Source organism: Halomonas halodenitrificans DSM 735 (assembly GCF_000620045.1).
GTDB lineage: Bacteria > Pseudomonadota > Gammaproteobacteria > Pseudomonadales > Halomonadaceae > Halomonas > Halomonas halodenitrificans.
This window is the reverse complement of sequence record NZ_JHVH01000002.1, coordinates 1-371,015: the sequence shown is the minus strand read 5'-3', so window position 1 is coordinate 371,015 and position 371,015 is coordinate 1. Positions and strand designations below refer to the sequence as shown.

The following is a 371,015-nucleotide window of genomic DNA, read 5'->3' as shown; positions in this document are numbered from 1 at the left end:
CCGAAGCATCGAGAGGTTCGCCTGACGCCTCAATGAGGCCTCGTCACGAGTGGCGCACATTCTACCGAATCTGCCGCGACTGTCAACCGGTGATTTTCGAAGACTTCCGAAAAACCCATTGCAGAACAGTCACTTCTGCCACATTCACCGCCTGCAACGTTTGCCCGTTGCCGGCAGCGGATGCGTACTTTACGGCTTTCCCCTCGGGCCTGCAAGCCCTCGGCGTAAAAAAGTTTCAGGGCCACGGCCGGCCGCCGAATCCAAGGCGCTAGCGTCGGGTCTCGAGCCGTACCGTGCCACTTCCCTGCCCCCAGGCAGAGACGCTGACATCGTAGCGGCCGGGCTCGAGCCGCTGCGTGATACGTGAGCCGTAGTCCAGGCCGTCTGCATCATCGTTTTCCACATCGACCCCGTTTCCGCTCAGGCCTAGCATCGTGTCGATCGTGGGTGACGTCGCCTCGACGGTAACGACCGCTGCCTCATCAACCACCAGTTCGTAGTGCAGCGGACTACCCGACTGCATGCTGCCGATCACTGCTTCGCCGACACGGAGCTCTCCGTCATTGCGCAACTCTCCCTCAAAGGCCTCACCCATGACCGCCAGGTCATAGACCCCATTACCCGAGTAGCTCTGAGCCTCCAGGGTATAGTCGCCGGGTTCGAGCACGGCCGACAACAACGCATTGAGATCTCCGCCACTGTCATCATCGCTGATATCGATACCGTTGCCATGCAGGCGAAGCACCGCGTCGAAGTTGGAGGAATCAACCGCCACACTGATGTCGGTGGTTTCTTCGAGACTCAGGCGATAGCGGTTGCTCCCGCTGCCGCTCAGCACGCCTCTCAGCGCGTCACCCAGGGCGAGTTCGCCTTCATTGACAAGCTCGTCATCAAAGGCGGCCTGACGAACATCGAGGTGATAGTCACCCTCACCGGCACCATAGCCGGCGACTTCGACGCGATAGCTGCCCGGCATCAGGACTGTCTCCAGCAATGAGTCGGTGCCGTTGCCACCATCATCATTGCTCACGTTCATCCCCGCGCCACTAATGCTCAACACCGTATCGAACTGCCCCGAACGCAGCGCGATGGAAATATTGGCCGGCTCATCGAGCTCCAGGCTATAGCGATTGCTGGCACCGCTCTCGAGAACGCCGGTGATGCTGTCCCCTCCTCTCAGCGGGCCTTCATTGCGCATCCCGGTCGACAGATCCTGGGCATTGGCTACCAGTTGATAGGCCTCACCCAGCACCAGGGTGCTGCCTGCGCACATGTCGGACCCAGGCACCACGCGACCAGCGGTCGAGGCCAGCTCGACCCGATAATCCCCCGGCTCCAGAAATGCCTGAAGATGTTGCTCACCGTCGACACAGGCATCGGCACGCTCTTCACGCCCCTCGCCACGCAGGACGAGAGATAACCCACCGCGACTTATCAGATTCAGCTCGATCCGGCCGGCCTGCTCGAGGCTCAGAGAGTGACTCGCCTTGCCATCCTTATCCAGCAGCCCGGTCAGGGGCGCATCGAGCGATAGCGGCTCACTTGCTGCAGAAGGACGAGCCATCAGGCGATACGGCCCAAAGGCCTTGGCGCTGCTTCCGTTGACCACGACCAGCGAACAGTCCTCCCGACCGGCCCCGACGAGCAACGACAGCGGGGCACCCTCCTCATTAGCCACGGAACCGAGAAACCGCCCCTCGTCGTCATAGGCCGACAATACGGCATCGAAGGGAGCATCCAGCATGTAGGTTGTTACGCCATCATCGGCCGTAGCGGGACAGAGCCAGTGGGAGGAGTTGCGGGCACCGTTATTGAAGTTGACCGGGCTGGTCGAGGTCAGCTCCCCACTCAGCACATCACCCACCACCGCCTCGGGGGCTCGAACAAAACGCTCACCCCCCTGCGCCAGCAGATGGTCGCCGTATCCTGCCAGCAGGACCAGACCTGCAACCATAACGACGCCCCTTCCCCGGCGACGAGGTCCAGCCACCTTGCGGCTATATAGTCTATTCGGCACGCGCTCACTCCTTTGAGATTGGAAGGCTCGAGGAAAACTCCTCGCAGGCGGTCGAGTATAAACAATGCTCCAGGATTACGCTTCAGGGCGCGTGTCGTGACTATCGGCCGCCGTGGCGTGGCGCACGATCACCACCAGTTCGCGGGGCCCATGCACTCCGTAGGCCAGCGTCTGCTCGATATCCGCCGTCTTGCTGGGTCCGGAGATCAGCAGGGCATTGGTGGGCATGCCGTCGGCCCATTCGTGGCGCTCCATCACATCGAAGAAGGTGTCTTCGAGCGTGGCCGCATCCAGCACGGCAATATGCAGCGGCGGCACCAGGCTCATCAGCCTGGGCTCATCCGGCGTCGGCCACAGCCACAGGCTTCCCGTCTCGGCGATCGCGCCACGCGTCGATGTCAGCCCGGCATCGACATTCTCGAACTGCTCTCGCTGCCACTGTTCGATATCGCGGTCGACATCGACCAGTGCGACTCCCGCGTCGGCCAGGGCAAGGCGCGCCTCGGCGGCGACGGGATGCCGCTTACCCAGCGCCAGTCGGCGAACCCCCTTGTCGACGAGCAGCGTCGTCAGCGCTCCCGTCCAGTCGTCCTCGGCCACATGGATCACCTCGCCATGCACCGAACCGATCCAATGCTCGAACCGGGCCAGCCGCTCTTGCGGACTCCAGCCACGACCGGTCATCACGGAGAAGTCGCTTTCGGGGGCGCTGAGCGCCCCATCGGCCCGCTCCCGCAGCCGCTTGAGAATCGTCTCACGAGCACTCATCGGCACTCCTCCTTGTCGGTCCTGGCCGCCTGGTGTTGCTTGACCAGCGCATGCAGGGTGGTACTCGCCGGCTTGGGAGCCGTGCGGTGCCGGGTCCAGGCCCCCAGTTTCGCGGGGGTCAGCCCTCTCAGCTTGCCAGCCATCGAGGTGCCGGCACGCCAGGCGGAAGGGTGTGTGGCCAACCACTGAAATCCCTTCCAGGCGGCAAGCTCCTTGCGGCTTCGCTTGACCCCGGCGCCGGCTACATTGCCCCGCCCCTCGCCGACCGACTCTTGGCGCAAGCGTACCAGCAGGTCGGGAATCGGAATCTTCACCGGACAGACCTCCCCGCAAGCGCCGCAAAGGCTCGAGGCGGTGGGCAGGTCCCGGGTCTCCTCCAGCCCCATCAAATGCGGCGAGAGGATACTGCCGATAGGGCCGGGATAGGTCGTGCCATAGGTATGACCGCCCACACGCGTATAGACGGGGCAGTGATTCATGCACGCGCCGCAGCGAATGCAGCGCAAGGTATCCAGCAGTTCGTCGTCCTGATAGATATCGGAGCGCCCGCCGTCCACCAACACCAGGTGCACCTCCTTCGGCCCATCACGCTCACCCTCCTTGCGGGGCGAGCCGATCATGTTGAAGTAGGTGGTGACATGTTGGCCGGTGGCCGAGCGGGTCAGCAATGAATAGAGAGGCGGAACATCGCGCAGATGCTCGACCACTTTCTCGATGCCCGTCACCGCCACATGCACCGGCGGCACCGTGGTGGTCATGCGGCCGTTGCCTTCGTTTTCCACCAGGCAGAGGGTGCCGGTCTCGGCGACCGCAAAATTGACTCCCGAGACCCCCACCCCCGCCGCCATGAAGCGTTCACGCAGCTGCTGCCGTGCCGCCGCCGTCATGGCGTCGACATCCCGGGTACGCTCGATTCCGGTCTTGTCGTGCATGATCCGGGAGATCTCATCGGTATTGAGATGGATCGCCGGCATGATGATATGCGAGGGAGTCTGCTGGTTGAGCTGCACCAGGTATTCGCCGAGATCCGACTCCAACGCCTCGATGCCCGCCTCTTCCAGGTGGTCATTGAGGTGCATTTCCTCGGTGACCATCGACTTGCCCTTGATCACCGAGGTCGCGCCATGACTCTCGCAGATCTCGCGGACAATTCGGCAAGCCTCATCACCATCCTCCGCCCAGTGCACACGAACGCCGTTGGCCTCGCAGTTGGCCTCCAGCTGCTCCAGCAGGTCGGGGAGCCTGGCAAGTGCACGCAGGCGAATATTGGCACCCAGCTCACGCAGGGCCTCCAGATCCCAGTCATCGAAGCTGTCGCACCGCTTGGCCATCAGCCCATCCATCGCCTTGCGAAAGTTGGCACGAATCTGCGGATTATCCAGGGCCTCGTGTGCCTGACGATGAAACTCACGCGGATGGTAGGTATGAACACCGGGTGCCTGTTCGCTCATGAGGTCCTCCGCCACAGGTAGCTGGCGATATGCTCGCCCTTGATCGACTTTCCCTGCTGCTCGAAGCGGCCACCGATATTCATCATGCAGCCACAGTCAGAGGTCACGAAGCACTGCGCCCCGGCGGCTTCGATGGCCTGAGTCTTGTCCTCCACCATGGCGGCGGAGATCTCGGGATGGCGCACGGCAAAGGTGCCTCCGAAACCGCAGCACTCGCTGGCACGCGCCTGCTCCACCAACTCTACCTGGCCCAGCCCTGCCAGCAGCGCCGGCCCCGTCTCGGCAAGCCCCATTTCACGACGGGCGCTGCAGGAGGTGTGCATGGCGACCCGCTCGGGCTCGCCGTGGTCCTCGAGATCGAGGTGGCAGACATGGACCAGAAACTCGGTCAGCTCGAAGATGCGCCCGGCCACGTCATTGGCCTGGGTCTCGAGGTCGGTACCGGCAAACAGCCCCGGATAATGCTTGCGCATCATGCCGCCACAGGAACCGGAGGGCACGATGATCGGCCAAGGCTCGGGGAAGAGGTCGAGCTGAGCCGCCGCCACGGCGCGTGCCTCCCGCTGGTAGCCGGAGGTATAGGCCGGCTGGCCACAGCAGGTCTGATCCTGGGGGTACAGCACCTCGATGCCTTCACGCTCCAGCAGGCGAAGGGCGTCCATTCCGGCCTCGGGATAGAGAAGGTCGATCAGACAGGTGCCGAAAAGATAGACCTTGTCCGGCCTCGGCGGATAGAGCTTGACTGCGGTCATCGACGACTCCTTCAACGGCTGGCTGCGCAGGCATTCTGGTTAAATGGTAAAACCAATTTATCAAAGCGAACTGACGAACCTTAAGAAGGCTCACGCCATAGTGTCAAACGAGATACGGTGTTTTTTCTGCTCCAAGGCACTGAACTTTGGTCTATACCTTGTTTGACGACGTCAAGCTTTTGAAATAACACGATTATCTTTTTGGTATCGAACATGCCCAAACAGGATATTGGTATTACCAATATCCTGACGTAAGATACCGCCATGCCCTTTTTGAATTTCTCGACGACCGCCGGAGCCTCGCGATGGCCTATCCGCCCCTGCGCCAGCCACGACTGGCAGATGTGATTACCGAACGCCTCGAAGCGATGATTCTCGAAGGCAGCCTCCAGCCCGGCCAGAAGCTGCCACCCGAGCGCGAACTGGCCGAACGCTTCAGCGTATCGCGCCCTTCGCTACGCGAGGCCATCCAGAAGCTCTCCGCCCGCGGCCTGCTTATCAGCCGCCAGGGCGGGGGCACCTTCGTCAGCGAAGAGCTCAATAGCGGCTATAGCGACCCGTTGCTGGAGATGCTGTCGCGCCACGGTGAATTTCATCTGGATCTGCTGGAGTTCCGGGATGCCATGGAGGGAATCTCCGCTTACTACGCCGCACTGCGCTCGACACCCACCGACAAGGCGCTGTTGATCCGCCGCTTCGAGGAACTCGAGGCCTGCTTCCATAGGCATGCTCCCGCGGAGGAGGCCAAGGCCGACGCCGCCTTCCATCTGGCCATCGCCGAGGCCGCACACAATGTATTGCTGCTGCACACCATTCGCGGCATCTTTCATCTGCTGGAACGCAGCATCGTGGATAATCTCGTTCACCTGTTCGAGAAGCCCGGGGCTCGTCCCCGGCTGATGGCTCAGCACCGCGCCCTGCTCGATGCCATCCTCGAGGGACGCGCCGAAGACGCCAGGGCCCGCGCTCACGAGCACCTGGTATTCGTCGAAGAGGGGCTACTCGAGGCCGAGCGGGCCGAGACCCGAGCGCAACGCGCCCTGCGTCGCGCCCAGGCCATACCCTCGCCACGCCATGAAGGGACTTCATGACGGCGATGAAACACGCATCGCAGGAATCCCGGCGATGGCGGCGATGGCTGTGGTTGCTCGCCCCCCTGGGTCTCGCCCTGGTGACTTGGCAGGCCGCCGAGGTGGCGCGTCAGCAGGCGCTTCAGGAGCTCCGCCAGGATGCCGATAACGAGCTGCGCCTCTCGGCCGCTGGGCTGACCGGGCACCTCTCTCGCCACGACTATCTGCCCCGGCTGCTGGCCTCCCGGGAGGCGGTACGCCGCTTTCTTTCCTTCCCGGATAATCAGGACTCCATGCCGCTGAACCACCTGCTCGACCACTTCCGGGCGGCCACCGGGGTATCCGACATTTACCTGCTCGATCGCCACGCCAACACCCTGGCGGCCAGCAACTGGCACCGCCCCAACACCTTTATCGGCCAGAACTACGCCTTCCGCAGCTACTACCGTGACGCCATCGCCGGCCGGCCAGGGCGCTTCTACGGCCTCGGCGTCCAGTCACTGGAGCGTGGCTACTACTTTTCCGCTCCGGTCTGGCTGGACAACACATCTCCCGATGCCACCCCGGACGGCGTCATGGTGGTTAAGGTGCTGCTCGACGCCATAGAGGCGAGCTGGGCCGACCAGGAGGCCGAGCTGCTGGTCGCCGACGCCGACAACGTCATCTTCATGGCCAGTCGACCCGAGCTGCGCATGGCCTCTCTGGCACCGCTCTCCGCAGACGAGAGAAAGGCACTGCTGGCAACCCGCCGCTACGCCGACGAACCCCTCGACCACTCCGGCCTCGAGATCCTCGAGCCGATGGGCGAGCGCACTCATCTGGTCGGCTTCAGTGCGGGACCTCTGAGCGGCGAGCACTTCCTCGGTCTGGAGCGAGCGCTGCCCGAGCTCGGCTGGAAGATGCTGATTCTCAAGCCGCTGGACTCGGTGGTCCAGGCACAGTGGGTTTCCGCCCTGCTCGGCGGCGGGCTCTACGGCATCGTGCTGCTGGGCGGCGGCTTCGGCTGGCAGCGCCTGCGGCTGCGCCGTGAGCGCGAACTGTTCGCCGAACGCGAACGCCGCACCCTGGCCCGCGCCCGAGACGAGCTGGAACGCAACGTGGCCAGCCGCACCCGCGACCTGGTCGCGACCAACCGCCGCCTCTCCGGCGAGGTCGAGGAGCGCAAGCGCGCCGAAGCGGACCTGCGCCGCACCCGCGATGAACTGGTCCAGGCCGCCAAGCTGGCCGTGCTCGGCCAGTTGGCAGCCGGCATCAACCACGAGCTCAATCAACCGCTGGCCGCCATCCGCGCCTACGCCGAGAACGCCCGCGCCTTCCTCGCGCGCGAGCGGCGAGAGAGCGTCGATCGCAACCTGTCCGAAATCGTCGAGTTAACCGGTCGCATGGCCGAGATCAGCGCCCAGCTGCGCCAGTTCTCGCGCAAGGGCGACGAGCGGCGTAGCGCGGTATCGGTCACCGACTGCTTCGAGTATGCCCTGCGCCTCTTCCAGACGCGGCTACAGGAAGCCGGCGTCCGGGTGGAGCGGCGCTTCCCCGCGTCGCCGGCATGGGTGAACGCCGACCCGGTGCGCCTGGAGCAGGTGCTGGTCAATTTGATCGGCAATGCCCTCCAGGCCATGACCGGGCGTGACGCCCAGCAGCTGACGCTTCGGATAGAGGCGGACGATGCCTGGATGTGGCTGATGGTCGAGGACAACGGGCCCGGCATCCCCCCGGAGCAGCTGACGCGGATCTTCGAGCCCTTCTTCACCAGCAAGTCTCCGGGCAACGGCCTGGGGCTTGGGCTCTCCATCTCGTCGCGTATCATCGATGACCTGGGCGGCCGCCTCGGTGCCGAGAACCTTCCCGCCGGCGGCGCCCGCTTCACCATTCATCTGCCCAAGGAACACCTCACCCCCGCCCCACCTTGCCCCGATCATGAGAGCCTGCCCCATGCATGAAGCGGTCGACATTCCGGTGATGGTCGTCGATGACGAGCCTCACCTGCGTATCAGCGCCAGCCAGACCCTGGAGCTGGCCGGCTATGCGCCGGCGCCCTACGCCGGCGCCGAGGCCACCCTGGACGCCCTCGAGAGCGACTTCCCCGGCGTCATCGTCAGCGATATCCGCATGCCCGGCATGGATGGCATGGCGCTGCTGCGCGAGGTGCGCCGGCGCGACCCGGACCTGCCGGTGATCCTGATCACCGGACATGGCGACATTTCCACCGCCGTGGAAGCCATGCGCGAGGGCGCCTGGGACTTCCTGGAGAAGCCCTTCGCCGCCGAGCGACTGGTGGAGGTGGTACGCCGCGGTGTGGAGAAGCGTCGCCTGAGCCTCGAGAACCGTCGGCTGCGTGCCGAACTCGAAGCCCAGCAGGCGGCCCCCGGTCCTCGATTGGTGGGGCGCACCCCGGCCATCCAGCGCCTGGCAAGCATGGTTCAGCGCATTAGTCAGGTGGAGACGGACGTGCTGCTGTTCGGCGAGACCGGTGCCGGCAAGGACCTGGTGGCCCGCGCCATCCATGAGCGCAGCCCCCGGGCCGGCCATCCCTTCGTGGCCATCAACTGCGGCGCGATACCGGAGAGCATCATCGAGTCGGAATTGTTCGGCCACGAGAAGGGCTCCTTCACCGGCGCCGTGGAGCGGCGTATCGGCAAGTTCGAGCACGCCAACGGCGGCACGGTGTTCCTCGATGAGATCGAGTCGATGCCGTTGGCCCTTCAGGTCAAGCTGCTGCGGGTGCTGCAGGAGCGCAGCGTCGAGCGCCTGGGCGCCAACGTGCCAGTGCCGCTGGATATCCGCGTGATCGCCGCCACCAAGGTCGACCTCAAGGCCGCCGCCGAGGCCGGAGTGTTCCGCGAGGACCTCTACTATCGCCTCGATGTGGTCACCCTGCCGATCCCACCGCTACGCGAGCGGCGCGAAGACATCCCACTGCTGTTCCAGCACTTCGCGGTAGTGGCCGCCAATCGCAGCGGCCTGGAAGCACCGTCTCTGGATGCCACCGGCATCGCCGCGCTGCTCGCCCATGACTGGCCGGGCAACGTGCGCGAGCTGCGTAACCTCGCCGAGCGCTATGTGCTGCTGGGAGCCGCCTTCGACTACCGCCTGGAGGCCCTTCTGGCCGGCGCCGAAAGCGGGGCAGGCGAACTCCCGCTACCCCAGCAGGTGGAGCTGTTCGAGAAGAGCCTGCTCGACCAGGCACTCGCCCGCCACCACGGCCGGGTCAGTGAGATCAGCGAGCGGCTCGGCCTGCCGCGCAAGACGCTCTACGACAAGCTCAGGAAGTATGACCTGCGCGCCGAAGATTATCGCCACAGCGACGCCCCCTGATCGAACAGGCCGACCAGCACGCTCCACGCCGGCAACCAGGGCAGCAGATTGGCACCGATGGCAAGCATCACCAGGGAGTTACCGGGCGAGCGCCAGTCCAGCGGTTTGAACGCGGTGCCAAAGGAGCGCTTGATGCGCGCTCCGGTGAGGTCAACGCTGTAGAGCTCATCGAGCAGCAAGTGAAGCATGAAACCCAGCGCCAGTGCCAAGCCATGGCTCCATGCCAGGGTATCGGGCTGGGCCAGTAACCGATAGCTGATCGCCGTGGTCGCCAGGCCGCAGAAGAGCGCCGCCAACAGCGAGTGCCAGATACCACGGTGTACGGTGAGGCGAGCGAACAGTGCGCCGGCCAGGTGGCGCACTCCCAGATAGAAGGCACCGCAGACCATCAGCAGCCCTGGCTTGGAGAGACGCCCCTGGAACATCAGGGCGCCAACCACGACCGAGAGTACCGCCAGCAGGTTGAACACCAGGCGTATCGCCCGGGATCTGTCGGCGTCGATGTCGGGCAGGATGCCGCCAAGCGTCACTAACGCCAGCATGGGCAACGCCTGCCAGGCCTCCCACAGCCCCGCCTGCCAGCCACCGTGGGCAACCACGGCGCCGCCGACGGCGGCCACGCCAAGGTGGGTGCGGAAATTGGCCATGCTGGAGCGGCCCTCGGCAAGCTGGATAAATCAACAGATTATCCCCCGCTCGAGCATGGAAAAACAATATGTTAGTAAATTATTCCTCGGTCGACGCCAGATAGTCGTCCTTGAGGCTGACCAGGTACTCGTCCTTGAGACTTACATAGTTGCCGGCCGTGTAGGGAAAGAACTCACGCTCCTTCTCCTTCAGCGGTCGCAGCGCCTTGGCCGGATTGCCGGCGTAGACATGCCCGCTCTCGAGTCGCTTGCCAGGGGTCACAACGGCCCCCGCTGCAATGATGACCTCGTCCTCTACCACGGCACCATCCATGACGATGGCCCCCATGCCGACCAGGATACGGCTGCCCAGCGTAGCCCCGTGAAGAATCGCCTTGTGGCCGATGGTCACATCTTCGCCGATGGTCAGCGGAAAACCGCCCGGATTGAAGTCGCTGGCGTGGGTGATATGCAGCACACTGCCGTCCTGCACACTGGTGCGTGCACCGATCCGAATGCGATGCATGTCGCCACGGATCACCGCCATGGGCCATACCGAGCAATCATCACCCAGCACGACATCGCCCAACACGAGGCTTGCCGGATCAATATAGACACGCTCCCCCAGGCTGGGACTCTGGCCTTTCCAGGAACGAATGGTCATTGCATTGCTCATCGTCATCTCCTCGTCGTCGATCGGGTCGGCGCTCAGATCAGCCCGGCCACCAATACTACCAGCGTCAGCGGAATGGCAATCCAGCGGGTCACCGCTCGCCACAGCGCGAAGCCGCCATTGTTCACGCCCAGGGCGCGTCGCGCCATGGCCTCCGGCAACACCCAGGCGGCGAAGATGGCAATCAACATCCCGCCCAGCGGCAAGAAGACCTCCGGCGGAATGGTGCTGACCAGCTCGAAGCCGTTCATGCCAAACAGCGGTCGCCACTCGGCGAGGCTCGAGAACGAGAACACCGTCAATAGCCCCAACAGCCACACGGCCAGGCCCACCAGGGCAGCGGCGATGGCACGCGGCAGCCCCAGCCCCTGCAGGGTAGAGACCATGGGCTCGGCCAGGTTGATCGAGGATGTCCAGGTCGCCAACAGCAGCAGCAGGAAGAACATGCTCAACCAGAGGGCGCCCCCGGGCAGCTCGGCGAAGGCGATGGGCAGCGTGACGAACATCAGCCCGGGGCCTTCGCTGGGGTCCATGCCCTGGGAGAACACCACCGAGAAGATCGCGATGCCGGCCAGCAAGGCCACGGCGACATCGAGTATCGCCACCGCCCCGACGGCACGCGGCAGGCTCTGCTGCTCCGGCATGTAGGCGCCGTAGGCCATCAGGGCACAGGCCCCCACCGCCAGGGTAAAGAAGGCATGCCCCATGGCGTGCATCACCACCAGCGGGGTCACCGCCGAAAAGTCGGGCTTGAACAGCCACGCAAGCGCGGTACCGAAGCCGCTGGTGGTGGCGGCATAGCCCGCCAGCATCACCAGCAGCAGGTAGAGCAGCGGCATCAGCACATTGTTAAGGCGCTCGAGCCCCTTGGCCACCCCGACGGCCACAACCGATATGGTCATCAGCAAAAACAGGGTGTGATTGAAGATCATGCGCCCCGGGTCGGCCAGGAAGGCATCGAAGCCGGCACCGATCTCGGCGGGTGTGACGCCACGGAAATCACCGTTGATGGACGCCACCAGGAACTCGATGGACCAGCCGGATACCACCGAATAGAAGGAGAGTATGCAGAACACGGTGAAGGCACCGAACAGCCCCAGGAGCCGCCAATGACGGCTGGCGCCTGCCGCCACGGCCAGGTGCCCAAGCGAGGCCACCGGGCTACGCCGCCCGGCACGCCCCACCATGATCTCGGCCATCATGACCGGCAAGCCCAACAGCAGCACGAAGGCGACATAAAGCACCAGAAACACCGCGCCGCCGTTCTCGCCGGTGATATAGGGGAAACGCCAGATATTGCCCAGCCCCACCGCCGCCCCGGTAACCGCCAGAATAAAGGCGCGCCGCGTGCTCCAGCGCTCCAGCGTCTCACTCATGATTGATTCTCCCGAAACACGGCGTGCGCCGCCCGCACGCTTGAAAGCCAGCAAGCCTAGCAGCCCGGCCCACGACGGCAAACCCTGGACCACATTGAAACCCGCCGCCTCCGCCCGCATCTTAGAGAGCGACCCCATTTTCTTCTCGAGGTATGCATGTCCCGCAACCCCCTGCTCGAAACCCATGAGCTTCCCCCCTTCGAGGTCATCCGCCCCGAACACGCGGTGCCGGCCATCGACGAGCTGCTCACCGAGAATCGTCACGCCATCGAGACCCTCGTCGAGCAGGCCGAGCGGGAGTCACCCAGTTGGCAGAGCCTGGCCGCCCCCCTGGAAGCCTTGAATGACCGCCTGTCGCGCGCCTGGTCGCCGGTTTCTCACCTCAACGGCACCATGAACAACCCGGCGCTGCGCGAGGCTTACCAGGCCTGCCTGGGCAAGCTTTCCGACTACAGCACCTGGCAAAGTCAGCACGAGGGTCTGTTCCGCGCCTGGCTGGCCCTCAAGGAAGGCAGCGCCTGGGAATCGCTCGATGCCGCCCAGCGGCGCACCGTCGACAATACCCTGCGTGACTTCCGCCTCGCCGGCGTCGACCTGCCCGCCGAGAAGAAGCACCGCTACGGCGAGATCAAGGCGCGCCTCTCCGAGCTTTCCAACACCTTCTCCAATCAGCTGCTGGACGCCACCCAGGCCTGGCACCTGAGCCTCGGCGACGAGACGCGCCTGACCGGCCTGCCGGAGAGTGCCCTGGCCACCCTGCGGGCCAACGCCGAGGCCAAGGGGGAGGCCGGTTACCGCATTACCCTGGATTTTCCCAGCTTCTTTCCGGTGGTGACCTACGCCGACGACCGCGAGCTGCGCCGCGAGGTCTACACCGCCTTCGTGACTCGCGCCTCGGACCAGGGGCCTTACGCCGGCCAGTATGACAACGCCCCGTTGATGGAGGAAATACTCGCCCTGCGTCATGAGCTGGCCCGGCTGCTGGGCTTTGCCACCTACGCCGACTACTCGCTGGAAACCAAGATGGCCGATTCGCCGGCCGACGCGCTGGGCTTCCTCGAAGACCTGGCAGCACGCGCGGTCCCCCAGGCCCGCCAGGAGTTCGCCGAACTCGCAGCCTTCGCCGACGAGACACTGGGCATGACCGACCTCGAGCCCTGGGACATCGGCTACGTCAGCGAGAAGCTGCGCGAAGCCCGCCACGCCATCAACGAAGAGCAGCTGCGCCCCTACTTTCCCGCCCCGCGGGTGGTCGAGGGCCTGTTCCGGGTCGTCGAGCGCCTGTTCGGCGTTACCTTCCGCGAAGATGAGCAGGCGCCGCGCTATCATCCCGACGTCCGCTTCTTTCGCATCCTCGAAAATGGCGAGCCCATCGCCGGCTTCTATCTGGACCTCTATGCACGTGAAGGCAAGCGCGGCGGCGCCTGGATGGATGAATGCCGGGTGCGTCGCCACGAAGGGGATACCCTGCAACTCCCGGTGGCCTACCTGACCTGCAACTTTACCCGTCCGGTGGGAGAGCGCCCGGCACTGCTGACCCACGACGAAGTAACCACCCTGTTCCACGAGTTCGGTCACGGCCTGCATCATATGCTGACCCGGCAGACCATCGCCGACATCTCCGGCATCAACGGCGTGGCCTGGGACGCGGTAGAGCTGCCCAGCCAGTTCATGGAGAACTACTGCTGGGAGCGTGAGGGACTCGACCTGATCGCCGGTCATGTCGACAGCGGTGAGCCACTGCCCGACGAGCTACTCGAGAAGCTCCAGGCGGCCAGAAACTTCCAGTCCGCCATGGGCATGGTGCGCCAGCTGGAATTCTCGCTGTTCGACCTGCGCCTGCATCATGAGCTCGAGGCCCCTTCCGCGGCCGAGATCCAGGCGCTGCTCGATGCGGTACGCGAGGATGTCTCGGTGGTGCCCCGCACCGCCTTCAACCGCTTCCAGAACGGTTTCGGGCATATCTTCGCCGGTGGCTATGCGGCGGGCTATTACAGTTACAAGTGGGCCGAAGTCCTCTCCGCGGACGCCTGGAGCGCCTTCGAGGAAGCGGGTATCTTCGACCCCGAGACCGGCCATCGCTTCCGCACCGAGATCCTCGAGCCGGGCGGCGCCCGCGACGCCGCCGAACTGTTCCAGGCCTTCCGCGGCCGCGCGCCCAGCGTTGAGCCGCTACTGCGTCACAGCGGCATCACCGCCGGCTGATCATTCGCCATATCCGCCTCGGCCCTGGGGGCCGAGGCTCACAGGAGTCTCCCATGGCCACCCAGAAACGCTTTATCGCCGGCGCCATCTGCCCGCTCTGCGCCGATGTGAACGAGCATCGTATCCGCGACGGGATCTCCGCCTTTCAGTACCGGTAACAACAGGAGCCCATTATGGCCACCCAGAAACGCTTTATCGCCGGTGCCATCTGCCCGCGCTGCGCCGAGATGGACCGCATCCGCAGCTGGGAACAGAACGGCATCCGCTACCGTGAATGCGTCAGCTGCGACTTCTTCGAGCAGCTTCCCATCGAAGAGCAGGCCTCCCCCGAGCTTGCCACCCGCGTCAGCCACAGCCGTCAGGAGGAAGCGGCCACCGAGGATTTCCAGACGGTGAAGATCATCGATCCCAAGCGGTAGCCAACCCTCTAACCGCGGTCGGCTCGATAACACGACAGGCGTCCATCAGTATTTTACGGTTGATATAAGTCAATTCTTCTCGTATCACGCAGCTTGACCCTTGCCCCGGCATGGGTCGAGCGCTATACGTTGAATTTGACACTGCAGATGGCAACCACAGACTCGCCAGAAGCTGCCAGAATAACAGGCCGCTTCCTGGGTGCTTGGCGCCCAGTCGCTCACCGCTAAATACCGAATCATGGAGCCCTACCATGCGCCTTCTCTCCACCAAGCTGCTCGCCGGCACCGTCGCCGGCACTCTGCTGGTTGCCGCCTCGGCCGCCGCCCAGGATCGCAGCGACTGGCCCGACAACTTCACCGTGGGCACCGCCAGCCAGGGCGGCACCTACTTCGTCTACGGTTCCGGCTGGGCCAACCTGATTGCCGACGAGCTGGGCCTCTCCGGGGGTGGCGAGGTCACCGGTGGTCCGAATCAGAACCTCGCCCTGGTACACACCGGTGATATCGCCCTGGGCCTGACCACCATGGGCCCGGCCGCCGAGGCGCTGGCCGGCGAGAGCCCTCTCGCGCCCGGCGTGCCCATGGATAATGTCTGCGCCCTCTTCCCGATGTACGAGACGCCATTCTCCGTCACCACCCTGAGCGATAGCGGCATCGAGTCGATCGCCGACATTCCGGATGGCGCCAGCATCGGCTTCGGCCCGGCGGCCTCCACCTCCGACACCTACTTCCCGGCTATCCTCGAAGAGCTCGGCGTCGACTTCGACCGCCGCAACGGCGGCTGGAACGACCTGGGCGGCCAGCTCCAGGATGGCCTGATCGACGTCATCGCCTTCGCCGCCGGCATCCCGATCCCCGCCGTCAGCCAGCTCGAGGTGCAGACCGACATCAATATCGTCGAGTTTACCGAAGAGGAGCAGGCCCAGGTGCTCGAGGCGTTCCCGGTATCGCCCTTCATGATCCCGGCCAGCACCTACCAGACCCTGGAAGAGGATGCTCGCGCCGTTTCCATGTGGAACTTCACCATCGCCGGCTGTGACCTGCCCGAAGACCTGGTCTACGAGATCACCAAGCTGAGCCTGGAGAACAACGACAAGATGATGGACATCCACCGCAGTGCCGCTACCAGCGTGCCGGAGAATGTCCAGTACAACACCGTGCTGCCCTTCCATCCGGGCGCGGTCCGCTGGTACGAGGAGAATGGCTACGAGATTCCCGACGACCTGAAGCTGTAAACTCGCTTATCCCCTGACGCCGCCCTGGGTCGCCAAGCGATCCGGGGCAGCATGCCTGCCGTCCGCTTCACACCCAAGGGTGTTTTACATGTCACGACATCCCGAATCTCTCGACGACACCGGCCCCGACGATGTCGTCGAAACCGTCAATGCCGAAGGCGTCGACGAGGCCGCCGTCGAATCCAACCGACGCCTGTATACCGGCTGGCAGTGGCTGCTGTTCGGCGCACTGGCCATCGCCTACTCGCTGTTTCACCTGATCTCGCTGAACGTATACCCCCTGGAGACCTGGTCGTTTCGCATCCTGCATATCGCCGGGGCACTGATACTCGGCTACGGCCTGTATGCCGGTGCTAGCTTCGCCGATCATGGCCGCGAACGCTCTCCCGGCTGGATGCGCTGGCTAAGCTATGCCCTGCTGATCCCGGCCCTGTATGCCCTGGTGCGCGTGGTCATGATGTATCAGGCGATGAATGATGGTGCCCTGCGCATCGCACCGGAGATCGAGGCCTGGCACTTCGGCTATCCGCTGATTCTGGCTACCGCCACCGGCATCCTGCTGTCATGGGCCTATCGCCAGGTACGCGGTGCCCTTTCGCCCGCCGACCTGGTGCTGATGGCCTGTTCCCTGGCGGTGGCGGGCTATCTGCTGGTGATGTTCAACAGCCCGCTGCGCGCCTCCACCGGCACCTCTTTCGCGCCCATGGGAATCTCGTATGCCGCCATTGCCGGCTCGCTGCTGATCCTCGAGCTGACCCGCCGGGTGGCCGGCCTGGCGTTGGTGATCATCTCGGTGATCTTTTTGCTCTATGTGTTCGTCGGCCCCTATCTACCGGGCTTCCTTGGCTACCCGGGACTCTCCGTGGGACGCTTCTTCAGCCAGGTATACACCGATGCCGGCATCCTCGGACCGACCACCGCGGTCTCTTCCACCTATATCATCCTGTTCATCATCTTCGCCGCCTTCCTGCAGGCATCGAAGGTCGGAGACTACTTCGTCAACTTCGCCTTCGCCGCCGCCGGTCGTGCCCGTGGCGGCCCGGCCAAGGTATCGATCTTCGCCTCGGGGCTGATGGGCATGATCAACGGCACCTCGGCCGGCAACGTGGTCTCTACCGGCTCGCTGACCATTCCCCTGATGAAGAAGGTGGGCTATCCGTCACGCAGCGCCGGCGCCATCGAGGCCGCCGCCTCGACCGGCGGACAGATCATGCCGCCGATCATGGGCGCCGGCGCCTTTATCATGGCCGAGGTCACCGGCATCCCGTACACCGAGATCGCCGTGGCGGCCGTGATCCCGGCCATCCTCTACTTCCTGTCGATCTACTGCATGGTCGACTTCGAGGCCGCACGCAAGGGCATGCGCGGCATGCGCAAGGAGGAGATTCCCCAGTTCCGCCGCCTGGTCAAGCAGGTCTACCTGTTCACGCCGATCATCATCCTGATCGTCGCCCTGTTCATGGGTTACTCGGTGATTCGCGCGGGCACGCTGGCCACCGCCTCGGCCGCCGTGGTCAGCTGGCTGACGCCCTACAGGATGGGCATCCGTTCGGTTCTCAGGGCGCTGCAGCTGGCCGGCGGCATGTCGATCCAGATCATCGCCGTGTGCGCCTGTGCCGGCCTGATCGTCGGGGTTATCGCCCTGACCGGGGTCGGCGCACGCTTCTCCTCGTTGCTGCTGGGTCTGGCCGGCGTCAGCCAGCTGCTGGCGCTGTTCTTCGCCATGTGCATCTCGATACTGCTCGGCATGGGCATGCCCACCACCGCCGCCTATGCGGTGGCCGCCTCGGTAGTCGCCCCGGGTCTGATCAGCATCGGTATCGAACCGCTGGTCGCGCACTTCTTCGTGTTCTACTTCGCGGTGGTATCGGCGATCACCCCGCCGGTGGCACTGGCCTCCTATGCGGCGGCGGGCATCTCCGGCGACAACGCCATGGGCACCTCGGTGGCCTCGTTCAAGATTGGCCTGGCCGCCTTTATCGTGCCCTTCATGTTCTTCTACAGTCCCGCCATGCTGATGGAAGGCTCCTGGCCCCAGATCCTGCGGGTCGGCGTCACCGCCACCCTCGGCATCATCCTGCTGGCCGCGGTGGTCCAGGCCTGGTTCTTCGGCCCGACGAAGGCCTGGCAGCGCGTGGTGATGCTGATCGCCGCCCTGTTCATGATCTATGGCGGCATCGTCACGGATATTGCCGGCCTGGCGGTCGGTATCGGCATGGTCCTGATGCAGCGCAAGCTGCACGGCAAGGGCGGCGGCGGTTCAACGGCCACCACCTGAATGGCCGGTCCCGCCAGACAGGCGGGCTCCTCGCTCGACACGATAGCCAACGACACGGCCCCGCCAATTGCGGGGCCGTGTCGTTGTATGGCCGGGAATCCAGGACAGGCCCCAGGCCGAACAAGGCAAAGACACATCCGGCGGTACGCATCGGGGGCATGTTCGGGTTCGCTTACCCGACCCGAGACTCCCCCGGCGCCACTCAGGCGGAGATGTTGTCGAGCACCTTGAGGCTCGGCTTGGCCTGATTGAGCGTATAGAAATGCAGGCCGGGAGCGCCGCCATCCAGCAGACGCTGGCACAGCCGCGAGATGACCTCTTCACCGAAGGCCGCGATGGACTCGCTGTCATCGCCGTAGGCCTCCAGCTGCTTGCGAATCCAGCGTGGAATCTCGGCGCCACAGGCATCGGAAAACCGAGCCAGCTTGGCGTAGTTGGTGATCGGCATGATGCCCGGCACGATGGGCGCCTCGACGCCCAGCGCCCTGGCTCGCTCCACGAAATGGAAGTAGGCATCGGCATTGAAGAAGTACTGGGTCACGGCGAGGTTGGCGCCGGCCTTCATCTTGCGAGCGAAGTTCTCGACGTCACGTTCCAGGCTGGGCGCCTGGGGATGCGACTCGGGATAGGCGGCCACGGCGATCTCGAAGTCATCACCGGTTTCCTCGCGAATAAAGGTCACGAGCTCGTTGGCATAGCGGAACTCACCGATACTACCCATGCCCGACGGAAGGTCGCCGCGCAGCGCCACCAGACTCTCGATGCCTTCTTCACGATAGCGGGCCAGCAAGTCGCGCAGTTGCCCCTTCTCGCTGCCGATACAGGAGAGATGTGGCGCGGTGGTGATGCCCGCCCCACGCACCTGGCGCACGGTATTGAGGGTTCGGTCCTGGGTGGAGCCCCCGGCACCGTAGGTCACCGAGAAGAAGCGTGGCCCACGCTCTGCCAGAGCGTCGCGCACCCCGATCAGCTTCTCACGACCGGCTTCGGTATTCGGCGGGAAGAATTCGAAGCTGATGCCCAGCGGGTGTTGCTGCGTGCTCATTGGGTATCCTCATGAAACGTCTGCATAATGATGCCATTGTGACGAGCCACTGGCCTCTTAACCAATGAAAGATCCGCGCCGCGATATCGATTTCATTCACGTTGGCGTACCGACACCACCACGGGCACCGCAAGCCCCGAGACCTCGAAACAGGGACACTTCATGCACGCCATCGACCCCGGCGCCCTGATGGGCCCGCTGTGGACACTCCTGAGCTATGTCGCCCTGGGCTGGTTGGCCGCACGCCGCCTGGCGGTGGACCCGCGTCCCATCGCCACCCTGCTTATCTACCTGGTGGCGCCGCTGACCTTCTTCCGTGGACTGATACAGGGCGGCCCCACTCCCGGTTATCTGCTGCTGACCCTGGCCGCCTTCGTCGCCGCCAGCCTGCTCGCCCTGCTGGTGCACCGCCTGACCCGGCACGGCTTTGCGCCCCAGGAGAGCGCCCTGCTGGCCTTCTCGGCCGGCACCGGCAATACCGGCTATTTCGGCCTGCCGGTGGCGCTGGTATTACTGCCACCGGAGGGCGTGACTCTCTACCTGTTCTGCGTGCTGGGCATCACCCTCTATGAATTCACGGTGGGCTTCTACCTCAGCGCCCGGGGGCAGTTCTCGGTGGCCGAGAGTCTGACGAAGATCGTGCGACTGCCGCTGGTCTATGCCTTCCTGGCGGCGCTGGTGGTCAGCGGCATGGGCCTGACGCTACCGGTGGCCATCATGGAGGGACTGGCCGTGTTCCCGGCCACCTACACCCTGCTGGGCATGATGATCATCGGCATGACATTGGGGCGAGTCAGCCTCCGCGAGGTGGACGGCCGCTTTATCGGCGCCTGCGTGGCGATACGCTGCGTTCTCTGGCCGCTCTTGGCGCTGGGCGCCGTGCTCATGCTGCAGGCCATCGCCCCGCTCTCACGCGAGCTGGCCATGGCCATCCTCTTGCTGGGCATCGTGCCCATGGCCGCCAATGTCGTGGTAGTGGCCATGGAGCTGGGCATCGCCCCGGCCAAGGGCGCCCAGGCGGTGCTGGTCACCACCCTGGCCGCCCCGCTGCTGATACCCCTCTACCTGGCGCTGACGCTACCGCTGGTGGCCGGCTAGGCACCGGGCCGGCTCAATAACGCGGGCCGATTTAATAACGATAGTCGTCGGGCTTGTAGGGCCCATCCGCCGGCAGGCCGGTGTACTCGACCTGGGCCTCGGTCATGCGGGTGACCACCCCGCCGAAGCCCTCCACCATATAGCGCGCCACCTCCTCGTCGAGGTGGCGGGGCAGCACGCTCACCGTCAGCGCCGCGGCCCGCTCGGCCTCGGGCAGCTCGGCGAAGCGCCCCCGATAGAGATGCATCTGGGCCAGCACCTGGTTGGCGAAGGAGCCATCCATCACCCGGGAGGGGTGGCCGGTGGCGTTGCCCAGGTTCACCAGGCGCCCCTCGGAGAGCAGGATCAGATAATCGCGGCTGGCGGGGTCGAATTCACCGGGCTTGCTGTCACGATAGACCTTGTGCACCTGGGGCTTCACCTCCTCCCAGTGCCAGTGGCGACGCATGTAACCGGTATCGATCTCGCTGTCGAAGTGGCCGATATTGCATACCACCGCGCCGGGCTTGAGGGCCTGCAGCATGGCGGCATCGCAGGCGGCGATATTGCCGGTGCAGGTCACCACCAGGTCGACCCGGCCCAGCAGCTCGCCATCGATGCTCTCCATGCCGCGGTTGACCCCGCCGGCGTAGGGAGAGACCACCTCGAAGCCGTCCATGCAGGCCTGCATCGCGCACAGCGGGTCGATCTCCGCGATCTTGACGATCATACCCTCCTGACGCAGCGATGCCGCCGAGCCCTTGCCGACATCGCCGTAGCCCACCACCAACGCCTGCTTGCCGGCCAGCAGATGGTCGGTGGCACGTTTGATGGCATCGCTGAGCGAGTGGCGACAGCCATACTTGTTGTCGTTCTTCGACTTGGTCACCGCGTCGTTGACGTTGATGGCCGGCACCCCCAGGGTGGCATCACGCAACATCTCCTGAAGCCGGTGCACGCCCGTGGTGGTTTCCTCGCTGATGCCGTGGATGGCGTCCAGAAGCGCCGGACGCTTCTCGTGCAGCAGCAGGGTCAGGTCGCCGCCGTCGTCGAGCACCAGGTTCGGGGCCCAGCCGTCGGGGCCTGTGACCGTCTGCTCGATGCACCACCAGAATTCCTCCTCGGTCTCGCCCTTCCAGGCGAATACCGGAATGCCGGCGGCGGCGATGGCCGCCGCGGCGTGGTCCTGGGTGGAGAAGATGTTGCAGGAAGACCAGCGCACGCTGGCCCCGAGGTCGATCAGGGTTTCGATCAGCACTGCCGTCTGGATGGTCATGTGAATGCAGCCGGCGATGCGCGCCCCGGCCAGGGGCCGGGCGTCGCGGTACTGCTCACGAATCGTCATCAGCGCCGGCATCTCGGTCTCGGCGATGCGTATCTCGCGACGCCCCCAGTCGGCCAGGGCGAGGTCGGCGACCCTGAAGTCCTGCTGGGCGGGCGTGGTCACGGCGGGCTGGTTCATGGGCACACCTCGTCACGTCCTGAAAGCGTGACCTTCACTATAGGCAGGGATCCCGGCTATCGACAATCAACGCCCGAACCCGACGACGCCCAGTCCGGCGAGCCGCTCGGCCAGGCGTCGCACCTCCGGATGGGCGAAGAACGCGACCAGCCCCGCGGCGCGCCCCGGCCCGATGCCGGGCATGGCGACCCAGTCATCGTGGTCATGACTCACCAGGGTATGCCAGTCGCTCGGCAGGGCGGCCCGGATCCCCGGGGGCACACCCAGCGCCTGCAGCCAGCGCGCGAAGGGGGCGTCTCTTGCCCCCGCCAGGGTCATCCGCAGAGAGCCCGCCCGGATGTCGCCGATACCGCGCGCACGCTGCAGTGCCCGTCGATCCAGGCCGACCCAGTCGAGCATTCCCTCGATCAGCCCCGCCTCGATCAGTGCCTCCCAGGTGCCCGGGCCGACGCCTTCGAGATCCAGGGCCTCGGGGCCCGAGAGCCAGGCCAGTCGCTCGAGAAACTGCTTCTCGCAGCCCGGCGTCGGGCGCAAGCAACTCAGGGCGTGGTAACGCGCAGGGCTCGGCACCGCCAGGGGCCGACGCTGGGCGGCATGCCAGGCTACGCCCTCCAGGCGCGGAATGGTCAGCCCGGCCAGGGCAATCGTCACCTGGTCTCCGGGTCGAATATCCAGCGCTTGCCAGCGGGAGAGCGATCCCACGCTGACTCGGCGAATGGTGCGCCCCTCGAGTACCACCGGGTGCAGGTGGAGCAGCGGCGTGATGCGCCCGGTGCGGCCGATGCGAAATGCCACCCCGCGCACCCCGGCAAGCGCCTCCCGAGGCGGATGCTTCCAGGCCACCGCCCAGTCGGGCGGCTCGGCTTCCCAGACGCGACCGGGCGGGCGCGAGGCCTGGCGCAACACGACGCCGTCGGTGGCGAAGGACAGCGGCCCCTGGAACCAGTCGCGGCGCCACCGCGTGACCGCGGCAAGGTCGGCCACCGGATGCGTAAAGCGCGCCGTGTCCACGAACCCCAGCGCGGTAAGCCTCGTCAGCCGCTCCATCATCTCGGCCGGGCCATCGGGCCAGTCCCAGACGAAGAGGCCAATCCGCGCCGCCTCGGCGTCATCCAGGCCACCCCGGGCCATCAGTCCGCTTAGTTCGGCACGCGCCCCGGCAGCGCCCTGCTCGGCCTGCACGTGTGCCGTCAAACGCAGATAGAGCTCGCCCTGGAGCACGCCATCGAGCGGTTCCGGCAAGCGGTTCGGCACGGCCGGCAGGCGCCGCGCACGCTCGGTCCAGTCCTGCCCCGTCTCGCCATCGCCGCGACTGACGGCGGCCGCCAGCCGGCCATCGCGATAGGCCAGGGTCACCGCCACTCCGTCTACCTTGGGCTGAATCCAGGCGTCGGGGCGGCGCTCCAGCCAGCGCGCCACGGCATCGGCGTCGGCGAGCTTGGCAAGGCCGGTCTGGACCACGGGGTGAACGCTTTCGCCCGGAGGATAGCTCGGCGGCGTCAGCGCGGACACCCGGTCGGGAAAGCAGCGCCGCCACGCCTCGAGTCGGCCCCGGGCCTGGTCGTAGATGGCATCGCTTACCGGCGACTCACCGCGCCGATAATAGGCGTCGTCCCACTCGGCCAGGCGTGCCAGCAGGGTCGCGAGCACGCCCGATGACGGCGGCGCCGGGCAGGGGGCGGAGGCGGCCGGCGCGGCCAGTAGCAGAGGCGCCGACAGGACCAGAAGCAGCACCAGCAGACAGGCCGGATAACGCCAACGCGAAGGACGCAGCAGGGGCATGGGACACCCCGGTGTGAAGGGGCCTGCCTTCATACTAGCAACGGGCCCCGCGCGGCGCTGCCGGCGGGGCCCGTTTTCTCGTGTAGACGCAGGCCTACGGCGTCATCCCTGCCTGGAGGCTAGAGACCGGCGGCCTGACGCAGGGCATGGGCACGATCGGTCTTCTCCCAGGGGAAGGCCGTGAAGGTCTCGGTGTGCGCCTCGCCCTGGGTGTCGATCCAGGTATAGGACGTCTCGAAGGGATCGCGGCCGAAGTGGCCGTAGGCTGCGGTCAACCGATACATGGGATGCAGCAGGTCGAGCATGCGGGTGATGGCATTGGGGCGCAGGTCAAAGTGCTCGCGCACCAGCTCGATGATCCGCGCATCGTCCACCCTGCCGGTGCCGAAGGTATTGACGGAGACCGAGGTGGGCTCGGCCACGCCGATGGCGTAGGAGACCTGAATCTCGCACTTGTCGGCGAGTCCCGCGGCGACGATATTCTTGGCCACGTAGCGCCCGGCGTAGGCGGCGCTACGGTCGACCTTGGAGGGGTCCTTGCCGGAGAAGGCCCCACCCCCATGACGCGCCGTGCCCCCATAGGTATCGACGATGATCTTGCGGCCGGTCAGCCCGCAGTCACCCACCGGGCCACCGATCACGAACTTGCCGGTCGGATTGATATGGTACTTGGTCTGCTCGGAGAGCCATTCGGCGGGCACCACCTGCTCGATGATCTCGCGCTTGACCATCTCGCGCAGCTCCTGCTGGTCGATGCCCGGATCATGCTGGGTGGAGAGCACGATGGCGTCCACCGCGCAGGGTTTGCCCTCGGCATCATAGCGGAAGGTGAGCTGGCTCTTGGCATCCGGACGCAGCCAGGGCAGCAGGCCCTGCTGGCGCAGCTCCGCCTGTCGCTCCACCAGGCGGTGGGCATAGTGGATCGGCGCCGGCATGAAGGAGTCCGTCTCGTTGGTGGCATAGCCGAACATCAGCCCCTGGTCGCCGGCGCCCTGGTCCTCGGGCTTGCGACGATCGACGCCCTGGGCGATATCCACGCTCTGCTTGCCGATCAGGTTGAGCACGCCGCAGGTCTGGCCGTCGAAGCCCACATCCGAGGAGGTGTAACCGATGCCGATGATCACTTCGCGCACGATCGCCTCGAGGTCGACCCAGGCGGAGGTGCTGATCTCGCCGGCAACGATCGCCACGCCGGTCTTGACCAGGGTTTCACAGGCCACACGTGCCTGCTTGTCGCGGGCAATGATGGCATCGAGCACCGCATCGGAGATCTGATCGGCGATCTTGTCCGGGTGCCCCTCGGAAACGGATTCGGAGGTAAACAGGGAGTATTCGCTCATGGCGTCCTCGACCGTGAAATCACAACGGGCCGCGACGGGCCGCATATTCGGGGCAAGAGTCTACACGCTGGCGGGTGACGAGGCATCCACGATTTGAAGCACGCCGTCAAGTCGGCGACAATACGCCACCGACTTCGACCGCGCCGCGCATCCCTGTGCGGTGTCCGACCCAGACAGCCCGTCCCCGCCACCCCACGGCGTGGGTCGCAGGCGAGGAGCTCCCCCATGCCGTCACGTTTCGAACTGGCCAACGCCATTCGCGCCCTCTCCATGGATGCCGTACAGAAGGCCAACTCCGGTCACCCCGGCGCCCCCATGGGCATGGCCGACATCGCCGAGGTACTGTGGAACGACTACCTCAGGCACAACCCGGCCGACCCGACATGGCCCGACCGCGACCGCTTCGTGCTCTCCAACGGTCACGGCTCCATGCTGCTTTACTCCCTGCTCCACCTCACCGGCTACGAGCTCGGCCTCGAGGAGCTGCAGAACTTCCGTCAGCTCCACGCCAAGACCGCCGGCCACCCCGAGTACGGCTATGCGCCGGGCGTCGAGACCACCACGGGCCCGCTGGGTCAGGGCCTGGCCAACGCCGTGGGCATGGCCCTGGCCGAGAAGACCCTGGCGGCCCAGTTCAACCGCCCCGGTCACGACATCGTCGACCATTACACCTATGCCTTCGTCGGCGACGGCTGTCTAATGGAGGGCGTCTCCCACGAGGTCTCCTCCCTGGCCGGCACCCAGCGGCTCGGCAAGCTGATCGCCTTCTACGACGACAACGGCATCTCCATCGACGGCGAGGTCGAGACCTGGTTTACCGAGGACACCGCCAAGCGCTTCGAGGCCTACGGCTGGCACGTGGTGCCCAACGTCGACGGCCACAAGCCCGAGGAGATTCAGGCGGCCATCGAGATGGCGCGCAGCCAGGATGACAAGCCCAGCCTGATCATCTGCAAGACCATCATCGGCTTCGGCGCCCCCGACAAGCAGGGTACCGCCGCGACCCATGGCGCCCCCCTGGGTGCGGACGAAGTCGCCGCCGCCCGCCAGGAGCTCGGCTGGCCCCACGCTCCCTTCCACGTGCCCGAAGACATTTATCGCGGCTGGGATGCCAACGAGGCCGGCCAGACCCGGTACGACAAGTGGCAGGCCCGCTTCGAGCGCTACGCCGAGGCCCATCCGGAACTGGCCCGCGAATTTTCACGCCGCATGGCGTGCAAGCTGCCTACCGAGCTGACCAGCGAGGCCATGGTGCAGCGCGCCCAGGAGCAGGGTGAGTCCATCGCCTCGCGCAAGGCCTCGCTGAACTGCCTCAACGAGCTGGGCCCGCAACTGCCCGAGCTCCTCGGCGGCAGCGCCGACCTGGCACCCTCCAACCTGACCCTCTGGGAAGGAGCGAAGGCGATCACCCCGCAGACGCCGGACGGCAACTACCTCCACTACGGGGTGCGCGAATTCGGCATGGGCGCCATCATGAACGGTATCGTCCTGCACGGCGGCTTTATCCCCTACGGCGCCACCTTCCTGATCTTCATGGAATACATGCGCAACGCCGTGCGCATGGCGGCCCTGATGGGCAAGCGCGCCATCTATGTCTTCACCCATGACTCCATCGGCCTGGGCGAGGATGGCCCCACCCACCAGCCGGTGGAGCAGCTCACCAACCTGCGCACCACCCCCAACCTGGCCACCTGGCGTCCCTGCGATACCACCGAGACGGCCGCCGCCTGGAGCGCCGCGCTCAAGCGCAACTCCGGCCCCTCGGCGCTGGTGTTCTCGCGTCAGGGTCTCCCCCACCAGTCGCGCTCCAAGCAGCAGCTGGCCGACATCCAGCGCGGTGGCTATGTGCTGAAGGAGAGCCAGGGCGAGGCGAGCACGCCCGACCTGATCCTGATCGCCACCGGTTCCGAGGTCGGCCTGGCCATGGAGGCCGCTGCCGAGCTGGAGAAGGCCGGCCATGGCGTTCGCGTGGTCTCCATGCCGTCTACCGACCACTTCGACGACCAGGAAGCCGAATACCGCGAAAGCGTGCTGCCCAGGGCCGTGACCCGGCGCCTCGCCATCGAGGCAGGCCACACCGACTTCTGGTACAAGTATGTGGGTCTCGAGGGCCGGGTGGTCGGCATGCGCAGCTTCGGCGAATCCGCCCCGGCGGGCGATCTGTTCAAGCATTTCGGCTTCACCGTGGAGAACCTGGTCAAGCAGGCCAGCGAGCTGCTCGAGGGCTGAGGCCCCGAACGACCACCGTTCGGCGAACGGTGTAGTGTAAAGGGGGGCGCGACCACGGTCGCGCCCCCCTTTGACGTTATTCTTGCCCCTTCTCGAAAAAGGAACGATATGTCGGCACTGCGTGGCTTTCTCTGGTTGATCGGTTTTCTGCTGGCCGGTGAGGTCCTGGTCACCCTGACCGGGTTGCCGGTTTCTGCCGGCGTGATCGGCATGCTGCTGCTTACCGCCTGGCTCGTCCTCCACGGTGGCGGCTTCGACGATATCGCCGCCTCGGCCCGGCCGCTGATCGCCATGCTGGGGCTGTTGATAATGCCCGGCGTAGTCGGCATCTTCTTTATTCTCGACGAGCTTGCCGGCCAGCTCACCGCCATCCTCGTCGCCCTGCTCTTGGGCACGCTGCTCAGCGTCTTTACCACTCTCTGGCTGATGCGTCGCCTGGTGGGCGGCCACGACACGAATGCCCGGGGTATCGGCCATGAGTGAGATGATCGAGCAGCTGATGGCCACCCCCCTCGCCGCCGTGGCCCTCACCCTCGCCGCCTACTTCGCCGGCGACCGGCTGTTTCGCGCCATTCATGCCCCCGCCTGGTGCCCTCCCCTCCTCGTGGCCGCCCTGCTGCTGGCCGCGACACTGTGGCTGCTCGGCATCGACTTCGCCGACTACCGCTCGGGAGCCGGCTGGCTGATGCTGCTGCTCGGCCCGGCCACGGTGGCCCTGGGCCTTCCGCTCCATCAGCAGATGAGCCACATTCGCGAGCTATGGCGCCCGCTGCTGGTCTGTTTACCCATCACCGCCGGCATGGCCGCCCTCTACGCCGTTGGCATCGCCTGGCTGCTGGGCGCTTCGCCAGAGACCCTCGCCTCGCTGGCGCCCAAGTCGGTCACCGCCCCCATTGCCATCGGCATCACCGAACGCCTCGGCGGTTCCGTGGCCCTGCTGATGGGAGGCCTGCTGGTCACCGGCGTGGCGGCGATCGGCTGCGTGAGCCTCATGGCACGCTGGCTCGATATCCATGATGAACGGCTAATCGGCCTGGCGCTGGGCATCAACGGCCATGCCCTGGGCACGGTGCGTGCCTTCGAGATCGGCCCGACCGCCGGCGCCTTCGCCTCGTTGGGCATGAGTCTCACCGGCATTCTCACCGCCCTGCTGCTGCCGCTGGCCTGGCACCTGCCGGGACTCATCGGCTGAAATACGCTAGACTCGGTGGTCTTTACCACCTGCAGGAGAGACGCTGGACGCCATGGCCTATCGCATCGCCATCAACGGTTACGGTCGCATCGGCCAGTGCGTGCTGCGCGCCCTCGTCGAGCGCGCCGAGCCCCGGCTCGAGGTGGTGGCCATCAACGAGCTGTCGGGCCTCGACACCATCGCTTACCTGACTCGCTATGACACGACCCATGGTGGTTTTCCGGCCCGGGTCGAGGTGAATGGCGACCAGCTGATGATCGACGACCGGGCCATCCGCGTGCTTTCCGAGCCCGACCCGAGCCGCCTGCCCTGGCGGGAACTCGGCATCGACCTGGTGCTGGAGTGTTCCGGCAGCTTCAAGGACCGCCCCACCGCCCAGCGCCATCTGGATGCCGGTGCCGACCGCCTGCTCTTCTCACAACCGGCGGAGGCCGACGTCGATGCCACCATCGTCAGCGGCATCAACGACCACGCGCTGGCCCCGACCCAGCGTATCGTCTCGGCCGCCTCCTGCACCACCAACTGCCTGGTGCCGGTGCTCACCGTGCTCGACGAGGCACTCGGCATCGAGCATGGCGTCACCACCACCATCCACTCGGCGATGAACGACCAGCCGGTGATCGACGCCTACCACCAGACCGACCTGCGCCTGACCCGCTCGGCGATGCACTCCATCGTGCCGGTGGACACCGGCCTGGCCCGCGGCATCAACCGCCTGATGCCGCACCTGGCCGACCGCTTCGAGTGCCTGCACGTGCGGGTGCCGACGATCAACGTCTCGGCCATGGACCTGGCCATCACGGTGCGCCAGGACACCAGCGCCAGCGAGGTCAACGCCCTGCTCGCCGAGGCCAGTCGCGGACGCCTGGCCGGCCTGCTGGGCTACACCGAGGAACCCATGGCCTCGGTCGACTTCAACCACGACCCACGCTCCGGTATCGTGGATGCCACCCAGACTCGGGTGGCCGGCGGCCGCCTGATCAAGCTGCTGTGCTGGTTCGACAACGAGTGGGGCTTCGCCAATCGCATGCTCGACGTCACCCGGCGCCTGGCCGCCATGCCCCTCGATTCACCCTGACCCCCTTCGGTTTCCCCAAGACGAGGAACACCCCCCGATGAACGTGCGCAAGATGACCGATCTCGACCTCAGCGGAAAACGTGTGCTGATCCGCGAGGACCTCAACGTGCCCATCAAGCACGGCAAGGTAACCAGCGATGCTCGCCTGCGTGCCGCCCTGCCCTCCATCCAGGCCGCCCTGGATGGCGGCGCCCGAGTGCTGCTGATGAGCCACCTGGGGCGTCCTGCCGAGGGCGAGCCCGCCGAGGAATTCTCCCTGGCTCCGGTGGCCGACCACCTGGGGGAGCTGCTGGGTCGCCCGGTGCGGCTGGTCAGCGAGTACCTGAACGGTGGGGTCGAGGTGGCCGACGGCGAGGTGGTACTGCTCGAGAACGTGCGCTTCAACCCGGGGGAAAAGAAGGATAACGAGGCCCTCGCCCAGCAGTACGCCACGCTCTGCGATGTCTATGTGATGGATGCCTTCGGCACCGCCCACCGCGCCCAGGCCTCCACTCACGGCGTGGCGCGCCTGGCTCCCGTTGCCTGTGCCGGCCCGCTGCTGGCCACCGAACTCGATGCCCTGGAGAAGGCCCTCGCCACACCGGCTCGCCCCATGGCGGCCATCGTCGGCGGCTCAAAGGTCTCCACCAAGCTGGAGGTGCTGACGGCGCTCTCCGAGAAGTGTGACCAGCTGATTGTCGGCGGGGGCATCGCCAACACCTTCATCGCGGCCGCCGGCCATAACGTCGGCAAGTCACTGCACGAGGCCGACCTCATTGGCCAGGCCAAGGCGCTGATGGAGAAGGTACAGATCCCGCTGCCCACCGATGTGGTAGTGGCCACCGAGTTCTCCGACGCCGCCGAGGCCATCGTCAAGCCAGTGGACCAGGTCGCCGACAACGAGATGATCCTCGACATCGGCCCGGAGAGCGCCGCATGCCTGGCCGACACGCTCAAGGATGCCGGCACCATCCTCTGGAACGGCCCGGTCGGCGTATTCGAGATCGACCAGTTCGGCAAGGGCACTGAGGTGATCTCCAAGGCCATCGCCGACAGCCCGGCCTTTTCCATTGCCGGCGGCGGCGATACCCTGGCGGCCATCGACAAGTACGATATCGCCGACCGGGTCTCCTATATCTCCACCGGCGGTGGCGCCTTCCTCGAATACGTCGAAGGCAAGCCCCTGCCGGCGGTCGTCGCCCTGGAAGCCGCCGCTGCCCAGGCCTGATAGACTAGCCGGATTTCGATCGCGACGCTCCACGCGGCGGCTGCCCCAGGCGCCGCCACCACCCCGAACAACAGGTGAGAATATGGCACTGATCAGCATGCGCCAGCTACTGGACCACGCCGCCGAACATGGCTACGGCGTGCCGGCCTTCAACGTCAACAACCTCGAGCAGATGCGCGCCATCATGGAGGCCGCCGACCGCACCGACTCTCCGGTGATCGTCCAGGCCTCTGCCGGTGCCCGCAAGTACGCCGGCGCCCCCTTCCTGCGTCACCTGATCCTGGCCGCGGTGGAAGAGTTTCCGCATATCCCGGTCGTCATGCACCAGGATCACGGCACCAGCCCCGGCGTGTGCCAGCGCTCCATCCAGCTGGGCTTCTCCTCGGTGATGATGGACGGCTCCCTGGGCGAGGATGGCAAGACCCCGGCCAGCTACGAGTACAACGTCGACGTCACCCGTCGCACCGTGGAAATGGCCCATGCCTGCGGCGTTTCCGTGGAGGGCGAGCTGGGGTGTCTGGGCAGCCTGGAAACCGGCATGGCCGGTGAGGAAGACGGCATCGGCGCCGAGGGCAAGCTGGATATGGAACAGCTGCTTACCGACCCGGAAGAGGCCGCCGACTTCGTCAAGGCCACCGGCGTGGACGCCCTGGCCATCGCCATCGGCACCAGCCACGGCGCCTACAAGTTCACCCGGCCACCCACCGGCGACACCCTCTCCATCCAGCGCATCAAGGAGATCCACGCCCGCATCCCCGATACCCATCTGGTGATGCACGGCTCCTCCTCGGTTCCCCAGGATTGGCTCGAGATCATCAACGCCCACGGCGGCGAGATCCCCGAGACCTACGGCGTCCCCGTCGAGGAGATCATCGAGGGCATCAAGCACGGGGTGCGCAAGGTCAATATCGACACCGACCTGCGCCTGGCCTCCACCGGCGCGGTGCGTCGCTTCCTGGCCGAGAACCCCAGCGAGTTCGACCCCCGCAAGTTCCTCAAGCAGACCGTCTCCGCCATGCGCGACCTCTGCATCGAGCGCTACGAGGCCTTCGGCACCGCCGGCAATGCCTCCAGGATCAAGCCGATCAACCTGGAAGCGATGTTCGAGCGCTACGCCAGCGGCGAGCTCGACCCCAAGGTGCGCTAAGCACTCCTCGCATGATCAACGGGCGGCCCTGGGGCCGCCCGTTTTATTTCGGCTTGCCGCCAGGCGCATTGCCTCGAACGAGATGCCGGGGCGACGGTCATCGAGCCCAGCTCTGAAGACAGCGACTATCAAGGTAGCCTGGGCGAACGGGAATTCCCTGCGGAGTGAGGAGAGTCTCATGCAAAAGCGTATCCTGGCCTACGGTCGCCTGAGCGAGGCCCAACTGGCCCAGCTGGACCGCGACTTCGAGGTACAAACCTTCCCGGGCCTCGAGTCGGCCGACGACCCGGCCTTCCTGGCCGCCCTGCCCAAGGCCCACGGCCTGGTCGGCAGCGGGCTGCCGATCACCCTCGAGCTGCTCGATAGCGCGCCGAACCTCGAGGCGATCGCCACCATCTCGGTGGGCTACGACGGCATGCCGGTGGACGAGCTGACGCGGCGCGGTATCCTGCTCTGCAACACGCCCGATGTGCTCACCGAAACCACCGCCGACACCGGCTTCGCGCTGATCCTGGCGGCATCCCGCCGCGTCGTCGAGCTGGCCGACTTCGTCAGGCGCGGCGACTGGCAAGCCAGCATCGGCGAGGCACAATTCGGTAGCGACGTACACGGCAAGACCCTGGGCATGATCGGCTTTGGCCGCATCGGCGCCGCCGTCGCGCGCCGTGGCGCCCTGGGCTTCGGCATGCGCGTGCTCTACTCCAACGCCTCCCCGAAGCCGGCCCTGGAACAGGAACTGGGTGCCGAACGCCGCACACACGACTCCCTGCTCGCCGAGGCAGACATCATCTGTGTGACCGTTCCCCTGACCGCCGAGACCGAGCACTTGATCGGCGCGCACGAGTTCGGCCTGATGAAGCCTTCGGCGATCTTCGTCAATATCGCCCGCGGCCGAGTGGTACGGGAAGCAGACCTGATCGCGGCACTGGAGAAGGGCCAGGTGCGTGCCGCCGGGCTCGACGTCTTCGAGCAGGAGCCGCTCTCCCCTGAGTCTCCCCTGCCCCATATGCCCAGCGTGGTTGCCCTGCCGCATGCCGGCTCCGCTACCTACGAGACCCGGGATGCCATGGCGCAGCGTGCCGTGGACAACATCAGCCGGGCGCTACAGGGGCAACGTCCCATCAGCCTGGTCAACGAGGCGGCCTGGAGGCCCTGAGCTGCCTAGAAGCAGGTCGCCACGGACTCCGTGACCGTCAACGCCTCATCCACCAGCAGCAGGTGACGCCACTTGTCGAAGGTCAGACAGGGATGGGAGGTGCCGAAGGCGATCGCGTCACCGACCGCCAGCTCGGCCTCCTCGGGTATCTCCAGGAAGAGATGCTGGTCCATGATATGCGTGGTGCGCCAGCTACCGGGAGCGACCGCCGCCCCGCCCACCGTTGCGAGCGTGTCGCGGGGATAGTGCCGCAACGGCAGCGGCATATCCGGCTCGTGACCGATATCGCGCTTGCCCAGGGCAACGATGGCTAACCCGGGCTCGGGCAACGACTGCACATGGGCGAACACTTCCAACGCCGGTTGAAGCTCGCCCTGGAGGTGCGGGTCTCGCGCCTTTACCTCGGCCATGGCGTCGGCATAGAGCCTGTGGTCATGCACCACATAGCACCCGGGGCGCAACACCGGCGTGTAGCGCTCATGCAGCTCTGCCTCGTCGAAGGCCTGGGCAATCAGGTCAAACCACCGGGAGCCCGCCGCGGTGACGATGGGCGCCGCGCTGGCCAGCACGCCGCTGCCGTGCAGCAGCTTGACGGTTTCGACCAGCCGATCTCCATAGGCACGCACCGCCGCGACCTCGTCGCCGCCGGCGATCATCCCCTCATAACCCTCTATGCCGACCAGCCGCAGGGCCGGTTGATCGGCGATCGCCGCCGCCAGCGCCTCGACCTGAGCGATGTTGCGGCAACCACAGCGCCCACCGGGGACACCGAGCTCGATCAACACGTTGAGGCGCAACCCCCGATCGGCGAAGAAATGCCCCAGCTGGTCCACGTTGTCCTTGCCATCCACCACGCAGTAGAACTCCGCCCCGGCCTGGATCAGCTTTGCCACCATGGCCATGTTGGCCTCGCCCACCAGCTGGTTGGCCATCAGCAGCCGCGTCACTCCATGCGCAAAGGCGGCGCGACACTGGGGGGCCGTTGCCAGGGTAATGCCCCAGGCACCGGCATCGAGCTGGCGCCGAAACAGCGCCGGACTCATGGTGGTCTTGCCGTGGGGCGCCAGCCGGGCCCCGTGGGCCTCGGCGAAGCGCTGCATCCAGGCCAGGTTATGGGCCAGGGGCGCCTCATGAATCACCGCCGCCGGGAGGCTGACGCCTGTAAGCAGCGTCGAGCCGGTCTCGACGAGCCCCTTGTCGCAGTACGGCTCCACCTCTCTCATGACTGACTCTCACTTCGTATCGGGGTGGCGATAGCCACACGATCCATGACCAATAGCGTCAGCGGTCCCACCGATGGTTCGGGGGCCGCCGTCTTGTATTATCCTCGAGCCCTGCGAGCCATGCTACCGCTTCAGCCGGGGCAGCACTCCCCTCCTCTTGCCGACACGAGGCGCCCTGTGCATGACCTCGCGACCGGCGCGCCTGCCCACCACCCGGGCCACTCCCACCAGCACGCCGGTCGATGCCCCCCACAGAAGTGCCTGACGCCACTCTACATCGGGCTCGTCGGGATCTTCCGGTGGGGTCTCGCCCACCTCGTGCCGATAGGCCTTGTCTGCCGCCTTGCGGGCCATCATGCTCGCCGCCACTGCCGCGGCGGACCCCACTAGCGACCACAGGGTATCCTGCTTCATGCTGTACCTCGCCTGCTGGGTGTGAATCGGAAGAATCATCGATCTGATACAGACCGCTCCGGCCCTCGCTTCATGCTAGTCGACCCTGGTCGGGAAAACGCGTTTCATGCCATCATGATTTTGAAAAACAGTGTTCACAAAATAGGGAAACTGGGCTTTAATATGGGGCAGGCAAGCGCGATATCTGTAACAATGAGTTTATAACGCCCTGATTTTTCGTGAGGCCCGGTGATGGCACATCCCCTCTGCCTGCTTTTCGACTGCGACGGCACCCTGGTTGACAGCGAGCCTCTGCTCGCCGACGAGATGGCCACGGCGCTGAATGCCGTGGGCCTGCCGTTTCAGGCCACCGACTATATCGGCGAGTTTCGCGGGGCGCGCTTTCGACGCATCGTCGCCGAGCTGGAAAGCCGCCATGGCAGCGTCGATCCCGACGTGCTCGAACCGCTCGAGATCAACATGCGAGCCAATCTCGACCGGCGCCTGGCGACAGAGCTCACCCCCATCGATGGCGCCACCGAGGCGCTTGCGGCCCTGTCCGATTTTCCCATGGGCGTGGTCTCCAACGGACCCGAGCGAAAGATCCGCACCTCCCTGGTCGCTACCGGCATGGATGCCCTGTTCGGCGATCGTCTATACAGCGCCTATACCGCCAACTGCTGGAAGCCGGACCCTTGTCTCTATCTCCACGCGGCACACGAGATGGGCTATCCCGCGGCGCACTGCCTCGCCATCGAGGATTCGGTGGTCGGCGTACAGGCGGCCCTCGACGCCGGCATGGGGGTGGTCCACCTCAACCGCTTCCCCGAGGCGGAAATCACCCCCCAGGGCGCCATCATGATCACCGACATGCTCCAGCTTCCCTCGGTAGTGACCCGCCTCGCGCGCGAGCAGGCCACGCGCGCCGCCGCACGCTAAGGACCATGCAGGCTGCCGCCACAGCCGCTATCATCCGGGCCTGAGAAGTCATCCACCCGGGAGTCACCCCATGTCATCACTCCAGGACCAGCTGCGCGGCCTCGTCTACTCCACCGAGCACGGCGAGACCTGTCCCGACTGCCGACAGCCTGCGGCCCAGTGCCAATGTGCCGAGCAGGCAGAGCAGGCGCGCCTCGCCGAGCTCGACGGCATCGTACGCATCCGTCGCGAGACCAGCGGTCGCAAGGGCAAGGGCGTCACCACCATCGGCGGCGTAGCGCTGCCCGAGACCGAGCTCAAGACCCTGGCCAAGGCGCTCAAGAAGCGCTGCGGCACCGGCGGTGCCGTCAAGGAGGGAGTGATCGAGATCCAGGGCGACCACCGCGAGACTCTCAAGGCAGAGCTCGAGGCCCGCGGTTACACGGTCAAGCTGGCCGGCGGCTGAAACCATCCGGGGCAAGGCGGGGCTCCAGCCGCCGTATCAGCGCCCCCAGCGAGGCCTCTACCGAAGCCTCTACCTTCAGGGTATAGAGGTCATCGGCACGGGTGTGCCCTCGATTCAGGCAGGCGATGGGCTTGCCTTGCCGGGCCGCGGCTCGTGCAAACCGAAAGCCCGAATAGACCATCAACGAGGAGCCCACGACCAGCAGGGCGTCGCACGCCTCGATCAGGGCGAAGGCGCGTTCGACCACGCCCCGCGGCACGCTATCGCCGAAGAAGACCACATCGGGCTTCCAGATGCCGTCACCGCAGCGCGAGCACTCGGGCACCCTGAAGGCGGAGAAGTCCGCCTCCAGGTCGGCATCGCCGTCCGGGGCCGCGGCGGCGCCGGTGGTCGCCCAGTGGGGGTTGAGGCCCTCGAGTTCGGTGTGCAGGGCATGGCGCATGCGGCTGGCACCACACCCCATGCAGCGCACCCGGTCGGCGCGGCCATGCAGGTCGATCACCCGCCGCGAGCCCGCGCGTTGATGCAGGCCATCCACATTCTGGGTGATCAGCCCCGACACATGACCCAGCCTCTCGAGTTGCGCCAGGGACCGATGGGCCGCGTTGGGCCTGGCATCATCCAGGGTACGAAAGCCTACCAGGGCCCGGGCCCAGTAGCGCTGCCGGGCGGCATGGCTGCCCATGAACTGGCGATGCTGCATGGGCGGTGAGCGTTTCCACGCACCGGCGGCGTCACGATAGTCGGGGATGCCACTGGCGGTACTGATGCCGGCCCCTCCGAGCACCGCCAGACGCGGGTGACGCTCGACAAATTCGACAAGCGCCTCCAGGTCTGCCTCGATTGTGTTCGCTTCCACTCGTGCCGTCGTCATTTGCTGCCTCGCTGCCTGCGCCAAACAGAGCATGGCCCCGGGCAGGGCAGGTTGTCTAGAATGGACCATCTCTCGATGCTCCCGCCCTAGCAAGGAATCCCGATGGCCTGGCTGGAATACCTGCTCCCCCTGATCTTCCTGTTTCCCCTGGCCGCCATGGCGGGAATCGTCGTGGCGCTACGCAACCTCCACGATGCACGCGTCCACTCACCCTTCGATGCCCAGCCACTGCGTGAACCCGGCCAGCACCTGCGCAACCGTCTCGACGACGCCTTCGCCGGGCTCTACCTGAGCGGCGCCCTGGGGCCCATCATCACGCTTGCCCCGCTGGTCTACGGCATGGGTCGCATGCTCTTTGCCACGCAACCGATCTGGGTGGAGTGGGCCCTCTACGGCGCGCTCAGCACCCTGCTGGTGCTGACGTTCAGTTTTCGCCTGATGCGTGACTTTCAGCGCATCCGCCGCCTCAAGCTGGGGCTGGCCTGTGAACTGGCGGTAGGCCAGGAACTCGAGCGGCTGGTGCGCCCCCAGGCCCACCCGTTCTATGTCTTCCACGATGTGCCGGCCGCCGGCAACCGCATCGACCACGTGGTGGTCACGCCCTGTGGTGTCTTCGTGGTGGAGACCCGTGCCCGCCCCCGCCCGGTCACGCCTTCCGGGGAAAGACAGCACCGGCTCGTGGTCGAGCGCTCGCGGCTGCGCTTCCCGGGCTGGAGCGAGCGCAAGCCGCTGAACAGGACCCGCGAACTGGCACACTGGATGGCCGAATGGCTGAGCGCGCGTACCGGCCACACGGTGCCGGTAATGGGCGTGTTGACCCTGCCCGGCTGGCAGGTGGACGCCTCTCGGGGGCCGGATGATCTGCTGGTGGTCAGCGGCGAGCACCTGGCCGACCGCCTGGCCGACCTGTGTCCCGGTGAATTCAATGCCGCTACCCACGACGCGGTCATCGCCACCCTGCTCGAGCATGCCGGTGCCAGCCAGGCACCGGGGGAGTAGCCGGGAGGGGTTGGCCCGGGCTCAGTCGCCGCGCAGCCGTCCCCCCATCTCCTGGGCCAGATCCACGGCATAGTGGTCGGTCATGCCGCCGATAAAGTCGAGCATGCGCCGATAGCTGTCGTAGAGGCTCCAGGAGGGCCTCGGGGTGTTCTCGCCGATCAGCGCCAGCACACGCTCGTGCTTGAAGGTCGAGTGCCCGGTGTAGTGCAGTTCATGGGCCGCGCCGATAAAGGCCTCGAGCAGAATCCCCAGGGTGGTATAGGCGCCGATCTCGAGCTTTGCCTTGCGCTCGTTCTGGAAGATGCGCTTGCGGGCCAGCTGCTTGGCCGCCTTCACGCCCCAGTCCAGGTCCGGGTGACATAACTCCAGCAGATCCGACTGCAGGCGCCCAGCCAGGAGCTCTGCCTCATGCTCCACGAATACCGCCCCCACGTCGTTGACCGCACGCTCCATGGCCGCCCCGCGCAGCGCCGCGATCCGCCGACGCTGGGAGACCCCTTGTCGCTGCATGGCGGTATAGTCGCCGGGGGCTCCCCCGGCTATCTGGATCAGGATCTCGGCGACCTCGTCGTAGCGCAGGATGCCCATTTCCAGGCCGTCTTCCAGGTCGAGCAGGGCATAGCAGATGTCATCGGCGGCCTCGACGAGCCAGGCCAGGGGATGACGACACCAGCGCCCCTCTCCCCTGGGCAACAGGCCGAGCCGCTCGACCACTTCCACCAGCAGTTCACGCTCGCTCTGGTAACAGCCGAACTTGCCCGCCTTCCCGGCATGTTCCACCGTCCAGGGATACTTGAGCAGGGTGCCCAGTGTCGCCGTGGTCAGACGCATGCCGCCACGGAACTGGTTGTACTCGATCTGGGTGATCACCCGAAAGCCCTGGGCATTGCCTTCATAGGTCAGCAGGTCCTGGCGCTCGAGGGGCGACAGGCCATCGAGCAGCCCCTTGCCGTCGGTCGCGGCGCGCTTGAACCAGTCGCGTATGGCGTACTCGCCGGCGTGCCCGAAGGGCGGGTTGCCGATATCGTGGCCCAGGCAGGCGGCCTGGACGATCACCCCCAGGTCCGCCGGGGTGATCCAGGCCGGCAGCCGACCGCTCAGCCGCTCGCCGACGATCATGCCCAGCGAGCGCCCCACGCAGCCGACCTCCAGGGAATGGGTCAGGCGCGTATGGATATGGTCATTGTCGGTCAGCGGGTGCACCTGGGTCTTGCGCCCCAGGCGGCGGAAGGAGCCGGCGAAGACGATGCGATCGTGGTCCTTGTGGAAGGGACTGCGACCGATCTCGCGGCGGCCATTACCGGGGCGTTCGCCACGCCGGTCGTGCAAGCGGCTCGGATCCAGCAGCCGCTCCCAGTTCATCTGCGTCATGGGCAATCTCTCCTTGAGGGCCCATTCTGGCACCGGCGGGTGCGACCTGGCCATCGCGATGCATTCCCGAACGCCTCGCAGCATTTCGCCCGCTAATAAATTTCCATAGAATCGTCTGCACAAACCGCGCCATCCAGCAAAAACACCAGGCAAGCATGGAGCCGAACCACAGGCTCGCCTGGTGGTATGCCGCTCGACGCACCCCCGACGCTACCCTCACCCTACAAGGCAGACGCTTCATGTCCTCGACTCCCGATGCTCCCGCCGCGCCGTCCCGAGGAGACCGCGGCTTCTTCGGCCACCCCCGACCCCTCGGGTCGCTGTTCTTCACCGAGATGTGGGAGCGCTTCTCCTACTACGGCATCCGCCCGCTGCTGGTGCTGTTCATGGCCGCCGGCCTCGCCGAAGGCGGCCTGGGCTTCAGCCGCGAGGATGCCGCGGCCATCGTCGGCATCTATGCCGGGGCCATCTACCTCTCCGCCCTGCCCGGCGGCTGGCTGGCCGACAACTGGCTCGGCCAGCGCCGCGCCGTCTGGTACGGCTCGATCCTGATCGCCCTGGGCCACCTGGCCATCGCCCTCTCGGCGCTGTGGGGCGCCACCGCCTTCTTCATTGGCCTGCTGCTGATCGTGCTCGGCTCGGGGCTCTTCAAGACCTGCATCACCGTGATGGTGGGCAGTCTCTACGATGAGAACGACGCGCGTCGCGATGGCGGCTTCGCGATCTTCTACATGGGCATCAACCTCGGCGCCCTGCTGGCCCCGCTGATGAGCGGCCTGCTGATCGAGAACGGTGGCTGGCACTGGGGCTTCGGCATCGGCGGCCTGGGCATGCTCGCCGCGCTGCTGATCTTCCGGCTATGGGCGATTCCCGCCATGCGCCGCGCCGACGCCGAACGCGGCCGCGACGCCAGCTGGGACGCCCCGGCCGTCAAGCGCCGCGGCGTGGGGCTGGTGGTCTCGGGGCTAACGATCCTCGCGGCCGCCCTGGTCGGCCTCACCGCCATCGGCGTGATCCACTTGCAGCCGGTGGCGATCGCCGAGGCGATGACCAGCGTGATCATCGTCTGCGCCCTGGGCTTCTTCGTCTATCTGATGGCCTTCGCCGGCCTCGACGCCCGCGAGCGCTCCCGGGTGGTGGTGGCCTTTTTGCTGATCGTCGCCTCGGCCTTCTTCTGGGCCTCCTTCGAGCAGCAACCCACCTCCTACAATCTCTTCGCCAACGACTACACCGACCGCGCGCTGTTCGGTGGCTGGGAGATCCCCACGGTCTGGTTCCAGTCACTCAACGCCATCTTCATCATCCTGCTCGGCCCGCTGTTCGGCTGGCTGTGGCCGGCCCTGGGCCGCCGCGGCCTGGAGCCGGGCAGCGCCACCAAGTTCGTGATGGGGCTGTTGTTCGCCGCCGCCGGCTTCGGCCTGATGATGCTCGCCGCGCGTCAGGTACTGGTCGGCGACGGCCTGGTCTCGCCGCTGTGGATCGCCTCCAGCCTGCTGCTGCTGACCCTGGGCGAGATGTGCCTGAGCCCGGTGGGCCTCTCCACCATGAGCACCCTGGCGCCCCAGCGCATCCGCGGCCAGCTGATGGGACTGTGGTTCACCTCCCTGGCGCTGGGCAACCTGGTGGCGGGCCTGATCGGCGGCAACGTCAGCGCCGACAAGCTCACCGAACTGCCGGCGCTGTTCGGCCGCTCGGCCGTGGCACTGGTACTCTGTGCCCTGATCCTGGCGCTGCTGACGCCGTTGATCGGCCGCATGCTCAAGGGTGGTCACCACACCGCCGCCGCCCCATCTTCCTCGACTCCTGGAGCCTGACATGAACCACACCCCCTCGACGCCCGCGGAACGACTCGCCGCCCTGCGCGCCGCCATGCGTGAACACGCCATCGATGCCTGGTGGCTGCCCTCTTCCGACCCTCACAACTCCGAGTACCTGCCCGAGCACTGGGCCGGCCGCGCCTGGCTCTCCGGCTTCGATGGCTCCGTGGGCACCCTGGTGGTGACCCAGGAGGCCGCCGGCATGTGGGTCGACAGCCGCTACTTCGTGCAGGCCGAGGCTCAGCTGGAAGGCACCGGCATCGAGATGATGAAGCTCGTCCAGGGCCAGGCGGCCGCGCCCATGACCTGGCTGGCCGAACAGCTGCCCGCCGGCGCCACCCTCGGCTACGACGCCCAGGTGGTCGCGCTGGCCCACGCCCGTCAGATGAAGGAGATCCTCGGCCCGGCCGGCATCGCCCAACGCGGCGATCTGGACCTGCTCGACGCCATCTGGCCGACCCGCCCGACGCTGCCCGCCCGGCCGCTCCAGGCTCAGCCGGCCGCCTTCCGAGACGAGACGCGCCCCGAGCGCCTGGCCCGGGTACGCGCGGCCATGGCCGAGCACGGCGCCGACTGGCACCCGATCTCGACCCTGGATGACATCGCCTGGCTGACCCAGCTGCGCGGCGATGATGTCGCCTATAACCCGGTGTTCCTCGCCCACCTGCTGGTCGGCCGCGACACGGCCACCCTGTTCGTCGCCCCCGACACCGTCGAGGCCGACCTCGAGGCGGCGCTGGCCGCCGACGGCATCGCCACCGCTCCCTATGGCGCCTGGCGCGCTCACCTCGCCACCCTGCCCGCCGAGGCGTGCGTCCTGCTCGACCCGGCCAAACTGACCCTGGGCACCCGCCAGGCGCTGCCCGCCGAGATGACGGTGGTCGAGGCCTTCCAGCCCAGCACCCTGGACAAGGGCATCAAGACCGACATCGAACTGGCCCACGTGCGCCGCACCATGGAGGCCGACGGCGCCGCCCTGTGCCGCTTCTTCGCCTGGCTGGAGCAGGCGCTGACCCGCGGCGAGCGGGTCACCGAGCTGGACGTGGAGACGCGGCTGCGCGAGGAGCGTGCCCGGGACCCGCACTTCGTCAGCGAGAGCTTCAACACCATCGCCGCCTTCAACGCCAACGGCGCCCTGCCCCATTACCGGGCCACGCCCGAGGCCCACGCGGTGATCGAGGGCGACGGCCTGCTGCTGCTCGACTCCGGCGGCCAGTACCACGGCGGCACCACCGACATCACCCGCATGGTGCCGGTCGGCGAGGTCTCGGCGGCCCAGCGCGAGGACTGCAGCCTGGTGCTCAAGGGCACCATCGCCCTGTCCCGGGCACGTTTCCCCAAGGGCATCGCCGCCCCCAGGCTGGACGCCATCGCCCGGGCACCGCTGTGGGCCACCGGCCGCGACTACGGCCACGGTACCGGCCACGGCGTCGGCTACTTCCTCAACGTTCACGAGGGGCCCCAGGTGATCAGCGCCGGCGCGCCGGTGGCGCCCCACACCGCCATGCGCTCGGGGATGATCACCTCCATCGAACCCGGGGTATATCGCCCGGGTGAGTGGGGCGTGCGCATCGAGAACCTGGTCGCCAACCGGCCCGCCGAGGCGAGCGACTTCGGCGATTTCCTGGATTTCGAGACGCTGACCCTGTGTCCGATCGACACCCGCTGCCTCGACGTCGCGCTGCTCGACGCCGCCGAGGCCGACTGGCTCGACGCCTACCACGCCGAGGTCCACGAGCGGCTCGCGCCCCACCTCGAGGGCGACGCCCTGGCCTGGCTGGAGGCACGCACCCGCCCCCTCCCGCGGGGCTAGGCGAGCGTCGCCCTCGGAAGGCAACGCCCGACACGACAAGGGGCGCCGGCATTGGCCGGCGCCCCTTGTCGTTGATGCCTCGGTGGCAGGCATAGCCGCCTGTCGGTTCCGTCTTGGCGGCCTCGCGTTTGCCACTGGCGCTGGTCTATCCCCCTCGCTTCATCAGCCAGTGGAACAGTAGCCCACCCAGCAGCAGGACGATGGCAAACAGGTAGATGCCTACCGAGATGCCGCTGTTCCAGATGATGTTCCAGTCGCCTCCCGAGATCGACATGGCGCGGCGCAGGTTGTATTCCATCTGCCCACCCAACAGCAGTCCCAGCACCACCGGCACCGTGGGAATCTCCAGCTTGCGTAGCACATACCCCAGCACACCGAAGGCCAGCATCAGGTAGAGGTCGAAGGCGCTGTTACTCAGCGAATAGACCCCGACAAAGGCGACCATGATCACCATGGGCATCAGGAACCAGCCTGGCGCGCGCAACACCCTGGCGAAGAGTCCTACCAAAGGGATATTCAACGCCAGCAGCATTAAGTTGCCGATAAATAGTGCCGCTACCAGCCCCCACACTAGCTCGGGCTGATTCTCGAACAGCAGAGGCCCCGGCGTGATGTTCATCGACAGCAGCAATGCCAGCAGAATGGCCGTCGTACCGCTGCCGGGAATGCCCAGTGACAGCATGGGAATCAGTGCCCCGCCGGCCGCGGCGTTATTGCCGGCCTCGGGAGCCGCCACCCCGTGAGGGTCACCCGTGCCGAAGTGACCGCGCGCGCCCTGCCAGCGACGCTCCAGGGTATAGGAGAGGAAGCTACCCAGCGCCGCCCCCGCCCCCGGCAGCACGCCCGCGATGAATCCCAGCAGGGAGCTGCGGCCGATGCTCCCGCGGCACTGCCAGGCGGTACGCACGCCCGGCATGGCCGACCCCAGGGTCATGGTGGGCTTGCGCCCCTGATGGCTGTCCTCCAGAAACACCAGGCATTCGGAGATGGCGAACAGCCCCACCAGCGCCACGATAAAGTCGATGCCGTCGTAGAGTTCATACCAGCCGAAGGTAAAGCGCGGCACGCTGCTGACCGCGTCGATGCCGACGGTGCCCAGTAACAGACCCAGGCAGGCGGCCAGAAAGCTCTTGGCCAAGTGCCCTCCCGTCACCCCACCGATGGTGGCGAAGGCCAACACAAACAACGCAAAGTACTCGGCCGGGCCGAAGCGAATGGCGAAGTTCACCAGCACCGGGGCGAACAACACCAACCCGATCGTTGCCACCAGGGCACCCACGAAGGAGGCGACACCCGTCAGCCCCAGCGCCTCGCCACCGCGCCCCTGCTGCGCCATGGGAAAACCGTCCAGGGTGGTCATCATGGCCGGTTCATCGCCGGGAATATTGAGCAGAATGGAGCTGATGCGCCCGCCGTACATGCAGCCATAATAGAGGCTGACCAATAGAATCAGCGCCGCCGTGGCCGTGAGATTGAAGTTGAAGGTGAGCGGGATCATCAACGCCACCCCATTGACCGGCCCCAGGCCGGGCAAGGCTCCGATCAGCGTGCCCAGGGCGCAGCCTGCCAGTGCCAGAAACAGGTGCTGGGGCTCGAGCGCCACGGCGAGGCCCTGGGCGAGAAAACCAAGAAGTTCCATGACGTGACTATCCGTTCAGGCCCGGCATGTCAGGCAGCGGCATGCCGAGGGCGAATTCAAAGAGAAGGTACAACCCCAGGGTCAACAACAGGCCGAACGGCAGCGCCTGTCGCCAACTGGCCCCGAACAGCCGAATCATCAGGGTCACGGTAAGCAGGGCGGTGGGCAGAAAACCCAGTGGCTGGATCAGCCCCGCATAGACCATCAGCAGCACCAACAGGCAGAGCTGACGGACCAGCGCCGCCCGCTCGGGCCAGCGCTGGTTCACCCCCGGGCGGGCAATCAAGTAAATCGATAACAACCCCAGAGGCACGCTGACCAGGCGCGGAAAGGCGCCTGGCCCCACGGTCTGCCCGAAGCCGCTGGTGTAGTCATACGACAGCCACCAGGCGGCAACGGCTACCAGCAACAACAGCACACCGGCGATGCGATCACCGACCGCGCGTGCCTGCTCGCTCACTCAATCACTCCGATCTCGCGGGAAATGGTCTCCACCTGATCGATGGAATCCAGCACAAACTCATTGAACTCATCGCCGCCGCGCCACAGCGGTACCAGACCATTCTGCTCGGCCACCGTCTTCCACTCATCACTGTCATAAAGGGCCTTCAGGTCGTCGACCATGGCCGAGTAGTCGTCATCGGAGACGTCGCCGCCAGTATAAAAACCACGCCAGTTGTAGCCGGTGACGTCATAGCCCTGGGAGGCGGCGGTGGGCAGATCATCGAAGGGGGCGGGCAGCGACTCCTCGGAAAGCACCCCCAGCACGCGCACGTCCCCAGACTCGATGAAACCGGCGATCTCGCCCAGGTCGGTGGAAACCACATCGACATGGCCCCCCATCATCTGGGTCACGGCGGGGCCACCGCCATCGAACTGCACCCAGCGCAGGCTGCCGATTTGGTCATCCGGCATGCCCGCCTCCTTGGCCAGCATCAGGGCCCGAATATGATCCCAGCCACCGGCTCCGCTGGAACCGGCAACGGCCAGGGCACCGGGATCATCGACAATGGTGTCCATCAGCTGCTCGAGGCTCTCGAACTCGCTATCGTCATCCACCAGGATGACGCCTACATCGGTACCCAGCATGGCCAGCCAGCGCATGGTGTCGGCGCCGCCGGGATACTTGCCCTGGGCGATCTGGGTCACCCCCACCGTACTGGTGGCAACCATCAGGTCGCTGTCATCGGCACGACTGCTCTCGACGTTGGCGAAGGCCACGGCGCCTACCCCGCCGGGCATGTTGGTGATCTGGACCGGATTTTCCACGAGATCCAGCTCCAGCAGGAGCTTGCCGACCGAGCGACAGGTGAAGTCCCAGCCACCACCGGGGTCTGCCGGGGCAAGACACTCGCCGATCGGCAAGGCCTGGGCCGGCGCGCTAACGGCGATCCCGGCGCCCATCAGGGTGGCAGCAACGAGGCCGAAGCCTCCTCTTGTAGCGGTACGCATTGGCGTGATCCTCTTGCTTGTTGTTATGGCAGGCATAGCCGCCTGTCGGGGCTCGTCCACCTCCAGGGCGGATGGAGTACAGCCCTGTGGATACTTATGCCTCTTTGAAGGTAGCGGGTTATCGGTCTCTTGTTATGCCGGCTCCTGGCGCAATCAGATCACGCGGCGCTTTCGCAGCGCCGCCAGTTCATCATCCTCGATACCCAGCTCGGTCAACAATTCATCGGTATGCTCGCCGAGCCGCGGCACCGGGTAATAGAGGCTCGCAGGGGCTTCGCGCAGCTTTACCGGGAAGCCGGTGACGGGCACTCGGCCGGAGGCCTGCTGCAGCTCGAGCCGCATCTCCTGAGCCTGCACCTGAGGGTCGGCAAAGGTCTCGCGCAGGTCCTGCACGCGTCCACAGGGGACTCCCGCATGGTTGAAGTGCTCGATCCATTCATCGACGCCGCGGGTCTCAATGGCGGCATTGAGAATCTCGCGTAACGGCTCACGATGGGTCATCCGCCGCCGGTTATCGGCGAAGCGCTCGTCATCGAGCAGGTACAGCATGTCCAGGGCGCCCAGGAAACGCTCGACCATGGTGTCGTTGCTCGGCGCAATCGCCACCTCGCCATCCCGGGCGGTAAACAGCCCGTAGGGATAGAGCATGGGATGATCGTTGCCGGTGCGCGCCGGCACCCGGTCGGTGGCAAAGTATTCCGCCGCCAGGTAGCCCATCATGGCGATCAGGCCATTGGTCAGGGCCGTTTCGACGATATCGCCATGTCCCGTCGTGGCCCGACGCACCAGGGCGGCACAGACACCGAAGGCCAGGTTCTGGCTGGCCACCATGTCGCTGATCGGCGGCGCCGCACGCATCGGCTCGCCATCGGCGGAACCGTTGACGCCCATGAAGCCGCTCATGGCCTGGGCGATGAAGTCATAGGCCGGCCGGTCGCGATAGGGCCCGCTGGACCCGAAGCCATTGATGCGGCCTATCACGAGCCGGGGATAGCGCTGGCGCAGGGTATCGTCATCGAGCCCCATCTTGCCCAGCACCCCGGGACGAAAGTTTTCCACCAGCACGTCGGCATCCTCGAGCAGGCGGTACAGGATCTGCTGGCCTTCATCGCTGCGCAGGTCGAGGGTGATCGAGCGCTTGTTGCGATTGAACTGGGCAAAGTACCAGCTCTCGCCACCGACCATATTGCCCTGCTGGCGCACCACATCGCCCTTGCCCGGTGGTTCGATCTTGATCACATCGGCACCGTGATCGCCGAGGATCTGGGTGCAGAACGGTCCCGAGATCACCCGGGTCAGGTCGATGACGCGAATGCCCGCAAGCGAGCCGCTTGAACTGGAAGCGTTAGGAATCATGTTCGTCATCGTCCTCGTGCGGTGGATACGGCGCTGCCATCGCTCAGCGCCAGGCGTGGGCCTGCCTGTGAGACCTGGGCCGGCAGACGGCGGCCCATCAGCTCGCCGGCGCGGCCAGCCGCGACGATCAGGCCCTCGAGGTCGAGGCCGGTGTCGAGGCCCATTTCCTCGAGAAGATAGGCCAGGTCTTCGGTAGCGATATTACCCGAGGCCCCGGGCGCAAAGGGACAGCCGCCCAGCCCGCCGATGGAGCTCTCGTAACGGTCCACCCCGAGTGCCAGCCCCTGCATGACGTTGGCCAGGCCGATGCCCCGCGTATTGTGGAAGTGCAGCGTCAGCGGAAGATTCGGTGCGACCTCTCGCAACCTTGTGACACGGTCGGTGACCAGCGGTGGCGTGGCCATGCCGGTAGTATCGCCGAGTGACAGGTGCGTCGCCCCCAGATCGACGAATCGCCGGGCGATGTCGGTCACCGACTCGACCGGCACATTGCCCGCAAAGGGACAGCCGAAGGCGGTGGCGACGGCTCCCCTCAGGGCCACATCGCTCCCCTCGAGCAGGCGCGCCACCCGCTCGAACCCTTCCAGCGACACCGCCACGCTGCGATTGACGTTCTTGGCGTTGTGGCGCTCCGAGGCGGAGACGAACAGCACCACCGAGTCGACGCCCGCCTCCAGTGCCCGCTCGGCGCCGTGCAGGTTGGGCACCAGGGCCGACAGATGAAGGCCCGCCACATCACGCAGCGCCGCCACCACCTCGGCGGCATCGGCCAGCGCCGGCACCGCTTTCGGGCTGACGAAGGAGCTGATTTCGAACTCGCGCACGCCGGCGTCCACCAGCGGTCGAACCAGCGACAGCTTCTGTTCGGTGTTCAGCACCACCGACTCGTTCTGGAGGCCGTCGCGCAACCCCACCTCGGTAATGTGGACCTGCTGAGGCGGTGTGCTAAGAGCGGACATGGGTAGCCTACTGAATCAATGCAATCTTATGGACGCTAAGCCAGGGAGTCACTTCCTCACAATGCCCCTTTCGTCCCATGCCGATGGCCACAGGCTAACGCCCTTGGCCTTCTCGTTACCCGGCGATTGGTTGGCGTGCCTCCACGGGCCCCGCTTGGCCACTCACTCGCCCTTTGCCATGTCCGGCAACAGGGTCTTGAGCTTGCGCGTCAGCGTATTGCGGCCCCAGCCCAGCAGCGCCGCGGCCTCACCCTTGCGCCCGCCGGTGTGGCGCAGCGCGGTCTCGATCAGGATGCGCTCGAAATCGGGAACGGCCTCCTCCAGGAGGTGGGTATGGCCGGCGGCCAGGGCCTGGTCGGCCCAACCTCGAAAGGCCACCCGCCAGTCGCTATCGGCGCTCACCGCCTCGTCACTTGCCTGGCGCAGCTCCGGCGGAAAATCATCACAGAGGATCTCCCGCCCCGAGGCCATCACCGTCAGCCAGCGGCAAGCATTCTCGAGCTGGCGCACATTGCCAGGCCAGGCCAGGCCGGTCAGATACCGCTCGGCCTCGGGCGTGAGTACCTTGACATCGGTATCGAGCTCCCTGGCCGCCTCGGCCAGGAAGTGGCTCGCCAGCTGGGGAATGTCTTCGCGACGCTCGGCCAACCGCGGCAGATGCAGGCGAATCACATTGAGGCGATGGAAGAGGTCCTCACGAAAACGCCCCTCCGCCACCAGCTGTTCCAGGTCTCGATGCGTGGCGGCGATGATGCGCACATCCACCCTCACCGACGTATGGCCGCCCACCCGATAAAACTCGCCGTCGGCCAGCACACGCAGCAGGCGGGTCTGGGCCTCGGCGGGCATATCGCCGATCTCGTCGAGGAAGAGGGTGCCGCCATTGGCCTGCTCGAAGCGGCCCTGGCGACTGGCGGAGGCCCCGGTAAAGGCCCCCTTCTCGTGGCCGAACAGCTCGGATTCGATCAGATCGTGCGGGATCGCCGCCATATTCAGCGCGATAAACGGCTTGTCCGTCCGTGGGCTATGCTGGTGAAGGGCCCGCGCGACACGTTCCTTGCCGGTGCCCGATGCACCATCGATCAGCACCGTGATGGGCGAGTGCGAGAGCCGGCCGATGGCGCGAAACACCTCTTGCATGGCCGGCGCCTCACCGATGATCTCCACATCCAGCCCCTCCGGCACGCTGACCGGCCGGCGTCGTTCCCGGGCATGGGCCACCGCACGGCGCACCAGCGCCAGGGCCTCGTCCACATCGAAGGGCTTGGGCAGATACTCGAAGGCCCCGCCCTGGTAGGAGGCCACGGCGCTGTCCAGATCGGAGTGGGCGGTCATCACGATGACCGGCAACTCCGGGTGCGCCTCGCGCACCCTGGCCATCAGGTCGAGGCCATCGATACCCGGCATGCGAATATCGGTGACCAACACATCCGGCGGGTCGGCCAGCACACGCTCGAGAGCATGGTCGGCACGCTCGAGGCATGCCACCTCGAGATCCGGCTGGGCCAGGGCGCGCTCCAGCACCCAGCGAATGGAGCGGTCATCGTCGACGATCATCACCCGTGCAACATCAGTCATGGCGCGTCTCCAGAGGGATAAGCAATCGAAACTCGGTATGGCCCGGCACGGACTCGCACTCGATCAACCCCTGATGCTGATGCAGGATACCCTGAGCAATGGAGAGCCCCAGGCCGCTGCCGTCGGCACGCCCCGAGATCATGGGATAGAAGAGCGTCGCCTGCAGCGCCTCGGGGATACCCGGCCCGTTATCGAGGATCGCCACCTCGGATACCAGGCGGTGGCGCCTGGCCCCCAGGGTAAACTGACGCCGCGCCCGGGTACGCAGCAGGAGTCGCGGCGCGACCGTGGCCCCCTCGTGCATCGCCTCCACGGCGTTACGCGCCACATTGAGTACCGCCTGAATCATCTGGGCTTCGTCACCGGCGAGGTCGGGAAGGCTTGGGTCATAGTCACGCTCGACGCACACCCCGGGCGACTCGGCGAGCACCAGCGAACGCACCCGCTCGAGCACCCTGTGAATATTGAGAGGCTGGGGGCGCATCACCCGATTGGGCCCAAGCATGGAATCCACCAGGTCACGCAGGCGATCCGCTTCCTCGATAATGATGCGGGTAAAGTCGTGCTGCGCCGGGTCCTCGAGGTCTCGATCCAACAGCTGGGCCGCGCCACGAATGCCCCCCAGCGGATTCTTGACCTCATGAGCCAGACCCCGGGTCAACACCTTAAGGATCTCCTGGCGGGTTATCAGCGCTTCTTCCCGAGAGATGCGGATGAGCCGGTCGCGAGGCTCCACTTCCAGCAGGAGCTCAGTGTGGGAAAGCGGCGTGGCGGTAAAATCCACGGTCAAGGGCTCGCCGCCCATCAGCACCAGACGCGCCTCTCGGCGGGTGAATGGGTGGCAGTCCTCCAGCGCCTTGGCGAGCACCGCCGCCATCCCATCATCCTTCTCCATCAGCGGGCATAACTCTCGCTCCTGCACGCGACTCAGGCTCAACGAGAGCAGCGCCTCGGCGGCGGGGTTCATCCATGTCACCCTGAGACCACCATCCAGCAGCAGCACTGCGGTGGAGAGGTGTTCCATCAAACGCTGGTACATCGAAGCGGCCATATCGGCTCCTGATGGATTGCACCAATATAGTGCATTAGCGGCGAACTGGTACCATGTCGAGCAAACAGGCATGGGACACGAGCACGACGAGGAGAGTGGCGATGAACAGCTGGCAGGCGGTATTGGCACTGACACTGATGGCCGGCATGGCAATGCCGCTCGGCGCCTGGGCGGCCTGGAAGGAGAACATCGAGATCCCCTGGCTCGAGAGCGAGTTGCGCCACGCCATCATCGCCTTCGGCGGCGGTGCCCTGCTCTCGGCGGTGGCCCTGGTACTGGTGCCCAACAGCCTGTCGGACCTCGCCATCGGCAGCGCGGCCGCCTGGTTTCTAAGTGGCGGCGTTGCCTTCATGGCGCTGGACGTGGCACTGGCACGCAGCGGCTCTTCCGCCAGCCAGCTCGCCGCCATGCTCGCCGACTTCGTGCCCGAGGCGCTGGCATTGGGAGCCGCCTTCGCCTATGGCAGCAGCGGTGGCATGCTACTGGCCGGCCTCATGGCACTACAGAACCTGCCGGAAGGCTTCAACGCCTATCACGAGCTCCGACAAAGCACCGGTTACTCATCCCTGCGCCTGGTCGGGCTGTTCTTTACCATGGCCTGGCTGGGCCCGCTGGCCGGGCTCGGTGGCTTCTGGTGGCTGGCCCACTACCCCGCGGCGGTCGCCGCCATCATGCTGTTTGCCGCCGGCGGCATTCTCTATTCGGTATTCCAGGACCTGGCGCCCCAGGCCAAGCTCGAAAGCCACTGGGGCCCGCCGTTAGGCGCGGTCGCCGGCTTCGCCCTGGGGATCGTCGGCCATATGCTGACCCAGTGAGCCCGCCAGCACACAAGCGCCACGCCCCTGGCCTGGGATCACCGCTTCTCACGAAGCGGCCCGGGCTAATGATCCTGGCTGATGGCTCTGGCCAATGACCCGGGCCACCGATCCTCAGCAGCTGTAGTACATATCGAACTCGATAGGGTGCGTTGCCATGCGCAGACGGTTCACATCCTCCATCTTGAGCTCGATATACGCATCGATCATGTCGTCGGTGAACACGCCACCCTCGGTCAGGAAGGCACGATCCTGCTCCAGCGCTTCCAGCGCCTGGTCGAGGCTATGTGCCACGGTCGGCACCTTCTTGCCTTCTTCCGGTGGCAGGTCATAGAGGTTCTTGTCCATGGCATCGCCGGGGTGGATCTTGTTCTTGATCCCGTCGATACCCGCCATCAGCATCGCTGCGAAGCACAGGTAGGGATTGGCCGTGGGATCCGGGAAACGCAGCTCGACACGCTTGCCCTTGGGGCTGGCGGTGTAGGGGATACGAATGGAGGCCGAGCGGTTACGGGCGCTGTAGGCCAGCATGACCGGCGCCTCGAAGCCCGGCACCAGGCGCTTGTAGGAGTTGGTAGCGGCATTGGTGAAGGCGTTCAGGGCGCGGGCATGCTTGATGATGCCGCCAATATAATAGAGCGCCATCTCGGAGAGGCCGGCGTACTCGTCGCCCGCGAACTGATTGACCCCTTCCTTCCAGAAAGACTGGTGCACATGCATGCCGCTACCGTTGTCGTCCACCACCGGCTTGGGCATGAAGGTCACGGTCTTGCCGTAGGCGTGAGCCACATTGTGGATCACGTACTTCATCTCCTGGACCTCGTCGGCCTTCTTGACCAGGGTATTGAACCTGACCCCGATCTCGTTCTGGCCGGCATTGGCCACCTCGTGATGGTGTACCTCGACGCTCTGACCGATCGCCTCCAGGGTGTTACACATGGCACCGCGGATATCGTGGAAGCTGTCCACCGGCGGTACCGGGAAGTAACCGCCCTTGACCCGCGGCCGGTGGGCCAGGTTGCCCCCTTCGACCTGGCGGTCGGTGGACCAGGCACCCTCTTCGGAGGTAATCCTGTACATGGCGCCTTCGGGGTCGGTCTTCCAGTGCACCTCGTCGAAGATAAAGAACTCGGGCTCGGGGCCGAAGAATGCCGTGTCACCCATGCCGGTCGACTGCAGGTAGGCCTCGGCACGCTTGGCGATGGAGCGCGGGTCGCGGTCATAGCCCTGCATGGTGGCCGGCTCGATAACATCGCAACGCAACACCAGGGTGGCGTCTTCGGTGAAGGGGTCCAGGTAGGCGGTGCCATCCTCCGGCCGCAGGATCATGTCGGACTCGTTGATGCCCTTCCAGCCAGACATGGAAGAGCCATCGAACATCTGGCCGTCCTCGAAGAACTCCTCGTCCACCACCCGAGCGGGGATGGTGACGTGTTGCTCCTTGCCGATGGTATCGGTGAAACGCAGGTCGACCCACTTCACGTCATGTTCTTCGATCAGGGCGAGCGTCTTGGCAGACATGATGTTCTCCACTGTGAACTAGTCTCGAAAGATTGGGCTGAGGTAATGCCATGGCGCTGGCGATTCCAGCACGTGTTGTAGCATGCCGCGGCGGCACTGCCCACGACCGCCCGGGATTCCCGGGTACTGGAGCATATCATTGCAGGCGGCGTGCCAACCTTATCGCTTCCCCGAAAAAAATTCTTAATAGCTTGAATCCTCGAATTTTTATCGAAGTCAGCGGCGCCCGCCGGGAAGCCGTCAGGCCCAGTGGCGCCTCAAAAAGCGCACCAACATGGTGCATGTGATAAAAAATCATGCACTTCGAGACAACATTCCCGGCTACACTTGATACACTCACTAACCTTGAACTACACTTTATTACAATGGTTTCGGCGACCGGGCCTCGGCCGATCCGGAGCCTCTCTTGCACATTCCGGAACTCGTCATGGCTCCTCCTACCGGCGCTCTACTTATCGATGCACGCAGCGCCGGCGCCAGGCTACCCAGGGAGCTGGCACTGGTAGCCCCTCTCGCCGCCGAGCAGGCCTTCGAGCTGACCGTGATCGACGATACCCAGGACTCCCGAGTCGCCGACATCTCCCGCCGCCATGGGGCACGCCATGTGCCCATGCCTCACGCCCCGCTTGGCAAGCGGCTCGGCATCGCCATACCCAACACGACCGGTTCGGTGCTGGTGTTTCCCGCCCTGGGCTGCCTCACCTCGACTCGCACTCTGCTGGAGCTGGCCCGTCGCGTCAGTAACAGGGAGGTCGACGCCCTGGCCCTTTCCGGCGATCCCCCCGGCCTGCTGGCCCGAGTACTGGGCCGCAAGAAGCCGGACACCGCGGCCGGCATCTGCCTGGCACGCCACTGGTATGAACGCCTCGGCGGCTGCGACCCGCTTCTCGATCGCGACGCCCTCGACGACCTGATCGGTCGGCTGCGCCTCTGTGGGGCCCGCCTGGAGCATATCACCGCGCATTGCCAGACACGCTGACCCCCGGTCATCACGACAGTGCTCCAGGCCATGGCGGCAAACTTGCTACTCCTGAGCGTCTCTAGTCTGTACAATGCGCGTCCCACATCCCTGCCCCGCGCCTAGGGTACTGACCAAAACGTGTACATAGGTGCGTACATATCAGCGAGACACACCTCATGAGCACGACCGTAACTCATTCTGATGTAAGCAATCTTCGCAATATCGCCATTATTGCTCACGTTGACCACGGCAAGACCACCCTGGTCGACAAGCTGCTCAGCCAGTCCGGCACCCTGGACCGCAAGGCCGAGAGCCAGGAACGCGTCATGGACTCCAGCGACCAGGAGAGGGAGCGCGGTATTACCATCCTGGCCAAGAACACGGCCATCCGCTGGCAGGCACCGGACGACCAGGAATACCACATCAATATCGTCGACACGCCTGGGCACGCCGACTTCGGCGGCGAAGTCGAGCGCGTCATGTCCATGGTCGACTCGGTGCTGTTGCTGGTCGACGCCGTCGACGGCCCCATGCCGCAGACCCGTTTCGTTACCCAGAAGGCCTTCGACCAGGGCCTGAGGCCGATCGTGGTCGTCAACAAGATCGACCGGCCCGGTGCTCGCCCCGACTGGGTGATCGACCAGATCTTCGACCTGTTCGACAACCTCGGCGCCTCCGACGAGCAGCTCGACTTCCCGATCATCTACTGTTCGGCGCTCAACGGCATTGCCGGTCCGGAACCCGAGGACCTGGCCGAGGACATGACGCCCATGTTCCAGTCCATCGTCGATATCGTCGAGCCGCCCAAGGTCGAGCTCAACGGCCCCTTCCAGATGCAGGTGTCGGCGCTGGACTACAATAGCTATGTCGGCGTCATCGGCCTGGGCCGCATCAGCCGCGGCTCCGTGAAGCCCAACCAGCAGGTCACCGTCATCACCAAGGAAGGCGAGTCCCGCAAGGGCAAGATCGGCCAGGTCATGACTCACCTCGGCCTGGAACGTGTCCAGACCGATGAGGCCACCGCCGGGGATATCGTCTGCATCACCGGCATCGAGAATCTGGCGATCTCCGACACCCTGTGCGACCCGGCCGCCGCCGAGGCGCTGCCGCCCCTCTCGGTGGACGAGCCCACTGTCTCCATGACCTTCCAGGTCAACGACTCGCCGTTTGCCGGCAAGGACGGCAAGTTCGTCACCAGCCGCAACATCAAGGATCGTCTCGAACAGGAGCTGATCCACAACGTGGCCCTGCGTGTCGAGCAGGGCGACACCCCGGAGAAGTTCAAGGTATCCGGCCGCGGCGAACTGCACCTCTCGGTGCTGATCGAAACCATGCGCCGCGAGGGCTTCGAGCTCGCCGTGGGTCGCCCCGAGGTGATCATCCGTGAGATCGACGGCGAGCGGCAGGAGCCGTACGAGGAAGTCATCATCGACTGCGAGGAGCAGCACCAGGGTTCCATCATGGAGGAGCTGGGCTATCGCAAGGGCGAGATGACCAACATGAACCCCGACGGCAAGGGGCGCGTGCGGGTGGACTTCATCATCCCGGCTCGCGGGCTGATCGGCTTCCGCGGCCAGTTCATGACCCTGACCTCGGGCACCGGCATTCTCACCAGCCGCTTCGACCACTATGGCCCGCTCAAGCCCGATGCGGCCATCGAGCGCCGCAACGGTGTGCTGATTTCCATGGTCACCGGCAAGGCGCTGGCCTATGCCCTGTTCGCCCTACAGGACCGCGGCAAGCTCATCGTCGAGCACGGTACCGAGGTCTACGAAGGCATGCTCGTGGGCATCAACAATCGCGCCGACGACATGACCGTCAATCCCACCAAGGCCAAGAAGCTCGACAACATGCGGGCCTCGGGCAACGACGAGAACCTGGTGCTGACACCGCCGGTGAGGTTCACCCTGGAGCAGGCCATCGAGTTCCTCGATGACGACGAGCTGGTCGAGATCACTCCCAACCATATTCGCCTGCGCAAGAAACACCTCAGCGAGAACGAGCGCAAACGCGCCGCCAAGAAGTAAGCGCCTCTTTATCGCTCTTCCAAGCCCGCCATCCGGCGGGCTTTTTCATGCACGCTCGTCCGCAGAGCCTTCCCCTGAGCCGAGCGAACCCTCTATGCTGGAACCACACTCGACGGGCGCGCCCTGCGGCCGCCCTCAAGCAGGAGAGCCGAGATGCACAAGCATGTGGAGTGGGACGCCCCCGGCGCCGATAGCGTGTTACGCCATTTTCAGCAGGATGACAGCGGCTATTCCGACCCTGGCCCCGGCGACATCCTGTCGGCACGCCACGAGGGCGCCGTGGTGCGAGTGAAGGTCGAGGCCTATGTGGACGGCACCAGCATCGGCAAGGTGGCGGCGATCATCGCCATGGACAACGGCCGACGGCTCGAGTCACACGGCAGGCTCGCCCTGGGCGATACCGTCCGCCTGCCCGATGACTGTCGCGCCCTGGAGCCGACTCCGAACACTCCCGACGACAGGTACGCTGACGACTAGTCGAGTTTCACATTCTCCCGAGCGTTAACGCGGCGTAAATGCACCGCACTAGCTTCCCAACGGGGTTTTGTCGCAAAGTGGCGAAGTGGGCCAACGGCCTACGCACACAGCTTCGGAGCCCCAATGAGCACGCATAACGTCTGGACCCACAAGGGCACCTTTTTGCTGGCCGCGGTCGGCTCGGCGGTCGGCCTCGGGAACCTGTGGCGCTTTCCCTACCTGGCCGGCGAGAACGGCGGCGGCGCCTTTATCCTGGTCTATGCCCTGACCATCTTCGCCGTGGGCATTCCGATCCTGATCGCCGAGATTCTCCTGGGCCGCAACAGCCGGCGCAGCCCCATCATGGGCATGCGCTTCCTCACCCGCACCCACAGCGCCTCCCGCCGCTGGGAAGTCATCGGCTGGCTGGGCGGCATCTCGGCCTTCCTGATCCTGAGCTTCTATTCGGTGATCGCCGGCTGGGCCATCCACTACACCTGGAAGATGCTGACCGGCTCACTCACCGGGGCCAGCGCCGAGACCATCTCCGCCGGCTTCGATGCCCTGCTCGCCTCTCCCGCGCGGCTCACGCTCTACCACACCCTGTTTATCATCGCCTCGGGATTGATCGTCGGCCTTGGCGTCCACCAGGGCATCGAACGCGGGCTAAGGGTGATCATGCCGGCGCTCTTCGTCATCCTGCTGGTGGTGCTCGCCTACGGCGTGGCCAACGGCGACTTCCCCGCCGCCGCCGACTTCCTGCTCACGTTCAATATCGCCGACCTCAGCCTGGAAGGCTGGCTCGAGGCCATGGGCCAGTCGTTCTTCACCCTGAGCCTCGGCATGGGCGCCATCATGGCCTATGGCGCCTACATGTCCGGCGAGGTGTCACTGACCCGCACCGCCATTGCCATCGCCGTGGTGGACACCGCCGTGGCCATCGTCGCCGGACTGGCGATCTTCTCGCTGGTATTCGGCGCCGGGCTCGACGCCGCCCAGGGGCCCGGGCTGATGTTCGTCACCCTGCCGCTGGCCTTCGCCGAGATGCCCGCCGGCGGCCTGATCGGCGGTATCTTCTTCATTCTCGTGCTGGGCGCGGCCATCAGCTCCTCCATCTCGCTGATCGAGCCGGTGGCCGCCTATCTGGTCGAACGCTTCGACCTCACCCGCCCCCAGGCCGTATTTGCCATGGCGATGGCCACCTGGGCGCTGGGCCTGCTGACCGTCATCAGCTTCAATCTCTGGTCCGAAGAGAGCGTCTTCCACGGCCTGTTCGGGCGCAGCGCCTTCGATCTCTTCGAGCTGCTGACCAATATCTTCATGCCGCTGGGCGGCATGTTGATCGCCCTGTTCGCCGGCTGGGCCCTCACCCCATCCGAGGTGGTGAAGGAGATGGGCACCAACGGAGGCTGGTTCACCACCTGGCGCTTCCTGGTGCGCTTCATCGCACCGGCGGCGGTCGCCTTCGTCTTCCTGCGTGCCATTCCCCAGGTAGGGGGCTACCTGCTTCCGGCCATCGGCGCCGTGGTCATCGTCGGCGCCTTCGCCGCCCACCGCACCCTGCTGACGGAGGCCGGCCAGACGCACTGATCCCTCCGTCGCTCAAGGGAGAACGGCGGCGCCACGGGATAATGAAACAAGCAAATACAACAACGACGAGAATTGCGCATGGTACCCATGATCGACGTGCAACACGTCAACAAGGCCTTCGGCGGTCTTCAGGTGATCAACGACTGTTCGCTCTCGGTAAGGGCGGGCTCGATAACCGGGCTGATCGGCCCCAATGGCGCCGGCAAGTCGACCCTGTTCAACATCATCGCGGGGGCCTTGCCGCTGGACAGCGGACGCGTGCTCCTGAACGGCGAGGAGATCACCAACCGCCCCGCCAACGAGCTGTTCCACAAGGGGCTGCTGCGCACCTTTCAGATCGCCCACGAGTTCTCTCACATGACCGCGCTGGAGAACCTGATGATGGTGCCGCCGGCCCAGGCCGGCGAGGGCCTGTTCAGCGCCTGGCTCAAGCCCGGCCTGGTGCGCTCCCAGGAAGCCGAGGTGCGCCGCCGGGCGCTTGAGGTCATCGACTTCATCGGCCTGCATCATGTGCGTAACGAGCTGGCCGGCAACCTCTCCGGCGGCCAGAAGAAGCTTCTCGAACTCGGCCGCACCATGATGACCGATGCCCGCGTCGTGCTGCTCGACGAGATCGCCGCCGGGGTCAACCGCACCCTGCTCGGTGACCTGGTGGAGAACATCGAACGCCTCAACCGCGAGATGGGCTACACCTTCCTGGTCATCGAGCACGACATGGAAATGATCGCGCGTCTCTGCGACCCGGTGATCGTGCTCGCCCAGGGCAGCGTGATGGTCGAAGGCTCCATCGAGGAGATCCAGAACAACCCCGAGGTCATCGAGGCCTATTTCGGAGCACCCCAAGATGCCACTACTTGAAGCCCGTGACGTCTATGGCGGCTACGGCGGCATGAACATCCTCAACGGGGTGAACATGACCCTCGAGGCCGACGAGATCGGCGTCATCGTCGGCCCCAACGGGGCCGGCAAGTCCACCATGCTCAAGGCCATCTTCGGCCTGCTGATCGTCACCCAGGGCGAGATCCTGCTGCGCGGCGAGCCCATTCACAATCTGGCGCCCCATCGCCTGGTGCACCAGGGCATGGGCTTCGTGCCCCAGGAGCACAACGTCTTTCCGAGCCTGACGGTGAAGGAGAACCTCCAGATGGGGGCCTTCCTCAAGCCCGGCAACGTCAAGCGCATGCTCAAGCAGATCTACGACTTCTTTCCGCCGCTCTACGACAAGCGCCACCAGCCGGCCGGAGAACTCTCCGGCGGACAACGCCAGATGGTCGCCATGGGGCGTGCGCTGATGGCCGAGCCCAGCGTGCTGCTGCTCGACGAGCCCACCGCCGGCCTCTCGCCGCTGTTCATGAACGAGATCTTCGCTCAGGTGAAGCAGGTCAACGCCGCCGGCGTCGGCATCCTGATGGTGGAGCAGAATGCCAAGCAGGCACTCGCCATCGCCGACAAGGGCTTCGTGCTGGCCGCCGGTCAGAACCGTTTCACCGATACCGGTGCCGCCCTGCTGGCGGACCCGGAGGTGGCCAGGAGCTTCCTGGGCGGCTGAGCGGCCCGGGGAACAAGGAGAACCAACCTCGTGAACGAACTCGTCTTCTTTATCAACAACGTGATCGTCGCCGGCAGCGTGACCGGCTCGATCTACGCCATCGGCGCGGTAGGCGTGACCCTGGTGTTCAGCATCATGCGCTTCGCCCACTTCGCCCACGCCGACATGATGACCTTCGGCGCCTTCATGGTGCTGCTGCTCACCCTGGCCTTTCCGGGGGCCGGTGCCTTCCTGGGACTGCCCACCGCCGTGGTGATGCTGCCACTGGCCATGGTCCTGACCGCCGGCCTGGCGGTGGGCATCGACAAGGTGTTCTACAAGCCGCTGCGCGCCCACGGCGTGAAGCCCATCGTCATGGTGATCGCCTCGCTGGGCGTGACCCTGATGCTGCAGGGGCTGATCCGGGTCTTCGCCGGCACCAGCGGCGAGAACCTCTATGTCGACGACCGCAAGGAGATCTTCCGCCTCGCCCTCCCCTTCGAGAGCGTACGGGCACCGATCGTGGTGACCGAGCCGCAGATCATCCTGTTCGTGCTGACCATCATCTGCATCGTGGGGCTGCACCTCTTCCTGTCGCGCTCGCGGCTGGGCAAGGCGATGCGGGCGATGTCCGACAACCCCGACCTGGCCCGGGCCTCGGGCATCAACAACAACCTGATCGTGGCGGTGACCTGGGTGATCGTCGGGGGGCTGGCGGCCATCGCCGGCACCCTGCTGTCGCTGGACGTCACCTTCAAGCCGGACCTCAGCTTCTTCCTGTTGCTGCCGATCTTCGCCGCGGCCATCGTCGGCGGCGTGGGCCACCCCTACGGCGCCATCGCCGGCGGCTTCCTGGTGGGCTTCGCCGAGACGCTGGCGGTGTTCAACTGGGGCGTACTGCTGCGCCCCTTCCGCGACAGCCTGCCGGAGTGGCTGGCCAACGCCGGCAACCTGGCCTTCGTCGGCTCCGAGTACAAGATCGTGGTGCCCTTCTTCATCCTCGTCGCCATCCTGGTGTGGCGCCCCACCGGCATCTTCAAGGGTAAGGTGATCTGATGAGCACACAGCAAACGCACCGAGAGGATCTGGTCGCCTCACCGTCACGCTTTCCGCTGCGCGAGGCGGTGTTGTTCACCATCCTGCTGGCCGCCATTGTCGGCGTCTATACCGCGATGGGGGCCGCCTACAGCACCCGCATGCTGGTGGAGGCCTCCTGCTACGCCATCCTGGCCCTGGGCCTGACCATCCAGTGGGGCTATGCCGGCCAGTTCAACGCCGGCGTGATGGGCTTCGTGGCGCTCGGCGGCTACTGCGCCATGGCCTTCAGCATGCCGGTCAACGGCGAGTTCTGGGCAAGCCCCCTCTCCGGTGAGCTGGGCATGGTGGCACTGATGGCCCTGGGTGGCGTGCTGGTGGTGGTCGGCGCCAGCAAACTGCACCGCCTGGGCGTTCCCAGGCCCCTGCGCACCGGCCTGGCGGTGGCCCTGGCACTGCTCTTCTACCTGCTGGTCTCGGCTCGCCTGGGCGTGGTCACCGAGCAGATCGAAGCACAATACGACTACATCGGCGGCCTGGGTCTCCCGCCCTGGTTGGGCTGGATCGTCGGCGGGGCGGTAGCTGGCCTGGTAGGCTACTTCATCGGCAAGGTCTGCCTGGGGCTGCGCAGCGACTACCTGGCCATCGCCACCCTGGGCATCGCCGAGATCATCAAGGCCGTGCTCAAGAATGCCGACTGGCTCACCCGTGGCACGGCCACCGTGTCGCCGCTGCCCTGGCCGGTACCGGGCCCGGCCGAGGTGGGCTTTACCCTGGCGCGGGTCTTCTACTTCTCGATTACCGCGGTGATGATCGTGGCGATCTTCCTGCTGCTCAGCCGCGCCTATCACGCCCCCTGGGGACGCATGATCCGCGCCATCCGCGACAACGAGGTCTCCGCCGCGGCCATGGGCAAGGACATCAACCACCGGCGCCTCGAGATCTTCGTGCTGGGCTGCATCCTGATGGGCATCGGTGGCGCCGCCCTGGGCAGTTTCAACAGCCTCTTCGACCCCCAGGGCTACCTGCCCCTCAACCACACCTTCCTGGTGCTGGTGATGGTGATCCTGGGCGGCCCGGGCAATAACCTGGGCACCATCTTCGGCGCCTTCGCGGTGTATATCATCTGGGTGATGTCCGAGCCCCTGGCGCTGGCCGTGCTCGACCTGGCGATCGCATTCGGCGAGGGCAGTTTCGGCTGGGAAACCTCCGCCACCCTCGACAGCCGCGCCCTGCAGGCCAGGGTATTCGTGATCGGCCTGCTGATCTCGCTGGTATTACGCTTCGCCCCCAAGGGGCTATTGCCCGAGAAGGTCAAGCACCACGGCTGAGCGAGCGAGAAGGGACTGTCCCCGGCAGTGACGCCGATGCAGGCGACGAGCATAAATACCGACCTGATGGCTTAGCCGGGGACAGTCCCGAATGGCACTACTCCTCATCCTTATGCAATCGGCCCCAGCGGTTTCCCGCCGGGGCCGATCACTTTCAGGGCCGGTTAACCGGACTATTTGTCCAAAAAGCCCTTGCTGACGAATTCGCCGCCCTCGACCGCCATCTCCTCGACGATGCCCGGCACGTCGCCCTTCTCATCGAACTCATGGCTGCCCGAGGCGCCCTCGTAGTTGATCTCCTCGCCGGCGGCGATCAGCTCCCGGGCCTTCTCCCACTCGCCGGGCAGCACCACCTCGCCCGGGGCGGAAGAGACGCTACGCAGCGCCTCGGAGAGGCCCTCGCGCTCGGCACTGCCGTTCTGCTCGATAGCCAGCGCCAGCAGGAAGGCGGCGTCATACCCCTGGCCGGCGAACACCGCCTCGTGGGAAATTTCCCCCGCCTCGGCCAGCTCAACGAAGCGCTGGGTACCGGGGCTATCCGGGTTGCCCGGGCGCGTGGCGATAAAGCTGTCGTTCAACACCTCTTCGCCCACGCCGTCGAGCAGCCCCGAGATCACCATCCCGTCGGCCCCGATATAGCGGGTGAACATGCCACTCTCATAGGCCTGGCGCACCACGGTCTGACCGGAGGTGTCGCCGTAGGCCAGCACCACCAGCTCCGGCACGCCGGTCGCCGAGAGCGTGCCCAGCTCGGAACGGTAGTCGGCGCGGTTATCCTCGTGGGCCAGGCTCTCCGCCACGGTGCCGCCCTCGGCCTCGTAGGTCGCCACGAAGGAGTCGGCCAGGCCGCGGCCGTAGTCGTTGTTCACATAGGTAACCGCCACCTCTTCGATGCCCTTGTCCAGCAGCATCCTGGCCAGCGCCTCGCCCTGGAAGGCATCGGACGGCACGGTGCGGAACACCAGGTCGTTGTCGTCCAGATCACTCACCGCCGGTGCGGTGGAGGCCGGCGAGACCATGACCACGTCACCGGGAATGGCGGCATTGTTGGCCGCGGCAATCGTGCCGCCGGTACAGAGTGCGCCCACGATCGCCGTGACCTTCTCGCTGTTCACCAGGCGGTCGGCCGCGTTGGACGCCGCCGACGCATCGGAACAGGTGGTGTCCCCACTGGGCATGGCGATCTGCTCGCCGTCCAGCACGCCCCCCTGCTCGTTGACATGCTGAACAGCCAGCTGCGCCGCATCGTAGACCGGCGGGGTCAGGGTCTCGATCGGTCCGGTGAAGCCACCCAGAAAGCCAATCTTCACCTCGGCCTGGGCCGCCCCCATGGCCAGCGTGGAAGCCGCCACCGCCATCGCTACTAGACTCTTCTGAACCGGGCTCTTGTTCATATTGTTCGTCTCGCTTGGTTTACAGGACTGGTTTGCAGAAATGACACAACCCTAAATCTGGAAGGGCAGAGGGAAAAACTCAAGCCTGCCTTACCAACGCTTGGTCCCAGGGGGCGCCTTCACCACCATGTCTGATCGATCAGGCCGGGGTTGACGCGCCGCGCGCATAGAGCCGAGCCTCCGGGGCCGGTGCGCTACCGACCCCGTACTGAACGCATGCTAGAGTGATCCGACATGTCCGCGTGCGGAGATCACCATGCAGCTTACCCATCTTCGCGGCAGTCGCCGCGATATCGGCCTGGCGCACGGCCGTGCCCATGCGCCGCTGATCCACACCAGCATCGGCGTCTACGACCGCCTCTTTCAGGACTTCGTGGGGCTCGACTGGGAACAGGCGCGCCGAGAGGCCGAACGCTTCGGCGCCATGATCGAAAAGCGCTTCCCTGCCATTCTCGAGGAGATGGCCGGCATCGCCGAGGGTGCCGGGCTGGCGTTCGCCGATATCCTGACCCTCAACTGTCGCAGCGAGATCTCGCTGACCCAGGCCAGCGGCGGCTGCTCGGCCTTCGCCCTCGAGCGCGGCGGCAATCAGTGGCTGGCCCAGAACTGGGACTGGCGCGCCGACCAGCTCGACAACGTGGTGGCACTGCATATCGAGGGCGACGATGCCGTCCCGCTGGTCAGCATCGGCGAGGCCGGTATGGTGGCCAAGATCGGCATGAACGCCCACGGCATCGGCGTCTGCCTTAACGCCATTCGTTCCCGAACCTGTGGTGAGGGGCTGCCCATTCATGTGGCGCTGCGCAAGATTCTCGAGAGCCCCGACCCGGCCAGCGCCCGGGCCGTGGCCACCGACAGCCGGGTCTGCTCGCCGGCCCATTTCCTGGTGGCAAGCGCCGACGGCCAGGCGGCAGGCCTGGAGGTGCATCCCGGCGAACCCGGCGTGCTTGGTCCCCGCGACGGGGCCGTCACCCATACCAACCACCTCTACGACGCCGCCGTTACCTGCCAGATAGAGGACTTCCCGCGCCCCGACTCACGCCCGCGCCTGGAGCGCCTGGACGCGCTGCTGAGTGGCCTGGGGGAATCGGCCCCGGCGAGCGAGGCGGCCCTGTTCGAGATCCTCGCCGACCACGACAATCATCCCCAGTCGATCTGTCGGCACTTCAATCCCGACCAGCCCGCCGATGAACGCATGGAGACGCTGTTCGCCGTGGTCATGAACCTCACCGAGCGGCGCCTGACGCTGCGTCACGGCAAGCCCTGCGAGGCCACGGAGGGCCTCACGCTGACACTGCCATTCAGGCAGGCCTAATGAGGCAAGGAATAACAAACGACTCTCATAAACAAAACGTAATGGTTGTCATTAACCAAGAGAGGGGCTAGGATTATCCAGGTAAACGATTCTCATCAACAGAGAGGTCTCCCATGAAGAAGTTACTGTTCACCGCCATGTGCTTCGGCCTGCTGGGCACCGCCGCCAGCGCCGACGACCAGGAGCGTGCCGAGCACTTCGAGGGCGAGAGCGCCGAGTCTCTCGAGCAGGCGGTCACCAACTTCACCGAGACCAATCACCAGCTGGCCGAGCTGCTGTCCCAGGACGAGCTCAGCAATGCCGACCTCGGCACCATCCACGAGCTTTCCTACACTCTCGAGAACGCCCTGGCGAAGATCAACGATGAGCTCGACACCATGGCGGTGGACCTCGAAGAGCTACACCTGGGTTCCGAGACCCTCGAGCAGGAGCGCGTACGCAGCCATGGTAGCGCCTACCTCGAAGCCGCCCAGATCCTGACCGAGTAACACCACGCCGGGCCGCCGCGGCCCCTTTCTCGTCTCGAACGCACGACGGCCGAGCCCTCTCGCAGGGCTCGGCCGTCGTCGTCATGCCAGGCCTTGCGGCAGGCCATGTATTGCCTTATCCCGCCAGCGCTTCTTCCACCAGCGACCGCGCCGCGTCGGTCATCGGCAACGCCAGCGCCAGCTCATGGGCCCGCGGCGACATCTTCTTCCAGGTCATCTGCACGATGCGAATCAGATGGTCATGGTCGATTTGCCGGGAGAAGTCGGCGAAGTAGCCCTCCAGAAACACCAGGCAGGCGCAGTCCTCCACCGCCTGGGAACCCGCCTCTCGTCCCAGCCCCTGCTTGCGGATCATGCGTGCCACCGCCTCGGCATCCGCCTCGTCATAGCCCGCCTCGCGCATCAGTGCCGCGGTGGTCGCACCGGCCCGCTGGCCCTGATCGCGCCGCCAGGTCAGGTAGCCCACGCGGCCTTCGGGGTATTCGCTGCGCGGCACCTCCCAGCGCTGCAGGTGCTGCCCGCGTACGGCCAGCCGCATCCGCTCATCGGGATGCTCATGCAGCTTCTCCAGCCAGACACTCATGCGCCCGGCATGCCAAAGCTCCTTGGGCACGCTCTCGCCCTCCACACTGACATGGCGGGGATCCCGGGCGTGCAGCGCATCCAGCGCGGCCATGACCTGGTCGAAGGGGGTAAGAGGCATCACGCAAGACTCCTTTCTGATAGATAGAACGGCCCAGCGGCATCATGCCGCCGGACCGGGATAGATCAACCTTCCGAGTCGCTCTCATGCTCGGCGGTGGCTGCTCCCCAACCGCTCGGGATCTCGGCGTCTTCGAGCCCCTCGAAGCGATCGGTCACATAGGCGCTGTGACACGCCACGCAGGTCTCGGTCATGCGGCCATATACTGCCACCTGACGCGCCGTGTCCCGGGCCCGGCCGGCCTCGGCCAGAGACGCCGAGAGCTCGTGAAAATAGCCATCCATCTGCAGGAATTCCTGGGGCACGGCAGCCTTCAGATCCTGACGATCCTGATCGGTCAACGACTGCTCGAGGATAAAGCTGTCGTGAATCGACTGCCCCTTCTCGGCCACCACGTCATGTTTGCCCTGAAGCATGGCGGTGTAGACCTCCTGCATGGCCAGCTCTATCTGAATCATCTCTTTCTTCAGCAGCCCTTGCAGCTTAGGCGTCAGATCGGGTCTCACGGGTTCTGCCGCGACGCTTGCGGCACTCAGCCCGAGCCCCATCAGCGCCCCGGCGATCATCGCCGCGATACGCCCTCTGCTACAAGAGCGCCTCGGCGGATGTGTCGATATGGCGATAAACATGGCCTGTCTCCTGTCGTTACGTCCCTCGTTAAACCCATGGTTGAGTGCATGGCTGTTGGCATCGCCGAATGCACTCCGGGCATTCGCCCCTACCCTACTCAGGGTAGCCGTGGATAATCGAGGACACAGGCACCGACTCGCTTGACGCCCTTCCTTCTCCCAGCTTTATGGAAGCTAACCGCCGACAGGCTAGCCCTGGCTGCCGCACAGCAGGCCGCTGGCGCGAATATCGTTCAGGCGTCCCTCGCCGATGCCGCTCACCCGCGCCAGCTCGCTCGGCGTCTGCCAGGGCCGCCCGGAGATGATCGCCTGGGCGCGGGCCGGCCCCACATGGGGCAGCTCGGCCAGGCGGTCGAGGCCGCTGGCGTTGAGGTCGATGCAGCTCGACCCCTGCTGGCTGGCCAGCAGCTCACCCCCATCGGCGGCGCGGCGCTCCAGCGTCGCGCCGTTCAGCGCCACATACACCGGCACGTGGTCGGACACGCGGTCGCGGGCCTCCTGATGAGGAAACGGCAGCAGTTCGGGGAAGCGCAGCACGCCCTTGTCATCCGGCGCCAGGCGCCCGGCGTCGTACCACAGATTGTCGTAGAGGTTGGCGTACTGGCCCGCCGTGGTCGCAAGCGTGGAGGCGCCCTCGACCACCGCCGGCACCGCGCCCTGCTCACGCAGCGGCGCCCAGGCGTCATGCTCCGGCGACAGGTTGAAGTCCCCCATCAGCAGCCGCGGCGTATCGGGATGCGCCTCGCCCAGCCACTGCCAGTAGTCGGCCAGCGCCTCGATCTCCGGCAGCCGGTCGCTGACGCTATCGCCATAGACCACATGCACCGTGGCGGCGGCAAAGCGTTCGTCGGTCTCCACATCGCGGAAGCGCGCCGAATAGGGCTCGCGGCTGAACACATCGCCATGGTCGATAAACACCACCGCGCCGTCCTCGTAGGCCACCTCGCTCTCGCGCCACAGGAAGCCATAGTGCTCTTCATAGCTGCTGCGACCCAGGGCATGGCTCGCCATGGAGGACCAGGCCTCGCCGGACAGCGCCTCCAGCTCGTCTTCCAGCGCCGCAAGCGCCGCCGGGTCCATCAACTCCTGTATCGCCAGCAGGTCGAAGTGGTTGGCCACATGTGCCACCTGCCCCACCGCCTTGTCGTTGTTCCAACCCAGATGCTTGATGTTCCAGCTGCCCAAGACGACATCTCCCTGGGCCGCCAGGGGAGCGAGGGCCAGTAGCCCGGCCAGCAAATAGCGGCGCATGAATCCTCCACGCAAAAGGCCGTTATGCTGCCGGCCCCGCGCAGAAACATCAATGTCTTAACAAGAGAAAGCCGTGTCAGCCCTTCAGGGTCAGCCCTTCAGATAGATAAACAGCGCCATGCCTGCCATCGCCAGCAAAAAGAGCGCCAGGCCGATGCGTCGTGTCGGGATGCGCGACGGGCCGAACTGGGCCAGGCGAGGATCCTCCGGGTCGTAGCGCACCTCCAGCGAGCCGCCGACGGGATAGTCTTCCAGCCAGGCCTCGGCGGCGTGCCGCTCGGGGAAGGAAGGCGCCGCATCGAAGCGACGGTTATCGGTGACAATCGCCCGCCCCGCCACCGCGAAGCGTACTTCCACCCTGGGCAGATAGCGCGCCTGCTGCTCGAGGTGCTCGCGCCGCCGGGAATGCTGGCGATGCTCGACGATATCCACCGCCACCACCTCCGCCGTGGCCGTGGGCCAGCGGCTGACTCCACGACGGCGCCATATGCCGCGGGCAGTGAGCGCCGCCCCGACCAGGGCGGCGAGAGCAATCAGCAGGGGTAATTCTGACATCATGGAGCATCCTTACCAGTAGCCAAGCAGTTTCCACCATAGGCCGCCCACTACAACCCAGACCAGCAGGTTGACCACGCTCATCACGAAGCCGGCGCGCCACCACTCGCCCAGCAGCACATAGCCGGAACCAAAGATCACCGGTGAAGTACCCGTGGCATAGTGGGTCAGGGTCATCATGATCGACGAGGCCGCCGCCATCATCAGTACAAACGGCATCGCCGGCGCCCCCATGGCGAGGCCAACTGTCAGGAAGGCCCCCATCATTGCCGTGATATGTGCAGTGGTACTGGCGAAGAAATAGTGGCTATAGAGGAACACCACTACCAGCATCGCACTAGCTCCAGCCCAGCCCACACCCGCCTGGGTAATCAGACCTTGAATGGTGGCAGAGAACCAGTCGATGACACCGAGCTGATTCAGCTGTGAGGCCATCATGACCAGGGCTCCGAACCACAGCAGCGTGTCCCAGGCGCTCTTCTCGCTGAGCACATCCTGCCAGGTCAGCACACCAGTCAGCAGCAGGATGGAGAGACCAATAAAGGCGGTGGTGGTAGCGTTGAGCTGAAAACCCTCACCGAAAAGCCACATGGGTACATCAGCCCACAGCAACAAAAGGACCAGGAAAACGCCCAGCATGATCTTCTCGTCTCGCGTCACTCGACCCAGCTCGACCAGCTTCTGACGGGCGAAGCTCGCCGCATCCTCGGTCTTCTTGATCTCGGGCGGATAAAGAATATAGAGCACCAGCGGCATCAAAGTGATCGCCACCAGCCCCGGCAACAGCATGGCCAATGCCCAGGTGGTCCAGCTCAGGTTGATCGCAGCACCGGTGGCCTCGGCAATCAGCTTGACGGTCAGCGGGTTAGGCGCCGTGGCGGTGATGAACATCGCCGAGGTGATGGGGTTGCTGTGATAGTTGACCAGCGCCAGATACTTGCCGATCTTGCCGGTATTACCGTTCTTGGGAGTCGAACCGAAGCTGTGAGCGATCGACAGCATGATGGGGTGGATGATGCCACCCCCGCGAGCGGTATTACTGGGGGTTACAGGGGCGATGGTCAGCTCAGAGAACGCCAGCGCATAGCCAATGCCCAGTGTGCGCCTACCGAATACCGAGATGAAATAGTAGCCAATGCGCGCTCCCAAGCCAGTCTTGATCAGACCGCGGGAGATCATGATAGCAATAGCGATAAGCCAGATCAGCGGGCTGGTAAAACTGCCCAGCGCATCACTGATGGCTCCGCCAGGATTATCGCTGGTCACCCCCGTGGCGGCCACCATCGCAATGGCGACGATCGAGATGGCACCAATCGGCATCGCCTTGCCGATGATCGCGGCAATGGTGCCGATGAACATGGCCAGCATCAGCCACCCTTGGTCGGACACATCAGCCGGCTGGGGCAGCAACCACACCACCAAGCCGACCACCACCGCCACTAACGCCGGCACCAGCCGCAGATCCGAGGCGCCTTGTTGAAGTTGGGACATGAACGCTTTCCCTGATAAGTATTGAGAGGAGTAGCTAAAACGAGGGGCTCCTAGACGCCGACTCCATCGCAAAGCCACGCGCCAACGCTAACAGCATTAAACTAAAGTTTTATTGACCTGGACGGGTTTCGATAAGCTAACGCTTTCTCATACACCCCGAATTCCATTCGGCATCGGCCATGAGCCCACCATCAGGAGAGTCAACGTGAAATACATCTTCGAAGTGAAGATCCGCGACGGCCACACCGCGGAGGAGTACGCCGACGCCTGGGTGCGCGCCAGCGAACTGATCCAGCAGGCCCCCGGCGCCCGCGGCACCGAACTGCACCGCAAGGTCGACGATCCCAGGACCCTGATCGCCATCGCCCACTGGGACAGCAAGGCCAGCCGCGACGCCATGGAAGCCCAGCCCGCCCCTCGGATCAAGGCGATCATCCAGAGCGCCGCACCCTGCTGCGAGATCCATGTCATCGGCGAATTTGAAGAACCGGAGTGGGTGGTGATGCCATCACGTAACTAGCCCTGATGAAGACTGAGCCTATAGCCCGACAGCGGTATCTTGTACTGCTGTCGAATGTGGCAGCGAAGAACTACTGGAATGCTCAAAACTCGGTGGCCAAAAATACTTGATCACTACAGGTCGGGGTGCCTGACCTCACTTCGAGGGCTAGAGTGGAGGCATGACCTCCTCAAGTGAAAAACGCTCTCGTCGGCAGACCCTCTGGGCACTGGGCGGCGATGTTTCCGGCGCCTTCGGCGATCTGGGCACCCTGCTGCCCTATGTCATCGCCGCGACGACCCTAGGCGTGCTGGCGCCACGCCCGGTGTTTATCGGCTTTGCCGTCGGCTATCTGCTGGTGGCCCTGCTCTATCGCGCGCCCATTGCCGTGCAGCCGATGAAGGCGCTGGGCGCGATGATGCTCGTGGGTGGCCTCACCGCCGGCGAAACGGCCCTGGTCGGCACCACGCTGGGCCTGATACTGCTGGCATTGGCCGCCACCCCTTATCTGGGCCGTGCGGCCCGGGCCCTGCCTCAGTCCGTGACGGTGGGCCTGCAGGCCGGGCTCGGGCTGATGCTGGTGGCATTGGCGCTCAAGATGATGGCAACGGGATGGTGGCTGGCGCTACCGGCCATGGCGGCGCTGGGCCTGTCCTGGCTCTGGCCACGTGGACCCTGGGCGCTGCTGGTGGTCGTCGCCGCCCTTTGGCTGGCGCCGGGCGACACTCTGCCGGCGGCCATGAACGCGACGCCGGTCGGCGATGGCATCTCACCGACCTCGGTGGCCGGCGGGGTACTGGCCCAGCTGCCGCTGACGCTGCTCAATGCCGTGGTGGTGGCCGCGGCCGTGTCGCACTCACTGTTTCCCGGCGCCGCGGCGCGCGTCAGCGAACGGCGCCTGGCGGCTTCCAGCGGGCTGCTCAACCTGGTGCTGACACCCCTGGGGGCCATGCCCATGTGCCACGGCGCCGGCGGCATGGCCGCCCATTATCGCTTCGGCGCTCGCAGCCTGATCGCCCCGCTGACCATGGCCGCGGCCTGTGCCCTGGCCGCGCTGCAGGGCGATGCCATTGTCGCCTGGCTGGTGGCGATTCCCACGCCGGTGGTGGGTGCCCTGCTGGCCTTTGCCGGGATCGAGCTTACGCTGAGCAAGCGGCTATTCGATGCGCGCCCCGATTGCCGGCCGGTGATCGGCGCCACCGCCGTGGCCACACTAATCGGCGGGGCGTTGGTCGGCCTGGTGGCGGGCCTTGCCAGCGAGCGACTTCGCCGGCATCTTGTGCATAGGCGCGCCACCGGCGTGCCGCCCCGCCGGGGCTAAGTCTTTCAATCGCCACACCTCAGGAGACAAGATGAAGATCAGCGCACGCAACGTGATCAAGGGCACCGTCCAGGAAGTGAAGGAAGGTCCGGTGAACAGCCAGGTACGCGTCGATATCGGCGGCGGCAACACCATCAAGTCGATGGTCACCAGCGACGCCATCGAGGAGCTCGGCATCACCGTGGGCAGCGAGATTCAGGTGGTGATCAAGGCCTCTGACGTGATGCTCGGCATCGACTGAGGCGCCGGTATTCGAGGTGAGCCTGCGCGACATCCGCCGGGCACGACGGCCGCCGAGACGAACAAAGCGTTGACACGACACGAGGGTGGGCATCGATCCTGTGACACAATGGCGCGATGTTCTGCCAAAGTGGCGCCTTACGCTGATGTCCTATCTCGAATTTCTTGCAACCTATAGCGATCGCTTCATCGATGGCACCCTGGTCACCCTGGGCCAATTCGGGCTGGCGGTTCTGGTGGCCACTGCCGCCGCGCTTGTCTCGGGCCTGATGAAGATGGCGCACTCGAAACTCGTGCGCGCCATCGCCGTTGGCTATATCGAAATCTTCCGCGGCACCTCCCTGCTCGTGCAACTCTACTGGTTCTACTTCGTGCTGCCGCTATTCGGCTTCAGCATGGAGAAGTTCACGGCGGGGTTTGTCACCGTCGGCCTTTGCTATGGGGCCTATGGCGCCGAGCTGGTGCGCGGCTCGATTCAATCCGTTCCCCGCGGGCAATGGGAGGCCGCCCTGGCGCTGAACATGACACCCGCCCAGCGCATGCGGCGGGTCATTCTTCCTCAGGCCCTGGTCACCATACTGCCTCCCTGGGGCAATCTGATGGTCGAGATTCTCAAGGGTACCGCCCTGGTGGCCCTGATCTCGGTGGCGGACCTGATGTTTGAAACCCGCCAGATCAACAACAATACCTACCTGTCCGCTCAGGCGTTCGGTACGGCGCTCATCATCTACTACATTTTTGCGCGCTTCATGGTAACGCCCACCATGCGCTGGCTGGAAAGAGTCATGGCCCGCAAAATCGGACGGTCTTGAATCATGCTCGACTGGAAACTGGACTTTACCTGGGAAATCCTGCCCCGGCTGATAGCCGCCGCGGGCAACACCCTGATTGCCGCCGGTGGCGGCTATGTCGTGGCGGTGATACTGGGGCTGGTGTTCGTGCTCGCCCAGCGCACTCCCTTCCGCGTGCTGACCTTTATCGTGCGCGAGCTGGTGGAGTTCATTCGCTCAACACCCCTGCTGCTGCAGATCTTCTTCATCTATTACGTGGGCCCCCAGATCGGCCTGCGCCTGTCGCCCTGGACGGCCGGCCTGATTGCCATCGGCCTGCACTACGCCGCCTACCTTTCCGAAGTGTATCGTGGCGGCATCGAGAACGTGCCCAAGGGGCAGTGGGAGGCGGCGCGGGCCATCAACCTGTCGACGGTTCAGACCTATCGCCGCATCATCATTCCCCAGGCACTTCCCCCGGCACTGGCGGGAATGGGCAACTACCTGGTCGGCATCTTCAAGGATACGCCGATGCTGTCCGTCATCGGGGTGGCGGAGCTGATGCACACCGCCAATTCCATCGGTGCCGATAACTACCGTTATCTGGAGCCCTACACCATCGTCGGGCTTATCTTCCTGGCCATCTCCTTGCCGACAGCCTGGCTTATCCGCCGGTTCGAATCAGCAGTACGCCGTAAAATGGGACTGACCCGATGAAAGATGACATGAGCCAATACCCGCTGAGGCTGGAAGGCGATAGCGTGCCCATGGTGCGATTCCAGAATGTGACCAAGAGGTACGGCCAGCTGACCGTACTCGACGGCCTGAACCTGGATGTCGCCGAGGGCGAGATGGTCACCATCATCGGCCCTTCCGGCTCGGGCAAGACAACCGTGCTGCGCATGCTGATGACGCTGGAGGAGATCGACGAAGGCGTGATCTATGTCGACGGCGACCCCCTGACCCATATGGAGAAGAACGGCCGCCTGGTGCGTGCCAATGCCGCTCATATGCGCCGGATGCGGGCCAAGATCGGCATGTGCTTCCAGCACTTCAACCTGTTCCCGCATATGACCGCACTGGGCAACTGCATGGAAGGGCCGGTACACGTGCTGGGCATGCCGAAGAAAGAGGCCGAGGAACGCGCCCTCGAACTCCTGGACATGGTGGGCATGGCGCACAAGAGCGACCAGCACCCTTCGCGGCTCTCCGGCGGACAGCAGCAACGGGTCGCCATCGCCCGTGCCCTGGCCATGCGCCCCAAGGTCATGCTGTTTGACGAGGTGACCTCGGCGCTGGACCCGGAGGTCATCAGCGAGGTCACCGGCGTCATCCGCAGCCTGGTCGACCAGCACAGCCTGACCATGCTGATGGTGACCCACCAGATCGGCTTTGCTCGGGATATCTCGGACCGGGTGTGCTTCTTCTATGGGGGCCGGATCGAGGAACAGGGGGCGCCAGGCATACTGCTGGACAGCCCACAAAAAGACCGCACCCGGCAGTTCCTGAGTGCGGTCCTGGAAGCCAACTGACAGGCCGGCCGCCTGGTCGCCAAGACTTAGATGGTCAGGACTAAGCCGGTCAGGGCCAAGCCGGCCAGGGCTCAGTTGGCCCGGCAGGCGGCTTCGGTGGTCAGCTCGCCAGGCAGGAAGGCTTCAAGATAGTTATCCGGGGTGACGGTTGCCATCATTTCATCGGAGCCCATGTAGTCCGCAAGGGCGTCGTTGAAGGCCTCCCGGAACGAGGCGTCTTCGGAGCGAAAGCCGATGCCGACGACCTGCTTTTCGCGACCCACAAACAGGTCCGGGTCGGAAATATCGAAGCTCTCGTCCATATCGGCGGCGTGCTTGGCTTCCAGCACGTTGATGGCGACCGCATCCGTACGCCCCGTACGCAATGCCGCCAGGGCCTGGGTAGTGCCCGGCACTTCCGTGACGCTGCTCTCGGGAACGCCGGCATCCTCGGCATCGGCCAGGGTGTTGTAGCCCGAGGGTGCCACCATGGTCAGGTCCTGGTCGATCAGGTCCTGATAGGTCTCAAGATTCTTGGGGTTGCCCGCCGGCACGACGAAGGTGTCGCCGAAGGCACCGATAGGATCGGAGAAATCCATGTTCTCGCAGCGCGCCTGGACGATATACATCCCGCCGGTCACCATGTCGACACGACCGGCCTTCAGGCTGGGAATCAGGCTGGCCCAGTCGGTCAACACGGGCTCGATGTTGCTGTGGCCCATGCGCTCCAGCACATCAACGGCAATCCCGTTGACGAACCCCTGGGGGGAGCCATCGTCACCGGCATAGGCCCAGGGCGGTGCCGCGGCAAAGCCGAGGCGAATCGTCTCGCCCTCATCGAGCCGCTCCTCCAGCATGCCGGCCTGGGCGGAGGTCGTCGCGACCACGGCACCCAACGCCAGCATTTTCATCCAGCTACTCTTCGACAAGCTCATCCTCACCTCGCTTCCATTAGTCAGTAACACCCACGCAGTATGGCATAGGCTCGGGCGGTGTCTTTCACGCTAGGCCATCGCCTTGGCCTCATCGTCCAGCCGTTGGGCAGTACGATCGACCCGGCGCAACCGGATCAGCAGCAATACGCCCAGCGCCACAAAACCACCCGCCAGCCAGAGCCCGATATCGTAATGGCCGGTGGCCTCGGCCAGCATCCCGGTCAGCGCCGGGGCGACGATCTGGGCGGCGCCGTAGGCCAGCGTCATGCGGCCCATCATGCGCGCCGGGCTCTGCGGATAGAGCCGGCCGGCCATGGTCAGCACCAGGCTGACACAGCCCAGGAAGGTGCCGCCGTAGAGCACCGCACTGGCCAGTACTCCCACCAGGTTGTCGGTGAGCGCCGGCAGCACGATCCCCACCACCTGCAGGCCCATGGCCACGATCAGTGCACCGAGATAACCGATCCAGCGGGCGATCAGATCCCACAGCATCACCGCGGGTGCCGCCGCCAGTCCTACCAGGGCGAAGGTCCAGTTGCCTGTCCCGGCCAGCAGCGGCTCGCGCTCGACGATAGCCACGATAAAGGTGGCACTGATCACATAGCCGTAGCCGGCACAGAAGTAGGCGGCCAGCATCAGTCGCATGAAGGTACGACTGGGGGGCCGAGCCTGGCGGTGCTCACTCCCGTTTCCCGCCACGGGTTTCGCGGGGCGTGGCAGCCAGCACCAGGCGGGAATCAACAGCACCACGGCCAGGCCAGCAAAGCCCCACCACTGGGCCTGCCAGTCGAGGGAGAGGCGCAGCATCCACTCCACCGCCAGGGCCGCCAGCAGCATGCCCAGGCCGACTCCGGCGAAGTGAATGCCGAGTTCGCCACGCTGCCGGTGGCTGATCAGCCAGTGCAGGATCAACCCCGAGGCGAGCAGCATGGCGCCGCTGCTGGAGAAGCCGGCCACCAGCCGCATCGTTGCCCATAGCCAGAAGTCGTCGGCCAGGGCCATGCCGGCGGTGGAGAGCAGCGCCAGCACCAGGGTAAGGCGGTAGAGCGTGTCCTTGAGCCGGATGCTGGTGATGGAAGCAGCCGTCAGCGCGCCGAACATATAGCCGGCGTAGTTGAGGGCGGCCAGCCAGCCCCCCTGGGCGTCACTCAGCCAGGTCTGCTGCTGCATCACCGGCAGCAGCGGGGTATAGGCGAAACGCGCCACCCCCACACACAGCAACTGACTGAAAAGCCCGGCCAGCAACACGCGGTAGCGCGGTGAAAGAAGAAAGGGTGTGGCCATGCCTGGCGCTCCGTGATCCTGGGTGAAGTGGTGTCGCAGGCGTGGCTCCTGGGGTCCCGCGACCCTAGAAGGTATAAACCACGCCGGCGGTGACCATGTCCAGGGCATCAATCCCGTCGGTATCGAGGTATTCGTACTCCAGCCGGCCGCTCAGGCCGAACAGGCCGGCACGCACGCCCAGGCCGTAGATCGGGTCGGTGCCCGAGTGATCCCGGCTCACGCCGCGACCGCGCTGCTCGGCGTCCCAGTCGGCCATGCCGGTCTTGGCGTAGAAGCCCAGCGGACCGAAGCTTGCCCCGGCCACCGCCATCGCCTGGAAGCTCTCCACCTCGAGGGTCGCTGAGTGGTCGCCGACCCGACCGTCTATCTTGCCGCCGTTAACGTAGGCCAGCTCGGCGCCCAGGTCGAGGAGCGGCAGCCAACCGACGTTGTAGCCGGCGACAAGTTTCCAGTGCTCGGCGTCGTCGTCGAAGGCCCCGCCGCCACTCATCTGGCCGAGGCCGCCGCCGATATAGGCGCCCGTGCTGCCGGTAGCCGCGGCGGTACCGGCAGCCATCGTCAGGCCGGCTGCCAGGCCAGCGGTGAGCAGAGCGCGGGAAAGGACCATGCGTGTCATGAGATGCTACCTGTGATCGAAAAAAGGGTGAGCAGTCTACCTGAGCCCTGGGCCGAGCCCCAGTCATCCCACTCAATGACGCCTCGGCCTCGGTGCGAAGCGGCCGCCGGCATCGACACAACCTGATATTCTCGGCGCCCCACGCCATCGAACGTGAAAGGAGATCGCATGAACCCTCTGCTCGCTCGCCTCAAGGCAACCGGCTCTCCCGCCGTCGGCCTGGGCTGCATGAACCTGTCCCACGGCTACGGCCATTCGGTCACCGAGGCCGAGGGGCGGCGCGCCCTGGAAGAGGCCTTCGAGATGGGCTATCGCCACTTCGATACCGCCACCCTCTATGGCGCCACCGCCAACGAGCGCCTGGTGGGCAAGGCGCTCGCCGGCAGGCGCGACGCGATACTGCTGGCCAGCAAGTGCGGCATGGCCATTGACCCGGAACTCGGCAGGAAGGTGATCGACGGCCGCCCGGCCACGTTGCGCCGCCAGTGCGAGGCGAGCCTCGAACGCCTGCAGGTCGACCATATCGATCTCTACTACCTGCATCGCTGGGACAAGGGGGTGCCCATCGAGGAGAGCGTGGGCGAGCTGGCCCGGCTGGTGGAGGAAGGCAAGATCGGCGCCATCGGCCTCTCCGAAGTATCGGCGGCCACGCTGCGCCGGGCACGCGACGAGCACCCCATCGCCGCGGTGCAGTCGGAATACTCGCTGTGGACCCGCAACCCCGAGATCGCGGTGCTCGAGGCCTGCCGCGAGGCCGACACCCTGTTCGTGGCCTTCAGCCCACTGGGGCGTGGCTTCCTCGCCGGTGCGGTCCGTGAGAGCGAAAGCCTGATAGAGGGCGACGTGCGCCGCGGCATGCCCCGCTTCAGCACCGAGAACCTCACGCGCAACCTGGCGCTGCTGGCCGAACTCGAGGCGGGGGCCCGCGAGCTCGACGTAACCAGCGGTCAGCTGGCGCTGGCCTGGCTACGTGCCAGGGGCGACGACATCCTGCCCATCCCCGGCACCCGCCGCGTGGCCCATATGCGCGAGAACCTCGCCGCCGCGGAGCTGGGCCTGAACGCCGACACGGTAGCCCGCCTGGATACACTGTTTACGCCTCACCGTATCGCCGGCGCACGCTATGCCGAAGCACCCCAGGCCGAAGTCGATACCGAGCAGTTCACCGAATAGCCGTATCAGCGCATGAAAAAGGCCGCACCCGGAGGTGCGGCCTTCTTAATGACTCGCGCCATCAGGATGCGCGATTAGTCATCGAGTGTTGCCGTGTAGGCGTCGGACGAGTCGCGCTCGACCCACAGCGGGTTACTCCAGGCGGTGTCACCATCCTGGTCGTCAACCTCGAGGGCAACCCAGCCCTCCACGCCGTCACCCAGCTCCAGCGCCAGCTCCGCCTGGCGGCCGTCCAGGGATACGCGCTGCAGGACCTCGCCACCGTTGCCCATCAGGCGCGCCTCGGCCAGGCCGTCAACGGCCTCGACGTCCAGCGTCCAGGTGTAGGCCTCGTCCTCGGTCAGACGCAGCGTATCGCCGAATAGTCCATTATGCGGATACAGCAGCGGCCCCTCGGTGGCATAACCATGGCCATTCTTGAGGGCCCGGGCGAAGACCCGCGGCGTCAGCTCGCCGGGCACCCTGGCCATCATGCGAATACGGCCGGTGAGATCGTTCCAGACATCGTGGGTGTCGGTGCCGGCGGTGAAGTAGACGCGCGTGCCCGCATCCCAGAGCCGGTGGGCAGTGTCCAGCGTCGGCGCATTGTCGACCTCGGCGTTGAGCTCCAGCAGGTCGAAACCGGTGGCGAAGCCGCCAGGTACACTATCGCCGGCCAGGTTACGCAGGTAGCCGTAGTCGTTGAAGGGGTGGTTCAGCGGCACCACTTCGGCGCCGAGGCGCCGGGCCTCGGCGAAGACGTCCTGCACGCTGTCGGTGCCCGGGTCCACCTCAAGTTCGCCACCCAGCTCAATGGGGAAGGGATTCTGGTGGCCCCAGGAGGGCGAGACCTCGATGGACGGGATGAAGGGCACTCCCCGCTGCTCGGAGAGCGACTGAAACTCCGCATGGTTACGCGTGGAGTCGTGGTCGCTGACGAAGGTCAGGTCGAGGTCATTGGCCAGCTGGGCGCGAACCACCATCTCCGGCGGCGTGGTGCCCTCCAGCACGTTGGCGTGGTGGTGCAGGTCGCCACCGAACCAGTCTCGCTCGTTGGGCTCGGCGAGCCGCTCGATGGCGAAGGTCTCATTCACCGTCTCGCCGGAGGCCAGGCTCACCTCGAGCTCCTGGGCCTCGGCGGTGAAGCCGGCGCCGGCATTCACGCCGAGTCGATAGTCGCCGGGCGCCAGCGCGAGCTCGGCGTGACCCACCGGCTCCAGCTCGGTGAAGAAGGTCTGTTTGCCGAGGAATTCCACCGGCGGCTGTTGGCCCTCGAGGATCGTCAGCCGGGCATCGCGCGGCACTTCGGAGCCGGCCTCATGTATCTCGAGGCTGAGCGTCCCGGGGCCCTGCAGGCCATCGACATCGAGTGTCTCTTCCTCGCCGGCCGCGATGCTCAGCAACACGGGCTCGCTGCTGGCATGCCCGAGCCCCGTGGCATAGGCCGAGTAATCGCCCTCGGGCAGATCGATGGCGAACTCGCCGCCTTCGGCCAGGGTCCAGGCGAAGGGGTGGCCGTCCTTCTCGACCATCACCAGTCCGTCCGGCGGCGTCTCGCCCTGATCATTGCGCAGGCGGCCACTCAGGTTCCCGGTGGACTCGCCGCGACGCTCGGCGGCGGCGGCGACGACCGGCGCCAGATCGCCGTCCGGCACGACCTGCAGCCAGCCTTCGAAACGGCGCGACTCGCCGGGAGCCAGATCATGTTCTCGATACATGTCCTGGCCCTGATAATTGACGCGGTCGAAATAGGGCGCATGAAGCGCGAAGGCCCAATCACGATCGTAGGCCACCATGCGGTCACTCAAGGCGTTTTCCGCAGTGGTCTCCTTGGCGTCTCCCAGGCCGGGCACGCCAAACAGGTAGCCGGTATCCGGCCACAGGGTGAAGCCCGAACGAATGGCCTCGAGCGGCTCTTCGCCGGCGTTTTCCAGCTCGGTCTGCAGGTGGATGCGGTCGCTGCCGGCTTCCAGGGTATAGGTGGTTGTCACCCAGGCGTCGGCCCAGTTGCGGCGGATGCGCACAACGGCGCGCTCGGGGGTATCCTCGACGATCTCCACCGTCTTGCCGTCGTTGGGCCAGGCGGACCAGTTGTCGGGGATGAAGTCGGCGAAGGCGATGCGATCGAGGTCGATCTCGCCCTCCTTGACCGCGGCCAGATCCACCAGGGTACCGCGCGGTACGCCCCAGGGAGGCCGCGACTCCACGGCGATGGAGAAGGCCAGCTTGTCGTTGCCGACGGTCAGGTCCGCGTCGGCCAGGGCCTCGCCGTCGGGGATGGCGGTGGCGCCGCGGGTGATGCTCACATCGGCATGTGCACCGGAAGCACCGGCGAGAAGGCCGGCCAGCACCAAGCCACTGAGTCGATGATTCATCGGGGACTCCTTTGCTATTTGTCTTATAAGGAAAGCGTTGCCTATTCAGCTTGATTTATTTTGAATGAACATTCAAACAACTATTTCATGGGCATGCGCATCCCATGGCGTCGCCGAACGCGTTATGCTGCCAGCCCCGTACAGCAATCTAGCAAGGCACCTGGCGAGGAGAGAGGCATGAACGACACCCTGGACGTGATCGTGGTGGGCGGTGGCATGGTCGGGGCCGCCGTGGCGGCGGCACTGGGCCAGGCGGGCATGCGCGTGGCCCTGGTAGAGGGCGGCGATCCACCGGCGGCAATCGCCGACGATGCCCCCTTCGACCTGCGCGTGTCGTCGCTCAACCTCGCCTCCCAGCGGCTGCTGGAGGACGTCGGTGCCTGGCCGCTCATCCCCGAGGCCCGGCGTTGCCCCTTCCGCCATATCGAGGCCAGCGACGCCGCCGAGCAGCGCCATATCCGCTTCAGCGCCGCCGACCTCGAGCTGCCCGATTTTGGCTACTTCGTCGAGAACCGGGTGATTCGTCGCGCCCTGTGGCAGCGCCTGGCCGAGCTGCCTAACGTCACGACGCTCTGCCACACCGGGCCGGTGGCCTGGGTTACCGGCGGTCACCACGGCCTGCTGGAACTCGACGACGGCCGCCTGCTGGCGACGCGCCTGGTGGTAGGCGCCGACGGTGCCGGCTCCCGCACCCGAGAACTGGCCGGCATTGCTACCCGCGACGAGGACTACGGCCAGCGCGCCCTGATCACCAACGTGCGGACCCGCCTGCCCCAGCAGGACGTCAGCTGGCAGCGCTTCGCCCCCAATGGGCCCCAGGCGATGCTGCCGCTACCCGGTCATTTCGCCTCGCTGATCTGGTACGACACCGCCGAGGCCAGCCTGGCCCGGGAGGCGCTGGATGGCGAGGCGTTGCGCCGGGCCATCGAGGACGCGTTTCCCGCCCGGCTGGGCGGCGTGGAGTCGGTGCTGGGCCGCGCCAGCTTTCCCATTCGGCGGCGCCACGCCGAGCGCTATGTGCGTCCACGCCTGGCACTGGTGGGCGATGCCGCCCATGTGATCCATCCCCTGGCCGGCCAGGGGCTCAACCTGGGCATGCAGGATGCCGAGGCGCTGAGCCGGCGGGTGACCGCCGCCTTTCGAGCGAACCAGGACCCCGGCGGCCGGGCGCCACTCGCCGGCTATGCCCGCGAGCGGCGCCCCCGCACACTGGCCATGATCGCCGCCATGGAGACCTTCCACCATACCTTCACCGGCGCCACCCCACTGCGCTATGCCGGTGCCGCCGGGATGGCCGTGGCCGAGCGCCTGGAGGGCGCCAAGCGCGCGGTAATGCGCCACGCCCTGGGGCTATAGAGCCCAGACCTTCGAAGCGCCGCCATAGGCTGGGAACCCCTATCAGTCGGTCAGTGAGATAGCAAAGTCGACCGGGTTGCGCATGGTGTTGGCCACGGGGGAGTAAAAGTTGGCGTGCTGGACAATCTCGTCCAGCGTTTCACGGGTGGCATCGCCTTCGATCAGCACTTTGACACGAATGGCCTGGAAGCCCATCTCCGGCGGCAGATTCTCGGCGCCACCCGCGCCCCAGGCCGCGGAGTTGCCAATATCGCCTTCCAGAAAAAGCTCAAGCTTGGAGAGCTTGACCTGCTTCCAGGTCGCCACAGCGGTGATGCCCACTGCCAGGCAACCGCCAAGCCCCGAAAGCACGATCTCCCCCGGTGCCGGTGCGGTGTCCTGCCCAAACAGATGCAGTGGCTCATCCACGACGACTTCATGGCCATTCACATGGCTGATGGTGCGGTACTGTCCTTCGGTAACGGTATGCACCTTGTTGGTGCCGCGCATGCCAGGATTGTTGCGGCCTTTTTCGGCAAAACCTAACAGGCCTTCGCGATCGATGGGTCGCAGGGTGGTGGTGATGGTCTGAGGGGCTTGAGTATCAGTGCTCATGGAAACTCCTTATGCACGGTTGGTTAAAGAATGACGTTGGGAAAGCGAAAAGGGTGAATCACTGGCGGATATTTCAGGCGCCTCTCTGCCAACCAAAGTGGCGTATCAGCGCCATGAGGATGGCATCCAGGGTGTAGCCGATAATTCCGATCAGCAGTACCAGCGCCGCCAACATGTCATAGGCCAGGATGTCGCGGGCATCGTTGATGGCGTATCCCAGCCCGCTGGTCACGCCAAGGTATTCGGCGGGAACCAGCACGATCCAGGCCACACCCAGTGACAGCCGCAGACCGGCCAGAATATCCGGCGTAATGGCGGGCAACACCAGACGCTTCAGGTTGGCCCACGGCGAGGCGCCGAGATTACGTGCCACCTTGAAATACACCGGGTCGATACGCTGTACGGCAAACGCCGTGGAGAAAAGAATCGGCCATACCGCAGCCATAAAGATCAAAAAGATGATGGCCCCATCCCAGGTCGAGAAAGCCAGCACGGCGACCGGCATCCATGCCAGCGGGCTGACCATGCGCAGAAGCTGGAATGAAAAACCGGTGATCTGGCGCAGTACGGAAGAGACACCCACCAGGATACCCACCGGAACCGCCACCAGGGCCGCCCAGAGCAGCCCGAAAAAGATGCGCTCGAGGCTGGGTAGCGCGGAATCGATCAGTACACCGGTAACGATCAGCCGCCACGCCTCGGGCAGCGCTGCAGAGGGCGCAAACCCGGCAAACGCCTGGGTCGTGGGCTCATTGGCGATCAGATAGCCCCCAAGCCACCACACGCTCAACAGCAGGCCTAGCCCCAGCAGGGTGTAGCCCAGGTCGCGCAGCCTGGAGAGCAGCCAGGGTGGAACGGTTGGTGTACTGACTGGCTGAAGATTCATAGGCTGATCACCTCCTCCCGGTTCCAGCGCTGAGAAGCAGGGGTTCCGGGGAGGTGAGCCTGCGGATAGCGCTCCATGGCGCGATGAACAAAACGATAATCGACCAGGTCTTGCGCCACCCAGTCAGGATCAAGATTCTTGAGAAAGGTGGTGTTACCACTGACCTTGGTGTGATTCATGGCGCGTACCAGCTCAACGGTCGCCGAAGGAAATGGATAGGGGGCGAAGTCGATACGCCCGGTTTGCCAGTTCGCATGGCGAATCGCGGGCGGATCGGTATAGTCCTCGGCGGCGTAATGGGTCATGGCGTCAGTCACGACCTCAGCCGGCATGGGCAGGTAGCCCTTGCCGTCCCGAGATAGCAGCCTGGCCACCTCCGCCTTATGTTGCTGGGCATAGGCCGAGGCCCGAACCAGGGCATTGGTTACCTTTTGTGTCCACTCTGGACGCGTGTCGCAGTCGCGTTGGTGCATGCACACGACGCAGCACGGGTGGTTCTTCCAGATATCACCGGTAAAACGCAGCACCGTGCCCTCGGCCAATAGCTCTCCGGCGGCGTTAAAAGGCTCAGCGACGGTGTAGGCATCGATACGCCCTGCCGCTAACGCCGGGGGCATTTCCGGCGGCGGCAGGATCAGCAGATTGACCTGGTTCGGCGCTAGAGGCAGAGACTGATCCTGGATCACTGCCTCAAGTCCTGCCTGACGCAGCGCCATCTGCAGCAGCGTGTTGTGAACCGAATACCAGTGGGGAACCGCGATCTGCATCCCGCCCAGGTCGGAAAATTCGCGTGCCTGGCGGTGCTTGCCAATCACCAGGCCAGAGCCGTTGACATGCGCCCAGGCCACGACCTTCACGGGAAAGTCGTTGTTGTAGCGCAGCCACACGGGAATCGGGTTGAGCAGATGCACCAGGTTGAAGCGATGACGAACAAATCCCTCGACCAGCGGTGCCCAGCCACGAATCAGTTCGGGCTCCTCCACGGCAAGGCCCTCATCTTCAAAATAACCCAGGGCATGGGCCAGCAGCAGCGGCGTTGCATCGGTAATCGGCAGGTAGCCGATACGCACGGTCATATCGGTGCTGGGTGGCGTAGCGTCGGCCATGGCACTGGGCAGCACTCCCGGCAGACTCAGTGCCGTTCCAAGCCCGCCGATAGCCGCCAGGCCATCGAGTACAAAGCGTCGACGCCCATTGTCCAGGCGATACTCCTCTAGCGTGCCGGCGCCATGACAGCCGCAGCCGGGTGCATGATGAGGAGGAGCGTGATAAGGAGGCGTGTGAGACATGAACCCTGACTCTCCTGTTGATCGCCTGAGCAGCAAACGAGATAAACAATCGACGTGCCGGACCTACCGGCTGGAGACAACGACCCGATCAGGCGCTACTCACCACGCACGAGCCGTCATCGGCTGATACACCACAGGCGGTGACCGCCGAGTTCAGTGACACTGAATCGTGGAAACGAGACATCAACTCATCGCGCAGCGCCTTGAAGGCCGGCTCCTTCGGGTCACGCGGATAGGCCAGCGATACGTCAAGCAGGCTGCGCAGGGTGCCTGGGTTCCGCCCCATGACAGCCACCTGATCCGCCATGATCAGCGCCTCGTCGATATCGTGAGTGACCAGCACCAGAGTAATGCCGTGATCATGAGCGATCTGGGTCACTTCCCGCTGCAGGGCGCGGCGAGTAAATGCATCCAGTGCGGAGAACGGCTCATCCAGCAGAATCACCTCGGGAGACACTGCCAGCGAGCGCGCCAGAGCGACTCGCTGCTGCTGACCGCCGGACAGGTCGTGGGGCCTGGCTCGGCCACGCTCTGCCAGCCCCACCAACTCGAGCATTTCCGCAACCCTGGCCTTTAGGCCTCGGGTCTGGCCGGTAAACTCCAGCCCCAGCGCAACGTTCTGCTCGACGCTAAGCCAGGGGTAGAGCGCCGGGCTCTGAAACATCATGTTCCACTCAGGGTGCGGCCGAGACACTCGTTTGTCCTGGATACGAACGCAGCCCCCACTGGGCTGCGTCAGGCCAGCCAGCATGTGCAGCAGGGTCGACTTGCCGCAGCCGCTCTCACCGATGATCGCCAGGCTTTGACCCGCAGAGATCTCCAGCGAGAAATCACGGATGACCGGGGTTGCATGCTTGTGAAAGCGATGCGTCAGTTTGTCGATCTGGATGCTGGCACCCATGGTAACGCTCCATCCTGTAGGCCATGCATGAGGGGCTAGAGCCAGGCAGAGTAGCCCGCCGGCAGAGAGGAGATAAAAGACTCTTTCCTCACCCTTATATAACTATTAAGAATGAATAGATTGAGAATATATTCTTCTATCGCATATTCCATATGGCGATGGGTGTAGGGGGAATGGTTATTTTCCAATGCTTATAGTTTTTTATAAGCTAAAAAACACTTTTTTATTCCAAAAGCAGCTTCTCCGCCGCTGCTTCTGTCACTGCCAGAGGGCCAGAGGGAGGTTTTCATGGGTGCCACCGCCGATATCACCGTAACAGCGCCCGACGCCTACTCGTCTCCACCGGCGACAGCTAGGACAGCTGACCTTCAGCAGCTGATTGCCCAGGGGCTTGCGCCTCACACCCAAACGATCGATCGCCAAGGCTACTATCCCAGCTCCTTTATGCACTCACTGGGACAGCTTGGCGGCTACTCTCGGCATCTCGCCAGCAACGGCCACGCCTTTTACGCTGCGGTTGACACCATGGCTCAGGTATCACGGGAGTGCATGTCCACCGGTTTTTGTGTGTGGTGTCAGGACGCGCTGGGCTGGTATCTGGACAACAGCGATGAGAGTGCGGTGCGGGAACGCTGGCTCCCGCAGTTTGCTTCAGGTGCCAGGCTCGGCGGTACGGGGCTCTCGAATGCGATGAAGCACCTGGCTGGTATTGAACCTCTGAAGGTACGGTTGACGCGAGTCGCTGGCGGCTACATCGCCAACGGTACCTTGCCGTGGGTCTCCAATCTGGGGCCAGAGCATGTGTTTGCGGCCGTGTTTGAATTAGAAGGAAGCGAACGCCGCGTCATGGCTCTGACCGAGTGCCATCAGCCCGGCTTCACACTCAGGGCCTGCCCCGAGTTCATTGCGCTGGAGGGGAGCGGCACCTATGCCTGCCATTTCCGCGACAGTTTCATCCCCGATGCTAACGTGATCAGCCACGATGTCGCCCAGCTGATCCCACGCATTCGCAGCGGCTTTGTCCTGCTGCAGATGGGCATGGGGCTGGGGGTCGTGCAGGCCTGCATCAATATCATGTACGCCACACGCGAGACCCACCATCACGTCAATGGCTTTCTCGATGAGCAGCCCGAGGCACTGGAAGAGGAGCTCAATGACGCCCGCAGGGCCACCAGACTGCTGGGCAGTGAGGTAGCCGGTGATCACTCCGATACGCTTTTTGCCGATGTGCTACAGCTACGCGAGGGCAGTTCGCACCTCGCCTTGCGCGCCGCTCAGGGCGCCATGCTGCACGCTGGCGCCCGCGGTTACCTTGCCGATGCACCGGCCCAGCGCAAGCTGCGAGAGGCCTATTTCGTCGCCATCGTGACACCCGCCATCAAGCATATTCGCAAGGAGTTGGCGCGCCTCGAGGCCGCCTGATCGCCATGAGCCAAGCTGCCCTTCCCTTCCGCCGTTACCTCTGTGTCGTCTGCGGTCTCATCTATGACGAGGCAGAGGGTGACCCTGATGGAGGTCTGCCACCCGGCACCCGCTACGACGATATACCGGACGACTGGGTGTGCCCCGACTGTGGTGTCGGCAAGGCCGATTTCGTGCTGCTGGAGGCCGCTCAGGAGCAAGGTCCAATGCCTGGCCGCCCAACTGCTTCCACGGCGCCCCGTGGGCTGCCGCAGTCACCCGAGCAAGTCACTATTCTGGGCGGTGGCATGGCAGGCTGGGCAACCGCCGAAGCGCTGCGCAAGCGTGACCCTGACTGCCCCATCGTGCTGGTGACACACTGTGGCGCAGACGTCTATCCAAAGCCCCAGCTCTCCAGTGCCGCCGCACGGGGCAGGACACCCGAGGCGCTGATTACCGCGACGGGTGCTCAACAGGCCGCACGCTGGAACATCACTCTACTCTCGCACACGCGAGTCCTGGAGATCGATCGACGGCATCAGCGTCTTATTACGCCGCGCGGCAGCCTGCCATACGGACGGCTGGTCCTGGCACTGGGAGGCCATCAGCCACGCCCTGCTCTGGCAGGCAGTGCGGCGGACAGCGTTCTGCAGATCAATCACCTGACCGACTATCGGCGCCTGCGGGAGCGGATCGACGCCCTGAGCCCGGCCCGTGTCTTGATTCTCGGTGCGGGCCTGATCGGCTGCGAGTTTGCCGACGACCTGAGCGCGGCAGGGCATCGCATCACCCTGGCCGACCAGGCGGCCCAGCCGCTCTCCAGGCTACTGCCACCACCGCTTGCCACTCGCCTGGCTGAGGCCCTGCGACATCGCCGGGTAGCCTTGCACACCGGCAGTACGCTTAGCGAACTGCACCATATGGACCATGTCGGCAGTGTGGAGGGCGCAAACGAGACACTACGGGCCACGCTCAGCAGCGGTGAAGAGGTTACCGCCGATGTCGTGATCAGCGCTCTGGGGCTCAAGGCCAATACACATCTGGCCAGGCAAGCGGGATTAAACATCGGCAGCGGCATCCAGGTCGACGATCAGCTCAGAACATCGGATCCCGCTATATTTGCGTTAGGTGACTGCATGGAACATCGTGGCAAGCTAACACCCTATGTGCAGCCACTGCGTGCCCAAGCAGAGGTCATCGGGTCTGTTCTGGCCGGACAGGAGGCGTGCTATTCAGGCCATGACTCGGCCATCGTGATCAAGACGCCATGCCTGCCGCTCGCCGTTTATCCGCCGCAGACACCCGGTGAATGGGTGGCTCAGGGCGACGATAACGATACTTACATCCACTATAGCGGTGACGATATCACTGGCTTTTCTCTAGCGGGCACTGCCACTTCAAGAGTTTTCAGCCTTGAAGCCCGGCTGACCCAGAAGAGTTGATCCAAGCCTCCAGGCCCAGCGGGCCTGCCGACTCAACAAGGGCCTCATCGAGAAATGCCAGCAGCTCGGGGAGCTCGGCCTGGATATGCTGGCTGAGGTCGTGATCACCGGGCAGCAGATGCAATCGAGTCGGTGTTTCGCCACGGCTGGCATAGAGCCGTTCGGCATCGCTGGGTGGAATCACGTGGTCATCACGGCCATGCACCAGCAGCACCGGGCAGTGCACTTGCGGCAGGGTGTTCAGTGGCGCGATGACATCGAAGCAATGACCGACCACCCGCTCCACATAGCGCAGCACGTACCAACCCAGGGGCAGGAAGGGCAGCCCCTTCTCCGCCAGCCATCGGCGCATCATGCCATCCGGGTGAGCGAAGGCGGAGAGACTGACCACGGCACCGATATCGTTACGCTGCGAGGCGACCAATAGCACCGCCGCCGCCCCCACCGAATGCCCGAGCAGCGCCACCGGGATATCAGCCATGCCGGGGCGGGCGCTCAACCAGGCCAGCGCTGCCTCGGTATCCTCGGCGAAGCGTGGCATGGAGGAGAAGGTGTCGGGATCGCTATCACCATGGTTACGAGCATCGAACAGCAGTACATTCCATCCCGCCGCCTGCAGCGGCCTGGCCAGGGGCAAGAGCAGTTCACGATTGGCTCCCCAGCCGTGGGTGACTACCACCGTGCCCCGCGAACCTCCAGGCAGCCACCAGCCCACCAGCTGCCTTCCTCTTCGCGAGGCAATGGTCACCGTCTCACCCGTTACTCCATGAGCCGCAAGCGTATGTGTTACCGGTACCCGCGGCGCCGCCAGGCTGACCCTCAGGCGTCGATGGAAGAGATGCAGCAGCCCGCCGCCCACACTCACCATGCCCAGAGGCAGGGCCCACCACCACGCTGCTTCCATTCCTCTCTCCCTGTTCGCTGCGTTCGTGCCCATTCTCCGCGATGGCTGTCACGGCGTCAGCCACCAAAATGTCGCGGCGAACGCTCTTGTATGCTGGTCATCCGACATTTTGTTATGTTATAACCTTTCCGCTTTCCGCCGCACACCGCCCAGAGGCCCCCATGGCACACCGCAGACACCGGCATCGCCCGGAAGGACCCTGCCACTTCTCGCTGATGTCGCTTTCGGCGACCCGTCGCCTGCTACTGGCGGCGCTGCCGCTGGCGGCCCTGTGGCTGGCGGTGGCCTGGGCCGCGGGCTGGGGGGGATGATGTCGCGCCTGCAGCTGGAGAACCTGACCCTCGCCCGTGGCGGCCGCACCGTGCTGGAGCACCTGGAAGGCCGCTTCGGTGACGGCGCCATCACCGCCCTGGTAGGCACCAACGGGGCCGGCAAGAGCACCCTGATCAGCGCCATCATGGGCATACTGCGCCCCATCTCGGGCCGCGTCGCCTGCCAGGTGCCCAAGGAGCGCCGCGCCTGGCTGCCTCAGCAGCTGGCCCTGGACCTCACCTTCCCGATGAGCGTGGAAGAGCTGATCATGACCGGCAGTTGGCCCAGCCACGGCGCCCTCAAGGGTTACTGTGCGGCCCATTATCGCCGCGGCCGCGAGATCATGTCCCGCCTTGGCATCTCGCACCTGGCACATCGGCAGCTGGGCGAGCTCTCCGGCGGTCAGCGCCAGCGCGCATTGATCGGCCGCACCCTGATGCAGGAGGCCGAGCTGCTGCTGCTCGACGAGCCCTTCGCCAACGTCGATGTCGAAACGGTCGATGTGCTGATGGACGTGCTTAGGGACATGGCCCGGGATGGCGCCACCATCGTGGTGGTGCTCCACGACCTCGAGCAGCTCTCGCGCCTGGCCGACGACGTGCTGATACTGGCTGGCGGCCATGGCCGCTGGGCGACCCCGGCCTCGCTGCTGGAGCACTACGCCGGCCAGCCGCCCCGCGCGCCACGCCTGCCCCTCACCTTCCCGGATACCTTCGATGCTGGAACTGCTTGACGCCTGGCTGCTCGCCCCCCTCGACTACGGTTTCATGCAGCGCGCCCTGGTGGCCGGCCTGGCGCTGTCACTGGCCGCCCCGCCGTTGGGGGTGTTTCTGATGCTGCGTGGCATGAGTCTGATCGGCGACGCCATGGCCCATGCCATCCTGCCCGGCGTGGCACTGGGCTTTCTGGCCGCCGGCTTCTCGCTCCCGATCATGAGCCTCGGCGGCATCCTGTCGGGTCTCTTGGTGGCGATGCTGGCCGGCAGCGTGTCGCAGATGACGGGCCATCGCGAGGATTCGGCCATGGCCAGCTTCTTCCTGATCTCGCTGGCCGCCGGCGTCATGCTGGTCTCCATGGGCGGCAGCAGCGTCGACCTCACCCATGTGCTGTTCGGCTCGATACTCGCCGTCGACACCACCGCCCTGCTGCTGATCGCCGCCATCAGCAGCCTGATCGTGGTGGCGCTGGCGGTGATCTTCCGCGCCCTGGTGGTGGAATGCCTGGATCCCCTCTTCCTGCGCGGCCAGGGCAGCCCGGTGAGCCTGGTGCATGGCCTCTTCCTGGGCCTGGTGGTGCTCAACCTTACCGCCGGCTTCCAGACCCTGGGCACGCTCATGGCGGTAGGCCTGATGATGCTGCCGGCGACCACTGCCCGCTTCTGGAGCCAGCGTCTCGAGGGCCTGATCGGCATCGCCATCCTGGTTGCCCTGGTCGCCAGTAGCGGCGGGCTGCTGCTCTCCTATCACCTCAACCTGCCTTCGGGACCGGCGATCATCCTGCTGGCGGGGAGTGCCTATCTGCTCTCGGCCCTGGTGGGTCGCCACCACAGCCTGCTTGCCCGACTGCGCCGCCGCGCGACCCCGTTAGGCGCCCCTGAATCCGACTGACCCTACCGAGACCCGTTGCCATGCGCTCGCCGATTCCTGCCATTCATGCCCTGGGGCTGGCCGCCCTGCTGGCCCTGCCCACCGCCCACGCCGCGGAGCGCGTGCAGGTGCTGACCAGTTTCAGCATCCTCGCCGACATGGTCGACAACATCGGCGGCGAACACGTCGAGGTCTCGGCCCTGGTCGGCCCCAACAGCGATGCCCACATGTACTCACCACGCCCCACCGACGCCCGGGCCCTGGCCGAGGCGGACCTCGTGGTCTTCAACGGCCTGCAGTTCGAAGGCTGGATGGAGCGCCTGGTGGCTGCCAGCGACTACGCCGGCCCCCTGGTGGTCACTACCGAGGGTATCGAAGCGCCGGCCAATGCGGACCATCAGGATCACACCGGCCCTGACGAACACGACCGCGCCAGCCATGATGCGCATGACCATGGCGACCTGGATCCCCATGCCTGGCAGGACCTCGCCGCCGGCAAGCACTACGTGGCCAATATTCGCGAGGGCCTGATCGAGGCCGACCCGAATAACGCCGACGCCTATCGCGCCAACGCCCAGCGCTATCTCAACGAGATCGAGACACTCGATGACGAGATCCGCACCCTGATCGGCGAGATTCCTGCCTCCACCAGCGTCATCACCGGCCACGCCTCCTTCGGCCACTTCGCCCACGCCTATGGGTTGCGTTTCCTGTCGCTCCAGGGGCTCTCCACCAACGCCGAGCCCAGTGCCGCCGACATGGCCGGCCTGATCGAGGTGATCCGCTCCCAGGACGTGCGCGCCCTGTTCCACGAGAACATGACCGGTCCCGCCCTGATCGAGCAGCTAGCCGAGGAAACCGGCCTGCCCGTCGCCGGCACCCTCTACGCCGACGCCCTCGCCAGCGAAGGCGAGGCCAACACCTGGCTGGGCATGCTGCGCCACAACGCCCACACCCTGCACGATGCGCTGGCCGAGCCGGGCCATAAGGATCAAGACCACGATCACGACCACTGAGCAACCGTGTTCAACCCGCCAGCAGGGGCGCCTTCGGGCGCCCCTTTGCGTTGGAGAAAACCCGCTGATGGAGGGCATCTGAAATATCATCCGGGCCTTCGCTGCCTGTGGCCGGCGCGCATTCTGTGCCACCATCCCTGGCGGAACCACATCCGCTTATTCCAGCTCCAGGGAGGTCGCCATGCTCGAGTTTCGCCAGGTATCCAAGGCCTATACCACGCCCCAGGGCCCCCTCGAGGTGCTTTGCGGAATCGACCTGACCCTGGCGGCGGGTCAGAGCCTGGCGCTGATGGGCGAATCGGGTAGCGGCAAGTCCACCCTGCTGCACCTGGCCGCGGGCCTCGACCTGCCGGATGCCGGCGAGGTACGCCTGGGAGGGCGGACCATCTCCCTTCTCGGTGAGCCCGAGCGGGCCAGGCTGCGCCGGGAGACCCTGGGGCTGGTGTTCCAGCAGTTTCATCTGGTGCCCAGCCTGAGCGTCGCCGATAATCTGCGCCTGCAGGCGCGCCTGGCCGGCGTGGAAGACGGTGCCTGGTCGGCCGAGCTGGTCGAGCGGCTGGGCCTGGCCGGGCTGGAAGGCCGCTATCCCGAACAGCTCTCCGGCGGCCAGCAGCAACGCCTGGCCATCGGCCGCGCCCTGGCGCCACGCCCGGCCCTGCTGCTCGCCGATGAGCCCACCGGCAACCTCGATGAAGGCAGCGCCGACGACGTTCTGGCGCTGCTGATGGCGCTGGTACGCGACACCGGCTGTGCGCTGCTGATGGTGACGCACAGCCTCCGGGTGGCCGCGCCGCTGGACCGGCGCCTGCAGCTATCGCACGGCCAGCTCGGCTGATCGAACGCCCAAGGACCCCGTAACGTGACTCTCTCCTCCGTCTGGATCTTCAGGGCCGGCCTCGTGCTGACCGTCGCGGTGATCATGGGCGGCATCTGGTGGCTGCTCCACGAGCTAGGCCTGCCCATGACCCTCTCCGCCTCCGGCATCGCCGACTGGTTCAGCGGCCAGGGCAGCCTGGGCCCCCTGCTGCTACTGCTGTTGATGATGCTGGCGGTGGTGGTGGGCCCGATTCCCACCCTGCCGGTGTCCGCCGCCGCCGGGCTGGCCTTCGGCCTGTTCCCCGGGGCGCTGCTGTCGGTCATCGGCGCCATGGCCGGGGCCATGATGGCCTTCACCCTGGCCAGGCTGCTGGGGCGCGAGGCGCTGCGTGCCCGGCTGCCGAGCAACCCGCTGTTCGGCACTCACGGCTCACAGCGCCTGCTGCTGCTCACGGTATTGATCACTCGCCTGGTCCCTATCTTCTCGTTTGCACTGGTCAGCTACGCCGCCGGGGTCACCGCCATCACGACGCCACGCTTTGCCCTGGGCACGCTGGTCGGCATGCTGCCCATGACCCTGGTATTCGCCGGCCTCGGCCAGGCCTTCGAGCTACACCCACTGTTCTCGATCACCGCCGCCATCGTCATTCTCATCGTGATGACCCTGCTGCCCTGGTACCTGAGCCGGCAGCGACACTCCCGGCTGGCCCGCTGGCTGCGCCTGTATGACGAGACGCCCCGGGAATAGCCGGGGCCAGCGGTCCAGCTAGCTCGGCCGAGCTCATCGGGCAGGGGCATCCGCCCTCCTCGCCCTGTCGTATCTATGCGACGATGTCGACATCAGGGCCCCAGCGGCCCCAGGCCTCCGAGTCGACGTGCCCCATGCTCACTACCCTGGCTACCCTGCTCTCCCACTACCGCCGCCACCCGGGCCAGCTGGCCATGCTGCTGCTGGGTCTCTGGGTGGCCAGCGCCCTGTGGAGCGGGGTCCAGGCGATCAATGCCTCGGCCAAGGAGAGCTACGCCCGGGCCGAGGCGCTGTTCACCACCGACCTCGACCGCCTGGAGCGCCTCGATGGCACGCCCCTCACCCGCGACGACTTTCTCCAACTGCGCCGTCAGGGCATACCGGTCTCGCCGTTGCTGGAGGGCGAGCTCACCGCCCCCGATGGCACCCGGCTGACGCTGATCGGCATCGACCCCCTGACACTGCCCGGGGACGGCGCCTTCGCCACCGCCGGCAGTGCCGCGGCATCGAGCCCGGGCGGGTCTACCGGCTTTCTGGCGCCGCCCTGGCAGACCCGAATCGCCCCGGACACCCTGCCCGCCCTGAACCTGGCACTCGAGGCGGCTCCCGGGGCGACGCCGGCCCTGGATGCGGGCCGGCTGCCTCCCTTGGTCCTGGCCCCTTCGCTGCCGCCCCACACACTGGTCATGGATATCGCCGCCGCGGCCGAGCTACTCGACCGCGGCGCGTCCCTGAGTCGACTGGTCACCGCCCCGGGGGCCCTGGAGTCGGCGCCGGCGGGCCTGACCCTGACCCGAGCGACCCGCCTGGTATCGCCGGGCCAGCTGACCCAGAGCTTCCACCTCAACCTCACCGCCCTGGCCCTGCTGGCGCTGATCGTGGGGCTATTTATCGTTCAGGCGGCCCTGGGCCTGGCCCTGGAGCAACGCCTGGAGATGCTGCGCACCCTGCGCGCCCTGGGGGTCTCGGGGCGCGCTTTGGTGGCGGGGCTGACCCTGGAACTGCTGCTGTTCGGCGTTATCGGCGCCCTGGCCGGCATCGCCGGCGGGGTATGGCTGGCCCGGGCATTGCTGCCCGATGTGGCGGCCACCCTGGGCAGCCTCTACGGCGCCGGCGTGGGCGTGGAGCTGCGCCTGCCCTGGCATTACTGGCTCGGCGGCCTGGCGGTCACCCTGGGGGGCCTGTTGCTGGCCGGCACCGGCGTGCTATGGCGGGCCGCCCGCCTGTCGATACTCGACCTGGGGCGCGCCCAGGCATGGCGCATCGGCTACCAGCGCCAGCTGCGGCGCATGATCCTGGCCGGCGGAACGGTCGCGCTCGCCGGCCTGGCGCTGTGGGTCTGGCTCTCGCGACAGCCCCCCGGCGAGGGCTTGACGGCGGGGTTCGCGCTGATGGCCTGCCTGCTGCTGGTGGGCGCCTCCTGGCTGCCGCCGCTGTTGGCCGCGACCCTTTCGGGCCTCGCGCGCCTGGCCCGCCGGCGTCCGCTGGCCCAGTGGGCCCTGGCCGACCTGCAGCTGCAGCTGCCGCGGCTATCGCTGTCGCTGATGGCCCTACTGATCGCCCTCTCGGCGAGCCTGGGGGTCAACAGCATGGTGGGCGGCTTTCGCCTGACCTTCCTGGAGTGGCTCGACCAGCGGCTAGTGGCCGACCTTTATCTGGACCCACCGGCGGAGCACTTCGATGCGGTGCATGTCTGGCTGGGCGAGCGCCCGGACGTCGACCAGCGTCTGGCCACTCGCCACGGCGACAGCACCCTGCTGGCGGTAGCCGGCCCAGGCGACGAGCGCACGCTGGAGCGCCCGGTGTCGCTATTCGGCCTGACCCCGGAGGCGCGCCTGACACAGACCTGGCCGCTGCTGGAGACCCGCCGGGGCGTGGCGGCGGCCTGGGCATCGCTGCGGGAAGGGGCCGCCTTTATCAACGAACAGCTGGCCATCGCCGAGGGTCTCTCGCCCGGGGACCACCTGACCCTGGCCGCTCCCGGCGGCCAACAGACGCTGAACGTGGCGGCGATCTATCCCGACTACGGCAACCCCAGCGGCGAGGTGCTGATGACCGCCGACCGGCTGGGCGAGCGCTTCGCCGCCCCGCCGGATTCCATCGGCATCGTGCTCTCTCCCGGCGCCGACGCCGAGGCCCTCGCCACGGCCCTCGGCGACGAATTCCCCCTGGGCCGTGACGCCCTGCGCGACCAGGGCGCGGTCAAGCGCACCGCCACCGGCATCTTCGAGCGCACCTTCACCATTACCCGCGCCCTGAATACCCTGACCCTGGCGGTGGCGGCCCTGGCGCTGCTGGCCAGCCTGCTGGCCCAGGCCCGGGAACGCCGCCGACGACTGGCACCGATGTGGGCCCTGGGCGTCCCGCGAGGCCAACTGCTGCGGGTCCAGCTCGTTCAGCTGGGCGGGGCCGCCCTGGCGGTAGGCCTGGTCGCGGTGCCGCTGGGCATCGCCATCACCTGGGGCCTGGTGGCGGTCATCAACGTTGCCGCCTTCGGCTGGCGGTTGCCGCTGCACCTCTTCCCGGGGGAGATCGCCTTGACCCTGGCCACCGCCGTGGCGGTAGCGCTGCTGGCCGCGGCACTGCCGGCGCTGCGCCTGTGGCGCACGCCACCCCGGGCGCTGCTGGCCGAGGAGGCGAGATGATGCCGCGATCACACCCGGACAGGGCGCTCTTCATGCGAAAGCCACTGCTGCCGGCCGCGCTGCTGAGTCTGTCGATCGCCCTCGCCGGCTGCGAGGAGCCGCCCCCCGAACGCTCGAGCGCCGGCTTCGCCGGGTTGGGCGAAGACAGTGCCGGCTTCATCCAGGCCAGCCCCGACACGCCCCTACGCTTTCCCGCGGATCACGGCCCTCATCCGGACTACCGCATCGAATGGTGGTACCTCACCGCCAACCTGGAGGACCGGCAGGGCGAGTCGCTGGGGCTGCAGTGGACCCTGTTCCGCCAGGCGCTACCCCCAGCAGAAGCAGCAACGGAGCAGGACCACTCCGAACCGGGCCCCTGGGTGGCCGACCAGCTATGGATGGCGCATATGGCGGTCTCCCGGGGCGAGCAGCACGCCGTCAGCGAGCGCTTCGCCCGCAGCCACTCCATGGCGCCGGTCCCACCCGCGACCCGCCAGGCCGGCGCGATTGCCCAGCCCTTCCGCGCCTGGATCGACGACTGGGCCCTGGTCAGCGACGTCGACGACCCCGGGGCCGATACCTTCCAGCGGCTGACGCTTGTCGCCTTCGACGAAGAAGACGACAGGCGCTTCGGCTATCGCCTCGAGTTGACCGCCGATGGCCCCCTGGTACGCCACGGCAACGACGGTTTCAGCCAGAAGTCTGCCGACGGCCAGGGCTCTCACTATTACAGTCAGCCCTTCTGGCGCATCGAGGGCGAGGTCATCCTGGCCGGCGAAACGCACGAGGTCAGCGGCCGGGGCTGGCTCGACCGGGAATGGAGCAGCCAACTGCTGAGCCCCGACCAGACGGGCTGGGACTGGTTCTCGCTGCACCTCGATGATGGCAGCCGGTTGATGGCCTTTCGCCTGCGCGGCGGTGGCGAGGACGGCGGCGACTACTTGTCGGGCAGCTGGATCCGGCCGGACGGCTCCACGACCGACCTCGGCGCCGGCGAGATGACGCTGACGCCGCTGGCCTACTCGGCCGTGGCCGGCCGCGAGATCCCCACCCGCTGGCGGCTGAGAGTGCCCGAACACGATCTCGACCTGATCGTCGAGGCGCCTCACGGCGAGCGCTGGATGGATACCACGGTGCCCTACTGGGAGGGCGAGGTCATCGCCCGGGACCGGGATGGCGGCAAGCGCCGGGGAGCGGGCTATCTGGAAATGACCGGCTATTAAACGCCTATCGTCATTTGGCGCGAAGCCGCTAGGCGCTGTCGGGACGCTCCAAAGCATCAAGGCCGCCCGAGGGCGGCCTTGATGCGTCAACATGGGCGCGAAGGCGCCGATGGATCAGGCGTCGGGAATCTCCAGCGCCTCCTGCACCACGGGCCAGGCGTCTTCGCTGCCGTCGCGGGTCGTCACGCCGTCCAGGAAGGCCTCAACCCGCTCCGGGTTGTCGCGCATCCATTCCAGGGCAACCGCTTCGGGCTCACGCTCTTCAAAGCTGAAGCCGTAGATCATGGCGCTCTGGTCGTCGGCGCTGAACACCAGCTGATCGAGCAACCGGACAGCATTGGGGTTGGCGTCGGCAAAGCGGCTGGTGAGCAGCGTCTTGACATCGCTGCGCCCGCCATCCGGCCCCCAGGCATCGTCCGGATCCTCGAGGAAGCGAATATCATACTCGATGCTCATCCAGTGTGGCGTCCAGGCGTAGAAGACGATCCAGTCGTCGCTGGCCATGGCCGCTCGCGCCTGGCTGAGCATGCCGGGCGTCGAGGTCTCCGACAGACTCCACTCATCCAGGCAGTAGGTGCCGCTGTCCTGCATCTCGGCCAGCATATCGCTGGTGCCCGAGCCCACCTCGATGGAGTAAAGGGTGCCGCCGGCCTTGTCGCGCAGGGTCTCGCTGCACAGATCCTCGGCCGACGTAAAGCCCGCCTCGTGCACATAGGTCGGAACCGCAAAGCCGAGTCGCGCGCCGTCGACGTTGTTGCCCAGATCCACCAGCGGGTTGTCGCTCTGCATGGCGGTGTCATACATGCCCTGCTGGGCGGGCAGCCAGCCGCCCATGAAGGCGTCGAGCTCACCCTGGGTCAAGGCCTCGAAGGTAATGGTGGAGCCAAGCTCCTGCTGGCGCACCTGATAGTCCAGAGCCTCCAGCAGCTGGGCGGCAATGTCGGTCTTGACGGTTACGCCCGGCCAGGGCGGAACGGAGAAGCGTACCTCAGCGGGTTCATCGGCCTGGGCGGTCAACGCCAGCGGCGAGGCCAGCAGGGCGCCGGCCAGCGCCAGGGTGATGGGACGACGGGGCAGATTCATCGAAACTTCTTGGCAGCTCATGCCATGGTGGAAGATGGCATGACCTTATCCACCCCGTCGCACCCCGGCAACACGACTTTACGATAGCTCGTCGCTCGCCAGGGTCGATGTTACGCCGGGCTTCAGTCGCCCTTGTCGGCCATCTTCGTGGCCTCGACTACCTCGATCCAGTAGCCGTCGGCGTCCTTCACGAAGGTCACATCCTTCATCTTGCCCTGGTCGGAACGCTTGATGAACTCGACATCGTTGGCATCGAACCAGGCCTCGGCGGCGCCGAGGTCCGGCACGCTGAAGCAGATATGGCCGAAGCCCTGAGGCTCGGCGTTGCCGTCATGATAGGTGAAGCCTTCCTGCTCCTCGGTCCCCCAGTTGTGGGTCAGCTCCAGCAGGCCCTTCTGGCTGAAGGTCCAGGCGGTTCTCTCTTCCTTGTTGTCCGGCACGGCATCGCCTTGCTCCAGCCGAGCCAGGAAGTAGAGCGAGAACTGCATCTCCTCGAAATCGAGGCGCCGCACTACCGACATGCCGAAGACACGCGAGTAGAAGGCCAGCGCGCGCTCGGGGTCCTTGACCCGCAGCATGGTGTGATTGAGGCGAAAGCCCTCGGTATCGGCCGTGGGGACCTGTGTCCCGGGATGCTGCTCACCCTGAAAACTCATGGTGACTCCTTGTGATGAGTGGAATGTGGGTTCGAATATGGGGACGATGGTGGTACTTTTCCACCAGCGGCCGTCAGGCCTACTGTAAAGGGATACCCACTAGCAAGGAGCGATTCGCATGCCGATTCGTGATCAGTGGCGAGTGTGGCTGCTAATGCTCGCTCTCGCCCTGCTCGCCGGCTGTGCCGGCAAGCAGCTGGCGGTGGAGGACCCACCGCCCCATGAGGGTCTCTCCATGGATCGGGTGTTGATTCTGGCGGCGGCCGAACGCGCCCTGGGCACGCCCTATCGCTTCGGCGGGGATACGCCCTCCGGCGTCGACTGCTCGGGGCTGGTGCAACTGGCCTACCAGGCCGCCGGCATTCCTGTTCCGCGCACCGCCGACGACCAGTTTCATCGTCTGCCGGAAGTAGATCGCGCCCGCCCCGGCGACCTGCTGTTCTTCGATACCAGCGGAGGCGGCAAGGCCAGTCATGTCGGCATCTATCGTGGTAATGGCCAGATGATCCATGCCCCCGGCCGTGGCCGTCGGGTGGAGACTTCACCGGTGGAGCTCGCTTACTGGCAGGAGCGCTTCCTGGGAGCTGCTGCCCCGGCACCCTGAGACCAACCTCAGCTGCCAGTACTCAAGGAGACAAGCCCCGATGCGCATCCTGCTGGTCGAGGATGACCCGAGCCTGGCGGCGGGTATCCGCCTGGCCCTTAGACCCGAACACTACACCCTGGATCACCTGGCGGATGGCGACGCGGCACTCGCCGCCCTGCAGGATAACGAGCCCTTCAACGCGGTGATTCTCGACCTCGGCCTGCCCGGGGCCGATGGCATGCGGGTACTGGAGGCCATACGCCATCAGGGCAACCGGGTACCGGTACTGGTGCTGACCGCTCGCGACGGCATCGATGACCGTATCGCCGGCCTGGATGCCGGCGCCGATGACTACATGATCAAGCCCTTCGAGGTTGCCGAGCTCAAGGCACGCCTGCGCGCTCTCCTGCGTCGCAGCCAGGGTCAGGCTACGCCGCTGCTGGAGTGCCGCGGCATACGGCTCGATCCCTCCCATCGCCAGGTCACCTTTCAGGGTCATGCGATCACCCTGTCGCGCCGTGAGTTCACCCTGCTTCAGGAATTCATGAGCCACCCGGGGCGGGTCTATACCCGTGACACCCTGATCCGCCTGGTCTACGGCTGGGAAGAAGAGGTGGAGAGCAACGCCATCGAGGTGCATATTCACCACCTGCGCCGCAAGTTGGCCCCCGGGCTGATACGCACGGTACGCGGCATCGGCTACGTGATGGATCGCGCCCCCCAGGGGGCCGACACGTGACCTCCATCCGTCGCCGCACCCTGGGCCTGGTGCTGCTGGTATTCGGCATCAGCATACTGGTCATCGGACTGGCCAGCTATCGCTACGCAGCCCATGAAATAGAAGAGCTCCATGATGTCAGCCTGGCCCAGAATGCCCGTCTGCTGGAGGGCCTGATCCAGGCGCCGCTGCCGGATGACCAGCGCCAGGCACTTCTGTCCAGTCTCGAGAACGCCCTGCTGGGAGCAGAGCCGTCGGACAAGCGCCTGGCCGGCAACCGTTACGCCAGCAAGCTGGCCTTTCAGCTATGGGAACGGGGACGGCTGGTACTACGCTCCACCAGCGCCCCGTCCGAGCCGTTCACCGATGCACCACCCGGCTATGCCAGCGGCCATGTCTCGGGCCACGACTGGCGAGTCTATGTCCTCGACCTGCCCGAGACATCGCGGCAGTTGATGGTCGCCGAGCGAGATGACATGCGCGGCGAGCTGACTCGCACCGTAGCCCTGCGGACCCTGCTGCCGGACGTGATCGGCCTGCCGCTGCTGGCGCTGCTGCTGTGGTGGGCCATCGGCCGAGGCTTGCAGCCACTGTCACGACTGGCCACGGCGATCCGTCAACGTGACCCTCACAACCTGCAGCCGCTGGTAATGCGCCCCCTGCCCCGGGAACTGGACACCATCCTCGGTGCCCTGAACCGGCTGCTGGAACGCCTTAGCCGTCTGCGGGTACGCGAAAAGCGCTTTATCGCCGATGCCGCCCACGAGCTGCGTACGCCACTGGCGGTGCTCGACCTCCACGCCCAGAACGCCCTGGCCGCCGAGAACCCCACCGATCGACACGAGTCGCTTCTGGAACTGCGCGGCGGCGTGGCCCGAGCCACTCGGCTGGTCGCCCAACTGCTGATCCTGGCACGCCTGGAGCCCGAGGAAGAGTCGCAGGCGACGGCACCGGATGTCATGGGCAACCTGCTGGTCGAGGTGCGCGAATCACTGGCCGAGCTCTCGCCGCTGGCCATCGAGCGCCGCCAGACCCTGGACCTTGTCGCCGATGAGTCGGAAGACTGGTGGTTGGCCGTCGAGCCGGGCGCCATCGGCATCCTGGTGCAGAACCTGGTCGGCAACGCCCTGCGCTACAGCCCGGACGCCGGCCGTGTGAGCGTGACGCTTGCCGCCGATGTGAACCGGCTGCACCTGTGCGTGGATGACCAGGGCCCCGGCATCCCCGAGGCCGAGCGCAACCGCGTCACCGAGCGCTTCCATCGCGCCGGTCCCGGGGCCGGCGCCGGCCTGGGGCTCTCCATTGTCGAACGCCTGCTGGCCCGCCATGGCGGTACGCTCGAGCTCCAAGAGGCTCCCGGCGGCGGGCTGCGTGCCGTGGCAGTGCTACCGCGGACAGTCTGAACCCTTGTGCTTCGCACCGGCACAACATTGGCCGTATCCATCGCGACACGGCCTGTGCCGGGCTTATCGCCTCACAGGTCATACCCCATCATCATCCTGCAGGTATCGGCAAAGCTATGTGCCAGCGCGACCTCCGGGGTCCCCTGTTCGACCCGCCCGACGGCCCGCCGAATATCAGCCGCCGAGACCAGGCCGCGAATGCACAGGCCGCCCTGCGGGTCGCGTTCGGTGACCAGCAAATGCTGGTCGGTCATCGATTCCAGTGACAACAACAGATCGCCAATGGTCAGCGAGGTCAGCTGTTCCAGCGGCATGGTCGAGAGCTTCTGCCAGGGTGTCATGATCATGCCCACGGTCACCTCCTCGCTCGAGAGGCCGTGCTGTTGCTGGGCAAGCGTGATACGACGACCGCCAATGACCTCGCGGGCTGCCAGCACGCCGATGCAACACTGCTGATCATCGGTGACCAACAGCAGGCGAAACCCGCCATGGCGCATCATCAGGTGGGCCTCATTGACATCGACATCGGCCCGGATCGTGCGGGGAGCCACCCGCGAGAAATCCGTGAGCATCTCGAGAGCAGGATTCGATACGCTGAATCCATCCCGGGCCGGTATGGCCAACCGTGGGGCTGCCTCGAGCCGATTGAGAGGCATGAAGGAAGCGTGTAACTGATTCATGGGGTTACTCCTGCGCGGGGTAAGTGGGTACCACCAGCATTTTTTCCACACTCCCAGAGCTCTCTTAAGACAGTCTTAAGGCGACGGAACCTACACTCCTATACTCAGATTCCCTCTTCCTCGACGACTCACTAACACCATGACATCTCTTATACCCTCCCTCCGCCAGGCGCCTCTCCGCCTTGGCGCTCTGCTGTTGCTCGGCTTGTGCTGTCTGGCCCTGCCCTCGGCCGCCATGGCCAGCGCCGGCACACTCGACCTCACCGGTTCCGGAGTCGGCGCGGTCTCGGTGGCACTCTTCGTGCTCGCCTATGCCCTGGTCATGGGCGAAGAACTGCTGCACATGCGCAAGTCGAAGCCGGTACTGATCGCCGCCGGCCTGATCTGGGCGCTGGTCGCCTGGGCTTACACCAGCGCCGGGCTGGCCGAGCAAGCCGAAACGGCCTTTCGCGAGACGCTGCTCGAATACACCGAACTACTGCTCTTCCTGCTGGTCGCGATGACCTATATCAACGCCCTGGAGGAGCGCCGAGTCTTCGATGCCCTGCGCGCCTGGCTCGTACGCAAGGGGTTCAGCTACCGCAGCCTGTTCTGGATCACCGGCTGCCTCGCCTTCTGGATCTCGGCAATCGCCAATAACATGACCACCGCCATGTTGATGTGTGCCGTGGTGCTCAAGGTGGCCGAGGGCGACGACCGCTTCATCCGGTTGTGCTGCATCAATGTGGTGGTGGCCTCCAACGCCGGGGGTGCCTTCAGCCCGTTCGGTGACATCACCACGCTGATGGTATGGCAGTCCGGCCAGCTGCCCTTCGGAGCGTTCTTCCAACTGCTGGCACCGGCGCTTGTCAATTTCCTGGTGCCGGCACTGGTGATGAACTTCTTCATCCACAACCGCAAGCCTCCGACCCTCACCGAAGAGGTGTGGCTCAAGCGCGGTGCTCGTCGCATCATCCTGCTCTTCCTGCTCACCGTGGCCATCTCGGTGCTGTGCCATTCGGTACTCGGCCTGCCACCGGCCATGGGCATGATGTTCGGCCTGGGTCTGTTGCAGTTCTTTGGCTACTTCCTGCGGCGCAGCCTGCCGCGCTCGCTGGACAGGAAGCGCACCCGTTATGCCCAGCGGGGTGACTGGAAAAAGCTCGAGCAGCTCGGCAGCGTAGTGCCCTTCGATATCTTCTCCCGCATCGCCCGAGCCGAGTGGGACACCCTGCTGTTCTTCTATGGCGTGGTGATGTGCGTGGGTGGGCTCGGCTTCATGGGCTATCTGACGCTGCTCTCGGAGACACTCTACGGCGGTTGGAACCCGCTCTGGGCCAATATCGTGCTGGGCATCGTCTCGGCGGTGGTCGATAACATTCCGGTGATGTTCGCCGTGCTCTCCATGGCACCGGACATGAGCGAAGGTCATTGGCTGCTGATCACCCTGACCGCCGGCGTCGGCGGCAGCCTGCTCTCCATGGGCTCGGCCGCCGGTGTGGCGCTGATGGGCCAGGCCCGCGGCATCTACACCTTCGCCGGTCACCTGCGCTGGGCCCCTGCCATCGCCCTGGGCTATGCGGCCAGCGTAGCGACGCACCTGATGGTCAACCACGCCCTTTTCTAGGGGCGGCGCACGGGCTTTACAGGCTTACCCGGGGCGGGGATAGTAGGGCCTGACGACAGGGGCGTCGCGGCAATGGCCGTGGCTGAGATGCACCCTTGGAACCTGAACCGGACCATGCCGGCGTAGGGAGTCGTGCCGGCCACCCCGCCGGCACCTCCCGCGCCCGGGAGGAACGATGACCACCGCCATTCGCGGCACAATCGACCCCGCCGCCCACCTGGCTCGCCTGCGCGAGCGAGCCCCGCTGATTCACAACATCACCAACCTGGTCGCCATGAATCCCATGGCCAACGTGCTGCTGGCGCTGGGCGCCTCCCCGGCCATGGCCCATGCACGCGAAGAGGCCGCCGAATTTGCGGCGTTGGCCGACGCCCTGACGGTCAACATTGGCACCCTCTCGCCCCACTGGGTCGCCGCCATGGAGGAAGCCGCCGAGGCCGCGCGGCGCACGGGCAAGCCCTGGGTGCTGGACCCGGTGGCGGTGGGCGCCACCCGCTACCGGCGAGAGGCGGGCCGGCGCCTGCTGAAACACCGGCCCACGGTGATCCGCGGCAATGCCTCGGAGATTCTCGCCCTGGAGCAGCAGGGTAGCGGCGGTCGCGGTGTCGACAGCAGCGACAGCATCGAGACCGCCGAACAGGCGGCGACCTCCCTGGCGCGGCGCAGTGCGGCGGTGGTGGCGGTGACCGGCGAGGTCGACCTGGTCACCGATGGGCAGCGGCTGACCCGGGTACCGGGTGGCCATGCACTGATGCCCCGAGTGACCACCCTGGGGTGTGCCCTCACCGGGGTCGTCGCCGCCTTCCTGGTGGACGCCGAGGATTCCTTTACCGCCACCGCGGCGGCACTGACCTGCTACGGCGAGGCGGGACGCCGCGCCGGCGAGGTGGCCGCCGGCCCCGGCAGCTTTGCGGTGGCCTTCCTCGATGCGCTCTATGCACTCGACCACGACCAACTTGCCATCCTGACCGCCCTGGAGGTGACCGATGCGCCTTGACCTTTCCCTGTACCTCGTCACCGACCCGGGCCTCTGTGCCGACCACGGCCTGGTAGAGACCGCCGTGGCGGCGGTGCGCGGTGGTGCCACGGTGATTCAGCTACGCGACAAGCACGCCGATGACGGCGAGATGATCGACCAGGCGCGGCGGCTGAAGGACGCCCTCGCCGGCAGTGGCGTGCCATTGATCATCAACGACCGCCTGACCGTGGCGGTGGAAAGCGGTGCCGACGGCCTGCATATCGGCCAGGACGACGGCGGCGTGGTCGCCGCCCGGGCGGCACTGGGGGATCAGGCGATCCTGGGACTCTCGGTGCAGACCCTGGAACAGATGACTCGCCTCGATGTCGAGCGCCTCGACTACCTGGGGCTCGGCCCGGTGTTCGCCACGCCCAGCAAGCAGGACCATGCCGCACCGCTGGGCTTCGAGGGGCTGGCGACCCTGGTGGCGGCCAGCCCCCTGCCTGGCGTCGCCATCGGTGGGCTCAAGGCGGAGCACGTCGCGGCGACGCGCCAGGCCGGCGCCCAGGGGCTGGCGGTGATCTCGGCGATCTGTGGCATGCCGGATCCGGAAGCCGCGGCACGCGCCTTCTATCCCGACTGAATCATGCCCCGCCTGAATCATGCCCCGCCTGATGCCTGGGTCAGGCGGTCGGGCGCCGCGCGAGCGAGGTGCGCCGCTCGTGGTAGGCGATCGCCAGGCCGCTGGCGATGATCAAGCTGCCGCCGACGAAGACCCAGATATCCGGCACCTCGCCCCAGAACCACCAGCCCAGCAGCACCGCCCATAGCAGCGCGGTGTAGTCGAAGGGGGCGGCCAGTGCGGCCGGCGCATAGCGAAAGGCCAGGGTCAGGCCGGTCATGGCGCCCACGCCAAGAAAACCCGCCGCCAGGAAGGCCGGCCAGTGCAGCGGCGCCGGCATCTGCCACACCCAGGGGAGTGTCGCGGCGGACACCAGCAGCGGCACCAGGGTGCTGTAGAACACCAGTGCCCAGAGATGCTCCCGGGCGCCATAGCGTCGTGCGGTAATCATCAGCAGCGCATAGAACACCGCCGCTCCCACCACCACGAGGGCCCCCAGCTGGAAGCTTTCGCCGCCGGGGCGCACCACCACCAGCACGCCGACAAAACCCAGCGTCGTGGCCATCAGGGTCGGCCGGTCGACCCCCTCACCCAGCAACGGCACCGAGAGCAGGGTGACGAACAGCGGTGCGGCGAAGGCGATGGCTGTCGTCTCGGCCAGTGGCAGCAGGGTCAGCCCCCACATGAAGCAGATCATGGTGCCGGTGAAGATCAGGCCGCGCAGCAGGTGTACGCCGGGGCGTCGGGTCGACAGAGTGCGCAGGCCACCGCTGAAACGCGCAATCAGCGCGATCAGCGGCAACGACACCAGGGTGCGAAAGAAGATGATCTGCAGCGGCGAGTGCACCTCGCCCAGCCATTTGGTGATGGCATCACCCAGTGCCAGGCAGAGCACGCCCAGGCACATGAGACCGATTCCCTTGAGCGACTCAGACATCGCGGCTCACCTTCCCGATTACTCGCATAACAAAAGCACCACCCCGACGACCGAGGTCAACGGGGTGGCTATCGAGGCGTCAGGCTAGAAGGTTCGCAGACGAGCGGCAAGGCCTAGAGGCGAGAGTTGACCACCATGCAGTCGATGCCATCTCGAACCAGGCTGCGGCAGGCCCGATAGGCCTGATTCTCGTCGAGGTTGACCAGACGGGCCCGGAACAGCGACTGAGGCCCCGGCGCCTCGTGAATATCCACGCGGGCATTGGTCAGGTCGCTGGCCAGGCGGTCGGCGGCGCGGCCAGCCAGATTGCGGGCGTTGTCGGGGTTGCTGAAGGCGCCGACCTGAACGCCCCAACCACCACTACGCCCCAGCGGCTCGAGGCGCTGACGGGTCCGGCTAGCAGGCTTATCCGCCTGGCTTATCAGCTCATGGATCGGGTCACGAGCCGAGCCCTGGGCGGTCTCGGGAAGCGGTGGTGTCGCGGGGGGCAGAGGCTCGGGAGCCTCCAGGCTGGCCACCTGAACCGCTGGCGCCGGCGGCGGCTCGGGCTCCATGCGCTTGCTGACACGAGGCGCCGGTTCGGCCGCCTGGCGACTCGCCACCTGCACGGCCGGCTGAGTCGATGGCACCACCTCACGCGACGTGGGCACTGTCCGGGGTAGATTCATGCGCTCACCGGAGAAATCCGCCTGGGCGACCCAGTCGCCACGCCCGTACAACGAGGCACGCACGAAGCCACGGTTCAGCAGATCCGTCATATGCGCATCGCGAGAGGCAGCGGTGAAGCCACCCATGACGACCGATACCAACCGACGCCCGTTGCGCACCGCCGACGTCGCCACGTTGAACCCCGAGGCGCGAATGAACCCTGTCTTCAAGCCATCGGCACCGGCGTAGTTATCGAGCAGGCGATTGTGCCCGGTGATGGTCTTGCCCTTCCAGTTAAAACGAGTGTTCGAAAAGTAGTGATAATACTGGGGGAAGTCCTGCATCAGTCGCAATGAGAGGGTCGCCATGTCGCGAGCGGTGGTGGTCTGGCCGGCGTCGGGAAGGCCGTTGGCATTGCGGAAGGTGGTATGAGTCATACCCAGGTCCCGCGCCTTGTCGGTCATCATGCGTGCGAAATGCTCCTCGCTGCCGCCAATTGTCTCGGCTACCACCACTGCCACGTCATTGGCCGACTTGATGACCAGCGCCTCGATGGCCTTCTCTACCGGAATCGTCGATCCGGCCTTTACATAGAGCTTGGAGGCCGGCTTCGATGCCGCATAGGAAGAGACCGGCATTGCGTGACGGAGACTCAGGCTACGCTCCTCGAGCGCTTCAAAGAGCATGTAGAGGGTCATCATCTTGGTCAATGACGCCGGATAGCGGGTCTCCTCGGCGTTGGCAGCATGCAGTATCTCACCACTTTCCACGTCAACGACGATGGCAGCATAGCGAGGATTGGCGGCCTGGGTTTCTCCAGCCAGCAGTATCGCCAGGCCCATCAATAGCCCGTACGCCAACAGCCTTGAACGGCTCATGGCCATGGTCGCGGTCACCATAGTCTTCTCCCTCGAATGTCCCGAAACTCTTTGGTTGAGGTTTCTAAGGTCATTATGGCCAGCATGGCGTCAGTTTACAGTGCCGTTCGTCAAAAAAAGAGGGGTTTCCAGTAACGTCACCCCGCCAGCCGGGATACCCCCAACCAGATCAGTCGCAATGCCAGCAGCGTCAAGGCCCACCTGAACAGCGTGTCGAAGCGATGCTCGGAGAGACGCCTGAGCAGGCGAAGGCCCAGCCAGGTACCAAGAAACCCCGAGGCGACCATGGCCAACATCAGTCCCAGCCAGTCACGAAACACGAAGCCGGCCATGCCGAACACGAAGGCCTTGGTCAGGTGCTGCGCGCTCATGCAGGCCGAGAAGGTGGCTACCTTGCCCAGGCGACCGACCTGCCCCTGCTTGATAAAGGCCGCCACCATCGGCCCGCTGGCCCCCACCAGGCTGGAGAGCAGTGTGGTCAGGGCCCCGGCCAGCAGCACCCCGGCACGCCCCAGGGCCCGCTTGGGCAGGCCTGGCCCCCAGCAGCTGTAGAGCACGAAAGCGGCAATGCACAGCTCCAATAGCCCGGCAGGCAGGCGCACCAGCAACCAGGCGGCGGCGAGGGCGCCCAGTACCACGCCGGGCAGGAAGGCGGCTATCACCGAGCGGTCGGCGTGTCGCCAGGTCAGCGCCAGTCGGCCGACGTTGGAGCCGGTCTGGACCATGCCGTGCACGGGAATCAAGGCCGCCGCCGGCATCACCTGGGCCAGCGCCATGATCAGCAGCAGGCCCCCTCCCACGCCTACCGCCGCGGTGAAGGCGGAGGTGAGCACGGAAATCACGATCAACAGCAGGTTGATGCCGGCGGAGAGCGGCGACAGCAGGTCGAGCAGCAGCATTGGGGCTCCCGGGGAGGATTTATTGCGGCGTCCAAGGGTAGCGAGAAAGCGCTCCGCAGGCCCTTATTTATTGACCATGTTCCGCGCCAGCCCCCACAACCGTCGTGTTTAATCAATCAAATGTCGCTTAACGCCAACAATGTGTATCGATGGCTGGCCACACTATGCGAGTCAAATCCTTCAACACAGGGAGCGGAGCATGAACCGCAACGTTATTCTGACCTGCGCCGTCACCGGTGCCGGCGACACCACCGGCAAGAACCCCAATGTGCCGGTCACCCCGCAACAGATCGCCGATAACTGCATCGAGGCCGCTCGCGCCGGCGCCAGCATTGCGCATATCCACGTGCGCGACCCGGAGACCGGCGGCATCAGCCACTCCCTGGACCACTTCCGTGAAGTAATGGAGCGCGTTCGCGAGGCGGACGTCGACATCGTCATGAACATCACCGCCGGCGGCGGTGGCGACTGGATCCCCGATGTCGAGGACCCGACCCGCGGCGGCCCGGGCACCGATATCCAGACGCCCGCCCAGCGCCACGAGCCGGTGGGCGAACTGCTGCCCGAGCTGTGCACCCTGGACTGCGGCAGCCTCAACTTCGGCGACATGGTCTATATCAACACCGCCGACTGGCTGCGCGAGCACGCCCGCCTGGTGCAGGCCGCCGGCGTCAAGCCGGAGCTGGAGTGCTTCGACCTGGGCCACGTCTGGTTCGCCCGCCAGCTGCAGCAGGAGGGGCTGATCGACGGGGACCCGCTCTACCAGCTGTGTCTGGGCATCCCCTGGGGCGCCGAGGCCGACCCGGAAACCATGCTGGCCATGCGCAACAAGCTGCCCCAGAACGCCAACTGGGCGGCCTTCGGCATCGGTCGTCACCAGATGCCGATGGTGGCCCAGGCGATGATGCTGGGTGGCCACGCCAGGGTCGGCCTGGAAGACAACCTCTACCTCGAGAAGGGCGTGCTGGCCACCAACGGCGGCCTGGTCGAGAAGGCCGGCAACCTTATCGAGACCCTGGGCGGGCGTGTCATGACCCCGGCCGAGACCCGCGCGCATCTCAAGCTGCGCGACCCGAGCACCGGCAAGATCGTGGGAGGTGAAGCATGAGCCAGCAACTGAGCGTCATCGGCACCGGCGTCATCGGTAACGGCTGGATCGCCCGGGCCCTGGCCCAGGGCTGGGATGTCGTCGCCTTCGACCCGGCGCCCGAAGCCGAAGCCCGCACCCGCGCCTTCGTCGACAACGCCTGGAGCTCCCTCGAGAAGCTCGGGCTGGCCGACGGCGCGAGCCCCGAGCGGCTGCGCTTCGTCGCAAGCCTGGAAGAAGCCGTCGAAGGCGCCGACCTGATCCAGGAAAACGTCCCCGAGCGCCTCGAGCTGAAGCGCGAGATCCTCGCGGCCCTGGATGCCGCGGCGGCGACGGAGACCATCATTGGCTCGTCGACCTCCGGCTTCAAGCCCAGCGATCTTCAGCAGGATTGCGCCAAGGCGCCCGGCCGGGTGATCGTCGCCCACCCCTTCAACCCGGTCTACCTGCTGCCGCTGGTGGAGCTGGTCGGCGGCGAGGCTACCGAGACCGCCCAGATCGATGCGGCCCAGGCCCTCTACCGGGATCTGGCCATGCGCCCGCTGGTGGTGCGTCGCGAGATCGAGGGGCATATCGCCGATCGCCTGATGGAGGCGTTGTGGCGCGAGGCGCTGCACCTGGTCAACGATGGCGTGGCCACCACCGAGGAGATCGACGCCGCCGTGGTCTACGGCTGCGGCCTGCGCTGGTCACTGATGGGCACATTCCTGACCTTCCATCTGGCCGGTGGCGAGCAGGGCATGCGGCATATGCTCGAACAGTTCGGCCCGGCGCTGAAGCTGCCGTGGACCAAGCTGGAAGCCCCCGAGCTCACCGATGAACTGATCGACAAGGTGGTCGAAGGCTGCGAGCATCAGGCCGCCGGCCGGCCGGTTGCCGAGCTCGATCGCCGTCGCGATGACTTCCTGGTCGAGCTGCTCGACCTGGTGCAGAAGTACTGGCCCGAGGCCGAAGGCCTCGAGGGACGCATCTGATGGTGATCCTGGAAAGCCGTGTCGCAGCGGAGTGGGTCGACTACAACGGCCACATGAACGACGCCGAGTATGCCCGGGTGTTCTCCCTGGCGCTGGAGGCGCTGATGGATCGTATCGGCCTGGACGCCGCGGGACGCGAGCGCCATGGCTATACGATCTACACCCTGGAGACACACCTCTGCTATCGTCGCGAGGCCCACGAGGGGCAGCCACTGAGCGTCGCCGTAACCCTGCTGGATCGTGACGCCAAGCGTCTGCATGTCTTCCTGGAGCTGCACGATGAGGAGGGCAACCTGCTGGCCACCAGCGAGCAGATGCTGATGGGCATGAACCAGGCGAGCGGCCGACCGTCGCCCTTCCCGCCGGAGGTCGTGGAGGCCATCACCACCCTGCCCCAGGCAGACGCCTCGGCCTGGCCGGCCCTGGCAGGTCGTACCATCGGCATTCGGCGCTAACGCTTGCTGTTGATCGACGACGGTGCCGCCCTCGGGCGGCACTCCGGGATCGCCGGCCCGTTGCCCGGTTAAAGAGGACAAGTCCATCGCTAATCACACACCCCCCATTCGTCCCTCATCCCCACCCAAGGATGATTCCCCCTATGTCGAGCTCGACACCGACTACATGGTCACCGAGCTGGCCCAGGGTGGATTCTTCCAGGGCATGCACCGCGGCATGACCCTTACCTCCGCGCTGCTGGTGCTGTTATTTGTGGCTTTCACCGGCTTCGGCTCGGAGACCGCAAGCACTCTGTTCGGCGCCACCCGCACCTGGATCGAAAGCACCTTCAGCGGCTACTACCTGATCACGGTGATGCTGCTGTTGACGGTCTGTGCGTTCATCGTCCTCAGCCGTTACGGCAGCGTGCGTCTGGGCCCCGATGACAGTCGCCCGGAATTCAGCAACTTCGCCTGGTTCTCGATGCTTCTTTCCGCCGGTATCGGCATCGGCATCCTGTTCTTCGGCGTCGCCGAACCTATCTTCTATCTCGACGATACCGGCGGCTTCGGCTACCCCAACAACCCCCACGCCGACATGGCCGGGGCCACCGCCATCGGCTATGAGCGGGCCATCGACGCGCTGCGAGTCACCGTCTTCCACTGGGGGCTGCACGGCTGGGCCATCTACGTGATCGTCGGCATGTCGCTGGCCTACTTCGCCTATCGCAAGGGGTTACCCCTGGCGCTACGCTCGGCACTCTACCCCTTTATCGGTGAGCGGATCTTCGGCCCACTGGGGCATCTGTTCGATATCCTCGGCGTGCTGGGCTGCGTATTCGGCGTCGCGACCTCCCTGGGCCTGGGCGTCAGCCAGATGGCCGTGGGCCTGGAGCGCCTGGTGGGTATCGGCTCGGGCCTGCCGACGCAGCTGATCCTGATCGCCCTTATCTCGGTGATCTCGATCCTCTCCGCCGTTACCGGGGTACGCCGCGGCATCCGCATCATCTCGGAGATGAACATCTGGACCTCGCTGTTCGTGGTCGGTGTCTTCCTGATCGGTGGACCCACCCTGTGGCTGATCACCGCCTTCGGCGAGACCCTGCTCGACTATGCGATCAACTTCATTCCCATGGGACTGTGGTTCGCGGACGAGCCGGCAACGGAGACGTGGCAGCAGGGCTGGACCATCTTCTACTGGGGCTGGTGGCTGGCCTGGGCGCCCTTCGTCGGGCTGTTCATCGCACGTATCTCCAAGGGCCGCACCCTGCGCGAGTTCGTGCTGGGTGTCCTGCTGGTCCCCACCCTGATCATCTTCGTCTGGCTGATCATCTTCGGCGGCAACGCCATGTATCAGGAGCTCAATGCCAGCGGCGGCCCCGGTAGCGCCGGCATCATCGAGCTGGTCAACGCCTGGCAGCTCCCCGCCGCGCTGTTTGCTACGGCCGATGGCATCGTGGGTACCGGCGTGTTCGGCTGGATACTGTCGGCGCTGATGGTCTTCCTGTTGATGAGCTGGTTCGTCACCTCCTCCGACTCCGGCACCCTGGTGTTGACCACCATCCTGTCGCTGGGTGACGACGAGCCGCCGGCACGCTTCCGGGTGTTCTGGGGTATCGTCATCGGCCTGGTGGCCGCGGTGCTGCTGGTGGCCGGCGGCCTGACGGCGCTGCAGACGGCGCTGATCGCCGCCGCCCTGCCGCTGAGTGCCGTCATTCTGGTGATGACCGTGGGGGTGCTGGTCTCGCTGCTGCGCGAGACGCGCCGAGCCAGGCAGGCCATCAAGCAGAGCTGACCCCTCGGGGCACAAGACACCCTGCCCCAATGACAAGGCCCGCCCCGGAACGTTCGGGGCGGGCCTTGTCTTTGACGGCCCGACGGCTTGCCGGGGCCCGCCTCTCGGCTCAGTAGCGGCCGAGTGTCGCTTCCAGCTTGAACAGCCGTGCAGAGAGCTCACCGGGGGTCATCACCGGGGTCTCCGGGGCCACCGCGGACGGCCATGCCTCGAGAGTCGACTCATAGGCCGCGAGCAGCTCATCATAGGTAGCCTCCTCATAGAGACCGGCCTGCTTCTCGAGCAGCGATCTGGCCGTCAGCACGAAGCCACGGCTGTCCTGATACTCGACGACGTTGACGAAGCGGCCATCATCCACCGCTTCCTCGTACTCGTGCAGTGCCTGGCGCAGCAGCGCCAGCTGGGCGCGACTCTGGAAGGCCACATCGTCGCGCAGCTCGCCATCCACGTCATGCATGGCGTCATCGATCGCCTCGAGCGCAGTCGTGTAGGCATCGGCCTTGCTCTCCCACTCGCCGCCGCCACGCATCGTCTCGACCAGCGCTTTCAGATTCGACTCCATGCCCTTCACGCCGTGCGCCTCAAGGGCCGGCTCCAGCATCTCGTAGTGCTCATGGATGGGGTGGCCGAAGTGTGGCTGGGCGGCGGCCTGCTCACCGGCCTGGTAGAGCTCGCGGGCCACGGCAAGATGGCCTTTCATCATCGCCAGGTTGGTGTAATACACGCCGGGGTTGCTGACGTCGATGGCATAGCCGCCCTCGCCGCCTTCGCCGCCCTCGCCGCCTTCGCCGCCTTCGCCGCCTTCACCGCCTTCGCCTCCGGCGGACGCGTTCAGATAGTCAAAGGCCGCATAGGGGTTGGCGCCACCGCCTTCGCCACCTTCACCACCTTCACCACCTTCACCACCTTCACCACCTTCACCACCTTGATGGTGATGGCTAGCTTCTCCGCCTTCGCCGCCTTCTCCACCGTGGTCGGCATGGGCCAGCAGCGGGCTATCACCACCCTGGGTATAGTCGGCCGAGGGCTCGGCCTCTGCCCAGCCGGCGGTGCTGGTCCCCAACAAAACGCTGGCGCCAACGCCGACCCAGAGCTTCGTGCGAGAGCTATGTGACATATAAGCCTCCTTTTGTGCGTGCAACTGACAAGGGGATAGCCGTACAGGCTAATGAATCCACGGTCGTAGGGTGCCGACTTAAGAGGCCTAATACAAACGATTCCCAGTTGTTTATAATCGGGGCTCATTTCTCGACCGACTGGAGCATCGCCCGTGATTCTCTGCATCGACCAGGCCATCTCCCCCGAGCTTCTCTCCCGCATCCGGACCACCCTGAACGATGCCGCCTTTCGCGACGGGCGCGAGACCGCCGGTTGGCACGCCCGCACGGTCAAGCACAATCAGCAGGCCGACGGACGCCACCCGGAGATCGCCGAGCTACACACGGCTGTCGCCAAGGACCTGCAAGCCGACCCGCTATTCCAGATGGCGGCACGCCCCAGGCGCATGAAGCCGATGATGTTCAGCCGCTACCGGGAAGGCATGAGCTACGGCAATCATGTGGACGATGCGATCATGGGCACTCCCCAGGGAGTCATGCGCACCGACCTGTCGTTCACGCTGTTTCTCAACGACCCCAACGACTATGATGGCGGCGAGCTGCTCATCGACTCCAGCGCCGGCGAACAGACCTACAAGCTGCCCGCCGGGGCCCTGATTCTCTATCCGTCCTCGACCCTGCACCGAGTCGTGCCGGTTAACCGGGGTGAGCGCCTGGCCGTCGTAGGCTGGGCACAGAGCCAGGTGCGTGACCCCCAGCAGCGCGAGATCCTGTTCGACCTGGATACCACCCGGCGCCAGGAGTTCGAGGCCAACGGCAAGACCCGCACCTTCGACATGCTGTCGAAGAGCCTGGCGAATCTGCTGCGGATGTGGGCCGATATTTAATTGCCGGTATCCTGAATCGGTCTCCTGACCATGAGAATCCAGCCCCCCGATACCCGCCCAGAACGCATCGGCTTCCTGCTATTACCGCGATTCGCCATGGTGGCCTTCTTCTCGGCGATCGAGCCGCTGCGCATCGCCAACCGCATCAGCGGGGAGATGCTGTTCGCGTGGGACCTGATCAGCCGTGATGGTGAGCCGGTGGCCGCCTCCAACGGCATGACCCTGAACGTCAGCTATTCGCTTTACGAGACACCGATGCTGCCCAGCCTGACGGTATGCGCCAGTTTCGAGCCACAGAGCACCATCGATGACGCGCTGATTGCCTGGCTTCATGAGCGCGCAGCGACAGGCTGTGTGCTGGGGGGCATGGATACCGGTTGCTATATCCTGGCCGCCGCCGGCCTGCTCGATGATCAGACGGTGACCCTGCACTGGGAGTGCTTGCCCGACTTCCGCTCTCGCTTTCCCCGGGTCGATGCGGTCGAGTCGATCTACGAGGTGACCACCGCGGGCTTCTCGTGCGCCGGCGGCAGCGCCGCAATCGACATGAGCCTCGACCTGATCCGCCGTCGGCATGGCAAGGACCTGGCTACCCGGGTGCGTGACCAGCTGGTCCACGACCAGGGTCGTCGGCCCGCCAGCCGTCAGCGCGATCCCGTGATTCCTCGGGAGCCACTGCTGCAGCGCGCCATCGCGCTGATGGAGGCTAACCTCGAAACACCCTTGGGCATCGGCGAGCTGGCCGACGAACTCGATATCTCCTGGCGCCGCCTCGACCGGCTGTTCGCGCGCCACCTGGATACCTCCCCCCAGCAAGCCTATCTGGCCCGGCGCCTGGACCATGCTCACCGCCTGCTGCGCGTGACGCCCCACAGCATCATGCAGATCGCCCTGGCCTGCGGATTCGCCTCGCCCTCGAACTTCTCTCGCGCCTTCAGGCGACGACATGGCCTCACGCCAAGCGAGTTGCGCCGGCAGGAACTGTCGAATCGTGCATAGTCGATGTCGAACTTCGCCAGGCGTCACGCCTCCTCCACTGGCACTCTAGGCGGTGTTGCGAATCCCCCGAAGGAGGCCAAGATGACCATCGCTCTTCCAGTGACACCCGATTACGACGCCTGGCCCATCGAGGCGCACCTCGAGACAGTATCCTTCTCGCCACGCCTGGTGACCGTGCGCTGGAGCGATGGTCGCGAAAGCCGCTATCACAGCATCTGGTTGCGTGAGAATGCCGCCGACGACTCCACCATCAACCCGGCCACCCGGGAGCGCATCCTCGACCTCTCCGCCCTGCCCGGATGGCCGGAGATCGCCGGCGCCGAGATCGATGCCGTCGGCGCACTATGTGTGGACTTTGCCCCGGAGCAACGGCGCCTGCGCTTTCACCCCGGCTGGCTGCGTGCCCACGATTACGACAATGCCGAGGATCCCGAGGCGCCGCTGGTAGCGGTACAGCTCTGGCATGGCGGCCCCGAGGCGGCCCCGGAGAGTCTCGACGCCGGCGGCCTGCTCGACACCACGCCTGACAGCGAAGCCGAGGAGACGATTCTGGCCCCCGCCCTGGAAAGCGTGCTGGGTCAGGGGATGGTGCGCCTGCGCGGCCTGCCCACCGAACCCGGCTCGCTGGAGGCCATCGCCCGGCGCATCGGCCCGGTACGCCCTACCAACTTCGGCCTGTTGTTCGACGTCAAGGCCAAACCGGATCCGGACTCCAACGCCTATACCTCGATCGCCCTGCCACCGCATACCGATCTGCCGACGCGCGAGTATCATCCCGGCCTGCAGATGCTGCATTGCCTGGAGAACAGCGTCGCCGGTGGCCAGGCGGTAATGCTCGACGGCTTCGCCGTGGCCGAAGCGCTGCGTCAACGCAATCCCGAGGCCTTCGAGACCCTGACCCGGGTTCACTGGTGCTTCGCCAACACCGCTCGGACCACCGACTACGTCTGGTACTCGCCGATGATTCGCCTGGATGATCGCGGTGAACTGCTCGAGGTACGCATCGCGGACTTCCTGCGCGGCCCGCTCCAGACGAGCTTCGATGAGGTGGAATCGGCCTATGAGGCGCTGATGACCCTGCAGGCGATGCTGCGCGAGCCCGAGTTCGCCATCCGCTTCACCTATGCGCCCGGCGACCTGGTGATCTTCGACAACCGTCGCCTGTTACACGCCCGCGACGCCTTCGAGGGCTCAAGCGGCCACCGCTGGCTGCAGGGCTGCTATATGGAACGTGACGAGGTACGCTCACGCTACCGCATGGTGCAGCGTCGTCGCCGTGAGCGTCGCGTAGCGGATCAGGGGCAAGCAGACGCGTGATGATAAGTCGATGTTGACGACCAGTGACTTCATCGCTCGTTTCGAGGCAGGGCTGGCCAGCATGACCGGTCAACCCTGGCCCGAGGCGCGAGAACGCTACGATGCGTTATGCCGGACGTTCGCCCCATCCGACCCGCCGGGCATGCAAATCATCGACGAGCGATGCCGCGGCGTTGACGTCCGCCGCTTCCTGCCCGCAGGGGCTTTCTCCGGCAAGGTACTGTTTGTTCACGGCGGGGGCTTTACCATCGGTTCGGTACGCAGCCATCACGGCGCTGCCGCCAGCCTCGCCGCGTGCCTTGGGCGCGAAGTGGTCAGCATCGACTATTGCCTGGCCCCGGAAGCTTGCTATGCCGAGATGCTGGCCGACTGCCTTGCCGTGGTCGACGCCTGCGAGCCACTCGCCCTGGTGGGAGACAGCGCCGGTGGTCGACTGGTGATGGATCTGGCCGTCAAGTTACCCACAGCGCCGCCATTGGGATTGATCTACCCGCCTGTGGATGGAATCGATGAGTCGACCCTGGGCGCTTCCGCACCCTTGCTCTCTCGTGATGATGTGTTCGGTATCGCCCAACTCTGCCCCGAGGCACTCCCCTCCTACACGAAGACCGCTCCTCCCGCGAGACAGATGGAGATTCTGGCGGTCACGCATGACCCACTCACTCGTCCTCTGGCGGCCGCCGTCACGCGCTGGCGCCATGCCGGTGCCAGCATCGGCTACCGCTGCGCCGCCGGCATGGTTCACGGTGCATTGCATGCCCATGCACGACTCCCCGAAATGCGCAGCGCCTGGCAGGAATTCTGCCAGGCGCTGAAGGGGCGACTCGAGGAATAACACCGAGAGCTTACAAGTACAGGTCGCGCACCGCCTCGATGGCGGGTGTGCCGTCACGTGCCTCGACGCCTTCCAGCCAGCCGGCCACGGTATCGAGGTTTTCGCCGATCCAATCGTTGGCGACCTCGTCCGCCGGCCGATCCTCATGACTATAACCGTGGACCCAGGCGTTCTGATCCTCGATCTTCACCACATACTGTGACAGGAAGCGGTGCAGCTGAGGATCCTCTTCCGCCAGACTCGCCGGCACCACCGTCCACACCGTGCTGTCGATATCGGCAACACCCGCGCCGTCGGCGTCCTCCAGGTAGGCCAGATCAAAGCTGACGTTCATCCAGTGCGGTTCCCAGCCAACGAAGGTGATCCACTCGCCGTCGGCCATCTTGCGTTCGGCCTGGGCCAGCATGGCCGCCGTGGAACTCTCGCGCAGGTTCCAGTCGCCGAGACCCGCAAGGTCGTTATCGATAGCCGCGAGAATAGCGGTATTGATGCCGGTACCCGCCTCGATACCCTGGATCCCGCCCTCAAAGCGCTCGCGATGAGCGTCGAGATCGGCCACCGAGGTCACGCCGGCATCATGGACGTATTGTGGCACCACCAGGCCCGAGGTGGCGCCCCGGATATTGGAGACCAGCTTCTCGACCTCGCCCTCAGCCACCAAGGGTTCAACCATCTCCGTCTGCACCGGGTACCAGCCTCCCAGGTAGACATCCAGATCGTTACGGGTCAGCCCTTCGAGGATGACGCTTACCGCCAGATCGTTCTGACGTGTCTCGTAGCCCATGGCCTCGACCAGCTGGACCGCCACCTCGGACTTCACCGTGACGCCCGGCCAGGCCGGTACGCCGAAACGCACCTCGTCAAGCTCGGCCATTGCCGGTCCCGCCAGCAACATCGGTGCCAACGCGGCGGTGTATCTCAAATTCCGGGAAAAAGCACGCATCTGACGCCTCCTGTGGATAATATCTCCACAGTCTACGCCAGTGACCCGGCCAGACTGCACGCAAAGCGAACAAATATTTGCACAAAGCGAACATTTCTCGCATCAATCATGGATTCATGGGTCCTTGCCTCCCGGCCCCAATCCCATATCGCCATTCACAGCAAGTAATAGCCGCCATTGAGGGCATCGATCAGCAGGTCGAGTTCGTCATGCCGGGCATGGCGGGCCGTGATGCGCCATAGGGGCTTGCGAACGGCCTGACAACGCACCAACTCGAGCCCCGACGCGCTTCGGCGCTTCAATCGGTGGCGACGCACCTGCATCACATGCTGGCGTGCCTTGCGCTCGAGCGGAGACGTGTCGAGCTCGGGGGGTGGCAGCGTGGCGGCATCCAGGGGGGGGCCGAACTCGACGCCCTCCAGCGTCGTGCTGACCCCCTGGCAACGATCGACCAGGCAACTCATCAACTCCTGACGATCCATGCCCCAGCGGCGAGTGTTCCAGCGATAGAGGCAAAGCAGATAGGGAAAGCCAATCGGTTCGACCGCATCGACCGTCAGCTCGGGATCGATATCGGCGACACGCCGTTCGAGACCGTCGAGGGGAAGCCTGGCCTTGAGCCAGGCTTCCTGACCATCGGCGATGCCCTGGGCGGGGCTCCCCGATGGTGCGATCACGTCGTGCGCTCACGGAGCTTGAGCGTCAGCGCCTCATGTGCCATCTCGAAGCTTTGCTGCGCCTTCAGTGGCCTCGGCAGGGGGCGCAGTTCGGCGGTCTCCTCCATCGCCTGCAGGATATGCTCGGGAACGGGATGGCTGGTTTGCGTCAGCAGGCTGGCGACGACCATCGCCAGGCTGGAGAGCACCACACCGGCCAGCATGGGATGCAGGCCGGTCACCCCGTCCAGCGCCAGATACTGCCAGAAGAACGCCACCAGGCTACCGACAATCATCGAAGCCAGGGCGCCCGGGGTATTGGCCTTGCGCCACCAGACCGCCGCTACATAGGCGGGCAGGAAGGCACTACCCAGCACCGAGGTCGTGAAGACGACGATGGAGAAGATCGCCGGCGGCTCGAAGAGGGCCACGATGCCACAGACGGTTCCCAGCAGCAGCACGATCAGCTGAGACACCCTCACCATCTGTTTCTCCTCCATGTTGGGATTGATAAACCGTTCATAGAGGTCTCGAGCCGCGATGCTTCCCGTCTGCAGCAGGATCGAATCGGCGGTGGACATGATCGCCGCCATGATGGCCGCCATCACGATACCTACCACGGCGGCAGGCAGCAGATTCTGCGCCAGGGCGAAGATGGCCTGCTCGGGATCATCGAGGTCGGGCAGCACCAGGATGGCCAGGGTACCGAGAATATAGGGGGCGCTGACGAACACCAGGTTCCACAGGGTGGAATAGACGCCGGCGCGACGCGCATGGAAGGGATTGCGCATCGCCATGTGGCGAGTCACGACGTGTGGCCACCCCATATAGCCAATGGAGAAGATCAACAGGGCGCCCAGCACGATTCCCCACTGCCCTTCGTGGACGAGGTCCTTGCCCCAGACGCTGAGCAGGGTCGGGTCAATCGCCGCAATGGCCTCGTTGGCAGCCGTCAGGCCACCCACCTCCTGAAGCGTGGCGATCAGGATCCAGACGATGCCGATGAGCATCACGAAGCTCTGCAGCAGATCCGTATAGGCCACCGCGCCATAGCCGCCCATCAGGGTGTAGGCAATGATGACGCCCACGGCTATTGCGAGAGCCACTTCGTAGGGCAATCCTGTGACCAGCTCCAGGCCCTTGCCACCGGCGATGAATTGCGCCAGCACATAGGCCCCCAGCAGCGAGACCGACAGCATCGCCGCGATCAGGCGGACCCATTTGCTGGGATAGCGTTTCTCGAGATACTCGATGGAGGTCAGTGCCCCCATGATCTGGGAGAGCTTTCGCATCCGCCGGCCGAGAACCGAGAGGTTCACCACCCCGCCACCGATATCACCCGCGGCATACCAGAATCCATAATACCCCTGGGTGTAGCCGAGAGACCCGGCCCCCAGGAACATGTAGCCACTCATTGACGTCGACTGCATCGTCATGGCGGTCACCAGAGGCCCCACATTGCGGCCGCTGAGGTAGTAGCCCTCCATACTGTTCGAGCCGCCTCGGCGCATAGAGATGACGCCTACGGCCAGCATGCCGATGAAGTACAAGGCAAGAAACAGCAATACCGTCGAATTCATATTCTTTTTCCTGTTACGCGATTCTTTTTATCATGACCAGCCGCCTCGACTCAGCGACTCGACTCCGAGTCCTTGAGCCCCGGCCAGCCTCGCGTTACCCAGAGGAAGCCCAGCGTATAAAGCACCCAGAACATCGGGACACCGATGACCAGCCAGGTGGTGGATACGGGTAATCCGAACATCGTTATCTCCACGATTTATTATTGAAATTTTAAGCACTTAAATCTTCAATGACCCCGCCTAAGCGGGGTCACAACATCTCATCAAGACTCACTGATATCAGGAGGGGAAGGAGAACTGCGCTCCTTCGCGTACGCCGGCGGAGGGCCAACGCTGAGTCACCGTCTTGCGACGCGTATAGAAGCGCACCGCATCGGGACCATAGGCGGAAAGGTCACCGAACAGCGAACGCTTCCAGCCACCGAAGCTGTGGTAGGACACAGGCACCGGCAGCGGCACGTTGACCCCCACCATGCCGACCAGAATATGATCGCTGAAGTAGCGTGCCGCCTCACCGTCGCGGGTATAGATGCAGGTACCGTTGCCGTATTCATGCTCGTCGATCAGCCGCATGGCCTCTTCCATGCTGTCGACACGCATCACCAACAACACGGGGCCGAAGATCTCTTCCCGGTAACAGGTCATTTCAGGCGTTACATTATCGATCAGGGTGCCGCCGACATAGAAGCCTCTCTCGTAGCCCTCCACCTGGATATCACGCCCATCGACCAGGAGGGTCGCGCCCTGCTCCTCGGCACTGGCGATATAGCCGCAGACCTTTTCCCGATGCGCCTGGGTGATCACCGGGCCGAAGTCATTGCTCTTGTCGGAGAAGGGGCCCACCTTGAGAGACGTCATCGACTCCTGCATCTTGGCGACCAGGTTGTCGGCCGCTTCATCACCCACCGCCACCGCCACCGACAGCGCCATGCAGCGCTCGCCGGATGAACCGAAGGCGGCGCCGGTCAGCGAATTGACCACGTTTTCCATATCGGCATCGGGCATGACGATGGCATGGTTCTTGGCGCCACCCAGTGCCTGGCAACGCTTGCCGTTGGCACTGGCACGCGAGTAGATATATTCGGCGATCGGCGTGGAGCCGACGAAGCTGACGGCCTGAATGCGGTCATCATCGAGCAGGGTATCCACGGCTTCCTTGTCGCCATTGACCACATTGAGCACGCCCGCGGGCAGGCCTGCCTCAAGTGCCAGCTCGGCGATAAAGAGCGCCGAGGTCGGATCACGCTCGGAAGGCTTGAGCACGAAGGTATTACCGCAGGCGATGGCCATGGGATACATCCACAGCGGTACCATCGCGGGGAAATTGAACGGGGTGATACCCGCCACCACGCCCAGGGGCTGATGCTCGCTCCAGGAATCGATGCCCGGTCCGGTATTCTTGCTGTGCTCTCCCTTGAGCAACTCGGGTGCCCCGCAGGCGTACTCGATGTTCTCGATGCCGCGGGCCAGTTCCCCTCCGGCATCATGGGAAATCTTGCCATGCTCTTCACCGATCAGGCGCACGATCTCATCGGTGTGCTCCTCGAGCAGCTGCTTGAAGCGGAACATGACGCGAGCCCGCTTGGCCGGCGGCGTGTTGCGCCAGGCCGGGAAGGCCGCCTGGGCCGCGGCGATGGCCTCTTCCACGGTGGCCTTGGCAGCCAGGCTGACCTGCCCCTTCACTTCACCGGTGGAAGGGTTGTACAGATCCTGGGTGCGCCCTTCGCGGTCGACGCGTGCGCCGTTGATCAGATGGCCGAGTGCTGTCATGGGTTACCTCTTGCAGTTGCGTTGCTGTGGGGGAAGATACTGTTACGAAAAAGGCTCAATCCAGCTCGCCGATGACCTCGCCAAGGACATTGACGACCCGATCGATCTCCTCTTTCTCGACGATAAAGGGCAGGCCCAGCTGGATGGTGTCCGCGCCATAACGCACGTAGAAGCCCTTTTCCCAGCACTTCATGGCGATTTCATAGGGCCGACGGGCGGGCTCACCGGGATAGTGCTCGATCTGCAGGGCACCGGCGAGGCCGTAGTTGCGGATATCGCTGATGTAGCGAGTCCCCTTGAGGCTGTGCAGTGCGTCCTCGAAGACCGGGCTCATCTGGCGCACGCGCTCGACGAGACCCTCCTGCTCGAGGATATCCAGCGAGGCCATGGCCGCGGCACAGGCCACTGGATGGCCGGAGTAGGTATAGCCATGGGGCAGCTCGAGCATATAGTCGGGTCCACCCTGCTCCATGAAGGTGGTGTAGATCTCGCCGGTGACCATCACGCCACCCATGGGCACCGCCCCATTGGTGAGCTGCTTGGCGAAGTTCATCATGTCGGGGATCACACCGAAGGCATCGGCACCGGTCATGGCACCCATGCGTCCGAAGCCGGTGATCACCTCGTCGAAGATCAACAGGATGTCATGGGCATCGCAGATTTCACGCAGGCGCTGGAGGTAGCCCTTGGGGGGCGGAATCACGCCAGCCGAGCCGGCCAGCGGCTCGACGATGACCGCGGCGATATTGGAGGCATCATGCAGGGCGATCAGCTCCAGCAGATCCTCGGCCTTCTCGGCGCCGCGCTCGGGCATGCCCCGGGTAAAGGCGTTCTCGGCCATCAGGGTATGGGGCAGATGATCCGCGTCCACGCCCTGGCCGAACAGCGCGCGGTTGGCTCCGATGCCACCCAGGCTGATGCCACCGAAGTTGACCCCGTGATAGCCCTTGCTCCGGCCGATCAACTTGGTCTTGGTGGGCTTGCCCTTCTTGCGCCAGTAGGCACGGGCGATCTTCAACGAGGTATCGGCGCTCTCGGAGCCGGAACCGGTAAAGAAGGCATGATCCAGCCCCTCCGGCGTCAGCTCACGCAGCCGGTGGGCCAGCTCGAAGGCCTTGGGGTGACCAAACTGGAAGGCCGGGGCATAGTCCAGCTCGCGTAGCTGCCGGCTGACGGCATCGGCAATTTCGGGGCGAGAGTGACCGGCACCACAGGTCCAGAGCCCGGAAAGCCCATCGAAGACACGGCGACCCTCGGCATCGATCAGGTAGCTGCCCTCGGCGCCGGTAATGATCCGCGGGTCGCGCTTGAACTGGCGGTTGCCGGTGTAGGGCATCCAATAGGCATCCAGCTGCTCGGCGCTCAAGCCGGCGGCGTGGCGAAACTGCTGTGCGGTCATGACGTTGACCTCCCCTGTTTGTAACAATCTGCCGTAATAATCTGCCGTGGCGGTCTGCCGTGGCGGTCTCTTGTTGCTATCGGTTGCTGGTATCGATGTGCATTGCCACCCTCAAGCTAGCCCCTGGCTTGCATCAATTAAACCCTAAGTTGTTTAATCTCATGCAAGCGATTACTTAACTTATTGGACACCAGAGCATTCGCCGCTCAGCGCCCACAGCCACTCCATGACGGCGAGAAAATAAAGAGGAAGCCAGACATATGACCCAGCGCAGGAGTTCGCCCATGGGGCAGCCCGGGGACGCCGATCTACGACTCTTGCGGATCTACCGCAAGGTAGTGGAGTGCGGGGGATTTTCTGCCGCCGAGGTGGCACTTGGCATCAGCCGAGCCGCCATCAGCATGGCCATGAACGACCTGGAGACGCGGCTCGGCCTGCGCCTCTGTCAGCGCGGGCGCAGCGGCTTCGCCCTGACCGACGAGGGTGCCGAGGTCTACGAATCGACCCTGCGGCTGCTCGCCGCGGTGGAGGGATTTCGCACCCGTGTCAACGGCCTGCATGCCCAGCTGAAGGGCGAGCTCAATATCGGCATCACCGACAACCTGGTGACGATGCCCGAGATGCATATCACCGATGCCCTCAGCGCGCTCAAGGAACGCGGCCCCGAGGTGCGCATCAATATTCGCATGATCCCTCCCAGCGACATCGAGATGGCGGTACTCGATGGTCGACTCCACACCGGGGTGATTCCCGATATCAAGGTGCTGCCGGGACTGCATTACCTGTCGCTCTACGCCGAGGAATCGCGCCTCTACTGCTCCAGCGAGCATGCGCTGTTCGATGTAGAGAGCCTCGACGAGGCGACCCTGACCGACCATGATGCCGTGGTGCCCGCCTACGCCCAGACGCCCGAGATCAAGGAACTTCATGAACCGCTGAAGGAGGTCGCCTCGGCCAGCGACCGTGAAGGCATCGCCTTTTTGATCCTGTCCGGACGCTTTATCGGCTATCTGCCGACCCACTACGCCGAAGGCTGGGTTCGTGAAGGGCGCATGCGCGCCCTATGCCCCGAGCGCTGGCGCTACTGCACCCGCTACAGCGCCATCACACGCAAGGGCGCCCCGCCCAACTTGGTACTGGAGAGCTATCTCGAGGAGCTGACCCGGCTGGTGCAGGAATAGTCGGAGGACGCCACCTTCGCTTATAGCGATTCACTGGTTATCGTAGGTCAATACACCCTCCGCGAGATAGACACCATGACTCAACCATCCCTGATGTCCCCCGATGAGATCCGTCACCGTTTCGCCGCCGCCATGTCGGCCATGTACCAGAGCGAGGTGCCGCAGTACACCACCCTGCTGGAGCTGGTGGAGCAGGTGAACCGCGAGACGCTGGAGGCGAACCCGGCGCTGGCCGAACGACTGACCGAGGCCGATGAGCTGACGCGGCTCGATGTCGAGCGTCACGGCGCCATCCGTGTCGGCAGCGCCGAGGAGCTTGGCATGCTGCGCCGCCTGTTCGCGGTGATGGGCATGCATCCGGTGGGCTACTACGACCTCTCCGAGGCCGGCGTGCCGGTGCACTCCACCGCCTTCCGTCCGGTCGACGACGCGGCCCTGGCCCGCAACCCGTTTCGCATCTTCACCTCGCTGCTGCGCCTGGAGCTGGTCGAGAGTGAAACGCTACGCGAGCGCGCGGCGACGATCCTGGCCGCGCGCGATATCTTCACCCCGGGCGTGCGGGAGCTGATCACGCTAGCCGAGCAGCAGGGCGGGCTCGGCGACACCGAGGCCAATCGCTTCGTCGCCGAGGCGCTGGAGACCTTCCGCTGGCATCGCGACGCCACCGTGGACCTGGACACCTACGAGGCGCTGCATGCCGAGCATCGCCTGATCGCCGACGTAGTCTGTTTCCGCGGTCCGCATATCAACCACCTGACGCCGCGCACCCTGGATATCGACGAGGCCCAACGGCGCATGCCGGCGGCCGGCATGAATCCCAAGGCCGTGATCGAAGGCCCACCGCGTCGGGACTGCCCGATCCTGCTACGCCAGACCAGCTTCAAGGCACTGGAGGAACCGACTCGTTTCCAGGGCGAGCGCCAGGGCACCCATACCGCCCGTTTCGGCGAGATCGAACAGCGCGGCGTGGCCCTGACCGCCAAGGGACGCGGCCTCTACGATCGCCTGCTGGCGGCGTCTCGCAAGCAGACCCAAGGCCTCGACAACACGGCGCATCAGCGGGTGCTGGCAGAGGTCTTCGCCGACTTCCCCGACAGCGAAGACGCACTGCGTCAGCAGGAACTGGCGTTCTTCGAGTATCGCCTGACCGCCGCCGGTCGAGCCGCGGGCAGGATCACCGAGTCGGATCTCGAAACGCTGATCGAACAGGGGCTGGTGATGGCATATCCCATTACCTACGAAGACTTCCTGCCGGTCAGCGCGGCGGGCATCTTCCAGTCCAACCTGGGCGGTGGAGATAACGAGGCCTACGCCGGCAACGCCAACCGCGAGGCCTTCGAGGCGGCACTGGGCGCCCCGGTGGCCGACGAGCTGGCGCTCTACGCCGAGCGGGAACGGGCCAGTCACGATGCCGTGCGCCAGGCCCTGGCCTCCTGATCCTGGCCTATCGCCCGGTGGTTCCCAGGCTCAGCACTCGATGGCGTTGAGGGCGAGGCCGCCGGTCGAAGTTTCCTTGTACTTGGCCTGCATGTCCGCACCGGTGTCGCGCATGGTGCGAATCACCTTGTCCAGGGAGATAAAGTGCTGGCCATCGCCGCGCAGCGCCATCTGGGCGGCGTTGATCGCCTTCACCGAGGCGATGGCATTGCGCTCGATGCAGGGCACCTGTACCAGGCCGCCCACCGGGTCGCAGGTCAGTCCCAGGTTGTGCTCCAGGCCGATCTCGGCGGCGTTCTCCACCTGGTCGACGCTGCCGCCCATCAATTCGGTGAGGCCGGCGGCGGCCATGGCGCAGGCCGAGCCCACCTCGCCCTGGCAGCCCACCTCGGCCCCGGAGATGGAGGCGTTCTTCTTGCACAGGATGCCCACGGCGGCGGCGGCGAGCAGGAAGTCCACCACGTCGCGCTCGCAGGCGCCCTGGCGGAACTGCATATAGTACTGGAGCACCGCCGGGATAATCCCCGCCGCACCGTTGGTGGGCGCGGTGACCATGCGGCCTCCGGCGGCGTTCTCCTCGTTGACCGCCAGCGCATAGAGGTTGACCCAGTCCATGGCCGACATGGTGGAGGCGATCAACGAGTGGTCGTCCTTGCTGGCCAGCATGCGCTGGTGCAGGTTCCTGGCGCGACGCTTGACGTTGAGCCCGCCGGGCAGCACGCCCTCGGCTTCCATGCCCTTCTCGATGCACGCCTGCATCGCCTTCCAGATGGTCAGCAGACCCTCACGGATCTCCGCCTCGCTGCGCCACGCCTTCTCGTTTTCAAGCATCAGCTCGCTGATGCGCAGGCCGCTGTCGCGACACATGCGCAGCAGCTCGTCACCGGTCTGGAAGTCGAAGGGGATCTCGGTATGGTCAGTATCGAGCTGCCCCTCCTCCGCCTGGGCCTCGTCGATGACGAAGCCCCCACCCACCGAGTAGTAGGTATTGCGGTAGAGCTCGCCCTCGTCGCCATGGGCGAGCAGCCGCATGGCGTTGGGGTGCTGGGGCAGGCTCTCCTCGAGCAGCCGCATGTCGCGCTGCCAGTCGAAGGCAACAGCGTGGCGGCTGGCCAGCTGCAGGGTACCCGAGGACTTCAGGGCATCGATCCGCGGGGCGATGACATCCGGGTCGATCTGGTCGGGCCGCTCGCCCATCAGGCCCATGATCACTGCATGATCGGTGCCATGACCGATGCCGGTGGCGGAGAGCGAGCCATAGAGCTCGACCTCGAGGCGCCTGGTGTGCTCAACCAGCTCCCTGGCCTCGAGGTCGGCGACAAAGTTGCAGGCGGCCAGCATCGGGCCCACGGTGTGCGAGCTGGACGGCCCGACGCCGACCTTGAAAAGATCGAAGACACTGATTGGCATGGCTGTTGTCCTTGCAGAGTAATCGTTGTACGTCAGGGCTCATCGCCTCGGGGCAGCACCGGTCGTGACGGTTCCACGTCGTGCTGCCCCCGGCGCCCTTGCTATGAAGGCCTGCAGTAAACTGACCGGTGACTGACCGTGTCGTTAGCGGCCGAAGACCACGGTGCGCCTGGCGTGCAGGAAAGCGCGACGCTCCACGTGCAGGGCCACGGCACGGGCCAGGGTGAGACATTCCACGTCACGCCCCTTGGCCACCAGGTCTTCGGGATAGTCGGCATGGCTGACCGGCTCCACGCCCTGGGTGATGATCGGGCCTTCGTCGAGGTCATCGTTGATATAGTGGGCGGTGGCGCCGACCAGCTTGACGCCCTTCTCATAGGCCTGGTGATAGGGCCTGGCGCCCTTGAAGCCCGGCAGCAACGAGTGATGGATGTTGATGGCGCGGCCACTGAGCTTCTCGCACATCTCACTCGAGAGCACCTGCATGTAACGAGCGAGGATCACCAGCTCCGCCCCCGTCTCCTCGACCACCTGCCACACCTGGGCCTCCTGTTCGGGCTTGGTGTCCGGCGTGATCGGGAAGTGGTGATAGGGAAGCCCGTGCCACTCCGCCAGACTGGCCAGGTCCGGATGGTTGGAGACGATGGCACGAATATCGATGGGCAACTGGCCGATACGATAGCGGTAGAGCAGATCATTCAGGCAGTGATCGGCCTTGGATACCATGATCACCACCGGCATCCGCCGGTCCGGCGGTGTCAGCTCGAACGTCATGCCAAACTCGGCGGCACGCTCGGCAAAGCCGGTCTCGAAGCTTGCGGCCTCAAACCCTTCTGCCTCCGGCCTGAACTCCGTGCGGATAAAGAAGCGTCCGCTTAGCCGATCATCGAAGGAGTGCTGCTCGGTAATGTAACAAGCATTCTCCTTGAGAAAGCGGGTGACCACGTCCACGGTGCCGAGCCGGCTCGGGCACTGCGCGGTCATGATCCAGTTATCTGAATGACGCCCCATGCGCCTGACTCCTGTGATAGCGAAAAGCCGGGAGGGAAAAACATCCCGCCCCCCGGCCTAACCCTGCAGAGTAATAAAGCGGCTGACATCAACCGCCAACACACCGCCCTATCAACGCAATGCGAAAGATTGATTCAGGCAAAAACAAAATACTTGCGTACCGTTTCAACCACTTCCCAGGTGCCTTTGAACCCTGGCTCGACGATAAAGATGTCACCCGCCTTCAGGTGAATCGGCTCGCCATTTTCCGGGGTCAGAATGCAGTACCCTTCACGGAAGTCACAGTATTCCCACTTGTCGTAGTTCACTGCCCACTTGCCCGGGGTACAGATCCAGGTGCCCATGGTCTTGGTCCCGTCCTCCGACGCATAGGCGTTGAGGTTGACGGTATGAGGATCGCCAGAGAGTTTTTCCCAGGAGCTGGCATCCAGCAGCACGTCCGGCTGTGCGTCACGCAGTACCTTGATCTTGTCGGTCATTGTTCTTCCTTATAACGATATTGTTGATCTTGTTGCACATCATGGAGACATGCCCCTATGCCGCTCCTCGGCTCGTGATGCCGCATGCTCGCAGCGGCAGGCCTGCCTGCCCTCCTGCAGAACAGGCCTGCCTGCACAATACACAGAGAAGCGGTCTTGCTCACCGCAAGACGCCTAACGCTGCACACCGATGCCATATTCGGCGCCGGCATCCAGGATCCAACGGTAGAGGTAGTCGGCGAAGCTTCTGCGCAGCACCAGCTCGTAGCGATCCTCGGCGGGACGACGCAGGATCAGGCTGGACTTGGCGAACACCACGCTGACCGCCTTGCCCACCGGGAAGTTGCTCGGGTGGACGTCGTAGCTGGTCGACTTCATCAGCAGCTCGCGGGCCTTTTCCCCCTCCAGCGAGACCAGGGTCTGGCCGCCGCTGGCATCGACGATGGCGTAGTGGGCATCGCCCAAGGCGTCACGCAGGCGCTGCTCGACCTCGAACTCCTCGCCACCGGGCACGATCACCAGCCATTCATCCGGCGATAGCCACTGCACGCTGCGCTCGCCGCTTTCGTCCAGAGCCAGCCCCAGGGGCAGGCTGATACCCAGCACCTTACGCACGGCCTCATCGAGGACGATGGCGCCGCCGCGCAGGATCAGATGGCCCAGGAAGGCCTTTTCCTCGAGCCGAACCCCGCTGGCGTGATTCACGGCCGGGGCCGGCGTGGAAACGCTGATCTGGTTGAATGCCACGGACAGCGGCGATTCCGAGGGAATCGCGGCCTCCGGATGCGTGTTGAAGGTCGCGACCTGGCCGTAAGTGATATCAGACATGTTGACGCTCTCCCTTGGGATCGATGAATACGGGGCTGACGACCTCGACCTCATGGGCCTGACCGTCCGGCATCGGCACATGGAGCTTCTCGCCCATGCGGTCCCGACCGCCCTTGATCACTGCCAGAGCAAAACCGCTCTCCAGGTTCGGGCTGTAATAGCTCGAGGTCACATGACCCAGCATATCCATGGGAATGGGCTGGTCCTTGTCGACGACGATATGGGCGCCCTCTTCCAGCACCACCTTCGGGTCGACGGGCTTGAGCCCCACGAACTGCTTGCGGTCCTTGCGCGCCGTATCCGGACGCGTCAGGGCGCGCTTGCCGATCCAGGAGAAGGGCTTGTCATAGCCGATCGCCCAGAACATGCCCAGATCCTCGGGGGTCACCGAGCCATCGGTATCCTGACCGGCGATGATCAGCCCCTTCTCGGCACGCAGCACGTGCATGGTCTCGGTGCCGTAGGGCGTCAGGTCGTACTTCTTGCCGTGCTCGAACAGGGTCTTCCAGACGTGCATGGCGTAGTTGGCCTGGACGTTGATCTCGTAGGCCAGCTCCCCGGTGAAGGAGATGCGGAACACCCGCGCCGGGACATCGGCCACCTTGCCGTTGCGCCAGTCCATGAACTTGAACTGCTCGCGGTCGAGATCGATATCGGTGATCTCGGACAGCAGCTTGCGTGCATCCGGGCCGGTCACGGTCATGGTCGCCCAGTGATCGGTAACCGAGGTGAAGGTGACCTGCAGCTCCGGCCACTCGGTCTGGTGCCACAGCTCCAGCCACTCCATCACGCCGGCGGCGCCGCCGGTGGTGGTGGTCATCAGGAAGTGGTTCTCGCCCAGGCAGCTGGTGGTACCGTCGTCCATCAGCATGCCGTCGTCCTTGCACATCAGGCCGTAGCGCACCCGGCCAGGCGCCAGCTTGGCCCACTTGTTGGTATAGACGCGACCGAGGAACTCCCGTGCATCCGGCCCCTGGATATCGATCTTGCCCAGGGTGGAAGCATCGAGGATGCCGACGCCGGACCGTACCGCCAGGCTCTCGCGTGCCACGGCTTCATCCATGGTCTCGAGCTTGCCGTTGACCTTACGCGGGAAGTACCAGGGGCGCTTCCACTGGCCGACGTCCTCGAACTCGGCACCATTCTCCACATGCCACTGATGCAGGGCGGTGTAGCGCTCGGGGTCGAACAGCTCACGGCAATGACGTCCGACGATGGCGCCGAAGGTGACCGGTGTGTAGTTGGGCCGGAACACCGTGGTGCCCACTTCGGGAATCGACCTGCCGAGACAGCGCGCGGCGATGGCCATGCCGTTGATGTTGCCCAGCTTGCCCTGGTCGGTGCCGAAGCCCATGGCGGTGTAGCGCTTGACGTGCTCGATGGACTCGAAGCCCTCGCGGGTAGCCAGCTCGATGGCCGCCGCGGTGACGTCGTTCTGCATGTCGACGAACTGCTTGGGCGCACGCAGGGTCGGCTTCTCGTGGGGCACCTGATAGAGAGCACAGGCCTCGCCTTCGCGAATGGTCTCGGCTCGGGGCGGCTCGATGGCGCTGGCAGACTTGCCCAGCGCGGCAAGCGCCTCACTCGCCTTGGCCGCACCATCGGCCAGGCCCTCGGCCAGGTCATGCACGCCGCGGGCGCTGCCGGCGGCGTGCACCCCCCTCACCAGGCTGGGCACGAAACCGAGGATCTCTTCGTCCCAGGTGGGCCGCGCACCGGTATGAGAGGCCAGGTGGATCACCGGGCTGTAGCCGCCGGAGCTGGCGATGGTGTCGCACTCCAAAAGCTCGGCCTGACCGGTGACCTTGAAGGCCGCGGCATCGATGGTCGCCACACGGGCGCCGCTGACGCGCTTGTCCCCCTTGGCCTCGAGCACCGCCGAGCCTTCGATGATGCGGATGCCACGGGCCCGGGCCTGCTCGACCAGCTCACCATCCGGATGACGGCGCGCATCGACGATCGCCACCACCTCACGGCCGGCTTCATCCCAGTCCAGGGCGGCGCGATAGGCATGGTCGTTGCTGACGGACAGCACCAGCTTGTTACCCGGCACCACGCCGTAGCGGCGGATATAGGTGGAGACCGCGCCGGCCACCAGGTTACCCGGCACATCATTGTTGCCGTAGACCAGCGGACGCTCATGGGCCCCCGTGGCCAGCAGCACTTGCCCCGCCCGCACCCGGTGCATGCGTGAGCGCGAAGACCGATGGCCGTCGACCCGCGGGGCGGTTTCCCCGAGATGCTCGGTGCGCCGCTCGTGCAGGGTCACGAAATGATGATCGTGATAGCCATTGGCCGTGGTGCGCGGCAACAGGGTGACCTTGTCGTTCTCGGCCAGCTCGTCGATCACCCGCTCGGCCCACTCGGCGGCGGGCTGGTCATCGAGCCGCTCACGGCTGGCAAGCAGCGAGCCGCCCATCTCCTCCTGCTCGTCGCAGAGGATCACCCGCGCACCGGCCCGTGCGGCGGTAAGTGCGGCGGCTAGGCCGGCGGGGCCGGCACCCACCACCAGCAGATCGCAATGCTGGTTGAGGTGGTCGTAGCTGTCGGGGTCATTCTCCATCGGGCTGCGACCCAGGCCCGCGCCCTTGCGGATGACCTTCTCATAGGTCATCCACATGGAGGCCGGGGCCATGAAGGTCTTGTAGTAGAAACCCGGCGGCATGAAGCGCCCGCCCAGCTTGCCGACCAGGCTCATGACATCGCGCTGCACATTGGGCCAGCCGTTGGTGCTCTGTGCCGTGAGGCCCTCGAACAGCGCCTGCTGGGTGGCACGCACGTTGGGCACCTGGGCCGCCTCGGTGCTGCCCAGCTGGACCAGCGCATTGGGCTCTTCGGCACCGGCGGCGACGATGCCGCGCGGACGCGAATACTTGAAGCTGCGATTGACGACATCCACCCCGTTGGCCAGCAGTGCCGAGGCCAGGGTGTCGCCGGCATGGCCCTGATAGCGCTTGCCGTTGAAGGTGAAACCCAGGGTCCGGGCGCGATCGATGCGTCCACCCTGGCGAAGACGATTCGGCTGATTCGACTGGCTCATGCCCTGACTCCTTCCTGATCCGCGACCCTTCCCGCCTCATCGGCGACGTTTACGGCGGCCCCATGCTCGGCTGACTCACCCTGGGGATGCTCGGCGCTGAAGCGCGGCCGCTCACCCATTCGGTAGGTCTCGAGGATCTCGTAGCTCGCCGAGTTGCGTGTGATGTTGAAGAATTTACGGCAGCCGATCGCATGCACCCACAGCTCGTGGTGTATGCCGCGCGGATTGTCACGGAAAAACAGGTAGTCGCCCCACTCCTCGTCGCTGCAGGTCTCGGGGTCCTCGGGGCGGGCGATATGCGCCTGTCCCTTGGGGTGGAACTCCTCTTCATCGCGGTACTCGTCGCAATAAGGGCAATGGATATAGAACATCGTGTGTCTCCTTAATGCGCGACGCCGGCGGCGCCATGTTCGTCGACCAGGGCACCGGTGTTGAAGCGGTCGATGGAAAACGGTGCGGCGATGGGATGCATCTCGCCCTTGGCGAGGCTCGCGGCAAACACATGCCCGGAACCCGGGGTCGCCTTGAAGCCACCGGTGCCCCAGCCACAGTTGAAGAACAGCCCCTTGACCTGGGTCTTGGAGAGGATCGGACAGGCATCGGCACAGGTATCGACGATGCCGCCCCACTGACGATTCATGCGCACCCGCGAAAAGATCGGGAACATTTCGACGATGGCCTGCAGGGTATGCTCCACGGTGGCGTAGCTGCCGCGCTGCCCGTAGCCCAGGTAGCCGTCGATGCCGGCGCCAATCACCAGGTCACCCTTGTCGGTCTGGCTGATATAGCCATGCACGTGATTGGACATCACCACGGTATCGAGCACCGGCTTGAGCGGCTCGGATACCAGCGCCTGCAGCGGATGCGATTCCAGCGGCAACTTGAGACCGGCCATCTTGGCCACCACGCCGGAGTTGCCCGCCGTGACACAGCCGATGGTCTTGGACTCGATATCCCCGCGATTGGTATGCACGCCATACACCTGGCCATCACGAATCTTGAAGCCGGTGACCTCGGTGTTCTGCAGAATATCCACCCCCAGGGCATCCGCCGCGCGGGCGAAGCCCCAGGCCACCGCGTCGTGACGCGCGACGCCGGCGGTCTTCTGCCAGGAGGCACCGAGGATCGGATAGCGAGCGTTCTTGGAGGTGTCGATGATCGGCACGATCTCCTTGATCTGATCGGCCAGTATCACTTCGCTATCAACGCCGTTGAGCCGGTTGGCATGCACCCGACGCTGGATGTCGCGCATATCCTGCAGGGTGTGCCCCAGGTTCATGACGCCACGCTGGGAAAACATCACGTTGTAGTTGAGGTCCTGGGACAACCCCTTCCACAGGTCCAGCGAGTGGTCATAGAGACGCGCCGACTCATCCCACAGATAATTGGAGCGCACGATGGTGGTATTACGCGCGGTATTGCCGCCTCCCAGCCAGCCCTTCTCCAGCACCGCCACGTTGGTGATGCCGTGGTTCTTGGCCAGATAATAGGCGGTGGCCAGGCCATGGCCGCCGCCGCCAATGACGATGACGTCATAGCGCTTCTTGGGGGTGGGGTTGCGCCACTGGCGCTGCCAATTCTCGTGGTGGCTGAGCGCGTGCTTGGCCAACCCGAAGCCTGAATAGCGTTGCATGTCTCTCTCCTGGAATCGCTGCTGACGCGTAAGGGCGATCAGACCGCTGACGCGGCGTCGGCCTGGGCGGAGGTCTGGTGACCCGTGGCGGCAGAGTCGTCATAGACCGGGTGGCGTCCGCAGAGCTTGGCCACCTTCTCGCGCACCTGGGTCTCCACGGACTCCGTCGCCTCCTGGTCGGCCAGCACGTCGAGGATGTCGCAGATCCAGCCCGCCAGTTCGGCGCACTCGGCCTCGTCGAAGCCACGACTGGTCACCGCCGGAGTGCCGATGCGCAGGCCAGAGGTAACGAAGGGACTCTGGGGGTCATTGGGCACGGCGTTCTTGTTGACGGTGATATGGGCTCGACCGAGCGCCGCATCGGCGTCCTTGCCGGTCACGCCCTGCTTGATCAGCGAGACCAGGAAGAGGTGGTCATCGGTGCCGCCGGAAACGACGTCATAGCCGCGCTCCAGGAACACGCCGGCCATGGCGCGGGCGTTGTCGATGACACTTTGCTGGTACTGCACGAAATCCTGGCTCATGGCCTCCCTGAAGGCCACCGCCTTGGCGGCGATGACATGCATCAGCGGGCCGCCCTGCTGGCCCGGGAAGACCGCGCCATTGAGCTTCTTGTAGAGATCCGCATCGCCGGCGGCGGAGAGGATCAGGCCACCCCGCGGGCCGCGCAGGGTCTTGTGGGTCGTGGTGGTGACCACATGGGCGTGGGGCACCGGACTCGGGTAATGACCCGCGGCAATCAGGCCGGCCACGTGGGCCATGTCGACCATGAACCAGGCGCCCACCTCGTCGGCGATGGCGCGGAAGCGACGCCAGTCGACGACACGCGCATAGGCGGAGAAGCCGGCGATGATCAGCTTGGGCTTGTGACTGCGCGCCAGACGCTCGACTTCCTCGTAGTCGATCTCGCCGGTCTCCGGGTTCAGGCCATACTGCACGGCATGGTAGTGCTTGCCCGAGAAGTTGGGCGCCGCCCCGTGAGTCAGGTGGCCGCCGTGGGCCAGGCTCATGCCGAGGATGGTATCGCCCGGCTTGACCATCGCCATGAACGCCGCGGCATTGGCCTGGGCGCCGGAATGCGGCTGCACGTTGGCGTAATCGGCACCGAACAGGTCACAGGCCCGGTCGATGGCCAGCTGTTCGACCACATCGACGTGCTCGCAGCCACCATAGTAGCGCTTGCCGGGATAGCCTTCGGCATACTTGTTGGTCAGCTGGGTGCCCTGGGCCTCCATCACGGCGCGGCTGGCATAGTTCTCGGAGGCGATCAGTTCGACATGGGCCTCCTGGCGAGACACCTCGTCGGCGATGGCGGCGGCGATCTGGGAATCGAAGTTGGCGAGACCTACCTGGTTCATGACTGGCTCCTGTTGTTATCGATGTCGGGCAGGATGTACCTCGAATCTATCGCCTACCCATCAAAAGGAAAAATTTGAAATCCTTATGCGTGGATAACCACCACGCAGCGCGTCCGGCATAGGACTTGATTAAAGACGACGGCGACGGGGATGGATTGAACAGATGCGACAGGATTCCTGAACGCCGGGGCCTGCCGGAGGCCATTCCAGCGCCGGGTAAACCGCCGGCTGCTGTGTGCCTTCGGCAAGCGGGAAAAGGCGTGAAGCCTGGGGCATGGCCGCGGATTCAGGGGCTGGGCGGGCCGCCGATATGCAGGAAGAAGGGGTCGACCCGGTCACCGCCTGGTTTTCCGGCACGTTTGCGCATCTCCGACGGCGTCGCGTCGAAGGCCCTGCGGAAGTGACGCGAGAAGTGAGCGGTATCGGCAAAGCCGCAGCGCTCACCGATCTCGGTGATGCTCTTGCCAGTGTAGTGCAGCAGCCAGAGGCCGTAGCGCAGACGCAGGTCTCGAGAGAACTTGAGGGGGCTGATGCCGAGCGTATCGCGGAATCGCCGCTCCAGGTTGCGGCGCGAGGTGCCGACACGCTCGGCCAGCGCCTCCATCCCCAGCGCCTCCCCCAGGTGCTGTTCGAGCACCGCAATGGCGCGACGAACCAGCCGGTCCTCGACCCTGCCGAATACCACCGGCTGAGGCTGGGGATGGGTGCCGACCCGAGCCTCGTCGAGGAGCATGATGTTCAGGCTCTTCATGGCCCAGGCCTTGCCCTGGTGACGCTCAATCAGGTAAGCCGCCAGATCGGCCGCCGCGGCACCGCCGGCACAGGTCAGCCGATCACCGTCGTCGATGAACAGCCGGTCGGCCACCGGTTCGATGGCCGGAAAGCGCTGGGCCAGCTCACGGTGGTGATACCAGCTGACGCAGCAGCGCCGCCCCTTCATGAGACCCGCCTGGATCAGCGCGAACACCCCGGTACACAGCCCCACTAGCGGAACCCTGGCACCGGCCGCCTCACGCAGGTAGGTCAGGGCAGCACTATCCTGCCGGTCGCCCTCCGCCTGGACGCCCCCCACGACCACGATATAGTCGAACTCTCTCGGGTCGCTGAAAGGCTCACAGGGCGAAATGGCCGCACCGCTGCTGGAGAGCACCGCCTCGCCGTTACTGGCCATGAAGGTCCAGCGACACCGCAGCTGCCGGCTACGGTCGCCCTCATCGGCCGCCAGGCGAAGGCAGTCGACGAAGGCGGCGAATGGCATCAGGGTGAAACGGTGCAGCAGGACGAAGCCGATGGTGAGGGGAACACCTTGAGTTGCGGGGTTGAGGGTCATGTCTGGCGACACCGTGCGATAGCCCGAGAATTCGATTCCTGCTTGTCAGCATACCCCAGCGAAGCCCGGGCCTCGCCACCAAGGAAAACAGAAAGCGAGCCCGGAAAGGACTCGCGGAAACGCTAACACCGCGCCTTCCTTGCCACGAACACCCACGTCCAACCCACTATTATATTTATCTGGACATCTGTCCTGACCGGATCAAACCAACAATAAATTCCTTTCGAATTCGCCAATATGAATCATCGAAAAGGCTATCCAAGCCTTGGTAATTTCAAAAATTGATTGATACAAAACCATCTAAAAATTAGGGAATATTTCCTAAAAATCCACCACCACATCGCCCTTGGGTTTGCTGCAGCACGACAGGATATAGCCTTCTTCAATATCCTCGTCGGTGATGCCGCCATTATGCTCCATCTCTACCTCACCGGACGCGAGCTTGACCTGGCAGGTGCCGCAAATGCCCATTCCGCATGCCTTGGGAATGTGCAGACCGAGCTTGGAGGCCGCGGCATGAACGGTTTCATCGGGAAGGATGCGTACACTCTTGCCCGAGCTCCCAAATTCGATATTGAACATTTCCGCGTAATCGAGCTGTTCCGCGTCGGCTTCGGCTTGCTCGGCGAGTTCCAGCACGTCTTCCTTGACATCGACCGGTATGGCACCAAAAGACTCCTCATGATAGTGCTTCATATCGAAACCACTATCATGAAGAATACGTTTAACTGCATTCATGTACGGCGTAGGGCCACAGCAGAAAATCTCTCGCTCTCTATAATCCGGTGCCATCAGTTCCAGCATTGCCTGGGACAAGTAGCCACGATACCCGTCCCACGCCTCGCCGATATCACTCTTGTTTTCACACACGACATGCAACTTGAACTCGGGTATTCGCGAGAACATATGCATCAGTTCACGATGATATATCACATCGCGTGGGGCACGAGCACTATGAATGAACTCGAGATCGACATCGGCATTGGTATCGAAGAGCCAGCGGGTCATCGACATCAATGGCGTGACTCCTACGCCCCCGGAAAGGAAAAGCACCTTCTCGGCGGGATAGTCGATGATATTGAAATTACCCACGGGGCCGTGCACCGCCAGTTTTTCGCCGGCCTTGAGGTTTTCATGCAGCCAGTTGGACACCTTGCCGCCTGGCAATCGCTTGACCGTGATGGAGAAGCTGTAAGGAACCGACGGGGAACTGGAGATGGTATAGGAGCGCATGACCTGCTCACCCTCGATCTCCAGCTCCAGCGTGACAAACTGCCCCGGCTTGAAGAAGAACATCACCGGCTGCTCGGCCATGAAGCAGAAAGTGCTCGCATCCTGTGTCTCGCGGATCACCTTGACGCATCGCACCAGGTGCCTGCCGTTAGTCCAGGTTTGCGTCGTAATCGGGTTATAGAAGCTCATTGACATTATCGTTTCTACCTGGCAGTACCGCGGCTAGGCCTCGCTGGGCCATAGCGACCGCTACGGCTCAACCCCATCACACCAACATTCTGACCATGCGCCAGGAGACCGACTTATCTGGCAGCGACATGAACATGCCTTGCGCAACATCCAAAGAAGATATTTCCACCCAGTGCGTCGCTGGAGCGCCACTCGGTGTCGCGGGTAGATAACCGAGCCTTCGTCACAAACCTCACACTCAAAATTAATAATAAATTCACAGTAACCTGGCGTCGATCTCGTAGAGAGACGGTGATTTCGAGGACCTTCGGCATGAACCTGATTGCAAGCTCCCACCATGATGACCACCTGACCAGTGCTCGGGAGGCGACCACGGCTCTACTCAGCAATCGAGCCCCCGGCTTTTCGCTGCCTCAACCTTTTTATAACGATGCCCAGCTTTTCTCTCTCGATATGCAGGAAATCTTCGAGAAGGAATGGCTTTTCGCCGGCATGACCTGCGAGATCCCCGCCAAGGGCAACTACATGACCCTGGATATCGGCGACAATCCGGTGATTATCGTGCGTGGTGCCGAAAATCGCATCCACGCCTTTCATAATGTCTGCCGGCATCGTGGCTCACGGTTGTGTATAGAAGAGAAAGGCAAGGTGGCCAAGCTCGTCTGCGGCTACCACCAGTGGACCTACGAACTCGACGGCCGCCTGCTGTTCGCCGGCAGCGATATGGGTGAGGATTTTGATCTCACCAGCTATGGCCTCAAGCCGGTCAGCGTCAAGAATGGCGGCGGCTTCCTCTTCATCAATCTGAGCGATGACCCGCCGGCCATCGATAGTCTTCTGGAGACACTCGATCATTACCTGGAGCCCCACCAGATGGAAAACGCGAAGGTTGCCGTTCAGTCCAGCATTGTTGAACAGGCCAACTGGAAACTGGTGGTCGAGAATAATCGTGAATGCTACCACTGCAACGGCGCCCACCCGGAGCTGCTCAACTCGCTGCAGGAGTTCGACGATAGTGATGACCCTCGCGCAACCCCGGCTTACAAGGCGCTGGTTGCACGCAAACAGGTCGATTGGGACAGCGAAAACATCCCCTGGCAGCTCCAGCGCACGGGCAAGCGTAACCGCCTGACCCGCACGCCGCTGCTGGAAGGCACGGTATCGATGACCATGGACGGCAAGCAAGGTTGCAAGAAGTTGATGGGCCGGTTTACTCACCCGGATATGGGCTCGCTACGCATCCTGAACCTGCCCAACTCGTGGAGCCATTTCCTGGGCGATCACGCCGTGGTGTTTCGTGTCCTGCCGCTAGGACCACAGAAGACCGTGGTGACGACCCAGTGGTTAGTCCACAAAGACGCCGTTGAGGGCGTCGACTATGACCCGGAACAGCTGCGTAGGGTCTGGGATGCAACCAACGCCCAGGACCGCCACCTGGCCGAACAAAACCAGCGCGGCATCAACTCCAAGGCCTACCAGCCAGGCCCCTACTCCAAGACCTTCGAGTTTGGCGTCATCGACTTCGTCGACTGGTACAGCGAACGGATGCTGAGCCATCTCGATGCTTCCGCTCGTTGACTGCTCATAAGCGCCGAACCTCGGTAACCAACTGGCCCGCGTTAACGCGGGCCAGTTCATATATATCGCTCAAGTGCTTATGCATCATTAATCACGCACTCCGCGCCATCGCCACTGAAGTAGGCAATGCACCTCTGCTCTATTTCAGCAGTGCCAGGATCTGTTCTGCCGCTTCGGCGGACGATGCCGGGTTCTGGCCGGTCACCAGCTTGCCGTCCCGCAACACAAAGCTAGCACAGTCGGCGCCCTTCTCGTAGCGTCCGCCAGCGGCTTTCAGCATGTCTTCGACGAGGAAGGGCACAATCTGGGTAAGACCGACGGCCTCTTCTTCGGTGTTGGTAAAGCCCGTCACCAGACGACCCGAGACCAGCGGCTTGCCGTCGGCACCAACGGTATGACGGAACACGGCAGGCGCGTGACAGACGGCACCGACCGGACGATCGGCGGCGGCAAATGCCTCGATCAAGCGCTTGCTATCCGCATCTTCGACTAAGTCCCACAGGGGCCCGTGGCCACCGGGATAGAAGATTGCATCGAACCCGGCTTCTGTTATGTCAGACAGCTTCAGCGTAGTCGCAAGCTGCTTTTGCGTCTCGGCATCGCCCTTGAAACGACGGGTGTCGTCGGTCTGTGCGTCCGCGCCATCGCTGGTTGGATCAATAGGGGGGTGTCCGCCATTGGGCGAGGCCAGGATGACCTCAGCGCCCGCATCCTTGAACACATAGTAGGGCGCGGCAAACTCTTCCAGCCAGAAGCCGGTCTTGTTGCCGGTGTCACCCAGTTGGTCGTGAGATGTCAGAACCATTAGAATTTTCATGATTATTCCTTTCCTTGCTGGCCAACGCAGATCCCGCGTTTTCCGAAGTTTTCGCCGTTGAGAAGGCCGATAAAGGCGGCAGGAGTATAATTCTGCCAACCATTGACGCTGAGCACCCAGCCGCCTGGCGCATAGCCATCGATGCTCGGTAGCTCCTACAGCGCCGCTTCGAGAATGCGGCGGGCATCCTCGGGGCCAATGGCCTGATGTTCACCAAGTGCCGTCATGCCGTGATCCTGCAAGGCAGCAACGATATGGTCGATCCCGGACGCGGAAATATCATAGTCGCCTAACCGCGTCTTGATGCCCATCTGCTCAAAGAAGCCACGTGTCGCCTCGATTACCGCATCGATCCGCGCATCGTCAGATCCTTCACGGATATCCCAGACGTTACCGGCATACTGCAGCAGCTTCTCACGCTTAGGACCGCGTTGATCGTTCATCAGTGATGGCAGCACGATCGCCAGCGTGCGGGCGTGGTCGGTATCATTCAGTGCGGTAATCTCATGCCCGATCATATGGCTGGCCCAATCCTGGGGCACACCGGCACCAATCAGGCCATTCAGAGCCATCGTTGCCGTCCACATCAGATTGGCACGGATATCGTAATCTTCAGGCGTCTCAAGCGCCTTGGGACCAAGTTCGATCAATGTGCGCAACAGGGTCTCGGCGAAGCCGTCCTGAACCCGCGCAGCAGACGGATAGGTCAAATACTGTTCGATCGTATGGATAAAGGCATCCACCACACCATTGGCAATCTGGCGAGGCGGCAGAGTGTAGGTGGTCTCCGGATCCAGCACCGAGAAAACCGGGTAGCAATGAAGGCTACTAAACGGCAGCTTTGCACCCTTCTCAAGGTTGGTGATCACCCCGCCAGAGTTCATCTCCGATCCAGTGGCGGGCAAGGTCAATACTGAGCCGAACGGCAGCGCCTGGCTAATGACTGACCCGCGCGATGTCAGAATGTCCCAGGCATCGCCATCATACTTTGCCGCCGCCGCAATAAATTTAGTGGCGTCGATGACCGACCCGCCGCCAACGGCAAGCAGGAAAGTGATGTTGTTTTCGCGAATCATCTCAACGGCTTTCAGCGCCGTGGCATAGCGTGGGTTAGGCTCAATGCCACCAAACTCAAGCACTGTCCGCCCGGCAAGCGCCTCGCGCACCTGGCCCAGAACACCGGTACGCTCGGCACTGCCGCCTCCATAGAGGGCCAAAACCTTTGCCTCTGCAGGAATCTGATCCTTCAGCTCTGCGATGGTGTCTTTGCCAAACAAAATGCGGGTAGGGTTGTGAAAATTGAAATTTTTCATATCAGTTTCCTTTGATTTAAGCATGCAGGCGGAGATCAACACTTCCGCGGATAATGTTGGAGTATGGGCAAATGAACCGAAAATCGATCATCAGCTTAGGGCTGAGCTTTCCGAGCGTCCGTCCGTTGTCGTCGCAGCGTTTTATGAAAGCCTTTCATGGCATACCTCACGCAAACAGACCGGTCGTCTATAAACTAGTCAAAAAAATTCGATCACCCAGGAGGTATAAGTCTCTTTGTCGCTTTCATGGCGGACCTCAGCGGCGCGTCATCATGCGAAAGGCTGGCAACAAGACTGGCTCCCAGCCATTGGTGATAGATCATCTCCGCCATAGCAGCGGGATCATCGATTGAATCAATCGAACCTTCTGCAATGCCCTGCTCCAGGGTTTTCGTCAGGTGCGCGACAACTTCGGCAACGCCTAGCTGTAAAATCTTGCTCATATCCGCCGACAGGTCGGCCACTTCTGCTGACAGCCTGACCACGAGACAACGGTCTTCAGGGTTGGGACTGATCTGTTTCTGGTGCCAGTCCTCAAAATAGGCGAGAAACCGTGTGCGCGCATCCAGTGCCGAATGTGTGAGCAAACTACCAAGCCGCTCTCGATACTCCTGGACAAAATCTTCCAGCAGGGCGCACCCATAGGCCTCCTTCGAGGCGAAATAATGATAGAACGAGCCTTTTGGAACGCTCGCTTCTTTTAGCAGTATGCCAAGGCCCAGCCCTATATAGCCATGTTTGGCTGTCAGGCGGCGTCCTGTAGTCAGGATCTGGGAGCGGGTATCTTGATTGCGCATGTTCATGGCAAGCCATTATAAAGCCACTAGACCGATTGTCTAGCGGCCCATTGAAACTTGCACAATTCCCCGGTTCTCGACAATTCCTCCAACCGTCTCCAACGCCTCCGAAAGGCCATCCTCAGGAAGGCGTCGGTCATCGAGGCGCCGCCCTCCGCCAACCCATGACGGGGCGACGCCCTACCCCGAGAAGCACAACGCCGCTTTATCGATCAGGCAGCACGTGCGGCGAGGCTACCATGAGGGTCGATGACAAACTTCTTGGCGACGCCACCATCAAAGTCGGCGTAGCCCTGGGGGGCCTCGTCCAGTGAAATAATCTGCACATTGACCGCCTTGGCAACCTGTACCCGCTCGAAGAGGATCGCCTGCATCAACTGGCGGTGATACTTCATCACCGGGCACTGGCCGGTATGCAAGGAGTGGGACTTGGCCCAGCCTTGGCCGAGACGCAAGGACAGGTTGCCGCTCTTGGCCTCATCGCTTGCGGCTCCCGGGTCCTCGGTGACGTAAAGCCCCGGAATGCCAATCTGACCGCCGGCACGGGTGATATCCATGCAGGCGTTCAACACCGTGGCAGGCTGCTCGTGAGAGTGGTCATGTCCATGGCAGCGTGCCTCGAAGCCGACGGCATCCACGGCACAATCCACCTCCCTCTCACCGAGAAGCGGCTCGAGCATTTCCGCCATGGGGGTATCCTGACGCAGGTCCAGGGTCTCACAACCGAAGCTTCTGGCTTGCTCGAGACGCTGCGGGTTCATGTCACCGACGATGACGCAGGCCGCTCCCAACAACTGGGCGGACACCGCTGCCGCCAGGCCTACCGGACCGGCACCGGCGATGTAAACGGTACTGCCCGGCCCCACCCCGGCGGTCACGCAACCATGGAAGCCGGTCGGGAAGATATCCGACAGAAGCGTGAGATCCTGCATCTTGTCCATGGCGATATCCCGGTCGCGGAACTTCAGCAGGTTGAAGTCCGCATAGGGCACCATGACGTACTCGGTCTGGCCGCCGACCCACCCGCCCATGTCCACGTAGCCGTAGGCGGCGCCCGGACGAGCCGGGTTGACGTTGAGACAGATGCCGGTTTTACCCTCTTTACAGTTGCGGCAGCGCCCACAGGCGATATTGAAGGGCACGGAGACAATATCGCCGGCCTTGATAAACTCCACATCGCGCCCGCACTCGATGACCTCTCCGGTAATCTCATGCCCCAGGACCATGCCCGCCGGGGCCGTGGTGCGACCGCGCACCATATGCTGGTCGCTGCCACAGATGTTGGTCGCGACCACCTTCAGAATGACGCCGTGCTCACACTTGCGATTGCCCAGCGCCAGCTCGGGAAACGGAATCGACTGAATGTCGACGCTACCGGGTCCTGTGTAGATGACCCCACGGTTGACTGCCGTCATGGTTGCTCTCCTTCGGTTTTTTGTTTTCAGCGGAAGCTCCGCACCTCGACCATAGCGCCTGTACACGCCGGGACTGTTCTCCATGAGGCATTGCCATATCTAATCGAGACATCGAGGCAGCAAGCCAAACTCCCGATACGGATGCCACACACGCGCTAGCGCAGCACCTTTTCGTCTCTAAGCAGCGTAACGATCGCCTCGGCGCCCTGTTCCGGCGTCATGTCGGTCAGCACCTGCCCACCGGCCGAGGCCTTGGCGGTGGCGGCCTTCATCCGCTCGGCACCGGTCTTGGCCTTGATCACCTTGAGCCGTTTCGGCCTGGGCCGCGCGGGCTGCAGTCGTGCCTCCTCCAGCAGCATGTCCTCCACCACCGCCACATCCTGCGGCCGTAACTGACCGCGCCGAGCGGGGCCAAAGGCGCTTTGCCTGGCCTCAGGCGCCGCATTATCGACACTGGCCACAAAGGGCAGACGCACCTGCAGGCGGCGACGCTGACCCCGGGGCAGGGCCTGCAGGACCTGAGCCACGCCTTCCGTCACGCTTTCCACCTCGACCAGCCCCACCACCAGCGGCCAGTCGAGCTGTTCGGCCAGCAGATAGGGCAGCATCCCGGAGCCTTCCCCGACTTCCGCCTGGCTGCCGGTCAGGACCAGTTGGGCACCGGCATCCCGCAGATAATCGCCCAGCGCCGGCACTACATCGGCCCGGGGAGGCTGTTGCAGCACCGTCATCTCCGCCAGCCCCATGCCCAGATAGGCACGCAGCGCCTCCACCTGAGGATCACCGGCGTGCAATAGTTGAAGCTCCTTGCCCGCCAGGCGCAGGCCCAACTCTACGGCCCGGGCGTCCTGCTCGGCACGTCGGGCACGCCCCGTGACCGGATGCGCACCGACGGACACCAGGGTGATGACGTTCAACAGATTATGCGGCATCGCGTATTCCTCCCTGGCGGAGCGCATCGACACGATCGATCAGCGCCTGGAGAATCGCCGTCGAGTCACCGATCACGGCAAGGTCGGCGCGCTTGACCATGTCGCAGCCGGCATCCTGATTGATGGCCACCACCTTGTCGCACGTGGCGATGCCTTGCAGGTGCTGAACGGCCCCGGAAATCCCCACCGCCAGGTAGACCCGCGCGGTGACCCAGGTGCCGGTCGCACCGACCTGACGATCGCGGGGCATGAACCCATCATCGACCGCCACCCGCGACGCCCCTTCGGTGGCGCCGAGTTCGCGCGCGGCCTGATGGAACAGATCCCAATCCCGAACACCGTTGCCACCGGAGAGAATGAACTCGGCTTCGGCCATGGGCGTCAGCGCCGGATCAACGGCGACGGCACCGCGGTTATCGAGGCGCGCCGCGCCATGAACGAGCACGTCTTCCAGTTCGATGGCGCGAACTTCGTGACGCGTATCGCCCACCGGGTCGGCACACTCCGCCGCGGCCAGTATCAATCGCGGTGCGCGACGCACCAGGTCCTGCTGCCCTCCACCGGCCCGGCCGACACACTGGCCGTCGGCCATCTGCCAGACGCGGGTGGCCGGACGCTCGCCGAGTTTGGCCGCCAGCCGGCGACCCAGCTCACCACCACCGGTGCGGCTGTCCGGTATCAACCAGTGGCGCGGGGCCAGCTGGGCATCCACCGCCCGGAGCATCATGACTCGCTGCTCCGGTGAATAGCCCGCGACGGCCTCGCTCGAGATATGCAGCAGACGGTCGATACCGGCGGTGTCGAAGGCACTCTCCTTGTGCTCCCCGAAGACCACCGCGACCACCGCGCCCTCACTGCCGGCAAGCGTGTTGGCCAGGCCGAACAGGTCCTTGTCGTGACTGCTCAGACGGCCACCGATCATGTCCGGCACCACCACGATATGAAAGGCAGGCTGCTCGATGATGTGCAGCGGCAGCTGTACCGCCGCATCGACGCGGGCACGCTGGCGGCTGCCACCCTGCTGGGCACCGCTACGGTCGATACGCTTGAGCCCATTGGGGCCAGCGAAGCCTAGCGCATGGGGGTTCTTGCGGATCAGGCCGCTGAGCCCCACCCAGCTAGCCTCGAGCGGCTGCATCGAGGCATGCAGCGGATGCAGGCGGTTACGGGCGATCCACTCGCTACGCGGGTCGCGGCGAAGACTATCGGTCATCAGTGCACCTCCAGGACGTCGGGGCGGGCCACCGGCTTTTGCGTCGCCGGCGCGGGCGCGTCAACCAGTGCGTCTGCGACCAGCTCGGCGATATCCTTGACGTGTGGCCGAGGCTCGACCACGCCTTCGAACATCGCGGTACACTGCGGGCAGCCCACGGCCACCAGCTCGGCACCGGTTTCCTTGATGTCGTTCATGCGCATATCGGGGATTCGCTGCTTACCGGGAATATCGGTGATCGGTGCACCGCCGCCGCCGCCACAGCAACGCGAGCGGAAACCGGATCGCTCCATCTCCTTGACCTCAATGCCGATGGCCTTGAGCACGCTACGCGGGGCCTCGTATTCGCCGTTGTAGCGACCGAGGTAGCAGGGGTCGTGATAGGTGACGCTGCCTCCCTTGTGCTGGCCGAGGGTGAGTCGCTTGTCGGCGATCAATTCATCCATGTAAGTACTGTGGTGCAGCACCTGATAATTGCCGCCCAGTGCACCGTATTCATTTTTCAGCACATGGAAGCTGTGCGGGTCACAGGTCACAATCCTGTCGAAGCGGTATTGCGCCAGGCTGGCAATGTTGCGCCGGGCCAGGCGCTGAAAGGTTGCCTCATCACCCAGGCGTCGCGCCACATCGCCACTATCGCGCTCTTCCTGCCCCAGCACGGCGAAGTCGACACCCGCCGCCTTGAGCACCTTGACGAAGGCCCGCAAGGTACGCTGGTTACGCATGTCGAAGGCCCCATCGCCGACCCAGAACAGAACGTCCGCCTGCTTCTTCTCGCTCATCAACGGCAAATTGAGATCGGCGGCCCAGTTCAGGCGCCCTCCGGGATTGAAACCGCCGGGATTGTCGGTGGCGATCAGGTTGTCGAGAACCTCAGCACCCTTGTTTGGCGTGGCGCCCTGCTCCAGGGTCAGATGGCGACGCATGTCGACGATGGCGTCGACGTGCTCGATCATCATCGGGCACTCCTCGACACAGGCGCGACAGGTGGTGCAGGACCATAAGGTATCGGCATCGACCAACCCCTTGCCCTGCAGATTGACGATGGGCTGGTGCGGGCCGCCACTGTGCTCCCCCAGCGGAACGCCCGGATAGGGGCTGCCGGCAAAATCGGCATCGTTGCCACCGGCCAGGCCGATGACCATGTCTTGTATCAATTTTTTCGGATTCAGCGGCTGGCCGGCGGCGAAGGCCGGGCACGCCGCTTCGCACTTGCCGCACTGCACGCAGGCATCGAAGCCGAGCAGCTGATTCCAGGTAAAGTCAGTGGGCTTTTCCACGCCCAGCGGGGCATCCGGCGCCTCCAGGTCCAACGCCTTGAGGCCGGTCGAGCGACCGCCCCCAAAGCGTTCGGCACGACGATGCCAGGCCAGATGCAGGGCGCCCGCGAAGGCGTGCTTCATGGGCCCGCCCCAGGTCATGCCGAAAAACATCTCGGCAATGCCCCAGGCCACGCCAGCCGACAGGAGCAACGCGAGGCCCCATCCCCCCACATCGCCCGGTAGAATGCCGGCCACCGGCAGGGTCACGACAAAGAAGCTCACCGAGAACATCAGCAGGCTTTTGGGTAATCGGTCCCAGGGCCCCTTGGACAGGCGCGCCGGCGGGTTGCGACGACGCTTGGCGACGAACAAGGCGCCACAGAACATCAGCACGGTGGCACCCAGCAGGGCGAAGCCCAAGAGGCGATGATGCAGGCCGAAACCGTGCACGATGATCGCCAGCAACGCCGCCAGCACGAAGCCTCCCGCAGTGGCGACGTGGGTCCGGGACATGTAGGTGTCGCGCTCCACCACCCGGTGCAGGTCGACCAGGTAGCGGCGCGGCATGGCCGCCAGCCCCCGCATCAATGACACCGGCGACGGGCGTCCCTGGCGCCACAAGCTCACGCGCCGCCAGGCACCCAGCAGCATCAGGGCCAAGGCACAGAACATCAGTATGGGCAGGAGGGTATCGAGCATTCGGGCTCACCTCGCAAACTTGGAGTTATTAGGCGACCCGGCTGCCACGCACGGGCCGCTGAAAGCGTCATGGGCGAGCGCCATAAACGTATGCCTAGAAGTCCTTGCAAAGGCGCAGGGCATCGTAAATCGCCGCATGGGTGTTGCGCGGTGCGGTACAGTCCCCCAGACGGAACAGCAGGAAGCCATCCCCCTCCTCCGCCAGACAGGGTTGTGGCTGAATGGCGTAGAGCGCCTCCAGGTCCACCTGCCCCTTGTTACGCGACTGCTCCTTGAGGCCGTAATAGAGCACTTCATCCGGCCGGATGCCGTTCTCCACCACCACCTGATCGACCACTCGCTCCTCCTGGGTACCGCTGTACTCGTTTTCGAGCACTGCCACCAGAGCGTCACCCTCACGATAGACCCGGCGCAGCATCAGGTCGGAGGTCATGATCACCTCCTTCTCGTAAAGGCTGCGGTAGTAGGTCGGGAAGGTGGTGCCCCCCGCGGCACAGCCAGGCTTGATGTCATCGGTGACGATCTCGACCTTGGCCCCCTTGTCGGCCAGAAAGTCCGCGGCGGACACCCCGGCAAACTCACAGATGGAATCGAAGATCAGCACGTTCTTGCCCGGCTCGACATGACCACTAAGGACATCCCAGGTACTGACCACCAGGCTCTCGTCAGAATTCTCGGCGTAGCCCCACTCCGCGTGCTGATCGAGGAAGGGGCGGCCACCGGTGGCCAGCACCACAATATCCGGGGCTAGATCCTTGATCGCTGCTTCATCGGCACGGGTGGCCAGGCGCAGATCGATACCGAGGCGCGTCAACTCGAGCTGATACCAGCGGGTAATACCCGCGATCTGGTCACGCTGCGGCGCCTTGGCGGCGATGGTAATCTGCCCGCCCAGGGCATCGCTTGTCTCGAACAGGGTCACGTCGTGGCCACGCTCGGCTGCCACACGCGCCGCTTCCATCCCGCCCGGACCACCGCCGACCACCACCACCTTGCGCCTGGTGCCGGAGGTCTTCTCGATGATGTGCGGCAATCCCATGTATTCGCGGGTGGTCGCGGCATTCTGGATGCACAGTACATCCACCCCCTGGTACTGGCGGTCGATGCAGTAATTCGCCCCGACGCACTGCTTGATCCGGTCGACCTGGTCCATCTTGATCTTGGCGATCAGGTGAGGGTCGGCGATGAGGCCACGGGTCATGCCGACCATGTCGACGTAACCGCCTTCGAGAATACGCGTGGCCTGGTTCGGGTCCTTGATGTTCTGCGCGTGCAACACCGGGGCCTTGACCACCGCCTTGATCCCCGCGGCCAGATGCAGGAAGGGCTCCGGCGGGAAACTCATGTTGGGAATGGCATTGGCCAGGGTGTTGTGGGTGTCGGCGCCCGAACCGACCACGCCGATGAAGTCGAGCATGCCGGTGTCATCGTAGTACTTGGCAATCTGCTTCATGTCCTCGTGGGACAGGCCATCGGCATGGAATTCATCGCCGGACAGCCGCATGCCCACGCAGAAGTCGTCACCGACCTCGGCGCGCACCGCCTTGAGTACCTCCAGGCCGAACTTCATGCGGCCCTCGAAGGTACCGCCCCACTCATCGGTACGCTTGTTGACCCGCGGGCTCCAGAACTGGTCGATCATGTGCTGGTGCACGGCGGACAGCTCGACGCCATCCAGCCCACCGGCCTTGGCCCGACCCGCCGCCTTGGCGAAGTCACCGATGATGCGCCAGATCTCTTCCGGTTCGATGGTCTTGCAGGACGCACGGTGGATCGGCTCACGGATGCCGGACGGCGACAGCAGCGTCGGCCAATCATTACCATGCCAGCTCGTGCGGCGCCCCATGTGGGTAATCTGGATCATGATCTTGGCGCCATGCTTGTGCATCGCATCCGCCAGGTTCTGAAAGTGTGGAATGATTCGGTCGGTGGAAAGGTTCACCGAGCTCCACCACTCATGCGGGCTGTCGATGGAGACCACCGAAGAGCCGCCACAGATGGCCAGGCCCACGCCACCCTTGGCCTTCTCTTCGTAATACTTGACGTAACGCTCGGTGGTCATGCCGCCGTCGGTGGCGATGACCTCAGCATGGGCCGTCGAAATCACACGGTTGCGGATGGTCAGTTTGCCGAGTTGAATCGGCTGGAACATTGCTTCGAAGGCCATAAGAGATTCCTCGACTTAGAGCGGCTTGACGATGAAGAGACCGTGATCGTGACCTTCCTGTGACGCCCCGTATACCTGTTCGGCACGCGTGCGAATGCTGCTGCCCTGGGCCTCAAGGATCTGGTCCATGGCTCCGGCGAACCAGCCGGTGAACATATAGTCGACCTTGCGCCCACATTGACCGTAGACATAGACGAAGGCGGAGTGGTCGAGGCGAACCTCACAGGTCCCCTTATCGAGATCGATCGATAGCGTCTCGAACAGACCCCAGCCACGCTGCGAGAGGCGTTTCATATAGTGCTCAAACACGGCCACGCCAGACAGGCCATGGCACTCGGCCTCCTTCTCGCACCAGTGCCAAGCCGACTTGTAACCCGCCTTATAAAGAATCTCGGCATAGGCCTCGGCGCCCAGCACCTCTTCGATCCCCCTATGGTTATTCACAAAGAAATGACGCGGCACATAGAGCATCGGCAGGGCATCGGTCGTCCAGACACCGGTTTCGCTATCAACTTCTATGGGCATCTCGGGGGCATGTGTCGCCATGTGTATAAACTCCCAGAATCGATTGATTATCTTGACCGACCAGCCCACTCGCGTGATGAGTAACCTGCGCGTGGCGCCGGAAAAGAGGCGAGTTATGCGCCCCAGACGTCCTTGAGCACGCGGGTCCAGTTTTCGCCCATTACCTTGCGTACCACAGACTCGGACATGCCTCGCCTCAGCAGGGTCTCGGTGAGATTGGGAAATTCCCCGACGGTGCGAATGCCTTGCGGATTGATGATCTCGCCGAAGCGAGTCAGGCGACGAGCGTAACCCTTATCGTGAGTCAGCCACTCGAAGAACTCCTGGCCATGGCCCTGGGTAAAATCGGTACCGATGCCAATAGCATCCTCGCCCACGATATTCATGATGTATTCGATCGCCTCGGCATAATCGTCGATGGTCGAGTCGATACCCTTGGCGAGGAAGGGAGTGAACATGGTCACACCGACAAAGCCACCATGGTCGGCGATAAACTTCAGCTCTGCGTCGGATTTGTTGCGGGGGTGTTCTTTCAGGCCGGAGGGTAGGCAGTGTGAATAGCACACCGGCTTGGAGGACTCGAGGATCACCTCCTCACTGGTCTTGCTGCCGACATGGGATAGATCGCACATGATGCCAACACGATTCATCTCGGTAACGATCTCGCGGCCGAAATCGGACAGGCCGCCGTCACGCTCGTAGCAGCCGGTACCGACCAGGTTCTGGGTGTTGTAGCACAGCTGTACAATGCCCACGCCAAGCTGCTTGAACACCTCGACGTAGCCAATCTGGTCCTCGAAGGCATGGGCATTCTGGAAACCGAAGATGATGCCTGTCTTGCCCTGAGTCTTGGCCGCATAAATATCCTCGGTAGTGCGCACCGGGATCACCAGGTCGGAGTTGTCGCGAATCAGCTTCTGGTTGGCGACAATGTTGTTAACCGTGGCCTGGAACCCCTCCCAGACAGAGACGGTACAGTTGGCCGCGGTCAGGCCGCCTTTGCGCATGTCTTCGAACAGTTCGCGGTTCCACTTGGCGATGATCAGACCATCGATAACAATGGCATCGTCGTGCAGGTCGGCTGGGGTCATGGGTGGCTCCATCATTGTTATGTAAAACTGCCACCAGCATAGCCCTCCGCCTTGGCGCCTCAGCGCCTGGAAACGACCGCAGAAATTCCAAAAACGTCATGCATGTCGAAAACGCGACACGCCCAGGGCTCCGGCGAAGATCGCGCTTGCGTGTCTATCGCTCTCTCACGAATCGAGCCGTACGCTGCCATACGTGGGCTCACCCTGCGCCTGACTCAAGGCACTCGTGGCGGCAGAGGCTGGCTCTTCCACCACGGGTACGAAAGTAGAGCCCTTTAATGCCGCCGTGACTCCCTCCTCCACTTTCACCGGCCCCCTGCCCAGCGAATGCCACCGGCGCTCATTCCTGGGCGGTATGCCGAAGTATTCGCGATAACACTTGGAGAAGTGCGGTGTGGAGACGAAGCCGCATACCATGGCCACCTCGATAATCGATATCGAACTTTGCCTGAGCAACTGCCGAGCCCGGGTCAAGCGCAATCTCAGATAGTAGCGTGACGGTGTACAGCTCAGATTATTCTGGAACAACCGCTCCAGTTGACGACGCGACACCCGCACATAGCTCGCCAGCTCATCGAGGCTGATGGGCTCCTCGAGATTAGCCTCCATCAAGGCGACAGCCTCCAACAGCTTGGGCTGCGTGGTTCCCAGCACATGCTTCAACGGTATGCGTTGCTGATCCTGTTCGCCGCGCATCCGCTCATAAATAAACATCTCAGAGATAGCCGCCGACAGTTCACGGCCATGATCGCGACCGATCAGCGTCAGCATCATGTCCAATGGGGAAGTTCCCCCCGAAGAAGTAACACGATCGCGGTCGATGGAGAACAGACGGTGAGTCAGCAACACTTTCGAAAAGGCCTCCTGCATAGCGGTTAGGCACTCCCAGTGAGTACTGACCTCGTAGCCGTCCAACAAGCCCGCCTGAGCCAACGCCCAGCTCCCGGTACAGATCGCACCCAAACGCCGTGACCGTCTCGCCTGAGACTGAAGCCAGGTAATATGCTCAGGCTTGACGCTACGCTGATGCGCTACACCACCGCAGACAATCACCGTATCCAGCGTAGGGGCTGTCGAGGTAGCCAGGTCTGGCGTAATCTGAAGGCCATCGCTGGCGTGAACCGGCGCACCATCCAGACTCAAGGTATACCAGCGGTAGAGCTTACGTCCCGTCAGCTGGTTGGCCATGCGTAGTGGACCAATCGCCGATGCCAGTGAAATCAGCGTAAAGTTGTCCATTAGCAAAAAGCCTAGAGTCTGCGGAGTAGCAGCGCTATTCACCACCTCAGGAGCCTCTTTCATGGGTACCTCCTACTTTCAGCCTACCCAACCCTAAACTAACAAGGGTAATGGGAGGTCAGTTGCATAAATTATATTTATTCAAATCATGCCCGGGACAACGAGACACCCGACGCGATTCAAGCTTTATCAAGGCGATATATACGGCTGTCGCCGAGGCATCAGGCGTTCGTTGCCCGGCTCTCTGGCCAGCCTGTTCGACTCGATTGGGCCTCAACGGCGTGCGTCGGTCAAGCCACCGCAGGCGTGGGCCACTGTCGCTGTGAAGGCCCGGGGAGGGATTCGATCATCCCTGTTGGCATCGGATAGTCGCGCGCCATGCCTGGTGCAACAAAAAGGCGCCGAGGATCCTCATCCTCGGCGCCTTGCGTCTGCCTAACGACTCCTTATCATTCCCTCCCAGGAGGTCTTGGCAGATAACACTATTGCGATGTTTTCTGGAAAGCGTTTCGCCTAGTCACCAGCGATACCCCAACATAGCAGACCGAGGACACGGCACAGCCCGTCAACGGCCCGATCAACCAGCCCACGTCGGCGAACAGCATCATGTAGCCGCTGACGGTAAAGCCGGACAGCATGGCGACCAGCGCCCCCCAGGCCGAGCCCTGCCAGAAGGTGGAGATAAACACCGGCCCGATCATGCTGGCCAGCAGGGTACCGGTGCCGAGAATCCCCAGCCAGGAGAGCATGAAGGGCGGCGCATAGAGCATCATCAACAGCGCGACGATACCCAGGGCCACGACGGCCAGGCGATTGATCCACAGCACCAGCCGCTGGCTATGGAGCAGATTGTTGAACAGGGCGAGGCGCAGGTCATGGGAGGTCGCCGAGGCAACGGTGTGCAGCAGCGAGTTCGCGGTGGACTTCATGGCGAACAGGATGAATAGGGTGATAAAGCCCTGCAGTGCTGGGTGCATGAAGTGCTCGAGATAGGCCGGCATGGCGTTGTCCGGGTCGGCCAGGTCGGGCATCTGGGCCCTCATATAGAGGCCAACGAGCGGCACCAGGCTCAACAATGCCCCGATGATCGCCACATACACGCCCGCCTTGTGCAGCTTGACGTCCGGCTTGAAGGCCAGAAAGCGGATCGCCATGAACGGCAAGACGGCGGCGAACAGGAAGGCATAGGGCAGCACCAGGAACACCGTCGCCGGGCTGTCGCCATAATGCGCCCCGGTGGTGGGATTCAGGAGTTCGGGGTCAATGGCATTGAGCGACGCCTCCCAGGTGCCGAGATCTATCGACGTGAAGATCTGCACCATGATGATGACGGCGGCGACCGACATGCCGCAGACCATCACGGTATCGGTCCAGGCGACAGCGGCCAGGCCGCCCAGCATGGTGTAGAGGATGATGACGCCGACCATCAGCAGGGCGCTCTGGGTCAGCTCGATACCCAGCCAGCTCGCCCCCAGCAGGCCGACGGCCTTGATCTGGCTAGTTAAAAACACCAGCAGCAAGAGGATGGTGATAAGCGCCGCCACTCCCTGGACGAGCCGACCCATGTTGCCGCCGCCATGAATCTGGGCGATATACTCAGGAATAGTGTTGCTGCCCATGTCGATGGCCTTGCGCTGCAGGAAGCTCGCGAAGTACAACACGGCGATCATCATCGCCGGGGCGAAGAAGAAATTGCCCAGCACCTCGATGGCGCCGAACTGGTAGGTCACGCCCGGTGACCCCATGAACCCCCAGCCGCTGAAGCCGGTGGCGACGATGGTACTGGCACCGACGAAGGCCCCCAGCGAACGCCCGGCGACAAGAAAGCCTCCTTCATCACTTTTCTGCATCATCCGGGACGAAAGGAAGCCCAGGTAGATCATCAGGCCGAAGGTGAGAAACAGAAGCCCCCAGTTGAACAGCTTGTAAGAATCCATGATTACCGCCTCGCCGACTCATTGGTGGACTTTCGTTTCAGCTCTCTGCGCAAATAGGCGGAGCCGGCATGGACCAGCATGTAGATTGTCAGTATGAGAAAGGTGGTCAGCACCCAGGAGTTCATCGTCATTTCCTCTTGTTATTGATCGACAGTAAGGCGTCTAGCCGCACATTGCCTAGCCCGGCACTTTCAAGGTATTTTAGAGCTCCTCCGGCATCCAATTTGTAACGCAAATCCTCCTATAAAGCACAAAAATGGCGCTCCAATGAAGAACATACCGACGGACCTCCTGCGTACCTTCGTCACCATCAAGGACCTGGGAGGTTTTACCAGCGCCGGCGAGCTCCTGGGCCGGTCACAGCCCGCCATCAGCCTGCAGATAAAAAAACTCGAAGCCCTCCTTGAAACACAGATATTTCTTAGGGGCGCGAGCCTTGATTTGACTGAAGATGGCGAGTATCTCTACCAGGCGGCAAGGCAGATGCTTGAAATAAATGACCGCACCGTGGCCCGGCTGAAAGGGGAAAACATATCCGGCAGGGTTCGCCTGGGCATTCCCAACGACTTCGAGCTCGCCTTTCTCCCGAAGGCATTGAGAAGTCTTGCCCGTATCTATCCTAATATTATGGTCGAGGTCGACTGCGCTATCAGCAAGGTGATCTACCAGCGTTTTCAGAAGCATCATTATGATATCTGTCTGGTCATGGAGCCGGAGAGAGAGAAGGAAGATCGAGACGATCGCGACTATCGAACCGACCGGCTGACCTGGGTAGTCAACCAGGGTCATCTTGCCGACTCGGATATCGTGCCATTGGTGACTTACCCCCAGGGCTGTGTCTATCGATCCATGCTGGAAGGATGCATGGCCAAGGGGGAAAGACCCTATCGCATCGTCTATACCAGCCCTAGCCTGCTGGGGATCATGTCGGCCGTTGAAGAAGGGCTGGGGCTGACCGCCATGGCCGCTTCGGTGGTGCCCCACCACCTCACCAAGCTGTCGGAGGCGGAGGGGCTGCCAGAGCTGGGGTCGGTCAGCACCGGCCTCTATTACCGCGAAGAGGAGCTGAGCGTGGCCAGCCGTCACGTTCTCGACTTCCTGCGTGCCGGACTGGCCAATCTAGTGCCTCACCCGATCCTTGGCGAGCACTGAGGCGGCTCAACGAATGATGTTGTGCTCCGGGCCGTACGGGAAGCCGGTGATATTGTCGGCGCCATGCTCGTTGACCACCAGGATATCGTGCTCGCGATAACCGCCGGCACCGGGTTGGCCCTCCGGTACGGTGATCATGGGCTCCATGGAGACCACCATGTTGGGCTCGATCACTGTCTCGATGTCCTCACGCAGCTCCAGACCCGCCTCGCGGCCGTAGTAGTGGCTCAGGGTGCCGAAGGAGTGGCCGTAACCGAAGGTGCGGTACTTGAGCAGGTCGTGCTTGGCGAAGATTTCGTTGAGCTCATGGGCGATGTCACAGCAACGCACGCCGGGCTTGATCAGCTCCTGACCACGGCGGTGCACCTCGCAGTTCACCTCCCACAGACGCAGGTGCTCATCCGAGGCATGGCCGAGGAACAGCGTGCGCTCCAGAGCGGTGTAGTAGCCGGAGATCATCGGGAAGGTGTTCAGGCTGAGGATATCGCCGGGCTGCACACGGCGGCTGGTCACCGGGTTATGGGCACCGTCGGTGTTGATACCGGACTGGAACCACACCCAGGTATCCATCAGCTCGCTGTTGGGGTAGGTCTTGGCGATCTCACGCACCATGGCGGCCTGACCGGCCAGCGACACCTCATATTCCGGCACACCGGCGTAGATGGCATCGCGCACGGCCACGCCGCCCACATCGGCGACACGGGCGCCCTGGCGAATCAACGCGATTTCCTCGTCGGACTTGACCATGCGCATCTGCATGGTGGGTACGCCGGCGTCCACCAGCTCGACGTTACCCAGCGCATCGAGGAGCTTCTGCTGGTTCTGCAGCGTCATGTGGTCGTACTCGACGCCGACGCGACGCTTGCCCTCGCAGAGCTGCTTGACGGCCTTGAAGAAGTTGTCCTTCTGCCAGTCGGTGTAGACGATGTTGTCGCCCAGACGGTTGCGGCGATAGGGCTGCCCCCCGTCGATATTGGCGGTCACGGTGGTGAAGCTGTCCTGGGTCACCACCAGGCCGTAGTCGCGGCCGAACTTGCAGTAGACGAAGTCACTGAAGTAGTTGATGTTGTGGTAAGAGGTCAGCACGACGGCGTCGACCCCGCTCTTCGCCATGTAGTCGCGCAGGCGAGCGAGACGCCCCTGCATCTCGTTATCGGAGAATGTCGGCACGACCTTCTCACCATTGGGAATCTCGATCAGTGACGGCAGTTGCATGTTGTTCTCTCCTCTTGTGTCAACGGAATCGTCATACCAGCCAGGCGCTTCCGGCCTTCAGTGCCGGTACCGAGACGCCCCTCGCTTGCCATGCTGTACGGGTTACTGCTGGTAGGAATGACTATGGCCAGACACCTGCCGTTGCACCAATGACTAGTGCAAATGCCCCCATTGGCGAGCGCAATATGCTTGATATGATAGCCGACAGTCGTCGTCAGGAAGCGTTGTGGCGCCCCTGCCGGCGAGCCTCCCGTGGGGCCTGGCCATGGCGTTCGCCGAAGGCCCGCGAAAAGCTGGACGCGGAGGAGAAGCCACAGGCCAGGCCGATGGCGAGCACGTCCATGTCGGTTTCGACCAGCAGGTAGTGGGCGCGTTCCAGGCGCAGGCCGAGGTACCAGCGCCGCGGGGTGGTGGCGAGATGGCATTCGAAGAGGCGCTGCAATTGGCGTAAGGAGACGCCGCAACGGTGGGCAATATCCGCTATCGACAAGGGCGCTTCCAAGTGACGCTCCATCAGCGCTACCGCCTCCACCAGGCGGCGATTATGGGTCCCCAGGCGTCGCGCCAGGGTCATTCGCTGCTGGTCCCCGCGGCTGCGCAGCCGCTCGTGGATCAGCTGCTCGGAGACATCGATGGCCAGCCGGGTACCGTGGCGCCGAGCGATCACCGCCAGGGCCATGTCCATGGCCGCGGCCCCTCCAGCGCAGGAGAAGCGCCGCTCGCCGAGCTCGAACAGCTCATCGGAGGTGGGAATGGCGGGGAAACGTTCATGGAAGGCGGGCAGGCTCTCCCAGTGCAGGGTGACCCGCTCGCCCTTCAGCAGGCCGGCGGCGGCCAGCAGGAAGCAGCCGGTATCCAGCCCTCCGAGGGCGCTCCCGGCCTGGTCGAGGCGGTGCAGCCAGGCCATCAGCGGGCGTTCGAGGTAGGCCTCGGGCTCGAAGCCGCTGCACACCGCCAGCGAGGGAAGATGGCGCACCTTGTCGATGGCGCAGTCGACGAGCAGGGTCATGTCGTTGCTGGCGGTGACCGGCTCGCCATCGACGCTGACCAGGGTCCAGTCGAACAGCGGCCGACCGCTGATGCGATTGGCGATACGCAGCGGCTCCACCGCGGCGAAGAACGCCATCATCGAGAACCGCGGCAGTAGTAGAAACCCCACCTGTTCGGGCAACGGGCCCGTATACTCCAGTCGCACGCTCTCCCCTTTTCATCGGCTGTGGCTTCTTTCACCCGCCACTCGTCACCAGGCCTTGCCACCCTACTGGCTTGGGCCCGGCTTACGCTTGGCTTGCGCCTCAGTCGTCGGTCATCATCAGGTCGCGCAGCTTCTGCTCGTCGAGCACGGTGAGTCGCTGGCGGTCGATATTGATGGCGCCGCTGTCGCGCAGCTTGGCCAGCAGCCGGGAGAGGGTCTCCGGCGTCACCGCCAGCTGGGCGGCGAGCCAGCGCTTGGGGATGGTCAGGCGAACCACCCGGGGTTCCTTGCCACGCCCCGACGGCAACTGGCGCAGGATATAGCTGACCAGTCGCGACATGGCATCCCCCTGGGTCAGCAGCGCCATGTCCTCGAGGCGGTCGGTGAGTTCAAGCGCCAGGCGACTCATGAACTCCGCACGGCATTCGGGGTGACGGTCCATGGCCTCGCGACAGCGCTCGGCGGGAATCGACAGGACATGGGTGCGACGCAGCGCCTCACAGGAGTAGAGGTACACGCCCTCCCGGGACACCATGCTCAGCTCACCCAGGGTGCCGCCGCGCTCCACGCAGCGGATGGTGGCCAGCCGGCCGTCGCCGGCGCTACGCACCAGGCGCATCGCCCCGCTGATCACGATATGCAACCACTCGGCGGGGGTGTCCTGGCGAAACAGCCATTCCCGGCTGGCCAGGGTGCGGGGCTCACAATCCTCGAGCAATGCCTCGACCTCTTCATCGGAGAGTGCGCCCAGCCACGGCACGCCGCGCACCAGATCACGCAACTGGCGCGGCTTGAACAGCAGGTCAGCGGCCGAACTGGGCGGCTGGGCATTATCCATCGGCATGTTGTTCCTCCACATCGGTATCGGCGTCGACCAGCGAGGGCTCGGCAGGACGACGGGCGCTGTCCCCGGCCGGTCGACGCAGGGGCACAGAGGCCCCTCTTCGCCCACCAATACGCCGCTTACTAGTTGCTACAGACTACCAGATTGGCCCCGCCACGGCCCTGGCCAAGGGCCCGATGCGGGTCAATCGGGGCGTCATGAGTATCAAATGGATCGCGACGTCCGGGGACGGCGCCTCCCCACGGACACGACCTAGGCGTCGGCCTCGGCGGGGACGGGCGCGTCCTCCCACAGCGGCTCGGCCTGGCGGGTGACACAGCCCGAGTCATGGGGCAGCACCATGGCCACGAAGTTGCAGGGCCGGGTGCGGGCATCGAGCTGTTCCACCAGGATACCGTCCCAGGCGGTGGCGCAGGCCTTGGGCGAGCCGGGCATGGCAAACACCAGGGTGCGGTCGATCACGCCGGCCACGGCACGGGACTGAACGGTGGAAGTGCCGATGTCGGCCAGCGACAGATGACGAAACAGCTCGCCATAGCCATCGATGGCCTTGTCGAACAGCGGGGCCAGCGCCTCCGGCGTCGTGTCCCGGGCCGTGAAGCCGGTGCCGCCGTTGACCAGTACCACCTGGATGTCGTCGCGTACCACCCACTTGGAGACCACCGCACGGATGCGATAGATATCGTCGGGCACGATGTGTCGCTCCACCAGCATATGGCCGGCATCGGTCAGGCGGGCGGAGAGCAGGTCACCGCTGCCGTCCTCGTCGAAGCCGCGGGTATCGGAGACGGTGAGCACGGCGATGCCGAGGGGAGCGAAGGGAGTCCGGGCGTGGACATGGGCCATGGGGTCCTCCTCGCCGCCCCGTCCGGGGCGGCGTGATCTGGCTGCTGGGGATCGTCGACTCGGGGTCTGACCCCGAGTCGACCTCGCGGCGCGGGAACCTTCCCGCGCCGGCGGGACTACTGCATCAGGGCGCTGCCGCTTTCGTCGTCGAGGCTGATCCCCTCGACGCCGATCTCGGACTGCAGCGCCATCAGGTAGTGGCGCAGGGCGCGGCGGGTGGACTGCTCGCGAAGGCTGTGGCGGACATGCTCGGCGACCTCTTCATAGGGGCGCTCACGTCCCTCCTGCCGGGCGTCGATGCTGATCACGTGCCAGCCGTAGCGCGAGGCGAGCGGGCGGTCGTGGAGGCCCTCGTTCAAGTGCTGCAGGGCACCGTCGAGCTCGGCCACGGTCTGTCCCGGGGCCAGCCAGCCCAGCTCGCCGCCCTCCTCCTTGGAGGGACAGGCGGAGTGGCGCTGGGCAAACTCGGTAAAGCGCTCGGGGTGCTCGACCAGCTGCTTGACGAGTTTCTCGCCCAGGCGATAGCCGGCATCCCGGGCCTCGGCGTCGTCCGGCGCCGCGGCCAGCAGGATGTGACGAACCCGCAGCCGCGTCGGCTCGCTGAAGCGCTCGGCGTGGGTGGCGTGGAAGCGCCGACAGTCCTCCTCCGAGGGCTCGGGCACGTTCAATTCCTGCTCCAGCAGGACGGCGATGACGGCGTCGTCCTCGTCGAGGTCTGCTCCGCTGGCCTCGGCCAGGCCCAGGTCGGCGGCGCGCTGGCGGAGCAGTTCCCGCACGACCAGGGCCCGGGCCGCCTTGAGCTGGGCGGTTCCGGCGCTGTCTGCCGGGTGGTACTGCATCTCCTGGGCGATGTCGGCCTCCGCAATGATGGCCTCGCCGACCCGGATGGGTGGGGGGCTCGCGCCCCCGGGAATCATCTCGATATCGATCTTTTGCATGACTAAAATCCTAGGAACTTTTTTCAAGCGGCCTGGACAAAGGGGCTTTTCCGGCGGCAGGCCTCCTCTTCGACCTGCCCCCGGCGCCCCTGCCAGAAACGTGGGCAAGACCTGTGCTCAGCCCCGCTTGCGAACCAGCTGGTAACGACGGGTCACGTAGCCGAAGGGCACGCTCCACACGTGCACCAGGCGTGAGAACGGGAACAGCAGAATGATGGTCATTCCCAGGAAGATATGCAGCTTGTAGATCCAGGAGACCTCGGCCATGAAATCGGCCGCCCCACCACTGAAGAAGATGATCGACTGCGCCCAGCTGGAGAGCGTCAGCATCATCGCCCCATCCAGGTGACCCAGCGAGAAGATGACGGTGATCAGACCCAGGAACGCCTGGAAGACGATCAGGCCAAGAATCACGGTATCCATCCGACTGGAGGAGGCACGCACGCGGGGGTTGGTGATCCGGCGATGCAGCAGCATGGCACCGCCCACGAGGCAGGCAATGCCTGCCGCTCCACCGACGATGATGGCGATCAACTGCTTGGTGCCGGCGTGCAGGAAGGGAGCATAGACCCAGTGCGGGGTCAGCATGCCGAACAGGTGGCCGAAGAAGATCACGATGATGCCGACATGGAAGAGATTGCTGGCCAGACGCATGTTCTTCGAGGTGAGCATCTGGCTCGAGCCGGTCTTCCAGGTGTATTGCCCATGGTCGTATCGCAGCAGGCTGCCGACCAGGAACACCGTACCGGCCAGATACGGATAGTAGCCGTAGATCAGGTGTTGCAGATATTCGGAAAACATGGTGATTCTCCTTAACGGTCGGTAGCGCCGCGGTCGGCGGCGCTACTTGCGGCGCTACCGGGCAGGATTCGAACGGGGTCGCTGGGCACGGTCTTCTTGCGCTCGGCCAGTCGCCGACCCTCGGCGGACTGCAGGGCACAGTCCTCGTCGGAGTTGGCGGTGAAACGCACCGCTTCCTCTTCCCAGACCTCGTCCAGTGCCTCGGCGGTGTAATCCGGCGCCTCTTCCTGCGCCGCCTGACGATGGGCGGCGACGTCGTCATCGGCACCGATCAGCGCCAGCAGCGCCAGGGGCACCAGGGCCTGGTCGGCCTCACGCTCCTCGAGACGCGCGGTCAGCAGCGCCAGGATATGACGAATCTCGCCCAGCCAGCGGCCGATCTCGGCCTCGGAGCGGGTGGAGAGATACTCGAGAAACAGCGGCAGATAGTCCGGCAGTTCATGGGCATCGAGCTCGAAGCCCGCCGCGCTGTACTCGTTCATCAGATCGACCATGGCCTGGCCGCGGTCGCGGGACTCCCCGTGCACATGCTCGAAGAGCAGCAGCGAGGTATTGCGACCCCGGTCGAACAGCGCCACGTACTCCGCCTGGAGGTCCATGATATCGGCGTCCATGAGGCGTTGGCACCAGTCCATCAGGGCGGTGCGTCGCGCCGCCGACAGGCGGCGCTCGGCGTCGAGGATCTCGATCATCTCCGGGGCGGCGGCCTGAAGCTCCTCGGTGGGGTAGTCCAGCAGCCGGGCCAGCACGCGCAGGCTCAGCATGTCGTCCACCGGCTCCCTCTGTTGTACGGCTTCAGCCATGACGGGCCTCCTCGGTTGTCTTGTCGCGCTGACCCTCGCTCTGGGCCTGCGGGTCGAAGGTTTCCACCGGTTTCACCAGGGTGGCGGTGGTCTTGCGACCGCCGAACAGACTCTCGCTGCTGTCACCGTGGCAGCCGTCGCCGAAGCTGAAGCCACAACCGCCGCGTTCGGGGAACGCCTCGGTGGCGATTTCGCGGTGACTGGTGGGGATCACGAAGCGATCCTCGTAGTTGGCGATGGCCAGATACCGATACATGTCTTCCACCTGCTGCTCGGTCAGGCCGACGTCTTCCAGCACCTCGGTATTGGCCTGGCCATCCACGTGCTTGCCGCGCATATAGAGGCGCATGGCCATCAGGCGCTTGAGCGCCAGCACCACGGGCGCTTCCTCACCGGCGGTCAGCATGTTGGCCAGGTACTTCACCGGAATGCGCAGCGACTCGATCTTGGGCATCACGCCGTCGAACTCGACCTTGCCGGCCTCGGCGGCGGACTGGATCGGCGACAGCGGCGGCACGTACCAGACCATGGGCAGGGTGCGATACTCGGGGTGCAGCGGCAGCGCCAGCCCCCAGTCCATGGCCATCTTGTAGACCGGCGAGGCCTGGGCGGCCTTGATCACGTTGTCGGTGATGCCGTCTTTCTTCGCCTGGGCGATCACCTCCGGGTCGTTGGGATCCAGGAAGATCTCACACTGGCGATGATAGAGGTCGCGCTCATCCGGGGAGCTGGCCACTTCCTCGATGCGGTCGGCATCGTAGAGCAGCACGCCGAGATAGCGAATGCGGCCCACGCAGGTCTCGGAGCAGACCGTCGGCTGGCCGGCCTCGATGCGCGGGTAGCAGAAGATGCACTTCTCGGACTTCCCGGTCTTCCAGTTGTAGTAGATCTTCTTGTAGGGGCAGCCGGAGATGCACATCCGCCAGCCGCGGCACTTGTCCTGGTCGATCAGGACGATGCCGTCTTCTTCCCGCTTGTAGATGGCGCCGCTCGGGCACGAGGCCACGCAGGTCGGGTTCAGGCAATGCTCACACAGGCGCGGCAGATACATCATGAAGGTGTTTTCGAACTGGCCGTAGATATCGGCCTGCACCTTCTCGAAATTCATGTCCTTGCGCCGCTTGGCGAACTCGGTGCCGAGTATCTCCTCCCAGTTCGGGCCCCACTCGATCTTCTTCATCCGCTGGCCGGAGATCAGCGAGCGCGGACGCGCGGTGGGCTGGTGCTCCCCCTGCTTGGCGTTGTGCAGGTGCTCGTAGTCGAAGGTGAACGGCTCGTAGTAGTCGTCGATCTCCGGCAGATCGGGGTTGGCGAAGATGTTCGCCAGCACCCGCCACTTGCCGCCGATGCGCGGCTCGATCTTGCCGTCGCGGCGGCGCATCCAGCCGCCCTTCCACTTGTCCTGGTTCTCCCACTCCTTGGGATAACCGATGCCGGGCTTGGTCTCGACGTTGTTGAACCAGGCGTACTCGACGCCTTCGCGACTGGTCCAGACGTTCTTGCAGGTCACCGAACAGGTGTGGCAACCGATGCACTTGTCGAGGTTGAGGACCATGCCTACCTGGGAACGAATCTTCATTTCACGGCCTCCTGCGCGTAGTCGTTGCCTTCGCCATCCAGCCAGTCGATCTTCTTCATCTTGCGCACGATGACGAACTCATCGCGGTTGGAGCCGACGGTGCCGTAGTAGTTGAAGCTGTAGGCCAGATGGGCATAGCCGCCGATCATATGCGTCGGCTTGGGGCAGATGCGGGTGACCGAGTTATGGATGCCGCCACGGGTGCCGGTGATCTCGGAGCCGGGGATGTTCACGATCCGCTCCTGGGCGTGATACATCATCGTCATGCCGTTCTTGACCCGCTGACTGACCACCGCCCGGGCGGCGATGGCGCCGTTGGCGTTGTAGACCTCGATCCAGTCGTTGTCCTCGACGCCGATGGATTGCGCATCGTCCTCGGACATCCAGACGATCGGCCCACCCCGGGACAGGGTCTGCATCAGCAGGTTGTCGCTGTAGGTGGAGTGGATACCCCACTTCTGGTGCGGCGTCAGGAAGTTCAGGGCGATTTCCGGGTTGCCGTTGCTGGTCGGCTCGGACACGCTCGCCGCCGCCTTGGTGTCGATGGGCGGACGATAGACCAGCAGGCTCTCGCCGAAGGCGCGCATCCAGGGGTGGTCCTGATAGAACTGCTGGCGCCCACTCACCGTGCGCCACGGGATCAGCTCATGCACGTTGGTGTAACCGGCGTTGTAGGAGACGTGCTCGTCCTCGAGGCCGGACCAGGTCGGGCTGGAGATGATCTTGCGCGGCTGGGCGACGATGTCGCGGAAGCGGATCTTCTCCTCCTCCTTGGGACGCGCCAGGTGGGTATGGTCGCGCCCGGTGATCCTGGAGAGCGCGCCCCAGGCCTTCACCGCTACCTGGCCGTTGGTCTCCGGCGCCAGGGTCAGGATCATCTCGGCGGCATCGACGGCGCTGTCGAGGCGCGGACGGCCCTTGTGCGGCCCCTCGGTCTTGCGGTGGTTGAGCTTGCCGAGCAGGTCCACCTCGGGCTCGGTCTTCCAGCTGATGCCCTTGCCCCCGTTGCCGATGCTCTCGAGCAGCGGGCCGATGGAGGTGAAGCGCTCATAGGTCTCGGGGTAGTTGCGCTTGACCTCGATCAGCGCTGGCATGGTCTTGCCGGGGATCGGCTCACACTCGCCCTTCTTCCAGTCCTTGACGTCGATCTGGGCCAGCTCGCCCGGAGAATCGTGCTGGTGCGGCAGGGTGACCAGGTCGGTCTCCTCGCCCAGGTGGCCCTCGGCGGCCTCGGAGAAGGACTTGGCGATGCCCTTGAAGATCTCCCAGTCGCTGCGCGACTCCCACGCCGGGTCGGTGGCGGCGGTCAGCGGGTGGATGAAGGGGTGCATGTCGGACGTGTTGAGGTCGTCCTTCTCGTACCAGGTCGCCGTGGGCAGCACGACATCCGAGTAGAGGCAGGTGGTGGACATGCGGAAATCCAGGGTCACCAGCAGGTCGACCTTGCCCTCGGGGGCATCGTCATGCCACTTGACCTCTTCCGGCTTCTGGCCGCCGAAGTCACCCAGGTCCTTGCCCTGGATGCCGTGACGGGTGCCCAGCAGGTACTTGAGCATGTACTCATGGCCCTTGCCGGAGCTGCCCAGCAGGTTGGAACGCCAGATGAACAGGTTGCGCGGGAAGTTCTGGGGGTTGTCCGGATCCTCCGCGGCGAAGGCGAGCTTGCCCTCCTTGAGCTGCTGGACGGCGTAGTCCTGGGTGGACATGCCGGCGACCTCGGCGGCCTTGGCCAGGCGCAACGGGTTGGTATTCAGCTGGGGCGCGGAGGGCAGCCAGCCCATGCGCTCGGCGCGGACGTTGAAGTCGATCAGGCTGCCGGGGTAGTCCTCGGCCTTGGCCAGCGGCGACAGAATCTCCTTGATCTCCAGCTTCTCGTAACGCCACTGGGAGGAGTGGTTGTAGAAGAAGGAGGTGCCGTTCATGTGACGCGGCGGACGCTGCCAGTCGAGGCCGAAGGCCAGTGGGGTCCAGCCGGTCTGGGGGCGCAGCTTCTCCTGACCCACGTAGTGGGACCAGCCGCCACCGCTCTGGCCGATGCAGCCACACATGACCAGCATGTTGATCAGGCCACGATAGTTCATGTCCATGTGGTACCAGTGGTTCATGCCGGCACCCACGATGATCATGCTGCGACCCCGGGTCTTGTCGGCATTCTCGGCGAACTCACGGGCGATGCGAATGGCTTGCTCGGCGGACACGCCGGTGATCTTCTCCTGCCAGGCCGGGGTGTAGGGCTTCACCTCGTCCAGGGAGGTGGCACCGTCATCCTCGCCAAACCCGCGGTCGATGCCGTAGTTGGCGCACATCAGATCGAACACCGTGACCGCCAGGGCATCGGAGCCATCGGCCTTCTTCAGGCGCTTGACGGGCAGGCTGTGGAACAACAGCTCGTCGCTGGCGCCGCCGCTCTTGACGTGATCGAAGTGCTCGTGGGCGATGCCACCGAAGTAGGGGAAGGCAACCCGGGCGACGTCATCGTGCTTGTCGGCCAGGGTCAGCAGCGGCTTGATCTCGGTGCCTTCGGCATCCAGCGATTCGAGGTTCCACTTGCCCACCTCGTCGCCGGTCTCGCCCCAGCGGAAACCGATGGAGCCCCGCGGCACCACCAGCTGGTCCCGGGCCTCGTCCCACGCCACGGTCTTCCATTCGGGATTGTTGCCCTGGCCCAGACTCGCCTCGAAGTCACTGGCACGCATCTGGCGACCCGGCGCATAGCTGCCGTCCTCACGCAGCTCCAGCTCGACCAGAAACGGCATGTCGGTATAGCGCCGCACATAGTCGGTGAAGTAACTGCTGCTCTTCTCGAGGTGGAATTCCTTGAGGATCACATGCCCCATGGCCATGGCCAGGGCGGCATCGGTGCCCTGCTTGGCGCTCATCCACTCATCGGTAAGCTTGGAGACCTCGGCGTAGTCCGGGGTGACCGAGACGGTCTTGGTGCCCTTGTAGCGCACCTCGGTGAAGAAGTGGGCGTCCGGGGTACGCGTCTGGGGCACGTTGGAGCCCCAGGCGATGATATAGCCGGAGTTGTACCAGTCGGCGGACTCGGGCACGTCGGTCTGCTCGCCCCAGGTCTGGGGACTGGCCGGCGGCAGGTCGCAGTACCAGTCGTAGAACGACAGGCAGACGCCGCCGATCAGCGACAGATAGCGAGCGCCGGAGGCATAGCTGATCATGGACATGGCGGGGATCGGCGAGAAGCCGATGACGCGGTCCGGCCCGTACTGCTTGGCGGTATAGACGTTGGAGGCACCGACCAGCGCATTGACCTCATTCCAGTCGGCACGCACGAAGCCGCCCATGCCCCGGGCCCGCTTGTACTGCTTGGCCTTGGCCGGGTCCTCGACGATGGAGGCCCACGCCTCGACCGGGTCCTTCTTCTCGTCCAGTGCCTCTCGCCACAGCTTGAGCAGCGGCTTGCGGATCAGCGGGTACTTGAGGCGGTTGGCGCTGTACATGTACCAGGAGTAGCTGGCGCCACGCGGACAGCCTCGCGGCTCGTGGTTGGGAAGATCGGGCCGGGTGCGCGGATAGTCGGTCTGCTGGGTCTCCCAGGTGACCAGGCCATTCTTGACGTAGATCTTCCAGCTGCACGAACCGGTGCAGTTCACCCCGTGGGTGGAGCGCACGATCTTGTCGTGCTGCCAGCGCTGCCGGTAGCCGTTCTCCCAGTCCCGAGACTCGTCGCGAAGTTCGCCGTGGTCGTTGGCGAAGGGCTCGCGGGCCTTGCGGAAGAAGTTCAGCCGATCGATGAAGTGACTCATGGTCGCTCTCCAGGCTCCTGAAAAGATGCGTGGCCGCGCCTGGGCCACTCGGTCAGCCTCGGTCGAGTGCGCACCAGGCGCGGACCAGGCCGGTTTCATGCAGGCAATTCTGGGCGATAGACGCCCCGATTACTGCCCGGTTACCTCCATATACCCCTCGCCTACCTCCAAGGAGATAGGGCCCGACAATGCCCGAGGTATGGCAGATATCAGGGCCTCGTCTGCCCTGCCTGGCTGGCGTGGTCCCACACCATCACCAGCATGCACAGCACCAGCGAGGCATAGAGGAACATGAACCCTGCGGTGCGGATGCCCACCCAGTGGTTGCCCAGGGCGAACATCACCGGCAGCAGGGCGCCAAACAGCCCGCCCAGGGTCAGCGCCAGCCCACCCACCAGGGCCAGCTGCTGGCCGTGATCACGATGGATCATGCGCATCAGGCTGCCCTGCCCGACCCCCATGACCAGACCCATGGCGACCAGCAGCGTCAGAAAGCCCCACAGCGGCGCGGAATAACGCAGCATCAGCATCCCCTCCACGCCCTCGACCCGCATGTCGAAGGGGGGATAAGAGAGCAGAAACAGGCAGACCAGCACCCAGGCGCTGACCCACCAGCGCAAGGCACGAAAGTCGTGCACATCGCCCCAGACGCCGCCGGCCACCTGCCCCAAGCCCACCGCCAGCGGAAAGGGCAGCGCCAGCAGGGCGGCGTAGCGGATGCCCAGGTCGTACTGGGCCTCGAGGTAGGCCGGCAGCCATAGCGACAGCGCCACGAAGGCGCCATAGAAGAAGCTGTAGACCACGGCCAGGCGCCAGGGGCGCCAGTGTCGCAAGGCCCTCAGCCACCCCGAGAGGCGCGGCCGGGTACCGGCGGCGACGCCGGCGAGGCCAGAGTCGACGGAGAGGTCCGGGTCATCGGCAAACAGCCACAACAGCGTCGCGACCGTCAGCACCGGCAGCAGATAGAGCAGGGGGGCGCTGCGCCAGCCATAGGCCTGGCTGACCAGGGGCAGCAGCAGATAGCTCAGTCCGGCCCCCATCATGCCGGCCCCGTAGAGGCCCAGGGCGAGGCCAACATGCCGCCGGGGCGAGAGCTCGCCGACATAGACCAGCCCCGCCGCCAGAGACCCGGCCCCCAGCCCCAGGCCGGCGCCGGACAGCAGGAAGTGTGAATAGCTGCTGGAGCGGGCGATCGCCCACAGGAAGGGACAGATCAGCAACAGGCAGGCGATCATCACGCGGCGCCCGCCATGACGCCGGGCCAGTGCCGCCATGGGTAGCGCCGCCAGGGCCCCGGTGAGCATGGGCGTGGCCAGCATGAAGGCGAAGCCGAGTTCATCCAGACCCAGCGGCTCGCGCAGCTCCAGCCCCAGCACCGCGAAGATGGTCCAGCTGGCGAACACCAGCGCAAAGACCAGCGGCGACAGCAATACCACCACCAGCGGGCGGTAGCCGACGACGACAGGATCGCGGCGGTCGGGGAGGTGTGGCATCGCGGGGCCAGGAAATGGTGGAGTGTGGTCAGAGTCTCAGTAGGCCCCGCCCCGAGGTCAAAGGGGCAGTGGGGGTATCTGCCCTACCCCCTTGGGTGTAGTAGACTCCGGGAAGCACCATGCCTAGTGCCATTCCCCCGACGGCCGGCCGATACTATGAAACTGCTTCAACACTCCCTGGTGGCGCGCATCGTCGCCTCGCTGCTCGCCATCAGCGCCATGGCCCTGGTCAGCATCGCCGTCACCATGACGGTGGCCAATGACAGCCGCGGCGATGCCGCGGCCATCAACATGGCCGGCTCGCTGCGCATGAACACCCATCAGATCCTGACCGCCCTGCTGCGCTACGACCTGCACCCGGACGCCGCCCACGACGATGGAGTGGCGGCACTGGTGGAGCGCTTCGAGACGCGCCTGGCCAGTCCCGAGCTGACCGACGCCCTGCCCGATGCCGCCGACCATGCGCTGCGCCGGCAGCATCGCGAGCTGCTCTCGCGCTGGACACACGACATCCTCCCCGCGATCAACCGAGCACGGGCGGCCGACGACCGGCAGGGGCCCGACCCGGCACCGGCCTTCGAGGCCCTGGTCGGCGATATCGACGCCCTGGTCACCCTGCTCGAGAGGAACAGCGAATCCAAGATCCAGCTGCTGATTATCCTGCAGTTCCTGTTCCTGGCGCTGACCGTGGTGGTGGTGGCCATCGCCCTCTACGATATTCGTCATAACCTGGTGACGCCGCTGCGCCACCTGCTGGTACTGGCCCGCGAGGCGGCCCGCCGCAACTTCGGTTACCGCACGCACTTCCGGGGCAACGACGAGCTCGCCCTTCTCGGACGCACCTTCGACAACATGGCCGAGGAGCTTGCCACCAGCTATGCCGAGCTGGAGGCCCACGCCTCGCTCAAGCAGGCGGAGCTCGAGAGAAGCAACCGGGCCATGCAGGTCATGCACGATGGCAGCCGCGCCCTCTACGGCGGCGGCAACGATCTCTGTGCCAGCGCCGCCCCCATGCTGCGCCAACTGGAACAGCTGCTCGACGTGGGCCCGATCCGGCTATCGCTGAACGATCCCCACGACGACCGCCAGATTCCCATCCTCGCGACCCACTCGCCGCACCGCCCGGAATACTGCCGCGACCACGAGTGCCACGCCTGCCTGATCGATCCCCAGCCGCTCAAGCTGGAGCAGGCCCAGCAGGGCGAATGCCTGTTGCTGCCGGTGAGCGTCGGCGAGCTGATGCTCGGCACCCTGGAGGTGTGGCACTCCAGGAGCCAGCCGCTCTCCGATAGCGTACGCCGCCTGCTCAACGCCCTGGCCGACCAGCTGGCCACCGCGGTCTATCTGCAGCGGCGCATCGAGGAGCAACAGCAGGTAACGCTGATGAACGAGCGCACCATCATCGCCCGGGAGCTGCATGACTCCCTGGCCCAATCGCTCTCCTACCTCAAGATGCAGGTCGCCAGGCTCGAGCGCATGCAGCAGAAGGAGGCCCCGCGGGAGCGCCAGGCGGCGGTGTTCGACGAGCTGCGCACCGGGCTCGACAGCGCCTATCGCCAGCTTCGCGAACTCCTCACCACCTTCCGCCTCAAGTTGGAGGGGCCGGGCCTGGCCAGCGCCCTGCACCAGACGGCCCGGGAGTTCGGCAAGCGCCTGGGATACCCGGTCATCCTCGAGGTCGATGTGCCGCCCCACCTGCTCAATCCCAACGAGGAAATTCACGTGCTGCAGGTGGTACGCGAGGCCCTGGCCAATGTGCTCAAGCATGCCAACGCCCACTGGGCCGCCATTACCATCAACTTCCAGGAGGCCCGGCTGCATGTCGTCATCGAGGATGACGGCATCGGCCTGGATGACGACAGCTCGCCGCCCATGCATTACGGGCTGGTGATCATGCGCGACCGTGCCGACACCCTGGGCGGCGAGATGACGCTCCATAACCGACCCGGCGGCGGCACCCGACTCGCGCTGGTCTTCACGCCCCAGACCGCCCGCCTGATTCATCAACAGGTGGCGCCGCGCCAGGACGCTACCGGCGCCTCAGCCGCTGAGACAGCCGACTCTTTCCACGACGACAGGACCCCAGGATGACCGATACCACGACCGACCACCCCGCCACCATCCTGCTTATCGACGACCATCCGCTGTTGCGTCGCGGCGTGTCCCAGCTGCTGGAGCTGGAGGATGACCTGCTGCTCGCCGGCGAGACCGGCGAGCCCGAGGACGGCATCCGGCTGGCCCGGGAACTGGACCCCGACATGGTGCTGCTCGACCTCAACATGCCGGGGATGGACGGCATCGAGACGCTAAAGCGGCTGCGCAGCGGTGGCTTCGCCGGCCGGGTGGTGATGTTCACGGTCTCCGACCATGAGGAAGACGTGGTCAACGCCCTGCAGTCGGGTGCCGACGGCTACCTGCTCAAGGACATGGACCCCGACGAGATGGTGCGCCAGCTGCGTCAGGCCTCGCTGGGACGCATGGTGATCAGCGAGAGCCTCACCGCACTGCTCGCCGAGGCACTGCGCAGCCACCGCAACCAACCCGCGGCGCCGGATATCCACAGCCTGACTCAGCGGGAACGCGAGATCCTGCGCGAGCTGGCCGCGGGGCTCTCCAACAAGATGATCGCCCGCAAGCTGGAGATCACCGAGGGCACCGTGAAGGTCCACGTCAAGCACCTGCTCAAGAAGCTCAACCTGCGCTCGCGGGTCGAGGCGGCGGTGTGGGCCGTGCAGGAAGGCATCGAGCGCTAGCCGAAGGCGGGTTCTGTGTGGATACCTCCAAATACCCTCGGCCCCTCGACGCCCCCCTTCCACCCTCGGTTGTTATAAAAAAAATTCATGTAAAACAACATATTACCGACAACCAACCCATACCCCCCTGGAGGTATACCCCCCCGACGGGGAGGCGCACACCACGTTTCCCGACGTCGCCCCGCGGCGTATCTTTCCCCCATCTTCGCGCGCCTTGATATCGATCAATCCGTCTTGGCAGATGCGAGCACCGCTAGACCTCAAGGGGGAAATGTCATGACCAGGAAGAATGCCGACATCGAAAGGTGGGATGTCGAGAACGAGGAGTTCTGGGAATCGGAGGGCAAGCGAGTCGCCAACCGCAACCTCTGGATCTCCATTCCCAGCCTCCTGCTGGGCTTCGCCGTCTGGCTGATGTGGGGCATGATCACCACCCAGATGCAGAACCTGGGCTTCCCGTTCTCGGTGGATCAGCTGTTCACACTGACCGCGATCGCCGGCCTCGCCGGCGCCACCCTGCGTATCCCCGCATCGTTCATGATCCGCATCGCCGGCGGTCGCAACACCATCTTCCTGACGACCGCCCTGCTGATGGTCCCTGCCCTGGGGACCGGCATCGCGCTGATGACCCCCCAGACGCCCTTCTGGGTGTTCCAGGTGCTGGCACTGCTCTCGGGCATCGGCGGCGGCAACTTCGCCAACTCGATGAGCAATATCTCCAACTTCTTCCCCAAGAAGCAGCAGGGCTATGCCCTGGGCATGAATGCCGGGCTGGGCAACTTCGGCGTCACCACCATGCAGATCCTGATTCCCCTGGTGATGACCGTGGGCCTGTTCGGTGCCTTCGGCGGCGATGCCATGGAGCTTGAGAAGGCCAGCGGCACGCTGATCGGTCGCATCGAGGCGGGCACCGACACCTGGATCCAGAACGCCGGTCTCGTGTGGATGCTGCTATTGATCCCGCTGGCCTTCGCCGGCTGGTTCGGCATGAACAACCTGCGCACCATCACGCCCAACTCCGGCTCGCCCCTGCAGGCCTTCGGCAAGATTCTCGGCCTCTACGGGGTCGGCGTCGTGACCTCCATCGTCGGCGTGGTAGCGCTGGGCTATCTCAACATGTGGGTCGCCCTGCCGCTGACCATCGTGCTGACCGTGGTGCTGCTGCGCCTGATCCCCGGGGATATCAAGCCCGCCATCAAGAAGCAGTTCGAGATCTTCTCCAACAAGCACACCTGGTCGATGACGGTGCTCTATATCGCCACCTTCGGCTCCTTTATCGGCTTCTCCGCGGCCCTGCCCCTCTCCATCTCCGTGATCTTCGGCAACATGATGGAAGTGGCCGCCGATGGCAGCATGGTCCGGGTCGCCAACCCCGACGCCCCCAGCGCCCTGACCTGGGCCTGGATGGGCCCCTTCGTGGGCGCCCTGATCCGCCCGGTGGGCGGCTGGATCTCCGATAAGCTGGGTGGCTCCATCGTGACCCAGGTCATCACCGCCATCATGGTGGTGGGCTCCGTGGCCGCCGGCTACGTCATGATGCTGGCCTACAACTCCACCGACCCCAACCAGTATTTCTGGATGTTTCTGCTGCTGTTCATCCTGTTGTTCGCCGCCAGCGGGATCGGCAACGGCTCCACCTTCCGCAGCATCGGCTTCATCTTCGACCCACAGCAGAAGGGCCCGGCGCTGGGCTGGACCTCTGCCGTGGCCGCCTATGGCTCCTTTATCGCCCCCCGGGTCATGGGCGAGCAGATCAAGGCCGGCACGCCGGAACTCGCCATGTACGGCTTCGCGGTTTTCTATGCCGTCTGCCTGCTCGTCAACTGGTGGTTCTACCTGCGCCCCGGCGCCTATGTGAAGAACCCCTGACCCCGTGCCGGACCCCATGCCGGGCGCCATCGACGCCCGGCCGGGTCACCGCCTGATCGGTCGCCTTCAGGCCAAGACCAAGAGGTAACGCCATGCAACATCTCGAAGGAGTCACCCGGCCCCAGCAGTACCGGGCCCTGGGCCTCAGCACTCTCGCCTTCACCACCTGCTTCGCGGTGTGGACGATCTTTTCCATTATCGGCATCCAGATCAAGCAGGACCTGGGGCTCAACGAGACCCAGTTCGGCATCCTGGTCGCCACGCCGATTCTGACCGGCTCGATCAGCCGGATCTTCCTGGGCATCTGGACCGAGCAGTTCGGGGGCCATCGCGTGTTCAGCGTGTTGATGCTGCTCACCGCGGCCTGCGTCTTCCTGCTCTCCTACGTCGAAAGCTATGCCATGTTCCTGGTGGCCGCGCTCGGTATCGGCCTGGCCGGGGGGGCCTTCATCGTCGGCATCGCCTACACCTCCTACTGGTTCGAGAAGGACAAGCAGGGCACCGCGCTGGGCATCTTCGGTGCCGGCAACGCCGGCGCCGCGGTGACCAACTTCGGCGCCCCCTTCCTGCTGCTGGCCCTGGGCTGGGAGCGCACCGCCGTGGTCTACGCCGTGGTGCTGGCCGCCGTGGCCGTCGGCTTCTGGGTGTTCGCCACGGAGGACCCCCTGACCCGGGCGCGGCGTCGCGGCCAGGGAGCCCAGGCCACCTCCGCCCGGGCCCAGCTCGAGCCGCTTCGCCACCTGCGCGTGTGGCGCTTCGCGCTCTACTATTTCTTCGTGTTCGGTGCCTTCGTGGCCCTGGCCTCCTACCTGCCGCGCTACTACGTGGGCGCCTACGGCGTCAGCATCGCCGTGGCCGGCTCGCTAGCGGCCCTCTATACCCTGCCCGCCAGCGTCTTCCGGGCCCTGGGCGGCTGGATGGCGGATCGCTACGGGGCGCGGGCCGTAATGTACCTGACCTTTATCGCCTCGCTGGTCTGCCTCTTCCTGCTCGCTTACCCCGAGACCCGCTACGTGGTCCAGGGCAAGGAGGGCGAGATCGCCTTCACCCTGGCCATGCCGCTGTGGGGCGTGGTGGTGTTGACCGTGCTGCTGGGCTTCTTCATGTCACTGGGCAAGGCCGCGGTCTTCAAGCACATCCCGGTCTACTACCCGGAGAACGTCGGCTCGGTGGGCGGGCTGGTCGGCATGATCGGCGGCCTGGGAGGCTTCTTCCTGCCGATCCTGTTCGGCATCGTGCTCGACCTCACCGGCATCTGGACCAGCTCCTACATGGTCATCTTCATGCTGGTGGCGGTCTCGCTGATCTGGATGCACACGGCCATCCGCCGCATGGAACGCAAGAACGTGCCGGAGCTCGGCGAGGAGCGCTATCGCTACCTGCCCGAGATCCAGGAACCGGCCGAAGAGCATGCCAGGCGTCACGGCCCGCGGCCTTGAGGCAGGCGACGCTGAGCATCATCGAGAGGCCGCCCACGGGTGGCCTCTCGCGTTGCGGGAGGACGGGTCACCTTGACGCAGGCCAGGATTTCGGTGGGCGATATCGCTTATACTGGCATTCAGGATGCATGATTAACCGTTACGGCGCGGTCGCCATCCCCGACGGCGCCCGGAGATCGCAGGAGACTCCCCCATGTGCCACGCTTTGACCGACGGCAACCCGAAGCGCCTCGAGGGGGAAAACCCCGAGAAGCAGGCCCGCGGCCGCGGTGCCGCCATCATCGTCTACATGCTGTTCCTGGGGAGCGTGCTGGCGGTGGTCACCGCGCCTATCGGCGTACTCATTGCCCACGTCAAGCGGCGAAGCGCCAAGGCCTGGGTTCAGAGCCACCTGCAGTTCCAGATTCGCACCTTCTGGCTGGGGTTGCTCGGCGGCGCGATATTCATCGCCGCCTGGCAGCTGCTCGGGCTGGTCGGCACTCCCTCCATGGCACCATGGGCCCTGGGCTACCTCTACTTCACTGCCTGCCTGGTCTGGATGGTCGGCCGCTGTGCCGTGGGCATCGCCCGGTTGACGGCCAACCGCCCGGTGGATAACCCGCGCAGCCTGGCCTTCGGCGGCGCCCGAGTCAGCCTGAGTGACGCATGAAGGAACACGAGCTTCCCAATCCCGGCTGGGGTCCCCTCTCCGCGCTGCCCGGCAACCCGCTGATGTGGGTGCTGATCCTGAGTGAGATGCTGGTGTTCATGGCATTCTTCGCCCTCTTCTCCTCCGAACGCGCCGCCCAGGTAGCGCTGTTCGACGCCTCCCAGCAGCGGCTCGACCCCTTGATGGGCGGACTCAACACCCTGGTGCTGTTGACCAGCGGGCTCTGTGTGGCACTGGCGGTGGAGGCCACCGCCGGCCAGCGAATCCGTCGCGCCCGGCAGTGGCTCGCCGCCGCCATGGGGCTTGGCGTCCTGTTCGGGGTGATCAAGATCATCGAGTATTCCAGCAAGTTCGCCATCGGCATCACCCCGGATACCAACACCTTCTTCGGCTTCTACTACGGGCTGACCGCCTTCCACTTCGCCCATGTGCTGTTCGGCCTGGCGCTGCTGGGGCTGGTCAGCTGGCGAACCAGCCTGGAGAACGTGGAGACCGCCGCCGCCTTCTGGCATATGGTCGACCTGATCTGGATCCTGCTCTATCCGCTGCTTTATCTCTTGCGCTGAGGGCTCTCTTCTACACAGGCCCGAAGCACAATCGCAGTTGGCTCTGTCTTGATAGCGAAAGGCGCCGGGGACAGGTCGAAGAGGGGGTCCTACGCCAGGGGTGAGAAGCACTGCTTCGAACGGGCTGGCCATGGAGGGCCAGCACCGGTCCTGCAAGCGGAGCAGGATGCGAGAGCGAAGCAGGGCGTCGGTAGCGCCCAGGGAAGGGTTCACAGCGCCCCCTCGCAGGCCTGTCGCCGGAACAGCCTTGAGCGGTGATTCCATCTGCGAAAACCTCACACTGCCCCGGAGGCTTTATGACATCCCTGCCCGGCACTCGCCGCCTGCTGACCACCTGGGCCCTGCTGATGGGCCTGACAGTCGTCTCGATGGGCTCGGCGCTGCTCGACGCCGATGACTGGCAGACGCTGCCGCTGTGGTCGGCGGGCCTGGTCATCCTGGCCACCGGTTTCAAGGCCCAGCGCCTGCTGATGGTCTACCTCAACCTGCGCAAGGCCACGCCGGCCTGGAAGGGGGCCTTCGTGGGCCTGGTGATCCTCACCCTGGCGCTGATCGGCGCCGGCTATCTGGTAGGCCGGATGGCCTGAGGCCTGAACAGCCCCAAGCAAGGGGCCAGCAGGTATTGAGCTATTACAGCAACGAAGCACGAGGGCGCTGGGGGATAAGCCGACGAGGAGGTCCTATGCCAAGGATGGCATCGGTAGCGCCCAGGGAGGGGTTCACAGCGCCTCCTCAAAGGCTTACCCCCAGATCAGCCCCGAGCGATCAGAGCTATGATGTTCACTCTAGCGGCGCTGAGGATGCTTCGGCGGCGCACTCGCCCGGGCCCAACCCTCCAGGGCGCGACCCAGGCGCATCAGGCCATAGACCACCAGCGGCGCCAGCAACATCAGGCCCACGCCCCAGTCGCGGTTATTGATCAGCCACACCAGCGGCAGCACCAGCGCCACGGCCACCAGGCACCAGGCCGCTACGGCGAGGATCAATCGGTTTCGAGAGGTCATGGGCGCATCTCCTCGGCGATGGTTTAGATGACAGCGGCTCAGGTGGCGATGATCTGGCGATAGATGCTCGGCAATGCCAGCGCGAGGTGCTCGGGGCGCTGCACGATGGCATAGCCGCCACGCCCGAACAGATGGGGAATATACTGTCCCGCTTCCCGATCGATGGTCACGCCGAACACCTTCACCTCCTGGCGACGCGCCTCGAGGACCGCCTTGCGGGTATCCTCGATGCCGTAGCGACCCTCGTAGTAATCGTTATCGTTGGGCTTGCCGTCGGTCAGCATTAGCAGCAGCCGATGACGGTTGGGGCGCTCGCTGAGCTGCTGGGACAGATGGCGAATCGCCGGCCCCATGCGCGTATAGCTGCCGGGGCGAAGCGCCGAGATACGCCGTGTCACCCGGTCGCCCATGGGCTCGTCGAACGACTTGAGGGTATTGACCCACACCTTGTGGCGGCGCTGGGAGGTAAAGCTGTGAATCGAATAGTCGTCACCGCAGCCGTCCAGGCCATGCCCCAGCACCAGCAGGGCCTCCTTGGCCACATCGAGCACACGGCGATCCTGCAGCCACGCCTCGGTGGAGAGTGACACATCCACCAGGATCGACACCGCCAGATCCCGGGCCTGGGTGCGGCTAGCCAGATAGAGGCGATCACTGGCCTCGCCGGTGGCGGCCAGGTCACAGCGCGAGCGGATCACCGCGTCCATGTCGAGCTCGCTGCCATCCAGCTGGCCGCGCAGGATCTCGCGCCGCGGGCGTAGCGCCTCGAACTCGCGCCGCACGCGACGGATGCGCCGACGAGTCGCCTCATCGGGTGCCCAATCCTCTCCCTCCTCGCTCTGCATATCGCTGAGCACCAGACAGTGATCGGGCATATAGGCCTGCTTGCGATGGTTCCACTCGGGGTAGGGATGCTTGCCCTTGAGGCGGCCGCCGACGGCGTCGTCGGGAGCCAGGTCGAGATCGAGCTTGAGCTTGGAAGCGGCCTTCTTGCGGTTGGAACTCAGCACGATCTCGTCCATCTGGTCCGCCGCCTGGCGGGCGTCTTCCTCCTCCTCGTCTTCCACATGCCGATTGAGGTTCACCATCTCGGCCCAGGAGAGCATCTTCTCCATGTTGTTGAGCATCAGCGGGTCGTCGCGGTCGGCCTGGTCCTGCTCACGGCGATCGGCCTGGCGCTTGCCCTGGTCGTCATCGGCCGAGGCGGCGGCGTCGGGCAGCTCCTCGTCATCCGCGCTCTCCTCCCGGGCATCGGTGCTGGTTCCCAGGGTCACGGCCTGTCCCCAGAGTGGCACCGGAAGCGGCGGACGATAGCCGCGGGGGGCACGAAATTCCTCGAGGGGAAAATCCTCCTCGCGGATGGCACGCTGCATGGCCACCGACCAGGCCTCATCGGGGTCGGGCGCGCCCAGTTCGGCGCATAGCGCGGCCTCAAGGGCTCGCTCCATGACGGGCAGGCGCCTGCGCTGCGGGCGAATGGCGAGCAGCTCGCCGCAGAGTCGCACGTAGCGTTGGGTTAACCCGGGGAAGCGCGCCAGAGCGGCTCGGGTGGTACGACGCGCCTCACGCAGCCGCATCAGGTCGGCCTGCAGGGGGTCCTCGGGACAGGTCAGCGGCCGCGCCTCGGCCAGATAGGCGGTCAGCCATAGATAGAGGTCGCGGTTGAGGGAGGCCTCGGGGAACAGCGCCAGGCGCGGCGGCAACAGCAGATGTTCCTCGTCGCGGCGGGCCTGGTCCAGGGCCTCCTCGTCGAGGCCCAGGCGCTGGCGCAGGCTCAGCCGGTGGGCCGAGGCCCGCCGGGCAATGGCGGACACCTCGATGCCCTGCTCGCCTCCGCCGGCACGGAAGAAGACGCCGAGCATGGGACGCAGGCTATCGAGGCTGACCGCCGCCTCGGGGTGGTCGGGGTAGCTCGCGGCCCCGGAGGCCCAGCGATGCCAGAAGCGGCCGACGGTCTCCTCGACCTCAAGAAAGTCCAGCATAGGTGTTCTCCTTGAAGGAAGCGCTGACACATGTCACGAGCGACGAGAGGCTGGCTGCCGCCGGAGTGCAGCTACCTTGGGGTCAGACCCCGGCCAAGTCCGCCGGGGTCTGACCCCATACGGCAATGTGTCAACCAAACGTGGCCTGGACGGCCTCCATCAGGCCCTCCTGGACGTCGGCGTCATCGGAGAGCGGCTCCACCAGCGTGGCACGCGCGGCATCACGGATCGGCATGCCGGCCTGGATCAGGGTCGCGCAATAGACCAGCAGGCGGGTGGAAATACCTTCTTCCAGGTCCTGGCCCTTCATGGCCCTCAGGCTGGCCGCCAGGTTGACCAGCGCCGCACAACGTTCCGACTCCAGCCCACTCTCGCGGGCGACGATATCGCGCTCGACCTTCGGTGGGGGGAAGTCGAAGGTCATCGCCACAAAGCGCTGGCGCGTGCTGGGCTTGAGTGACTTGAGGATATGCTGATAGCCGGGGTTGTAGGAGGCCACCAGCATGAAATCATCCGGCGCCTCGAGCAGCTCGCCGGTACGCTCCAGCGGCAGCAGGCGGCGGTCGTCGGTCAGCGGGTGCAGTACGACAGTCACGTCCTTGCGGGCCTCGACCACTTCGTCGAGGTAACAGATACCGCCCTCGCGCACGGCACGGGTCAGCGGCCCGTCGACCCAGCGCGTCTCGCCGCCCTGCAGCAGGTAACGCCCGGTCAGGTCGGCGGCGGTCAGGTCATCGTGGCAGGACACGGTAAACAGCGGCTTGCCCAGCTTGGCCGCCATATGGCTGACGAAGCGGGTCTTGCCACAGCCGGTGGGGCCCTTGAGCAGCAGCGGCAGTCGCTGGGCATAGGCATGCTCGAACATCGCACATTCGTTGCCCACGCTGTCGTAATAGGGAATCTCCTGGTCGGCAGACTGCGCCGCCACGGTGGAGAGGGTCATGGCGTAACTCCATCAGGTTCAATCGAAGAGGGCCCCTCGCGGGGCCCTCGGTAGGTCAGGCGCGATTGGTGCCTGAAGTCAGCTGGGTTCCGCCGGCGGGGACCTGCTCACGGGCAGGGCCGAAGAAGGCGTAGAGCAGCAGGCAGGCACCGATGCCCACGGCGACGCCGGAGGCCAGACGCATGCCGTAGAACAGCACCAGCTGATCCTGCACTTCCATGAAGTTCATGCCCAGAACACGCTGCAGGTGGGTCTGCACGACCCCCGCAAAGGTCAGCGTGAAGGTCATGAAGGCCATGGCGCCGGTCATGATCCAGAAGCCCCACATGTTGATCACCTGGTTGTAGGGCTGAACGCGGCGCAGCTGGGGCATGGCGAAGCTGATGATGCCCAGCAACAGCATCACGTAGGCACCATAGAAGGCCAGATGGCCGTGGGCCGCAGTGACCTGGGTGCCGTGGCTGTAGTAGTTGACCCAGTGAAGGGTGTGCATGAAGCCCCACACGCCGGCGCCGAAGAAGGCCATGGTCGGGCAGCCGAGCGCCCACAGCATGGCGGCCTTGTTCGGGTGATTACGGCTGCCCTTCCAGAACATGGTGAAGGCAAAGATCACCATGGCGAAGAAGGGGAGCACCTCCAGGGTGGAGAAGATGCTGCCGATGGGCTGCCAGTAGCTCGGCGCACCGATCCAGTAGTAGTGGTGACCGGTCCCCAGCAGGCCGGAGAACAGCGCCAGGCCAACGATGACATAGAGCCACTTCTCGATCACCTCGCGGTCCACGCCGGTCATCTTGATCAACAGGTAACCGAGCAGGGAGGCCATGATCAGCTCCCAGACGCCCTCGACCCAGAGGTGCACCACCCACCACCAGTAGAGCTTGTCCACGGCGAGGTTGCTGGGGTTATAGAAGGCGAACAACCAGAATACCGCGGCCAGCCACAGGCCCAGCATCAGCACCATGTTGATGGCGGTCTTGCGGCCCTTGAGCAGGGTCATGCTGGTATTGAACAAAAACATCAAAAAGGAAATCGTGATCAGCAGCTTGACCCAGAACGGCTGCTCGAGGAATTCCCGCCCTTCGTGAATCCCGAACTGGTAACCGACCAGCGCCGCGGCACCGGCAAAGGCAAAGATCGCCAGCTGGATATAGGCGATGGTCGGGCTATGGATCTCGCGTTCCGCCTCTTCCGGCATCAGGTAATAGGTGGAGCCCATGAAGCCGATCAGCAGCCACACGATCAGCAGGTTGGTGTGGCTGGCCCGCATGATGTTGAAGGGCATCGCTTCGGCCATGAAGTTCGGCCAGACATAGACGGCGGCGGCCAGCAGCCCGAAGACGATCTGCAGGGCAAAGAGCGCCATGGCCACCATGAAGAATGGCAATGCCACCTTCTGGGTTTCGTATTTCATCGGTGTCGTTCTCCTTGATTCATCCGCTATCCGGCGGATCGGCGTTCAGGTGGCTTAGCCGGCGGGGTGCGGCGGCCAGTCCTGGTCGTCGATACCATCGGTCCACTCGAGGAAGTCGATCAGCGAACTCATCTCTTCGTCGGTGAAGTCGTAGGCCGGCATCTGACGGCGACCCTGGGTACCCAGCGGCTGGGCGCGAATCCACGCGGCCAGGCCGGCACGCGCCGCCTCGGGATTCTGGTGACCACCATAACGTTCCCAGACGTTACTCAGCTCCGGTGCGAAGTAGGCCCCCTCGCCCATGATGCTGTGGCAGTTGATGCACATGTTCTTTTCCCAGATGTGCTTGCCTGCCACGACCGACTCGGTGAGCCCCTCATTGTCGGTGGACTTGTTGACCATGTACCAGTGGCTGTGCGCCGTCAGGGCGGCAAACAGCAAAAAGAAGAACAACGACCCGCCATAGAAGATATTGCGGGCCGCCGACTTGGTGAGACCGTCGGCCATGAGCCTTTCCCCCTTGCTCGTCCGGCAGGCGCGTCGCGTGAGTTGCTGTTGGCGCCTGATGATTTATTAACATGCATCGCTGATACATGTTAATCCTAACAGAAGAAAGAGGCTAGAGGCTTTGACGCCGGTCAAATAGTTCAGGAGGGAACCGGCTTATCGACAAGCCTAGCACAGCCTCGCCTGTTCAGTGCCCGAGAATCTGACTGAGAAACAGCTGAGTGCGCTCGGACTGCGGATGGTTGAAGAAGCGTTCGGGAGGCGCCTGCTCGATGATCTGCCCCTGGTCCATGAAGATCACCCGGTCGGCGACGGTCTTGGCGAATCCCATCTCGTGGGTCACACACAGCATGGTCATGCCTTCTCGGGCCAGCTCAACCATCACGTCGAGCACCTCCTTGATCATCTCGGGATCGAGGGCCGAGGTCGGCTCATCGAAGAGCATGACCTCGGGCTGCATGCAGAGCGCCCGGGCGATGGCGACCCGCTGCTGCTGGCCGCCGGACAGCTGCCCCGGATACTTGTGGGCCTGATCGGCGATCTGTACGCGCTCGAGAATCTCCTTCGCCGTACGCTGGGCGTCGGCGCGGGGTTTCTTCTGTACCCAGGTCTGGGAGATGCAGCAGTTGTCCAGCACGCTCAGATGGGGAAAGAGATTGAAGTGCTGGAACACCATTCCCACGTGGCGGCGAATCTGCTCGATCCGCTTCACGTCCCGGGTCATGGGAACGCCATTGACCACGATACGCCCCTCCTGGTGCTCCTCCAGGTGGTTGATGCAGCGAATCAGGGTCGACTTACCCGAGCCCGAGGGCCCACAGATGACGATACGCTCGCCGCTGGCCACCGTCAGGTCGATGTCGCGCAGCACATGAAAGTCGCCGTACCACTTGTTGAGCCCGGCGATCTCGATCATCGGTGAGTCGGCCTGGGCGGCATTTGCCTGGTTCATGACGGGTCGATTCCTTGTGGTCAGTTACGGTGGCCGGTATGCAGGCGCCGTTCGATATACTGGCTGTAGCGCGACATGCTGAAGCAGAACACCCAGAACATCAGGGCGGCGAAGACATAGCCCTCGGAGGCGAAGCCCAGCCATTCGCTGTCGGTCAACCCCGCTCGGATGATCGCCAGGAGGTCGAAGAGGCCGATGATCAGCACCAGCGAGGTGTCCTTGAACAGGGCGATGAAGGTGTTGACGATGCCGGGAATGACCAGCTTGAGCGCCTGGGGCAGCACGATCAGTGCCGTGCGCTGCCAGTAGCCCATGCCCAGCGCCTTGGCGGCCTCCTCCTGGCCGCGAGGAATCGCCTGCAGGCCACCGCGCACGACCTCGGCCATGTAGGCGCTCCAGAACAGCATGATGCCCACCAGGGCACGCAGCAGCTTGTCGAACTCCACCTGGGTAGGCACGAACAACGGCAGCATCACCGAGGCCATGAACAGCACGGTGATCAGGGGCACACCGCGCCAGAACTCGATGAACACCACGCTGAAGCCGCGCACCAGCGGCATCTTCGAACGCCTTCCCAGTGCCAGCACCACCCCGATGGGCAATGAGCCGACGATGCCCACGGTCGCGATGGTCAGGGTCAGCATCACCCCGCCCCAGCTGCGGGTCGGCACATGCTCGAGGCCGAAACTGCCCCCTACCAGCAGGATGAAGGCGATGGCCGGGAAGCCCACCAGGGCAAACAGCCCCACCCAGCGCTTGGCGGGCAGCCGGGGAATGGCCAGCCAGGCGACCAGCGCCGCCATCAGCAGGAACACCAGGTCCACCCGCCAGCGTTCGCTCTCGGGATAGAAGCCGTAGATGATGGTCTCGAAGCGTGCGCTGATAAAGACCCAGCAGGCCCCCTCGCCGCTACACGCCTCACGGGAATTGCCCAGCCAGTCGGCCTGGATCACGGCCCACTGCAGCGCCGGCCACAGCAGCCAGGCCAGCAGCGCCACGGTCACCAGCGTCACCGCACCGTTGAGTGGCGTATTGAAGAGATTGGCACGCAGCCAGCCCACGGCGCCGCGGCTCATGTCGGGCGCACGCCGCTCGGGAATCATCTCGGTTCGCGTCGAGGTCGGTTGCATGTCACCGCTCCTTGAGCAGGGTACGGGCGTTGTAGAGGTTCATCAGCGCGGACACCACGAGGTTGATCAGCAGATAAACGGCCATGGTCATGGCGACGATTTCGATGGCCTGACCGGTCTGGTTCAGCGCGGTGCCGGAAAATACGGCGACCAGATCGGGATAGCCGATCGCCGTGGCCAGCGATGAGTTCTTGATCAGGTTGAGGTGCTGGCTGGTGAGCTGCGGAATGATCACCCGCATCGCCTGGGGGATCACCACCTTGCGCAGGATGATGCCGCCCGGCAGGCTCAGCGCCTTGGCCGCCTCCACCTGCCCCTGGGGCACCGACTGGATACCCGAACGCACGATCTCGGCAATGAAGGAGGCGGTATAGATGGAGAGCGCCAGCCACAGCGCCATCAGCTCGGGCAGCACCGTCACGCCACCCTGGAAGTTGAAGCCCTTGAGCGCGGGAATCGACCACTCCAGCGGCATGCCGGTGACCAGAAACGTGACCAGCGGCAGGCCGATCAGCAGCAAGGCCCCCAGCTTGAATACCGGCAGCGGCCGGCCGGTGCCGGCCTGGCGGCGCCGGGAGAAACGCACCAGCCACCAGGTGATGAGCACCGCAAGCAGCAACGCCCAGGGCGTGGCGGCGAAGCCTTCCAGGGGCTGCGGGTCGGGCAACACCACGCCGCGCACGTTGAGAAAGACGGTCTCGAACAGGGAATGACTGTTGCGTGGGCTGGGCAGGGCCTGCAGCACGGCGAAGTACCAGAAAAGAATCTGCACCAGCAGCGGAATATTGCGGAATATCTCCACGTAGGCGGCGGCCAGTCGGGCCAGCAGCCAGTTGGGCGACAACCGGGCAATGCCCACCAGGAAGCCGATCAGGGTGGCCGCCACGACGCCCAGGGCGGAGACCAGCAGGGTATTGAGCAGCCCGACCACGAAGGTGCGCGCGTAGGTGCTGTCGCCGGAATAGTCGATCAGGGTCTGGGGAATGGTGAAGCCGGCCCGATCCTGGAGGAAGCCGAAGCCGGTAGTGATCCCGCGGGCCTCGAGGTTGGCCATGGTGTTGGACACCACCACGACAATCAACACCCCCAACGCCAGCAGCAAGAGGCCCTGCACCAGCAGGGCGCGGAAGGTGGGGTCACGCCATAGCGGCCCCCGCTCCCGAGAGGAAGATCGCAGCATATCAAGCCTCGCAGACGTACCCGAAACGGCACCACGCCTGTTGCCATGCGTGGTGCCCGGTCATTGGACGTTCAGGGTGGGTCAGCGGACCGGCGGTGCGTAGAGGATCCCGCCCTCGTTCCACAGCGCGTTCATGCCGCGACTGATCTGCATGGGGGAATCCTCGCCCACGGTGCTGGCGAACACCTCACCATAGTTGCCGACATGCTTGACGATATTGTAGGCCCAGTCATCGCTGATGCCGAGCTGTTCGCCATAGTCGCCATCGACGCCCAGCAGGCGTGCCACCTGGGGGTTGGGCGGGTCGGACTGCATGTCGTCGACATTCTCCGAGGTCACCCCGAGCTCCTCGGCATTGACCATGGCGAAGATCGACCACTGGACGATATCCAGCCACTGATCATCCCCCTGGCGTACCACGGGGCCGAGCGGCTCCTTGGAGATCAACGTTTCGAGAATCTCGACGCTATCCGGCTCGGGCAGCTGCAGGCGCAGCGCACTGAGCTGGGAAGTATCGGAGGTCAGGATATCGCAGCGGCCGCTGGAAAAGCCCTGGGCGGTCTGGTCGGGGGTGTCGAAGGTGACGGTCTGGATCTCGATATCGCGGGAGGGGAAGTAATCCGCCAGGTTGAGCTCATGGGTGGTGCCGGACTGGATGCACATGGAGGCACCGTCGAATTCCTCGAGGCTCTCGATCCCCAGGTCCTTGGCCACCATGAAGCCCTGGCCGTCATAGAAGGTAGTGGCGGTGAAGTTGAGACCCAGGGAGTTATCCCGGGTCGCGGTCCAGGTGGTGTTACGCGAGAGCACATCGATCTCGCCGGACTGCAGGGCGGTGAAGCGTTCCTTGGCGGTCAACGGGGTAAAGGAGACCGCCTCCGAGTCACCCAGTACCGCCGCGGCGATACCGCGGCAGGTCTCGACATCGAGCCCCTGCCAGGTGCCGTCTTCGTCGGGGGAAGAGAAGCCCGAGAGGCCGACGTTGACCCCACAGCGCAGCTCGCCCCGCTCCTGCACCTCGTCCAGGGTGGCGGCCGAGGCGTTGGCGGCGAGCCCCATGCCGAGCGCCACCGCCGGCAGGGATAAGAGCATCTTGTTGTTGTAGCGCATAAAAAGACTCCAGAGTCTGTTATGTCGAGCGTTGCGGATACAGCAGACTCGAAACTAGCAGACCCTGGAGACTCGTCGCCATTCGGTGATTAAACGCTTTTCGCCGTGGCCTCACGCCGGCGGCTATCGATCAGGACTCGGTAATATCCTCGATCCAGGTGAGGGCGGCGACGCCACGAGGAAGACCCAGTGTGGGGATCGACAGCATGGCCACCTGCTTGAGAGCGTCGTGGGTTTCGCCTTCCTCCAGGGCTCGGCGAGCATGGGAATGCACGGCTCCTTCGGAGCGCGCCCCCACGGCCAGGGCCAGCTTGACCAGTCGGCGCGTGCGGGCATCCAGGGGGCCGCTCTCGGCACAGGCCTTGCCCAGCTCGGCGTAGGCATCCCACACCTCGGGGAACTGTTCGGCCACCTGGCCGGCACCGGAGGGAAGATTCTGTTTCGACATTCCAGGCTCCTTACCGCGAATGAATATGACGAATGTGGCGTCAGTATAGGTCAATCGATCGCCCTGACGTCACGTCGGGCCAGGGGAATTACGCCAGCCAGGAGAGGGCGCTGTGGCGGATGGCCGCCCCCACCATGTACAGGAAGACGAGCACCGCCGCCACGGCGGCCGTACCGCGAACGGCCGTGCTTCGCCCACGCTTGATGGCCAGCGTTCCCAGGCCGATATAGGCCAGCAGGGCAATAAGCTTGGCGGCGAGCCAGGGATGCTGATGGGGCCACAGCGAGAGCATCACCATCAGCACCACACCCAGTGTCAGCAGCAGGGTATCGATGACGTGGGGGGCGATCCTGACCCAGCGAGCCTGGAGCACCGGAGCCTCGCGCACCGACCAGAAGGCCCTCAGCATGAAGAAGAGGATGCTCAGGGTAGCGGCGGTGATATGCAGGTGCTTGATCGCCAGATAGTACTCCATCACGAGGGGTTCCTTGTCTCGGGTTAGCCGTCCTTGCCATCGGCACGCGGCGACAGCAGCGGCCCCGTATAGTGAAACAGGAAGACACCGTAGGCCAGACACCAGAAGATAATTCCCAGGTTATAGGTCCAGTGAGTAATCTGCGGAAACATCACCAGCACCGGTGAGCGCAGCAGCGCGGCGGCGACCATCAGCCCCAGGGCCACACCGATGCCGGGCAGGGTGCGAATGGGGCGTGCCGTATGCCCCAGCGACACCCGCGCCATCATCGACAGCATCATGGTGCCCATGCCACCGATGGTCAGGGCGTGCAGCGCGGCATCGGCGCGGCTGCCGGCGAGCAGCGCCAGGGCCCACATGGCGAGCCCCAGCGGAATGCAGGCATAGCTCAGATGCAGCCCCCAGAGCAGCGGCTCGCGCCAGCTGTGCTGGCCACCCCAGCGCGACAGGCGCACGGCGTTGGCCAGGGCCGAAAGCCCCATCAGCCCCGCCAGCAGCCATGTCGGCAGCGGGGCTCCCAGGACAATAAGCAGCTGGCTCGCCACCACCGCCATTACGCTGCCCAGACTCAGCGTCTCGAGTATCGGAATCGGGGCCTTGCGCGTCAGCCCCAGCCGGTTGGCGGTGAACATGGCGATCACCCGACCGCCCACCACCACCATCAGCAGCGTGATCAGCAATACCGCCAGATGGGCGGCCGGCCGGATAAGCTCCGCCTTGCCGACCAGCACCCCCAGATGCATCAGCAGGTTGGCCAGGGTCAGAAGCCCCAGGGCCGGCAGGAAGACCAGGTTTCGCCAACGCCGGGCGCGAATCACCAGGCTCGCCATCACCGCCGCCACCAGCGGCACAAAGGCGAGGTCCACCGCCGCCACCAGCCACCCCGGCAAGCCAAGGGGGAAGGCCATCAGGACACGCCCCGCAAGCCACAGGGCGACCAGCCCCAGCAGCGGGCCGCCCTTCAGGCTGGGCAGCCCCGTCCAGTTCTGTACCGCGGTCAGCAGAAATCCGGTCACCACGGCGGCGGCAAAGCCGAACAGCATCTCGTGCTGGTGCCAGAACATCAGCCCCCCCTGGGGTCGCAGCAGGATATCGCCGTGCCAGAAGGCGAACCACACCACCAGAGAGAGAATGCTGAACAGCGCGGCGAGCAGGAAGAAGGGGCGAAAGGCCAGGCGCGCCACGGGCAGCGATGTCGGCGCGGCGGCGATCTGGCTAGTGCGGGAGAAGGTCATGTCACGATACCCCGGTCAAGACGCTTGGATAGAACCATTGTGCGCCGACGAGCTCGCGACTTCCATGACAGGTATCAAAAATACTTCTTATGAGAAAGGCCGTTCATTCCTATCGCGAGCGAAGAGAGGCTGACCGCCGGCGGCCAGGATATCAAGCGCAGCAAGGAATGACGGCTTTTCTACTCAGTGGCTGGTGCCCTCTTCATAGCGGGTCTTGTTCCAGACGTTGTACTTGCCCGAGGGCTTGCTCATGGGGATGCGCTTCTCCTCCTCGAGGCTCTCGGCGTCATAGACGATGACCGCGCCATCATCTTCCCACAGGCTGAGCAGCAGTTTCTCGCCGTAGCGGTCGAACTCCACGTGGGCGGCGGTCTTGCCGGGTTCGGGGATCAGGGTTTCGACGATTTCGAGGCTCGCCTTGTCGATGACATGGACCCGGTCACGATGAGGGCCGAAGAAGACATCCGCCCAGACATAGGGCGAGTTGGCATGGCTGCGCATGAAGAAGCCGGGACCGTCGGTTTCCAGGGTCTTGATCACCTCCCAGGTGGTCATGTCGATGATCGATACCGCCGCCCGGGTGAGATGAGGCGTCGCCATGACCCGGCGCCCCTCGTGCTCCCAGGTGATACCCGAGCCGAGATGCGGCATCCCCTCCAGGGGCAGGTCGGCCACCTTCTCGCCGCTGTCCAGGTTGACCACCATGCCGCCCTGGCCGTCACTCTCTCCTCCCCGGGAGGCACCGATGACGTGGGCGTAGTCGAGGTCGAAGAAGAAGTCGTCGAGGTAGTCCGGTACCGGGATGCGCCGCACCCGGAAATTGGGCGTGTCGTGGTGGCGCTGCGGCGCCAGCGGGGTCGCCATATGGCCGGTGGAGACCACCGGTTCGGTGGGCAGTGGCCAGGGAATTTCCCACACCTCCTCGATATCCTTCAGCGCGGCAATAAAGCTGCCCCGTGGCGGGGCGGCATAGACGGCGCTGACCCGTGAGCTCTCACCGCTCTCGCCCTGCGCCGGATAGACCTTCATCAGGTCGAGGTTGTGAGCGTCGAACAGCACCAGGCTGTGGGGAAGGTAGTTGGCGGCCATCACGTAGCGGCCATCGCCGGACACGGCGATATTGCGCATGTTGATGCCGGCACGCACCTCGGCCACCACCTCCATGTTGTAGATATCGTACTTGGTGATCCAGCCGTCCCGGGAGCCGAAGAAGACATGGCGGCCGTCGGGGGTGTACTTGGGCCCGCCGTGCAGGGCATAGCGGGTCTCGAAACGATGAATCGGCTCGAAGGTATCGCCGTCGAGCAGGGTGGCGTGATGGTCGCCGGTCTCCACCACGATAAAGAGATTGAGCGGGTCGGCGTCGAAACGCGGCGTGTCCGGCAGGCTGCCATCGCGGTGATGCACCACCTGGCTGGCCAGGATCTCGTCGCGCCCCCAGATGGGTTCCTCGTCCGGCGCGCGATAGAGCCACTCGGCCAGGTCGGAGACCTGCTCCTCGTCCAGCTGGTCCGCGAAACCGGGCATCTGGCTGGCGGCACGGCCGTCGCGAATGACTCCCTCGGCGGCCGCCGGCTCGAGGCGCGAGAGGTTGCCGGGCAGCAGTGCCGGCCCGATCCCCCCCAGACGGCTCTCTCCATGGCAGGACGCACAGTGGGTCTGATAGAGCGTCTCGGCCGGCGGTGCCGGCTCGGCCGACGCGGCCGAGGGGAGCAGCATCAGGCCCGCCGCCAGCCCCGCCGCCAACAGGAGCAGGAGCCTCGATGACATGGCGAATCGTGTATCAGGCATCACAGGGCCACCCGCTCCAGGACGACATCCTCGATAAAGGCGGCCTCCTCCGGCGCAGGCTGAGCCAGGGTTCCGGCCAGGCGCACCACATCTCCCACCACGATCAGGGTGGGTGGCTTCAGGGCTTCCCGCTCGATGGTCTCGACCAGCTCCCCCAGGCAGGTGATCACCTGGCGCTGCTCCGGAGTGGTACCGCGCTCCACCAGGGCCACCGGATGCCCGGCCGGCAGGCCATGGCGCTGCAGTTCGGTACGGATCCGCTCGGCGTTGGCCAGCCCCATGTAAAATACCGTCGTCTGGTGCGGAGCGGCCAGGGAGGCCCAGTTCAGGGCCAGGTCGCCATCTCCCTTGCAGTGGCCGGTGACGAAGGTGACGCTCTGGGCATGATCGCGATGCGTCAGCGGGAAACCGCCATAGGCGGCACATCCCTGGGCGGAGGTAATGCCCGGCACGACGCGGAAGCTCACGCCGTGGTCGATCAGCACTTCGGCTTCCTCACCGCCGCGGCCGAAGATATAGGGATCACCGCCCTTGAGGCGCACCACCCGCCGGCCCTCGCGGGACAGACGCACCAGCAGGGCGTTGGTCTCATCCTGAGTCAAGGCATGACAGCGCGACGCCTTGCCTACATAGAAGCGCCGGGCCCTCGGGCTCGCCAGGGCGAGCACCTCGCGGGAGACCAGTCGGTCGTAGACCAGACAATCGGCCTGCTCGATCAGCGACAGGGCCCGCAGGGTCAGCAGTCCGGGATCACCGGGGCCGGCGCCGATGATGGTCACTTCGCCGGGCGCCAACGGCGCCTCGGCCAGGTCATAGGAAACACGGTGTGACGGCATGGCGATACTCCTCTCAGGCCTCAACTGATCTCGACGGCCTGGATGGCCTCATAGGGCGCCGCCACCCGGCGTTCACCCTCCTCGGCAACGCCGATCTCGGCGTTGGTCAGATAGCAACCAGGATCCTCTTCCCAGGGATCACCGGTGACCTTCCAGGCGCGCACCCGCGTATTGCCGTTGCAGATCGACAGGTAGTGGCACTCGGCGCAGCGGCCCTTGAGCGGTCGCGGACGCTGACGGAAGCCGACCATCAGGGGATCCTGGGTGTCACGCCAGATCGCGGAGAAGGGGCGCTCCCGGACGCTGCCCAGATCGTGGTCCCACCAGAAGGTGTCGGGGTGCACATGACCCAGATTGTCGATATTGGCGATGCGCTCACCGGAGGCGTTGCCTCCCCAGTCGAGCAGTCGCTGCTCCAGGCCCGCGGCCTGTTCGGGGAAGTGTTCACGGGCCCACATCAACAGGAAGGGACCGTCGGCATCGTTGTTGCCGGTCACGTATTCGCGCTCGACGCCACGTTCGAGCTCATCGCGACAGTGGTCGAACAGCCGCGTCATGGCGTCGCGAGTCATGCGATGCCAGGCATCCTGCTTGCTGTGACGCCGACCACGACCGCCGTAGTTGAGATGCGAGAGGTAGAACTTGTCGACGTCGTGCTCATCAAGCAGCGCCAATATATCGCCGAGCTGCTCGTAATTTTCACGAGTCAGGGTAAAGCGCAGCCCTACCTTGATGCCACGCTCCTTGCACAGCTTGACCGCATGCATGGATTCACGAAAGGCGCCCTGGCGCTGGCGGATGATGTCGTGGGTCTCCTCGAGGCCGTCGATGCTGATGCCCACATAGTCATAGCCCACGTCGGCAATGGCGTCGATATTATCCTCGGTGATCAGGGTCCCGTTGGTCGAGAGCCCGGTGTAGATCCCCAGTTCCCGGGAACGATGTGATAGCTCGAAGATATCCGGGCGCATCAGTGGCTCGCCGCCGGAGAGAATCAGTGCCGGCACCCGAAAGGCGCTCAGGTCGTCGAGCACCGCATGGGCCTCGGCGTTGGAGAGCTCACCGGCGAAGTCGATATCGGCCGAGGTGGTATAGCAGTGCTTGCAGGTCAGGTTACAGCGCCGGATCAGGTTCCAGATTACCACCGGGCCAGGCGGCTGGCGCGCCGACTCTCTAGCGGCATGACCCTGGGGGCCCGGCTCCATCAGGCTCTTGATATAGCGGGTGACGCGAAACATGGCGTTCTCCTGCTGAGAAATACTGTGCTGAGTCGCAGTGGCAAGCGCGGCTCAGCCTCGACGACCGGAATCCGTGGGGGTATCACCCGGCCGACTGCCGGTCAGGCGTAGTCCGGTCTTCTTGAGGATGCGCGAACTGTAGAGAATACGATGGCCTCGACAGGCTCCCCCCAGGCGCTCGCGAAGCACCTCGGCCTGGCGCTCGACCTCTTCCCGGCTGCGCCCATGCAGCATCGCGAACAGGTTGTAGGGCCAGCTCGGCAGGTGCCGCGGGCGACGGTAGCAATGGCTGACGCCCTCGATGGCGGCCACCTCCCGGCCCAGGCGCTCGACCTCGGCGTCATCGACGTCCCACACCGTCATGCCGTTGGCCACATAGCCGAGCCGGTAGTGATTGGGCACCGCCGCGACCCGGCGGATCACCCCGCTTGCCTGCATGGCCCGCATGCGCTCGAGCACCTCCGTCCCGCTCAGGCCCACCTCGCGACCCACGGCGCCCCAGGGGTCGGGAACCAGGGGCAACCCGGACTGGGTGGCCAGCACGATGGCGCGATCGGCGGCGTCGAGCCCTTCCTCGACCGAGGTTGAACTAGACGGGCAGGTGGAGACGGACATGGAACTCCTCCTCCTTGGGCATGTTGAAGACCGGCAGGCCGGTGGCCGCCTCGATGCCGGCGATGGTCTCGGCGATGCGCTGCGGCGTCTCGGTGGCCAGCACGAACCACATGTTGAGTTCATGTTCACGGCGGTAATTGTGGGCTACCTCGGGAAAGGCGTTGACCGTCTCGACGACCTCGTCATAGCGAGGCTCGGGCACCGCCAGCGCGGCCAGGGTCAGGCCGCCGCCCAGGCGCTCGGCGTGATACATGGGCCCGAATCGACTCAGCACGCCGGCTTCCCGCAGCCGTTCCAGCCGGTAGAGGAGATCACCCTCGGCAATGCCCAGCTCCTCGGCCACCGTTGCGTAGGGGCGTGCCACCAGTGGCAGGCCATCCTGAAGACGGTTGATCAACAGGCGGTCGACGGCATCCAGGTCATCGAGCGTCATGCCACCCCCTCGCCCACATAGCGGCCACCGCACTGGCGATAGGCCTGGGTGCTGAACAGCATGCGGTGCTCCAGGTCCTCGAGACCCTGTCGCTCGATCATGGCGGCAAGTTCCGCCTCGACCCGCTCGCGGCGGGTGCCATGGATCATGCTGAACAGGTTATAGGGCCAGTCCGGCAGGCGTCGGGGGCGGCGGTAGCAGAGCGTGACGGCGGTCTCGTGGGCCAGGCGTCGGCCCACCTCGGCGACTCGCGCATCGGGTACGTTCCAGACCACCATGGCGTTGGCCTGGATGCCCAGGCGGCGGTGCTTTACCACCAGCCCCAGGCGCTTGATCATGCCATCGGCCTGCCAGCGGCGTACGCAGGCCATCACCTGCTCCTCGCTCATGCCGGCCTGCTCGGCCAGGGCCTGCCAGGGGCGCGATGCCAGCGGCAGGCCCTTCTCGAGCAGGCCGCGCAGACGGCGTTCGGCGTCTCTCGAGGACACGGAAAGAGCAGCGCCGGGGTTGGCGTGGCCCGGGTCGTCGGTCGTCTTCATGCGCGCTCCAGCTCGGCCCAGGGAATGGGAAATGACAGATCGATATGGTAGCCCTCCAGCATCGGCAGACGCAGGATGGGCACACCCAGGCGCGCTTCGAGGTCATCGAGGCGCGCCTCCAGTTCGGCTTCATCCGGTGCGGTCATCACGAACCAGAGGTTGAAGTCATGCTCCCGGGCATAGTTGTGATTGACGCCGGGAGCGGCGTTGATGAGCTCTGCGAAGGCATCGCGTTCGGCATCGGGCACGGCCACGGCGGCGAGCAGGCTGGCACCGGCTCGGGCATGATCGAACACCGGGCCCACTCGACTCAGCACGCCCATAGCCTGGAGGCGCTCGAGGCGAGCAAGGACGTCATCCTCATTGCAACCCAGGCGTTCGGCGATGCTGTGGAAGGGGCGAATGCAGACCGGCAGACCCCGCTGATAGCTGTCGATCAGGCGGCGATCCAGCGTATCGAGGTCCTGGGCGAGACAATACGGAACTTGGCAATGCATCGGCACAGCTCACTTGCGGTGGGTGGCGGCGGGCATGGCCCGCCGCCGTTTCCCGATCAGTAGATGTCTTTCTGAGTGTTGATCACGTTGAACTTGCCGGTCGGTGTGACCAGACGCTCGTCCTTGATCACGTGCTTCAGCTCACGAGTCTCGTCGTCGACCACCACGATCGCGGAGGTGTCTTCCATGGTGTTCCACACGGAGAACCACACCTCGTCGCCGGCCTGGTTGTACTCGGGCTGGACCACACGCTTGGGACCCTCACCGACATCGGCCCACTCGGCGATCGGCAGGACCTCGAAGCCTGATTCCAGATCGTTGATGTCGTAGACCGCCACGCTCTGGCTGATGGCCTCGTTGGGGTTGAGCGCGGTATCGACGTAGAGATTGTCGGATTCCGGGTGGGTCTTGATGAACAGCGAGCCGCCGCCCTGACCTTCCAGGGTACGCACCACCTGCCAGGCGCTGTCCGGATGCCCTTCGGGGTCGGTACCGATCATCTGGATGGTGGCATCGCCCAGGTGGCTGGTGGCCCAGACCGGACCGTGCTCGGGATCCTCGAAGTTGGCGCCACGCCCCGGGTGCGGGATCTTGCCTACATCGACGATGGCCTCGAGGTCGCGATCCTGAGCATCGATGACCACCACCTGGTTGGACTCGTTGGCCGCCGTCAGGAAATAACGGCCCGAGGCGTCCCAGCCACCATCGTGCAGGAAGCGAGAGGTGTCGATCTCGACGGTGGACAGCGCATCCAGGTTCTCGTAGTTCACCAGGCGGACCTTGCCGGTCTCCTTGATGTTGACGATGAACTCGGGGTGCTGGTGGGAGCCCACGATGGCCGCCACACGGGGCTCCGGATGGTACTCCTGCTCGCCGACGGTCATCCCGCGGGTTGCCACGATCTTCTTGGGCTCCAGGGTGTGGCCGTCCATGATCACGTACTGGGGTGGCCAGTAGGCACCGGCGATCGCCAGGTCGTCCTCGTAGCCCTCGAACTTGGAGGTCTCGACGGAGCGCGCCTCCATGCCGATCTTGATGGTGGCCACGATGCTCGGCTCTTCCATCCAGAGATCGACCATATCGATCTTGGCGTCGCGGCCGATCACGAAGATATAGCGACCGGAGGCCGACATGCGTGAAATATGCACCGCATAGCCGGTGTCGAGGATCTTGACGATCTCCTTGGATTCGCCGTCGATCAGGGCGATCTGGCCAGCGTCACGCAGGGTGACCGAGAACAGGTTCTCGATATCCAGGTCGTTCATCTGCTCGGTGGGGCGATCCTCGGGGGCGACCAGCACTTCCCAGGTATCCTTCATGTCGGCCATGCCGAATTCGGGGGGCTGCGGCGGCTCGTGCATGATGTACTTGGCCATCAGCTCCACTTCGTCCTCGGTCAAGTCACCCGAGGTACCCCAGTTGGGCATGCCGGCCGGGGAGCCGTAGTGGATAAACGTCTTGAGGTACTCGAGGCCCCGCTCCTGGGTGATATCGGTGGTCAGCGGCTTGCCGGTGGCGCCCTTGCGCAGCACCCCATGACAGCCGGCGCAGCGCTGGAAGTAGATCTCCTTGGCCTGCTCGAACTCCGTATCGGTCAGATCCGGTGCACCGGGGGTGCGAACCACCTTGGCGGAGCCCGGATCCACGGCCGACTCGGTGCCCTGATAGGCCGCCTGGGTCTCGTCGAGTTCCTGCTTGTCATCCTGGGCATAAGCCGCGGTGATGCCCAGGGCGACGGTCGTGACCGCCACTGCCAAGGGCTTGAGATACCAGTCTTTCTTCATCATCATTCCACCTCTGTCATGATCCTTGAATGCGCTGTCGCCAGGACATGGGCGAGTCATTGTTGTCATTTGCCGGATGGCCAGCCGGCATCGCTTGGCCGATGACCTTCCTGCGAAGAGAGTGGCCCAATAACGCGCATAATTCATGCTTCTTTAATGCTTCCTCCTCCAATTTCCGGGAAGACTTTGATCTGCATCAAAGCACACGAAGGCTACTCATAAAGAGAAATTGAGGCGTCCAGGTTTTACTGATAAGCACTGTGATAGGTGACATTCGTTGACGTCAATCAATGCACCACAACGCCCGAGCGGGGACACTCTTGTCAGCCCTCACCTCAGGAGTCGCCATATTGCTGCCACTTACCCTTCGCTTCTCGCTGCTGGCCCTGAGCTGCATGCTGCCGCTCGCCGCCCTGGCCGAGACACCGCTCTCCACCGAGCGTGTGACCGAACTCGAGACACTGCTCTATCAGGACTGCGGCTCCTGCCACGGCATGACGCTACGCGGTGGCCTGGGACCGGCGCTGCCCGAATCGCGCATGAATGCCTATAGCCGCGACGGCCTGGCAGCGCTGATCCTCGACGGCGTCAAGGGTACCGCCATGCCCGGCTGGGACGGCCTGCTGACCGAGCAGGAAGCCCGGTGGATCGCCGATCACCTGCAGAACGACAACCCCCTGGATGAGTGACTCTTTCATGCCCATGATGCCCCCAGCTCTTCGCAAGCCCCTCGCTGCCGTCTCGCTGCTCGTCCTTCTGGCCGGCTGTCAGGCCACCCCCACCGCCGAGCTGCGTGGTACCGGTGACCTCGGCGTGATCGTGGAGCGCGCGACCGGCAGCCTGGCGGTGGTAGACACCAGCGAACGCCGCATCCTCGAGCGTGTCGAGGGTCTCGGGGATCTCTCTCACGCCTCGGTGAAGTTCTCCCGCGACGCGCGTCATGCCTTCGTGTTCGGTCGTGACGGCGGCCTGAGCCGCGTCGACCTGCTCACCGGCGAGATCACCCACCGGGTGATCCAGTCGGGCAACAGCATCGGCGGCGCCGTCTCTCAAGACGGCTCCCTGGTGGCGGTAGCCAACTACGAGCCGGGCGGCGTGAAGATCTTCGACAGCGAGAGCCTGGAGGAAGTCGCCGATATCCCGGCGACCTGGGTCGATGACAGCGGCGAACAGCAGCGCTCCAAGGTGGTAGGCCTGGTGGATGCTCCCGGCAATCGCTTCGTCTACAGCCTGTTCGAGGCCGGCGAGATCCACCTGGTCGACATGCATGACGACACGCCCGAGGTAACGCGCTTCCCCGCTATCGGCAAGAAGCCCTACGATGCGCTGATCGGCCCGAATGGACGCTACTATATCGCCGGACTGTTCGGCGAAGACGGCCTGGCACTGCTCGATCTCTGGCACCCGGAAGACGGTGTTCGCCGCATCCTGCCCGACTACGGCCGTGGCGAGGAGCGTCTCCCGGTCTACAAGATGCCTCATCTGGAAGGCTGGACCCTGGCCGGCGACGAGGCCTGGCTACCGGCGGTGGGACGTCACGAGGTGCTGATCGCCGACAGCGACGACTGGACGCTGGTCGACCGGGTCCCGGTACATGGTCAGCCGATCTTCGTGATGCGTCGTCCCGACGAGCGCCAGGTCTGGGTGAACTTCGCCCACCCCGACAATGACGTGGTGCAGGTCATCGATACCGAAACCCACGAGGTCATCGCCACCCTGGAACCGGGCGAGGCGGTGCTGCACATGGAGTTCACCCCCAAGGGTGAGCAGGCCTGGGTCTCGGCCCGGGACAATGACCGGGTGGTCATCTACGACACCCACACCCTAGAAGAAGTCACGCGCCTCGACAGCGAGTCACCCAGTGGCATCTTCTTTACCGACCGGGCGCATCGCATTGGCCTGTAACCCGCCCTCGCGGATATGAGCCCCTGGCGGCTAGCGGCGCACGTGCAGGGGCACCTCGGAGTAGCCGCCGGCGGGATAGAGGGCGCGCACCGCGGGGCGGCCCGGCAGCGGGCCGATATCGACCGTGGCGTCGAGCAGCGCGTTCATGAAGTCCTCGAGCTCCATTCGCGCCAGCGGCGCGCCGGGGCAAACGTGGATTCCCGCCCCGTAGAGCAGGTTGTCTCCCGAATCGCGATCCAGGCGTACCTCGTCGGGCGCCTCGAACACCGACTCGTCGCGGTTGACCGAGCCCCACAGGATCGTCAGGCGCTCACCGGCCTCGAGGCGCCGGCCACCGATCTCCACCGCCCGGGTGGCGATGCGGCGGTTGGACATCAGCGGTGCATCGATGCGCAGGATCTCGTCGATGGCCCTCGACACCAGGCCACGATCGGCACGCAGCCGGCCCTGGAGCTCGGGATCCGCCGCCAGGTAACGCATCAGGATACCGATGCTCGCCGAGATGGTGCCGAGTTCGCCCACCGTCCAGTTGCGCAGGATGCTGACGATTTCTTCATCGGTCAGCGCACGCCCCTCCACGGTCTCGTTCATGATGCGGGTGGTGACGTCATCCGGAGCATCATCGCCGGCCGCACGCCGGCTGGTCAGCTGTTCGCGGATCACGCCATCGAACTCCAGCGCCAGCACCCCCAGCGCCTCGCGATCCTGGGCCAGGGTGGCCGCCTGCTGACGCTTCACCCAGGCCCGCAGCGGTTCGTGCAGCGTGGCCGGCCAGCCCATGAAGGCACACTGGATCTCCAGGGCGAAGTCCTGGCCCATCTCGGCCATGGCCTCCACCTCATCGTCGTGGGGAAGGCGGTCCACTAGCCCCTCGGCGATGGCCCGACAGCGTGGGGCGAACTCGGCCATGGCCGCGGGGCCGAAATAGGGCTCGATAATGCGTCGAAAGTGCGTGTGTGATGGCGGATCCATGGCATTGGGCACCGAAAGATGACGGCTGGCCGCATTGCTGAAGGTGTCGTGATCCTCGAGCACCCGCATCACGTCGGCATGGCGAAACAGCGACCACTGCAGGTAGTCGCTGAAGGCCATTGGGCAGCGACCCCGCATATCGTCATAGGCGGTGATCTGATCCTTCAGCACGCTCGCGGCGCGCGGGTCCCAGTCTTGATGGCGCGTATCACTCATGTCGTCTCCTCGCATGGGGTGAGAAACGCAATCAGGAGACCAGAAGTCGCCCCGATGCGCATTGACTCAGGTCAGCCGGTCCCCTCCCGGTTCAAGACGGTTCGACCCAGCCCGGCAGATGAAACTCTTCCTGGAGGTGGCGCAGCTCCGGTTGATGCAGCTCGGCGATTCGACCGGCCAGCTCGGCGCCTCGAGGCGACAGATGGACCTCGATGCGCCGACGGTCGCCGCGGCTCGCGCGGCGCACCACCAGGCCCAGCTGCTCGCAGCGATCGACCAGCGCCACCGTGCCGTGGTGCTTGGCCTGCAGCCGTTCCGCCAGCTCGCCGATGGATGCCCATTCACGCCGCTCGAATCCCAACAGATGAAGCAGCAGCTGGTACTGCAGCGACGTCAGGCCGTGTTCACGACAGATATCCTCGCTCTGGCGCAGGAAGCAGCGCAGCTGATAACGAAAATGAGACAGGCGCTGAAAATCCTGCTTGGTAAGGGCGTCATCGCTCATGAAGGGTATCCTGCGTATACATGGACAATCTCTTTACCGCTTGACAGCAGAGGGGTTGCTGCCTAAAGGTTAAGCAATAATATCACAAAGTGATACTTTTCTACCCACGAGGATACCGCCATGAACCCGCTGACCGTGATTCAACTGCCCTTCACCCGCCAGGCGGGCTGGAAGACGCTGCAAGGTCGCAAGCCGTCGATTCCGACCCTGGCCTGGTGCCTGGTGCTGCCCATGTCGCTGCTGCCACCGGTGCTGCTCTACTACGCCGGTACCCACTACGGCGATGGCTTCGTCATGGGCTTCGCCGATAGAGAGTGGCGCTTTATCACCACCATCCTGTTCCTGGCCGAGCTGTTGACGTTCTTCGTGATGGGCTGGCTGATCCAGGCCGTCGTCAACGGTACCCGCGAGCTCTCCATCGATTATCACGATGCCTACCTGCTGGCGGCCCTGGCCCCGCTGCCGCTGTGGTCATCGGCCATCGTGCTGCTGATTCCCAGCCTGCTGCTCAATGCCCTGGCGGTGCTGGTGGCCCTGGGCATCTCCTGCAGCCTCGTCTATCACGGCCTCCAGGCGCTGTGCGAACGCAGCGATAACGACATCAATACCATGTCGGCCGCCTACACCATCATGGCCGCCGGCGTGCTGGCCTGGGGCCTGTTGATGGCCATCGTCTGGGCCTACTGAGCCCGGAGCCTGGCTGCGACCCAGCGTCGCAGGATAGCTTCACGGGGAAATAAGATGTATTTTAGATGCTCTTTAAAGTCTCCCTTCCCCGATACGGAGCCCCTCGATGCTGAGCCAGGAACAGGAACACCTGATCGCCACCACCGCTCCGGTGGTGGCCGAGCACCTCGACGCCATCACCCAACGCTTCTACCCGCTGCTGTTCCAGCGCTATCCACAGGTGAAACCGCTGTTCAACCAGGCCCACCAGGTCGATGGCGGCCAGCCGCGGGCACTGGCCGCCGCCGTGCTGGCCTATGTGCAGCTGCGTCATGATCGGAACAAGGTACGCGAGACGCTGGCCGGGGTAGTCGACAAGCATATCTCCCTGGACATCCGCCCCGAACACTACCCCCTGGTGGGCGAATGCCTCATGGCCGCTATCGGTGAGGTGCTGGGCGATGCCGTGACGCCGGAGATCGCCGCCGCCTGGCAGAACGTCTACGAGGAACTGGCCGGCCTGCTCATCGAGCAGGAGGAGTATCGCTACCGGGAGTTCGAGCAGTACCCCGGCGGCTGGCGAGGGCCCCGCGAATTCCGCATCGCCGCCATTCGCCAGGAGAGTGCGGTGATTCGCTCCTTCGTGCTCGAGCCGGTAGACGGCGGGCCGGTGGCCGAGCATCTGCCGGGCCAGTACATCGGCGTGAAGCTGACCCTGGGCGATGAGCCGGTCTACCGGCACTACAGCCTGTCGGCCCTGCCCAACGGCCAGAGCTACCAGATCTCGGTCAAACGCGAGTCCCGGGGCCGTGTCAGCCGCCACCTGCATGACGCCATGAGCGTGGGTGACACCCTGGCGCTACTGCCGCCGGCCGGTGGGCTGACCCTGATCGAGGGCAACGAGCCCCTGCTGCTGGCCAGTGGTGGCGTCGGACAGACCCCGCTCCTGCCCATGGCCTGCCATGCCCTTCGCCAGGGCCGGCGGGTGGTCTACCTGCACGCCGCCCTGGATGCCGAGCACCATGCCTTCCGTGACCAGGTGGCGGCCCTGACCGCGGAGCACCCCGAGCGGCTGCATGCCGTCAGCATCCATGAGTCGGGCAATGCCGGCGACCACATCGGCCGCATCGATCGCGACCTGCTGGCCAGCTACCTACCCGAGGGCGGCCGTTGTTACTTCGTCGGTCCCCAGGGCTTCATGACCGCCATCGACGGGGCGCTGGCCGAGCTCGGGGTCCCCGACGAGCGGCGTCACTACGAACACTTCGGCCCCTCACGGCCGCTTGGCGTGGCCTGAGGCCAGCGCGACCACCTGACAGCGACACGACGACGCCCCGGCCTGGCCGGGGCGTCGTCGTTATCATCGAAGTTCCGCGTCAGTATATGTCGAGGCGGGCCAGGTCCCGGGTCTGCAGCCTGGCCTCGGCCTCCTGTGCCTCGGCCAGCTGGTGAAACAGCTCGGCCTCCTCGGGGATCGACGCCAGCTCGCTGCGTAGCCGATACATGTCCTTCAGCGTCTGGTGGGCGCTCATCACGTTAGCCAGGATATCCTGGACATCATGGCAGCCGAGACAGGGCGGGATTCGTCTCAATACGCTGGGATGCCCGAATTCCTGGCTGTCGATCAGCCAGGTGGTCAGGAGTGCATCGTCGGCATCTTCCAGATAGGCCGCCATGCCGTCGCGCAGGCGACTCTCGCGATCGGCCAGGAACACCAGCGCCATCTGCATGCGCTCATCCGGGGCCGTCTCGGCCAGCCGGGTGTACTGGTCGCCCAGTTGCCGGTGGAAATCATGAATCCACTCCAGCAGGTCCTTCACCTGACGAAACGCCATGGCCTCGCCTCCGTCCACGGATGGGTTGTCAGCAGCCTCGCTTCAGCAGCATCGCCTTGATCTGGCCGATGGCGCGCATCGGATTGAGCCCCTTGGGGCATACCCAGGTGCAGTTGGCGATCTGCCGACAGCGGAAGACGCTGAAGGGATCATCGAGTTCGGCCAGCCGCTCATCGGTGGCGGTATCACGGCTGTCGATCAAGAAGCGATAGGCCTGAATCAGGCCGGCGGGGCCGATGTACTTGTCCGGGTTCCACCACCAGGAGGGACAGGCCGAGCTGCAGCAGGCACACAGGATGCATTCGTAGAGGCCGTCGAGCTTCTCGCGCTCTTCGGGGCTCTGCAAACGCTCCCGAGCGGTCGGCGCCGAATCATTGATCAGCCAGGGCCGGATCTTCTCGAACTGGCGGAAGAACAGCGTCTGGTCGACGACCAGGTCGCGGATGACCGGCATGCCGGGCAGCGGGCGCAGGGTCAGGGTGTTGTCACCGCCCAGCACCTCCTCCACCGAGGTGACGCAGGCCAGGCCGTTCTTGCCGTTAATGCTCATGCCGTCGGAGCCGCATACCCCCTCGCGGCAGGAGCGCCGGTAGGTCAGGGTCGCGTCCTGCTGTTTCAGGTGCTCGAGCACGTCGAGCACCATGGCCTTGCGAAAGCGCGCCTCCACCTCGTAGGTTTCCATCTGCGGTAACGCATCTTCTTCGGGGTGGTAGCGATAGAGCCGCACCTTAATCATGGGAATCTCCTGTCGCCTCGTCGCTGACGGGGCCAGCCGGGGCGGCTACTCGTCTCGCCAGTAATCGTTGGCCGCGGCGACGGTCTGAAAGTGAGTGGCGATAACGTGGGAGACGGCAATCAGGCTGTCCGGGTCCTCGGCATACTCGGGCCGCTGCTCCTTGCGCACCTCGGCATCGGGTTGAGTGGTCGCCACGCCCTTCTGGGACAGCGTCACCGCCAGCGCAAAGCCTTCCTGGGGCGTCTCGGTGATCAGGCTGGGCAGCCAGGTAGCGTCGTTCGACGTCGCCTCGTGACTATCCGCTGCGGCAGTGCCGACCACCACCACCAACGTCGCTAGCAAGAGGCCAGCGACAAAGCGGATTCCGGGCGGGTGTGACTGATGGAAAGCAAGCATGCCGCCTCCTGTTTGGTCTCTGGTGCTGGCTCGTTGGCCAGCAAAAAGATGCTATGAAGATACACATTTAAAGCTAGTCGAGGATGCGCAGGCGTCAAGGGGAAGTGCCCGGATACGGATTAAGAGCGCCAGCCACGAAAGCGACGGTTACTGGCGCCGGCTACATGGCTCGGCACCACCGATGACATTCCCATTGAGGCTACTCTCGCACCGTCCAGTAGTGAAGTTGTCGACGTGCTGGACAAGATTGTCGGGGATGGCGCGGAACCGCGCCGACTGACCGAGAGTGGCGCACGACCCTCGGTCTTCGGCAAGCGGAGCATGGCGACCAGCGTCATGGCAACGCTGAATGAGGTGATCGCGCCGCTGGACATGGATGTGGCAACGCTCGAGGCCCGGGGCGCTATCGTGAGGACGTTCATTGAATCTCGCCTGTGTATCCCTTCAAAGACGGATCAGAAGCCAGCATTCGACTCCTTAATAAAGCCAAATACATACTTATTATAAATCATGAAAACAATAGCCATTGCTTGATATAAATCAAAAAGATCCAAAGCAAACATGTCAATCTAGACTGGCGTTGCATGAAGAAAGGCAAGCTTCCGGACAAACTCGAAAGTTCCGAAATTTTCTAATCCTTGCGTTGAATATTTGGCTAAGGGTAGGGGAGGTATCATGACTGATGATGCAGATGATAAAAAACACTCGGCAGTTTCGGAAAACGCTCTTGCTTCGCGATTTCCTACTGCTTACACCATCCTCTTTATCCTTATCATACTGGTCGCGGCTCTGACCTGGATAATCCCGGCGGGTCAATACGATCGCGCCATGAACGAAGAGGTCGGGCGAGAGGTAGCCGTACCCGGCACCTATCAAATGGTCGACTCCAATCCGCAGGGCTTTGTCGATATCATGCTGGCGCCTACCACGGGTTTCTACGACCCGAACAGCTATATCGCCAACGCCATCGATGTCGCCCTGTTTGTTCTGTTCCTGGGGGGCTTTCTAGGAGTGATGAACGCTACCGGCGCCATCGATACCGGCATACGCAGCGCCATGCGCCATCTGGAGGGCCACGAGATCTGGATGATCCCGATCCTGATGACGCTGTTTGCCGTGGGCGGCACGACCTATGGCATGGCCGAGGAAACGCTGGCCTTCTACGCGATCTTGATTCCCGTAATGATGGCGGCCGGTTACGACAGTATTACCGGGGTCGCCATTATTCTGATCGGCGCCGGCATCGGGGTACTTGGCTCCACCATTAATCCTTTCGCCACCGTCATCGCCTCGAACGCCGCCGATATTCCGTTTACCGACGGCATCGTGCTGCGCTTCATCCTGCTGATTGGCGGCCTGTTGATTTGCTCAGCCTACGTCATGCACTACGCCAAGCGGGTCAAGGCAGATCCGTCGCGCTCTGTCGTGGCCAAGCAACGGAAGGCCCAGCGCCGGTTCTTCCTGGGTGACAGGGAAGAAGGGGTTCATGATGCGACCCTCAACAAGACCCAGATCGTCGCCCTGGTAATTTTCGCTTTGGTTTTCGTCGTCATGATCTGGGGCGTTTCCTCCCAGGACTGGTGGATGGCTCGCATGGGCGCGCTATTCATGGGTGCCGCCATTGTGATCGGCATCATTGCCCGCCTGGGTGAGAAGAAGCTCACCGGCAGCTTTGTCGATGGCGCCCGCGACCTGCTGGGCGTGGCACTGGTCGTCGGCCTGGCCCGAGGCATCGTGGTAATCATGGACCAGGGCATGATTGCCGACACCATCCTGCATAGCGCCGAGATGTCATTGAGTGGCCTTCCAGAAGTCGGTTTTATCAATCTAATGTTCTGGATCGAAGTGGGGATGAGCTTCTTTGTACCGTCATCCTCTGGCCTTGCGGTACTGTCCATGCCAATTCTCGCGCCACTGGCAGACTTCGCCAATGTCGGGCGTGACCTGGTCGTCACGGCCTACCAGTCCGCCAATGGCCTGGTCAATCTGATCAATCCCACCTTTGCGGTCGTGGTCGGCGGGCTGGCGATTGGCCGCATATCCTATGACCGCTGGATCGCGTTTATCTGGCCGTTGCTGCTGATTCTTACCGTTTTCATTACAGCCGCCATCAGCGTAGCCACGCTTATCTGATGCAGCCCATCATGAGGAGATAAAGCATGTCTGAACAAACACTGGGCGTACATTCCGAAACCGGAGTTCTCCGCCAGGTTATCGTATGCCGCCCGGGGCTGGCCCATAAGCGACTCACTCCGTCCAACTGCGATGCGCTACTGTTTGATGACGTATTCTGGGTCAAGCAGGCTCAGGAAGATCACGATATCTTTTCCAGGCTGATGCGCGCTCAGGGCGTCGAAGTACTGGACATGAATGAGCTGCTGGCGGAGACGCTGGACATTGCCGAGGCTCGCAAATGGATCCTGGATCATCGGATTACCTGGAACGAAATCGGCGTCGGCATGATTTCCGACCTGCGCGCCTGGATGGACGAGCTTCCCGGGGAAAGGCTGGCGGAATACCTCATCGGTGGACTCGTAGTGGCCGACCTGCCATTTGACCCGACCGGGCTTTTCGGCAATCACCTGGGACACTACGGTTTTGTACTGCCGCCGTTGCCCAACTATCTCTTCACCCGAGATAACAGCGCCTGGATCTACGACGGCGTGACCCTTAACCCCATGTACTGGGCAGCCCGAAAACCCGAGACGCTGCTGATGGCAGCTGTTTACCGATTCCATCCGACATTTGCCGGCAAGGTCGACGTTGTGTGGGGCGACCCGCTCCAGGATCATGGCCTGGCCACCCTGGAAGGCGGCGATATCATGCCGGTGGGCAACGGCCTGGTGCTGGTGGGCATGGGGGAACGCTCGTCGCCACAGGCTGTTGGGCAACTGGCCAACGCCCTGTTTGAAAAGGGCACGGCGGAACGCGTCATCGCCTGCCAGATCCCGAAATCTCGGGCGGCCATGCATCTGGATACCATCTTCACCTTCTGTGGCGACAACGTTGTCACCGCCTTCAAGGAGGTGGCGGATGAAATGGTCTGCTATGACCTGCGCCCCGGCGAAGGCAAGCAGCATCTGACCTTCCGCCAGGATCCGCGGCCGATGTTCGATGTAGTGGCAGAGGCTCTTGGCTATAAGGCACTGGAGGTCGTGCCGACCGGTGGCGAGAATCCGGCAGACCGGGAGCGCGAACAGTGGAACGACGGCAACAACGTGCTGACGCTGAGCCCTGGCGTGGTGATTGGCTACGACCGCAACGTTGATACCAATGCGGCCCTGGAAGCGGCGGGCGTCGAGGTGCTGGCCATTCCCGGAGCCGAGCTGGGCCGGGGCCGCGGCGGCGGACGCTGCATGAGCTGCCCTACCATGCGTGATCCGGCCTGACGAAAAGGAAAAGAATCATGGCATTCAACCTCAAGAATCGTCATTTTCTGACCCTGCGCGACTTCTCGCCGCGCGAGATCAGTTTCCTGCTGAAACTGGCGAAGGATCTGAAAACTGCCAAGTATGCCGGTAACGAGGTACCACAGCTTAGCGGCAAGAAAATTGCGCTGATCTTCGAGAAGGATTCTACCCGTACCCGGGTCGGCTTCGAGGTAGCCGCCTACGATCAGGATGCCAGGGTCACCTACCTTGGGCCTTCAGGCACTCACCTTGGCCACAAGGAGTCGGTGAAGGATACCGCTCGAGTACTGGGCCGGATATATGACGCCATCGAGTATCGCGGCTTCGGCCAGACGGTTGTCGAAGAGCTGGCTACCCATGCCGGAGTGCCGATCTATAACGGCTTGACCGATGAATTTCACCCGACCCAGATTCTCGCCGACTTTCTTACCATGCAGGAACATGTTGAAAAGCCGTTGCATGAGGTCGCCTATGCCTTTCTCGGCGATGCCGCCAACAATATGGGCGACAGCCTGCTGATCGGTGGATCCAAGATGGGCATGGACGTGCGTCTGTGTGCTCCCCGCGCGCTCTGGCCCAGCAAGGCGATACAAGATGAGGCTCAGGCCACTGCCCGGGAAACCGGTGCCCGCATTACCATTACCGACGATGTGGAGGCGGCCGTCGCCGGGGTTGACTTCATCTACACCGATGTCTGGGTATCCATGGGCGAATCCAGGGAGCAATGGGCCGAGCGAATCAAGCTGCTGATGCCTTATCAGGTGACGGCGAAGGTCATGGAAAAAACGGGCAACCCCCGAGCCCGCTTCATGCATTGTCTGCCGGCCTTTCACAATGCGGAGACAACCCTGGGCAAGGAAATTCAGGCCGAATTCGGCATCGATGCCATGGAGGTGACCGAGGAAGTGTTCGAGAGCCCGGCATCAATTGTCTTCGATCAGGCGGAGAATCGCCTGCATACCATCAAGGCAGTGCTGGTAGCGACGCTGGGTGCCTGACCCTGACGCTGACCGTCGATAAAGGACGTACACTATGCTGATCGTTGTAGCGCTGGGCGGCAACGCCCTATTGAAACGCGGCGAACCGCTGACGGCTGATACCCAGCGCAACAATATCCGGGTCGCGGCGAAGTCGCTGGCAGAACTCGTGCGTGCCGGACATCAACTGGTCGTCACCCATGGCAATGGCCCCCAGGTGGGCTTGCTGGCGCTGCAGGGCGCGGCCTACAAGCCGGAAGAGGCCTATCCACTGGATGTTCTGGGCGCGGAAACCGGAGGCATGATCGGTTACCTGATCGAACAGGAACTGGAGAATGCCCTCGACCATGACTACCCAGTGGCGACACTACTCACCCAGATCGTTGTCGATCGGAACGACCCGGCGTTTGCCAACCCGACCAAGTTTATCGGCCCGGTCTATGACAAGGCAGAAGCCCAGTCTCGCGCCGCCGCAGACGGCTGGAAGATTGCCGCAGACGGTGACAAGTGGCGCCGGGTGGTTCCATCACCGGCTCCCCGGGAAATTCCCGACTTGCGCGTGCTGAAGCTGCTGCTGGACCAGGGGGTAATTGTCATCTGCACCGGCGGTGGCGGTATTCCAGTCCTGCGCCGCCACGACGGCAGCATGACCGGGGTAGAAGCGGTAATCGACAAGGACGCCGCCAGCGCCCTACTGGCGCGCCAACTTGACGCCGATGCGTTGTTGCTGCTGACCGATGTGGATGCGGTGTACCACGACTTTGGTACGGATACGGCCGCACCGATTCAGACGCTGACGGTTGCCGAAGCCCGCGAACTGGACATGCCCCCCGGCTCCATGGGCCCTAAGCTCGCGGCCGCCAGTGACTTCGCCAAAACGGGGGGAGTCAGCGGCATTGGCCGGCTGGTCGATACGCTTGACATCCTCGAGGGAAGAGCGGGCACACGCGTGTTCGCTAAAGCCTAGCCCGCCAACATTATGTCGCATAAATCTCATGCTCCGCATGCCCGTGCATGCCCGTATCAAGGCCGCTCATATACGGCCGACAAGATGATTCTGGAGCATACCGGGCGGGGAGTAACGCCATATCCACTGCATAGTGCATGGGCGACACCGACCGGTCATGAGGAGCGCTATCGTGAGGACGTTCATTGACCACTCCTGTTTGACACTCTAGCGAGCCGAGGGGCATGCTCGTGTGTAATATCACAAGATAATCGTGATCCAAGCACCGCGCCTTCCCCTCGACGAATTTTGCGTTGTCCCCGGCAGCGTCATGTGAGTCGCGCCGTGACAACTCCTTCCCCGGTGTGGAGGCAGCGACTCGGCATGCCACAATCCCTCAGTCACTATCGCAACATCCTCAGCATCGTCGGCGGCATCGTCCGTGTGCGTATCCCCCACGGTGAGGGAAATCAAGCCTCGCCGGCACGTTTCCGCGACCTCGCCAGCCTGAGCAAGGCCGATGGCGAGACGGTGCTAGCCCAGGTGATCCGCATCGATGACGACGTGGTCTCGCTGCAGGTCTTCGGCGGCACCGCCGGGTTGACCACCCGGGCGTCGATCCGTTTCCTCGGCCACCCCATGCAGGTCACCTGTTCCCAGAACGTGCTGGGGCGCGCCTTCAACAGCCTGGGCGAGCCCATGGACCGTGGCCCGTCCCTGGATGAAGATCGCCGTGTGGAGATCGGCGGGCCCTCGGTGAACCCCATGCGCCGAGTGATGCCCAGCCGCATGATCCGCACCGACGTGCCGATGATCGACGTCTTCAACACCCTGGTGGAAAGCCAGAAGATCCCCATCTTCTCGGTGGCCGGCGAGCCCTACAACGCCCTCTTGGCACGCATCGCCATCCACGCCGATGCCGACGTGGTGGTGTTTGGCGGCATGGGGCTGATCTTCGATGATTACCACTACTTCCGGCAACGCTTCCTCGACGCCGGGGTATTCGCCCATACGGTGATGTTCACCAATCTGGCCTCGGACTCGGTAGTGGAGCGCCTGCTGGTACCGGACATGGCCCTGGCGGTAGCAGAGCGCTTCGCCGTGGAGGAAGGCAAGCGGGTGCTGGTGCTGCTCACCGACATGACCGCCTACGCCGACGCCCTGAAGGAGGTGGGCATCAGCATGGAGCGGGTGCCGTCCAATCGCGGCCACATGGGAGATCTCTACTCCCAGCTGGCACGGCGCTACGAGAAGGCCTGCGACTTCCACGGCGCCGGCTCGGTGACGGTGCTCAGCGTTACCACCATGCCCGGTGATGACATCACCCATCCGGTGCCGGACAACACCGGCTACATTACCGAAGGCCAGTTCTATCTGCGCGACGACCGGATCGACCCCTTCGGCTCCCTGTCGCGGCTCAAGCAGCACGTGATCGGCGCGAGCACCCGGGAGGACCACGGTGCGCTGATGAACACCATGATCCGCCTCTATGCCGGTGCCCAGGACGCCCAGCAGAAACGCGCCATGGCCTTCGAACTCTCCGCCTTCGACGAGCGGCTGCTGCGCTTCGGTGAACTGTTCGAGACGCGCTTCATGGATGTGGCCGTCTCCCTGCCCCTGGAACGCGCCCTGGACCTCGCCTGGGAGACCCTGGCCGAGTGCTTCGAACCCCGGGAGCTGATCATGAAACAACACCTGATCGACAAGTACTTTCCCGCCAAGAAGCAGGAGCCCGCCGGGGACACCCGGGCTGCCTCGCAAGCCGATGGTGTGAATGCTGACTGAAGCGCCGATCGAAGATCAGAACGCCGCAGGATAGGGCAATCAGGGGGTAAGGAACCAAGGTGGCACGACTCTCACTCAACAAGACGGCCCTGCACCGGGAGCAGTCTCGACTCAAGCAGTTTCGGCGGCTGCTGCCGTCCCTGGACCTCAAGCGCCGCCAGCTGATCAGCGAGCGTTTGCATGCCCGGGAAACACTGTATGCAAGCGAGGCCGAGCTGGACGCCCTGGTGGTCGGGGTGCGCGACCGGTTGCCCATGGCCGGTGATGATACCCTGGAGTTTCACGATCTGGCCCGAGTGACCCGGGTACAGTTACGCGAACATAACCTGCTCGGCGTGCACCTGCCGATCCTCGAGAACGTCGATATCGACGTCGCCGAGTATTCGACGCTGACCACGCCCCACTGGCTGGATCGCTATCGCGAGGCCCTGCGCGACGCCCTGGCGTTAACGGTGCGTCTGCAGGTGGAGCGGGAACGGCTGCGGCGCCTGGAGCGAGCGGTCAAGCGAGTCACCCAGCGGGTCAACCTGTTCGACAAGGTATTGATTCCGCGCACCCGGGAAAATATTCGCCGCATCCGTATTCATCTCGCCGACGGCGAACGCTCCGCGGTGGTACGTGCCAAGCTCGCCAAGCGCAAGCAGACTCAGGGAGCGAGTCCATGAGTATCGTGGCACTGCGCCGGGTGACGCTGCTGGGCCGTCGCGGCGGCAAGCAGGACACGCTGCGCGATCTGCAGCGACTCGGCGTCATGCACCTGATCGACCTGAGGTCGAAAAAGCCGGATGCCCCCGCCGGAGGGGTGGCCAGCGACACCCGCAAGGCGCTGGCATACCTGCTCGACTGTCCCGTCAAGCGCCATCAGGTGCCCAGCGACCCCGACTTCGACCATCAGGCCATCGTCATGCGCGCCCTGGAGAACCAGCGCCGAACCCGGGATCTGGAGGACAGCATCGACTTTACCCGACGGCGTCTCGAGGATCTCGAGCCCTGGGGTGATTTCGAGTTCCCGCCTCTGGAGAGCCTGGCCGACCATCGGCTATGGTTCTACGAGGTGCCCCACTACAAGGCGCGCCAGCTTGGGGATGTCGCCCTGCCCTGGCAGGAGGTGCATCGCGACAACCGCAACCGCTACATCGCGGTGATCGCTCGGGAGGAACCCGCGGTGAACACCCTGCCGGTGCCGCGCACCCATACCGGCAGCGTGCCGCGCCGGCGCCTGCGCGAGGAGCTACAGCGCCTGGTGGTGCGCCTCGACGAGCGGGTCGCCGAGCGCGAGGCACTGACCCGCTGGATTCATCTGTTGCATCGCCATCAGGCCCGGGCGGAGGATGCGGCGAGCCTGGATCAGGCGCAGTGCCTCACCCGCGACAGCGAGGCGATCTTCGCCGTGCAGGGCTGGGTGCCCGAAAGGGCGATCGAGGACGCTCGACGCCTCGCCGAGCGGCGAGGGCTCGCCCTGCTCGACGAGCCGGTGGCTCCCGAGGACCAGCCGCCGACACTGCTCGACAACGATGAGCGCACCGCCGGCGGCGCGGAGATAGTGCACTTCTACCAGATGCCCGGCTACCGCAACTGGGATCCGTCCCGGGTGATCTTCTTCTCCTTTGCGGTATTCTTCGCCATGATCCTCGCCGACGCCGGCTATGCGCTGCTGCTGCTCGGCGCGGTGCTGTTCTTCTCAAAGCGTCTTGCGCGCAGCCGCGCTGGCACGCGCGTGCGCAACCTGGGCTTCGCCCTGGTGGGCTGTGCCTTCGCCTACGGCGTGCTCGCCGGCGGCTATTTCGGCTGGAACCCGCCACCGGACGCCTGGCTCGCGCGGCTCAAGCTGTTCGACGTCAACGACTTCGACCAGATGATGCGCTTGGCAATAGGCATCGGCCTGGCGCATCTGGTCGTCGCCAATGCCACCGTCGCCTGGCATCGGCGCGGGCGGACCGCGATGCTGGCGCCGCTGGGCTGGATTGTCGCCCTGCTGGCCGGCGTGATGCTCTATTACGGCATCACCGGCGGCGGAGCCGCCCTCGCCCTGGGGCTGGCGGGCGTCGCCGCCTTCTCCGACACCCGTCCGGTGCGCGGGCCGCTGGATCTGCTCAAGCGCGCCGGCGGCGGCCTCTATGCCCTCACCGACGTGACCCGCGCCTTCGGCGACGTCCTGAGCTATCTGCGCCTGTTCGCCTTGGGGCTCGCCAGCGCGTCGCTGGCGGTCACCTTCAACCAGCTCGCCGCGGACGCGGCGGCGGCCTTTCCGAGCCTGGGCATCCTGCTCTACGCCTTGATCCTGATCGCCGGCCACGCGCTGAACTTCGTGCTGGCGGTGGTCAGCGGCGTGGTGCACGGACTGCGGCTCAATCTCATCGAGTTCTATCACTGGGGTATCTCGGACGAGGGGTACCCCTTCACGGCATTCGCGACAACGGAGACCACGCCATGGAGCAACTGATCATCGCCCTGGGTTGGGCAGGCCTGTACGGGCCCATGGCCCTGGGCGCCATCGGCAGCATCATCGGCTGCGCCATCGCCGGCCAGGCGGCCATCGGCGCCCTGCTCGAGACCGAGACCGGTCACGGACGCTTCATCGGGCTCTCGGCAATGCCCTCCTCCCAGAGCATCTACGGCATCGTGGTGATGTTCAGCCTGCAACGCCCGGTCACCGAGGCCACCTCGGCGGGGCTGTTTTCCGTGGGCCTCCTGGCCGGAGTGGCGCTGCTCTTGAGCGCGGTCTACCAGGGCAGTTGCTGCGCCTCGGCGATCAACAGCGCGAAGAGCAAGCCGGAAATCTTCGGGCTCTCCATCGCGCCGGCAGCCATCGTCGAGGGTTTCGGGGTGTTCGCCTTCATCTTCGCCCTGGTGATCAGTGGCGACATCCCCATGCAGTAACGCGGAGACAAGATGATGAACGATCAGGAAACACCTCTCCAGGGCGCCTCCTTCGGCGTCGAGACGCTGATCGAACGACTACGCGGCGAAGGTGTGGAGCGGGGTCGGGAAGAGGCCAAACGCATCGTCGCCGATGCGGAGCGGCGCGCCACCTGGATGATCGAACAGGCCGAGCGAGACGCCCAGGAATGGCGCGAGCAGGCTCGGGAAGAGGCCGCACGCCTGGAATCATCCGCCAAGGAGGCGTTGCGGGTTGCCGCCCGGGACAGCGTACTGGAGATGCAGGCCACCCTGACCCACCGCTTTCGTGACCACCTGCGCCGGCTGGTCGGCCAGACCCTGACCCGGGAAGATCTGCTGCAGCGTCTGATTCTCGAACTCGCCGCCCGCACCCGCAGCGAAACACCGCTGGAAGCGGAAAACGAGGTGGAAGTGATGTTGCCGCGAGACGTCCTGGGGCTGGAGGAGCTGCGTCGCCGCCCCGAGGAGCTCAAGGAGGGCACGCTTGCCCACTTCGTGGTCGCCCAGGCCCGCGAGGTGCTGCGCGAGGGGGTGTGTTTCACCACAGGCGACCACGCCAGCGGCCTGCGTATCCGCCTGCACGAGCACCAGATGGAGCTCGACATCAGTGACGAGGCGGTGGCAGAGCTTCTCTTGCAACATCTGCAGCCGCGCTTTCGCGCCATGCTCGAAGGCATCGTCAAGTAGCCATGTCAAAACGCCATCAGTACGTCGACCTGCTCGCCAGCCTGCCGGCCCTGCCCGCCACGCCTTTCGAGCGCGAACCCCTGCCGATCTCGGCGATCCGCCTGGCACACCGTCTCGAGATCCTGAGCGACGCCCATCGCGACAGCCTGCAGGCGCTGGAAATCCTGCTCGACTGGCGGCACCTGGGCATGGATGTCTCTACCGAAGTCCATGTCCGGCGCTATCGACTGACGGCCCCGCAACTGGTGGAGCATGGCGTGGGGGATCTGGTTGAGACCCTGCTCGAACGTCACACCCTGATGACGGCCCTGCGCCGGCGACGCCTTGGCCATCCCGCGCCGCTCCCGGGCGAGGCCTGGGGCTTCGGTCCGCGCCTGGCACATATCGGCACCCACTGGCAGGCATCACTGTTCGGCGTGGGGCCGGTCTTTCCCTGGCTCGCCGAGGCCCGCGAGCATCTGGAGCACGACCGCCCCCGGGAGCTGGAACGGCAGCTGTTCGAGGAGAGCTGGCGTTGGCTCGGTCGGGCGCAGCGCCATGATCGTTTCGACTTTCGCGAGGTCGTCATCTACTGGCTGCGCTGGCGCCTTGTCGCCGCCTGGCAACGCTACAACGCCGAGGCGGCAGAACGTCGCCTGCGAGCGGATATCGAGCGGGGGCTTGGCAATGACGGAATACCTTTTTCGGGAGATGGTAGCTGATGAATGCCTGTCACGACCCCAGCGATAGAATGGGCTCCGGGAGTTTGAAATGAGTATACAGCGAACAACCCAGCGAAATTGCCGGGTGGTCAGTGTCCAGGACGATATCGTGATTATCGAGACCCTCGAACGCTCGAAGGGGTTGATGAAGAACGAGGTGGTCTATATCCGCCCCGCCCAGGCGGAGGAAACCCGCGATATTCGCCTCAAGGGCGAGGTGCTGCGGGTGCAAGGCATGCGGGCGGACGTCCAGGTCTTCGAGGATACCGGCGGCATCAAGGTAGGCGACGCCGTGGAGCAGACCGGCGAGATGCTCTCGGTCACCCTCGGCCCCGGCCTGCTGGGGCAGATCTACGACGGCCTGCAGAACCCCCTGGAACAGATCGCCCTGCAGTCCGGCTTCTTCCTTCCCCGGGGCCTGCACCTGGCGGCGCTGGACACGACCATCAAGTGGTCCTTCTCGCCCCGGGTACGCATGGGCGCCAAGCTGCATGCCGGCGATACCCTCGGCACCGTGCAGGAGGGGCGCTTTACCCATCGCATCATGGTGCCCTTCGACGCCCGAGGCGAGCAGGAGGTCAACTGGATTCAAGAGGGCAGCTTCGCCGTGGACGTGCCGGTGGCCCGCCTCGTCGACGCGGCGGGCGTCGAGCGCCGGGTTACCCTGGCCCAGCGCTGGCCGGTGCGTACACCGCTGCCGCAGCGCCTGCTCGACAGCCACGCCAGCGAGCGGCTCTACCCCAGCCGCCCCCTGGATACCAGCATCCGCGTGATCGATACCTTCTTTCCCATCGCCACCGGTGGTACCGCCTGCATTCCCGGCCCCTTCGGCGCCGGCAAGACGGTGCTGCAGAATCTCATCGCCCGCCACTCCACCGTGGATATCGTGATCATCGTCGCCTGCGGCGAGCGGGCCGGGGAAGTGGTGGAGACCATCACCGAGTTTCCACGCCTCCAGGATCCGACCACCGGCGGCTCGCTGATGGACCGCACGGTAATCGTCTGCAACACCTCCTCGATGCCGGTGGCCGCCCGGGAAGCCTCCATCTACACCGGCATCACCCTCGGCGAATACTACCGCCAGATGGGGCTTAACGTGCTGCTGATCGCCGACTCCACCTCGCGCTGGGCCCAGGCGATGCGCGAGACCTCCGGACGCATGGAGGAGATCCCCGGCGAAGAGGCCTATCCCGCCTACCTGGACTCGGCGGTACGCAGCGTCTACGAGCGTGCCGGGGTGATCCGTAACGGCGCCGGCGACAGCGGCAGCCTGACCCTGATCGGCACCGTCTCTCCCTCCGGCGGCAACTTCGAGGAGCCGGTGACCCAGGCGACCCTGAGCACCGTCAAGGCGTTCCTCGGCCTGTCATCCGAGCGCGCCTACAAGCGCTTCTATCCGGCGGTGGATCCCCTGCTCTCCTGGTCGCGCTATCGGGCCGAGCTCGAACCCGCCATCGCCGAGCGTCTCGGCAAGGAATGGCCGGGACGCATCGACGAACTACTGCAACTGCTGCACGACGGGGAAGACGTCAACCAGATGATGCAGGTCACCGGCGATGAAGGCATCACACTCGAGGACTTTCTCACCTACCACAAGGCCGCCTTCCTCGATCTGGTCTATCTGCAGCAGGATGCCTTCGATGCAGTGGATGGCAGTACCTCCCCTGAGCGCCAACGGCGCAGCCTGGCCCTGATCCACCCGCTGGTGAGTGCGGAGTACGCCTTCGACGACAAGGACGCGATCCGGGAGTACTTCACCGCCTTGTCCAGCGCAATGAAGAACCTCAACTATGCGCCGCTAGACTCAGGCGAGTATCGGCGCCACTACGCCGAGATTGAAACACTGGCCCGGAGCTCGGGACTCGATATCAATACTCCTGCCCAAGGTTCGAGTTGATCCGCCCCGCTCTCGGAAATAGCCGATCACCTCACCCACCGACCCGAGTCGCGTGTCGGCCATGAGCTGCTTCAGGTTGACTCAGGCCTCGCTGGGCCCGAAGAAACGTTCGCTGAACTTCACGTACCAGGCCGCGGACTGCACCTGAATGATATAAGCAACGGCGACCAACAGCGCCGCATCGGCGCCGGCCTCGCCGAAGGCGTTCATGGCCAACGCCAGGGCAATCGACAGATTGCGCATCACCGTGCCATAGACCAGTGCGATGGCATCGCCCCGGGGCAGCAGCCGCCGCGCCACCAGGGTGCTGAGCATGAAATTGACGCTATAGAGCACCAGCAGCGGCACGAGAATATCGAGCAACATTGCCGGCTCGGCCACCAGCGCCGAGCCTTTCAGGGCGATGGCCACGAACACGATGCCCAGCACGCCCAGGGTCGACAGCGGCGGAAACTTCGGCGCCCAGTCCCTCTGGTAGCCCTGCTGGCCGTGACGATGAATCAGGTAGGCCTGGGTGAGCTGGCCCACCAGCATGGGCAGAAATACCACCAGGACGATCTGCAGGAAGACGGCGACCAGGTCCACTGTTACCGCCGTCCCCATCAGCCACTGCACGTAGAAAGGCGTCGCCAAGGAGCCGAGAATCAACCCCGCCACGGTCATCTTGACCGCGGCGGCCAGGTTGCCCTTGGCAAATCCGGTCCAGGCGATGGTCATGCCGCTGGTCGGCAGCAGCGCGGCCAGCAACAGCCCCAACGCTAGATAGGGTTGCTCCGGGAACCACAGTCGCCCAAGGCCGAAGGCGATGAAGGGAATGATCGCGAAGTTGATCCCCTGGGCCAGTAGCTGTGCCTTGATATCGCCGCCCTCGAACAGCTTGCTCAGCTTGAGATTGACCATCATCGGATAGACCATCAGCAGCGTCAGCGGCACGATCAGCGTGCGCAACCAGTCGCTCGGGGCCACCAGGCCGTACGCCAGACCCAGCAGCATCGTCACCGGAATCGCCAGCGTCAGATTGCGCGTCATGCGGGAAAGAAGACTCATCATCACCTCGGAAACGGAGAATCATGCGGCCAATCAGTTTGTGTTTTAATATAATATGTTTTATACAACTGTTAAAGACATCGAAAGACCATGCAAAAAGACACCGCATTGAAAATCACCCGGCTTCGCGAGAGCGCCGACGAGGCGGGACGACTGCTCAAGACGCTGGCCAACACGGATCGTCTGCTACTGCTGTGTCAACTGTCGCAGGGTGAGTTGAACGTCGGCGAGCTGCAGCAGCAGCTGGGCATCGAACAACCTACCCTGTCACAGCAGCTGGCGGTGCTGCGGCGCGATAACCTGGTGGTGACACGCCGTGATGGCAAGCAGATCTACTATCGCATCAGCAGTGAACAGGCCATGGCGGTGATTCTGACGCTCTACGAACAGTACTGCGCCTGACCGACACTGGCATCACACGTCATGGGCAAACCGCAATACATAAGAAACATACGAAGCTTGAGCAACACAAAACAAGCCGTTACGAAGCTGGAGAGTGGCAAGAAGTGACTGTTCGATAAGTAAAACTTCGCAGGAGGGGCATCATGACGGGATATTCATCGGCTCGATACGCAGCACTTGCCGCCAGGGCCTTCATCCTGGCATCGCTTGTCACACTGCTTCTTGCCATGCTTCTGGCGATCAATGCAGCACCGGCAGCCGCCGCCCTGGACCGTCAGGCTCCCTCGACGGCGGATCATGAGCACTTCGAGGAGCTGCAGGGCCCCTTCGCCTCGGGTCCCGAAGTCACCGAGGCATGCCTTGGCTGTCACACCGAAGCGGCCAAGCAGCTCCAGGCCACCACCCACTGGACCTGGGAGTATATGCACCCGGAGACCCGGCAGCTGCTGGGCAAGCGCCACGTGGTCAACAGCTTCTGCGGTTCGGTGACCTCCAACGAGCCGTTCTGCACCAGCTGCCACACCGGCTACGGCTGGGATGATATGCGCCAGGAACCGCCCACCGCAGATAATCGTGTCGACTGCCTGGTCTGTCACGACACCACCGGCAGCTACTGGAAGTCCCCCACCGGCGCCGGGCATCCCGCCTACGAGCTCCCCGATCCCAGCGACGAAGACGCCAGACAGCCGCCCGACCTGGCACAGGTCGCCCAGCACATCGGTCCGACCAGCAAGCAGAACTGCGGCAGCTGCCACTTCTATGGCGGCGGCGGCGACGGCGTCAAGCACGGCGACCTGGATTCATCGCTGATCAATGCCCCCCTGTCGCTGGACGTGCACATGTCGGCAGACGGCGCCGACTTCGCCTGCGCCGACTGCCACACCACCTCGGCTCACAGCGTCAGCGGCAGCCGCTATCTGACCACGGCCCGGGATACTCAAGGGATCGATGTCCCGGGACACACCGATTTTTCGCGGGCCTCCTGCGAGTCCTGCCACGGCGATGCCCCGCACCAGAAGACCAAGCTCAATGATCATGTCGATCAGGTCGCCTGCCAGAGCTGCCATATCCCCGAATTTGCCCGCGGCGGCGTGGCCACCAAGACCTGGTGGGATTGGTCCACCGCCGGCCGGCTCGGTGAGGATGGCGAGCCGCTCAGGATTCGTGACGACGACGGCCACCTCGAGTACCTGAGCACCAAGGGCAACTTCCGCTATGGCGAGAACGTGGTGCCCGAGTATCGCTGGTTCGACGGTGAAGTTCGCTACACCCTGCGCAGCGACTCGCTGGACGACAGCCAGCAGCCCATCGAGATCAACAGCGTCAAGGGCAGCCATGCCGATTCGACGTCACGCATCTGGCCGTTCAAGGTCATGCAGGGCAAGCAACCTTACGATCCGGTCAATCAGCACCTGCTGGTCAATCATGTCTACAGCGCCGACGACGACACCGCCCTGTGGTCGAACTTCGACTGGGCCAAGGCGCTCCGGGCCGGCACCGAATATGCCGACCAGCCCTACAGCGGTGAGTTCGACTTCGTGGAAACGCGCATGCACTGGCCAATCACCCACATGGTGGCGCCCAGCAAGGACGCCCTGGCGTGCAGCGAATGCCACTCGCGCAACGGACGGCTGGCGGCGCTGACCGACTTCTACCTTCCCGCCCGGGACCGCAGCGTCTGGCTGGATAGGGCAGGCTGGAGCGCCGCCCTGCTGGTGCTGGTCGGCAGCCTGGCCCACGCCGGTGGGCGAATCATGACTCGGCGTCGGAGGAAACGCTCATGAAACGCGAAATGATCTACAAACGCTTCGAACGCTTCTGGCACTGGAGTCAGGCGGTGCTGATCTTCTTTCTGATGTTCACCGGCTTCGAGATCCACGGCAGCTACCAGGCGCTTGGCTTCGGCCCCGCCGCCCGGCTGCACGGCCTGGCGGCCTACGCGCTGATCGGCCTGTGGATCCTGGCGATCTTCTGGCACCTCACTACCGGCGAGTGGCGCCAGTACCTTCCCACCACCGACAGGCTGGGCGCGGTGGTCCACTACTACCTGATCGGCACCTTCACCGGCGCCGAGCATCCCTTCCGCCAGACCACCCAGGCCAAGCACAATCCGCTGCAGCGCCTTGCCTACCTGAGTTTCAAGCTGTTGATCTCGCCGGCTATCTGGATCTCGGGGCTGCTGTATCTGTTCTACAACCAGTGGCCCGTCTGGCTGCAAGACAGCATCAGCCTGGGCAGCGTGGCCCTGGTACATACCGCCGCGGCCTTCGCCATGCTGATCTTCGTGATTGCCCACGTCTACATGGCCACCATGGGCAAGACGCTCTTCAGCCTGGTCAAGCCCATGATCACCGGCTATGAGGAGACTCAGGAAAAGAGAGCGTTCGAGAATCACCCGCCCAGCCGGTGAGCTCGTGAGGTCTAGACAAATCGACGCAGTGGCAGCGTTGCTCCCGAAGGGAGCAACAACACGAGGGGCGTGTTCTACCTTCTGTTGGCCATCCCTACGCTGCTGCCCCTCCAGGTGATGCCGCTGCTGTACTACCTGCTGGCGGATGTCCCACGAGTCCAGCCCCGGTCGTCAAACAGCACATAGAGTGCCGGAATCACCAGCAGCACCAGCAGGGTCGCGCTGAGCAGGCCGAACACCACGGCGATCACCAGTGGCTTGATGGCATCTGCCTGGGTGCTGGTCTCGGCCAGTAGCGGTGCCAGGCCGGCGATGGTGGTCGTGGAGGAGATCAGGATGGCCCGCAGCCGATCGCGACTGGCCTGACCGGCGGCGGCGGCCGCGTCCAGACCCTGCTCGCGGTGCGCCTTGATAAAGTGAATCAACAGGATGGCATTGTTGACCACGATACCGGCCAGCGAGGCGGCCCCGATCAACGAGGGCATGGAGAGATAGTAGCCCATCAGCACATGCCCCCAGATGGCCCCGATAAAGGCCATTGGAATGGAGAGCATGACGATCAGCGGCTCCATGTAGCTGCGGAACTGGAAGGATAGGATCACGAAGATGCCCACCAGGCCGATCAACAGGCCACGCGCGATGGAGCCGCCGGTCTCCGCGGAGCTGGCCACCTGCCCCTCGAAGGTGACGGCCACCTCGGGGTGGCGCTTTTCGAAGTCCGCCACCCAACCGCTATCCACCAGGTCGTTGACGACGGCCTGAGCGCTGGCCCGGCGGGCATCGACGTTGGCCTCCACGGTGACCGTTCGCCGACCATCGATGCGGGTAATGCGCGCCCACTCGCGGCGCTCGGCCACGTCGGTCACCACCGAAAGCGGCACCTGGTTGCCGTCGGGCAGCATCAGGGTCTGGTCGACCAGGTCATCGAGGCCATCGCGGTCGGCCTCGGCCTGGCGCACCAGCACCTCAATGTCCTGCTCGCCGATACGCTGGGTATCGGCAATCTCGCCGAGCATGGCCGCGCGCAGCTGGCCGGCCACCTCTTCGGCGCTCAACCCGAGTCCATGAGCCCCCGAGGCCATGGAGTAAGCGCGCTGAGGCTTGCCCAGGCGCTGGTCATCCATGACGTTATAGACTGCCGAATAGCCCTCGAGATATGTGGCCATCTCCAGTGCCGCCGCCTTCATGGCATCGAGTCTCTCGCCGGTCAGGCGCACCTCTATCGGCACCCCGGCGGGGCCGAAACCCGGCTCCTGGATGATCAGGCGCTGCATCCCCGCGATCTCGCCGATCGCCTCGTGCCAGGCGGCAGTCAGCGCATCCAGGGTCAGAGTACGCCTCTCGGCGGTCAGCAGATCGACACTGACCGTCGCCACATGGGGTCCTGCCTCACGCGCGCTGAGGTTATGGTTGAAGCGCACCTGCATCGCCTCGACCAGCGCCGCGCCTTCGGGCTGTTCGGGCGAATAGCGGGCATCGAGCTCATTCATGGCCGATGCCACTCGCTCGGCCACCGCCTCGGTGCGCTCGAGCGGCGTACCCTGGGGCATCAGAATGCGCGCCTCCAGCACGTCGCCGTCGATATCGGGCATCGCCTCGCTGCCAAGATGACCTCCGGCCATGAAGCCGACCGACCCCAGCATCACAGCAAGCATCGCGCCGAGCACCCCATGGCGGAAACGGATCGCCCGGTCGGCCAGCCTTCCCACGCCCTCGCGAAAGCGCTCGAAGCCGCGATCGAAGGCGCCGCGCAGGCGGGAATCATGGCCCTGCTGCAGATGCTTCACGCTCCCCTCGAGATGATGAGGCAGAATCCAGAACGCCTCGACCAGGCTCGCCGCCAGGGCGGCGATCAACACCACCGGCAGAACCTCGAGCACCGCGCCCATCTCGCCGGCCAGGAAGGAGAGCGGGACGAAGACCGAGGCGGTGGTCAGAAACGACGACAGCACCCCGGGCAGCACCTGACGGGTCCCGGAGACTACTGCTGCCAGCGGCGAGGCACTCTCCCCCGCGTGGGCGGCGATGCTGTCGGTGATGACGATGGCGTCGTCCATGACGATGCCGATGGCCATCAGCAGCCCCACCAGGGTGATCATGTTCAGGGTGAGCCCGCTGAGTCCCATCACCAGGAAGGCGCCCATGAAGGCGGCAGGCAACCCCAGCACCGCCCACAGTGCCAGGCGTGGCCGAAAGAACAGGCTCATCACCAGCACCACCAGCGCAAGCCCCATCAGGCCGTTGGCCACCAGCATCTGCAGACGGTCGCGGACGATGCCGGTCATGTCCTGGGTCAGGGTCAGCGTTACGCCACCCTCGAAGCGGCGACGCTCCGCTTCGATCAGCGCCTCAAGCTCCTCCTTTACCGTCAGGGCGTCATCGCGCAGGCTCTTGCTTACCTCCAGCACCAGCGACGGCTCGCCGTTGAAGACAATCTTCTCCTCATCGCGCTCACCGGCTTCGGCGAGGGTGGCGATATCGCCCAGCGTCAGCTCACCGCCGGCCGGGTCGGAGACCACCACCAGGCTCTCCAGCTCACGCAGCGAGCGGCGCTGGTCGGTAAAGCGCAGCAGGATATCGCGCCCGGGGGTCTCCAGGGTGCCCAGCGGCAGATCCAGGCTCTGCGCGGAGACCCGACGCGCCAGGTCGCGGGCCGAGAGTCCGTGCTGACCCAGCACCTCGCCGGGCACCTCCACCTGCCACTGGCGCTGAGACGTGCCGTGAATCGCCACATTGGCCACTCCGGGCAAGGCCATGATGCGCTCCTCCAGGCGCAGGGCGTACTCCTCGAGCTGCGAGGTAGGCATATCGGAAGAGACCGCGACTGCCGCCACCAGGTCGCTGCGATGCAGTTCGCGCACCACCGGCGGGTCTGCCCGGGCCGGAAACTCGCTGATGGCAGCGACCTCGGTATCGATCTCGCTGAGAAAACGCAGGGAATCGCCGCCGGCCTGCATGGTGGCGGTGGCACTGGCCAGATTGTCCTGGGCCACGCAGACAAACTCGTCGAGGTACTCCACCCCCTTGACCGCCTCATGCAGGCGCCGGCACACGGCATCCTCCACGTCGGCCGCGCTGGCTCCGCGGTAGACCACCTCGACGCCGACCTCCGTCGGGCGATAATCGGGGAATGTCTCGCGCTTGAGCGTTGGGGCCGCAAAGAGCCCGGCGGCGAGCAGCAGCACCAGCAGCAGATTGGCGGCGGTGGGGTGAGCGGCAAACCAGCGGATCATGGCTGCGCTTCCTCGTGTTCCTCACCCAGCGCCTGGCCGGCAATCTGCGCCTCCAGGTTCCGGTCACGCTGCCCGGCGACGGCCATCCCGGCAATTACCGTGGACAGGTCATCGACCACCACCCTCTCGCCGGGGGCCAGGCCGGCCGAGATCACCGCCAGGTCCCCCTGCTCGAAGGCCACGCTCACCGCCCGCCGTTCGAGGCGTTGATCATCACCCACCAGCCAGGCCTCGCCCTGATGCACCGCACCGGCCGGTATCGCCAGCCGGGGTGCCCGGCTCCATGCCGAGAGGCGCACTCGTATGTACATGTCGCGCTGCAGCGGTGGGCGATTCGGTGGCCCGGCATCACGGTAAGGTTGATCGACTCGCACCACGGCCCGAACCGTTCGGGTGGCCGGATCCAGCCCGCTGGCCACTCGTATCAACTCACCCGACCAGCCGACACCCTCGGCACCGACCAGAAGCAAATCGGCATCAACCGCCGAGAAGTCCAGTCGTTCGTTCAAATCATCCAGCCCCTGACCGAAGGGCTTCTCGGGCAGGATCGCGCCCAGCAGACGACGCATCATGCCGATGGGAATATGCGCCTCCACTTCGGCAGCGGCCAGGCTCTCGGCCTGGAACAGTCTCTGCCCGCTGCCCACGAACTGATGCAACTCTATGTCAACATCGCTCAGACGCAGATCATAGGGCGCCTCGAAGCGGGTATCCGTCAGGTCCTTCCGGGCCTGAGTCAGGCGCACCTCGGCCCGTTCACGCCGGGCCTGGAGCACCTCGCGCCGCGCGGGCATCAACGCCAGGGTGTTCTCAAGAGAGGCCACCGCCCGACGCTGCCCCACGGCGCTGCGCCGCTGCTCGTCGCGCCGTGAGGTGGAGACCGAACCGCTGGCGGCCAGGCGCTCGATACGCGACAGCTCCTGCTCGGTCAGGGCAAGGGCCTGCTGTTCCAGTGCCAGCAGGCGGTCGGTGTTCTTCTCCTCGGCCTCGAGCTGCGACAGCTCGCCATCCAGGCTTGAAAGCTCCGCCTCCGCCTCGACGATGGCCAGCTCATAGCGGCTGGGATCCAGCGCCACCAGCAACGTGCCCTTGGGCAGCAGGGTACCGCTCTCCAGCTCAGGGTGGCGCTCCACCACGCGCCCCGCCACGTTGGCAACCGCCTGCCAGGTCTCGGCGGGGCGCGCCACGCCGTGGCCACGCGCCTCCAGACGAAAATCCAGGGGCTGGACCGCAACGGTCCTGACCGGGGTGGCGGATACCGCCGCCTCCTGGCGCTCGGGAGCCTGGCGATTGGCCACGAAGAACATCAGCAACGCCACCCCCGCAACGAAGCCAACCAGCACCGCCAACCCACTGCTCAATTGCCGTATCCAGGGCCTCATGCACCACCTCCCGCCTCGCTGCCTTGCGCCTGTAGCCAACCAACACGGCGTCTGGACTCTGAAACAATCATATAAACTGCCCCCTCGGCTAGCCAGCCACGGCCTGACTGTCTGCCGAGCGCGCCATCAAGGCCTGGCAATGGGCCACCACGCGAATCGATGCCTGGCGCCCCGGCTCGAATCAGGCCGCCCCCTGCACCTGCCGGTAGAGCAGGTCGATGGCTTCCTCCAGCCCGGGGGCTCGACGCTCGCGGGGGTGCACGAGATAGACAGGGTAGGAAAACTCCGGCATCTCCGGCACTCGCTCGAGCAGCCCCTGCCGGAGATAGGGCTGGACGACGCTCAGGCGGAAGTACCCCATTCCCGAATGATTGAGCAGGTAATGCAGGGCCAGCGGCCCCAGGTTCACCGCGATGACAGGGCTGGCATACTGAGGCAGGGCCGCATCGTGCTCGCGGCGAAATACCTCGCCCCAGTCCACGTAGAGGTAGGGGGCCGACGAGCCCGATCCTCGCGTACGTACCATCACCAGCCGCTCCTCGCGCAACAGCTCGACCTGCAGGCTGGGCCAGTAGTCCGCCTGGTGCACCAGGGCGGCATCGAGTCCGCCATGGGTGAGGCGCTCGTGCAGTGCCTCGCGCTCTCCCACCTCGATACGCACCGCCAGTGACGGCAGGGTGTCGCGCAGCGTGTGCAGCCAGCGGGTCAGCAGCGGCTCCCATAGGCTAAGTTCGCCGCCCAGCGTAAGCACCCGTCGTATTCCCCGCGGCAGCGGCAGCTCTCGTTGTGCGCTTTCCCACAACTGCACCAGCTGCAGGGCATGCTCGGCGAAGCGCTCACCGTCCGCGGTCATGGTCACACCACCGCGGCTGCGCGCCAGCAGGCGGCAGCCCAGTCGCTCCTCCAGCTTGCGCATGCGCATGGTGACCGTGGTCTGGGTCACATGCAGCGACTCGGCCGCCGCGCTGAAGCTTCTGCAGCGCAGGATTTCCAGGAAGGTTCTCGCCAGCTCGATATCCATGCGCCCTCTGAATCAATTATTTTGATGCAACCTCGGTTTAATTTTCATTATACATTAACCATTTGTCTGCCTAGATTGAGGGTGAACTCCATCGTATCGCGCCGTCCGCGTCGCACCGACTCCAATGCGCCGGTGTGGCCATCGATCCTTGATGATGACCCGGGACGCGCGGATACCGAGCCGAAGGCACCTCATGACTCCAACCATTGCGATCCTGCTTATCATCACCTTCGTGGTGTCGGCGGTGGGCCTGCTGCTGCTGATCTGGTCCATTGCCACCAACCAGTTCGGTCACGGCTCCCTCGCCGCCCGCACCATCTTCCTCGAGGGCGAGGAGGGGCACAGCGAGGACCCCGCTCGCACCGTGACGCCCGAAACGACCGACGACAACATCGACGCCGACGAGCTCAGGGCCCGGGGGCAGGCCGATCTTTCCTCGCGTCGGGCAACCATGGCCTGGCTAGGCTCGGCGGTGTTCTGGCTGCTGGTGGGCTCCGGCTATGGCCTGCTGACCTCCGCCAAGTTTCACTGGCCCGAGCTGCTGGCCGACAGCGAGTGGCTCACCTTCGGCCGCGTACGCCCCATGCACCTCAACGCCGTGGCCTATGGCTGGGCCTCCATGGCCGGCGTCGGGACCGCCATCTTCCTGATTCCTCGCCTGTTCAAGACGGCGCTGGTCGGCGGCAGATACGCCCTGACGGGGGCGGGCATCTGGAACCTGGGCATGCTGCTGGGCCTGGTATCGATCAACCTGGGACTCTCCGACGGCGAAGAATGGCTCGAGTTTCCCTGGCAGGTCGATATCCTCTTCGTGATCGGCGGCGCCCTGTGCGCCATCCCGCTGGTGCTCACGGCGGCCAACCGGCGTGTCGCCCATCTCTATGTCACCAGCTGGTACCTGCTGGCCGCCCTGGTATGGTTTCCCATTCTCTTTTTGCTGGCCAACCTGCCCGGCCTCTTCCCCGGTGCGTCCGGCGCCACCGTCAACTGGTGGTTCGCCCATAACGTGCTGGGGCTCTGGGTAACCCCCATCGGGGTCGGCATCGCCTACTACATGATTCCCAAGATCCTGGGCAGGCCGATCATCTCCTATCAGCTGTCGCTGATCGGCTTCTGGTCGCTGGCGCTGTTCTACAGCCAGGTGGGCATCCACCACCTGGTGGGCGGGCCGGTGCCGACCTGGCTGGTCACGCTCTCCATCGTCCACAGCGTGATGATGTCGATCCCGGTGATCACCGTCGCCATCAACCACCACGGCACCATGTGGGGCCACTTCGGCATGCTGCGGCGCTCGCCTACCCTGCGCTTCGTCTGGATCGGTGCGCTGATGTACACCGTCTCGTCGCTGCAGGGCTCCATGGAGGCGCTGCGCAGCGTCAACGTCATCACCCACTTCACCCACTACACCGTGGGTCACGCCCATCTGGGGATGTACGCCTTCCTCAGCATGATCCTGTTCGGCGCCATCTACTTCATCATGCCACGCCTGCTGAACTGGGAGTGGCCCTGGCGGCCCCTCATCACCCTGCACTTCTGGCTGGTCTCGATCGGCATCCTGATCTACGTCGTGGCACTCTCGGTGGGCGGTTGGCTGCAGGGCCTGTCCCTGCTCGACGCCGACACGCCGTTCATGGACATCGTGCGCCTCACCCTGCCCTACCTGGAAGCCCGCACCCTGGGCGGTGCCCTGATGACCCTGGGGCACCTGGTCTTCGCCGTACACTTCGTGGCCATGCTGACCCGTCGCGGCAAGGACCGGCGCCAGCCGACGCTGTTCCGCGCCGGTGAACGCCAGCACAAGCACAGCAGCGTGGAGGTCCAGCAATGAAGCGTGCCTTAGCGATCATGGTCGGGGCGGCACTCATCCTGCTGCTGGCCATGCTCACCCTGGTGGCCATGCCCTATGTGCAGCTGTCTTCCGAGGCCGTCCCCGAACAGCTCGAGCCCTACACCACCGCACAGCAGCGCGGCCGGGACCTCTACATCGCCAATGGCTGCGTCTACTGCCACAGCCAGCAGCCCCGCGACCCCGGCTTTTCCAACGCCGACAGCGAACGCGGCTGGGGGCGGCCCTCGGTCCCCGGCGACTACACCTTCGACCAGCCGCACCTGATGGGGACCATGCGTACCGGACCCGACCTGTTCAATATCGGGGCGCGTCAACCCAGCGTGGACTGGCAACTGCTGCACCTCTACAACCCGCGCGCGGTGGTCGAAGACAGCATCATGCCCGCCTATCGTTTCCTGTTCCGCGTGGTCGATACGCCCGCCGAGGGCGACCATGTGGTCAAGATACCCGATCCCTACGGTCCCGAGTCGGGCACCGTGGTCGCGACTCGCGAGGCGCTGGAGCTGACCTCCTATCTGCTGGCCCTGGACCACACCTATCCCGCCTCGACTCTGCCCCAGGCGGAGGCGAGCCAGGCGCAAGGAGAAGGCCGATGAGTTCCCGTGATACCCAGCGCGCCCAGCGGCGCGAAAATCCCGAACCCAGCGAGGGGCAGCGGCCGGTACCGCGCCTGGTGATACTCTGGATTGGCGTACTGCTGGTGTGGGGGGTCGGCTACTACGCCTGGCACATCGGTGCCCCGCTGACCGGCGGCGACAGCCGTACCGCCGTGGTGCAGGAACCGGCCGGCAGTGGGGTGAACGGCGAGAAGCTCTTCACCGCCCAGTGCGCCGCCTGCCATCAGCCGACCGGCCAGGGCGTGGCGGGCACCTTTCCCCCGCTGGTCGGCAGCCGCTGGCTGCTGAACGACCCCGCCCTGCCGGTCGCCATCGTCAACGATGGCCTGAGCGGCCCCATCACGGTGGGTGGCGACGACTACCAGGGCAACATGCCCGCCTTCGGCGACAAGCTCTCCGCCGAGGAGCTGGCCGCGGTCCTCAGCTATGTCCGCGGCGCCTGGGACAACGACGCCCCGGCGATCGAACCGGCGCGGGTGCAGGAACACCGCGAGCGCCACGGCGACCACGACGCCTGGAGCGTGGAGGCGCTCGGCGACAGCTTCACCCTTCCCGAGTGACCATCGCCGTATCGAGCCCCACCGGCGGGGCCCAGGCGGCGCCCCCCGCCGACATCGAGCGGGTGCTGGCGGTCGAGGGCATGCACTGCGCCGGCTGCGCCGCCGCGGTGGAGGCGCGACTCCGACGCCAGCCCGGCGTGATCGAGGCCGCCGTCAACTTTACCGCCGACTCTGCCGTGCTGCGTTGGGAGGCCTCCTCGACCTCCTTCGCCCGACTGCAACGCGTCGTGGCCAGGCTCGGCTATCGACTACGCGACCCCGACGCGGCGGAAGACGCGGACGCCGAGATCGACCCCGTGCGGCGCTCGCTGCAGTGGCGCCTGGCGGTCGCCGTCTTCTTCGGCATGTGGAGCATGATGCCGTCCCTGCTGATCTATCTGGCGCCCCTGGGTCTGGTGGAACCCGGCGTCACCCGGCCCCTGGCCGTTGCCGCCGGGGTGATGGCCGCGCCGGTGCTTCTCTACTCGGGCACCCACTTCTACCGCATCGGCTGGCGCACCCTGCGGGCCGGCGTCCCCGGACTCGACACCCTGATCGGCACGGCGGTGATGGCGGCGAGCCTGGTCTCGATATGGCACCTGGTCCATGGCTCGTCCGCCGTCTACTTCGACGCCGCGGTGATGCTGATCACCTTCCAGTTGCTGGCCCGCCTGATCGACAGCGGCGTGCGCCGCCGCGCCTCGGCGATCATTCGCGGCTATCTGAGCCTGACGCCCGAGGAGGTGCGGATATGGCAGCACGGCGCCTGGCGCCCCACGGCGACCCGGGCGGTCGTCCCGGGACAGCGCCTGCGCCTGCAGGCCGGCGAGGAGCTGGCGCTGGACGGGCGCGTGGTGGCCGGCACCGGCGAGATGGACGTCTCGTCGCTCAGCGGCGAGACCGCACCGCGTCCCGTCGGTCTTGACGCACGGCTGGAGGCCGGCTGTCGCCTGGTCAACGGCGAGCTCGAGCTGTGCGTGACCGCCGGCGTCGGCGAGCGTCGCCTGGACGCCATCGCCCGCTCGGTGCGCGCCCTGCTCAGCCGCAAGAGTGCCATGCAGCGACTCGCCGACCGCCTCGCCCGCTGGCTGCTGCCCCTGATCCTGGCGGCCGCGGCCCTGACCGTGGGGCTGGGCATCGCCCAGGGACGGGCGCCGGACCGGCTCGTCATCGACGGTCTGGCGGTGCTGATCATCGCCTGCCCCTGTGCGCTGAGCCTGGCGATTCCCCTGGTGGTGGTGCTGGGCCACGCCCGCCTCGTGGCGCTGGGCATCCTGTTTCGCGATCCCGCCGCCCTGGAGGCCGCCGCGGCGACCGAGGTCGTCGTCTTCGACAAGACCGGCACCCTGACCACCGGCACCCCTTCGCTGGCCTCGATGGAGCCGAGCGAGGCGATATCCGCGGCGGCACTGAGGCAGCTGGCGGCCGACGCCCTGTACGGCGTCGCCCATCCGATCGCCGCGGGGCTCATGGCCGCCACGACCGTCTCGCCGCTCGCCGCCGAGGGCCGGCGCGATATCCGCCCCGGCGGCGGCATTGCCTGGTACCGAGAAGCGACGCTGACGCTGGCGGGGCGCCACGCCTGGCTGCGCGAGCACGGCATCGCGGTGCCTGCCTGTGAAGACGACGGCATGGTGCTTCACCTGGCGCAAGACGGCCGCTACCTGGGGCGGCTGCTGTTCCGGGAAACGCTGCGACCCGACGCCCGGGCCACGATAGCGCGCCTCCAGGCGGCGGGCTATCCCCTCTATCTGCTCAGCGGTGACACCCCGCGAGCCTGCGGCGAGATCGCCCATGCCCTGGGTATTCCGGTGGAGCACGTCCTGGCGGGGCGCTCGCCCGAGCAGAAGTCGCGCTTCGTGGCCTCCCTGGAGCGCCACCGGGGCGTCGCCTTCGTCGGCGACGGCGTCAACGACGGCCTGGCCCTGGCCGGCGCGCGCCTGGGCATCGCCGCGGGCGAGGCCAGCGTCACGGCGAGCCAGGCTGCCGCGGTGACGCTGCCGGACGGCCTGGCCCGCATTCCCGACACCCTGCACCTGGCCCGGCGCGCGCGCCGACTGATGCGCGGCAACCTGGTCTGGGCGGTCGGCTACAACACCCTGGCGATTCCGCTGGCCATGGCCGGCTGGATCGCCCCGGTCATCGCCGCCGTGGCGATGACGCTCAGCAGCCTGTGTGTCCTGGCCAACAGCCTGCGCATCCGACACGGGCGAGGCGGCGTCGACGCGCCGTGACCGCCCCACCATCCACGCCTCTCGAAGGGTCCCGTCATGTCCCATACTCCGACGCCTCGCCTCGGCCCCGCCACCCGGGCCATTCACGGCCAGCGGCAGCGCGATGCCTTCGGCAGCCCGCACATGCCGATCTACGACACCACCACCTTCGCCTATCCGGACAGCGCGGCGCTGCGCGAGGTGGCGGAGGGGCGTCGACGCGGGCCCCTCTACTCGCGCTACGGTCAGAACCCCACCCTCTTCGCCCTGGAGGAGACCCTGGCCGCCCTGGAACAGGCCGAAACAGCCTGGGCCTTTTCCTCCGGCATGGCGGCCATCAGCGCACTTTTACTCACCCATGGCCGCCACGGCATCGTCTGCCTCGGCGAGGCCTACGGCGGCACCATGGCCCTGCTCGAGCGGCAGTTGCCGTCCCTCGGCATCACGACCCACTGCCTGGTCGACGGCCATGACCCCGAGGCCCTCGAGGCGCTTCTCGCCTCGGGCATCAAGCTGGTCTATCTGGAGACACCCACCAACCCGACGCTGCGGCTGATCGATATCGCCGCGGTCGCCGAGCAGGCCCATCGTCACGGCGCCCTCGTAGCGGTAGACGGCACCTTCGCCACGCCCATGCTGCAGCGGCCGCTGGCACTGGGCGCCGACCTGGTGGTGCACAGCGCCACCAAGTACCTGGGCGGCCACAGCGACCTGACCGCCGGGGCGATCATGGGCGACGCCGAGCTCCTCGAGCCCATCTGGCCATGGCGGCAGAATCTGGGCACGGCGCTGTCGCCGCAGGCGGCGTCGCTGCTGTCACGCAGCCTGCGCACCCTGGCCCTGCGGGTCGAGCGCCACAGCGCCTCCGCCCTGACGATCGCCGAGGCCCTGGCGGACCATCCCGCCATCGAGCGGGTGTTCTATCCCGGCCTGGCGACCCACCCCGGACACGACCTGGCCTGCCGTCAGATGTCGGGGTTCGGCGGCATGCTCGGCATCGAGCTCAAGGGCGGCGGGGAGGCCGCCGCCCGCGTCGCCGACCGGCTGGCGCTGTTCGCCCTGGCGCCCAGCCTGGGCGGCGCCGAGAGCCTGGTGACCCAGCCCTGCACCACCTCCCATGCCGACCTGTCGCCACAGGCCCGCGCCCGGCGCGGCATCGGCGACGGCCTGCTGCGGCTGTCGGTCGGCCTGGAGGAGGCCGAGGACCTGCTCACCGACCTGGGCCAGGCGCTGGATGCGGAGGCGACGGCCTGATGGCGGCGCTGATTCGGCGCGGCGCGGTGCTGGTCGACCGCGCCGCGGCCGGGCTCTTCCCGGGCTATTTCGCGGTGATCATGGCCACCGGCGCCACCTCCATCGCCTGTCGGCTACTGGGCCTGACGGCGCTGTCCTGGGTGCTGCTGGGTGCCAACCTGCTTGCCTATGCGACGCTGTGGGGGCTGACGCTGATTCGCCTGGTGCGCTATCCCCGACGCCTGGCCGGCGATGTGGTCGATCACGCCCGCGGCCCGGGCTTCTTCACCATCGTTGCCGGCACCTGCATCCTCGGCACCCAGGTCCACCTGGTGACGGGACGCGATGACATCGCCACCGTGTTCTGGTGGCTGGGCCTGACGCTGTGGGGCCTGATCATGTACCTCTTCTTCATCGCCGTGACCACCCGGGAAGAGAAGCCCAATCTCGCCAGCGGCATCAACGGCGCCTGGCTGCTGGCGGCGGTCAGCACCCACTCGGTATCGATCCTCACCGCGCTTCTGCCCTGGAGCGGGCCGACCGACCTGCGTCTCTTCTTCGCCCTGTGCATGTTCCTGATCGGCTGCATGCTCTACCTGGCGATCATCACCCTGATCTTCTACCGCCTGACCTTCCTGGAGGTGACGGTCAAGAGCCTGACGCCGCCCTACTGGATCAACATGGGGGCGGTCGCCATCGCCACCCTGGCCGGCTCCACGCTGATCCTGCGCGCCGCCGAGGGCGGCGTGATCGCCGACTTCAAGCCGTTCCTGCTGGGGTTCACGGTGTTCTTCTGGGCCACCGCCAGCTGGTGGTTTCCGTTGCTGGTCGGGCTGATGCTGTGGCGCCACCTGATCCGTCGCCATCGCCTCGTCTACGAGCCGCAGCTATGGAGCATGGTCTTCCCCCTGGCCATGTACACCACCGGCACCCTGCGCCTCTCGACGGCCCTCGAGGCGCCGTTTCTGATGCGCATCCCGGAACCGATGATCTGGCTGGTGCTGCTGGCCTGGACCGCCACCAGCGTCGGCATGTTCTACCATCTATGGCAGCTGGCGCGGTCCGTGGCTACTTGACCCCCAGTCGACGGGCCAGCTTGTGCAGCCTGTGCAAAGTGCCGGGATCTATCTTTCGGACAGCGCCGGCATGTTCTGCCATCCCTCCATGCATGGCGGCTGGCGCGATCGGTGGCTACTTGACCCCCAGTCGACGGGCCAGCTTGTGCAGCCTGTGCAAAGTGCCGGGATCTATCTTTCGGACAGCGCCGGCATGTTCTGCCATCCCTCCATGCATGGCGGCTGGCGCGATCGGTGGCTACTTGACCCCCAGCCGACGGGCCAGCTTGTGCAAATTGCTGGGATCTATCTCGAGCCGCCGGGCGGCCGCCGCCCAGCGCCCGTCACAGGCCGCGAGGGCCTCACGGATCGCCGTCCGCTGAGCCTGGTCAACGCGCTCGCGCAGCGCCAGTGGCACCGGCGCGGCCGCCTCTTCGCGTGCCCTCTCAGCCCATGCCTTCTCCTGACGAGCGGCCTCGGCGGGAGCGGCCTCCGGCGCCGGCAGATCGAGCCACTCGGGCACCAGGGTAATGATATCGTCGCGCCGCGCGCCGTGGCTCAAGGCCTTGATCGCCGCGCGGCTGATCACATGCTCCAGCTCACGCACATTACCCGGCCAGTCATAGGACAGCAGCCGCGCCTCCGCCTCCGGAGAGAGGCGCAGGCTGCGCATCCCGAGCCGGGTGCGATTGATCTCCAGGAAGTGGCCGGCGAGTACCAGCACATCGCTCCCTCGATCACGCAGCGGCGGAATGGCCACCGGATAGACCGACAGGCGATGGTAGAGATCAGCACGAAAGCTGCCGGCACGCACCGCCTCGGCCAGTTGACGATTGGTGGCGGCGATGATGCGTACATCCACGCGGCGCGGCATATCCTCGCCCAGGCGCTGTACCTCGCCCTCCTGAATCGCGCGCAGCAGCTTGGCCTGCACCGACAGCGCCAGCTCGCCCACCTCGTCGAGGAACAGGGTGCCGCCATCGGCGGCCTCGAAGCGTCCGGCACGCGCCGCGGTGGCGCCGGAGAAGGCCCCCCTCACATGGCCGAACAGCTCGCTCTCGGCCAGCGTCTCGGGCAACGCCGCACAGTTCACCTGCACCAGCGGCGCGGCGTGTCGCGCCGAGCGGCGATGCAGGCGGCGGGCAAAGAGCTCCTTGCCGACGCCGGTCTCGCCACTGAGCAGTACCGACAGGTCCGCTCCCGCCACGACGTCGAGTTCGCGCAGCAGCCGCTGCAGCTCCCCGCTATGACCGAGGATATCGCGGGCCGCGGGGGCGGCCAGCGGCAGGCCGCTATCCTGCCTGGCCATGCGCAGGGCGCGCAGATCACGCTCCAGGCGACTGACCCTTACCGCGGATTCGACCAGCAACGCATAACGCTCCAGGGCGGCACAGGCGGCGTCATCGAAGGTTCCCGCCTCCAGTGCATCCAGGGTCAACACCCCCCAGGGCTCGCCCTCCACGTACAGGCCGATGCCCATGCAGTCATGGACATCAAGGGGCTGACCGGGCTGCTGCTCCACCAGGCCATCATAGGGGTCCGGAAGGCTGGCATCCGGGGCGAAGAGGGTGGCGCGGCGACTGGCGAAGATGGTGGCCAGGCGTGGATGCTGGACCAACTCGAAGCGACGCCCCAGCGCCTCTCGCACCAGGCCATCCAGGGCCAGCGGCACCAGGGAGCCCTCCTCCAGGCGCAGCAGGCAGACGGCACCGCACCGGAAGGCTTCGCGCAGGGTGCGTACCAGGCGCTGCAGGCGCACCGCGCTGGGCAGGTCGACCACCAGGTCTGCCAGCAGGCTGTCGTCAAGCATGGTGAGAATCACCTTGAAGGGTTTTATTCACCCTAAATCGTCCGGGTATTTTTCACCACTCTCGCCGCGCACAGAGTCCATCGTCGATGGCCTCATCGATGATTCGACGGCTGGGCCGTTCGGGGTCGGCGACAGGCCCGGAGCGCCGTCCCTTCTTCACGATGCCGGCAACGGCGCCTCCTGGCAGTCCTCTTCCATTGTCACGGATTGCCGGGAATTGGCACGCCACTTGCTTGGTAAGGGGTACCACTCGGACCGTCTTTATCCTCTGCCCCCCGGGAGCCTCTACCATGAACCTGATCGAACAGAACGTCGGCCGCATCGCCCTGACCCTGCCCGGCGCTACCCGAATCTTTCGCGACCACAACATCGACTTCTGCTGCGGCGGGCGCATCACCCTTCGCGAGGCCGCCGAGCGCATCGGCCTGGCCCCCGAGGCGCTGGCGACCGAACTCGAGACACTACCGGCCGGCGACAGTGATGCGCGCGACTGGCAATCGGCCAGCAACGACGAGCTGATCGAGCATATCCTGACCCGCTATCACGAGGTCCACCGCCAGCAGTTGCCCGAACTGGTGCGCATGGCCCGCCGCGTCGAACAGGTCCACGGCGAGCGGGACACCTGCCCCAACGGCCTCGCCGACCTCCTCACCACCCTCTATCAGACGATGGAGAGTCATATGCAGAAGGAGGAACAGGTTCTCTTCCCGATGCTGCGCCGGGGCGGTGCCGCCCAGGCCCAGGGCCCCATCGCCGTGATGCGCCACGAGCACGACGACCACGGTGAACACCTGGAGCAGCTGGCGGCACTGACCGACGATATCACCCCGCCCAAGGGGGCCTGCACCACCTGGCGCGCGCTCTACACAGGACTGGGAGAGTTCCGCGATGACCTGATGCAGCACATTCACCTGGAGAACAACCTGCTCTTCGAACGCGCCGGCTAAGCCGGCCACATAGATGACGGGGCATCGCCGCAAGCCTCGGCAATGCCCCCGGGAGGCCACATGAAAACCCTTGTTTTCGAACGCCTGCATGCCGACCATCACCGCTATGCGGCGCTGCTCTGCATCCTCGACCGCCAACTGCATATCGCCACCTGCGACGAGATTCCCGATTACTGCCTGCTGGCCAGGCTCTGCCACTACCTGACCCACCAACCCGAGGAGTGGCACTATCCGGTGGAGGACGTCCTCTTCGCCCGCCTGGCCGACTGCGATACACAGAGCGCCGACCTGCTCGCCGTGCTCACCGAGGAACACCGGCGGATCACCCGCGATGGCAAGGCGCTCGAAGCGACCTTCCACCGCTGGGCCGAGGACTCGCCACAGGCCGAGCTCGACCTGAACCGACTCAACCTTGCCCGGTCCTTCAGCGAGCTCTATCACCATCACCTGCACAGCGAGAACCGGCACGTCTATCCGCTGCTCGAGCGCTGCATCGATGCCGATCAACTGAACCAGCTGGCGCCTCGACTCTCCCTGGCGAGCCCCGCGGAAGGCAGCCCCGGCTTTCAGCGGCTCTACCGGCAGGTCGCCGACCACCACACCGGCCTGCGCCTGGGCCACGGCGAGCAGGCCGACTTCTGTCCCTTGTGCGACGCGCGACCCGACCACGCCTGACCCGCCACCCGCTGCTGCCCATCCGCGCCTCGCCTGATGCCACCCGACTCCCCCATGGGCGCTGCCCATGGGGGACTTCCCATCGAGGGCTGCCCATCGGGGTCATGAGGAGTGCCGCCTGCCGATTCTCCGATACTGCCGCGAGACTGATCTGGGTCAGGTTTCTACCCGGCTCTAAGGACTATCCTGCACGAACACAATATATGGTATTAAAAAACACAACCCACACCATATATGGACACATGCAGCGAAAAGGAGCCCCCCATGGCAAGTCCGCAGCCCGGCGCCGTCGATGTCGCCTCGACGGTCAACGAGTACCTCCAGCGCACCGACTGGCGTGTCAATGCCAACGCCAACCAGGGCTATTCCCTGGGCGGGCTGATCCTCAACGCCTCCGGCAAGCTGGTGGCCAATTACTGGCTGAACGAGGTCTATCCCGCCGCGGTGAGCGAGGCCCACCGGGAGGCCGACCTGCATATCCACGACCTGGACATGCTCGGCGGCTACTGCGCCGGCTGGTCGCTGCGCACGCTGCTGACCGAGGGCTTCAACGGGGTGCCGGGCCGGGCGGAGAGTGCCCCGCCCCGCCACCTCTCCAGCGCCCTGGGGCAGATGGTCAACTTCCTCGGCACCCTGCAGAACGAGTGGGCCGGTGCCCAGGCATTCAGCTCCTTCGATACCTACCTGGCGCCCTTCGTGCGTCTCGATGGCCTCGATTATCCAGCGGTGAAGCAGGCGGTGCAGGAATTCATCTACAACCTCAACGTGCCATCGCGCTGGGGCAGCCAGACACCGTTCACCAATCTGACCTTCGACTGGGTGTGCCCAGAGGATCTGCGCGACCGGGTGCCGGTCATCGGCGGCGAGGAGCAGCCCTTCACCTATGGCGAACTGCAGGCCGAGATGGACCTGCTCAACCGCGCCTACCTGGAGGTGATGGAGGAAGGCGACTCACAGGGGCGGGTGTTCACCTTCCCGATCCCCACCTACAACATAACCCACGACTTCGACTGGCAGTGCGACAACGCCGAGCGGCTCTTCGCCCTGACCGCCAAGTACGGGCTGCCCTACTTCCAGAACTTCCTCAACTCGGAGCTGGAGCCGCACATGGTGCGTTCCATGTGCTGCCGCCTGCAGCTCGACCTGACCGAGCTGCTCAAGCGCGGCAACGGGCTGTTCGGCAGTGCCGAGCAGACCGGCTCGCTGGGTGTGGTGACCATCAACTGTGCGCGCCTGGGCCACCGTTTCGCCGGCGACCGGGCGGGACTCTTCCAGGAGCTGGACCGGCTGCTCGAACTCGGCCGCGACAGCCTGGAGATCAAGCGCCAGTGCATCCAGGGCTGGATGGACGACGGCCTCTATCCCTACAGCCGCCGCTACCTGGGCACCTTGCGTAACCACTTCGCCACCCTGGGGGTAAACGGCCTCAACGAGATGGTGCGCAACTTTTCCGACGACCATTTCGATATCGCCGACCCCGAAGGCCAACAGCAGGCCCTGGAGCTGCTGGATCACGTCCGCGAACGCATGCGGGAATTCCAGGCGTCGACCGGCCACCTCTACAATCTGGAGGCGACCCCGGCCGAGGGCACCACCTACCGCTTCGCCAAGGAGGACCGCCGACGCTTCCCCGGCATCCTGCAGGCGGGCACGGCACAGTCGCCCTATTACACCAACTCCAGCCAGTTACCGGTGGGCCACACCGATGACCCCTTCGAGGCCCTGTTGCACCAGGACCCGCTGCAGACCCGCTACACCGGCGGCACCGTGCTGCATCTCTACATGCGCGAGCGGCTCTCGTCGGTCGAGGCCTGCAAGACCCTGGTGCACACCGCCCTCTCCCGCTTCCGCCTGCCCTATCTCACCGTGACGCCGACCTTCTCGATCTGCCCGGTGCACGGCTACCTGGCCGGAGAACATGAGTTCTGCCCGAAGTGCGACGAGGCACTCCTGGCGACACGTGCCCGGGCCGATGCCACGGCCTGAGGCCTTTCCTGCAAGACAACCAAGGTAAAAAGGAGCATCACATGCGCCATAGCGTCGAAAACCTGCCCACCGAAGAACGCCAGCGCTGCGAGGTCTGGACCCGGGTGATGGGCTATCACCGCCCGGTCGCCCAGTTCAACCACGGCAAACAGGCCGAGCATCGTGAGCGTGAGCACTTCAACGAGTCAGCTATCCGCACATGACTCTCCCATCCACCCAGGCACCCCGGCGACACCGGGGTGTCCGCCTGGAAGGCATCCATGTCAGATTTCGCCCCCCATCGGCCGTGTCTCCCCGTGGCCGGCCTGACCCCCATGACCACCCTGGACTATCCCGGCCACCTGGCGAGTGTCGTCTTCCTCCAGGGCTGCCCACTGCGCTGCGGCTACTGCCATAACCCCCAGATGCTCACCCCCAGGAAGGCCGAGCCCGACGAGTGGGCGGGGGTCGAGGCCTTCCTCGAAACGCGCCGGGGCCTGCTGGAGAGCGTGGTGTTCAGCGGCGGCGAGCCCACCCTGCACGCCGATCTGCCGCTGGCCGCCGCGCGGGTCCGCGCCCTGGGTTTCAAGGTCGGGTTGCACACCGCCGGCGTCTATCCCCGGCGCCTGGCGGCGCTGCTGCCCCATCTCGACTGGGTGGGGCTCGACGTGAAGGGGCCGGATGCACAGTTCGACGCCATCGTCGGCCGGACCGGCATGGCCGCCGCCCATCGCGAGAGCCTGGCCCGGTTGCTGGCCAGCGATATCGACGTCGAGTGCCGCACCACGGTCCACTGGCGCGACTTCGACCTGGAAGGGCTGCGGCGCCTGGCCCTGGACCTGGCCGCACAGGGCGTGGAGCACTATGCCATCCAGGTGGCGCGCGCCGAGCAGTGCCTGGATGCACGCTATGCGATATCACCGCCGGATGCCCCCTCTTCCACGGCCGTCGAGTCGCTGGCGGCCAACCTGCGCGACGCCTTCCTCCGGCTCGAGCTGCGTCACTGAGGCGCGTGCTCGGCAGACCGCCTCCGCCATGACCCGAGTCAATAGTCCGCGGGGAATAGTCGACTAGCATGGTCGGGATTCCCACGACAGGAGGCTCACCATGGAGCTCGTCTGCCCCGCCGGCAACTTGCCCGCCCTTAAGCGCGCCGTGGATGAAGGGGCCGATGCCGTCTATTTCGGCTTTCAGAACACCACCAATGCCCGCCAGTTCGCCGGCCTCAACTTCACCGACAAGCGTGCCAGGGAGGGCATCGACTATGCCCATGCCCGGGGCAAGCGGGTCTTCTGCGCCATCAACACCTACCCACAGCCGGATGGCTGGGCGATGTGGACCCGCGCCGTGGATCAGGCCGCGGATCTCGGCGTCGACGCCCTGATCATGGCCGACATGGGGCTGCTCGACTACGCCGCCCGCCGCCACCCGGACCTCGCCCGTCACCTCTCGGTGCAGGGCTCGGCCACCAGCCACGAGGCGCTGCGCTTCTATCACGACCAGTTCGGCATCAAGCGCGCCGTGCTGCCGCGGGTGCTCTCCATGACCCAGGTACGCGACCTGGCGAAGCAGAGCCCGGTGGAACTCGAGGTCTTCGCCTTCGGCAGCCTCTGCATCATGGCCGAGGGTCGCTGCTACCTCTCCTCCTACCTGACCGGCGAATCGCCCAACACCCGCGGCGTCTGCTCCCCGGCGGCCCATGTGCGCTGGGAGGAGACTCCCAGGGGTCTCGAGTCACGCCTCAACGGGGTGCTGATCGACCGCTACGGCGAGGGCGAGAACGCCGGCTATCCGACGCTGTGCAAGGGACGTTTCGAGGTGGGCGGCGAGACCTATCACGCCATCGAGGAGCCCACCAGCCTCAACACCCTGGAGCTGCTGCCGGAACTCGAGGAACTCGGTATCGCGGCAGTCAAGATCGAGGGCCGCCAGCGCAGCCCGGCCTATGTATCCAAGGTGGCCGGCATCTGGCGTCAGGCCCTGGACCGGCTGGCGCAGGCCCCGGGCCGCTTCCACACCGAGCCCGCCTGGATGACCGGCCTGGGCGAGGTCTCCGAAGGCACCACCACCACCCTGGGCGCCTACGAGCGCCGCTGGAAATAGGAGAGCCCCATGTCCGCCATCCCCACGCTTCGGCTGTCGCTCGGTCCGGTGCTCTTCTACTGGACTCGCGAGCGCTACGCCGACTTCTATCGCGAGGCCGCCGACTGGCCGGTGGAAATTATTCATCTCGGTGAGTCGGTGTGCTCGCGGCGTCGCGACATGAAGCTCGACGACTGGCTCGGCATCGGCCGTGAACTGATCCAGAGCGGCAAGCAGGTAGTACTCTCGAGCCTGAACCTGATCGAGTCCGAGGCCGACCTGCGCGATCTTCGCAAGCTGTGTGACAACGGCGAATTCCTGGTCGAGGCCAACGATCAGAGCGCCCTGCAGCGCCTCTCGGCGGCGGGCCTGACTTTCGTGGCCGGCGCCGCCCTCAATCTCTACAACCCGGCCACCCTGGCGGTCCTCTCCCGCCTCGGGATGCAGCGCTGGCAAGCCCCGGTGGAGATGTCCCGGGTCGACCTCGTTCGCCTGCTGGACGATTGCCGACAGCAGGGTCTTGACGCTCCCTGCGAGGTATTCGCCTACGGCCATCTGCCGCTGGCCTGGTCATCTCGCTGCTTTACGGCACGGCGCTACCAGAAACCCAAGGACCGCTGTCAGTTCGTCTGCCAGAAGCACCCCGAAGGGCTGGCACTGCGCTCTCAGGAATCCCAGCAGGTCTTCACGCTTAACGGCATCCAGACCCTGTCCGGGGCCTGCCAGGATCTGCGCCACGAGGTGTCCGACATGGCCGAGATGGGCGTCAACGTGGCCCGCCTGAGCCCGCGCCCGACGGGCATGGCGGAGGTGGTCGAGGCCTTCGATGCGGCGCGCCGGGGCGAGTTGCCTTCTCCCGATCCACTCAGCCTGGTCGATGCCGAAGTCTGCGACGGCTACTGGCATGCCCGCCCCGGCATGGATCACAGCCGAGCCACCCCGCCGGAATGAGTGTCGAGGTGATACCCCTGGTGCCTGAGCCAAGCCGCTCGATCCAACTGCCGATCGCCGGCTTCGACGCTCGTGACGACCACGCCTTCCCCGGGCGCCGGGCGGCAGTGGTCTACCTGCAGGGCTGCCCGCTGGCATGCGGCTACTGCGAGACGGCGAGCAGCATGGGACCGGCACGACGGCCGGCGCCGGGCGAATGGCAGGCACTCGAGGCGTTGCTGGCCGCGCGGGTCGGTGAGATCGAGGCCGTGGTGTTCAGCGGCGGCGAGCCCACCCTGCATCCGGACCTGCCCGCCGCCGCCGACGCCTGCCGGGCGCTGGGCCTGGCGGTGGGGCTGCATACTGCCGGTCCCTATCCCGAGCGGCTCGAATGTCTGCTGCCGCGGCTCGACTGGGTGGCCCTGGACACCAAGGGCCGCGGCGCCGACTTCGACCGCGTCTGTGGGCGGCCCGGCATCTGGCGCCACCACGCGCTCAGCCTGTCGTTGCTGCTGGAGGACAGGATCCCCTTCGAGTGCCGCACCAAGCTGCACTGGCGCGACTTCACCCTGGAATCGCTGGAACGACTGGCCATGACCCTGGCAGACTGCGGGGTGCGTCGCTACGCCATTCAGCCAGCCCGGCTGGAGCGCTGCCTGGACCCGGCCTACCGCAACGCGGTCGAAGACGCTCCGTCCCGTGAGGCGCTGGAGACCCTGGTACGCCGGCTGAAGCGCCACTTCGATTACCTCGAGCTTCGGGACTGACGAGGAAGAATCCGAGCGAGCTTTCATGTATCTGACACTGGTCGATCTTCTGCTGGCCACCAGCATCATCCAGTCGCTGGGCCTGGCCGCCTTCCTGCTATTGCCCGAGACATTCCGGCTGATCAGCAACCGGCTGCTGGCGGCCAGCGTCCTGACCTTCGCGGCCGGCCTGAGCGAAGTCTTCCTCTACTCGACCGGGCTTGCCCTGCAGTATCCAAACCTGGCGTATCAGGGCACGCTGCTCGGCCTGCTTCAGGCGGGCCTGCTCTATCTCTATGCCCAATCACTGATGTATAGCGAGTTCCGCCTGGTACCCAGGCACGCCGTGCATAGCCTGCTGTTCTTGGCAGTATCGGCAATTTTCCTGGTGGAGTATTACCTGCAGCCCGAAGAGATCAAGCTGCAGATCCTGCTGAGCCGCGACCACCCGGGCGTACTCACCTCCCCCTTGCTGGCCGCCACCATCCACCTGGTCTTCCTGGGCTACCTCTGGGCCACCGTTCGCGCCATCAACCGCTTCGGCACCACGGTACGCCAGCTCTTCTCCAACCTGGAGAACAAGCAGCTGGCCTGGCTACGCACGCTGCTGATCGGTTATGCCCTTGTCTGGACCCTCAGCCTGTTCTATTGCCTCTCCGCTCATGTCTTCAAGAGCGATGCCAGCGCCGCGTGGGTCTCCGCTATCGGTGGCATCACCGGTTTTCTGTTTATCAATTATCTGCTGATCCACGCCCTGCGCCAGCCCGCCATCTTCTCGGGGCTGAGCGCCGAAGAAGCGCTCCTGGCACAGGACGACAAACAAGACGCGCCAGACAGGGAAATAGATAGTGCGCTGCTTCGACGCCTTGAGAACCACATGGCCGAAGCCAGACCCTATCTGGATGCCAATCTGACGGTGGAACAGCTGGCTTGGCAGCTTGGCGTGCCCACCCGGGAGCTGTCACAAGCGATCAACCAGGGACTCGAGAAGAACTTCTTTGAACTCGTCAGCGACTACCGCGTCGCCGAAGCCCGTCGACAGCTGCACGCTGCCGAGGCAGGCACCACCATCCTGCAGGTGATGTATGACTCGGGCTTCAACTCCAAGTCGGTCTTCAATACGGCCTTCAGGAAGGCTACCGGCATGACGCCCAGCGCCTATCGTGCCCGGGGCTAGGGTTCGACTTTCAGAAAACCTTCAAAACGAACCTGTATTGCATTGTTTTTAAACAATTTTTCTAACAAATAACAACAACGTACGAAATCACGCTAAAGAACGACCCGGCCACCGCGGCTCCCTATCATGGAGACATAACTCAGCATCATCAGTGCAGGGCAAAAATTCACCAGGTCGTACCCGCACTGAGAAACTGCTCCATCCATCACGTCAGGAGTCAGCGACCATGAACAACTCCGTTTCCCTCAAGACCACCACCCTGCGCTCCAGTGAGTTTTCCTGCCCCAGCTGCGTCGAGAAGATCGAGACCAGACTCAAGGGGCTCGACGGTGTCGAATCCGCCGAGGTGAAGTTCGCGTCCGGCCGGGTGATCGTCAGTCACGACCCGGAGAAAGCCTCGATACGCAATCTTGTCGATGCCATCGCCGAGGTCGGCTTTACCGTCAAGCCCTCGACCATCTGATCCGGGTACCTGTGCCATGAAAAAAGGCATGTCCTTACGAATCGCGCCGGTAGGGCGCGATCCGTAACCCTCTTGGAATCTGGAGGTTACTCCTATGACACGCTGGAAAAACTGGGGTGTGGTGGTCGTTTCGGGGCTGTTGATCATCGCCTCCTGGATCACCGGCTGGGACGCCCTGATGATCGCGGCGGCCGTAGTGGCCGGCTACCAGATCGCCATCTCCGCCATTCAAGCGCTGCGGGTCAAGACCGTCTCCATCGACCTGCTGGTCACCGTTGCCGCCATCGGCGCCCTGTTTATCAACAACTACTGGGAATCGGCCGCGGTCACCTTCCTCTTCGCATTCGGTGGCGCCCTGGAAAGAGCCACCCTCAACAAGACCCGCAAGGCTCTGACGGACCTGGTGGATGCCGCTCCCGAGACGGCCACCGTGCTGCGTGAAGGGGAAGCACAGAGCATAGAAATCTGGGAGCTTGTGCCCGGCGACATCGTGCTGATCAAGAACGGTGAACAGGTTCCCGTCGATGGCACCGTGGTCACCGGCCACGGCGGCGTGGATGAGGCCACCATCACCGGTGAGTCCGTTCCCGCCGAGAAGGCCGAAGGCGAGGAGGTCTTCGCCGGCACCTGGCTGAGATCGGGCCTGCTGCGCGTCAAGGCGATTGGCATCGGCTCGGACACGGCCCTGGCCAGGATCATCCACCGCGTCGAGGACGCCCAGGATGACAAGGCCAGGACCCAGACCTTCATGGAGAAATTCTCCGGGTACTACACCCCGGGGGTCATGCTTACCGCACTGGCGATCGGCCTGATCACCCGCAATGTGGAACTGGCTCTGACCCTGCTGGTCATCGGCTGCCCGGGTGCCATGGTGATCTCCATTCCGGTATCCATCGTGGCGGGTATCGGCCGCGCGGCCAGGGATGGTGTCCTGATCAAGGGCGGCGAATATCTCGAAACCTCGGCCCGTGTCAGCGCCGTGGTAGTGGACAAGACCGGCACCCTGACCAACGGCAGGCCGATGCTGACCGATGTGGTCGTGCTGGATGACGCCTACAGCGAAGACCAGGTGCTCACCCTGGCCGCCGGGGCCGAGACCGCCTCCGAACATCCTCTGGCGGAAGCGATCATCCGCGGCGCCGAACAGCGTGAACTGGCCGTCGGGATGGTCGACAAGGCGGATCCGGTTGCCGGCAAGGGTATTCGCGCCACTATTGATGGACGCACCATCGCCGTCGGCACCGCCGACCTGCTCGACCAGGCCCCGGACAGGACACCCCTCCTGGAACTCAACACCGCCGGCAAGACCGCCATGTACGTCGGCGTCGACGGCTGCGCCGTCGGTATCGTGGCCGTGGCGGATACCCTTCGCGACACTGCCGGCCAGGCGGTCGAGGCACTGCATGACAATGGCATCAGAGTCATCATGGCCACCGGAGATGCCAAGCGTGTCGCCGAGAACATCGCCGTTGATCTCGGCATCGATGAAGTGCGCGCCGAGCTGATGCCCGAAGACAAGCTGGTCATCGTCAAGGAGCTGCAGAGCCGAGGCCATACCGTGGCCATGGTCGGCGACGGCGTCAACGATACCCCCGCCCTCGCCCAGGCCGACATCGGCATCGCCATGGGGGCCGCCGGCTCACCGGCAGCCATCGAAACCGCGGATATCGCCCTGATGGCCGACCGTCTACCCCGCCTGCCCTATGCCCTCGCCCTGGCCAAGCGGACGGTAAGGACCATGCATCTCAACATCATCATCGCTCTGCTGACAGTCGCCCTGCTGCTGTTCGGCGTGCTCTTCGGCGGCGTGACCATGGCCATCGGCATGCTGGTGCATGAGGCCTCGGTGCTGCTGGTCATCGCCATCGCCATGCTGCTGCTGCGCCCGACCCTGAAGGAAGGCGAGGAGACAATAACCCAGCGCGGAGCACGCAAGGAGGCTCTCGCTTCATAGTCAGCCACCTCCCCCCATAAGCACGACAAATCGTCCCGGTCCACGAGAGTGATGGTCCGGGACGATTGATTAGATTTAATAAATTAATGCTGCACTGGCATGACTTCACCCCCGGGGGGTCGAGCTGCACGACTGGATTCACTTCTTCGACGAATGCTCTATGCTGGGGGTTTCATTTTCCGCGGGGCACATGAAGATAGCCAAGGACGCCACTCTCCAGGGCCTGGCGATGTCTCGGTGTGACGCCCCGGTCAGCGTGGAGAACTAAAACATGGGGTGGATGTATGTATTTCTGGCGGCATTCGTGGAGATCTTCTGGGTGCTGGGCCTGAAGTTCTCCGACAACCTCTGGATGTGGGGTGGAACGGTCACCGCGCTGATCTTCAGCTTCTATTTCATTATCAGGGCCTGCGCCGTGCTGCCTTCCGGGGCCGTATATGCCACCTTCACGGGGTCCGGCGCGGCCGTCATCGCCATCATTGACTTCACGCTCCTGGGCGAGCCGTTTACCCTTCTCAAGGGGCTTTTTCTCTTGCTGATCATTGTCGGTGTCGTGGGCGTTCAGATGACGACACAGGCCGACGGAAAGCGTCTTGAAGAGGCGTCACCGGTGAAAGGGGATGGCGCATAGATGGCCTGGATCTACCTGCTTATTGCCAGCCTTGGAGAAATCTTCGGCGTTGCCAGCATCAACATGTACCTGAAGCGAGGCACATGGAGGTGGCTGGCGATAGTGGTCGGCGTCTTCTCGCTGGGTTTCTACTTCCTGGCACTGGCGATGCGTGAGATACCGCTGGGAACCGCCTATGCCATCTGGACCGGACTGGGTGCCACGGGAGCCGTCGTGATGGGGGTATGCTTCTTCAAGGAGCCCATGAGCCGCCTCCGTCTGCTCTTTCTTGCCTGCATCATCTGCGGGGCCGTCGGCCTGAAGGCCGTGGCGCCATAGCCAAGGATAGTGACTCCCTGTCGATAACCAGCGTCGCAATGCGAAGCGCCCGATGCAGTGCACCGGGCGCTTTGTGAACCAGCGGCGTCAGCCGGTTTCTTGATCAGGTATCCGCATCAGGTCATTAACCGCACTTGGACCAGCCGCAGCCGGAGTAACAGGTGGGGCAGCCATCCATCATGATCAACTCGCCGTTGCATTCGGGGCAATGGCCGACCACGGTGGGGCCGTCACCCTTGGCCTGCGCGGCTTCCTGGGTCTTGCGCTCGGCCTGCTCGATCTCTTCCGCGGTAGGCGGCACCCACAGGTGGCCGCTGGCCTGGCGCTGGGCATAGCGCGCCACCAGCTCCTCCACCGGGACCTGGTTGCCGTCCTGGTCGAGGAAACCGCGGCGATAGAGGATCTGCTGGATCGACCAGGCGATGGCCGCCACCTCGGAGTCGTGGAACACCGGTTTGCCCCACCGATTCATGCCGCAGCGCACCAGGCCCTTGTCCCAGGCCACCTTGCGCAGATCGGCCACCGCCTGGGTGACATAACCGCCGCGAGCGGCCAGCGACAGGCTGCGCATGGTGGCGGTGATCCACTGGTGTTCGCTGGAGAGCTGGCCGGAGGGGAAGAAGAACTCTACCGGGCGCTCGACCACCACGCGCTTGCCGTTGAGCACACCCTCCACGGGCATGAACGACACCAGCAGGTAGACCTTCTTGCGGCCCTCCGCGCCCACATAGGAGATCTTCTCCGACACGGCCTCCAGGGTACCCTCGGGACGCGAGGGAATGCGGACCGTAAGCGGGTTCTCCTCGGGCAGTGGCGGCTCTTCCACCGCCTTCTTGACGCTATAGGAAACAATCTTGGAATTGATTTCGACGGCCATCAGGGGGCTCCTCCGGAGAGTTGTTGGGTGGCACTGGGCATCCAGCGCTCGAGGCTGATCCGGCGAAGGCCGCTATTACCACTTGCCATAGGTGCCTTCCTTCAGTGCGTCATAGAGGTTGGCCGCGTTGTGCTCCTCACCGTCATAGATGACCTTCTCGTCACCCGACAGCTCGACGCTCTCGCCATTCTCCAGCTCGAACACGTAGGTGGTGTTCTTGAGATCATCCTCGCGCACCAGCACGCCCTGGAAGGCCTCCGGATTGAAGCGGAAGGTGGTACAGCCCTTGAGCTTGCTGGCATAGGCATCGAGGTAGAGATCCTTGAACTCCTCGAAGGGGAACTCGGTGGGCACGTTGACCGTCTTGGAGATCGCCGAGTCGACCCACGCCTGGGCGGCAGCCTGCACCGCCACGTGCTGCTTCGGCGAAACGGCATCGGCGGTAATGAAGTAGTCCGGCAGATCGCTCTCCACGGCGTCGGCGGCAATGAAGTGACGATAGGCCGCCAGCTCGAAGGAGACAACCTCCACCTGCTCCTTGGTCTTCTTGCCCGCCTGGATCACGTTGCGGAAATAGCGGTGCGAGAACGACGGTTCGATGCCATTGGAGGCATTGTTGCCCAACGACAGCGAGATGGTGCCCGTCGGTGCGATGGAACTGTGGTGGGTAAAGCGCGCCCCGTGCTCGGCAAGCTGGGTGACCAGCTCCGGCTCCACGTCGGCAACCTTCTGCATATAGCGGCTGTAGCGTGCATGCAGGATCCGGCCGGGGACCTTGTCGCCGATCTCGTAGCCATCCTTCTTGAGCTCGGGGCGCTCACGCAGCATCTTGGGCGTAATCTCGTAGTCCTCGGCGAGTGCCGGCGCCATGCCCTTCTCGCGGGAGAGCTCTAGGGCCTGCTTCCAGCCCTCGACGGCCAGGCTGCGGCTCACCTCTTCGGTGAAGGCGAGCGACTCCGGCGAGCCATAGGGAATCTTGAGCATGGTCAGGGTAGAGCCCAGGCCCAGGAAACCCATGCCGTGACGACGCTTGGCCTCGATCTCGCGGCGTTGCCCTTCGAGCGGCAGGCCACTGATTTCCACCACGTTATCCAGCATGCGGGTAAAGACCCCCACCACTTCACGGTAGCGTGCCCAGTCGAAGCGCGGCTTCTTGCCGAAGGGGTCGATGACGAACCGGGTCAGGTTCACCGAGCCCAGCAGGCAGGCGCCCTCAGGCGGCAGCGGCTGCTCTCCGCAAGGGTTGGTGGCACGAATCTCCTCGCAGAACCAGTTGTTGTTCATGCGGTTGACCTGATCGATCAGGATAAAGCCCGGCTCGGCGTAGTCGTAGGTGGAGCTCATGATGGTGTCCCACAGCTCGCGCGCCTTGATCACCTCGACGATACGACAGGCGACGCGGCCCTCGGCGTCGACGGTGTAGCCTTCTTCTATCACCGGCCAGTCGCGGTAGATCAGTTCACTCTCATCGACGTCATCCTTCTCGCCGGCATGCAGCGGGAAGGCCAGCGGCCAGTCGCTGTCGTGCTTCACCGCTTCCATGAACTCGTCGGTGATCAGCAGGCTGAGGTTGAACTGGCGCAGGCGCCCCGCCTCGCGCTTGGCCTCGATGAACTGACGTACATCGGGATGGCCGACATCGAAGGTGCCCATCTGGGCGCCGCGGCGACCACCGGCGGAGGCTACCGTGAAGCACATCTTGTCGTAGATATCCATGAACGCCAGGGGGCCGTTGGTGCCCGCCCCGGCGCCGAACACGAAGGCGCCCTTGTGCCGCAGGGTGGAGAAGTCATAGCCGATGCCGCAGCCCGCCTTGAGGGTCATGCCGGCATCCACCACGGAGCCGAGGATGTCGTGCATGGAGTCACGAATCGTGCGTGATACCGTGCAGTTGATCAGGCTCACCGCGGGCTTGTAGGCCTCGGCGCCGGCATTGGACATGATGCGGCCCGCAGGAATGGCACCGTTCTCCAGCGCCCAGCGAAACTTCGGCAGCCAGGTGTCGGCCTGCTTGCCTTCCACCGCGGCGAGCGCCCGGGCCACGCGGTCCCAGGTAGCGGTCACGTCCTGGTCCACGGATGCTCCATGACGGTCCTTGAGGCGATACTTGGAGTCCCAGATATCGCGGGACGGCCCCTGCAGGGGCACCTCGTTGGATGACTTCACTGCCTTGGTGGAAGTGCTCATTCGGATGACTCCGGAAGAAATGCGTTAATCGAAAAAGTCAGTTCGTGCGTCTTGCCAGTCGCTCCAGGCGGACCAGCAGTTCGCCGAAGGGACCCTGGGCCAAGCCCTCCTCGCGACCATCGAGCAGATTCTTGACCATCAGTCCCAGTTCGGTGTCGCCCTCGATCAGCAGCCGGCGCTGAAAGAACATCGCATCGGGGTCCTCGCGTCGCGTCGCCAGGCAGAGAAATTCTCTCCAGCCACCACGAATGGTGGCCTCGCCGGGCTCGGTACACACCGCCAGGCGCTCATTCTCCAGGGTCAGCGTCAGCGCCATGCCGAGATCCTCGATGGCCAGGGTGATGCGGCGCCCTTCCAGGGCGTCGAACTCCCCCTCGGCCAGAGGCTCGGCGAAGGTGCGATTGAGCAGCGGCTCCACCAGGCAACGCTTGATGCCGACCGGCACGCGCGGATCGAGGACGCGGATCAGGCGGGCGGGTGCGGGAGGACGCGGCAGGGACAGTAACGGCAGAGTCATGACAGCTCTCCTGAAGGGTAACCATGCGGCCAGGAGCCTGCCGGACTTAACGCTGATCTACTCCGAGGTCCGAATCTCTCGTTCCGATCGGTCAAGTCCGACAGCCTCTCAGGGCCGCCGAACCGTTTATCCTAGGCCGGTGCTCCCGGGGCTGCACTGACATGCGTCATGTCGGTGACAGGCCCTGTCGTCACCCGCGGGCCCGACTACCATATATAGACCACATCTCACCAGCAAGCCCCATATCTGGTGCAAGTCGATGAGCATCATGATCCATTTTCATTTGACAGCCCAAGTGCTTGAAGCAACGCCGGAATCACTCGGCGCGGCGATAGATGAGATCCCAGACGCCATGCCCCAACCGCTCGCCGCGGGCCTCGAACTTGGTCAAGGGACGAAACGCCGGGCGCGGCACATAGGGGGCGGTCTCGGCGTCGGCGGTGTTGGAAAAGCCGGGGGTGCCGTCCATCACCTCGGCCATCCATTCGGCGTAGGCCTCCCAGTCGGTGGCCAGGTGGAAGGTGCCGCCGGCCTTCAGCCGCGAGCGCACCAGCTCGACGAAGGCGGGCTGCACGATGCGCCGCTTGTGGTGCTTCTTCTTGGGCCAGGGGTCGGGGAAGAACAGCTGCAGGGTATCGAGGCTGGCCTCGGGCAGGCACTGCTCCATGACCGCCAGGGCATCCTCACGGTAGACACGCAGGTTGGTGAGGCCACGCTTGTCGGCCTCGTCGAGCAGCTTGCCGACGCCCGGCGCATGTACCTCGATGCCGATGAAGTCGGTATCGGGGTGGGTCTCGGCCTGCTCCAGCAGCGAGGCCCCCATGCCGAAGCCGATTTCCAGCACCCGAGGGGCTTCGCGCCCGAACAGGGTGGCAAGATCCTGACGCCCCTCGGCCAGGGTCAGCCCCAGGCGCGGCCATACCTCGTCGAGCCCACGCGTCTGGGCCTGGGTCATGCGCCCGGCGCGCAGCACATAGCTCTTGATGCCGCGGCGGTGCAGCGGAGCATCCGCCCCCTCCGGGCCGGTGGTCTTGTCATCGTGTCGGGGATCGGTCATGGCGCGGGGCAACTCTTTCTGGGCTGAATCGTCAGGGCCTGGATCAGGGCGCGGGTATTGTAGCGGCTAAGGCGCGTCCGGGGTACGGTAACCACCGATTCTACCCGTAATGAGGACGTTGTATGCAGGATCGGAGATGGTGGCTGGGCACGGCACTTTCCGGCGCCCTGGTGGTGGTCGCCGGCGCCTTCGCCGCCCACGCCCTGGAGGGACAGCTGACACCACGGCTGGCGGCGGCCTTCGAGACCGGGGTGCGCTACCAGGCGTGGCACACCCTGGCACTGTTGGCGGTGCTCGCCTGGCGCGGCAGCGTATGCCTGCCTGGCCAGCGCCTGGCCATGGGGTTATGGGCCGCCGGTATCGCGCTTTTCTCCGGCTCGCTCTACGCCATGGCCCTCAGTGGCGCGACCCGGCTGGGAATGATCACGCCCCTCGGCGGCGTGCTGCTGATCGGCGGCTGGCTGGCCCTGGCCGCCGCCCTGCTGCGTGCCCCTTCCCGCGCCTGAAACCCTAGTCGCGATCCGGCAGGGCATAGGTGGCGGTGACCAGGGCCACCGGCTCCTCGCTGCCGGCGGAGAACAGCTGCACCTCGCCCACCGCCAGGCGTCGTCCCAGCTTGAGGATGCGGGCGGTGGCGATGATATCGCGATCCCCCCGGGGGCGACGCAGGAAGCGACAGTGTAGATCGCTGGTCACCGCCATGGGCTCGGGACCGATCTCGGCGAGTATCGCCACATAGAGGCAGACGTCGGCCAGGCCCATCAGGGTGGGCCCGGAGACGCTGGCACCCGGGCGCAGGTGCTCGTCATCGATGGCCAGGCTCATGGTGGCCTTCATATGATCGACGGCCTCGATGGTGCCGAAACGCTGGGGAAATATCTCATCGAGGAAATCCTCGATGACGGCGGCGGTCATCACGGGCATGGCGGGCCTCCCTGCGGTGGCGAGTGACGAAGATGAGTGCAACAGGCACCACCTTAGCCGACCGTCGCCGGCGCTGACAGTTCAGGCGGCTCGTTCCCCAACGAAAGCGCCCTCCGCGGCATGACCGCGGAGGGCGCTAGATGGATGCCCCGGCGGGAGACGCCGAGGCCGGAGGCGCTTACTTGGCCTTGTGAACGGCACGCCAGTGGTGCAACAGCGGCTCGGTGTAGCCGGATGGCTGCACGCGGCCCTTGAAGACCAGGTCGCTGGCGGCCTGGAAGGCGCTGGAGCCTTCGAAGTCCGCACTCATCGGCGTGTACGCCGGGTCATCGGCATTCTGCTCGTCGACCACCCTGGCCATGCGCTCCAGGGTCTCCTGGACGCGGGCGGCATCGACCACGCCGTGATGCAGCCAGTTGGCGATATGCTGGCTGGAGATCCGCAGGGTCGCCCGGTCCTCCATCAGGCCCACGTCGTGGATGTCCGGCACCTTGGAACAGCCCACGCCGTGCTCGACCCAGCGCACCACATAACCGAGGATGCCCTGGCAGTTGTTATCGAGCTCCTGCTGCAGCGCCTCATCGCCCCAGTCGGCGCTTGCGGCCACCGGCACGCTGAGCAGGTCATCCAGAAGATCCGGCTCGCCCTGCCCTTCCAGCTCGCGCTGAATGGCGGTGACGTCCACCTGATGATAATGCAGGGCATGCAGGGTAGCCGCGGTCGGTGACGGCACCCAGGCGGTGTTGGCGCCCGCCTTGGGATGGCCGATCTTCTGCTCGAGCATGGCGGCCATCAGGTCGGGCATCGCCCACATGCCCTTGCCGATCTGGGCACGACCGCGCAGGCCGCAGGCCAGGCCGACCTGGACGTTATTCTTCTCGTAGGCCTGGATCCAGTCGGCGCCCTTCATGTCGCCCTTGCGGATCATCGGGCCCGCCTCCATGGCGGTATGCATTTCATCCCCGGTGCGGTCGAGGAAACCGGTGTTGATAAACACCACCCGGGAAGACGCCTCGGCGATACAGGCCTTGAGGTTCACCGTGGTGCGCCGCTCTTCGTCCATGATGCCCATCTTCAGGGTATCCCGGGCCAGGCCCAGCAGGTCCTCGACGCGGCCGAACAGCTCGTTGGAGAACGCGACCTCCTGCGGCCCGTGCATCTTGGGCTTGACGATATAGACCGAGCCCTCGCGGGAGTTGCGCGGCTCATTCTCGCCCTTACGGAGGTCGTACAGGGCGGCCAGGCTGGTGACGATGGCATCGAGGATGCCCTCGGGAAGCTCGTTGCCCTCGGCATCGAGTACCGCCGGCGTGGTCATCAGGTGGCCGACGTTACGCACGAACATCAGCGAGCGTCCCGGCAGGGTCACGCTACCCCCGTCGGTATTCTGCCAGGTACGATCGGCGTTGAGCCGGCGGGTGAGGGTCTTCCCTCCCTTCTCGACTTGCTCCGTCAAATCGCCCTTCATCAGGCCCAGCCAGCTGGCATAGACGCCGACCTTGTCCTCGGCATCCACCGCGGCCACGGAGTCCTCGCAGTCCATGATCGCGGTCAGCGCGGCCTCGACCACCACGTCCTTGACGCCGGCCGGGTCGGTCTTGCCGATCGGGTTGTCGGGGTCTATCTGGATTTCCAGGTGCAGACCGTGGTTGCTCAGCAGGATGGCGTCGGGGCTCTCGGCCGGGCCGTTGAAGCCCACCAGCTTGCCGGCATCCTTGAGGCCGGTCTCGCGGCCACCGTCCAGGGTGACGACCAGGTGGCCATCACGCAGCGCATACCTGACGGCGTCGCGGTGGGAGCCGGTGGCCAGCGGCGCGGCGCGGTCGAGCACGCCCCGGGCGTAGGCGATCACCTTCTCGCCACGCTTGGGATTGAAGCTGGTGCCCTTCTCGGCGCCGTTCTCTTCGGAGATGACGTCGGTGCCGTAAAGCCCGTCGTAGAGGCTGCCCCAGCGGGCATTGGCGGCATTCAGGGCATAGCGTGCGTTGTTGACCGGCACCACCAGCTGCGGGCCGGCCTGAACGGCGACCTCACGGTCGACGTTGGCGGTCGTCACCTCGACCGTTTCGGGAGCCTTGGCCAGATAGCCGACCTCCTCGAGAAAGGCTCGATAGCCGGCCATGTCGCTTATCGTGCCAGGATGCTCGCGATGCCAGCCATCGAGCCGTTCCTGCAGGCGATCACGCTCGGCGAGCAGTTCCCGGTTCTTCGGGGTCAAATCATGAAAGAGGGCATCGACGCCGGCCCAGAAGGCCTCGGGGTCAATGCCGGTGCCCGGAAGCGCCTGCTCGTTGATGAACCGGTCCAGTTCGGCGGCCACCAGGAGGCGGTGACGCGTGACACGCTGGGTCATGATGAATCTCCTCGCACGGGGCAGGCAGTGGGTGCACACCGGCTGCCATCAACAGGGTTAGGTGACTGCGTAGAAACAAGTTTGTGGAAAACACTTCCACCTGTAAAGCCAAGATCCCACCATTGCCACCGAGACTCGACCAAAAGATGATGCCCGGGGACAAATTCGCTCGGCCCGCATGGTGACGGCTCGCACTTGCCGCTAGCATGGCGACACACTTGGAGAATGCGATGAGCGATTTCACCCCGCTGCAGGCCCTGGGTCCCTTCCGCAGGATCGACCCCGCGACCGAACTGCCCGACGGCGATCATCTAGAGCGCTATCTGGGCTACTACGGCCTGGCGCCGCTGCTCGCCGGGCAGGTGGGACTGCACCTGGGCTTCCTGGACGCCGGAAACTTCCGCCTGTGGGCCTCGGTATGGAGTCCCCCGGCGCCCATCGGGACGGCCTTCGTGGTGCACGGCTACTTCGACCATCTGGGCCTCTATCGCCACCTGTTGGAGAGGCTGCTGGAACGCGGCTGGCGAGTGGTGCTGTGGGACCTTCCCGGTCATGGGCTCTCCAGCGGTCGACGCGCATCCATCGAGGACTTCGACGACTACGGCAACTGCCTGCACGCGCTCCAGGACCATCTGGAGTGTCTGGGGCTCGCCCCGCGCCCCTGGCTGGGCATCGGCCAGAGCACCGGCGCGGCAATACTCGCCACCGACGCCCTGACCCACGGCAGCGCGGATAGATGGGCCGGCCTGGCCCTGTTGGCCCCGCTGGTCAGGCCCTGGGGCTGGCGCCAGTCGAGCTGGCTTCACCTCCTGGTCGGCCCCTTCATGCGCTCGATCCCGCGCAAGTTCCGCGCCAACTCCACGGATGCCGAATTCGCGGCCTTCCTGCGCGACCGGGACCCCCTCCAGGACGATCGCGTGGCGGTGGACTGGGTCAGCGCCATGCGCCGCTGGATGCCACGGCTGCTGGCACTGCCGCCCAATCCGGTGCCGACCCTGATCCTGCAGGGGGAACAGGACCTGACCGTGGACTGGATGTGGAACCTGGAGGTGCTCAAGGAAAAGTTTCCCAACGCCGAGGTCCACCTGCATCCTGAGGCGCGCCACCACCTGGTCAACGAGGCGGAGCCCATCCGTCAGGCCCTCTTCGACACCCTGGACCGCTTCCTCGACACCCTGGCCCCCCATCCCACCGCAGAGAGTACGCCTCCATGAACGCCTCACTCCCCCGCGCAACGACCCTGCTGGCCCTGACCTGGCTGGTGCTGCTTGCCGGCTGTGCCGGTGCCCCCGAGCGTCCCGACGGCAATATCCGCCGGGCGCTGTTCACCCTGGGCGAGCGTGCCGCCGGGCATGTCATGGCGGCGCCACTGCTGCCCCGGCCGGCGAGCGACCAGGTGCTGCTGCTTGCCTCCCCCGAGGTCGACGCCGGGCTCGGCATCGGGGACGAGCGCTTCCAGGAGAGCCTGGTCCGCGCCCTGCTGGCGGTGGGCGATGGCCCCCAGGTCCTCGACTGGGGCGGCGGCCTGACGCAGGGCGGCGACAATCAGTGGCGCCTGGAGAGCCGGCTGACAGCGGATGGCCCGCGCCTCGCGCTCTCCGACCGGGAGCTTTTGCCCTACCGGCTGACGCTGACGCTGAGCCGCCCCGGCGAGGAGTCGACCCGCTGGGAGGAGAGCCTGCAGGGCGCCCTGGACGCCACGGCGCTATAGCGAGCCCCCCCGCCATGAGCGCCCCCGACCATCGACACGCCCCCGACCATCGACACGCCGCCTTGTCACGGCATTGTCATAAAACCATGTTGTCATCGTCATCAATCCGTCATTATCAGTATCCTTGACCTGGAGCCCGGGATGACCGCAAAAACCGTACTGATTGTCGATGATGAAGCCCCGATCCGGGAAATGATCGCCCTGACACTCGAGATGGCCGACTACCGCGTGCTGGAGGCGGATAGCGCCCAGGCCGCGCATGCCTTGATCGTCGATCATCAACCCGACCTGGTACTGCTCGACTGGATGATGCCCGGCACCAGCGGTATCGAACTCGCGCGCCGCCTCAAGCGCGATCCGGCGACGGCCGAGCTGCCGATCATCATGCTGACCGCGAAGGGCGAAGAGGACAACAAGGTGCAAGGGCTGGAGGCCGGTGCGGACGACTACATCGCCAAGCCCTTCTCGCCCCGTGAACTGATGGCCCGCCTGAAGGCGGTATTGCGGCGTGCTTCCCCCTATGGCGTCGATGAGACGGTGGCGGTGAACGGCCTGCTGCTCGACCCCGTCGGCCATCGCATCAGCCGCGATGACGAGACGCTGGAGCTCGGCCCTACCGAATACCGCCTGCTGCAATTCTTCATGACCCATCAGGAACGCGTCTACACCCGGAGCCAGTTGCTCGACCAGGTGTGGGGGGGCAATGTCTACGTGGAGGAGCGCACCGTGGACGTGCATATTCGCCGGCTGCGCAAGGCACTCGGCGACCCCCACCAGCAACTGATCCAGACCGTGCGTGGCACGGGCTATCGCTTCTCCACCAAACACTGAACCAGGCACCGACATGACACGACTCTGGCGACGAGACATGTGGCGCCTGGCCGCGCTGTGTGGCCTTGGCATGCTGCTTGGCTGGCTGTTTTCTGCCGTGAGCGCCGGCCTTGCCGCGGCCTTGGGCGTGTATCTCGCTTACCAGCTGCGCCAGCTTCACGCGCTGCACCAATGGCTGACCCAGCCCTCCCTCGACAAGCCCCTCGTCGGCGGCGGCGTATGGGGGGAGCTGTTCGACCATCTCCATCGCTATCAGAAGGTCCAAGAGGTCACCCAGCGGCGGCTGCGTGACACCCTGTCGCGGATCAAGGATTCTTCGGAGGCCATGCGCGACAGCGTGGTCATGCTCGATAGCCACGGCTATATAGAGTGGTGGAATAGTGCCGCGGAACGCATGCTGGGCCTCCAGCGTATTCAGGGCCGACGGCAGCACATAACCCGCCTGCTGCGAGACCCGCACTTCGAGGACTACTTGCAGGTGCTGGACTATCGCGAGCCCTTGACCCTGGCGTCGCCTGTCGATGAACGACGGGTCCTGCAGTACCAGATCACCCTTTACGGCAACGATGAGCGCCTGCTGATGGCGCGGGATATCACCCGCCTGCATCGCCTGGAACAGGTGCGCCGTGACTTCGTCGCCAATGTCTCCCACGAGCTGCGCACGCCCCTGACCGTGCTGACCGGGTATCTGGAGATCTATCAGGACATGGCCGAGGCACTGCCACCGAGGCTCGGGCGCGGCGTGTCGCAGATGCAAAAGCAGACCGCTCGCATGCAGAACCTGGTCAATGACCTGCTGCTGCTTTCCCGACTCGAAAACAACGATCGCAGCGGCGAGGATGCTCGTCTCAACCTTGCCGGCATGCTGGAGGCCGTACGCCGTGACGCCGAGGCACTGTCCGACAGCCAGCAGCGGATTACGCTGGATATACACAGCTCACTCGACCTGATGGGCTGTGAACAAGAGCTGCAGAGCGCGATATCCAACCTGGCATTCAATGCCGTGCGCTACTCCGGGCCGGGCAGCCGGATCGTCTTGCGCTGGCGCACACTCGGCGACGGCGCCTGCGTCGAAGTCGAGGACGACGGCGAAGGGATCGCGGCGGCCCATATACCACGCCTTACCGAGCGCTTTTATCGCATCGACAAGGGCCGCAGCACCGCCACCGGGGGCACCGGACTCGGGCTTGCCATCGTCAAGCACGTGCTGCTGCGCCACGAGGCACGACTGGAGATCGACTCCCGGCTGGGCCAGGGGGCTACCTTCCGCTGTGTGTTTCCCCGCCAGCGGCTGGTGGCTCCGCCGGCGTGATGTGTCTCAGCCGTAGCGACCGGTAATATAATCCTCGGCCTTGCGGGTGTGGGGGGTCGAGAACATCGCCTTGGTATCGTTGTACTCGATCATCTCCCCCAGATGGAAAAAGGCCGTGTAGTCGGCGATTCGTGCGGCCTGCTGCATGTTGTGGGTGACCGTGATGATGGTGTAACGGCGCTTGAGCCGGTCCATCAGGTCCTCGATGGTGGCCGTGGAAATCGGGTCCAGCGCCGAGGTCGGCTCGTCCATCAGGATTACCTCCGGCTGCACGGCAATGGCGCGGGCGATGCACAGACGCTGTTGCTGGCCGCCGGACAGCGAGGTGCCGGGCTGGTGCAGCTTGTCCTTGACCTCCTCCCACAGGCCCGCATCGCGTAGCGAGCCTTCCACCAGCGCCTCCACATCGGCCTTGCGACTCACGATATCGTGCATGCGCGGGGCATAGGCCACGTTGTCGAAGATCGACTTGGGAAAGGGGTTGGGCTTTTGAAACACCATGCCGACCCGGCGGCGCAGCGCCACCTCGTCCATCCCGGCGGCGTTCACGTCTTGCCCGTCGAGCTCCACCCGACCCTGGATGCGCACCCTGGGAATCAGGTCGTTCATGCGATTCAGGCAGCGCAGGAAGGTCGACTTGCCACAGCCAGAGGGGCCAATCAGTGCGGTGATATTGTTCTGATAGATATCCAGGTCGATCGATTTCAGCGCCTGGGTGTTCCCGTACCAGAGATCGAGGTCGCGGACCCGCACGCCGAGTTCATGACTGGCATCGGCGTTGCGGCTCACCGGCTCGCCGGGCGCGGACCCGCTCAGGGGCGATGGGCTCGTGGGGGAGGCGTGGCGATTCATGCGTATACTCATCTTCGCGTTCAAGCTCGTTTGTCCTCTATGACGCCTGGATTACCAGCGACGCTCCAGCCGCTTGCGCAGCATGACGGCACCGGCATTCATGGAAATCAGCACCGCCAGCAGTACCAGGATGCCGCCCGAAGTCTTCTCGATGAAGGCGCGATCCGGCTCGCCTCCCCAGGTAAATATCTGCGCCGGCATGACCGTGGCGGCATCGGTCACCGAGCCGCTGATATCGGGAATAAATGCCACCATGCCGATGATGATCAGCGGTGCGGTCTCGCCCATGGCCTGGGCCAGACCAATAATGGCGCCGGTCATGATGCCGGGCATTGCCAGCGGCAACACATGGTCGCGCACCACCTGCCAGCGCGAGCAACCGACGCCGAAGCCGGCATGGCGAATGGTGTCCGGCACGCTACGCAGCGCCGTGCGAGTCGAGATGATGATCACCGGCAGGGTCATCAGCGCCAGCGTCAGCCCGCCGGCCAGCGGCGACGAACGCGGCACGCCGACGACATTGATGAAGATCGCCAGCCCCAGCAGGCCATACAGGATCGAGGGAATCGCCGCCAGATTATTGATGTTGATCTCGACCAGCTGGGTCATGCGGTTATCCGGCGCGAACTCTTCCAGGTAGATCGCCGTCATCACGCCAATCGGAAAGGCCACGGCCAGCGTCACCATCAGGGTCAGCACGGTGCCCACGGCGGCCGAGGCGATGCCGGCGAGCTCGGGCATCTTGGAATCGCCGCTGGTGAAAAACCGTGTATTGAAACGCAGCTCGACCCGGCCCTCGGCCTGCAGCCGATTCACCGTCGCCGTGTCGCGCTCGCTCAGCTTGCTGTGATGGCCCTTCAGGTATTGATCCACCTGGCCATCGGCCAGCACCCACTCGCTGCGCGTGGTGCCCTGAAGCGCCGGGTCGTCCCGCATGCGCGATGGAATCAGGCGCAGATAGCCGCGGCTGACCAGCGGACGCACGGCATCGGATACCGCCGCCAACGGCAGTCGACTGGCCTGCTCGCTGTAGTCCACTTCCACCTGAATCTGCGCCTGCTTGAAGGCCGGCAGCCCCTTGACCAGCATGTCGGTGAAAAACAGCACCAGAAACAAGCCGGCCAGGCCAAGTGCGCCCATGGATAGCCTCTTCAGCCAGCGGGTCTTGCGATGCCGCCGCCGAAGCTGGGCGCTGATCGCGTCGAAAGAGTGTGTCATCCCAGTGATTCCTCGACTTAGAGATTGTTGACCCGATATTTCTCGCGAAAGCGGCGAATCATGATCACCGACACCAGGTTGAGCGTCAGGGTCACCACGAACAGCACCAGCCCCAGGGCAAAGGCGGACAGCGTCTCGGCGCTGGCAAACTCCTGGTCCCCGGTCAGGGCGGCGACGATACGCACCGTGACCGTGGTCATGTTGTCCAGTGGATTGGCGGTCAGGTTGGGCAGCATGCCCGCCGCCATCACCACGATCATGGTTTCCCCCAGTGCCCGGGATACCGCCAGCAGCGAGGCCGAGATAATGCCGGGCAGCGCCGCCGGCACCACCACATCGCGGATGGTCTCGCCCTGGGTCAGGCCCAGCGCCAGCGCCCCCTGGCGCATGCTGTCGGGCACCGAGTGGATGACGTCATCGGACAACGAGGAAATGAACGGGATGATCATGATGCCCATGACGATGCCCGGGGCCAGGGCGTTGTTGAAATCGGCCTCGAGGCCGAGCAGCTGTGCCGCCGTGACGATCAACGGCGCCACGGTAATCGCCGCGAAGAAGCCGTAGACCACCGTGGGAATGCCGGCCAGCACCTCGAGCACCGGCTTGGCGATGCCACGCACCCGCGAGCCGGCGAACTCCGACATGTAGATGGCCGACAGCAAACCGATCGGAATGGCCACCAGCATGGCGATCGCGGTGATCATGAAGGTGCCGGCAAACAGCGGCAGCGAGCCGAACTGGGCGGCACTGGCGCCTTCCTCGCCACGACCGGCCGCCTCCAGGAAGCTGGCACCGGGGTTCCAGACCGTGCCGGTGATGAAGTCCCAGAAGCCCTGCATCTGGAAGAAGCGCAGCGCCTCGCTGATGATCGAGACCAGAATGCCCAGGGTGGTGAGAATGGAGATCAACGCGGCACCGGCCAGCATGAAGCGCACAAACGCCTCGATGGCGCGACGCGCGTGAAACGCCGGCCTGACCATGAGGATGCCGCCCACCAGGCCCATACAGGCCACGCCGATACTGACCACCAGCAGCATGGCGGTGGGGATCGTCCCCCCGATCAGCAGCATGCTCATGGCGCCGACCAGGCTTACCCCAAGCGCCGGCGCGGCGGTCGACAGCACGCCAAACCAGCCATACTGGTCGGGCTGGGCCGTCATCGCGGTGCCGCCGGCCCGCACCCTGGCCGCCTTGGCGCGCGCCGTGAAGAAGGCGACCAGTCCCAACACCACCAGGGCGGCACAGAACAGGGCAAGGTATTGATCGGTGTACATAGCTATCTCTCGCAATGGTCATCCACGTATGCCGCCGATACCCGACGGCCGGCCCCCAGCGGGTGGCCGGCCGATGCTGCACGGTCAGGGCAGTGTTCAGTCGAGGTCACTCGGCTCAAGCGAGGCGCGGCGTTCCACCGTGTCGCGCGCATCCTCGCGCAGGCTCGACTCGGCCGGGATCAGGCCGACCCCCTTCAGATAGCCCAGATCCCCCACCATCTGCTCGCTCATGAACAGCTCGGCGTAGGCATACAGCGCCGGCACCTCCTCGGCGTGCTGGTTCTTGATATAGAAGAACAGCGAGCGGGATACCGGATACTCGCCGCTACCGATGGCCTCGGGCGTCGGTGCCACACCATCGATGCTGGAGCCCTGCAGGGTGTCGGCGTTCTCTTCGAGGAAGGAGTAGCCGAAGAGGCCAAAGGCGCTGGTGTTCTCGGCAAGGCGCTTGACGATCAGGTTGTCGTTCTCGCCGGAATCGACATAGGCCCCATCGGCGCGAATATCGGTGTAACCATCACCGCCATAGGCCTCCATTGACTCGGACGCGGCCTCCATCACCAGCTCTTCGAAGGCGTCCCGGGTGCCGGAGGTGGTCGGCGGGCCATAGACGGCGATCTCGCGGTCCGGCAAGGACGCATCGACTTCATTCCAGCGGCCATAGGGATTGTCGATTAGCTCACCATCAACCGGCACCTTGGCGGCCAGGGCCAGGAACAGCTGTTCGCGGGTCACGTCCATCGCCGGATTCGCGCCGGACTGGGCGAGGGCGATGCCGTCATAGCCGACGAAGGCTTCGGTGATATCGGTGACGCCGTTCTCGACACAGCGCTCGAACTCGGAAGGCTTCATGCGGCGCGAGGCATTGCTGATGTCCGGGGTGCCCTCGCCGATGCCGTTGCAGAACAGGCGCAGGCCACCGCCGGAGCCGGTGGATTCGATGACCGGTGTCGGATAGTCGGTGGTCGCCCCGAACTCCTCGGCCACATAGCTAGCAAAGGGGTACACGGTGCTGGAGCCCACGATGCGAACCTGGTCCCGGGCCTGGGCAATACCGACCACGCCGATGACGGCGGCTGCGATGGCGGTCGTCTTGAAGGTCGTCTTGAAGGTCGTCTTGAAGGCGCGTTGCTTGAAAGCATCGTTGTTAAAGGTACAGCTCATGGAAGGCGCTCCTGATGAGGTAGGTGTTCGTCCCTTGCGATGCCGAAGATGGCCCACGAAGGTGACAACTTCATGACAGCCCCAAAAAAACCCGTCTTACTCGCACGTCTGAGTCGCTCGCTCTTCTTACGCGCTCCCGTTGCACCCTCCTGTGAAAACCTGCCGCTGCACCGTGTGAACTGGGCCTTGGGCACCGCCCCATTGGCGAGGAGACGAAGGATCGCCGGGCTTAACCTGTTTGCAACATAGCTTCGCTAGCCTTTGAGGCTGCGACATGCCCCGCTTGTCACCCAGCAAGAGCAGGGCGTACCGACGATGACATGATCGGGCATGGGCGTGGTTGCCCATGCCTGTGGAGGGCCACCGATGACCATGACCAACAACTCCCATCGCCAGCATATTTCCTGCCAGTTCCATCAGGAGCTGGAGGCATTGAAAGCGCATCTGATGGACATGGGTGCCCTGGTGGAAAAGCAGGTGCAGGATGCGACGCGCTCGCTGCTCGAGTCGGACACGGCACTGGCGCAGCGGGTAATAGCCAACGACCGGCGCGTCAATGACATGCAGATCAAGATCGACGACGAGTGCGCCCTGCTGCTGATGCGCCGTCAGCCGGCGGCCTCGGACCTGCGCCTTGTGCTAGCGGTGACCCGCGCCACGTCGGATCTCGAGCGCATCGGCGACCATGCCAGCAACCTGGCGGAGTATGTGATCTATCTGGTCGAGGGCATGGATGTGCGCCATCAGGATATTGACGACGTAGCCTCCCGCATCGGGGCCGAGGATCCCCCTCGGCCTGAGTGAATCGGCCGCGCCAGCCATGGATTCACCCCTTCAGCAGCCGGTCGAGCTGGCGATAGCCCACCGCCTCGATCAACTGCTCCCGCTCGGGCCTGGACGCCCCCGCCAGGTCGGCCAGGGTCAAGGCCACCCTCAGCACGCGATGATAGGCCCGGGCCGAGAGCCGGAGTCGCTCCAGTACCGCCGCCAGCCAGGCGCGGTCGGCCGCCGAGAGGGCACAGGCCGCCTCCAGCCCACGCCCGGCCAGGTGGGCGTTGAGCGCCCCCCGCGCCAGCTGACGCTCGCGTGCCGCCAGCACCCGCCGACGCACCGTGGCGGAGTCCTCACCCGCCTGATTGGCCGTCAGCTGTTCCGGCGGCAGGGCCGGGACCTCCACCTGCAGATCGATGCGGTCGAGCAGCGGGCCGGAGAGGCGCGCCTGATAGCGCTGGATCTGCGCCGCCGTACAGTGGCAGGCCTGGCGCGGATCGCCCAGGTGGCCACAGGGGCAAGGGTTCATCGCCGCCACCAGCTGGAAACGCGCCGGATAGCGGCGCTCGTGGCTGGCCCGGGCGATATGGATGCGCCCCGACTCCATGGGCTCACGCATCACCTCCAGCACATGGCGCGGAAACTCCGGTAGCTCGTCCAGGAACAGTACCCCATGGTGGGCCAGCGAGATCTCCCCGGGGCGCGGCTTGGCGCCGCCGCCTACCAGCGCGACGGCGCTGGCGGTATGGTGCGGCGAGCGAAAGGGACGCCTCCCCCACTCGGCGCGCAGCGGCAATCCATTGACCGAGCGCACCGCCGCCACTTCGAGGGCCTCTTCCTCGGTCAGCGGCGGCAGGATCCCCGGCAAGCGACTGGCCAACATGGTCTTGCCGGTGCCGGGCGGGCCGGCGAAGAGCAGGTTATGGGCGCCGGCGGCGGCGACCTCCAGGGCACGGCGGGCCTGGAACTGGCCGCGCACCTCGGCGAGGTCGGGCAGTGTCTGTACCGCCTGGGGCGGGCGCGACAATCGGTGGGGGGTGATCGGGGTCTGGCCCAGCAGATGGGCCACTACCTCGAGCAGATGATCGGCGGGCAACACCTCGAGCTCACCGGCCAGCGCCGCCTCATCGGCGTTGATCCGGGGCACGATCAGGCGCCGACCGGCGCGGCGCGCCGCCAGGGCCAGGGGTAACACCCCCTCGACACGTCGGAGTGCACCGTCCAGCGCCAGCTCGCCGACGCTCTCGATATTCTCCAGGCAGGTGGGAGGCAGCTGCCCCGAGGCCAGCAGCAGCCCCAGGGCGATGGGCAGGTCGAAGCGACCGCCCTCCTTGGGCAGGTCGGCGGGGGCCAGGTTGAGGGTGATGCGGCGCAGCGGATACTCGAAGCCGGCATTGACCAGGGCGCTGCGCACCCGTTCCCGGCTTTCCTTTACCGCCGCCTCCGGCAGGCCGACCAGCGTCATGCTGGGCAGGCCGTTGGAGAGGTGCACTTCTACCTGCACCGCAGGGGCCTCCAGGCCGAGACCGGCCCGGGTGTGCACGATCGCCAGCATCATCGGCGCTCCCTCGCGAAAGGACTGCCTTCAGGCTAGTCCAGCCAGGGAGCGCGCGCCTCAGCGTCCCGCTTCGTCGGCGTCCTCTTCCGCCCGGGTCGATGCCTCGTCAGCGGCAGATTCGCCGGACGCGTCGACCGTTCCGGCGTCAGCGGGCACGGCCCCGGCGTCGGACTGGGCTTCCACCAGTGCCTCCAGGGCCGCCACCTGCTTCTCCAGCGACTCGACCCTGGCGCGGGTGCGCTGCAGCACATCCATCAGGATGTCGAAATCCTCGCGGGAAACCAGCTCCAGGCGGTCGAAGGCCCCCCTGACGACCTGTTGAACACCTTTCTGCACCTCTTCAGGCGCCTGTGAGGCCCCCTGCAGGCGCTCGCCGATCTGCTGGGCCAACCGGCCGATTCTGTCCTGGGTCGCCATGGCGATTCTCCTGATTGGGAATGATCCCCCACAGGATACGCGTGGCGCCCCCGTGACGCATGCCCTCTTGCGGGGCGTGAGGGGTGCTCCCGGGCACCATCGGGGGGCATTGCCCCGCCGGGAACCCGGAGACGGCGGCACAGATCATCACAAAATAACTCACAGAAAGTTGATATTTATAGGGTTTTCTTTTTTTGGCATGTCATGCGCTTAGTACTTTTCAGCTGCCCCATCGGGTCGCCTCTCATCGCCAACGAGGAGACAGGACATGAAGCTGATCAGCGCGATCATCAAGCCCTTCAAGCTGGACGACGTCCGCGAGGCCCTCGCCGATAACGGCGTACAAGGCATCACCGTCACCGAGGTCAAGGGGTTCGGTCGCCAGAAGGGCCATACCGAGCTCTATCGTGGCGCCGAATACGTCGTCGACTTCCTGCCCAAGGTCAAGGTCGAGGTCGCCGTGGACGACGGCCAACTGGAAGGGGTGCTCGATGCCATCTGCGCCGCCGCCGGCAGCGGCAAGATCGGCGACGGCAAGGTATTCGTCATGCCCCTCGACGACGTGATGCGTATCCGTACCGGCGAACGCGGCGCCGATGCCGTCTAGGCATTGCCGCCCCCTCTGCCACCGCTTGGAGCCTACCCGCCTGGAGACGTCCCGTGAATGAACTGACCGAACTGAGCTATGCGCTCGATACCTTCTACCTTCTGATCTGTGGCGTGCTGGTGATGTGGATGGCCGCCGGCTTCGCCATGCTCGAGGCCGGCCTGGTGCGTGCCAAGAACACCGCCGAGATCCTCACCAAGAACATCGCCCTGTTCGCCATCGCCGGCACCCTGTATCTGCTGGTGGGCTATCACCTCATGTACGCCAGCCCCGACGGCGGCGTCCTTCCCCACCTGGGCGTTCTGCTGGGCGGCGAGAACGGCGTGGATACCGTGCTGGCCGGCGGCGTTGATGCCCCCTACTACGCCCAGCGCGCCGATTACTTCTTCCAGGTGGTGTTCGTGGCGACGGCCATGTCCATCGTCTCCGGCGCCGTGGCCGAGCGCATGAAGCTGTGGGCCTTTCTGGCCTTCGCCGTGGTCATGACCGGTCTGATCTATCCGGTCTCGGGCTACTGGACCTGGGGCGGTGGCTGGCTCGCAGCGGCCGGCTTCTCCGACTATGCCGGCTCCGGCATCGTGCATATGGCCGGCGCGGCCGCGGCCCTGGCCGGCGTGCTGATCCTGGGGCCCCGCAAGGGCAAGTACGGCAGAGACGGCAGCATCTACGCCATTCCCGGTGCCAACCTGCCGCTGGCGACTCTGGGTACCTTTATCCTGTGGATGGGCTGGTTCGGCTTCAATGGTGGGTCCGAGCTCAAGGTCTCTGACATCGGCTCCGCCAACAGCGTCGCCCAGGTGCTGGTCAACACCAACGCCGCGGCCGCCGGCGGTGTCGTCGCCGCCCTGACCGTGGCCAAGCTGTGGTTCCGCAAGGCCGACCTCACCATGACCCTCAACGGTGCCCTGGCCGGCCTGGTGGCCATCACCGCCGAGCCGCTGGCCCCCTCCGCGGCGGGTGCCGCCCTGATCGGTGCCGTGGGTGGGGCCATCGTGATCGCCGCCATCGTGGCCCTCGACAAGCTGAGGGTCGATGACCCGGTCGGTGCCATTTCGGTGCACGGGGTGGTCGGCATCTGGGGCCTGCTGGCGGTCCCCCTCTCCAATGCCGACGCCACCTTCGGCGCCCAGCTGCTCGGCATCGTCGGTATCTTCGCCTGGGTCTTCGGAGCCAGCCTGATCGTCTGGCTGATGCTCAAGGCGGCAATGGGCATCCGCGTCAGTGAAGAGGAAGAGTACGAGGGTGTGGATCTGACCGAGTGCGGCATGGAGGCCTATCCCGAGTTCAGCGTTACCGGGAAATGAAGGCAACGCGCCACGAGTGAGCCGGCGTGCTCCACCTGGCCCCCGCAAGGGGGCTTTTTTCTTCCCCGCCGGCGGAGTGTATCCTATATGCAATCCGCCTATGGCCGGCGGCATGTCCGCCCAAGAACCGACGAGGAATCAACCATGAAACTGGTGACCGCCATCATCAAGCCCTTCAAGCTCGACGACGTGAGGGAATCCCTCTCGGAGATCGGCGTACAGGGCATCACCGTTACCGAAGTGAAGGGTTTCGGCCGCCAGAAGGGTCATACCGAGCTCTATCGGGGTGCCGAGTATGTGGTGGACTTCCTGCCCAAGGTCAAGCTCGAGGTCGCCGTGGATGACGAGATGGCGGAGCAGGTGATCGACGCCATCACCAGCGTGGCGAATACCGGCAAGATCGGCGACGGCAAGATCTTCGTCACCCCGCTGGAGCAGGTGATCCGCATCCGTACCGGCGAGACCGGCAAGGATGCTGTCTAAAGCCATCACCAGCGTGGCGCTTATACCTTCAGCAAGATCGGCGACGGCAAGATCTTCGTCACTCCGCTGGAGCAGGTGATCGGGAAGCCGAACCTCCGCATCCGTACCGGCGAAACCGGCAAGGATGCCGTGTAAAGCCATCACCAGCGTGGCGCTTATACCTTCAGCAAGATCGGCGACGGCAAGATCTTCGTCACTCCGCTGGAGCAGGTGATCGGGAAGCCGAACCTCCGCATCCGCACCGGCGAGACCGGCAAGGATGCCGTGTAAAAGCTGGAAGCTGAGTCCTTCGGGGACAGACCCCGGCGGCGGAAACACCGTAAGCAAGGTGTACCAAGACGAGCCGGGACGGCTTGGCCGGGGTCTGTCCCCAGAGGGCCAGGAACCTATTCCAGCGCCCGGCGCAGCCGGGCTATGCCCGGGTCATTTCTCCACGAAGGCGCGCTCGATCACATAATCGCCGGGCTCCCCCATGCGCGGTGAGATCTTGAAGCCCAGCTCATCGAGCAGCTCGCTGGTGCTTTCCAGCATGGCCGGGCTGCCGCAGAGCATGGCGCGGTCCTGCTTGGGATCCAGGGCCGGCAGGCCGGTATCCTCGGCGAGCTTGCCACTGCGGATGTGATCGGTCAGGCGGCCCATGGTATGGAAGGTCTCGCGGGTCACCGTCGGGTAATAAATCAGCTTCGCGCTGATCTCTTCGCCCAGATACTCGTGGGCCGGCAGCTCCTTCTGGATAAAGTCGGCATAGGCCAGCTCGCTGACATTGCGCACCCCGTGCACCAGCACCACCTTCTCGAAACGCTCGTACACCTCGGGATCCTGGATCAGGCTCATGAAGGGGGCGAGCCCGGTGCCGGTCGACAGCAGATAGAGGTTGCGTCCCGGCAGCAGGTCATCGGTAACCAGGGTACCGGTGGGCTTGCGGCTTACCATTATCTGGTCACCCACCTCGAGATGCTGCAGCCGCGAGGTCAGCGGGCCGTCGGGCACCTTGATGCTGAAGAACTCCAGATGGTCCTCATAGTTGGGGCTGGCAACGGAATAGGCACGCATCAGCGGCTTGCCACTCACCTCGAGGCCGATCATCACGAACTGACCGTTCTTGAAGCGCAGGCTTCGCTCGCGGGTGGTGCGGAAACTGAACAGGGTATCGTTCCAGTGATGGACGCTTAGCACCTCTTCCAAAGCAAACTTACTCATGCCGGCTCCTTGATATTCTAAAAAAGAATAAAAATTAACTAAATATTTGAATTGAATTCTAAGTCAGGAGGCGTTATCTGTTAAATGGATTGTATGGATAACGTTTATCCATAACCTTGATATGAGTCATTGGAGTCCGCCCCATGCGCTTTACCCTGCGTCAGCTGGAGGTCTTTGTGGCAGTGGCCCAGCACGAGAGCGTATCCCGTGCGGCTCGTGCCCTGGCACTTTCCCAGTCCGCCGCCAGCAGTGCCCTCGCCGAACTGGAAAAGCAGTTCAACTGCCAGCTGCTGGACCGCCACGGCAAGCGCCTGCGCCTCAACGCCCTGGGCTTCCAGCTGCTGCCCAAGGCGGTAGCGCTGCTCGATCGCGCCGAAGAGGTCGAGGAGTTGCTCCACGGTCAGCAGGGCATCGGCGTGCTCGACGTCGGCGCCACCCTCACCATCGGCAACTACCTGGCCACCCTGCTGATCAGCGACTTCATGCAGCGCCATCCCGGCAGCCGAGTCCGGCTGGCGGTTCGCAATACTCGCGCCATCGTCGACAGCGTGCGTCATCATCAGCTGGACCTCGGATTGATCGAAGGGCAGTGTGAAGAAGAGGACGTGGTCTCCCAGACCTGGGTCGAGGATGAACTGGTGGTGTTCTGTTCACCCCGCCATCCCCTGGCGACGGCCGGGGAAGTGGAGCTGGGACGGCTAATGCGTGAGGCCTGGATCATGCGCGAGGAGGGTTCGGGGACGCGCCTGACCCTGGAGCAGGCGGCCCGCCATCGCCGTGGCCGCTTCAACGTGCTGCTGGAGCTGGAACACACAGAGGGCATCAAGCGTGCGGTAGAATCGGGGCTGGGCATCGGTTGTGTCTCACGGCTGGCGCTGCGTGATGCCTTCCGTCGCGGCAGCCTGGTGCCGATCGTGACCCCGGAACTGGATCTGAGCCGCCAGTTCACCTTTATCTGGCACCGCCACAAGTACCTTGCCACCGGCATGCGCGAGTTCCTCAAGCTATGCCGGCAAATGACCGAGAACATCACTCGCAGCGACCAGATCGATCTGCCGCCGGTGCCCTGACGGCAGGGTGAGCCACTCTCCGAACGACATCGGGCCCGGCAATGCCGGGCCCGATGTCGTTCGAGAAAATCGCCGTGATCAGCGCATATCGCTGACCGCCTCCTGGATCACCTCGAGATTCGACTTGGTCAGGTCCTTGGTCAGGGAGTGGATCACCAACTTCGCGGTGGGGCCGTCGAGCTTGTCGCGTAGCTGACCGAGAAAGCGGGCCGGCGCCACCAGAATCAGCTTTGCCAGGCTATTGTCGGTGCGCGCCCGGTAGAGTCGCTCGGCCACCTGCTTGGCGAATACCTGCTCTTCATGGGTTCGCGCCATGCTCTCGCCCCCGGAGGAGCGCGAAGACGTCCCGGTCGACTCATGTACATCGGAACCGCGATCCGTTACCAGGTCGCCTTCGTGCAGCCGGCTCTCGGAATGTACCAGGCTCTCCTTTTCGACCAGCTCCAGCGCGTCGCGGGTAAAAATTCGTGCCCGTGCCGCATCCGCCACCACGATATAGGTTGTCATAGCCACTCCTCGATACCGGTGGAACGACGGTCGGCGCCATGCCAACCGCCTCTGAAGCAACCATGGCAAGCGACTTATCCCGGGTCAACCCGCCACTGACGGCGAATGGCGACAACTGCAGAATGGCGATTTCTAGGGTAGCATTCTCGCTGGCCGGCAGGGATGTCGGCCCATCTTACCCACACGATGTAGTCCGTGAGGACCCCGATGCGTCAGTTACTCTTTCCTCGCCGCCCGCTAGCACGCGGCACCCTGCTTAGCTGCCACCTGCTGCTGCAGGTCGGTCTGGCCCTCGTGGCGGCGCTATGGATCGCTCCGCACACGCCGTGGCTGACCGCCACCACCTGGCAGGACAGCTGGCCCAGCCTGGCACTGTGCGGCGGTCTGTGGCTGCTGGGCGCCATACTGCTGCGCCTGATGGTCGAGCTCTGGCTGCTGCCCCACCATCTGGCTAACCAGCTGCGGGCCGAGCCGGTCATCACGCGCTCCTGGGAGCGCCGCCCGGCGGTGCACGACCCTCAAGCCGCCTGGACCAGCAAGGCCAGGCCGCTGTCCGCCGACGACGATGCGGTAGGCAGCCCCCGCGTGATGCGCCCCGCCGAGCCGCTACGCTCCCGAAGCAATCGCGAGCCTTCCCCGGGCTCTGCCGACGCCTCTCAGGATGCGCCACCACCTCAGGAGCCACGCCTCTAGTCACGCCTGGCAGACACCGACGAGCGCCTTCAGCCACCACGCCTTCTCTGCATCAGCCGGCGCAGGCCGACCAGCAGCAGTACCGCCGATACACCACCCAGGCCATTGGCCAGGATATCGGCCCAGTCACCCCCGCTGCGCCCCGGTATCGCCATCTGGGTGAACTCGATGATGCCGCCATAACCAACGGCCAGCAGCAGGGCAACGGGCAAGCGCACGCCGGCCAGGCCCGTCAGGCCGGCGAGACCGGCATAGCCGACGAAGTGATTCAGCTTGTCCCAGGGCAACCGGCTGGGCATTTCGCTGCCCGACGTCAGGCTGCCAAGAGCCACCACCAGCGCCACCACAACGGCCAGCGCCGCCCATAGGCGGCGCCGGTCGTGCAGGCGTTTCAGGCCATCAAGCCATGCCCTCCTAGCCATGGACAATATTGCGATGATAGGCCGGGCTCAGATCATGCAACGCATCCATGAAGGCGGTGACGTTATCGGGGTTGGTGAACTGGCTGATGCCGTGCCCCAGGTTGAAGATATGCCCCGGCCCCTCGCCATAACTCTCCAGGATACGCGCCACTTCGGCACGAATCGCCGACGGGCGAGCGAACAGCACGTTGGGGTCGAGGTTGCCCTGCAGGGCCACCTTGTGACCCACCCGAGCCCGGGCATCGGAGAGCTCGGTGCTCCAGTCCAGGCCCACGGCATCGGAGCCGGCCAGCACGATATCCTCGAGCCACTGACCGCCGTTCTTGGTAAACAGGATCACCGGCACACGGCGACCCTCATGCTCACGGATCAGGCCGGCGACGATCTGCTCCATGTAACGCAGCGAGAATTCCAGATAGGCCGGAGTAGTAAGGGCGCCTCCCCAGGTGTCGAAGATCTGTACGGCCTGGGCACCGGCGCGAATCTGGGCATTGAGGTAGTCGGTCACCGATGTGGCCAGGGTATCGAGCAGATCATGCATTACGCTGGGCGTATCATAGAGCATGCTCTTGATATGCCGGAAGTCCTTGCTGGAGCCGCCCTCGACCATATAGGTCGCCAGCGTCCAGGGGCTGCCGGAGAAGCCGATCAGCGGCACGCGCCCGTTCAGCTCGCGACGAATGGTGGAAACCGCACGCATCACGTAATCCAGGTCGCGGTCGGCATCGGGCACGCTGAGGGCCGCCACATCGTCGGCGCTACGGACCGTCTTGCGAAACTTGGGTCCTTCACCGGTCTCGAAGTAGAGCCCCAGGCCCATGGCATCGGGAATCGTGAGAATATCCGAGAAGAGGATCGCCGCATCCAGCGGGTAGCGTTCCAGGGGCTGCATCGTGACTTCGCAGGCCAGTTCCTGATTGCGGCACAGATCCATGAAGCTGCCGGCATCGGCGCGGGCGGCGCGATATTCCGGCAGGTAGCGGCCGGCCTGACGCATCATCCATACCGGAGTCCGGTCCACCGGCTGACGCGCCAGGGCGCGTAGAAAGCGATCGTTCTTGAGTTCCATGCAGGCGGTCATCCACGGGAAATGTACCCGGCATTGTACCCGATGCTTGCGCCCCGGTCGTGAGCCGCGCCCTCCTTCCTGATAGAATACTGCCCTATTCTGCGGGGCCGCCCGCGGCCTGATATCGAGGTAACCCGTGACGATTCGCTTTATCGCCGCCTCCCGGCTGCCCACCCCCTGGGCCACCTTTACCATGCATGGCTTCGAAGACGAGGCCACCGGCAAGGACCATATCGCCCTGACGCTGGGCGACGTGGCCGACGGCGAGCCAGTGCTGGGCAGGGTACACTCGGAGTGCCTGACCGGTGACGCCCTCTTCTCCATGCGCTGTGATTGCGGCTATCAGCTGCAGGAAGCCCTCAAGCGGATCGCCGAGGAGGGGCGTGGAATTCTACTCTACCTGCGTCAGGAAGGGCGCGGCATCGGGCTGCTCAACAAGATTCGCGCCTACCACCTGCAGGACCAGGGTGCCGATACCGTCGAGGCCAACGAACAGCTGGGGTTCGCCGCCGACCTGCGCCGCTACGACCTCTGCGTACCGATGCTCGAGCAACTGGGCATCGCGTCACTGCGCCTGATGACCAACAATCCGCGCAAGGTCGATGCCCTGACCCAGGCCGGCGTCGGTGTCGCGGAGCGCGTGCCGCTGACCACCGGCCTCAACCCCCATAATGAGCACTACCTCTCGACCAAGGCCGGCAAGCTCGGGCACATGATGGCGCTGGGCGACTTCACCCAGGTCGAGGATGTGCACCTCGAGCCCAAACCCAAGCCCTCCGAATCCTGAGCCGCCGCCTGGCGGGCCCCTCCGTGCAGCGAGCCTGAATCCGAGACGCCCCCGGCATGCCGGGGGCGTCTCGGATATCCATGGCTCGTCGGACGCCTCAGTCCACTTCCACCGTCCGCTCCCGGGGCGCGCCCCATAGCAGCCTGAGCGCGATGGCGATGGTCAGCAGCACGACCACCCCACTGGCCCCGCCCAGCAGGGCACTCCCCGTCAGCCCCGCGACGAAGAAGGCAACCACGCCTGCACTGCCGGCGGTAAGGGCATAGGGCAGCTGGGTGCGCACATGATCGATATGGTCACAGGAGGACCCGGCCGAGGTAAGGATGGTGGTGTCGGAAATGGGCGAGCAGTGATCACCGAAGATGCCGCCACTCAACACCGCCGCGATGGTCAACGCCAGCGGCAGGTCCATGGCCGTGGCGACCGGCATGGCGATGGGGATCATGATCGCGAAGGTGCCATAGGAAGTCCCCGTGGTAAACGCCACCACCGCCCCGATCGCGAACAGCAATACCGGCACCAGGCTGGGCGACAGGCTGGCCTCGGCCAGCGTCACCAGATAACCCGCCGTGCCCAGCTCCGAGGTCACGCTGCCGATCGACCAGGCCAGTGTCAGGATGATGTAGACCAGGGTCATGCTCTTGATGCCGTCGACCACGATATCCATGGCCCCGCGGAAATCGAACAGCTTCTGCATCATGCCCATGGTCAGGCCCACGGCCACCGCCACCAGCGTGGCCAGTAGTATCGACAGACCCCCCTTGGCATTCCCGACGGCGGTGATCAGGTCGTTGTCGGGAAAGTCGCCGGTCCACAGGAACAGCGGCGGAATCATCACCAGCAGCACGCCAATCGGCACCAGCATGTTGCGCTTGCGCGCATGCTCTTCGCTCACCGCCTCGATGCCGTCGACATGGGTCTCGGAGGGGGGCATGGCACCCGGGGCCATCACCTCGCCGCGGGTACGCGCCCGCCGCTCGGCGGTGGCCATGGGGCCAAAGTCCCACTGGGTAATCACCAGAAAGGCAATCAACCCCAGCGCCAGCCAGGCATAGAAGTTCAGCGGAATGGTCGAGAGATAGATCAGATATTCGGAACCGCTGACCCCCATCTCGACCAGCTGCGTGCCGATCAGCCCCATCACGAAAACGACCCAGGTGGATACCGGCCCGAGCAGACACATCGGCGCCGAGGTGGAGTCGACAATATAGGCGAGCTTCTCTCGGGAAACCTTCATCTTGTCGGTAATCGGGCGCATCACGCTGCCTACGGTCAGCGCATTGAAGTAGTCCTCGAAGAAGATCAGCACCCCGAGTCCCATGGTGGCGCCCTGGGCACCGCGCCGCGACCCTACCCGGTCCGAAATCCAGCGGGCAATGGCCTGGGCACCGCCCGAACGCTCCAGCACACCGATCAGCACACCGAAGAGGCCACAGTAGATCAGTACCGTCACGCTCCATTCATCCCCCACGCTGGGGATGATAAAGGTATCGAAGGTGTCATAGAGCCCGGCCGCCGGATTGCCGCCCGCCAACATGGTGGCACCCAGCCAGACGCCACAGAAGAGGGCCGGAATCACGTTACGCGTCACCAGGGCCAGCACTATCGCCAGCAGGGGGGGTAACAGGGAAAAGGCACCGAACGTCATGGTAACGGCTCTCCTGGTAATTCTTGTGCGGTTTCTTGTTGAAAGGGGAACGCCCTGGCGAGCGTTCAGGCCGTCTCGCGTGCCTTGCGGATGCGCTCATAGGCATTGCCGATCTCGCTGGTGCGCTCCCGCGCGACCTCGCGCATGCTCTCGGGCAGCCCCTTGGAGGCGAGCTTGTCGGGGTGATTCTGACTCATCAGGCGGCGGTAGGCCTTCTTGACCTCGGCGTCACTGGCATCTTCCTCGACCCCCAGCACCCGATAGGCATCGGCCAGGGTGGGGCCGCTGGACGCGCCGCCACCGGCCTGTTCACCGGCGCCATGCAGCATGGCTTCGACCTGGGCGATCTCCGCCTCGGAGCAGCCCAGTCCCCGTACCACCCGCATCAGCATCTCGCGCTCGGCGGGATGCAGCCGGCCGTCGGCGGCGATCGCCGCCAGCTGCACCTGCAAGAACACCTGGCGCAGGGCGGGCTGGCTACCCAGCAGGGCACGCACCTTCGCCAGCTCGGCATCCAGGTCGAAATCCGCCGCCTTGCCGCGGTTGAAATCGGCCCGGGCCCGGGCCCGTTGGGTTTCGTTCAGGCGCAGGCGTTCCCACAGCTGACGCGAGGCGTCCAGTTCATCTTCGGTGACCTGGCCATCGGCCTTGCACAAACAGCCCATGACCGCAAAGGTCGATGAGAGAAACTGCGTCTGAGTGGCGGCCAGCTTGCCCAGCATGCTGCGACGCAGGCGCGCGACGAGCCAGTAGCCAAGCCCGCCGCCAATGAGTCCCCCCACGGGCCCACCGATCATGAACCCCAGTCCGGCGCCGATCAGAACGACGATCCACATCAGCGAGCCTCCTCAATATGATGGTTATCGGCGGCCGCCAGGCGACGCCGGATGGCGGCCTCGATGCCATCGGCATCCAGGCCGCACTCGGCCAGCAGCTCGGCTGGCTTGCCGTGCTCGACGAAGGCGTCGGGCAACCCCAGGTTGAGCACCTCGCTGCTGACGCCCTCGGCGGCCAACAGGTCGTTGACGGCGCTGCCGGCGCCTCCGGCCAGCACATTTTCTTCCAGGGTGACCAGCAGATCATGGCCGGCGGCCGCCGCCAGCACCGCCTCGCGGTCCAGGGGCTTGACCGAGCGCATGTTGAGATGGCCGGCATCGAGCCTCGCCGCCACGTCGGCGGCGGGCGTATTGAGGCTACCGAATGCCAGCAGGGCCACGCGCCGACCCGCCTCGGCACCGCTCTCGCGACGCACCTGTGCCTGGCCGATGGGAACGGGCTCCAGGTGGGCGGGGACCTCGGTGCCGGGCCCGGTACCGCGGGGATAACGCACCGCCGCCGGGCCGGGATGGTGGTAGGCCGCGCTGAGCATCAGCCGGCACTCCGCCTCATCGGCCGGGGCCAGCACGACCATGCCGGGCACGCAGCGCAGATAGGAGAGGTCGAGGCTGCCGTGGTGGGTCGGGCCGTCCTCGCCCACCAGGCCGGCGCGGTCGATGGCGAAGGTGACATCCAGCGCCTGCACCGCCACATCGTGGATCAGCTGATCGTAGCCCCGCTGCAGGAAGGTGGAGTAGATCGCCACCACCGGCTTCATGGCCTCGCAGGCCATGCCCGCCGCCAGGGTCACCGCATGCTGCTCGGCGATGGCCACATCGAAATAGCGCTCGGGATAGGTCTGCGAGAAGCGCACCATGTCCGAGCCCTCGCGCATGGCCGGGGTGATGCCAATCAAGCGCTCATCGGCGCCGGCCATGTCGCATAACCAGTCGCCGAAGACGCCGCAATACTTGCGCGGCGTCGGGGACGGCTCAGGAGTCGCGTCGCGGCTGCCCGGGGCGGACGGTTTGAGTGGTGGCGTGGCGGCGTTGCTCGACTCGCCCTTCTCCAGCTTGGTAATGGCGTGATAGCCGATGGGGTCGGCTTCGGCGGGCAGGAAGCCCTTGCCCTTGCAGGTCTTGATATGCAGGAACTGCGGCCCCTCCAGGTCACGCATGTTGCGCAGGGTCTGCAGCAATAGCGGCAGGTCATGACCGTCGATGGGCCCGATATAGTTGAAGCCCATCTCCTCGAACAGGGTGGCCGGGCTGACCATGCCCTTCATGTGCTCCTCGGTGCGGCGTGCCAGCTCCAGCGCACCGGGCAGGTGCGACAGCACCTTCTTGCCGCCCTCGCGCATGGTGGTATAGGGCTTGCTGGTCAGGATGCGCGCCAGGTAACTGGCCATGCCGCCAACGTTCTCCGAGATCGACATCTCGTTGTCGTTGAGCACGACCAGCAGATTGGCATTGACGTGGCCGGCATGGGCCAGGGCCTCGAAGGCCATCCCCGCGGTCAGGGCCCCGTCGCCGATCACCGCACATACTCGGCGCTGCTCGCCACGGGTGCGAGCGGCCAGTGCCATGCCCAGTGCCGCCGAGAGGGAGGTGCTGGAGTGGCCCACGCCGAAGGTGTCGTACTCCGACTCGGCGCGGCGCGGAAAGGCGGCCAGCCCACCGTAATGGCGGATATTGCGCATCGCCTCGCGGCGCCCGGTGAGAATCTTGTGGGGATAGGCCTGGTGACCCACGTCCCACACCAGACGGTCATGGGGCGTCTCCAGCACCTGGTGCAGAGCCACGGTGAGCTCCACGACGCCGAGGCCGGCCCCGAAGTGCCCTCCGGAGACTCCCACACTGTAGAGCAGGTAGGCGCGCAGCTCATCGGCCACCTGTGCCAGCTGCGCGGTGGACATGGCGCGCAGCGCCGCCGGGGTGTCCAGGGTGTCGAGCAGCGGCGTGGCCGGTCGCTCGACGGGGATATCATCGAACAGCTTCATGTGGGCATCTGTCGTGTCAGTGGTCACGCTCGATCGTGTATCGGGCTAGCGCCATCAGCGGGCGAGCACGCTCGCCCAGCGGCGCCAGGGCGGCAACAGCTTCATCCACCAGACTCGCCGCCCGGATGCGGGCCCCATCGAGACCCAGCAGGCTCGGATAGGTGGGCTTGTCGCGGACGGCATCGGCTCCCGAGGCCTTCCCCAGGGTAGCAGTGTCGCCGATCACATCGAGTACGTCGTCGTGGATCTGAAAGGCCAGGCCGATGGCCCGGGCGTAAGCGTCCAGGGCGGCCAGGCGCGAGTCATCCTCGGGCACCGCGGCCAGCCCGCCCAGGCGTACCGCGGCGCGGATCAGCGCCCCGGTCTTGTGGGCATGCATGGTCGCCAGGGCCGCGGCATCAGAGTGGCCGCCCACGGCATCGAGGTCCAGCGACTGGCCGGCCACCATGCCGTCGCGCCCCCCGGCCTCGGCGAGGCCGGCGATCATTGCCGCCAGGCGCGGGTGTCGAGATTGGGCGAGCACTTCGAAGGCCAGGGACTGCAGGGCATCGCCGGCGAGGATCGCCGTGGCCTCGTCATAGGCGCGGTGCACGGTAGGCTGCCCGCGGCGCAGGTCATCGTCGTCCATGGCCGGGAGGTCATCGTGGACCAGCGAGTAGGCATGAATCAGCTCGATGGCCATCGCCGGCGCATCGAGGCTGACCTCGTCGGCGCCGAGGGCGCGGCCGGCGGCATACACCAGCACCGGGCGCAGCCGCTTGCCTCCTACCAGTACGCCATGGCGCATGGCGGCTTCCAGGCGCGGGGCCGGGGCGACGCGCTCGGCGAACAGCGTCTCCAGGCACGCATCCACGCGCGCGCTATCCTTGGCCAGCGCCGCCGGCAGATCGTCAGCGTTCACTGTCATCCTCCGACGCGGGAACGAAAGGCTCGAGCGCCATGCCACCCTGCGCGCCCTCGGTCAGGGTGCGCACCTTGAGCTCCGCCTCGTCGAGGCGATGCTGAGCATCACGGGTCAGCCGAACCCCTTCCTCGAAGGCGGCCAGGGAGTCTTCCAGCGACAGTTCGCCGGACTCCAGCCGCGCCACCAGCCCCTCGAGCCGTTCGACGGTAGCGGCGAAATCTCCGGAAGCGGCGCCATCGGCCTGCGGCGTCCGGGGCCGCTCGTTACGCTCTGCCATGCTGCTCCTTAACCGCCTCTGAAAGTCAGGAAGAGATCACTCAAAGGGCGACAGTATACACGCTCCCCCGGGGGGGGTCGTCTGCCCCACTGCCTGCCGGGGCAAAGCCGTAGCGAAAACTTGCATTCCGCTCATGTAGCAGCGCAGCATTTTCATGCTGGCCGGGTCCCCGGCTGTGTTAGAGTAAGCGCCTCACCAGTTTCTGACACAGCATGCGGCTCGCGCCGGAAGGGGTTGACGCAACCATGGCCAAAACGTCCCTGGACAAGAGCAAGATCAAGATCCTGCTGCTCGAGGGCATCCACCAGACCGCGGTGGATAATCTTCGCAACGCCGGGTACTCGAATATCGAGCACCTGCCAACGTCACTGGATGAAGCCGCACTGATCGAGAAGATCCGCGATGTGCACTTTATCGGCATTCGTTCGCGCACCCAGCTCAATGAGCGGGTCTTCGCCGCCGCCGAGAAACTGGTGGCCGTGGGCTGTTTCTGCATCGGCACCAACCAGGTCGACCTCGGGGCCGCCCTGGTACGCGGCATTCCGGTGTTCAACGCGCCCTACTCCAATACCCGCTCGGTGGCCGAGCTGGTGCTGGCCGAGGCCATCATGCTGCTGCGCGGCATTCCCGAAAAGAGTGCCCGTGCCCATCAGGGCGGCTGGCTGAAGAGCGCCAAGAATTCCCATGAAGCGCGCAACAAGACCCTGGGTATCGTCGGCTATGGCAGCATCGGTTCCCAGCTCTCGGTCCTCGCCGAATCGCTGGGCTTCGACGTCATCTACTATGATGTGGTCGCCAAGCTGGGCATGGGCAACGCCCGTCAGGTAGGCAACCTCGAGGAGCTGTTGTCGAAGGCCGATGTGGTCAGTCTGCATGTCCCCGACCTGCCCTCCACCCGCTGGATGATCGGCGCAGAACAGATCGCCGCGATGAAGCCGGGGGCCATCCTGATCAACGCCTCCCGGGGCAGCGTGGTGGTGATCGAACCCCTGGCCGAGGCGATTCGTGAGGGGCGCCTCAACGGTGCCGCCGTGGACGTCTTCCCGGTGGAGCCCAAGGGCAACGAGGAAGAGTTCGAGAGCCCGCTGCGCGGCCTGGCCAACGTCATCCTGACTCCCCATATCGGCGGTTCCACCCTGGAGGCGCAGGAAAATATCGGCATCGAGGTGTCCGAAAAGCTGACGACCTATTCGGATAACGGCACCACCGTCACCTCGGTGAACTTCCCCGAGGTGGCACTGCCCTCTCACCCGGGCAAGCACCGCCTGCTGCATATCCACGAGAACGTTCCGGGCGTCATGTCGGAGATCAACCGCGTGCTCTCGGAAAACAGCATCAATATCGCCGGCCAGTACCTGCAGACCAACGACAAGGTCGGCTACGTGGTGATCGACGTCGACAAGGCCTATGGCCCCCAGGCACTGAATGCCCTGCGCCAGGTGGCGCATACCCTGAAGGTTCGGGTGCTGTATGCCGACGGCGGACAGGACGCCTGATACCGCCACGACTGACCAGCACTGCAGCTCTCGCCGCCGCGTCTCACCGACGCGGCGGCTTGCGTTCAGGCCCAATGGAAAGCTTCCAAGGTCGCAATGCATGAGCGCGGCCCGGTGCGCTAGGCTGTGGCATCCAAGACCAGCCCAAACAACAATCAGGAGACTCCCATGAGCGAGATGACCCCGGCGGTACTGCGCCACGATATCGGCGGCTTGGCCACCCTGACCCTCAACCGTCCGGGAAGCTTCAATGCCCTCTCCGAGGAAATGCTCGAAGCACTGGGGGGAGAGCTCGAACGACTCGCCGATGACGGTAGCGTACGCTGCGTGGTGATAGCCGCCGAGGGCCGCGCCTTCTGCGCCGGTCACGACCTCAAGCAGATGCGCACCCAGGACGACAAGGCCTACTTCCAGGACCTCTTCGCCCGCTGCGCCGGCGTGATGCAGGCCATCGTCGATCTGCCGGTGCCGGTGATCGCCCGGGTACAAGGCATCGCCACCGCCGCAGGCTGCCAGCTGGTAGCGAGCTGTGACCTGGCCGTGGCCGCCCGCTCGGCACGCTTCGCCGTCTCGGGTATCAACGCCGGGCTGTTCTGCTCCACCCCGGCGGTGGCACTGTCACGCAATGTGGCCCGCAAGCGCGCCGTGGAGATGCTGCTAACCGGTGAATTCATCGATGCCGACACCGCCCGCGACTGGGCACTGATCAATCGCGTCGCCGACGATGAGCGGCTCGACGAAGCCGTCGCCGACCTCACCGGCAGCATCTGCGCCAAGAGTGCGGTGGCGGTGCGCACCGGAAAGGCGATGTTCCAGCGCCAGCTGCACATGCCCCTGGACGAAGCCTACGCCTTCTCCGGCGATGTGATGGCCGACAACATGCTGGCCGAAGACGTCGCCGAAGGCATCGACGCCTTTATCGAGAAACGCCGCCCCGTATGGCAGGATCGCTGATCCCGGAAGCCCCGAAAAGAGTTAGTGGAAGTGATTTCCGAAGACGCGACAGGTGCCTGCCGACAGGGTATGCTGTGCCTGCGAAGCCATGGCATAAGGAGCAGCAGGGTGAGTGAAGTCAAGCGCAGGACCGCGGGGCGCCCCGCGGGGTCGGGCAAGGCCAGCGGCGGCCATAGTCAGTCGCTGGTTCGCGGCCTCAACCTTCTGGAGCGCCTGGCCGGGCACCCCGGGGGCCTGGCGCTCTCGGAGCTCGCCGAACAGGCCGACCTGGCCCCCTCCACCACCCACCGCCTGCTGCAGGCGCTGCAGAGTCAGGGGTTCATCACCCAGGATAACGAAATCGGCGTCTGGAAGATCGACGTCAAGACCTTCCGCATCGGCAACAGCTTCCTGGAAGCGCGTGACTTCGTCGCTTCCAGCCGTCCCTTCCTGCGACGCCTGACCGCCCATACCGGCGAGACCGCCAACCTCGGCATCCGCGATGACGGCACTGCGGTATTCCTCGCCCAGAGCGAATCGCCGCAGATGATGCGCATGATCACGCGTCTCGGCTCCCGCGCTCCGCTGCACGCTTCCGGCGTGGGCAAGGCCCTGATGGCCTGGTTATCCGAGGACGAACTCGAACGCATTATCCAGGAGCGTGGTCTGCCACAGGTCACCGAGAACACCTTGCACACCATCGAGACCCTACGCGAGGGGCTCGCGGAGGTTCGTCGGCAAGGCTTCGCCTGCGACCGCGAAGAACACGCCATCGGCCTGCACTGCGTGGCCGCCTGCATCCACGATGAGCATGGCACGCCGCTGGCCGCCATCTCGGTCTCAGGACCGGTAGCGCGCATCCCCGAGGCACGCCTGCTGGAGCTGGGGGCCCTGGTGCGCGACACCGCCACCGAGATTACCGCCCAGCTGGGCGGGCACACTCCGCAGGCGCAATAATTACCAGCGGGACCTGGAAGACGCCGTCGTTTATAAAACGACTCACAACAACTGATGCAACAACCGATGAGCTCGGCCGCCCTCGGCGCTACACTAGCGGCCATCCATTCGCCCCAGCCAAGGCCACGCCGATGAGTCACCACCTGCTCTCTGTCGATTCCCTGTCCCGCGACGATGTCGACCATCTGATGCGGGTAGCCGCCCGCATGGAACCCATCGCCCAGCGACGCCAGGTTACCCGCGTGCTGGAAGGGGCCGTGCTCGGCAACCTCTTCTTCGAGGCCAGCACTCGTACGCGGGTCAGCTTCCACGCCGCCTTCTGCCGCCTGGGTGGCAGCGTCTGCGATACCACCGGATTCACCTTCTCGTCCATGGCCAAGGGCGAGTCGCTCTACGACACCAGCCGCGTGATGAGCGGCTACTGCGACGCCATCGTGATGCGCCATCCGGAACTCGGCTCGGTGGCGGAATTCGCCGCCGCCACTCACGTGCCGGTGATCAACGGCGGCGACGGACCCGGCGAGCACCCCAGCCAGGCACTGCTCGACCTCTATACGATCGACAAGGAGTTTACCCGGCTGGGCAAGGGGCTCTCCGGCGCCCATGTGCTGATGACCGGCGACCTCAAGTACGGGCGTACCGTGCATTCGCTGATCAAGCTGCTGTCACTCCATGCGCCCATGCGCATCACCCTGGTGGCGCCTCCGGGGCTGGAGATGCCCAGCCATCTGATCGACCTGGTGACCTCCCGCGGCCATCGCGTCGAGCAGCGCGATAGCCTGGCCCATGACTATGCCGATGTGGACGTGCTCTACACCACTCGAATCCAGAAGGAGCGCTTTACCGCCGAGATGAGCGAGGGCTTCAGCCTGTCACGCGACTTCACCGTGGACCGCGCCTTCCTCGACGCCCGCTGCGGGCGCGACACCCTGGTCATGCACCCGCTGCCCCGCGATAGTCGCCCCGAGGCCAACGACCTCGACGTCGACCTCAACGGTGACCCACGCCTGGCGGTATTCCGCCAGACCGACAACGGCATTCCGGTGCGCATGGCGATCTTCGCCACCCTGCTCGAGGTGGACGGGCTGATCGAAAGGGAGATGCGTCCGGTACGCTGGTTCGTGCCGCCGCGCCTGGGCGTTGACGACCCGGCGCTGTAGGCAACGCGCAGTTCTGGCGTCCTCGCCTATGCTGAGGGAAACCTTCCTCTCTGGCGGCATGAGGCACCTCGACATGAACCTTCACCGCGCCTACCGGCTCCTGGCACTCTTCTACACCTTGCTGCTGCTGATTGGGGCCATTGCCCTGCTGGCCGGCGGCGGCACCGCACTCTCACTGGTCCAGCTGGCCCTGGGAGCCGTGGCGGTGGTTGGACTCTGGGGCTATATCCTCAGGCGCGGCTTCATGAACCCGCGCCTGTGGCGACCGCTGGCGGCGGTACTGGCGGTGGCGGCCCTGGCGCAGCTGTGGGCGGTGTTCAGCATGTCCCTGCCCGGCGAACTGCTCACCTGGATGCTGGTCAGCACGATCTTCTCGCTGCTGCTGGTCGTGATACTCTATCGCTACGGCGACCGCGATCAGGCACTCTGGGCCACGCCCGAGGAGCTGGAGGCCGCACGGCAGCTGGAGAAACTACTGGATGAGAGAGAAGGCCCGCTACAGGCCAGGATCCATGATGAAGAGCGCGAATCGCGGGTCACCGTGATCAGGGCCGACGACGGCTACCACGCCAGCGTGACGCGACGCCGTCGCGCCGAGCGAGAGGCCTTCGAGGAGCACTTCCGCCATCCCGCCACCCTGGTATTTTTCCTGGAAAAGTTCGCCGGTGTCTCGGTGGGCGACTTCAAGCACGGCGACGCCGCCTGAGGCCTCAACGCCCGGGCAGCCCTTCCCGGGCGACGAACCAGCGCTCGACGATCAGTACCGCACTGATGCCATCGACGCCCTCGTCGCGCCAGCTGCCGCGATGGCCGCGCTCCCGGGCGATCACCTTGGCCTCACCGGTGGAGCCCCGTTCATCGATCATCTCGCAGGGCACCCCGTAACGACCAAACAGGCGCTTGCCAAACTTGCGGGCGCGGGTGCTCATTTCCTGCTCTTCGCCCGCCGCCGTGAGCGGCAGGCCTACCACGAAGAGGTCGGGCTGCCACTCCTTCACCAGGCGTTCCACCTGCCCCCAGTCGGGAATGCCCTCCCGAGCCGGCAAGGGATCGAGCTCCCGGGCACTGCCCAGCAGTTCGTTGCCGACCGCCACACCGATGCGTCGGGTGCCGAAGTCGAACCCCAGGATCAATCGCTCACCCTGTCTGGCCATCAGCGCCCCCGATTCATGAGTGTCCCGCCTCGCGAGTCATCAGGTTGAGGTCAACGCCGAGAACACCGGCGGCGGCACCCAGTCGCTGCTCGGGCGGCTCCTCGAAGAGAATATCGCTGCGTCCTTCCACGGTGAGCCAGGCGTTATCGAGCAGCTCGGTCTCGAGCTGGCCCGACTCCCAGCCGGCACAGCCCAGGCATACCAGGAAGTGCTCGGGACCCTGGCCGGCGGCCAGTGCCTGGAGCATATCCATGGAGGTGGTCAGGGCGACTTCATCGGTAACCTGGATACTGGAGTCCCAGTCGGCGCTGTCGCCACGGTGCAGGATAAAGCCGCGATCCTTGTGCACCGGACCGCCGAAGTAGACCGGCGCATTGCGATGCGGGCTCTCCTCGCCGCCGAGGTCGAGCTGCTCGAACAGCGCCTCCAGGGTCAGTTCGAGGGGGCGATTGACGATGACGCCCATGGTGCCCTTCTCGTCATGGTCACACAGATAGCCGAGCGTGCCGGCGAAATTGGGATCTTCCTGGTGCGGCATTGCCAGCAGGAAGTGATCTTTCAGGCCGAAGTTTTCCACGGATTGCATGAGACTCCCCGGCGGTTCTAGCGCACGCCGAAATTATTGCCTTGGCCGACTCAACAGGCGCGGACCATGAAGAATGCGTCCAGGTTGCCCAGGCCCGCATCGAAGGGGCGATACGGGCCGGCACCGTGGACGGTATCCAGCGCGGCCCGGTCGAGTTCGGAATGTCCAGACGATTGTACCATCTCCGCCCGACGCCACCCGCCATGGCGGCCAACCTCCACCCCCATGCGCCGCTGACCCCGAAGAGGACGGCGGCTCGCGCGCCTAGCCTCGCATCGTCGCCAGGCGACGCTCGATGGCATCCATCAGCAGGCCGGCGATATCGGTACCACGTTGATCATCGATCTCGCGCACGCAGGTGGGGCTGGTCACGTTGATCTCGGTAATGTAGTCACCGATTACATCGAGGCCCACAAACAACAACCCTTTCTCACGAATCATCGGCTGCACCTGGCCGATCAGCCAATGATCTCGCTCGGTCAGCTCACGGCTTATCCCGTTGCCACCGGCGGCCAGGTTACCGCGGGTCTCACCGGCCATGGGCACACGGGCCAGGCCATAAGGCACCGGCTCGCCATCCACCAGCAGGATACGAGTGTCGCCGTCCTTGATCTCGGGCAGATAGCGCTGGGCCATGATCTGGCGCCGACCACGTTCGGTGAGGGTCTCGATCACCGCGCCCAGATTGCGCCCCTCGGGCCCGAGGTGGAAGATACCGCTGCCGCCCATGCCGTCCAGCGGCTTGAAGATGACATCGCCGTGTTCGGCGTGGAAGGCACGCAACTCGGTGTCGCTGCAGGAGACCAGCGTTGGCGCACAGCACTGCGGGAACTGCTGGGCGAAGAGCTTCTCGTTGCACTCGAGCAGTGCCCGGGTGGGGTTGACCACCAGCACACCCTCTCGCTCGGCGAATCCCAGCAGATATACGGCATTGAGGAAGTCGGTATCCACCGGCGGGTCCTGACGCATCAGGATCACATCTAGCTCCCCCAGGGGCCGCGGCTCCGGCTCCCCCAGGTCGAACCAGTGGCCGGGATCGCGATGCACCTCGAGATCGCACATGCGGCCGAAGGCGCGGCCGTCGCGCAGGAAGATGTCACCGGGTTCCAGGTAGTGCAGCGAGGCGCCGCGATCCCGGGCGGCCCACAGCAGGGCCAGGGAAGAATCCTTCTTGTAGGTGATGTCCACGATGGGATCCATCACCACGCCGATCTTCAGCGCACGTTCGCTCATGGGGTCGGTTTCCGGTCGAGAGTATGAATAGGGCCAGTATGGCGCAGGGGGGTGGCGGTACCAAGACGAGCGGCCGGCTCGGCTAGTCGCCAGCCGACGCCCCGGGCACCAGGCGAATGCCGGTAGGTTCCAGGGTAATCAGTTGACGCTTGTAGAGTCGGCCGATGGCCTGCTTGAAGGCATTCTTGCTCACTCCCAGCCGCGTCTTGATCTCGGCGGCATCGCTCTTGTCGCCCAGCGGCAGGTAACCACCGCTCTCGCGAAGCGCCTTGAGCACCGTCTCGCCCACCACGTCCAGGCGCGCCTCGCCCGGAGGCAGCAGCGAGAGGTCCAGGCGTCCATCGTCGCGCCATCGCTTCACATAGCCGGTCAGGCGCTGGCCGCGGCGCAGCGGTCGGGTCAGGTCATCGCGGTAAAGCAGGCCCCAGAAGCGATGATTGACTACTGCCTTGAGGCCGAGATCGGTCTGCTCCGCGACCACCAGGGTCACCTCATCGCCGGCAGAAAGCCCCTCGGCCTCATCGGCGACGAAGCGCTCCAGCTTCTGGGAGGCCACCGGCCGCCCCTGCTGATCCTCGTAGATGCGCACCAATACCCGCTTGCCGACGCTGGGGCGGAACCGCTGCTCGCCATAGGGCAGCAGCAGATCGCTGGGCTGGCCCCAGTCGAGAAAGGCGCCGGTATCGTTGACGGTGACCACCGGCAAATAGGCTACCTCACCCACGCTTGCCTTGGGCTCGCGCGCACGGCGCATGGGCTCCCGGCGGGACGGAACGGCGCGGGCGGAACGGCGATCACGAGAGTCGGACATGAAAGTGATTTCCGCAGTAAGTGTGGCGACTAGTATGGGGGCATGTTACCAAGATACAAAGGCCCGACGTTCATTGTCCAAATACAACCTCAAGGGAGCCACCATGTCGACTCAGATTATCCTGCCCCGCCTCATGCAGATCGGCGACAATGCCAGTCAAGAACTGCCCGCCGTGCTGGCCAGCCTCGGTTGTCGGCGTCCACTGATCATCACCGACAAGACGATGGTGCAGCTCGGCCACGTCAGCCGGCTTCAAGAGATTCTTGCCGAGCACAAGGTCGTGGCAGATGTCTTCGACGCCACCGTGCCTGAGCCCACCGTCGGCTCCATTCAGGCCGGCGTGGAAATGGCGCGCGACGGCAGCTACGACGGCCTGATCGCCTTGGGCGGCGGCAGTCCCATAGACAGTGCCAAGGCGATTGCAATACTCGCCAAGCACGGCGGCGAAATGCGCGACTACAAGTTTCCCCGTCAGGTAACCGAGGCGGGGTTACCGATCATCGCGATACCCACCACCGCGGGTACCGGCTCCGAGGCCACCCGATTCACCATCATCACCGACGAAACCAGTGACGAAAAAATGCTCTGCGTCGGCATCGGCTTCATGCCGGTGGCGGCGCTGATCGACTACCGTCTCACCCTTAGCGTGCCGCCGCGTACCACTGCCGATACCGGCATCGATGCGCTGACCCATGCGATCGAGGCCTACGTCAGCCAGAAGCGTAATCCCTACAGCGACAGCCAGGCGCTCTCGGCGATGCGCTTGATCGGTCCGAACCTGCGCCGCGCCTACCATCAGGGCGATGACCAGCAGGCCCGCAAGGCCATGATGCTGGGCTCCACCCTGGCTGGAATCGCGTTCTCCAACGCTTCAGTGGCCCTGGTGCATGGCATGAGCCGCCCCATCGGGGCCCACTTCCATGTGCCTCACGGGCTTTCCAACGCCATGCTGTTGCCCAGCGTGACCGCCTATTCGATACCCGCTGCGCCTGAGCGCTACGCCGACTGCGCCCGCGCCATCGGTGTGGCCGGGGAACAGGACGACGATGATGCAGCCAACCACAAGCTGCTCGACGAACTCAGGGCCCTCAATGAAGAGCTGCAGGTACCCACGCCCGAGCAGTTCGGCATCGAGCGGAAACGCTTCTTCGAACTCATGCCCAGCATGGCCGAACAGGCGCTGGCCTCCGGTTCACCCGGCAACAACCCCCGCGCTCCCGACGCCGACGAGATCATCGAGATCTACCGGCAACTATGGGTCGACGCCTGACCCTGATCACCCGCACTACGCGCGTGCCACATCCACGCCACAGGACCGGCCGCCATGGCATTTTTCAGCCGCCTCATGCAGGGTAGGCACGTTCACTGATGATAGAGGGAGTTCCCATGAAAGCCACACGCACAGCTCGCCACTGGTTCATCGCCGGTGCGCTGTCTGCAGGCATGTTCGCCCTGCTCACGCCACTCACCGCACAGGCCGCGCCTGAGCAATCGACTCTCGATGAAGTCCGCTTCGGCGTGCCCCCCTGGCCCGGCATCACGGTCAAGAGCGAAGTGGCCAGCCAGTTGCTCGAGACACTCGGCTACAGCACACGCCAGCGCGAACTGGCGGTCAGCGTGATTCTCAATGGGCTTGCCCAGCGCGATCTCGAAGTGTATCTGGCCGGCTGGTACCCGCAGGAGCGGGATATGCTGGCCCCGCTGCTCGAGGACGGCTCGATCATCGAAATCGTCAACAACGTGCCCTCGGCAATCACCGGCATCGCCGTCAACGACGAGGCCTGGCAGGCCGGCGTGCGCAGCATCACCGACCTGGACAAGCATGCCGACAGCTTCGATAGCCGCATCTTCGGCATCGAGGCCGGTTCGGGGATCAACGACGCCGTGCTTAACGTGATCGACGAGGATCGTTTTGGCCTCGGCGACTGGCAGCTGCAGGAGTCAAGCGCCTCGGCGATGCTCGCCCAGGTGGGCCAGAAGATTGACGCCGGAGAATGGGCCGCCTTTATCGGCTGGCAGCCACACTGGATGAACGTCGCCTACGACATGCACTACCTGGAAGACGTCGACGACTCCGGCGCCGCCCAGCTGGAAGGCCATGTCGCCACCGTCGTGCGCTCCGACCTTGCCGAGCAGGACCCCAACCTGGCGCGCTTCTTCGAACAGTTCGTGGTGGGCAGCGAAATCCAGAGCCAATGGGTGAACGCCTACTCTCGCGATGAGCGCCGTGCCGACGACGTCGCCAGCGAGTGGATCGCCGAACATCAGGATGTCATTGCCGAATGGCTCGACGGCGTCACCACCCTGGAAGGCGAGTCCGCCATGGACGCGGTGCGCGCCCAGCTTTAGTACGAGCCCATATTCCCTACAGATCCCCGAAGCGCGCCTGCAGCAGCGACAGCGCCACCACCGGGGCGGTCTCGGTGCGCAGGATGCGCGGGCCGAGGGTCAGGGGTACGAAGTCCACGGCCTGGGCGCTTTCCACTTCGGCGGCGCTTAGGCCACCTTCGGGGCCAATCAGCAACGCGGCAGTAGCGGGGCGGCCTTCGCGCTCCAGCGCGCCGGGGGTGCCGGGATGCAGCACCAGGCGCAGCGCCTCGTCGCGTTCGGCCAGCCAATCGGCCAGGGTGAGGGGCGCATGCACCGGTGGCACCACGGCACGCCCGCACTGCTCGCAGGCGCTGGCCGCCACGGCCTGCCAATGGGCGATCTTCTTCGCCTCGCGCTCCCCCTTGAGGCGCACATCGCCATGCTCGGTGTAGAGCGGCGTAATGGCGGCCACCCCCAGCTCCACGGCTTTCTGAATGGCGTAGTCCATGCGGTCGCCCTTGGAGACCGCCTGGCCCAGGTGCACCCCCAGCGGCGATTCGCCGGCACCGCTCGACACGGCCTCGATGCGCGCCACCACTCGCTTGCGCGTAGCCTCTACCAGCACCGCACGCGCCTCCAGGCCCGCGCCATCGAACAGCCGCAGTGCGGCCCCCTCACCCAGGCGCAGCACCCGAGCTACATGGCGGGCAGGGCCCTCGGGCAGAACGACGTCGCCGCCGACACAGAGGTCGGCGGCGACATGGATACGCGGCGATCTCTTGATCATCACTTCAGAGCCACGTGAGCGACCTCACTGGGTCGCCGGCGCGTCCTGGCCCTGCTCGGCCTGGCGCTGCTTCTTGCGGGCGTAAATCGCCTCGAAGTTGACCGGGGCCAGCATCAGCGGCGGGAAGCCGCCGCGGTTGACCAGATTGTCGATGCACTCGCGGGCATAGGGGAACAGCACATTGGGGCAGAAGGCACCCAGTGTATGGTCGAGCTGGTCGCCCTCGATGCCGGAAATGCGGAACAGGCCGGCCTGCTCGAGCTCGGCCAGGAAGGAGGTGGTGCCTTCCTCGCTATGCGTCACCTGGGCGGTCACCTTGATGACCACCTCATAAAGGTCGTCTCCCACCTGGGTGCTGGCGGTGTCCAGCTCCAGCCCCACCTTGGGCTTGAAGGGCTGCTGGAAGACCGCCGGCGAATTGGGCGCTTCGAAGGAGATGTCCTTGACGTAGATACGCTGCACGGCAAACTGCAGCTTGGGCTTTTCCTGCTGGCCGGCAGCCTGGCCGTCGGCGCTCTGGTTATTCTCTTCCGCCATGGGAAAGGTCCTTTTGTACGGTAAATAGAGGCTATTTCTTGACCACGGGCAGGCCATCGGCCTGCCATTGTGTCATGCCACCCTTGAGCTTGAGCACCCGAGAATAGCCGGCCTTGGAGAGTTTGGCCACGGCCGCGCCGGAGGCCTGACCGTGCTTGCAGGCCACGATGATCGGCTTCTCCTTGACCTTCTCGAGTTCCCCCAGGCGATCGTCGAGGCGACTCTGGGGGATATTGCGGGCACCGGCGATATGGCCGGCCTTGAAGTCACCCGCCTCCCGGGTATCCAGCACCACCGCATCCTCGCGGTTGATCAGCTGGGTTGCCTCACCGGAGGTCACGCCACTGGCGGCGCTATTGCGCGCCTCGTAAAAGACCCAGGCGGTCAGCACCAGGAGGAAGGCGCCCACCAGCAGCGGGTGGTTCTGCACGAATTCAAACAGCTGATCGATCATGGGTGCGAATAACTCTCGTCTCGATACACGAAAACAGGGGCGCTAGGCCGCGCTCGGGCGCCTAGTATACACGAGGTCGACGCCGACGAATCGGGCCGCCTGCGGCGGGGCGCCATGGCGGTCGACCGCCGAGGGTCCATGACGCAACGATGCCGCCTGCGCTATGATGCCGCAAGATATTTCCTGCCGCGACCCCGAACGCCCAGGGTCGAAGACCCCCGAAACAGGGTCGGTATCGGCCGACGATAGGTGACAGCCGCTATCCGGGCCCGGTCGCGCTTGTTGCACACCATATTTCGAGGACACTCGCCATGACCGCCAACGCCCCGCGCCCTGTCGCCCTGATCATCCTCGACGGCTACGGCCACAACCCCGACCCGGCCCACAACGCCGTGGAGGCCGCCGACACGCCGGTCATGGACCGCCTGTGGGCCGAGCATCCCCACACCCTGATTCATACCGATGGCCGCCACGTCGGGCTTCCCGACGGCCAGATGGGTAACTCCGAGGTGGGCCATATGAACCTCGGTGCAGGCCGGGTCGTCTATCAGGACTTCACGCGGATCACCAAGGCCGTCGAGGAGGGGGAACTGGATACCATCGAGCCCCTGACCGCGCCCATCGACGCTGCCGTGGCCGCCGGCCGCGCGGTGCACCTGCTGGGCCTGCTCTCCCCGGGCGGGGTGCACAGCCACGAGGACCACATCCTCGCCGTCGCCGAACTGGCCGCCCGCCGCGGCGCCACGCGCGTCTTCGTGCACGCCTTCCTGGATGGCCGCGACACGGCGCCCCAGAGCGCCCTGGCCTCCATCGAGCGCACCAACGCCCGCCTCGCCGAGCTGGTCGGCGCCGACAATGGTTTCGTGGCCTCGATCATCGGCCGCTACTTCGCCATGGACCGTGACAACCGCTGGGAGCGCGTCGAGAAGGCCTATCGCCTGCTTACCGAGGGCGAAGGCGAGCATATCGTCGCCGCTGCCGAGACGGGGCTGCGTGCCGCCTACGAGCGCGGCGAGACCGATGAATTCGTGGCCGCCACCAGCGTGCGCCCGGCCGGCGTGCCGGTCACCCTCGAGGAGGACGACGCCGCCCTGTTCATGAATTTCCGTGCCGACCGAGCCCGGGAACTGACCCGCGCCCTCGTCGACGCCGACTTCGAGGGCTTCGAGCGCCGCGCCCATCCCCGGCTAGCCGCCGAGGGCCTGGTCACCCTGACCCGCTATGCCGCCAACATCCCCGCGCCTGCGGCCTTCCCGCCGGTGGACCTGCACAACACCCTGGGCGAAGTGGTCGAGAGCCGCGGGCTCACCCAGCTGCGCATCGCCGAGACCGAGAAGTACCCCCATGTCACCTTCTTCTTCTCCGGCGGTCGCGAGGCCGAATATCGCGGCGAGGAGCGCATCCTGGTGCCTTCCCCCCGGGATGTGAAGACCTACGACGAGAAGCCCGAGATGAGCGCCCATGAGGTCACCGACCGCCTGGTGGAGGCCATCGATTCGGGGCGTTTCGACCTGATCATCTGCAACTATGCCAACGGTGACATGGTCGGCCACACCGGCGACTTCGACGCCGCGGTCAAGGCCATCGAGACCGTCGATGGCTGCGTGGCCCGGGTGGTCGAGGCCATCCAGCGCGCCGGTGGCGCCTGCCTGGTCACCGCCGATCATGGCAATGCCGAGCAGATGATCCACCCCGAGACCGGCGCCCCCCAGACCGCCCACACCACCTTCCAGGTGCCGCTGATCCATGTTGGCGAACGCTCGGCGCGGCTGCACGACGACGGCAGTCTGTGCGATATCGCCCCGACCCTGCTGGCGATGATGGACCAGCCGGCCCCCGAGGAGATGGGCGGACGCTCCCTGCTCGGGCTCGACTGAGCGGCGGGATGGCCAGAGTCGCCACTCCCCTCGCCGCGCTGCTGCTGACGCTCTGCCTGGCCGGACCCTTGGCGGCCCAGCCCAGCGAGGAGGCCGTACAGGAACACCTCGACGCCATCGGCGACGCTATCGAGGAGGCCGACCGGCGCCTGTCATCGACACGCCAGGCCCGTGACGAAGCGGCTCGCCAGCTGAAGGCGATCGAGACCTCGCTGGCTACCACGCATCGCCGCCTCGATGCGCTACAGGCCGAGCAGCGCGAGCTGGGGGCAGAGATGGAAACCCTGCAGTCGCGTCGCGATGAGCTCGATACAGAGCGTAGCGACCAGCTCGAGGCCATCAACACCCAGCTCGATGGACTCTATCGGCTGGGTCGCTCGCCCCAGCTGAAGCTGCTGCTCAATCAGGACGACCCGGCGCGACTGGATCGCCTCCAGCACTATCTGAATCATCTGGCCCGGGCCCGCCGCGCCCGGCTCGACGAACTGGCACACCTCGAGGTCGCCCTGGCCGAGACCCGGCGCCAGCTCGACACCCGTGGCGAACGCCTCGATGCTCTCGCCGCCGAACTCGCCGAACGCAGCGCCGAGCTGGTCGACCAACGGCGCGAGCGTGCCGGCCTGATCGCCCGGCTGGACAGTCGTCACAGCGACGAGGCCGCCCGACTCGCCTCCCTGGAACAGGATCGCGAGCGGGCCGAGCAGGTACTGCGTGACGTGCAAGAGCAGCTGGCCCGCCTGCAGCGTCCGCCGCCTTCCACCGCCATCGAGCGCACCCGCGGGGAACTGCCCTGGCCGGTACAGGGCAACATCGTCTCGCGCTTCGGCGCCGGCGAGGCCGTGCATCATAACGGTATCCTGATCCAGGCCGCCGAAGGCAGTCCGGTGCACGCCGTACATGCCGGCCGGGTCGTGTTTGCCGACTGGCTACGCGGCTTCGGCAATCTGTTGATCATCGATCACGGCGATGGCGTGATGACCCTCCACGCCCACCTGCAACACTTTAGTGCCCAGGTGGGCCGGCCGGTCTCTCAGGGCGAGGCGATCGGCGCCGTGGGCATGAGCGGCGGCCATCGGCACCCGGCCCTCTACTTCGAGGTGCGCCGCGGCGGCGACCCCATCGACCCCCAGGCGTGGATCGCCCGACGCTGAACGCTTTCCATGCGCGCCGACGGCGGGCTATGCTGGGCGCTCACCGTTTTGGAACCGCGGAGTTCGCATGACCCCAGCGCTTTCCCTGCCAGGCAGGCTTTCTCGCCTCTGCTCGCCTCGACGCCTGCTGGCCGGGCTGCTGCCTCTGGCCCTGCTGATGCTGCCGCTGACGGCGCCGGCCCAAACCGTCGATGACGAGCTGCCGGTGGCCGAGATCCAGACCTTCGCCGAGGTGTTCGAGCGCATCAAGCGCGCCTACGTGGAGGAAGTCGATGATGCCGACCTGCTCCACAATGCCATGCGTGGCATGCTCAGCGAACTCGACCCGCATTCCTCCTATCTCGACCGCGAGGCGTTTCAGAGCCTGCGCGAGTCGACCCAGGGGGAGTTCGGCGGCATCGGCATCGAGGTGGGCATGGAGGACGGCCAGCTGACGGTGATCACGCCCATCGATGATACCCCTGCGTCCCGAGCTGGCCTGCAGGCCCGCGACCAGATCCTGCGCATCGATGACACGCCAACCGAGCGCATGTCGCTGCAGGAGGCCGTCGACCTGATGCGCGGCGATCCAGGCAGCGAGATCGAGCTGACCATCCTGCGTCTGAACGAAAGCTCACCGCGGCGCGTCACCCTGTCACGGGAGAACATCCGCACCGAAAGCGTGAAGAGCGAGCTGCTGGCCCCCGACTTCGGCTATCTGCGCATCAGCCAGTTCCAGACCCGCACCGGTGACCAGGTCGATGAACACATCCGCCAGCTGAACCGCGACGGCGAGCTGGACGGACTGGTACTCGACCTGCGCAACAACCCCGGCGGCGTGCTGCAGGCCGCGGTGGCGGTAGCCGATGCCTTCCTGGATGAGGGGCTGATCGTGTATACCGAGGGGCGCCTGCCGGATACCGAGATGCGCTTCTCGGCGAATGCCAGCACGACGGCCCCCAATGTCCCTCTGGTAGTGTTGATTAACGGCGGCAGCGCCTCGGCGGCGGAGATCGTTGCCGGCGCCCTTCAGGACCAGAATCGCGGCGTGATAATGGGCACCGAGAGTTTCGGCAAGGGTTCGGTCCAGCAGATCATGCCGCTGGGCAATGATGAGGGGCTCAAGCTCACCACGGCGCTCTACTTCACCCCCGGTGGCCGCTCCATCCAGGCCCAGGGCATCCAGCCCGATGTACGGGTCGTGCGAGGACGCGTGGAGGTCACCGAGAGTGGCCGCGGCGTTCGCGAGGCCGATCTGGCAGGCCACCTGGATTCCCGGGAGGCCCCGCGTGAAAGGTCGGAGCAGAGCGAACGACTGCGCGAAGACTATCAGCTGAGTGAGGCACTCAACCTGCTCAAGGCCCTCAACGTGATCCAGCAACGCGACCGCTGAGAACTGCTCAGCGACAGGTGGCAGGCAGTCGGCCCCGCTGGCCGGTGGCCTGCTGCAGCAGTATCCGCTTGAGAGGAATCAGCCGGTCCACGCCACCCATGCCCAGGTTACGCGCCAGCGTCAGGGCCGGGTGATGCGATCCGAACAGCAGTCGGAAGCCATCCATCAGCGCCAGCATGCCGGCATTGTCGCCGCGGCGGCGGCGTGCGTAGCGGGCCAGCACCCGCTCATCCCCCAGCCCTACGCCTCGCCGGCGTGACGTCAACAACTCCTCGGCCAGCACCGCGGCGTCCATCAACCCCAGGTTGACCCCCTGGCCGGCCAGGGGGTGTATGCCATGGGCGGCATCACCCACCAGGGCGAAGCCGGGCAGGGTATAGCGCTCGGCATGGCGCTGCACCAGCGGGAAACCTACCGCCTCGTCGAGCACCGTTACCGCGCCCAACCGATGATCGATGGCCGCCGCCAGCGCCTCTCCCAGGGCACCAGGATCGAGATCGGCCAGGCGCCTGGCCTCGTCGGGAGAGGTGGACCACACAATGGAACAGTGGTGCTCTTCCCCGTCCACCGCCAGGGGCAGGAAGGCGAGCGGCCCCGTGGGCAGGAAGGCCTGGCGCGCCGCCCGACCATGGGGCACCTCGACATTCACCGTGGTCACCAGCCCCACATGGCCGGTCTCGCGCTCACTGACGGCGATACCCGCCAGGTCACGCAGGTGAGAACGAGCGCCATCCGCCGCCACCACCAGGGGAGCGCTCAACCGGCGGCCGTCCTCCAGCACGATGCAGCGCCCCTCGGCGCCGCCTTCCAGCCCTTCGACCCGCGCCCCCAGGCAGAGGCGAATCGAGGGCAGCATCGTCAGGCGCTGCTCCAGCGCCGCCAGGGTGACGTCATTCTCGACGATATGCCCGAGCACCGGCAGGCCGGCTTCATCGGCGGAGAAATCGACCTCACCGCTGCCCTCGGCGTCCCATACCCGCATATAGCGATAGGGGCTGACCCGCCGGGCCGCCATCCACGGCCAGGCCTTCAGCCCCTCGAGCAGTCGCTGCGAAACCGGTGTCAGCGCACTGACGCGGCGTGCCGGCCGCCCGCACCCCACCGTCTCACCATCCAGCAGGGCGGGCCTGGCATCCACCAGCGCCACCTCAACGCCGGCCTCGCCGAGCAACACCGCCAACGCGGCCCCGACCATGCCACCACCGACGATGATCACCTCATGGTGGTCATCCGCCGCGTGCGCGGTACTCTCCTCGCCTGCATCCTTCATGCCTTCTCCTCCTGTCGCCTCTCGGCTCACCACCAGCTTCCCTTATCGCTCCAGTCCCATGGCGCGGCGGGCCAGATCACGCCGCAGCGGCCCCGCCAGATTGAGGCCGATCAATCCGGCGGCTCGCGCATGGCCGAGCAGCCGGCTGTCGATACCGAACAGCCGTACCAGGCCGTCACTGAAGCGGGTCACGTTATGCCGATCGGCGGCGCGGCGCGCATCGAAGGCCTCGAGCACTTCGGCGGCGCCTATCGAGCGCCCTTTTACCAGCCCTTCTTCCAGCGAGGCCACCAGATCCATCACACCGCGCAGCGCCAGATTGAAGCCCTGCCCGGCCACGGGATGCAGGGCATGGGCGGCGTTGCCCAATACCGCCAGCCCGGGGCGAGTGGTCTCTCGTGCGGTCACCAGGCTCAACGGATAGGCGTGGCGACTGCCCACTCGTCGAAAGCGCCCCGCGCGGTCGCCGAAGGCGGCCTGGAGTTCGGCCAGGAAGTCGCCATCGGCCAGCTCCAGGCGCCGTCGTTCTTCACCCGCGGCATGGGTCCACACCAGCTCCATGGTCTGGCCCCGCATCGGCAACAGGGCGATGGGTCCGTCGCGGGTAAACCGCTCCCAGGCGACCCCCCGATGGGGGCGGCTCATCTCGACGCCGGCGATCAAGGCGACCTGATCATAGGGCCGCGTATCGCTGATGATACCCAGACGCTCCTTCAGCCCGGAGCGCCCGCCATCGGCCAACACCGTGAGCCCCGCCTGCAGGCTGGTGCCGGTAGAGAGCGCCAGGCGATACCCTTCGGGTGTCGGCGCTATCGCCTCGACCCGATCCGGGCAATACCAGTCCACGGGGAGCCCGGTGAGGCGCCGATGCAATACTCGTCCCAGCCAGGCGTTGGGCACCACATGGCCCAGCGCCTCGAACCCGAGCTCCCCGGCATCGAGGCGGGTAGCACCGAAATGGCCGCGCTCGCTGACGTGAATGTGGCGAATGGCGGCGGCCTCCTCGGCCATCGCCGGCCACACCCCCATATCGGTGAAGCGCAGGGAAGTGCCGAGAGAAATCGCACTGGCCCGGGCATCGAAGCTCGGCTGCCAGGGCGCCGCGGCCTGGTCGAGAACGGGTGATGCCTCGATCACCGCGACCGAGAGCCGGTATCGTTCGATCAGCGGCGCCAGCGCACAGGCCAGGCTGGCCCCTACCAGCCCGCCCCCCACAATGGCGATATCCACCCTCTCTGCCGCCGGGTGTGTCATGTCGAAATCATTCATAATGTAAATTACATAAAGAAATTAAAACCATTTTATTCACGCTCACTTTTCCGCCATCAACGCTTCGATGGCGGGAATCGATTTCGGCACGGAGGCCGTCAGCACGGCATGGCCTTCATCGGTCACCGCCACGTCATCCTCGATGCGAATGCCGAGGCCGCGGAAACCCTCGGGAATATCGTCGTCATCGGGCACGTAGAGCCCCGGCTCCACGGTAAGCACCATGCCCGGCATCAAGGGCCGAGGCTCGCCATCCCGGCGGTAGGCGCCCACGTCGTGGACGTCCAGCCCCAGCCAGTGGGAGGTAGAGTGCAGGTAGAAGCGTCGATAGCTCCCGTCGTCGATACGCGACTGAACGTCACCCTCGAGCAGCCCCAGCTGGATCAGCCCGGCGGTAAGGCCACGCACCACCTCGGCATGAATCGCCGTCAGGGTGGTGCCGGGTCGAACCGCGGCCACCGCACGTTCCTGCACCTCAAGCACCACCTCGTAGAGTGCCCGCTGGGTGTCGCTGAAGCGACCGTTGACCGGAAAGGTACGGGTGATATCACCGGCATAGAGGTCGAACTCGGCACCGGCATCGATCAATACCAGGTCACCGTCCCGGAGCGGCGCACGATTCTCGATATAGTGCAGCACACAGGCATTGGCGCCGCCACCGACGATGCTGGCATAGGCCGGACCGCTGCCACCCTGCCAGAGAAACTCGTGCTCCAGCGCCGCCTGCAGCTGGTACTCCCGTAGCCCCGGGCGTACCGCACGCATGGCGCGCAGATGGCCGCGGGCCGAGACCTCGGCGGCATGACCCAGCAGGGCGAGCTCGGCCCGGCTCTTGACCAGCCGCGCCTCGTGAATCAGCGGCGCCACATCGGCAAGGGCCTCGGGAGGACACGCCCCGTGCCGCTGCCGAGCCACGAGGTCGGCGCGAATCTCCTGGGCCAGCCCCATCGCCTCGGCGCTGTCCAGCGCCAGGTAGAGCGTGCGCCGTCCATCGAGTAGCGTGACGAGACGTGCGTCGCGCTCGGCATTCTCGAAGGCCTGGTCGACGCCGTGCTCGCGAACGGCCCCCTCGGCCCCCAGGCGGAAACCGGTCCAGGCCTCCAGCATGGGGTCGCGATCCTGGCAGAACAATACGCTTTCTCCCTCGGCACGCCCCGGCAGCAGCAGCAACAGGGCATCGGGCTCGGGAAAGCCGGTGAGGTAGTGGAAATCGCTGTCCTGACGAAAGGCAAACTCGCTGTCCCGCGAGCGGGTAACCAGGGACGCCCCCGGCATCAGCACCGCGGCATCATCGGGCAGGGACGCCATCAACGCCTGGCGGCGCCATCGATACTCGGCAGTGGCGACCGGGGCCGGGCGCGGCAGGGCCTCGGGCAACGTCTCGGGCAACGTCTCGGGCAACATGGGCACTCCTTGTCGGCGTTGAAGCATTCAGTGGCGCGTGGTGGACTCGGTATCCTCGACCTGGGGTTGGCCAGGATGCTGCTCGGTATAGAGCAGCATGGCCGCCATGCGAACGTGCTCGACCAGGGCGAAGAGGTCATCCTCGTTCTCGGCATCCTCCTCGAGATCGTCCGGCATGGCGGCGATTCCACTCAGGTCTTCCAGCGCCTCGCGCAGCGATGTCGACCACGCCTCCCGAGGCGCCTCGCCGGCATCCTCGATGACTTCCAGAAAGCCCAGGGTCCACTCCTTGAGTCCCTGGGCATGCTCGCCTAGGGAAAAGAGCTCATCGGGCAACAGTGGTTCATAGCCAAGCTCGCTGCCGGAGAGGGCCTCCAGGGTCTGGCGACGCCAGGCCAGGAAGCGCTCGGCGGATGACTCGTCGCGCGGCTGCTCGACACCCAGCACACCACACACTTCCGCAAGCCAGGCGGCGGGGTCGATATCGTGCATGGCGAGCTGGGCGCACAGCCGACCATCGGTAAAGGCCGGCGACTGCATGCTGCTGTGAAGCAGGAAGAGGTCGGCGATGGTGGAAAAGTCCTGGCGTTCGTCGATCAGTGACATGGGAACTCCATGGTGGCGGAATGTGCGAAGATGATGCCAATCGTCGCTGCGCGTTGACCCCCCGAGAAGCGGTCTCTTATAGTGACGGGCCATGCGGTACTGACTGGATGTTAACGCATCGGCCCCCAGGGACGCGCGGCCAGCGTAGCCTGCCGGGTCGAGCCGGAGCCCCCCGATGAGCGATGCGACACGGCCAACCGCCGACATTACCCTGCTGGGACGCAGCTACGTCATTGCCTGCCCCCCAGAGGAAGAAGCCAAGCTGGAGCGTGCGGCCCGCTACCTGGACCGTGCCATGACCGGCATTCATTCCCAGAATAACCTGCTGGGCAACGAGCGTATCGCCGTCATGGCGGCGCTCAACATCACCCATGAACTGCTGGAGGCACTCGAGAACCAGCGTGAAGGGGAGCGCAACCTGGATGCCCTGAGCGAGCGTCTGGAGCGCGCCCTGGCCAATACCCAGCCACGCTGAGCCCGACTCACGGAATCCATTGGCCGCCTTCCTCATGCTCTGATACGATGAACTCGTTCTCTGGGGTGTTTGCCAGTCGTTATAGTCCCTCGAGCCTATGCGCAGTACCCAGGGGGCCAAATGCTAGCCGGACCCGTGTGCATGTCCGTGCGTCGGAAAGCCTGACGGTTCGGCTGCGGCCACCCACCTTGAACCAATGGGTTCAAGGGCCAGAACGACAGCGGCACTCTGGGGAACCCCGTCCACATGATCCATCTCATGCCGACACCCGCCGCACCCCCTTCTCTTGCCAGTTTCGATGGCTCGCGCCGTGAGCTGCGTCGCGAACTGCGCCGTCGCCGCCGCGCCCTGACGCCCGAGCAGCGCCGACTCGCCAACCAGCGCCTGTGCCGCCAGCTCAGACGCCTGCCCGAGGTACAACGCGCCCGACGCGTGGCGCTCTACCTGCCCAACGACGGCGAGATCGCCCCCACGCCCCTGATCGACTGGTTTCGGCAACGCGGCGCCCGTATCTATCTGCCGGTTCTCCGGCCGCTTTCCGACAATCGGCTGTGGTTCGTGCACTACCATGCCCATACGCCCATGGTCCGCAATCGCTTCGGCATCGCCGAGCCCGCCACACGCCATGGGGCCCATCGCGCACGACGACTGGCCCCCTGGGCCCTGGACCTGATCCTGCTGCCACTGGTGGGCTTCGACGACGCCGGCCAGCGCATGGGCATGGGCGGCGGCTTCTACGATCGTACCCTGGCCTTCACCCGCCGCCCGGGGCCGCGCCCGCGCCTGATAGGCCTGGCCCATGACTGCCAGCGGGTCGATTCCCTGCCGACCGCGTCATGGGACGTGCCGCTCGACGCCATCGTCAGCGATATCAGGCTAGTACGCCCCTGAGGCGATAGCTCAGGAACGCGAACGGGCCGATGCCAGCTGGCATCGGCCCGTTGCTTTCAGACAGAGGCTCGGCAGGTCGCGATCAATTGCCTACCAGGGTCTGGGCATATCCGGTTGCCACGACGCCAATACCGAACAGCAGCACCAGGGCCCAGACCACATCAGGCTTGCGCTTCATCATCGACTCCGAATAGTGAGTTCACTCAACGCGGCCGACTATAAGCGGACTGAATCGTCAGGACAACCGTTTCGACTCAACGCACCGCCCTTGAAACCTACGTCCTTCCTGGCGCACAAGGCGAGTCAGCGCTCACCTTCACTGATGTCCCTTGAGCCTTCAGGCCATGAAAAGCCGGTAGGCGATGTTATCGGACTCCTTCCAGTAACGATAACCGATGGCATCGAAGTACTCCTCGACGTGGGAGCGATCGCCATTGGGCACCTGCATGCCCACCAGCACCCGACCGTAGGCGGCGCCGTGGTTGCGGTAGTGAAACAGCGAGATATTCCAGTCATGGGGCAGATGGGTAAGAAAGTTCATCAGCGCCCCCGGGCGCTCCGGAAACTCGAAGCGATAGACCTCCTCCTCGAACTGCTGCGTGGGGCGCCCCCCTCCCAGATGGCGAATATGCAGCTTGGCCAGCTCGTTATCGGTGAGGTCCTCCACCGAATAGCCGGCATCACGCAGCCTGTCGATCACCGCCTGGCGATCCTCGCCGCCGGGCTTCACCTGAAGCCCGACGAAGATGTGCGCATTCTCCGGGTCGGCATAGCGATAGCTGAACTCGGTGACCATGCGCTTGCCGATGATCTTGCAGAACTTCTTGAAACTGCCCGGCCGCTCGCGGATGGTCACGGCCAGGATCGCCTCGCGCTGCTCGCCGAGCTCGGTGCGTTCGGCGATATGCTGGAGGCGATCGAAGTTGGTGTTGGCCCCGGAGTTGATGCACAGCAGTGTCTGTCCCTCGGCACCGGTCTGCTGAATATACTTCTTGAGGCCCGCCAGGGAGAGGGCGCCGGAGGTCTCGGAGACCGCCCGGGTCTCCTCGAAGATATCCTTGACCGCCGCACACATCTCGTCGGTCGTGACGGTGACGATCTCATCGACCAGCTCACGGGCAATATCGAAGGGCACCTTGCCGACCTGGGCCACGGCCACCCCCTCGGCGAAGACGCCTACCTGATCGAGCGTGACCCGCTTGCCCGCCTCGAGCGCCGCCTTGAAGCTGGCGCTATCCTCGGCCTCGACCCCGATCACCTTGATATCCGGGCGCAGATACTTGACGTAGGCGGCCACGCCGGCGATCAGGCCGCCGCCACCGACCGGCACGAAGATGGCATCCAGCGAACCGGCATGCTGGCGCAGGATCTCCACGGCGATGGTGCCCTGGCCCGCCACCACATCGGCATCATCGAAGGGCGGGATATAGGTATAGCCGTGCTCCTCGATCAACGTCTGCGCATGCTCGGCCGCCTCGGCGAAGGCATCCCCCTTGAGCACCACCTTGGCCCCGCGGGCCCGCACCGCCTGTACCTTGATATCGGGCGTGATGCGCGGCATCACGATGGTCGCCTTGACGCCCATCTGCTTTGCCGCCATCGCCAGGCCCTGGGCATGGTTCCCGGCCGAGGCCGCGATGACGCCCTTGGCCTTCTGCTCCTCGCTGAGCAGGGACATCTTGTTATAGGCACCACGGATCTTGAAGGAGTGGACCGGCTGCAGGTCCTCACGCTTGATCAGAATGGTGTTGCTGAAACGGCGGGAGAGAAAGGGAGCGGGCGAGATGGGGGTTTCCCGGGCGGCTTCATAGACCCGGGCCTGGAGAATCTTCTTGACGGTAGCTTCGAGCATCCTGATATCCCAGAGGCGTGACGCGAGAGGACGCAGCATGAATGCTGCAGTGCGGGGGAACCCTTATTGTTATCATCTACACCGGCTCAGCGTCCAGCAGCGGGCATCGGCAGACGGGGCCGGCTGGCCTATAATGGCGGCCCCTTGCACGCCGACCTCGCCCACATCACTCACGCTCCCAGGGAGAACGTCCCATGACTCAGGCCCGCCTATCCCAAGACCAGCTCAAGGATGCCGTCGCCTCGGCCGCCATCGACGAGGTTCGCCCTCACCTGCATCGCGACACCGTGCTCGGTATCGGCACCGGCTCCACGGCCAACCGCTTCATCGACCGTTTGGCCGAACTGCGTCACGACTTCGCCGGCACCGTGGCCAGCTCCGAGGCCAGCGCCGAACGGCTACGCGGCCACGGCATCGAGGTCTTCGAGCTCAACTCCGTGGGCACGGTGCCCTTCTATATCGACGGCGCCGACGAAGTGAACACTCACTTACACATGATCAAGGGCGGAGGCGCGGCACTGACACGCGAGAAGGTGGTGGCGGCCTGTGCCGAAACATTCATCTGCATCGCCGACGCCTCCAAGCGCGTCGACCGCCTGGGCGACTTCCCGCTGCCGGTGGAGGTCATCCCCATGGCCCGCTCCTATGTGGCCCGGGAGCTCGTCAAACTGGGTGCCGACCCGGTCTACCGAGAGGGGGTGGTCACCGATAACGGCAACCAGATCATCGACTGCTTTGAGTTCATGATCGACGACCCGGTGGCCATGGAGGCACGCCTCAACGCCATCGTCGGCCTGGTCACCAATGGCCTGTTCGCCGCCCGGGGCGCCGACGTGCTGCTGCTGGGTGGCGATCAGGGCGTGGAGCGTCTTATTCCCGCCTGACAGGCCTCCGGAGTCAGTGGGTGCTTACTTCGACGCTAATAGCGTGCCCAGGCCCTCGAGGGTCTTTACGAGGGCGCCGCGATTGGCGGCTACCACGCCACGCCCGGCCTCGCCGAGGCGATGACACTCGGCGGGGTCGGCAAACAGCCTGATCAACGCCTCGCCGAGGCCTTCTCCATCGGGCGCCTCTACCAGGGCATCGGCGGCGCGCAGCACCGCGGCCACATCGGCGAAGTTCGCCAGCTCGGGGCCGCTGAGCACCGGCACTCCCTGGGCCGCGGGCTCGAGCAGGTTATGCCCCCCGACCGGCACCAGGCTGCCGCCGACGAAGGCCAGGTCGGCCGCCCCATAGAGCGCCGTGAGCTCCCCCATGGTATCGGCCAGATAGACCGAGGTGGCGTCGCGAGGTGGCTGGCCCTGCGAGCGCCGAGCCATCGCCTGGCCCAGGCGCTCGCAGAGACTCGCCACCTCGTCGAAGCGCTGGGGATGACGCGGCACCAGCACCAGCAACGCCTCGGGGTAGCGCCGACGCACCAGCGCATGGGCGGCCAGTATCTGTGCCTCCTCGCCTTCGTGGGTGGAGCCCGCCACCCAGACATGTTGCCGACCCAACTGCCGACGCAAGCGCTTACTTACCCCCAAGGCCTCGTCATCAGCAGCGACATCGAACTTCAATGAGCCCACCACGGTGGTGCGCGAGGCCGGCATGCCCAGTTCGGCGAAGCGCGCGGCATCCTCGGCGGACTTGGCCGCCAGCCAGTCGACGCCGCCCAGCGCCTCGCGCATCAGCGGACGCAGCCGCCGATAACCATCCAGGGCACGCTCGGAGAGCCGGCCGTTGACCACCGCCACCGGTATACCGCCACGGCGGCAGGCGTGGAGCAGGTTGGGCCACAGCTCGGTCTCGAAGAACAACGCCAGCTCGGGGCGCAGGCGTTCGACGAAGCGCGCCGCCGCGCGGGGGAAATCCAGGGGCACGAAGTGATGGGCCAGCCGGCCATCCCCGCGCCCCTCTGCCAGGGCACGCAGGCGCTCGGCACCGGTGGCGGTCATGGTGGTCACGGTCAAGGCGTGATCCGGATAGCGTGCGAGCAACGCATCGATCAATGGCCTGGCCGCCTGGACCTCGCCCACCGAGGCGCAGTGCAGCCATAGCATGCGCACGTCGGAGGGTGTCTCGGGTATGCGCCCCAGGCGCAACGGCCTGGGGTCGGTAAGCGCATGCTCACGACGCAGGCGCCGCCATATCAGGGGAGCGGCCAGATGCAGCGCCGCGGAATAGGCCTGCCGGGGCCAGCCCATCAGCTCTCGCGATCGAGGATGGTGGAGATCATCGCCGTGGTGGAGACGCCATCCTCGAAGCCCAGCACCCGCACCTCGCCCCCGGCGTCGAGCACGGCCTGGCCGCCGGCAATCTCCTCGGGTCGATAGTCGCCCCCCTTGACCAGCACATCCGGCAACACCGCCTCGATCAGCCGCTGGGGGGTCTGCTCGCCGAAGGCGACGACCCAATCCACCGCTCCGAGGCCGGCGAGCACCTGCATGCGACGCGCCAGGGGGTTAATGGGCCGCTTGGGGCCCTTGAGGCGGGCGATGGAGGCATCATCGTTGACCGCCACGACGAGCCGGTCACCGAGCCTTCGCGCCTGCTCCAGATAGGCCACATGGCCGGCGTGGAGGATGTCGAAGCAGCCGTTGGTCATCACCACTCTCTCGCCGCGGGCCTGGGCGGCACGCACCGCCTCGATCAGCGGCGGCTCCTCGATCACCCCGAATTCCGCCAGCTTGTCGCCATGCAGGGCGGTATAGAGCTCGGCGATGGACAGGGTCGCCGTCCCCGGCTTCCCCACCACCAGGCCGGCGGCCAGGTTGGCCAGGGTCATCGCCTCGGGGAAGCCATGGCCGGCCGCCAGGGCCAGCCCCAGTACGCCGATCACGGTATCGCCGGCACCGGTGACGTCATAGACCTCCCGGGCGCGAGTGGGCAGGTGCAGCGGGTCATGCCCCTCGCGGATCAGGGTAATCCCCTTCTCGCTGCGGGTGATAAGCAGCGCCTCGAGTTCCAGCTCGGCACGCAGGGCCTCTCCCCTCTCGGCGAGTTCGGCATCGTCACGGCAATGCCCCATCACGGCCTCGAACTCGACCAGGTTGGGGGTGATGACGCTGGCCCCGCGATATCGCGAGAAATCACGCCCCTTGGGGTCCACCAGCACTCGCTTGCCGCTGGCACGCACCAGGGCGATCAGGTCCTCGACGCGGTTCAGGGTGCCCTTGCCATAGTCGGAAAGGATCACCAGGTCGCTCTCGGGCAGCGCGGCCTCCACGCGCTCCAGCAGCCCGGAAGTGTCCGCATCGCCCAGCCCCTCCTCGAAGTCGAGGCGGATCAGCTGCTGGTTGCGGCTCATCACGCGAAGCTTGGTGATCGTGGGCACACCCGGGCTGCGCTGGAAGTGAGTACTCACTCCGGCGTCTTCCAGGCGGCCGACCAGGCGGTCGGCGTTGTCATCATCGCCCACCAGGCCGGACAGCGCGGCATGGGCCCCCAGGGAAGAGATGTTCAACGCCACGTTGGCGGCCCCACCGGGACGGTCTTCGCTCTCCTCGACGCGCACCACCGGCACCGGCGCCTCGGGAGAAATACGCGAGGTACCGCCATGCCAGTAGCGGTCGAGCATGACATCGCCCACCACCAGCAGGCGGGAATGCTCCAGGGCAGTCAGATCAAGTCTCATCGTCGGCTGGCGTCCTTTCCATGGGGTGGTCGGCGGCGTAGCGCAGAGCCGCCTCGAGGCGCTCGATCACGTCATCGGTACGAATCAGCGACATGGCATCGGGGTGGCGGACCCGCTGGCCCCAGGAGACCGCTTCGGTCTCCTTGTGCAGATAGGTGCGCACCGCCTGAGGATAGCGATTGACCACGAAGTCGCGCCAGCGGTACGGCGCGGCACGGTCGGGATTGGTGGTGGCGTAGAGCCCCACGGTGGGCGTATTCAGCGCATTGGCCATATGCACGGGCCCCGAGTCCGGGGCGATGACGGCCTCGGCGGCATCGATCAGCGCCAGCAGCCCCTTGAGAGAGGTCTCGCCGATGGCATCGATCACCGCCTCGGCCGGACACAGGGCCTGGATACGCTCCCCTATCTCCCGCTCCTGGGTACTGCCCCCACCGGTCAGCACCGTGCACAGGCCATGCTGCTCCCAGGCGTGCTGGGCCACGGCGGCATACCCCTCGGCGGACCAGTTGCGGAAGTTACGCAGCCGCGGGTTGGCACAGGGACTCATCAGCAGATAACGCGCATCGCCGGTCAGGGAGCGCGCCTCGTCATGGGCGGCGAACGGGATCGCCAGGTTCCACTCCAGGCTCAGGTCCTCGACACCCAGCAGCCGGGCGAAATCCAGGAAGGACTCCAGCACATGGGCGCGCGGGTGGGGTGAGATCTGACGATGGGTAAACCAGTGCTGGGCATCCTTGGCACGCGCCTTGTCGTAGCCCACCCGTACATCGGCCTTGAGCCCCAGGGAGAGCGCACTGGCACGCAGCGCCTGCTGCATGTGCAACAGCACGTCGAAGCGGGTATCGGCCAGTTCACGCCACAGGGCCCGCATGCCGGCCAGGCCGCTGGCCTTGTCGTAGACCACGAACTCGACCCCGGAGAGGCCCGCCAGTAGACTGTGCTCGGCCTTGCCGACGATCCAGGTGATGCGCGCCTCGGGCCACTGGCGCTGCAGGGCGCGAATCGTCGGCACCAGGTTACAGACATCGCCCAGGGCGGAGAGTCGCAGCACGCCGATGTGGCGCGGTTGGGCGGGCAGAGGATGCTTCATGCGCTTGGCAACATTGAGAGCGGGAAAGTTCCATATTCTATATGATGCGGACAGTTTATGTGACGCCGGCGCGGCGCCACAAATCGGCCCGTCAACCTTCGACCCCGACTGGTGGCAGGCGCAGGGGAAGATCACCGGCCAGGCCCCGGGACGCGGCGCCAGCCTGTTCCTGAATGCCGGTAACGGCGAGGAGTGGGTGCTGCGCCCCTACCGCCGCGGCGGCCTGGTGGCCCGGCTCAGTGAAGCCCGCTATCTATGGACCGGCCTGGAGCGCACCCGCGCCTTCCGCGAGCTGCGCCTAACCGCCGAGCTGCATGCCCTCGGCCTGCCGGTTCCCCGCCCGGTAGCCGCCAGCGTCACCCGCCACGGCCTGACCTATGCAGCCGCCCTGATCACCGTGCGCATTCCCGGCGCCCGCGCCCTGGCCAGCCTGCTAGAGAGCGGCGAAGCCGATGACGCCCTGCTGCAACGTGTCGGCGCCACCATCCGGCGCTTCCACGACACCGGCCTCGACCATGTCGACCTCAACGCCCGCAACCTGCTGGTGGATGAAGCCGGCAAGGTGTGGCTGATCGACCTTGACCGCTGCCGGCTGCGCCCCGATGGTGCCTGGAAGGCCCGCAACCTGGAGCGGCTCGGGCGGTCGCTGGAGAAGTTCGGGGCAACCGATGTCCTGGAATCGATTCAGAAATCTTACAAGCAAGAAGGTCAGAAATAAGACAGCATGTTCATCATGCGTATAAAAGAGTCTGCTGAAGTCATCAGTGCTTATACTTGTAAGATCATCGATGTTTAGGCTAGCTATAGAGTTCCCTCCGAATAAAAGCTAGAGGAGTTCTTCCGAGATCACTCTAAGTCAGTATGACTGCAGCCTCCCTATCACGAATCGTGATAGGAAGGCTTCTGCCCGCGATGGACACCCCAGAGCACAGCTAGAAGAAAGGCATACATCATGGTGCCACTGTTATGGGCGAGGAACGCCTGGGTCAGGCTGAAATCGATGTAGGTCACACTCAACAATGCGCCGGCAACTGCCACTGAGCGCCGAGATAGATCTGGTGTACCAAAGCCACGAACAAACAACGTCAACGGCACCAGATAGAGCGCCATCAAGCTGAGAAAGCCGAGCATGCCACGCTTGGCAAAGATATCCAGGTACTCATTGTGGGCATGACTAAACTTCGCTGCGGAAGGGTCGACCACACCCTGATCGGCTAACTCCTGCATGGCAGGCCGGTAACCGTTCTCGCCCCAACCGCTCAAGGGCTTCTCATTGATCAGATGGGCCGCCCCCTTCCACATCTCGAAGCGCATCCCGACTGAGGTATTTCGATTGCCGCCAGAAAGGTACTGATCAATGTTATTCACGGCCTGTATGACACGGTTCTCAACGCCGGTCTCCTTCACCTGGTAGACAACGACAAGTGCTACCACCAGTAATGCCGAGAGTGCCAAGGCAGCTCTCATCGACAAGTCACGGCCATAGGCCCGATACAGTACCAACAAAATGAACGGCACCCCCACCCAGCCCCCACGGCTGCCCGAGAGCAGCGATGAGAGCACTCCCAGTGCGGCACCGCTACCCATCAGCAGGATCCAGGAGTACCGATGGCGCTGCACTACGGCCCACCCCAGCCCCGCCAGGCAGAGCACGCCTAGCAACATGCTCAAGTTGCCATATTGGATGGGGTTCATATCTCCGGAGGCACGAGGAACACCTTCTACGAAGCGCTGCCATATGGCCCAACAACCGGCACCAATGGCACCCACGGCCAGGCCACTCCACAGCCACGCGAGCCGTGGTGGATAAGCCATCACAAGCAGCAATACCGGCACCGCTAGTAGGAATCGCACCGGCTTATCGACGTCTCGCCAACCCTCACCTATCCACCCAGCCCAGATCATGCCTATCAGGGCCGTTACAGCCAACACCGCCATCACTGCGGCATCAACACGCTCCAAGCCGAGCCGTGGACGACGCCAGAGTAACACCCCGCTGCCGAGCAGCAGCATTGCCGCGCCAATGGAATAGCCGCTGGGCACCACCAGCGGCAAAGCCCCCAGTAGAAACACGGCAAGCCTGGTATAGCGAGCGCTCCAGGCGAACGCTGTCGGATTATTGTCGCTGCGGGGGTTGGTCTTCAAGAAGGTGATCCACTAGCTTTGTCCATTCAGGGAGGACCTATGCTAACAGAACCGGCTCGGAATTCACCGGATCAGAATAAAAAACGAGAAAACTAGAAATGGCAGTATTATATTAAAAACATATTATTTAATAAACTAGGTTTCTAGGCAAAAAATGAAAAATCCTCTCGCCAGCTTTGTAAAGCTAGCACTGACCAGAGCTCTCGAAGTATTTCTTCATAACCATGAGACTGACAAAAAGCTCTTTTCGGCTATCAAGAAACTGGAGCACATACTGATTAGCATTATGAATAACCCACTTCGCTTCGTCTGGGTGACTTGTGTAGTAGGAAACTTTCTCCTCAAGATCCGAATAATCATCTTTGACAAGCACGTAGTGGTAATCTGGAACCAGCGCCCCCTCCATGAACCAGGTTTCATATTTAGGCTTTGTCATAAAGCATAGAGAATTTGATGCCATGATCCACTTTAGATTTGTTGCAACATCATTCCCTTCAATACTCAGAACATATTTGTAGCGCAACTGTTCCGACACTGACATGGGCTCGCGGTGCCACGGCTTCCCTTCGGCTTTACGGTGTACATCACCGACATCGCAAAGCGAATGATTATGGAACGCCTCAATAAAGCGGCGGCGGTGGGGCTGATGGCAGGCTCCACGCCATACGACCTTGTTCAACTTGGCATCAAAGGGGATTCTGTCCCTGACAAAGTAGTAATGACGGACCTGGTTAAGCTTCAGTAGCACTGAATTTCTATTGTCCCCCGCTACCGGGCGGCTCTTGAGGAATGTAGGTAGCTCAGGAACTTCAGTAACATCGCCAAATTGATAGAGGAAGCGAAAATCTTCAGGAAAAAAACGTAGCAAGGACACCATATCAAGATAATAGGCCCAGCTTTTTTCACGCTTAAACTCACGAATTCTTGGTGCCGCATCAGGAAGGGCAAACGGAAAAGAGCACTGATTGTAGAAATCAACCCTGTGACACAAGGCCAGCTTTTCGACATCATCCAACCGTTCGACATGGCGCAATAAGGAATCGCGATGGCTGCGAAACCAGGCAGTTGGAAGCAAGCTACGAGCCGCGTGACGGGAGTAGAAGCTCAGTTTGTGCAGATTCTTATGACTACGCGACGAAACAGAAAGCATATCAGCTATCCAGAATAATGACTCTGAATTTCATTGTAAAGCCTCAAATAAGAGGTTGCCATGGACGTACTGGTATAATTCGCCAGCTGTTTTCTGGCACTGTTGCTCAGCGCTTTGCCTACAGAAGGATCGTCGTGCAGCCTAGCCAAACATTCAGCCAGAGCGTTGGCATCACCATCGGCTACCAATAGTCCGGTTTGTTCATGGTGAACGATATCGGGAATGCCTCCGACGTCAGTGGCGATAATCGGGACCCCCATATCCATTACATCCAACAGGACTGAACCCAACCCCTCATAATGCGAGGGAAAGGCAAAGACATCTAAGCCAGCGATATAGTCGCCAATATTCTCCTTGAACCCCAGCCAGCTGATATTTTTCATATCAAGGGACTCATGCTTTAAAATATCTTCATCTTCCCCCTGACCCAAAAAGACGAAGTGCATATCCGGATACCGGCTAGATAGTTGACGAGCCGCCTCAAGCAGTACACGCTGGCCTTTTGCTCGATCGACCAGAGCGCCCGCATGCCCGACAATAAACTTGCCAGTTAGATTATCTCGAAAGGCCTTAGTTTTCGCGTCGTCTTGTGACAGCCCCGCCATAGCGCTGGGAATTAAATCCACGTCGCCCCAACCTCGCAAAAAAAGCGTCTCACGAATAGGACTTGAAATCGCAACACGCCTCGCCGCATGGCTGTAGCAGAGCCGGTTCGACAAGCGATTCTTCACAGGAGTATTCATCCGGCGGGTCAGAATGTATGGCACCTTGAACCACAGATGGTGCACACACGCCCAATGCACAGCCTTCGCCTCATGAGCATGAACAATCTCCGCTTTCCCAGCCGCACCATGCCCTGCAAGCTGATGATTCGCTGTCACAAACTCGAGGTTCTCGACGCCCGCAAGACGCTCCCTCATGGGAGAATCCTTTCGGCAAACAAGGGACTGCGTTAGATTAAACTGGGTTGCCAGCGCTTCGATCAGCAGTATTGTCTGCCGTTCCCCGCCTCGGAACCCCTTTGCGAGGTTGACGTGTATTATCTTCAATGGTTGATCACTAGGTCCGTGAAGGTTCCAGTAAGCATAACAGCCACGGATAGTCGGGCCTATCCCAAGGCCACATATCTCTTTCAGGGAGAAAGCCTATGAGCATTGCCATCAGCGCCGTCATCATCACACGCAATGCAGGCTCCACGTTCGAGAAGACGTTGGCATCCCTCAGTGATTTTGATGAGGTGGTGGTCTACGACAATGGCTCAATCGATGAGACGCTCGCCATTGCCGAACTCCACCCCAATGTGAGGTTGTTCCAGGGCGAGTTCTTCGGATTTGGACCAACCAAGCGTCATGCCGTATCCCTGGCTAGCCATGACTGGGTGCTGTCTCTGGATGCCGATGAACGGCCTACCCCGGCACTGATCGAGAGCCTGAGAACCTGGGATTGCCACTCTGAGCGTGACGCGGCAGCCCTGGTCCAGCGCAAGAACCTGATGCTGGGCAAGGAAGTTCGCCACTCCGGGTGGGGAAAGGACTGGCTGGTGCGCCTTTTCAACCGCCGCTTCTGCAATTTCAATGATGCGATGGTGCATGAGTCCGTGCAGACGGGTGAGAATACCCAGGTGATACGCGCGGACGGAGCCATCATGCATGATGCCGTCACTGACCTCTCCCAGTTTCTGGAGAAGGTCAATCGCTACTCCTCCATCCGAGCAGAGCACAGCCGCCGTCCCATTGCACCGCCGCTGATCGTCGCTAAGTCACTGTTTGCCTTCTTTCGCACATACATTCTCAGGCTGGGATTTCTGGATGGCTGGCGAGGCCTCGTCATCGCCTTCTCCAACGCCAATGGCGTATTCTGGAAGTACATGAAGGCATATGCACTCCACCAAGCTCCCTGACTGCATCAGAAATTGCAGTTGGGATGGTATCCATCTCATTTTACCCTACAGAAATCCATGAAACTCCCTTCCACTCCAGACCGGCTCAAACATCCCCGCTGGTGGGCCCTGCTCGTCATCGGGCTCTGCCTCGGCTATGCCATCGTCACCGTGGCGGTGCTGCCGGCGTGGAGCCTGGTGCCCATCGCCGGTGCCTGGCTCGGCCTAGGCTGGCTGCTGCGCTGGGGAGAACCGGCGACCCCCAGGCCACCGGCCCGGGTCTGGCCCTGGTCGCTGGTACCCCTCTGCCTGTGGGGGGTCTACGTCTACCTGGCCGAAAGCTTCGGCATCGTCGAGATCGGAGCGATATTCTTCCACCTGCAAGCGGGCATTGCCGAGCATGGCGGCAACGAACGCCTGCTGGCGGCAGCACTCTATACTCTGACAATGCTGGTCCTGCTGGCCGCCTTCACCTGGCTGGTGCGCCATGACCATCGCTGGCGTTTCGCGGATCGCCTGTTGGCACTGGTACTGATCGCCAGCAATCCGCTCTTCTACAGCATGGGGCAACGCAGTGCGGCCATCGTCACCGATGACGGTGCCTGGCTGGACCGCCGCTACGTGATCCCGACGATCCGAAAGGCGCCGGAAAATCCTCCCAACCTGCTGCTGCTCTACCTGGAAAGCATGGAGCATACCTATGCCGACCGCCAGCGCTTCGGCGATGCCTATGCCTTCCTCGATGCCCTGGGCCGGCGCGGCCACGTCTTCGAAGGGGTACGCCAGCTGGAGAATACCGGCTGGACCATGGCCGGCATGATCGCCAGCCAATGCGGCGCCCCGTTGATGCCGGCGGGGTTGCTCCACGATAGCCAGTTCGAACCTTTGGGCCGCGTTGTCCCCGGCGTTGAATGCCTGGGCGATGTGCTGGAAGCACAAGGCTATCGGCTCAGCTTCCTGGGAGGAGCCAGCACCGAATTCGCCGGCAAGGGCATCTTCTACGAGGATCATGGGGTCGACAGGGTCATGGGCCGGGCCGCGCTCGAGCCGCGCCTGGAGGACCCCGAGTATGTCAATGACTGGGGGCTCTTTGATGATAGTCTCTATGAGTTTACCGTCGACGAGATCCGCCGCCTGGAGGCGGAAGATACCGGCCCCTGGGGCGTGATCAACCTGAGCATCTCGGGCCATGCGCCCAATGGCTACCCGGCCCGGGCCTGCCGAGAACGCCAGGGAGAGTTCGATGGCGAGGACATCCTCTATTCGGTGGAGTGTTCGGCCTGGCTGGCCTTCGACCTGATCGACCGACTCGACAACGAGGGGTTGCTGGAGAATACGCTGGTCGTGATCGCCAGCGATCATCTGACGATGCGTGTGTCGGCCTGGGAGCAGCTGATTGCAGGCAAGCGTGACAACACCTTCATGCTATTGGGCGAGGGTGTCGAGGCCGGTGCGCGCACCCGGCGTGAGGCCGCCACTATCGACCTCTTTCCCACCATCCTGGAGGCAATGGGCTTTACCATCGAACGCCATCGAGCGGGGCTGGGTGTTTCCCTGCTCGCCGGGAAGACGACGCTGGTAGAGCGACACGGCCTGGCCGACCTGGCGGCCCGCATGCACGAGGAGACGGCACTTCAGCACCGGCTGTGGGAGGGCTTGATACCCGAGGGCAGACAGCAGGAGAGTGGGCAGGCCACTCCGCGACAGGTGCTGGAGGCGCCCGGGAACGCCGCGGACCAGGCCCCCAGCATGCACTAGCGGCGAATCAGCCCTTCACGATGGTGGCCCGCCACGCATGAATGGCCCGATGCACTCGCTCGGGATTCATCTCCACCAGGCAGCGCGTGTGTCCCAGCGGACAGACGCGTTCGAAGCAGGGCGAACACTCCACGGCCAGATAATGGATCTCGGCATTATCGGTCAGTGGCGGCGTATAGGCCGGCGACGAGGAACCATAGAGGGCCTGGATTCGCGTGCCCACCGCCGCCGCCACATGCATCAGCCCCGAATCGTTGGTCACCACCTGCTCGCAGTCGGCCAGCAGGTCGACGGCATCCGCCAGTCGCGTCTTGCCACACAGGTTATGAGCCCCCGCCAGCCCCTGGGCAATCGTATCGCCCGCCTCGGCGTCCTTGGGGCCCCCCAGCACGCGCACCTCGAAGCCCTCCGCCACCAGGGCCTCGGCCAGGGCACGAAAGTGCGCCAGCGGCCACTGCTTGGCGGGGCCATACTCGGCTCCGGGCATCATGCCGATGGCCGTGGCCGTGGAAAGTCCCAGGCGCTCGCGCAGCGCGGCCTGATTGTCGGCATCCACCATCAGTCGCGGCTGGGGAAGTGTGACACCACCCAGGGCCGACGCCTCGGCGGGCAGTCCCAGGGAAACGAAGCGCTTGACCGTCTGGTCGAGCACGCCCTTGTCGAGGCGGCGGCGCTCGGTGAGCAGCCCATAGCGCTGCTCACCGTGGAAGCCGGTGCGTCGCGGAATTCCTGCCAGGAAGGGCACCAGCGCCGACTTCCAGGAGCGCGGCAGCACGATGGCACGATCGAACCGTCCACGCAGTCCACGGGCCGTTTCACGGCGCCGGGACCAGCCGAACTGGCCATGCGCCACATCCAGGGCGATCGCCTCATCCACCTCGGGCATGCGCTCGAGAATCGGCAAGGACCAGCCCGGCGCCATCACCGCGAGAGTGCAGCCGGGGTGGCGAGAGCGTAGCGTCATCAGCAGGCTCTGGGCCATCACCATGTCGCCGACCCAGGAGGGACCGACCACCAGGATGCGCTCGCCGTTTTCTCCTCTCGAAGGGGCCGGCTCAGCCATTCAGCCACTCCAGATACTCGCGAACCCCCTCGGCCACGGTGCGGAACTCGCGGTCGTAACCGGCCTCGCGAAGCCTCGAGATATCGGCCCGGGTATAGCTCTGATAGCGCCCCTTCAGCTCGTCGGGAAAGTCGATATACTCGATGACTCCATGGCCATGGTAATCGGTCACCGCCTCGCCGATCGCCTTGAAGGGTTCGGCACGCCCGCTGCCCAGGTTGAAGATGCCGGACGCCTCTGGATGGTCGAGGAACCACAGGTTCACATCCACCACGTCCCCGATATACACGAAGTCACGGCTCTGCATGCCCGCCTCATAGCCGTCCCAGGCGCCGAATAGCTTGACGTTCTGACCGGCACTGATCTGGGTATGGTGATGATAGGCCACGCTGGCCATCTTGCCCTTGTGCTGCTCCCGGGGGCCATAGACGTTGAAGTAGCGGAAGCCCACCACCTGGCTGCGGAATGAGTTCCAGTGGACCCGCACATACTGGTCGAACAGCAGCTTGGAGTAGCCGTAGACATTGAGCGGTTTCTCGTGCTCCGGGTCCTCCTGAAACACCTCACTACCGCCGTAGGTGGCCGCCGAGGACGCGTAGAGGAAGGGAATGCCGCGTTGCTGACAGAAGTGCAGCAGTACCTTGGAATACTCGAAGTTGTTATCGAGCATGAAGTGGCCATCCCACTCGGTGGTATCGGAGCAGGCCCCCTCATGGAAAATCGCCTCGATCTCCGGGAGTTGTGCGGGCTCACCCCGCAGCTCGGCCTCTACCCGGCGACGAAAGTCACGCTTGTCCAGATAGTCGCCGAGGCTGCAGTCGGCCAGGTTGACGAACTTGGTGCCGTCGCTGAGGTCGTCGACCACCATCACGTCCTGGTGGCCGCGCTGGTTGAGTGCCTTGACTAGGTTTGAGCCGATGAAGCCGGCCCCGCCTGTTACTACGATCATGGAGAGAATCCTCTGTCTCGGGGCGTGCGCCTATAACCGATCTGCCGGTGATTGTATACTTGACGCCCTGTGAATTCATGGCCAATGGTGCTTTTCCCAATGACTCTCGCGACACCTGCGTCGACCTCGGCCTCCGGACCGACGCCCGACGCCTCAACCTTTCAGGGACTGATCCTGGCCCTGCAGCAGTACTGGGCGGAACAAGGCTGCGTGGTGCTGCAGCCGCTGGACATGGAGGTCGGTGCCGGCACCTTCCATCCGGCGACCTTCCTGCGCTCCATCGGTCCCGAGACCTGGAACGCCGCCTATGTGCAGCCCTCCCGCCGTCCCACCGACGGCCGCTATGGCGAGAACCCCAATCGCCTGCAGCATTACTATCAGTTTCAGGTGGTAATGAAGCCCTCCCCGGCACACTTCCAGGAGCTCTATCTCGGCTCCCTCAAGCGCCTGGGACTGGATCCTCTGATTCACGATATCCGCTTCGTCGAGGACAACTGGGAATCCCCCACCCTGGGTGCCTGGGGCCTGGGCTGGGAGGTATGGCTCAACGGCATGGAGGTGACCCAGTTCACCTACTTCCAGCAGGCCGGCGGCATCGAGTGCTTCCCCGTGACCGGTGAGCTCACCTACGGCCTCGAGCGTATCGCCATGTACCTGCAGGACGTGGACAGCGTCTACGACCTGGTCTGGACCATTGGCCCCGACGGCTCCAAGGTGACCTACGGCGACGTCTACCTGCAGAACGAACGTGAGCAGTCTACCTACAACTTCGAGTACGCCGACGTCGACTTCCTGTTTGGCGCCTTCGACCAGCAGGAACGCGACTGCTCGAAACTGCTCGAGGCCAACCTGCCGCTGCCTGCCTATGAGCAGGTACTCAAGGCCTCGCATACCTTCAATCTGCTCGATGCCCGCCACGCCATCTCGGTGACGGAACGCCAGCGCTACATCCTGCGCGTGCGCACCATGGCGCGTGACGTGGCCCACGCCTATCTCGAATCGCGCAAGGCCGCGGGCTTCCCGTTGGCCCCCGAGGCTCTGCGCCGCGAACTGCTTGAACAGGGAGACGCTTGAACATGGCTGCCAACACCCTACTGGTCGAACTGGGCGTCGAAGAGCTCCCTCCGAACGCCATCGATACCCTTTCCGATGCCCTGGCCGAGGGCCTGTCTCGCGGCCTGAGCGACGCCGACGCTGCCCATGGTGAGGTGCGCGCCTATGCCACGCCGCGCCGCCTGGCGGTCCAGATCGAGGGCCTGGCCGACAAGCAGCCCGACCGTGAAGTGGAGAAGCGTGGCCCGGCCCTGGCGGCGGCCTTCAAGGATGGCCAGCCCACCAAGGCCGCCGAGGGCTTCGCCCGCTCCTGCGGCGTCGGCGTGGATGAGCTGATTCACCTGGAAACCGACAAGGGTACCTGGCTCGGGTATCGCGAACATCAGCAGGGCGAGAGCATTGCCGCCCTCCTGCCCGCCATCCTGAAGAAGGCCATCGCGGCCTTGCCGGTACCCAAGAATATGCGTTGGGGCGCCTCACGGATGGAGTTTTCCCGCCCGGCACACTGGCTTGTCGTGCTCTATGGCGACACGGTCATCGAGGCCGAGGTGCTTGGCCTCGAGGCCGGGCGAACCACCCGTGGCCACCGTTTTCATGCGCCCGAACCCATCGAGCTGGCCCATGCCGATGACTATCTCGCCACCCTGGAGCAGGCCTGGGTACTGGCCGACCGCGACAGGCGCCGCGAGCGCATTCGTGAGCAGGTACTCTCCGAGGCGGAAGTACAGGAAGCCACCGCGGTCATCGACGAAGACCTGCTGGTCGAAGTCAGCGGCCTGGTCGAGTGGCCCGTGGCCCTGACCGGCAGCTTCGACGAGCGCTTCCTCGAAGTGCCCGCCGAGTGCCTGATCTCCTCGATGAAGGCCAACCAGAAGTATTTCCACCTGCTCGACGACGAGGGCCGTCTCAAGCCGCTGTTCATTACCGTTGCCAATATCGACAGCGCCGAGCCCCACCGCGTGATCGAAGGTAACGAGAAGGTCATTCGCCCCCGCCTGGCCGATGCCGCCTTCTTCTACGACACCGATCGCAACCGCACCCTGGCATCGCGCACCGATGAACTCTCCGGCGTGGTCTTCCAGAAGCAGCTCGGCACCCTGGCCGACAAGGCTCACCGCACCGCCGCCGTGGCGGCCTTCATCGCCGGCCAGATCGACGGTGATGTCAGCCATGCTCGGCGCGCCGCCGAATTGGCAAAGTGCGATCTGGTAACCGAGATGGTACTCGAGTTTCCCGAGCTTCAGGGCACCATGGGCCGCTATTACGCCGCCCAGGATGGAGAGCCTGCCGAGGTGGCCCAGGCCATGGAGGAGCAGTACCTGCCGCGCTTCGCCAGCGATGCCATTCCCCGGAGTCGTACCGGTCAGGCCCTGGCCCTGGCCGACCGCCTCGACACCCTGACCGGGATCTTCGGCATCGGGGCCCGTCCCACCGGCACCAAGGATCCCTTTGCCCTGCGGCGTGCCGCCATCGGTGTGCTCAATATCCTAATCAAGGGCGAGCTGTCCCTGGATCTGCGCGAACTGCTCGACCTGGCCGCGGCCCAGCACCAGGAGCTGCCCTACGCCGAGCATCTCGTCGATGAGGTGCTGGCCTATATGCTCGATCGCTTCCGGGCCTGGGGCCAGGGCGAGGGCATCTCCACCGAGGCCTACCTCGCGGTGCGGGCACGGCCCGTGACGCGGCCGCTGGACTTTGCCCGTCGCCTGCGCGCGGTGCAGGCCTTCACCGGCCACGCGGAGGCGGCCACCCTCGCCGCCGCCAACAAGCGCGTCTCCAACATCCTCGCCAAGCAGGCCGATGAGGTCGGTAGCGCCGTGGAGGCCTCCCTCCTCCAGGAGGCTGCCGAGAAGTCGCTGCACGAGGCGGTATCCCGGCATCGCGACAGCGTGGCGCCGCTGCTGGCCGAGGCCCGTTACCAGGAGACACTCGACACCCTGGCCGGCCTGCGTGAGCCGGTAGACGCCTTCTTCGACCAGGTGATGGTGATGGCCGACGATGAGAGCGTGCGCAGCAACCGGCTCTCCTTGCTGGCGGATCTACGCGCCCTCTTCCTCGAGGTCGCGGATATCGCGCAACTGCAGCAGTAACCGCAGAACATACCACCAACGAAGCCGGCAGCCATCGCTGCCGGCTTTTTCATGCCTCACAGAAAGCCGGCATCCAACCGTTCCACAGACAGACCGCCACGATGTTTCACGTGGAACATGACGGCACCAGGCTCGACTCGCTGCATGGCTATCGGCGCCTCTTGAACTCACCCTTCGCGTTTATGGCGACTCCTTGGCAGGCGATGTTCCACGTGAAACACTGCGATCCAGGCATAATCGGCAACAAGGAACCCTCAACCATGCACTCTCCTGACCGCCTGGTGATACTCGACCGGGATGGCGTGATCAACCGGGATTCGGACGAATACATCAAGTCTCTGGCCGAATGGATCCCCTACCCCAGCGCCATCCAGGCCATCGCACGATTAAGCCAGGCCGGCTGGACCGTGGCCGTGGCGACCAACCAGTCGGGCATTGCCCGCGGCTACTATACCGAGGCCACCCTGGCGGAGATGCACGCCCGGCTATGCCACCTGGTTGCCGAGGCCGGCGGTAACATCGCTCATATCGCCTGGTGTCCACACGGCCCGGATGACCGCTGCCATTGCCGCAAACCCCATCCCGGGCTACTGGCACAGATTCGCGACGCGCTGCACCTGGGCGAGTTATCCGGAAGCTGGATGGTAGGAGATAGCCTGCGTGACCTGCAGGCGGGCGATGCCATGGGGTGCCGGCGGGTGCTGGTGCGCAGCGGCAAGGGCGAGCGAACGCTTGAAAAGCATGCCGAGCTTGAAGCACCGGAAAGCGACACTCTGGTCTTCGATGACCTGGCTGGTTTCGTCAGCTGGCTTCTGGGCGACGAGAAGCGAGGAAATAAGGCGTAAGCCGCCAGGAGGATTGCACCTAGCAAAAAACCGGAAGCCACGGATCAGCTGCTGTTTATTGTGGCTTCAGCGATGAAAGGCCCGCCATCGGTATCGATGGCGGGCCTTTCATTGTCACCCGATGATGGGCCCTCCGGGGTCGTTCAGCCATGTTTCACATGAAACACCACATCACACATCCAGATTGGCCACCAGAGCGAAGCGTTCGATGAAGTCACGCCGCGGCTCCACTTCATCGCCCATCAGGGTATTGAACATCATGTCCGCACCGATGGCATCCTCGATGGACACCCGCAGCATACGGCGGGTGTCAGGATTCATGGTGGTTTCCCACAGCTGCTCGGGGTTCATTTCGCCCAGCCCCTTGTAGCGCTGAATGGAGAGACCGCGCTGGGCCTCGTTCATCAGCCACTCCAGGGCGCCGTAGAAGTTCGACACGGAGCGCTTACGCTCACCACGGGCCACGTAGGCGCTTTCTTCCAGCAGCCCGTCCAGGGTCTCTCCCAGCTCGATCATGGCGCGATAGTCGACACTGGTGAAGAAATCGACACCCCACACATAATCGGTGGCCACACCGTGGGCGGAAATAGTCACGGCAGGAAGGAAAAGCCCCCTTTCGCTATCATCCTCGAGGCGGAAACTGTATTGAGGCCCCCCCTCATGGGCAAGCAGCGCGTCCATTTCGCCCTGAAGATCCTCGATCCAGTTCTGCATGGTAACCCTGTCACGCAGGCTGGATTCGCCATCGAGAGCAACCGCATGAACGATCTTGCGTAGCACCTCGTTGGGATAGACCTTCGACAACCGATCGATACGCCGCATGACATCACGATACTGATTCACCACGCTTTCAAGCTGCTCACCGCCGATACCCGGCGCATCGGCATTGACGTAGAGACGAGCGCCATCCAGGGCCGTGGTGGTGAGGTAGTCGGTCATCGCCTGCTCATCCTTCAGGTAGAGCTCCTGCTTGCCGCGCTTCACCTTGTAGAGCGGCGGCTGAGCAATAAACACATGACCGCGCTCGATCAGCTGCGACATCTGACGAAAGAAGAAGGTAAGCAGCAGGGTCCGGATATGCGAGCCATCCACGTCGGCATCGGTCATGATGATGATCGAATGATAGCGAAGCTTGTCGGGGTTGAACTCCTCGCGTCCGATACCACACCCCAGGGCAGTGATCAGGGTTCCAACCTCTGCCGAAGAGAGCATCTTGTCGAAGCGCGCCTTCTCGACGTTCAGTATCTTGCCCTTCAGAGGCAGGATCGCCTGAGTACGACGGTCGCGGCCCTGCTTGGCACTCCCCCCGGCCGAGTCGCCCTCTACCAGGAACAATTCGGAGAGACTGGGATCCTTTTCCTGACAGTCTGCCAGCTTGCCCGGAAGGCCGGCGATATCCAGTGCACCCTTGCGCCGCGTCATGTCACGCGCCTTGCGTGCCGCCTCACGGGCGCGCGCGGCGTCAAGCATCTTGTTGACGATGGCCTTGGCTTCGTTGGGCTTCTCTATCAAATACTCACCGAGCAGGCGCGACATTTCCTGCTCGACAGCCGTCTTCACCTCGGAAGAAACCAGCTTGTCCTTGGTCTGGGAGGAAAACTTGGGATCCGGCGCCTTCACCGAGATGATGGCCGTCAGCCCTTCCCTGGCGTCATCGCCGGCGGTGCTGATCTTTGACTTCTTGAGCAGCCCCTCCGACTCGATATAGCCATTGAGGGTCCGAGTCAGTGCCGCGCGAAAACCTGCCAGGTGAGCACCGCCATCCCGCTGAGGGATATTATTGGTATAGCAGAAGATATTCTCGTTGAAGGAGTCGCTCCACTGCATCGCCACTTCTACCCCGACCCCGTCCTCTCGTTCGGTGTTGAAGTGGAAGACCGGGTTAAGCACCGTCTTGTTGGTGTTGAGATGGTCGACGAAGGCCTTGAGGCCACCCTCATAATGAAACAGCTCCTCCTTCCCGGAGCGCTCGTCGATCAGGCGAATGGCCACACCGGAGTTGAGGAAGGAGAGCTCACGCAGGCGCTTGGCCAGGATATCGAAGTGAAATTCGATATTGCCGAATGTCTCTGACGATGGACGGAAATGCACGCGGGTACCCGCGTTCTCGGTCTTTCCCACCGCCGAAAGCGGCGCCTGAGGCACCCCGTGGCGATAGAGTTGCTCATGCACACTGCCGGCACGCCATACCGTCAGCCGAAGCTCTTCGGACAGGGCATTGACCACCGAGATACCGACACCATGCAGGCCGCCGGAGACCTTGTAGGAGTTGTCGTCGAACTTCCCTCCGGCATGCAGCACCGTCATGATGACCTCGGCGGCGGAAACCCCCTCCTCTTCATGGATGTCGGTCGGGATGCCGCGTCCGTTGTCACTCACCGTTACCGACTCATCGGGATGAATGACGACGCGAATCTCGCTGCAGTATCCGGCAAGCGCCTCATCGATGGAGTTATCCACCAGCTCGAACACCATATGGTGGAGCCCGGTGCCATCATCGGTATCGCCGATATACATGCCGGGACGCTTGCGTACAGCATCGAGCCCCTTGAGAACCTTGATACTCGATGAGTCGTAGGCCTGTTCGCTCATTGACTGCTCCGTCATGAAATCTGTCACTCCAGTGGCAGCAACGTGCCGCTTCCGGACGCCGAGCGTTTCACGTGAAACATCTCGACCGGGGTCTCGGCCTGCCATAGATCCGCCAGGGCATCTTGGTCGATGGTGGTGATGAACACCTGGCAGCGCATATTTTCCAGCCAGCGGCAGAACAATCGCCTATGCGAGTCGTCCAGCTCCGCCGGAAGGTCGTCAATCAGATAGACGCAGCGGCGTCCCGTGCTGGCTTCCAGCAAGCGGCCCTGAGCCAGCTTCAAGGCGCTCACCACCAGCTTCTGTTGCCCCCTGGACAGAACCTCCACGGCAGGCCGCTTACCCAGCTTGATCGCCATGTCGGCACGCTGTGGGCCTTGCTGAGTAAACCCCATCTGCCGATCCACGTCGCGGCCCTGTCGTAGCAGGTCGCTCAATGATTTTCGTCGATCCCAGCCACGCGAATAACGCAGCTGAAGGTCCTTTAGCGGCAACAATCCGTTGAGGGTTTCCTCGAATACCGGGAGAAACGCATACATCCAGGCGGAGCGCATCTCATCGATTCGTTCGCTCCAGTGGACCAGCTCTTTCTCCCAGACCACCAGAGAGTCAGGATCCATTCTACCATGCCTGAGCAAGGCGTTCCGATGTTTCAACGCGCGACGCGCGCGCTGCCAGGCCCCCAGGAAGTCATGTTTCACGTGAAACACTCCCCAGTCGAGAAACTCTCGTCGTCCGGCCGGAGAGCCTTCCAGGAGCCGGAAGGCATCGGGGTTGATCAGCTGCAGGGGGAGAGTCTCTACCAGGCGTGACAGGCGGCTGACACGCTCTCCTGCAAGGCGAATCTCGAGCTCGTCCTCACGACGACGACGCCTGACGCCGAATGGCACCGCCGGGGCTCCGGCGATGCGGCCATGGGCCATCAGCTCATCGTCACCATGGGTGATCACGTGTCGCATGTTACGGGTACGAAACGATCGCCCCATGCCTAACACATGAATGCCTTCCAGCAGGCTGGTCTTGCCACTCCCGTTTTCGCCAGCAATCAAATTGATCTGCGAACCCGGTTTAAAATCAACAGGTTGAAGATTTCTAAGGCCGTGAAAAACGAGATGATCAAGGGGCATGGAACGCACAAGAGGGCGAGGCGGCCCCGAAAGGCCGCCCGGGGTGGGTCACAGACGCATCGGCATGACGACATAGAGGGCGTCTCCGCCCCCGGGCTGCTCCATCAGGGCACTGCTGTTGGAGTCTGCCAGCGTCATCTGAATGCGGTCTTCATCGATGGCATTGAGCACGTCGACCAGATACCCGACGTTGAAGCCGATCTCGAGGGAGTCTCCGCTATACTCGATGCCAACATTCTCCTCGGCTTCTTCCTGCTCAGGGTTATTGGCCATCACCTTGAGATTGCCCTCTTCGAGATGGAGGCGCACGCCGCGATACTTCTCGTTGGAGAGAATGGCGGTACGCGACAGCACCTGCCGCAGCTCGGCACGATCGGCGATAAACACCTTGTCACCGCCTCGAGGCACCACGCGCTCATAGTCGGGGAACTTGCCGTCAACCAGCTTGGAGGTAAAGGTGAAGTCGCCCGTATGGGCCCGCATGTGGCTGGCACCCAGGGTCAGGCTGACCGGATCCTCACCGTCGTCGAGCAGTCGAACCAGCTCCAGGATGCCCTTGCGCGGTACAATCAGCTTCTGGGGGGACTCAACATTCAGCTCGGCCGGACGCGAGCTTACCGCGAGCCGGTGACCGTCGGTCGCCACGGTACGGATAAGATTGTCGCGCATCTCCAGGAGCATGCCATTGAGGTAGTACCGCACATCCTGCTGAGCCATGGCAAAGGAGGTAGCGTCGATCAGCTGCTTCAGCATGCCCCGCGGCAGGCTCAGCTCGATGCTCCCCTGACTGTCCTCGATGCTCGGAAACTCCGCAACCGGCAGGGTCGAGAGGGTGAAGCGAGAGCGACCACTGCGCAACACGGCACGGCCGTCCTCGAGGGAGAGCTGGATCTCGGCCTGGTCGGGTAGCGACTTGCAGATATCCATCAGTTTACGGGCCGGCACCGTAACGCCCCCCGGCTCCTCTACCCGGGACGCCACGGTACGCCCGATGAGCTCCACTTCCAGATCGGTACCGGTCAGTGCAACCTCTTCCTCCCCTACCTGAATCAATACATTGGATAACACTGGCAGGGTCTGGCGGCGCTCCACCACGCCGGCCACCAGAGTGAGCGGTCGCAGCAGCGCTTCGCGGGAGATGGAAAATTTCATGTCGGCTCCACGTCTTGTCCTGAAGGGTTGTAGCCGGCAGGGGCCCGGCCGAACGGCATGGTGACCATTAAACCACAAGCCGGCGATGTCTCGGAGGGCGGGGCGATCAGCTGGTCAGAAGTCGCAGGAGGTTCTTGTAGTCCTCGCGGATGTCGGAACTCTCCTCCTGAAGCTGCTTCACCTTGCGGCAGGCATGCAATACCGTGGTGTGATCCCGCCCCCCGAAGGCATCTCCGATCTCCGGCAGGCTGTGATTGGTCAGCTCCTTGGCCAGGGCCATGGCGACCTGGCGTGGGCGCGCTACCGAGCGAGAACGACGCTTGGATAGCAGGTCGGCAAGCTTGATCTTGTAATACTCCGCCACGGTACGCTGAATATTGTCGACTCCGACCTGCTTGTCCTGCAGGGCCAGCAGATCCTTGAGCGATTCACGGATGAAATCCTGGGTAATCGGCTTGCCCATGAAGTGGGAGTCGGCGATCACCTTCTTGAGTGCCCCCTCCAGCTCTCGCACGTTGGAGCGAATCTTCTGGGCGATGAAGAAGGCGGCATCATGGGGAAGCTCGACCTTGGCCTGATCGGCCTTCTTCATCAGGATGGCAACCCGTGTCTCGAGCTCGGGCGGCTCGATCGCGACCGTCAGCCCCCAGCCGAAGCGGGACTTGAGCCGCTCCTCTACACCGCTGATCTCCTTGGGATAGCGGTCGGAGGTCAGGATCATCTGCTGTCCGCCCTCGAGCAGGGCGTTGAAGGTATGGAAGAACTCCTCCTGGGAGCGCTCCTTCCCGGCAAAGAACTGGATGTCATCGATCAGCAGGGCATCGACGCTACGATAGAACCGCTTGAAGTCATTGATGGCGTTGAGCTGCAGCGCCTTGACCATATCGGCCACGAAACGCTCGGAGTGAAGATAGACCACCCGCGCATTCTCCCGGCGACCCGCCAGCGCATTGCCCACGGCATGCATCAGGTGGGTCTTGCCCAGCCCTACTCCACCATAGAGAAACAGCGGATTATAGGCACCGCCGGGGTTCTCCGACACCTGTCGGGACGCGGCCCGGGCCAGCTGGTTCGACTTGCCCTCGACGAAGGTCTCGAAGGTGAAGTTAGGGTTGAGGCCACTGGTATGCTTGAGGCTGCCCTCGACCTGGACCTGACGCTCGCCTCCCGGTCGCCGGGCCGGCGGCGCCTCCTCCCGGGATGACTCGATCTCGACTTCATCGGCTACATCACCACGGGAGCGTGTATGTACCGCCGGGGCCGCGGGTTGTCGCGGCATTGCCGACACCGGGGTGCCGAGCTCGCGTGGCTGAGGCCGAGGAGCAGTGCGTCGACTCCCCACGCTCAGCACGACCTTGGGCGGACGTGCCGGCGACAGCTCACGCAGCAGTTCGGTGATCCGCTTGGCAAACTTGTCGCTGACCCAGTCGCGTACGAAGCGATTGGGTGCCAACAGGCACAGCTCTCCCCCTTCGCCCTCCTCTGCCTGGAGCGGGCGAATCCAGGTGTTGAACTGCTGCGAGCTCAACTCATCCTGAAGGGTATCTAGACACTGTTGCCAGAGAGCCAGCGACACGCGACCTCACTACATTGTCGAAAAACGGCCGTGCATTGTATCGCCCCACCACGCGGTTATCCACACCCCGTAACGCCTCCACACATCTTGTGGAAAACGGGGTGACGACATGGTGACGCATCCGCGACCGAACTGTGCGTAATGCTGGGCTGTGGAGAAGTGCCATCTTCATACACAGGTTATCCCAGGCTTGCAAACCACCCTTGCAGAGGCTGTCCACACAAGTTTCATTCATCCAATGCCTTGTAATTGATGAAATATGAAAGCTTATCCACAGAAAGTTTCCCCAGTATTAATAACAAGGCATTACAAGATATACCCTTGTTATTGTAGTTCGAGGTACGGCCTTCGAATGCTGCTTCGGAATGGATCCGACGCATTATCTCGACATGCCGAGGCGCCCCCTCCCAGCCATCAAAAGCCCAATTCATGTACGGAAAAATTGCACCGCCCAAGGGAAAACACTACAATTTCCGGTCTTGAACCGAATACGCCCGGGTTCCCGGTGGGAATCCAGGCGCCTCGAAAACGACGAATCGTCCAGAAAACCACGTGGGAATAACGACTTATGAAACGCACCTTTCAGCCCAGCGTTCTGAAGCGTAAGCGTATGCACGGTTTCCGTGCCCGGATGGCTACCAAGAACGGACGTGCCGTCCTGGCGCGCCGTCGCGCCAAGGGTCGCAAGCGCCTGAGCGCCTGATCACGGACCCTACGTGTCCCGTCAGTCGTTTCCCCGTCGTCTGCGCCTGCTGACGGCCGGGGACTACCGTCAGGTCTTCGATAACGCTGCCTTCAAGATACATGGCAAGGGGCTGATGGCACTCGCCTCGCCCAACAATCTGGGTCACCCCCGTATTGGCCTTGTCATCAGCAAGAAGAGCATGCGCCGTGCCGTGGACCGCAACCGCATCAAGCGTCTCGTGCGCGAATCGATCCGATTCCAGCAGCACCGGCTACCGGCCGTCGACATCGTGATACTCTCGCGACGCGGTGTCGGCGAGCTGGACAACGAGACCCTGCATCGGCAGCTTTTCGGGATGTGGAAAAGGCTGACGCGCGAGGCACAGAAGTCGCTCGCAAGACAACCGTCACCAAGCGCCGAGCCATCTTCATCCGATCGGAGCCCACGGAATCATGAGCGCACCCCCTCGCAAGGCAAGGCTTGACGCTGCCGGGACAACCTTCGAAAGTCCGTGTTCGGAATACAGCCTGCCCTTGGCAGGCTTTTGTCTATCTCGGGCGGCCAAATCGCCTTCCGCCCCTGGCAAGTTCACTACCCACTGGGCAGAACCCTCATGGACGTAAAACGACTCCTACTACTGATTCCCCTGGCGGTGCTCGCCTATCTGATCGTCGTGCAGTGGAACCAGGATTATGGCCAGACGGCCGTCGAGCCGCAGGCTCCCTCCATTACCAGCAACCAGTCCGGAAACGGTAGCGCCGAGCTCGAAACCGCCGAAGAAGGCCTGGCGGCTCCTGCGGCAAACAGCGGCGATAGCGGCATGGCGGAGACCATGCCCGATGCAGGCGAGACAGCCTCCGGCCGTGACCTGGTTGCCGTCATCACCGATGTACTGGACCTGCGAATCGACCCCCAGGGCGGTGACATTGTTTATGCGGCACTGCCTCAGCATGAGCTGACTCTCGACTCGGACCGCTCCTATGTCATGCTTTCCGACAACGAGACACGTAGCTATGTCGCCCGCTCCGGGCTCCAGCTGGACGGGCAATCCGGACGCATTGCCTACGCCCCCGAGAAGACCGATTACCGCCTCGCCGAAGGTGACAAGCGTCTCGAGGTCGACCTGACTGGCGAGGTAAACGGCATCGAGGTCACCAAGCGTTTCACCTTCGAGCGCAACAGCTATGCGGTGGACGTCGAGTACTTCCTGGCCAATAACACCGAATCGCCGGTCTCCGCCCGCTTTATCGGCCAACTGGCTCGTGATAACAGCAGCGACCCCTCCAGTGGTCCCAAGATGGGGATGCGCTCCTATCTCGGGGCGGCCTACTCCACCCCCGAAGATCGCTATCTGAAGGTGGACTTCGAGGATATCCAGGAAGGCAAGTTTGAAAACCGCGAGGCCGAGGGTGGCTGGGTCGCGATTATCCAGCACTACTTCGTCAGTGCCTGGGCCCCACCCCAGAACCAGCAGAACCTTTACTACGCCTCGACCGATTCTCGCGGTCGCAACGTGGCCGCCTTCGCCGGACCCGTGACCGAGCTGGCGGCGGCTGGCGAGTCACGGCTCGGTGCCACCCTGTATGTAGGCCCCAAGGTTCAGGACTACATGGAAGTGGTGGCTCCCAACCTCAAGCTTACCGTCGATTTCGGCTGGCTGTGGTTTATCGCCAACCCGCTGTTCTGGTTGCTCAACAAGATTCATGGCGTGATCGGCAACTGGGGCTGGTCCATCGTCCTGCTGACCATGCTGGTGAAGACTGCCCTGTGGCCGCTCTCGGCCAAGGCCTACAAGTCCATGGCCCGCATGCGCAAGCTGGGCCCGGAAATGCAGCGTCTCAAGGAGCAGTACGGCGACGACCGCCAGAAGATGTCCCAGGAGATGATGAAGTTCTATCAGAAGGAGAAGATCAATCCTCTGGGCGGCTGCCTGCCGATTCTGGTGCAGATGCCGGTATTCATCGCCCTCTACTGGATGCTGCTGGAATCCGTTGAGCTGCGTCATGCGCCCTTCATGTTCTGGATCCAGGACCTATCGGTGAAGGATCCCCTCTTCATCCTGCCGATCCTGATGGGGACGTCGATGTTCGTGCAGCAGATGCTCAACCCGACACCCCCGGATCCCATGCAGGCGAAGATCATGCGCATGCTGCCCATCGTCTTCACCTTCTTCTTCCTGTGGTTCCCGGCCGGTCTGGTGATCTACTGGGTGGTGAACAACGTCATCTCCATTGCCCAGCAGTACGTGATTACCCGCAAGATCGAGAACGATCCCAACATCGGGAAGGGCATGAAGACCAAGTGACCCGGCTTACCTGAGCCACTTCCAGACCCCCGCCTCGAGCGGGGGTCTGGCGTTTCTGGAGAGCGACAACGACAATGCCTTCTTCACGCTGAGGAGACCCCCATGGCCCCGCTTCACGACCAGGACACCATCGCCGCTCTGGCCACCCCGCCGGGGCGCGGCGGCGTCGGCATAATCCGCATCTCCGGGCCGCTCTGCTCGGCGATCGCCGAGGCGGTGGTGGGTCATTCCCCCGCCCCGCGCCATGCCCACTACGGGCCCTTCAGAAGCGATAGCAGCGTGATCGACGAGGGCCTCGCGCTCTTCTTCCCCGGGCCAAACTCCTTTACCGGCGAGGATGTCCTGGAGCTGCAGGGACATGGCGGCCCGGTCATCATGGACATGCTGCTTGGCCGTTGCATCGAGCTGGGGGCCCGCCCGGCCCGCCCGGGTGAGTTCTCCGAGCGCGCCTTCCTCAACGACAAGCTGGACCTGGCCCAGGCCGAGGCGATTGCCGACCTGATCGATGCCAGCTCGCAGGCCGCCGCGGAAAACGCCCTGCGCTCACTCCAGGGCGACTTCTCGCGCCGAGTCGAGGGCCTGGTGGAGCGCCTGATCGAGCTGCGCATCTATGTCGAGGCCGCCATCGACTTCCCCGAGGAGGAGATCGATTTCCTGGGGGATGGACGCGTGGCGGCGATGCTCGCCGAGGTAAAAACAGAATTGGCGGTGGTCCGCGCCGCTGCCGGCCAGGGCGCCCTGATGCGCGAGGGCATGAACGTGGTGATCGCCGGGCGGCCCAATGCCGGTAAATCGAGCCTGCTCAATGCCCTGACCGAGCAGGAGACGGCCATCGTCACCGACATTGCCGGCACGACACGCGACGTGCTGCGCGAGCATATTCATATCGACGGCATGCCGTTGCATGTCATCGATACCGCGGGCCTGCGCGACACTCCCGACGCCGTGGAACAGATCGGCGTAGCCCGGGCCTGGGCCGAGATCGAGAAGGCCGACCGTGTGTTGCTGCTGGTCGATGCCGCCGCCACCGATGCCACCGACCCCATGTCGATCTGGCCCGAGTTCGTGGCCCGGCTATCCGATCCTTCGCGACTCACTCTGGTACGCAACAAGATCGATGCCAGCGAAGAGCCCCCGGGACTCGACTTATCCACCGCCACTCCCATCGTCAGGCTATCGGCGAAGACCGTGGAGGGTGTGGATAACTTGAAGTCTCACCTCAAGGATGTCATGGGCTTCAATGCGACGGCAGAGGGTCGCTTCTCGGCCCGACGGCGCCATCTCGATGCCCTGGACCGTGCCGAGCACGCGCTCGAGAACGGCGAGGCCCAGCTGACCGGCCATGGTGCCGGGGAACTGCTCGCCGAAGACCTGCGCGATGCCCAGCAGGCACTGGGCCAGATCACCGGCGAATTCAGCGCCGATGATCTACTCGGCGAGATCTTCGGCAGCTTCTGTATCGGCAAGTAGATCGGCACACCGGTCATGGCGCTGTCAGCGCCGCTAATGTAACCCCGCTCGGCGGGGTCTTCGGCAGCTTCTGTATCGGCAAATAAATCGGCAAGTCGATCGGCACACCGGCCACGGCACTGTCAGCGCCGCTAATATAACCCCGCTCGGCGGGGTCTTCGGCAGCTTCTGTATCGGCAAATAAATCGGCAAGTCGATCGGCACACCGGCCACGGCACTGTCAGCGCCGCTAATATAACCCCGCTCGGCGAGGTCTTCGGCAGCTTCTGTATCGACAAGTAGAACGGCAAGTCGATCGGCACACCGGCCACGGCGCTGTCTGCGCCGCTAATGTAACCCCGCTCGGCGGGGTCTTCGGCAGCTTCTGTATCGGCAAGTCGATCGGCACACCGGCCATGGCCTACTCGCCTACCCACCAGTCGCCCTGGTAGCGGGCCTCGCTCGACAACAGAGGTGCTACACGCGCCATGGCCGAGGCCAGGCGCTGATCGAGCCCCCAGGGCGGATTGACCACCAGCATACCGCTGCCATACATGCCTCGTTCGCCCACTCCCGGCTCATGGAGCCTGAGCTCGCTGCGCCACACCTTGTGCAACCCATGCGCCTTGACCGCCTCGAGCAGCTCATGATGACGTCCTGCAGGCAACAGGGGATACCACACCATCACCACAGCATGGCGCGCCTTGCGCAGCGTCGTCGATAGCGTATCGGCCACCTCGACGTACTCCTGTTTAAGCTCGTAGCTGGGGTCGATCAACACACAGAGGCGCGGGGTCCTTACCGGCAAACGCTCGACGAGCCCCTTGAGTCCATCGCCGTGAATCGTGCGTACATGGCCATCCAACGTCTGGCCGGCCAGATGCTCGTGCTCCCCCGGGTGCAGCTCGAAGAGCAGTTGACGGTCCTGGGATCGCAGACGCCGCCCCATCCACCAGGGCGAGCCAGGATAGTGGCTCAACCGCTGATCGTTCGGCTGGACCTCGGCCACTGCCGCCAACCAGTCGCTCAACAGTTCATCATGATTCGCGAGCTCTTCGCGGGATTCCCACAGGGGCAGGATACCGTGGCGATACTCATGCAATCTTGAGGTCTCTTCCGCGGCCAGAGAATAGACGCCACGACCAGCATGAGTATCTATTAACGTAATGGAAGTTTCTTTACGTAATAAGTGATCGATAACTCCATGCAGAAGCAGGTGTTTATGAACATCGGCAAAGTTCCCGGCGTGATAGGCGTGCTGATAGGAAAGCATGGGTCCGGTTCCGCGAATCGGCAAGGTATAGAAAAGGCCCGCCACAAGAGTAGCGAGCCCGAGGAGTTACCGCTTGCTACCGTGGTAGCGCCTGCTTAATCGAAGCGACTCTGGATGGGAGTGAGAGTGATCTCGACACGACGGTTCTGAGCTCGACCCTGCTCGCTGTTATTGTTGGCCACAGGCTGATTTTCACCGTAGCCGGTCATGTTAAGGCGGCTACCGACCACTCCGGACTGGGAAAGATAATTGCCGACGGTCTGGGCACGACGCTCGGAGAGCCGCTGGTTGTAGCTGGCATCACCAGTGCTGTCGGTATGCCCCCCGATGTTCACGCGGGTATCGTTGTACTGGGTGAGTATCCTGGCCACTTCATTGAGGGCATTGCGGGCATTGGACGTCAGTTCACTGGAATCGAAGCCGAAGGTGACCTCACTGGGCATGTTCAGCACGATATCGTCGCCGCGACGGTCCACCCCGATACCAGTGCCCTGGGTACTCTGTCGCAGCTGCTGCTCCTGACGATCCATATAAGCGCCCACACCGGCACCCGCAGCGGCGCCCACGGCGGCACCCACCAGGGCACGATCGCGGCGGCTGGTACTGCCGTCGCCGCTCAACGCACCGGCGGCGGCACCCACCACGGCGCCAATGGCCGCGCCGGTGCCGGTCTGGTTACGGTCGGTCTGGCCACCATAGGGATCCGTGGTAGCACAGCCCGCCAGTAGCACGGCGGCAGCCAGCGGGGCGGCAAGGCGGAAAGTCTTGGTCATCGGGAATATCTCCTTGGTTCGGGGGCCCGTTCGATCATCCATGGGGCCATCAATGGCAAAAGTTGCGATGAGCCTTCCACAAGCGACATCGTCACTGCGAGTCGATCGATGCCAGCAATTCATTCAAGAATAGTAGACCTCGGGGGGAAGCTTGAACCCTTTGGGCATCTTTCACCAATAGTCCTTTTTCACGCGCGCTGGCGAGACGCTCGACCAGCATCGCCTCCGGCAGGCCGGTAGACTCGTGCCATAGCTTCGTTGGCACGCCCTCCGGCAGTCGCAGGGCATTCATGGCGAACTCCAGCGGAAGGTCGGCCTCCGCTATCCGGAAGGCATCGGCCACGAACCCTCGAGGGTCATGAAAACGACGCAAGTAAGCCTCGGGCTGGCGACTCTTCCAACGCCGCTGGATGTGCAAGGCGCCACCCACCCCGGAGGTACTCAGCTTGCCATGGGCACCGGCACCAATCCCCAGATAGTCACCGAAGCGCCAGTAGTTGAGATTATGCCGCGAACGGCGTCCGTCTCTTGCATAAGCCGAAATCTCGTAGCGGTGGAACCCCGACGCCTCTAGACGCTCGTGCCCCTGGTCCTGAATCTCCCACAGCGCTTCCTCTTCGGGCAGCGTCGGCGGATATCGGTAGAACTCCGTATTGGGCTCGAGGGTCAACTGGTACCAGGAGAGATGCTCGGGTCCCAGTGCTATCGCCTGCCCCAGATCCTGCAACGCCAGTTCCGGGGTCTGCCCCGGAAGGCCGTGCATCAGATCGAGGTTAAGGTTATCGAAACCGGCCTGGCGGGCCTCGGCGAAGGCGGCCTCGGCGTCATCACCGCTATGAATACGGCCCAGTGCCTCGAGCTGTGCCGACTGAAAACTCTGAACGCCCAACGAGAGGCGGTTGATTCCTGCCTCGCGGTACCCGGCGAAGCGACCGCGTTCCAGAGTCCCGGGATTGGCCTCGAGGGTAATTTCTATATCGCGGGCCAAAGGGAGGCGTTCAGCCACTCCCCTTAGCAGGCGACGATAGAAGTCAGCCGAGAGCAGGCTTGGCGTGCCGCCCCCGATGAAGATACTGACCAGCTCACGTCCCGCGGCCAGCGGCAGATCGGCGTCGAGATCGGCCAGCAGGGCGGCGAGATACGCCTCTTCGGGCAATCCGGCGTCGCGTCCGACACCGTGGGAATTGAAATCACAGTAGGGACACTTGCGCACGCACCAGGGCACATGCACGTAGAGCGCCAGGGGAGGTAATACCATCACTGGGCTCCGCCAAGCCGGCGGAACTGCTCGACCAGTGTCTGCAGGGCCCGCCCGCGATGACTCAGACGATTCTTTTCCGACACGGGAAGCTCGGCGGCGCTCATGCCCTGATCGGGAAGCCAGAAGAGCGGATCATAGCCGAAGCCGCCCTCGCCACGCGGATGGGAGAGGACCTCCCCCTCCCAGCTGCACTGCACGATTCGCGGCACCGGGTCTTCGGGATGGCGTAGATGCACCAGTACACACCAGTAACGCGCCGTGCGTGCTCCTTCGGGCACCTCGGCCAATGCCTCGAGCAACCGGGCGTTGTTACGCGCATCGCTCTTCGGCTCGCCCGCATAGCGGGCGGAATGGATACCCGGAGCCCCGTCCAGAGCATCGACCTCGAGACCCGAGTCGTCGGCCAGGGCCGGCAGGCCGCTCATCCGGCTGGCCTCACGCGCCTTGAGCAGGGCGTTTTCCACAAAGGTAAGGCCACTCTCCTCTACCTCGGAGACGGCGAAGTCCGACTGAGGATGAACCTGCAACCCCAGTGGCTCCAGCAGTTGCTCGAATTCGCGCAGCTTCCCGGCATTGCCGCTGGCCAGCACCAGCTGTAGCTGAACTGGAGAAAAGGGAATATAAGGCATCGAGCTCTCCAGGGCCCAAAATGGATGGATAGGAGCTTAGCAAGCTCAATGCAAGATGGTAACAAAATCCCGGCTCGCCGTTCGACTCGACGCCGTCGGCAAAGTGGTAGCCAACCCTACTGAAGGGAGCATCAGAAGACACCATTCGCGACCCGCGATTCCTCATGAACGGAACGGGAAAAAGCCACCATGCCGACGCCATACGGGTGACCGGAAAAGCGAGGCATCCAATAAATTATTTGAATATCAAAAAGTTACACATAAGCTTAAGGCGTTAAATGATCGACACATTAAAGCACTAGAAAACTCATGCTTCGGGTGCTATAAAAACCATATGAAACATAACTTTACGAAAAGATACTTTTGTACCAACATTCTAGGGAAAAAGTAAATTCAGCTTCACCCTGAGCCAGTATATGCATAATTAGAGGCAAGCAAAATGCAAACAGCGAATGAGAACGTACTTCTGATAACTAACCAGAATCCTCAGACACAGCTGTTTGTGAATTACATTTCTGAGAGATTGGAAAGGCCAATCAATGTCTTATCGCCATGTGAAAATATTAAACCATTAGGAGAAAATCCTACAATAATACTCCTTGACTCAGATCATATAAATGAAAAAAACATGCAGGAGTGGTATAGCCACTTGATCGAAGCCGAAAACTATAAAGTAGCCGCATTTAATTTAAAAGACGAAGAACATGCTGTAAACCTTCTTTCATTCCTTCATTTGAGCGGAATATTTTATCGAACTGATGCGCTCGATCTTATCTGCAAGGGATTGGAGTCAATTTTCGAAGGCAACCTGTGGATGTCTCGCCCACTGATGACAAGAATTATAGAGCTTTTGAGGAAACAGCAATTCAATTCTTATCGGCCTGCCTGCGGGCTCACTCAGCGAGAAATAGAAATTCTAAATCTCTTGGGATCCGGTTTTTCAAATTCAGAAATATCTGAAAGTTTATTTGTCAGTGAAAACACCGTAAAATCTCATCTTTATAATATATTTAAAAAAATTGATGTAAATAACAGGATTCAAGCCGCCAATTGGGCAAGACAGAATTTGGGGGCCCCTCCACCGCTGGCTGCTTTACAAAAACAAAAGTTGAACTCGGTAAAATTCCAGGAAAGATCCGTATGAAACACTTCAGGATCATCATGCTGTAGTGGCAAAGCCCTGACGCCACCAGCGAGCCCCTCTGATGACATTGATAAGAAAACGTTGAATGATGGCGATAAAAATTCTGGGGAAGAGGAATCCAGGACAAGAACTCGGCCATAATGGAACCCCCCGGGAGATGCAGAAGACTCAGCCCGGAGCCTCCATCGATAATGGGCTGTATCAAACCATTCCACGAGTTGATGTTTTTCGTACTCGTGCCTGTATCTCCAACAGCGTGGCAGGAAATATCGACAGAGGCGCTCATGAACCATAGAGTCAATACTTTCTCATGTTTCCTCCAGTGAAGAATTATTGAAATCGATCTCTATGCATTAGCCAGAAAGCCTGACATGTTCATTCACCAAGTCTGCCAGAAGCTCACCAGCATTTCCGGCAGTGGTATCGAGATGTACCAGGTGCAGGCGTTCTTCGTCCCCGAACGGCTCGAAACGCTGCTGCTGTTGAGCCAGTACGGCGAGACTCTCTTCGACGGCGACTCCCTGCCGTCCGGCACGCTTCTCGATGCGCCGTCGCAGGGTGGCGTCATCGGCTTCGAAGTTGACCAGCAGACAGGGCAGACCACGTGCCTCTGCCTGCTGGCGCAACAGATCGCGCTGAGCGCGGGTCAGGCAGGTAGCATCCACACAGGCGGGAACACCGGCATCCAGCAGATAGCCGGCACAGCTGGCAAGCCGGCGATAGGTCGCCATGGTGGCCGCCTCACTGAAGATACCCACAACCCCCGGGGCGAAATCCCCTTGTGGATGAGCTGAGCTGTCATCGGCCTGTACCAGCCGCTGTCGCTCGGCCTCGGAGCTGACACGAATCGCACCCAGGCCGGTGACCAGCTCGCGGGTAAAACGACTCTTGCCACTGCCCGAGACCCCCACGGCAATTATCAACGGCGGAAAGCGAAACTCGGCGATGCGTTCGGCAAGCTCGAGATAACGACGGCACTCGGCCATGCTTTCGGCCAGCAGGGCAGGCTGTTCCAGTCCGAGTTTCTCGTCGAGACAGCGACGCAGGGCACGCCTGGCGGCAGTCAGGGCATGGCAGGTCCCGAACAGGGAGAGCAGTCGGGAGATCTCGTAGTCCCCCGAGTGACGCAGATAGCGGTCCAGTGCCAACCGCGTCAGCTCCGGGGTCTCGCGCCCCTCCAGGCCGACCAGCAGGGCTGCCAGATCGCTGGCGGGGTCATCGGCCAGTTCGGCTCCCGGCACCTCCAGGTCGCGCCCGATGGCATTGACCAGTAGCGGACGACCGTCGTGACAAAGCCGGCTGGCCGAATGGCCCAGCGCCCAGCTCGGCGTTCGGCGAGCGGCGCGAGCCTCGAGGATCGGCATCAGGCGTGTCAGATCCTGCTTCAGCCAGTCTCCCAGCTGGTCGAGCCGCTCACGCTCTCCTTCGTCCCACAGGGCCTCCCGGATCTCCGCCAATTCGGCCGTCATGGTCAACGTCAACGGCTGACCGGCATCCTGTGCCTCGGCGTCGTGTGAAGCCGCTCCGCGGTGATAGGCCACCAGGGCATCGATGAGTGTTTCAAGCTCCAGGCTTTCACCACTATTGGCCCTGTCGACGTCCAAGGTATGACGCATGGAGAATTCTCCCGCTGGTGATTCGGTAAGGCGTCAGTCCTGACGCTGCATGGCCGCAAAGGCCTTCTCCGCGGCATCCAGGGTGAACTGGATATCTTCCGGCGTATGGGCACTGGACATGAAGCCCGCCTCATAGGCCGACGGCGACAGATAGACGCCCTCGTCGAGCATCGCCGAGAAGAAGCGGCGGAAGGCATCGGCATCGCAGGCGGTAGTCTGGCCGAAGTTATCGACCCGGCTCTGGCCGGTGAAAAAGAGACCGAACATGCCGCCGGCACGCTGGGTGATCATCTCCACGCCGGCGGCATCGGCACGCTCCTGCAGGCCGTGGCAGAGAGTCTCGACTCGCTGAGCCAGGGCATCATGGAAACCGGGCTCACGCAACTTGCCGAGAAGCGTGATGCCCGCCGCCATGGCCAGTGGATTGCCGGCGAGGGTGCCCGCCTGGTAGATGGGACCCAACGGCGAGATATTGGACATGAGAGCCTCACTCCCCCCGAAGGCACCCACCGGCATGCCGCCACCGACGATCTTGCCCAGGCAAGTGAGGTCGGGACGCACGCCATAGTGGGCCTGGGCACCGCCCATGGCCACGCGAAAGCCGGTCATCACCTCGTCGAAGATCAACACGCTCTCGTGGGCATTACAGACCCGACGCAGGCACTCCAGGAAGCCGGGCTGGGGCGGAATACAATTCATGTTTCCGGCCACTGGCTCGACGATGATACAGGCCACCTGATCGCCGATTTCCTCGAAGCACTCCTCCACGGCATCGATATCATTGTAGGCCAGGGTGATGGTGTGCTCGGCCAGGGATGCCGGTACCCCCGGAGAACTCGGCTCGCCGTGGGTCAGTGCTCCCGACCCCGCCTTGACCAACAGCGAATCGGAATGGCCATGGTAGTTGCCCTCGAACTTGACGATCTTGTCGCGCCCGGTGACGCCTCGCGCAAGACGAATCGCCGACATGGTGGCTTCGGTGCCGGAGTTGACCATGCGGACCATCTCGATGGAGGGGATCATCTCGCAGATCAGGTCCGCCATGGTGGTCTCGATGGCGGTAGGGGTGCCGAAGGAGAGCCCGTTATCGAGTCGCCCGCGCACCGCGCCCAGCACCTCGGGATCGGCGTGTCCGGTAATCATCGGCCCCCAGGAACCCACATAGTCCACATAGCGCTTACCTTCCACATCGAACAGATAGGCTCCCTGGGCGCGCTCCATGAACACCGGTGGACGCTGTAGTCCCTTGAAGGCCCGTACCGGGGAGTTGACCCCGCCGGGGATATGCCGGCAGGCCTGAGCAAAAAGCTGGGCGGAGGTCGTCATAGGTATCCTGTCCTCAAAGCTGTGGATAATTCTCTGGATAAGCTATTCACAGGGAGTGAAAAGGCGGTAAACGTCGCCAATACATGCGCCAAGATGGCTTCCCCGTTCCTTGATCACATTCTCGATGCTCCGGCCGCCAAAGACCATCCCCTTCTCAAGAAGAAGTGGACGGCCCGACGCCGGACATCGTTGACAGACGCCACAGGCGTCGCGGCAGTGACTGTCCATCTCCGGGTCGCCAACCATGTGCCAGGGTTTCCCAGGTAAAGGCCTGGGCCTGCTCACAGGCTGCCACCAGCGACTCGCCAACGGCCAGCCGTGCCGCCAGGAAGGCCGCCATGGTACAGCCGGAGCCATGGAAGCATCCTGCCAGACGCGGCCAGTTCCACTGACGACTCTGGTCCGGTGCGTGCAGTGTATGGGTTACCCGATCCGCAGAAGCGTCAGGCACGGGATCATCGGTTCCGGTCATCAGCACGGCCTGACAACCCAGCCGCATCAGTGCCACGGCCCGCTCGGTATCCTGCTGAAGGCCTGGGGACAACCGCGCCAGCTCACCACGATTGGGGGTCAGAACATCCACTCTGGGCAACAGCCTCCTGCGGTAGGCATCGACCAACTCAATTGTGGATAACTCTTTTCCACCTCCCGCGCTCAGCACCGGGTCAGCCACTACCGGCACCCCGGGGAAGCCCTCGAGAATATCGCCGATGGCGTCCAGGGTCGCCAGGTCAGCCACCAGGCCGATCTTGATCGCCGCCACCTCGAACTCCTCGAGGGCGGCGACGCTGGCGCGCATGGTCTCGGGGGCAGCGGGTTCTACCCGCAACACATCCGAGCAGGACTGCACCGTCAGGGCGGTGGGGACGGTTACCGCCCAGCCTCCGCCGGCGGCCACCGCTTCGGCGTCGGCCACCAGGCCGGCACCACCCGTAGGATCATGGCCGGCCAGCACCAGAACCACCGGCATATGGGGCTCGTAACTCACGCTGGATGCCATCAGAACGGCTTGAGCACGGCGAGGAAGATGATGATCAGCAGGGCGAACACCGGCAACTCGTTGAACCAGCGGAAGAACACATGACCACGCCGACAGCGCGCCTCGGCAAACTGCTTCAGATAGATCAGGCAGACATGGTGATACCCTACCAGCAATGCCACCAGCAAGAGCTTGGCATGGATCCAGCCCTGGGCCAGCCAGCCGGGGTTGAGCACCAGCATGATTCCACCGAAAAGCAGCACGGCAATCATGGAGGGCGTCATGATGCCTCGATAAAGCTTGCGCTCCATGACCAGGAAGTGGTCAATCGCCTGCTGTTCACCACGATCACGTGCCTGGGCGTGATAGACGTAGAGCCGCGGCAGATAGAACATGGCGGCGAACCAGGTCACCATGGCGATAAGATGCAGGGCCTTGAACCACAGATACATGGGAATTCCTTGCGAAGCTGGACAATATGGAAGGGCGTCATCAGTCACCGACGCGATAGAAACGTTCGATGGCGCCACGCGTAATGATACCGGAAATCCGCTTCTGCTTCGGCCGATGACCATGCTCAACGTAGAGCGCATCGAGCATCGAGTCATTGAGCTTGCTGAATGCCTCGGAGAGGGTGGCCTGCAATCCTATCGGCGCGAGCTCCAGGCGCACACCGGGTATCTCCAGCAGATCCACAGGTGGCAATTCGGTCTTCGCCTTGCTCTTCCTGCGCTTCCTCGCCGCCATCTCCTCGACGGATTCGACCTTCACGCCTTCCCCTGCGGCACTCTTCTTTTCCGCCGCCTGCTCGCTGAGCCAACGGGCGAGGTCAGCGGCCTCGAGCGCCAGCACCGGCTTATCACTGCTGGAACGCTCGATCAGGATCCACACTGGCTCCGACTCCAGCAAGGCGTGAGCCTTTTCGCGGGTGACCATGCGCTGGGTACGCACCAACCGCCGTTCCATCACCGCCGGCACCGAGACCCGCGAGAGCGCCTGCATCAAAGGTTGCTGAAGAGGATGGCGCCCCGGGCCCGTCGCGCTCACGAAAAAGCCACTACAACGGCATAGCTGGCGCGAGGTCAAACAGGAAACCACCACCGCCAGCATGCCGGGCAGGATGATATTCGGGTTGTGAGTCAACTCGAGCAGCGCCATGAGCGCCGCCAGCGGTGCCTGCAGGACCGCCCCCATCATCGCCGCCATGCCCAGCATGGCGTAGAGAGCCGGGTCGGATGCCTCGATGGGCAACAGCCACTGGCCGGTCAGACCGCACAATGCCCCGGCCGCCCCACCCACGACCAGCACCGGGCCGATGATGCTCACCGGAATTCCGCAGGCCACGGTACCGGCCGTCAGCAGCAGCTTGCCGATGGCCACGGCGATCAACACATCCACCGCCACCGAACCGCTAAGGGTTGCCTGCAGGGTGTCGTAGCCCATGCCCTGCACCTGAGGATACCACCAGGCCACGACGGCGACGGCGGCGCCGGCCATCGAGAAGCGTAGCGGCAGGGAAAACGTCGCCAGCCGCGGCCCCATACGAGAGACCCGGACGAACAGGCCGGCCAGCAGACCGACGACCAGGGCACTGACGATGATCCATGGCAAGTCGAGCAGAGAGGCGAGATGCAGGTCGGGCACGCCGATGGCCGGGTCCGGCCCATAGACCATCTGTGCCACCACCGCCCCCATGGTGGAAGCCAGTATCACCGGCATGAAGCCGATGATGGTGTACTCCATCATCACCACTTCCATGGCGAAGATAACGCCGGCAATCGGCGTGTTGAAGGAGGCGGCGATACCCGCCGCCGTGCCACAGGCGACCAACACTCGCAGGCTGTTGTGGGGCAGGCGCAGGCGCTGACCCAGGCCGCTGGAGGCGGCGGCACCGAGGTGAATGGCGGGTCCCTCGCGGCCGGCGGAGAGTCCCCCCAGCACCGAGACCTGACCCACCAACCATTGAGTCAGCCAGTTGCGCAGCGGAAATCGACCCTGATGATAGGCCAGGCGGTCGATCACGTGTACCACGCCAACCTGCCGACGAGCCTGGGGGAGAAACCACATCCACAGACCGATCAGCAGCGCCGCTACCAGTGGCATCAGGCTACGCAGTACCGGCGAGATGGCTTCGAATGCCTCGGGATTGTCGGTGGGAAACAGCCATAGCCCCCCCAGATCCAACAGGCTACGAAACCCCACCATCAGGACGCCGGTCAAGACTCCTGATATCACACCCAGAACGCAGAGTTGCGGCAAGGCATCCACGTTGGCAAGCTGGTGGCGAAAGCGCTCCAGCCCTTGACCGACATCGAAGCGTGGCAAACGCGGCACGTCGTGGTTTCCTTTACGACTGAGTGACGACCCCTCCGGTCCTTCACCTGTGTATCATATTCCTGCAGGGCGATGACAGCCCACCATCCCTCAATCCAAGGAGGTTTCCGTGATCAAGGTCGGAATCGTCGGCGGTACCGGTTACACCGGTGTCGAACTGCTCAGGCTGCTGGCTCAGCATCCCGAGGTGGAAGTCGAAGCCATTACCTCACGCTCCGAAGCAGGCCTGAGCGTCGCCGACCTCTATCCCAATCTGCGCGGGCACTATGATGGCCTGACCTTCAGCGAACCCGATGCCCGGCGTCTCGGCGCCTGTGACGCCGTGTTCTTTGCCACACCCCACGGCGTCGCCCACGCCCTGGCCGGTGAGCTGCTGGAGCATGGCACTCGCGTCATCGACCTCTCCGCGGACTTCCGCCTGCGTGATGTCGTCGAGTGGGCCGACTGGTACGGCCAGCCCCATGGGGCACCCGAACTGCTTGATGAGGCGGTCTATGGCCTGCCCGAGATCAACCGCGACAGGATTCGCGAGGCTCGTCTGATCGCCGTCCCCGGCTGCTATCCTACCGCCGTCCAACTCGGCCTGCTGCCGCTGCTCGAGGCCGGCCTGATCGATGCCGATAACCTCATTGCCGACTGCAAGTCCGGCGTCACCGGTGCCGGCCGCGGTGCCAAGGTACCTTCACTGATGGCCGAGGCCAGTGAATCCATGAAGGCCTATGGCGCCAGCGGCCATCGCCACCTGCCGGAAATCCGCCAGGGACTGAGCGATGCCGCCGGACGGGCGGTGGGCCTGACCTTCGTGCCTCACCTGACACCCATGATTCGCGGCATCCATGCCACCCTCTACGGTCGGCTCAACGGCTCTCATGACGATCTTCAGGCACTATTCGAGCAACGCTTCGCAGACGAACCCTTCGTCGACGTGATGCCGCCGGGCAGTCATCCGGAGACCCGTAGCGTCAAGGGGGCCAACCTCTGTCGGCTCGCCGTACACCGGCCCGCCAACAGCGATATGGTGGTGGTGCTCTCGGTAATCGACAACCTGGTCAAGGGCGCCTCGGGTCAGGCGATCCACAACCTCAACCTGATGTTCGGCTTCGATGAGAACGCCGGCCTCGCCGCGCCGGCGCTGATGCCCTGAGCCGGCCCTCCCTCGAACATTGAGGGCGCCAAGGGGAGGTCGCAGAGGAGGTTCTGAGCCACAAAGTTGACCCTTTTGCTGGGGATTGCGGATAATGATTGGTCACACTTCCATCCTCTGGAGTCCTCCATGAGCGAAGCCGAATCCTTCGTCCCCACCCCTCTGATGCTGTCCGACAGCGCCCGGGCCCGGCTCTGCGCGCTGATCGCCGAGGAGGGCAACAGCGAACTGAAGCTGCGTGTCTATGTCACCGGTGGTGGCTGTTCGGGCTTTCAATATGGTTTCGATTTTGCCGGCGAAACAGCCGACGATGATACCGTCATCCCGTTCGGTGACGTGGCACTGGTGGTCGACCCTCTCTCCTACCAGTATCTGGTGGGCTCCATCGTCGATTATGAGGAGGGGCTGGCAGGCGCCCGCTTCCTGGTCCAGAACCCCAACGCCAGCACCACCTGCGGCTGTGGCGCCTCCTTCATGGTATAGCGCCTCCTCCCTAGGGGTTGGAGCGTGAGATCACCCAACTTGACGCTCTACGGGAATCTCGCCAAGGTTGAAAAGGCGAGTCCCATCAGAACGTCCTAAGAACAGGGGAATCTCATGAATCAGTCCAGTCCGTCTTCACTTCGTCTGAAGCACACTCTTCTGGCCAGCGCCCTGGCGCTGGGCACCGGCCTGGCCGGCTCTGCCCAGGCCCAGGACACCAGCGTCAATGTGGTCACCGACCCCAGTTTCGTACCCTTCGAAATGCTGGATACCGAGACCGGCGAGATGGTCGGCTTCGACATGGATATCATCAACGAGGTCGCGGAGCGCGCCGGCTTCGAGGTCAATCTGACCACCATGGAGTTCAACGGTATCATCCCGGCCATCCAGACCGGCAGCCAGGAGATCGCCATCGCCGGTGTCACCATCACCGAAGAACGCTCCGAGATCGTCAACTTCTCTGACCCCTACTATGATTCGGGCCTACGCATCATGGTGCGCGCCGACAATGACGACGTGGAGAACCTGGAAGACCTTGAAGGCCTCACCGTGGCCACCAAGATCGGCTCCACCAGCTACGACTTCCTCCAGGAAAACCTGGGCGAGAGCAGCGAGATAACGCCCTATCCGGGCACCTCCGACATGTATATGGCGCTGCTCGGCCGCAACGTCGATGCCACCTTCTATGACGCCCCCAACGTCGGCTACTTCGCGCAGACCCGTGGCGAAGGCCGTACCAAGGTGGTCGGTCCCCTCTATGAGGGTCAGCAATACGGCATCGTCTTCCACCAGGGCAGCGAATGGGTCGAGCCGGTCAACCAGGCGCTGGCCGCCATGAAGGAAGATGGCACCTACGACGAGATCTACGCCAAGTGGTTCGGTGAAGCGCCCAGCGAAGACTGAGACGTTTCCCATCCCGATTGTCACCCTGAGGGTGGCGTGAGTATCCGCGGGGCCGGGCGGTGTGACCACCCGGCCCCGTGCCGTTCAACACTCCCGGAGAACTCCTCGTGGACGTGACCTTCCAATTCGACTGGGCGGCCGCCTTCAGTTCGATACCACACCTGTTGCCGGGCGTTCCCTGGACGCTGCTGATCTCCTTCGGCGGTCTCGCCATCGGCTTCGTGATCGGCATCGTCTTCGGCCTCATGCGCATCAGCCCGCTGGTGTGGCTGCGCCTGCCTGCCATCTTCTATATCGAGGTATTTCGTGGCACCCCCATCCTGGTCCAGGTGCTGTTTATCTTCTACGGACTGCCACAGGTTCTTGGCGAGCCGATCAATGCCCTGACCGCCGGCATCGCCGCCATCGCCGTCAACTCGGGTGCCTATATCTCGGAGGTAGTCCGGGGGGGTGTGCAGTCCATCGAGCGCGGCCAGCGTGAGGCTTCTCTCTCCCTGGGCCTGTCGCGTACCCAGGCCTTTCGCTTCGTCATCTGGCCCCAGGCCCTGCGGCGCATGATTCCGCCACTGGGTAACCAGGCGATCATCAGCATCAAGGATACTTCGCTGTTCTCGGTGATCGGGGTTGGCGAACTGGTGCGACAGGGGCAGATCTATATCGCCACCACCTTCACCGCCATGGAAGTCTACCTGATGGTGGCAATGCTCTACCTGGCCATCACCTGGACCCTGTCGATCCTGCTGCGCCAGCTCGAGCGCCGCGGCCTGGTCGGCCAGTGAACGGGTTAACAACGCGCAAGGGAGGCCAAACACATGACCCAGAAAGACGCGACCACCACCGCCATCGTACGCATGGAGAAGGTCAACAAGCACTTCGGCAGTCTGCATGTTCTCAAGCACATCGACCTGGAGATCATGCCCGGCGAGGTGGTGGTGATCATCGGCGCCAGCGGCTCCGGTAAATCGACCCTGATTCGTTGCATCAACGGCCTGGAGGAATTCCAGGAGGGCCATATCGATGTGGACGGTAATGAGCTGACGCCCCACGGCAAGAGCGGCCGTGCGCTGCAGAAGATCCGTACCGAGGTGGGCATGGTGTTTCAGCAGTTCAATCTGTTTCCCCACCTCAGCGTGCGCGATAACGTCACCCTGGCCCCCTTGAGAGTACGCGGCTGGAGCCGGGAAGACGCGCGGGAGACCGCCGACCGCCTGCTCGACCGCGTCGGCATCGCCGACCAGTCCGATAAGTATCCGACCCAGCTTTCCGGTGGCCAGCAGCAGCGCGTCGCCCTGGCGCGAGCCCTGGCCATGGAGCCACGGCTGATGCTGTTCGATGAGCCCACCTCCGCGCTGGATCCGGAGATGATCGGCGAGGTTCTCGACGCCATGCGCGAGCTGGCCCGGGAAGGCATGACCATGATCATCGTCACCCACGAGATGGGGTTTGCCCGCGAAGTCGCCGACCGCGTCATCTATGTCCACAAGGGCGAGATCGCCGAAGAGGCGGCTCCCGAGAAGATCTTCGATAGCCCCACCGACGAGCGTACTCGTCACTTCCTGGCGCGGGTGCTCCAGCACTGATCTCGGCCTTTGCCGCTCTGTCATAACAAGGAAATATCGATAGGAAGGGTCCTGGCGAAGCTCGCCAGGGCCCTTTTTTCGCCTGTGGACAGAATTTTTCGCAAACGCCTGAATTTCCGCTGTAACCCTCATCATGGAGGGGTTCGTGGATAACCACCTCAGTTGTTCACACCCACGGGCACAAGCCAGGTACCCGACGGTGGACAAGCGGTGCAGCGCTGGCGCTGTGGACAGAACGGTATTTCATCCACAGCTTTTCGGCGGCGAGTCCGCAGGCTGCCCGCCGTTTCTCCGGAAGAGAGTCACCAGTCTATCCTTTTGATATTGCTAACATTAGAAGGCTTATCAACAGATTTCCTCCACACCAGTAGTTACAACAACAACAGAACTTCTTTATTTATATACTGATATTAATTAATAGGGAGGGATGGGGTCATGACGTTGTCGGGGCGGGTGTGGAAAACCCTGACGATTACCCACAGGAGGTTTATACTGGCGGGCTGATTTCATCCCTTGACCGCAAGACAGGCGCCCCGGCGCCAATGAGGTGCACCTTGGATTATCCCGACCGCTTCGACGTCATTGTCATTGGCGGTGGCCATGCAGGAACCGAAGCCGCCCTGGCCGCTGCTCGTATGGGCTCTCGAACCCTACTGCTGACCCATAACATCGAGACCCTCGGCCAGATGTCCTGCAATCCCGCAATCGGCGGCATCGGCAAGAGTCACCTCGTCAAGGAAATCGATGCCCTGGGGGGTGCCATGGCGATGGCCACCGATCTCGGGGGAATCCAGTTTCGCGTCCTGAACGCCCGCAAGGGGCCTGCCGTGCGAGCCACTCGCGCCCAGGCCGACCGGGTACGCTACAAGGCGGCCATCCGTGGATTGCTGGAAAATCAGCCCAACCTGACCCTGTTTCAGCAGGCCGCCGGGGACCTGATCGTCGATAACGATCGGGTGCGAGGGGTGGTCACCGAAACCGGCATCCGCTTTCTCGGCGAAACCGTCGTGTTGTGCACCGGCACCTTCCTCGGTGGCGTGATCCATATCGGGCTCGACAACACTCGCGGCGGCCGCGCCGGCGACCCGCCCTCCAACCGTCTGGCCGAACGCTTGCGTGCTCTCCCGTTTCGCGTCGACCGCCTCAAGACCGGCACCCCTCCCCGTCTGGATGCGCGGACCCTGGATTTCTCGAAGCTGGAGGAACAGCCGGGTGACACACCGACGCCGATAATGTCGTTCATGGGCAGCCGCGATCAGCATCCCCGCCAGATGAGCTGTCATATCGCCCATACCAACGAGCGCAGCCACGACATCATTCATGCCAACCTCGATCGCTCGCCGATGTATTCCGGAACGATCGAAGGAACGGGTCCTCGCTACTGTCCCTCCATCGAGGACAAGGTCCATCGCTTCGCCGACAAGGCAAGCCACCAGGTCTTTATCGAGCCCGAGGGGCTGGATACGCATGAGCTCTACCCCAACGGCATCTCCACGTCGCTGCCCTTCGATGTCCAGCTCCAGGTGGTGCGTTCCATGCATGGGCTGGAAAAGGCTCATATCACCCGGCCTGGGTACGCCATCGAGTACGATTTCTTCGACCCACGGGATCTCCGGCATTCACTGGAAACCCGGTTCATCACCAACCTGTTCTTCGCCGGACAGATCAATGGCACCACCGGCTATGAGGAAGCCGGTGCCCAGGGGCTGCTGGCGGGACTCAACGCCGCGCGTCGGGCACAGGGCCGTGAGACATGGTGCCCGGGCCGGGATGAGGCCTATCTCGGGGTACTGGTGGATGATCTGATTACGCTCGGCACACGAGAGCCCTATCGCATGTTCACCTCGCGGGCCGAATATCGTTTGCTGCTGCGTGAAGACAACGCCGATCTGCGCCTCACCGAAACGGGCCGCGAGCTGGGTCTGATCGACGACGCTCGCTGGGCGGCCTTCAGCGAGAAACGCGAGGCCATCGAACGCGAGAGTGCCAGGCTCAAGGCAAGCTGGGTGCAACCCGGCAGCGAGGCGGCCGGGATCGTCGCCGAAAGGACCGGCAAGGCCCCATCGCGGGAGTACAACCTGATGGATCTGCTCAAGCGTCCGGAGCTCGCCTACGCCGACGTGGCGGAGCTACCCGGCATCGTGGGCAGGGCGGTGGATGATGAAACCGTGGCCGAACAGGTGCAGATTCAGGCCAAGTATCAGGGATATATCGATCGTCAGCGTGACGAGATCGCCAAGCTGAAGCGCCATGAGGCGACGCCCCTGCCCGCCGATCTCGACTACGCCCATGTCGACGGACTCTCCAACGAGATTCGCCAGAAGCTGCAGGAGGCGCGTCCCGAAACGCTCGCCCAGGCCTCGCGGATCTCGGGTGTCACGCCGGCAGCGGTATCGATCCTGCTGATCCACCTCAAGAAGCGTCGACTCCTCGATGATCACAAGGCGGCTCGCGCATGATGGACTCCCAGGCAACGGTGGAAGAACGTCTCGACCATGGGCTCGCCCACTTGAACATCACCATCGATTCCGAGCAGCGCCGTCGGCTGCTCGCCCTGGTCGGGCTGTTGCACAAGTGGAACCGCGCCTATAACCTCACCGCGATACGCTCTGCAGAGGAAATGGTCTCGCGCCACCTGCTGGACAGCGCCGCGGTGTTGCCCCACATCAATGGACGCACACTGCTTGATGTGGGCGCCGGACCGGGCTTCCCCGGGCTGGTACTGGCCATTCTCAAGCCGGAACTCGCGGTGACCCTGCTCGACAGCAACGGCAAGAAGGTTCGCTTCCAGCGTCAGGCGGCGATGGAGCTGGGTCTCGAGAACGTCACGCCGGTGCAGACACGAATAGAAGCCTTCGAGGAGTGCTATGACCAGGTCATCTCCCGAGCCTTCGCCAGCCTGGGAGACTTTACCTCGCTGACTCGAGAGCGGGTGGTGGCAGGCGGTCAATGGCTGGCCATGAAGGGGCCCGCCGTGGATGAAGAGCTGGCCGAGCTGCCGGTGGAGATTGTCCCGGTAGCCCGCCATCACCTCGAAGTGCCTTACGAGGTCGGCACACGCTTGCTGGTGGTGCTAGAACGCCGGACGCAAGCCCCGGCCCCCTGACAACCCGCGTTTCCCCGCAACGGAGTTGCCCGTGACCAAGATCATCGCCCTGACCAACCAGAAAGGTGGCGTCGGCAAGACCACCACCGCGGTCAACCTAGCCGCCAGCCTGGCGGCCCTGGATCGCCGTGTGCTGCTGGTCGACCTCGATCCTCAGGGCCATGCGACCATGGGTAGCGGCATCGACAAGCACGAACTCGACGGCAGCGTGCTCGAAGTGTTGCTCGGCGAACGCGATGCCGCCGGGGTGATTCTCGACTGTCCCGAGGCCGGTTATGCGTTGCTCCCCGGTAATGGCGACCTTACCGCCGCCGAGGTGGCCCTTCTGGATCGCGAGGCAGGACGCGAGCGCTGTCTGGAAAATGCCCTGGCGGCGGTGGCGCACGAGTATGACGTGGTGCTGATCGACTGCCCGCCGTCGCTTAACATGCTGACCGTCAATGGCTTGACCGCCGCCCATGGCGTACTGATTCCTCTGCAGTGTGAGTTCTACGCCCTGGAGGGGCTCTCCGCATTGCTCGATACCGTGGAGCAGATCAAGGACAGCGTGAATCCTGGCCTCGAGATCTTCGGCATCCTGCGCACCATGTTCGATGCTCGTAACAGCCTGACCCGTGATGTCACCAAGCAACTGCGCGACTATTTCGGTGAGACCCTGCTCAAGGCGACGATCCCGCGCAACGTGCGGGTCGCCGAGGCACCCAGCCATGGTCTGCCGGTCACCAAGTATGCGCGCTTCTCGCGGGGCAGCCAGGCTCACCGGGTGCTGGCCAAGGAATTGATTCGGCGCCTGTCGCTGTAACTCCTGTTGTGCAACATCAGTGATGAGGGAATGTCGATGACGCGTAAACGCGCCCTGGGACGCGGCCTGGATGCCCTGATCGGTGGCAATGCCCGCCGCCGCGAGAGCCTCGACCTGCCCGAGGTAGAGCTTGGCGATGATGAGATATCGCCCGGCAACAATCCCGCCACCGAACCGGACCCGACCGAACGCCTCGAGCGCCTACCGCTGGGCCAGCTGTCTCGTGGCAAGTATCAGCCGCGCCGCGATATCCAGCCCGAGGCCCTGGAGGAGCTGGCCGACTCGATTCGCGCCCAGGGGGTGATGCAGCCCATTGTGGTGCGCCCCGTGGCCAAGAATCGCTACGAGATCATCGCCGGCGAGCGTCGCTGGCGCGCCGCTCAGCTGGCCGAGCTCGACGTCATCCCCGCGGTGATCCGCGAGGTCACCGATGAGGTGGCCCTGGCCCTGGCGCTGATCGAGAATATTCAGCGCGAGAACCTCAATCCTGTCGAGGAGGCAATGGCGTTGAAGCGGCTGCTGGAGGAGTTCGAGCTTACCCAGCAGCAGGTAGCCGATGCGGTGGGAAAATCCCGTGCCCAGGTGACCAATCTGCTGCGCCTGCTGGCCCTCGACCCCGAGGTACAAACCCTGCTGGAACGCGGTGATCTGGACATGGGCCATGCGCGTGCCCTGCTGGTGTTGCCTGCCGCCAAGCAGCGCAAGGCCGCCCATGAGGTGGTCAATCAGGATCTGACCGTGCGCGCCACCGAGGCGCTGGTCAGGCGGCTTGCCGAAGGAGCGCCCGGCAAGGCCGAGCCGACGCCGCCGAGTCCCGACGTCGCCCGGCTGGAGACACGCCTGGGCGAGGTTCTCGGTGCCCCGGTGAAGATCCAGCATGGACGTGGTGGCAAGGGACGCGTGACCATACGCTACTCGAGTCTCGATGAACTGGATGGAATCCTGGAGCACATTCGCTAGGCGATGGGGTCGTGATGCACGTCAAGTTGTCGACAATTTCTGCGCCTTTGGTCGAAAACCGACCAAAAATCACCTGGAAAGCGTAGCGTCTCAGTTGAAGCGCCGACGGGGGTTCCCTATAATCCGCGGTGGTTTCGGCAGTGTGCTTGATCCGACCCCGTCAGCGGTGAAAAGACGATGAAACATCCCGTGAACCGCCGGCGTACCTTGGGCTGGCGCCTGCTGCGACTGGAAGTCCTGGTAATGTTCGCGCTGGTCGCCACATTCACCATCCTGTGGGGCCTCGAAGTAGGGCTGTCGGCCCTGTCCGGGACTCTGGTCGGTTTATTGCCCCAGACGTTCTTCGTCTGGCGTAGCAGCCTGGCACGGGGTGGTAGACAGGCACATCGGTTCGTGATGAACCTTTACCGTGCGGAAGCGGGCAAGTTTGGTTTGACGGTGGCACTGCTGGCAGTGGTCTTCGTGGTCGTGCCCCCCTCAAACCCGATTTCTTTCTTCAGCGCATACGTGGCGACCCATCTCATGCCCTGGCTGGCAGCATGGCTAAGGCGCGAGCGGTCGACCCCTCAACCGAGGTGATCTTCGCATGGCAGCAGGCAGTGATAACACGGCGGCTAACTATATACAGCACCACCTCCAGAATCTGACCTTCGGCCACCACCCCGAAAACGGCTGGTCACTGGCGCATAGCGCCGCTGAGGCCAGCGAAATGGGGTTCTGGGCGATTCACCTGGATACCATGGCCTGGTCCATCGCCATGGGGGTGCTGTTCATCTGGCTGTTCCGCAAGGCCGGCAAGATGGCGACCACCGGCGTGCCCGGGCCGCTGCAGAACTTCGTGGAAGTGGTCATCGAGTTCGTCGAACTCACCGTGCGGGGTGCCTTCCATGGTCGCAACCCCGTGATTGCACCGCTGGCACTGACGTTGTTCGTCTGGATCTTCCTGATGAACCTGCTCAAGCTGATTCCGGTGGACTATGCGCCTGAGCTGTTCGCTCGCCTCGGCATCGATTACATGAAGATCGTTCCGACCACCGATCCCAATGCCACACTGGGCATGGCCATCGGCGTGTTTGCCCTGATCATCTACTACAGCATCAAGGTCAAGGGCATGGGGGGGTTCGCCAAGGAGCTCTCACTGACTCCCTTCAATCACTGGTCCCTGATTCCCTTCAACCTGGTGATGGAAATCATCGGGCTGCTGGTCAAGCCGCTCAGCCTCGGCCTGCGTCTGTTCGGCAACATGTTTGCCGGTGAGGTGATCTTCATCCTGATCGCCCTGCTGCCCTTCTGGGTGGCATGGACCCTGAACGTTCCCTGGGCCATCTTCCACATCCTGATCATCACCCTGCAGGCGTTCATTTTTACCGTGTTGTCTGTCGTCTATCTGAGTCAGGCTCACGAGCACCACTGAAGTCGACCCCCTTGCAACACCCTTAACCTTAACCCTTAACCCAAAACTACTCTCAATCAGGAGCACTACCATGGAACTCGTCTATATCGCTGCCTCCCTCATGATCGGCCTGGGCGCTCTGGGTACCGGCATTGGCTTCGCCATCCTGGGCGGCAAGCTGCTCGAGTCTACCGCACGCCAGCCGGAGCTGGGCGACCAGCTGCAGACCAAGACCTTCCTGATGGCCGGCCTGCTGGACGCCGTGCCGATGATCGGCGTGGGCATCGCGATGTACCTGATCTTCGTTGTTGCCGGTTGATGCATGACAGCACCGAGCGCCCTGCGCTCGGTTTGCTTGTTTCCGGACAACACGAACCTGTCAGAGGTACCGCCCCGTGAATATCAACATGACGCTGATCGGGCAGACGATCGCCTTCGCGATCTTTGTCTGGTTCTGCATTAAGTACGTGTGGCCGCCGATCAGCAACGCACTCCACGATCGGCAGAAGAGGATTGCTGACGGCCTGGATGCAGCCAGTCGTGCCTCACGCGACCTGGAGCTCGCCCAGGAGCGTGCCGAGCAGACGCTGCGCGAGAGCAAGGAACAGGCTTCACAGATTCTCGAGCAGGCCAACAAGCGTTCCTCCCAGATAGTCGAGGAGGCCCGCGAACAGGCCCGCGCCGAAGGCGAGCGTATCGCCGCCTCCGCCCGCGACGAGATCGAGCAGGAAGCCAATCGCGCCAAGGACGAGCTGCGTGCCCAGGTGTCCACCCTGGCGGTCACCGGTGCCGAGCGTGTCCTGGAAGCCTCCATCGACGCTAAGGCGCATCGCAAGCTGCTCGACGAGCTTGCGGCCGAACTGTGAGGAGGTGATCCATGGCGGAACTGTCTACCGTCGCTAGGCCCTATGCCAAGGCGGCGTTCGAGTACGCACGCGATCACCAGACGCTGGATACCTGGTCCGACTGGCTGAGCAAGCTGGCCATGGTGGTAAAGAGCCGCGAGGCGCTCAAGCTTCTCTCCAGCCCCAAGCTCGACGTCGAGCGCAAGGTAGCCCTGGTGGTCGAGCTGGCGGAGGTCGACCTCGATGAGGCGGCCGGTCGCCTGCTGATCGCACTGGGCGAGAAGGGACGCCTGCCGGCCCTGGCCGCCATCCACGAACAGTTCGAGACGCTGCTCGCCGATCACGAGAAGCGCGTCGACGTCACCGTGGTATCGGCCTACAAGCTCACCAAGGCCCAGCAGGAAAAGCTCTCCGGCGCGCTCAAGAAGCGCCTGAATCGCGAAATCTCCATTACCACTCAGGTGGATCCCGAGCTTCTCGGTGGTGTCATCCTGCGTGCCGGCGATACCGTCATCGACGGGTCGGTGCGTGGTCGACTGAACCGCCTTTCCGAAGCCCTTACCGCCTGAGTCTGAGGGACATGGCATGCAGCAACTGAATCCTTCCGAGATCAGCGACATTATCAAGCAGCGTATCGAGAAGCTTGATGTCGCATCTGAAGCCCGCAATCAGGGCACCATCGTCAGCGTTTCCGACGGCATCGTGAAAGTACACGGCCTGGAAGACGCGATGTTCGGTGAAATGATCGAATTCCCCGGCAGCATCTACGGCATGGTGCTCAACCTCGAGCGCGACTCCGTGGGCGCCGTGGTCCTGGGCGACTATCTGCAGCTCGAAGAGGGCATGACCGCCCAGTGTACCGGTCGTATCCTCGAGGTGCCGGTGGGCCCCGAGCTATGCGGACGCGTGGTCGATGCCCTGGGTAATCCCATCGACGGCAAGGGCGATATCAACGCCAAGCAGACCGATGCGGTAGAAAAGGTCGCTCCCGGCGTCATCACCCGTCAGTCGGTTGACGAGCCGATTCAGACCGGCTTCAAGTCCATCGACGCCATGGTGCCGATCGGCCGCGGTCAGCGTGAGCTGATCATCGGTGACCGTCAGATCGGTAAGTCGGCCATCGCCATCGATGCCATCATCAACCAGAAAGGCACCGGGGTCACCTGTGTCTACGTGGCTATCGGTCAGAAGCAGTCGACCATCGCCAACGTGGTGCGCAAGCTCGAAGAGCACGGCGCGATGGAGCACACCATCGTGGTCGCCGCCGGCGCCGCCGACCCGGCCCCGATGCAGTTCCTCGCGGCCTATGCCGGTTGCACCATGGGCGAATACTTCCGCGACCGCGGTGAAGACGCCCTGATCGTCTATGATGACCTCTCCAAGCAGGCCGTGGCCTATCGCCAGGTGTCCCTGCTGCTGCGTCGTCCGCCGGGTCGTGAGGCCTTCCCGGGTGACGTCTTCTACCTCCACTCCCGCCTGCTGGAGCGCGCGGCACGCGTGAACGCCGACTACGTCGAGAAGTTCACCAACGGTGAAGTGAAGGGCAAGACCGGCTCGCTGACGGCGTTGCCGATCATCGAGACCCAGGGCGGTGACGTCTCGGCCTTCGTTCCTACCAACGTGATCTCGATCACCGATGGTCAGATCTTCCTCGAGACCGATCTGTTCAACTCGGGCATTCGTCCGGCCATCAACGCCGGCCTGTCGGTCTCTCGTGTGGGCGGCTCCGCTCAGACCAAGATCATCAAGAAGCTCGGTGGCAGCGTGCGTCTGGCCCTGGCCCAGTATCGTGAGCTGGCGGCCTTCGCCCAGTTCGCTTCCGATCTGGACGAGGCCACCCGCAAGCAGCTGGAGCACGGTCAGCGAGTGACCGAGCTGATGAAGCAGAACCAGTACTCGCCGATGTCCGTGGCCGAGATGGCGCTCTCCCTGTATGCCGCCAATGAAGGCCATCTGGAAGGGGTCGAGGTCAACAAGATCCTGGACTTCGAGCGTGCCCTGCGCGACTTCATGAAGGCCGAGTACGCCGAGCTGCTCGACAAGATCAACCAGACCGGCGACTACAGCAGCGAGATCCAGGATGGACTGAAAGAGGGTCTCGAGAAGTTCAAGGCCACTCAGAGCTGGTAACCCCGTTGGCCTGTCCCGCTGATGGGGCGGGCCCTGGAGCCTACTGAGTGCCACGAACGGAGTAGATCGCTATGGCAGCTGCAAAAGAGATACGCACCCAGATCGGGAGCATCAAGAACACGCAGAAGATCACCAGCGCCATGGAAATGGTCGCGGCGTCGAAGATGCGCAAGGCCCAGGACCTGATGAAGTCCAGCCAGCCCTATGCGCATCAGATTCGCAACGTGGTCGCGCATGTCGCCGATGCCAACCCCGAGTATCGCCATCCGTGGATGGTCGAGCGTGAGGTGAAGCGCGTCGGTTACATCGTGGTGTCCACCGACCGCGGCCTGTGTGGCGGCCTGAACGTCAACATGTTCAAGGCCGTTGTCAAGGATGCCAAGGCATGGCGTGATCAGGGTGCCGAGCTGGATTTCTGTGCCCTGGGCAGCAAGGCAGGCAGTTTCTTCAAGAGCTACGGGGGCAACCTCGTCGCGTCGAAGAGCGGCCTGGGCGAGGCGCCCGAGGTCGAGAACCTGATCGGCAGCGTGAAGGTGATGCTGGATGCCTATGACGAGGGCCGGCTGGACCACTTGTGCGTGGTGTACAACGAGTTCGTCAACACCATGACTCAGAAACCGGTGGTTCGTCAGCTGTTGCCCCTGTCACCCGATATGGGCTCGGATTCGAACGACGAAGAAGACAAGCGTCCCGGTAGCTGGGACTACCTGTATGAGCCGGATGCCAAGGCGCTGCTGGACAGCCTGCTGGTGCGATTCGTCGAATCGCAGGTGTACCAGGCGGTGGTCGAGAACGGGTCCTGTGAACAGGCCGCCCGGATGATCGCCATGAAGAGTGCCACCGACAACGCCGGCAATCTGATCGACGACCTGGAGCTGGTGTACAACAAGGCCCGTCAGGCGGCCATTACCCAGGAAATCTCCGAGATCGTCGGTGGTGCCGCGGCCGTATAAGCGCCAGGGAGGCAAGGGTCCTCCCGGCATGCAGGTTTCATTTTCAGGTATTTGAGAGGAACCAAGATGAGCGGACGTATCGTACAAATCATCGGCGCGGTGATTGACGTAGAGTTTCCGCGGGACAATGTTCCCAAGGTCTACGACGCGCTGAAGGTCTCGAATGTCGAGACCGTGCTCGAGACCCAGCAACAGCTGGGTGATGGCGTGGTGCGTACCATCGCCATGGGCTCCACCGAGGGGCTCAAGCGCGGCATGGACGTTACCAACACCGGGGCGGCCATCTCCGTACCGGTGGGCAAGGAAACGCTGGGCCGCATCATGAACGTGCTCGGCGAGCCCATCGATGAGGCGGGCGAGATCGGCGAGCAGGAGCGCATGCCGATTCACCGCACTGCGCCGGGCTATGCCGATCAGGCGGCGTCCAGCGAGCTGCTCGAGACCGGCATCAAGGTCATCGACCTGGTGTGTCCGTTCGCCAAGGGCGGCAAGGTCGGCCTGTTCGGCGGCGCCGGCGTGGGCAAGACCGTCAACATGATGGAGCTGATTCGCAACATCGCGACCGAGCACAGCGGTTACTCGGTCTTTGCCGGTGTCGGCGAGCGTACCCGTGAGGGTAACGACTTCTATCACGAGATGACCGAGTCCAACGTTATCGACAAGGTATCGCTGGTCTATGGCCAGATGAACGAGCCGCCCGGTAACCGCCTGCGCGTGGCCCTGACCGGCCTGACCATCGCCGAGAAATTCCGCGATGAAGGCCGTGACGCGCTGCTGTTCGTCGATAACATCTATCGCTATACCCTGGCCGGTACCGAGGTCTCCGCTCTGCTGGGGCGTATGCCCTCCGCGGTGGGTTATCAGCCGACCCTGGCCGAAGAGATGGGTGTGCTCCAGGAGCGCATCACCTCTACCAAGGCCGGCTCGATCACCTCCGTGCAGGCCGTCTACGTGCCCGCGGATGACCTGACCGACCCGTCTCCGGCGACTACCTTCTCGCACCTGGACGCCACGGTCGTATTGGCGCGCTCCATCGCCGAGCTGGGTATCTATCCGGCCATCGATCCGCTGGACTCCACCTCGCGCCAGCTCGACCCGCTGGTCGTCGGTGAGGAGCACTACAACATCGCCCGCGGTGTGCAGGGGGTGCTGCAGCGCTACAAGGAGCTCAAGGACATCATCGCGATCCTGGGCATGGACGAGCTGTCCGACGAGGACAAGCTGGCCGTGTCTCGCGCGCGCAAGATCCAGCGCTTCCTGTCGCAGCCGTTCTTCGTGGCCGAGGTGTTCACCGGTTCGCCCGGCAAGTACGTGTCCCTCAAGGACACCATCCGTGGCTTCCAGGGCATCCTCGGCGGCGAGTACGACGAGCTGCCGGAGCAGGCCTTCTACATGGTCGGCACCATCGACGAGGCCGTCGAGAAAGCCAACCAGATGAAGTAATCCCGTCTACCTGGGAGACGTCGTCATGACGCAAAGCTTCAAGTGCGAGATCGTCAGCGCCGAGGAGGGGGTCTTCTCCGGCGAGATCGAGCGGATCATAGCCAACGGACGCATGGGTGAGCTGGGGATTCTTCCCGGCCACGCCCCGCTGCTGACCGAGCTCAAGCCGGGTCCGGTGAGGGTGCTACATGATGGTGGCCAGGAGGAGAGCTACTACGTATCGGGGGGCTTCCTTGAAGTCCAGCCGGACGTGGTGACCATCCTGGCCGACTCGGCCACCCGAGCCCATGATCTCGATGAGGCGGCTGCCGAAGAGGCTCGTCAGCATGCGTTGAAGAACCTCAACGACAAGTCCGCCGAGCTGGATTACACCCGTGCCTCGGCCGACCTGGCCGAAGCCGTGGCTCAGCTGCGCACGATCCAGCAACTGCGCAAGAAGTCCGGCAAGGGCTGATCGTCGCCCCTGCGTGAGTCTCGCGCCCCCTGCTCGCTGGTAACGTCGAGTACGGGGGCGTTCTTGTCTCTGCCATCTCGGTGGCCGGTTCCTGGGCGCCATGGAGGATGCCATGTCACTTACCGAGAATCTCGACACCTACCGGGCATCACTCTGCCAGGCGCTTGTCGAAGAGGATGACGAGCGCCTCGAAGCGCTGCTGTCGGAGCTACGCTCGGCGGATATCGCCTCGGTCTTCGAGGCGGTCCTCGAGGAGGACGATGATTCATCTCGTGCCCTTGGCCTGATGAGGCACCTGCCGCTGGAGCGGCGCGCCAGCATGCTGGGGCATCTGCCCGGCGATGCCCAGCTGGTACTCGCCGAGGCGATGAGCGATGAGCGACTGTTATTGATCCTCGAGGAGATGGGGTCCGATGAGCGGGTCGATTTCTTCAATCGGCTCGACGAGGATCGTCGCCAGGGCTTGCTGCGACGCATGGCTCGCCGCGAGCGCGAGGCACTCAAGCGACTGGCCAGCTACGAGGAGGGGACCGCCGGGGCGATCATGACCGCCGACTATGTGGCCATTCCCAGTGGCATGACGGTGTCTCAGGCGATGATGCGAGTGCGTCAGACGGCGCCCGATGCGGAGACGGTCTATCAGCTGTATATCATCGATGCCCGAGGGCGACTGGCAGGCACCCTGTCGCTTCGTCAGCTCATGGTGGCGCCTCCCGGGGCGGCTATCGATGAGCTGATGATTCGCGACGTTATCCACACCTCGGTCGAGGAAGCCCAGGAGGAGGTGGCGCGTATCGTCGCCCGCTACGACCTGTTGGCGCTGCCGGTCGTGGACGAAGAGGCCCGGCTGGTGGGTATCGTCACCCATGATGATGCCATGGATGTGGTCGAGTCCGAGGCCACCGAAGATATCCACAAGGGGATGTCGATCGGTGCCCTGGAGGATGGGGTCAGTCGAGTGCCGTTGTGGAGCCTGTATCGCAAGCGGGTCACCTGGCTGGTGCTGCTGGTATTCGCCAACCTCTTCTCGGGGGCCGGCATCGCCTACTTCGAGGAGACCATCGCCGCGCAGGTCGCCCTGGTATTCTTCCTGCCGCTGCTGATCGGTAGCGGTGGCAACGCCGGCGCCCAGGCCGCCACCCTGATGGTGCGTGGCATGGCCACCGGCGACGTGGGCATCAAGGATTGGAGCAAGCTGCTGGGGCGTGAACTATTGGTGGCGGGCTCGCTGGGGCTGACCATGGCGCTGGCGGTGGCACCCATCGGGATCATGCGCGGCGGGGAATTGCTGGCCATGGTAGTGGCCATGAGCATGGTGACCATCGTTCTATTCGGCAGCCTGTTGGGCATGTGCCTGCCTTTCCTGCTCGACCGTCTCGGCTGGGATCCGGCCACCGCCTCGGCGCCGCTGGTAACGACGCTGATCGATGCCTCCGGCGTGCTGGTCTACTTCGGCATCGCCACGGTAATCCTCGGAACATGAGGCCCGATTCGGTGACAAGTGAAGCGGACACTCCGGCGCCGCGGGTGTATCCTCTGCGCGGCGTGTCCCCCTGCGGGCACAAGCGATAGATAACAGGAAAAGACCATGGATTGGCTTCAGGTTGTTGTACTCTCCATCCTCCAGGGACTCACGGAATTCCTGCCGGTTTCCAGTTCTGCCCACTTGATCCTGGTGCCCGCGCTCAGCGACTGGGACGACCAGGGGCTGGCCTTCGACGTGGCCCTGCATATCGGCAGCCTGGCGGCGGTGGTGATCTATTTCCGCCAGGAACTTCTGAACATGACGCTCAGCTGGGCGGGGTCGCTGGCGGGCCGCGGAGTGGACGACGATGCGCGTCTGGCCTGGTGGGTCGTGTTGGCGACGATTCCCGTATGCCTGGTGGGGCTGGCCTTCCATGATGTCATCCAGGACGACATGCGTTCGCCGCTGATCATCGCCTTCGGACTTATCGTCTTCGGTCTGCTGCTGGCCTATGTGGACCTGCGCCACCGCGGCAATCGCGACGAGTATCAGCTGACGCTGCGCGATGCCCTGCTGATCGGCCTGGCCCAGGCGCTGGCCTTGATTCCCGGTACCTCGCGCTCGGGCATCACCATTACCGCGGCGCTGATGCTGGGCATGAATCGTGAATCCGCGGCGCGTTTCTCGTTTCTGATGTCGATCCCGGTTATTGTGCTGGCCGGCGGGACGGAGGCCCTGGGTCTTGTTCGTGACGCGGCCGAGGTGGACTGGTTTACCCTGACGGTGGGGGCCCTGCTCTCGGCTATCAGCGCCTATCTCTGCATTCACTACTTCCTGGCTTTCATCAAGCGAGTCGGTATGCAGCCTTTCGTGATCTACCGGCTGCTACTCGGTATCTGGCTGTTGTGGCTATTCTGGTAACACTCCCGGTGAGGAGCCCCCGCGTGATTCGATATCTTCTGCTGTTGCCCACCTTGCTGCTGTTGCTTGCACTATCGGCCTGTTCCGAGAGCGAACGACCACTCGACTCGCCGGTACGCCTCGAGGGCGGTGTCTTCGGCAGCTTCTATCAGGTGACCATCGCCGATCCCCTGACGCGTGGCGAGCTTAACGATCTGGAGACGGGGATTCTCGCCGAACTGGAGTCGGTGGACGCCGGCATGTCGATTTACCGCGATGACTCCGAACTAATGGTCTTCAACCAGGCACCGACGGGGGAGTGGCAGCCGCTTTCCGATAAGCTTTTCGAGGTCCTGGCCATCGGTCGGACCGTATCCGAGGAGAGCGGTGGCGCCTTCGATATGACCGTGGGCGGGCTGGTCAACCTCTGGAGCTTCGGTGCCGAGGCGCGCCCGAAGGAGGTCCCCACCGATGCCGAGCTGGCCCGTCGACTGGAACGGGTCGGTACCGATGCCCTGGAGCTCGATGCCGGGCAGCGTGAGGCAAGGCGCATGCGTGATGTGACCATCGACCTCGGCGGCGTGGCCAAGGGCCACGCCACGGATCGGGTGGCGGACTTCCTCGCCGCCGAAGGGATCGAGCACTATCTGGTGAATCTCGGTGGCGACCTGCTCGCCAGCGGTTACCGCGACGGCGAGCAGGAGCCCTGGCGCATCGGCATCGAGGCGCCCCTGGCGGATCGTCAGGAGGCCCAGTACATGCTGGCGCTGCATGATGTCTCGGTGGCGACATCCGGCGACTACCGCAACTACTTCGAAGAGGATGGACGACGCTACTCCCATACCCTGGACCCACGTACCGGAAGGCCGATTACCCATCGCCTGGCGTCGGTAAGCGTCTTCCACACGTCCAATGCCTGGGCGGATGCCTGGGCCACGGCGCTGATGGTGCTGGGCGAGGAAGCGGGCATGGCACTGGCCCGTGAGCATCAGCTGAGTGCGCTGATGATATTACGCGAGGACGATGGTTGGACGAGCCGGGTCACCCCCGCCTTCGTCGAACAGTTCGGCGATGAGCGGGTCGAGGAACTGGGACTCAATGATCAACAGAATCAGGAGTGAAGGATGACGCTTGATGTCGTGATACTGGCTGCCGGGCAGGGCACCCGGATGCGCTCGACCCTGCCCAAGGTACTGCATCGTCTGGCCGGCAAGCCCATGGTGCGTCATGTGATCGATACTGCCGTGGGTCTCCGCGCCGAGCGCACCCATGTCGTGGTGGGCCACGGTGCCGACAAGGTGCGTGAGGCACTGGCCGAGTGTCGGGTGCATTTCGCCTTGCAGGCCGAGCAGAAGGGCACCGGCCATGCCGTGGCTCAGGCACTGGACGGGCTCGGTAATGGCAAGGTACTGGTGCTCTACGGCGATGTGCCGCTTATTCATCGTGCGACGCTCGAACGGCTACTGGATGGCGTCGACGACGATCACCTGGGCCTGCTGACCGTGACCCTCGATGATCCCGACGGCTATGGACGCATCCTGCGCAACGCCGAGGGGCAGGCCGTGGCCATCGTCGAACACAAGGATGCCAGCGAGAACGAGCGTGGGGTGCGCGAGTGCAATACCGGCATCATGGCCATGACCGCCGATCAGCTACGACGCTGGTTGCCGCGGCTCTCCGCCGACAATGCCCAGGGCGAGTACTATCTCACCGATATCATCGCCATGGCGGCTGCCGAGGGGGTCCGGGTGGTCACCGCCCAGCCGGCCGACCCGGTGGAGGTAGAGGGTGTCAATAATCGCCTGCAGATGGCACGTCTCGAGCGTGCCCACCAGCAGGCCATCGCCGAACGACTGATGACCGAGGGCGTGGCACTCGCCGACCCGTCGCGCCTCGACGTGCGCGGCACCCTGCGCTGCGGCCACGACGTGGAGATCGACGTGGGCTGCGTCTTCGAAGGCGAAGTGGAGCTGGGCGAGGGAGTCCGCATCGGGCCTCATTGCGTGATCCGCAATAGCCACATCGGCGCCGAGAGTGTGATCGAGCCGCATAGCGTTATCGAAGGGGCGGTGATCGCCGGACGCGCCGCCATCGGTCCCTTTGCCCGCCTGCGACCCGGCTCGCGCCTGGCGGTAGGGGCCAAGGTGGGTAACTTCGTCGAGACCAAGAACGTCGAGGTGGGCGAGGGGAGCAAGATCAATCACCTGAGTTATGTGGGCGATGCTTGCCTGGGTCGCGGCGTCAACGTCGGTGCCGGTACCATCACCTGCAACTACGACGGCGCCAACAAGCACCGTACCGAGATCGGGGACGGCGCCTTTATCGGCTCCAACAGTGCCCTGGTGGCACCGGTAAGCGTGGGTCGAGGGGCCACGGTGGGGGCGGGTTCCACGGTAGCCAAGGACGTGCCCGACAACGCCCTGGCCGTGTCTCGTGCCCGTCAGGTCAGCAAGGCCGACTGGCCGCGACCCCGCAAGCAGGATGACTGAGGAGAAAAAACGATGTGTGGAATCGTCGGAGCCGTTGCCGAGCGTAACGTGGAAGGAATTCTTCTCGAGGGGCTCAAGCGCCTGGAATACCGCGGCTATGATTCGGCCGGCATGGCGGTGCTCGCCACCGATGGCCGTCTGCAGCGCTGCCGGGCGATGGGCAAGGTAGCGGCCCTGGAGGAGCGCCTGGTCGCCGAGCCGCTGCCGGGACGCTCCGGCATCGCCCATACCCGCTGGGCGACCCATGGCCGGCCCAGTGAGCTGAATGCGCATCCTCATCGGTCCGGTGAGCGTCTGGCGGTGGTGCACAACGGCATCATCGAGAACCATGAGGCGCTGCGCCTCGAGCTCGAGGCCGAGGGCTATGCCTTTACCTCCGAGACCGATACCGAGGTGGTGGCCCACCTGCTGGAGCGCGAGAGCCGCCAGGTCGGTGACCTGCTTGCCGCGGTGCGCAGCGTCCTGGCTCGATTGGATGGGGCCTATGCCCTGGGCGTGATTCACGCCGATGAGCCCGATGTCATCATCGGTGCCCGCAAGGGCAGCCCGCTGGTGGTGGGCGTGGGCATCGGTGAGGCCTTCCTCGGTTCCGACCCGCTCGCCCTGTTGCAGGTCACCGACCGCTTTATCTACCTGGAAGAGGGAGATGCGGTGCGTCTCTCCAGTGGCGGTCGCATCGAGGTATTCGATGCCGAAGGCGCGCCGGTGGAGCGCGAGGTGCAGGCCTTCGAGCATGGCGATGGCGCCGCCAGCAAGGGCGAGTATCGTCACTTCATGCTCAAGGAAATTTATGAGCAGACGACGGTGATCGGCGCGGCCCTGGAGGGGCGGCTGGGAGAGCATTCGGCGCTGGTGGAAAGCTTTGGCCCCGAGGCCGAGGCGCTCTTTGCCCAGGCCAGGCAGATCCATATCGTCGCCTGTGGCACCAGCTATCATGCGGGCATGGTGGCCCGCTACTGGCTGGAGCGCTATGCGGGGGTTCCGGTACAGGTAGAGGTTGCCTCGGAGTATCGCTATCGTCGGGTCGTGGTTCCCGACGGGACCCTGTTCGTGACCCTGTCCCAGTCCGGGGAGACCGCCGATACCCTGGCGGCACTGCGCTTCGCCAGGGCGGAGGGCTATCTGGCCAGCCTGGCGATCTGCAACGTGCCGGGCAGCTCCCTGGTGCGCGAGTCGGACCTCTCCTTGATGACCCATGCGGGCCCCGAGATCGGCGTGGCCTCCACCAAGGCCTTCACGACCCAGTTGACCGCTCTGCTGTTGCTGACCCTGGCACTTGGGCGCGTCAAGGACCACGACACCGCCGTCCAGGCCGAGATCGTCACGGCGCTGCGCGGCCTGCCGGCGCTGGTGGAGCGTGTACTGGCGTTGGATCCGGCCATCGAAGAGCTCTCCACGGCCTTCGCCGAGAAGCAGCATGCGCTCTTCCTGGGGCGTGGCGCTCACTTTCCCATCGCCCTGGAGGGGGCGCTCAAGCTCAAGGAAATCTCCTATATCCACGCCGAGGCCTACCCGGCGGGAGAGCTCAAGCATGGCCCCCTGGCCCTGGTCGACAGCGATATGCCGGTGATCTCCGTGGCGCCCAACGACGAGCTTCTCGACAAGCTCAAGTCCAACCTCCAGGAGGTGCGGGCCCGCGGCGGCGAGCTGTTCGTGTTTGCCGACGAGGAAGTCGGCCTCGAGGCGGCCGAGGGCATTCGAGTGCTGCATCTGCCCCGGGTACATGAGGCGCTGGCGCCGATTCTCTATACCTTGCCGCTACAGCTGCTCAGCTACCACGTGGCGGTGCTCAAGGGCACGGATGTGGACCAGCCGCGGAATCTGGCCAAGAGCGTAACGGTGGAGTGACGGCCTCCCGCGCCGAACCGCCGCTGTGGGATGGTAATAAAGTCGGTAACTAGGTGTGGGGTACCGGATGATCAAATCGCCTATAGGAGTTATCCTCTGCTAGCCGCGAGGGAGCTTCTTCAGCAATTCATCCGGGAGCAGGTTCATGGACATCAAACTGCATAAACAAGCGACGACGACACCGAAGATCCGTGCCGAGATTCAGGCAGCACCCTCCAGTATCACGGATAGCGAGCTGGCCCGTCAGTATGGCGTCGCCACCGCGACCATCCGGCGCTGGCGTTACCGTGATAATGTCTATGATCGATCTCACACGCGACACAACCTCCTGGCGACGCTCACGTCCGAGCAGGAGGAAGTGCTGATCACGGCTCGTGAGTTCCTGC

Annotated in this window: 338 protein-coding genes, 1 other RNA gene, 2 pseudogenes and 1 riboswitch; of the genes and pseudogenes, 173 read left to right on the top strand and 168 right to left on the bottom strand. The window is 64.5% G+C overall.

The genetic code is table 11. From position 1 onward, the window contains the following. Positions 1 to 268 precede the first annotated feature (268 nt). The 4 genes from Q358_RS0103595 to Q358_RS0103580 all read right to left on the bottom strand — a co-directional run bounded on the left by Q358_RS0103595 (position 269) and on the right by Q358_RS0103580 (position 4,988). Positions 269 to 1,954 (bottom strand): hypothetical protein, encoded by a 1,686-nt coding sequence (locus Q358_RS0103595; RefSeq protein WP_027960794.1) that lies wholly within the window; start codon positions 1,952 to 1,954, stop codon positions 269 to 271. A gap of 138 nt (positions 1,955 to 2,092) precedes the next feature. After that, positions 2,093 to 2,785: a LutC/YkgG family protein gene (locus tag Q358_RS16465; RefSeq protein WP_051530156.1), complete on the bottom strand. Its 693-nt coding sequence runs from the start codon at positions 2,783 to 2,785 to the stop codon at positions 2,093 to 2,095. Beyond that, positions 2,782 to 4,236, bottom strand: coding sequence for a LutB/LldF family L-lactate oxidation iron-sulfur protein (locus Q358_RS0103585; RefSeq protein ID WP_027960793.1), 1,455 nt, complete (start codon positions 4,234 to 4,236; stop codon positions 2,782 to 2,784). The genes Q358_RS16465 and Q358_RS0103585 overlap by 4 nt, the downstream gene beginning before the upstream one ends. Further along, a complete protein-coding gene (locus Q358_RS0103580; RefSeq protein WP_027960792.1) occupies positions 4,233 to 4,988 on the bottom strand; it encodes a (Fe-S)-binding protein in 756 nt (251 codons plus the stop codon). The genes Q358_RS0103585 and Q358_RS0103580 overlap by 4 nt, the downstream gene beginning before the upstream one ends. Before the next feature lie 305 nt (positions 4,989 to 5,293). Here Q358_RS0103580 and Q358_RS0103575 point away from each other — a divergent pair, with 305 nt between their 5' ends. From Q358_RS0103575 to Q358_RS0103565, 3 genes are read left to right on the top strand one after another with little or no spacing between them, the layout of a single operon-like run. Then, positions 5,294 to 6,079, top strand: a complete 786-nt coding sequence (locus tag Q358_RS0103575; protein ID WP_027960791.1) for a GntR family transcriptional regulator — start codon at positions 5,294 to 5,296, stop codon at positions 6,077 to 6,079. Positions 6,080 to 6,084: 5 nt separating this feature from the next. Beyond that, positions 6,085 to 7,998: a sensor histidine kinase gene (locus Q358_RS0103570; RefSeq protein ID WP_027960790.1), complete on the top strand. Its 1,914-nt coding sequence runs from the start codon at positions 6,085 to 6,087 to the stop codon at positions 7,996 to 7,998. Continuing rightward, positions 7,991 to 9,373, top strand: a complete 1,383-nt coding sequence (locus Q358_RS0103565; RefSeq protein ID WP_027960789.1) for a sigma-54-dependent transcriptional regulator — start codon at positions 7,991 to 7,993, stop codon at positions 9,371 to 9,373. Before Q358_RS0103570 ends, Q358_RS0103565 begins: the two co-directional genes overlap by 8 nt. On the opposite strand, the gene Q358_RS0103560 is transcribed toward Q358_RS0103565, so the two are convergent. The 3 genes from Q358_RS0103560 to Q358_RS0103550 form a co-directional block, all read right to left on the bottom strand. Continuing rightward, positions 9,349 to 10,020, bottom strand: a complete 672-nt coding sequence (locus tag Q358_RS0103560) for a metal-dependent hydrolase (protein WP_027960788.1) — start codon at positions 10,018 to 10,020, stop codon at positions 9,349 to 9,351. The two genes, Q358_RS0103565 and Q358_RS0103560, sit on opposite strands and share 25 nt — an antisense overlap. Before the next feature lie 79 nt (positions 10,021 to 10,099). Further along, entirely contained in the window at positions 10,100 to 10,675 is a 576-nt protein-coding gene (locus Q358_RS16460; RefSeq protein ID WP_043487565.1) for a gamma carbonic anhydrase family protein, read from the bottom strand. Between the two features lie 32 nt (positions 10,676 to 10,707). Continuing rightward, on the bottom strand, positions 10,708 to 12,048 hold the full coding sequence (locus tag Q358_RS0103550) for a sodium-dependent transporter (RefSeq protein WP_027960787.1): 1,341 nt from the start codon (positions 12,046 to 12,048) through the stop codon (positions 10,708 to 10,710). A 156-nt stretch (positions 12,049 to 12,204) separates the two neighbouring features. On the opposite strand from Q358_RS0103550, the gene prlC reads away from it, so the two are divergent. From prlC to Q358_RS0103525, 5 genes are all read left to right on the top strand, one after another. Then, positions 12,205 to 14,253, top strand: a complete 2,049-nt coding sequence (gene prlC / locus Q358_RS0103545; protein ID WP_027960786.1) for an oligopeptidase A — start codon at positions 12,205 to 12,207, stop codon at positions 14,251 to 14,253. Between the two features lie 53 nt (positions 14,254 to 14,306). Continuing rightward, complete coding sequence (locus Q358_RS18785; RefSeq protein WP_169735502.1) at positions 14,307 to 14,411, top strand: YheV family putative metal-binding protein; 105 nt, start codon at positions 14,307 to 14,309, stop codon at positions 14,409 to 14,411. A gap of 15 nt (positions 14,412 to 14,426) precedes the next feature. Next, positions 14,427 to 14,672 carry a YheV family putative zinc ribbon protein gene (locus Q358_RS0103535; protein WP_027960785.1) on the top strand — a complete coding sequence of 82 codons (246 nt, stop codon included), beginning with the start codon at positions 14,427 to 14,429 and terminating at the stop codon, positions 14,670 to 14,672. Between the two features lie 251 nt (positions 14,673 to 14,923). Continuing rightward, positions 14,924 to 15,907, top strand: a complete 984-nt coding sequence (locus Q358_RS0103530) for a TAXI family TRAP transporter solute-binding subunit (protein ID WP_027960784.1) — start codon at positions 14,924 to 14,926, stop codon at positions 15,905 to 15,907. An 88-nt stretch (positions 15,908 to 15,995) separates the two neighbouring features. After that, the gene (locus Q358_RS0103525; protein ID WP_027960783.1) at positions 15,996 to 18,185 is read left to right on the top strand and encodes a TRAP transporter permease; all 2,190 of its coding nucleotides are present in this window, start codon (positions 15,996 to 15,998) and stop codon (positions 18,183 to 18,185) included. 202 nt (positions 18,186 to 18,387) lie between these two features. On the opposite strand, the gene metF is transcribed toward Q358_RS0103525, so the two are convergent. Next, a complete protein-coding gene (metF, locus tag Q358_RS0103520) occupies positions 18,388 to 19,230 on the bottom strand; it encodes a methylenetetrahydrofolate reductase [NAD(P)H] (protein ID WP_027960782.1) in 843 nt (280 codons plus the stop codon). A gap of 162 nt (positions 19,231 to 19,392) precedes the next feature. Here metF and Q358_RS0103515 point away from each other — a divergent pair, with 162 nt between their 5' ends. Further along, positions 19,393 to 20,328 (top strand): AEC family transporter, encoded by a 936-nt coding sequence (locus Q358_RS0103515; protein WP_027960781.1) that lies wholly within the window; start codon positions 19,393 to 19,395, stop codon positions 20,326 to 20,328. Positions 20,329 to 20,359: 31 nt separating this feature from the next. Here Q358_RS0103515 and Q358_RS0103510 read toward each other — a convergent pair whose 3' ends face one another. From Q358_RS0103510 to metK, 3 genes are all read right to left on the bottom strand, one after another. Beyond that, positions 20,360 to 21,769: an adenosylhomocysteinase gene (locus tag Q358_RS0103510; RefSeq protein WP_027960780.1), complete on the bottom strand. Its 1,410-nt coding sequence runs from the start codon at positions 21,767 to 21,769 to the stop codon at positions 20,360 to 20,362. A 66-nt stretch (positions 21,770 to 21,835) separates the two neighbouring features. Next, the gene (gene ligB, locus Q358_RS0103505) at positions 21,836 to 23,551 is read right to left on the bottom strand and encodes an NAD-dependent DNA ligase LigB (RefSeq protein ID WP_051530155.1); all 1,716 of its coding nucleotides are present in this window, start codon (positions 23,549 to 23,551) and stop codon (positions 21,836 to 21,838) included. 119 nt (positions 23,552 to 23,670) lie between these two features. Further along, on the bottom strand, positions 23,671 to 24,891 hold the full coding sequence (gene metK / locus Q358_RS0103500; RefSeq protein WP_027960778.1) for a methionine adenosyltransferase: 1,221 nt from the start codon (positions 24,889 to 24,891) through the stop codon (positions 23,671 to 23,673). Positions 24,892 to 25,116: 225 nt separating this feature from the next. Between metK and tkt the strand changes: the two genes are divergently transcribed. The 7 genes from tkt (at position 25,117) to Q358_RS0103460 (ending at position 32,900) form a co-directional block, all read left to right on the top strand. Continuing rightward, positions 25,117 to 27,120: a transketolase gene (gene tkt / locus Q358_RS0103495; protein ID WP_027960777.1), complete on the top strand. Its 2,004-nt coding sequence runs from the start codon at positions 25,117 to 25,119 to the stop codon at positions 27,118 to 27,120. Between the two features lie 108 nt (positions 27,121 to 27,228). Then, complete coding sequence (locus Q358_RS0103490) at positions 27,229 to 27,603, top strand: CidA/LrgA family protein (protein WP_027960776.1); 375 nt, start codon at positions 27,229 to 27,231, stop codon at positions 27,601 to 27,603. Beyond that, on the top strand, positions 27,596 to 28,312 hold the full coding sequence (locus tag Q358_RS0103485) for an LrgB family protein (RefSeq protein WP_084286427.1): 717 nt from the start codon (positions 27,596 to 27,598) through the stop codon (positions 28,310 to 28,312). Before Q358_RS0103490 ends, Q358_RS0103485 begins: the two co-directional genes overlap by 8 nt. Before the next feature lie 52 nt (positions 28,313 to 28,364). Further along, entirely contained in the window at positions 28,365 to 29,390 is a 1,026-nt protein-coding gene (locus Q358_RS0103480) for a type I glyceraldehyde-3-phosphate dehydrogenase (protein ID WP_027960774.1), read from the top strand. 37 nt (positions 29,391 to 29,427) lie between these two features. After that, a complete protein-coding gene (locus Q358_RS0103475; protein WP_027960773.1) occupies positions 29,428 to 30,597 on the top strand; it encodes a phosphoglycerate kinase in 1,170 nt (389 codons plus the stop codon). Positions 30,598 to 30,679: 82 nt separating this feature from the next. Beyond that, the gene (gene fba / locus Q358_RS0103470) at positions 30,680 to 31,744 is read left to right on the top strand and encodes a class II fructose-bisphosphate aldolase (protein ID WP_027960772.1); all 1,065 of its coding nucleotides are present in this window, start codon (positions 30,680 to 30,682) and stop codon (positions 31,742 to 31,744) included. Between the two features lie 178 nt (positions 31,745 to 31,922). Continuing rightward, positions 31,923 to 32,900: a 2-hydroxyacid dehydrogenase gene (locus Q358_RS0103460; protein ID WP_027960771.1), complete on the top strand. Its 978-nt coding sequence runs from the start codon at positions 31,923 to 31,925 to the stop codon at positions 32,898 to 32,900. A gap of 5 nt (positions 32,901 to 32,905) precedes the next feature. Here the strand turns inward: Q358_RS0103460 and Q358_RS0103455 are convergent, their stop codons facing one another. Together Q358_RS0103455 and Q358_RS17895 are read right to left on the bottom strand one after the other, a co-directional pair. Next, positions 32,906 to 34,123: an amino acid deaminase gene (locus tag Q358_RS0103455; protein WP_027960770.1), complete on the bottom strand. Its 1,218-nt coding sequence runs from the start codon at positions 34,121 to 34,123 to the stop codon at positions 32,906 to 32,908. 123 nt (positions 34,124 to 34,246) lie between these two features. Continuing rightward, positions 34,247 to 34,537 (bottom strand): DUF4235 domain-containing protein, encoded by a 291-nt coding sequence (locus Q358_RS17895; RefSeq protein ID WP_169735501.1) that lies wholly within the window; start codon positions 34,535 to 34,537, stop codon positions 34,247 to 34,249. A gap of 231 nt (positions 34,538 to 34,768) precedes the next feature. Here Q358_RS17895 and Q358_RS0103445 point away from each other — a divergent pair, with 231 nt between their 5' ends. After that, positions 34,769 to 35,455 carry an HAD-IA family hydrolase gene (locus Q358_RS0103445; protein WP_027960769.1) on the top strand — a complete coding sequence of 229 codons (687 nt, stop codon included), beginning with the start codon at positions 34,769 to 34,771 and terminating at the stop codon, positions 35,453 to 35,455. Positions 35,456 to 35,525: 70 nt separating this feature from the next. Then, positions 35,526 to 35,900: a translation initiation factor Sui1 gene (locus Q358_RS0103440; RefSeq protein ID WP_027960768.1), complete on the top strand. Its 375-nt coding sequence runs from the start codon at positions 35,526 to 35,528 to the stop codon at positions 35,898 to 35,900. On the opposite strand, the gene Q358_RS16450 is transcribed toward Q358_RS0103440, so the two are convergent. Then, the gene (locus Q358_RS16450; RefSeq protein WP_051530153.1) at positions 35,881 to 36,774 is read right to left on the bottom strand and encodes an NAD-dependent protein deacetylase; all 894 of its coding nucleotides are present in this window, start codon (positions 36,772 to 36,774) and stop codon (positions 35,881 to 35,883) included. The genes Q358_RS0103440 and Q358_RS16450 overlap by 20 nt on opposite strands. A 102-nt stretch (positions 36,775 to 36,876) precedes the next feature. Between Q358_RS16450 and Q358_RS0103430 the strand changes: the two genes are divergently transcribed. Next, positions 36,877 to 37,773: a nuclease-related domain-containing protein gene (locus Q358_RS0103430; RefSeq protein WP_027960767.1), complete on the top strand. Its 897-nt coding sequence runs from the start codon at positions 36,877 to 36,879 to the stop codon at positions 37,771 to 37,773. A 21-nt stretch (positions 37,774 to 37,794) separates the two neighbouring features. Here Q358_RS0103430 and Q358_RS0103425 read toward each other — a convergent pair whose 3' ends face one another. Beyond that, positions 37,795 to 39,144: a deoxyguanosinetriphosphate triphosphohydrolase gene (locus Q358_RS0103425; RefSeq protein WP_027960766.1), complete on the bottom strand. Its 1,350-nt coding sequence runs from the start codon at positions 39,142 to 39,144 to the stop codon at positions 37,795 to 37,797. A gap of 155 nt (positions 39,145 to 39,299) precedes the next feature. On the opposite strand from Q358_RS0103425, the gene Q358_RS16445 reads away from it, so the two are divergent. Both Q358_RS16445 and Q358_RS0103415 read left to right on the top strand, forming a co-directional pair. Next, positions 39,300 to 40,958, top strand: coding sequence for a peptide MFS transporter (locus Q358_RS16445; protein ID WP_245598264.1), 1,659 nt, complete (start codon positions 39,300 to 39,302; stop codon positions 40,956 to 40,958). Between the two features lies 1 nt (position 40,959). Then, on the top strand, positions 40,960 to 42,774 hold the full coding sequence (locus Q358_RS0103415; RefSeq protein ID WP_027960765.1) for an aminopeptidase P family protein: 1,815 nt from the start codon (positions 40,960 to 40,962) through the stop codon (positions 42,772 to 42,774). Between the two features lie 145 nt (positions 42,775 to 42,919). On the opposite strand, the gene Q358_RS0103410 is transcribed toward Q358_RS0103415, so the two are convergent. From Q358_RS0103410 to glnL, 7 genes are all read right to left on the bottom strand, one after another. Beyond that, the gene (locus Q358_RS0103410) at positions 42,920 to 44,413 is read right to left on the bottom strand and encodes a tripartite tricarboxylate transporter permease (protein WP_027960764.1); all 1,494 of its coding nucleotides are present in this window, start codon (positions 44,411 to 44,413) and stop codon (positions 42,920 to 42,922) included. A gap of 7 nt (positions 44,414 to 44,420) precedes the next feature. Beyond that, entirely contained in the window at positions 44,421 to 44,873 is a 453-nt protein-coding gene (locus Q358_RS0103405) for a tripartite tricarboxylate transporter TctB family protein (protein ID WP_027960763.1), read from the bottom strand. Next, positions 44,870 to 45,865, bottom strand: a complete 996-nt coding sequence (locus Q358_RS0103400) for a Bug family tripartite tricarboxylate transporter substrate binding protein (protein WP_027960762.1) — start codon at positions 45,863 to 45,865, stop codon at positions 44,870 to 44,872. Before Q358_RS0103400 ends, Q358_RS0103405 begins: the two co-directional genes overlap by 4 nt. Before the next feature lie 153 nt (positions 45,866 to 46,018). Then, a complete protein-coding gene (locus Q358_RS0103395; RefSeq protein ID WP_043487598.1) occupies positions 46,019 to 47,221 on the bottom strand; it encodes a CaiB/BaiF CoA transferase family protein in 1,203 nt (400 codons plus the stop codon). Between the two features lie 5 nt (positions 47,222 to 47,226). Further along, positions 47,227 to 48,180, bottom strand: coding sequence for a hydroxymethylglutaryl-CoA lyase (locus Q358_RS0103390; protein ID WP_027960760.1), 954 nt, complete (start codon positions 48,178 to 48,180; stop codon positions 47,227 to 47,229). A gap of 162 nt (positions 48,181 to 48,342) precedes the next feature. Beyond that, the gene (ntrC, locus tag Q358_RS0103385; RefSeq protein ID WP_027960759.1) at positions 48,343 to 49,758 is read right to left on the bottom strand and encodes a nitrogen regulation protein NR(I); all 1,416 of its coding nucleotides are present in this window, start codon (positions 49,756 to 49,758) and stop codon (positions 48,343 to 48,345) included. Then, positions 49,751 to 50,797, bottom strand: a complete 1,047-nt coding sequence (glnL, locus tag Q358_RS0103380) for a nitrogen regulation protein NR(II) (RefSeq protein WP_027960758.1) — start codon at positions 50,795 to 50,797, stop codon at positions 49,751 to 49,753. The genes ntrC and glnL overlap by 8 nt, the downstream gene beginning before the upstream one ends. 113 nt (positions 50,798 to 50,910) lie before the next feature. On the opposite strand from glnL, the gene Q358_RS0103375 reads away from it, so the two are divergent. Beyond that, positions 50,911 to 51,624: a ZIP family metal transporter gene (locus Q358_RS0103375; RefSeq protein WP_027960757.1), complete on the top strand. Its 714-nt coding sequence runs from the start codon at positions 50,911 to 50,913 to the stop codon at positions 51,622 to 51,624. A 114-nt stretch (positions 51,625 to 51,738) separates the two neighbouring features. On the opposite strand, the gene glnA is transcribed toward Q358_RS0103375, so the two are convergent. Continuing rightward, the gene (glnA, locus tag Q358_RS0103370; protein WP_027960756.1) at positions 51,739 to 53,145 is read right to left on the bottom strand and encodes a glutamate--ammonia ligase; all 1,407 of its coding nucleotides are present in this window, start codon (positions 53,143 to 53,145) and stop codon (positions 51,739 to 51,741) included. A gap of 427 nt (positions 53,146 to 53,572) precedes the next feature. Here glnA and Q358_RS0103365 point away from each other — a divergent pair, with 427 nt between their 5' ends. From Q358_RS0103365 to Q358_RS0103330, 8 genes are all read left to right on the top strand, one after another. Beyond that, entirely contained in the window at positions 53,573 to 54,124 is a 552-nt protein-coding gene (locus Q358_RS0103365) for a hypothetical protein (protein WP_027960755.1), read from the top strand. 158 nt (positions 54,125 to 54,282) lie between these two features. Next, the gene (gene typA / locus Q358_RS0103360; protein ID WP_027960754.1) at positions 54,283 to 56,133 is read left to right on the top strand and encodes a translational GTPase TypA; all 1,851 of its coding nucleotides are present in this window, start codon (positions 54,283 to 54,285) and stop codon (positions 56,131 to 56,133) included. A 153-nt stretch (positions 56,134 to 56,286) separates the two neighbouring features. After that, a complete protein-coding gene (locus tag Q358_RS0103355) occupies positions 56,287 to 56,610 on the top strand; it encodes a hypothetical protein (RefSeq protein WP_027960753.1) in 324 nt (107 codons plus the stop codon). 123 nt (positions 56,611 to 56,733) lie between these two features. Then, the gene (locus tag Q358_RS0103350; protein WP_027960752.1) at positions 56,734 to 58,179 is read left to right on the top strand and encodes a sodium-dependent transporter; all 1,446 of its coding nucleotides are present in this window, start codon (positions 56,734 to 56,736) and stop codon (positions 58,177 to 58,179) included. A 78-nt stretch (positions 58,180 to 58,257) separates the two neighbouring features. Continuing rightward, a complete protein-coding gene (locus tag Q358_RS0103345; RefSeq protein WP_027960751.1) occupies positions 58,258 to 59,037 on the top strand; it encodes an ABC transporter ATP-binding protein in 780 nt (259 codons plus the stop codon). After that, positions 59,024 to 59,728 (top strand): ABC transporter ATP-binding protein, encoded by a 705-nt coding sequence (locus Q358_RS0103340; RefSeq protein WP_027960750.1) that lies wholly within the window; start codon positions 59,024 to 59,026, stop codon positions 59,726 to 59,728. The genes Q358_RS0103345 and Q358_RS0103340 overlap by 14 nt, the downstream gene beginning before the upstream one ends. Before the next feature lie 30 nt (positions 59,729 to 59,758). Then, entirely contained in the window at positions 59,759 to 60,763 is a 1,005-nt protein-coding gene (locus tag Q358_RS0103335) for a branched-chain amino acid ABC transporter permease (protein ID WP_027960749.1), read from the top strand. Beyond that, on the top strand, positions 60,763 to 62,073 hold the full coding sequence (locus Q358_RS0103330) for a branched-chain amino acid ABC transporter permease (protein ID WP_027960748.1): 1,311 nt from the start codon (positions 60,763 to 60,765) through the stop codon (positions 62,071 to 62,073). Before Q358_RS0103335 ends, Q358_RS0103330 begins: the two co-directional genes overlap by 1 nt. 173 nt (positions 62,074 to 62,246) lie before the next feature. Here Q358_RS0103330 and Q358_RS0103325 read toward each other — a convergent pair whose 3' ends face one another. Continuing rightward, on the bottom strand, positions 62,247 to 63,467 hold the full coding sequence (locus Q358_RS0103325) for an ABC transporter substrate-binding protein (protein ID WP_043487561.1): 1,221 nt from the start codon (positions 63,465 to 63,467) through the stop codon (positions 62,247 to 62,249). A gap of 256 nt (positions 63,468 to 63,723) precedes the next feature. On the opposite strand from Q358_RS0103325, the gene Q358_RS0103320 reads away from it, so the two are divergent. Beyond that, the gene (locus Q358_RS0103320; RefSeq protein ID WP_043487559.1) at positions 63,724 to 64,782 is read left to right on the top strand and encodes a C45 family autoproteolytic acyltransferase/hydrolase; all 1,059 of its coding nucleotides are present in this window, start codon (positions 63,724 to 63,726) and stop codon (positions 64,780 to 64,782) included. Between the two features lie 113 nt (positions 64,783 to 64,895). Continuing rightward, positions 64,896 to 65,270 (top strand): DUF6746 family protein, encoded by a 375-nt coding sequence (locus tag Q358_RS0103315; protein WP_027960745.1) that lies wholly within the window; start codon positions 64,896 to 64,898, stop codon positions 65,268 to 65,270. A gap of 115 nt (positions 65,271 to 65,385) precedes the next feature. On the opposite strand, the gene Q358_RS0103310 is transcribed toward Q358_RS0103315, so the two are convergent. The 5 genes from Q358_RS0103310 to Q358_RS0103290 form a co-directional block, all read right to left on the bottom strand. Continuing rightward, entirely contained in the window at positions 65,386 to 65,973 is a 588-nt protein-coding gene (locus Q358_RS0103310; RefSeq protein WP_027960744.1) for a DUF4202 domain-containing protein, read from the bottom strand. Between the two features lie 65 nt (positions 65,974 to 66,038). Then, entirely contained in the window at positions 66,039 to 66,602 is a 564-nt protein-coding gene (locus Q358_RS0103305; protein ID WP_156940850.1) for a hypothetical protein, read from the bottom strand. 189 nt (positions 66,603 to 66,791) lie between these two features. Continuing rightward, positions 66,792 to 67,853 (bottom strand): helix-hairpin-helix domain-containing protein, encoded by a 1,062-nt coding sequence (locus Q358_RS0103300; RefSeq protein ID WP_027960742.1) that lies wholly within the window; start codon positions 67,851 to 67,853, stop codon positions 66,792 to 66,794. A 90-nt stretch (positions 67,854 to 67,943) separates the two neighbouring features. After that, positions 67,944 to 68,408: a DUF3592 domain-containing protein gene (locus Q358_RS0103295; RefSeq protein WP_169735500.1), complete on the bottom strand. Its 465-nt coding sequence runs from the start codon at positions 68,406 to 68,408 to the stop codon at positions 67,944 to 67,946. Between the two features lie 12 nt (positions 68,409 to 68,420). Beyond that, positions 68,421 to 69,899, bottom strand: a complete 1,479-nt coding sequence (locus Q358_RS0103290) for a DASS family sodium-coupled anion symporter (RefSeq protein ID WP_043487557.1) — start codon at positions 69,897 to 69,899, stop codon at positions 68,421 to 68,423. A gap of 205 nt (positions 69,900 to 70,104) precedes the next feature. On the opposite strand from Q358_RS0103290, the gene Q358_RS0103285 reads away from it, so the two are divergent. The 6 genes from Q358_RS0103285 to ehuA all read left to right on the top strand — a co-directional run bounded on the left by Q358_RS0103285 (position 70,105) and on the right by ehuA (position 74,261). Beyond that, entirely contained in the window at positions 70,105 to 70,419 is a 315-nt protein-coding gene (locus Q358_RS0103285; protein ID WP_027960739.1) for an antibiotic biosynthesis monooxygenase family protein, read from the top strand. Between the two features lie 160 nt (positions 70,420 to 70,579). Beyond that, positions 70,580 to 71,719, top strand: a complete 1,140-nt coding sequence (locus Q358_RS16440; RefSeq protein WP_051530151.1) for a putative sulfate/molybdate transporter — start codon at positions 70,580 to 70,582, stop codon at positions 71,717 to 71,719. Between the two features lie 31 nt (positions 71,720 to 71,750). Beyond that, complete coding sequence (locus Q358_RS0103275) at positions 71,751 to 71,960, top strand: TOBE domain-containing protein (protein WP_027960738.1); 210 nt, start codon at positions 71,751 to 71,753, stop codon at positions 71,958 to 71,960. Positions 71,961 to 72,045: 85 nt separating this feature from the next. Then, a complete protein-coding gene (ehuC, locus tag Q358_RS0103270; RefSeq protein ID WP_211248301.1) occupies positions 72,046 to 72,771 on the top strand; it encodes an ectoine/hydroxyectoine ABC transporter permease subunit EhuC in 726 nt (241 codons plus the stop codon). A gap of 3 nt (positions 72,772 to 72,774) precedes the next feature. Next, entirely contained in the window at positions 72,775 to 73,446 is a 672-nt protein-coding gene (gene ehuD, locus Q358_RS0103265) for an ectoine/hydroxyectoine ABC transporter permease subunit EhuD (RefSeq protein WP_027960736.1), read from the top strand. 8 nt (positions 73,447 to 73,454) lie between these two features. Then, positions 73,455 to 74,261 (top strand): ectoine/hydroxyectoine ABC transporter ATP-binding protein EhuA, encoded by an 807-nt coding sequence (gene ehuA / locus Q358_RS0103260; protein ID WP_245598263.1) that lies wholly within the window; start codon positions 73,455 to 73,457, stop codon positions 74,259 to 74,261. Between the two features lie 71 nt (positions 74,262 to 74,332). Here the strand turns inward: ehuA and Q358_RS0103255 are convergent, their stop codons facing one another. The 3 genes from Q358_RS0103255 to Q358_RS0103245 all read right to left on the bottom strand — a co-directional run bounded on the left by Q358_RS0103255 (position 74,333) and on the right by Q358_RS0103245 (position 77,075). Further along, positions 74,333 to 75,151, bottom strand: coding sequence for a transporter substrate-binding domain-containing protein (locus tag Q358_RS0103255; protein WP_211248300.1), 819 nt, complete (start codon positions 75,149 to 75,151; stop codon positions 74,333 to 74,335). Positions 75,152 to 75,244: 93 nt separating this feature from the next. Then, the gene (locus Q358_RS0103250) at positions 75,245 to 76,459 is read right to left on the bottom strand and encodes a YbfB/YjiJ family MFS transporter (protein WP_027960733.1); all 1,215 of its coding nucleotides are present in this window, start codon (positions 76,457 to 76,459) and stop codon (positions 75,245 to 75,247) included. 64 nt (positions 76,460 to 76,523) lie between these two features. Beyond that, positions 76,524 to 77,075, bottom strand: coding sequence for an outer membrane protein (locus tag Q358_RS0103245; protein ID WP_043487553.1), 552 nt, complete (start codon positions 77,073 to 77,075; stop codon positions 76,524 to 76,526). 168 nt (positions 77,076 to 77,243) lie between these two features. Between Q358_RS0103245 and Q358_RS0103240 the strand changes: the two genes are divergently transcribed. Then, complete coding sequence (locus Q358_RS0103240; RefSeq protein WP_027960731.1) at positions 77,244 to 78,248, top strand: aldo/keto reductase; 1,005 nt, start codon at positions 77,244 to 77,246, stop codon at positions 78,246 to 78,248. Positions 78,249 to 78,322: 74 nt separating this feature from the next. On the opposite strand, the gene Q358_RS0103235 is transcribed toward Q358_RS0103240, so the two are convergent. Continuing rightward, the gene (locus tag Q358_RS0103235; protein WP_027960730.1) at positions 78,323 to 80,602 is read right to left on the bottom strand and encodes a CehA/McbA family metallohydrolase; all 2,280 of its coding nucleotides are present in this window, start codon (positions 80,600 to 80,602) and stop codon (positions 78,323 to 78,325) included. Between the two features lie 177 nt (positions 80,603 to 80,779). Between Q358_RS0103235 and Q358_RS0103230 the strand changes: the two genes are divergently transcribed. Then, complete coding sequence (locus tag Q358_RS0103230; protein WP_027960729.1) at positions 80,780 to 81,958, top strand: FAD-dependent monooxygenase; 1,179 nt, start codon at positions 80,780 to 80,782, stop codon at positions 81,956 to 81,958. A 42-nt stretch (positions 81,959 to 82,000) separates the two neighbouring features. Here Q358_RS0103230 and Q358_RS0103225 read toward each other — a convergent pair whose 3' ends face one another. The 4 genes from Q358_RS0103225 to Q358_RS16425 form a co-directional block, all read right to left on the bottom strand. After that, positions 82,001 to 82,552 carry an OsmC family protein gene (locus Q358_RS0103225; protein WP_027960728.1) on the bottom strand — a complete coding sequence of 184 codons (552 nt, stop codon included), beginning with the start codon at positions 82,550 to 82,552 and terminating at the stop codon, positions 82,001 to 82,003. Between the two features lie 73 nt (positions 82,553 to 82,625). Beyond that, positions 82,626 to 83,438 carry an ABC transporter permease gene (locus tag Q358_RS16435; protein ID WP_043487550.1) on the bottom strand — a complete coding sequence of 271 codons (813 nt, stop codon included), beginning with the start codon at positions 83,436 to 83,438 and terminating at the stop codon, positions 82,626 to 82,628. Continuing rightward, positions 83,435 to 84,727: an ABC transporter substrate-binding protein gene (locus tag Q358_RS16430; protein ID WP_084286423.1), complete on the bottom strand. Its 1,293-nt coding sequence runs from the start codon at positions 84,725 to 84,727 to the stop codon at positions 83,435 to 83,437. Before Q358_RS16430 ends, Q358_RS16435 begins: the two co-directional genes overlap by 4 nt. 88 nt (positions 84,728 to 84,815) lie before the next feature. Continuing rightward, the gene (locus Q358_RS16425) at positions 84,816 to 85,628 is read right to left on the bottom strand and encodes an ABC transporter ATP-binding protein (protein WP_051530150.1); all 813 of its coding nucleotides are present in this window, start codon (positions 85,626 to 85,628) and stop codon (positions 84,816 to 84,818) included. Positions 85,629 to 85,916: 288 nt separating this feature from the next. Here Q358_RS16425 and Q358_RS0103205 point away from each other — a divergent pair, with 288 nt between their 5' ends. Further along, positions 85,917 to 87,050, top strand: a complete 1,134-nt coding sequence (locus tag Q358_RS0103205; RefSeq protein ID WP_043487548.1) for an acyl-CoA dehydrogenase family protein — start codon at positions 85,917 to 85,919, stop codon at positions 87,048 to 87,050. A gap of 5 nt (positions 87,051 to 87,055) precedes the next feature. After that, the gene (locus Q358_RS0103200) at positions 87,056 to 88,471 is read left to right on the top strand and encodes an FAD-dependent oxidoreductase (RefSeq protein WP_027960726.1); all 1,416 of its coding nucleotides are present in this window, start codon (positions 87,056 to 87,058) and stop codon (positions 88,469 to 88,471) included. Here Q358_RS0103200 and Q358_RS16420 read toward each other — a convergent pair. After that, a complete protein-coding gene (locus Q358_RS16420; protein ID WP_084286422.1) occupies positions 88,437 to 89,375 on the bottom strand; it encodes an alpha/beta hydrolase in 939 nt (312 codons plus the stop codon). The two genes, Q358_RS0103200 and Q358_RS16420, sit on opposite strands and share 35 nt — an antisense overlap. Before the next feature lie 161 nt (positions 89,376 to 89,536). Between Q358_RS16420 and Q358_RS18780 the strand changes: the two genes are divergently transcribed. From Q358_RS18780 to Q358_RS0103155, 8 genes are all read left to right on the top strand, one after another. Beyond that, positions 89,537 to 89,686, top strand: coding sequence for a hypothetical protein (locus Q358_RS18780; protein WP_169735499.1), 150 nt, complete (start codon positions 89,537 to 89,539; stop codon positions 89,684 to 89,686). Next, positions 89,686 to 90,420 (top strand): metal ABC transporter ATP-binding protein, encoded by a 735-nt coding sequence (locus Q358_RS0103185; RefSeq protein ID WP_027960725.1) that lies wholly within the window; start codon positions 89,686 to 89,688, stop codon positions 90,418 to 90,420. Before Q358_RS18780 ends, Q358_RS0103185 begins: the two co-directional genes overlap by 1 nt. Then, entirely contained in the window at positions 90,404 to 91,294 is an 891-nt protein-coding gene (locus Q358_RS0103180; protein WP_027960724.1) for a metal ABC transporter permease, read from the top strand. The genes Q358_RS0103185 and Q358_RS0103180 overlap by 17 nt, the downstream gene beginning before the upstream one ends. Positions 91,295 to 91,314: 20 nt before the next feature. Further along, positions 91,315 to 92,289 carry a metal ABC transporter substrate-binding protein gene (locus tag Q358_RS0103175; protein WP_027960723.1) on the top strand — a complete coding sequence of 325 codons (975 nt, stop codon included), beginning with the start codon at positions 91,315 to 91,317 and terminating at the stop codon, positions 92,287 to 92,289. Positions 92,290 to 92,470: 181 nt separating this feature from the next. Beyond that, a complete protein-coding gene (locus Q358_RS0103170; RefSeq protein WP_027960722.1) occupies positions 92,471 to 93,124 on the top strand; it encodes an ABC transporter ATP-binding protein in 654 nt (217 codons plus the stop codon). A 24-nt stretch (positions 93,125 to 93,148) separates the two neighbouring features. After that, positions 93,149 to 93,853 carry a TVP38/TMEM64 family protein gene (locus Q358_RS0103165; RefSeq protein WP_043487546.1) on the top strand — a complete coding sequence of 235 codons (705 nt, stop codon included), beginning with the start codon at positions 93,149 to 93,151 and terminating at the stop codon, positions 93,851 to 93,853. 134 nt (positions 93,854 to 93,987) lie between these two features. Continuing rightward, complete coding sequence (locus Q358_RS0103160; RefSeq protein ID WP_027960720.1) at positions 93,988 to 96,498, top strand: FtsX-like permease family protein; 2,511 nt, start codon at positions 93,988 to 93,990, stop codon at positions 96,496 to 96,498. After that, positions 96,495 to 97,703: a lipocalin-like domain-containing protein gene (locus Q358_RS0103155; RefSeq protein WP_342665541.1), complete on the top strand. Its 1,209-nt coding sequence runs from the start codon at positions 96,495 to 96,497 to the stop codon at positions 97,701 to 97,703. Before Q358_RS0103160 ends, Q358_RS0103155 begins: the two co-directional genes overlap by 4 nt. 114 nt (positions 97,704 to 97,817) lie before the next feature. Here the strand turns inward: Q358_RS0103155 and Q358_RS0103150 are convergent, their stop codons facing one another. Together Q358_RS0103150 and gloA are read right to left on the bottom strand one after the other, a co-directional pair. Then, positions 97,818 to 98,786: a glycine betaine ABC transporter substrate-binding protein gene (locus Q358_RS0103150; RefSeq protein WP_027960718.1), complete on the bottom strand. Its 969-nt coding sequence runs from the start codon at positions 98,784 to 98,786 to the stop codon at positions 97,818 to 97,820. A 122-nt stretch (positions 98,787 to 98,908) separates the two neighbouring features. Further along, positions 98,909 to 99,442, bottom strand: a complete 534-nt coding sequence (gloA, locus tag Q358_RS0103145; protein WP_027960717.1) for a lactoylglutathione lyase — start codon at positions 99,440 to 99,442, stop codon at positions 98,909 to 98,911. Positions 99,443 to 99,560: 118 nt separating this feature from the next. Here gloA and Q358_RS0103140 point away from each other — a divergent pair, with 118 nt between their 5' ends. From Q358_RS0103140 to Q358_RS0103130, 3 genes are read left to right on the top strand one after another with little or no spacing between them, the layout of a single operon-like run. Beyond that, positions 99,561 to 100,046 (top strand): C40 family peptidase, encoded by a 486-nt coding sequence (locus Q358_RS0103140; protein WP_027960716.1) that lies wholly within the window; start codon positions 99,561 to 99,563, stop codon positions 100,044 to 100,046. Positions 100,047 to 100,086: 40 nt separating this feature from the next. Continuing rightward, the gene (locus Q358_RS0103135; protein WP_027960715.1) at positions 100,087 to 100,767 is read left to right on the top strand and encodes a response regulator; all 681 of its coding nucleotides are present in this window, start codon (positions 100,087 to 100,089) and stop codon (positions 100,765 to 100,767) included. Beyond that, positions 100,764 to 102,149 carry an ATP-binding protein gene (locus tag Q358_RS0103130; RefSeq protein ID WP_027960714.1) on the top strand — a complete coding sequence of 462 codons (1,386 nt, stop codon included), beginning with the start codon at positions 100,764 to 100,766 and terminating at the stop codon, positions 102,147 to 102,149. Before Q358_RS0103135 ends, Q358_RS0103130 begins: the two co-directional genes overlap by 4 nt. Positions 102,150 to 102,220: 71 nt before the next feature. Here the strand turns inward: Q358_RS0103130 and Q358_RS0103125 are convergent, their stop codons facing one another. Beyond that, positions 102,221 to 102,829, bottom strand: a complete 609-nt coding sequence (locus Q358_RS0103125) for a CBS domain-containing protein (RefSeq protein WP_027960713.1) — start codon at positions 102,827 to 102,829, stop codon at positions 102,221 to 102,223. A 139-nt stretch (positions 102,830 to 102,968) separates the two neighbouring features. Here Q358_RS0103125 and nhaD point away from each other — a divergent pair, with 139 nt between their 5' ends. The 3 genes from nhaD (at position 102,969) to thiE (ending at position 106,036) form a co-directional block, all read left to right on the top strand. Beyond that, positions 102,969 to 104,435, top strand: coding sequence for a sodium:proton antiporter NhaD (gene nhaD / locus Q358_RS0103120; RefSeq protein WP_051530148.1), 1,467 nt, complete (start codon positions 102,969 to 102,971; stop codon positions 104,433 to 104,435). Between the two features lie 47 nt (positions 104,436 to 104,482). Beyond that, positions 104,483 to 104,581: riboswitch (TPP riboswitch) on the top strand. Between the two features lie 29 nt (positions 104,582 to 104,610). Beyond that, positions 104,611 to 105,432: a hydroxyethylthiazole kinase gene (gene thiM, locus Q358_RS0103115; protein ID WP_051530147.1), complete on the top strand. Its 822-nt coding sequence runs from the start codon at positions 104,611 to 104,613 to the stop codon at positions 105,430 to 105,432. Then, positions 105,422 to 106,036: a thiamine phosphate synthase gene (thiE, locus tag Q358_RS0103110; protein ID WP_027960710.1), complete on the top strand. Its 615-nt coding sequence runs from the start codon at positions 105,422 to 105,424 to the stop codon at positions 106,034 to 106,036. Before thiM ends, thiE begins: the two co-directional genes overlap by 11 nt. Positions 106,037 to 106,076: 40 nt before the next feature. Here thiE and Q358_RS0103105 read toward each other — a convergent pair whose 3' ends face one another. The 3 genes from Q358_RS0103105 to Q358_RS0103095 form a co-directional block, all read right to left on the bottom strand. Beyond that, the gene (locus Q358_RS0103105; RefSeq protein WP_027960709.1) at positions 106,077 to 106,952 is read right to left on the bottom strand and encodes a DMT family transporter; all 876 of its coding nucleotides are present in this window, start codon (positions 106,950 to 106,952) and stop codon (positions 106,077 to 106,079) included. Between the two features lie 113 nt (positions 106,953 to 107,065). Continuing rightward, positions 107,066 to 108,499 carry a D-alanyl-D-alanine carboxypeptidase gene (locus tag Q358_RS0103100; protein WP_051530146.1) on the bottom strand — a complete coding sequence of 478 codons (1,434 nt, stop codon included), beginning with the start codon at positions 108,497 to 108,499 and terminating at the stop codon, positions 107,066 to 107,068. A 116-nt stretch (positions 108,500 to 108,615) separates the two neighbouring features. Then, positions 108,616 to 109,377 (bottom strand): TSUP family transporter, encoded by a 762-nt coding sequence (locus Q358_RS0103095; RefSeq protein WP_027960707.1) that lies wholly within the window; start codon positions 109,375 to 109,377, stop codon positions 108,616 to 108,618. A gap of 199 nt (positions 109,378 to 109,576) precedes the next feature. Between Q358_RS0103095 and Q358_RS0103090 the strand changes: the two genes are divergently transcribed. The 4 genes from Q358_RS0103090 to Q358_RS0103075 all read left to right on the top strand — a co-directional run bounded on the left by Q358_RS0103090 (position 109,577) and on the right by Q358_RS0103075 (position 113,667). Continuing rightward, a complete protein-coding gene (locus tag Q358_RS0103090; RefSeq protein WP_027960706.1) occupies positions 109,577 to 110,485 on the top strand; it encodes a beta-keto acid cleavage family enzyme in 909 nt (302 codons plus the stop codon). Continuing rightward, positions 110,482 to 111,438 carry an L-carnitine dehydrogenase gene (locus Q358_RS0103085; protein WP_027960705.1) on the top strand — a complete coding sequence of 319 codons (957 nt, stop codon included), beginning with the start codon at positions 110,482 to 110,484 and terminating at the stop codon, positions 111,436 to 111,438. Before Q358_RS0103090 ends, Q358_RS0103085 begins: the two co-directional genes overlap by 4 nt. Continuing rightward, a complete protein-coding gene (locus Q358_RS0103080; RefSeq protein WP_027960704.1) occupies positions 111,438 to 111,893 on the top strand; it encodes a thioesterase family protein in 456 nt (151 codons plus the stop codon). The genes Q358_RS0103085 and Q358_RS0103080 overlap by 1 nt, the downstream gene beginning before the upstream one ends. Before the next feature lie 166 nt (positions 111,894 to 112,059). Continuing rightward, positions 112,060 to 113,667 (top strand): BCCT family transporter, encoded by a 1,608-nt coding sequence (locus Q358_RS0103075; protein ID WP_027960703.1) that lies wholly within the window; start codon positions 112,060 to 112,062, stop codon positions 113,665 to 113,667. 109 nt (positions 113,668 to 113,776) lie between these two features. Here Q358_RS0103075 and Q358_RS16415 read toward each other — a convergent pair whose 3' ends face one another. Continuing rightward, positions 113,777 to 114,784, bottom strand: a complete 1,008-nt coding sequence (locus tag Q358_RS16415; RefSeq protein ID WP_051530145.1) for a hypothetical protein — start codon at positions 114,782 to 114,784, stop codon at positions 113,777 to 113,779. 153 nt (positions 114,785 to 114,937) lie between these two features. Between Q358_RS16415 and Q358_RS0103065 the strand changes: the two genes are divergently transcribed. The 4 genes from Q358_RS0103065 to Q358_RS0103050 all read left to right on the top strand — a co-directional run bounded on the left by Q358_RS0103065 (position 114,938) and on the right by Q358_RS0103050 (position 118,763). Then, positions 114,938 to 115,612, top strand: a complete 675-nt coding sequence (locus Q358_RS0103065) for a Fe2+-dependent dioxygenase (protein WP_027960702.1) — start codon at positions 114,938 to 114,940, stop codon at positions 115,610 to 115,612. A gap of 30 nt (positions 115,613 to 115,642) precedes the next feature. Further along, positions 115,643 to 116,611, top strand: a complete 969-nt coding sequence (locus tag Q358_RS0103060) for a GlxA family transcriptional regulator (protein WP_043487543.1) — start codon at positions 115,643 to 115,645, stop codon at positions 116,609 to 116,611. A gap of 81 nt (positions 116,612 to 116,692) precedes the next feature. Then, positions 116,693 to 117,928 carry a TauD/TfdA family dioxygenase gene (locus Q358_RS0103055; RefSeq protein WP_043487541.1) on the top strand — a complete coding sequence of 412 codons (1,236 nt, stop codon included), beginning with the start codon at positions 116,693 to 116,695 and terminating at the stop codon, positions 117,926 to 117,928. A gap of 10 nt (positions 117,929 to 117,938) precedes the next feature. Further along, positions 117,939 to 118,763: an alpha/beta hydrolase gene (locus Q358_RS0103050; protein WP_043487540.1), complete on the top strand. Its 825-nt coding sequence runs from the start codon at positions 117,939 to 117,941 to the stop codon at positions 118,761 to 118,763. Positions 118,764 to 118,773: 10 nt separating this feature from the next. Here the strand turns inward: Q358_RS0103050 and Q358_RS0103045 are convergent, their stop codons facing one another. From Q358_RS0103045 to aptA, 6 genes are all read right to left on the bottom strand, one after another. After that, on the bottom strand, positions 118,774 to 119,706 hold the full coding sequence (locus Q358_RS0103045; protein ID WP_027960698.1) for an ABC transporter substrate-binding protein: 933 nt from the start codon (positions 119,704 to 119,706) through the stop codon (positions 118,774 to 118,776). Between the two features lie 155 nt (positions 119,707 to 119,861). After that, positions 119,862 to 120,383 (bottom strand): hypothetical protein, encoded by a 522-nt coding sequence (locus Q358_RS0103040; protein WP_027960697.1) that lies wholly within the window; start codon positions 120,381 to 120,383, stop codon positions 119,862 to 119,864. Beyond that, a complete protein-coding gene (locus Q358_RS0103035; RefSeq protein WP_027960696.1) occupies positions 120,380 to 121,942 on the bottom strand; it encodes a sodium/proline symporter in 1,563 nt (520 codons plus the stop codon). The genes Q358_RS0103040 and Q358_RS0103035 overlap by 4 nt, the downstream gene beginning before the upstream one ends. A 50-nt stretch (positions 121,943 to 121,992) precedes the next feature. Next, complete coding sequence (locus Q358_RS19025; protein ID WP_281172954.1) at positions 121,993 to 122,124, bottom strand: hypothetical protein; 132 nt, start codon at positions 122,122 to 122,124, stop codon at positions 121,993 to 121,995. 97 nt (positions 122,125 to 122,221) lie between these two features. Further along, on the bottom strand, positions 122,222 to 123,712 hold the full coding sequence (locus Q358_RS0103025; RefSeq protein WP_027960695.1) for a CoA-acylating methylmalonate-semialdehyde dehydrogenase: 1,491 nt from the start codon (positions 123,710 to 123,712) through the stop codon (positions 122,222 to 122,224). A gap of 55 nt (positions 123,713 to 123,767) precedes the next feature. Continuing rightward, positions 123,768 to 125,111, bottom strand: coding sequence for an omega-aminotransferase AptA (gene aptA, locus Q358_RS0103020; RefSeq protein ID WP_027960694.1), 1,344 nt, complete (start codon positions 125,109 to 125,111; stop codon positions 123,768 to 123,770). 260 nt (positions 125,112 to 125,371) lie between these two features. Between aptA and Q358_RS0103015 the strand changes: the two genes are divergently transcribed. Together Q358_RS0103015 and hglS are read left to right on the top strand one after the other, a co-directional pair. Beyond that, a complete protein-coding gene (locus tag Q358_RS0103015; protein ID WP_027960693.1) occupies positions 125,372 to 126,292 on the top strand; it encodes a LysR family transcriptional regulator in 921 nt (306 codons plus the stop codon). Positions 126,293 to 126,367: 75 nt separating this feature from the next. Beyond that, on the top strand, positions 126,368 to 127,729 hold the full coding sequence (hglS, locus tag Q358_RS0103010) for a 2-oxoadipate dioxygenase/decarboxylase HglS (RefSeq protein WP_027960692.1): 1,362 nt from the start codon (positions 126,368 to 126,370) through the stop codon (positions 127,727 to 127,729). A gap of 30 nt (positions 127,730 to 127,759) precedes the next feature. On the opposite strand, the gene Q358_RS0103005 is transcribed toward hglS, so the two are convergent. The 10 genes from Q358_RS0103005 to Q358_RS0102960 form a co-directional block, all read right to left on the bottom strand. Then, positions 127,760 to 129,139 (bottom strand): L-serine ammonia-lyase, encoded by a 1,380-nt coding sequence (locus Q358_RS0103005; protein ID WP_027960691.1) that lies wholly within the window; start codon positions 129,137 to 129,139, stop codon positions 127,760 to 127,762. A 144-nt stretch (positions 129,140 to 129,283) separates the two neighbouring features. Continuing rightward, entirely contained in the window at positions 129,284 to 130,150 is an 867-nt protein-coding gene (gene purU, locus Q358_RS0103000; RefSeq protein WP_027960690.1) for a formyltetrahydrofolate deformylase, read from the bottom strand. Positions 130,151 to 130,284: 134 nt separating this feature from the next. After that, positions 130,285 to 130,629 carry a cupin domain-containing protein gene (locus tag Q358_RS0102995; protein WP_027960689.1) on the bottom strand — a complete coding sequence of 115 codons (345 nt, stop codon included), beginning with the start codon at positions 130,627 to 130,629 and terminating at the stop codon, positions 130,285 to 130,287. Between the two features lie 174 nt (positions 130,630 to 130,803). Then, positions 130,804 to 131,457 carry a sarcosine oxidase subunit gamma gene (locus Q358_RS0102990; protein WP_027960688.1) on the bottom strand — a complete coding sequence of 218 codons (654 nt, stop codon included), beginning with the start codon at positions 131,455 to 131,457 and terminating at the stop codon, positions 130,804 to 130,806. Next, positions 131,450 to 134,497: a sarcosine oxidase subunit alpha family protein gene (locus tag Q358_RS0102985; protein ID WP_027960687.1), complete on the bottom strand. Its 3,048-nt coding sequence runs from the start codon at positions 134,495 to 134,497 to the stop codon at positions 131,450 to 131,452. The genes Q358_RS0102990 and Q358_RS0102985 overlap by 8 nt, the downstream gene beginning before the upstream one ends. Beyond that, positions 134,494 to 134,868, bottom strand: a complete 375-nt coding sequence (locus Q358_RS0102980) for a sarcosine oxidase subunit delta (RefSeq protein ID WP_027960686.1) — start codon at positions 134,866 to 134,868, stop codon at positions 134,494 to 134,496. Before Q358_RS0102980 ends, Q358_RS0102985 begins: the two co-directional genes overlap by 4 nt. A gap of 11 nt (positions 134,869 to 134,879) precedes the next feature. After that, a complete protein-coding gene (locus Q358_RS0102975) occupies positions 134,880 to 136,130 on the bottom strand; it encodes a sarcosine oxidase subunit beta family protein (protein WP_027960685.1) in 1,251 nt (416 codons plus the stop codon). 38 nt (positions 136,131 to 136,168) lie between these two features. Next, positions 136,169 to 137,488, bottom strand: coding sequence for a serine hydroxymethyltransferase (glyA, locus tag Q358_RS0102970; RefSeq protein WP_027960684.1), 1,320 nt, complete (start codon positions 137,486 to 137,488; stop codon positions 136,169 to 136,171). Positions 137,489 to 137,774: 286 nt separating this feature from the next. Beyond that, a complete protein-coding gene (locus tag Q358_RS0102965) occupies positions 137,775 to 138,818 on the bottom strand; it encodes a GlxA family transcriptional regulator (protein WP_027960683.1) in 1,044 nt (347 codons plus the stop codon). A 321-nt stretch (positions 138,819 to 139,139) separates the two neighbouring features. Further along, on the bottom strand, positions 139,140 to 140,246 hold the full coding sequence (locus tag Q358_RS0102960) for an FAD-binding oxidoreductase (RefSeq protein WP_027960682.1): 1,107 nt from the start codon (positions 140,244 to 140,246) through the stop codon (positions 139,140 to 139,142). 306 nt (positions 140,247 to 140,552) lie between these two features. Between Q358_RS0102960 and Q358_RS0102955 the strand changes: the two genes are divergently transcribed. Then, the gene (locus Q358_RS0102955) at positions 140,553 to 141,818 is read left to right on the top strand and encodes an aromatic ring-hydroxylating oxygenase subunit alpha (protein WP_027960681.1); all 1,266 of its coding nucleotides are present in this window, start codon (positions 140,553 to 140,555) and stop codon (positions 141,816 to 141,818) included. A gap of 139 nt (positions 141,819 to 141,957) precedes the next feature. On the opposite strand, the gene Q358_RS0102950 is transcribed toward Q358_RS0102955, so the two are convergent. The 12 genes from Q358_RS0102950 to Q358_RS0102895 all read right to left on the bottom strand — a co-directional run bounded on the left by Q358_RS0102950 (position 141,958) and on the right by Q358_RS0102895 (position 157,225). After that, positions 141,958 to 142,635, bottom strand: a complete 678-nt coding sequence (locus tag Q358_RS0102950) for a type 1 glutamine amidotransferase domain-containing protein (protein WP_027960680.1) — start codon at positions 142,633 to 142,635, stop codon at positions 141,958 to 141,960. 155 nt (positions 142,636 to 142,790) lie between these two features. Then, entirely contained in the window at positions 142,791 to 143,948 is a 1,158-nt protein-coding gene (locus Q358_RS0102945; RefSeq protein WP_027960679.1) for an iron-containing alcohol dehydrogenase, read from the bottom strand. 212 nt (positions 143,949 to 144,160) lie between these two features. Continuing rightward, positions 144,161 to 144,751 carry a TetR/AcrR family transcriptional regulator gene (locus Q358_RS0102940; protein ID WP_027960678.1) on the bottom strand — a complete coding sequence of 197 codons (591 nt, stop codon included), beginning with the start codon at positions 144,749 to 144,751 and terminating at the stop codon, positions 144,161 to 144,163. Positions 144,752 to 144,957: 206 nt separating this feature from the next. Beyond that, positions 144,958 to 146,160 carry a formaldehyde dehydrogenase, glutathione-independent gene (fdhA, locus tag Q358_RS0102935; RefSeq protein ID WP_027960677.1) on the bottom strand — a complete coding sequence of 401 codons (1,203 nt, stop codon included), beginning with the start codon at positions 146,158 to 146,160 and terminating at the stop codon, positions 144,958 to 144,960. A gap of 155 nt (positions 146,161 to 146,315) precedes the next feature. Then, positions 146,316 to 147,092 carry an electron transfer flavoprotein subunit beta gene (etfB, locus tag Q358_RS0102930; RefSeq protein WP_027960676.1) on the bottom strand — a complete coding sequence of 259 codons (777 nt, stop codon included), beginning with the start codon at positions 147,090 to 147,092 and terminating at the stop codon, positions 146,316 to 146,318. Then, the gene (gene etfA, locus Q358_RS0102925; protein ID WP_027960675.1) at positions 147,082 to 148,305 is read right to left on the bottom strand and encodes an electron transfer flavoprotein subunit alpha; all 1,224 of its coding nucleotides are present in this window, start codon (positions 148,303 to 148,305) and stop codon (positions 147,082 to 147,084) included. The genes etfB and etfA overlap by 11 nt, the downstream gene beginning before the upstream one ends. Next, positions 148,305 to 150,266 (bottom strand): dimethylglycine demethylation protein DgcB, encoded by a 1,962-nt coding sequence (gene dgcB, locus Q358_RS0102920; protein WP_027960674.1) that lies wholly within the window; start codon positions 150,264 to 150,266, stop codon positions 148,305 to 148,307. The genes etfA and dgcB overlap by 1 nt, the downstream gene beginning before the upstream one ends. Positions 150,267 to 150,360: 94 nt before the next feature. Continuing rightward, complete coding sequence (gene dgcA / locus Q358_RS0102915) at positions 150,361 to 152,433, bottom strand: dimethylglycine demethylation protein DgcA (RefSeq protein WP_027960673.1); 2,073 nt, start codon at positions 152,431 to 152,433, stop codon at positions 150,361 to 150,363. A 15-nt stretch (positions 152,434 to 152,448) separates the two neighbouring features. Further along, positions 152,449 to 152,979 (bottom strand): 4-vinyl reductase, encoded by a 531-nt coding sequence (locus tag Q358_RS0102910; protein ID WP_027960672.1) that lies wholly within the window; start codon positions 152,977 to 152,979, stop codon positions 152,449 to 152,451. Between the two features lie 92 nt (positions 152,980 to 153,071). Then, positions 153,072 to 154,049, bottom strand: a complete 978-nt coding sequence (locus Q358_RS0102905) for a dipeptidase (RefSeq protein WP_027960671.1) — start codon at positions 154,047 to 154,049, stop codon at positions 153,072 to 153,074. Positions 154,050 to 154,214: 165 nt separating this feature from the next. After that, positions 154,215 to 155,351 carry a choline metabolism transcriptional regulator GbdR gene (gene gbdR, locus Q358_RS0102900; protein WP_051530144.1) on the bottom strand — a complete coding sequence of 379 codons (1,137 nt, stop codon included), beginning with the start codon at positions 155,349 to 155,351 and terminating at the stop codon, positions 154,215 to 154,217. A gap of 419 nt (positions 155,352 to 155,770) precedes the next feature. Further along, positions 155,771 to 157,225 (bottom strand): sodium:solute symporter family protein, encoded by a 1,455-nt coding sequence (locus Q358_RS0102895; RefSeq protein WP_027960669.1) that lies wholly within the window; start codon positions 157,223 to 157,225, stop codon positions 155,771 to 155,773. 267 nt (positions 157,226 to 157,492) lie between these two features. Here Q358_RS0102895 and Q358_RS0102885 point away from each other — a divergent pair, with 267 nt between their 5' ends. After that, the gene (locus Q358_RS0102885) at positions 157,493 to 158,377 is read left to right on the top strand and encodes a LysR substrate-binding domain-containing protein (RefSeq protein WP_027960668.1); all 885 of its coding nucleotides are present in this window, start codon (positions 157,493 to 157,495) and stop codon (positions 158,375 to 158,377) included. A gap of 6 nt (positions 158,378 to 158,383) precedes the next feature. On the opposite strand, the gene Q358_RS0102880 is transcribed toward Q358_RS0102885, so the two are convergent. The 10 genes from Q358_RS0102880 to Q358_RS16400 all read right to left on the bottom strand — a co-directional run bounded on the left by Q358_RS0102880 (position 158,384) and on the right by Q358_RS16400 (position 171,855). Continuing rightward, positions 158,384 to 159,592 carry a M24 family metallopeptidase gene (locus tag Q358_RS0102880; protein ID WP_027960667.1) on the bottom strand — a complete coding sequence of 403 codons (1,209 nt, stop codon included), beginning with the start codon at positions 159,590 to 159,592 and terminating at the stop codon, positions 158,384 to 158,386. A 214-nt stretch (positions 159,593 to 159,806) separates the two neighbouring features. Next, positions 159,807 to 160,787 carry a GlxA family transcriptional regulator gene (locus tag Q358_RS0102875; protein WP_027960666.1) on the bottom strand — a complete coding sequence of 327 codons (981 nt, stop codon included), beginning with the start codon at positions 160,785 to 160,787 and terminating at the stop codon, positions 159,807 to 159,809. 100 nt (positions 160,788 to 160,887) lie between these two features. Continuing rightward, the gene (locus tag Q358_RS0102870) at positions 160,888 to 161,631 is read right to left on the bottom strand and encodes a Crp/Fnr family transcriptional regulator (RefSeq protein WP_245598261.1); all 744 of its coding nucleotides are present in this window, start codon (positions 161,629 to 161,631) and stop codon (positions 160,888 to 160,890) included. 252 nt (positions 161,632 to 161,883) lie between these two features. Continuing rightward, on the bottom strand, positions 161,884 to 162,477 hold the full coding sequence (gene moaB, locus Q358_RS16410) for a molybdenum cofactor biosynthesis protein B (protein ID WP_051530143.1): 594 nt from the start codon (positions 162,475 to 162,477) through the stop codon (positions 161,884 to 161,886). Positions 162,478 to 162,593: 116 nt separating this feature from the next. Continuing rightward, entirely contained in the window at positions 162,594 to 163,415 is an 822-nt protein-coding gene (locus Q358_RS0102860) for a peptidylprolyl isomerase (RefSeq protein ID WP_027960664.1), read from the bottom strand. Between the two features lie 117 nt (positions 163,416 to 163,532). Further along, complete coding sequence (gene narI, locus Q358_RS0102855; RefSeq protein WP_027960663.1) at positions 163,533 to 164,216, bottom strand: respiratory nitrate reductase subunit gamma; 684 nt, start codon at positions 164,214 to 164,216, stop codon at positions 163,533 to 163,535. An 11-nt stretch (positions 164,217 to 164,227) separates the two neighbouring features. Beyond that, positions 164,228 to 165,019 carry a nitrate reductase molybdenum cofactor assembly chaperone gene (gene narJ, locus Q358_RS16405; RefSeq protein ID WP_043487536.1) on the bottom strand — a complete coding sequence of 264 codons (792 nt, stop codon included), beginning with the start codon at positions 165,017 to 165,019 and terminating at the stop codon, positions 164,228 to 164,230. After that, positions 165,012 to 166,598, bottom strand: coding sequence for a nitrate reductase subunit beta (narH, locus tag Q358_RS0102845; RefSeq protein WP_027960662.1), 1,587 nt, complete (start codon positions 166,596 to 166,598; stop codon positions 165,012 to 165,014). Before narH ends, narJ begins: the two co-directional genes overlap by 8 nt. Beyond that, a complete protein-coding gene (locus tag Q358_RS0102840; RefSeq protein ID WP_027960661.1) occupies positions 166,595 to 170,362 on the bottom strand; it encodes a nitrate reductase subunit alpha in 3,768 nt (1,255 codons plus the stop codon). The genes narH and Q358_RS0102840 overlap by 4 nt, the downstream gene beginning before the upstream one ends. A gap of 209 nt (positions 170,363 to 170,571) precedes the next feature. Then, positions 170,572 to 171,855 (bottom strand): nitrate/nitrite transporter, encoded by a 1,284-nt coding sequence (locus tag Q358_RS16400; protein WP_043487534.1) that lies wholly within the window; start codon positions 171,853 to 171,855, stop codon positions 170,572 to 170,574. A 156-nt stretch (positions 171,856 to 172,011) separates the two neighbouring features. Between Q358_RS16400 and Q358_RS0102830 the strand changes: the two genes are divergently transcribed. The 7 genes from Q358_RS0102830 to Q358_RS0102800 all read left to right on the top strand — a co-directional run bounded on the left by Q358_RS0102830 (position 172,012) and on the right by Q358_RS0102800 (position 179,718). Continuing rightward, positions 172,012 to 173,946 (top strand): histidine kinase, encoded by a 1,935-nt coding sequence (locus Q358_RS0102830; RefSeq protein ID WP_027960660.1) that lies wholly within the window; start codon positions 172,012 to 172,014, stop codon positions 173,944 to 173,946. Continuing rightward, positions 173,943 to 174,608 carry a two-component system response regulator NarL gene (gene narL / locus Q358_RS0102825; protein WP_027960659.1) on the top strand — a complete coding sequence of 222 codons (666 nt, stop codon included), beginning with the start codon at positions 173,943 to 173,945 and terminating at the stop codon, positions 174,606 to 174,608. The genes Q358_RS0102830 and narL overlap by 4 nt, the downstream gene beginning before the upstream one ends. Before the next feature lie 276 nt (positions 174,609 to 174,884). Further along, the gene (locus Q358_RS0102820) at positions 174,885 to 176,477 is read left to right on the top strand and encodes an MFS transporter (RefSeq protein WP_027960658.1); all 1,593 of its coding nucleotides are present in this window, start codon (positions 174,885 to 174,887) and stop codon (positions 176,475 to 176,477) included. Between the two features lie 92 nt (positions 176,478 to 176,569). Further along, positions 176,570 to 177,916, top strand: coding sequence for an MFS transporter (locus Q358_RS0102815; RefSeq protein WP_027960657.1), 1,347 nt, complete (start codon positions 176,570 to 176,572; stop codon positions 177,914 to 177,916). 193 nt (positions 177,917 to 178,109) lie between these two features. Continuing rightward, entirely contained in the window at positions 178,110 to 178,565 is a 456-nt protein-coding gene (locus Q358_RS0102810) for a DUF4870 family protein (protein ID WP_051530142.1), read from the top strand. Then, positions 178,562 to 179,131, top strand: coding sequence for a cytochrome c oxidase subunit 3 family protein (locus tag Q358_RS0102805; protein WP_027960655.1), 570 nt, complete (start codon positions 178,562 to 178,564; stop codon positions 179,129 to 179,131). Before Q358_RS0102810 ends, Q358_RS0102805 begins: the two co-directional genes overlap by 4 nt. Positions 179,132 to 179,427: 296 nt before the next feature. Then, positions 179,428 to 179,718 (top strand): cytochrome C oxidase subunit IV family protein, encoded by a 291-nt coding sequence (locus tag Q358_RS0102800; protein ID WP_027960654.1) that lies wholly within the window; start codon positions 179,428 to 179,430, stop codon positions 179,716 to 179,718. A gap of 198 nt (positions 179,719 to 179,916) precedes the next feature. On the opposite strand, the gene Q358_RS0102795 is transcribed toward Q358_RS0102800, so the two are convergent. The 20 genes from Q358_RS0102795 to Q358_RS0102700 all read right to left on the bottom strand — a co-directional run bounded on the left by Q358_RS0102795 (position 179,917) and on the right by Q358_RS0102700 (position 199,247). After that, positions 179,917 to 180,135, bottom strand: a complete 219-nt coding sequence (locus tag Q358_RS0102795; RefSeq protein WP_027960653.1) for a hypothetical protein — start codon at positions 180,133 to 180,135, stop codon at positions 179,917 to 179,919. Positions 180,136 to 180,173: 38 nt separating this feature from the next. Then, positions 180,174 to 182,117, bottom strand: coding sequence for a nitric oxide reductase activation protein NorD (locus tag Q358_RS0102790; protein ID WP_027960652.1), 1,944 nt, complete (start codon positions 182,115 to 182,117; stop codon positions 180,174 to 180,176). Between the two features lie 130 nt (positions 182,118 to 182,247). Beyond that, the gene (locus tag Q358_RS0102785; RefSeq protein ID WP_027960651.1) at positions 182,248 to 183,060 is read right to left on the bottom strand and encodes a CbbQ/NirQ/NorQ/GpvN family protein; all 813 of its coding nucleotides are present in this window, start codon (positions 183,058 to 183,060) and stop codon (positions 182,248 to 182,250) included. Between the two features lie 55 nt (positions 183,061 to 183,115). Further along, on the bottom strand, positions 183,116 to 184,471 hold the full coding sequence (locus Q358_RS0102780; RefSeq protein WP_027960650.1) for a cbb3-type cytochrome c oxidase subunit I: 1,356 nt from the start codon (positions 184,469 to 184,471) through the stop codon (positions 183,116 to 183,118). Positions 184,472 to 184,525: 54 nt separating this feature from the next. Further along, positions 184,526 to 184,978, bottom strand: coding sequence for a c-type cytochrome (locus tag Q358_RS0102775; protein ID WP_027960649.1), 453 nt, complete (start codon positions 184,976 to 184,978; stop codon positions 184,526 to 184,528). 187 nt (positions 184,979 to 185,165) lie between these two features. Beyond that, positions 185,166 to 185,894, bottom strand: coding sequence for an amino acid ABC transporter ATP-binding protein (locus Q358_RS0102770; protein ID WP_043487586.1), 729 nt, complete (start codon positions 185,892 to 185,894; stop codon positions 185,166 to 185,168). Between the two features lie 56 nt (positions 185,895 to 185,950). After that, positions 185,951 to 187,060: an amino acid ABC transporter permease gene (locus Q358_RS0102765; RefSeq protein WP_027960647.1), complete on the bottom strand. Its 1,110-nt coding sequence runs from the start codon at positions 187,058 to 187,060 to the stop codon at positions 185,951 to 185,953. A 1-nt stretch (position 187,061) separates the two neighbouring features. After that, positions 187,062 to 188,240, bottom strand: coding sequence for an amino acid ABC transporter permease (locus Q358_RS0102760; RefSeq protein WP_027960646.1), 1,179 nt, complete (start codon positions 188,238 to 188,240; stop codon positions 187,062 to 187,064). A gap of 81 nt (positions 188,241 to 188,321) precedes the next feature. Then, positions 188,322 to 189,350 (bottom strand): amino acid ABC transporter substrate-binding protein, encoded by a 1,029-nt coding sequence (locus tag Q358_RS0102755; RefSeq protein WP_027960645.1) that lies wholly within the window; start codon positions 189,348 to 189,350, stop codon positions 188,322 to 188,324. Positions 189,351 to 189,480: 130 nt separating this feature from the next. Next, positions 189,481 to 189,798: a carboxymuconolactone decarboxylase family protein gene (locus Q358_RS0102750; RefSeq protein WP_027960644.1), complete on the bottom strand. Its 318-nt coding sequence runs from the start codon at positions 189,796 to 189,798 to the stop codon at positions 189,481 to 189,483. A gap of 88 nt (positions 189,799 to 189,886) precedes the next feature. After that, positions 189,887 to 190,273, bottom strand: a complete 387-nt coding sequence (locus tag Q358_RS0102745) for a SirB2 family protein (protein ID WP_027960643.1) — start codon at positions 190,271 to 190,273, stop codon at positions 189,887 to 189,889. A gap of 23 nt (positions 190,274 to 190,296) precedes the next feature. Next, on the bottom strand, positions 190,297 to 191,508 hold the full coding sequence (locus Q358_RS0102740) for an NnrS family protein (RefSeq protein WP_027960642.1): 1,212 nt from the start codon (positions 191,506 to 191,508) through the stop codon (positions 190,297 to 190,299). A gap of 183 nt (positions 191,509 to 191,691) precedes the next feature. After that, on the bottom strand, positions 191,692 to 193,278 hold the full coding sequence (locus Q358_RS0102735; protein WP_027960641.1) for a nitrite reductase: 1,587 nt from the start codon (positions 193,276 to 193,278) through the stop codon (positions 191,692 to 191,694). 20 nt (positions 193,279 to 193,298) lie between these two features. Next, a complete protein-coding gene (gene cobA, locus Q358_RS16395; RefSeq protein WP_084286420.1) occupies positions 193,299 to 194,135 on the bottom strand; it encodes a uroporphyrinogen-III C-methyltransferase in 837 nt (278 codons plus the stop codon). 20 nt (positions 194,136 to 194,155) lie between these two features. Next, positions 194,156 to 195,373: a heme d1 biosynthesis radical SAM protein NirJ gene (nirJ, locus tag Q358_RS0102725; RefSeq protein ID WP_027960640.1), complete on the bottom strand. Its 1,218-nt coding sequence runs from the start codon at positions 195,371 to 195,373 to the stop codon at positions 194,156 to 194,158. A gap of 51 nt (positions 195,374 to 195,424) precedes the next feature. Beyond that, the gene (gene ahbB / locus Q358_RS16390) at positions 195,425 to 195,988 is read right to left on the bottom strand and encodes a siroheme decarboxylase subunit beta (RefSeq protein WP_051530141.1); all 564 of its coding nucleotides are present in this window, start codon (positions 195,986 to 195,988) and stop codon (positions 195,425 to 195,427) included. Next, positions 195,963 to 196,421: an Lrp/AsnC family transcriptional regulator gene (locus Q358_RS0102715; RefSeq protein ID WP_245598260.1), complete on the bottom strand. Its 459-nt coding sequence runs from the start codon at positions 196,419 to 196,421 to the stop codon at positions 195,963 to 195,965. Before Q358_RS0102715 ends, ahbB (Q358_RS16390) begins: the two co-directional genes overlap by 26 nt. Beyond that, the gene (gene ahbB, locus Q358_RS0102710; protein WP_051530140.1) at positions 196,418 to 196,960 is read right to left on the bottom strand and encodes a siroheme decarboxylase subunit beta; all 543 of its coding nucleotides are present in this window, start codon (positions 196,958 to 196,960) and stop codon (positions 196,418 to 196,420) included. The genes Q358_RS0102715 and ahbB (Q358_RS0102710) overlap by 4 nt, the downstream gene beginning before the upstream one ends. Beyond that, entirely contained in the window at positions 196,957 to 197,457 is a 501-nt protein-coding gene (locus Q358_RS0102705; protein WP_051530139.1) for an AsnC family transcriptional regulator, read from the bottom strand. Before Q358_RS0102705 ends, ahbB (Q358_RS0102710) begins: the two co-directional genes overlap by 4 nt. A 56-nt stretch (positions 197,458 to 197,513) precedes the next feature. Then, positions 197,514 to 199,247: a nitrite reductase gene (locus Q358_RS0102700; protein ID WP_273142382.1), complete on the bottom strand. Its 1,734-nt coding sequence runs from the start codon at positions 199,245 to 199,247 to the stop codon at positions 197,514 to 197,516. 344 nt (positions 199,248 to 199,591) lie between these two features. Between Q358_RS0102700 and Q358_RS0102695 the strand changes: the two genes are divergently transcribed. Both Q358_RS0102695 and Q358_RS0102690 read left to right on the top strand, forming a co-directional pair. Further along, positions 199,592 to 199,930: a c-type cytochrome gene (locus Q358_RS0102695; protein WP_245598259.1), complete on the top strand. Its 339-nt coding sequence runs from the start codon at positions 199,592 to 199,594 to the stop codon at positions 199,928 to 199,930. 7 nt (positions 199,931 to 199,937) lie between these two features. After that, entirely contained in the window at positions 199,938 to 201,146 is a 1,209-nt protein-coding gene (locus Q358_RS0102690; RefSeq protein ID WP_281172953.1) for a cytochrome D1 domain-containing protein, read from the top strand. Between the two features lie 30 nt (positions 201,147 to 201,176). Here the strand turns inward: Q358_RS0102690 and Q358_RS0102685 are convergent, their stop codons facing one another. Together Q358_RS0102685 and Q358_RS0102680 are read right to left on the bottom strand one after the other, a co-directional pair. Then, a complete protein-coding gene (locus Q358_RS0102685) occupies positions 201,177 to 202,334 on the bottom strand; it encodes a cytochrome P450 (RefSeq protein ID WP_027960633.1) in 1,158 nt (385 codons plus the stop codon). Between the two features lie 91 nt (positions 202,335 to 202,425). Further along, positions 202,426 to 202,839 (bottom strand): MarR family winged helix-turn-helix transcriptional regulator, encoded by a 414-nt coding sequence (locus Q358_RS0102680; protein WP_027960632.1) that lies wholly within the window; start codon positions 202,837 to 202,839, stop codon positions 202,426 to 202,428. Positions 202,840 to 202,959: 120 nt separating this feature from the next. On the opposite strand from Q358_RS0102680, the gene Q358_RS0102675 reads away from it, so the two are divergent. Next, on the top strand, positions 202,960 to 203,526 hold the full coding sequence (locus Q358_RS0102675; RefSeq protein WP_027960631.1) for a YIP1 family protein: 567 nt from the start codon (positions 202,960 to 202,962) through the stop codon (positions 203,524 to 203,526). Positions 203,527 to 203,632: 106 nt separating this feature from the next. Beyond that, positions 203,633 to 204,802, top strand: coding sequence for a globin domain-containing protein (locus Q358_RS0102670; RefSeq protein ID WP_027960630.1), 1,170 nt, complete (start codon positions 203,633 to 203,635; stop codon positions 204,800 to 204,802). 79 nt (positions 204,803 to 204,881) lie between these two features. Here Q358_RS0102670 and Q358_RS0102665 read toward each other — a convergent pair whose 3' ends face one another. The 3 genes from Q358_RS0102665 to Q358_RS0102655 are packed head-to-tail and all read right to left on the bottom strand — an operon-like array spanning position 204,882 to position 206,472. Next, positions 204,882 to 205,340 (bottom strand): hypothetical protein, encoded by a 459-nt coding sequence (locus tag Q358_RS0102665; RefSeq protein ID WP_027960629.1) that lies wholly within the window; start codon positions 205,338 to 205,340, stop codon positions 204,882 to 204,884. Between the two features lie 28 nt (positions 205,341 to 205,368). After that, positions 205,369 to 206,073, bottom strand: a complete 705-nt coding sequence (locus Q358_RS0102660; protein ID WP_281172956.1) for a succinate dehydrogenase iron-sulfur subunit — start codon at positions 206,071 to 206,073, stop codon at positions 205,369 to 205,371. Between the two features lie 48 nt (positions 206,074 to 206,121). Next, positions 206,122 to 206,472 carry a hexameric tyrosine-coordinated heme protein gene (locus Q358_RS0102655; RefSeq protein WP_084286418.1) on the bottom strand — a complete coding sequence of 117 codons (351 nt, stop codon included), beginning with the start codon at positions 206,470 to 206,472 and terminating at the stop codon, positions 206,122 to 206,124. A gap of 675 nt (positions 206,473 to 207,147) precedes the next feature. On the opposite strand from Q358_RS0102655, the gene Q358_RS0102645 reads away from it, so the two are divergent. The 11 genes from Q358_RS0102645 to Q358_RS0102595 all read left to right on the top strand — a co-directional run bounded on the left by Q358_RS0102645 (position 207,148) and on the right by Q358_RS0102595 (position 219,776). Next, positions 207,148 to 208,605 (top strand): YfcC family protein, encoded by a 1,458-nt coding sequence (locus Q358_RS0102645; RefSeq protein WP_043487528.1) that lies wholly within the window; start codon positions 207,148 to 207,150, stop codon positions 208,603 to 208,605. A 26-nt stretch (positions 208,606 to 208,631) separates the two neighbouring features. Continuing rightward, on the top strand, positions 208,632 to 209,861 hold the full coding sequence (locus Q358_RS0102640; protein ID WP_027960624.1) for an arginine deiminase: 1,230 nt from the start codon (positions 208,632 to 208,634) through the stop codon (positions 209,859 to 209,861). Between the two features lie 17 nt (positions 209,862 to 209,878). Further along, on the top strand, positions 209,879 to 210,880 hold the full coding sequence (argF, locus tag Q358_RS0102635; protein ID WP_027960623.1) for an ornithine carbamoyltransferase: 1,002 nt from the start codon (positions 209,879 to 209,881) through the stop codon (positions 210,878 to 210,880). A 34-nt stretch (positions 210,881 to 210,914) separates the two neighbouring features. Continuing rightward, on the top strand, positions 210,915 to 211,826 hold the full coding sequence (gene arcC, locus Q358_RS0102630) for a carbamate kinase (RefSeq protein WP_027960622.1): 912 nt from the start codon (positions 210,915 to 210,917) through the stop codon (positions 211,824 to 211,826). 363 nt (positions 211,827 to 212,189) lie between these two features. Beyond that, the gene (locus Q358_RS0102625) at positions 212,190 to 213,590 is read left to right on the top strand and encodes a V-type ATP synthase subunit B (RefSeq protein ID WP_027960621.1); all 1,401 of its coding nucleotides are present in this window, start codon (positions 212,190 to 212,192) and stop codon (positions 213,588 to 213,590) included. Positions 213,591 to 213,649: 59 nt separating this feature from the next. Continuing rightward, on the top strand, positions 213,650 to 214,255 hold the full coding sequence (locus Q358_RS0102620; RefSeq protein WP_027960620.1) for a V-type ATP synthase subunit D: 606 nt from the start codon (positions 213,650 to 213,652) through the stop codon (positions 214,253 to 214,255). Beyond that, a complete protein-coding gene (locus tag Q358_RS0102615; protein WP_027960619.1) occupies positions 214,252 to 216,033 on the top strand; it encodes a V-type ATP synthase subunit I in 1,782 nt (593 codons plus the stop codon). Before Q358_RS0102620 ends, Q358_RS0102615 begins: the two co-directional genes overlap by 4 nt. Next, the gene (locus Q358_RS0102610) at positions 216,021 to 216,470 is read left to right on the top strand and encodes an ATP synthase subunit C (protein WP_027960618.1); all 450 of its coding nucleotides are present in this window, start codon (positions 216,021 to 216,023) and stop codon (positions 216,468 to 216,470) included. Before Q358_RS0102615 ends, Q358_RS0102610 begins: the two co-directional genes overlap by 13 nt. Before the next feature lie 12 nt (positions 216,471 to 216,482). After that, positions 216,483 to 217,178 carry an ATPase gene (locus Q358_RS0102605; RefSeq protein WP_211248299.1) on the top strand — a complete coding sequence of 232 codons (696 nt, stop codon included), beginning with the start codon at positions 216,483 to 216,485 and terminating at the stop codon, positions 217,176 to 217,178. A gap of 2 nt (positions 217,179 to 217,180) precedes the next feature. Continuing rightward, positions 217,181 to 217,879 carry a hypothetical protein gene (locus Q358_RS0102600; RefSeq protein WP_027960616.1) on the top strand — a complete coding sequence of 233 codons (699 nt, stop codon included), beginning with the start codon at positions 217,181 to 217,183 and terminating at the stop codon, positions 217,877 to 217,879. Between the two features lie 49 nt (positions 217,880 to 217,928). Next, positions 217,929 to 219,776: a V-type ATP synthase subunit A gene (locus Q358_RS0102595; RefSeq protein WP_027960615.1), complete on the top strand. Its 1,848-nt coding sequence runs from the start codon at positions 217,929 to 217,931 to the stop codon at positions 219,774 to 219,776. Between the two features lie 81 nt (positions 219,777 to 219,857). On the opposite strand, the gene Q358_RS0102590 is transcribed toward Q358_RS0102595, so the two are convergent. Continuing rightward, entirely contained in the window at positions 219,858 to 220,823 is a 966-nt protein-coding gene (locus Q358_RS0102590) for an arsenic resistance protein (protein WP_211248298.1), read from the bottom strand. Positions 220,824 to 220,913: 90 nt separating this feature from the next. Here Q358_RS0102590 and Q358_RS0102585 point away from each other — a divergent pair, with 90 nt between their 5' ends. From Q358_RS0102585 to Q358_RS16380, 3 genes are all read left to right on the top strand, one after another. Continuing rightward, positions 220,914 to 221,225 carry an ArsR/SmtB family transcription factor gene (locus tag Q358_RS0102585; protein ID WP_027960613.1) on the top strand — a complete coding sequence of 104 codons (312 nt, stop codon included), beginning with the start codon at positions 220,914 to 220,916 and terminating at the stop codon, positions 221,223 to 221,225. 143 nt (positions 221,226 to 221,368) lie between these two features. Continuing rightward, the gene (locus Q358_RS16385) at positions 221,369 to 223,009 is read left to right on the top strand and encodes a tetrathionate reductase family octaheme c-type cytochrome (protein WP_084286417.1); all 1,641 of its coding nucleotides are present in this window, start codon (positions 221,369 to 221,371) and stop codon (positions 223,007 to 223,009) included. Continuing rightward, complete coding sequence (locus tag Q358_RS16380; protein ID WP_043487527.1) at positions 223,006 to 223,635, top strand: cytochrome b/b6 domain-containing protein; 630 nt, start codon at positions 223,006 to 223,008, stop codon at positions 223,633 to 223,635. The genes Q358_RS16385 and Q358_RS16380 overlap by 4 nt, the downstream gene beginning before the upstream one ends. A 131-nt stretch (positions 223,636 to 223,766) precedes the next feature. On the opposite strand, the gene Q358_RS0102570 is transcribed toward Q358_RS16380, so the two are convergent. The 3 genes from Q358_RS0102570 to Q358_RS0102560 all read right to left on the bottom strand — a co-directional run bounded on the left by Q358_RS0102570 (position 223,767) and on the right by Q358_RS0102560 (position 229,271). Continuing rightward, on the bottom strand, positions 223,767 to 226,868 hold the full coding sequence (locus Q358_RS0102570; RefSeq protein WP_027960612.1) for an efflux RND transporter permease subunit: 3,102 nt from the start codon (positions 226,866 to 226,868) through the stop codon (positions 223,767 to 223,769). Next, positions 226,865 to 228,250: an efflux RND transporter periplasmic adaptor subunit gene (locus tag Q358_RS0102565; protein WP_027960611.1), complete on the bottom strand. Its 1,386-nt coding sequence runs from the start codon at positions 228,248 to 228,250 to the stop codon at positions 226,865 to 226,867. The genes Q358_RS0102570 and Q358_RS0102565 overlap by 4 nt, the downstream gene beginning before the upstream one ends. 181 nt (positions 228,251 to 228,431) lie before the next feature. Continuing rightward, positions 228,432 to 229,271 (bottom strand): LysR family transcriptional regulator, encoded by an 840-nt coding sequence (locus tag Q358_RS0102560; RefSeq protein WP_027960610.1) that lies wholly within the window; start codon positions 229,269 to 229,271, stop codon positions 228,432 to 228,434. A gap of 193 nt (positions 229,272 to 229,464) precedes the next feature. On the opposite strand from Q358_RS0102560, the gene Q358_RS0102555 reads away from it, so the two are divergent. Genes Q358_RS0102555 through Q358_RS0102530 form a run of 6 tightly spaced genes read left to right on the top strand, consistent with a single transcriptional unit; the run spans position 229,465 to position 236,798 of the window. Then, a complete protein-coding gene (locus tag Q358_RS0102555) occupies positions 229,465 to 231,099 on the top strand; it encodes a cbb3-type cytochrome c oxidase subunit I (RefSeq protein WP_027960609.1) in 1,635 nt (544 codons plus the stop codon). Beyond that, positions 231,096 to 231,716: a cbb3-type cytochrome c oxidase subunit II gene (locus Q358_RS0102550; RefSeq protein WP_027960608.1), complete on the top strand. Its 621-nt coding sequence runs from the start codon at positions 231,096 to 231,098 to the stop codon at positions 231,714 to 231,716. The genes Q358_RS0102555 and Q358_RS0102550 overlap by 4 nt, the downstream gene beginning before the upstream one ends. Beyond that, entirely contained in the window at positions 231,713 to 232,297 is a 585-nt protein-coding gene (locus Q358_RS0102545) for a c-type cytochrome (protein WP_027960607.1), read from the top strand. Before Q358_RS0102550 ends, Q358_RS0102545 begins: the two co-directional genes overlap by 4 nt. Next, positions 232,294 to 234,510: a heavy metal translocating P-type ATPase gene (locus Q358_RS0102540; protein ID WP_051530138.1), complete on the top strand. Its 2,217-nt coding sequence runs from the start codon at positions 232,294 to 232,296 to the stop codon at positions 234,508 to 234,510. The genes Q358_RS0102545 and Q358_RS0102540 overlap by 4 nt, the downstream gene beginning before the upstream one ends. Positions 234,511 to 234,546: 36 nt before the next feature. Beyond that, positions 234,547 to 235,743 carry a trans-sulfuration enzyme family protein gene (locus Q358_RS0102535; protein WP_027960605.1) on the top strand — a complete coding sequence of 399 codons (1,197 nt, stop codon included), beginning with the start codon at positions 234,547 to 234,549 and terminating at the stop codon, positions 235,741 to 235,743. Beyond that, on the top strand, positions 235,743 to 236,798 hold the full coding sequence (locus tag Q358_RS0102530; RefSeq protein WP_043487525.1) for a tellurite resistance/C4-dicarboxylate transporter family protein: 1,056 nt from the start codon (positions 235,743 to 235,745) through the stop codon (positions 236,796 to 236,798). Before Q358_RS0102535 ends, Q358_RS0102530 begins: the two co-directional genes overlap by 1 nt. A gap of 238 nt (positions 236,799 to 237,036) precedes the next feature. On the opposite strand, the gene norR is transcribed toward Q358_RS0102530, so the two are convergent. Beyond that, a complete protein-coding gene (gene norR / locus Q358_RS0102525; protein ID WP_027960603.1) occupies positions 237,037 to 238,587 on the bottom strand; it encodes a nitric oxide reductase transcriptional regulator NorR in 1,551 nt (516 codons plus the stop codon). A 290-nt stretch (positions 238,588 to 238,877) separates the two neighbouring features. On the opposite strand from norR, the gene ytfE reads away from it, so the two are divergent. The 13 genes from ytfE (at position 238,878) to Q358_RS0102455 (ending at position 250,475) form a co-directional block, all read left to right on the top strand. Continuing rightward, positions 238,878 to 239,534, top strand: coding sequence for an iron-sulfur cluster repair protein YtfE (ytfE, locus tag Q358_RS0102520; protein WP_027960602.1), 657 nt, complete (start codon positions 238,878 to 238,880; stop codon positions 239,532 to 239,534). A 60-nt stretch (positions 239,535 to 239,594) separates the two neighbouring features. Then, positions 239,595 to 240,209, top strand: a complete 615-nt coding sequence (locus Q358_RS0102515; protein ID WP_027960601.1) for a hemerythrin domain-containing protein — start codon at positions 239,595 to 239,597, stop codon at positions 240,207 to 240,209. 264 nt (positions 240,210 to 240,473) lie between these two features. Further along, entirely contained in the window at positions 240,474 to 242,195 is a 1,722-nt protein-coding gene (locus Q358_RS0102510) for a ribonucleoside triphosphate reductase (protein WP_027960600.1), read from the top strand. Between the two features lie 41 nt (positions 242,196 to 242,236). Beyond that, positions 242,237 to 242,398, top strand: coding sequence for an anaerobic ribonucleoside-triphosphate reductase (gene nrdD / locus Q358_RS0102505; RefSeq protein ID WP_027960599.1), 162 nt, complete (start codon positions 242,237 to 242,239; stop codon positions 242,396 to 242,398). A 57-nt stretch (positions 242,399 to 242,455) separates the two neighbouring features. Next, positions 242,456 to 243,181: an anaerobic ribonucleoside-triphosphate reductase activating protein gene (locus Q358_RS0102500; protein WP_027960598.1), complete on the top strand. Its 726-nt coding sequence runs from the start codon at positions 242,456 to 242,458 to the stop codon at positions 243,179 to 243,181. Between the two features lie 100 nt (positions 243,182 to 243,281). After that, positions 243,282 to 244,277, top strand: a complete 996-nt coding sequence (gene ubiU / locus Q358_RS0102495) for a ubiquinone anaerobic biosynthesis protein UbiU (protein ID WP_027960597.1) — start codon at positions 243,282 to 243,284, stop codon at positions 244,275 to 244,277. Positions 244,278 to 244,286: 9 nt separating this feature from the next. Next, positions 244,287 to 245,207, top strand: coding sequence for a U32 family peptidase (locus tag Q358_RS0102490; protein ID WP_027960596.1), 921 nt, complete (start codon positions 244,287 to 244,289; stop codon positions 245,205 to 245,207). A gap of 20 nt (positions 245,208 to 245,227) precedes the next feature. Next, positions 245,228 to 245,953 carry an anaerobic ribonucleoside-triphosphate reductase activating protein gene (locus tag Q358_RS0102485; protein WP_245598258.1) on the top strand — a complete coding sequence of 242 codons (726 nt, stop codon included), beginning with the start codon at positions 245,228 to 245,230 and terminating at the stop codon, positions 245,951 to 245,953. 25 nt (positions 245,954 to 245,978) lie between these two features. Next, complete coding sequence (locus Q358_RS0102480) at positions 245,979 to 247,109, top strand: helix-turn-helix domain-containing protein (protein ID WP_027960594.1); 1,131 nt, start codon at positions 245,979 to 245,981, stop codon at positions 247,107 to 247,109. Between the two features lie 226 nt (positions 247,110 to 247,335). Beyond that, positions 247,336 to 247,572: a heavy-metal-associated domain-containing protein gene (locus Q358_RS0102475; protein ID WP_027960593.1), complete on the top strand. Its 237-nt coding sequence runs from the start codon at positions 247,336 to 247,338 to the stop codon at positions 247,570 to 247,572. A 94-nt stretch (positions 247,573 to 247,666) separates the two neighbouring features. Continuing rightward, positions 247,667 to 249,526, top strand: coding sequence for a heavy metal translocating P-type ATPase (locus Q358_RS0102470; protein WP_027960592.1), 1,860 nt, complete (start codon positions 247,667 to 247,669; stop codon positions 249,524 to 249,526). Positions 249,527 to 249,797: 271 nt separating this feature from the next. Beyond that, complete coding sequence (locus Q358_RS0102460; RefSeq protein WP_027960591.1) at positions 249,798 to 250,157, top strand: DMT family transporter; 360 nt, start codon at positions 249,798 to 249,800, stop codon at positions 250,155 to 250,157. Continuing rightward, entirely contained in the window at positions 250,158 to 250,475 is a 318-nt protein-coding gene (locus tag Q358_RS0102455) for a DMT family transporter (RefSeq protein ID WP_027960590.1), read from the top strand. It abuts the gene before it with no gap. 124 nt (positions 250,476 to 250,599) lie between these two features. On the opposite strand, the gene Q358_RS0102450 is transcribed toward Q358_RS0102455, so the two are convergent. From Q358_RS0102450 to trmB, 4 genes are all read right to left on the bottom strand, one after another. Continuing rightward, positions 250,600 to 251,352 carry a hypothetical protein gene (locus Q358_RS0102450; RefSeq protein WP_027960589.1) on the bottom strand — a complete coding sequence of 251 codons (753 nt, stop codon included), beginning with the start codon at positions 251,350 to 251,352 and terminating at the stop codon, positions 250,600 to 250,602. A gap of 75 nt (positions 251,353 to 251,427) precedes the next feature. Further along, positions 251,428 to 253,539: an adenosylcobalamin-dependent ribonucleoside-diphosphate reductase gene (locus tag Q358_RS0102445; protein ID WP_027960588.1), complete on the bottom strand. Its 2,112-nt coding sequence runs from the start codon at positions 253,537 to 253,539 to the stop codon at positions 251,428 to 251,430. Positions 253,540 to 253,576: 37 nt separating this feature from the next. Next, on the bottom strand, positions 253,577 to 254,056 hold the full coding sequence (gene ubiT / locus Q358_RS0102440) for a ubiquinone anaerobic biosynthesis accessory factor UbiT (protein ID WP_043487522.1): 480 nt from the start codon (positions 254,054 to 254,056) through the stop codon (positions 253,577 to 253,579). Positions 254,057 to 254,372: 316 nt separating this feature from the next. After that, complete coding sequence (gene trmB / locus Q358_RS0102435) at positions 254,373 to 255,113, bottom strand: tRNA (guanosine(46)-N7)-methyltransferase TrmB (RefSeq protein WP_027960586.1); 741 nt, start codon at positions 255,111 to 255,113, stop codon at positions 254,373 to 254,375. 122 nt (positions 255,114 to 255,235) lie between these two features. Here trmB and Q358_RS0102430 point away from each other — a divergent pair, with 122 nt between their 5' ends. Beyond that, positions 255,236 to 255,619: a DUF423 domain-containing protein gene (locus Q358_RS0102430; RefSeq protein WP_027960585.1), complete on the top strand. Its 384-nt coding sequence runs from the start codon at positions 255,236 to 255,238 to the stop codon at positions 255,617 to 255,619. Between the two features lie 4 nt (positions 255,620 to 255,623). Here the strand turns inward: Q358_RS0102430 and Q358_RS0102425 are convergent, their stop codons facing one another. Together Q358_RS0102425 and Q358_RS0102420 are read right to left on the bottom strand one after the other, a co-directional pair. Beyond that, the gene (locus Q358_RS0102425) at positions 255,624 to 256,037 is read right to left on the bottom strand and encodes a PaaI family thioesterase (RefSeq protein WP_027960584.1); all 414 of its coding nucleotides are present in this window, start codon (positions 256,035 to 256,037) and stop codon (positions 255,624 to 255,626) included. A gap of 178 nt (positions 256,038 to 256,215) precedes the next feature. Continuing rightward, a complete protein-coding gene (locus Q358_RS0102420; RefSeq protein ID WP_027960583.1) occupies positions 256,216 to 258,390 on the bottom strand; it encodes a malate synthase G in 2,175 nt (724 codons plus the stop codon). A gap of 230 nt (positions 258,391 to 258,620) precedes the next feature. Between Q358_RS0102420 and Q358_RS16375 the strand changes: the two genes are divergently transcribed. The 4 genes from Q358_RS16375 (at position 258,621) to phoR (ending at position 262,244) form a co-directional block, all read left to right on the top strand. Then, on the top strand, positions 258,621 to 259,604 hold the full coding sequence (locus Q358_RS16375) for an alpha/beta hydrolase (RefSeq protein WP_043487520.1): 984 nt from the start codon (positions 258,621 to 258,623) through the stop codon (positions 259,602 to 259,604). Next, the gene (locus tag Q358_RS0102410) at positions 259,601 to 260,101 is read left to right on the top strand and encodes a hypothetical protein (protein WP_027960582.1); all 501 of its coding nucleotides are present in this window, start codon (positions 259,601 to 259,603) and stop codon (positions 260,099 to 260,101) included. Before Q358_RS16375 ends, Q358_RS0102410 begins: the two co-directional genes overlap by 4 nt. Before the next feature lie 141 nt (positions 260,102 to 260,242). Further along, positions 260,243 to 260,932 carry a phosphate regulon transcriptional regulator PhoB gene (gene phoB, locus Q358_RS0102405; protein WP_027960581.1) on the top strand — a complete coding sequence of 230 codons (690 nt, stop codon included), beginning with the start codon at positions 260,243 to 260,245 and terminating at the stop codon, positions 260,930 to 260,932. 13 nt (positions 260,933 to 260,945) lie between these two features. After that, positions 260,946 to 262,244: a phosphate regulon sensor histidine kinase PhoR gene (gene phoR / locus Q358_RS0102400; RefSeq protein ID WP_027960580.1), complete on the top strand. Its 1,299-nt coding sequence runs from the start codon at positions 260,946 to 260,948 to the stop codon at positions 262,242 to 262,244. Between the two features lie 6 nt (positions 262,245 to 262,250). On the opposite strand, the gene pstB is transcribed toward phoR, so the two are convergent. The 4 genes from pstB to Q358_RS0102380 form a co-directional block, all read right to left on the bottom strand. Beyond that, entirely contained in the window at positions 262,251 to 263,096 is an 846-nt protein-coding gene (gene pstB, locus Q358_RS0102395; RefSeq protein WP_027960579.1) for a phosphate ABC transporter ATP-binding protein PstB, read from the bottom strand. Positions 263,097 to 263,147: 51 nt separating this feature from the next. Then, positions 263,148 to 264,314: a phosphate ABC transporter permease PstA gene (pstA, locus tag Q358_RS0102390; RefSeq protein WP_027960578.1), complete on the bottom strand. Its 1,167-nt coding sequence runs from the start codon at positions 264,312 to 264,314 to the stop codon at positions 263,148 to 263,150. 17 nt (positions 264,315 to 264,331) lie between these two features. After that, entirely contained in the window at positions 264,332 to 265,588 is a 1,257-nt protein-coding gene (gene pstC / locus Q358_RS0102385) for a phosphate ABC transporter permease subunit PstC (protein WP_027960577.1), read from the bottom strand. A 96-nt stretch (positions 265,589 to 265,684) separates the two neighbouring features. After that, a complete protein-coding gene (locus tag Q358_RS0102380) occupies positions 265,685 to 266,752 on the bottom strand; it encodes a PstS family phosphate ABC transporter substrate-binding protein (protein WP_084286414.1) in 1,068 nt (355 codons plus the stop codon). Between the two features lie 366 nt (positions 266,753 to 267,118). On the opposite strand from Q358_RS0102380, the pseudogene Q358_RS0102375 reads away from it, so the two are divergent. After that, positions 267,119 to 267,496 (top strand): annotated as a pseudogene (locus tag Q358_RS0102375) (phosphate signaling complex PhoU family protein); the annotation flags it as partial. Between the two features lie 82 nt (positions 267,497 to 267,578). Here Q358_RS0102375 and Q358_RS0102370 read toward each other — a convergent pair. Together Q358_RS0102370 and Q358_RS0102365 are read right to left on the bottom strand one after the other, a co-directional pair. Beyond that, positions 267,579 to 269,081 carry a YifB family Mg chelatase-like AAA ATPase gene (locus tag Q358_RS0102370; RefSeq protein WP_027960574.1) on the bottom strand — a complete coding sequence of 501 codons (1,503 nt, stop codon included), beginning with the start codon at positions 269,079 to 269,081 and terminating at the stop codon, positions 267,579 to 267,581. A gap of 57 nt (positions 269,082 to 269,138) precedes the next feature. After that, entirely contained in the window at positions 269,139 to 269,498 is a 360-nt protein-coding gene (locus Q358_RS0102365; protein ID WP_027960573.1) for an accessory factor UbiK family protein, read from the bottom strand. 268 nt (positions 269,499 to 269,766) lie between these two features. On the opposite strand from Q358_RS0102365, the gene Q358_RS0102360 reads away from it, so the two are divergent. The 3 genes from Q358_RS0102360 to glnK all read left to right on the top strand — a co-directional run bounded on the left by Q358_RS0102360 (position 269,767) and on the right by glnK (position 271,892). Next, positions 269,767 to 270,105, top strand: a complete 339-nt coding sequence (locus Q358_RS0102360; protein WP_027960572.1) for a P-II family nitrogen regulator — start codon at positions 269,767 to 269,769, stop codon at positions 270,103 to 270,105. Positions 270,106 to 270,158: 53 nt separating this feature from the next. After that, a complete protein-coding gene (locus Q358_RS0102355; RefSeq protein ID WP_027960571.1) occupies positions 270,159 to 271,409 on the top strand; it encodes an ammonium transporter in 1,251 nt (416 codons plus the stop codon). A gap of 144 nt (positions 271,410 to 271,553) precedes the next feature. Beyond that, positions 271,554 to 271,892: a P-II family nitrogen regulator gene (glnK, locus tag Q358_RS0102350; RefSeq protein WP_027960570.1), complete on the top strand. Its 339-nt coding sequence runs from the start codon at positions 271,554 to 271,556 to the stop codon at positions 271,890 to 271,892. 423 nt (positions 271,893 to 272,315) lie between these two features. On the opposite strand, the gene Q358_RS0102345 is transcribed toward glnK, so the two are convergent. Beyond that, positions 272,316 to 273,092, bottom strand: a complete 777-nt coding sequence (locus tag Q358_RS0102345) for a ferredoxin--NADP reductase (protein WP_027960569.1) — start codon at positions 273,090 to 273,092, stop codon at positions 272,316 to 272,318. 143 nt (positions 273,093 to 273,235) lie between these two features. Here Q358_RS0102345 and Q358_RS0102340 point away from each other — a divergent pair, with 143 nt between their 5' ends. Beyond that, complete coding sequence (locus Q358_RS0102340) at positions 273,236 to 274,162, top strand: LysR family transcriptional regulator (protein ID WP_027960568.1); 927 nt, start codon at positions 273,236 to 273,238, stop codon at positions 274,160 to 274,162. Between the two features lie 78 nt (positions 274,163 to 274,240). Here the strand turns inward: Q358_RS0102340 and Q358_RS0102335 are convergent, their stop codons facing one another. Next, positions 274,241 to 274,669, bottom strand: a complete 429-nt coding sequence (locus Q358_RS0102335) for a host attachment protein (RefSeq protein ID WP_027960567.1) — start codon at positions 274,667 to 274,669, stop codon at positions 274,241 to 274,243. 207 nt (positions 274,670 to 274,876) lie between these two features. Here Q358_RS0102335 and Q358_RS0102330 point away from each other — a divergent pair, with 207 nt between their 5' ends. Then, on the top strand, positions 274,877 to 275,362 hold the full coding sequence (locus Q358_RS0102330) for a hypothetical protein (RefSeq protein ID WP_027960566.1): 486 nt from the start codon (positions 274,877 to 274,879) through the stop codon (positions 275,360 to 275,362). A 29-nt stretch (positions 275,363 to 275,391) separates the two neighbouring features. On the opposite strand, the gene Q358_RS0102325 is transcribed toward Q358_RS0102330, so the two are convergent. Together Q358_RS0102325 and hemE are read right to left on the bottom strand one after the other, a co-directional pair. Continuing rightward, a complete protein-coding gene (locus tag Q358_RS0102325) occupies positions 275,392 to 275,784 on the bottom strand; it encodes a VanZ family protein (protein ID WP_027960565.1) in 393 nt (130 codons plus the stop codon). Continuing rightward, on the bottom strand, positions 275,777 to 276,853 hold the full coding sequence (gene hemE / locus Q358_RS0102320) for a uroporphyrinogen decarboxylase (RefSeq protein WP_156940848.1): 1,077 nt from the start codon (positions 276,851 to 276,853) through the stop codon (positions 275,777 to 275,779). Before hemE ends, Q358_RS0102325 begins: the two co-directional genes overlap by 8 nt. 136 nt (positions 276,854 to 276,989) lie before the next feature. Here hemE and ribA point away from each other — a divergent pair, with 136 nt between their 5' ends. Continuing rightward, positions 276,990 to 277,640, top strand: a complete 651-nt coding sequence (gene ribA / locus Q358_RS0102315) for a GTP cyclohydrolase II (RefSeq protein ID WP_027960563.1) — start codon at positions 276,990 to 276,992, stop codon at positions 277,638 to 277,640. 97 nt (positions 277,641 to 277,737) lie between these two features. Here the strand turns inward: ribA and Q358_RS0102310 are convergent, their stop codons facing one another. The 5 genes from Q358_RS0102310 to Q358_RS0102290 form a co-directional block, all read right to left on the bottom strand. Beyond that, the gene (locus Q358_RS0102310; protein WP_027960562.1) at positions 277,738 to 279,288 is read right to left on the bottom strand and encodes a Na+/H+ antiporter NhaC family protein; all 1,551 of its coding nucleotides are present in this window, start codon (positions 279,286 to 279,288) and stop codon (positions 277,738 to 277,740) included. A gap of 65 nt (positions 279,289 to 279,353) precedes the next feature. Then, positions 279,354 to 280,124 carry a co-chaperone DjlA gene (gene djlA, locus Q358_RS0102305; protein ID WP_027960561.1) on the bottom strand — a complete coding sequence of 257 codons (771 nt, stop codon included), beginning with the start codon at positions 280,122 to 280,124 and terminating at the stop codon, positions 279,354 to 279,356. Next, entirely contained in the window at positions 280,124 to 282,103 is a 1,980-nt protein-coding gene (gene dxs, locus Q358_RS0102300; protein ID WP_027960560.1) for a 1-deoxy-D-xylulose-5-phosphate synthase, read from the bottom strand. The genes djlA and dxs overlap by 1 nt, the downstream gene beginning before the upstream one ends. Before the next feature lie 16 nt (positions 282,104 to 282,119). After that, on the bottom strand, positions 282,120 to 283,010 hold the full coding sequence (ispA, locus tag Q358_RS0102295; protein WP_051530137.1) for a (2E,6E)-farnesyl diphosphate synthase: 891 nt from the start codon (positions 283,008 to 283,010) through the stop codon (positions 282,120 to 282,122). Then, positions 282,994 to 283,284: an exodeoxyribonuclease VII small subunit gene (locus tag Q358_RS0102290; protein ID WP_027960558.1), complete on the bottom strand. Its 291-nt coding sequence runs from the start codon at positions 283,282 to 283,284 to the stop codon at positions 282,994 to 282,996. Before Q358_RS0102290 ends, ispA begins: the two co-directional genes overlap by 17 nt. A gap of 245 nt (positions 283,285 to 283,529) precedes the next feature. Here Q358_RS0102290 and serA point away from each other — a divergent pair, with 245 nt between their 5' ends. From serA to Q358_RS0102265, 5 genes are all read left to right on the top strand, one after another. Further along, positions 283,530 to 284,780 (top strand): phosphoglycerate dehydrogenase, encoded by a 1,251-nt coding sequence (gene serA, locus Q358_RS0102285; RefSeq protein WP_027960557.1) that lies wholly within the window; start codon positions 283,530 to 283,532, stop codon positions 284,778 to 284,780. Positions 284,781 to 284,948: 168 nt separating this feature from the next. After that, the gene (locus Q358_RS0102280) at positions 284,949 to 285,734 is read left to right on the top strand and encodes an enoyl-CoA hydratase (protein WP_027960556.1); all 786 of its coding nucleotides are present in this window, start codon (positions 284,949 to 284,951) and stop codon (positions 285,732 to 285,734) included. Positions 285,735 to 285,842: 108 nt separating this feature from the next. Continuing rightward, positions 285,843 to 286,670 carry an IclR family transcriptional regulator gene (locus tag Q358_RS0102275; protein WP_027960555.1) on the top strand — a complete coding sequence of 276 codons (828 nt, stop codon included), beginning with the start codon at positions 285,843 to 285,845 and terminating at the stop codon, positions 286,668 to 286,670. 131 nt (positions 286,671 to 286,801) lie between these two features. Further along, positions 286,802 to 287,830, top strand: a complete 1,029-nt coding sequence (gene pyrB, locus Q358_RS0102270) for an aspartate carbamoyltransferase (RefSeq protein WP_027960554.1) — start codon at positions 286,802 to 286,804, stop codon at positions 287,828 to 287,830. A gap of 73 nt (positions 287,831 to 287,903) precedes the next feature. Beyond that, positions 287,904 to 288,536, top strand: a complete 633-nt coding sequence (locus tag Q358_RS0102265; RefSeq protein ID WP_027960553.1) for a hypothetical protein — start codon at positions 287,904 to 287,906, stop codon at positions 288,534 to 288,536. A gap of 4 nt (positions 288,537 to 288,540) precedes the next feature. Here Q358_RS0102265 and ruvX read toward each other — a convergent pair whose 3' ends face one another. From ruvX to Q358_RS0102240, 5 genes are all read right to left on the bottom strand, one after another. Then, on the bottom strand, positions 288,541 to 288,984 hold the full coding sequence (gene ruvX, locus Q358_RS0102260; protein WP_027960552.1) for a Holliday junction resolvase RuvX: 444 nt from the start codon (positions 288,982 to 288,984) through the stop codon (positions 288,541 to 288,543). A gap of 13 nt (positions 288,985 to 288,997) precedes the next feature. Then, positions 288,998 to 289,570 carry a YqgE/AlgH family protein gene (locus tag Q358_RS0102255; RefSeq protein ID WP_027960551.1) on the bottom strand — a complete coding sequence of 191 codons (573 nt, stop codon included), beginning with the start codon at positions 289,568 to 289,570 and terminating at the stop codon, positions 288,998 to 289,000. A 50-nt stretch (positions 289,571 to 289,620) separates the two neighbouring features. Then, the gene (locus Q358_RS18115; RefSeq protein WP_084286413.1) at positions 289,621 to 289,872 is read right to left on the bottom strand and encodes an energy transducer TonB family protein; all 252 of its coding nucleotides are present in this window, start codon (positions 289,870 to 289,872) and stop codon (positions 289,621 to 289,623) included. Beyond that, complete coding sequence (gshB, locus tag Q358_RS0102245; protein WP_027960550.1) at positions 289,835 to 290,803, bottom strand: glutathione synthase; 969 nt, start codon at positions 290,801 to 290,803, stop codon at positions 289,835 to 289,837. The genes Q358_RS18115 and gshB overlap by 38 nt, the downstream gene beginning before the upstream one ends. Positions 290,804 to 290,885: 82 nt before the next feature. After that, positions 290,886 to 291,557: a CvfB family protein gene (locus Q358_RS0102240; RefSeq protein WP_027960549.1), complete on the bottom strand. Its 672-nt coding sequence runs from the start codon at positions 291,555 to 291,557 to the stop codon at positions 290,886 to 290,888. A 160-nt stretch (positions 291,558 to 291,717) separates the two neighbouring features. Between Q358_RS0102240 and Q358_RS0102235 the strand changes: the two genes are divergently transcribed. Both Q358_RS0102235 and Q358_RS0102230 read left to right on the top strand, forming a co-directional pair. Beyond that, positions 291,718 to 292,884: an iron-containing alcohol dehydrogenase gene (locus Q358_RS0102235; RefSeq protein ID WP_027960548.1), complete on the top strand. Its 1,167-nt coding sequence runs from the start codon at positions 291,718 to 291,720 to the stop codon at positions 292,882 to 292,884. Between the two features lie 116 nt (positions 292,885 to 293,000). Beyond that, entirely contained in the window at positions 293,001 to 293,963 is a 963-nt protein-coding gene (locus tag Q358_RS0102230; protein WP_027960547.1) for an ABC transporter substrate-binding protein, read from the top strand. A gap of 16 nt (positions 293,964 to 293,979) precedes the next feature. Here the strand turns inward: Q358_RS0102230 and Q358_RS0102225 are convergent, their stop codons facing one another. Genes Q358_RS0102225 through Q358_RS0102215 form a run of 3 tightly spaced genes read right to left on the bottom strand, consistent with a single transcriptional unit; the run spans position 293,980 to position 295,702 of the window. Continuing rightward, the gene (locus Q358_RS0102225; protein WP_051530136.1) at positions 293,980 to 294,711 is read right to left on the bottom strand and encodes a 16S rRNA (uracil(1498)-N(3))-methyltransferase; all 732 of its coding nucleotides are present in this window, start codon (positions 294,709 to 294,711) and stop codon (positions 293,980 to 293,982) included. 24 nt (positions 294,712 to 294,735) lie between these two features. Beyond that, positions 294,736 to 295,248 carry a protein-export chaperone SecB gene (gene secB / locus Q358_RS0102220; RefSeq protein ID WP_027960545.1) on the bottom strand — a complete coding sequence of 171 codons (513 nt, stop codon included), beginning with the start codon at positions 295,246 to 295,248 and terminating at the stop codon, positions 294,736 to 294,738. A gap of 31 nt (positions 295,249 to 295,279) precedes the next feature. Beyond that, positions 295,280 to 295,702, bottom strand: coding sequence for a rhodanese-like domain-containing protein (locus Q358_RS0102215; protein ID WP_027960544.1), 423 nt, complete (start codon positions 295,700 to 295,702; stop codon positions 295,280 to 295,282). A 311-nt stretch (positions 295,703 to 296,013) separates the two neighbouring features. On the opposite strand from Q358_RS0102215, the gene gpmI reads away from it, so the two are divergent. From gpmI to Q358_RS0102200, 3 genes are all read left to right on the top strand, one after another. Beyond that, positions 296,014 to 297,579, top strand: a complete 1,566-nt coding sequence (gpmI, locus tag Q358_RS0102210) for a 2,3-bisphosphoglycerate-independent phosphoglycerate mutase (RefSeq protein WP_027960543.1) — start codon at positions 296,014 to 296,016, stop codon at positions 297,577 to 297,579. An 8-nt stretch (positions 297,580 to 297,587) separates the two neighbouring features. Continuing rightward, on the top strand, positions 297,588 to 298,730 hold the full coding sequence (locus Q358_RS0102205; RefSeq protein WP_027960542.1) for a murein hydrolase activator EnvC family protein: 1,143 nt from the start codon (positions 297,588 to 297,590) through the stop codon (positions 298,728 to 298,730). A 67-nt stretch (positions 298,731 to 298,797) separates the two neighbouring features. Beyond that, the gene (locus Q358_RS0102200) at positions 298,798 to 300,102 is read left to right on the top strand and encodes a S41 family peptidase (RefSeq protein WP_027960541.1); all 1,305 of its coding nucleotides are present in this window, start codon (positions 298,798 to 298,800) and stop codon (positions 300,100 to 300,102) included. Positions 300,103 to 300,109: 7 nt separating this feature from the next. Here Q358_RS0102200 and Q358_RS0102195 read toward each other — a convergent pair whose 3' ends face one another. Genes Q358_RS0102195 through Q358_RS0102180 form a run of 4 tightly spaced genes read right to left on the bottom strand, consistent with a single transcriptional unit; the run spans position 300,110 to position 304,651 of the window. Beyond that, positions 300,110 to 301,372, bottom strand: a complete 1,263-nt coding sequence (locus Q358_RS0102195; RefSeq protein ID WP_027960540.1) for a UbiH/UbiF/VisC/COQ6 family ubiquinone biosynthesis hydroxylase — start codon at positions 301,370 to 301,372, stop codon at positions 300,110 to 300,112. 42 nt (positions 301,373 to 301,414) lie between these two features. Beyond that, complete coding sequence (gene ubiH, locus Q358_RS0102190) at positions 301,415 to 302,626, bottom strand: 2-octaprenyl-6-methoxyphenyl hydroxylase (RefSeq protein ID WP_027960539.1); 1,212 nt, start codon at positions 302,624 to 302,626, stop codon at positions 301,415 to 301,417. 57 nt (positions 302,627 to 302,683) lie between these two features. Next, complete coding sequence (pepP, locus tag Q358_RS0102185) at positions 302,684 to 304,045, bottom strand: Xaa-Pro aminopeptidase (RefSeq protein WP_043487517.1); 1,362 nt, start codon at positions 304,043 to 304,045, stop codon at positions 302,684 to 302,686. A gap of 27 nt (positions 304,046 to 304,072) precedes the next feature. Continuing rightward, complete coding sequence (locus Q358_RS0102180; RefSeq protein WP_027960537.1) at positions 304,073 to 304,651, bottom strand: UPF0149 family protein; 579 nt, start codon at positions 304,649 to 304,651, stop codon at positions 304,073 to 304,075. A 175-nt stretch (positions 304,652 to 304,826) separates the two neighbouring features. Between Q358_RS0102180 and Q358_RS0102175 the strand changes: the two genes are divergently transcribed. From Q358_RS0102175 to Q358_RS0102170, 3 genes are all read left to right on the top strand, one after another. Continuing rightward, positions 304,827 to 305,126, top strand: coding sequence for a cell division protein ZapA (locus tag Q358_RS0102175; RefSeq protein ID WP_027960536.1), 300 nt, complete (start codon positions 304,827 to 304,829; stop codon positions 305,124 to 305,126). Positions 305,127 to 305,180: 54 nt separating this feature from the next. Further along, positions 305,181 to 305,365, top strand: a non-coding RNA gene (gene ssrS, locus Q358_RS18110) — 6S RNA. Positions 305,366 to 305,372: 7 nt separating this feature from the next. Continuing rightward, positions 305,373 to 306,017, top strand: coding sequence for a 5-formyltetrahydrofolate cyclo-ligase (locus Q358_RS0102170; protein ID WP_245598257.1), 645 nt, complete (start codon positions 305,373 to 305,375; stop codon positions 306,015 to 306,017). 337 nt (positions 306,018 to 306,354) lie between these two features. Here the strand turns inward: Q358_RS0102170 and ilvA are convergent, their stop codons facing one another. After that, positions 306,355 to 307,869, bottom strand: coding sequence for a threonine ammonia-lyase, biosynthetic (gene ilvA / locus Q358_RS0102160; protein ID WP_027960534.1), 1,515 nt, complete (start codon positions 307,867 to 307,869; stop codon positions 306,355 to 306,357). A 194-nt stretch (positions 307,870 to 308,063) separates the two neighbouring features. On the opposite strand from ilvA, the gene rpiA reads away from it, so the two are divergent. Next, positions 308,064 to 308,753 carry a ribose-5-phosphate isomerase RpiA gene (gene rpiA / locus Q358_RS0102155; protein WP_027960533.1) on the top strand — a complete coding sequence of 230 codons (690 nt, stop codon included), beginning with the start codon at positions 308,064 to 308,066 and terminating at the stop codon, positions 308,751 to 308,753. Between the two features lie 24 nt (positions 308,754 to 308,777). On the opposite strand, the gene waaA is transcribed toward rpiA, so the two are convergent. From waaA to Q358_RS16370, 3 genes are read right to left on the bottom strand one after another with little or no spacing between them, the layout of a single operon-like run. Then, positions 308,778 to 310,055: a lipid IV(A) 3-deoxy-D-manno-octulosonic acid transferase gene (gene waaA, locus Q358_RS0102150; protein WP_043487515.1), complete on the bottom strand. Its 1,278-nt coding sequence runs from the start codon at positions 310,053 to 310,055 to the stop codon at positions 308,778 to 308,780. Beyond that, complete coding sequence (gene hldE, locus Q358_RS0102145) at positions 310,055 to 311,485, bottom strand: bifunctional D-glycero-beta-D-manno-heptose-7-phosphate kinase/D-glycero-beta-D-manno-heptose 1-phosphate adenylyltransferase HldE (RefSeq protein WP_027960532.1); 1,431 nt, start codon at positions 311,483 to 311,485, stop codon at positions 310,055 to 310,057. Before hldE ends, waaA begins: the two co-directional genes overlap by 1 nt. Next, positions 311,475 to 312,578, bottom strand: coding sequence for a glycosyltransferase family 9 protein (locus Q358_RS16370; protein WP_043487514.1), 1,104 nt, complete (start codon positions 312,576 to 312,578; stop codon positions 311,475 to 311,477). Before Q358_RS16370 ends, hldE begins: the two co-directional genes overlap by 11 nt. On the opposite strand from Q358_RS16370, the gene Q358_RS0102135 reads away from it, so the two are divergent. Next, entirely contained in the window at positions 312,577 to 313,296 is a 720-nt protein-coding gene (locus Q358_RS0102135) for a 3-deoxy-D-manno-octulosonic acid kinase (RefSeq protein WP_027960531.1), read from the top strand. The genes Q358_RS16370 and Q358_RS0102135 overlap by 2 nt on opposite strands. 161 nt (positions 313,297 to 313,457) lie before the next feature. On the opposite strand, the gene Q358_RS16365 is transcribed toward Q358_RS0102135, so the two are convergent. The 3 genes from Q358_RS16365 to Q358_RS16355 all read right to left on the bottom strand — a co-directional run bounded on the left by Q358_RS16365 (position 313,458) and on the right by Q358_RS16355 (position 316,793). Then, positions 313,458 to 314,723 carry an O-antigen ligase family protein gene (locus Q358_RS16365; RefSeq protein WP_245598256.1) on the bottom strand — a complete coding sequence of 422 codons (1,266 nt, stop codon included), beginning with the start codon at positions 314,721 to 314,723 and terminating at the stop codon, positions 313,458 to 313,460. Positions 314,724 to 314,907: 184 nt separating this feature from the next. Then, positions 314,908 to 315,873 carry a glycosyl transferase family 90 gene (locus Q358_RS16360; protein ID WP_043487512.1) on the bottom strand — a complete coding sequence of 322 codons (966 nt, stop codon included), beginning with the start codon at positions 315,871 to 315,873 and terminating at the stop codon, positions 314,908 to 314,910. 5 nt (positions 315,874 to 315,878) lie between these two features. Further along, entirely contained in the window at positions 315,879 to 316,793 is a 915-nt protein-coding gene (locus Q358_RS16355; protein ID WP_245598255.1) for a glycosyltransferase family 4 protein, read from the bottom strand. A gap of 227 nt (positions 316,794 to 317,020) precedes the next feature. Between Q358_RS16355 and Q358_RS0102110 the strand changes: the two genes are divergently transcribed. Together Q358_RS0102110 and Q358_RS0102105 are read left to right on the top strand one after the other, a co-directional pair. Then, entirely contained in the window at positions 317,021 to 317,773 is a 753-nt protein-coding gene (locus Q358_RS0102110; protein WP_027960528.1) for a glycosyltransferase family 2 protein, read from the top strand. 57 nt (positions 317,774 to 317,830) lie between these two features. Continuing rightward, complete coding sequence (locus tag Q358_RS0102105) at positions 317,831 to 319,510, top strand: sulfatase-like hydrolase/transferase (protein WP_043487509.1); 1,680 nt, start codon at positions 317,831 to 317,833, stop codon at positions 319,508 to 319,510. Positions 319,511 to 319,517: 7 nt separating this feature from the next. Here the strand turns inward: Q358_RS0102105 and waaF are convergent, their stop codons facing one another. Both waaF and rfaD read right to left on the bottom strand, forming a co-directional pair. Beyond that, the gene (waaF, locus tag Q358_RS0102100) at positions 319,518 to 320,573 is read right to left on the bottom strand and encodes a lipopolysaccharide heptosyltransferase II (protein WP_027960526.1); all 1,056 of its coding nucleotides are present in this window, start codon (positions 320,571 to 320,573) and stop codon (positions 319,518 to 319,520) included. Beyond that, positions 320,566 to 321,522, bottom strand: a complete 957-nt coding sequence (gene rfaD / locus Q358_RS0102095) for an ADP-glyceromanno-heptose 6-epimerase (protein WP_027960525.1) — start codon at positions 321,520 to 321,522, stop codon at positions 320,566 to 320,568. The genes waaF and rfaD overlap by 8 nt, the downstream gene beginning before the upstream one ends. A gap of 99 nt (positions 321,523 to 321,621) precedes the next feature. Here rfaD and glyQ point away from each other — a divergent pair, with 99 nt between their 5' ends. The 3 genes from glyQ (at position 321,622) to gmhB (ending at position 325,510) form a co-directional block, all read left to right on the top strand. Then, positions 321,622 to 322,596, top strand: coding sequence for a glycine--tRNA ligase subunit alpha (gene glyQ, locus Q358_RS0102090; RefSeq protein ID WP_043487507.1), 975 nt, complete (start codon positions 321,622 to 321,624; stop codon positions 322,594 to 322,596). Between the two features lie 2 nt (positions 322,597 to 322,598). Further along, positions 322,599 to 324,665 (top strand): glycine--tRNA ligase subunit beta, encoded by a 2,067-nt coding sequence (gene glyS / locus Q358_RS0102085; protein WP_027960523.1) that lies wholly within the window; start codon positions 322,599 to 322,601, stop codon positions 324,663 to 324,665. Positions 324,666 to 324,925: 260 nt separating this feature from the next. After that, a complete protein-coding gene (gene gmhB / locus Q358_RS0102075; RefSeq protein WP_027960522.1) occupies positions 324,926 to 325,510 on the top strand; it encodes a D-glycero-beta-D-manno-heptose 1,7-bisphosphate 7-phosphatase in 585 nt (194 codons plus the stop codon). Positions 325,511 to 325,681: 171 nt separating this feature from the next. Here gmhB and gyrB read toward each other — a convergent pair whose 3' ends face one another. From gyrB to dnaA, 4 genes are all read right to left on the bottom strand, one after another. After that, on the bottom strand, positions 325,682 to 328,102 hold the full coding sequence (gene gyrB, locus Q358_RS0102070) for a DNA topoisomerase (ATP-hydrolyzing) subunit B (protein WP_027960521.1): 2,421 nt from the start codon (positions 328,100 to 328,102) through the stop codon (positions 325,682 to 325,684). A 23-nt stretch (positions 328,103 to 328,125) separates the two neighbouring features. Next, a complete protein-coding gene (recF, locus tag Q358_RS0102065; protein ID WP_027960520.1) occupies positions 328,126 to 329,229 on the bottom strand; it encodes a DNA replication/repair protein RecF in 1,104 nt (367 codons plus the stop codon). 48 nt (positions 329,230 to 329,277) lie between these two features. Continuing rightward, positions 329,278 to 330,381 carry a DNA polymerase III subunit beta gene (dnaN, locus tag Q358_RS0102060; protein WP_027960519.1) on the bottom strand — a complete coding sequence of 368 codons (1,104 nt, stop codon included), beginning with the start codon at positions 330,379 to 330,381 and terminating at the stop codon, positions 329,278 to 329,280. Positions 330,382 to 330,487: 106 nt separating this feature from the next. Next, positions 330,488 to 331,957, bottom strand: coding sequence for a chromosomal replication initiator protein DnaA (dnaA, locus tag Q358_RS0102055; protein ID WP_027960518.1), 1,470 nt, complete (start codon positions 331,955 to 331,957; stop codon positions 330,488 to 330,490). 568 nt (positions 331,958 to 332,525) lie between these two features. Between dnaA and rpmH the strand changes: the two genes are divergently transcribed. The 4 genes from rpmH (at position 332,526) to mnmE (ending at position 336,417) form a co-directional block, all read left to right on the top strand. Further along, positions 332,526 to 332,660 carry a 50S ribosomal protein L34 gene (rpmH, locus tag Q358_RS0102050; protein ID WP_027960517.1) on the top strand — a complete coding sequence of 45 codons (135 nt, stop codon included), beginning with the start codon at positions 332,526 to 332,528 and terminating at the stop codon, positions 332,658 to 332,660. A gap of 13 nt (positions 332,661 to 332,673) precedes the next feature. Further along, entirely contained in the window at positions 332,674 to 333,126 is a 453-nt protein-coding gene (gene rnpA / locus Q358_RS16350; RefSeq protein ID WP_084286411.1) for a ribonuclease P protein component, read from the top strand. A 129-nt stretch (positions 333,127 to 333,255) separates the two neighbouring features. Beyond that, the gene (gene yidC, locus Q358_RS0102040) at positions 333,256 to 334,947 is read left to right on the top strand and encodes a membrane protein insertase YidC (protein ID WP_027960516.1); all 1,692 of its coding nucleotides are present in this window, start codon (positions 333,256 to 333,258) and stop codon (positions 334,945 to 334,947) included. Positions 334,948 to 335,049: 102 nt separating this feature from the next. Beyond that, a complete protein-coding gene (mnmE, locus tag Q358_RS0102035; RefSeq protein WP_027960515.1) occupies positions 335,050 to 336,417 on the top strand; it encodes a tRNA uridine-5-carboxymethylaminomethyl(34) synthesis GTPase MnmE in 1,368 nt (455 codons plus the stop codon). Positions 336,418 to 336,817: 400 nt separating this feature from the next. On the opposite strand, the gene Q358_RS0102030 is transcribed toward mnmE, so the two are convergent. The 4 genes from Q358_RS0102030 to rdgB all read right to left on the bottom strand — a co-directional run bounded on the left by Q358_RS0102030 (position 336,818) and on the right by rdgB (position 340,332). Continuing rightward, positions 336,818 to 337,669, bottom strand: a complete 852-nt coding sequence (locus tag Q358_RS0102030; protein ID WP_027960514.1) for a 23S rRNA (adenine(2030)-N(6))-methyltransferase RlmJ — start codon at positions 337,667 to 337,669, stop codon at positions 336,818 to 336,820. A 95-nt stretch (positions 337,670 to 337,764) separates the two neighbouring features. After that, on the bottom strand, positions 337,765 to 338,442 hold the full coding sequence (locus Q358_RS0102025) for a YiaD family glycine zipper/OmpA-like lipoprotein (RefSeq protein ID WP_027960513.1): 678 nt from the start codon (positions 338,440 to 338,442) through the stop codon (positions 337,765 to 337,767). Positions 338,443 to 338,533: 91 nt separating this feature from the next. After that, positions 338,534 to 339,700 (bottom strand): radical SAM family heme chaperone HemW, encoded by a 1,167-nt coding sequence (gene hemW / locus Q358_RS0102020; protein WP_043487505.1) that lies wholly within the window; start codon positions 339,698 to 339,700, stop codon positions 338,534 to 338,536. After that, positions 339,700 to 340,332: an RdgB/HAM1 family non-canonical purine NTP pyrophosphatase gene (gene rdgB, locus Q358_RS0102015; RefSeq protein ID WP_051530134.1), complete on the bottom strand. Its 633-nt coding sequence runs from the start codon at positions 340,330 to 340,332 to the stop codon at positions 339,700 to 339,702. Before rdgB ends, hemW begins: the two co-directional genes overlap by 1 nt. Before the next feature lie 439 nt (positions 340,333 to 340,771). Here rdgB and Q358_RS18105 point away from each other — a divergent pair, with 439 nt between their 5' ends. After that, positions 340,772 to 341,476, top strand: a complete 705-nt coding sequence (locus Q358_RS18105) for a LuxR C-terminal-related transcriptional regulator (protein ID WP_084286410.1) — start codon at positions 340,772 to 340,774, stop codon at positions 341,474 to 341,476. Positions 341,477 to 341,829: 353 nt separating this feature from the next. Here the strand turns inward: Q358_RS18105 and Q358_RS16345 are convergent, their stop codons facing one another. The 5 genes from Q358_RS16345 to Q358_RS0101990 all read right to left on the bottom strand — a co-directional run bounded on the left by Q358_RS16345 (position 341,830) and on the right by Q358_RS0101990 (position 347,731). After that, positions 341,830 to 343,092 carry a P-loop nucleotide/nucleoside kinase family protein gene (locus Q358_RS16345; RefSeq protein WP_051530133.1) on the bottom strand — a complete coding sequence of 421 codons (1,263 nt, stop codon included), beginning with the start codon at positions 343,090 to 343,092 and terminating at the stop codon, positions 341,830 to 341,832. A 33-nt stretch (positions 343,093 to 343,125) separates the two neighbouring features. Continuing rightward, a complete protein-coding gene (gene hemL, locus Q358_RS0102005; protein ID WP_027960510.1) occupies positions 343,126 to 344,418 on the bottom strand; it encodes a glutamate-1-semialdehyde 2,1-aminomutase in 1,293 nt (430 codons plus the stop codon). A 154-nt stretch (positions 344,419 to 344,572) separates the two neighbouring features. Continuing rightward, complete coding sequence (gene thiD, locus Q358_RS0102000) at positions 344,573 to 345,388, bottom strand: bifunctional hydroxymethylpyrimidine kinase/phosphomethylpyrimidine kinase (RefSeq protein ID WP_245598254.1); 816 nt, start codon at positions 345,386 to 345,388, stop codon at positions 344,573 to 344,575. A gap of 29 nt (positions 345,389 to 345,417) precedes the next feature. After that, positions 345,418 to 345,849, bottom strand: coding sequence for a protoporphyrinogen oxidase HemJ (gene hemJ, locus Q358_RS0101995; RefSeq protein WP_027960508.1), 432 nt, complete (start codon positions 345,847 to 345,849; stop codon positions 345,418 to 345,420). Positions 345,850 to 345,889: 40 nt separating this feature from the next. Next, entirely contained in the window at positions 345,890 to 347,731 is a 1,842-nt protein-coding gene (locus Q358_RS0101990) for a chloride channel protein (RefSeq protein WP_027960507.1), read from the bottom strand. A 109-nt stretch (positions 347,732 to 347,840) separates the two neighbouring features. Between Q358_RS0101990 and argC the strand changes: the two genes are divergently transcribed. The 24 genes and pseudogenes from argC to Q358_RS16340 form a co-directional block, all read left to right on the top strand. Next, positions 347,841 to 348,875 carry an N-acetyl-gamma-glutamyl-phosphate reductase gene (argC, locus tag Q358_RS0101985; protein WP_027960506.1) on the top strand — a complete coding sequence of 345 codons (1,035 nt, stop codon included), beginning with the start codon at positions 347,841 to 347,843 and terminating at the stop codon, positions 348,873 to 348,875. Positions 348,876 to 349,004: 129 nt separating this feature from the next. Beyond that, the gene (gene erpA, locus Q358_RS0101980; protein ID WP_027960505.1) at positions 349,005 to 349,358 is read left to right on the top strand and encodes an iron-sulfur cluster insertion protein ErpA; all 354 of its coding nucleotides are present in this window, start codon (positions 349,005 to 349,007) and stop codon (positions 349,356 to 349,358) included. Between the two features lie 114 nt (positions 349,359 to 349,472). Beyond that, positions 349,473 to 350,261 carry a transporter substrate-binding domain-containing protein gene (locus Q358_RS0101975; protein ID WP_084286409.1) on the top strand — a complete coding sequence of 263 codons (789 nt, stop codon included), beginning with the start codon at positions 349,473 to 349,475 and terminating at the stop codon, positions 350,259 to 350,261. Between the two features lie 107 nt (positions 350,262 to 350,368). Then, positions 350,369 to 351,040: an amino acid ABC transporter permease gene (locus tag Q358_RS0101970; RefSeq protein WP_027960503.1), complete on the top strand. Its 672-nt coding sequence runs from the start codon at positions 350,369 to 350,371 to the stop codon at positions 351,038 to 351,040. Between the two features lie 33 nt (positions 351,041 to 351,073). Continuing rightward, positions 351,074 to 351,841, top strand: coding sequence for an amino acid ABC transporter ATP-binding protein (locus Q358_RS0101965; protein ID WP_027960502.1), 768 nt, complete (start codon positions 351,074 to 351,076; stop codon positions 351,839 to 351,841). 554 nt (positions 351,842 to 352,395) lie between these two features. Continuing rightward, on the top strand, positions 352,396 to 354,300 hold the full coding sequence (mnmG, locus tag Q358_RS0101960; RefSeq protein WP_027960501.1) for a tRNA uridine-5-carboxymethylaminomethyl(34) synthesis enzyme MnmG: 1,905 nt from the start codon (positions 352,396 to 352,398) through the stop codon (positions 354,298 to 354,300). Continuing rightward, positions 354,297 to 354,947 carry a 16S rRNA (guanine(527)-N(7))-methyltransferase RsmG gene (gene rsmG, locus Q358_RS0101955; RefSeq protein WP_027960500.1) on the top strand — a complete coding sequence of 217 codons (651 nt, stop codon included), beginning with the start codon at positions 354,297 to 354,299 and terminating at the stop codon, positions 354,945 to 354,947. Before mnmG ends, rsmG begins: the two co-directional genes overlap by 4 nt. 31 nt (positions 354,948 to 354,978) lie before the next feature. After that, the gene (locus Q358_RS0101950) at positions 354,979 to 355,749 is read left to right on the top strand and encodes a ParA family protein (protein ID WP_027960499.1); all 771 of its coding nucleotides are present in this window, start codon (positions 354,979 to 354,981) and stop codon (positions 355,747 to 355,749) included. 36 nt (positions 355,750 to 355,785) lie between these two features. Next, positions 355,786 to 356,709 carry a ParB/RepB/Spo0J family partition protein gene (locus Q358_RS0101945; RefSeq protein ID WP_027960498.1) on the top strand — a complete coding sequence of 308 codons (924 nt, stop codon included), beginning with the start codon at positions 355,786 to 355,788 and terminating at the stop codon, positions 356,707 to 356,709. Positions 356,710 to 356,886: 177 nt separating this feature from the next. Beyond that, positions 356,887 to 357,288 (top strand): ATP synthase subunit I, encoded by a 402-nt coding sequence (locus Q358_RS0101940; protein ID WP_027960497.1) that lies wholly within the window; start codon positions 356,887 to 356,889, stop codon positions 357,286 to 357,288. A 7-nt stretch (positions 357,289 to 357,295) separates the two neighbouring features. Beyond that, a complete protein-coding gene (gene atpB, locus Q358_RS0101935; protein ID WP_027960496.1) occupies positions 357,296 to 358,123 on the top strand; it encodes a F0F1 ATP synthase subunit A in 828 nt (275 codons plus the stop codon). A gap of 70 nt (positions 358,124 to 358,193) precedes the next feature. Next, positions 358,194 to 358,421 (top strand): F0F1 ATP synthase subunit C, encoded by a 228-nt coding sequence (gene atpE, locus Q358_RS0101930; RefSeq protein WP_023006402.1) that lies wholly within the window; start codon positions 358,194 to 358,196, stop codon positions 358,419 to 358,421. 76 nt (positions 358,422 to 358,497) lie between these two features. Continuing rightward, positions 358,498 to 358,968: a F0F1 ATP synthase subunit B gene (locus Q358_RS0101925; RefSeq protein ID WP_027960495.1), complete on the top strand. Its 471-nt coding sequence runs from the start codon at positions 358,498 to 358,500 to the stop codon at positions 358,966 to 358,968. An 11-nt stretch (positions 358,969 to 358,979) separates the two neighbouring features. Continuing rightward, positions 358,980 to 359,516: a F0F1 ATP synthase subunit delta gene (locus tag Q358_RS0101920; RefSeq protein ID WP_027960494.1), complete on the top strand. Its 537-nt coding sequence runs from the start codon at positions 358,980 to 358,982 to the stop codon at positions 359,514 to 359,516. A gap of 16 nt (positions 359,517 to 359,532) precedes the next feature. Further along, positions 359,533 to 361,077, top strand: a complete 1,545-nt coding sequence (atpA, locus tag Q358_RS0101915) for a F0F1 ATP synthase subunit alpha (RefSeq protein ID WP_027960493.1) — start codon at positions 359,533 to 359,535, stop codon at positions 361,075 to 361,077. Positions 361,078 to 361,148: 71 nt separating this feature from the next. Next, positions 361,149 to 362,030 carry a F0F1 ATP synthase subunit gamma gene (gene atpG / locus Q358_RS0101910; protein ID WP_027960492.1) on the top strand — a complete coding sequence of 294 codons (882 nt, stop codon included), beginning with the start codon at positions 361,149 to 361,151 and terminating at the stop codon, positions 362,028 to 362,030. Positions 362,031 to 362,096: 66 nt separating this feature from the next. Continuing rightward, on the top strand, positions 362,097 to 363,473 hold the full coding sequence (atpD, locus tag Q358_RS0101905) for a F0F1 ATP synthase subunit beta (protein WP_027960491.1): 1,377 nt from the start codon (positions 362,097 to 362,099) through the stop codon (positions 363,471 to 363,473). Between the two features lie 25 nt (positions 363,474 to 363,498). Beyond that, positions 363,499 to 363,927, top strand: a complete 429-nt coding sequence (locus Q358_RS0101900) for a F0F1 ATP synthase subunit epsilon (RefSeq protein WP_027960490.1) — start codon at positions 363,499 to 363,501, stop codon at positions 363,925 to 363,927. Positions 363,928 to 364,039: 112 nt separating this feature from the next. Then, positions 364,040 to 365,410: a magnesium transporter gene (mgtE, locus tag Q358_RS0101895; protein ID WP_027960489.1), complete on the top strand. Its 1,371-nt coding sequence runs from the start codon at positions 364,040 to 364,042 to the stop codon at positions 365,408 to 365,410. A gap of 105 nt (positions 365,411 to 365,515) precedes the next feature. Beyond that, complete coding sequence (locus Q358_RS0101890) at positions 365,516 to 366,313, top strand: undecaprenyl-diphosphate phosphatase (RefSeq protein WP_027960488.1); 798 nt, start codon at positions 365,516 to 365,518, stop codon at positions 366,311 to 366,313. Positions 366,314 to 366,339: 26 nt separating this feature from the next. Next, positions 366,340 to 367,413 (top strand): FAD:protein FMN transferase, encoded by a 1,074-nt coding sequence (locus Q358_RS0101885; RefSeq protein WP_425402533.1) that lies wholly within the window; start codon positions 366,340 to 366,342, stop codon positions 367,411 to 367,413. Positions 367,414 to 367,416: 3 nt separating this feature from the next. Continuing rightward, positions 367,417 to 368,781, top strand: coding sequence for a bifunctional UDP-N-acetylglucosamine diphosphorylase/glucosamine-1-phosphate N-acetyltransferase GlmU (gene glmU, locus Q358_RS0101880; RefSeq protein WP_027960486.1), 1,365 nt, complete (start codon positions 367,417 to 367,419; stop codon positions 368,779 to 368,781). Positions 368,782 to 368,793: 12 nt separating this feature from the next. Beyond that, complete coding sequence (glmS, locus tag Q358_RS0101875) at positions 368,794 to 370,629, top strand: glutamine--fructose-6-phosphate transaminase (isomerizing) (protein ID WP_027960485.1); 1,836 nt, start codon at positions 368,794 to 368,796, stop codon at positions 370,627 to 370,629. Between the two features lie 145 nt (positions 370,630 to 370,774). After that, positions 370,775 to 371,015: pseudogene (locus Q358_RS16340) on the top strand (IS481 family transposase); the annotation flags it as partial.

Bases quoted from the DNA above. Each gene is read 5' to 3' on its own strand.
- Q358_RS0103595 (WP_027960794.1), bottom strand. From the start codon at position 1,954: ATGGTTGCAGGTCTGGTCCTGCTGGCAGGATACGGCGACCATCTGCTG.
- Q358_RS16465 (WP_051530156.1), bottom strand. From the start codon at position 2,785: ATGAGTGCTCGTGAGACGATTCTCAAGCGGCTGCGGGAGCGGGCCGAT.
- Q358_RS0103585 (WP_027960793.1), bottom strand. From the start codon at position 4,236: ATGAGCGAACAGGCACCCGGTGTTCATACCTACCATCCGCGTGAGTTT.
- Q358_RS0103580 (WP_027960792.1), bottom strand. From the start codon at position 4,988: ATGACCGCAGTCAAGCTCTATCCGCCGAGGCCGGACAAGGTCTATCTT.
- Q358_RS0103575 (WP_027960791.1), top strand. From the start codon at position 5,294: ATGGCCTATCCGCCCCTGCGCCAGCCACGACTGGCAGATGTGATTACC.
- Q358_RS0103570 (WP_027960790.1), top strand. From the start codon at position 6,085: ATGAAACACGCATCGCAGGAATCCCGGCGATGGCGGCGATGGCTGTGG.
- Q358_RS0103565 (WP_027960789.1), top strand. From the start codon at position 7,991: ATGCATGAAGCGGTCGACATTCCGGTGATGGTCGTCGATGACGAGCCT.
- Q358_RS0103560 (WP_027960788.1), bottom strand. From the start codon at position 10,020: ATGGCCAATTTCCGCACCCACCTTGGCGTGGCCGCCGTCGGCGGCGCC.
- Q358_RS16460 (WP_043487565.1), bottom strand. From the start codon at position 10,675: ATGAGCAATGCAATGACCATTCGTTCCTGGAAAGGCCAGAGTCCCAGC.
- Q358_RS0103550 (WP_027960787.1), bottom strand. From the start codon at position 12,048: ATGAGTGAGACGCTGGAGCGCTGGAGCACGCGGCGCGCCTTTATTCTG.
- prlC (WP_027960786.1), top strand. From the start codon at position 12,205: ATGTCCCGCAACCCCCTGCTCGAAACCCATGAGCTTCCCCCCTTCGAG.
- Q358_RS18785 (WP_169735502.1), top strand. From the start codon at position 14,307: ATGGCCACCCAGAAACGCTTTATCGCCGGCGCCATCTGCCCGCTCTGC.
- Q358_RS0103535 (WP_027960785.1), top strand. From the start codon at position 14,427: ATGGCCACCCAGAAACGCTTTATCGCCGGTGCCATCTGCCCGCGCTGC.
- Q358_RS0103530 (WP_027960784.1), top strand. From the start codon at position 14,924: ATGCGCCTTCTCTCCACCAAGCTGCTCGCCGGCACCGTCGCCGGCACT.
- Q358_RS0103525 (WP_027960783.1), top strand. From the start codon at position 15,996: ATGTCACGACATCCCGAATCTCTCGACGACACCGGCCCCGACGATGTC.
- metF (WP_027960782.1), bottom strand. From the start codon at position 19,230: ATGAGCACGCAGCAACACCCGCTGGGCATCAGCTTCGAATTCTTCCCG.
- Q358_RS0103515 (WP_027960781.1), top strand. From the start codon at position 19,393: ATGCACGCCATCGACCCCGGCGCCCTGATGGGCCCGCTGTGGACACTC.
- Q358_RS0103510 (WP_027960780.1), bottom strand. From the start codon at position 21,769: ATGAACCAGCCCGCCGTGACCACGCCCGCCCAGCAGGACTTCAGGGTC.
- ligB (WP_051530155.1), bottom strand. From the start codon at position 23,551: ATGCCCCTGCTGCGTCCTTCGCGTTGGCGTTATCCGGCCTGTCTGCTG.
- metK (WP_027960778.1), bottom strand. From the start codon at position 24,891: ATGAGCGAATACTCCCTGTTTACCTCCGAATCCGTTTCCGAGGGGCAC.
- tkt (WP_027960777.1), top strand. From the start codon at position 25,117: ATGCCGTCACGTTTCGAACTGGCCAACGCCATTCGCGCCCTCTCCATG.
- Q358_RS0103490 (WP_027960776.1), top strand. From the start codon at position 27,229: ATGTCGGCACTGCGTGGCTTTCTCTGGTTGATCGGTTTTCTGCTGGCC.
- Q358_RS0103485 (WP_084286427.1), top strand. From the start codon at position 27,596: ATGAGTGAGATGATCGAGCAGCTGATGGCCACCCCCCTCGCCGCCGTG.
- Q358_RS0103480 (WP_027960774.1), top strand. From the start codon at position 28,365: ATGGCCTATCGCATCGCCATCAACGGTTACGGTCGCATCGGCCAGTGC.
- Q358_RS0103475 (WP_027960773.1), top strand. From the start codon at position 29,428: ATGAACGTGCGCAAGATGACCGATCTCGACCTCAGCGGAAAACGTGTG.
- fba (WP_027960772.1), top strand. From the start codon at position 30,680: ATGGCACTGATCAGCATGCGCCAGCTACTGGACCACGCCGCCGAACAT.
- Q358_RS0103460 (WP_027960771.1), top strand. From the start codon at position 31,923: ATGCAAAAGCGTATCCTGGCCTACGGTCGCCTGAGCGAGGCCCAACTG.
- Q358_RS0103455 (WP_027960770.1), bottom strand. From the start codon at position 34,123: ATGAGAGAGGTGGAGCCGTACTGCGACAAGGGGCTCGTCGAGACCGGC.
- Q358_RS17895 (WP_169735501.1), bottom strand. From the start codon at position 34,537: ATGAAGCAGGATACCCTGTGGTCGCTAGTGGGGTCCGCCGCGGCAGTG.
- Q358_RS0103445 (WP_027960769.1), top strand. From the start codon at position 34,769: ATGGCACATCCCCTCTGCCTGCTTTTCGACTGCGACGGCACCCTGGTT.
- Q358_RS0103440 (WP_027960768.1), top strand. From the start codon at position 35,526: ATGTCATCACTCCAGGACCAGCTGCGCGGCCTCGTCTACTCCACCGAG.
- Q358_RS16450 (WP_051530153.1), bottom strand. From the start codon at position 36,774: ATGACGACGGCACGAGTGGAAGCGAACACAATCGAGGCAGACCTGGAG.
- Q358_RS0103430 (WP_027960767.1), top strand. From the start codon at position 36,877: ATGGCCTGGCTGGAATACCTGCTCCCCCTGATCTTCCTGTTTCCCCTG.
- Q358_RS0103425 (WP_027960766.1), bottom strand. From the start codon at position 39,144: ATGACGCAGATGAACTGGGAGCGGCTGCTGGATCCGAGCCGCTTGCAC.
- Q358_RS16445 (WP_245598264.1), top strand. From the start codon at position 39,300: ATGGAGCCGAACCACAGGCTCGCCTGGTGGTATGCCGCTCGACGCACC.
- Q358_RS0103415 (WP_027960765.1), top strand. From the start codon at position 40,960: ATGAACCACACCCCCTCGACGCCCGCGGAACGACTCGCCGCCCTGCGC.
- Q358_RS0103410 (WP_027960764.1), bottom strand. From the start codon at position 44,413: ATGGAACTTCTTGGTTTTCTCGCCCAGGGCCTCGCCGTGGCGCTCGAG.
- Q358_RS0103400 (WP_027960762.1), bottom strand. From the start codon at position 45,865: ATGCGTACCGCTACAAGAGGAGGCTTCGGCCTCGTTGCTGCCACCCTG.
- Q358_RS0103395 (WP_043487598.1), bottom strand. From the start codon at position 47,221: ATGATTCCTAACGCTTCCAGTTCAAGCGGCTCGCTTGCGGGCATTCGC.
- Q358_RS0103390 (WP_027960760.1), bottom strand. From the start codon at position 48,180: ATGTCCGCTCTTAGCACACCGCCTCAGCAGGTCCACATTACCGAGGTG.
- ntrC (WP_027960759.1), bottom strand. From the start codon at position 49,758: ATGACTGATGTTGCACGGGTGATGATCGTCGACGATGACCGCTCCATT.
- glnL (WP_027960758.1), bottom strand. From the start codon at position 50,797: ATGTACCAGCGTTTGATGGAACACCTCTCCACCGCAGTGCTGCTGCTG.
- Q358_RS0103375 (WP_027960757.1), top strand. From the start codon at position 50,911: ATGAACAGCTGGCAGGCGGTATTGGCACTGACACTGATGGCCGGCATG.
- glnA (WP_027960756.1), bottom strand. From the start codon at position 53,145: ATGTCTGCCAAGACGCTCGCCCTGATCGAAGAACATGACGTGAAGTGG.
- Q358_RS0103365 (WP_027960755.1), top strand. From the start codon at position 53,573: ATGGCTCCTCCTACCGGCGCTCTACTTATCGATGCACGCAGCGCCGGC.
- typA (WP_027960754.1), top strand. From the start codon at position 54,283: ATGAGCACGACCGTAACTCATTCTGATGTAAGCAATCTTCGCAATATC.
- Q358_RS0103355 (WP_027960753.1), top strand. From the start codon at position 56,287: ATGCACAAGCATGTGGAGTGGGACGCCCCCGGCGCCGATAGCGTGTTA.
- Q358_RS0103350 (WP_027960752.1), top strand. From the start codon at position 56,734: ATGAGCACGCATAACGTCTGGACCCACAAGGGCACCTTTTTGCTGGCC.
- Q358_RS0103345 (WP_027960751.1), top strand. From the start codon at position 58,258: ATGGTACCCATGATCGACGTGCAACACGTCAACAAGGCCTTCGGCGGT.
- Q358_RS0103340 (WP_027960750.1), top strand. From the start codon at position 59,024: ATGCCACTACTTGAAGCCCGTGACGTCTATGGCGGCTACGGCGGCATG.
- Q358_RS0103330 (WP_027960748.1), top strand. From the start codon at position 60,763: ATGAGCACACAGCAAACGCACCGAGAGGATCTGGTCGCCTCACCGTCA.
- Q358_RS0103325 (WP_043487561.1), bottom strand. From the start codon at position 63,467: ATGAACAAGAGCCCGGTTCAGAAGAGTCTAGTAGCGATGGCGGTGGCG.
- Q358_RS0103320 (WP_043487559.1), top strand. From the start codon at position 63,724: ATGCAGCTTACCCATCTTCGCGGCAGTCGCCGCGATATCGGCCTGGCG.
- Q358_RS0103315 (WP_027960745.1), top strand. From the start codon at position 64,896: ATGAAGAAGTTACTGTTCACCGCCATGTGCTTCGGCCTGCTGGGCACC.
- Q358_RS0103310 (WP_027960744.1), bottom strand. From the start codon at position 65,973: ATGCCTCTTACCCCCTTCGACCAGGTCATGGCCGCGCTGGATGCGCTG.
- Q358_RS0103305 (WP_156940850.1), bottom strand. From the start codon at position 66,602: ATGTTTATCGCCATATCGACACATCCGCCGAGGCGCTCTTGTAGCAGA.
- Q358_RS0103300 (WP_027960742.1), bottom strand. From the start codon at position 67,853: ATGCGCCGCTATTTGCTGGCCGGGCTACTGGCCCTCGCTCCCCTGGCG.
- Q358_RS0103295 (WP_169735500.1), bottom strand. From the start codon at position 68,408: ATGTCAGAATTACCCCTGCTGATTGCTCTCGCCGCCCTGGTCGGGGCG.
- Q358_RS0103290 (WP_043487557.1), bottom strand. From the start codon at position 69,899: ATGTCCCAACTTCAACAAGGCGCCTCGGATCTGCGGCTGGTGCCGGCG.
- Q358_RS16440 (WP_051530151.1), top strand. From the start codon at position 70,580: ATGACCTCCTCAAGTGAAAAACGCTCTCGTCGGCAGACCCTCTGGGCA.
- Q358_RS0103275 (WP_027960738.1), top strand. From the start codon at position 71,751: ATGAAGATCAGCGCACGCAACGTGATCAAGGGCACCGTCCAGGAAGTG.
- ehuD (WP_027960736.1), top strand. From the start codon at position 72,775: ATGCTCGACTGGAAACTGGACTTTACCTGGGAAATCCTGCCCCGGCTG.
- ehuA (WP_245598263.1), top strand. From the start codon at position 73,455: ATGAGCCAATACCCGCTGAGGCTGGAAGGCGATAGCGTGCCCATGGTG.
- Q358_RS0103255 (WP_211248300.1), bottom strand. From the start codon at position 75,151: ATGAAAATGCTGGCGTTGGGTGCCGTGGTCGCGACGACCTCCGCCCAG.
- Q358_RS0103250 (WP_027960733.1), bottom strand. From the start codon at position 76,459: ATGGCCACACCCTTTCTTCTTTCACCGCGCTACCGCGTGTTGCTGGCC.
- Q358_RS0103245 (WP_043487553.1), bottom strand. From the start codon at position 77,075: ATGACACGCATGGTCCTTTCCCGCGCTCTGCTCACCGCTGGCCTGGCA.
- Q358_RS0103240 (WP_027960731.1), top strand. From the start codon at position 77,244: ATGAACCCTCTGCTCGCTCGCCTCAAGGCAACCGGCTCTCCCGCCGTC.
- Q358_RS0103235 (WP_027960730.1), bottom strand. From the start codon at position 80,602: ATGAATCATCGACTCAGTGGCTTGGTGCTGGCCGGCCTTCTCGCCGGT.
- Q358_RS0103230 (WP_027960729.1), top strand. From the start codon at position 80,780: ATGAACGACACCCTGGACGTGATCGTGGTGGGCGGTGGCATGGTCGGG.
- Q358_RS0103225 (WP_027960728.1), bottom strand. From the start codon at position 82,552: ATGAGCACTGATACTCAAGCCCCTCAGACCATCACCACCACCCTGCGA.
- Q358_RS16435 (WP_043487550.1), bottom strand. From the start codon at position 83,438: ATGAATCTTCAGCCAGTCAGTACACCAACCGTTCCACCCTGGCTGCTC.
- Q358_RS16430 (WP_084286423.1), bottom strand. From the start codon at position 84,727: ATGTCTCACACGCCTCCTTATCACGCTCCTCCTCATCATGCACCCGGC.
- Q358_RS16425 (WP_051530150.1), bottom strand. From the start codon at position 85,628: ATGGGTGCCAGCATCCAGATCGACAAACTGACGCATCGCTTTCACAAG.
- Q358_RS0103205 (WP_043487548.1), top strand. From the start codon at position 85,917: ATGGGTGCCACCGCCGATATCACCGTAACAGCGCCCGACGCCTACTCG.
- Q358_RS0103200 (WP_027960726.1), top strand. From the start codon at position 87,056: ATGAGCCAAGCTGCCCTTCCCTTCCGCCGTTACCTCTGTGTCGTCTGC.
- Q358_RS16420 (WP_084286422.1), bottom strand. From the start codon at position 89,375: ATGGAAGCAGCGTGGTGGTGGGCCCTGCCTCTGGGCATGGTGAGTGTG.
- Q358_RS18780 (WP_169735499.1), top strand. From the start codon at position 89,537: ATGGCACACCGCAGACACCGGCATCGCCCGGAAGGACCCTGCCACTTC.
- Q358_RS0103185 (WP_027960725.1), top strand. From the start codon at position 89,686: ATGTCGCGCCTGCAGCTGGAGAACCTGACCCTCGCCCGTGGCGGCCGC.
- Q358_RS0103180 (WP_027960724.1), top strand. From the start codon at position 90,404: ATGCTGGAACTGCTTGACGCCTGGCTGCTCGCCCCCCTCGACTACGGT.
- Q358_RS0103175 (WP_027960723.1), top strand. From the start codon at position 91,315: ATGCGCTCGCCGATTCCTGCCATTCATGCCCTGGGGCTGGCCGCCCTG.
- Q358_RS0103170 (WP_027960722.1), top strand. From the start codon at position 92,471: ATGCTCGAGTTTCGCCAGGTATCCAAGGCCTATACCACGCCCCAGGGC.
- Q358_RS0103160 (WP_027960720.1), top strand. From the start codon at position 93,988: ATGCTCACTACCCTGGCTACCCTGCTCTCCCACTACCGCCGCCACCCG.
- Q358_RS0103155 (WP_342665541.1), top strand. From the start codon at position 96,495: ATGATGCCGCGATCACACCCGGACAGGGCGCTCTTCATGCGAAAGCCA.
- Q358_RS0103150 (WP_027960718.1), bottom strand. From the start codon at position 98,786: ATGAATCTGCCCCGTCGTCCCATCACCCTGGCGCTGGCCGGCGCCCTG.
- gloA (WP_027960717.1), bottom strand. From the start codon at position 99,442: ATGAGTTTTCAGGGTGAGCAGCATCCCGGGACACAGGTCCCCACGGCC.
- Q358_RS0103140 (WP_027960716.1), top strand. From the start codon at position 99,561: ATGCCGATTCGTGATCAGTGGCGAGTGTGGCTGCTAATGCTCGCTCTC.
- Q358_RS0103135 (WP_027960715.1), top strand. From the start codon at position 100,087: ATGCGCATCCTGCTGGTCGAGGATGACCCGAGCCTGGCGGCGGGTATC.
- Q358_RS0103125 (WP_027960713.1), bottom strand. From the start codon at position 102,829: ATGAATCAGTTACACGCTTCCTTCATGCCTCTCAATCGGCTCGAGGCA.
- nhaD (WP_051530148.1), top strand. From the start codon at position 102,969: ATGACATCTCTTATACCCTCCCTCCGCCAGGCGCCTCTCCGCCTTGGC.
- thiM (WP_051530147.1), top strand. From the start codon at position 104,611: ATGACCACCGCCATTCGCGGCACAATCGACCCCGCCGCCCACCTGGCT.
- thiE (WP_027960710.1), top strand. From the start codon at position 105,422: ATGCGCCTTGACCTTTCCCTGTACCTCGTCACCGACCCGGGCCTCTGT.
- Q358_RS0103105 (WP_027960709.1), bottom strand. From the start codon at position 106,952: ATGTCTGAGTCGCTCAAGGGAATCGGTCTCATGTGCCTGGGCGTGCTC.
- Q358_RS0103100 (WP_051530146.1), bottom strand. From the start codon at position 108,499: ATGGTGACCGCGACCATGGCCATGAGCCGTTCAAGGCTGTTGGCGTAC.
- Q358_RS0103095 (WP_027960707.1), bottom strand. From the start codon at position 109,377: ATGCTGCTGCTCGACCTGCTGTCGCCGCTCTCCGCCGGCATCAACCTG.
- Q358_RS0103090 (WP_027960706.1), top strand. From the start codon at position 109,577: ATGAACCGCAACGTTATTCTGACCTGCGCCGTCACCGGTGCCGGCGAC.
- Q358_RS0103085 (WP_027960705.1), top strand. From the start codon at position 110,482: ATGAGCCAGCAACTGAGCGTCATCGGCACCGGCGTCATCGGTAACGGC.
- Q358_RS0103080 (WP_027960704.1), top strand. From the start codon at position 111,438: ATGGTGATCCTGGAAAGCCGTGTCGCAGCGGAGTGGGTCGACTACAAC.
- Q358_RS0103075 (WP_027960703.1), top strand. From the start codon at position 112,060: ATGGTCACCGAGCTGGCCCAGGGTGGATTCTTCCAGGGCATGCACCGC.
- Q358_RS16415 (WP_051530145.1), bottom strand. From the start codon at position 114,784: ATGTCACATAGCTCTCGCACGAAGCTCTGGGTCGGCGTTGGCGCCAGC.
- Q358_RS0103060 (WP_043487543.1), top strand. From the start codon at position 115,643: ATGAGAATCCAGCCCCCCGATACCCGCCCAGAACGCATCGGCTTCCTG.
- Q358_RS0103055 (WP_043487541.1), top strand. From the start codon at position 116,693: ATGACCATCGCTCTTCCAGTGACACCCGATTACGACGCCTGGCCCATC.
- Q358_RS0103050 (WP_043487540.1), top strand. From the start codon at position 117,939: ATGTTGACGACCAGTGACTTCATCGCTCGTTTCGAGGCAGGGCTGGCC.
- Q358_RS0103045 (WP_027960698.1), bottom strand. From the start codon at position 119,706: ATGCGTGCTTTTTCCCGGAATTTGAGATACACCGCCGCGTTGGCACCG.
- Q358_RS0103035 (WP_027960696.1), bottom strand. From the start codon at position 121,942: ATGAATTCGACGGTATTGCTGTTTCTTGCCTTGTACTTCATCGGCATG.
- Q358_RS19025 (WP_281172954.1), bottom strand. From the start codon at position 122,124: ATGTTCGGATTACCCGTATCCACCACCTGGCTGGTCATCGGTGTCCCG.
- Q358_RS0103025 (WP_027960695.1), bottom strand. From the start codon at position 123,712: ATGACAGCACTCGGCCATCTGATCAACGGCGCACGCGTCGACCGCGAA.
- aptA (WP_027960694.1), bottom strand. From the start codon at position 125,111: ATGACCGCACAGCAGTTTCGCCACGCCGCCGGCTTGAGCGCCGAGCAG.
- Q358_RS0103015 (WP_027960693.1), top strand. From the start codon at position 125,372: ATGACCCAGCGCAGGAGTTCGCCCATGGGGCAGCCCGGGGACGCCGAT.
- hglS (WP_027960692.1), top strand. From the start codon at position 126,368: ATGACTCAACCATCCCTGATGTCCCCCGATGAGATCCGTCACCGTTTC.
- Q358_RS0103005 (WP_027960691.1), bottom strand. From the start codon at position 129,139: ATGCCAATCAGTGTCTTCGATCTTTTCAAGGTCGGCGTCGGGCCGTCC.
- purU (WP_027960690.1), bottom strand. From the start codon at position 130,150: ATGGGGCGTCATTCAGATAACTGGATCATGACCGCGCAGTGCCCGAGC.
- Q358_RS0102995 (WP_027960689.1), bottom strand. From the start codon at position 130,629: ATGACCGACAAGATCAAGGTACTGCGTGACGCACAGCCGGACGTGCTG.
- Q358_RS0102990 (WP_027960688.1), bottom strand. From the start codon at position 131,457: ATGTCTGATATCACTTACGGCCAGGTCGCGACCTTCAACACGCATCCG.
- Q358_RS0102985 (WP_027960687.1), bottom strand. From the start codon at position 134,497: ATGAGCCAGTCGAATCAGCCGAATCGTCTTCGCCAGGGTGGACGCATC.
- Q358_RS0102980 (WP_027960686.1), bottom strand. From the start codon at position 134,868: ATGTTCTATATCCATTGCCCTTATTGCGACGAGTACCGCGATGAAGAG.
- Q358_RS0102975 (WP_027960685.1), bottom strand. From the start codon at position 136,130: ATGCAACGCTATTCAGGCTTCGGGTTGGCCAAGCACGCGCTCAGCCAC.
- glyA (WP_027960684.1), bottom strand. From the start codon at position 137,488: ATGAACCAGGTAGGTCTCGCCAACTTCGATTCCCAGATCGCCGCCGCC.
- Q358_RS0102965 (WP_027960683.1), bottom strand. From the start codon at position 138,818: ATGACCCTCAACCCCGCAACTCAAGGTGTTCCCCTCACCATCGGCTTC.
- Q358_RS0102960 (WP_027960682.1), bottom strand. From the start codon at position 140,246: ATGTCAATGAGCTTCTATAACCCGATTACGACGCAAACCTGGACTAAC.
- Q358_RS0102955 (WP_027960681.1), top strand. From the start codon at position 140,553: ATGAACCTGATTGCAAGCTCCCACCATGATGACCACCTGACCAGTGCT.
- Q358_RS0102950 (WP_027960680.1), bottom strand. From the start codon at position 142,635: ATGAAAATTCTAATGGTTCTGACATCTCACGACCAACTGGGTGACACC.
- Q358_RS0102945 (WP_027960679.1), bottom strand. From the start codon at position 143,948: ATGAAAAATTTCAATTTTCACAACCCTACCCGCATTTTGTTTGGCAAA.
- Q358_RS0102940 (WP_027960678.1), bottom strand. From the start codon at position 144,751: ATGAACATGCGCAATCAAGATACCCGCTCCCAGATCCTGACTACAGGA.
- fdhA (WP_027960677.1), bottom strand. From the start codon at position 146,160: ATGACGGCAGTCAACCGTGGGGTCATCTACACAGGACCCGGTAGCGTC.
- etfB (WP_027960676.1), bottom strand. From the start codon at position 147,092: ATGCCGCATAATCTGTTGAACGTCATCACCCTGGTGTCCGTCGGTGCG.
- etfA (WP_027960675.1), bottom strand. From the start codon at position 148,305: ATGACCGATAGTCTTCGCCGCGACCCGCGTAGCGAGTGGATCGCCCGT.
- dgcB (WP_027960674.1), bottom strand. From the start codon at position 150,266: ATGCTCGATACCCTCCTGCCCATACTGATGTTCTGTGCCTTGGCCCTG.
- dgcA (WP_027960673.1), bottom strand. From the start codon at position 152,433: ATGGCCTTCGAAGCAATGTTCCAGCCGATTCAACTCGGCAAACTGACC.
- Q358_RS0102910 (WP_027960672.1), bottom strand. From the start codon at position 152,979: ATGGCGACACATGCCCCCGAGATGCCCATAGAAGTTGATAGCGAAACC.
- Q358_RS0102905 (WP_027960671.1), bottom strand. From the start codon at position 154,049: ATGACCCCAGCCGACCTGCACGACGATGCCATTGTTATCGATGGTCTG.
- gbdR (WP_051530144.1), bottom strand. From the start codon at position 155,351: ATGAAAGAGGCTCCTGAGGTGGTGAATAGCGCTGCTACTCCGCAGACT.
- Q358_RS0102895 (WP_027960669.1), bottom strand. From the start codon at position 157,225: ATGGATTCTTACAAGCTGTTCAACTGGGGGCTTCTGTTTCTCACCTTC.
- Q358_RS0102885 (WP_027960668.1), top strand. From the start codon at position 157,493: ATGAAGAACATACCGACGGACCTCCTGCGTACCTTCGTCACCATCAAG.
- Q358_RS0102880 (WP_027960667.1), bottom strand. From the start codon at position 159,592: ATGCAACTGCCGTCACTGATCGAGATTCCCAATGGTGAGAAGGTCGTG.
- Q358_RS0102870 (WP_245598261.1), bottom strand. From the start codon at position 161,631: ATGCCGATGGATAATGCCCAGCCGCCCAGTTCGGCCGCTGACCTGCTG.
- moaB (WP_051530143.1), bottom strand. From the start codon at position 162,477: ATGGCCCATGTCCACGCCCGGACTCCCTTCGCTCCCCTCGGCATCGCC.
- Q358_RS0102860 (WP_027960664.1), bottom strand. From the start codon at position 163,415: ATGCAAAAGATCGATATCGAGATGATTCCCGGGGGCGCGAGCCCCCCA.
- narI (WP_027960663.1), bottom strand. From the start codon at position 164,216: ATGTTTTCCGAATATCTGCAACACCTGATCTACGGCTACTATCCGTAT.
- narJ (WP_043487536.1), bottom strand. From the start codon at position 165,019: ATGGCTGAAGCCGTACAACAGAGGGAGCCGGTGGACGACATGCTGAGC.
- narH (WP_027960662.1), bottom strand. From the start codon at position 166,598: ATGAAGATTCGTTCCCAGGTAGGCATGGTCCTCAACCTCGACAAGTGC.
- Q358_RS0102840 (WP_027960661.1), bottom strand. From the start codon at position 170,362: ATGAGTCACTTCATCGATCGGCTGAACTTCTTCCGCAAGGCCCGCGAG.
- Q358_RS16400 (WP_043487534.1), bottom strand. From the start codon at position 171,855: ATGCCACACCTCCCCGACCGCCGCGATCCTGTCGTCGTCGGCTACCGC.
- Q358_RS0102830 (WP_027960660.1), top strand. From the start codon at position 172,012: ATGAAACTGCTTCAACACTCCCTGGTGGCGCGCATCGTCGCCTCGCTG.
- narL (WP_027960659.1), top strand. From the start codon at position 173,943: ATGACCGATACCACGACCGACCACCCCGCCACCATCCTGCTTATCGAC.
- Q358_RS0102820 (WP_027960658.1), top strand. From the start codon at position 174,885: ATGACCAGGAAGAATGCCGACATCGAAAGGTGGGATGTCGAGAACGAG.
- Q358_RS0102815 (WP_027960657.1), top strand. From the start codon at position 176,570: ATGCAACATCTCGAAGGAGTCACCCGGCCCCAGCAGTACCGGGCCCTG.
- Q358_RS0102810 (WP_051530142.1), top strand. From the start codon at position 178,110: ATGTGCCACGCTTTGACCGACGGCAACCCGAAGCGCCTCGAGGGGGAA.
- Q358_RS0102805 (WP_027960655.1), top strand. From the start codon at position 178,562: ATGAAGGAACACGAGCTTCCCAATCCCGGCTGGGGTCCCCTCTCCGCG.
- Q358_RS0102800 (WP_027960654.1), top strand. From the start codon at position 179,428: ATGACATCCCTGCCCGGCACTCGCCGCCTGCTGACCACCTGGGCCCTG.
- Q358_RS0102795 (WP_027960653.1), bottom strand. From the start codon at position 180,135: ATGACCTCTCGAAACCGATTGATCCTCGCCGTAGCGGCCTGGTGCCTG.
- Q358_RS0102790 (WP_027960652.1), bottom strand. From the start codon at position 182,117: ATGCTGGACTTTCTTGAGGTCGAGGAGACCGTCGGCCGCTTCTGGCAT.
- Q358_RS0102785 (WP_027960651.1), bottom strand. From the start codon at position 183,060: ATGACCCTCTCCACCGTGGCGGCGCAGTCTGCCGACCAGGAGATTCCC.
- Q358_RS0102780 (WP_027960650.1), bottom strand. From the start codon at position 184,471: ATGAAATACGAAACCCAGAAGGTGGCATTGCCATTCTTCATGGTGGCC.
- Q358_RS0102775 (WP_027960649.1), bottom strand. From the start codon at position 184,978: ATGGCCGACGGTCTCACCAAGTCGGCGGCCCGCAATATCTTCTATGGC.
- Q358_RS0102770 (WP_043487586.1), bottom strand. From the start codon at position 185,894: ATGATCGAGATCGCCGGGCTCAACAAGTGGTACGGCGACTTTCATGTG.
- Q358_RS0102765 (WP_027960647.1), bottom strand. From the start codon at position 187,060: ATGCAACCGACCTCGACGCGAACCGAGATGATTCCCGAGCGGCGTGCG.
- Q358_RS0102760 (WP_027960646.1), bottom strand. From the start codon at position 188,240: ATGCTGCGATCTTCCTCTCGGGAGCGGGGGCCGCTATGGCGTGACCCC.
- Q358_RS0102755 (WP_027960645.1), bottom strand. From the start codon at position 189,350: ATGCGCTACAACAACAAGATGCTCTTATCCCTGCCGGCGGTGGCGCTC.
- Q358_RS0102750 (WP_027960644.1), bottom strand. From the start codon at position 189,798: ATGTCGAAACAGAATCTTCCCTCCGGTGCCGGCCAGGTGGCCGAACAG.
- Q358_RS0102745 (WP_027960643.1), bottom strand. From the start codon at position 190,273: ATGGAGTACTATCTGGCGATCAAGCACCTGCATATCACCGCCGCTACC.
- Q358_RS0102740 (WP_027960642.1), bottom strand. From the start codon at position 191,508: ATGACCTTCTCCCGCACTAGCCAGATCGCCGCCGCGCCGACATCGCTG.
- Q358_RS0102735 (WP_027960641.1), bottom strand. From the start codon at position 193,278: ATGTCATCGAGGCTCCTGCTCCTGTTGGCGGCGGGGCTGGCGGCGGGC.
- cobA (WP_084286420.1), bottom strand. From the start codon at position 194,135: ATGCCGTCACACCGTGTTTCCTATGACCTGGCCGAGGCGCCGTTGGCG.
- nirJ (WP_027960640.1), bottom strand. From the start codon at position 195,373: ATGTTTCGCGTCACCCGCTATATCAAGAGCCTGATGGAGCCGGGCCCC.
- ahbB (WP_051530141.1), bottom strand. From the start codon at position 195,988: ATGTCCGTCTCCACCTGCCCGTCTAGTTCAACCTCGGTCGAGGAAGGG.
- Q358_RS0102715 (WP_245598260.1), bottom strand. From the start codon at position 196,421: ATGACGCTCGATGACCTGGATGCCGTCGACCGCCTGTTGATCAACCGT.
- ahbB (WP_051530140.1), bottom strand. From the start codon at position 196,960: ATGAAGACGACCGACGACCCGGGCCACGCCAACCCCGGCGCTGCTCTT.
- Q358_RS0102705 (WP_051530139.1), bottom strand. From the start codon at position 197,457: ATGCATTGCCAAGTTCCGTATTGTCTCGCCCAGGACCTCGATACGCTG.
- Q358_RS0102700 (WP_273142382.1), bottom strand. From the start codon at position 199,247: ATGATGATGAAGAAAGACTGGTATCTCAAGCCCTTGGCAGTGGCGGTC.
- Q358_RS0102690 (WP_281172953.1), top strand. From the start codon at position 199,938: ATGCCCATGATGCCCCCAGCTCTTCGCAAGCCCCTCGCTGCCGTCTCG.
- Q358_RS0102685 (WP_027960633.1), bottom strand. From the start codon at position 202,334: ATGAGTGATACGCGCCATCAAGACTGGGACCCGCGCGCCGCGAGCGTG.
- Q358_RS0102680 (WP_027960632.1), bottom strand. From the start codon at position 202,839: ATGAGCGATGACGCCCTTACCAAGCAGGATTTTCAGCGCCTGTCTCAT.
- Q358_RS0102675 (WP_027960631.1), top strand. From the start codon at position 202,960: ATGAACCCGCTGACCGTGATTCAACTGCCCTTCACCCGCCAGGCGGGC.
- Q358_RS0102670 (WP_027960630.1), top strand. From the start codon at position 203,633: ATGCTGAGCCAGGAACAGGAACACCTGATCGCCACCACCGCTCCGGTG.
- Q358_RS0102665 (WP_027960629.1), bottom strand. From the start codon at position 205,340: ATGGCGTTTCGTCAGGTGAAGGACCTGCTGGAGTGGATTCATGATTTC.
- Q358_RS0102655 (WP_084286418.1), bottom strand. From the start codon at position 206,472: ATGCTTGCTTTCCATCAGTCACACCCGCCCGGAATCCGCTTTGTCGCT.
- Q358_RS0102645 (WP_043487528.1), top strand. From the start codon at position 207,148: ATGACTGATGATGCAGATGATAAAAAACACTCGGCAGTTTCGGAAAAC.
- Q358_RS0102640 (WP_027960624.1), top strand. From the start codon at position 208,632: ATGTCTGAACAAACACTGGGCGTACATTCCGAAACCGGAGTTCTCCGC.
- argF (WP_027960623.1), top strand. From the start codon at position 209,879: ATGGCATTCAACCTCAAGAATCGTCATTTTCTGACCCTGCGCGACTTC.
- arcC (WP_027960622.1), top strand. From the start codon at position 210,915: ATGCTGATCGTTGTAGCGCTGGGCGGCAACGCCCTATTGAAACGCGGC.
- Q358_RS0102625 (WP_027960621.1), top strand. From the start codon at position 212,190: ATGCCACAATCCCTCAGTCACTATCGCAACATCCTCAGCATCGTCGGC.
- Q358_RS0102615 (WP_027960619.1), top strand. From the start codon at position 214,252: ATGAGTATCGTGGCACTGCGCCGGGTGACGCTGCTGGGCCGTCGCGGC.
- Q358_RS0102610 (WP_027960618.1), top strand. From the start codon at position 216,021: ATGGAGCAACTGATCATCGCCCTGGGTTGGGCAGGCCTGTACGGGCCC.
- Q358_RS0102605 (WP_211248299.1), top strand. From the start codon at position 216,483: ATGATGAACGATCAGGAAACACCTCTCCAGGGCGCCTCCTTCGGCGTC.
- Q358_RS0102600 (WP_027960616.1), top strand. From the start codon at position 217,181: ATGTCAAAACGCCATCAGTACGTCGACCTGCTCGCCAGCCTGCCGGCC.
- Q358_RS0102595 (WP_027960615.1), top strand. From the start codon at position 217,929: ATGAGTATACAGCGAACAACCCAGCGAAATTGCCGGGTGGTCAGTGTC.
- Q358_RS0102590 (WP_211248298.1), bottom strand. From the start codon at position 220,823: ATGAGTCTTCTTTCCCGCATGACGCGCAATCTGACGCTGGCGATTCCG.
- Q358_RS0102585 (WP_027960613.1), top strand. From the start codon at position 220,914: ATGCAAAAAGACACCGCATTGAAAATCACCCGGCTTCGCGAGAGCGCC.
- Q358_RS16385 (WP_084286417.1), top strand. From the start codon at position 221,369: ATGACGGGATATTCATCGGCTCGATACGCAGCACTTGCCGCCAGGGCC.
- Q358_RS16380 (WP_043487527.1), top strand. From the start codon at position 223,006: ATGAAACGCGAAATGATCTACAAACGCTTCGAACGCTTCTGGCACTGG.
- Q358_RS0102570 (WP_027960612.1), bottom strand. From the start codon at position 226,868: ATGATCCGCTGGTTTGCCGCTCACCCCACCGCCGCCAATCTGCTGCTG.
- Q358_RS0102565 (WP_027960611.1), bottom strand. From the start codon at position 228,250: ATGAGGCCCTGGATACGGCAATTGAGCAGTGGGTTGGCGGTGCTGGTT.
- Q358_RS0102560 (WP_027960610.1), bottom strand. From the start codon at position 229,271: ATGGATATCGAGCTGGCGAGAACCTTCCTGGAAATCCTGCGCTGCAGA.
- Q358_RS0102555 (WP_027960609.1), top strand. From the start codon at position 229,465: ATGACTCCAACCATTGCGATCCTGCTTATCATCACCTTCGTGGTGTCG.
- Q358_RS0102550 (WP_027960608.1), top strand. From the start codon at position 231,096: ATGAAGCGTGCCTTAGCGATCATGGTCGGGGCGGCACTCATCCTGCTG.
- Q358_RS0102545 (WP_027960607.1), top strand. From the start codon at position 231,713: ATGAGTTCCCGTGATACCCAGCGCGCCCAGCGGCGCGAAAATCCCGAA.
- Q358_RS0102535 (WP_027960605.1), top strand. From the start codon at position 234,547: ATGTCCCATACTCCGACGCCTCGCCTCGGCCCCGCCACCCGGGCCATT.
- Q358_RS0102530 (WP_043487525.1), top strand. From the start codon at position 235,743: ATGGCGGCGCTGATTCGGCGCGGCGCGGTGCTGGTCGACCGCGCCGCG.
- norR (WP_027960603.1), bottom strand. From the start codon at position 238,587: ATGCTTGACGACAGCCTGCTGGCAGACCTGGTGGTCGACCTGCCCAGC.
- ytfE (WP_027960602.1), top strand. From the start codon at position 238,878: ATGAACCTGATCGAACAGAACGTCGGCCGCATCGCCCTGACCCTGCCC.
- Q358_RS0102515 (WP_027960601.1), top strand. From the start codon at position 239,595: ATGAAAACCCTTGTTTTCGAACGCCTGCATGCCGACCATCACCGCTAT.
- Q358_RS0102510 (WP_027960600.1), top strand. From the start codon at position 240,474: ATGGCAAGTCCGCAGCCCGGCGCCGTCGATGTCGCCTCGACGGTCAAC.
- nrdD (WP_027960599.1), top strand. From the start codon at position 242,237: ATGCGCCATAGCGTCGAAAACCTGCCCACCGAAGAACGCCAGCGCTGC.
- Q358_RS0102500 (WP_027960598.1), top strand. From the start codon at position 242,456: ATGTCAGATTTCGCCCCCCATCGGCCGTGTCTCCCCGTGGCCGGCCTG.
- ubiU (WP_027960597.1), top strand. From the start codon at position 243,282: ATGGAGCTCGTCTGCCCCGCCGGCAACTTGCCCGCCCTTAAGCGCGCC.
- Q358_RS0102490 (WP_027960596.1), top strand. From the start codon at position 244,287: ATGTCCGCCATCCCCACGCTTCGGCTGTCGCTCGGTCCGGTGCTCTTC.
- Q358_RS0102480 (WP_027960594.1), top strand. From the start codon at position 245,979: ATGTATCTGACACTGGTCGATCTTCTGCTGGCCACCAGCATCATCCAG.
- Q358_RS0102475 (WP_027960593.1), top strand. From the start codon at position 247,336: ATGAACAACTCCGTTTCCCTCAAGACCACCACCCTGCGCTCCAGTGAG.
- Q358_RS0102470 (WP_027960592.1), top strand. From the start codon at position 247,667: ATGACACGCTGGAAAAACTGGGGTGTGGTGGTCGTTTCGGGGCTGTTG.
- Q358_RS0102460 (WP_027960591.1), top strand. From the start codon at position 249,798: ATGGGGTGGATGTATGTATTTCTGGCGGCATTCGTGGAGATCTTCTGG.
- Q358_RS0102455 (WP_027960590.1), top strand. From the start codon at position 250,158: ATGGCCTGGATCTACCTGCTTATTGCCAGCCTTGGAGAAATCTTCGGC.
- Q358_RS0102450 (WP_027960589.1), bottom strand. From the start codon at position 251,352: ATGGCCGTCGAAATCAATTCCAAGATTGTTTCCTATAGCGTCAAGAAG.
- Q358_RS0102445 (WP_027960588.1), bottom strand. From the start codon at position 253,539: ATGAGCACTTCCACCAAGGCAGTGAAGTCATCCAACGAGGTGCCCCTG.
- ubiT (WP_043487522.1), bottom strand. From the start codon at position 254,056: ATGACTCTGCCGTTACTGTCCCTGCCGCGTCCTCCCGCACCCGCCCGC.
- trmB (WP_027960586.1), bottom strand. From the start codon at position 255,113: ATGACCGATCCCCGACACGATGACAAGACCACCGGCCCGGAGGGGGCG.
- Q358_RS0102430 (WP_027960585.1), top strand. From the start codon at position 255,236: ATGCAGGATCGGAGATGGTGGCTGGGCACGGCACTTTCCGGCGCCCTG.
- Q358_RS0102425 (WP_027960584.1), bottom strand. From the start codon at position 256,037: ATGCCCGTGATGACCGCCGCCGTCATCGAGGATTTCCTCGATGAGATA.
- Q358_RS0102420 (WP_027960583.1), bottom strand. From the start codon at position 258,390: ATGACCCAGCGTGTCACGCGTCACCGCCTCCTGGTGGCCGCCGAACTG.
- Q358_RS16375 (WP_043487520.1), top strand. From the start codon at position 258,621: ATGAGCGATTTCACCCCGCTGCAGGCCCTGGGTCCCTTCCGCAGGATC.
- Q358_RS0102410 (WP_027960582.1), top strand. From the start codon at position 259,601: ATGAACGCCTCACTCCCCCGCGCAACGACCCTGCTGGCCCTGACCTGG.
- phoB (WP_027960581.1), top strand. From the start codon at position 260,243: ATGACCGCAAAAACCGTACTGATTGTCGATGATGAAGCCCCGATCCGG.
- phoR (WP_027960580.1), top strand. From the start codon at position 260,946: ATGACACGACTCTGGCGACGAGACATGTGGCGCCTGGCCGCGCTGTGT.
- pstB (WP_027960579.1), bottom strand. From the start codon at position 263,096: ATGAATCGCCACGCCTCCCCCACGAGCCCATCGCCCCTGAGCGGGTCC.
- pstA (WP_027960578.1), bottom strand. From the start codon at position 264,314: ATGACACACTCTTTCGACGCGATCAGCGCCCAGCTTCGGCGGCGGCAT.
- pstC (WP_027960577.1), bottom strand. From the start codon at position 265,588: ATGTACACCGATCAATACCTTGCCCTGTTCTGTGCCGCCCTGGTGGTG.
- Q358_RS0102380 (WP_084286414.1), bottom strand. From the start codon at position 266,752: ATGAGCTGTACCTTTAACAACGATGCTTTCAAGCAACGCGCCTTCAAG.
- Q358_RS0102370 (WP_027960574.1), bottom strand. From the start codon at position 269,081: ATGATGCTGGCGATCGTGCACACCCGGGCCGGTCTCGGCCTGGAGGCC.
- Q358_RS0102365 (WP_027960573.1), bottom strand. From the start codon at position 269,498: ATGGCGACCCAGGACAGAATCGGCCGGTTGGCCCAGCAGATCGGCGAG.
- Q358_RS0102360 (WP_027960572.1), top strand. From the start codon at position 269,767: ATGAAGCTGATCAGCGCGATCATCAAGCCCTTCAAGCTGGACGACGTC.
- glnK (WP_027960570.1), top strand. From the start codon at position 271,554: ATGAAACTGGTGACCGCCATCATCAAGCCCTTCAAGCTCGACGACGTG.
- Q358_RS0102345 (WP_027960569.1), bottom strand. From the start codon at position 273,092: ATGAGTAAGTTTGCTTTGGAAGAGGTGCTAAGCGTCCATCACTGGAAC.
- Q358_RS0102340 (WP_027960568.1), top strand. From the start codon at position 273,236: ATGCGCTTTACCCTGCGTCAGCTGGAGGTCTTTGTGGCAGTGGCCCAG.
- Q358_RS0102335 (WP_027960567.1), bottom strand. From the start codon at position 274,669: ATGACAACCTATATCGTGGTGGCGGATGCGGCACGGGCACGAATTTTT.
- Q358_RS0102330 (WP_027960566.1), top strand. From the start codon at position 274,877: ATGCGTCAGTTACTCTTTCCTCGCCGCCCGCTAGCACGCGGCACCCTG.
- Q358_RS0102325 (WP_027960565.1), bottom strand. From the start codon at position 275,784: ATGGCTAGGAGGGCATGGCTTGATGGCCTGAAACGCCTGCACGACCGG.
- hemE (WP_156940848.1), bottom strand. From the start codon at position 276,853: ATGGAACTCAAGAACGATCGCTTTCTACGCGCCCTGGCGCGTCAGCCG.
- Q358_RS0102310 (WP_027960562.1), bottom strand. From the start codon at position 279,288: ATGACGTTCGGTGCCTTTTCCCTGTTACCCCCCCTGCTGGCGATAGTG.
- djlA (WP_027960561.1), bottom strand. From the start codon at position 280,124: ATGTGGATCGTCGTTCTGATCGGCGCCGGACTGGGGTTCATGATCGGT.
- dxs (WP_027960560.1), bottom strand. From the start codon at position 282,103: ATGAAGCTGTTCGATGATATCCCCGTCGAGCGACCGGCCACGCCGCTG.
- ispA (WP_051530137.1), bottom strand. From the start codon at position 283,010: ATGACAGTGAACGCTGACGATCTGCCGGCGGCGCTGGCCAAGGATAGC.
- Q358_RS0102290 (WP_027960558.1), bottom strand. From the start codon at position 283,284: ATGGCAGAGCGTAACGAGCGGCCCCGGACGCCGCAGGCCGATGGCGCC.
- serA (WP_027960557.1), top strand. From the start codon at position 283,530: ATGGCCAAAACGTCCCTGGACAAGAGCAAGATCAAGATCCTGCTGCTC.
- Q358_RS0102280 (WP_027960556.1), top strand. From the start codon at position 284,949: ATGAGCGAGATGACCCCGGCGGTACTGCGCCACGATATCGGCGGCTTG.
- pyrB (WP_027960554.1), top strand. From the start codon at position 286,802: ATGAGTCACCACCTGCTCTCTGTCGATTCCCTGTCCCGCGACGATGTC.
- Q358_RS0102265 (WP_027960553.1), top strand. From the start codon at position 287,904: ATGAACCTTCACCGCGCCTACCGGCTCCTGGCACTCTTCTACACCTTG.
- ruvX (WP_027960552.1), bottom strand. From the start codon at position 288,984: ATGGCCAGACAGGGTGAGCGATTGATCCTGGGGTTCGACTTCGGCACC.
- Q358_RS0102255 (WP_027960551.1), bottom strand. From the start codon at position 289,570: ATGCAATCCGTGGAAAACTTCGGCCTGAAAGATCACTTCCTGCTGGCA.
- Q358_RS18115 (WP_084286413.1), bottom strand. From the start codon at position 289,872: ATGCCATCGAGCGTCGCCTGGCGACGATGCGAGGCTAGGCGCGCGAGC.
- gshB (WP_027960550.1), bottom strand. From the start codon at position 290,803: ATGAGCGAACGTGCGCTGAAGATCGGCGTGGTGATGGATCCCATCGTG.
- Q358_RS0102240 (WP_027960549.1), bottom strand. From the start codon at position 291,557: ATGCGCCGTGCGCGCGAGCCCAAGGCAAGCGTGGGTGAGGTAGCCTAT.
- Q358_RS0102235 (WP_027960548.1), top strand. From the start codon at position 291,718: ATGTCGACTCAGATTATCCTGCCCCGCCTCATGCAGATCGGCGACAAT.
- Q358_RS0102230 (WP_027960547.1), top strand. From the start codon at position 293,001: ATGAAAGCCACACGCACAGCTCGCCACTGGTTCATCGCCGGTGCGCTG.
- Q358_RS0102225 (WP_051530136.1), bottom strand. From the start codon at position 294,711: ATGATCAAGAGATCGCCGCGTATCCATGTCGCCGCCGACCTCTGTGTC.
- secB (WP_027960545.1), bottom strand. From the start codon at position 295,248: ATGGCGGAAGAGAATAACCAGAGCGCCGACGGCCAGGCTGCCGGCCAG.
- Q358_RS0102215 (WP_027960544.1), bottom strand. From the start codon at position 295,702: ATGATCGATCAGCTGTTTGAATTCGTGCAGAACCACCCGCTGCTGGTG.
- gpmI (WP_027960543.1), top strand. From the start codon at position 296,014: ATGACCGCCAACGCCCCGCGCCCTGTCGCCCTGATCATCCTCGACGGC.
- Q358_RS0102205 (WP_027960542.1), top strand. From the start codon at position 297,588: ATGGCCAGAGTCGCCACTCCCCTCGCCGCGCTGCTGCTGACGCTCTGC.
- Q358_RS0102200 (WP_027960541.1), top strand. From the start codon at position 298,798: ATGACCCCAGCGCTTTCCCTGCCAGGCAGGCTTTCTCGCCTCTGCTCG.
- Q358_RS0102195 (WP_027960540.1), bottom strand. From the start codon at position 301,372: ATGAAGGATGCAGGCGAGGAGAGTACCGCGCACGCGGCGGATGACCAC.
- ubiH (WP_027960539.1), bottom strand. From the start codon at position 302,626: ATGACACACCCGGCGGCAGAGAGGGTGGATATCGCCATTGTGGGGGGC.
- pepP (WP_043487517.1), bottom strand. From the start codon at position 304,045: ATGTTGCCCGAGACGTTGCCCGAGACGTTGCCCGAGGCCCTGCCGCGC.
- Q358_RS0102180 (WP_027960537.1), bottom strand. From the start codon at position 304,651: ATGTCACTGATCGACGAACGCCAGGACTTTTCCACCATCGCCGACCTC.
- Q358_RS0102175 (WP_027960536.1), top strand. From the start codon at position 304,827: ATGAGCGATGCGACACGGCCAACCGCCGACATTACCCTGCTGGGACGC.
- Q358_RS0102170 (WP_245598257.1), top strand. From the start codon at position 305,373: ATGATCCATCTCATGCCGACACCCGCCGCACCCCCTTCTCTTGCCAGT.
- ilvA (WP_027960534.1), bottom strand. From the start codon at position 307,869: ATGCTCGAAGCTACCGTCAAGAAGATTCTCCAGGCCCGGGTCTATGAA.
- rpiA (WP_027960533.1), top strand. From the start codon at position 308,064: ATGACTCAGGCCCGCCTATCCCAAGACCAGCTCAAGGATGCCGTCGCC.
- waaA (WP_043487515.1), bottom strand. From the start codon at position 310,055: ATGGGCTGGCCCCGGCAGGCCTATTCCGCGGCGCTGCATCTGGCCGCT.
- hldE (WP_027960532.1), bottom strand. From the start codon at position 311,485: ATGAGACTTGATCTGACTGCCCTGGAGCATTCCCGCCTGCTGGTGGTG.
- Q358_RS0102135 (WP_027960531.1), top strand. From the start codon at position 312,577: ATGCGCTTGGCAACATTGAGAGCGGGAAAGTTCCATATTCTATATGAT.
- Q358_RS16370 (WP_043487514.1), bottom strand. From the start codon at position 312,578: ATGAAGCATCCTCTGCCCGCCCAACCGCGCCACATCGGCGTGCTGCGA.
- Q358_RS16360 (WP_043487512.1), bottom strand. From the start codon at position 315,873: ATGCTTTCTGTTTCGTCGCGTAGTCATAAGAATCTGCACAAACTGAGC.
- Q358_RS16355 (WP_245598255.1), bottom strand. From the start codon at position 316,793: ATGAGGGAGCGTCTTGCGGGCGTCGAGAACCTCGAGTTTGTGACAGCG.
- Q358_RS0102110 (WP_027960528.1), top strand. From the start codon at position 317,021: ATGAGCATTGCCATCAGCGCCGTCATCATCACACGCAATGCAGGCTCC.
- Q358_RS0102105 (WP_043487509.1), top strand. From the start codon at position 317,831: ATGAAACTCCCTTCCACTCCAGACCGGCTCAAACATCCCCGCTGGTGG.
- waaF (WP_027960526.1), bottom strand. From the start codon at position 320,573: ATGGCTGAGCCGGCCCCTTCGAGAGGAGAAAACGGCGAGCGCATCCTG.
- rfaD (WP_027960525.1), bottom strand. From the start codon at position 321,522: ATGATCGTAGTAACAGGCGGGGCCGGCTTCATCGGCTCAAACCTAGTC.
- glyQ (WP_043487507.1), top strand. From the start codon at position 321,622: ATGACTCTCGCGACACCTGCGTCGACCTCGGCCTCCGGACCGACGCCC.
- glyS (WP_027960523.1), top strand. From the start codon at position 322,599: ATGGCTGCCAACACCCTACTGGTCGAACTGGGCGTCGAAGAGCTCCCT.
- gmhB (WP_027960522.1), top strand. From the start codon at position 324,926: ATGCACTCTCCTGACCGCCTGGTGATACTCGACCGGGATGGCGTGATC.
- gyrB (WP_027960521.1), bottom strand. From the start codon at position 328,102: ATGAGCGAACAGGCCTACGACTCATCGAGTATCAAGGTTCTCAAGGGG.
- recF (WP_027960520.1), bottom strand. From the start codon at position 329,229: ATGCCCCTTGATCATCTCGTTTTTCACGGCCTTAGAAATCTTCAACCT.
- dnaN (WP_027960519.1), bottom strand. From the start codon at position 330,381: ATGAAATTTTCCATCTCCCGCGAAGCGCTGCTGCGACCGCTCACTCTG.
- rpmH (WP_027960517.1), top strand. From the start codon at position 332,526: ATGAAACGCACCTTTCAGCCCAGCGTTCTGAAGCGTAAGCGTATGCAC.
- yidC (WP_027960516.1), top strand. From the start codon at position 333,256: ATGGACGTAAAACGACTCCTACTACTGATTCCCCTGGCGGTGCTCGCC.
- mnmE (WP_027960515.1), top strand. From the start codon at position 335,050: ATGGCCCCGCTTCACGACCAGGACACCATCGCCGCTCTGGCCACCCCG.
- Q358_RS0102030 (WP_027960514.1), bottom strand. From the start codon at position 337,669: ATGCTTTCCTATCAGCACGCCTATCACGCCGGGAACTTTGCCGATGTT.
- Q358_RS0102025 (WP_027960513.1), bottom strand. From the start codon at position 338,442: ATGACCAAGACTTTCCGCCTTGCCGCCCCGCTGGCTGCCGCCGTGCTA.
- hemW (WP_043487505.1), bottom strand. From the start codon at position 339,700: ATGGTATTACCTCCCCTGGCGCTCTACGTGCATGTGCCCTGGTGCGTG.
- rdgB (WP_051530134.1), bottom strand. From the start codon at position 340,332: ATGCCTTATATTCCCTTTTCTCCAGTTCAGCTACAGCTGGTGCTGGCC.
- Q358_RS18105 (WP_084286410.1), top strand. From the start codon at position 340,772: ATGCAAACAGCGAATGAGAACGTACTTCTGATAACTAACCAGAATCCT.
- Q358_RS16345 (WP_051530133.1), bottom strand. From the start codon at position 343,092: ATGCGTCATACCTTGGACGTCGACAGGGCCAATAGTGGTGAAAGCCTG.
- hemL (WP_027960510.1), bottom strand. From the start codon at position 344,418: ATGACGACCTCCGCCCAGCTTTTTGCTCAGGCCTGCCGGCATATCCCC.
- thiD (WP_245598254.1), bottom strand. From the start codon at position 345,388: ATGCCGGTGGTTCTGGTGCTGGCCGGCCATGATCCTACGGGTGGTGCC.
- hemJ (WP_027960508.1), bottom strand. From the start codon at position 345,849: ATGTATCTGTGGTTCAAGGCCCTGCATCTTATCGCCATGGTGACCTGG.
- erpA (WP_027960505.1), top strand. From the start codon at position 349,005: ATGAGCGAAGCCGAATCCTTCGTCCCCACCCCTCTGATGCTGTCCGAC.
- Q358_RS0101975 (WP_084286409.1), top strand. From the start codon at position 349,473: ATGAATCAGTCCAGTCCGTCTTCACTTCGTCTGAAGCACACTCTTCTG.
- Q358_RS0101965 (WP_027960502.1), top strand. From the start codon at position 351,074: ATGACCCAGAAAGACGCGACCACCACCGCCATCGTACGCATGGAGAAG.
- rsmG (WP_027960500.1), top strand. From the start codon at position 354,297: ATGATGGACTCCCAGGCAACGGTGGAAGAACGTCTCGACCATGGGCTC.
- Q358_RS0101945 (WP_027960498.1), top strand. From the start codon at position 355,786: ATGACGCGTAAACGCGCCCTGGGACGCGGCCTGGATGCCCTGATCGGT.
- Q358_RS0101940 (WP_027960497.1), top strand. From the start codon at position 356,887: ATGAAACATCCCGTGAACCGCCGGCGTACCTTGGGCTGGCGCCTGCTG.
- atpB (WP_027960496.1), top strand. From the start codon at position 357,296: ATGGCAGCAGGCAGTGATAACACGGCGGCTAACTATATACAGCACCAC.
- atpE (WP_023006402.1), top strand. From the start codon at position 358,194: ATGGAACTCGTCTATATCGCTGCCTCCCTCATGATCGGCCTGGGCGCT.
- Q358_RS0101920 (WP_027960494.1), top strand. From the start codon at position 358,980: ATGGCGGAACTGTCTACCGTCGCTAGGCCCTATGCCAAGGCGGCGTTC.
- atpA (WP_027960493.1), top strand. From the start codon at position 359,533: ATGCAGCAACTGAATCCTTCCGAGATCAGCGACATTATCAAGCAGCGT.
- atpG (WP_027960492.1), top strand. From the start codon at position 361,149: ATGGCAGCTGCAAAAGAGATACGCACCCAGATCGGGAGCATCAAGAAC.
- atpD (WP_027960491.1), top strand. From the start codon at position 362,097: ATGAGCGGACGTATCGTACAAATCATCGGCGCGGTGATTGACGTAGAG.
- Q358_RS0101900 (WP_027960490.1), top strand. From the start codon at position 363,499: ATGACGCAAAGCTTCAAGTGCGAGATCGTCAGCGCCGAGGAGGGGGTC.
- mgtE (WP_027960489.1), top strand. From the start codon at position 364,040: ATGTCACTTACCGAGAATCTCGACACCTACCGGGCATCACTCTGCCAG.
- Q358_RS0101890 (WP_027960488.1), top strand. From the start codon at position 365,516: ATGGATTGGCTTCAGGTTGTTGTACTCTCCATCCTCCAGGGACTCACG.
- glmU (WP_027960486.1), top strand. From the start codon at position 367,417: ATGACGCTTGATGTCGTGATACTGGCTGCCGGGCAGGGCACCCGGATG.
- glmS (WP_027960485.1), top strand. From the start codon at position 368,794: ATGTGTGGAATCGTCGGAGCCGTTGCCGAGCGTAACGTGGAAGGAATT.